Origin of the sequence: Shinella sp. JR1-6, assembly GCF_004284735.1 — a bacterium.
GTDB lineage: Bacteria > Pseudomonadota > Alphaproteobacteria > Rhizobiales > Rhizobiaceae > Shinella.
In genome coordinates this window covers 1-327,345 of record NZ_SHMI01000007.1, presented here as the reverse complement: position 1 = coordinate 327,345, position 327,345 = coordinate 1, and the positions used below count along the sequence as shown (strand labels likewise).

Here is a 327,345-nt window from a genome sequence, read left to right as displayed (position 1 = left end):
GATCGACGCCGAAGCCCGGCAGGTTTTCGTAGACGCGGCTGATCGACGGGCGATCGTAATGGCGGGTTTTCTTTTCGGTCATGCGGTTCTCCGATGCTCTTCTTCCGCTGCGGCCAGAAGGTCCGGCCCGGCGAGAAGGGGAATGCCTGTCGCCTCCGACAGGGTGGCGGCGACGCCCGGCGCGGCGGCCAGCACGGCAGCGCCGGCGGTCAGCCCGCCGAGCGACAGGAACGGCCCCGTCACCCCGCCGGCCTCGCGCACGAGAAGGAGACCGGCAAGGCAATCCCAGGAATTCATGTGCAGCTCCGCATAGCCATCGCTGCGCCCGTCCGCAACATAGGCGAGCCCCAGCGCTCCGCAGGCGCCGCGCCGGACGTTGCTGCCCGCCTCATAGAGCGCGTTGAGCGCGCCGATATAGCGGGAGAGCGGCCGGCGGTTCGACCAGCCCATCTCGAAGGAGGTTGCGGTGATGTCGGTCGTGGCGGAAACGTGGATCGGCTTGCCGTTGAGGGTAGCCCCGCGACCGAGGCGGGCGAAATAGACCTCGTCCAGCACGGGGTTGACGATGGCGCCGAGCTGCACCTCGCCGTCCGCAATGAAGGCGATGGCGACGCAGAAATGCGGGATCGCGCGGGCGAAATTGGCCGTGCCGTCGATGGGATCGACCACCCAGGCCTGGCGGCCCGGCTCGCCGCCGCCCTCCTCGCCGAGGAAGCCGTCCTCGGGGAAGGCGTCGGAAATCCGGGCGCGCAGATGATCCTCCACCTGCCCGTCGGTTTCCGTCAGGTAATCCTGCGGGCCCTTCATGCTGATCGCCTGCCCCGTCTGCCGGGCAAAGCCCGCGCGGGCGAGATCCGCCGCCTCGTGGACCAGGTCGTGCAGGAAGGCCTCCCGGCGATCGATCGCCCCGTCGTCAATGCTCATGCGCCCTGTCTTTCCTGCCCTGTTCGTCGTTTTCGGTTCGTCGGTCCCGCCGCAAAGGCGGCAGGCGGGCCGCGGACCGGCCCGCCCGTCTTTCGCTCAGCGCTTGTAGTGGACGCGTCAGAAATCCTGCCAGTCCTGCCGGCTGTCCCAGTCTTCGAGGCCCGTCGCGGGGTCGTAGATCAGCAGCGTTTCAAGATGTTTGCCGATGCCCGACGGCTCGTCGGCGGGCAGGCCCACGCTGCGATTGCTCGACATCTTGCCGTCGTCGGTCTGCGGTGCGATGCCCTCGGCCGTCATGGCGTAGTGGACGAAGAGCTTCGCCGTGTTCGGGCTGTCCGAGCCCTTGACGATGACGCCGACCGTCGGGTTGGCGAAACCGATGATCGGATCCACCCCGGCGCAAAGGCCGAGCGTGAAGCCCTTGCCCGCATTGTCGCGGAACTTGGCGGAGGAGACGAGGCCGATGAAGGGCTCGCTCTGGCCGGGCGCGGCGACGGCCTCGGCGGCGGCGGAATCCGAATCCGTCAGCAGCGGGCCGTTGGCCGCCAGCGCCGCCACGAAGGCTTGCGTCGCGCTGCCGAGGTCGCTTTCCAGCTTCTTGCCGTACTGCTTCTCGTAGGCGGCGGCGATCTTGTCGTCGATGCGGCTGCGCATCTGGTTGAACCAGTCGGTGTAGGACGGCTTGCCGAGCGGGTCCTGCATCGCGACCTTGCCCTTCCACTCCGCCTCGGTGAGCTGCCAGATGTTGGTGATCGGGCACTTATCGTAGAGCTTGGTGTTGTAGGCGAGGAAGTTGGGGCTCGACACGACGAGCAGCGGGTTGTGCGCCTCGGGCGAGATGTCCTTGGCGAGATCCGGCGGCACCCAGTTTTCCACAAAGCCGGCGGGCATCAGCTGGCCGACCACCGCCGAGGGGTCGGAGATGAAGGACACGTCCGTCTGGATGTTGCCCGACTGGGATTCGCGGATGATCGTCTCGAGCTGCGCGGTCGCCTTGGATTTGGCGCCCTCCGCCTTCAACCCGTATTTGGCGTTGAACGCCTCGACCATGTCGACGATCTTGCCGGTGCTGTCATAGACCGACAGCGGCGGCTCCTTCTTTGCCGCCTCGATGAGGGCGTCGAGATTGAACTCTTCCGCCAGCGCCCCGCCGGCCATGCCGAGCACAAGGGCGACACCCGCCAGTAAACCGTATTTCCGCATGTTCTCCTCCTCCAGCTTCGCCCCATCCGTCTCTTCCCATCGGATGGCGCGGGTTTCAGTTTCCGTTTCGGTTCAGGCGGCCTGCGCCAGCGTGTCGTCGGCGCCGGCGAGCCTCAGGCCCGCCGCGTCGAAGACGTGCATGGCCGTCGGCCGTGCGTGTACGAAGACCCGCTCGCCGCCCTTCAGCACCGGGCATTCGGTGGTGGTGGCGAAAAGGGCGCGGCCGTCGACCTTCAGTTCGATGATCCAGCTTCCGCCGGTCGGCAGGATGCCGGTAACCTCGGCCGCATGGCGGAAGCTGTCGCCGGGAACGGCAGCCTCCGAGCGCGCGATCTGCAGGGCCTCGGGCCGAAAGCCCACCGAGCCGACCCCCGCGCTCTCGCCGAGCCGACCGGCGAGCCAATGCGATGCGGCGCGATCCAGCGTATGGCCGGTCGCGGTTTCGAGAATGTTGATCGGCGGACTGCCGACGAATTCGGCGACGAAGCGGTTTGCCGGCCGGTCGTAGATGTCGTTGGGCGTGCCGAGCTGCTGCAACCGGCCCTCGTTCATGACGGCGATGGAGGTGGCGAGCGTCATCGCCTCCCACTGGTCGTGCGTGACGAAGACGATGGTGGTGCGGAAGGCGGCGTGGATGCGCTTCAGTTCGGCGCGCATTTCGAGCCTCAGACGCGCGTCAAGGTTGGACAGCGGCTCGTCGAGCAGCAGCACGCCGGGATTGACCGCCAGCATGCGGGCGAGCGCCACACGCTGCTGCTGGCCGCCGGAGAGCTGCGAGGGATAGCGGTGCCGGTACTTCTCGATATCCAGCGCCTTCATGACCTCGGTGACGCGCGCCTCGCGCTCGGCCTTCGGCATCTTGCGCAGGCGCAGGCCGAAATCCGTGTTGCGCTCGATGGTGAGATGCGGCCAGAGCGCATAGGACTGGAAGACGAGGCCCATGCCGCGCTTTTCCGGGCCGATGAAGGCACCGCGCGCCGGGCTGTCGACGATCTTCCCGCCGACGCCGATCTCGCCGTCGGTCAGGTTCTCCAGCCCCGCGATCATGCGCAGCGTCGTAGTCTTGCCGCAGCCGGAGGGCCCGAGCAGGCACATGAACTCACCGTCCCCGATGTGGAGGTCGAGGTCGCTCACCGCGTTGGGCGAGCCGGCGCCGTAGGATTTCTGCACATGGCTGAGAACGATATCGGGCATCAGTTTCCAAGTCCCTCGGCAAGGTTGGTGCGGGTGAGCCGCTGGGCGAGCACCGTGCCGCCATAGGCAAGGCCGGCGATGATCAGCACCACGGCGTTGGCGGCCTGGGTATAGTTGTAGTCCACGAGGCGCAGCGAGAAGGTCGTCAGCACGTCCGTGGCGGGCACGGCGAGGATGACGAAGAGGCTGAGCCCCTTGATGCCCGAGATGAAGGGCAGGAGGATGCCGGTGACGAGCGAGCCCTTCTGGATCGGGATGACGATTGATGTCATGCGGCGGAACCAGCCGGCGCCGACGATCTGCGCTGCCTCCTCCGGATCCTTGCCGAGCTGCATCATGGCCGAAATGCCGGCGCGGGACGCATAGGGCATCTGGTCCGCCATCAGCGCGAGGATGAGGATCAGCGTCGTGCCGTAGAGGCCGGGGATCGGCCCGCGCTGCACGGCGAAAAGCGAGAGATAGGCCGCGGCAAAGGCGATGCCGGGCACCAGATAGGGCATGAAGGTGACCTGCCGCAGGAAGATCGCCAGCGGCCGGATGGTGGTGCGCACCACGACATAGCCCGTCAGCACGCCGAGGATGCCCGAGCAGATGGAGGCGATACCGACGATCGAAATCGTGTTCCACGCCGCCTGCCAGAGATCGGGGCTGAGCAGGATGCCGGTGCGCATGGCGACCGTCGGCAGGTCCTGGCCGATCCAGTAGTCGAGCGTGAAGTTCGACAGGGCGAAGCTGCCGGGCTGGTGCATGACCGTTGAAAGCGCCAGCGTCAGGAGGGGCATGCCGACCGAGACGACGAAGATGGCGGCGGCAAAGCCGCTGGCCGGCCAGCGCCAGGATTTCAGCCGCGACAGCCGGTTCATCGCGCCCTTGGAGCCGACAGTGACGAAGCGGCGCGCCTCGCGGGCGAGATGCGCGTCGATCATGATGGCCAGCACGCCGATCAGCATGATGGCGCCGGCGAGCACGCCCGCAACTCCGGTCTGGCGCGAGCCGATGGACCGGTAGAGCGAGGTCGCCAGCACGTCGAACTTCACCGGCAGGCCGAGCACATAGGGCACGCCGAACTCGCCGAGGCATTTGGCGAAGATGAGCAGCACGGCCGACAGCAGCGCGGGGCGCATCAGCGGCAGGATGATCTGCAGGGCGACCACCCGGCCCGGCGCACCGAGAATGCGCGCGCTGTCCTCCAGCTGGCTGTCGAAGCGGCGCAGCGCAGAGCCGAACAGCAGGATGACGAAGGGCGTGTAGTGCAGCGCGAGGATGATGGTGATCGGCACCTGGCCATAGGCGAGCCAGTCTGGCGGCGTCAGGCCCACCGCCTCGAACCAGCCCGGCTGGCCGCCGACGGTGCGGTTCTTGAACAGCGTGGTCCAGGCGAGCGCGAAGGTCCAGGCCGGCAGCATGTAGGGCACGATGAGGGCGGTGGCGAACCAGCGGCGGCCGAACATGTCGGTGCGCGCGATCAGCCAGGCGAGAATACCGCCCACCGACAGCGAGATGGCAATGGCGCCGAAGGCCACCTTCAGCGTGTTGAGGAGCGGTTCCCAGAAGAGATCGTGCGCGACCGGCGAAGCGAAGGCGCGGTAGAGGTAGTAGGTGGTGAAGCTGCCCGTTTCGCCTGCCGTGCGCCGCTCGTCACCGAACTGCACGGTCGCCGCGTCCGCAAGGATCGACAGGATCGGCACGACGATGAGATAGGCGAACAGCGCCGCCATCAGGACGGCGATGACAGTCGTCGGCTCGCGCAGCGCCAGCCGCAACCGGTAGCGCCAGCGCGCGCCGCCAACGGGCGCCGGCGCTACAGTCGCATCAGAGGCGGCCATGAAGCCCGCCTTGTGCGCTGCGGCACGTTTTTCCAACAGTGTTCGCAAAGCCGTGCAATGTTTCCTCCCCTGCCCGCTTTCGCCGGCCACCGCACCGAATTTGACCAAACCGGGAATGTTTCCTCCCATCCCGATTGGTCATTGGGTGCAGTCAATCACTGAGGGTCGGTGTTTGTCAATATAATATTGCACAGCCGTGCATTGATGCGCAAAGCCGGCCTGCTAGGTGAGTCCGGCCAGCCTTTCGAGGTCGGCGCGGGCGCCCGGGCCGGCGGCGACGACCGGTCCACCCCTGGTCAATTGCTCGCCCTCCACCGGGAAGGGATGATGCCAGCCGCCGGCCTCCTTCACGAGGCAATAGCCGGCAAGGCAATCCCAGGCGTGCATGTAGGGCTCGTAGTAGCCGACGAGCCGGCCGGCCGCGACATAGGCGAGCATCAGCGCACCGGAGCCGTTGCGGATGAAGGTGCCGCCTGCCTGCAGCAGCCGGCGGATGATGTCGGCCATGGCGTCCGGCGTCACATGGCTGTTGGCGCCGATGCCGGTCATGGCGTTGCGCACGTTGCGGGTGGGATCCAGCGTCAGGACCTTGCCGTTGAGCTTGGCGCCCCGGCCGGCGGCGGCGGCATAGAGCTCGTTGTGGCAGGGCGCGCCGATGACGCCGATGACGGGCTCATTGTCGTGCAGCACGGCGATCGAGACGCACCAGGTCGGCATGCCGCTGACGAAAGGCGCGGTGCCGTCGATGGGATCGACGACCCAGGTGTAGCCGGAGCTGCCGGCCGTGTGGCCGAACTCCTCGCCGAGGAAGCCGTCCCCGGGGAACGTCGCCTCGACCCGCTCGCGGATCAGCTTTTCCACGGTGCGGTCGGCGATGGAGACGACATCTTGCGGGTCGCGCTTTGTCTCGATCACCAGGCTGTCGCGACGGTTGAAATAATCGAGTGCCATGGCTCCCGCCTCCTGGGCGATGGCCTTGGCGAGGACGAAGCGTCTGTCTAGGTCCGTCTCTTGCGACGTCATGCTGTTTTCCTTGGGTAAGCAATTCCAGCAAAAGTGCGAAGCGGTTTTGCGTCCGGAACTGCGTAAAAAAAGACAGAGCGTTTCCGCGATTCGAAGAAAAGCGGACTTGCTCTAGTTGCTGATGAGGGCGATGCCGCGGCCCTTGAAGCCGAGCGTGGCGTCGGAGGCAGCGGGCAGGATGCGGTCGATGGCATGGTCGACGATGAAGAGCGTGCCGACATCGGTCTCCACCTCGTATTCGACATGGTCGCCGAGATAGGCCGAATGCAGGATGCGCCCGGCCAGCCCCTCGCCGCGGCCTTCGGCGAGCGTCACCGCGCCGGGGCGCACGGCAAGGCTGGCAGCGCCCGGCTTCGCCCGGCCGGCGGGCACGCGATGCTTCAGGTTGCCGATGCGGATGTCGGCCTCCGTGCCGTCGATGCCCAGGACCTCGCAGGCGATGACATTCGCCTCGCCCATGAAATCGGCGATGAAGGCGGAGGCGGGGAACTCGTAGAGATCGCGCGGGGCACCGGACTGCGCGATCTCGCCATCCTTCATGACGATGATGCGGTCGGAGACGGCGAGCGCCTCGTCCTGGTCATGCGTGACATAGACGGCGGTGAAGCCGAGGCGCTGCTGAAGTTCGCGGATCTCCGTGCGCACCCGCCGGCGCAGGCGCGCGTCGAGGTTGGAGAGCGGTTCGTCGAGCAGAAGCACCTGCGGCTCCAACACCAGCGCGCGGGCGACGGCGACACGTTGCTGCTGGCCGCCGGAAAGTTCGGCCGGCAGGCGTCCGCCCATGCCCGCGAGGCCGACGAGCGCCAGCCCCTCCTCCGCCTTCTCCCGCGCCTCCTTGCGCGAGAGGCCGGAGGATTCGAGGCCATAGGCGACGTTGTCGAGCGAACTCATATGTGGAAAGAGCGCATAGGACTGGAAGACCATCGAGACGTCGCGCTCGTTGGCCGGCAGCATGGTGACGTCCTTGCCGCCGATGAGGATGCGCCCGGCCGTCGGATGTTCCAGCCCGGCGAGCATGCGCAGCGTCGTCGTCTTGCCGCAGCCGGAAGGGCCGAGCAGGGTGACGAGCGTGCCGGGCTCGATGGTGAGCGAGAGGTCGGGAATGGCGGTGAAGGCGCCGAAGGTCTTCTTCACGTTCTCGAACGTGACGGAGCCGGCTTTCTGGTTGATCATGCGATTTTCTCCTGACGAGAGGGGGCAAGGCCGGCGACGCGGTTCTCACGGCGCAGGCGCCGTTCGCCCACGAGAAGCTGGAAGCCGGTGATGACCGTGATCATCACGACGATCAGCATGGAGGAATAGGCGATCGCCACGCCGTACTCGCCGTTCTCGACGAGGCCGACGATATAGGAGGTCGCCATGTTGTATTCGGCGCTGACAAGGAAGATGACGGCGCTGATCGAGGTGATGGCGCGCACGAAGGAATAGACGAGCGCGGCGGTGATGGCGGGCCGCAGGAGCGGCAGGATGACCTTGCGGATGGTGCGGAAGCTGCCGGCACGCAGCGTCAGCGAGGCCTCGTCCAGGCTCTTGTCGAGCTGGCTCATCGCCGCAATCCCGCCGCGCACGCCGACTGGCATGTTGCGGAAGACGAAGCAGGCGATGAGGATCAGTGCCGAGCCGGTCATCTCCAGCGGGGGCAGGTTGAAGGCCATGATGTAGCTGACGCCGATGACCGTGCCGGGAATGGCAAAGCTCATCATCAGCGCGAACTCGAAGACGTTCTTGCCGGTGAATTTCTGGCGCACGATGATGTAGGCCGTCAGAAGGCCGACGATGGCCGTCAGCGGTGCGGAGATCAGCGCGATCTCCATCGTCGTCCAGAACGAGTTCCAGGCAACGCCCGTCCAGGCGATGCCGCCGTCGAAGCCGATGGAGAAGGCCTTGGCGTAGTGGTCGAGCGTCAGCGAGTTGTCGAGGCCCCAGGTCTTCACGAAGCCGCCGACGAGGATCATGCCGTAGACGACCAGCGTGAACAGGCCCCAGGGGATGACGATGGCATGCACGCCGAGCGACACCCCGCGCGGCAGCGCGATATGCGCCCCGCTGTCGCCCTTGCCCGTCACGGTGGCGAAGTTCTTGCCCGACAGCCAGAAGCGCTGGGCGAGGAAGGCCGAGAGCGTGAAGACGAGCAGGACCGTGGCGAGCACGGCGGCGCGCGATGGGTCGTTCTGCGAGCCGACCACGGCGAAGAAGATCTCCGTCGAGAGCACGCCGTGGCTGCCGCCGAGCACCAGCGGATTGCCGAAATCGGCCATGCTCTCGATGAAGCCGATGAGGAAGGCATTGGCGAGGCCCGGCTTCATCAGGGGCAGCGAGACGCGCCGGAAGGTGCGCCAGCGGTCGGCGCGCAGTGTCGTGGAGGCCTCCTCCATCGACGGGCTGACACCCTCGACGACGCCGATCAGGACGAGGAAGGCGATCGGCGTGAAGGAGAGGACCTGCGCGATCCAGATGCCGGTGAGGCCGTAGAGCCAGCGGCCGGGCTCGATGCCGAAGAGATCGGAAAGCCCCTGTGTGACGACGCCCGCGCGGCCGAAGAGCAGCGTCAGCGCCAGGCCGATGACGAAGGGCGGCGTGATGATCGGCAGGATGGTGAGGAGGCGCAGGCCCTTCTTGTAGGGAAAGCGCGTGCGGGTGGCGACCAGCGCGAAGGCAAGGCCGAGCAGCGTTGAGCCGAGGCCCGTCATGATGGCGAGCCACAGGGTGCGCCAGGCGACGCCGCAGCGCCCGTCACCGATGACGCAGCTGAGGCTCCAGATGCCGGGATCCTGCATGTTGCGGATGAAGCCGTCCGGATTGAACGAGCCGTCGAAATCCTGCACCGAGCCGGCGAACATGCTGCCGATCGGATAGAAGACGAAGACCGCGACGAGGAAGACGAGCAGCGAGATGGCGCTGACGACGAAGGCATCGCCCTTCATCACGCCGCGCTCGGCAAGGCCGAAGGCGAAGAGAAGCACGAAGACGACCGCCGAGAGCACGGCCCCGGCGCCCATCGAGGGCTGGCCGTCCGAAAGCGCGCCGAACAGGCTTTCGCTCACCGTCCATGTCCAGCCGGAAAAGCCGATGGCAAGGCCCTGCAGCGACAGGAAGAGGATGCCGAGCGCGCCCAGAAAGGCGAGGGCTGCACCACGGCGTATCGGATCCGCCATGCTGCGCGCGGCGACCGCGAGAAGAAGAAGAAGCGCGCTACCGGCCAGCCACAGGCGGTCATGCACGGCGATCTGCACGAGGCCAGGCGCGGCCTCGGTGGAAAGAGGGAACCCGGCCAGCCAACCGAACCCGTAGAAGCCGCCGTCGATCCGGTACCAGGGCAGTAGGGTCAAAGCGACCACGCCCAGGATCAGGACCACGTCCAGCCTGCGATTGCCATGTCTCATGGCCGACCTCGCTGTGATTTGTCGTTTCGGGAAGACGGCGCCCGGAGGAGACGGGCGCCGTCCATCAGGCCGTCAGTTGGCGGCCGCGCCGACTTCACGGTCCCAGCGCTCCAGCAGCGCCTTGCGCTTGGCCGGGTCGCCATAGGTCTTGAAGTCGTAGTCGATCAGCTTGATGTCCTCGAAGCGCGGTGCCTCCTTCGGGATTTCGGCGCTCTTGTTGGACGGCAGCTGGAAGGATTTCGCATCCTTCATGCGCGACTGGACTTCCGGGGTCAGCGCCCAGTCGTACCAGACCTTGGCGTTGTCGAGGTTGCGCGCGCCCTTGACGATCGACATGGAGCCGATCTCGTAGCCGGTGCCCTCGCAAGGCGTGATCGACTTGACCGGGAAGCCTTCGGCCGTCTGCGCCACCGCGTCATGCACGAAGACGATGCCGAGCGCCGTCTCGCCGCGGGCCGCCGCCTTGACGGGTGCCGAGCCGGACTTGGTGTATTGCGAGATGTTGTCGTTGAGCTTCTTCAGGTAGTCGAAGGCCGGGTCCTCGCCCATGATCTGCACGAGGGAGGCGAGCGCCGTATAGGCGGTGCCGGAGGAGTTGGGGTTGGCGATCTGGATTTCGCCCTTCAGCTCGGGTGCCAGGAGATCGGCCCAGCAGACCGGCTCCTTGAAACCCTTCGCCTTGAAGATCTCGGTGTTGTAGCCCCAGCCGAGCGCACCGGCATAGATGCCGACCGTCTTGTAGCCAGCGCTTTCGGCCTGTTTCTTCGCCCAGTCGTTGAGTTCGTCGAGCTTCGGCGACTTGTATTCCAGTGTCAGGTTTTCCGAGGCGGCCTGGAGATGCGGATCGCCGGTGCCGCCCCACCAGATGTCGGTCTTCGGGTTGCGGGCCTCGGCGCGCACCTTGGCATAGGTCTCGCCCGAGGACAGGCGCACCATGTTCACCTTGATGTCGCTGTGCGCCTTCTCGAAATCGCCCTTCATCTGCTCGCAGATGACGACGTCGGCCGAGCAGATGAGGTTGAGGTCGCCGGCCGCCTGCGCCGGCAGGGCGGCAAGCGCCGTTCCGGCGAAAAGCATGAGGGAAAGGGTCTTGGTCTTCATTGGGGCATCCTCCTGTTGCCTTGGTATGAATCCTGGCGCGAACGGACATGGCGGGGCCATCGGGCTGCCCGCGGGCGGCTCGTTCGCGTTCTTGTCGATTTGGGTCTGTTTCCGGTCCTCGATCAGTTCGTCGCGGAGAGCACCGCGTCGAACCGTTTGAGCAGCCGATGTCGTTCTTCGGGCGTGCCGAAGGTGGCGAAGTCGTAGTCCACCATCTTGATCAGCGAGATGTCGGGCGCGGCGAGCGGCAGGCTCGCCATGGAATTCGAAGGTACCTGGTTCTGGCCGGCCGCGGCACCCGTCGCCTGGCCTTCCGGGCTCAGCGCGAAATCGACGAAGCGTTTTGCCGCTTCGACATGGCGCGCGCCCCTGACGATGCTGACGGCGCCGATCTCGTAGCCCGTACCTTCGCAGGGCGCGACGATGACCAGCGGGGACCCCGCCTGTTTCTGCGTGACCGCATCGTGCATGAAGGAAATGCCGATCAGCACCTCGCCCCGCGCCGCAGCCTTGACCGGGGCGGAGCCAGACGCCGTGTAGCGCTCGATGTTGCGGTTGAGCGCGGCGAGATAGCGGAAGGCCTCGTCCTCGCCGAAGAGCTGCACCAGCGTCGCCAGTGTCGTGAACGCGGTGCCGGAGGAGTTCGGATTGCCGCTCTGGATACGGCCGCGATAGGCGATGTCCGCCAGGTCCTTCCAGCAGGTCGGCGCCGGCAGCTTCGCCGCGCGCAGCAGGTCGGCATTGTAGGCAAAGCCCAGCGCCCCGGCATAGATGCCGGCCGAGCGGCCGCCGGACATGGCGAAGAAGTTCTGCGCCCAGGGCAGCATGTCGCGCCCATGCGCCGGCTGGTAGGGCTCGAGCAGGTTTTCCGAACCGGCCTGCAGATGCGTGTCACCCGTGCCGCCCCACCAGACGTCTATGGTGGGCGCGTCCTTTTCCGCGCGGATCTGGTTGAGGATGTCGCCGGTGCTCCGGCGCGTCATCGCGATCTCAAGGCCGGTCTCTGCCTCGTAGGCCTTCTGCATGGCGGCACACCACACCTCGTCCACACCGCACAGGACGGTGAGCGAAGGGGCCGTCATGCCGGCCGTGGCGGTCGCCAGCCACAGGGCCACGCCCGCGCCGAAAGCGCTGATGCCTCTCACGATGTTCCTCCCATTTGGAACGCCCTCTCCACTGCCGGACGTTCCAATCTCCGCGTTCAGGATGGCATATCCGCCGCGCACCGCAATCGAAGAATGGTTACCGTTCTTACAATCCCCGGCCGGTGCGCCCTGTCAAAAATGACAAAGGTTACAAATGTGACAAAGCCGCATAATGCGAGCTGCTTTGAACAATCATCCGGGCCTTACTATGATGGGTGCGGGAGGACGGACATGTGTTGAACGAGAGGGTACGGATTCTGATCGTCGAGGACGATCCCGACATGGCGGAGCTCATCTCCGATCTGGTGGAGGCCGAGGGCTGGATACCGGTGACCGCACCATCGGCGGAGGTGGCGGCGGGCGTGCTGGCGCGCGCGAGCGTGCATCTCGTGCTCATCGACCATAACCTGCCCGGCATTTCCGGCAGGGCCTTCGCCCAGCGCCTGCGCGCGCAGACCAGTATCGGCATCGTCATGGTGACGGCGGCGGGCAGCGCCGCCGACCGGGTGCTGGGGCTGGAGACGGCGGCGGACGACTATGTCGTCAAGCCCTTCGAGCCCATCGAGCTGACGGCGCGCATCAAGGCCGTGCTGCGGCGGACGATCCCCACGCTGAAGCCCGAGCGGGACGGCGAGCGTGAGCACGAGCCGGCTTCCCTGAAGCTCGGCGACTGGTCGGTGGATCTGGCGCGCCGCCGCGCCGTCTGCCGCACCGATCCCGGAAAGTCGCTGACCGGCGCCGAATTCGCCCTGCTGGAAATCCTCGCCGAGACGCCGAACATCCCGGTCAGCCGGGCGCATATCCTCGACCGTCTCGGCGCGGAAAGCGACCGCTACATTGACCGCAATGTCGACGTGCTGGTGCTGCGCCTGCGCCGCAAGATCGAGCGCAATCCGGACCTGCCGCGCCATATCAAGACGCGGCGCGGCAAGGGTTATGTGCTCGACACCGACGACACCGAGCTTTCGCCGTGATCAACCGCCCCTTCCTGTCCTCGATCGCCTTCCGCCTGCCCTTTGCGATCGTCTTCATCTGCGTGCTCGTCGTCAGCCTGTCGACCATCGCCATCTATGGCTTGCAGCGGGCGCGCGAGGAGATGGCGACCTATGGCCTGCAGGCCTTTTCCAGCCTCGCCAAGGCCTCGCTGGTCTCGCGACAGGTCTCCGATCTCGTCTCCAGCGCGCCCTTCCTGATGAACGCCACCTCGCCCTACCGGGTTTCCAGCGAAAGCCGCTCGGTGGTCGCGCAGGTCGATGCGCTGCTGCACGCCATGGCGCCGGATAGCGGCCCGGCCGGGATGAAGGGTTTTGCCAGCACCCGCATCGTCGAGCTTCTTGAAACGATCCGCACGCAGACCACGGCACTTGCCGGCGATGCGGACAGCGCCCAGCAGCACAAGGCCGAGGCCGCCGCCGCGCTCGGCGAGATCGCTACCGGCAGCGGCATCGCGGATGCCGATTTCCGCCGGCGGCTGAACGCCATCGTGCAGTCGGCGTCCAATTCCGACAGCCTGTTCCAGCTCGGTGAACTGCGCCGCCGCTATGTGGCCGAAACCGCGCCGCGCATTGCGCGCGCCGCGCCGGACGTGCGGATTTCCGCTGCCGAATTCGCGCCCTACGAGCGCATCTTCGAGGCGCAGACGCGCTATCTTCTCGAAATGTTTTCCATCCGCGCCGCCGTCTCGCGGCTGCATTCCGTGTCCCGCGATCTCTCGCACGCCACCGAAACCCAGAGCGAGGCGGTCGCGCGCAGCCTGAACGACGATCTCGCCTCGACATCCGCCGCGCTGAGCCGCCTGCTCGTCATCGTCGCCTTCGCGGCGCTGCTCGTGCTCGTCATGGCGATCTTCTCCATCCGCTCCGTCATGCGCGTCTCGCGCGGCATCGTTGCGCTGTCCAACGGCATGAATGCGCTGGCGGAAGGGCGCAAGGATGTCGACGCGCCGCGCTACGACGGCACGGAGACCGAGCTGGTGCGGTTGCTGGAGGCCTTCCGGGCCTTCCGGGAAAGCGTCGAGCGCGTCTCGCGGCTGCGGCGCACCGCCGAGGCCGCCGCGCGCACCATCCGCTCCACCTTCCGCACCATGAACGAGGGCATCGCGCTGTTCGATCCGCGCGGCAAGCCGATCACCATGAACCGCCGCGTCATCGAACTGGTCGGCTGGTCGGGCTCGGCGCGCAAATTGCCGGTGCGCAAGTTCGTCGCGCCGATCCCCGAGATCGACCCGGCGCTGCTACCTGCCGAGGGCGAGGCGGGCGCGCTCGGCGACCGCTCCGTGCTGCGCCATCGCTCCGAGGCAGGGCGGGTGACGGAGGTCTCGCTGTCGCGCCAGCCGGATGGCGGCATCGTGCTTTTGGCGCGCGACGTCACCGACATCGACCGGCAGGAGGCGGAGACCGCCAAGATCCAGCGTCTCGACGGCATCATGCGCATGACGCACCAGGTGAGCCACGAGGTCGGCAACATGATCGGCATCATCACCGGCAGCCTCGGCCTCCTGGAGCGCGAGACCGGCTTCAACGACCGGCAGAAGCGCCACCTTGCCCGCATCCGCAAGGCCGCCGACCGGGGCCGGTCGCTGGCCGGCAGCATGCTTTCCATCGGCAGCCAGCAGCCGATCCATCCCGGCGCGGTGGAAATCGGTGCGCTGCTGCGCGGCATGGCGGACGTGCTGGAGATCGCCGTCGGGGAGAAGTGCCGGCTCGTCTTCGACATTGCCGATGGCCTGCCGACGGTGCTGCTCGATGCGGCGCTGTTCGAGCAGTCTGTGCTCAATCTCTGCCTCAACGCCGCCGCTGCCATGCCGTCGGGGGGAACGATCCTCATCCGCTGCCTCGGCGGGGGAGCCGGCGTCGTGGTTTCGGTGGCCGACGAGGGCATCGGCATGTCGCCGGAAGCTGCCGACAAGGCCTTCGAGCCCTATTTCACCACGCGCGACGAGGAAGGCGGCGCCGGCCTTGGCCTTGCCGTGGTCTACGGCTTCGTTCGCCAGAGTGGCGGCGACGCCCGCATCCTCTCGATACAGGGAAAGGGGACGGTGGTGGAGCTCACGTTCCCCGTGCTCCGGGCCTGACGGGACACGAGAGCTTAGCCCTCGGCTGCAACCGCCCGCCGGGCAGCGTCCGTGCGGCGCTTTCCGGAAAACCCGCGCAGCAGCGGGCGCTCGATGAGCCGATAGCCGGCAAGGCCGGAAAGGACGCCGGCGAGGACTGCGGCGATGAAGACGAGCGGCGGCGCCAGGCCGAGCGTGACGCCCGCCTTCGCCACGACCGAGATGGCGAAGGTGTGCCAGAGATAGATCGAATAGGACGCATCGCCGAGAAGCGCCGGTAGTCTCAGATGCGGCACGCCGCCCTCCCGCTCCAGCGCCGCCGTGCCGTAGACCAGCGTGGCCGCGAGCGGCCCACAGGTCCATTCGTCGAAGGGCAGCCGCAGGAGGCCGATCACGGCGAAGCCGGCGAGCGACAGCGTAACGAGCGCGAGGCCCAGCCCCTTGCCCTGCACGCGCCCGGTTAGCCACAGCCGGCCGATCAGCATGCCCGCGACGAATTCCAGGATGATCGGCCGCGTATAGGTGACGAAGAGCGGGTTGTCGCTTGTCACCGTGAGGCCGAGCGTGACAAGGCCGAGGAAGATTGCGGCAACGGCGGCAAGCCTCATGTGCGCCGGCAGCAACAGGCAGGCGGCGAAGACGGCATAGAAGAAGAGCTCGTAGTTGAGCGTCCAGCCCTGGACGAGCAGCGGCCAGATCTCGCCGCTGCTCGGCGAGGGCAAGGGCACGAAGAACAGCGAGGCGAGGAGGTGCTCTGCCGTCAGCGCGAGATTGGGGAAGAGGCCGAGCAGCGCGCCTGCCACCATGGCCCCGGTCGCGAGCCAATAGACGGGCACGATGCGGCGCAGGCGCTCGGCAAGGAAACGGCCGGGCGAGACCGGGCGTCGCGCGACGATCACCCACATGATGAAGCCGCTGATGACGAAGAAGACGTCGACCCCCGCCGCGCCGATCGCCAGCGCATGGCCGCTGCGCTCGCCGGCATGGAAGAAGACGACCGCAAGCGCGGCGAGCGCTCGCAAGTACTGGATGCCGTAGAGCGTTGTCACCGGCCGTGTTTCCTCCGTCATGGGCGGATGGCCCCTTCTGGGCGCAGCGGCAGCCTGACGCGATACACCGGCTGCCGCCTTCGGGCGCGGCGGGCATCGGCCAGCTTGCCGGCGGCGAAATAGAGCAGGAACGAGCCGATATGGTAGGGATTGAGGATGTCGATCTCGACGAAGGTGCGCACCGCCAAAAGCGCCGCCACGGTGAAGAGAACCAGCGCCTCCAGGTCGTGCGCGGCAGAGAGTAGCCGGTGGAGATGGCCGGCGAGTGCGACGAGCAGCACCATCGACAGGAGCAGGCAGCCGATTAGACCGGTCTCCACCGTCGCGGCGATGAAGGTGTTGTGGAAGTGGAAGCCCGAGCGGGTGCCGATGAAGAAGGCGGCCCACAGCCGCTCGGCCTCGGCAAAACCCTGCACCCAGAAGGCCTGGTAGCCGATGCCGACGAAGGGCGCGGCCGCGGCCGTCTCGATGCCCTGCTGCCAGAGATAGGTGCGCCCCGTCAGCGTCGCATCCTTGCCGAAGGCGCCGAGCACCAGCGCATAGCCCCCGCCATAGGCTCCGGCGAGGAGCACGAGCGCGGCGAAGACGGCGAGCACGAGAAACAGGATCTTGCGGTGTGCCGGCGCCAGCCATTCCAGCGCCTTCAGCCCGAGGCAGAGGCCCGCGACGGCGGCGGTCGTCAGCACGGAGGTCGCCGATTGCGAGGCTTTCAGGCAGTAGAGCGCGACCGCCACGCAGACAAGGGCGACGAGCTTCCACGCCCCGCGCTCACCTCCGAGGAAGAGCGCGGCGAAGGCGAAGAGCACGGCGAGCGAGGCATAGAAGCCAAGCTGGTTCTTGGAGGCGAAGGCGCCGACGAAGCTGTAGGTGCCGTCGAGCGGATCGAGATGGTAGACGCCGAAGACGAGCGAGTAACACAAGACGAGCGCCGTGCCGGCAAGGCCGCCGCGCACCAGCGTGCGCGTGTCGACGACGCGCATGGCGATCAGCGCGCAGACGACATGGGAGAGATATTGCACGCCCGCCCGGGTCGTGACGCCTGGCGCCTGCGACCAGAAGACGGACAGGCAGGCGAAAATGGCGAAGGCGAAGATCCAGCCGTAGCGCGCATAGTTCCCGAGCACCCGCCGGTAGTCGACGACGACCAGTGGCAGCCACAGCGCGTAGTAGGCGAGGATCGACACCTGACCGAAGCGGAAGGAATAGGCGAAGACGAAGAAGGACAGCGCGACGGCCGTCGCGGCATAGGCCGTGTTGGCCCCCGGCTCGATCAGGCTTGCCTTGGCGATCCGCATGGCCGGCTCACTGCGTCTTCAGGCTCAGCCCCACCTTGACGATGTCGCCCGGCAGGACCGTCGTCGTCTCGGTGGCGCTGATCTCTTCGGCCTTGCCCTTCACCGTGCGCAGGATCGAATAGGCGATGTTGGCGGAGGAGAGCCCGTCCTTGAAGGCGGCCGCATCGGCCGATTGCATCAGCGCCTCCGACATCAGGCTACGGCTCGTGCCGAGTTTCAGGGCCAGCGTGTCGAGTTCCTGCTCGGTGTTCTGCAACTCCTGGGCAAGCTGCGCATCCCAGTCGTTCGTGAGGTTGGTCTCGTCCTGCGTGGCCTTGTTGATGTCCTGCTTGGCCTTCAGCGAGGCGGTGTCGATGTCGAGCAGGGCGGCTTGCAGGTCGGCCGTGCGCTGCTCCAGCGCCAGCCGCCGGGAGCTGATCGCCAGGCCCTTTTCGGCGAGTGTGTCGACCTTGTCGAGATCGGCCTGGACGAGCTCGAGCTGCCGCGTCTGGGTCTGCGATTTCTTGCCGAGCGCCTCGATCTCGGTGCTGAGCAGGGATTTTAGGTCGGCGAGCGCCGTCAATTGCAGGCGTTGGCGCTTCTCCCGCGAGACCATCAGCGCCGTCTCGCTTTCCATCAGGGCGCGCGCCTCCTCGGCCTCGCCGAGCTCCTTCGGCATGGCGATGCCCTTGGCGTTGTTCATTTCCGCCTGGATGCGGGCGCGGCGGACCAGCAAGCGGTTGCGTTCGGAAAGAAAGACGGCGGCCTCGCCTTCGGAGCGCAGGAAATCCCGCGTGAAGCGCTGGCTGGCATCGGCGCGGCGCAGGCCCCCGCCGAAGCTGACGGCCTTCAGCACCGTCAGCCCCGGTGCATAGGGATAGGCGCCGGGCGTCTGCACCTCGCCGGCGAGATAGACCGGCCGGTATTCGGCGATCTCCACCGAGGCGGACGGACGGTCGCGCAGGCCGAACAGCACCTGCATCTTCTGGCCGATCTCCTCGGCAAGCTCGCCGGTCGTGCGGCCGTCTGCCGGCAACGGGCCGATGAAGGGCACGGAAACCACCCCGTCCGCTCCGATGCTGTAGTCGCCACTGACGGCGCTCCAGTCGCGGATCGCCCCTTCGGCGGTCTGCCATTCGGCAACGCGGATGCGCAGCTTGTCCATCACGCCGAGCCGGTATTCACCGGCCTGTGCACCCGCCGGACCGGCAAGGACGAGAAAAGCAAGGCACAGCGCCGTGCGTGCCTTCATGGGAAACGCGGCCGCGGCGAAAGCCACGTTCGGTGTCTTCGTGTTCATGAGAACCCCTGTCTTCCGGCGCTCCGCAGCCGGGGCCGCGGGCGTTGCTGCCGGATCAATAGCTGCCGCGCGAAAGGCAGACGGCCGGGATGGTGCGGGCGACGATCATGAGATCGCTCACCAGTGACCAGTTGCACACATAGTGCGTATCGAAGGCGACGCGTGCCGCATAGGACACGTCGTTGCGCCCGCTGACCTGCCAGAGGCCCGTAAGGCCGGGGCGGGTCTGGAGATAGTAGATGGCGGAGGCCTCGTAGAGCTCCAGTTCGTCTTCCACCACCGGACGCGGCCCGACGAGGCTCATCTCGCCGCGCAGGATGTTGAAGAGCTGTGGCAGCTCGTCGAGGCTGAGCTTGCGCAGCACGGTGCCGACGACGGTCACGCGCGGATCGTGCTGCAGCTTGCGCGCGTTGCGCCACTCCTCATAGGCGGCCGGGTTGTCCTTCAGGTATTGCTGCAGGATGGCGTCGCCATTTTCCGCCATCGTGCGGAACTTCAGGCAGCGGAAGGTCGTGCCGTTATAGCCGATACGGCGATGGCCGTAGAAGACACTGCCGCCGTCGGAAAGCTTCACCAGCGCCATGATCATCAGGAAGATGGGGCTGATGAGGATGAAGGCGCCAAGCGCCACGAGGATGTCGAAGCTTCGTTTCGATATTCCTCCCACCGGCGGGGCGCCGGTTGCAAACGAACTGAAATACGGCGAACTGGCCGATCGTGTCGCGGACTTCATAGAGAGGGCTCCACTTGGATTTGCGATAGGGTCGGTCCCTTCGGACGCGCCCCGTCATCCAATGCGGACTGTGTGGTCACAGTTTGTTTTTTGAAACGTGAAGTCGGTGTTAGTTGCGGACGCAGTGAATTTAAGAAATACGTTATGTGCTAAATTGAAGTCATTCCGAAGATGGTTCGGTCTATTTTCGTGATGCGCCCGGATATTTCCGTTTTTTATGTCTCAGATATTCAGTAGGATTCTTCATAATCACTTCTTTTGATAAAAATCATGCCAGATAAGTACGAAGCGATTCCGATAATCGACTTTCACAGGTTGAAATTCTCTCAAAATATACACGCGGAATGCCGTTTATTTTGCGATGCAATATTGCTTTTGCAACGCACAGTTTCCGATAAAAAGGCACTGAAACCGTAACAAAATTTGATCCATCGGCATGGCCTTCGCAACTCCGCGGATAGGCTGGAGGTGCGATAACCCGCATGCGGCGCGCAACCGGGCTTGATTGGGGCGAAAACAAGGCGGCGAATCGCAGGCGGTTTGGTTTAACGGAAGCGCAAGGTCGCCGGGCTAGGGTGGAACCGGTGCAGGCGCCTGCGGGTTCTGACCTTTGATTGCACCTCTTGAAGCGGCACATTATAGTGCCGGGCAGCCTGCGAGGAGAAGGCGAATCCAACGATGAAACGCGTACCGGACAAAAAGCGGCGGGACAGCATGGCCTATGCGCCGCGCTTCTTCCTCAGCATGGCCATCGCGCTCGTCGCCTTCGCCGTGGTGAGCTATCTGTCCACCGGTTCGCTCGCCACAACCGCCTGGCAGACGTTCCTCTGCGCCATCCTCATCCAGGTCGGCTACTTCCTCACCACGCTCTTTCTCGTCTGGCGGACGGCGCGGGAGCGCCGGCAGGGAACCGACCCCGGCACGCCGGATGCCGACAAATCCCGCGACGCGGCCAAGAGCAAGGTTCCCGTTTCGATGAACGAGCCCGGCCACTCCAAACCCTGACCCCCGCATGACCCCTGCGGGCCGTTTTTGTGCCCTTTTCCCCTTTCATGCTGCATTGCAGCGCGGGCAGGTACCGCGCCATGGTCCAACGCGTGACGGGGAGTGCTCATGGCCCGGGAAGAAACGGTCTGCGTCATCATTGCCGCGAAGAATGCCGAAAAGACGATCGGGAAGGCCGTCGGCTCGGCTCTTGCGCAGCCGGAAGTGGCCGAAGTCGTGGTGGTCGACGACGGCTCGGACGACCGCACCATGGCGGCGGCCGCCGCCGCGAACGATGCGAGCGGCCGGCTGGATATCCTGGGTTTCGTCCAAAACCGCGGACCCTCGGCGGCCCGCAACCGGGCGATTGCGGTGTCCCGCGCGCCGCTGATCGCCATTCTCGATGCGGACGACATCTTCTTTCCCGGCCGTTTCCGCCAGATGCTCGCCTGCCCGGACTGGGATTTCATCGCTGACAACATCGCCTTCATGGCCGAGACCGAGCCGCTCCGCCAGCCGGCGCAGTTCGCGCCCCGCCCGCGCCGGCTCGATCTCAAGGCCTTCGTGGAGGGCAACATCTCCCGCCGCGGCGCGCCGCGCGGAGAACTCGGTTTCCTGAAGCCGCTCATGCGCCGCGCCTTTCTCGATGCGCACGGGCTGCGCTACCGCGAGGAGATGCGGCTGGGCGAGGACTACGAGCTCTATGTGCGGGCGCTGGCAAACGGCGCGCGCTATACGGTGATCGAGAGCTGTGGCTACGGCGCGCTGGTGCGTGAGAACTCGCTCAGCGGCCGGCACCGCACGGAGGATCTGGCGGCGCTGCATGCAGCGGAGCGGTCGATCCTTGCGGCGGGCGGCGTTTCCCCGGAGGCGCTCGGCGTCATGCGCCGGCACTGCCGCCAGATCGGCGACCGTCATGCCCTGCGCCATTTCCTCGACAGCAGGCGGGAGCGGGGCGTCGGTGCGGCGCTCGCCTATGCCTTCGGCAATCCTGCCACCCTGCCGGCCATTGCCGGCGGCATCCTGCGCGACAAGGCGGAGGCCGCCTACCGGCGTTTGCGCCCACAGCCGCCGGCGCCGGCAGGCCCGCGCTACCTTTTGCCCGCCTCTCCCGCCGAGCCGGCCTGACAGGGCCGGCCCGGCATCGCCGGCTTTACAGGTAGTCGCGCCGCACGTCTTCCAGCACATCGTAGAGCTGTGCCTTGCGCGCCGCGAGGCGGGTGTCGGCGCTGAGCTGCGGCTCGGCGCGGCTCGCCTGCCAGAGCGCCAGTGTCGAGGGGGCGGCGAGCACCTGCTTGGCCGCAAGGCGAAGGCCCGCGCCGGATGCCGGCCTGGCGGCCTCGGCCACCGCGACATCCCCGGCCTGGCCGGGCGCGGGCCGCACGGCGCTGCGCCCCTCGTAATCGACGCCCCAGAAGCGGGCGCCCTTGACGATGGCCTCCGCGCGGCTGGAGATCGGCACGCGCCGCGGCCGGTGCTCGACCCCTACCGTTGCGGCCCAGTCGCGCCATTTGAAGCTGTTGATGCTGTCCGACGTGCTGACGGCCACCCAGGGCACGCGGAAGGCGTCGGCGAGGATCGCGCCATGCATGGATTCCGCGACGATCCGCTCCGACTGCGCGATCGCCCGGATCACCGCCTTCGCCTCCCCGCGCGGATCGATATAGGTGAGGCCGGCCGTGGTGCAGACGGTGGGCCACAGGCCCGCCACCGCCGATTCCCAATGGGGCACGAAGCTGCAGCCATGACGCTTCGGCAGGTTTGAAAACTCCGGCATGTCGGCCACCAGCACCGCCGGGTCGATGATGCCCAGCGCCTCCGGCACACCCACCTTCTGCGCCGTCAGCGGCCCGCGCACGCAGCGGATGTCCCAGAGGCCTTCATCCCGCATGTCCGGCAGCGCGCCGTAGCCGAAGCCGCTGCCGACGACGAGCTTGCGCCCTGCCTCGGGCAGCAAGGCCCTGTTCAGCACGGTGCCGACGCCGACGAGCAGCACGTCCGGATGGACCGCGCGAAAGCCCGGCAGCAGGAAGTCCCAGAGCCAGAGATTGAGGTCGTCGCCGAAATTGCCATGCTGCGATTCCCAGTAATAGGGCTTCATGTCCACCTCCTTGGAAAAGCGGGTCGCAAAAGGGGCCGGGCGTGCTGCCCGGCGCGAAACGGGATCAGCGGGAGACCTTGGCCACGGCAAGCGCGAAGGCGCTGGTGATCAACCGCGGATCGCGCAGCGCCCAGCGGGCGAGCATGTCGAGCTGGGGCAGCTTGCGCCGCTTGACGCGCCGCGCCTGACCCCAGAGCGCCTGGCGCCGGGCTGTCTGCTTGTAGGCGCGCAGCGAGGCGACCTCCGCCGGCCGTTCGGTGAAGCGCGTCTCCAGCCGGTCGAGCGCCAGCCAGGTGTTGAACTGCTGGCGCAGGAATTGCGGGGAATCGTTGTCGACGCCGTGGAAGATGTTGATCCCCTCGCCGCGTACGGCCCCCGCCTCCGCGCCGAGCACGATGCGTCCGGCCGCCAGCACGCAATCGCAGAAGAACAGCACGTCTTCCGCAGCAAGCCGCAGCGCCGCATCGAAGCGCACCTGCTCGATCAGCGGCCGGCCGATGACCATCGAGGAGAGGTGCAGGAAGCTCCAGTTCTTCAGCATGACCTGCGTCAGGCCGGGGATTTCGATGAGGAGCGGATCCTCCTCGAGCCGCACCACGGTCTCGCTTTCCGCAAGATCGGCGACGCCGAAATGATAGTAGAAGGCATCGCCCCCGGTGATGGAGGCGAAGTAGCAATCGGCCCCGTACCGGGTCATCGCCGCATGGGCGCGCGCGAGATGGCCGGGGGCGAAGGTGTCATCCGAATCAAGGAAGGCGACGAGCTCGGTTTCCGGGGAGACATGGTCGAGCCCGGTGTTGCGCGCCCCGCCCGGCCCGGCATTTTCCTGGCGCAGGATGCGCACGCGCGCCTGATCTTCCGGTAAAAGCGCAATGATGTCGCCATCGGCCGGATACGGCGATTCGTCGTCAACGACGATAACGTCGAAGTCGTTGAAATTCTGGGCAAAAACAGACCTGAGCGCACGCTCCAGGATGCCCGGCTCCTTCTGATAGAAGGGGATGATAACTGTCAGCTTCGCCATCTTTTCGTCCCTGTGGTTTCTCTAGAAAGAGTTTCGCATGGTCTCCTCCCACGGGGGCGCGGCCGTTTCCGGCGCAGGCATTTCGTCGTCGCCAGGGCTCCTTTTTCGAGCAGGTATCCGCCATGTCCCAGCAGGTGAACGCGAAGTCGGTGACGCGAAACGTCGGCTGGAGCGTCCTATCCAAGACAAGCACATTCGGGCTTAAATTTGTCACGGTGCCCATTCTCGCCCGGCTGCTTTCGCCCGAGGAGTTCGGCGCGGTGGCCGTCGCGCTCGCCCTCGTGCAGTTCCTGGCGATGATCGGCGGGGCGGGTCTCGCCTCGGCTCTCATCCTCGAGCCGCGGGAAGACGAGGAGACGATCCACTCGGTGTTCTGGGCCAATCTGGCATTCGCCTTCCTGATGGCGGCGGGGTTGTTTTTCTGGGCCGAGCCATTGGCCGGCTGGCTCGGTGCAGCCGATGCCGCCCCGCTCCTGCGCCTGATGAGCCTGCTCGTTCCGTTGCAGCTTGCCGGCGACGTCGCCTATGCCCTCGTCGCCCGGCGCATGCAGTTCAGCCAGGATGCGCTTTGGAGCATGGTGTCCGAATCGCTGGCGGCGATCGCCGCGGTCGTGCTGGCGCTCGCCGGCTTCGGCGTCGTCGCACTGGTCGTCCAGCTTTTCGTGGCGGGCGTTATCCGGCTTGCCGGCCTGTTCTTCGTCTCGCGCTACCTGCCGCGCCTCACCTTCCGTCTCGGCGAGGTGACGCGGCTTGCGCGCTTCAGCCTCGGGCTGATGGGCTCGGAGATTGCCAATTTCGTCACCTTCCAGTCGCCGATGGTCGTCATCTCGCGCTTCCTGGGACTGGCGGAAGCCGGGGCCTATTCCGCGGCGAACCGCTTTTCCAGCATTCCCAACCAGGTGGTGCTGTCGGCCGTCATGGGCGTGCTCTTTCCGGCCTTCAGCGCGATGATGCACGATCGCGAACGCCGTTCGCAGGCGCTGATGCTCAGCACGCAGGTGACGACCCTGCTGCTCGCGCCGATGATGTTCGGCCTGTGGGCGCTTGCCGAACCCGCCATGCTCCTGCTGTTCGGCCCGCAATGGGCAGCCGCCTGGCCGGTGCTCGGCCTGCTCGCGCTGTCGAAGGGCATCCTGACGCCTTGCAGCACGTTCATCCCCTATCTGAAAGGCGCCGGCCATGGCGGCGCGCTTTTCCGCTGGGCAGTCGGCCGGGCCGTCGTCACCACCGCCGCCGTCGCCTATGGCGCCTATGAGGGCACGTTGATCGCGGCGATGACGGCACTCTGCATCGTCAATGCGCTGGTGCTGGTCGGCTATTCCCGGCTGGTGTTCAGCGCCGATGGCACGCCGTTCCTCTCCGGCTTCTATCGCGCGGTGCGCCCGATGCTGATGGCTGCGCTGATGGCGCTTGCCGTGCGCTATGCCCTTGAGCATTACCTCGCCCAGCGGCTGCCGGCCACCCTGCAGCTTGTCGCCGGTATTGCGCTTGGCGGCGTGCTCTACGGCGGGCTGGTCCTCCTGACGGAGCGTCCCCTGCTGCGCAAGCTCATCGATCTCGCACGCCGCCCCAAGACATCGCCCGCTTTGCCCTGAGCCCGCCGCATTTCGGCCCCGGCCTGCCGCAATCGGCCTCCCGCCAGACCGATTGCGCATAGTCTTCGAAAAAAACTTCGTGAGCTCCTGCACCCCATAATTGCAGGAAGATCAGTATATTCGAATAGACTTCAAAGAATTGATGCCGCGGTGCTTGGTCTTGCCGGACGGCGGCTGGAATTCCCCTTCCGCACGCGGTGCCGAACCTGTCGCTATGTTGCAATGCAACCTTCTCATCACGCGAATTTGTTGCGCCGCCATATTTTTTTCCGTCCCGTCACCCAGACTCCGCTTCGTAGGCTCGAGTCTGCTCTTGTTTGAACGGCCGCTTGGGGGAGCGGCACACCAGAGGGGTGACGGACACCGTGGATATCGACGCGACTGTTTCACAGCGCATCAACCTGATGCGCATCGTGCTGATCAGCGGCATCATCTTCGTGCATGTGCCCTATGATCCCGCGACCAGCCCTTATGCCGGGCAGTTTGGCGGGATCGACTGGTTGCGCGTCTTCCTCGGTGACAGCCTGTTCCGGATCGGCGTCCCCTGCCTCAGCGCGATTTCCGGCTATCTGCTCTTCCAGCGCGGGTTTGCGGGTTTCGATTATCCAAGGACGTTGCGCAGCAAGGCCTCGACGATCCTTGTGCCGTTCCTCCTGTGGAACACGGCCTTCCTTCTCCTCGTGCTGGCGGCCCAGGCGCGCGGCATCGGCTTCGGCTACCTGCCGGACGTCCTGAGCGCCACGCCGCGCGAATGGATGAACCTTGCCTTCGCCATCGAGACCTGGCCGGTCAATGTCCCGCTCTATTTCCTGCGGGACCTGCTGCTCTGCCTTCTCCTCTCGCCGCTCATCGCCATTGCCGTGCTGCGTTATCCGCGCACCGTGCTGACGTTGATGCTGGCCTATGCGGTGCTGCCGCTGCCGAACGGCATCTTCCTGAAGAAATCCATCCTGTTCGGCTTCAGTTTCGGTGTCTGCGCCGCGCTGCACCGCTTCGACATCCGCCGCCTCGACCGCTTTGCCGTTCCGCTCGTCCTTGCCGTGCTCGCCATGGCCGTGGCGCTGTCGCTCGCCCTCTTTGCCTTCGGCCCGGTGTTCCCGGCCTGGCTGGACATGCTGCGCAGCCTGACGGCGATCGCCGGCATCTTCGGCGCCTGGGCACTTTCTGCGCTCCTGGTGCGCACGGCGCCGGGCGCGGCGCTGGCGAAGCTCGGCGGCCTCAGCTTCTGGATCTTCTGCGCGCACTATCCGCTGCTCATCCTGTTCTGGATGGTCTGGAACCGCTTCGGCAGCGTGGACGACTACCCGCTCTTCTACGCCGCAAGCCCCATCCTCGCGCTGGCCATCCTCGTTGTCAGCCATGCCGCGGCGCGGCGCTTTACACCATCGCCGCACGCCATCCTCACCGGCCGCCGGCTGGGCAGCCCACGGGCGTCCACGGGCCGGCGCCAAACCCCGCCGATGGAGCCGAACGGTTCCGTCGCTCAACGGAGGTAACCCGAATGACCGCTTCCTTGAACACCGTCCTTCGCACCGGCGCGTTCCTGACGGCACTCGCCGCAGCCGCCCCGCTCGCCGCCCAGGAGGGGGCCGGCGGACCCTCCTTCGTCGAGGAGTTCGATACGCTCGACACAGGCTTCTGGTACGTCTCCGACGGCTGGAACAACGGTGTGCACCAGAACTGCACCTGGTCGAAGGACCGGGTCGCGGTCCGGGACGGCAAGTTGCTGCTCTCCTTCGATGCGGCGCCGGCCGGCGAACGAGATTATGCCTGCGGCGAGGTGCAGACCCGCAAGCGCTACGGCTACGGCACCTATGAGGTGCGCATGAAGACGGCGACCGGCTCCGGCCTCAACTCGGCCTTCTTCACCTATATCGGCCCGGCCGACAAGAAACAGCACGACGAGATCGATTTCGAGGTGCTCGGCAAGGACACGTCGCGCGTGCAGCTCAACCAGTATGTCGCCGGCAAGGGCGGCAACGAGAAGCTGGTGCCGCTCCCCGGCCCGGCGGATGCCGGCTTCAACGACTATGCCTTCGTCTGGCAGAAGGACCGGCTCCGCTACTATGTCAACGGCGCCCTCGTGCACGAGGTGACCGACCCGGCGGCGCTGCCGGAGAATGCCCAAAAGGTTTTCCTCTCGCTCTGGGGCAGCGACACGTTGACCGGCTGGATGGGCCGCTTCGCCTTTGCCGGCCCGACAAAGCTGGAGGTGGAGCGCGTCGCCTTCACCGCCGAGGGCGATGCCTGCCCCTTCGCGGGCTCCGTCGCCTGCCTGCTGAACTGATCGGGACACGGCCTATGCTCCGGGTGCTCTATCTCGTTCACGATCTTTCCGACCCCGCCGTGCGCCGCCGCGTCCTGATGCTGCGGGCGGGCGGGGCCGAGGTGACGCTGGCCGGCTTCCGGCGTGGCGAGAATCGGCTGGCGGCGGTGGAGGGTGTCGTTCCCCTGGAACTCGGCACGACCCGGGACGCCCGCTTCGCCCAGCGCCTTGCCGCCGTCGCCCGCGCCGGTGTCACGCTGCGCCGCCGGCTGGCTGGGCTGGCGCGGCCGGATGTCATCCTCGCGCGCAATCTCGAAATGCTGGCGCTGGCAGGCCGGGCGCAGGCGATCTTCGGCGGCGCTATGCCTGTCGCCTATGAATGCCTCGACATCCACCGATTGCTGACCGGCAAGGGCGTGGCGAGCCGCGGCCTGCGCGCGGCCGAGCGCCATTTCGGCCGCAAGGCGGGTCTCCTCGTCACCAGTTCCCCGGCCTTCGTGGAGCACTATTTCCAGCCGCTTTCTGGCATCAGGGCGCCTGTCCATCTCGTTGAAAACCGCGTGCTGGAGCTGGACGGCCCGGCGGACGAGCTGTGCCTGCGGGCAAAAAAGCTGGCGGGAGAGCCCTGGCGCATCGGTTGGTTCGGCGCGATCCGCTGCCGCAAGTCGCTCGACCTCCTCTCCGCGTTCACCCGGCGCATGGAGGGCCGGTTCGAGGTGGTTCTGCGCGGCCGCCCCGCCCGGTCGGAGTTCGAGGATTTCGACGGCCTCGTGGCGCGCGAACCCTTCATCCGTTTCGAAGGCGCCTACCGCAATCCGGAGGACCTCGCCACCATCTATCGCGGGGTCGATCTTGCCTGGGCGATCGACTTCTTCGAGGAGGGGCTGAACTCCGCCTGGCTGCTGCCCAACCGGCTCTACGAAGGATGCCGCCATGGCGCCGTGCCCATCGTTCTGGGCGGAACGGAGACGGCGCGGCTTGCCGGCCGGCGCGGCATCGGCATTGCCCTGCGCGATGCGCGCCTCGAAACGCTGGTGACGCGTTTCTCCGCTTTCGACGATGACAGGTACCGGACGCTGCAGGCCGCGCTCGCCAGGCTCGGGCCGAAGCCCTGGATCCATGACCGGGCCGATTGCGCCGGGCTCGTCCAGCGCCTTGCCGCGCTTAAAGCGCCGACGGCGGAACCCACGCCTGTTCCTTCCCTTCTCGCAAGCAAGGTGGATTGCCATGACCATTGATCCCGTGACATCCGTGCGGTGCCTGATCGTGATCCCGTGCCTCAACGAGGCGCGTTACCTGGAGCCGCTGGTGCGGCAGCTCGAGCCGGCGCTCGCCGAGCTCAACGCCACGCTCGTCGTTGCCGACGGCGGCAGCAAGGACGGCACGCGGGACATTGCCGCCCGGCTCGCGGCGAGCGTGCCGAACCTCACGCTCCTCGATAATCCCAAGCGTATCCAGAGCGCCGCCGTGAACCTTGCCGTCGAGACCTTCGGCATGGACCACGACTACCTGATCCGCATCGATGCGCACGGCACCTATCCCGCGGACTATTGCCGCGTGCTCCTCGAGGAAGCGCTTTCGACCGGAGCCGATTCCGTCGTGGTTGCCATGCAGACCGTCGGCTTCGGCACCTTCCAGAAAGCCACCGCCGTCGCGCAGAACTCGGTGCTCGGCAATGGCGGCGCCAAGCATCGCGCCGGTGCGGAAAGCCACTGGGCCGAACACGGCCACCACGCGCTGATGCGCATTTCCGCCTTCCGCACGGTCGGCGGTTATGACGAGAGCTTCACCGCCAACGAGGATGCCGAATACGACTATCGCCTGCTGGCTGCCGGCTACCGGATCTGGATGACCGCACGCACCGCGATGGTCTACTATCCGCGCGCCAGCGCCTGGCCGCTGTTCAGGCAATATTTCCGTTATGGCCGCGGGCGGGCACGCAATTTCCTCAAGCACCGCGCCTGCCCGAGCCTGCGCCAGCTCCTGCCGCTGATGGTGGCGCCGGTGGCGGTCGGGGCGTTCCTGGCGGCCATCACCTGGATTGCTGCCGTGCCCTTCGCACTGTGGGCGGCGGCCTGCCTCGGTTATGGCGCCTGGATGGCGCTCGGCCAGCGCAACCCCTATGGTCCGCTCGCCGCCGTGTCGGCCATGATCATGCATTTCGCCTGGTCTGCCGGCTTCTGGCGCGAGCTTCTCGATTTCCGCCAGCACCGGGTGCCCGCATGACGGCCCCCGCTCCCCTCCGCGTCGATATCGCGGTCTGCACCTTCCGGCGGGCGGAAGCGCTCGGCGAGACGCTTGCCTCGCTCGTGGCGTTGACGGTGCCGTCGGGCGTTGCCCTGCGTATCATCGTCGCCGACAATGATGTCGAGCCGAGCGCCCACGCACGCGTCGAGGCCGCGCGGGCAGGCTTGCCGATGGCGCTTTCCTATGTGCACTGCCCGGCCGGCAACATTTCGCTCGCCCGCAACGCCTGCCTGGACGAAGCCGATGCCGATTTCCTCGCCTTCGTCGACGATGATGAGACGGTGGAGCCGCAATGGCTTGAAAACCTGCTTGCCGCGGCGGCGACGGGCGCCGCGGATGTGGTCCTCGGCCCGGTCAGGGCGCAGTACGGGCCGGACGCCCCCGGCTGGATGCGGCGCGGCGATTTCCATTCCACCCGCCCCGTCTGGGTGAAGGGGGAGATCCGCACCGGCTATACCTGCAACGTGCTCTTGCGCCTTGCCGCCCCGGCCATCGCCGGCCGCCGGTTCGACCATGCGCTCGGCCGCAGTGGCGGCGAGGACACCGCCTTCTTCATGCAGGTGCACGCCGCCGGCGGGCGCATCGCCTTTGCCGATGAGGCCTGGGTCAACGAGCCGGTGCCGCCCGCCCGCGCCCGATTTTCCTGGCTGGCGCAGCGCCGGCTGCGCATGGGCCAGACCCATGGCCGGCTTCTTGCCGGTCGCGGCGCGGGCCGGACCGCCGCCGCGGGGCTGGCCGCCGCGAAAGCCGCCATGTGCCTTGCGGCGGCAACGGCCTTCGTCCTCCTGCCGGTACCACGCAACCGCTTCCTCCTGCGCGGCCTGCTGCATGCCGGCGTGGTCGGCGGCCTTTTTGGCGCCCGCGCCATCGAACCCTACGGGCAGCTGGAGGCCGCGGCGCGATGAACGGGACTCTTCTGTCTGATGCCATCCCCGATGTCTCCGTCGTGATCGCCGCCTACAATGCGGCCGATACGATCGGCGATGCGATCGGCAGCGCCGCCGCGCAGGAGGGCGTGACGGTGGAGATCATCGTTGTCGACGATTGTTCCTCCGACGCGACCCGTGCGACCGTCGCCGCGCTCGGCACGTCGGGGCTGACACTCCTGCCGCTCGATCGCAACCGCGGTCCGGGTGGTGCGCGCAATGCGGGTTTTGCGGCCGCGCGAGGCCGCTGGATTGCGGTGCTCGACGCCGACGACACGCTGCAGCCGGATCGCCTTTGCCGCATGATCGCCATGGCCGAGGCGAAGGATGCGGCGGTCGTCGTGGACAATCTCGACGTGCTGCATGCCGATGGCCGCAGGGAGCGGATGTTCGCCCCGGCGCTGCTCGCCGCCATGCCGGCCCTGACGCTGCCCGTCTTCATCGACGCCAACCGGATTTTCCACGCTACGCACAATTTCGGCTACATGAAGCCGGTCTTCCGCCGCTCCTTCCTGGAGGACAAGGACTTGGCCTTCGACGAGGCGTTGCGCATCGGCGAGGATTATCTCCTGCTCGCCTCCGTGCTCGCCGCGGGCGGAACCTCTGCCGTCGTACCCGAGGCGGGTTATGTCTACCGCATCCGCGAGGGCTCGATCTCGCGTGTGCTGCGCCTTGACCATGTCGATGCGATGCTGGCCGGCGACCGGCGGTTTCTCGCCCGTTTCCCGCTTCGCGGCGCGGCCGCGGACGCCCAGCGCCGGCGCACGCGCAACCTCGAGGAAACGAGGTCCTTCCTCGCGCTGATCCAGCATCTGAAGAACCGTTCGCTCGGACCCGCCCTCAGGGTGGCGCTGGGCGATCCCGTCGCGCTCCGGCATCTTTCGATGCCGATCGCCGCCCGGTGGCGCCGCCTGATGGCGCCGTCGGCCCATCCGAGGACGGCCGCGCCCCGCGCGGACCTCTCCCCAACGACAGCGGAGGATCTGCCGCTTGAGAACAAAGGATAATGCCATGGAGCGAACCAAGACCGTCCGCAAGGCCGTCATCCCGGTTGCCGGCAACGGCACCCGTTTCCTGCCGGCCACCAAGGCCATGCCTAAGGAAATGCTGACCATCGTCGATCGCCCGGTCGTGCAATATGCGCTCGACGAGGCACGCGAGGCAGGCATCGAGCACGTCGTCTTCGTCACCAGCCGCAACAAGCAGGTCATCGAGGACCATTTCGACGACACGCCGGAGCTGATCTCCTCGCTGGAGCGCTCCGGCAAGGACGCCGCGGTCAGCGAACTCGGCCGGCTGCTGCCGGCGGCGGGTGCGGTGAGCTTCACCCGCCAGCAGGCCCCGCTCGGCCTTGGCCATGCGGGCTGGTGTGCGCGTGACCTCATCGGCGACGAGCCCTTCGCGCTGCTCCTGCCGGACATGGTATCCTTCGGCCCGCGCGGCTGCCTTTCCGGCCTGATGGACCTTTATGGCGAGGTCGGCGGCAATGTGGTTGGCGTCGAACAATGCGCGCCCGAGGAGACCTCGCAATACGGCATCGTCGGCAGGGGCTTGGGCGTGCGCCATGGCTTTGCCGTCACCCACATGGTCGAGAAGCCCGCGCCGGGCACGGCACCGTCCAATCTCTTCCTCAACGGGCGTTACATCCTCCAGCCGGAAGTGTTCGGCCATCTCGCCCGCCAGCAGCGCGGCGCCGGCAACGAGATCCAGTTGACCGACAGCATGCTGAAGCTCTCCGCCACGCAGCCCTTCCATGCCCATGTCTACGAGGGGCGGACCTATGATTGCGGTTCGAAACAGGGCTTCATCGAGGCGAATGTCGCCTTCGCGCTGGCCCGGCCGGAGCTCGGTGGCGCGCTCGTCGCGCCCCTGCGTGATCTCGTCATGGCCCACGGCGGCGGCGTGCGCGCCGCCTGACGCGAGACCCCGGGCCGGGCTTGCCGGCCCGGGGTCCTCCCAGGGCAAAGCAGCGACCCATGAGCCGAAAGGCAGAACGGAGCCCCATGCACCACCGCACCGTGCCGTACGGCAGTCTTTTCCGCAGGGAGCCGGATACGTCCGACAGCTTCATCGATCTCAACCGCCTGATGACGATCCTCATGCGGCGGGCGCGGCTGATCGCGCTCTCCGTCGTCGTGGCGCTGGCGCTTGGCGTCCTGTATCTCGTTTTCGCGACGCCGCTCTATACGGCGATGACCCAGATCCTGCTCGACGAAGACCTGTCGCGGTATGCCGAGGAGGCCGAGACCACGCCGCAAAGCAGCCAGCAGGCGGACACGCGCCTTGCCAGCGCCATCGAGATTCTGAAATCGGGCCGGCTGGCGCTGCGCGTGGTCGATGATCTCGATCTTTCGCAGAACGAGACGATCCTCAACCCGCCGCAATCGCCTGTCTCGCTCGCCAAGGGCTGGGTCAAGTCGCTTGCCTCCCTGGGCTCTGGTGGGGCCGCCCCCTCGGCAGAGGCGGAAGCAGAGGGCCGGCGGCAGAAGGCGGCAGCGATGCTGCAGCAGGGCCTCGGCGTCGAGCGTGTCGCGCGCAGCTCCGTCGTCGCGGTGTCCTTCCGCTCACCCGACCCGCAGCTTTCGGCGACCATTGCAAAAGCCTATGCCGAGGCCTTCTTTGCCGAGCAGCTCAGCGCCAATGTCCATGCCAGCGAACAGGCCAGTGCCTGGCTGCAGGAACGGCTTGCCGATATCCAGCAGCGCTCGCAGGCAGCCGCGCTGGAGGTCGAGCGCTACCGCAACGAGAACGGCCTGACCGCTGCGCGCGGAGAGCTCATGTCGGAGCAGCAGCTTGCCGACCTCAACAGCCAGCTCATCGTGGCGCAGGCGGATGCGGCAAGTGCTTCCGCCCGCTACAACCAGTTTCGCGCCATCGTCGAGCAGGGGCCGGAAAGGGCGGTCGCCAATGCGACCATCCCGGCGCGGCAGGGTGACAATTCCATCGTGCAGGACCTGCGCGGCCGCTACAACGCCGTCGTCAAGCGCGAGGGGGAGATCACCCGTTCCTTCGGCGCCGACCATCCCCAGGCGACGGCACTCCGGGCCGAGAAGGAAGATCTCGCCCGGCAGATCTACCAGGAACTGCAGCAGCTGACGGCGAGCTACCGAAACGACTACGACGTCGCCCGCTCGCGGGAGATTTCGCTGCGCGAAAGCATCGAGAAGGTCGCTGGCAGCAATGCCGAAGCGAACCGTTCCTCCGTGCAGCTGCGCACACTGGAACAGAAGGCCACGGCGCTGAAGACGCTGTCGGACGCCTATCTCGCCCGCTACGAGCAGGCGACACAGCAGCAATCCTTCCCCATCGCCAAGGCACGGGTGATTTCCGACGCCGGCGTGCCGACGGCGGCCTCCAGTCCGAGCAGGACGCTGACGATAGGCCTGTCGCTGGTGCTCGGCCTGATGGGCGGCGGTGCGCTGACCTTCCTGCAGGAAATGCGCGAGCGCTCCTTCCGGGTCGGTAACGACATTCGCGCCGTGCTGGGACTGCGCCCGCTCGGATACCTGCCGCTGGTCGGCGCCCGCAAGGAGCGCGCGCAGCCCGCCCGGCCTGAGGACGGCGGTGCGGACGAAGGCGACGTCATTCCCTTCGAGCGCATGACGCGCATCGTGCTCGACGCGCCGGGCTCGGCTTTTGCCGAGACCCTGCGTCATGCCCGGCTCGCCAGCGACATGATGCTGCATGGGCGGGAAAGCCGCGTGATCGGCATTGTCTCCGCCCTGCCGCAGGAGGGAAAGTCCACCGTCGCGATCAACTTCGCCGCGCTGCTCGCCGCCAGTGGCAAGCGCACGCTGCTGATCGACGCGGACCTGCGCCGGCCGAGCCTGACCGGCATGCTGAACCCCGCCCCGCAGGCGGGCCTCGTGGAGGTGCTGCTCGGGCAGGCCGCCTGGAACCAGGCCATCAAGGTCGACCGCCGCAGCAAGCTTGCCGTCCTGCCGGCCGGCGGCCGCATGCGCGGCGGCGAGGTCCACCACCCCAACGAGCTGATGGCCTCCGCCGGCATGAAGCGGCTCTTTGACGAGCTGCGCCAGACCTTCGACTACGTCATCGTCGATCTCGCGCCGCTCGCCCCTGTCGTCGACGTGAAGACCTTCGAGCCGCTGGCCGACGGCTTCCTCTTCGTGGTGGAATGGGGCAAGACCCCCTCGCCGCTGGTGCGCGACCTGCTTACTGCAGAAAGCCGCATCGAGGCCAAGATCGTCGGCGTCGTGCTCAACAAGACGGACATGACGGCGCTCCCCCGCTACAGCGATTTCGGCGCGGCGGAGAAATATCGCAGCCTCTACGATCAGTATTGCACCGATTCCGTCCCGCCGGTGCCCGCGCGGCAGAAGAGCGCGCCGACGCAAGGGTGACGCTGCGGGTCTGGCCTGACAGGTCGGGCCCGCACTGCTAGTCTCCCGTCGCCGAGCACTCGTAGAGGGAGGCCCCCGTCTGCGCATCCACACCGGACAGGCTGACATTGTAGCCCCACAGCCGGCGCACATGGGCGAGGGTCGCGTCACGGTCGGTCTCGTTCAGCAGGATGCCGCTCTTGACGCGGTGGCGCAGCCGAAGCTGCCGGTCGCCCAGGAGGTCGACATCGACCACCTGGATGTCCGGCCGGTTGACGCCGGGATCGTAGTTGCGGGCGAGTGCGGCGCGCACGGCGGAATAGCCCCGCTCGTCGTGGATGGAGGCGACCTCGCAGAACCGTTCGTCGGCACGGTCGGTGAGGTGGAACAGGCGGAAGTGGCGCATCAGCGTCGGGCTGAGATATTGCAGGATGAAGGATTCGTCGCGGTGGTTTTCCCAGGCGTCGAGCAATGTCGCCCGCCAGTCGCCATTGCCGGCGATGGTGGGAAACCAGTCCCGGTCCTCGTCGGTCGGCCGGGTGCAGATGCGTTCGATGTCCTGCATCATCGCAAAACCGAGTGCATAGGGATTGAGGCCCGAAAAGCGCGGATCGTCGAAATCCGGCTGGAACACCACATTGGCGTGGCTCGCCAGCAGCTCCAGCATCGCGCCCTCGCTCATCCTGCCCTGGTCGAACAGCCGGTTGATGATGAAATAGTGCACGAAGGTGGCGCAGCCCTCGTTCATCACCTTGGTCTGGCCCTGCGGATAGAAATACTGGGCGATGACACGCACGATGCGCAGGATCTCACGCTGCCAGGGTTCGAGGATCAGGCTGTGTTTTTCCAGGAAGTAGAGCAGGTTCTCTTCCGGCAGGTTCAGCGCCTGCTTGCGCTCCAGCGCCTCCTGCTCGGCCGCCTCGATGCCGGCATGGCCGTTGGTGGTGGGCAGGGTGCGCCAGAGGTCGCTGTAGGTCTGTTCCTCGTATTCCAGCCGCTCACGCGCCCGCTCGGTCACCTTCTCCGAGGATAGCCGCGGCGGGCGGCGATAGTGGAAGACGCCCTGGTCCATCAGGGCATGCGCCGCGTCGAGAATCTCCTCCACCGCCGCCGTGCCGTGCCGCTCCTCGCATCTGGCGACGTATTTCTTGGCGAAATCCATGTAGCCGAGGATGGCGCTCGCATCCGTCCACTGGCGGAACAGGTAGTTGTTCTTGAAGAAATGGTTGTGGCCGAAGGAGGCATGGGCGGTGACGAGCGCCTGCATCGGCATGGTGTTCTCTTCCATGAGATAGGTGATGCAGGGATTGGAATTGATGACGAGTTCATAGGCGAGCCCGCGGTAGCCCTTGCGGTAGAGATGGCTTTCGAAGACGAAGCGCTTGCCGAAGGACCAGTGCTGATACATCAGCGGCATGCCGACCGAGGAATAGGCGTCCAGCATCTGCTCGGAGGAGATGACCTCGATCTGGTTCGGGTAGACGTCGAGCCCCATTTCGCCGAGGGCGATCGTCTCGATCGCGTCATAGGCCCGCGACAGGGTCGCGAAGTTCCATTCGGAACCGTTGAACAGCAGGGAAGAGGCCGGTCGCTTCGCCATCCCAATGCTCCCCTCAGACGCGCGCGGCGCGGGGTTGGTGCCGGGCGAAGAGCTTGCGGAAGACGGGGTAGATGTCGGCGGGCCGGGAAATGCGCGTCATCTGGAAGTTCGGTACCGCTCCGTCGACGGTGCGATAGGCGCGCCACAGCGACGTGCCGTTGTCGGTGGTGCCGAAAATCTCGCTTTCGCGCTCGTCGATGATCTCGACATAGGCATAATACTGGCAAAGCCGCATCAGCTCGTCGCGCAGCAGCGAGGCGCAACGCTCGGAATCGCCATTGGCATTGTCGCCGTCCGAGGCCTGTGCGGCGTAGATGTTCCAGATGTTGGAAGGATAGCGGTCCATGATGATGCGCTGCATTTCCTCCAGCGCCGTGGAGACGACCGTTCCCCCGCTCTGCTTGCTGAAGAAGAAGGTCTCCTCGTCCACCTCGTGCGCCTCGTCCGTGTGGCGGATGAAGACGATGTCGATCCGCTCGTAACGGCGCTTGAGGAAGAGATGCAGCAGAACGAAGAAGCGTTTTGCCAGATCCTTCTCGCGTTCGCCCATCGAGGCGGAGACATCCATCAGGCAGAACATCACCGCGCTCGCATTGGGCTGCGGTTTGCGCTCGTAGCGATTGAACCGCACGTCGACCGGGTCGACATAGGCGATGCGTCGACGCCGGCGTTCCAGCACCTCCAGCTCCTGGCGCAGCTGCGTGAGCCGGTTGCGCTGCGGCAGCGACAACCGCTCCTCTGCTTCCAGTTCGGCGATCTCGTCGGCAAGCACCCGGCATTCCCGTTCGCTCGGGCGGCGCAGCGCCATGCGGCGCCCGAAGCTGTTGCGCATGGTGCGCCCGACATTGATGTTGGTGGGCGTGCCTGACGTCGTCAGCCCGGCGCGGTGCGGCTTGTAGGTGACGGTTTCCCGGAGGTTGAGCTTCACGAGGTCCGGAAGCTCCAGATCTTCGAAGAAGAGGTCCAGCACCTCTTCGCGGGACAGGATGAAGAGGAAGTCGTCCGCCGCCTCGCCGCGCCCCGGGCCGCGTCCGTTGCCCCCGCCACCGGCGCCCGCCTCGGGCTTGCGGATCTTGTCGCCCGGCGAGAAGGTCTGGTTGCCGGGCAGCACATGGTGGCGTTCACCGCTGATGCCGGAGTGGCGGAAGCTCGGCTCGTCCGCGCCGCGCCGTGGGATCGGCACGCCATGGGCCGCGTCCACGTCGGCGATCTTGTCGGACTTTACCTGGTCGCGGATCGTGCGCTTCAGTTCGTCATGCACGCGCTTGAGGAAACGCTGCCGATTGCCGAGGCTCCGGTCCTTGGGATTGAGCCGGCGGTCGATGAAATGAGGCATACGCCAATCCCCCGCTTCGGCATGGTCAGCCGGCCTTGTTCACGCGCATGTACCAGTCGACGAGCCGGCGGACCTGGCGGCTCGTATAACCGCGCGCCGTCATGCGCTGGACGAATTCGGCGTGCTGCTTCTCGGTCGTGCTGTCCTTCTTCGAGCCGAAGCTGATGACGGGCAGGAGATCCTCGACCTGTCCGAACATGCGCTTCTCGATGACTTCCCGCAGTTTCTCGTAGCTCGTCCAGGCAGGGTTGCGCCCGTTGTTGCGGGCGCGGGCGCGCAAGGTGAACTTCACGACCTCGTTGCGGAAGTCCTTGGGATTGGCGATGCCGGCCGGCTTTTCGATCTGCGACAGCTCGCTGTCGAGGATCTCGCGGTTGAGGATCTGGCCCGTGTCGGGATCCTTGAAGTCCTGGTCTTCCAGCCAGGCATCGGCATAGGCGATGTAGCGGTCGAAGAGGTTCTGGCCGTATTCGCTGTAGGATTCCAGATAGGCCTTCTGGATCTCGTGGCCGATGAACTCGGCATAGCGGGCGGCAAGCTCAGAGCGGATGAAGTCGAGATAGTTTGCCTCGACCTCCTTGGGAAACTGCTCGCGCCGGATCGCCTGTTCGAGGATGTACATGAGGTGCACGGAATCGGCCGCCACCTCTTTGGTGTCGTAGTTGAAGGTTTCCGATAGCACCTTGAAGGCGAAACGCGTGCTGATGCCCGTCATGCCCTCGTCGATGCCGGCGGCATCGCGGTATTCCTGCAGCGATTTCGCCTTGGGGTCGGTGTCCTTCAGGTTCTCGCCGTCATAGACCCGCATCTTCGTGTAGGTCGGCGAGTTCTCGTGCGGGGAAAGGCGCGTGGCGACGGTGAATCGGCTGAGGTTTTCCAGCACTTCCGGCGCACAGGGGCTGTCGGCCAGCTCGCTCTCGCGCAGCAGTTTTTCGTAGATCAGCCGCTCCTCGGTGACGCGCAGGCAATAGGGTACTTTCACGACGAGGATGCGGTCGAGGAAGGCCTCGTTGTTCTTGTTGTGCTTGAACTGCAGCCATTCGGACTCGTTGGAATGGGCGAGAACGATGCCCTGATAAGGGAAGGCGCCGAAATTCTCCGTGCCGTTGTAGCTGCCCTCCTGTGTTGCGGTCAAAAGCGGATGCAGCACCTTGATCGGCGCCTTGAACATCTCGACGAATTCGAGCAGCCCCTGTGTCGTGCGGTTGAGGCCGCCGCTGTAGGAATAGGCGTCGGGATCGGCCTGGCTGAAATTCTCGAGCTGCCGGATATCCACCTTGCCGACGAGCGCGGACACGTCCTGGTTGGTCTCGTCGCCCGGCTCCGTCTTGGCGATGGCGATCTGCCGCAGCCGCGAGGGCATCAGCTTGACGACGCTGAACCTGGAGATGTCGCCGCCGATCTCGTCCAGTCGCTTGGTCGCCCAGGGCGAGATGAGGCCGGTGAGCCGGCGCTGGGCGATGCCGTATTTGTCTTCCAGCAGTTCGCCCATGCGCTCGCGGGAAAACAGGCCGAGCGGCGATTCGAAGACCGGGCTGATCTTGCCGTCGATGGCGAGCGTATAGATCGGCTGCTCTTCCATCAGCTTCTTGAGGCGCTCGGCAAGCGAGGACTTGCCGCCCCCGACCGGCCCCAGAAGGTAGAGGATCTGCTTGCGCTCCTCCAGTCCCTGGGCGGCATAGCGGAAATAGCCGACGATGCGTTCGATCGTGTCTTCCATGCCGAAGAAATCGGCAAAGGCGGGGTATATCTTGATGGTACGGTTGGCAAAAACCCGGCCGAAACGCTCGTCCGCACTGGTATCGACGAGGGTCGGCGCGCCGATCGCCGCCACCATGCGCTCCGGCGCTGTGGCGTAGAGGCTCTTGTCGTCGCGGCAGGCCAACAGGTATTCCTGAAGGCTCAATTCTTCTTGTGCTGTACTCGCGTATACCTTTGAAAACAGGTCGAAAACGTCGCTGCCAGTGGTTCCCATGGAACCCTCCCGCGGTCGTTAGCCGGGAGTGTCGAATCTCCCGCGTATAGTGTACGCCGGAACGCAATCGACTGCAATTTGTTCCCCGCATTCTTCAAGCGAATGTGTGAAATCTCCCTCTATCAGTGACCGGCCCCGTTCATGCCGCCTAGCGCGCGCCGCGATCGAAGGTCGCCGGCCCGAGACCGCGCTGGCGCAGCACGCTGCGCGCCACTTTTTCCGTTGGCGTGCGGGGCAGCGGCGCATCGGTGATCTCGATATAGCGCGGCACCATGTGGCGTGGTGCGCTGGTCCTGAAATGCTCGAGCAGGCCGGCCGCATCGACCGTTGAGCCGGCACGGCGGAAGGCCACCACCATGATGTCCTCCTCGGTGAATTCGGAGGCGATGCCGAAGGCGGCGCTTTCGACGATGTCGGGATGCTGTTCGGCCAGCATCTCCACCTCGTAGGCGGAGATGTTCTCGCCGCGGCGGCGGATCGCCTCGTTCAGCCGGTGCTTGAAGTAGAGCCAGCCGTCCGCGTCCATCACGCCGGCATCACCGGAATGATACCAGAGATTGCGCAGCGTCTCGACCGTCTTGGCCTCGGCGCGATAGTAGCCGGAAAACATGCTCCAGCTCTTCTTGGGGCGCGAGACGATCTCGCCGATGCTGCCGGGCGGCAGCGGGCGGTCCTTGTCGTCGACAACGGCCACCTCCCAGTCGGGATGCGCCCGGCCGCAGGAACCGGGCCGCGTGTCGTCCACGGTGTCGAGCGTCACGAAACTGGTCTCCGTCTGGCCGTAGCCCGTGACAAGGCGCATGCCGAAGCGGTCCTCGAACGCCGCCTGGTCCGGCACCATGGGAATGCACTGGCAGACCCGCACGGGGTTGTCGCCGTCGTGCCCTTCCTGCGGCGCGCGCATGAGGATGACGGCCATGGCGCCGAGAAGGTTCGTCGCCGTCGCACCGCTGTCGCGCACCTGCGCCCAGAAGCGCGAGGCGCTGAACCCGTCGGCGAGCGTTGTTCGCGTGCCGTAGATCAGCGGCAGATAGACGCCGAACATCTGCGCATCGGTGTGGAACAGCGGCAGGGCGGAAAAGTAGCTGTCATCCGTGTTGTAGCCCAGATTGGCGGCCATCGCCGCCGCCCAGGCGTAACAATGGTGGTGCGACATCAGCGCGCCCTTGGCCGGGCCCGTCGTACCCGACGTATAGAGGATCGCCATCGGATCGCTGTAGTGCACGGCCGAAAGGTCGAGGCGGGCGGGTGGCGCGAGGCATTCCTCGAAATGCAGGATGCGGTCGATCCGGATCCCCGCCGCGCGCGCTGCCGCGGGATCGGCGCCGACGAGGATGAGCGTGCGGAGCGCCGGCAGCCGGTCCTGCACGATGGCGAGTTCCGGCAGGGCGCCCGCATCGGCGACCAGCACCTCCGCCCCGCAATTGTTGAGGTTGTGGCAGAGTAGGTCGCCCTTCAACCCCGGATTGTTCGGCACCTCGATCGCGCCGAGGCTGGAGGCGGCGAACCAGGTGGCGACGAGTTCGAGGCAGTTCGGCAGCAGCATCGCCACCCGGTCGGCGCGGCCGACGCCCAGCCGGCGAAGACCGCCGGAAAGCCGGCAGGTTAGGGTCAGCATCTCCTCGAAGCTCGCCGTGCGGCCGCAGATATCGATGAAGGGACGGGAGCCGAAACGTTCGGCCTGCGCTACGAGGATCTTCGGCAGGACACGCTCTTCGATCGCGTCGTCGTGAAGGCCCGGGATGGCCGAAAGGGAAGAGAAGGCGGGGAGGATGGACACGGTCAGAACCCTTTTGCCTTTGCTTGCGCCGCAGGAGAGAGAAAGCCGCGAACCGTGGCCACCGTCTCCTGCGCCATCGCGTCTTCGAGAGAGGAATGAAAGCCGTCATTGATGGCGCGCTTGACATCCGCTACCGCACCCGCCGGACGGTCGGCGATCGCAAGAGCGAGGCGCCTGGCTTCGTCGAGCAGCGTATCGTCGGGCACGACCTTCCAGGCGATGCCGGTCTCCAGCGCCTTTTGCGCATCGTGGCGTTCGCCGAGGATGAGCAGTTCCTTGGTGACCTGCGGGCCGACCTGTTTCGTCAGGAGCGCGGTCACGCCGCCCGTCACGAACAGGCCGTAGCCGACCTCGGGGAAGAACCAGCGGGTGTTCTCGGCAAAGAGCCGGAAATCGCAGTTGATCGCCCATTCCAGCGCGCCGCCGACGCACCAGCCATGCACGGCAGCGATCACGATCTTGCGCGAGCGCATGACATGGAGCGTGACGGCCTGGATGGCCTCCACCCAGTCCTCAGTCTCGGCCTTCGACGCGGTCTGTGCGTCGAGGTCCTTGAGATCGTCGCCCGAGCAGAAGGCCCGGCCGGCGCCATTGAGGATGACCGCGCGGATATCGTCGTTCGCCTCGGCGGCGGAAAGCGCCGCGATCAGCCCGTCGACGAGCGGCCGGTTCATGGCGTTCAGCCGCTCCGGCCGGTTGAGCGTGATCCAGGCGATCGGCCCTTCGAGGGTGATGAGGACAGTGTCGTTCATCGCCCCGCCTCACACGATCATCGGTTCGGAATAGGCGCCCCAGACACCGCGCAGCGCGGTGCAGATCTCGCCGAGCGTCGCCTTCGCCTTGACCAGTTCGATGGTCTTCGGCAGCAGGTTCATGTCCTCCGACCGGGCCTGCTCGACGAGTTCCTGCATCAGGACCTTGATGCGCGCATTGTCCCGGCTGGCCCGGACGATCTTCAGGCGATCGACCTGAAGCTGCGTGCAATGATCGTCATAGGGGTGGATATGGACATCCGCCGTGCTGCTCGCCTCGTCGGCGAACTTGTTGACGCCGACGGAAATCTTCTCCCCGGAATCGATCTTCTTGAAGGTGGCATAGGCGGAATCGGCGAGCTTCTGCTGGAACCAGCCTTCTTCCACCAGTTTAACCGCGCCGCCACGCTCTTCCACCTCGTCGAGCATCTTCCAGATCTCGGTCTCCATGTCCTTGGTCAGCCGCTCGATGAAGTAGGAGCCGCCGAGCGGGTCGATCACCGAAGTGACGTTGATCTCCTCGCGGATGATCTGCTGGGTGCGGATGGCAAGTTTCATCGCCTCCTCGGTGGGGATGGCGAAGGCCTCGTCGAGGCCGTTGGTGTGCATGCTCTGGCAGCCGCCGAGCACCGCGCCAAGCGCCTGGATGGCGGTGCGCATCAGGTTGTTGTGGTGCTCGACCTTGGTGAGGCTCATCGCGGCCGTCTGCACATGGACGCGCAGGCGCATGGATTCCGGCTTCCGGGCCTTGAAACGCTCCGCCATGATCTTCGCATAGACGCGCCGCGCGGCGCGGAACTTGCAGATCTGCTCGAAGAAATCCTGGTGGCTGATGAAGAAGAACGACAGGCGCGGCGCGAAATCGTCGATATCCATGCCGGCCTTCGTCACTTCCTCGCAATAGGCGATGGTGAAAGCCATGGTGAAGGCGATCTCCTGTAGCGCATTGCCGCCGACATCGGAGAGATGGTAGCCGCTGAGGCTGACCGGATTGATCTTCGGCGTCGCCTTGGCGCTGTACATGATGAGGTCGCGCAGCAGCCGCACGGCGGGGCGGACGGGATAGATCCACTCCTTCTGGGCGACATATTCCTTCAGCGGATCGGCCTGCAGCGTGCCGGTCAGCTTGTGCAGGTCGCAGCCGCGCTGCTCCGCCACCGCGACGAACATGGCATAGACCACCCAGGCCGAGGGGTTGATCGTCAGCGAGACGGAGATCTTTTCCAGGTCGATGCCGTCGAACAGCCGGTCGATATCGTCCATCGTGTCGATGGCGACGCCGACGCGGCCGACCTCGCCGAAGGCCATCGGGTCGTCGGAATCAAGCCCCAGCAACGTCGGCAGGTCGAAGTCGGTGGAGAGGCCGGTCTGGCCGGTCTGGATCATGTACTTGTAGCGCTGGTTCGTCGCCTCGGGATTGCCGAAGCCGGCGACCTGACGGATCGTCCAGGGGCGGCCGCGATACATCGTCGGGTAGACGCCGCGGGTGAAGGGATAGGGCCGGGAAAGCCGAGCTCCTCGGCCGGAATGTCGGCAACGTCGGCGGCCGTATAGATGCGCTTCAGCGGGATGCCGCTTTCCGTCTCGTAGACGTCCTTTTCCTCCGGCCGGTTCTTCAGGAAGGCGGCAAGGGCGCCTTCCTCCCATTCCGCCTGGCTTTCGCGGACGGCGTCGATGGCGGGCGCGGAGAAGAGATGGGCGTTGTTCATGGGGTTTCCTCCCAACCCAGAAGGGCGCGGGCGACGACGGAAGGGTCCATCCGCCGTTCCGCCACCGCCCGGATTTGCCGTTCGAGCGTTTCGGGTGCTTGCTGGAATTTCTGCTGAAAGAGATGGCGGGCCGTGCCGAGGATGCGGGTGCGGCCCATGGCGCGCTGGCGCTCGGCCCGTTCGCCGCTCTCGTTGAGATGCGCCCAGTGCGCGTCGATGGCGTCCTTCAATTCGCCGACGCGTTCGCCGGAAATCGAGCTGACGGGCAGGACCGGCGATGTCCAACGGGAATCGTGGTGGTCCCCGCCGAGCGCCAGCATGCCGCGCAGCGCCGAGACCGTCGCGGCCGCCTCCGGCTTGTCGCATTTGCTGACGGCATGGATGTCGGCGATCTCGAGAATGCCGGCCTTGATCGCCTGGATGTCGTCGCCGAGGCCCGGGGCGGAGAGCACGACGACGGTATGCGCGGCCGTGACCACCTCCACCTCGTCCTGCCCGACGCCCACGGTCTCGATGATGACGGGGTCGTAGCCCGCCGCATCCAGCACGTCGACCGCCTGGAGCGTGGCGCGCGTCAGCCCGCCGAGATGGCCGCGGGTCGCCATGCTGCGCACGAAGGCGCCGCCGGCCGCCGCCGTCTCGCTCATGCGCACGCGGTCGCCGAGGATCGCTCCGCCGGAATAGGGGCTGCTCGGATCGACGGCGATGACGCCGACCTTGTGGCCTTCGGCGGCATAGGCCTTGATCAGCGCCGAAACGAGGGTCGACTTGCCCGCCCCCGGAACGCCGGTAATGCCGATGATATGGGCGTTGCCGCCAAGCCGGTAGAGTTCCGCGAGCGCCGCGGCGGCTTCGGGATAGCCCTCCTCCGCGCGCGAAATCATCCGGGCGATGGCGATGGCCCGGCCCGCCAGCACGTCCTTCACCAGGTCGGCCGAGGGGACATAGGTCGCCCGCCGCGGTTTTGCGGAATGGGTGACGACCGTCATATCCGGCCACGTGCCGTGACGAGATCGGTGATCGTCGTGACGATCAGGTCGGAACGGGCCTCCTGGGGAACGATGGCATCGACGCCGCCCTCCAGCAGAGCGGGATAGTCCTGCTCGGGAATGACCCCGCCGGCGACGACGAGGATGTGCCCGGCCCCCTCCTCGCGCAGGCAGCGGCCGAGTTCCCGGAACAGCGGGACATGCGAGCCGGAGAGCAGGCTGACGCCGATGACGTCGACATCCTCCTGGATCGCCGCCTGCACGACGTCCTTCGGTGTCTTGTAGAGGCCGGTGTAAACGACCTCCATGCCCGCATCGCGCAGGATGCGCGCCACCACCTTGGCACCCCGGTCATGGCCGTCGAGGCCGAGCTTGGCGACGAGGACGCGGATGGTGTCGGGGGTCTCGTCCGGCCCGGTGGAAAGGCTTTCGCCGGCAAGGGTCGCGTCGCGCATCCGTTCTTTCTCCCTACTCGGCCGCGATGCCCGGCGCACGGGCACCGGAAACGGAAGCGGCCTCGATGGACTGGGCGATGATGCGCAGGCCGATGTCGATCTCCTCCTCGGAAATCGTCAGCGGCGGCGCGATGCGGAACACGCCGCCCATGCCGGGCAGCTTGACGATGTTCATGCTGAGCCCGCGCCGGAAGGCTTCCGCGGCGATGCGACTGCCGAGCTCGTGGTCGGCGCTGCGGTCCGGATTGACGATCTCGACGCCGAGCATCAGACCGCGGCCGCGCACGTCGCCGACACAGTCGAAGCGCTGCTTGAGCTGCGACAGGCCCTCGAAGAGTCGCGCGCCAAGCCGGCCGGCGCGCGCGACGAGCCCTTCCTCCTCCACGATGTCGAGCACGGCGAGGCCCACGGCTGCCGGCAGCGGATCGGAGACATGGGTCGTGTAGAAGAGGTAGCCCTTCTCATGGGCGATGTCCTCGATCTCCGCCGTCGTCATGACGGCTGCCAAAGGCAGGCCGGCACCGATCGTCTTGGAGAGCGTCAGGATATCGGGCGTCACGCCGTCGCGCTGGAAGGCGAACATGGTGCCCGTGCGGCCGATGCCGGTCTGGGCCTCGTCAAGGATGAGCAGCATGCCGCGCTCGCGGCACTTTTCCTTCAGTGCGGCCAGATAGCCGAGCGGCAGTTCCAGCAAGCCGCCGCTCGACAGGATCGGCTCGGCGATGAAGGCGGCAAGGCTGCCGACCGACTGGCTGTCGATCAGCCCGAAAGCGTCGTCGAGTTCGGTCTTCCAGTCGAGGCTGCCATCCGCATGGCGGAAGCGCGGGCGGAAGGTATTCGGCGCGGGAATGGTGAGCGAGCCCACCATGGCGGGGCCGTAACCCTTGCGGCCGGCGCTGTAGGTGGCCGAGCTCGCGGCGCCCGTCATGCCGTGCCAGCTCTTGGAGAAGGCGACGATCTCGTGCCTGCCGGTGACCAGCTTGGCCATGCGGATGGCCGCTTCGTTGGATTCTGCGCCGGTCGACAGCAGCATGACTCGGTCGAGCCCCGGCGCCAGTGCCGCCAGCCGCTCGGCAAGGTTCACGACGGGCCGCGACAGCATGCCGCTGAAGAGATGCGCCACGGCACCCATCTGGCGCTGGACAGTGGCGACGATGTGCGGATGGGAATGACCGACGAGCGCGCTCATCTGGCCGGAGGTGAAATCGAGAATGGGGCGCTCGTCCGCATCGAAGACGAAGCAACCCTCGGCCCGCTCGATGATGGCGGGGTCGAAGCTGCCGCCGTAGCGGATGAGGTGCTTGCGTGCGGCCGCCCAGAAGGCGGGGTCCTGGTTGCGTGACATGTGAGCCTCCGATGCCGTTTCAAAAGCGATACCGGCTGGCATGGTCTCTGTAAAATTGATAGTATTTGGATTCCGATATAAGGAAAACTGATATGCTGGGGCCGCTGGATCTTCGCCTGCTCATCACCTTCGTCAACGCCGCCCATTCCGGTTCGCTGAGCGCCACGGCCGTGCAGGTCGGCCGCACGCAATCGGCCGTGACGATGCAGATGCAGCGGCTGGAAGAGATGCTGGGGCAGAGCCTCCTGCACCGCAGCGGCAGCGGCGTCCGGCTGACGGGAAGCGGCGAGCGCTTCCTTGCCTATGCCGAGCGTATCCTGAAAATGCACGACGAGGCCGTGTCCGCCTTTTCCCAAAAGGGCCTGCACGGCTCCATCGTCTTCGGCAGCCCGGAAGACTACCTTCTGTCGTTCTTTCCCATGCTCCTGAAAAGCTTCGGCACGCGCTATCCGGATGTCGAGATCAAGGTGCTCTCCGCCCCGACCGCCGAGCTGCGCGCCCTGCTGCCGTCGCGCAAGGTCGACCTGGCGCTGGTCTCGACGCCCAACCTTGCCGATGTGGACAATATTGTGCGGACCGAGCCGCTGGTCTGGGTCGGCAGCAAGCCGACGCTGGAGGCGCATGATTTCGGCGATACGGTGCCGCTGGCGCTGCCGGCCTCCAATGCGATGGACCACCGCGCGGCCTGCGAGGCGATGGCGCGGGCGGGACTTCGCTACAAGATCTCCTATGCCAGCAACAGCCTTGCCGGTCTTATCGGCCTTGCCCGCTCCGGCCTTGCCATCTGCGTCATGACGCAGGAGGCCGTGCCGCCCGACCTTCATATCCTCAACGCGCCGCTGCCGCATCTGCCGCATCTCGGCATGCTGATCGCCTTTGCCGACGGCGACCCGTCGCCCGCGACGAGCGCCTTTGCCGACCATATCCGCGCGGTGTTGCCGACGCTGTGATGCGAACGGCCGCGGCAGGTCTCCCCGCCGCGGCCGCCCTGTTCCCAAGCGATGGCCTGCGACCTATTTCTCGAAATAGGTCGGTTTGCCGTCCTCGCCCTTGCGCCATTCGTAGATGACATAGTCCGGGCGGTTGATGTCGCCCTTGGCGTCGTAGCCGATCTCGCCCAGCGCCGTCGCCCAGGGTCCGCCGGACTTGATGGTCTCGGCGACCTTCTGCGCATCCTCGGCCGAGCCCGTCTTCTCGATGGCGGACGCGATGATCTGCACGGCGATGTAGGAGTAGAGCGTATAGGCCTCCGGTTCGAAGCCTGCGGTGCGGAAGGCCTCGACCACGTCCTTGGCCGCCGGGTTGCGGCGCGGGTCGGGGGCAAAGGTGTTCAGCGTGCCGACGACGGCATCGCCCGCGATCTGCGCCAGTTCGCTGGAGACCATGCCGTCGCCGGAGAACAGCGTCGCCTTCAGCCCCTGGTCGGCCGATTGGCGCATGATCAGGCCGGCCTCGGTGTGCAGGCCGCCGAAATAGATCAGCGTGACGCCGGCCGCTTTCATCTTGGCGATCAGCGCGGAAAAATCCTTCTCGCCGCCGGTGATGCCTTCATAGAGGACCTCGGTGATGCCCGCGCCGTTCAGCTCCTGCTTTGCGACGTCGACGAGGCCCTGGCCGTAGGGTGTCTTGTCATGGACGATCGCGATCTTCGCGTCCTTGAAATTGGCCGCGATATAGGCCGCCGCCACCCTGCCCTGCTGGTCGTCGCGCCCGCAGGTGCGGAAGGTGTTCCACAGGCTGCGCTCGGTGAATTGCGGGTTGGTCGAGGCAGGCGTGATCTGCAGCACGCCGTTTTCCGCATAGACCTCCGAGGCCGGGATCGAGACGCCGGAGTTGAAATGGCCGACGACATAGTGGACGCCGTCGGCGACGAACTTGTTGGCAACCGAGATGCCCTGCTTCGGATCCGAGACGTCGTCGCCGATGACGATCTTCACCTGTTCGCCGAGCACGCCGCCAGCGGCGTTGATGTTGGCGGCCGCCTGCTCGGCGCCCTTGACGAACTGCGCGCCGAAGGCAGCGTTCGGGCCGGTGATGGGGCCGGCGACGCCGATGACGATGTCGGCGAAGGCACTGCCGCCGGACAGGACCAGAGACGTCAGGACCACCGACGACAAGAAGAATTTTTTCATGGATGCGCTCCCAGTTTGGCTGCGGGCGATGGTTGAGGCTTTGCTGCGCTGCCCACGATCGGCGCAGAACGCCATCCGGCGCGTGAAGACACCCGCCAGGCATTCGGTCTTGATGATGTCGGACTGTGTCCGGCGGGTGGTTCGGGCTCCCTGCCCCGCCGGCCGCCCTGTCAGGCGGCGAAGACGCGGCGCCTCGGCCCCATGCCACCCGGCTCCCCTTCTTGTGAGAGGGGATGATGCGGCGGAGAAATATGGTATGCAATGACCGAAGGTTTCAGATTTCGTGATCGCTTTTGCCATAGGGATGGAGGGCAGGCCGCATGGAACGCCGCATGATCGCGCCCTGTTTCATGGACGACACGCTCGAATGCCTGCGGCGGCAGGGGGTGGAGGCCGCGCCGCTTCTCGCCGAAGCGGGCCTTCCGCCGGTCATCACCGGCCCCATTCCGGCTGAGCGATACGGTGCCTTCTGGCACGCGGTGGCCCGCACCATGGACGACGAGTTCTTCGGCGAAGGCGCGCGGCCCATGCGTGCCGGCTCCTTCGCGCTGCTCTGTCAGGCCATCCTCTCGACGGCGACGCTGGAACATGCACTACGGCGGGCCCTGCGGTTCCTCAAGGTCGTGCTCGACGACCCCCGCGGCACGCTGGTCGTCGAGGAGGGGCTGGCGCAGATCGTGCTGAGGGATGCGGGCGGGCCGCGCTCGGCCTTCGCCTACCGTACCTTCTGGATCATCGTGCACGGGGTCAATTGCTGGCTGATCGGACGGCGGCTGCCGATCCGCTGGGTCGATTTCCGCTGCAGCGCGCCGCCGGCCGGCACCGACTACCGCCTGTTCTTCGGCGCGCCGGTGCGCTTCGACCAGCCGGAGACGCGGCTGGTCTTCGATGCGGAATTCCTGAACCTGCCGACCATCCGCGACGAGCGCGCGCTGAGGGAATTCCTCCGCCACGCGCCGGGCAATCTCCTCGTTCGCTACCGACATGACATGGGCCTGTCGGCCGCCATCCGCCAGCGTCTCGGCGGCCTCGCGCCGCAGGCCTGGCCGGGTTTCGAGGAGCTGGCCGGGCGCATGCGCATCCCCGCGCCGAGCCTGCGGCGGCGGCTGAAGCTGGAGGGGCAGACCTATCGGGAGATCAAGGATGACCTGCGCCGCGCGCTCGCCATGGAGGCGCTTGCGGACGGCCATGCCAATGTCACGCAGCTTGCCGCCGACCTCGGCTTTTCCGAGCCGAGCGCCTTCTACCGCGCCTTCCGCAAGTGGACCGGGAAATCCCCGGCCGTCTTCCGGCGCAGCGCGGGCGAGATGGAGGCGTAGGGTGGCCTCCCGTCAGTTCTCCTCGAACTCGACGAGCGTGCCCTGGAAATCCTTGGGATGGGCGAAGACGACGGGATTGCCGTGTGCGCCGATCTTCGGCTCACCGCCGCCGAGCAGACGGATGCCGTTCGCCGTCGCCGTGCCGATGGCCGCCGAAATGTCGTCCACGTCGAAGCAGACATGGTGGATGCCGCCCGCCGGCTGGCGCTCCAGAAAGGCGGCGATGGGCGAAATCGGCCCCAGCGGCTCCAGAAGCTCGATCTTGGTGTTCTCGAACTCCACGAAGACGATGCGCACACCGTGTTCCGGCAGCTCCTGCGGCTCGGTCGTGGTGACGCCGAGATCGCGGTAGCGGCTGGCCGCCGCTGCCAGATCAGGGACGGCGATGGCGATATGGTTGACGCGCTTCAGCATGCTGACCTCACTGGTTCCTGCGGCGGCCTTCGATCAGGTCGAGCACCGTCCGGGCGGCATCGAGCACGTTGGTGCCCGGGCCGAAGACGGCGGCCACGCCGTTGTCCATCAGATAGGAGTAGTCCTGCCGCGGGATGACCCCGCCGCAGACGACGATGATGTCCTCGCCGCCCGTCGTCTTCAGGGCCTCGGCAAGCTGCGGCATCAATGTCTTGTGGCCGGCGGCGAGCGAGGAGACGCCGATGACGTCGACCTCCTTCGCGGCGGCCATGGCGGCCGCCTCCTCCGGTGTCTGGAACAACGGCCCCGCCAGAACATCGAAGCCGAGGTCGCCGAAGGCCGAGGCGATCACCTTGGCGCCGCGGTCGTGGCCGTCCTGCCCGAGTTTTGCGACCATGACGCGCGGCTTGCGCCCGAGCTTGGTGGCGACGCCGTCGAGACGTTCGGTCAGGACCGACAGTTCCGGCTCGCCCTCATAGGCCTTGCCATAGATGTTGCGCACGACCTTGGGCTCGGCGACATGGTTGCCGAAGACCGCACGCATGGCATCGGAGATCTCGCCCACGGTGGCTCTGGCGCGGGCACAGTCGACGGCCGCGTCCAGGATGTTGCCCTCGCCGGTGCGGGCGACCTCCTCAAGGCGCGCGAGCGCGGCCGTGACGGCAGCGGAATCCCGCCGGTGCCGGATCGCTTCGAGTCGCTTGATCTGCGACGAGCGGACGGCGGTGTTGTCGATCTCCAGCGTGTCGATCGGCGCCTCGTCCTCCAGGCGGAACCTGTTGACGCCGACGATCACCTCTTCGCCCTTGTCGACCGCTGCCTGCCGGCGCGTCGCCGCCTCCTCGATCAGCCGCTTCGGCAGGCCGGCATCGACGGCCTTCGTCATGCCGCCCATCGCCTCGACGTCCTCGATCAGCGCCCAGGCCTTTTCCGCCAGTTCGTTGGTGAGGCTCTCGACATAATAGGAGCCGGCGAGCGGATCGACGACCTTCGTCACGCCCGTCTCGTTCTGCAGGATGAGCTGGGTGTTGCGGGCGATGCGGGCGGAAAACTCCGTCGGCAGCGCGATCGCCTCGTCGAGCGCGTTGGTGTGCAGCGACTGGGTGCCGCCGAGCGCGGCCGACAGCGCCTCATAGGCGGTGCGGATGACATTGTTGTAGGGGTCCTGCTCCTGCAGCGAGACGCCGGAGGTCTGGCAATGGGTGCGCAGCATCAGCGAGGACGGCTTCTTCGGCTCGAATTCCTGCATGATGCGCGTCCACAGGAGACGCGCCGCGCGCAGCTTGGCAGCCTCCATGAAGAAGTTCATGCCGATGGCGAAGAAGAAGGAGAGGCGCCCGGCGAAATCGTCGACGTCGAGCCCCTTGGCAAGCGCGGCACGGACATACTCGCGCCCGTCCGCCAGCGTGAAGGCCAGTTCCTGCACCAGCGTCGCCCCGGCCTCCTGCATGTGGTAGCCGGAGATCGAGATGGAGTTGAACTTCGGCATCTGCCGCGCGGTATATTCGATGATGTCGGCGATGATCCGCATGGAGGGAGCCGGCGGGTAGATGTAGGTGTTGCGGACCATGAACTCCTTGAGGATGTCGTTCTGGATGGTCCCCGACAGCTTTTCGCGCGGGACGCCCTGCTCCTCGCCCGCCACGATGAAGCTGGCGAGGATGGGGATGACGGCGCCGTTCATCGTCATCGACACGGAGATCTTTTCCAGCGGGATGCCGTCGAACAGGATCTTCATGTCCTCGACGCTGTCAATGGCGACGCCCGCCTTGCCGACATCGCCAACGACGCGCGGATGGTCGCTGTCATAGCCGCGATGGGTGGCGAGGTCGAAGGCGACCGACACGCCCTGCTGCCCGGCGGCCAGATTCTTCCGGTAGAAGGCGTTCGAGGCCTCGGCGGTGGAGAAGCCGGCATATTGCCGGATGGTCCACGGCCGCCCCGCATACATGGTCGCGCGCGGCCCGCGCACGAAGGGCGCAAAGCCGGGCAGCGAGGCGAGGTGCTCGATGCCCTCGATGTCGGCGGCGGTATAGAGCGGTTTGACGGCAATGCCCTCGGGCGTCTGCCACGTCAGCGTTTCCGGCGAGGCCTTCAGCTCCTTCTCGGCCAGCGCCTCCCAGTCGGCGATCGTCTTTTCACTCATCGGGCGCCCTCCTGCCGGCTGCGGTCAAGCTCGTCTGCCATCATTCGAACTCCATGATCAGCTCGTCGACCGCAAGGCTCGCGCCGGGCTCGACGGCAACGCGCTTGACGATCGCGCGTTTTTCCGCGCGCAGGATGTTTTCCATCTTCATCGCCTCGACGACGGCGAGCGCCTGGCCCGCCTCGACGGTATCGCCCGCCTTGGCGCTCACGGAGGTGATGACGCCCGGCATCGGGCAGAGCAGCATCTTCGAGGTGTCCGGCGGCTGCTTCTTCGGCATCAGCCGTGCCAGCGCCGCGACCCGGCCCGAGCGGACATGCGCCTTGATATCGATGCCGCGCCAGCGCAGGCGGATGGCCGGGCCGACGAGATCGACCTTCATGCCGACCGTCTCTCCGGCGATGGTGAAGGTGGCGTGCGTGGAACCCGGCACGAAGCTGCCGGCAACGGGCAGCACGGTGCCGTCGGCAAAGCGCACGCTGGCGCCCTCCACGCCGGTTTCCAGCGTCAGGGCAAGCTCGGTCTCGCCGAAGCGCACCACCCAGTCCTTGCCGAGAACGCGGCGGTGGTTGCCGATCGTGCCGGAAATCTGTACGGCGCGCGCCTGCATCACCTGGTTGACGCAGGCGGCGACGGCGGCAAGCACCGGTGCGGCCTCGCCGTCCGGCTCGACGCCGTGGAAGCCGTCCGGGAATTCCTCCGCGATATAGGCGGTCGTCAGCCGCCCCTCGCGGAACCGCGGCTGCTGCATGACGGCCGACAGGAACGGCAGATTGTGACCGACGCCCTCCACCTCGAAACCGTCGAGCGCGCGGGCCATGGCGTCCACCGCCGCAAGCCGGGCCTCGGCTCCTTCCCCCGGCGCCCAGGCGCAGAGCTTGGCGACCATCGGGTCGTAATACATCGAGATCTCGCCGCCCTCGTAGACGCCGGTATCGTTGCGCACGACGGTGCCGTCGGCCGCCTTGCCCTCGGCCGGCGGGCGGTAGCGCGTGAGGCGGCCAATCGACGGCAGGAAGTTGCGGTAAGGGTCCTCGGCATAGAGGCGGCTTTCGATCGCCCAGCCGTTCAGCTTTACGTCGTCCTGGCCGAAAGTGAGCTTTTCGCCGGCGGCGACGCGGATCATCTGCTCGACGAGGTCGATGCCGGTGATGAGCTCCGTCACGGGATGCTCGACCTGCAGGCGCGTGTTCATTTCGAGGAAGTAGAAATTGCGGTTCCCGTCGACGATGAACTCCACCGTACCCGCGGAGTGATAGCCGACGGCCTTTGCCAGCGCCACGGCCTGCTCGCCCATGGCCTTGCGCGTTGCCGCGTCGAGGAAGGGCGACGGCGCCTCCTCGATGACCTTCTGGTTGCGTCTCTGGATCGAGCATTCGCGCTCGCCGAGATAGAGCGTGCTGCCGTGTTTGTCGCCCAGCACCTGGATCTCGATATGGCGCGGCTGGGTGACGAACTTCTCGATGAAGATGCGGTCGTCGCCGAACGAGCTTTTCGCCTCGTTCCGGGAGGACTGGAAGCCCTCGCGCGCCTCCGCGTCGTTCCAGGCGATGCGCATGCCCTTGCCGCCGCCGCCGGCAGACGCCTTGATCATCACGGGGTAGCCGATGCGGGACGCGATCGTCACCGCCTCGTCGGCATCCTCGATCAGGCCCATATGGCCGGGCACCGTGCTGACGCCGGCCTCCGCCGCCAGCTTCTTCGAGGTGATCTTGTCGCCCATCGCCTGGATGGCGCCGACCGGCGGGCCGATGAAGGCGACGCCCTCCTTCTCCAAGGCTTCGGCAAAGGCGGCGTTTTCCGACAGGAAGCCGTAGCCGGGATGCACGGCGTCCGCGCCGGTCTTGCGGATGGCGTCGAGGATGCGGTCGATGACGATATAGGACTGCGCCGACGGCGACGGCCCGATATGCACGGCCTCGTCGGCCATCGTCACATGCAGCGCGTTGCGGTCGGCATCGGAATAGACCGCGACGGTGGGGATGCCGAGCCTGCGGGCGGTCTTGATGACGCGGCAGGCGATTTCACCGCGATTGGCAATCAGGATTTTCTTGAACATCAGGTGTCTTCCGGTCCCGGTCTCTTAATCTTTGTATTTCTTCTCATAGGGCATCAGCAGGATGGCCGAGGCCGTCGCGGCCCCGCCGAACAGCGCGGCAAAGGGCACAACCAGCAGAAGGACCGGCATGACCGGGTCCGCCGCGCGGGCGATGCGCGTGCCGATGCCGCCGATGTCGAGGAGAATGACGGCGGCGGCCGTTGCCGCGCCGATCAGGCCGCCGACGAGCGCATGCAGCATCATGAAACGCAGCATCTGCCAGTGATCCTTGCGCGCCTCCTCCGGCGTCAGTTCCGGCCGTTCCATCCTCCCTGTCCTCGTCAAAGCGGTATCGTGTCGTGCTTCTTCCAGCGCGTCTCCACCTGCTTGTTCTTCAGCGATGCGAAGGCCCGCGCGATGCGCCGGCGCGAGGAATGCGGCATGATCACCTCGTCGATGAAGCCGCGCTCGGCGGCGACGAAGGGATTGGCAAAGCGCTCCTCGTATTCCTTCGTGCGGGCGGCGATCTTTTCCGCATCGCCGAGTTCGGATCGATAGAGGATTTCAGTTGCGCCCTTGGCGCCCATGACGGCGATCTCGGCGGTCGGCCAGGCATAGTTGACGTCGGCGCCGATATGCTTGGAGGCCATGACGTCATAGGCCCCGCCATAGGCCTTGCGGGTGATCAGCGTCACCATCGGCACCGTCGCCTGACTGTAGGCGAAAAGCAGCTTGGCGCCGTGCTTGATGATGCCGTTATACTCCTGCGCGGTGCCGGGCAGAAAGCCGGGCACGTCGACGAGGGTCAGGAGCGGGATCGAGAAGGCATCGCAGAAGCGCACGAATTTCGCGGCCTTGCGGGCGGAATCGATGTCGAGGCAACCGGCCAGCACCATCGGCTGGTTGGCGACGACGCCGACCGTCTGGCCTTCCAGCCGGATGAAGCCGGTGATGATGTTGCGGGCGAAGGCCTCCTGCAATTCGAAGAAATCGCCCTCGTCGGCCAGAGCCAGGATCAGCTCCTTCATGTCGTAAGGCTTGGTCGAGCTTTCGGGCACGAGGCTGTCGAGGCGCATCTCGAGGCGTGCGGGATCGTCGTGGAACGGACGGACCGGCGGCTTCTCCCGGTTGTTGAGCGGCAGGAAATCGAAGAGCAGCCGGACATTCTCCAGCGTCTCGATGTCGTTCTCATAGGCCGCGTCGGCGACCGAGGATTTCTTCGTATGGGTGCCGGCGCCGCCGAGTTCCTCGGCGGTGACGATCTCGTTCGTCACGGTCTTCACCACGTCCGGGCCGGTCACGAACATGTAGGACGTGTCGCGCACCATGAAGATGAAATCGGTCATGGCCGGCGAATAGACGGCCCCGCCCGCGCAGGGGCCCATGATGACGGAAATCTGCGGGATGACGCCGGATGCCTCCGCATTGCGGCGGAAGACCTCGGCATAGCCGGCGAGCGAGGCGACGCCTTCCTGGATGCGCGCGCCGCCGCTGTCGTTGAGGCCGATGACCGGGGCGCCGTTGCGCACCGCCATATCCATGATCTTGCAGATCTTCTGGGCATGGGTTTCCGACAGCGAACCGCCGAGGACTGTGAAATCCTGGCTGAAGACATAGACCTGGCGGCCGTTGATCGTGCCCCAGCCGGTGACGACGCCGTCGCCCGCGAAGGTCTGCCCCGCCATGCCGAAATCGACGGCCCGGTGGGTGACGTACATGTCGTATTCCTCGAAGGAGCCCTCGTCGAGCAGCACCTCGATGCGCTCGCGCGCCGTCAGCTTGCCCTTGCCGTGTTGGGCGTCGATGCGCTTCTGGCCGCCGCCGAGCCTCGCCTCGCTGCGGCGTTGTTCGAGTTGTTCAAGGATGTCGCGCATGAAGGCTCCCACTGGTGTCGTATCGATACTCATACCGGTTTGCATGGATTTGCTGAACCCTTGATCGGGCGCAAATGTGGAATTATAAATCTGCAAACTGAAACTTGCGAAATTGCGAACATGGCACTCGGAAAACTGTTCATCGGCCTGAAGGTGCGCGAGCTGCGCGTGGCGAGCCAGCAGACGCAGAGCCAGTTCGCCAAGCGCATCGGCATTTCTACCAGCTACCTCAACCAGATCGAGAACAACCAGCGCTCCGTCTCGGCCGCCGTGCTGCTGCAGCTCGCCGACAAGTTCAACCTCGACATCAGCGAACTGTCACGCGGGGAGACGGACCGGCTGCTCTCGGCGCTCAGCGAGGCGCTCGCCGATCCGATCTTCGAGAGTTTCAGCCCTTCCCTCCAGGAACTCAAGCTGATTTCGCAGAACGCGCCGGCGCTGGCCCATGCGCTCGTGCTCGCCCACCAGGCCTATCGCCGCAAGAGCGAGCAGCTGGCAAGCCTCGACCACGACCGCGAGAACGCCCCCGGCCTCGGCGCCACACCCTATGAGGAGGTGCGCGACTTCTTCCATTTCGTCGACAACTACGTGCACACGCTCGACATTCTCGCCGAAACGCTGGCGGCTGGCCTTTACGGTGCGGGCTTCGACCGCAGGTCCGCCCTCGTGCGCCATCTTGAGGAGCAGTTCGGCGTCTCGGTCGTTTTCGCGGAGACCAATGACAGCCCGCTGCGCCACTATGACCGCGACCGGAAGACCCTGACCCTCAACCGGCTCTCGGCGAACCCGACGCAGGTCTTCCAGCTTGCCCACCAGATCTCCCAGCTCCATGCGGCGCGGGAGATCGAGGAGATCGTCCAGCGGGCGAATTTTCGCACGGACGAAGCAAGGGACATCTGTCGCATCGGGCTGCACAACTATTTCGCCGGCGCCCTCGTCATGCCCTACAGCGATTTCCTCGCCGCCGCCCAGGCGCTGCGCCACGATATCGAATTGTTGTCCGCCCGTTTCGAGGCCTCGCTGGAGCAGGTCTGCCACCGGCTCTCGACACTGCAGCGGCCGGGCAACAAGGGCGTGCCGATCTTCTTCGCGAGGATCGACCGTGCCGGCAACATCACCAAGCGGCACAGCGCGACGAAGCTGCAATTCGCCCGCTTCGGCGCGGCCTGTCCGCTGTGGAACGCCCACCGGGCCTTCGAGGTGCCGCAGGGCATCATCCGCCAGCTTGCCGAGACGCCCGACGGGGTGCGCTATCTCTGTCTTGCAACGCAGACCTTCAAGGGCACCGGCGGTTTTGCCGCCACGCGCACGGGCTATGTGCTCGCCTTCGGCTGCGAGGTCTCCTATGCTGACCAGTTTGTCTATGCGGACGACCTTGATATCGGCGAGCGCTCCCGCTTCGAGCCGATCGGCATTTCCTGCCGGCTGTGCGAACGTGGCAACTGTCCGAGCCGGGCGGTCCCGCCGATCCGCGGCCGCCTGCAGGTGGATCCCGATATCCGCGAGACCATCCCCTATCGCCTCGCCTGAGCAAAAGCCCTATCCGTGTCCGGACAGCAGCCGCTCCATCTTGCCGAGCAGGCGCGGCAGGTCCACCGGCTTGGTGTCGAAGTCGTCGCAGCCGGCTTCGCGCGCCCGCGCCTCATCGACGCTCATGGCATGCGCGGTGAGCGCAATGATGGGCAGGCCCGTACCGGCCGGGCCGCTGCGGATGCGGCGCGTCGCCTCGCAGCCGTCGATGCCGGGCAGGCCGATATCCATCAGCACGAGGTCCGGCGCATCCGTTCCTGCCCGCACCACGGCCTGTTCGCCATCCTCGGCGAGGATCACCTCGTAGCCTTTCCGCTCCAGCCGGCGGGAGAGCATGTCGCGGTTCATCTCGTTGTCTTCGACCAGCAGGATCTTGGTCATGGCGTCAATTCCCGATCGGTTTTTCGCGTGCGTGTGACGATGACCTCGCGCAGCGCCTGCGTGAGCTCGACATGCGCACCCTTGCCCTTGCCGATGATCTGCGTCGCCCGGGCGCTGAGCAGGTCCCGTTCGGCATTGCTGAGATGCTTGGCGGTGACGACGAGGACCGGCACCGTATCCCATTCCTCCCGCTCGCGCAGGGCGGCGAGGAATTCGAAGCCGTTCATTTCCGGCATCTGCAAATCGAGGAGGATGGCGACCGGCGGCGGGTTGGCGGCCAGCCACGCCATGCCCTGACGCCCGTTCTCCGTCAGCGCCACGCTGCGCCCGAGCCGTTCGACGGTGCGCTGCATGAGCAGACGCGTCGCCGGGTCGTCTTCCACCACCAGCACCGTGCCGCCCTGGCTGCCGCCGGTCAGACGCGCGATGAAATCGCTGAGCTCGCCGCGATCGACGGGCTTTGCCAGCATGGCGGCGGCGCCGAGCGTGAAGCCGAGTGCCTTCTCGTTGCTGATGGAGACGATGACGACGGGGATGGCGGCCAGTTCCGGATCGGATTTCAGCGCGACGAGCACAGACCAGCCATCCATCTGCGGCATCAGGATGTCGAGCGTGATGGCGGCGGGACGGTGCTTGCGCGCCATGTCCAGCGCCTGCTCGCCCGTGCCGGCGTAGAGCACCCGGTAGCCGTCGCGCTTGAGATGCGAGCCGATGATGTTCATCGACGCCTCGTCGTCGTCGACGACGAGCACGGCGGGCCGCTCTGCCTGCTCCGGCCTTGCCGCAAGGCCCGCCTCCTCGCCGAGGAGGCCTTCGCCGTCTTCCGCATCGTCCGCCATGTTCTCCTGAGGATCGGGCAGGATGAAGGTGAAGCGCGAGCCTTCGCCCGGCCGGCTTTCCACCGTGAGGTCGCCGCCGAGCATCTGGGCGAAGCTGCGGCTGATGGCAAGGCCGAGGCCGGTGCCGCCGAACTTGCGCGAGGTCGAGCTGTCGGCCTGGGAAAACGCCTGGAAGAGGCGGCCGAGCTGTTCCTCGTTCATGCCGATGCCGGTGTCGCGGACGGTCAGCGACAGGAGCCGGCCGGCACCCTTGCCCTGCTGCGCGACGGTGAGCGTGACGGTGCCCTTTTCGGTGAATTTGCAGGCGTTGCTGAGAAGGTTGAGCAGGGTCTGCTTGACCTTGGTGACGTCGGTCTCGATCGTGCCGATATCGGCCGGGCACTCCACGGCAAAGGTATTGTCGTTCTTGGCGGCCAGCGGCCGGATCAGCGCCGCGACGTCCTGCGTCAGGGCGCCGATATCGAAGCGCTCGCGATAGACCTCCATGCGTCCCGCCTCGATCTTCGACAGGTCGAGGATGCCGTTGATGAGGCCGAGCAGGTGGTTGCCGGCGCTTTCGATCTTCTTGAGGTCGGGCAGGAAATCGGTCTGGCCGGTATCCTCCGCGTCCTCCTGCAGGATCTGCGCATAGCCGATGATGGCATTCAGCGGCGTGCGCAGCTCGTGGCTCATGTTGGCGAGGAATTCGGACTTCACCTGCGTGGCGCGTTGTGCCTCGTCGCGGGCCAGCTCCAGCTCCTGCTGGCGCTGGCGCAGCTCGGTGATGTCGACATAGACGATGGTGAAGCCGCCCTCGTGGGTGCGGCGCTCGCTGATCTGCATCCAGCGCCCGTCCCGGAAGGGGGTGACGCGGGTGGCGCTGTGGTCGTGCGAGGCGAGCCGGGTGGCGAACCATTCGTCGAACGGTTTGTCGAGTTCGACGACGTGGCGCCCGCCCGCCTCGATGACATCGCGGAAGGTCGAGGTGCCGGCCACCATGGCGTCGTGCACGGGATGCATGTCGCGAAAGCGCTGGTTGACGATCAGCAGCCGCTCGTCGGGTCCATAAAGGGTGAAACCTTCCGCGATGCTCTCGATGGCATCGATGAGCGTCCGGCGTTGATGCTCGGCCTCCTGCGTCAGTCGCGCCCGCTCCGCCTGCCCTTCCTTCAGAAGCTGCAGGGCCGCGCTCACCTTGCCGAGTTCGTCGGCGGCCGCCGCAGGCACGGCGACATCCGCATCGCCCGCCGTCAGGCCGCGCACGGCCGCAACGATCTCGCCGAGCGGTTTGAGGATCGAGCCGAGGATGACGATGGTCAGCACCGCGCCGATGACGACGGCGGCGATCGAGAGCAGAGAGGCGACATTGGCTGCCCGCTCGAACTGCCGCAGGATGTTCGCCCGCGCTGCCGTGGCCTGGCGTGAAAGCAAGCCCTGGAGGGCCGTCAGATGCTCGTCCACGCTGATGCCGTAGCGCCGCGCCTCGGCGAAATGGGTGTTGCCGATGACGCGCTGGTCGTCGGTATAGGCATCGACGGCCTGGGTTGCGAGATCGTCGAAGCGGGCGACCTCCTGACGGATCGCCTCGGCCTCGGCCGGCCGATGTTCCGCCAGCCGGTCGAGCCGTTCGCCTAGGCGCGTGCGGGCCTCGCCGGCACGGGTTTCGGCCAGCGTCAGCAGGCTGACGGAAAGGTCGGCCTGCCAGTAGCGCAGGCTGTTGAAGGCGGCGCGCACGTCGTCCGACAGGACGATGATCTCGGCGATGCGATTGGCTTCCTCGCCCGATTCGAGGGCTTCGGAGAGTTCGCTGCGGGTGAAGAGGCTGCTGCCGATGGTCGCAAACAGCAGCACCGCCGCCAGGAGGACAAGCCGCACCCGGATCGACAGGCGCCGCAGCGAGAGGAACGACGCGGGCGAACGGCTCATTGCGGGATGAGCCCGATGCTGATCACCCCGCCGAGATCGCCCTCATGGGCGCCCTCCTTCGGATAGCCGGTCACGTCCAGTTCGCCTGCCGGATCGCCGTGACAGGTCAGACAGGAGGGCACGTAGTACTCTGGCACCATGACGCGCGCCCTCTCCTGCCCCTCCTCGGAAACCATGGCCGAATAGATCTGGCCCTTCGGCCAGTCGGCCTTTTCGAGATAGTCGCGGATCGCCGCGGCCTCGAAGGCGTCCGGCCGGGCCTTGCGGTTGCGGATCAGCACGGGGGGCGCGGTGAATTTCATGCTTGCCTCCTTGCCGGCACGCGCCTCGAAGGCCTCGTTAACGAGGCGCGTGAAGGTGGCGGGTATGAACCCCTTGAAGCCCTTGCCCTTGGCGTTGATCGTCTCCTGGTTGGTGTCCATCACCTCAACCACCGCGTCCATCTGCGCCCGGATGAGCCGTCCTTCATAGGAGGCGGGATCGATGGTGTTCGGATCCCGGCCGGTGGCCTGGCGGTAGTTGGCGATGGCCTTTTCCAGCACGGCCGCGCCCGAAAGACCCTTGTCGCCCAGCGCGGGGTCGTTGATGCGCTCCTGGTTGGTGGAAATGACCGCACGCGCCGATTGCAGCATGGTGGCAAGGCTTTGGGCGATGGCAAGGTCTGCCGGGCCGGCCTCGGCAGCGAAAGCACCGCCAGCAAGGGCCGACATCAACAGCGCGGCAAGGCCGCCTTTCACGAACGCACGCATCGCCGTCCTCCCCTGCGCCCGCCGAACCGGCGTTACGATGATGGAAAGATAGCGGAATTCCGCTGACCGGCAATCGGCAAATCATGGAGCGAAGCGCGGGCGTCGCCCTCTGCTATGGCCCCTCACCCTAACCCTCTCCCCGCAGGCGGGGAGAGGGGACCTGTCCTGTGCTGGGTTGTGAATCCCGGGAAACCGGATCTGCCCATTCCCGTCGCCCCGCTTGCGGGGAGAAGGTGCCGGCAGGCAGATGAGGGGCGATCTGCGACCTCGTCGCGAACACGATCGCGTGATGGCAAGCCGCCTAGAAGCGGATCTCCAGCAGGGAGAAATCGTCCGGCAGCGGCCCGGTGCCATTGAAGGATTTCACCCAGGCGAGGATGTCCTTCGGACCGCTGGCATGGGCCTCGGCGTGTTCGGCGAGCGCCTCGACGCTCAGCATCTCCTCGTCGGGCCCATCCACCTCAAATGTTCCATCGCTGATGACGAGCAGCCTGTCGCCCGGGAAGATTTGGGTGACGTCGCTGTCGTAGTCCATGTCGGGCAGCGCGCCGATCGCCACGCCACCAACGGTGATGAGCAGTTCGCGGGAGGGTGTGCCCGCGGGGCGGCCCGGCCCGCGCAGGAGGATCGATGGCGGGTGGCCGCCGGTCGCATAGCGCAGTTCGCCGGTGCTCGCCTTGTAGACGCCGTACCAGATGGTGAAGAACATATTGTTCTGTTTTTCCATCGGAAACGTGTTGTTGAGCGCCTTCAGCACCGTTGACGGATCACGAAAATCCGCGCCCGTCAGTGCGGAAGCGCGCAGCACGTTGATGACGGTGACGGAGAGCAGCGCCGCGCCGACGCCGTGGCCGCAGACATCCAGCAGGTAGATGGCGAAATGATCGTCGTCGATGCGGTGGTAGCCGAAGGAATCGCCGCCGAGCTCGGTGGAGGGCACCAGCAGCCAGTCGGTCGCGGGCGCTTCGGTGCGCTTGTCGGGCAGGATGGAGAAGACGTAGCGGCCGGCATCGTTCAGCTCCTCGTCGAGCCGCGCCTGCGTGCGCTCCAGGAGCAGGTTCTGCTCGGCCAGTTGGTCCTCGACGGCCTCGCCATGTTCGATCATGGCCTCGTAGAGCAGCTTCAGATCGTCGTATTCTGCCTCCAGTTGTGCGAAATCGAGGCGCAGCCGGGCGAGTTCCGCAGCGTCGCCATCCGTGAAAGGTACTGAAGAAGCGGCAGACAAGTTTGACGAATCCTTCATGATTGTATGGAAAGCTCCTCACACGTTCGGAGGGGGCGGCGCAACTACCGATATCATATCGCGCGTGCCGGTCTCCGCTGGCAGCCCCCGCGCATCGCCCGCACTTCGGACATTACATAGTCTAGGAATTTCCCGAAAGATAGGTAAGCGCGCGGCCGCCGCTCCCGCTTACGACATCATGAGGCTGGGGCGAATGGATCTTCGAGCAGTGCAGACGGGAGCGGACGATCATGTCCTGCTTCTGGAGTTTGACATGGACATGGGTGGCTTTGCGTCCAACTGGGCCTATTGCGACCGGCTGTCGACCTATTTCGCCCGCATGATCAGCCACAATCGAAGCGACTCGCTGCTCTATTCCAACCTGTTCTCTTCGGCCCTCAACGAGCTTCTGGAAACGGTCTATCGCCTGCACGCGCCGACCGGCAGCTTCGTCTGCGCGGTTTCCCGCAAGGGCGCCAGCGACCGCATCATCCTGACCATCCCTGCCGATGCGCAAACGGCCGGTTTCTATCGGCAGGCCGTCGATGTCCTGAACGAAGGCGACGTCGCCGCGCGGTATCACAGTGCCCTCTTCACAGAAGGCCCGCTGCAGCCGAATATCGGCCTCCTGGAGCTGGCCGTCGACTATGCCGCCCGCTTTTCCATCGAACCCGCCGACGGAGATGCCATCCGTCTCATTGCCGAACTCACGCTGGAGGCAACTGTCGCATGATCGCCGATTCGCTTGTCCAGACCTACAAGGTCTCCTTTGACGAAAACAATCAGGAGTTCGCGCTGTCCGGCTCGATGCGCCCCGAGCGCGCTGCCGAGATGGAGGCATGCGTCCGCCTCATCGAAAAATCGATCGCGTCGATCCGCGGCACCTTCTACGTCAACGTCAAGCGCCTCGTGCGCCTCAACAACGTGGCGTTCCACGCGCTGGCCGGCGCGCTGCTGAAGGCGGCCGAGGAGCGGCCGGAGCTCAAGATCTCCATCGTCACGTCGAGCGTCATCGGCTGGTCGACGAAGAAGTTCGGCGCGCTGACGGCCAAGAACCCGCGCATCCTCGTCGAGGAATATGACAGCGAATTCTACCCGGGCCAGGCCTTCCTGGAAGAGGGCGGCTTCGTGCCGGTGCTGCGCACGCAAACCAAGCTGACCTGGAAACACGAGCGCTCCATCCTGCCGCGTCACGGCCTTGCCCCGGGCATGACCATGGCGGACATCTGCTGCGGCATCGGCGATTTCGCCGTGCTGGTCGCCAAGGAGTTCTCCCCGTCGCGCATCGTGGCGCTCGACCATTCGAAGTCGAGCCTTGCCTATGCGCGCCAGGTCGCCAGCGAATTCGATATCGGCGGCATCGAATACATCTATGGCGATGCGGCCGAAATGCTGCTGGAGGACGGCCAGTTCGACTTCGTCTCCTGCCGCCATGCGCTGCAGATCTTCAACAAGCCCGAGATGATCGTCGAGGAGCTGGTGCGCATCTGCAAGCCCGGCGGGCGCGTCTATGTCACCAACGAGAAGATCTCCCAGTGCCTCGGCGAACCGCGCGGCCCGTCGATCCAGTGGACCTATGACCAGCTGTCGAAGCTCTTTGCCGATTTCGACATGGATCTCGAATTCGGCCCGAAGAGCTACCAGGCCCTGCAGCGCGCCGGCCTCGAGGACATCCGCATCGAAAGCTTCATGGTGACCAACCGGGACGGTGACGCGCAGGCCTTCGCCGACATGGTCATGGCCTGGGAGGAAATGTTCGCCGGCGGCATGTGCGAGAAGCGCGGTGACGACGCGGCCTTCGTGGAGAAGTTCCGCCGAGGTTTCGAGGATCATATCGCTGCTGCCCTTCACCCCGGCGGGTATGCCGGCTGGCCCGTCTGGGTCGCGTCGGGACGCAAGCCGCAATGAGCGATTTTGCCGAAACGCCGCCCTCGCGCTGGGGCTTCTCGCTGACCTCGTTCCGCGCGAAATTCGTGCTCGTCGTCGGCGGCGCCGTGCTGGTGGACCTCCTGGTCGCCGGCGGCATTGCGCTGTGGAACGTCAACCGCCTTTCCACCAACGCCATGGACGAGGTCGGTCGCGGTCTCGAAAAGGCGAATATCGAATACCTGCAAAACTATATCGCGACGACCGTCGAGCGCACGGACCTGCTGCTCGACCGCTACCATTCCGAGGTGAGCGGCCTTGCGGGATCGATGCAGACGTTCATCGACAATCCCGCGCTTTCCGACAAGCTCGGCCAGCAGCTGCAAACCGACGGCGTGACCACCCCGCTCGCCTATAACGAGACCGGCAACTGGTGGCAGAACCAGCCGGGCGAGGCTTCCGCCGTCACCGTCTGGGGCTATCTGCTCGACGAGAACAAGCAGCCGACGCCGGATGCGATGAAGACCGTGCGCGAAAGCGCCGCCTTCAACCTCGTCGGCCCGAGCTTCCTGTCCGCCGGCCCGCCGAAGCTGCAGATGTACTATATCGGCCCGCGCGCCAACCCGATCCTGCGGTCGACGCCCTACAACGACCAGGGCTCCGTCTTCGACAAGGTCTATCCCGGCCACAACGAGACGAACTGGTGGGATTTCTATTTCCCCGGCCTCTACGAGACCTGGGAAACCTGGCTGGCGAAACCGTCGGAGCGCCCGGTCGACAGTCCCATCACCATGCTGTCTCCCTATCTCGACGGCATTACCGGAAAGATCATCGTCAGCTTCTTCCAGCCGCTGACGACGCCCGACCGCAAGGACCTCAACGGCATCGTCGGCGTCGACCTGACGCTCGACCAGCTCGCCGACATCGTCAAGAGCGTGAAGATCGCCGAGACGGGCTTCGCCTTCCTCTCGATGTCGAACGGCAACGTGCTTGCCGTCACCGAGGACGGCGAGAAGACGCTGGGTGTCAAGATCAACAACGAGAGCGGCTTCGACCGGCGGCTTGCGCACAGCAGCCAGGCGGCCATTGCCGGGCTCGCCATGCCATCCAGCCCGGAGACCGTGCTTACCACGCTGACGCTGAAGGAAAACGGCGAGGACGTGCCCTATGTCGTGCTCCTCAAGCAGCTCAACGCGGAAAACCTCTATACCGGCAAGGTGCCCGTCACCCGCGAGGTCATGTCGCTCGGCTTCATGGTGCCCGAGCGGGAGATCTATGCCTCGCTGATCGCGGCCAAGGACGGCATTTCGGCCGAGACGCGCCAGGTCGTGACCTGGCAGGTCGGGACCGTCATCCTGTCGCTGCTCGTCGTTCTCAGCGCCGTCTTCGCGATTTCCGGCCGCATTACCGCCGGTCTGCGGGCGCTGGCGGATGCCGCCCAGCGCCTCCAGAACAAGGACTATTCCGTGCGTGTCGCCATTCCCGCGCGCGACGAGGTGGCCGCCGTGGGCGTCGCCTTCAACCGCATGGCGGAGGAGATCAGCTACCACACGGAAAACCTTGAAAACCTCGTTGCCGAACGCACCAAGGCGCTCGAAACGGCCAATGGCGAGATCAACGCGCTGAACGCCAAGCTGAAGAGCGAGAACCTGCGCCTCGGCGCCGAGCTCGATGTCGCCCGGCACATCCAGATGATGGTGCTGCCGAAACGCGACGAACTCGACGAGATCAAGGGTATCGACGTCTCCGGCTACATGGAGCCGGCCGACGAGGTGGGCGGCGACTATTTCGACGTGCTGCACGATCAGGGCCGCATGAAGGTCGGCATCGGCGACGTGACGGGCCACGGTCTCGAAAGCGGCGTGCTCATGCTGATGGTACAGTCGGTTGCGCGCGCCCTTCAGGAGCAGGGCGACGAGGATCCGCGCGAATTCCTTGAAGTGCTGAACCGCGCCGTCTTCAAGAACATCCAGCGCACCAAGACCGACAAGCACCTCTCGCTTGCCTTCCTCGACTACGAGGATCGCAAGATCACGCTGTCCGGCCAGCACGAGGAGGTGCTGGTCCTGCGCGACAACGATGAGGTCGAGCGTATCGACACGGTCGATCTTGGTTTCCCGATCGGCCTGGAAAGCGACATCGGACCCTTCGTCGACACGCATGAATTCCCGTTCGATTCCGGCGACGTCATCGTGTTGCACACGGACGGCGTGACTGAGGCGGAAAGCCCGGCGGGCGAACTCTTCGGCTTCGATCGGCTGTGCGAGAGCGCCAAGCGCCATCGCCGCAAGGACGCCGACGCGATCAAGGACGGCATCATTGCCGACCTCATGGCACATATCGGCACCCAGAAGATCCACGACGACATCACGCTCGTCGTCATGAAACACAGGTAACGTCATGGAAGCCACATTCGGACAGGTGGAATTCACCAACGGCGCCGGGGCGCTGAAGAACCGCATCCGTCTTGCCGACGGGCCGCTCGACCTTGCCTGGCAGCATTGCGGCGTTACGTCGGAATTCCTCGGCGACTTCTTCGCCCTGCGGCGGCGGGACGAGGGCGGCGATTACAACGAGGCGCGCCACAGCATCGGCTATCTCGCCAACGAACTGCTCGAGAATGCGGTGAAGTTCCGCCATGGCGACGGCATCACGCTGGAGGCCTCGCTCGACGGCAGCTGCTTCGAGATCCGCATCAGCAACCTCGTCACCCAGGAGACGGCCGGCAGGTTCCAGGCGCTCCTTGCCGAACTGACGACCCGTGACCCGGGTGAACTCCTCATCGAACGCATCGAAGAAAATGCGGAGAACATGAATTCGAGCGGCTCGGGACTTGGCCTGCTCACCCTAATGAGCGACTATGGCGCGCGTCTCGGCTGGCGTTTCCAACCAGCGGCAGTACCGGACGCGATGCGCCTCGACACCTACGCCGCCCTCGACATCGTTTGAGCAGACATACCGGGAGTTTATTGTACAAAATGGAAATCAAGACGAACGAATACCGTGTCTGGAGCGAGGGTTCTGCGATCCATTACGAGGGCACGATGCGCCTTTCCGGCACGGAGGCCTATGCCCCGATCCTGGAACTGATGCAGCAGGTGCTGACCGAGAAGCCGGAAACCATCACGCTCGATCTGTCGGGGCTGGAATTCCTCAACAGCTCCGGCATCAACCTGCTCGCCAAATTCACCATCGACGTGCGCAAGCAGCCGGGCATCGGCCTCATGGTCAAAGGCAGCACGCAGATCCCGTGGCAGTCCAAGTCCCTGCCGAACCTGAAGAAGCTGCATCCGGCAGTCAATCTGGTCATCGCCTGAGGATGGAGGGGCGGAGCGCCCCTCATCCGCCTGCCGGGAGAGGGTCAGGGTGAGGGGCAGGTGACCTCTAGAATCCGCAGGAACTCCGCCGCCGTCGGCCGGTCCGCCGCACCGATCCCCGCCATCAGCACGCCGAGCAGAGCGGGGTCCTCCCGTTCCAGGGCCGCGGAGACGACGAAAGCCGGCGGCTCGCCCGCCCGCCGGCGGCGCAGCACCGCCTCCGCCTCGCCTTCATAGGGCTTTTCCCCCGTCAGCAGGAACAGGCCGAGCGCCGCGAGCGACCAGATGTCGGCCGTCGGGCCGGCCGGTTCGCCGGCAAGCTGTTCCGGCGCCATCCAGGCGGGCGAACCGGACAGTTCCGCTCGCTGCAGGTCATCGCCGGGCGTACCGGCAATGCCGAAATCGATGAGCACTGGCGTTCCGCCGTCGAAGAGCACGTGCGCCGGCTTCACGTCGCGGTGGACGACGCCGCGCGCATGGGCGAAGGCGAGCGCAGCGGCAAGCCTGGCGAGCAGCGGGCGGAGGGCGGCCGGATCCGCGTAGCGCGCCGCCACATCGGGTTCGCAAAGCGCCTTCCCCAGCATCTTGAAGGCAATCCAGTCCTCGCCCTCCGCCACGAGCTGCGGCAGCGAGGGATGTACCAGCAGCCGGGTGATCCGCCGCTCGCGCTCGAAACGCCGGAGCGTCACGGCATCCCCGTCCCCGACGAGACGCTTGACGATGACGGGCGCCGCCCCGATCTGCGCGCGGTAGACCCGCACGGGACCCTGCCCGCGCAGGACGGCTTCGCTGACCGGGGGCGGTGCGCCCATCGGCCTAGATCGCGCCGATGCGTCGCCACATCGGCAGGGCGACGGTCAGGATCAGGTCGACATTTTCCCGGATGACACGCAGCGCCTCCCCCTCGTCCTCGATCGGGACGCCCTCGTTGCGCAGCCGGTCGCCGCGCGCCGCCAGCAGGGCGTGGATGGCCGCCGTCACCGCGCCGGCCTCCGCCTCGACGCCGTCGAGCAGCACTTCGTAGGCCAGCATTTCGAACAGGCGCACCGTGATGCCGGAGCCGATCCCCGCCGCCGCGAGCGCGCAGACGGCGCGGCCCTCGTCGGAGCAGATCCTGAGATGGGCGCGGTTGTAGCGCCGCACCGCTGCGACGCTCTCCTCCGTCACCGCATTCGGCAGGGCCATCGCCTGGCGGGAGCCGATCAGCATGCCCAGTACCTCACGCTCCGTGGCGGACGAGCCGTCCGCTTCCGGCAGGCTCCTGAGCGCGCCGATCGTCATGGGGCCTTCGGCGAGGGCGGCAAGGGCCGGGCCGTAGAAGCTCTCGTTCAGCGTTGCCTCGCCGACCGGCACCTTCACGGAAAGCTTGATCGCGGAGGGTGGCACGACGAGGGCGAGCCTGCGGGCCGCCAGCCGCTTTTCCAGCCGCCGGGCGGCGATCGGCCGGGGCCCGCGCATATAGATGTCGCGCCGGAAGCTGCGGGCAAGGAAGAAGTCCCGCGCGGTTTCCGCATGGGCGGCGGGGAAGCCCTCGATGAGACGCCGCTGGGCGTCGGTCGTGCAGAGGTCCGGATAGTTCTCGAAGAGATTGGCTGCGGCGACGAAGGACAGCTTGGCCGCTGCCAGATCCTGCGCCACGTCGATCTGGTAGCAGGGCGACCAGTGTGCGTTGAGATATTCGTGGCTGAGATAGGCGGTTCCCTCCGCCCGCTCCTTGTCCAGCCGGTCGAGCATTTCCGCCGGGATCAGGTCGGCGCCGGCCTCGGAGAAGGCGCGAGCCATGTCCAGCGCCCGCAGCACGCGCCGGTCGCTGCGCTCGCTGTCATGCGCGGCGGCGAGGCTGACGAGGCGCTGCATCGGCATGGAAGCGGTCCAGCGCGGCAGGGCATTGTAGGTGACATAGAGGAGCCCGCCGGGCTTCAGATGACGGGCGGCGAAATCGACGATATGGCGGCGGTTCTCCGCGCTGACCCAGCTCCAGACGCCATGCAGTGTGATATAGTCGAACATCGGCAGGCCCGGTTGCCGGCCATGGGCCAGATCCTCGAAGGAGGCCTCCTCCAGGCGGATGTTGCCGACGGAACCGGCCGCGGCGAGCGAGCGCCCGCGTGCGATATGCGCCGGATTGAAATCGAAACCCCAGACGTCGGCCTGCGGGTTGGCCGCGGCGATCGTCAGCGCCGTTTCGCCGACCCCGCATCCCAGTTCGCAATAGGCGAAGGGCGCCCCCTCCTCCACCGGCGGCTCGATGCCGCGCAGGAGGCAGGCCACGTCCAGATGCGCCGGCGTCTGCTCGATATAGAAGCCGGGGAGATATTCGATGTCGGAAACGTAGCCGTGGGTCCAGTCATTCATGATGAAATCCTATGCTCGAGCAATATCAATAGGGATACGCGGGCGGCGCGGGAACGACAGGTGCGCCAGTCTTCTGTTTTTCCGCAAAACCGCTGCGCAGCTCTGCCGGGAACGTCTTTCAGCGCAGATGCGGCGGCGGGCGGAACTGGACGGCGGCCGGCTGCTGGCGCGGGCGTGCCGGCTGGAGCCAGGTGTTCCAGCCGAGCCTGCTCGCTTTGGCGTCCTCGCGCTGCCCGCCGAGCCGCAGCGCCGGCACATGGTCGGGTTTCAGCTCCAGGCGGATGTTGAACATCTTGTCGGCGCCGAGCGCGCTGGCGGCAAGGTCGGTGAGTAGCCGTGCCCGGCTGCCGTCCGGCAGCAGCGATCGGAAGGCCGGATAGTCCAGCCCCTCCACGCGCAGCGTGACCGTGGACTGGATGTCGAAGGTCTTCGTGCCGATCACCGCATCGTCGCCGAGGCGCGCGAAGGCGCCGCGCGGCCGGGTGCGGTCGGGCAGTTGCGTGCGGTCGGACGGGGCGATCGGATACCATTCGCCGGCGAACTGCTCGACGCGCAGCGTGTGCCCGAGCGCGCCGGCGAGTGCCTGCTCGATTGCCACCGCCGAGCGGCCCTGCCGGGCAAGAAGCCCGCCGAAGAAGACGAAGGTGTGGTCGCCCACCCGGGTGCGGTCGGTCATCGCCGGCAGGCCGAGGCCGACAAGGGATTTCAGCGCGTGGTCGATGGGGGCGGCGGTCGAAAGCTGCGCCGCCCGCTCGCGCTCGATCGCCGGGCGATACTTGGCCCAGGCATTGTAGAGCAAGCCAGAAAGCCGGTTGTTGAAGACGTCGAAGAACTCGCGCAGGGCAAAATTGCGTTCGCGCACGCTCATCTGCACGAGCTCGCTCATGGCATGCGGCAGCACGCCCGAGGGGCCGGTCAGGCCGACCAGCGTCTGCGTCATCTCGACAGGTCCGCCGCTGCGCGGTCGGCGCACGGAAAGCACCTCCGCCGAGGCGAAGCCGAGCGGCACCGACGAACGGATCTTCACGGCCGCCCGCTCGGGATCCACCCCCTGCCCGACCGGATCGACCGGCCGGTGCGCGGTGTCGTGCCCCTCCTCCGCGCCAAGCGCTTCCAGGATGCGGATCATCTGGAAGAGTTCGAACGCCTGCGGCCCGTCGAAGGCGCGGGCGACTAGAGAAGAATTCGATCGCCTGCCCGTGCCGGCCATGTCTTCAGCTTTCCGCTTCGCCCCCGAACGAGGGCGGTGAGCCGTGAGAATGAATTGACGCTTGCATAGAGGCCGAGGAAACGCTCGATGATGCTCGCCATGAGGAATACGCCGTTACCAGAGAAATTGCCTTCCTCGAAGGTCATCGTCACGTCGACGCCGCGGCAGAAGGCGCTCTGGCCGAAGCTGCGCACCCGCGCCGTGCCGCTTTGCGAGGAGAGCGCCGTGATGCCGTCGATCAATGCCCGCGTTTCGGCCGAGTTGCGGAAATCGTAGAGCAGCAGGATTTCCTTCAGCGCTTCCACCCCGCCATCGGAAACGAGCGAAAGATGGTTGAGCGCCAGATGCGAGATGAGCCGCCAGCGCCCGCCCTGGCCGTAATGCGGGCGGATCGTCGCGGTCGGCACCGTCAGCAGCCGCATGCCCTTCACCATCGGCACCGGCTCGACCATCCGCAATTGCGGCTGGCCGCCGCCGAAGGGCAGCCGCTCCGGCCGGTTGCGGTTGAGGCAGAGCGTTTCCACCGACAGGACGTCGTCGGCAAGGCTCTTCGGGTTGAATTCGGGATCGGAGAGCGACAGGAAGACCTCGCTGCCCGGGTTCTCCTCCTCGGCCGGCCGGCGGTGCGAGAGCCACCAGGCTGCCGCCTTCTCCTCGCCGCGGACCTCGTCGGCATCGACGCCGTGGCGGATGCCGTAGAACGGCGACAGCGTCCTCGCGTCCCCCTCGGCATTCACGGTGGCAACGGCCTCGATGCTGTAGACCTCCAGCGCATTCAGCCGCCGGCTGTCCGGCACGACGCGGTATTCGGTGACAGTCCTGTCGAGCTTGATCGGCTCGGCGGTCTGGGGGAACAGGTTGACGATCGGCGTGCAGCCGAGCGCGAAGGCGGCCGCCGTCAACGAGCGCTCCAGGCTGGGCGCGGCACGGTTGAGATAGAGGAAGACGTCGAGCGTGCGCCCCTTGCCGGCAAGGCGCCCGGCCTCCGGGAATTCGAGATCGACGAACAGGAATTTTTCGGGGAAGGCGAAATACTCGGTCAGAAGCCGGTAGGCCGGATGCGAGGCCTGCGGATAGGGCAGCATGCTCTCGTGCGGGCCGAAGCCGCCCGGCGAAAGAGCGTCGGCATCCAGCATTGCCGGGCTGCGGTCGCTGGCGCCTTCGGCAAAGGCGATCGCGACCACGTCGTTGAGCAGGAGTTCGTAGAGCGGATAGACGAGCTGCGGCTGGCCCCGGAGGAAAAAGCGCAGGCGCCCGGGATTGTAGGTCGAAAAACTCTGGTCCTCACCCGCCATTTCCAGCGTCAGGCGCAGGCAGCCCGCCGCATTGTGCGCCTGCGGCGTTTCCGGCGCGGTGATCGGGCGGCCGGTGAGCGTGGCCGCGCGCACGACGATCGGATGCAGCGTGACATCCGAGCAGGTGCTGAACCGGCAGCGCTCGCCATCGACCGGCTCGGTGTCGAGCAGCGTGCCCGACGGGACGGGATAGGGCTCTGCCAGCTCCGCCTTCGGATCGAGCTGGAGGATCGACATGGACGGGATCGGCCGGTCGAAATGCGGATAGAGGATGCCGAGCATGGCATTGGTCAGCTCAGGGAAATCGTCGTCCATCTTCTGCCGCACGCGGGCGGTGAGATAGGCGAAAGCCTCGATGAGCCGGCCGACATGCGGATCCTCGATCGCGTCCTCGGACAGGCGCAGCCGGCCCGCGATGCGCGGGTTTTCGGCCGCAAAGGCCGCCGCAGCCCGGCGGATGCTCAGCAGTTCGCGGTTGTAGTGGACAAGCAGATCATCCGACATGGAGGCCCCTTGGCGATTGGAAACGGGCATATCGCGATGGTTGTGCGGACATTGGCGCACTCCGTTTCATGCTGTCAAGGAAAGGCGGACGGTGTCTCATAGCGTCGGGCACGCGAACGGGGAGAGGACGTCGCGCGCGAAGGGGTTGCGCGTGGCGGGGGCGGTGAGGCGCATCAGGACGGCGCGGCTGCCGAGGCGGAACTGGTAGGTGACGACGTCCGTCGGGTTTTTCTCGATCTTGCGGCCCTGGTCGAAAAGGCGGAAGAGCGCCCAGGCGCCCTGCTCCGTCAGGATGTTTCGCTGGCCGGCAACCTCGGGCGTCATGGACATGGACGCGCCCGCCACCAGGTTCTCCGGCGGCCAGAGATATTGCGTGCCCGCCGGCGGTCCGTGCGTGTAGCTCGCCACCTTGCCGCCGATATCGATGAGGAAGGCGCGGGCCGTCATGTCCAGCTTGCCGACTTCCACGGTGAAGTCGACATTCGGCTTCTCCTGCCCGGCAAAGAAGACGGTCGTGATGTCGTCGGCCTTTTCGAAGGCGGCGAGGACCTCATCGGGGAAGCCGAGGCCGAATTGCTGGCCGCTTTTCCAGCGCCAGGGCTTCGTCGTCCGGTCGATATAGGGCTTCAGATAGGTGTCGCGGAAACCGGCGATCGCGCCTTGCGGACCGAGCAGCCGGGAAAAGTCGTCGAGCGAGGCGTCGTTGATGCTCTCCCGGTCGAAGGGGTAGCGGCCGACAGTCGTGGCGGTGCACAGCGGCAGGATGGTCGAGGTCCAGATCTCCTTCAGCCGCTCACGCGAACTGCCGCCCGTCACCGCGCCCACCTGGGTGAGGATGCGGGCGAAGAAGGGCTGCAGGTTTGCCGGGAGCTTGCCGTTGCGGTCGGTGAGCTGGCTGAGGATCGTCTGCGGTTCGGCGCCGAGCTCCAGCACGTCGCCGCCGGCTGCCACGTGGTTCAGCTGGCGATAGAGCGGTTCGAGCGCGGCCAGCATATCGTCGACTTGCGACTGCTGTCCCTCCGCCGCCGGCACGACCGCGAGACGGAAGGCCCTGAAATGATCGCTGACCGATTGCGGCACGTTGACGACGCGGCGCGGCGCCCGCACGGTCTTCGTCACCTGCGAAAGCCGCTCGGCCGCCAGTGCCTCGACGGCGCTTGCCGCCGTCGTCGACAGGTCCTGGAGATCCACCTCCGCGGCGATGGCGACGAAAAGCTCCTTCGCCGGCGAAGGGTTGCCGGCGACGATGGCCACCGCATCGGCAAGACGGCGCGCGTCGGTCTCGCCGGAAATGCCGAGGTCGGCGATCAGGCTGTCCCAGCGGCTCATGTAGGTGACACGGTAGAGATCGGCGAGGCCGTCACGGATGCGGCCGGTCTCGCGCTCGCGGTCGAGCGCGGTATCGGGCCGGCCCATCACCCAGAGATCGTCGGCAAGCGTGCTCGCGGCCTCTGCCGAAGCGCGCATCATCACGCCGAGGCCGTTCTTCGTGTAGATGCCCTCGATACCGTCGAAGAAGCTTGCCCCGCTCACCCGCGCCAGCGCCTCGGGACCGGAAAGCCCCATATGGTCGACCGGCCGCCACATGGCCATCGCCGCAACGTCGGGCAGCGTCAGCGCCTGGTCGTAGGCAAGCCGGGCGAGGCTGTAATTGGTGATGTCCGCCCTCGCCTTCTCGATCAGCACGACATCGGCCGCCGGCGCCGGGATCGCAACGGATGCGAGTTCGGAGAAATGCTCGGCAATGCGCCGGTCCACCGCGTCGCTGCGGTCGTAGAGCATCCAGTTGGCGGCAAAGTCCGGGCCGAGCAGCGCTGCCGTCTCGCGGCCCGGCGGACGCTCGCCGGTCAGCATCAGGTAGAACTTCAGCTGGGTGAAGCGCAGTGCCGCGGGTGTGGCGGGGTTCTCGAGGCCCTGACGCAGATATTGCCAGACGAAGGGGAAGAACAGGTTGGCAAGCGCCTTGTCATAGGCCTTGCGCGCCTCGCCCTGCACAGGATCGGGGCTGTAGAGGCCGAAGGTCGCGCCGCGCGGTTCGGCCTCGCTGAGCGCGGCAAGCCGGTCGAGCACCGCCAGGACCGGCTCGAAGCGCATGGAGAGCGTGCCGCCCGGCACGGCCTCGGCGATCTCGCCGCGGGCCGCGGTGGTCTGGCCGGTGACGCCGGCGACATAGGCGCGCCCGTCGGAAAAGCCGAACCACCAGAAGGCGAGCGCCGCGAAGGCGGCAAGGCAGAGGACGGCGTTGATCGCCAGATCCTTGAACCGCGCCGCCGCGAGCGCCGGCCGCGTCAGCCCGCCAAGATCGGCCTCCGGCAGGATGGCCTTGCGGAAGAGCCCGTAGAGGAAGAAGGGCCGCACGCGCCGCATGCCCGGATCGGGTGCCAGCGACAGCGCCGCCGCGCTGCGCCCGAAGACCGGCGCGAGCGAGCCGGCCAGCGCATCGACATTGTCGCCGTCCTGCCGGCAGGAGACGAAGAAGACGCCGCGCATGTTCGTGGCGGTGCCGAAGCGGTGCTGGGTGGCAAGCTGCTGCACGAAGGGCTGGATGCGCTCACGCAGCAGCGCGAACTGTGCGGGAAACTCGAAGGCCCGGCGGCGGCGCATCTCGTCGGGCTCTTCCTGCAGGCAGACGAACTGGCGCTGCATGATCCGCTCGACGAGGCCGGCAAACCCCTTGTCGAGGGCTTCTGCCGGCCCGCGCGCATCGCCGCCGAGATCCGGCGCGATCGGCAGGCCAAAGGCGGCCGCGCGCTCTTCGGTCGTCAGGTCCTCGAAAAGCTCCTCGAAGCCGACGATCCGGTCGAGCTTCGTCACGACGATATAGACCGGTGCGTTGGCGCGCAGGCGCTGCACCGCCTCGTCGAGCCGCTGGCGAATGGCCGTGGCATAGGCGACCGCCTCTTCCGGCAGCATGGCCAGGAGCTCGTCGACGCTGACCGCGACGAGGATGCCGTTGACCGGCTGGCGCGACCGTAGGCTGCGGATATGCTGCAGCGCCTGGAGCCAGAGCTGGCGGGCCTGCGGCTCCTCGCTGCCGGTGAGCCGGCCGGAAAATTCCACCAGCATCGCCTGGTCGCTGATGTGGAAGCGGGCGGAGGGGGCCTCCACCGCGCCGTCGCCCTCGAAGGGCAGCGTCAGGCCGCTGGCGCGCACCAGCGAGGTCTTGCCCGCGCCGTCGGCGCCGAGCAGCATGTACCAGGGCAGCGCGTAGCGCGCGCTGACGAAGAGGTCGCCGTGGCCGCGCCGCAGGAGGCCCATGGCCCGGCCGGCCGCCTCGCGGAACGCGGATATCTCGGCTTCGGCCTCTGCCGTGGCCCTGTCGGATTTTGCAGTCGCTTCCTCTTCCTGCTTGCGCAGGGCCGCAAGCAGCGCGGCCTCTTCGCTGGACCGCTTGGTGCGCATCAGGAAACCGACGCCGCCCCAGACGAGCGCCAGCAGGAGGAGCATGGCAAGACGGGCGCTGGACGATCCCAGCGGGCGCATGTCGCCGAAAGCGATGAGCGGGCCGATGAACCAGACGACGAGCGCTAGAAACAGCACGACGAGCGTCAGGATGACGCCCGGGCGGCGCAGCACCCGCAAACGCTTCCTGAGTCGCGCACCCACGCTCACGTCAGGCTTTCCCGGTAGGCGATGCGTCGGCGTGCGGCCTCGACATAGGCGCGGTCGACGGCAAGGCCGCCGGCCTGGCGGATCGCCTCCAGCGCCTCGGCGACGAATTTTTCGGGATGACCGCCGGCAACCGCCGGGGCGCGTTTCTCGAGCCATGCGCGCAATGCCGGCGAGGCCGGATCGCCGGCCGTTTCAGCCAGGGCGATCAGCGCATTGAGTGCTGCCGTGTCGTTCCCGTCTTCGACGAGGTCGGCCTCGAGCCAGGCGGCGACCTGCGGCGCGAGCGCATTGACGTGCAGCGCCCGCTTCGCCTCTGCAAGACCGTCCTTCAGCATGCCGCGCTTGTCGAGCCAGAAGGCGTAGCGCGGCACGGGCTTCTGCGCGGCCAGCACGAGGCTCACCGCATCGAGCCGCTCCAGCGCGGCAAGCGTGCGCGGCAGGTCCTCCCGACGCGTGGGCCCGGTGAGCGGCGCGGCATCGCCGATCGCCTCCTGCACCTGGCGCCGCAGGCCGATCTCGTGGTCGAAGGTCGAGAACAGGGCGTAGCCGCCGGCCGCACAGACGAGGAGGGCAAGGGCGAGCGGCAGCCAGTAGAGGGCGGGCGCGGCCGCGCGCTGGCGCTCCTTCAGCACGAGGCCGGCTTCCGGGAGGATGGCCTTCTTCACGGCGCCGCTGATGAAATAGCCGTGGTTCAGTTCTTCGTCGCCGCCGAGATCGGGCGGCAGCATGCCGCTGCGGGGCATGGCGAAGCGGCGCGACAATTCCGGCAGCAGGGCGTCGATGGACAGCATTTCCTGGCGCGCGCTGGTCATGAAGATGCCGCGCAGGAGAACGCCCCGCCAGGCGCCGTTGCCCATCGGCATCATTGCATCGACAACAGGCATGACGATGCGCTGGATCGCCGCGATCTGCGCGGAAAAACCGTGGATATGCACGCAGCGGATCGCATCGGCCTCCTTCGACAGGAGTTCGATATGGCGGCGGCGCATGGTCTCGACGATGTCGCCGAAGCCGGCGTCGATCTCCGCGTGCAGCGCCTCGACGGTTTTCGTCTCTTTTCTGTCATGCGCCAGGGCAAAGCCCCAGGGCTGTGCCCGGTCGGCCGGCTCGATGCGCTCGAAAATCTCCTGGAAGCCGGGCACGAGATCGGTGCGTGACAGGAGCGCATAGGCCGGAAGCGTCTGGTCGAGCGTCTCGTCGGCCTGGCGGAACCAGGTGGCGATGGTTTCGGCGGTCATGCGCTGCTCGATCTGGTCGGCCAGGACAAGATCCGCCGGACTGACGACGAGGAGGATGCCGTTGACGGGCAGCTTCGGCCGCACGGCGCGCAGCAGGCGGAACAGTTCGCCGGCATCCTCGGAAACCTGTGCCTCGACGAACACGGCCTCCGGGCCGACCCACCAGTTGGCCGGGCCGATTGTTTTCGGCATGCCGAGGCGCATCTCGGTGCTTTCGAGCAGGCAGGTCTTGCCGCTGCCCGCCGGGCCGACGACGAGGAAGAACGGCACCGAGTAGCGCCCGCGCGCACCCTTGAGGCCGCGATCGGCGAGGAAGGCGGAAACCTGCCGGCGCAGGTCGCGCAGCGCCGGCGTCTCGGGCGTGCCGCGCTTCAGGAAGAAGCGGGAGAAGACAACCGGCAGCAACGCCCAGACCACGACGGGCAGCAGCGGCAGCAGGAGCTTCAGGTCGGGATTGTCGACGGGCGGCTGCTTGGCCAGAAACCAGCCTGCGGCAAGCGCCGCCGCAAGTCCGAGAAACCAGGTGATGAGCAGCCATGGCCTCATGGCGTCTTTTCCGCCGGGATCTGGAATTCGACGCGCCGGTTGCGCGCGCGGTTCTCCCGCGTCGTGTTCGGCAGGATCGGGTCGTTGGCGCCGCGGCCCTCGAAGGTGACACGCGCGGCGTCATCGACATGACGTTGCAGCATCTGCGCCGCCGAGCGCGCCCGGGCGAGCGAAACCGCCATGTTGTCGCCGAGCGGGCTGCCCGCGCCGACGGGCACGTTGTCGGTATGGCCGACGACGACGATGGCGCCGCTCTCGCCGTCCAGCGCGTCGCCGATCTTGGTGATCAGCGGTTCCTCGGCCAGCGACAGGTCGGTGCCGCCGGAGGGGAAGGAGGCCTTCAGCATGCGGATCGCGACCTTGTCGCCGATGCTCGCCACCTCGACCCGGCCATCGGCGATCTCGGCGGCAAGCGCCTCCGACAAGCGCTCGATCTGCGTCTTGCGCACCGGCGGCACGGGATCCGGGATGGTCGGGATGCCGGCGCGCTCGACGAGAAGCGGAATGGCGGGAACGAGCGCGCTGATCTGCGTCGCGGTCTCCTCCATGCTGGAGCGCAGGCTGATGGACGAGAAGGCCCAGACGACGGCGAGCAGCGCCAGCAGCACGAGCGCCGCCGCCCAGGGCGCGGCCATGCTGCGCGGTGCGCGGTGCGGCGCGGCGGCACTTTGCCAGACTTGGGAGAGATTGCGCTCATAGGGGCCGCGCACCCGGCGGATGACGCGGTAGAGATCCTGCCTGAGCCGCGCGAACTGCCCCTGCCCGCCATCCATGACGCGGTACTTGCCGCTGAAGCCGATGGACAGGCAGATCGCCATCAGCTCCAGCACGTCGATGTTCTGCTCGGGCTGCTGCAGGAGCTGCTGGAGCAGGTCGTAGAAGCGCTCGCCGCCCCAGGTCTCGTTGTAGAGGATGGAGACGAGGCTCTGGCTCGCCCAGCCGGTCGTCGCGCCCCAGCGGGTGTTGAGGATGATGTCGTCGATGACGGCGCACAGCGCATAGCGCGAGACGCGCACCAGCCGGTCGGGCGTGTCGCGCGCCATGGCGGCCGTCTCGAAATTGCGGATCTCCTCCAGCACGCGGCGGCGGAACTCGGCGATGTCGTCGGGCGCGGCGCTTTCGTTGAGCCGGCCGGCAAGCCAGAGCAGCGGCGAGGCGGCGCCGACCAGCGGGTTCACCGCGGCAAGGTCGAAGGCCTTTTCGATGGCGGGGTCGCCGCGATGGCGCGCGCGCTCGACCGGCAGGGCATCCAGCCCGAAATCGAGATCGTCCTTCTGGCCAGCGACGGGACGGGCGGCGAAGAAGCCGCCATCGCCGGAAAAACCGCCGCGCGGCAGGCTCTCCTGGCCGAAGCCGGACGCCGGGCGTGCCTGAACGCCGCCCAGCGGCCTGCGGATCGTGTCGTCGGCGTTCGGGAAATCGGCAAATGGATCGTTCACGCCCGCCTCCTCAGTCCTTCACGGCCCAAAGGTCGAGCTCGAGCGCCGGGAAATCGCCGGCGACGTGGATGGCAAGCCCGGTGCCGGCCGCGATCTGCTTCCAGTTGGGGCTGGAGCGGTCGAGCTCGAAATAGGCTTTCCCCGTGTGGTAGGGGATCTGGCGCGGGGCAACCGGCAGGGCGCGCAGCATGACGCCCGGAAGCGCCGCATTGACAAGCTCGGTGATCTGCTCGGCCGCGCCGATCTTGATCTGGCCGACGAGGCGGCGCACCAGCGCATCGGCCGGCATGTCGGCCTTGGCGGCCAGGATGAAGGAATACTTGCCGTAGATCGAGCGGTCCGGCACATCCGCGACGCGGATGCCGTAGCGATGCTCGATGAGCGGGATGGTGATGGCGCTGCGCTCCAGAACGGCGTTGAGCGCCTGGCGCACCGCCGCCGCGACGGGCGCGAAGGAGAGCTGCAGGCGCTCGTGATCGTAGACCGGGAAGGGGCGCGGCCGGTGGCCGGCGGCGGTGAAGGTGGCAAGCTCGCCGGCGAGCCCGATCATCGCCACGAACAGCCGCTCGGGATGCACGAAGGCCGCCGAGGCCATATGGGTGAAGACGGGCTGCCAGCGGTTGATCGTCTGCAGCATCATCAGGTCGGTGATTTCGGCGGCCGTTCCCACATTGGTGCCGGCAAGGCGCGAGGCGATCGCCTCGCCGCGATGGTTGGTGAGGCCGACGATTTCCGTCAAAAGGCCGGAGAGGATCGGCGAGACGGAGCAGTCCATCGCCGGCGGCACGTAGCTTTCGTCGAGCACCACGGAATTGTCGCTGCGCACCTCGACGATGCGCGCGAGCCCGATGCCGACGAGGCCGCTGCGGTCGCTCGTCTCTAGCCCGTAGCGCAGGCGCAGCTTGCCGACATTGATCGGCGCGGCGGAGAGATCGGAGCTGTTGGCATCGGCCACATCGACCTCGGCGAGCGTGTAGCGCGTGGTCAGCTCGGCATCGGCGTCCGCCACCTCGCGTCCGCCCGGCTCCGTCAGCGGCAGGGTGAGGTAGATCACGGCGTTGCGGACGCTCTCGCCGAGCATAAGCGGCGGCAGGCGTACGCCGCCGTCGGGCAGGGAGAATGGCGTGCCGTCGGGAAACACGCCGGCCGCGCGCTCGACGGCGAACTGGCCGATCGACAGGAGTTCGCGGTTGACGCGCAGCTCGGTCAAGCCCCAGCCATAGGGAACGAGCGCTTTGGTCCGGGCTCTCAGCTGGCGCTCGACATGGCGCGCTTCCTGCTGGAAGTGCTGGGCACGGATAAACATCCCCTCCGACCAGATCACCTTGTCATCGAACGACATCCACACCCTTCCTTACGCCGGCGGCGCGGGCTCTGCCCGCGTCGCACCGGCCTTGCCGCTACGCCACGACTTGCTCAGTCCTGCGGCCCCAGTTCGATGGACAGCGTCTTCAGCTCCGCCTTGAGCTTGAACTTCTTGTCCCCCTGGAGCCCGACCATGGCCCGCCACTTGGCCTCCTCGAAATTGCGAAACCCGACCACCACGGCAATAATCGTGGTTCCCTCGATCAGGTTCGCCTTGACCCGCTGCACCTCACCGGGTGCGAAATAAAGTTCCGTCTTGCCCAGCATGGTGGGCCCCAGCGTTTCGGCATCCGCTTCCCAGAGCTGGCGGAAGCTGGCATTGGCGAATGCCGTCTCGCCGTTCAGCTGGTAGAGCCGCATCACCACCGGTTGCGGCAGCCCGTCCGGCCCCGGATTGACGAGGGGTGAGGCGACCGCGATGACGTCGAGGCTGGCATCGACCGGCGCCGGCTTGATCTCGATCTCCGTCGGCGGCGGCTTCTTCGCGCCGAAGGCACCACAGCCGGCGAGGGAAAAGGCCACCAGACCCAGGCACAGGAAGGCGAAAGGGCGCGCGAGCACCGCGCGCAACCCGGCCAGCCACCACCGCACCGGATAGAGTCCAGTCGTCAACCTGCCTTCTCCTTGCGAAGAAGATCCCGCAACCGCCCCTCAAACCTACGCTTTTCGTCCACAGACAAGACCGACATCGCCGCTTCAACAGCCCTCGCGAACGCCGCCGCATCCAGCCCTACGGCTGCCGCAACGAGATTCGCTTCCGCATCGGACGAGGCTACCGTCTCGCCCGCCGCATTGGTATTTGCATTCGAGGCATTGCCCATGCCCCCGGAGATATCCACAGGATTTGGCTCGCCATGCCGGCTTGCCGCATCGGGAATCCACCAATCCTGTAGGACCGCAACCTTGTCTCTAGCATTCTCCGGCGTCGCATCCGGCAAGATGGCGGACTCCACGGCCTGCTCGGCAAGGTCGTCGAAACCGAAGGGGCCTTCGGCGAAGGGATCGTCGGCGCCGGCGGAGGGAACGGCCTGGCCGGCATTGGCCGCGACGAGCGGCGCTTCCGTCTCGATCGCAATCGCGATGACGGCATCGCCGAGCGTCAGCACATCCCTGTCGACCAGCATGCGGGAGGCTTCGCGCCCCAGCGGCACGCCGTTGACCAGGACGCCGTTGGTGGACATGTCGGTGAGAAGAAAGCCGCCGGCCTGCCGTTCGATGCGGCAATGACGCTTGGAAACGATGCGTTCGGGATCGGCAAGCACCCAGTCGGCCTCGGCCGAGCGCCCGATGACGACGGCACCCGTCTCGACGGTCTTCTCCCGCAGACCGGCCATCAGCCGCTCCGGCCCCTTGAGTACGAGTCGCAATCGCATTGTCCACCCCCGCTGACGATCCGGATCTTCCGTCTGACCGAAAGAATCACGGAATCGCTGGCACGCGGGGATGTTACCCCACCGTCTTGCGCGCGACCACCAGATAAGCGGAATAATACATGCAGGAGCGATCGTGCAACCGGACGTGCCAGGGCACTTCGGCAGGGGCCCCGGTGCGTCGGAGCGTACCGGCGGCAAGCGGCCCGTCGGACAGGAGGAGGTCCAGAATGGCCTCCGGGCTGCCGGCATGGCCGGAGCGCTGCGAGTGGCCGCCCAGCCAGGCTTCCACCGGCGTCACCTGACCCGCCCAGTCGAAGGGCACGGACAGCACCGCGCTGCCGTGGTCGGCAAGCACGCGGCTGATTTCGATGAGCCCCGCCCGCGGATCGCGCATACAATCGACGACGTTCATGCCGATGGCAAGCGCGAAGGTGCCGGCGGAAAACGGCAGCGCGAGCGCATCGCAGAGCCACACGTCACCGCGCCCTTCGGCCCGGTGGCGGAGGGCGTAGGACCGCCGGTCGTACACGAGGCCGACGCGGCGCAGGCCGTAGTCGATGCGGCCGCCGACCACCGCCTGTCGGCCGCAGCGCGCCAGCGGCACGGAGAGGTCGATGCCGAGCACGTCGCGGCCGAGCCGCTCCGCCGCGTCCGTCACGGTGCGGCCGGCCGCGCAGCCGATGTCGAGCACGGGGCCCTCCGGCAGGTCCCCGTCCAGCATGTCGAGGGCCTGGGCGAGGTTGCGCGACACCGCGCCGGGCACGCCGCCGCCCGGCACCGGGGTGAAGGCGGCGGGATCGTGATCTCCCCAATGGTCCCAGGCGTAGGAGGAGACGTGCTGGCGGATCGATTCGAGGCCGCTGCCAGGCCCCGCGGCGTCGCCCAGCAGGCTTTCGACGGCGGGCGTCAGGTCGGTGCGGGCCATGAGGTAGAAGAGGTTGTCCTGCACGAAGCGGCGCACCTCCGGCACGATGACCGGCATGCCGTCGAGGATGGGGAATTCCGAGCCGCACAGCACGCAGGAGAGGATGCCGCTCTGAACGTCCTCCCTGGTCTCGGCCTCGATCGTGATGAGCTTCAGCCGGCCTTCCAGCCCGTTCAGCCGGCAAACCGGACAGACCGGCCGCAACGTCTCGAAATGGGTTATCCGCACGTCAGCCGCCGATCATCACGGTCGGGCAACCGGGCGGCAGGATCTTTCCGACGGGACTGGGGATCGGCGCGACGCAGACGGCGTGCAGCGTCAGGTCGTTGACCCTTGCGGCCGGCAGGCCGCCGATCAGAACGGTGGAGGAGCCCTTGGAGATCATGCCCGGTCCACCGGGCACGCAGCTGGGCAGCGAGCAGAGGATCGTCATGTCCGTCATCCTTGCGGCGGGCATGTTGCCGATCATCACGGTCGGCAGGCCGCCGATGATGGCAAGCGGCAGGGCGGGATGGGGCACCGGCGTCGGCACAAGCGCGGCCGGGTGGATCGGCGCATGGCAATGCGGCGCATCCTGCTTGACCATGTCTCCCATGCGTGCGGCGTTCACGATGCCTTCTCCGCCTCTGCGACGAGGTGTTTTTCCAGTTTCAACACGTTCCAGCCATTACGGCGGCTGTAGGAAACCCTGTCAAGCAGCGTGCGCACGAAATGCATGCCGAGGCCGCCGATCTGTCGGCTTTCCAGGTCCGCCTCCAGGTCGGGCTCAGGAATGCCGAGCGGATCGAAAGGGCGCCCGTCGTCCTGCACCTCGATCGTCAACAGGTTCGACACGATCGACAGGGCGAGGACGATTTCGTGGGCTCCGCCGTCCTCGAAGCCGTAGTTCACGACGTTGGTAAGGATCTCGTCGAGTGCCACGTCGATGCCGGTGACATCGGCCTCGCCGGCGCCGTGCGTCTCCAGAAAGCGCCGCACCTTCTCCGCCGCGACCTGGATGTCGCCATGGGTGTTGCCGAGGGAGAAGGCCGCTTCCTGCGCAAGGCGGCCGCGTGCCTTGACGAGCAGCGCGCAGGCCGCGCCGGAGCGGCCTCGGCCGATCCGCTCGTGCACCAGCGCGGCGATGCCGTCCAGCGGTGTGGCGACCGCGGCCGGAGGAGCGGCGACGTCGCCGGCCGTCAGCCACGCGATGTCGCCAGCCTGCAGAACCGCCGTACCGGCCCGTTCCGACCGGGCGAGAACCGCCGATGCCCTGCCGCAGGCCGCCCCCGATGCCGTGCCGGTGACGACGTCGAGGACGAGGAGGCCGATATCGAGGCCGGCCGTGTCGATCCGCTCCGCCAGGGCCGCCAGCGCCTCCTGCGCACTCGCCGTCTTGGCGACAAGGGCGCGCAAAAGCTGCCGGATGCCTGCCGCGCGCAGCGCCGCGGCGATGTCGCCACCCGCTACCCGCACGGCGCTGGCGGCGAGCAGCGACGGCGCCGGCCAATGATGGTCGTAAAAGGAGACGGCATCGCCCGCATCGCCCGCACCGCCTTCCAGTTCGGCCTCGCGGCGCACCGGAAACCGTTGCGGCAAGAGGGACGCGCGCAGATGCGCGATCAGCGCGGCATCGGAGATAGGGCCTTCCCGCATCACGCCGGCACACCGAAAAGTGTCAAAAAACGTTCTGGCAAGTCGCGCAACTTTCTGAAATCATCGCCCGCATCCGACGCCGTCCCGGCGAAGCGCCAGAGTGATCAACAGGAAGCCCGAGGTCAATATCATCATGAACATCGCCGAGGCCCGTCAGGGAGGCAAGCTCGTCGTTTCTCCCAGCGGCAGGATCGACAGCCAGACCTCTCCCGTCTTCGACAGGCATCTTTCCGCGGTCATCGACCGGGGCGACGTCAACCTCGTCATCGACCTGACAAATCTCGACTATATCAGCAGCACCGGGCTTTCCGCCTTCCTCTCCGCGGCCAAGAAGATCCGCGCGGCAGGCGGCGGCATGGCGCTGGCCGGCCTCAACAGCCGCATCCGCCTGGTCTTCGAAATGAGTGGTTTCTTAAGGTTGTTTCCAATCTACCCGAATGTGGACGCCGCACTCTCCGGGTGAGAAACAAACGACGGTAGACTTTTACGCGTACTAGGTTTTAGAGTTGGTAATCGTTTTGCCTTACGAGAATTGATTCTAATCATCCTTTTACGCTGAAGCACGGTTATACCGGGTTTTGGCGTGGCAAAAGCTGGGGGGCTGCTTTGCTGAACGTGGATCTGCAATCGCTGGTAGGGCGACTGAATGCACATTGCCGCTCGTCGCTCGAAGGTGCTGTCGGGCTGACGCTGTCCAGAACCCACTACAATGTCGAGATCGAGCACTGGCTGACGAAGCTGGTGGAGGCGACGGACAACGACGTCGCGGCCATCCTGCGCCATTTCGAGATCGACACGGGCCGGCTCGCGGCCGATCTCACCAAGGTGCTCGACCGGCTGAAGACCGGCAACAGCCGCTCGCCGGCCCTCACCCCCAATGTGGTCAAGTGGGTGCGCGAGGCCTGGATCTACGGCTCCTTGCAATATGGCGACAGCTCGATCCGCAGCGGCTATCTCATCGTCAGCCTGCTCGGCGACGACGCCCTCTCCGCACTGGCGCGCGATGCCTCTCCGCTCTTTGCGCGGATCAATGCGGAAACGCTGAAGACCAGTCTTCTGAAGATTGTCTCGGGCAGCAGCGAGGCCGGCCAGTCGGCCGCCGCCAGCGGCAAGACGGCAGCCTCCGGCGAGGCCTCCGCCTCGTCCCCGGCCGGTCCGGCCGGCGGTTCGGCGCTCGACCAGTACACGATCAACCTCACGGCGCGGGCGCGCGAAGGCAAGATCGATCCTGTGCTCGGCCGCGATTCCGAGACGCGCCAGATCGTCGACATCCTCACCCGCCGCCGCCAGAACAACCCGATTCTGACCGGTGAGGCCGGCGTCGGCAAGACGGCGGTCGTGGAAGGTTTTGCGCTGAAGATCGCCGCCGGCGAGGTGCCGTCCGCCCTCAAGGATGTCGAACTCCTGTCGCTCGATCTCGGCCTGTTGCAGGCGGGGGCGGGTATGAAGGGCGAGTTCGAGAACCGGCTGAAGAAGGTGATCGAGGAGGTCAAGGCTTCCGCCAAGCCGATCATCATGTTCATCGACGAGGCCCATACGCTGATCGGCGCCGGTGGCGCTGCCGGCCAGAACGATGCGGCAAACCTCCTGAAGCCGGCGCTCGCCCGCGGCGAGATGCGCACCATCGCCGCCACGACCTGGGCGGAGTACAAGAAGTATTTCGAGCGCGATCCCGCACTGACCCGCCGCTTCCAGGTGGTCAAGGTGGAGGAGCCGGACGACGTTGCGGCCATCGCCATGATGCGCGGCCTCATTCCGACGCTGGAGCGCCACCACGGCGTGCGCGTCCTTGCCGAGGCCGTGGAGGATGCGGTCCGGCTGTCGCGCCGCTACATTCCGAGCCGCCAGCTGCCCGACAAGGCGGTGAGCCTGCTCGACACGGCCTGCGGCCGCGTCGCCATCGCCAGCAATGCCGTGCCCGCGGCCGTCGAGGACCGCCGCCGCCGGCTGGACATGATCGACGTCGATCTCGGCGTACTGGCGCGTGAAACGAAGATCGGCGCGGACCATGCCGGGCGCATCGCGGACCTCGAAGAGGAGCGCGTGCGCGTTGCCGAGGAACTGGAAAAGCTGGAAGACCAGTGGAAGCGTGAGCAGGACCTCGTCTCGCGCATCCGCGCGCTGCACGATGCCCTGACCGCTCCGGACGAAGCCGAGCCTAGCGAGAAGACCCCCGAGGAGATGAAGGCGGAGCTTTCCGTCCTCACCGGGGAGCTGGAAGCGCTGCAGGGCGAGACGCCGCTGATGCGGGTGACGGTCGATAGCCAGGCGATCGCCGAAGTGGTCGGCAACTGGACCGGCATTCCGGTCGGACGCATGGTCTCCAACGAGATCAAGACGATCCTCGGCCTCAACGACAAGCTGCGCGAGCGCGTCATCGGCCAGTCCCATGCGCTGGAGGCGATTGCCGAAACCATCCGCACGTCGCGCGCAAAGCTGCTCGATCCGAGAAAGCCGATCGGCGTGTTCCTGATGGTCGGCACCTCGGGCGTCGGCAAGACTGAAACGGCGCTGGCGCTTGCCGACCTGCTCTATGGCGGCGAGCAGAACCTCACCGTCATCAACATGTCGGAATTCAAGGAAGAGCATAAGGTTTCCATGCTCGTCGGCTCGCCCCCCGGTTATGTCGGCTACGGCGAAGGCGGCGTGCTGACGGAGGCCGTGCGCCGGCGGCCCTATTCGGTCATCCTCTTCGACGAGATGGAAAAGGCCCATCCCGGCGTGCAGGACGTCTTCTACCAGGTGTTCGACAAGGGCATGCTGCGCGACGGCGAAGGCCGCGACATCGACTTCAAGAACACGGTCATCATCATGACCTCGAACGCCGGCACAGACCTCATCCACAAGCTCTATGCGGACCCCGCCAAGCGGCCGGACCTGACCGAGCTGACGGAGGCGATCCGTCCGGAACTGCTGAAGAGCTTCAAGCCGGCCTTCCTCGGCCGCTGCTCCGTGGTTCCCTATTTTCCGCTCGCCGACGACGTCATCCGCCAGATCGTCACCCTGCAGCTCGGCCGTATCCGCAAGCGTTTCGCGGAAAACTACAACGCGGTCCTGAGCTGGGACGACACGCTCGTCGAGGAGATCGCCAGCCGCTGCACGGAAGTGGAAAGCGGCGCCCGAAACATCGAGTACATTCTTTCGCGTGGGCTCCTGCCGAGGCTGTCGTCCCATGTTCTCGCCGTCATGGCGGAGGGCGGACAGATCGGCGGACTGAAGGCCGTGCTCGATGAAAACGGCCAGTTCGAATTCCACGCGCAACCTTCGGGCGATACGGTCGCGCAGCCGGAACAGCCGACGGAATTCGTGGCAGCGCAATGAAGCCAATGCGGGGCGGGCCGTGATCGTCCCGATCCATCGACGACATCTCCATCAGGATACCAAGGGAGCAAACTATGGCGATCTACCTGAAATACGAAGGCATCGAAGGGGAAGCGACGCACGACACCCACAAGAAGTGGATCGACGTGTCGTCCCTGCAGTTCGGCGTTGGCCGCGGCATTTCCACGCCGGCGGGCGCAAGCACGAACCGCGAGGCCAGCGAGCCGAGCATCAGTGAAGTCGTCGTCACCAAGACGCTCGACGGCGCCTCGCCGAAGCTGTTCACCGAATCGGTGACGGGCACCACCGGCAAGAAGGTGGAAATCCACCTGGTCAGCACGGGCAACCCGGGCAACACCTATGTCGAATACACGCTGACCAACGCGCTCATCTCGGGCTACAGCGTCTCCTCGGGCGGTGACCGTCCGACGGAATCGCTCTCGATCAACTTCACCAAGATCGAATTCAAGTTCGTGCCCTACGACGACAAGAACAAGGGCGGCACCCCGGTCACGGTCAACTACGACCTGTCCACGACCAAGAGCGGCTGACGCCAGCCACAGGCCTTCACGGCGCGGCTTACCGCAAGAGGCGGGGTCGCGCCGCGAGCTTCGACGGAGCGTCCGGCCCTGCCGCCTCCGACCCATGACACAAGACGGCGATGCGTGCCTCGCGCGCATCTTTCGGGCAGCAAGACCCCATGGCGACGACCCTAGTTCAAGAGGACCGCTGGATCACCCTGGAGACACCTCTCGGGAAAGACGTCTTCGTCGCCACGGAAGCGCGCGGCACGGAAGGCATCTCCAGCCTCTTCGAATTCACCGTCAGCGCCCTTTCCACGCGCGCCTCGATCGATCCGAAGGATCTGCTCGGCAAGAGCGTGACCCTCTCCATGGCGCGTCCCGGCGGCAAGCGCCGCTATGTCAACGGCATCGTCACCGCCTTCTCGGCCGGTGCCTTCACGCGCAACGAATACCGGCTCTATACGCTTGTCGTCTCGCCCAGCCTGTGGCTGCTCAAGCGCACCTCCGATCACAAGGTCTTCCAGGAGAAGACCGCAGTCGCCATCATCGAGCAGTTGCTCGGCGACAGCGACGTGCCCTTCGAGAAGAAGCTGAGCGCCAGCTACGAGACCTGTGAATACCGGGTCCAGTTCGGCGAGACGGACTTCGACTTCTTCCAGCGCCTCCTTTCCGAGGAGGGCATCTTCTATTTCTTCAAGCACAAGGACGGCGAGCACAAGCTGGTGCTGGCGGACAACGCGTCCGCCTATGCCGATTGCCTGCAGGACACCGTCGAATACCGCCAGGCGCAGGAAGAGGCGGTCGACAGCATCCACACCTTCGACACGGGCGCGAGCCTCACGGACGCCGAGTGGCATATCGAGGACTACGACTTCGAGAAGCCCACCGACAACATCGAGGGCGAACGCAAGACGAACCAGCAGCCCGCCTCGAGCAAGAAATGGGAGCATTTCCGCTTCCCCGGCACGTCTGTGAAAGCCGACACACTGAAGCGGTATGCCACCGCCGCCATCGACGCGGCCGAGGCCGGCTTCGAGACGGCGAGCGGTGGCGGCACCTGCGCCAGCTTCACGAGTGGCCATGCCTTCACGCTGAAGGGGCATCCCGTCTCTGCGGAAAACCGCCGCCTCGTCTTGACGGAAGTGCATCACGAGGCCCTTGATCGCGCGCATTTCACCATGCGGCCTGGCACCGAGGTCAAACCCTACTACCGCAACCGTTTCTCCTCCATGCCGGCGACGCGCATCGCGCGCAATTCGCTGCCGACGCCGAAGCCCGTGGTTCAGGGGCCGCAGACCGCCCTTGTCGTCGGCCCGTCCGGCGATGAGATCCACACCGACAAATATGGCCGCATCCGCGTGCAGTTCCATTGGGACCGCTACGGCAAGAAGAACGAGAAGAGCTCCTGCTTCGTGCGCGTGGCGCAGTCGCTTGCCGGCAGCAACTGGGGCTCCGTCTTCGTGCCGCGCATCGGCATGGAGGTGGTGGTGCAGTTTCTCGACGGCGATCCGGACCGGCCGCTGGTGACGGGCGCTGTCTACAATGCCGACAACATGCCGCCCTGGGCGCTGCCCGCCAACATGACGAAGAGCGGGCTTCTGACCCGCAGCAGCAAGTCCGGCCAGACGGCGAATGCCAACGAGCTCTCCTTCGAGGACAAGAAGGGCGAAGAAAAGATCACCTTCCATGCGGAGAAGGATTTCCTGCGGGAAGTCGAGAACGACGACACGCTGGATGTCGGGCACGACCAGAAGCGCACGATCAAGAACGACCGCACCACCGAGATCACCGAGGGCAACGAGACCCTGACGATCAAGAAGGGCAACCGGACGGAAAAGATCGAGACGGGCAACGAGATGCTCGACATCGACAAGGGCAACCGCACCGTCACGCTGTCCACCGGCAATGACGACCTGACCCTCAAGAAGGGTGGCCGTACCGTGGCTCTCACCATGGGCGATGACAGCCTGACGCTGTCCAAGGGCAACCAGACGACGAAGGCCAGCGCCGGCAAGATCACGCTCGAGGCAATGCAGGGCATCACGCTGAAGTGCGGCGCCAGCACGGTGGAGATCACGCAGGCCGGCATTACCATCAAGGGCGTCACCCTTTCCATCGAGGGTTCCGCCAAGACGGATGTCAAGGGACCGGTCGTCAACGTCGCGGGCGATGGCATGGCCATCCTCAAGGGCGGCATCGTGAAGATCAACTAGGCCGGTTCCGGCGGGGAGCAGGCGCTCCGCCATCCGGAACCGGCAAGAACGAAGGGCAGACGGTGAAGATCCAGACGGAAGCGTTCCGCAAGGTGACGGCCCAGACGGCGCAGGAGATCTGCAGCCGGGCGGACCTGTCTGCCGAGGCTCGACCCTTCCTTTTGCCCGACCTGTCACCGCAAGGCTTCCTCGCGCTGCTCGTCGAGGCGGAAAACATTGGGGACGCCGTGCGGTTCGTCGCCTTTGCATTGCCCATCCGCGAGGCGATCTGGTGGGCGCATGTGGTGGCCAGAACCAACATTCCGGTGCCGACCGAGCTGGAAATGCTGTGCCTCGACCGCACGGCGGCCTGGGTCTACGAGCCGAGCGACGCCCGTCGCCGCTCTTGCATGGAATGCGCCGAATCGGCCAAGTTCACGGGAGCGGCGGCCTATGCCGCGCTCTCGGTGTTCTGGTCCGGCGGCAGCCTTGCGCCGGAGGGCATGCCGGATGCGGAGGCCGATCCGCGCCTGGGGCCGATCGGCGCGGGGGCGTCCATCCTCTTGTCGATCACCAATGGCGATGCGGCGACGCTCGTCGATCGCTTCGAGACGGCGATCGTCCGGGCGGTCAGCATTGCCAATGGCGGCAACGGCTGGTTGCCGGGCGAGCGGCCGGTAGGAACGAATGGATCGTGAGCCAGGCTTCACAAAAACGTGTGACGTTTGTGGAACAACAGGCTCGGGGCGAAGCTCCAGAATCGGGAGATTCGCTTCAAGATCAATTAAGTATTTGGGGCTAAGCATTCTCTGCCAGCCCCGCGTGTAGCGGTATCCAATTGAAGTGCGGCGGAAGCGGCATGCGCCGGCTATTCCGCAATCAGCCCGCGAGGGGAGGATCTAGACCCATGGCTCTGCCGCAGGTTATCGATGTCGATGCTCTGCTCCAGCCGATCTCGGAAGAGGCGCCTGCCGGGACCGATCCGCGTTCCGACAGCTCCCCCACCTCGCTCTACTACCGCACCAAGGACGCCCGTAACGCCGCCCGCTCGGCCGAGCGGGCCGCTGTCGAACTCGGCGGCGCACCGCCCGAGGAATGGGATACGGTCGCCGAAACGGCGGCGGAGATTCTCGGCACCCATGGCAAGGATCTCGAAATCGCCGCATGGCTGATTGAAGCCCTGTTGCGGCAGGACGGTTTCATGGGCCTGCGCGATGGCCTGAAGGTGATGACCGGCCTCGTCGCGGGTTTCTGGGAGACGTGTTTTCCCGAGCTTGACGAAGACGGCGTGGAAGGAAAAGTATCCGCCGTCGCCGGCCTCAACGGCTCCGGCGCGGTCGGCACGCTCATCCAGCCGATCCGCCTCGTGTCCATCACCCGCGGTTCGCAGGGCAGCTACTCGCTGTGGAACTACGAGCAGGCGACGGACCTTGCCAAGGTCACCGATTCCAACCGCCGGCAGGAGCGGATCGACAACGGTGCGGTGACCATGGAGCAATTCATGGAGAGCGTGGCCGATACACCCGCCTCCTTCTTCGCCGAAACCCAGACCGGGATCGCGGAGGCGCTTGCCGCCCTTGCCGAGATGTCGGCGGCCTTCGACGCGGTGGCCGGCGTCGATGCCCCACCCGTTTCGGCGCTGCGCGAGCTTCTGGAGGAGATCTCCCGCTCGATAGCCCATTTCGCCGCTGACAAGCTGGCAGTTGCAAACTACTCTTCCGGCAGCGAGGACATCGCCGCCGACGGTCCGGCAGACGAGGGCGAGGCCGGCATGCGCGCGGCGGGGGAAACCACCGTCGTCGTGCGGAAGATCGAAGGCTATCAGTCTCGTGAGGAGGCGCTGGCGGAACTGTCCCGCATCGCCGCCTATTTCCGCAAGACGGAGCCCCATTCGCCCATGTCGTACACGCTCGATGACGCCGTCAGGCGTGCGCGCATGAGCCTGCCTGAACTGCTGCTGGAGCTGGTCGAGGACCCGTCCCATCTGCAGCGCATCTTGCTGGCGGCGGGCATCAAGCCGCCGGAGCCGGCCGAACAGGGTTATTGATAACGAGTCGCAGAAAATCCACCGCTTGAAGAGGGGGCCGTCATGGCAGAAAGCGTTCAACAGAAATTGAAGAGAGTGCGTGCACCGCGCGTTCACATCACCTATGACGTGGAGACGGAAGGCGCGCAGGTCCGCAAGGAACTGCCGTTCGTCGTCGGCGTGATCGGCGACTTTTCGGGCAAGCCCTACGAGCCGCAGAAGCCGCTGCGTGACCGCAAGTTCATCCAGATCGACCGCGACAATTTCGACGACGTCATGCAGCGCATGACGCCCGGCGCGGAATTCAAGGTGGAGAACACGCTGGCGGGTGACGATTCCCTGCTGCCGGTCGCGCTGAAGTTCAAGTCGATCGACGATTTCGAGCCCGGCGCCATCGTCGACCAGGTCGAGCCGCTGCGCAAGCTGCTGGCCGTGCGCAACAAGCTGCGCGACCTGATGTCGAAGGTCGATCGCTCGGAAGAGCTGGAAAGCCTCCTGGAAGAAGTCCTGCAGAACACCGACAAGCTGACGGCCCTGGCGGGCGAGCTTGGCGCAGAAAAGGAGTAAGGGCATGAGCGCCGAGACCCAAGCAGCCGGAAGCGCCGCTGTCGCCGAAGAGACCGGCTCCCTGAGCCTTCTCGACCAGGCCATCCAGGTCACCAAGACCGCCGAGCCCGACGAGATCCAGGACCTCCTGCGCACGCTGACCTCCGAAGCCCTTTCCGGCACGGTGACGTTCAGCAAGAACCTGACGCAGACCTTCAACAAGGCGATCGCGGCCATCGACGAGAAGCTTTCCAAGCAGCTCACCGCGATCATGCACAATGACGAGTTCCAGAAGCTGGAAGGCACCTGGCGCGGTCTGAACTATCTCGTCAAGAACTCGGAAACCAGCGCGACGCTGAAAATCCGCATGCTCAACATGACGAAGAAGGAGCTGCACAAGGACCTCACCAAGGCCGTCGAATTCGACCAGAGCCAGATTTTCAAGAAGCTCTATGAAAACGAATTCGGCACGCCCGGCGGCGAACCCTACGGCGCGCTGATCGGCGACTTCGAATTCGGCAGCGGCACGGAAGACCTCGAAGTGCTGCAGGGCATGTCGAATGTTGCCGCTGCGTCCTTCGCGCCCTTCATCTCGGCCGCCAGCCCGAAGATGTTCGGCCTCGAAAGCTTCACCGAGCTTTCCAAGCCGCGCGACCTCGAAAAGATCTTCGACAGCTCGGAATACATCAAGTGGCGCAGCTTCCGTGACAGCGACGACAGCCGCTTCGTCACGCTCACCATGCCGCGCGTGCTCGCCCGCGTGCCCTACGGTTCGCAGGGCAAGCAGATCGAGGAGTTCAAGTTCGAGGAAGCCCCGATCGATGCCAACGGCGTCGTCACCAAGATGCAGTCGCAAGACTTCACCTGGATGAATGCATCCTACGCGCTGGGTGAACGCCTGACCTCGGCCTTCGCCAAGTACGGCTGGTGCGTGGCCATCCGCGGTGCGGAAGGCGGCGGCAAGGTGGAGAACCTTCCGACCTTCACCTTCACCAGCGACGACGGCGATGCCGACCAGCAGTGCCCGACGGAAATCGGTATCACCGACCGCCGCGAAGCCGAACTTTCCAAGCTCGGCTTCCTGCCGCTCTGCCACTACAAGAGCACCGACTATGCCGTGTTCTTCGGTGCACAGACGACCCAGCGCCCGAAGAAGTACGACAAGCCGGACGCGACGGCCAATGCCGCCATCTCCGCCCGCCTGCCCTACATCATGGCGACGTCGCGCTTCTCGCACTATCTCAAGGTCATGGGCCGCGACAAGATCGGCTCCTTCCTCGAGGTCAGCGATTGCGAGACCTGGCTCAACAACTGGATCCGCAACTTCGTCAACGGCAATCCGGATGCGAGCGCCGAAATGAAGGCGCAGTATCCGCTGGCCGAAGCCCAGGTCACGGTGAAGGAAATCCCGGGTTCGCCGGGCGCCTACAACGCCGTCGCGTATCTGCGTCCGTGGTTGCAGATGGAAGAGCTGACCGCCTCCATGCGCCTCGTCGCCCGCATTCCGCAGATGGGCTGACGCCCGGATGCACGAAGACGACGCCATCGCTGCGGGACACGCCTCCGGCGGCGATGGTGCGACGGGCGAAGCCGGCCTGCGGCTTCGGATCGTCGACGCTGTCCTGGGCCGCGGCGGGGATGCTCCTGCCGCGGCGCTCGACCGGTTCCTCGATTGCGAGGACCCTGACGAATGCCTCCGTCTCTGGTTCGGCCCGCGCAAGGGCGGCGACCGCTGGCGCGCGGTGCTGACCCGCGATATCGCGGCGATCGATCCGCTCCTCGGCGACCAGATCGACGCCATCATCCACACTCCTGATTTCAAGGCGCTGGAAGCCTCCTGGCGCGGTGTCGATCTCCTGCTTTCGGAAACCGGCAACGACGACAAGGTCCGCGTCAAGCTCTTCAACGCGACCTGGGCGGAGCTGTCGCGGGACTTCGACCGTGCCATCGAGTTCGACCAGAGCACGCTGTTCGCCAAGGTCTACAGCGAAGAATACGGCATGCCGGGCGGCGTGCCCTACGGTCTGCTTCTGTGCGATCATGCGGTGCGCCACCGTGCCCCCGGCGGGCAGGACGATGTCGGCACGCTCACCGGGCTTGCGCAGGTCGCCGCTGCGGCCTTCTCTCCCTGCATCCTTGGTGCCGCGCCGGAGCTCTTCGGCGTCACCACCTTCGCCGACCTTTCCTATGCACAACGTCTCGATGCTGGCTTCCAGCTCGGCGAATACCATCGCTGGCGCCGGCTGCGCGACCTCGAGGACAGCCGTTTCCTCGGCATCGCCATGCCGCGTGTCCTGCTGCGCGACCGGTACCGCGACAGCGCCTCCCGCCAGGACGGCTTCCGCTACAGCGAGGGTGGCGCGGGGGTCGATTCCTGGCTCTGGGGCAATGCCGCCTTCGCCTTCGGCGTCATCGCCATCCGCGCCTTCCGTGACTGGGGCTGGTTTGCCGACATGTGCGGCACGCGCGGTCCGGAGGGCGATCTCGGTGGTGTGGTCGACCATCTGCCGGCGGCAAATTTTTCCACCGGTGAGGCCATCGCCTACCGGCGGCCGCTGGAGGTGGAGCTTACCGACAAGAAGCAGAAGATTCTCGAAGGGCTCGGCTTCATCGCGCTTACCCCGCGCAATTTCGATCGGTCCGTCGTTTTCCTCGGCGCGCAATCGCTCTATGCCGCCCCGAATGACGGCGACCTGCCCATGCAGGTCAATGGCCGGCTGTCCTCCATGCTGCACTATGTCATGTGCATGAGCCGCTTCGCCCATTATGTGAAGATCATGGCGCGCGACCGGGTCGGCGCCTATACGACGCCGCAGGACCTCGAACGGTATCTCGAAGACTGGTTGCGCAACTACACGATCGGCAACACCGATGCCGGCCCCGAGCTGAAGGCGCGCTATCCGCTGGCCGGGGCGCGGCTGGAGATGAGCGAGGTGAGCGGGCGCCCGGGCGTCATGAACTGCGTGCTGCATCTCCAGCCGCATTTCCAGTTCGACCAGGTCGTCTCGGGGTTCCGGATGCGCACTGAAGTCCAGGCGATGCGGTCGCGGTAAGGCAAAGGAGAACGCATGGCCCGGCTTCCCAACAAGGCCCCTCCCCGGCTTCCGCTCTTCGACCGGCTGCTGCAGGGCGACAGCATCGAGACCGATCGCAGCGCCGACCGCGCCATGCAGGAACTGCACGAATCGGTCCGGCGCGACCTGGAAATCCTGTTCAACACCCGGCCGGGCCGCCTGCCGGAGGACGCGCGGCTGACGGAGCTGCGCCAGTCGATCCTGACCTACGGCCTGCCGGAAGTGCAAAGCCAGCACCTCGCCTCGCCCGCCCAGCAGGAACAGTTCCGCAAGGGACTGGAGGATGTCATCCGCCGGTTCGAGCCACGCTTCCGCGAGCTTTCCGTCGTGCTGGTCGTGCCGGAAAACCAGGTCGAGCGGGTGCTGCGCTTCCAGATCAACGCGCTTCTGGAAACCGATTCCTCCAGCGAGGCGGTGATCTTCAACACGGCGATCGATCCCGTGACGGGCATGCTCTCGATCAACGGGCGGTAAGGCCGGGCACGGCATGGCAATTCCATCCGCCGCCTTGAAACGCCGCGCGATTGGCGTAACCTGACGCCCAGGCGCCGCCCTTCATCCGCATCGCAGCCACGAGGCCCTCTTTGGATTTCTCCCAGGCAAGAATCCTCATCGTCGACGATATCGAGGACAACAGGGACGTGCTGGCGCGCCGGCTGCGGCGGCAGGGTCTCGTCGATGTGCACCAGGCGGCCGACGGCCTCGAGGCGCTCGACAGGATCCGCAGCGAGCCCTTCGATCTCGTGCTGCTCGACGTGATGATGCCGCGCATGAACGGTGTCGATGCGCTGCAGGCCATGCGTGACGAAGGCTGGCTTCAGAAGACGCCCGTCGTGATGATCTCTGCCGCATCGGAGATCGAGACGGTGGTGCGTTGCGTCGAGCTGGGCGCCGAGGACTATCTGCCGAAGCCTTTCAATCCCGCGCTGCTTGCTGCCCGCGTCAGGGCCGTGCTGGAACGCAAGTTCCTGCGCGACATCAACCAGCGCCAGCTCGACCGGCTGGAGCGCGAGCTGGCTGAAGCCTGGCTGTGCCAGCAATCCATGCTGCCCACCGAATTTCCCGTCGATCCGGCAAGGCTCGACATCTTTGCGAGCGTCGATCCTGCCCTCGAAATCGGCGGCGATCTCTACGACGTGTTCGAGGTCGCGCCGGGCCTCGTCGCGCTGGCGATCGGCGACGTGGCGGGCAAGGGGGCTTCGGCCGCGCTCTTCATGGCGCGCACGCGCAGTCTCCTGCGGGCGGGGACGCTGCAGTTCCACGCCATAGCCGGCCGGGTGCCTCAGCCTTCCGAGATCGTCGCCCTCGTCAACGACGAGCTTTGCAAGAACAATCCGAATTCCCGCTTCGTCACGCTGTTCTTCGCCCTGCTGGAGGTTGCGACCGGTCGCCTCGCCTATTGCAATGCCGGGCATGTCTATCCCATCCTGACAGGCGCGGCGGCCGTGTCGGAGGTCTCCACGCCGCCCGATCCGGCGCTCGGGGTCATCGAGGCGCTGACCTTTGCCGATCATGAGCTGACCCTTGCTGCGGGCGACTGCCTGTTCCTCACCTCCGATGGTCTTTCGGACATGCAGAACGCGGATCAGGCCCAGTTCGGTACGGAGGCCATCCTTGCCGAGATCGCCGGCAATCGCGGCGCTTCCTCGGCCGATCTTGCCGGTGCCGTTCTGGCGAAGGCGCGTGCCTTTGCCAGCGGCGCGGCACAGTTCGACGACATCACGGTGCTGGTCGTCCGGCGGCGTGCCTGAACGCGAAAAGTGCGGTTGGGCCGTGACTTGCCACTGTCAATTGTGCGGAGTTTGCAGTAGCGTCTGCGTCGGCATTTTAGTGATGGCGTAAGCAAGCGACGCCGCGTAACGTAGTGGGGACAAGGGGTAGAACGGCACGGCGAGCAAGGGCTGCACACGGGCCGGTCTCTGGTTTTTCAAAGGGGGACAGGTCGTGCCGGGTGGTATCAATTTTGGCGCGCTCGACAAGGGCGACGCGGAAGACGTGTGCTGGTGTGTCGTGGAATCGATCGCGGATATGGACGACACCGCATCGAGCATCGTGGCGGTCGTGCATTTCCTGCGCGAGGTCTACGGCGCGGAGGATGCGGATGAGAGGGTCATCCCGAACCCGGCCTTCCTGGCCAACGGACATGACGGCATGTCGCCGAAGACGCGCAAGTATTTCACCGGGCGCACCTTCAAGGGCCTCGGCGGCAGCGCGGTCAGTCTCGCCGGGGGCCTTGCCTCGGGCGTGACGGCGGTCGATGTCGGCAGCATCCTGAAGGAGGGCAGCGCCGTCGGCACCACGGCTGCGCATCTCATCGGCATCAAGGCCGCCGGCAAGGGCTTCAAGAAGAGCGAGACGGTGACGCGCTGGGTCGATGCCATGCTCAAGGCGAAGGTCGCCAAGATCGGCGTGCGCGGCGTCGGTCTTGCCGGTGCCGCCATCCCGATCCCGGCGGTCGGCCTTGCCACCAGCGTGGCCACCACCGTCGCCAAGCTCGGCATCAAGGTGACGCTGAGCAAGCTCGTCGCGCGCACCGCGATGGAGGTTCACTGGCGCGCCTATCAGGAAACTGTTATCGCCGGTGCCTTCGGCGGCCGCGGCGGGCCCGTCGGCCCGGCCTCGGCGATGTTCTACGAGATCTTCACCAAACGCAGCTTCACCCGCATCTTCGGCAAGCACGACACCGCCGCCCTGATCAAGGAGCCCGGCGGCTGGATGGCGCTGAATGACAAGCTGATGCTGATGTAATCGGAGCGCCCTGGGGCGGTCGCGGCAGATCCTGCGCCGGACCGGACCCTTTTTCTGAACGGAAAGGCAAGCTTCTTGCCTTTCCGCGTCTCAGTGCGATTGCCGCCAGCCCTACCCTTGTGGGCAGGCGGAGCCGGGATCTCCGTTCCTGCGGTGCCGCTGTGCTACCCTTTCAGGGCGTGGAGGCAGGAAATGGCCTCCTCATCGGGTGCGGTGGCGTGTTGTGGCAACCGTGTCCTTCCGGATAGGATCGCTCCGGTGCGCCGTCGGCGCGCCGGTTGCCGCCTCGCATTCAAGGATAGCGTTCATGTCGCCCCCTTCCCCCCTCATCGATCTTGCTGCCGACACCGCCACGCGCCCCGGCGAAGGCATGCGCCAGGCCATTGCGGCGGCGGTCGTGGGTGATGAGCAGCGGGGCGAGGACCCGACGACGCTGGCGCTGGAGGCACGGGTGGCCGAGCTGCTGGGGCAAGAGAAGGCGCTGTTCCTGCCTTCAGGAACGATGGCGAACCAGATCGCCTTCCTCGTCCATTGCCGGGCGGGGGACGAGATCGTCTGTGCGGAAAACGCCCATGTCTTCGGTTCGGAAGGGGCGGGCGCAGCGGCGCTCTCCGGCGCGCAGTTCCGCCCGATCGAGACGGCGACGGGCCTCTTTTCCGTGGAGGACGTCGTGCGCCGGTTGCGGGTGCCGCGCCACCGTTCGCCGCGCAGCCGGGTCATCGCCATCGAGCAGACCACCAATCGCGGCGGCGGGCGCATCTGGCCCGAGGCGACGATCCTTGCCCTGAAGGCACTGGCGCAGGAAAAGGGGCTCGCGCTGCACATGGACGGTGCGCGGCTGCTCAACGCCGCCGTCGCCACCGGCCTTCCAGCGGCCCGCTTCGCCGCGCCGTGCGACAGCGTCTGGATCGATCTTTCCAAGGGTTTGGGATGCCCGGTCGGTGCGGTTCTGGCGGGGCCGGAAGGCTTCATCGAAGAGGCGCTGATCTGGAAGCACCGGCTCGGTGGCGCCATGCGGCAATCCGGCATTCTCGCCGCCGCGGGGCTCTATGCGCTCGATCACAATGTCGCGCGCATGGCGGAGGATCACGCCAATGCCCGCCGGCTTGCCAGGTGGCTTGGCGGCGTGCCCGGCCTTGGCCTGCAGCCCGAGGGCGATGTCACCAACATCCTGTTTCTCGATCTTGCCGGGACAGGCGTTCCCGCGCGCACCTTGGCCGAGGCGCTGTTCGGCGCGGGGATCCGCGTCAATGTCGAGGGCGAGAGCCGCGTCCGCATGGTCACCCATCTCGACATTTCCGCCGAGGACGTGGAGGTCGCCGGACGGGCGATCGTTGCGGCGCTGGCGCGGCTGCGGTCGCCTCAGCCGGGCGGCTGAGCCCGGCGCATGAGGCGGAACAGGATCGGCGCGCCGAGGATGACCACCAGGATGCGCGTGAGGTGGTGCACGACGACGAAGCTCAGGTCCGCACCGGAGACCAGCGCCAGCATCGACATTTCCGCCTGCCCGCCGGGAATGAAGGCAAGGAAGCCTTCGACGGGCGGGGCAAGGCCGGTCAGCGTCACGAGTTCCGTCACCGCGCCGGCGAGCGCGGCGAGGATCAGCACGAAGGCAGCCCCGCCGGTGACGGTGTTGCGCAGTTCGCGCAGCGTCACGCCGACATAGCTGACGCCGATGCCCATGCCGATGAGGAATTGTGCGGCCAGAAGCGCCTCGCGCGGCGGACGCAGATGCAGGATGCCGGCGAGCGACAGGACGGCGGAGACGAGGAGCGGCCCGAGGATCGCCGCGCCGAAAAGGCCGATCCGCTCGCCACCCTTCCAGCCGACGAGAGCGGCGACCGCCATGATCAGCATTTCCGGAACCGGCAGGTCGGAGGCCGGCGGGCCGACCGGATGCGTGAGGCCGACGCCGTAGATGTTGACGAGGATGATGGGCGCGACGACCATGATGACCATCAGCCGCGTGACATGGACCAGCGACAATTGCCGGACATTCGCCCCGGCCTCCTGTCCGAAGATCGTCATGTCCGCCGCCCCGCCGGGCATGGCGGCATAAAAGGCCGTTACCGGATCGAAGCCGCAGACGCGCCGGAAGAAGGGCACGCCGATCAGCCCGATCACGACGATATAGGCCGGCACCAGTGCCAGGGACGCGACCATCGAGGGCAGTTCGGCGATCAGCGCCGGGGTGACGGATGTGCCGATCGCGACACCAAGCACCGAGCGCGCGGCGACCGACACCTGCCCCAGCCCTGCCAGCGGCGCGCCGAACAGCGCCGCCACCAGCGAGGCGGCCATCGGCCCGAACAGGAACGGCAGGGGCAGATGCAGGGCGAGGAAGACCGCAACGCCAGCTGCCGCGATCAGCACGGTCATCCCGCGCCGGAAAAGGAGGGTGTGCGCCATGCCCCGCCCGTCAGAGAGCCACGGCCGCCGAATGGGTGACGACCGGCGGCGCTGCGAAATAGGGCGAAGCGAGTGCCCGCCATCTCTGGAAACCGTCGGAAGCGCGGAACGTGACCATATGGTCCTCGATGCTGCGCCATGTCACGAGCAGCCGGTAGGTCTCCGGCGTCTCGACGACGCGGTGCAAGGCGAGATCGAGACAACCGTCGGCAGCGAGAAAAAAGGGCCGCGCCGCCGCAACGGCGGCCTCGAAGCCGGCGGGATCGGTGACCCTGATCTCTGCCACCTCAACGACGGGGGACATGGGGTTCTCCTTCATTTCGCTGCATGGCCGTGTTCGGCATCGATCGACCGGCTCTCGCCGGACGCGACCATGGTGCGGGTGGCATCGACCGTGGCGTAGGTCCAGAAGATACGCATCGGCTTGTCCGATGCGTTGATGAAGCGGTGCGGCACGTTGGCGGGAATCCAGGTCGTGTCGTTGGTGGAAAGATGGTGCTGCACGCCATCGATCTCGGCGATCGCCTCGCCCTCGATCACCATGACGCTTTCCTCGCAATTGTGGAAATGCAGGCCGATGGCGGCGCCGGGATCGAAGGCCGTGATGCCGTTGATCATGCTGGTGGAGCCGCAGCGACGGGTGACGAGTGGCGTGGTGCGCGCGCCGCTGCCGCGGTCGTTGGTCTTCAGCTCGTGCGGGCGCAGGATAGCGGGTTCGGACATTGGGGACCTCACTTGGAAGGACCGATCCAGACGGTCTTGATGTTGACGAATTCGCGGATGCCATAGACGCCGAGTTCACGCCCGTAGCCGGAGCGCTTGATGCCGCCGAAGGGGTAGCGCGGGTCGGAGGCGGTCATGCCGTTGATGAAGACGGCGCCGGCATCGATGCGGGCGGCGAGTGCTCGTCCGCGGGCAGCATCGCCCGTCCAGAGTGCAGCGCCGAGGCCGTATTCGCTGTCATTGGCCATGGCGACGGCCTCGTCCGCGTCCTTCGCGCGGATGATGGCGGCGACCGGGCCAAACGTTTCCTCGCGGAAGGCCGTCATGCCCGGCCTGACGTGGTCGAGCACGGTCGGTGGATAGTAGAAGCCATCGCCTTCGAGCGGCTCGCCGCCGAGTTTCAGCACGGCCCCCTCGGCAAGCGAGCGCTTGACCTGATCGTGCAGACCGGTGCGCAGGTTTTCGCGCGCCATCGGGCCGATTTTCGTGTCGCGCTCCATCGGATCGCCGATCTTCAACGCGGCGGCCTTTTCGACGAAGAGCGCGGTGAAGCGATCAGCGACGGCCTCCTCCACGATGAAGCGCTTGGCGTTGACGCAGGACTGGCCGACATTGATGTAGCGTGCCTTGACGGCAGTCTCGGCGGCGGCCTCCAGATCGGCATCGGCGAGCACGATGAACGGGTCGGAGCCGCCGAGTTCCAGCACCTGCTTCTTCAGCGCCTTGCCGGCCTGCGAAGCGACGATGGCGCCGACCTCGGTCGAGCCCGTCAGCGTCACGGCCGCGATGCGCGGGTCGGCAATGAGGCCGGCGACCTTGGCCGTATCGACGAGCAACGTCGCCGTCAGCCCGGCCGGGGTGCCGGCGGCGTCCATCACCTCCTGAACGGCAAGCGCGCATTCCGGCACGTTGTTGGCGTGCTTGAGGATCGCGCCGTTGCCGGCGGCAAGCGCCGGGGCGACGAAGCGGAAATACTGCCAGAACGGATAGTTCCACGGCATGATCGCCAGCACCACGCCGAGCGGTTCGAAGGCGACGACGCTCTCGCTGGCATTGGAGGCAACGGGCTCGTCTGCGAGATAGACCGGCGCATGCTCGGCGTAGAAATCGCAGTTGTAGGCGCATTTCTCGATCTCGGCCTCGGCCTCGGCGATGGGCTTGCCCATTTCGCGCACGATCATCTCGGCGTACCGCGCCTTGCTGGCGCGCAGCGCCGCGGCCATGCGGGTGAGCAGCGCCACGCGCTCGCCGACCGGGACGCGCCGCCAGGCGCGCTGTGCGCGGGCTGCTGCCTCCAGCGCAGCGTCCACGGCGGCATCGTCCTGCAGGTCGAAGCTGCGGATGGGCTTTCCGGTGGCGGGATTGACGGAGGTGATCGCGGTCATGGGGAAACCTTTTCGGAAAGGAGCCGCTTCCAGCCGGGAAGGAAGGACGTGCTGGCGGATGTCGCGGCGGAGGGGATGTATTCGAAGCCGATGGCACCGGCGTAACCGGCTGCCGTGAGGGCGGCGAGCATGGGCTCGAAGGCGAGCGTGCCGGTTCCCGGCTCGTGGCGGCCGGGGTGGTCGGCGATATGGACATGGCCGATGCGGTCGGCATTCTGTGCGATCCAGAGGTGCGGGTTCTCACCCAGGACGGCAGCATGGTAGGTGTCGAACAAGAGGGCGAAACGGCCGTGGAACTGGTCCTGCAACTCTGCCGCAAGGGCAAGGCTGCCCATATGGTAGCCGGGAATGGTGATCGCCTCGACGAGCACCCGCACGCCGCTGCCCTCCACCCGGTTCAGCGCCCAGGAGAGGTTGAGCCTGTAGGTCTCGGCGGCATCCAGCACGCCGCCCTTCGGCACGCCCGCCATGGGGTGGACGAAGGGGCAATCGATCTCCAGCGCATAGGCGAGCGCCCGGTCGAAGCCGGCACGGAACTCCGCCTCGCGGCCGGCGAGCGCGGCAAGGCCCTTTTCGCCCGCGGCTGCATCGCCCATGCCCGACGTGACCTGTGAGAAGGTGAGGTCGAGATCGGCAAGGCGGGCGCGCATCTCCTTCGCCGGCACGGCAAAGGGCTCGGGATGCTCGACGGCGGTGAAACCGTCGCGTGCCGCCGCCGCCGGCCGTTCGGCAAGCGGCAGGTCGCCATAGAGGTAGCCGATGTGGGCGGAGAGGCGGTTCATCAGGCTGCCTCGAAAGGGGCCGCGCTGCCTTCCGGGAAGGCGACGCCGGGGCCTTCACCCTCGGCGATGAGATCCGCGACGACATTGCCGGTGACGGGGATGCCGGTGCGGCGGCGTTCGTCCTCGCGGCGCTGCTCGGGCTCGCCCGGCATCATGATCTCGTCGACGCCGGCCGCGCGCGGCAGCACCTTGATGCGCTCGTAGAACTCGTCCATTCGCGCGCCAAAATCATCGAGCGACAGGAAGAGGTCCGGCTTGATGGCGAAGAACAGGTGGCCGACATTCTGCGGCTCGGAATGGTCGAAATAGAGGCTCTTCACGTCGCCGCCGAAATTCGCGCCGGTGAGGACACCGGACATCAGGTCCATCAGTGTCGCCAGAACCGAGCCCTTGACGCCGCCGAAGGGCAGGCAGACGCCCTCGAAGGCCTTGGCGGCGTCCGTGGTGGGGTTGCCGTCGACATCGAGCGCCAGGCCCTCGGCGATGGGGTCGCCCTTCATGGCCGCGAGCCGGATCTTTCCGCGCGCGATGACCGTCATCGCCATGTCCATGACATAGGGCGGGTGCTTGCCGCCCGGAATGCCGGCGGCGATGGGGCTTGCGCCGAGGAAGGTGGTGCGCCCGCCCCACATCGGAATGGCGGGCGAGGAATTGGTGAAGATCATCGAGATGAAACCGCGCTCGATGGCGCGCAGCGCATAACACGCTCCCATGCCGAAATGCGTCGAGCGGTTCACGCCGGCAAGGCCGATGCCCATCTCGCCGGCAATGTCGCAGGCGGCGTTCATGGCGATGTTGGAGGCGACGAAGCCCATGCCGTTGTCGCCGTCGACCGCGGCGACGGCGCCGGCCACCTTCGTCACCTTCACCTCGGGGCGCGGATTGACGAGGCCGCGCTTCAACCGCTCCAGATACATCGGGATGCGGCTGACGCCATGGCTGTCGACGCCGCGCAGGTTCGCCTTGACGAGGTCGCCCGCGATCAGCGCCGCATCGGCCTTGCTCATGCCGACGGAGAGGAACATCTCGGTGGCGTAGCGGGTCAGGTCTTCGGCTCGGAAGTAAAGCGTTTCAGCCATGGTGGGCTCCCTGAGGGTTGCGTTTTCCCATCCGGCCGCAGGGGTGCGGCCGGTCGGGCATTGGCATCGGTGGTGGGCGGCGTCAGGCGCCGGCGGTTTTGTCGGGCATGTCGATCTTGCGGGTGCGCCGCCAGTGCAGCATTGCCGGCACGATGAGGATCAGGGCGGAGATGGCGACGAGCACGGCCGAGAGCGGGGTGGAGACGAAGACCATCGGATCCCCCTGCCCCACGGCGAGCGCCCGGCGCATCTGCACCTCCGCCATCGGCCCCAGAATGAGACCGATCAGCACCGGCGCGATCGGGAAGTCATAGACACGCATCGTGTAGCCGAGCAGGCCGACGCCGAACATCATGGCAAGGTCCACCCAGGAGTTGGATACGCCCCAGATGCCGACCAGCGAGAAGATGAGGATGCCGGCATAGAGATAGGGACGCGGGATGAAGAGCAGCCGTACCCAGAGCCCCGCCAGCGGCAGGTTGAGGATCAGCAGCATCAGGTTGCCGACATAGAGCGAAGCGATGAGGCCCCAGACGAGATCGGCGGAGTTGATGAACAGCATCGGCCCCGGCTGCAGCCCGTAGTTCTGGAAGGCGGCGAGCAGGATCGCCGCGGTGGCCGACGTCGGCAGCCCGAGCGTCAGGAGCGGCACCAGCACGCCCGCAGCGGCGGCGTTGTTCGCAGCCTCCGGACCCGCCACGCCCTCGATGGCGCCGTTGCCGAACTCTTCCGGATGCTTGGTCAGCTTGCGCTCGACCGTATACGAGAGGAAGGTCGGGATTTCTGCGCCGCCGGCCGGCAGCGCGCCGATGGGAAAGCCGAAGAAAGTGCCGCGCAGCCACGGCTTCCAGGAGCGCTTCCAGTCTTCCTTCGTCATCCAGATGCCGCCGGCGAGCGGATTGAGGTTGGGCTTCTGCAGGCCGAAGCGGCTGGCGACATAGAGCGTCTCGCCGATGGCGAAGAGCGAGACGAGCACGACCGTCATCTCGACGCCGTCCATGAGGTCGGGCACGCCGAAGGTCAGCCTCTGCAGGCCGGTCTGCTTGTCGATGCCGACGACGCCGAGCGACAGGCCGAGCAGGAGCGCGATGAAGCCGCGCACCTTGGACGTTCCCATCACGACCGAGACGGAGAGGAATGCGAGCAGCATCAGGGCGAAATAGTCCTGCGGCTTGAAGATGAAGGCGAGCTCGGCGATGGGCGGCGCCAGGAAGGTGATGCCCAGCGTGCCGATGGTGCCGGCGACGAAGGAGCCGATCGCGGCCGTGCAGAGCGCCGCCGCGCCGCGACCCTGGCGGGCCATCTTGTTGCCCTCGAGCGCGGTCATCATCGCGCCGCTCTCGCCGGGCGTGTTGAGCAGGATCGAGGTGGTGGAGCCGCCATACATGGCGCCGTAGAAGATGCCGGCGAACATGATGAAGGCCGCGGTCGGTTCGATATAGACGGTGACGGGCAACAGCAGCGCGATGGTCAGCGCCGGGCCGATGCCGGGCAGGACACCGATGGCGGTGCCCATGAAGGTGCCGACGAAGGCCCACATCAGGTTGTGCGGCTGCAGGGCGACGGAAAAACCGTTCATCAAGCCGGTGATCGCGTCCATCCTACACCCCCATCATCGGAAGAAGACCGCCAAGCTGGACACCCAGCTTGCGGAAGAGCCACCAGCACAACAGCGAGAAGCCGAGGCCGAGCACCAGGTCGAGATGCCAGCGGCGCGACTTGAAGGCCGCGGCCACCAGCACGAAACAGCCGGTGCAGGTGATGACGAAGCCGAGCGGCTTCATCGTCAGCATCGGCAGGGCGCAGGCCGCCGCGGCAAGGCAGAGCGCGGTGTAGTTGACCGCGTGGTCCTCACTGACGTCCTCGGCGTCCTGTTCCTCGAACGGAACGCCCCGGTAGATCTGCAGTGTCAGCAGCAGGCCCATGAGGACCAGGCCGATCCCGATGGCCGAGGGCATGAAGCCCGGGCCGACATGGGCGTACTGGTCGAACTGGGGCAGTTCCGCGGCCTTCCAGAAAACGATGGCTCCCCAGCCGACCGTTCCCGCCGCAAGCCAATAGGGGCGTTCCGTCATGTCAGACATCCTTTCGAAAAGCGCCGCGGCTTACTTGACGAGGCCGGCTTCCTTCAGGATGGCGCCGATGCGGGTCTTTTCGTCGTTGAGAAACGCGACGAAATCGTCTCCGGCGAGGTAGGCGTCTTCCCAGCCCTGCTTGGCGAGAATGTCCTTCCAGGCAGCGCTTTCATGCATCTTGGCAAAGCGGTCGAGCCACATCTTGCGGCCGTCCGCAGACATGTCCGGCGCACCGACGATGCCGCGCCAGTTGCCGACGACCACGTTGAGGCCGGCTTCCTTCAGGCTCGGCGCATCGATGCCGTTGACGCGGCCTTCGGAGGTGACCGCGATGATGCGGATGCGGCCGGCATCGGCCATCGGCTTGAACTCCGAGACGCCCGAGACGGCGACCGTCACTGCACCGCCGCCGAGCGCGGTCACGGCTTCCGCACCGCTGTCATAGGGGATGTAGTTCAGCTTGGCCGGCTCCAGGCCGCTTTCCTTTGCGATCAGCGCCATCACGATGTGGTCGACGCCGCCGGCCGAGCCGCCGCCGATCGACACGGCGCCGAGGTTTTCCTTCATCGCCTTGACGAGATCGTCCACCGTCTTGATCGGGGAATCGGTCGCGACGGCGACGACACCCGTATCGTTGGTGAGGCGCACCAGCGGCGTCACGTCATCGAGCGTGACGGGCGAGGAGTTGAGCAGGATGCCCCCGACCATGATGACGCCCATCGACATGACGGCATTGTCGTTGCCGCGGTTCGCGCCGACGAATTCGGCAAGACCGATCGTGCCGCCGGCACCGCCCTTGTTGGTGAAGGTCGCGCCGTCGGCGAAGATGCCTTCCTTCGACATCGCGTCGAACGGCAGGCGCGCCATGGCGTCATACCCGCCACCGGCACCGCCCGGCGCCATCACCACCGCCGGATCGGCAAAGGCCGGCGCTGCGGCCGAAAGCGAAAACGCCACTGCGGCGGCAAAAACTGCTTTGATCATAATTTCCTCCCAATAAGTCCGGGCTGAAAGCCCTGGTGCTGCCGAGCCGGCAACACAGACATCGGCCTCCTTGCCGTTGTCGTATTAATACACTTACGACAATCTGGCCGCTTGTCAACATTGTTTTGCCGGGGGACGGGGAGAAGGCGTCGCGGTGGCCGGCGTGTCCCCCGCCGATGGCGAGGGACGGGATCGGGAAGGTGCGTTCGGGACCGGTCAGTCGATCTGCAGTTCCTCCAGGAGGCAGGCCCAGCCGGCACCGTGCATGTCGCGGTCGGCGCGCGTGCCCTGGACGACGGGGCGCGGCACGGAGAATTTCACGACGTTGAGCGCGGGAATGTCGAAACGCTTGAGCAACTGCTGCTCGACGCCGAAGAGCCGCGCCACGGTGGCATCCTTCAGCCCGTCACGCACCCGGGCATAGGTCGCCGGATCGTCGCAGAAGACGTCGATCGTCAACCAGAACGGCCCGGCATTCTTGGAGCGTACCTTGCTGACGAGGCTTCCCAGTTCAGGCATGTCCCACCTCATGGGTTTCGAGCACGAAGGCGGCGAGCGGGTCGTCCAGCTCCATCACATGGTTGAGGCAGAACTCGTAGAGCGCGCCGCGCTGCATTTCGGCGGGCGAGAAGGGAAAGGCGAAGGTCGGCATCGGCTCGTCCTCGGTCAGGGGATGATGCAGGAGATAGGGGTTGAGGATCTTGCCGGCCTCGGCCGCCTGTTCGGCGGTCGGGCAGGTGAGAATGCCGAGAATGCCGACCTCGACGGGAATGTCGTGACGGTTCTCCAGCGCGCCGAGCGTCGCATCCATGCCGATCAGCCGGATCTCGACGCTGAAGGCATCCGGGGCGAGACCCATGCGGGCGACGATCTTGTCACGCACCTTGGCCTCGATATCCGCCGCCCATTCGCGCACATGCTGGACATAACGGCGCTCGCGCACCACCGCGAGGCCGACGGTCTGGTAGCCGACGATGCGGGCGCCCTCCAGCTTGACCGTGTAGCGCCCCGGCACCCATTTCGAGCCCTCGACACGCACCCGGCGCCCGTCGAGCGCCTCGTATTCGGACCGCGTGACGTCGAGATGGCCGCCCGGCTCGTGCAGGATGAACGGATCGGAATTCTCGTAGAGCATATGGGCGGAGACGGTATAGGGCGTCGCGGCGGCGTCTGCCGCCATCGGCTCGATGGTGAAGCCGGAGGCGTCGAAGTCGATCTGGATCACGCCGGAATTCGGCTGCGTGGTGGCGAGCGCCCCGCATTCGCCGACCTTGGCGCCGTGCCATGCGGCGCCGGCATGGTCGCCGCGAACGACCGGCAGCGCCGCGATGATGGCGGTGTCCGTCGTGCGCCCGGCAATGACGATATCCGCCCCGGTGGCGAGCGCCGCCGCGACCTGCTCGACGCCGGCGAGGGCGACGATGTTGGTGCAGTCGTCGACGATGGCCTCGTTGACATCGGGTGCGGCCGGCAGCGCGTGCAGACGGCCGTCGCCGAGCGCGGCCTTCACCCGCTCCTTCGGCTGGCCGGATTTCAGCGTGGCGACCTTGACCTGCATGCCCTCCTCCAGGGCGATCTCGCGGGTGATGTCGAAAAGCCAGTCCACCGCATCATCCGCGCCGCAGGTGCCGGCGGTGCCGATGACGAGCGGAACGCCGGCCTTCGCCCGCGCCTGCATCAACTCGCGCCATTCCACCTTGGTTGAGGCGCGCGAATATTTCGAGACGCCGCGCCCGAGATAGGACGGGCCGCTGTCCGTCGAGCCGCCGTCGATGGCGATGATGTCGGGCTGGTTGGCGACGCCGCGCTCCAGCGCCGCGCGGTCATAACCCAGACCCAGCGCGCCTGCGGGTATAAGTACGCGTGTCATGTGTCATCTCCCTTGTCCGGCCCGCCAGCGGGGCCACCGGAAAACATTTCGGCGCGGGCCTTGCGCAGCTTGGCCTTGCCGAGGTGGTCGTGCATCAGATCCGCCGCCTTCGCGGTGTCGCCGACATCAAGCGCATCGAGGATCGCAAGATGCTCGGCATTCTGGCCACGCACCTGCTCGGCGTTCAGCGTCTGGCGGTATTCGATCAGGCGGCGAAGCTGGTTGAGCTTCTGCACCGTGTTGATCAGGAAACGATTGCCGGAGAGCGCGGCGAGGCCTTCGTGAAACGACGAATTCGCCTCGAACAGCTCCATCTGGCTCAGCCGCTGCCAGCCGCCGTCGGCGACGATCTCCTGCCGGCGGCGCAGGTCCGCGAGGATGACGGGATCGGCGCGGAACTCGGGTGAGCGGATGCCGTGCACCTCGATCACCTGGCGCAGGTCGTAACATTCCCGGTAGGCCTCGACGGAATCGATCAGCACCGCGAAGGTCCAGCCCCGGCCCTCGTTGCGCTCGATCCAACCCTCGCCGGAGATGCGCGTCAGAATGCGGCGCAGCCCCAGCCGCGACACGCCGTAGCGCCGCATCAGGTCGGTCTCGCTCACCCGGTCCGGCAGGCGGCGCGACAGGCGGTCATCGGCAATGCGCAGATAGGTCGCCTCGTCCGACGTATCGTTGGCGGCGGGCAGCGGGTCGGCGGCGATGCGGTCGGGATCGCGCAGATAGAAGCCCTTGTTGGGCACCTGCTCGACAATGCCCTGGTCCGCCAGAATGCCGAGCGCCGAGCGGATCGGCTGGCGCGACGTGCCGAACAGGGACTGGAAGCTGGCTTCTGTCAGGTGCTGTCCCCGTTCCATGGCCGATGTCCTGATATGGCGGACGATCTTGTCCGCCAGCGAGCGATGAAGTTCGTTCATGATCGACCCCTGGATGGTATTAAGCGCGTATATACGACAATCCGTAGGCAATCAATCAATCTGGCCGCGCCGTTTCCGCCGCCCGCCGCCTCGTGGTATTTCGAAATTACAAAAGTCCAATAGTCTGAATCATGGTACTATGCAAGTGCAAAGGACCAGCGCTTGGCGAAGGCTGTGGAACGTGCGACAAGACCCGGGCCATCCAGGAGCGTCCATGACCCAGATATCCAGCCCCCTCGCCCGTGAGATCGCCCGGCTCGTGCATGCCGAACGGTTGGCGCCGGGCGAGCCGCTGACCGAGCGCAGCCTTGCGGAGCGCTTCCTGGTCTCGCGCTCGCCGATCCGCACCGCATTGCGCGAACTGCAGCAGGCCGGCGTTTTGGCTGCGGCCGAGCGCGGCGGCTTCAAGGTGGCCGATCCCTCCGCCGCAAGGGCCCTTGCCGCCAGCGAGCCGGCGCCCGACGGCGGAGAGGAGGTCTATCTCGCCATCGCGCGCGACCGGCTGGCCGGCGAAATTCCCGACCGGGCGAGTGAAAACGAGCTCCTGCGCCGCTACGGCATCACGCGCCCGCGCCTGCAGGCCCTGCTCCGGCGCATGTCGGAGGAGGGCTGGGCGGAGCGGCTGCCGGGGCACGGCTGGCGTTTCCTGCCGGTGTTGACCTCGATGGAGACCTACCGGCAGAGCTACAGCTTTCGTCAGGCGATCGAGCCGGCCGCATTGCTGGAGCCGGGTTTTGTGCTCAATCGCCCGGTGCTGGAGCGGCATCTCGAACAGCAGCGGCGCTTCGTGGCGGGGGAGATCCTGGAAATCTCGGCGGTTCGCCTGTTCGAGACGAACAGCGAGATGCACGAGGCGATCGCCGAATGCAGCCGCAACGCCTTCTTCATCGAAAGCCTGAGGCGTGTCGACCGGCTGCGCCGGCTCATCGAATACCAGCAGCGGGTGGACCGCGAACAGGCCCGCCAGCGCTGTGCCGAACATGTGCACATCCTCGAACTGGTGCTGGACGGAAGGAACGGCGAGGCCGCCGAGGCGATGCGCAAGCATCTGAGCGCCCTCGGGCCGCTGAAGGCGCCTTCGCCCTGAACCGGCCTGCAGGGAATTCGAGTTGTCGCGCGGAGCTCCACAAGGCTAGTGTACCCGCGCGGCCTGCACGGTGAGGGGAACCCCGGCGCGGGCAGCGCGCGACAGTATCGGCATTACGAGGGAAACGAGCCCATGAGCAACCACCTCTTCGACGCGATCCGGGCAGCGGCACGACCGGAGGCGGCCTTCATCGAGACCGGCGACGGGCGTCGATGGACCTATGGCGACATGATTGCCCTTTCGGGGCAGCTGGCGGGTGCTCTTGCCACGCGCGGCGTCCGGCCGGGGGATCGGGTCGCCGTGCAGGTGGAAAAGAGCGCCGAGGCGCTGATGCTCTATCTCGCCTGCGTCAGGGCCGGTGCCGTCTACCTGCCGCTCAACACCGCCTGCACATTGGCGGAACTCGACTATTTCATCGGCGATGCCGAGCCGAGACTGGTCGTCGTCTCGCCGGGCGCCCGCGACGGCGTGAGCCCCGTCGCCGGCAAGTACGGCGCGGCCGTCGAAACGCTGGATGACAAGGGCGGCGGCTCGCTGCTGGAGCTTGCCCGCACGGAGACACCCGAATTCGCCGATATCGGGCGCGGTGCGGATGACCTTGCGGCGATCCTCTATACGTCGGGCACGACCGGCCGCTCCAAGGGCGCGATGCTGACGCATGACAATCTCCTGTCCAACGCGCTCGCCCTTCGCGACCACTGGCGCTTCACCAGCGCCGACCGGCTGATCCATGCCCTGCCGATCTTTCACACGCACGGCCTGTTCGTCGCCTCGAACGTCACCCTGCTGTCAGGCGCGTCGATGTATCTCCTGCCGAAGTTCGACGCCGACGAGGCGCTGCGCCTGATGGCGGACGCCACCGTGATGATGGGCGTGCCGACCTTCTATGTCCGCCTCGTGCAGCATGCCGGCCTGACGCCGGCGGCGACGGCCGGCATGCGGCTCTTCGTGTCCGGCTCGGCGCCCCTTCTTGCCGAGACGCATCGCAGCTTCTCGGAAAAGACCGGCCACGCCATCCTCGAGCGCTACGGCATGACCGAGACCAACATGAACACCTCCAACCCCTATGACGGCGAGCGCATTGCCGGCACCGTGGGCTTCCCGCTGCCGGGCGTTTCGCTGCGCGTCACCGAGCCGGAAACCGGCACACCGCTGCCGGATGGCGAGACCGGCATGATCGAGGTGAAGGGACCGAACGTCTTCAAGGGCTACTGGCGGATGCCGGAGAAGACCGCGGCAGAGTTCCGCACGGACGGGTTCTTCATCACCGGCGATCTCGGCCTGATCGATGCGCGGGGTTATGTGCACATTGTCGGGCGCGGCAAGGACCTCGTCATTTCCGGCGGCTACAACATCTATCCCAAGGAAGTGGAAACCGAGATCGACGGCATGCCCGGCGTCGTCGAAAGCGCGGTCATCGGCGTGCCCCACCCCGACTTCGGCGAGGGCGTGACGGCCGTCGTGGTGCGCCAGAAGGGCGCGACCATCGACGAACGGGCGGTGCTCGACGGGCTGAAGGACCGGCTGGCGCGCTACAAGCAGCCCAAGCGCGTGCTCTTCGTCGACGACCTGCCCCGCAACACGATGGGCAAGGTGCAGAAGAACGTGCTGCGCCAGACCTATGCAAACCTCTATTCCGGCAAGCCATAGGCACGGTACCGGTTTTCGGATCGACCAAAGAGCGGGAGCAGGTCCCGCCCCTCCGCCGACCTTATCTTCAGACGGCAGTAAAGCCGTTGTCCACGAAGAGATGGGTGCCCGTGATGAAGCGGGACTCGTCGCTGGCGAGGTAGAGCGCGGCGCGCGCGACGTCCTCCGGCTCGCCGATACGCCCCTGCTGTGCGGCAAGGGCCGCATCGGAAACATCGACGCCCAGCGCCTGCAGGTCCTCGATCTCGCGCAGGCCGTGCGGCGTGCGGATGAAGCCCGGGCAGACGGCGTTGCACCGGATGTTGCGGTCGCGGAACTCCACGGCGATCGCCCGTGCGAACTGGTGCACCGCTCCCTTGGTCGTGTCGTACAGCACCTCCATCGGTGTTGCTGCGACGGCCGAGATCGAGGAGGTGCAGACGATGGCGCCCTCGCCTGTCGAGATCATGCCGGGAAGGACGGCGCGGGTCATCAGGAACATCGAGCGGACATTGACCGCATGCAGCCACTCCCACTCCGCCAGCGTCGTTTCGAGGAACGGCTTGATGACGATCGTGCCGGCATGGTTGAAGAGAACATTGGCCGGACCATAGGTCGCCTCGACACCCCTGACCGCCGCGTTGACGGCGTCCTCGTCGGAAACATCCGCCGTCCAGAAGGCGGCTTCGCCGCCTGCGGCGCGAATGGCCGCGACCGTAGCTTCCGCCGCCTCCGCATTGCGGTCGATGATCGCCACGCGCGCCCCTTCGGCGGCAAAGAGTTTCGAGGAGGCGCCGCCCATGCCCGTCGCGCCGCCTGAAATGATCGCGGTCTTGTTCTTCAGTCTGTCTGCCATTTTGAAATCTACCCGTCCCTCTGGATTTTCCGTTGCCCTCCGAGCGGGAGGACGGGCCCAAGCTAGACCATTTTCCGCGGCGATGTGCAGCGGTTTTGCAGCCTGCTGTTCGGTGGCAAAAGTGTGGCCGAGAATTGAAACCGGCGATGGCCGTTCTGCGCGGCATGTACTAATATTCCTTTGGACACCCGAAGGGTGCCGGCGGCTCCAGGCGGTGGCGCCGTCCATCAAGGGGAGACCATGACGCCTATGGTGACTGCAATCCGCGATCTCTTGCCCTGCAGGATGCTCTTCGGGGCGATGATCCTCCTTCTCGCCGGCCTTGCCCAGCCTGCGCTGGCGCAAGATGCCGATACGGCGCCGCAGGACAAGCTGCGCGAGATATCGCGCCTGCTTGCCGATCCCGATGTCGCCGCCTGGCTGGAAACGGCCCGCAAGGACGAGACCAAGGCGGACGAAACACCGGCCGGCGGCATGGGGTCGATGATGCAGTCAGGCTATGTCGCCGACAGGCTCGACGTGGTCCAGCGCCGCATCGACACCATCATGCGGGGCAGCATGGAGCTTGGCGGCGGCGCCAGCACCGCCCTGTCGCGGCTGCGCGCCGAAGTCACCCAGATCGGCGCCCTGCGCCTCCTCACGCTGCTGATGCTCGTGCCCCTGCTCGCCATTGGCTTCGAGCGGCTGTTCAACCACCTGTCCGGCCGGCACTGGCGCCGCGCGGAGGCGGGGCCGCGGCCCGATCCGGTGGGCGTGGTGCCGATGGGGCTGCATGTCGGCGGGCAGGCCATCAGCTTCGCCGTCGGCGCGCTGCTGCCGCTCGCCATGGTCGCCTGGCCGCCGCTTCTCCAGCGCACCGCGCTCATCCTCGCCATTGCCGCCATCCTTGCCCGCTTCGGCAGCCTCATCGGCGCCTATGTCGTCTGGCTGCTCGAACAACCCGCCCGCCGTCCGGCGCCTGTCGTCGAAACGGTGCCGGCCGAGGGCGAGATACCGGCCGTGCCGGGTGAAGCGGCCCTCATTGCCGAAACGCCGGCGGTCACGCTGCCGGAAGGCGACGGCGCGGCCGCTTTCGCCACGCCAGCCGCCACCGAAACCATGCCGGATGCCGACGCTGTCGTTGTGTCGGCCGAGGAGCCCCCTCCTGTACGTCGCATCACGCCGGAGCAGGCGCACTACTGGTTCACGCGGCTGCAGCGCGCGCTGCGCTTCTTCGCCGTCGGCTGGGTCGTGCTGGAATCGATGCGGGTGTTCGGCTTCTCCCAGGGCTCGATGCTGCTCGTCATGTTCGCCTTCGACCTCGGTCTCTTCACCATCGCCATCGAGGCGGTCTGGTCGCGCCCGCGCCGGGCCGACCAGACGGACACCACCCGCAAGATCTGGTCCTGGCTGGCGACGGTGGCAGTCATCCTGCTGCTTGTCGTCTGGACGGCCGGGCTGCATCTTCTGTTCTGGGCCGGCATCGTGGCGTTCGTATTGCCCCCGCTCCTGCGCCTGACGACGGCGATCGTCGCGCGCCTGCATGGCGGCGATGAGGTGGATCGCCCGACGGGCATGTACTTCGTCATCGGCGAACGCGGTGCGCGCGGCGTCGTCATCATCCTGTGCGCCTGGCTGGTGGCCGCCGCCGCCGGTGTCGATGCCGCCGGCATGATGGGCGCCGGGGAAACGCTGGTCAGCCGCGTCGCCCACGCCATCACCCAGGCGATCGCCGTGCTGCTGGTTGCCGATATCGCCTGGCAGTTCCTCAAGGCGGAGATCGCCGTGCGCATGGCCGACGGCCCGCTCGACCGCCGCGTTTCCGACGAGGAGCGCGGCCGCAACGCCCGCATCCGCACGCTGCTGCCGATCCTGCGCAACATCCTCGCCGTGACGCTCGCCGCAGTCGCCGTGATGATGGTGCTGACCAGCCTCGGCGTCGATATCGGCCCGCTGATCGCCGGCGCGGGCGTTGCGGGCGTCGCCATCGGCTTTGGCGCCCAGACCATCGTCAAGGACCTGATCTCGGGCATCTTCTATCTCTGGGACGACGCCTTCCGCATCGGCGAATATATCGAGACCGGAAAGTACAAGGGTGTCGTCGAGAGCTTCTCGCTGCGCTCGGTCAAGCTGCGCCACCACCGCGGTCCGCTCACCACCGTCCCCTTCGGCGAGCTCGGCGCGGTGCAGAACATGAGCCGTGACTGGTCGGTCATCAAGTTCAACCTCTCCGTCACCTACGACACGGATCTTGAAAAGCTGCGCAAGGTCATCAAGCGCATCGGCGCGGAGATCGCCGAAAAGCCGGAATACAAGGATATCCTGCTCGAACCGCTGAAGATGAAGGGTGTTTCCGATTTCGGCGAATATGCCATCGTCGTGCGTGTCGGCTTCACCACCAAGCCGGGCGAGCAGTTCATGATCCGCCGCGAGATCATGAATCGCATCAAGCTCGACTTCAAGCAGAACGGCATCCAGTTCGCCTCCCCCACCGTGCAGGTCGGTGGCCACAGCGGCGAGGGCCAGGCCGAGGCTGCGGCGATCGAGGCCCACCGCCGACGCCAGGAGACACTTGCCGCCGCAAACGGGGCAGGCGCCTGATTCTCAGCGCGAGGCCCCCGGATTTGGCCCTATCGGCGCCCGCCTGCCTGTCGTAGAAGCAGGCGGCGCGCGACATGCTTTCGCCCTCGTTTGGCGCCAGCGTTGACGTGGCGATGGGCCGAAGCAGCAGGATTGGAAGGATAGACCATGGATGTGATTTTTACCCCGGAACTGACGGTTTGCGGGATCGATGAACTGCCGGCTCAGCGTGAGCGCAAGGTGACCCACGTCCTGTCCATCGTCGATCCCGATCTGCCCGAGCTCGAGGCCTTTGCGACCTATGCCCGGCATCACCGCACGACGCTGCGTTTCCATGACATCATCGCCGCCCTGCCGGACCAGGTGATGCCCCGGCCGGACCATGTCGAGGCGATCCTGCAGTTCGGCGCGGATTTCCAGGCACGGCAGGACAGCCAGGGACCGAGCCACCTCCTGGTCCATTGCCATATGGGCGTGTCGCGCTCGACGGCCGCCATGCTGACCCTGATGGCGCAGGCCAACCCCGGCGAGGCTGCCGAGGATCTTTTCACCCGCCTCGTCGCCATTCGCCCGCAGGCCTGGCCGAACTCGCAGATGATCGGCTTTGCCGATGCCCAGCTCGGCCGCAAGGGCGAACTCAACGCTGCGCTCGGCCGCCACTACGGCCGCCAGATCAAGAACCGCCCGCAATATACCGAATGGATGACGCAGCTCGGCCGCGAGGCCGAACTGCGCATGGCCGTACTCGACTGAGCCCAGTCCGCTGCCGCGACTGCCGCCGATCCGCCGGAAGGCGCTTCCGGGCGGCGGTCTTCCGGTGTAGGGAGAGGAACCTGAAAGCCTGCGGCAGCCGCCGGAGGGCGCGGGCGGCCATGCCTTGATGAGGGACCATCTTCCTTGAACGCCACGATCTACCGGTCCGCCATCAACATCTCGGCGATCTGCGGGCTGTATCTTGCCGCCGCCATGCTCGTACCCGCCATGGTCGACATTTATTACGGCCATCGGGACTGGCAGGTCTTCGTGCTGTCGGCGGTGCTTGTTGGTGGCGTTTCTCTGCTTGCGGCCGCGGCGACCCGCTCCGGCCCGCCGCCCTTCAACAAGAAGATGGGCTTTCTGCACGTCAACCTGCTCTGGCTGGTCTTCTCGCTCGTCGGCGCGGTGCCCTTCATGTTGTCCTCGCTCGACATGGACTTCGCCAAGGCGCTGTTCGAATCGGTCTCGGCGATCACCACGACCGGCTCGACCGTCATTGCCGGGCTGGACCACGCTCCGCCGGGCATCCTGATGTGGCGCTCGCTGCTGCACTGGCTGGGCGGCATCGGCATCGTCGCGCTCGGCCTTTTCGTCATGCCCTATCTCAGGGTCGGCGGCATCTCCTTCTTCAAGATGGAATCCTCCGACACGAACGACAAGCCGTTCGCCCGCATCGCCAGCTTCACCCGCGCCTTCGTGCTCGTCTACGTGCTGATCACGCTCGCCTGCACGCTCACCTATGCCGTGCTCGGCATGAGCCGCTTCGATGCGCTCAACCATGCCATGGCGACGGTGGCGACCGGCGGGTTCTCCACCCATGACGCGTCCTTCGGCTATTTCAACAGCCTGCCGCTGCTGTGGGCCGGCGCGTTCTTCATGACGGTGTGCAGCCTCCCGTTCTCGATCCTGATCGTCTTCATGGTGCGCGGCCGGCTCGACGCGCTGCGCGACCCGCAGATCGGTGTCTTCCTCGCCTATCTCGTCGCCTTCTCGGTGGCGATCGCCGTCTATCACCGACTGAACAGTGGCGTGCCCTTCCACGCCGCGCTCGCCCATTCCTTCTTCACGGTCTCGACGATCCTCTCGACGACGGGCTTTGCCAGCGAGGACTATACGCTCTGGGGGCCCTTCGTCGTCGCCATGGCGTTCTTCATGACCTTCATGGGCGGCTGCTCAGGCTCGACGGCGGGCGGCATCAAGGCCTACCGCTTCATCATCCTCTTCAACATGATCCGCACTGGCCTCTACAAGCTGATCTATCCGAACGGCATCCATGCCGTGCGCTACGGCAGGATGACGGTGGATCCCGAACTGCAGCGCGCCGTCGTCCTGTTCTTCACCACCTATCTGATGCTCTGGGCCGCCGGCAGCCTCGCCATGTCGGCCTTCGGCTACGACGTGCTGACCTCGACGTCGGCCGTCATCACCGCGCTCTCGAATGTCGGTCCGGGCATCGGCGCCATCATCGGCCCGGCCGGCAATTTCTCGACCATCTCCGACCCCGCCCTCTACCTGCTCTCGGTAATGATGCTGCTCGGTCGCCTCGAGGTGCTGACGGTGCTCGTGGTGCTGACGCCGCTTTTCTGGAAGAGCTGATACCCGCCGCCGCTCCCTTACAAATTTGTAAGGTTTGCGAGAGGTGAGGGAAAAATCGTCGCCCTAGCCTTCCCGTGCTGCATGTCGCAGCCGTGAACGAGGACCTGGACGATGCTCAAACGAACCGCCTTCCTCCTGGCCGCCCCGCGTGCTGCCCGTCTGTCTTTCGACGGGAGGCGTGCAGTTTGAGAGCGGGGCCGGTTGACAATCTTCAAGGCTCCGGTGATTTACGGGATCATGAGCGGCATGCTTCGATTCGCCTCTGCAGCGGCAACGCTGATTTTTCGACTGGTGATCGTCGTATCGCTGGCGGGCTACAGCCTGTCCTCGGCAAATGCCGCCATGCATCCGCAGACGCCGGCCGCAGCTTCCCAGATCGAAGCCGGTCATACCGCCTCCCATGGCACCGACCACGCCGCCGTCGCGGACGAGGATCACCATGGCGGCGGTGAGCGGCAGGCGGGCGCGAAGGACACCAAGCCGGACTGCTGCCAGGATTATTGCGGCGTCGCGGCCATCGACTGCGACAGCGCCGCGCTGGCCCATCCGCGTCTTGATCCCGTGCTTGCGTTCATCGACGACAACGATCTCGTCGGCCTTGCACCCCGTCTGCACCTGCCGCCCAATATCTGAGATCCCGCAGACCCCTTGAGGGTGTTGCAGTGCCCGTGCGCGGCAACGCGCGCCGGCGCCTTCGTCATCTATTTCTCGGATTTTCGCCATGAAACTCATGTTCCTGGTGGCTGCCATTCCGCTTGTCGCGAGCGGATGCGCATCCACGCTGCCCGAAGTCGTCGCTTCGTCCCATGATCCCGACACCGCCGTAGCGGCTCCCCTCGCCTATCAGAGCCCCATCGGCGCCTATTCTCATCGCATGCCCGTCGATCCCAAGCCGTGGCGTGGCCTCAACAACGATCAGGCACCGAAGGGCGGTGCATGATGGTATCGCTGAAGATGAAGCTGGTCGCCTCGCTTGTGCTTCCCCTGTTCGCCACCGGCTGCGTCAGCACCGGCTATTCGGCGAAGACGGCGGGCTTTTCCGACGCTTCGGCCAAAAGCGCGGAAGCCACGGGCAAGCAGACCGTCTGGGTGCAGAACCGCCAGCAGGCCGAAGAGACCCGTCAACGCGTGAAGGCGCTGATGGCCAGGAAGTCGATCGACGTCGAGACCGCCGTCCAGGTCGCGCTCCTCAACAACAAGGGCCTGCAGGCGGCCTATGCCGATCTTGGCGACAGCGCCGCCGACGCCTGGCAGACCCAGCTTTCCGTGCTGCCGACAGTTTCCGTCGGGCTCTCAGGCATCGGCACGCCGGGGCTTGAGGCCTACCGGGTCCTGGAGGGGACCATCGCGGCGAACATCCTTGCGCTCGCCACCTACGACCGGGACATCAAGCTGGCCGAAACGCGCTTCCGGCAGGCGCAGCTGAACGCTGCGGTCGAGACGGTCTCGCTGGCGGCGGAAACCCGCCGTGCCTGGATCAACGCCGTGTCCGCCTGGGAGAACGTCACCTATCTCAACCAGGCCAAGGTGGCCGCCGACGCGGCTTCCGAACTCGCCACGAAGATCGGCGAAGCCGGGTCGATGCCCAAGGCGGACCAGGCCCGCGAGCACGTCTTCTACGCCGAGCTGACGGGAGAGACCGCCAAGGCGCGGCTCGCCGCAAAGCTCGCCAAGGAAGAGCTGGTCCGGCTGATGGGCCTGTCGGGCTCGGACATCGAGTTCCAGATCCCCAATCGCCTGCCGTCGCTTCCCAAGGCGCTGGCCAAGCGGGACGATATCGAGGCCGAGGCCATCCACAAGCGCATGGACCTGCAGGTCGCCCGGCTGGAGCTTTCGGCGACGGCCCAGTCCTACAAGCTCACCGACGCCACCCGCCTCGTTACGGATATCGAGCTGGTCGGCACGCTGGAACAGGAGCGTGAGCGCGAGGACGGCAAGATCCGCCGGAGCATTTCCAAAACGGCGGGGCTGGAATTCACCATCCCGATCTTCGATTCCGGCCAGGCCCGCATGCGCAAGGGCGAGCTCGCCTATATGCGGGCAGCCAACCAGCTCGCGGAAAAGGCGGTCAACGTCCGTTCCGAGGCGCGCTCGGCCTATATGGCCTACCGGTCGACCTACGACATCGCCCGCCACTACCGCAACAGCGTCCTGCCGCTGCGCACGGCCATCGAGGAGCAATCCATGATGACTTACAACGGCATGATCACCAGCACCTTCGAGCTGATCGCGGACAGCCGCGAGAAGATCGATTCCACCCTCCTTGCCGTCAACGCCAAGCGCGACTTCTGGCTCGCCGAAGCGAACCTTGCCCCCGTGCTTTACGGCGGCAGCACCGGTTCGGCGGCGGCGGAAGGCGGCGCGGCACCGGCTGAAGAAGCCGAAAGCGCCGGCCATTGAGAAAGGAAACGACGATGTTCAACAGAAGACAGTTTCTCGGGGCCGGCGCTGCAGGCGCGGCGCTCGTCTCGTCCACCGCCTGGGCCCAGACCTCCAATATGGGCCTGCCCGAGGCGGCGGTCATGGATAGCGCGGCCACCCAGTTCCCGGTGCGTCCCACCACCGGCCCGGACTACACGCCTGTCGTCACGCTCAACGGCTGGACGCTCCCCTACCGCATGAACAATGGCGTCAAGGAGTTCCACCTGATCGCCGAGCCTGTCGAGCGCGAGATGGCGGAGGGCATGACGGCCTATCTCTGGGGCTATAACGGCCAGTCGCCGGGCCCGACCATCGAGGCGGTCGAGGGCGACCGGGTGCGCATCTTCGTGACGAACAAGCTGCCGGAGCACACGACGATCCACTGGCACGGCATGATCCTGCCCTCGGGCATGGACGGCGTCGGCGGGCTCTCGCAGCCGCATATCCCGGTCGGAAAGACCTTTGTCTACGAGTTCGACCTCATCAAGTCCGGCACCTTCATGTACCACCCGCATTCGGACGAGATGGTCCAGATGGCGATGGGCATGATGGGCTTCTTCGTCGTGCATCCGAAGGACCCGACCTTCATGCCCGTCGACCGGGATTTTGTGTTCCTCCTGAACGCCTTCGACATCGAGCCCGGCGCCTATGTCCCGCGCATCATGGAGATGACCGACTTCAACCTGTGGGCCTGGAACAGCCGTGTCTTCCCGGGGATCGACCCCCTGGTGGTCTCCAAGAACGACAAGGTCCGCGTGCGTGTCGGCAACCTGACGATGACGAACCACCCGGTCCACATGCACGGCTACGATTTCGAGGTGACGTGCACGGACGGCGGCTGGGTCCGGCCGGAAGCGCGCTGGCCGGAGGTCAGCATCGACATCCCCGTCGGGGCGATGCGGGCCTACGAGTTCGACGCGAAATATGTCGGCGACTGGGCGATCCATTGCCACAAGTCGCACCACACCATGAACGCCATGGGGCACGACGTCCCGACATTCATCGGCGTCGACAAGAAGGAGGTCGCCAAGAAAATCAGACAGTTCCGTCCCGAATACATGCCCATGGGCACCGCCGGCATGGCGGATATGGGTCAAATGTCGATGGAGATACCGGAGAACACGATCCCCATGATGAACGGCTGGGGCCCGCATGGCCCGATCGAAATGGGTGGCATGTTCTCGGTCGTGAAGGTCCGCGAGGGTATCTCGGCGGGCGATTACAGCGATCCGGGCTGGTACGAAAACCCGCCCGGCACGCAGGCCTGGGAGTGGACGGGCGCCTTGCCCGAAACGACCAAGGCCAAGGACGCGAAGACCACGATTACCCCCGGCCACGCCAGGCACGGCTGAGCCAACCCCCTCGAAACGAAGGATATGAAATGATGAAGACCGCACTGACCGCGCTGCTGCTCGCAGCGGGCTTTTCGACGAGCGCCCTTGCCGATGCCGGCCACGGCGCCATGGCTGTCGGCGAACCCGGCAAGAAGGCAGAGGCCACCCAGACCATCCGCGTGACAATGAAGGAGACCGACGACGGCAAGATGATCTTCACGCCGAGCACCTTCAAGGTCCGCAAGGGCCAGACGATCGTCTTCGCGATCAAGAATTCCGGCGAGCTCGACCATGAATTCGTGCTCGACGAGGAGAAGGAGGTCATGAAGCACAAGGCGGTCATGGAGAAGTTCCCGGAAATGGAACACGAGGATCCGAATGCCATCCGCCTTGCCCCCGGCAAGGCCGGCGAGGTCGTCTGGAAGTTCACCAATGACGGCGTCTTCAAGATCGCCTGCCTCGTGCCGGGGCACTACGACGCCGGCATGCACGGCGACATCACCGTCGCCAAGAAGTGAGAAGAAAGGAGAACGTCATGAAATTCAGCGCAAAAACCGCTCTTTCCGCAGCGCTCGTCCTTGCGGCCGCCTCCGGCGCCTTCGCGCAGGAATTCACGAGCGGCACCGTCAAGAAGGTGGACGAGAAGGCCAAGAAGGTCACGCTCGTCCACGAGGAGCTGAAGAACCTCGAAATGCCCGCCATGACCATGGTCTTCCAGGTCGCCGACGCGGCGCTCATGGAGAAGCTCAAGGCCGGCGCAAAGGTCGAGTTCGTCGCAGAGCGGGTCAATGGCAAGCTGACGGTCACGCAGGTGAAGTAAGGCCGGGAGGCCGCGCTCTCGAAAGGGACGCGGCATTTCCCCGCCGGGGGCGATCGCGTGGGGTCTGCGGAGATGGCCGGCCGGGCAGAGGGGGGCCGCGCACTCCGTCCGACACCGGCGATCGCCCTCACCCGGCCCCATGGAATTTCCGGTCCGGCGTTCCCATCTTCGGGGCATCGGTCAGGGAGCACAGGACGCGCATGCAGTTGAGACGGATCACCCCGCAGGATTGGCCATGGATACAGCACTGGTTCGAGGACGAGCGCCTCAACGAGGAACTCGGTCCGCTCGACGAGGCATGGCTCGATCACGTCCTGCACGCAACGGACGGCGTCCAGCTCGTCGGTGTCGAGGACGGTGCGCCCGCTGCACTCGTCGGTTGTGTGTGGAGTCCCGAGCCAGGCGGGCTCCACGGGATAACGGATATCGCGGTGCGCCCCGCCGTGCGTGGCACGGGCCTGGGCCGCCGGGCGCTTGCCGCGGTCGTCGGCTGGGACGGCCATCCGCCGGCCGCCGGCTGGATGGCCTTCGTCGATCACGAGAACGACGCGGCCCACGCCTTCTTCACGGCATTGGCATGGACCTATCGCGGCCTCGACGACGAGATGCACCGCTTCGAGCTTATGGCCCCCTGATCTCGGCGGGGGATTCGGTCAGCCTTCGGCGTCGCCGGACGCCGGCCTGTCCTTGGCCCAGTAGTGGTCGCGGATGTTCTGGCCGTTGCGGATGACGAAGGTGGCGATGTCGGGATCGCCGCCCTCGAAGGTCTCGGGGTCCGCGCCGCACAGGTGCAGGAACAGCTGCTGCTGGGCGTGGGCGACAAAATAGTCGTAGGCCGGCGGCGGCTCGTCGAGGCCGACGGCCTTCAATTCCTCGGCAGCCTGTTCGCTCGCGGTCTTCAGCGCCGCGTGGATTGCGGCCATCATGGCCTTCTCCACCCGCTCCTGCATCTCGACATAATGTTTCTCTGCGGGCGTGAGAACGGGGCAGGTCGTGTTCAAGCGTCAGTCTCCTTGCGGTCCGAGCGCCTATCTGGCGTCCGGAAGCGGCCGGTTCAAGAGGGGCCGGATATCGATCCCGCCCTATTCGACGAAATCGCAGCGGGCAAGCCAGACTGCGGAGCATCCCGGAAAACGCGGGCGTATCGATGCAACTCAAGATGTCATATTTCGCAGTTCGGACACAGGGTCCGTTAACTTCTATGACGGAAGATTTCACGCTGGGAGAAGAGTAAGCCGGGGGTAACGAATGAGCGGACGAGGGTGCGGGCGTGCAGCGGCAGGCCGCTTTACCGGCGCATGGCTGGCGTGCACCCTGTTTGCTGCGCTGCTTGGCTGTGCCGGCGGTGCCTCCGCCCAGCAATCTTCAGGCGATCAGGTCCGGTTGCAGGTCATCGGCGGTCTTGCCGGCGTCACGCAGTTCACCAAGATCGAGCAGCCGTTCTGGGAAACGGAAATCGGGCCGCTGTCGCAGGGCCGGATCAGCGCGGCGATCCGCCCGCTGGATGCCGGCGGGCTGCGTGCCCAGGAAATGCTTCAGCTCTTGCGGCTTGGCGTCGTCTCCTTCGGGACCGTGCTGCTGAGCGCCACCGCCGGGGACGAGCCGGAACTGAGCGCGATCGACCTGCCGACGCTGAACCCCAACGTGGCGATGCTGCGCCGGACGGTCGGCGCCTACCGGCCGCACCTGGAAATGGTGCTGGACCAGCGCTACGATATCCGGCTTCTCGGCGTCTACGCCTATCCGGCGCAGGTGCTGTTCTGCGTCGACGCGTTCACCGGTCTCGACGATCTCGCCGGCCGGCGGATCCGGACGTCTTCCGTCGCGCAATCGGAACTGGTGACGGCGCTCGGTGCCGTGCCGGTGAGCATACCCTTTGCCGATATCGTGCCGAGCCTTCGCGATGACCTCGTCGACTGCGCGATCACCGGCACGCTGAGCGGCTATGAGATCGGGCTGCCGGAGGTCACATCCTATGTGCATGCCATGGCGCTGAGCTGGGGCGTATCGATCTTCGGCGTCAACCGGCCCTATTGGGACAACCTGCCCGTCGATGTGCGCAGCACGGTCGCGCAGGGCGTGCGCCAGCTCGAACAGCGGATCTGGGCCCAGGCCGAGGCGGACACGGCGCGCGGGCTCGCCTGCAATGCCGGCGCGCCTGACTGTTCCGGCGAAACCCAGGCGGCGATGACCATCGTGCCGACATCGCCGGAGGACGAGGTGCGGCGGCAGCGCCTGCTGCTCGACGTCGTGCTGCCGCGCTGGTTCAAGCGATGCGGAAAGAGCTGCGAGCAGACCTGGAACACCTATCTCAAACCCGTCCTTGCAAACGAGCCCCAAAGCCCATGACCAACCAGAAATGCCGGGGTATCCTGCCGTGATGAAACGCCTTCAGCTCGTGGTCTGCGCCGGCACGGCCGCCATCCTGACGATCATCGCGCTTGGCACCGTGCATGTCGTGGAAAAGGCGGAACGGGCTGCCTGGCAGGCCGCGCGGCAATCGCTGGAAGGGTCCGCCAAGGCGGTGGAGAACGCGCTCGAGCGGCAGTTGCTTCAGGTCGACGGCGCGCTGGCGAGCCTCCCGGCCTTGTTCAAGGCGGCGAAGATCGCCCCGGGCCAGGCCGGGCCGGCCGGCCAGCTGCTGAGCGGCATCAGCTTCCAGACAATGGCCTTTCGCGATCTCCTGCTGGTTGCGCCGGATGGCAGCGTGGTGGCGTCCGGGCAATCGATGACGGTGCGCCATCCGCTGCCGACCGATGTCGCGCTGGTGGGCCGTAATCCGACAACCCTGATCGGCCCGGTGCACAATCCCGTCACCGGCGACTGGTCGCTCTATGTCGCGCGTCCGATCCCCGGATGGATCGGCATCGTTCCGGTCGCCGAAGTGCCGTTGCAGACCCTGATGAAGCTGGTGTCGGAGACCAATCTGGGACGCGGCACGCGGATCTTCCTGGAGCGCGCCGATGGAAGGGTCATCGCCTCGCAGCCGCATGACGAGCTGCTGATCGGCAAATCCCATGGCGCTGCCCATCGGCAGGGGGCGGTGAACGGCGTGGCCTTCCCGGCCACCGAGACCGGTTCGGACGGTGGCGTTCTGACGGTTGCCCGGCAGTCGCTCTATGGTGACATCAGGGTGGTGCTCAGCGCACAGAACGCGGTTCTGCTCTCCGACTGGCGCAGCGCGCGCGATGGCATCGTTCTCGGTGCCGGGATCGTCGCGCTGTTTGTGCTTGCCTTCGCGGCGGCGATCCTGGTCGCCATCCGCCAGCGGGAAAAGGTCGGCGCGGAGCGCGAGCGCGCCTCTGCCGTCCTCGACAATGCGATCGCGGCGATGTCCGATGGCTTCGTGATGTGGGACGAGAACGACCGGCTGGTGACCTGCAACCAGCGCTACCGCGACCTTTACGCGCTGAGCGCGCCCTTCATCGAGGCAGGCGCGCGTTTCGAGGATATCGTTCGCCGGGGCGCCGAAAGGGGCCAGTATCCGCAGCTTACGGGGGACATCGATACCTTCATCGGCGATCTTGTCGCCTGGCACAGCGGGGATAGCGGAGCGATCGAGAGCATGCTGCCGAACGGCATCTGGGTGCTGGCGAGCGAGCGGCGGACGGCCGATGGCGGCCGCGTCGGCATCCGCACGGACATCACCGCGCTGAAGGCGGCCCACGCGGAGCTCGCCGCGGCCAATGCCCGCGCCAATGCCGCGGTCGAGGAGGCGCAGCGGCAGAACATTGCCCTCACCCGCCAGGAAAGCCGCATCCGCTTCCTTGCCCATCACGATGACCTGACTGGCCTGCAGAACCGGCTGGCCTTCCGCACGCAGATCGCCGATGTCCTGCAGCAGATCGGCACCAGGGGTGGGCAGGCCGCGCTGCTGTTCCTCGATCTCGACCGTTTCAAGGACATCAACGACACGCTCGGCCACCCGGTCGGCGACCAGCTGCTGCGGGACGTCGCGCGGCGCCTGTCCGCCTGCGTGCGCAAGACCGACACCGTCGCGCGCCTCGGCGGCGATGAGTTCGCGATCCTGTGCACCGGGCACGACCAGCCGCAATCCGCCGAAGTGCTGAGCGCCCGCATCGTCGATGTCCTCAGCCAGCCGTTCTCCATCGAGGGCCGGGCGATCGCCATATCGACCAGCATCGGCATTGCCATTGCCGAGGGTGCGGGCGGGGATGCCGACACGCTGCTGAAGCAGGCGGATGTGGCGCTCTACCAGTCCAAGTCCCGCGGGCGCGGCACGTTCTGCTTCTTCACGGAGGAAATGGACGAGCAGCTGCATGGCCGCATCGCCCTCGAGGCGGACCTTCGACGGGCGATTGCCGAGGAGCAGTTCGAGCTCGCCTACCAGCCGATCTACCAGCTGGCCTCCCGCACGCTCAGCGGCTTCGAGGCCCTGCTGCGCTGGCAGCATCCCGAGCGCGGTTCCGTGTCTCCGGGGGAGTTCATCCCGCTGGCGGAGGAGACCCGGCTGATCGTCGAGATCGGCGCCTGGGCCTTGCGGCAGGCGTGCCGGGATGCCGTGCATCTGCCGGGAGCTCCGCGCATCGCCGTCAACCTGTCGCCGGTGCAGCTCGCCTTCGGCGACATGGTCGCGATCGTCCGGGATGTGCTGGCCGAGACCGGCCTCGATCCGGCGCGGCTCGAGCTGGAGATCACCGAGACCGCCCTGTTTGACGACGACAACCGGACCCTTGCCGCGGTGAAGAGCCTGAAGGCACTCGGCGTGCGCATCGTCCTCGATGATTTCGGCACGGGATATTCGAGCCTCAGCCACCTGCGGCTGGCCCCGCTGGACAAGGTCAAGATCGACCGTTCCTTCGTCAACGACATCACGGTCCGCCCCGACAGCGCCGCCATCGTCTCGGCCATCGCGGCGCTTGCAGGCGAGCTGGGCATGACGACGACGGCTGAAGGTATCGAGACCCCGGCCCAGATGGAAGCGATCCGCCAGGCGGGCTGCACGGAAGCCCAGGGCTTCCTGCTCGGCAGGCCCCAGCCGCTGCTCAAGGCCGTCTCCAGCATCCTTGTCCATGAAGAGATCGAGGCCATCACGGCCAGACGCCTGGTGTCCTGAAACCGGCGCCGCCCGCGCGGGCAAGGGCCGCGGCCTCTATCGCCGATGGCCGCCCTTGGCGGGGCGTGGGCTTCGAGTGTTGCAGGTTATGCTTCCTGTTCCGGGCGAAAAGGCTTTTCGAAAATTAGTCCATATAAAAGATAGAATTCCTATACTCGCCGGCCGAACGCGTTATCCTCCCCGGTATCGATGCCGCAGGGCATCCCGATCGTCTGGAGGCCACCATGCCGTCGCTCGATATTCCCGTCGATACGCTCATCCTGCCGGGTCTCAACGGCTCGCCGGCGGCGCATTGGCAGCGCCATTGGGCGCGCGACAACCTGGAAAGCCGCGTGGTCGAGCAGCACGACTGGTCCTGCCCGGAGCAGCGGGACTGGCTCGTCCGGCTGGAACGGGTGGTGGAGATGGTGGGCAACGACGTCTGGCTGGTCGGCCACAGCCTCGGCTGCATCCTCGCGGCGCATTTTGCCGAAAGCCGGCTCGCCGGGCGCATCCGTGGCGCGCTGCTTGTGGCGCCCTGCGATCTGGAGACGACCGAAGGGCTGCATCCCTGCATCATCCGGTTCGGTGCCATGCCGGTGCGCCCGCTGCCCTTTCCCTCGCTCGTCGTCGGCAGCCTCAACGATCCCTACATGCCGGCCGAGCGGCTGCGCCAGACGGCGCGCGCCTGGGGCAGCGACCTCGTCGATATCGGCCATGCCGGCCATATCAACATCGCCAGCGGTTTCGGCCGTTGGACCGCCGGCTATGATTTCCTCGAACTTCTGAAAACGCGGGCGGCCGGTGCGGGCCGGGCAACGGGGCACCTGCCGTCCCCTCTCCCCTCCCCCGGGCTTTCCCCCGCAGCCCTCCACTGAAAGACGCGCATGAGCACCTCATCCTTCCTCCCGGTCGTGGCGATCGTCGGTGGCGGCTTCAGCGGCGCGGCGGTCGCCTACCACCTGGCGCGCGCGCTGCCGGTGCATGCGGCGCGCATCGTCGTGTTCGAGCCCCGCGCCCGGCTCGGTGGCGGCCTTGCCTATGACACGGACGAACCGGTTAACCGCATCAATGTGCCGGCCGCGCGCATGTCGCTTTTGCCGGAGGATGGCGAGCATTTCGCCCGCTGGCTGCGGGTGACCGGCTATCTTGCGACGGACCCCGATGCCGAGACGGCGGACGGCCATGTCTTCACCCGTCGTTCGGCCTTCGGCCGCTACGTCGCCAACCAGCTCGCACCGCTCCTCGCCAGCGGGGCGGTGGAGCACCATCGCGGCCGCGTCGCTGCGATAACCCGGCAGGAGGGCGGCGACTGGCGCATCGCGGCCGCGGACGGCACGGTGCTCTTCGCCGACACCGTCGTCATCGCCACGACCCACCCGGCGCCGCGCGCCCCGGCCGTGCTGGCGCATGCCCTTGCCGGACATCCGGGCTACATCCCTGATGCCACCGTGCCCGGCGCGCTCCGGCGCATCGGGGCGCTCGACCGGGTTCTCGTCGTCGGTGCCGGCCTCACCGCGGCGGATGTGATCGCCGCGCTCGATGCCCGCGGGCATCGCGGCCTCATCACCGCCGTCTCGCGCCGGGGCCTGCGTGCCCGCGGGCACGATCTTGCCGCGCCTGCGCCGTTCGGCAATTTCACCGCCCCGCCCGCCCGCTCGGCGCGCGCCCTGCTCCGCCGGATCCGCCAGACCGTCGCCGAGGCCGGGGCGCAGGGCGTCGGCTGGCATGCGGTCATCGACCGGGTACGGGCGGAGGGCGGTACGATCTGGCGCGCGCTGCCCCTCGCCGAGCAGCGACGGCTCCTGCGCTTCCTGCGGCCCTATTGGGATGCGCACCGCTTCCGCATCGCCCCGCAGGTGGAAGCGGTGCTGGAGCAGCGCCTTGCCGAGGGAACGCTCGCCTTTCGCGCCGGCTCGATTGCGGCAGCCGAACACGACGCTGCGGGCGGCCTTGCCGTGCGCCTGCGCCTGCGGCACGGCGGAGGCTTCGAAGACGGCCGTTTCGATGCGGTGGTGGTGACGACGGGGCCGGGCCACGAGGCGGTGCTGGAAAGCCAGCCCTATCTCTCCGGCCTTGCCGCCGCGGGCCATGTGCGGGCGGACCCGGTGGGTCTCGGCCTGCTGGTCGATGAGCAAAGCCGCAGCGTTGCCGCCAGCGGCCGGCCTTCCGGCACGCTCTTCGTTGCCGGCCCGCTGGCGCGCGGCACGTTCGGCGAGCTGATGGGCCTGCCGCAGGTGACGGAGCACGCCGTGCTCGTCGCCCGCGCAATCGCCGCCAGCCTCCCCGCCGCGCAGGTGCGTGCGCACGGCTAGAGTTTGTCAGGGAAAAGCGGAACTGCTCTGAGCGCGCCCTCCCCTCCCCTGCCGCGGGGAGGAGAGGGGCGGAGGGTCAACCCCGCGCTTCCTCAACCAGCGCCAGCGTCCCGAGCCGCGCAATCAGGCGGTCCGCCTGCGGTGCGCCGAGATTCGCCCTCAGCGCTTCGGGCCACAGATCGAGTGCCATCAGCACGGTGTCGCGCACCCCCCGCTCGATCCAGTCCGGATCGAGCCCGAGGAAGTCCGCGACGCGGCGAAAGCGGCGCAGGGTGACGGCGGAAAAGCCGTGGGTGCCGACGAAGCGCAGCGCCAGCTGGTCGTCGGGCGCAAAGAGCACGGTCGGCACGATGTCGTAGGCCGGCGACAGCCGCACAGCCCCGCCTCCCGGAAACAGGAAGGACCAGTTCTTCAAATGGTTGTCGCCATTGCCGATGAGCACGTCGGCGACGATGCGGCGGATGCCCTCCAGCACGTCGGCACGCCAGTCGGTGCTGAAGCGGCGGATCATGTTGAGGATCGTCTCGTAGGTCGCCATCGTGTATTTGCGCTCGCCGACGGCACCGACGACCTGGCCGGCATCCTCCATGTGCAGGCGCTCCCCCTCCCCCGGCCGGTCGAACCGGTCGACGGCGAGCGCCATCGCGCCACCCGAAAGCAGGCCGGCAGGCAGGCCGTCGATCTCCCCCACCGGCACGAGCCGGCAATCGGCCGTCGTCACGCCGATCATCCGGCAGAGCGTCATGGCGGCGAATTCGGCCTCCGGCAGGCCGGGATAGCGCGCCGTGGGCACCTTGAGGATCGCCCGTCCCTCCCCGCCCCGCGCCGGCACGGTCAGCCGGGCGCCGGCGGGGGCGGCGGAGAATTTCAGCTGCACGCCGGCCAGTGAGAATTTGACCAGTCCTTCCGGCTGCGGCAGGTCGAGCCCGGCGAACCGTTCGAGATGGAGGGGACCGGCGGTCTCGGGCGGCGCCGTCTCTGATGTCACCAGCACGGCGCCCGGCAGGTCGCCGCCGAGCCGCGTCAGGAGATCGAACTGGTCGTGCCGGCCCGGGCCCATCTCGGCGAGCACGAGGTCGCGCAGCGCGCCCTCGGGCAGGAGACCGGCAAACCACGGCGGCAGGTGGCCGTTGAGGCCGATCTTGTCGCCGCGTGCGGCGAGCCGGCCGCGCGTCGCCGCCTCGTCGCCCGGCACCTGCCAGCCGAGGCTCAGCACCGGCCGCGCCGGATCGCGCAGATAGGCCTCGTCGACGATAAAGGCCGTCGCCCCCTCCCCGTCGCGCGACAGGATGCCGACCCGCCGGGGCCGGCCCGCGGGATCAAGGAGGTGCACCCCGAGCACCGCCGCGCGCACCATTACGCTTCTCCGTCGGCAAGGTCGATGAAGACGTCGTCGAAGGCGGTGCCGTCCGGGCGCGCGGCGTCTTCTTTCGGTCCGGTGGGCGCCAGCAGGGCCTGCACCGCCGCCAGCCGTTCGGCCGGCACCAGCACGGGCGAAAGGTCGAGCGCATCGCAGATCTCCAGGAGCAGCGCCAGCCGGTCGCGCCCGAGACGTCCCTGGATGAGGTCGCGCTCCAGCTCCGAAATGCGCGCCCGATCCCGCCCCAGCCGCGCCGCCAGCGCCGGCTGGGTGAGGTCGCGGCTCTTGCGGGTGCGGCGCAGCTGCGCGCCCAGATTTTCGGCGACGGAGGATTTCATGCGGAAAGACGCTCTTTGCTGCAAAACAAGCGGATTTTCGCATACCATGGAACGGGCTTACAAAAAAGCGGAATTCCGCTTTTCCTGGCGCAGAGAGCGGGATTCCGCTTTTTTGGTACCCTTGCATGCCGGCATTCTGCGCCGTTCCCGGAGTGCCATCCATTGCCGCGCCTGTTTTCCTCCATTGCTTGCTCTGCGTTGCGGTAAGGAGTGCCACGCGGCTGTCCCGGGCGGCTGGGGGCCCCAGCGGCACATCGCGGTTTGGCGCCCTTTGCGACGTGGCGGTCGGGCTGGTCTGCCGGAATGGTCGACCCGACCATGGTGCTGGCGTTTTACACCATCGGACGCGCCCGCCAGCCTGGCGTACTGCTCCCATCGGGGCCGTGCCGAGTTGACAGCTGGCAACCAAATGGTGTCCCACGCCCCTATGCCTCCGACAAGGAAGCGCTCTTGCCGAGGGGCTGGAGCTGCCGGCACAGGACAGGAAGAAGGATGCGGCCCCGCTGGTCATCGCTGCGATGCGCGGGTGATCGCTGGAGCGCGTTGGCGGGTGTTGCTGTACGCGCGTAGGGTTCCGGAATGTCAAATCGGCGGGTCGGCGAATGGCGGAACGCCACTACCGGCATTGTCAATGCCGCGTATCGGGGCCGGCATCTCGTCCACGTCTCACCTCGCCCGGCAGCCGGTGTGTTGACAGCTGTCAACGCGTGCCATCGGCCTCGATGAGCCTGTAGCCCCGCCGCTGTTTCTGCACCGCCAGCCGGTCCGCATCCCGGCAGGCGGCGGCGAGGGTTTCCTTGGCCTCCCTGCGCTCGCGGGCATAGACGCCGATGCGTCCCCATTCGCGTATCAAGAGCACGGTGCCGAAAAGATCCCGCGTCACCGTCAGGCGGTAGAAGCGCTGCATGTTGCGGGTCGCGTCCCGGCGTTCGAAATGGCTTGACCTCGTCTCGTCCATGGGGCGAGTCTCGCCGGCAGGGCGAATCCCGTCCAACGCATTTTTGGAATCGATGGCTGCGCATCGATTCATGATGCTGATGGATCGCGCGGTTGACAGCTGTCAACGGAGCGCTTGAGCAAGGTGGGAACGAGAATCGGCAGGCGTGGCTGACGATTCGGCTGCGGCCCGGCGCAAAGCGCCTCCGACCTTGCGCGAGACGGAGTCAGAATCCGGTGGATGACGCGCCACCGGGAACCGCCAGAGTCCTGATTCCGCGGGATTCCGGCCCTCACCCGCCAGGGCGTCGTTAACCAAAAAACGCTTGACGCGACTCGGAACCTGTCCCACCGTCTCTTACGGAACCGGGCGAAGATTGTGATTTTCGCCGTAACTGCCGAAAGCCTCTGTAGATTTCTTTGTCCCCGCATATCCCCGGGGGTGAGAATCGGAGAAACTATAGGCAAGCCGGTCTGCCGGACCATGAGGGGCCGCGGATCGGGGAATGAACGGAGACTGCCGATGGCCAAGCCGTCGCACACAGCCCTTGGAGAATCCATGTCGACGCTTCGCCCGGCCGACGAAACCATTGCGGAAGACGCACAGGCGCTGTCCGTGCAGCTCCAGGCCATGCGCGACCGGCTGTTTCCGCCGACTTCGCAGAAGACGCTGCGCAGCTTCACCTCGGGCGAGGCGGCGCGGCTGATCGGCGTTTCGGACGGCTATCTCAGGCAGATATCGCTGGCGGGCGAAGGACCGGAGCTGGCGACCGGTCCGGGCGGCCGGCGCATGTATTCGCTCGCCGATATCGATGCGCTGCGCCATCACCTCGCCGAACAGGCGCGCGCCAAGGGCAATGCGGCAAAGGCCCGTTCCTATGTGAAGTGGCGCGATCCGGCGCGTGGTGAACACCTGCAGATCATCTCGGTCACCAATTTCAAGGGCGGCTCTGGCAAGACGACGTCCACGGTGCATCTAGCCCAGCATCTCGCCATGACCGGCCACCGGGTGCTTGCCATCGACCTCGACCCGCAGGCCTCGCTCTCGGCGCTCTTCGGCTATCAGCCGGAACTCGACCTTGCCGGCAACGACACGATCTACGGCGCGATCCGCTATGACGGCGAAGCCCGTCCGCTGTCCGCCATCGTTCGAAAAACCTATTTCCACAATCTCGATCTCGTGCCGGGCAATCTGGAACTGCAGGAATTCGAGCATGCGACGCCGCGTGCGCTTGCCGAGCGCCGGGCAGGGGAGGCGCACGGCCTGTTCTTCACCCGCGTGCAGGCGGCGCTCGCCTCAGTCGCTGACGACTACGACGTCGTCGTCATCGATTGCCCGCCGCAGCTCGGTTATCTCACGCTCTCGGCGCTCTGCGCCTCCACCTCGGTCATCGTCACCGTGCATCCGCAGATGCTCGACGTTGCCTCGATGAGCCAGTTCCTGTTCATGACCTCGGATCTGCTCGGCGTGGTGCGCGAGGCGGGCGGCCAGCTCAATTTCGATTTCCTGCGCTATCTCGTTACCCGTTACGAGCCGCATGACGGGCCGCAGGCGCAGATCGTCGGGTTCCTGCGCTCGCTCTTCGGCAACCGCGTCCTGACCTCGACCATGCTAAAATCCACCGCCGTCTCCGATGCCGGCCTTACCAAGCAGACGCTCTACGAGGTCGGCCGAGAGAATTTTTCCCGCGGGACCTATGACCGGGCGATGGATTCGCTCGAGGCGGTCAACCAGGAAATCGAACAGCTCGTCCACAGCGCATGGGGTCGCACATGATGACCGGCCGCGACCGCAAGAACTCGATCAAGGCGCTGTTCGGCGGGGATATCCTGCCCGCCGGCGCGGAGCGTGCGCCCGAGACGAAATCGCTCCCCGTCGCCGAGACGCCCGCCACGCCGGGGCGCACGTCCTCCGGCGCCGTCAAGGCGATGGGGCTCACGCTGTCCTCCATCACCCGCGAGGCGGAGGAGGCACGGGTGCTGCGCCAGGCTCTGGAAGAGGGCGAGCGCATCGTCTCGCTCGATACCGGGCGGATCGACGTCTCCTTCGTCAGCGACCGTCTCTCCGACGAGGAGCGCGACGATCCGGACTTTCTTGCGCTTGTCGAGAGCATGCGCGAGAACGGCCAGCAGGTGCCCATCCTCGTGCGCCCGTCCTCAGCCACGGATGGGGCAGGCGAGAGCGAAGGCCGCTACCAGGTTGCCTACGGTCACCGCCGCCTGAAGGCGGCCCGCCGTCTCGGCGTCAAGGTCAAGGCGGTCGTGCGGCCGCTCACCGATGACGAGCTGGTGCTCGCGCAAGGCAAGGAAAATGCCGAGCGGCGCAATCTGAGCTTCATCGAGCGCGCCCTCTTTGCCCATACGCTTGTCGGCCGCAGTTTTGAGCGCAGGCTCGTCTGCGATGCGCTGGCGGTGCAGAAGAGCGAACTGTCGCGGCTGCTGCAGGTGGCCGATGCGGTGCCGCTGCGCTTTATCCGCGCGATCGGCCCGGCGCCGAAGGCGGGGCGCGAGCGCTGGATGGCGCTCGGCGCGCTGTTTGCGAACGGCAACGGAGCGGAGATCGAGAAGGCGGACGACGAGACGACCTCCGCGCGCTTTGCGACGGCAGCGAGCGACGAGCGCTTCCAGATGCTGTTTGACCGCCTGCTGCGCCCGGCGCAGAAGGCGCCGGCTGCTGCTGAGGAGATCGTCCGGGCTGACGGCGCGCTGCTTGCCACGGTCGAGCGCAAGGGCAAGGCGGTGCGTCTTTCCTTCGCGAAAGATGTCGATCCGGCCTTCATCGCGGCGCTGAAGAGCCGCCTGCGGGAGGATTATGCGGTCTTTCTTGCCGAAAAGGCGGGGAAGGACTGAGCAGGTAAACACCTGATTCGGCCGCGTGAGCGGCTGGCAAACACCTGAGAAACCAGCGGAAGGATACGCGGAGACAAGAAAAAAGGCCCCCAAAACGTCACCATTTCGGAAGCCCTCTTCTATGTAGCAATTCGAGAGAATCACTTCCAACAGTCAAAGTCAAGAGTCGTCCGGCCCTGTTGCCGCGCGAAACGAAGACCTTCGTCTGCCTGATGGCCGGCGTTGACGGGACCTTCTTGCCTCGGAAAAGGGGACCCGACAATGATGGAGCAGATTGCAACGACGCCTTTTGGCGGCGGACGGATGAGTGCGCGCCTTTTCCTGAGGCAGCGCGCGACAACGGAGCGACAGGAGAAGCTGCGTGCCGGCGAAGGCGGCAACGACACCGGGCGCGCCGACAAATGGCAGCTCATGCGCGCCGTGACGGAAGCCCGCCGGGTCTACGGCATCGGCGACCGCACGATCAGCGTGCTGGAGGCGCTCGTCTCCTTCGCCACGGAGCGCGAGCTCGACGGCACGGCGCCGATCATCGTCTTTCCTTCCAATCGCGAGCTTTCGCTGCGCGCGCGTGGCATGGCCCCGGCGACGATCCGGCGCCATATCGTAGCGCTCGTCGAGGCCGGCATGATCTTCCGCCGCGACAGCGCCAACGGCAAGCGCTTCTGCCGCCGGGACGAGGCGGGCGCGCTGGAGGATGCCTTCGGCTTCGACCTGGCGCCGCTGGCGCTGCGGGCCGGCGAGATTTTCGAGGCGGCAGAGACCGTGCGGGCAGAGGATCGTGCTCAGCGGGCCCTGCGCGGCGAGGTGACGCTGCACCAGCGTGACATCGCCAAGATCGTTGCCACGGCCCTGGAAGAGGGCAGGGCTGGCGACTGGCTGGATTACGCCGCACGTCTTGCACAGCTTGCCGCCGGGCTTGGCCGCCGCGCTGCCTGCGATCTCCTGGCCGATCGGCGGGAGGCCTTGCTGCATCTTCGGGCCGAAGTGGAAAACGCTTATCTCTCAAGCCTTTCGGAAGAAGAAATGAGCGGCAGTGACCTTCAGACTGAGCAGCATATACAGAATTCAAACATAGACCAAAAATTTGAATCCTATAGCCGAGAAACTCAAGAGGTGAAGGCGGTGAACGAAGCACGACCGGCACCGGAGCAGAAGATGGCGATCAGCCTTGCTCGGCTGGTCAAACTTTGCCCCGATATCGCCGATTACGGACGAGATGGCGTTACCAGCTGGGCCGATCTCCTGGCAGCGGCCGACCTCGTGCGCTCGATGCTCGGCATTTCGCCTGATGCCTGGCGCAAGGCCAAGGCTGCGATGGGCGAACAGGCGGCCGCGGTGGTGATCGCCGCGCTCCTGCAACGGGGTGAAGCCATTCGCTCGCCCGGCGGATATCTTCGCGATCTCACGGAAAAGGCGGGTCGCGGGGCGTTCAGCATCTATCCGATGCTGCAGGCGCTGGAACGGGGGCGGTCGGTCGGGGATGACTGATGCAGCCGGACGGCAGGCTGAAAAACTCGGCAAGCTTTTGACTGAAAACGGCAATCCGCATTGAATTGCGCGGGCGGCTATCATAGTTTCTCCAAAAATGGCGCCAATTCCGCGATCGAAGCAGGGCGGCGCGCGGTCAGAAAGCGGGACGGACGATGCGGGCGGCACAGACGGAAGCGGCAGTCGAGGCGGAGGAACGGGATGTCACGGATCTCCTGTTGCAGGATATCCTGACGGGAACCCTGCCGGCAGGCACCTGGCTGAAGCAGATCGACCTCGAACGCCGCTACGCCTGCACGCGGCCGGAGGTGCGCCGGGCGCTCGACCGTCTGTCGCAGAAGCGGCTGGTGCAGCACATTCCCAACCGCGGCTACCAGGTCTACGAGGTCGACGATGCCCGCACGCAGGAGATCAGCGACATCCGCGTGATCCTGGAGACGTCCGTTGCCGACCGGATGGTCGCTCATGCGACACCCGAGGCGATCGAGACCCTGCGCGGCCTTGCCCGGCAATTCGACGACATGTCGTTTCGCGGCACGATCATCGAGCACTACGACGCCAACCTCGCCTTCCACCGGGCGCTGCTGCTCCTTTCGGGCAATCTCGAACTTGTCGAACTCGTCGCGGAAATCCGCCAGCGCACGGCCTCCGCGCCGGTCTCCCAGTGGCGCACCCGCGCGCGCATCGAACAATCCGCCCGCGAGCACCACCTGATGGTCGATGCGCTGGCGGCCGGCGATGTCGCGGAGCTGAAGCGGCTGATCGAAATCCACATCCGCCAGGCGCCGATCCGCAGCTGAGTGGCGAAAAGAGCCGGAGCAGGCGTGCTGCTCCGGCCGGCCGTCAGGCTTTCAGGCGCAGACGGGCATTTTCGAACGGCAGGCCTTCGTCGTCGCTCGGCCGCCGGGAGATTTCCGCAAAGCCGAGGGCGCCGTAGAAGGCAAAGGCCTCGGCATTACGCGTATAGACCTCCAGCACCAGCTCGCCCTTCAGGGCAAGCGCCTCGGCGATCAGGGTGCGCCCGATCCCGCGGCCCTGCTGGCCCGGCGCGACGAACAGGCCGCCGACGAAGGTGTCGAGCAGGCTGATGAAGCCGACGGGCCTTTCGCGATGGCAGGCGACGATGGTTTCGGCTGCGGGCAGGTAGGTCGTTTCGATCAGCGTCTGCTGCGCACGCAGACGCGGTTCGCCCAGGAAGGCATGGGCCTTCAGCGAGGCGTCGAACCAGATGTTGGACAGGGTCTTGAGGTCCGATGCCGGGTCATAGGCACGGAGAATGATGTCGTTTTTCACGAAAACTCCACAGAAAGATGGATGTGCAAAGAGGATCGGCATCCGGGATGCCGGGCAGCACCGCATAGGGCGGCTCAGACGGGACCTCTGCGCATAAATCTCCTTCTCTCGGGAGCCTCCGCTGTAGGGTAGCCGCGACGGGCTGTCAACAGACGGCCGCTCGCGCCCTGCAAGCCGCCCGTTTCCGGGATCCTTGCAGGGCGCGTTCGATCAGGGATTTGCTCTTGCCGGCTTCAACCGGGCATCAGCGCGGCGTCAGGTCGAAGCCGAACCACTTTTCCGACAGGCGCTTGATCGTGCCGTCGTCCTTGGCGGCGGTGATGGCGGCATCGAACAGCGCCTTCAGCTCCGGATCGCTCTTGCGCAGGCCGACCGAGCTGCCGGCGCCGAGGAACCCGCCCTGGAAGCGCGGGCCGACGATGGCCATGTCCGCATTGGCCGGCTTTTCCGCTGCGGTCATCAGGTAGCCCATGGAGGCCATGACGAGATCGACCCGGCCAGCGATGAGGTCGAGGTCGTGCTGCTCGGTCGTCTTGTATTCCCGTACCTCGACGGCGCCCTTCAGGTATTCGTCGATGAAGCGGGCGGCGATCGAGGCGCTCTGCACGCCGATGGTCTTGCCTTCGAGCAGCGGCTTCAGGTCTTCTGCGGCCTTGCGGGCGCCCGCCTCGTTGGAGGCAAGGGAGAAAAGCTCGCCTTTCATCGGCATGTTTTCGAGGTCGCTGCCCTTCAGGGTGGCAAAAGCCTGGCCGGTGCTGCCGTAGGACAGCGAGAAGTCGATGACCTCCTTGCGCTTTTCCGTCGCCGACATGCCGGCCATGATGGCATCGAACTTGCCGGCGTTCAGCGCCGGGATGATGCCGTCGAAGGCCTGCGGCACGATGGTGCATTCGACCTTCATATGGGCGCAGAGAACCTTGCTGAGCTCGATCTCGTAGCCGTCGAGCGTGCCGTCGGGCTTGGTGAGGTTGTAGGGCGGGAAGGCGCCCTCGGTGGCGATCGTCACCGTCGTCCACGTCTTCTCCTCCGCCATGGCCGCGCCGGCCGTGACGGTCGTGGCGAGGCCGAGGGCCGCTAGGGCGATCTTGGCTGTGTTCTTCATGTGCATTCCCCTTTTGTTTGGTGGTGGTGGCGTTTTGCGGCTGAAATGCGCTCAGGCGCTGATGAACTGTCGGAACCGGGCGGATCCGGAGCGGGTGAAGACCTCGTCAGGCGTGCCTTCCTCCTCGATGGCGCCCTGGTGGAGGAAGACGACGCGGTTCGACACGTCGCGGGCGAAACCCATCTCATGGGTGACGACCAGCATGGTGCGGCCTTCCTCGGCAAGGCCGCGCATGACGCGCAGCACCTCGCCGACGAGTTCGGGGTCGAGCGCGGAAGTGGGCTCGTCGAACAGCATGGCCTTGGGCCGCATGGCGAGTGCCCGGGCGATGGCGGCGCGCTGCTGCTGGCCGCCGGAGAGGTGGGCGGGATAGTGGTTGCGCTTGTCGGCGATGCCGACTTTGGCCAGCAGCGCCTCGGCTTCCTCGATCGCCTCGCGGCGCGGGCGCTTCAGCACATGGACGGGTGCCTCGATGACGTTTTCCAGGACGGTGCGATGGGACCAGAGATTGAAGCTCTGGAAGACCATGCCGAGTTCGGCGCGGATGCGGTCGACCTGCCGCGCATCGGCCGGCCGGCTGCGGCCATCTCCGGCGGCCTTCAGGCGGATTTCCTCGCCCGCGACGCAGATCGAGCCGGAATCGGGCACTTCCAGAAGGTTGATGCAGCGCAGCAGCGTCGACTTGCCGGAGCCGGAGGAGCCGAGGATCGAGACGACCTCGCCCTCGCGTGCTTCCAGGCCGATGCCCTTCAGCACCTCGATGGGGCCGAAGCGCTTCTTCAGGTCGCGCACGGCGATGGCGACGGGCGGTGCGGTGTGGGTCTGGGTCAAGGGGTTTCTCCCGAAAGGGCGGCGGAGGAGGGCAGGGACAACGGCCGGCGCTGCGCCGGGCTCAGCCGGTGTTCGAGCGCGGCGACGAGCCGGGTGAGCACGAAATTGAGCACGAGATAGAGCGCGCCGGCGACGACGAAGACCTCGATCACCCGGTAGCTTTCCGAGATGATGCGCGCCGCGACGCCGGTGATTTCCATCAGCGTGATGATCGAGGCGAGCGAGGTCGCTTTCACCATGGCGATCATCTCGTTGCCGTAGCCCGGCAGCGCCTGGCGAATGGCGAGCGGCAGGACGACCCGGCGGAAGATCATGAAGCGCGGCATGCCGCAGGCACGCGCGGCCTCGACCTGGCCATGCGGCACGGAGAGCAGGCCGCCGCGGATGATCTCGCTGGCATAGGCGGCCGTGTTCAGCATCAGCGCCAGAACGGCGCACCAGTAGGGTTCGCGCAGCACCGGCCAGAGGAAGGAGTGCCGCACGGCCGGAAACTGGCTGAGGCCGTAGTAGATGAGGAAGATCTGCACCAGAAGCGGCGTGCCGCGGAAGAGGAAGACATAGAGCCGGGCGGACCAGTCGAGCAGGAAAATGCCGGAAAGCCGGGCAAGTGCCAGCGCGAGGGCAAGGCCCGCGCCGAGCAGGATGGCGGTTGCCGCAAGCTCCAGCGTCAGCGGCAGGGCGCCAAGCAGGCTGACGAAGGTTTCCCAGAGAAAGACGATGTCCATCAGCCCCTCCTGACGCCGCGGGAGAACCGGCGCTCCGAGGTGTGGAGCAGAAAGCCGGACAGGGTGGATATGGCGAGGTAGATCAGCGCCGCGATCAGGTAGAAATCGAAGGGCAGGCTGGTGGAGCCCGCGCCGATCTGCGCCTGGCGCAGCAGCTCGACGACGCCGGTGACCGAGACGAGAGCGGATTCCTTCAGCACCACCTGCCAGACATTGCCGAGGCCGGGCAGGGCATGGCGCAGCGTCAGCGGCGCGACGACCCGGCGGAATTTCAGCGCCCGGCCCATGCCGCAGGCGGTTGCCGCCTCCAGCTCGCCGGGATGCACGGCGCGGAAGGCGCCGCGAAAGACCTCGGTCTGCTGCGCGCCCGAGGTGACGCCGACGGCAAGGGCGCCGGCCAGAAAGCCCGGGAAGCTGACGAAACCCTCCGCCCCGAACAGCCGCCCGACCGCGCTGACGACGGCACTGCCGCCGAAATAGAAGAGGTAGATGACGAGCAGGTCCGGAATGCCGCGCAGCACCGTCGTGTAGGTTTCCGCGGCGAACCGCACGGCCGGCCCGCCGGAAATCTTCGCCCAGGCGCCCGCCGTGCCGATCAGGCCGCCGATGAAGAAGCCGGCCAGCGCGATGAGGATCGTCATGGTGGCGCCGGCGGCCAGCGCCTGGCCCCAGCCGTTCGGCCCGAAGCTTACGAGATCGAGGATGCTGGGTTGGCTCATGGCGAGAAGGGTCCCCGGCCCGCCGGTATCGAGTTTGGCCATCTGTTCATTGTGGTGTGTCCGCCTGACGAGGGCCGGATGGGTCCTGAAAGACCCACCCGGCGGGCTCGGTTCACTGGTAGGAAGGGGTTAGATCAAGCTTGCTCCATTTCGTGGAGAGGGCGCGAATGACACCATCGGCAGCGGCCTGCTTGATCGCCTCGTCGAATTTGGCTTTCAACTCGACTTCGCCCTTGCGCATACCCATGGCGACTTCCGTCGCCAGCATTGCGCCTTTCACCAGCGGGCCGGTCATCGCCAGGGTCTCGTTGCCCGGCTCGGCAAGCATCTTCGTGCCGTAGACGCCGCTGTCGAAGCCTGCGTCGAGGCGGCCAGCCTTGATGTCGAGGTCGCGTTCACCCGAGCTTTTGTAGGTGCGGACCGTGACGGCGTCGCCGAAATACGCGTTGATGAGCTGCTCCTGACTGGTCGACTGCACGACACCGATCGTTTTGCCTTCGAGGCGCTTGCCGATCTCCGCCATGACCGGCTCAGCCTTTTGCTTGTCGTTGAGATTGAGGCGTTCTCCCGTCATGGGAAGTTCTGCGACCGGTCCGTCCCTGGCAATCAGGAACGTTGCGACGCCACTGGCGTAGGGAACTGTGAAGTCAACGACCTTCTTGCGCTTCTCGTTGATGCCGAGCGTCATGACGAGGTCGAATTTCCCGGCATTCAGACTGGGAATGAGGCTCGTCCACTCGCCCGTCTGCAACTCGCATTCGACCTTGGCGCGGGCGCATATGTCCTTGATCAGGTCAACGTCGAAGCCGGACAGTTGCCCCTTCGCGTCGAGCGCATTCCATGGCGGAAATGCACCCTCTATGCCCACCCGGACATGGGTCCAGTCCTTGGCGGCGGCCGTAGACGCCGCAAGGGCAATGCTGCTCAGGAGAATTGCCGATATCCATGCATTCCGTTTCATCTTTCCGTTCCCTTTTTATTGCCGAATGTCTCTCGGTTGTGCTGCGGTGAAATGATGCGTTTTGTCAGCGTTCCCTGCGCTCGATGAGGGCGGCAAGCACCGCCTGTGCCTCCCCAAGGCTATGGGTGACGAGATTTCTGCTTTGTCGTGCGGAGACGACATGGAAGGCGGTGTCCGCAGCGTCTTCGGAGAGCTCTGCGAGCGCGCGGAGGCCGGAAAGCGAGGGCCAGGCAGGATGCGGCAGGGCGCTGTCATGGCTGAACCGATTGCCGCTCGTGTAGTTGATCGGGACGAGGGCACGCGACACACGCATCAGGGCGCGGTCGATCTCGGCCCGCTGGCCTTCACGCGCGCTCTTGGCCATTTCGTTCACGGTTCGGGCCGCCGCCTCAAGCGCATCGAGGCGGCCGAGCAGACCGGTGATATCAAGACGGCCATCGAGGCCGGCTACCAGCGCCGAGAGTTCCGAACGCATCGAGGCGGTGAAGGCCGTATAGTCCAACGGCAGGACCGGATCGATGAGCAGGCGAGACAGCACGGCCAGGACGATTGCCGTATCGCGATCGAGGTTGTCGAGGTCCATGTGCTCGATCAGGTCGTGCGGCGTGTGCCACCACCAGCCATGGGCCGAAGGGCGCTTCACGCCGCCGGGAGGGTGATGGCTGATGCTTCCGAACATCGAAGGTATTCCGATGCCCCAGAATGACTGGTCTGCAACCCGCTGGTGGCGGCGCCCCGCGTGAATCTGGCCGGACACCGCCTCGATTTCCTCGGCGGCAAGCGTCTTCAGCTCGTCGATGACCGCCGAGTTTGCAAGAACGCTTGCCCCCGCGCCGCCGGTCGAATCGACGTTGACATGGACGGCGCAACGCCGGTTGAGTTCATCCCAGTGTTCATCCGCATACCAGGCCGATCCGGAATAGCGACCATGGGAGTGCCCGGACCAGAAGCAGAGCCTGAGGCCGCGCCTCCACAGGTCGCGTCGCTCGGCAAGCAACCGCGCTGTTTCGAGCATGGTGGCGTTGGCGCCGCCATTGTCCATGACGCCGTAGTGCCATGTGTCGTGGTGGCCGGACAGCAGAACGAACGGATGGTCGGTGTGCTCCGCGTTCGCCGGCGGCAACTCGGCGACAAGGAGCGGCGTCTTTCGCCAGCCGGTATCCACCTCGGCCCAGAGCTTCACGGATAGGGTTTCATCGTTCAGTGAGCGCGCCTTCAGGGCAGCCCCGTCATCACAGGCGATGGTGCAAACGACCGTGGATGGCAGCAGCGGCCGCGTTATCTGCGAAGGATTGCCCCATACCGGCGAAACACACATCTCGTAGAGATGTTCGTTTGGGCTGATATGGATCTGACCCACCGCTCCATGAAGGGCAGCCAGTGCGGTTACTTGTTCGTCGGCGATCCCGTCGACCAGAACAACCTTGCCGGAAACGCTGTTCGAGGCGAAGGACACAGCGCTGCCGTCGCCGATATAGACAAGCGGTGCGCAAATTCCCTCGGCCGGGGTCGAAAGAGACATGGAATGCGTGATGCATCGCAGGCCTTCGCCCCCGACCTCGATGCGGGCACGCCCGGGCAGGCTGATATAGGCGTCGTGGGCGAGGAGTTCCGTCCGGTAGCCGTAGGACGCCATCTCCCGTTCGAGATAGCGAAAGCTCTCGCGCTCTTCCGTTGTGCCGGAGAGTTTGATGCGGCGGGCGAACTCTTCGATATGTGCGGCGAGGCGCGCGCGGTCGGGACGAGGCGGCTTACGCATTGGACTTCACCGGCAGTGGCGGATCGACGTCGTCGGGGATGGGGTTGACGAAGGGCGTGCCGTCGAGCCGGGCGGCGTGATCGGCCTTTGCGGCAGCGATGAGGGCGGGATCTGCGATGAGGTCGAGGGCCGTTGCGGCCATCACCTTGGCGGCGTGTTCCATGCCCCTGTGGGCGGCGGGCAGCTTGCCCTGCGCCACGAGTTGCCAGGAATGGCCGGGCGTGCCGATCGCATAGGTCGCCCCGCGCATCTGCACCGTCGGCACGACCCAGCTCACCGTGCCGACATCGGTGGAGCCGACCAGCGTGCCCGCGCCGCTTTCGGGCGGAAAGATCGTGTCGCACAAGGCCACGCCGCGCCGCAGCTTCAGCCCGAAACGCTCGAAGGCCGAGGCGATGTCCTCGGCGGTGAAGGTCTTCTGGAAGGCTTCCGCCGTGGCGCGGTCGGCCGCGTCGAAGGCCGGCGGGCCGAGCCGTTCGAGATGGCGGTGCATGAGGGTCTCGAGCGGCGTGTTGCCGACGAGATTGGCATCGCCGCTGACGATCTGGCTCGTGACGGCCGTGCCGGTCATCATCGCCGCGCCCTCGGCGACGGCGCGCACGCGGGCCGAAAGGGCATGCAGTTCCGGCAGGCTGCGGGCGCGCACGAGATGGCGCACCGAGGCGCGGGCCTGCACGACATTCGGCGCATGGCCACCAGCGTCGGTGATGGCATAGTGGATGCGGGCGCTGGAGGGCATGTGCTCGCGCAGATAGTTGACGCCGACATTCATCAGCTCGACAGCATCGAGCGCGCTGCGCCCGAGATGGGGTGTGGCGGAGGCATGGGCGGCACGGCCGGAGAAGTGGAAGTCGATCTCGTTGCAGGCGAGCGAGACGGGATTGTTGACGCCGGCAAAGGGCGCCGGATGCCACGATATCGCGATGTCGACGTCATCGAACAGGCCGGCGCGTACCATGAAGCCCTTGGAGGAGCCGCCCTCCTCGGCGGGGCAGCCATAGTAGCGGACGCGTCCGGCAAGCCCGTGTGCCGCAAGATAGTCCTTGACCGCGGTGGCGGCCATCAGCGCGCCCGCGCCGAGCAGGTTGTGGCCGCAGCCATGCCCGTTGCCGCCGGCAACGAGCGGCCGCTCCTCGGCAAGCCCCGCCACCTGGCTGAGGCCCGGCAGCGCATCGAATTCGCCGAGAATGGCGATGACCGGCCCGCCTTGCCCGGCTTCCCCCATCACCGCCGTCGGCATGCCCGCCATGCCCCGCGCGACACGAAAGCCTTCCGCGTCCAGAACCGCTGCATGGGCCTCGGCGGCGGCATATTCCGCATAGTTCGTTTCGGGCGTGTCCCACACCCGGTCGCTGAGGTCGAAAAACACCGCCCGCTTCGCCTCGACGAGGCCCCAGATGGCATCGGAATTCATCATCACGTCTCTGCCTTGCAAATGGTATCCAAGATTGGCGCCAATTTACGATAACATTTTTGGATACGCAAGAGGGCTGTGCTGTTGTCGGCAGGAGACGGCTGCGGGACCTTGAGCATTTCCAGCCGAAGCGGGACCGCTTCGGCGTCGGACAATGCGGAAAAACAAGGAGATAGAAGGCCTCCAGTGAACCCGCTTTCACCGGAAATGCTTTGGCGCAGGGGGCTGGGGGAGGGGAAAACACACTGCCTTGCGTTGGCGTCCCGTCCGTTTCCAACATTGCGGTCTTCCCCGGCATGGAGAAAAGAGCCGGTTGGCGAAGGGGACACAGCCGCCCCGTCCTTGGGGGAGGGGGACGCCCGGCACGCAGCGTGTTTGGTCACCCGGCCGGCAGGTCCGGCCTGGCGTGGGCCATTTCGGTATGCTGTGCGCCGGAGCCGAAACCTGCCGCGCTCATGCGCGCCATGCAAGGATCGTCATGATGAGCGGCGTGCCGAGCACGACGCCGACGATGGAGAACAGCGGCCCGTAGAAAAGGGCGCTGAGGGGGATCCAGGACAGGCACTGCGCAAGGCCGCCCGCCAGGCAGCTGTGCGTCCCACCCTCGAAAAGGCTGTAGACCGGAAGAAACAGACCCGCGACGGCGAGGCTGGCGCAGAAGGCAAGGACGGCCGACAGGAGAAGGAGGCTCAGGGATCTCATTGCACTGGACTACAGAGGGTTCCCGCCCCGATCAATGACGGCTTTTGCCTTCTTGGAAGATCCCCTCACGGAAAAGGCGGTTTCTCCGGACCGGATGTTGCCGTCCCGCCCGCAAGATCCGCTGTTTCCCTAGCGGTTTTCAACATATTCCAATCGATACCAGTCGATGAGGCCGGTGCGGAAATGGCTGGCTGCGGCCCGGGACCACATCGGCGTGTTGTGATCGCCAACGACCATGATGTCGAGGGGCGGCAGGTCCGGATCGGCGGCGATCGCGGCGACGGCGTCGAACACCTCCATCCAGATTTCCGTCAGCTCGCACGGAATGCGGTCGGTTATCCGGGCCTGAGCCGAATTGCATGCCAGGGGGCCGTTTTCGACGGGAACATACGGCAGATGGCTGTTCAGTGTGAGCCAGTAGACGAACTTTCGCTGGCCGTTCGAGGCGGCAAGCTCGCGATGGACGCGTTTTCCGACATCACTGTCGCAGAGCCCCTTCAAAGCGGATCCGCATTGGCGGGTAAACTCGGACGGATGATCTCTCTCCAGGTCGTCGCGAAAGTTCAGTGTCTTAAGTCCGATGCTCGGATACCAGTCTCGCAGGGCAAGGAGCCCGCCCTTGAAACCATCATAGCTGATCGTCGCGAAGCCGGCGTCGGCGAGCCTGAAAGGAAGGCAATCGTAGCGTTTATCGGCGAGATAGTCGGTGAAAGTACCCCATCTGCCGCACAGTTCCCGGGAGATCGCGCCGCTGGTGGAGCCATAGTGCGCGTTCACGCCGTGTGTCAGCTTGAACTGGTTCCCGGCCGCGTCACGCAGCTTGTTTTCAAGCAGGCTGCGCTCTTGCGGATCCGCGAAGGCCCCCATTCCCTCGACCAGCACCAGCAGCACGTTTCTGTCGTTGCGAATGATCATGTCCGACGTCAGGTTCGCCTGCTGCATTGCGCTCTCGAATGCTGCGGGCTTGCCGGGTTTGTACAGATTGACGCTTTGGTCGATCCAGATGACCGCCGCGACCGCGATGATCAAGGGGATGAGCGATGCGGCGCGCAACCTGTCACGATAGTGGTTGATCAAATAGGCGGACGCCAAGGCAAGGACGATGAACCAGACCGTGCCGGCGACATAGAGGAAGGACGCGCCGATATCGATTTCCGTCAGGAAGCGCAGGGAGGCGAGGGAGACATCGAAGGGCATGTCGAACATCAGGCATATGATGACGAAACCGTCGATCGCCGCAGCCAGAAGAAAGAGCAGGTAGCTGAAGGGCCTTGGCAGGGCGAGCGAGAGGACGGCCGCGGCAAGATAGATGGCCGGACTGGGCAGGCGCCGCACGATCAGCCATGGCGATGCAAGGATAAAGAGCGCGTTCGGAAGAACTGCGATCAGGAGAACGGCCAGCCAGGCATCACGATCGCGCAGCTTTTCGAGGTAGCCGCCAGGGCGTGATTGATAGTCCACGGACGGAGCGGCCATGAATGATCTCCATTGTTGGGCGGCTCTCTAACATGGTTCAGTTAAAAGAATGGTTTGTCGGTGCGGGCATGAGGTCCATGCGGCCCTATTAATTTAGCAATGTGTTAACCAGATCGATTCCGGGGATATATACGCTTCTGTGCCACGCTTGACGCCTGTAGATCTCGGAATCCCGGGGTCCTGGCCTCGGTGGGGAGCACGTGCAGCGCGCTTTGACGGTAAGTGACTGGTTGGAACGAAGCGGATTGCTCCGCCTCGATCAGCGTCCGTTCCTGGAAGACAACTTCATCTTCCGGAGCAACCGGGAGGAGGCGTGGCATTCGGAATTCTCGGAAGCGTCGCTCGATCATGGCGCGGCGAAGGTCGGTGGCACGGTGTCCCTGAAGAATCCTGGCAAGGTTGGTATCGGCACCTGGGAGATCGATTCCGACGCGAGCGCCTTCAGCGATCTCGATATCTTCGATTTCGGCTGGTATACGAACTGGCGGCCCGATCCCCTGTCCACGCCGCAGGGCAAGGGACACGCACAGGGGCTTGCCGATGCGCGGTTCGTGCCGATGATCTGGGGCAAGACGGACCTCAGCACCACGAACATCAAGGCGCTGAAGGACACGAAATCGGGTTATCTGCTCGGCTTCAACGAGCCCGACAACAAGGACCAGTCGAACCTGACGGTGGCGGAGGCGATAAAGCTCTGGCCGAAACTGATGAAGACCGGCCTCACGCTCGGCTCGCCCGCCGTCACGACGCCCGAGACCCTGGGCAAGAACTCCTGGCTCGGCAAGTTTATGAACCTTGCGGACAAGAAGGGGTATGACGTCGATTTCATCGCCGTCCACTACTACTCGGAAAATCCGAGCATCGGGGAATTCAAGAAATTCCTGAAAAACGTTCAGAAGGCCTATGACAAGCCGGTCTGGGTGACGGAATGGGCCCTGGTGGACTGGGACAATCCCGACCGTTTCAGCACCAAGCAGATCGCCGCTTTCGCCGATGCCGCAACGCGCATGATGGACAGCCTCGACTTCGTCAAGCGCCATGCCTGGTTCGGGGCCTATGACGGCGGCGACGGCTGGCACATCAACACGCAGCTGCTGGATGCCGATGGCGACCTGACGAAGGTCGGCAAGGCGTTCTACGATCTTTTGCTCTAGAGTTTGTCAGGGAAAAATGGAACCCGGTTTTCCTGACAAGACAAACGGAAACAAAGAACTCTGGAGCCAGTCAGGTTCGGTATGCAGCTGACTGGCTCCAGACGCTGGTCGCCGTCCTCCGGCGGCTCTCAGAAGAGACCCAGCGTGCGCAGCATGCCTTCGAAGGTTGCCGGTCGCCCACCGTCCTTGCCCGCATGCCCCTTGGCCAGCACAGGCCTGTGATCCTGCGTGTGCTTGTAGATGTTGCTGGGGCTGTAGCCGAACTGCTGCGTGAAGGCACGGCTGAAATTTGCCGGGGAATCGATTCCGATCGCGGCGCCGATCTCGGCAACCTTGCGGCTGTCGGACGGGTCCGACAGCATGGCGTGCGCCGCCAGCAGACGGCGGCGGCGGATGTAGTTGGCAACGCCGCCCGATGTTTCGAACAGCTCGTAGAGCCGGGTCCGGGAGATTGCCAGCTGCTTGCAGAGTGCTTCGGCGGTCAGATCGGGCGAGGCGATATTGCCCGCGATGAAACGCCTTGCGCGCGCCATCAGCCCCATGTCCGAAACCTGATCCCCACCGGCGTTGCGTTCCACCAGCGGTGTTACCGCCTCGAACACCATTTCGCGCAGGCGTTCCTTGACGTTGTTGAGGTCGTCATGCGTGAGGAAGCGCAGATTGGCCTCGACGCTGGCGACATAATCCGCCAGCAGCCGGACCCGGTGGCCGCCGAGCACGACATTGTTGCTGGCTGCCGGCAGACCTCCGTGATCGGAAAACAGATCGACGGGGGCGATCAGGCCGATCGATTCCGTGGCCAGCTTGCGCCCGCGGAACGGGCGGCCAAGCGAGCGGATTTCCACCAGCCCCGGCTCGTTCCTGGCAACCCGGCCATCGACCTCCGTCCAGCTCTGGCCTGAATGCAGAAAAATGATGTGCCAATGATCGAGGGGGCTCAACCGGACCTTTTCGGGCAGGCGCGCGTAGCCGACGGCCGGGCTGCTGTGCTGGATCATCAGCATGCCGCCAAGGTTCCACACGCTCTGTTGGGCGGAAAACCCATCCTCGGGATAGACATTTTCGGGCAGATGCACGTCGAGCAGGGGGGAGATGTAGTCCTGCCAGGCGGCGAACTGCTGGGGCGGCGGCAGGTCGCCGGTTGTGAAATCCAGCGGGGACAGCACGCCATTCTGTGCTTCCTCGACGCCGAGCGGAGGCTGCGTTACGCGCGCAAAGCGCCTGCGTTCGACAAAATCCGGCCCTGACCGAGTGTCAACCATTGCTCTGACCCTGCTTACCCCAACCTGTTGGGGTGCTTGTGCCCCAACCGGCCTACAGCGGTTCGTGTTCGGCTCTCCGTACGCTTTTAGGGGCGTCTGTTGCGGAGAGAGCATTGAAGTAACGGCAATCTGTCTTCAGTAGCGATAAATCCGGGTGTGCTTTTCGTCGTGCACAACCATGTATAACCGGAAATTTAGAACCCCTCAATAGTACTATTTTTGTGCTTTCTGACCTGTGAAAAATGACTTCCCCGCTTGGTTCTCATGCGATCCTGTCTGCGGATCTCCCTCTATTCATTTAGGGCATTCTTAAATTCGAGGCATTCTTGCGAACCCGACGCAGTTTCCGCAGTTTTTCGGGCTCATTCCCGCTCCGGTACAAAATCCACTCAAATGAACTGGGTATATATCCAGCCTGGTTTTCCGAAAGTGGAGAAAGAATCTCATCTCAAAAGAATGGATAAATTGGAAAGTTTTCGGATTCGCTGATATTGCGCCACTATATTTGAATATCCTATAACAGGAAAAGAGTTAATAAAGCATGAAAGTCGCGCAGATACTGATCTGTATTTGCTGAGGTTGCCCCTTTGTATTGGAGTATGCTGTGGGTAAGCCATATAAATCTTTCACTTTCACCACGAAATTAAAAGTCAACCGGCGTATTCTTGTGGCTGGTGGTGCCGGATTCCTCGGATCACATCTTTGTGAGCGCCTGCTGAAAGACGGAAACACCGTCATTTGCCTGGACAATTTCTCTACGGGCCGCATGGATAATCTGCGCCACCTGCTGCGCTACGACACATTCAGCTTCATTCGCCATGATATTGTCGAGCCGATAGACGTTGCGGTCGATGAAATCTACAACCTCGCCTGTCCCGCCTCGCCGCCGCATTATCAGGCCGATCCGGTCCATACGATGATGACCAGCGTGCTGGGCGCGCTCAATCTTCTCGAGCTCGCCGCCCATCACAAGGCGCGGATCTTCCAGGCGTCCACGTCGGAGGTCTATGGCGACCCCCATGTGCATCCGCAGCCCGAGAGCTACTGGGGGAACGTCAATTCCTTCGGCCCGCGCGCCTGCTACGACGAGGGCAAGCGGTCTGCCGAGACGCTGTTCTACAGCTTCCACCAGCAGTACGGTGTCGATATCCGCATCGTGCGCATCTTCAACACCTATGGCCCGCGGATGCGGGCCGACGATGGTCGCGTCGTCTCCAACTTCATCGTTCAGGCGCTGAAGGGCGAGGATATCACCGTCTATGGTGATGGCTCCCAGACCCGCTCCTTCTGTTATGTCGATGACCTGATCGAAGGCTTCTACCGGCTGATGAACAGCCCGGCCCCGATCCACACGCCGGTCAATATCGGCAATCCGGGCGAATTCACCGTCAAGCAACTGGCCGAGCAGGTTGTCGCCATGACGGGGTCGTCCTCCAGGATCGTGTATCGCCCGTTGCCGGTCGATGACCCGCACCAGCGCAAGCCTGACATCACCATGGCCGAGCGGGGGCTCGGATGGGCGCCGACGGTGGCGCTTGCGGAAGGCCTGAAGGCGACGATCGCCTATTTCGAGCATCAGTTGGCTCCTCCCGCCAAGGAATTCGCCGTCGTCGCGTAGATACGGCGGGTAATCTGAACCGAACCACATCCGCAGTGACGCTATCACTCCCGCGCATGGCCGGGGCGTGGGCCGTCGCGTGTCGTCGAGAAGGCACTGGCAATGGACAGGAAAAAGGTACTTGTCGTCGGTGGCGCCGGCTTCATCGGAAGCAATACGGCAAAGCTGTTGAGTGCGCAGGGTTTTGAGCCTGTCGTTTACGACAATCTGTCGACCGGCAACCGGGAGGCCGTCCGCTGGGGACGTCTCGTCGAAGGCGATATCCTCGATACGCAGAGGCTCGGCGCCGCGATCGATGAGGACAAGCCGGTCGCCGTGATCCATTTTGCGGCTTCGGCCTATGTCGGCGAATCCGTCGTGGACCCGGCGAAATACTACCGCAACAATGTCAGCGGCACCCTGTCCCTGCTGGAGGCCTGCCGGCTTGCAGGGGTGCGCAACCTCATTTTTTCCTCGAGCTGCGCGACCTACGGTGTCCCTGACAGCCTGCCGATCCGCGAGGGGGCAAGCCAGCGCCCGATCAATCCCTATGGCCGCACGAAACTGATCGCAGAGCAGATGCTGGCCGATTATGCGGTGGCCTACGATCTGCACTATGTGGCGCTGCGCTATTTCAACGCTTCCGGCGCGGATATCGATGGTGAGCTCGGCGAAGCGCACGATCCGGAAACGCACCTCATCCCGCGTGCCATGATGGCCGCCGCCGGCAGCATCGATGTGCTGGAAGTCTATGGCGACGACTACGACACGCCGGATGGCACCTGCATCCGCGACTATATCCATGTGGGCGATCTCGCCCGCGCACATGTGCTGGCGGTCGAGCATCTGCTCGGCGGCGGCGGCAACCTGGCCGTCAATCTCGGCACGGGGCGCGGCACCTCGATCAGGGAGATCCTGGAATCCATCCGGCGCCTGACGGGGCGCGCGGTACCCATCGTGCTGCGCCCGCGCCGCGCCGGCGATCCTCCGGCGCTCTATGCGGATCCTGCGCTTGCGGCGGAGACGCTGGGCTTCCGCGCCGTCTATTCCGATCTCGATACCATCATCCGCACGGCCGCTCCGTTCTTCGGCCTGGAGGTGCGGGCATGAAGAGGCGTCGGAGAGACCGCAGCCGGAGCCGCGATGTTCCCCTGATGGTGCCGGTCTTCACCGGCTGGCAGCGGGTGGGATTTCTCGTCGGCATGGGCCTTTGGGTCGTCGCGCTTGGCGTTTTCTGGATCTGGTGGCTGCAGCCGGCCCATCATGCCTCCTGGATGGGGTCGATCGTGGTGACGGGGATCCTCGCCTGGGGCACCCTGCTGCCGGCCTACTTCGTCTTTCTGTCCTTCCGCGCCTGCCGGCCGAACGGGCCGCTGAGGCTGCCGCGCGGCAGCCGCGTGGCGATGGTGGTGACGAAGGCGCCTTCCGAGCCCTTCTCGCTGCTTGCCGAAACCCTGAGCGCCATGCTCGCCCAGGAGGTGCCGCACGATACCTGGCTCGCCGACGAAGATCCGACCCCCGAGACGCTCGAATGGTGCCGCCGCAATGGCGTCTTCGTCTCGACCCGGAAGGGGAGGGAGGAGTATCACCGCAAGGTCTGGCCGCGGCGCACGCGCTGCAAGGAAGGCAACCTTGCCTTCTTCTACGATCAGTATGGCTATGACCGCTACGATTTCGTCGTGCAGCTCGATGCCGATCACGTGCCGGCGCCCGGTTATCTCTTCGAGATGCTGCGGCCCTTTGCCGATGCGGGTGTGGGCTACGTTTCCGCGCCGAGCATCTGCAGCCGCAATGCGGCAGGAAGCTGGGCGGCCCGCGGCCGCCTCTATGCGGAAGCCTGCATGCATGGCGCCTTGCAGGCCGGCTACAACAACGGCTTCGCCCCGCTCTGCTTCGGCTCGCACTATGCGGTGCGCACCAGGGCGCTGAAGGAGATCGGCGGCCTCGGCCCGGAGCTTGCCGAGGACCATTCCACCACGATGATGATGAACGCCCATGGATGGCGCGGGGTGCATGCGCTCGATGCCATTGCCTATGGCGACGGACCGAGCACCTTTGCCGACCTCGTGACGCAGGAATTCCAGTGGTCGCGCAGCCTCATGATGATCCTTCTGCAATATTCGCCGAAACTGTGCCGCACGCTGCCGTTTCGCCTGAGATTCCAGTTCATGTTCGCACAGTTCTGGTATCCGCTGCTCTCGCTCTTCATGGCGCTGATGTTCCTCCTGCCGATCGTCGCGCTGGTGACGGGGATCAATTTCGTCACGGTCACCTATCTCGACTTCCTCGGCCATTACCTGCCCCAGGCGACCCTCTTGATCCTTCTGGCCTATGGCTGGCGCGCCTCGCGCACCTTCCGGCCGCATGACGCGAAAGTGCTGAGTTTCGAGGTGACGCTGTTTCTCTTCGCGCGGTGGCCCTGGGCGCTGGCGGGCACGCTTGCGGCGCTGCGCGACTGGTCGACGGGCTCGTTCGTCGATTTCCGCATCACGCCGAAGGGCGTGTCCGAGGTCGATCCCCTGCCGCTGCGCGTGCTGGCGCCCTACGCCTTCATGGCGATTGCTTCCATCCTGCCGGTTCTGCTCATTCCGGAGGCCAATGACAGCAGCCGGGGCTTCTACATCTTCGCGATCATGAATGCGGCGATCTACACGGTGCTGCTCGTCGTGGTCGTCGTTCAGCACGCCCGCGAGAACAGGGTTCGCTATCCGGCCCGTTCCTACCGGCCGGTGATGGCGGCAAGCCTTGCCGCCCTGGTGGCGCTGCCCTGCTTCGCCGCGGCGGAGCGCGGTCGGGACGGCATCGAGTCGCTGGCCTGGGGCACGGAGAGCTTCGCCCTCTTTGAAAACCGCTTCTCCGTGTCCGGTGCGGGGGTCGGCGGCCATGACGTGCACAGGACCATCTTCAATCCCCACTGGCGCGTCCTGCGTCCGGTGGTCGTGAAAGGCAACAGGAGACTGTAGACGATGAAGATCGCAGTTATTGGAACCGGCTATGTCGGACTGGTCAGCGGCGCCTGCTTTGCCAATTGGGGCCATCAGGTCGCGTGCGTCGACAAGAATGCGCAGAAGATCGCAGCTCTGCAGAACGGCATCGTGCCGATCTACGAGCCGGGCCTCGACGAACTCGTCGAGCGCAATTTCGGGGCAGGGCGCCTGTCGTTCACCTGCGATCTGCTCGAGGCGGTCAAGGGCGCGGCGATGGTGCTCATCGCCGTCGGCACGCCGCCGCGCGCCGCCCACGGCGATGCGGACCTGTCCTTCGTCTTCTCGGCGGCGCGTGAGCTGGCGCCGCTGATCGACGACGATACGGTCGTGGTCGTGAAGTCCACCGTTCCCGTGGGCACCGGCGACATCGTGCAGAAGATCATCGGATCGGTCCGCGAGGCCGGGACGTTCTCCGTCGCATCGAACCCGGAGTTCCTGCGCGAGGGTGTCGCGATCAGCGATTTCCTCGAGCCCGATCGTGTCGTGGTCGGGGTCGAGGACGATCGTGCCCGCGCGCGTCTGACGGAACTCTACGGGGTGCCGCTGAAGGCGCGCAAGACGCCGATCATCGTCACGCAGCGCCGCACGTCGGAGCTGATAAAATATGCCGCCAACGCATTCCTGGCGACCAAGATCACCTTCATCAACGAGCTGGCGGATCTTTGCGAGCAGGTGGGCAGCGATGTCAGCCAGCTTGCCGTCGGCATCGGGCTCGACAAGCGGATCGGGACGAGTTTCCTGAATGCCGGGCCGGGCTATGGCGGCTCCTGCTTCCCGAAGGACACGATGGCGCTGCTGCGGACCGCCCAGGACTATGGCGTTCCCCTGCGCATCGTCGAGGAGACCGTGACGGCCAACGAGGCGCGCAAGCGCCGGATGGCCCTCAAGGTGACCGACGCCCTGGACGGCGACGTCGAGGGACTGACCATCGCGGTGCTGGGCCTGACCTTCAAGCCCGATACGGACGACATGCGCGAGGCCCCCGCCGTCCCGCTCATCGAGACGCTGCAGCGTTTCGGCGCGCATATCCGGGCCTATGACCCGGTCGGAACCGAAAATGCCCGGCGGGTCCTGTCGGATGTCGACCTCCATACGGACGCCTATGAATGCGCCCGCGATGCGGATGCCGTGGTCGTCGTGACGGAGTGGGACGATATCCGCAATCTCGATCTTATGCGTCTCCGGCGGATCATGCGCCAGGGCGTTCTGGTCGACCTTCGCAACGCCTTCGACCCCGCAAGGGCGGAACAGGCGGGCTTCCGGGTCTCGGCCATCGGCCGCCGTTCGACGGCGAACCGCTACGAAGCGCATACCGCGACCGGCCACTCCCAGGTGCCGGGCCATGCCGTCTTCGCCCGGAAGGCGGAGAATGTCCAACCCCAAAGCGCAGGAGGCTCCATTGACCATAGATGAATCGACAATGCAGCAGAAACCGCGCCGGTTCCGAAGGCTGGCGGTGCTCGCCATGGCGGCATCCCTGCTTGCGGGGGCGGCCCGGGCCGAAAACGTCGCAATTCCCTCGGATGCCCGTCCGATGACGGCGCTGGAGCTCTACACGCTCTACCGCGACAAGAGCTGGCAATGGGAAAACGGCGCGGGGCTGATGCGGGAGGCGGACCGGCAGTTCAGCGCCTGGGTCCGCGGCGAGAAGTGGAACTCCTGGGCAGAAGGACGCTGGGCCATCACCGATACCGGCCTCCTGTGCCTCAAGGCGACGTGGCATACGCAGGAAGGGTCGGCGCCGATCAAGTCCTGTTTTTCCCACCGGATCGCCGCGGGCACGATCTATCAGAAACGTGAACCCGACGGGCAGTGGTATGTCTTCCGCCATGCCATTCCCCAAAAGGGTGATGAGGCCAGCAAGCTGGTTGCCGCCGATCTGGTCTCCCAGCAGCGTGACGCCATTCAAGCTGCGCTCGGCGTAGCTCCGTCAACCGAACAGTGAGGGAGGAGAAGTTATGCAAAATTTCTTGAAACTGGCTGTGGTTCTGCTCGGCAGCGTTGCCATGTCCGGCAGCGTCCTTGCGACCGGCGACGTGTCGGGGGCCAGTACCGACACGCGCTTCAACGACAAGCGCCCCGTGATATCGACGGGTTCGCTGACCCTGGGTGCCTACGATCCCCATGGCGATTTCGCCAATGATTCCAACTCCAAGATCGAGCACCTCTTCCTCCCCTGGGAGGATGTCGATCTGGCGACCCTCACGGCCGCCGACGACTATGCCCGCGCACGGGGGCGCTCGCTCCTGATCAGCGTCGAGCCGTGGTCCTGGGCGCGCGACTGGCGCGTCAGCCCGGACGATCTCCTGAAAGGTATCCTTGCGGGAGAATACGATACCAACATGGCAGGCATCTGCGCGGCGGCGGCCAAGCTGAAGAGCCCCGTGACGATCCGCTGGGCACAGGAAATGGACGACAAGAGCGGCCAGTTCACCTGGGCCTTCTGGAAGCCGGAGGGCTATGTGAAGGCCTACCGCCATGTCGTCGATGTCTGCCGCATGAGCCTGCCGAAGGCGCAATACATGTGGTCGCCGAAGGGCGAGCCGGGGCTGGAAGCCTACTATCCGGGTGACCGCTATGTCGACGTCGTCGGCCTGTCGGTCTTCGCCTATCAGCCCTATGACAAGCTGGAATTCGGGCGCGACACGACATTCGTCGAGCGCACGAAGCCCGGCTACGACCGTGTCGCGGGTTTCGGCAAGCCGATCGTCATCGCGGAATTCGGCTATGAAGGCAGCAATGACTACGTGCGTGCCTGGGCGGCGGATGCCAACAAGCCGCATGCGGAATTTCCGGGCCTGACCGCGGTCGTCTATTTCAACGATCTCGAGGTCTATCCCTGGCCGCGCAATGTCGGGAGGCCGAAATGGCGCGTGGCCGATCATCCCCTGAATTGATCTCAAGCGTGCGGGGTCGCCCGCGGGAAATTTTTGTTCGAACGGAGGGTAAAATGGTGTCGATCCGTTTCTTGTGCATGAATGCTGTACTCTCTGTCCTGTTGGTAGCAGGCCAGGCGACCGCCGGATCCAAACCCCGGACGGTCGACGCGACGGCGGCCCGTGCCGTCGCCGCAACGCCGATGAAAACCAGCGAACTCGAAAGGATGTATGCCGGCCGGACCTGGAAATGGAAAACCGGTGGCGGGTATTTCTCCGGCGAGTCCGAAACGCGCTGGTTCCTGCCGGCCGACTCGAAACGCTTTGCCGGCTGGGTTCGTGAGGGCAAGGCCCGGTATTATGGCGAAGGCAGCTGGTATGCGATGGATGGCGGAAAAGTGTGCATGAACGCCCGTTGGGGCGGCAAGCGCAGCAGCAGCCATGCGATCAACTGCTTCCTGCATCGCGAGAAGGACGGCGTCATCTACCAGAAGCCGACCATCGGCGGGAAATGGTATGTGTTCCGGCACAATCCCGTGCAGAAATACGATGAAGTGCAGCGGCTGATCAGCGGCGATCTGGCGTCGAGGGAAGTCGCGCGCATCAAGGACATACGCTGACAGAAACGAAAAAGCTGCCGGGCGATCCGTCCGGCAGCTTTCTTGTCATCGTCAGCCCGTCGAGGCCGGACCGCCAGCCAAGAGCATTTCCAGCCGAAGCGAGATCGCTTCGGCGTCGGAGAATGCCCTAGATGCCGCGGCAGCGCGCCTTCTGGCCAAAGCCGCTCGGCGTGCAGACGTAGAGGCTGTTGTTCAGATAGTCGGCCGCCGAAATTTTCATGACCTGGCCGCGGGGATTCTTGCGGTAGCGGACCTCGTTGCCGACCCAGTATTTCACGAGATAGACCGACTTGGTCTGAACCTTCGGCTTGCCGGCGTCTCCGGCCTGGGCGCATGCCCCAAGGGCGGTCGACATGGCCATCGCGAGCACAATGGTGGCCGTCCATTTCGGGCGGGTCTTCAGGGCATGGGAACGAGTCTTATCGAACGTCATCTGTATCTCCGGTGCCCCTTGCTGGGCCGGGAAAGGTGTAGTGCATCCGTGTTAAGATTTCGGATACGCTGTTTGGGCATTTCCAGCCGTTGGCCGGGACGTGTTTACCATCTGGAAATGGCGCAAGGCTTATCTGCACAGGATGCCGACAGGCGTTTCCCGCCAAGGCAGGAACCACATGGATGGCAACATCCGCATTCTCTTGATGCGACGGCCCATAAAGCACGCTGGCCGGAAAGTCGAGGGCAGGCAGGTGCACGGGCTGTGGAAACAGCCGCCATGGATGGAACCGGCAGGCCATGCCAGGAGGCGGCGCAAACCGCGCCGCGCCACGATTTTTGCCTGTCTGCTCGATGAGACGGGCCGTTTTTACCCTATTGTGGAAAATGACCGATAAGGCAATCTTATCCAGCATTATATGTGAAAGACGAGGCGTGCGGTTAAGCCGCAATTTACAGCATAAACTGCATACTCTCTATATGTTGGTGGTGCAATTGACCCGTCATTCCGCTCGTATGACCTATCGGACGTGAAGCTGGGCGGGGTTGTGGGTGATCGTGCTTCGTTTCGGCGGCTCTGCGGTTTCTCCCGATCGGCGCGGATCGCCGGGGTGCACTGCCTTGTTCGCTTTCGCCGGAGCCTTGCCGTTCCTGGTCTGGACACCCTCCTGCTCGAGGCGATCCCGGGTCAGTGCAAGGCCGGTATCCACATTCGCCTGGCCGCCATCCCTACAATATGAAACGGAGCACGAAGATCATTGCCGCGGCCGGAGAAACCGCAGAATGGCAGCCCATCGAACCATTGCCGCATCGCCAAGTGGGCAAGGATGACGACGGCCGCTGCACATGGTCTTCATCCTGGTGAAAATACTGCAAATTCAAGTGCCGAGCACGGTCCACGCACAGGTTTCCTAGAATGTTGCGATCCGTGAATGGCTTTTGGCAATGACGGCAAGCTCCGCCTCGACCGTCTTCACCAACGCCGTCACCATGGAGGGGAGGGCGCGGCCAAGCCGCGTGACGATGTAGACGCTGCGCCATGCCACCGGCTCGACGAGCCCGAGGAAGGCGATGCGGTTGTCGGGAAGGAACTCTGCTGCCAGCGCCGGTGCCGTGGTGATGCCGAGACCGTTTTCGATCAGGGCCCAGAGCGTCGGATAGGTCGATACCTCGTATTTCGGCACGCGGATGGACTCGGGAAGGTGCTCCATTTGCGAGAGGATCGGGCCGGTCGCCGTGTCCAGCGTCAGGCCGACGAAATTGTGGTTGGCGAGATCGGCCCAGCGCAGCACACCGTCTTGTGCAGTTGCATGCAGGGGATGCGTGTGGCGAAGGAAGAGGCCGAGCTGGTCCTTGAACAGCGGCTTGAAAACCAGCTCGGCATCGGGGCCGTCCATGCTGGCAAAGCCGATATCCACCTCGTTGCGCCGCACGAGACGGCGCACGTCGTTCGAGTTTCCCTCGCGAAGCTGGACGCGAAGTCCCGGCCGGGAGGCGAGAAACGCCTCCAGGATGCGGGGCATGATCTTGGTTGCGATCGAGCTGACCACACCGACGCGGATGCAGCTGTTTCGGCTCGAGGCCGTCAGCCGGATGTTGCGGATCGCCAGGTCGAAATCGTCGACGACACGTTCGGCCACCGGGAAGAGATCGGTTCCTTCCTGGGTCAGGATGACGTTGCGCGTCGTCCGGTCGAACAGCGTCCCTCCGACGATGTCTTCCAGCTGCTGGATCGTCATCGTCAGCGACGGTTGCGACAGATGCAACTCCGTTGCTGCGCGCGTGAAACTGCGATGCTTCGCGACGCTGAGAAACGCCCGAAGGTGGCGGATGGTCGCGGTGTAGGACGGGGAGGGCAGAGCCTGGGGTTGTGGGCCGACCATCGAATATCTCCAGACGTTTATTTATAGTTCATTGTGATCAATCCCGAAAGTTTTTCAATTTGATTTATCGAATCCTGGCGCCTTTAATGATGGTCACGGGTCGCAGCCACTCATCCTCGGCGCGGAATAAACCCAACCAACAAGGGGAACAGGATGTTGAATATGTTGACGAAACGCCATCTGGCGGCGGCTTTCGCTTGCCTTGTCGCCAGTTCCGCCCTCGTGGCTCCGGCTTCCGCGCTGGCACAGACGGTTGTCATCGGTTCCGAAGGCGCCATACCGCCGCTGGATCCGCACCGCATGACCGGCACGCCCGGTCTTCGGGTGATCGATGCGATCTACGACCCGCTCGTGCGGGAGGATCTGTCGGTCGTGACCGATACGGCACCGGCGCTGAAGGGCAGCCTCGCCGAAAGCTGGACCGTGAGCGACGATGGCCTGGTCTACCGGTTTGCGTTGCGCTCCGGCGTCAAGTTCCACGATGGCACGGATTTCAATGCGGACGCCGTCCAGGCCAATTTCGCCAGGATCATGGACAAGGCGTCGCCGGCCTATGACGAGCGTGCCGCCGGCAACATGACCTTCCTCACCCGCTGGATCGCCGGCACGGCGGCGATCGATGCGCAGACCTTCGAGATCAAGGTGAAGGAGCCGTTTTCGGGTCTGTTGCGCCTTCTCAGCGACCGCCGCTCCGGCATCATCAGTCCGGCCGCGATGGCGGCTCACAAGGGCGATGCGATGGGCTTGAACCCTGTCGGAACCGGGCCGTTCCGGCTGGAGGCCTTTCAGCAGGGACAGCAGCTCGATCTGAAACGGAACGAGGACTATTGGGGCGGTGCGGCCGCCGTCGATACCCTCATCTTCAGGCCTGTGACCGACCCGACCGCCATGGCGATCGCCATGCAGACCGGCCAGGTGGACATCATCCCGAGCGCAAGCTCGCAGCAGATCGCCCAGCTTTCCGTCGACCCGAGCCTGCAGATCCAGTATCCCGAGCCGGCGAACCAGTATTTCGTGCGGCTCAACACCAGGGCGCAATATACGGACAACAAGTTGTTCCGGCAGGCGCTGAACTATGCCGTCAACCGTGACAATCTGGCGGCCCTGCTCAACGGGCAGGTCACGCCGCTCGGCGGTCCGGTTCCCTCGGGCAACGAGCTGCCGGGCACGACCGGATCCATCTATGTCTATGATCCGGAAAAGGCGAAGGCGCTGCTGGCCGAAGCCGGTTTTTCCACCGGCGTCACCATCAAGCTGATGGCGCCGAACAGCGGCCCCGGTTTCGGGCAGGCCTCCGAGGTTGTCACGCTCCTGCAACAGGACCTCGGCGAGGTCGGCATCACGCTGGAGCCGCAGTTCCTCGAATTCGCGACGCTCGTTTCGACCGAGGGGCCGGGCTACAAGGATGACGTCCAGGGCTCGTTCAATGGCTGGACGACGGGCGCCGACAGTGCCTACTGGCTGGAGCGCATGTTCGCCGGCGACCAGCAGCCGCCCCGCGGCGTCAATCGCGGCTGGTTCACCAATGCCGAGGCCGACCAGCGCTTCGCCGAGGCGCGTGGCGAGAGCGACGAGGCCAAACGCCTCGACCTCTATCGGCAGGCGGCCGAGCGCATCGCCGACGATAGCCCATGGATCTTCCTCTACCAGGATCGCCTGCCGCGCGTGCTGAGCGCCCGTGTCGGCGGCATCCTGCCGGCAAGATCCGTCTTCATCGACTACCCCCGCATTCAGGTAAAGTAACCTGCTGTTTTGATTGGGATCTGAAAGAGGAGAATACGCAGATGATGTTAGGTTGGCGCGCGCGCATCGGGCAGATGAGGCCGGCGACGGCGATCGAGGGGGCCGAAGAATGGCGGTCGGTTGCGCCTGTCGGCGTTGCCTTCGCCGACGCCCGGACCATCGTGCCGCGGGTCGATGAGGAAGGCCTGAAGGTGATGATGTCGCAGGTGCTGGAAGCCTCGCGCCAGCTCGCGACCGCCAAGGTGGATCTCATCGTTCAGTGCGGTGCACCAGGCACGTTCCTGCGCGGTGTCGGTCACGACGAGGAGGTCTGTGCCCAGATCGAAGCGGAAACCGGCATCCCGGCCATCACCATGATGGCGGCGCAAATGGATGCGCTGAAGGCGCTCGGCGCCACCTCGATTGCGGTTGCGACGATCTATTCCGACGAGGTCAACGAGAAGATGGGTGCCTTCATGGAAGCCAAGGGCTTCAAGATCGCCTCCATGCTGGGCCTCCAGATCACCGATCCGTTCGATGCAAGCGTGCATGACGCCGACAGCGCCTACAGGCTCGGCAAGCAGGCGTTCAAGGCCGCCGGCAAATGCGATGCGATCCTGATCTCCTGCGGCACTTACCGCACCTTCCCGATCCTTCCCTATCTGGAAATGGATACGGGTGCAGCCGTCGTATCGAGCAACCAGGCCACACTGTGGCGCGCGCTGCGCGCCGTCGGCCTGAAGGACCAGATCCCGAACCTCGGCAAGCTCTGGTACGCCGCCTGACCGCAGAACCGCGACGGAAGAGAACGATGACGACCGTGACCGAACAGACAGTCAGGCCCGCGCGCAAATGGCGAGGAGCCTTTCGTGGCATCCTGGGCAATCCGGCGCTGGCCATCGGCCTTGGCATCCTGGCCGTCATCGTCTTCGCTGCGATCTTTGCCGACTGGATATCGCCCTTCGATCCGTTGAGGGCCAATCCGCTCGCCCGCTACAAGGGGGTGTTCTCCGGCTGGAACCTCCTCGGTACGGATGAGCTCGGGCGCGACATCCTGAGCCGCCTCATCCACGGCACGCGCTATGCGCTGCTGGTCGCGATCGTGCCGACGGTCATTGCGCTCGCCATCGGTGGCCTGCTCGGGATGATCGCCGGCTATATCGGCGGGTTCGTCGATACCGTGATCATGCGCTTCTTCGACATCATGTTCGCCTTTCCGGGCATCCTTCTGGCGCTTGGCATCAGCGCGGCGCTCGGGCCGGGGCTGTCGTCGATGATCATCGCGATGGTCGTGGTCACCGTACCCGCCTTCGGCCGCATCGTTCGCGGCGCCGTGCTGCAGGTCAAGGAAGAGGTGTTCATCGAGGCCTCCCATGCTCTCGGCTTCCGCGCCCGGCGCATCGCGCTCCGACACATCCTGCCGAACATCCTCGGGCCGGCCATCGTCTACGGCACGCTGCAGACCGGGCGGAATGTCATCCTGTCGTCGAGTCTCAGCTTTCTCGGCCTCGGCCCGCAGCCGCCTGCTCCCGAATGGGGTCAGATGCTGTCGAGCGGCCGCACGGCACTGGCGACGGCCGCCCATGTCGCGACCATTCCGGGCCTTGCCATCGTCGTGCTCGCCGTCGCCTTCAACCTCATCGGTGATGGTGCCCGCGACTACCTCGATCCACGTTTCAACAAGCAGCGGGACTAAGACGATGCTCGTGTTCGCCCTCAGACGCGCGTTCCAGATCGTTCCCGTGATCATCGGGGTCACGATCGCGACCTTCCTGCTCGCCAAGATCATCCCCGGCGATCCGGCCGACATGCTGCTCGGCGCCACGGCTTCGGAAGAGGCAAAGGAAGCGCTGCGGCTCAGCATGGGGCTGCATGAACCGGCCTATGTTCAATACCTGATCTATGTCGGCAACCTGCTGCAGGGCGATCTCGGTCAGTCCTTCACCTTTGCGCAGCCCGTTGCGACCGTCATCCTCGATCGCCTCGGCAACACGGCTCTTCTCGCCGTCGCCGCCATCATCCTTGCCGCCATCGTCGGCGTTGCGGCAGGCACCTGGGCGGCGCTGAAGCCGGGTTCGCTGCGCGACCAGTCGCTGTCGGTGATTGTCCTGTTCTTCAATTCGATGCCGTCCTTCTGGCTCGGCCTCGTGCTTATCATGATCTTCGGTCTCTATCTGCGCATCCTGCCGGTTGCGGGGATGCAGAGCGTCGGTGGCGGCGACGGCATGCTCAGCCTTGCCGCGCATATGATCCTTCCGTCGATCACCCTTGCCGCCTGGTCGCTGGCGACGATCGCCCGCATGACCCGCTCCTCGCTGCTGGAGGTCATCAACAGCGATTACGTCCGCACCGCGAGGGCGAAGGGCATGCGTGAGTCCCGTGTGGTGCTGCGCCATGCGCTGCCGAACGCGATGCCGCAGATCATCACGGTGATCGGCATGCAGATGGGCTTCCTGCTCAGCGGCGCCGTGCTGACCGAAACCATCTTCTCCTGGCCCGGCATCGGCCTTGCCATGTACCAGGCGATTTCGACCCGCGACATTCCGCTGATCCAGGGCGGCATCCTGATCCTCGCCCTGGCCTTCGTGCTCATCAATTTCGCTGTCGACGTCCTCTACTCGTACTTCAACCCGAAAATCAAACTGTGAAGGAGCCGGCCATGTCTCTCCTCACACCGCAAACGGATCCGACCCCGACAATGCCCACATCCGCCCAACAGGACGTTTTCACTTCCTATGTCAGCGGCGCCACAATCGCGCCTGCCGGCCGGAAAATCCCGCTTCATGACCCCTCGACCGGTGCCGTCTGGGCAAGTGCCGTCGTTTCTGACGACGCTGTCGAGCTTGCCGTTGCCAGCGCCGCCAAGGCCTTCGTTTCGGAGCCGTGGGCGTCGATGACGGGATATGACCGCGCATTGCTACTTCGCAAGCTCGGTGCGCTGATCGCTGCCAACGCGGATCGCCTCGGTGCGCTGGAAAGCCTTGCCAATGGCAAGAGCCATGCCGCCACTGCTGCCGAAATGAAGGCGACGGCCACCTGGTACGACTACTATGCGAGTGCGCTCGACACCCATGACGATGTCTTCCGCACCGTCTCGCGCACCGCAGACGCCCGCATCGTGCGCGAGCCGCTCGGTGTCGTCGTCGCCATCACGCCGTTCAACGGCGCACTCTCGCTCGGCTCCTGGAAGTTGGCGCCGGCGCTTGCCATGGGCAATACGGTGATCCTGAAGCCGCCGGCGGAGGCGCCGGGCTCCAGCATCGCGCTTGCCGAGCTGGCGATGGAAGCAGGTTTCCCGGCGGGCATCGTCAATGTGGTGATCGGTGATGCGGTGGCCAGCGAGGCGCTCGCGACCCATCCCGGTGTGCAGATGGTGAGTTTTACCGGCAGCACGGCGACAGCCAAGGTCCTGGGTGCAAAGGTCGCCGCCGGCATGAAGCGCTTCGTCTGCGAGGCGGGTGGCAAGTCGGCCCATATCGTCTTTGCCGATGGCGATATCGACGGTGCCGTCATTGCCGCAACGCAAGGGGCCTTTTCCGGCAGCGGTCAGACCTGCGTCGCCGGTTCGCGCATCCTTGTACAGGCCGAAATCTACGACAGCTTTGTCGAGCGCTACATCGCCTCCGTGAGCCGTATCCGTCTCGGCCATCCTGCCTCGCCAAGGGCGCATATCGGCCCGGTCGCGAACAGGCGGCAGTACGAGCGTATCAACGGTTTCGTGAACGAAGCGGTGGCAGAGGGTGCGCGCCTTGCTTCCGGTGGTCAGAAGCCCGATCTCGGGCCGGAACTCATCGATGGCTACTGGATCGCGCCGACAATCGTTCTCGATGTTTCGAGCGACATGCGGATCTGCCGCGAGGAGATTTTTGGACCCGTCGTCACCGTGCAGCGTTTCGAGACGGAAGAAGAGGCGATTTCCATGGCGAACGGCGTGGAATACGGCCTTGCCGCCGGCTTCTGGACCCGCGACGTCGGCCGCGTGCGCCGCGTCTCGCGACAACTGCAGGCCGGAACCGTCTGGGTCAACACCTATCGGGCGATCAACCTGCGTGTCCCCTTTGGCGGCTACAAACAATCCGGTATCGGCCGCGAGAACGGCGTCGAGGCCATGGACGAGTTTTCCCAGGTCAAGGCGATCGTCGTTGAATACGGCCCGGCGGCCGACCCCTTCGCAAACTGACATTCGAACGGAAAGGAAATCCGATGACACTATCGGCAAGAAAGCCCCTGTTGATCGACGCCCTGCAATACAACAAGCCGGAGCGCGCCCGCTTCGAGGAGTGGAAGCGCGGTGGCGTCGGCTGCGTGCACGTGACGCTGTCGATCTGGGAGAATGCCCGCGAAACGCTGACCGTGATCGGCGAATGGAACCGCCTTCTCGAGCAGAACGCGGACCTGATCGCCCTTGCGACGACGGGCGAGGACATCGAGCGCATCGCCGCCTCCGGGCGCACCGCGGTGGTCTACGGTTTCCAGGATACCTCGCCCTTCGAAGACGATATCGAGCTGATCGAGATCTTCTACCAGCTCGGCGTGCGCATTGCGCAGCTCACCTACAACGTCCAGAACCGGGTTGCTTCGGGGTGCTGGGAGCCTGACGAGGCCGGCGTTTCGAAATTCTTCGGCCGAAATGTCATCGCGGAAATGAACCGCGTCGGCATGGTGGTGGACGTCTCGCACTGCACGGAGCGTACCTGCTTCGACGCGATCGAATATTCTTCGCGCCCGATCGCCGTCACCCACGCCAATCCGCAGGAATTCGTCGGCACGGACATCGAGCTGAATCGCCGCAACAAGTCGACGGCGCTGATCAAGCGTCTCGCCGAGACCGGCGGCGTCATCGGCCTCAGCAACTATCCGAAGATCATGAAGAACGGGTCGGACTGCACGCTCGACACCTTCCTCGACATGGTCGCCTGGACCGTCGATCTCGTCGGTGCCGACCATGTCGGCCTCGGCACGGATTTCTACGACGGCTGGCCGGAGAGCCAGATCAAGTGGTGGCGCGCCGGCCGCTGGGCGCGCGAGAGTGCCATCCCGATCAAGGGCTTCTCGAAGTGGCCCTCGTGGTTCCAGTCTCCGGTCGATTTCCCGAACATCCTCGAAGGTCTCGAAAAGCGCGGCTTTTCCGGAGACGAGATCGCCAGGATCGCCGGCGGAAACTGGCTGAAGCTTTTCCGCGAAGGCTTCGTTCCAGCCGCCTCGGTGAAAACGGCCAACGCCGCATGAAACGGCGGTGATGGCGGGAGACACCTGTCGTCCCGCCATCACCCACCAGGATTGAACCGGAGAGCACGATGAGCCAGACCGATATGACAATGCAGGCGAGCGGAGGCGTGGGGTTTTCCATGAAGGTATCCCGCGTGGTCTACCCGCTCCTGTCGCTGATCGTGATCATTGCGGTGTGGCAGCTCGTCGTCTCGGTCGCAAAGCCCGCGCCCTATCTCCTGCCGTCGCCAGGTTCCGTGGCCTCCACGCTGATTTCGCAGTTTCCCGTGCTGATCTATCATTCGGGCATCACCGCGTTTGAAACGCTGATCGCCTTTCTGCTCAGCATCGTCGTCGCGCTGCCGCTCGCAGTGCTGATCGCACGCTTCCGCTGGTTCGAGGACGCGGTCTATCCGCTGCTCGTCACCAGTCAGGCCGTGCCGAAGGTCGCGCTGGCGCCGCTCATTCTCGTCTGGCTCGGCTTCGGCCTGCACACCAACATCGTCGTCGGCGTGCTGATGGCCTTCTTCCCGGTCGTCATCAGCGGTGTTGTCGGTCTCAAGAGCGTGCCGCAGGATATGGTCTTCCTCGGCAAGACGATGGGGCTTTCGCAGGCGCAGATGTTCCGCAAGATCTATCTGCCGCATGCGCTGCCGAGCCTCTTCGGCGGCCTGAAGGTCTGCGTGACGCTCGCCGTGGTCGGGGCTGTCGTCGGCGAGTTCGTCGGCTCGGATCGTGGCCTCGGCTATCTGATCCTCTTGTCCAGCGGACAGTTGCAGACCGCGCTGATGTTCGCTGCCCTCATCCTTCTGGTCCTCATCGGGGTCGTTAGCTTCGCCATCGTGCAATTCGTCGAGGCGCGCGTGATGCCGTGGCATCGCTCTCAGCGCCGCGACGGACATTGAGGAGCGCGCCATGGGCAAGTCCATCACAATCGACAAGGTCTCGCGGTCCTATGCCGGACTGGAAGCGCTGGTACCGACCTCCATCGACATTGAGCCGGGCGAGTTCCTCTCCATCGTCGGGCCTAGCGGGTGCGGCAAGAGCACGCTGTTGCGCATTATCGCCGGCCTCGACTTCCCGACCACGGGTACGCTTCGCATCGGCGGCCGGCCGGTCAGCAAGGCGGAAACGGATCTCGGTTTCGTCTTCCAGTCGCCGGTCCTGCTGGAATGGCGCAGCGTTATCGACAACATCCTCCTGCAGGCGGAGGCACGCGGGCTGCCGGATGCGGAATACCGTGCCAAGGCGAAGGATCTGCTGGCCGCAGCCGGTCTTGCCGGCTTCGAGAACGCCTATCCGCACCAGCTCTCGGGCGGCATGAGCCAGCGTGTCAGCGTCTGCCGCGCGCTTGTTCACGACCCGTCGCTGCTCCTGATGGACGAGCCTTTCGGTGCACTGGATGCGCTTACCCGCGACCAGATGATGGTCGACCTCCAGTCGCTCTGGCTGCGCTCGCGACCGACCGTCGTCTTCGTCACGCACTCGATCCAGGAGGCGGTGTTCCTGTCCGACCGCATCGTGGTGATGGCGCCGCGCCCCGGGCGCGTCGAAGCGGTGCTGAACGTGCCGTTGCCACGCCGTCGCCGGCTCTCGGTGCGCGGCACGCCGGAATTCAACGGGATCGTTGACCAGATCCTCGTCCATTTTGAACGCATGGGCGTCATCCGTGACGATGCCGAAGACGCAGCCTGAGATCCCTGGAAAGGAACCGAACATGAGACATTTCAAGCAGGCGGGCAGCACGCTTCTGGCCCTTGCCCTGATGAGCACGACAGCCCTTGCCGCAGACAGCATCCGCCTGCGCCTCGACTGGAGCTGGTGGGCGGGGCAGACGCCGATGATCCTTGCCAAGGAGAAGGGGTACTACGACGAGGTCGATCTCGACGTGGAGATCGCGCAGGGACAGGGATCGAAGACCACGACCATGGTGGTCGGCGAAAATGCCGATCCGATCGGCCATGCCAACCTTTCAACCGTCGCCCAGTCGGTTTCCGCGGGCGTGCCGATCACTGCCGTTGCCGGCTGGTGGCAGCAGGGCCCGATCTCGCTGATCTGCGCCGATCCGTCCATCAAGACGCCGGCCGATGTGAAGGGCAAGCGCATCGGTTCCACGCCGACCGGCTCCGACGGCCAGATCCTGCCCGCCTTCCTCAAGGCCAACGGCCTTGAACTGACCGACATCTCGCTCGTCAACATGCCCGGCGACGCGAAGTTCGCGGGTATCGCTTCCGGCCAGCTCGATTGCATCAGCGGCGACGACTACTTCTACACCCCCCAGCTCAAGGCGCAGGGCAAGGCGGTTTCGGTGCTGAAATATGCCGATTGGGGCGTAACCAATCTCGGCTTCGGCATCGTCGTCAACAATGAGTATCTGGCGCAGAACCCGGACATCGTGAAGCGCTTCCTCGCCGCAACGAGGAAGGGCATGGAATACACCTTCGCCCACAAGGACGAGGCCGTCGAAATCTTCCTCAAGGTTTCCGGCAACACCCAGCCGGCCGAGTTCCACCGCAGCGTGCTCGATGCCTATGAGGCTTCGCTCCACACCAAGGAGAGCGCGGGCAAGCCGCTCGGCTGGATGGCTGAGGCGGACTGGGAGGCGATGAACAAGACGCTCGCCGAATTCGGCTCGATGCTCGGCAAGAAGGAGGCGACCGCCTACTTCTCCAACGATCATCTGCCGCAATAGCCCGCACTGAACGCGGGCGGTTCGCCCGCCCGCCCTCTATCGCAAGCAAACTGGAAATCGCATGTCGAACATCGCCGATTTATCGACTGGCACATACGACGCCATCGTCGTGGGGGGAGGGCACAACGGTCTCGTGGCGACCGCCTATCTCGCCAAGGCCGGGCTGCGCCCGCTGCTGATCGAGGCGCGGCCGACGCTCGGAGGCCCCTGCGGAACCTTCGAGTTCCTGCCGGGCTATCGCTGCGCCTTCACCAACTCGCCCGGCAGTTTCGAGCCGCGCTTCATCGCCGAGCTGCAGTTGGAGCATTTCGGCCTGAAATTCATTCGCACCGATCCGACGGTCGTGCATCCGTTTCCGCGCGGCGCCTTTATCGGCTGGCGCGACAGGGACCGGCTGGCGGCGCAGTTCGACGCCTATGCGCCGGGTGAGGCGGAGCGCTATTTCGGCTTCCTGTCCGATCTCGAAGAACTCGGGCGGCATCTGGGCGCATCGATGTTCGCGCCGTCTCCCGATCTGGTTCGCGCCGCCCGCGACGTGCCCCGCCATCTCGCTGGTCTCTTCGACCGCGTAATGTGCGGCAGCCTGCGCCAGCTGCTCGACGAACGGCTGCGATCGGAGGAAGCCAAGGCACTGCTCGGCATGCTGGCGCTCAATGCAACGCTGACCCCGCCGTCCGCACCCGGTTCGGCCGTGGGTCTGATGATGCGGCCGATCTCGCTCGCCTCCTATGCGGCGCTGGACGAGGACGACCCGCGACGTGCGGCGCTCCGGGGCTCGACGGGCCTTCCGGTCGGCGGTATGGGCGCGATCATCGACGCGCTCGAAGCCTGCTGCATTGCGCATGGTGCGACCATCCTGAAAGATGCGCCGATCGAGCGGATCCTGCATGCATCGGGCCGGGCCCGGGGTGTCGTCACCGTCAAGGGCGATGAATTCTACGCGTCGGCCGTGTTGTCGGCGATCAATCCGAAGACGCTTTTCGGCAGGCTGCTGGATGACGAAGCGGTGGGCGCCGACACCCGACGCGAGATCGCTGCGGTGCCGATGCGGGGTTCAGCCTTCAAACTGGTCCTCGCACTCGACGGCGTGCCGCGCTATGCCGGCCTTCCGGCAGATGTGGATCCGGCGCAGGCGGCACAGGTGCAGTTCCGCATCGCGCCGTCCCTCGACTACATCGAGCGGGCGATCGCGGACGGACTGGCGGGGCGACTGGCCGAGCGGCCGATCATGTGGGGCCTGATGCCATCGGTGACCTCGCCGGATATGGCGCCGGCAGGCTGCCACCTCCTCAGCGTCAACGCCTGGCACGCACCCTATGCACTTTCCGAGGGGAGCTGGCCGGAAGCCGGCGAGCGTTTCGCCAATATCTGTATCGACGAGCTTGCGCACTACATGCCGGACCTGCGGCGGCGCCTCGTTGGTCTTCGTTACTTTAATCCAGTCGAGATCGAGGCCGAGCTTGGCCTCGTCCAGTCGAACATCACGCATGGCGACATGCTGCCGAATGCGCTTTTCGGTGCGCGTCCGCATCGCAAGGCACACGATTACCGCACGCCGCTTTCCGGGCTTTACCTCTCGGGTGGCGGAACTTGGCCGGGTGGCTACGTCACCGGCATCCCCGGCTACAACGCCGCAAACACCATCATCAAGGATCTGGACGTCAAATCATGAGGGAACATGCAATGGAATTTCTGGTCAACATCAAGCTTCGCTGGTCTGACGACATGGATCCGGAATTGAAGGCGAAGGTGATCCACGACGAGCGCGCCCACGCTGCCGAACTGATCAAGGAGGGGCATCTGGTGCGTATGTGGCGCGTGCCCTGCCGCTTCGAGAATTGGGGGCTGTGGCGCGCGGCGGATGCCACGCAGCTGCATGAGATCATCACCAGTCTGCCGGCCAATCCGTGGATGTACGATATCGACGTGCTTCCGCTGGCCAAGCATCCTGTCGATCCGATCCACACCGCCGCCTAAGAGGAAAAAGCGAGATGGACACACATCCCGCCCAGATGCCGGTTCTGTCCGTCAGCGATCTCACGACGGCGTTCAGGTCGGGCGACCAGTGGAAGCCGGTCGTCCGCAACCTTTCCTTCTCGATCGCTCCGCGCGAAACGGTGGCAATCGTCGGCGAGTCCGGATCCGGCAAGAGCGTGACGTCCCTGTCGATCATGCGGCTTCTGCCGAAGTATGCGAGCCGCATCGAAGGCAAGGTGGTGTTCGGCGGGCGCGATCTGCTGGCGCTTGGCGAGGAGGAGATGCGCAAGGTCCGCGGCAACGATATCTCGATGATCTTCCAGGAGCCGATGACCTCGCTCAATCCGATCTTCCCGATCGGCAAGCAGATCGCAGAGGCGATCACCTGCCACCGCTCCCTTTCCCGGAGCGAGGCGCGGGTGGAGGTGACCAGGCTTCTGGAAAAGGTCCGCATTCCCAACGCCAAGGGCCGGTTCGACGACTATCCGCACCAGTTTTCCGGTGGCATGCGCCAGCGCGTGATGATCGCCATGGCGCTCGCCTCGAAACCAAAGCTACTGATCGCGGATGAGCCGACGACGGCGCTCGACGTGACGATCCAGGGCCAGATCCTCGACCTCATCAAGACGCTGCAGGAAGAGGAGGATATGGCGGTCCTTTTCATCACGCACGACATGGGCGTGGTGGCGGAAGTCGCCGACCGGACGATCGTGATGTTCCGCGGCGATGCGGTGGAGACCGGTGCAACCGAAGACATCTTCAACAGCGGCAGGCACCCCTATACGCGGGCATTGCTCTCGGCGGTTCCGCGCCTTGGCTCCATGGCGGGCCGTGCCCGGCCGATGCGCTTTCCGGTGATCGACATTACGACCGGCGAGACGCGCCAGTCGGAAAGCGAGGGGCCGATGCCTGCGACCGGCGAGAGGCCTCTCCTGGAGGTGAAGAACCTGACGACACGCTTCGATATCCGCTCGGGCCTGCTCGGGCGAAGGAGCGGCGCCGTCCATGCGGTGGAAGACGTGTCCTTCGACCTGAAGGCGGGCGAGACGCTGTCGCTCGTCGGCGAATCCGGGTGCGGCAAGTCGACGACGGGGCGTTCGATCATACGGCTCGTGGAGCCGACGGGTGGAGCGATCTCGCTTGGCGGTCACGATGTGATGGGCCTCGATCGGGGGGCATTGCGCACGATGCGGCGCAGCATCCAGATGGTGTTCCAGGATCCCTTCGCCAGCCTTGATCCGCGCATGACGGTAGGCGCGGCAGTGATGGAACCATTTATCGAGCATGGCCTCGGCACCAGGGAGCAGGCACGCGACAAGGCCGCCGATCTGCTCGGGCGTGTCGGGCTCAACGCGGACATGATGCGGCGCTTCCCGCACGAATTCTCCGGCGGCCAGCGCCAACGCATCGCGATCGCGCGCGCACTGATGCTCGATCCGAAGGTGATCATCGCCGACGAGGCGGTGTCGGCGCTCGACGTGTCGGTCAAGGCGCAGGTGTGCAACCTCCTTCTCGACCTGCAGCAGAGCTTCAACCTCGCCTATCTGTTCATCAGCCACGATATGGCTGTCGTGGAACGGGTCAGTCATCGGGTGGCGGTGATGTATCTCGGCGAGATCGTCGAGATCGGCCCGCGCCGGGACGTGTTCGAAAATCCGCAGCATCCCTATACGAGGAAGCTGATGGCCGCCGTGCCGATCCCCGATCCCGCCAGGCGCACCATCCGGCGAAATCTCTCCACCGACGAGACAAAAAGCCCGGTCCGCCCCCTCGGCTATGCCCCGCCCAAGCGGCGCTACAACGAGGTCTCGGCGCAGCATTTCGTCCAGGTTTGAGAGGGCTCCGCCACAGTCGGCTTGTTGGTCGCTTTCGGGCTATTGCAGAGCGATGCAAACGCAGCCCGAAGCGTGACGCGGGCGCGGACTGTGGGTGTCGGGTAGCCCTAATCCAAACGAGCAAGGCCTCGCGGTAAAGTTTGGCGTCGCGCGGGCGCTGTCAATCGGACGCTTTAGGAACTGGCGCGCGCTGGCCTAGAGCTTGTCAGGGAAAAGTGGAACCGGTCTTCCTGAAAAGGCAAACGAAAACAAAGAACGCTAGAGTCCGCCGAAATCCGCGAAGCATCCAGGCAAGGTGATTCGTGCCTGGAATCCGACCCTGACCCCACACAAAGACGTCTATGCTGGTGCATGCCGGACCGGCAACCGCGTTACTGTTTCCCCCGTTATGGCGGCAATGGCATTGGTGATGGCGGCGGTTGCGCAGGTGATGGCGGTCTCGCCGGCTCCTGTGGGCACGGGGCTTCCCTCAATCAGCCGGATCTGTATGTCCGGCACGTCTGACATGACGGGTACGGTGTAGTCAAAGAAGCTTTCGGCAGGGATCGCCCCGTCCTCGATCATCAGCTCTTCCCGCAGTGCCATGCCGATTCCCCATATGAGATTGCCTTCAACCTGAGCCCGAACCTGATCTGGATTGATCACCAGCCCGCAGTCGTGCGCGCACCACAGGCCCGTCACTCGATAGCCGTCCGCTGTCCGTGCCACGCGCGCGACGGCGGCGGCATAGGACATTTCCTTGTAGATGCCGCAGGCAAGCCCCATCGCTTCGTCAGCCGTTGTCGATCGGGAAGTCCAGCCGGCCATGTCGGCGGCCTCCTCGAGGACTGTTCTCAACCGGTCATGCTGTGGGCCCAATGCGGCGAGGCGCATCTCCAATGGATCGAGCCCCTTGGTTCGTGCCAGAACGTCCATGGCGGTCTCCACTGCAAAATGGTTGGCGGCAGCCCCCAGGCCGCGCCATGGTCCCGTCTTGACGGGCAGGCGTACGTCCTCGAATGCTACATGACTGGCCTGGGCGTGGTACGGTGGGGTCGCACCACGCGCAACACCGGGATCGCCGACAAAACTCGTGGCGAACTGCAGGCCCGGTCCCATGGCGGCCGAAGTGAAGATGATGTGGCCGGACCGGAAGATGTGATGCCACTTCGAAATCCGGCCCGTGGCATCGGCCGATGCGCGGATGCGGTGGCAGGAGGGCGGCCGATGGAAGCCTGACCTGAACTCGTCGCGCCGTGACCATTGCACCTTGACTGGCCTGCCGCAGAGCTTGGCCAGCCGTGCGGCCTCCATTTCCGCGGCGACAATGGTTCGAGCGCCGAACCCGCCGCCAATGCGCATGGCATGAACCGTAACGGAGCTTTGGGGGAGGCCGAAGGCGGCGGCGAGCGTGTTGCGGACGAAGAACGGATCCTGTGTGCCGGTCCACACTTCAAGATCGCCGTCACGAAACTGGGCGACTGCTGTGCGCGGCTCGATTGAGGCATGTGCCGCAAGCGGTATGGAAAGTGTGATATCCATGTCGAAGGGCCGGTCGTCCGGAACGCCGGTGTCGAGTATGGTATGTTCCAGTGATCTGTCGTCAGCGACTGACACCATCTCCGCAATGTCGAGGGAAGCAAGCGGTGGGCTGTTTTCCTCCACCAGGGAAAGAAGGTCGAGCGCCTGTGCCAGCGCGCCCCGCCGGTTGGCGACGATGCCGATGAAATCATCCTCGCGGTAGAGACCGACATAGCCAGGCACTGCGGCGGCAGCCGACGCATCGACGGAGAGGATGCGACCTTCAATCGCGCGCGGCCGTACGATCGCGCCGAACACCATGTTCTCCAGCCTGATGTCGTCGGCATAAAGCGGTCGGCTGCCAGTCACGATGGCGTCGATGTCGTGGGTCGGAAAGGGATGGCCTACGTTTCGCCGGTCATCACGCGGCACTGCAAGCTTCGGCTTTGCCGTATCCAACTCCTCACCCGTCACCAGCAGAGCCGGACCGGACCCGAGCGTCTCGAAGGAAAGCAGAGAGCCATCATCGCCACGGACACCTGCCGGTTCGATGCGAAGGGTATCGAGCGGGCGGGCAAGTCGTGTCGCGGCTTCGCGTAGAATAGCAGTAGAAAGCGCCGCCGCTGCGCGGGCGACGAGCGGCCCTGTTTCCCGCATGGCATCGGAACCCACCGTCGAACGGGCGACGGGGATGAGGGACGTATCCGGCAATACGAGATCGATGCGATCGACATTGACATTGAGCTCGTCGGCGGCGACCTGCCTGAGCCCCATGGATATGCCCTGGCCCATCTCCGCGCGGGTCGACAAAAGCCTGAACCTTCCGTCCGGCCGAAGACTGATCCAGGTCGCCGCGTCGACGGTTGTCGGGCCTTTGCGTGGCGGCAGCACCGGCATCAGTGCCCAGGTCGCGCCACCGGCAACGGCAGTGATACCGGCTGTACCCCATCCGAGCGCCTTGAGGAAACCGCGCCGAGAAAGCTTCGGCATCACGTTTCCCCCTGCATGATAGTCTGTGCCCGAGCGATCGCCCGGCGGATACGTGCCTGGGTGCCACATCGGCAGAGTACGCCGTCCATGGCTTCGGCGATCGTGTCCGGGTCAGCTGCTGGATGAGCGGAAAGCAGGGCGTACGCCGTCATGATCTGCCCGTTCTGGCAGTAGCCGCATTGCGGCACGCTCTCGGCGATCCAGCTTTCCTGCAAGGGGTGCAGTTTGCCGTCGGCGGCCAGCCCCTCCAGCGTCAGGATCGTCCGGCCATCGACTGTGCCGGCGGTGAGCAGACAGGAGCGTTGTGCCTCGCCGTCGATGATGACGGTGCAGGCGCCGCAGGAGCCGACACCGCAGCCGAAACGTGGGCCGTTGAGGCCGAAATGGTCCCGGAGCAAGAAGAGCAGCGGTTCGTCGGCGAGATCGTCTGGGACGCTGGCAGGCTGACGGTTCAGGACAATATCCATCGTTTTCTCCCTTCGGTCACTTCCGCAACGGCAATCGCGTGATCCGGTAGACGCTGGCTGGCGGCAGGTTGATCGGCACAAAGCTGCGAAAGCGCGCTGTAAGGCCCAAGGCGAGCAAAATGGCATCAGGCACAGGGCACCGCGGTCCATAGGTGAACTGGAAGAGATGGGCGCCATCCGCCATATGATCGAAGGCGCATGCGAGGATGCGCTCGACCTGTGCTCGTGGCATGGAGAGCAGCGGCAGGCCACTGATCGCCGCTGAAAAGCCGGACTGATCGCGGGGCAGGGCCGCTGCATCGGCTTCGAGCAGGGTGGCTGCCGGAAATCGGGATCGCAGCAATCGCGCGAAAGCGGGGTCGCGTTCCACCAGCGTCAAAGCGCCCTCAGGAATGCCGCGTCGCAGGAGGGCACGCGTGAAGACGCCTGTACCCGGGCCCAGTTCCAGCACGCGGCCACCATCCCGTGGCACCTCAGCGGTGATCGCATCGGCCAGCCAACGGCTCGACGGCGCGACTGCTGCCACCTGAAGGGGTCGGCTGATCCATGAGCGAAGAAACAGGAGGTGGTCGGACTTGCGTTGCGGCAGGCTCATATAGTCGGCTCCATCCGGCGATGAAGCCGATATCGCCGACGAGGCTGCAGTCCGCATTAACCTGGGTTAAGTCGCGTGGCCGCTTTCCCGCACACGCCTTGCGATACGGCTGAGGCCGACGGGTGTGACGCCGAGATGGGAGGCCAGATCCTTTTGCGGCACGCGTGCGACCAGATGCGGCTCCTCATCGAGCAGCAGCCGGTAGCGGGCTTCCGCGGTCATCGTCAGGAACTGGCGCTCGCGGCGCTCCTTGCGTTCGGCGAAGATCATCAGGGCGTGCCGCACCATGCGCGACCAGGACAGGTCGCGATCGGCCATCTGCTCCAGCAGTGTGAAAGGCAGTCGTTCCAGCACGCAGGCTTCGATGGCGCTGACGGAGAAACTCGCCTGACCGGATCGCAATGCGGAGAGGCTTGCAAAGAACTGTCCTTCGGCCACGAGGGACTTGATCCATTCCTCGCCCTGCCTGTTGAGATAGGTGAGCTTCAGGAGGCCCTGTCGCACAACATAAACGTAGGGATGCGCCTCGTCCTGGGAGAACAGGGTTTCTCCGGCGCGAACATGGCGCAGCTCAACCGCCTCTGCCACGAGGCCCCGATTGGCCAGAGCCATCCCAGCGATGTGCTCGAACAGTTTGATTGCGACGCATTCTTCTGGCTTGATCCGTACCAATACCAATCCCCCGGATGCCCGGCTTGAAAAACGCCGCTGGACACGCGCCATTTGTCGGGAGGCATTCGGCTGGACCAGCTGCCCCGTTTGCAACCACGTGAATTTGTTTGCTCGTGACGGATATACGAAAGCGACCGCAAACTTCATCCCGCCGCACACGAGGAAATTAACGCCCTCTCGTCCCTGATCGTGATGCATTCTCGCGTTGGGATCGGCTTGTAGCAACGTGCCGGCGCGCGCCCGATGAAGCCTCTTTCGCACGGATTTGGTCACTGCCCGGCAGGGTGCAGGGAGGCCGATCCGAGCGGGGCGGGTCTGTCCGGGGGATTGCTGGCGAAGGGGAACACAGCCCGCAGGCGCGGGTCGCGAAGCCAGAGCCCACCCCACATGAACAGTCCCAGATAACCGCTGAACAGGATATGGCTGAAGAGCGGGCTTTCCGCCCTGATCTGCGTCGCCATCGCTCCCCCGAGAAGTCCCGTCATCAGGACTGCACCGAGCAGACGCGCAGGCGGGGCGAGATAGAGCACGAGGCACGTCAGTTCGATCACGCCGATCATGAAGGCATAGCCCGCTGGCCAGCCGAGTTGTGCCAGGGTCTCTTCGGCGACCGGCATTCCCAGCAGCTTTGGCGTGATGGATGCACCCAGGAGAAACAGGGTGAAGAGACCGGTCAGGGTGCGGCCGGTCCAGAGCATGACGGGCTTATTCATTTCCATGATCCTTGGTTCTGCAGCACTCCGCTGCGTGATTGGGGTATTCCTGCCGTCAGGAATGACGGGGCGCGGCGCCTTGAACATCGATCTGCTGAATGGTTGCGCTCGGATGGATGGCGACGATCTCCAGCCGCCCGGTTCCCACATTGGTGAAGCGATGGGGAACGTGGGCGGGGCCGACGACGACATCCCCGGCGCTGCCGTGCACAGTCTCTTCGCCGACCGTGAACTCCGCTTCGCCTTTCTGGACGATCCAGGTCTCGGTGTAGGGATGACTGTGCAGTTCGGAACCGCGTCCGGGCTCGACATCGACAAGGAAAAGTGAAACCGGGCTTCCGATCTCGCGGCCTTCCAGCCGAACGGTGCGGCGCTGGTCGGGGGCGGGCTCCTTGCGACGGCGAACCGTGATCATTCTGGTCTCCTGCTGCCATTGGTGCGCCGGCGGGTGCAATTGTCTTTGTGAGAAGATACTCCATCAAAACTGTCTTCCCGTCAAGATATATATCTTTGCATAAAGACAGTTTATTGCGGACGGCGCTTGCTCTAGGATCGGCTAGCGGAGTTAAGCGACACATGAGGCAGGCAATGAAGGAAGAAGGCGAGGGGGCACGCTACGGCGTACGCGGCGACAGCGCGCCGCAAGAGGATCACGTCGATCGGCTGCGCGCCCAATGGACACGAGAGCTGCCGGACCTCGACACGGAGCCCATGGCCATTCTCGGCCGGGCCAAGCGGCTCTCCAACCTCGTGGCTGCTGGTATCGAGGACACGTTCGCTGCCTTCGATCTCGACCGCGGTGAGTTCGACGTGATCAGCACGCTGCGCCGGGCCGGGCCACCCTATCAGCTGACGCCGACCGAGATGTATACGTCGCTGATGCTGTCCTCGGGCGGCCTCACGCATCGGCTGAGCCGGCTTGAGAAAACCGGGCTTATCCGGCGCGAGAAGTCGAACCTCGATGGGCGAAGCGTCGTCGTGACATTGCTGCCGCGGGGAATAGAACTGGCGGAACAGGCCTTCAGGGCGGACATGGCCAATGAGCTTCTGGTTCTGCAGCCGTTGAACCGGGACGAGCGAGACCTGCTGTCCGCCTTGCTTCGTAAACTGCTTCACAGCCTCGAAAGCCAGAGCAAGCCCGACGTTTAATTCTGTGCTGCCGTCTACCAGTGACGTGCTCTGCCCCCCAAAGACAGTCCGGCGCATTGGCGAGCGTTAAGCTTAACTGCCATTAAGATACTGGTTTCGGTTCACAAATTCCGGCTTTGCGGATAATCGTTGCAGCCTGTTTGTGAGAAAGCCCCATCTCCATGGCCACCATAACCGGCACTGCCTCCAACGACCTTCTCTATGGCACCGACACCACCGACACCTACAAAGGGCTGGGCGGTGACGACAAGTTCGTCTGGAGCAAGGGTAACGACAGCGTCTATGGCGGCGACGGATGGGACACGATGTCCTACTTTCACTATACCGGTAACGTCACGGTGACGCTTAACGGTGAAAGCCGCGGCATTGCCACCGGTTCGCTTGGCGATACGAAACACCTTTATTCCATCGAGGCCGTCATCCTCGGCAACGGCACCGACGTCGCAACGGGGGATGCAGGCGCCAATACCTTCTTCGGGCTTCGCGGCGACGACCGTTTCGTCTACTCGCCCGGCGAGGATTTGATGTACGGTGATGATGGCTGGGATACGCTCGACTACTTCGCCTACACGGGAAACCTCGCCATAACCATGAAGGGCGACAAGCTCGGCACGACGAAGGGATCGCTGGGCGACCTCCAGCACTTCTATTCGATCGAAGCGATCATCCTTGGCCGCGGCAACGATATCGTCAAGGGTGACGCGGCCGCAAACACAATCTGGGGTGAGCGCGGCAACGACAACCTCGATGGTGGAAAGGGCAATGACAAGCTGGACGGCGGTGCCGGCAGCGACAAGCTGCGCGGCAGCATCGGCGCAGACCGCTTGACGGGTGGTACGGGTGCCGACCAATTTGTCTTCAAGTCCATCGCGGAATCGACCGTCAGCGCGTCCGGTCGCGACTTCATCACCGATTTCAGCCAGATACAGGGCGACAAGATCAACCTGTCCGTGATCGACGCCAACACGAAGCTTGCCGGCGATCAGGCCTTCAGCTTCATCGGTGCGACTGGTTTCCACCACGAAGCTGGAGAACTTCGCATCGCCACGGCGTCCGGCGACACCTACTTGTACGGAGATGTCGATGGCAACGGCAAAGCCGATTTCGCCATCTGCATCGATGATATCGTCGCGTTCAAGGCGTCGGATTTCCTGCTCTGAATGTCGAGCGGTTGATCCTCGGACCGCCCCGGGTCGTGTTGATGCTCAGCGAATACCCCAATGCCTGTGGAACGCCGTGCGTCAGGACAGAGGACTGGTCGTCTTGCCGCTGACGGCGGCGTGGATACGTTTTGGCCGGTCGATCGATCTTCCACGATGACGGGCTTCTGAACCGCCTTGCAAGCCGCTTGGACCACCTCCGGCACATCCACCGATGCGCGACAAGCAAGCAGATCGGACGCGTGTACGCTGTAGCGGGCGACAGGTGCACACGCGCCCGCATGCGCGCGTTTCTTACTCAGTCTGCTGACAGCGTCATGTCCCGTTGCGCTTCCAGTTCGGCCACGCGCGCCGTCAGGGCTTTGTGGATGTTTCCGAAAGCCGTGCTTCCCAGTGCCAGACGACGCGGCATTTCAGCCTGGTCTGCGACAGCAATTATCGCATCGACACTTCGTCCCACGTCGGCCAGCTTGGCGAAGCTTTCGCCTGCATCTCCTCCGGCGATTCCCGACAGGATGCGGCGGATCTCGTTGACGGTCGTGCCGTCATAAACGGGGCTGGCGGCTGCGAAATCGACGGAGGCGGCAAAATCGGTCGGTGTCGGCCCCGGTTCGACGATCATCATCTCGACCCCGAAGCGCGCGAGCTCCTGCGACACCGCCTCGATGAAACCTTCAATGCCCCATTTGGTCGCGTGGTAGAGGCTGAAGCCGGGATATGCCACCTGGCCGCCCTCGGAGGACACCTGCAGGAAACGCCCGCCGCCCTGGGCGCGAAAGTGCGGGATGGTCGCGCGAACGAGATCGATGGCCCCGACCAGGTTCGTGGCAATCTGGCGTGCGATAGCCGCATCGGCCAGTTCCTCGGCCGCCCCGAACAGGCCATAGCCGGCATTGCCGACGACGACGTCGATACGCTGCGCCGCGAAGGCTTCGTTGACTGCCGCACGTATCGAGCCGGCGTCGGTCAGGTCCATTTTCAGGATGTTCAGGTTTGGATGTCCGAGAGCCAGAGAGCCTTCCCGTCGGACGGTCGCGATCACATGATCGCCACGGGCGAGCAGTTTCTCCGCCATGTTGCGGCCGAAACCACGCGCCGCACCGGTAATGAGCCAAGTCTTCGTCATAGCAAACTCCTTGTTGACGCAGACCATATGGTGGACGGGAGAGTTATGCGGTATCGATGAAAAATCGCATGAATTGGTGAGCATGATTTGACAATTACGCCTCCCCTCCCTGACCTGCTGGCCTTCGCTGCCGTTGCCCGCCATCGGAGTTTCAGCCGTGCCGCCGCGGAGATCGGCGTATCGCGCTCCGCACTGAGCCATACGGTGCGGATGCTGGAGCAGCGTTTGGATTTTCGGCTGTTGAACCGCACGACCCGCAGCGTCGCGCTGACCGAAGCCGGGGCAGAGCTTTTGTCGAGACTCATGCCGGTTCTGGGCGACCTGGAAACGATCTTCGACGACCTTGCAGAACGGCAGGGCGAGCCATCCGGTCTGTTGCGGATCACTGCGCCGGAATCGGCTGCACGGCTGTTGATGCGGAACGTCGTCCCCGAGTTCCTGAAGCGCTACCCCCAGATGCGGCTTGATCTTGCCGCTGACGGACGGTTCGTCGATATCGTCGCCCAGGGCTTCGATGCCGGAATTCGTCTGTCCGAGGCCGTTCCGCTTGACATGATCGCCGTGCCCTTCGGCGGAACCGTAAGGTTTGTAGCCGTCGCGTCACCGGACTATCTTTCGGCCAGTCCGCGTCCGGCTGTCCCGGACGATCTGGCTGTCCACCGATGCATACGTCAACGCTTGCCAAGCGGCACGCCCTATCGGTGGGAATTCGAGAGGGAAGGACAAACCCGAAACGTCGATGTGCAGGGGGTTCTGACGCTGGACCACAACGGCATGATGGTCGAAGCGGCGGTCGCGGGAATGGGCATTGCCTATGTGCCGGAAACGGTCGCCAAGGAGGACCTGGACAACGGAACCCTGGTTCTGGTCCTTGAGGAATGGTGCCCGCCTGCTCCGGGACTTTGCCTCTATTTCCCCGGCCGTCGCCATGTCCCCGCCGGCCTTCGGGCGTTTATCGACGTCCTGCGCAGGGAGTTGCCGAACTGAGCGCCCGCGAGAACGAAACGAAGTGGCATATCGAAACCGGCCCGATCGCATCCGCATTCGCGAATTTCCCCGCTTCGTGCCGGTCCTCCGACGAGGTTGGCCCGGACGGACGCCTTGGTCGCCCTGTTTGAAGAGTGCTGGGATTGCCGGTGGGAGGGCTCTTTTGACGATACCGGCAGTCAGGTGTAAGCTGGCGGTCTATCGTCAGGAGCCTCTACCATGCGTATCGGAGTGCTCGTTGCCGGCTTGGCCATGGCCTTGACCCCCACCATGGCGGATGCCCACAATTGCAAATGCCGAAATCGCGGCGTGATGTTCGAGCTCGGCCAGACAGCCTGCCTGAGGGTCGATGGCGGCTCGTATCTCGCGCGCTGCGAAATGAAGCTCAACGTCTCGTCCTGGACCAGAATCCAGGAGGGGTGCCCGGTGACGGAACGCTCGCTGAAGCGCCCGGCGCTCACCACTTGGCCACCTCGTCAGGTGATGTAGCGCCCGCTTCTGTATCCGGCCGTAGAGCAGGGCGATTGTGTCCGAGATGTCGTATTTTCCGCGCGTGCCTGCTCTGACGCAATCCGGGATCAAGCTTCTCAACCGATTGACCTTGGCGGCCTTGTTCATGCCCTGCCGCTGTCCGGTATTGTGCAATTGCCATAACCTCGTCCGACGCGATGCATACGGCGCCAGGCCTGCCGCGCATGTTGCTTTGGAGTGGGAAAGAATATTCCGTCCCTTTGTTGTCGCGTTGACAGGATATTCTGCAGCCAGGATACTATAGGTGGGGTGTGTCGCTGGTGGGCGATGCCGTTGGGATGAGGGTGGTAGATGGCGACCGTTCAGCAATATTCCGAACTTACCGGAAGAGACACTTTTGACAACGATGCGTTCTCGAGTAATGGGGAGTTTTATCCGGTATTTAAGATTGGTAAAGACGTTGTCGGTAGATTTATAGGGTCTATCGATGATTATCTTGGAAATGATCGCGCAGATTACTTTGTTCTTGATCTGGAGGCCTCCGGCCTAAAGGCTGGAGATGAGCTTTTCGTTTCTTTTTTTGGCTCTTCCGGCACGGATCTTTCTATTAGGTTTGGCGCATATACATATGAATATCTAAAAACGTTTGGGCTTAATTACAACACGCATCTTCTGAGCAATGAAAAGACGCGCGGTTCCCTGATCATACCCGAAGGCGTCGATGTCATTTCCTTCCAGGTTTGGAGCATCAGCGATTTCAGCGGCACCTATCAGGTCGATATGCTGCACCATCCCAAGCTGCGCACGCTCCTGAACTTGAAGGGTATCGGAGACCGGCCGGAGCTGTTCAGGGCTTCCGATGCGACGGAGCCGGTCGAGGTCCTGGCCGGCGACGGGAATGATTTCGCCTGGACCGGAAAGGCTGCGGATGTGATTTTCGGCGGGCTGGGCCGGGATATTGCGGTCGGTCTGGACGGCAACGATTTCATCTATGGCTACGGCAAGTCGGACATTTCCGGCCTTGGCGCCAAGGATGGGGCCGATCAGCTGCTCGGCGGGCGCGGCAACGACAAGATGTTTGGCGGCGCCGGCGGCGACTACATGCATGGCGAGTGGAACAACGACACTCTTAAAGGCGAGGACGGCAACGACCTCATGCAGGGCGGCTATGGCGGCGACGTGATGGACGGTGGCAACGGCAACGATCTGATGTATGGCGGAACGGAAACCAAGCTGCGCGGAGACTGGTTCGGCGAGGCCCTGACCCTCACCTGGGATGGCACGACGGGCAAGACCATGACGCCGCAGAAGTGGTCCATCCCCGGGGAGGCACAGGCCGACGACAAGAGCAGCGACCGCATGTCGGGCGGCAACGGCGACGACGGCATGTGGGGTCAGGGTGGCAACGACACCATGAAGGGAGGCGCCGGCAAGGACAAGATCGATGGCGGCAGCGGCAACGATGCGATTGACGGCGGATCGGGAAGCGACGTCATCCATGCCGGCAGCGGCGATGACGCGATCGTGGATAGCGGAGGGTCCGACAAGAGCTACGGGGAAGCTGGAAACGACACCTACGCGGTCCGTGAAATCATGGACAGCTACGAGCGCTATTTCAGTGGCGGCACCGGCACGGACACCGTGGACTTCAGCAAGCTCCAGGGCCTCAAGCCGGAAATCCTCGTCAACGACAAGTATGTCGATATCAGAGGTTATACGGTCGACGAAGTCTTCCGGATGGAGCTCGAGGGCGTCGAGATCATCCGGGCCGGAAGCGGTGACGATCAGATAAGGATGAACGCGGACGACAACACGATCAACGGCAATGGCGGCAACGACAAGATCAACGGCGCCGGCGGCGACGACAAGCTCTATGGCGGGTCCGGCAAGGATGCTCTCGTCGGCGGCAGCGGCAAGGACATGTTCGTGTTCAACACGAAACTCGGCGCCACCAATGTCGATACGATTGGCGATTTTTCGGTGAAAAAAGACAAGATCGTTCTCGATGACGATGTCTTCAAAGCCGGGAAAGTCGGCGATTTGAGTTCGGGCGCCTTCAGCACCGGCACGAAGGCACAGGATGCTTCCGACCGCATCATCTACGACAAGGCAAGCGGGAAGCTCTGGTACGATGCCGATGGCAGCGGCAGCGGCAAGGCCGTTCTGTTCGGGGTGCTCGACAAGGGCCTGAACCTGACCGCGGGCGACTTCGATATCATCTCGTAGGGCAGGCGGCGCAATCCCGCTTCTTCGACGGCGACAACGATCTGGCTGCCTTGGCCGGCAGATGACGCGCCGGCTGTTCTCCAGGACCGAACGTTGGCGGTCGGCCAATGACGGTCGCGGTTCGTGGAACCGCGACCGGGAGGTTTCCTTTGCCTTTCCGGGCCGGATCGATTGCGCCTCGGCGTAGCGCCGGGGCAATGCCCCGGCAGGCCGGCTTGTGCCCGGCCAATCCGGGATATCAGTCGATCGTCAGCTTCAGGGTTTCGACGGCTACCTTCTCGACCGCGCTGCGTGTCAGCGCCTGCGGACGGCAGGTAAAGGTCTCGTAGAGCTTGATCTGGTCGTCATAGTGCGGTGACGTCTGGCCTGCGGGGCTGATGAAGCCGCTCTGGCCGGGCGGCGTCACCATGCAGACGGAGGCGGTGCCGTCCTTGAAGGTGATGAGGTCGCTCTGCGTGCCGCGGTTCATCGTCGTACCGACCTCGATCCCCGCATCCTCGCCTGTCTGCGCGATGCCGAGATAGTTCTTGGTGGCGAAGATGTGCTGCGGCAGCGTTGCGTGCCAGCTTTCGGGCTTGTCGCTGCCATGCTCCTCGGTCAGGGCGGCGGCGGCCTTGCCGAGCGCCGCAAGCATGATCTCGTTCCTGTCGACGCCGTTGAAGAAGTCGTGGCGCTGTGTGATGCCGGCCTTGTCTCCAAGAAGTGCGTTGCGCAGCACCTGCGTCGGGCGCGAGATACGGTTGAGGGCGACGGTCGGGTCGATGCCGGGCTGGTCGTCCATCAGCACGTCCGCCACCATGATCTTGACCCAGCGCTGGAAGAGCGCGACGGCAGGCGCCGTGGCGCGGCCGTCCTCGCCCCGGACCATGCGGCCGTCCCAGTCCTTCAGCACCGTGACCAGGCCCTGGCGCGGGTCATCGGCGGCAAGCTTTGCCGCCGCCTCGAAGAGGAACGGCAGCAGCGCGCGGGCATTGATGTCGAGAAACGCGATGTTCTCGTTGATGTCCCAGACGTCCTGCGGCGTCAGCTTGTCCTTGCCGGTGATCAGTGCGACGATCTCGTCGACGCGGTCCGAAGCCCCCCAGGGCGTCGCCTCGAAGTTGGCGACCTCGCCATGGGCCGAACGGTTGTTCCAGTTGGCGATCCAGCCTTGCTCCGGATTGTAGGTCTTCGGCATGTCGGCGAAGGCGCGGATGCCCTGCCAGTCCATGGAGCCGTCGCCCCTGGCCGGCACGCGCTGGTCCTGCGCCGGATTGCGGACCGGCAGATAGCCTGGCGAGACGTAGCCGATGTTCCCGTCCTTGTCCGCGTAATACCAGTTGATCGTGGTGGCGACGTTCTTCGCCTGTTTCAACCAGTCCTCGTAGCTCTGCGCCTTGGTCGAGTTGACCCAGGCAAGCAGCGTCTGGATTTCCCTGCCCTTCCAGGTGCGGTTGAAGGCGTAGGCCGTATGGTTTTGCGGGTCGATCTCGCTGACGACACCGTAGTCGCTCTCATAGACCACGGTGGCGACGTCGGCCTGGCCCTTGACCTTGAAGGTTTCCGGGCGGGCGCGCATGTCGTGCCAGGTGCCGTTCTTGCGGTACTGCGCCGGGTTGTCGGGATTGAGTTCGAGCTGGAAGTAGTCGTTGACGTCGAGCGGGCCCGCGGTCGCGCCCCAGGCGATCTGGCCGTTCGTTCCGAACAGCACGTTCGGCACCGCGAAGGGCGTCGAGCCGGTCAGGTCGAAGCCTGCGCCGTGCAGGCCGATCGAATAGACATAGGACGGGTTGAAATTGCCGAATTGCGGCCCGTTCATCAGCATGGTCGAGCCGTCGGTGGTCTTCTTCGGTCCGAGGATCCAGAGGTTCGAGGCGCGGGGGCGCGCTTCGTCTCCACCCGGGACGCTCCGGTCGGCGAGGGCGCTGAAACGCGTGCCATCCAAGAACGGCTTGTTTTCCGCCTTGATCTGATACTGGCCGCCCTTCGGCACGGTCGTCGGGGCAAGCGGGTCCTCCAGCCAGAACATCTGGTCGAAGAGTTCGGCGGCCTTCTCCTTGCCGTGCTGCTTCTCGAGTTTTGCCAGAACCTTGGCGTTGTCGAGCTCGGTCGAGTAGTGCGAGAAGCGGCCGGCCATGGTCACGACATAGATCATCGCGACGTCGAAATCGCTCCAGGTCGTCGGCTCGATCCCGAAATCGCTGAACTCCTTCGGCAGCAGCCGGCTGCGGTCGGCCAGAACCTCGGCGACGCGCTTGTTGTAGCCGGCGGCATAGCCGCGCAGGATGTCCCGTTCTTCCTTCGACAGGGCCTCGATCTGCGCCCGGATATCGGCATGGTCGAAATCGGCCCGCGTCGCGATGTCGTAGCCGAGATGGTCCGCGCCGAGCACCTGCGAAACCGTGCCGAGAACGGAATGCTTCGACATCTCCATCTGGAAGAGCCGGTCGGTCGCCACGGCATAACCGAAGCCGGCATAGAGCCCATAGACGTCACCGGCATAGACATGGGGCACACCCCAGTTGTCGCGGATGATCTCGACATCGGAAGCGGCGAGGGCGGCGGCGGGAGCGAGTGGCGTCAGGACGACGGAGATCAGGAAAGCGGCAAGCGCCGGCCGGCGGGTGTGGAACATTCTTTCCTCCTGGCATGTTCACAATCGGCGCCATCCTCCATGGCGCGCGGCAATAATTACTATTAACCGAACGACCGGTCAATCTATTCTCGTCCGCCGGATGAAGGCTATTGCGACGGGTGTGTGGCGGAATGCGCTGCCGGCGCAAAAAACTGTTGCGCGCCTGCCGGTTTTCTATATCTTATAACTTATAAGTTAGAAAACAGCGGGAGCAGATCCTTGTCAGTGCGACAGACTCCAGGCGGCCACCTTTCGGTGGCGCGCAACGATGACCTATTGTCCGGCGAACAGCTTGCCTTCCTTGAGGAGCGTGCGCGCTTCATCCGGCTCGAGACGCTTCGGCTGATCTCGATCGCCAAGGTCGGCCACTACACCTCCGTCTTCTCCTGCGCGGAGATTTTTGCGGCGCTCTATTACGATGTGATGCGGCTGCGAAAGGGCGAGCCGGCGTGGGCCGACCGGGACCGCTTCCTGATGGGCAAGGGCCATGCGGCCGTCGGCCTTTTCCCCATTCTCGCCGATCTCGGCTTCTTCGATCCCGCATGGCTTGAAAGCTATACGCGGCTCGGCAGCCCCCTCGGCGACCATCCCGACATGACGAAGGTTCCCGGCGTCGATTTCAGCTCCGGCTCTATCGGTCATGCCTTGTCGAACGGCGTCGGCATGCTGCTTGGCGCACGCTTTCAGAAACGGGATTTCAATGCTTTCGTCCTGCTCGGTGACGGGGAAATGCAGGAGGGCCAGGTCTGGGAAGCCGCCTTGTCCGCCGCTTCGCACAACCTCTCCAGCCTCGTCGCGATTGTCGATCGCAACGGCTACCAGCTCGACGGCAAGGTCGACGACGTCCTGACGATCGAACCGCTCGACGAGAAATGGCGCGCCTTCGGCTGGGAGGTCCATACCGTCGATGGCCATGACCTCGCGGCGCTGACGACGCTGCTGCGCGCCGTCAAGGCCGATCGCACGCGCGAAAAACCCTGCTGCATCATCGCCCGCACGGTGAAGGGCAAGGGCATCGACTACATGGAAACCGAACCCGGCTGGCATCTCGGCTATCTCGGCGCGGAAGACGAGGCCAAGGCCCGCGAAACGATCCTGAACACGGTAATCTCCCAATGACCCAGCTGCTTTCCAAGGACTCGTGGCAATACCGCGAGATCAACCGCCGCGCGCCTTCGCTCCCCACGCTGTCGAATGCGCTCATCGCCCTTGCCGAGGCCGGCTACCCCGTCATGGCGGGCACGGCGGACCTGCAATATTCCAACGGCCTTTCCGCCTTCGCCCAGCGCTATCCGGAGCGTTTCGTGCAGTTCGGCATTTCCGAGCAGAACATGGTCTCGGCGGCCGCCGGCATGGCGACGACCGGCGTCATTCCCTATGTCGCGACCTTCGCCTCGTTCCTCGCGCTTCTGTGCTGCGAGCAGATCCGCATGGATGTCGCCTATTGCAGGCAGCCGGTTCGTCTGATCGGGCATCACACCGGTATTTCGCTCGGCTTTTACGGAACCTCCCATCACGCGACCGAAGACATCGCCATCATGCGCAGCATCGCCAACCTCGCTGTCGTGTCGACGGCGGACGGGCCGGCGCTCGATGCGGCCCTCAGGGCGACCGTCGACTATCCGCTTCCGATCTATTTTCGCATCCACCGCGGCCATGATCCGGTCGTCTATGAGAACGGTGTCACCTTCGAACTTGGCAAGGCGATCGTGCACGGCATCGGCAAGGACATCACGATCATCGCCGCGGGCTATCCCGTGCATGGCGCCAGACGCGCGATGGAGGAGCTGAATGCTGCCGGCCATTCCGTCGGCTTGATTGACATGCATTCGATCAAGCCGCTCGACGAAGAGGCGATCATCGAGGCCTCGGCCCGTTCCAGGGTCATCCTGACGGTCGAGGAGCACAACATCCTCGGCGGCCTCGGCGGTGCGGTTGCGGAAGTGCTGGCCGAAAAGGGCAAGGGCGCCCGCCTCGTCAGGCACGGCATCTGCGACGAATACAGCCTGATCGCCCCCCCCACCCATCTCTACAGGCACTACCGCCTGGACGGCGACGGCATCAGGGCCGTGGCGCTCGAAAGCCTTGCGTAAGGAGAATGCCGATGCCGACGAACAACGAAACGATCGCCGCGCGCGCGGAAGCCGTCATTCCCGGCGGCCTGTTGAGCCCCAGCCGGCGCCTCGGCGCGCCGATCGCCTTTGCCCGGGCGGAAGGCCCCTATCTCTATGACGCGGACGGCAACCGCTACACCGACTATCACTGCGCCTTCGGCGCCAATGTGCTTGGTCATCGCCCGCCCGCCGTCGCTGCCGCGATTGCAAAGACGGCCGAAAACCTCGATCTGATCGGTGCCGGTGTGCTGGAGCTGGAGGTCGAGGTGGCCGAGCTGCTCGTAAACGCGATCCCCTGCGCCGATCAGGTGGCCTTCTGCAGCAGTGGCTCGGAGGCGACCTACCATGCCCTCCGTCTGGCCCGCGCTTATACCGGGCGGAAACAGATCATCAAGTTCCAGGGCGGCTACCACGGCTGGCACGATTATGTCGCCATGAATGGCCAGTCGAGCCGCCAGATGCTCGGCTCCTACGACCCGATGTCCGATGGCATGCTGTTCGATGCCGCCCGCCACACCGCCATCCTGCCCTACAACGATGCCGGTGCCGTCGAGGACTACATCCGCAAAAACCCGGGCGAGGTGGCGGCGATCATCGTCGAGCCGATCGCGCACAATATGGGCGCGGTGATTGCCGAGACGCAGTTCCTCGCTGACCTGCGCCGGATCACCACCGAGCACGGGGTCGTTCTCATTTTCGACGAGGTGATCACCGGTTTCCGGCACGCGCTTGGCGGCTACCAGTCGATCGTCGGCGTCACGCCCGATCTTGCCACCTTCGGGAAAGCAGCGACCAGCGGATATCCGATCGGCCTCGTCGCCGGCCGACGCGAGATCATGGAACGGGTGGGCCGCACGGGTGAGGGTGCCGTCTTCATGGGCGGCACGTTCAACGGCACGCCGTCCTCGATGGCGGCCGTCAAGGCGACGATCGAGGAGCTGGCGAGACCGGGCGTCTATGAGCGGCTGTTCGAGCTTGGCGCCTATCTGCGCAGCGAGATTGACGGCATCATCGCACGGCACGGCCTGAAGGCGCAGGCCGCAGGCTTCGGCTCGGTCTGGCTCGTCTATTTCTTCGACGGCGCATTCCGCGACTACACGGATCTTCTGCGCAACGACAACGATCTCGACATGCGCTTCCGCCGCGCGCTGATCGCCGGCCGGCAGGTCTTCCAGCCGCTCCAGCTCAAACGCCTCTACCTCTCGCTGAGCCACGACCGCGCCGTCCTCGACGACACGCTCGAACTCATCGACACGACCATGGCCGGCCTCGCCCGGTCCGTCGCGGCCTGATCTTTCCAAACCTGCTCTCAAACACAAAAGGGGAACCCATGAGAACTCGGTTTTTTGCAATGATGGCGGGCGCCGCGCTCGTCGTCGCCTCTCCGGCGCTGTCCCGCGACCTGACCGTCGTCGGCTTCGGCGGCGCGACGCAGGAAGCGATGCGCGAAACGCTCTTCAAGCCCTATCAGGAGAAAGCCGGCGCGCCGCTTCTGGAGGAATCCTACACGGGCGGCATCGCCAAGGTGAAGGCCATGGTCGAAACCGGCACGACGACCTGGGACGTCGTGCAAATGGACGAGAACGAGATGATTCTCGCCTGCGACCAGGGCCTTCTGGAGCCGTTCGACTGGGCCGGCCTGCCGAACAGCGCCGACATCATCGCGCCGGCCAAGTCCGATTGCGGCGTCGGCGCCTTCGTCTGGTCGAAGATCCTCGCCTATGACGGTGACAAGACGAGCGGCGTCGCCTCCTGGGCGGATTTCTGGAATCTCGAGAAATGGCCGGGAAAACGCGGGCTACGCAAGCAGGCGCGCATGACGCTCGAAGTCGCCCTGCTCGCAGACGGCGCAAAGCCGGAGGAGCTCTACGATATCCTGGCAACCAAGGAGGGACAGGACCGCGCCTTTGCCAAGCTCGACGCGATCAAGCCGAGCATCCAGTGGTGGGAAAGCGGCGCGCAGCCGATGGAATGGCTGGCCTCCGGCGAGGTGACGATGACCTCGGCCTATAACGGGCGCGTCATCGCCGCGAACCAGCAGGGCCGGCATTTCAAGATGTCCTGGACCAACCAGCTCTATGCGATGGACTTCTGGGCCATTCCGAAGGGCGGCAACAGGGACCAGGCCTTCGACATCGTCAACTTCATGACGAGCCCCGAGCCGCAGAAGGCCTTTGCCGAGAAGATGGTCTACGGCGTGACCAACGCCAAGGCGATGGACAGCATCTCCGCCGACATCAAGCCGCAGCTTCCGACGGCCGAGGAGAACATGGTGGGCGCGCTCGCCGTCAGCACGCCGTTCTGGGTGGATCACGAAGAGGAACTTCAGCAGCGTTTCAACCGCTGGGTCGCACAATAAGGGAGGATGTCATGACCTATCGTGGGTTTTTTGGCGGGCTGGGCATGCTCGCCGTCCTGGCGGGGGCTTCCGCCGCCTTTGCCGATGCCGGCAAACTGACTGTCGTCGGGGCCGGCGGCGTGCTGCAGGACGCCGAGCGCAAGGCCTTTTTCGAACCCTTCGCGGCGGCGTCAGGCGTGGCGCTGACGGAAGATTCCTATTCCGGGCAGATGGCCAAGGTGCGTGCCATGGTCGACAGCGGCAGCGTTTCCTGGGATGTCATGCAGGTGGAGCAGAACACGCTCCTGTCGGGCTGCGCCGAAGGTCTTTTCGAGGAACTGGACTGGAGCAGGATCGGCAAGCGGGAGGACTTCATTCCCGAAGCCTACAGCGATTGCGGTGTCGGCGCCTTCGTCTGGTCCATGGTGCCGAGCTATGACAAGGCGAAGCTGGCGGATGGGCCAAAGAACTGGGCCGACCTGTGGAATGTCGAGAAATGGCCCGGCAAGCGCGGGTTCCGCCAGACGGCGAAGATGACCCTCGAAATCGCGCTCCTTGCGGACGGGGTTACCAAGGACGAGGTCTATGACGTGCTTGCGACGGACGAGGGCCAGGACCGTGCCTTCGCCAAGCTCGATGAGATCAAGTCGTCGATCCTCTGGTGGACGACGGGCGCGGAATCCGTCGAGCGTCTTGCCGCCGGCGACGTCGTCGCCACGGCGACCTTCAACGGCCGCGTCGCGGCGGCGAATGCCTCCGGCAAGGACTTCGCCCTCATCTGGGACGGTCAGGTCTTCGGCATCGACTACTGGGGCATCGTGAAGGGTTCGCCCAACCGGGAGAATGCGGAGAAGTTCATCGCCTTCGCCTCGACCGAGAGCGCCCAGGCGACCTTCCCGCAGCATATCGCCTATGGCGTTACCAATCTCGCGGCCATTCGCGGCGTCAAGCCGGAGATCGCCAAGGACCTTCCGACGACCGAGGCGAACATGACCGCGGCGGTGGCGCTCGACACGGAGTTCTGGGCCGACCACGGCGAGGCGCTCGAGGCGAGATTTGCGACATGGCGCGCGCAATGACGTCGGATGTTCTCCTGCGGCCGCGCATCGGCGCGGCCGACGGCCAGCAAGGGCGGGTTTCCGCCCTTGCCACCGGCTTTCGCGCCGACAGGCGGCGGCAGACGATCGTCAGCCTCGTCCTGATCGGTCCTCTCGTCGCCTTCATCGTCTTTGCCTTCGTGCTGCCGCTCGGCACCATGCTGTTCCATGCCATCAACAATCCCGAGGTCCGCACTGCGTTTCCGGCGACGCTTTCCTCTCTGGAGGACTGGGACGGGCGCGATACGCCGTCCGATGCGGCCTTTGAGGCGCTGGTCGCCGATATCCGGGCAGGCGCTGATCCCAAGATCATGGCGGAGGCGGGCCGCCGGCTGAACTACGAGATCACCGGGTTTCGCAGCCTTCTCGCCAAGACGGTCCGAACGGTCCGCAAGGCACCAGAGGCGCCGGCAAAGGCCCAGTTGCTCGCCATCGACGGGAACTGGGACAACCCGGCCTATTGGCGGGTCATCCAGCGCAACGGCGCGCCGCTGACGGCCTTTTACCTGCTCTCGGCCGTCGACCTGCGTCCCGGCGAGAACGGCGGTGTGCAGATGGCTCCGCCGGAGGAGCGGCTGTTCCTCTCGACGCTGATGCGGACATTGACGATCAGCGCGCTGGTCACGGTGATCTGCCTCTTCGTCGCCTACCCGATCGCCAATGCCATCGTCGCCATCGGCGGCCGGTTCTCGGCGATCATGCTGGCCTGCGTGCTCCTGCCCTTCTGGACGTCTCTTCTGGTCCGGACGAGTGCCTGGATCGTCATCCTGCAGAAGGAGGGGGTAGTGAACCGCCTGCTTCAGGCGCTGAACATCACGGATGCACCGCTCGAACTCGTGTTCAACCGGACCGGCCTCTACATCGCAATGGTGCATATCCTGCTGCCATTCATGGTGCTGCCGCTGGTCAGCGTCATGAAGGGCATCTCGCCGTCCTATGTCAAAGCCTCCGCTTCGCTGGGTGCCGGACCCGTCACGACGTTTCTCAGGGTCTATCTGCCGCTCACGCTGCCGGGCGTCGGCGCGGGATGTCTCCTCACCTTCATCATCTCCGCCGGTTACTACGTCACGCCCACCCTCGTCGGTGGCGCATCGGACCAGATGCTGAGCTACTTCGTGGCCTTCTATGCCAACACCACGATCAACTGGGGCATGTCCGCCGCGCTCGGCGTCCTGCTTCTGACCTGCATCCTCGCGCTCTACGCGGTTGTCGGGCGGATCGTCGGCATCGGCCGCATCGTCGGAATGGAGTGAGAGATGCCTGTTGCCTTGAGACGCGTGCAGATCGCCTTCTGCTGCCTCGCGATGATCTTCCTGATCGGGCCGACGCTCGTGATCATCCCGATCTCCTTCAGTTCGGCCAACTTCCTGTCCTATCCGCTGCCAGGCTTTTCGCTGCAATGGTACGAGAAGATCCTGCAGCCGCAGCCCTGGATGTCGGCGCTCCTCAACAGCCTGATCATCGGCGCCGGCGCGACATTGGTATCGACGGTGCTGGGCACGCTGGCGGCGCTCGGCATGTCGCGCGGCCGGCTTCCCGCCCGGTCGATGATCCTCGCGGTGGTGATCTCGCCGATGATCGTACCCGTCGTCATCAGCGGCGTCGGCATGTATTTCTTCTTCGCCAAGCTGGGCCTCGTCGCGTCCTTCCTGGGTCTCGTTCTCGCCCATGCGGTCCTGGCGGTGCCCTTCGTGCTGATCACGGTCACCGCCACGCTGAAGAACTTCGACATGAACCTCGTGCGGGCGGCGGCGAGCCTCGGTGCGAGCCCGGTCCATGCCTTCCGCACGGTGACGCTGCCGCTCATCGCGCCGGGCGTCATCTCGGGCGCGCTCTTCGCCTTCGTCTTCTCGTTCGACGAGGTCGTCGTCGCGCTCTTCATCAGCGGTCCGGGCCAGCGCACGCTGCCGCGCCAGATGTTCGATGGCCTCAGGGACAATATCGATCCGTCTATCCTGGCGATGTCGACATTGCTCGTGATCATCTCCATCGTCCTGATGGGGGGCGGGGCCTTGGCCCAGAAGCGCGCGGCGGCGCACCGTTCGACCGGCAACAGCTAGGTGCCGGAACCTTGTTTTACTTTATCAGTCGATGCCGGAGCGTTGTCGCTCCGGCTGGACATGCTTTGTGGAGTGACTGGAAATGATCATCGTGACAGGTGCCACGCACGGGATAGGGCGAGCCTGCGTGGAGAAGCTTGCATCGGACGGCGCCCGCGTGGTGGCGACGGGCCGTGATGCCGAGGCAGGCAGGGCGCTCGAGGATATCGCTCCCAGTGTCACCTTCGTGCCCGGCGATGTCAGCCGCGAGGAGGATTGCCGGCGCGTCATCGACCGGGCGCTCGACCTTGGCGGGGGCGCGCTTTCGGGCCTCGTCAACAATGCCGGCATGTCGAAGCGCATCTCCTTCGCTTCCGCCACGCAGGACGACTGGGACGAGGTACTGGCGGTCAATGCCCGCAGCACGTTCCTTTTCATTCGCCATGCGCTGGAAGGCCTGCGGCGCGGCAGAGGATCGGTCGTCAACATCGCCAGCATCGCCGGAAAGACCGGCGAGGAAGGGCTTGCCGTCTACTGCGCGTCGAAGGCTGCCGTCATCGGCCTCACCCAGGCGCTGGCGCTGGAGTTCGGCGAGGAGGTGCGCTTCAACGCGGTCTGCCCCGGCCAGATCGAAACGCGCATGATGGGCAAGATCATGAGCGACGCGCTGCGCAAGAAACAGCTCGAACTGCGCATCCCCGCCAACCGTTTCGGCGCCCCGCAGGAGGTGGCGGATGTCGTCGCCTGGCTGCTGTCGGATCAGTCGACCTATGTCAACGGCACGGTGGTGACCGTGGACGGCGGGGAAACCGCCGGCCTGCGCACCCCGCGCATCGCGCAGGTCTGAGATTTCTCCGGCGCCGGTTTCACGCGGCGCCGCGTTCCTCGAAGTACTGCAGGAGACTGGGCGAGGCCCGCTGGATATCGTTCTCGATGGCCAGGCGGGCCTTCTTCTTGTCGCCGACCCTGAGCGCCTCGATGAGATGGTCGTGTTCCTCCGCGCCGGTATAGCCGTGCGGGATTTCCCGGTAGTAGACATTGAGGATCGGCCCCATCGAGACCCACATGCTCTCGATCTGGCCGACCAGCATCGGCATGCGCGAGAGGCGGTAGACACCGAAGTGGAAGGCCCGGTTGGCGGAGCGCGCCGCCTCCAGATTGCCGGCCTTTTCGTTCTTCACGAAGGCGGCGTGGAAGTCTTCGAGCTGCGCGAGATCGGCCGCGGTCACGTGGTCGGTGGCATGTTCTGCCGCCATCCCTTCGAGCGCCATGCGGATGAGCTTGATCTGGATGTAGCGGGCGCGGCTGAGGTCCGGCACCGTGACGAACCGGCCGGAGCGCAGTTCCAGCGCCTGTTCGCTGACCAGCCGCAGGCAGGCCTCGCGCACCGGCGTGACGCTGGTCCCGAGCTGTTCTGCGAGATCCTGCATGAGGAGGCGGTCGCCCGGCGCGAAGTTGCCGACGATGAGGCCTTCCCGCACCTTGTTGTAGATCCGGGCGGACAGGCTGCCCGCTTCGCCGGGCTGCATCTCCATAACGCTCATGGGACTTCTCCTGATCTTTGTTGCAGCTCTAGCTGAAATGCTGGGGGCCGCCAATCGCTTATATCTTATCGCTCGACGCGACGGTGGGACGCCGCAAAAAGTTTCCCGTCTCCGGTGAAATTCGCTTGCATGCGTTTTCTGATAACTTATAACTTATAAAATAGCAAACACGGTTCCGGAGGCTACCTTGCACAACTCGCTGCGGGCGCGCGACATGGCGTACCACTTCCATTCCCAGACCAACCCGCGCAGGCACGAGGCCGAAGGCCCGTTGGTGATCACGGCGGGGGAGGGCTGCTACGTCGTCGACGAGATGGGGAATCGTTATCTCGAAGGCATGGGAGGCCTGTGGTGCGCCTCGCTCGGCTTTCGCAACGAGCGTCTTGCGGATGTGGCGGCGAGCCAGATGCGCAGGCTCGCCACCTACCACACGTTCAATCACCGCTCGAACGACCCGACGGTCGATGTCGTCGAGCAGATCGCGACGCTTTCCCCCATCCCGGGCAGCAAGGTCTTCCTCGTGAATTCGGGCTCGGAAGCCAACGACACGATGGTCAAGCTCGCCTGGTACTACAATGTCGCACGCGGCAAGCCCGGCAAGCGCAAGATCATCAGCCGCAAGGGCGCCTTCCACGGCAGCACGATCATGGGGGCGGCCCTTGGCGGGCTGCCGCACATGCACGAGAGCTTCAACATGCCGGGTCTCAACGTGATCTATACCGAGAAGCCGCACTATTATCGCAACGCCCTGCCGGGCGAGAGCGAGGAGGCCTATTGCGCCCGGCTGATCGCTGCGCTGGAAACCCTGATCGAGGCGGAAGGGCCGGAAACCATCGCCGCGATGATCGCCGAGCCGATCATGGGGGCGGGCGGTGTCGTCACGCCGCCGCCGGGATACTTCCCGGCGCTGCGGCAGCTTCTGACGAAGCACGACATCCTGCTTCTTGCGGACGAGGTCGTTTCCGGCTTCGGGCGAACCGGAAAGTGGTTCGGGTCCGAGGCCTGCGGCTTCGTTCCGGACATGATGTCGGTCGCCAAGGGACTGTCCTCCGGCTACCTGCCCATCGCCGCGGCGGTGATCGGCGATCCCATCTATCAGGCGATCGCCGACGAGGCCGACCGCATCGGGGTCTTCGGCCACGGCTTCACCTATTCCGGCCATCCGGTCACCGCCGCGGTGGCGGCGGATGTGCTGCGCATCTATCAGGAAATGGATGCCCCGGGCCGGGCCGCCGAACTCGGCCGTCGGCTCTTCGCCGCGCTCGACGCGCGGATTGCGAGCCATGCGCTCGTCGGCGAGGTCAGGGGGACCGGTTTCCTTGCCGGCATCGAGCTGGTGGCCGACAAGGCAAGCCGCGCACCCTTCGATCCGGCCTTGAAGGTCGGCGCGCTTGTCGAGCAGCGCTGCCGGGCGCACGGCGTCATGATCCGCAACATGGGCGACGTCATTTCGATTTGTCCGCCCTTCGTCATGACGCTTGAGGAAGTCGACCAGCTCGTCGACGGGATAGCGGCGGCGCTCGACGATGCCGCCGCCCGGCTTGCAGCGTGAGGGCGTGACGATGGATGATTTTGTCAATCTGGACCTCACCGCGCAGGCGGATCTCGTAAAGTCGGGGCAGGTCACGGCCGGGGAGCTGGTCGAGGCGGCCATCCGGCGTGCTGGAAAGGTGAACCCCGCGATCAACGCCATCATCGCCCCGCTCTATGACGAAGGGCGTGCGGAAGCCGCGCAGGCGGGCAAGGACAGCCTCTTTGCCGGGGCGCCGTTCCTGGTGAAGGACCTCTATTGTCACATGAAGGGCGTGCCGACCACCGGCGCCTCCCGGCTGACCCGGAACTTCGTGCCCGCCCGGGACAGCGAGCTGATGTGCCGCTACCGCGCGGCCGGTCTCAGCACGTTCGGCAAGACCAACCTGTGTGAGTTCGGCACGCTGGGCACCACCGAGCCGAAGCTGTTCGGCCCGACGCGCAATCCCTGGAACGTCGCGCGGTCGAGCGGCGGTTCGAGCGGCGGCGCCGGCGCGGCGGTGGCGGCGGGCATCGTGCCGGCGGCACATGGCGGCGACGGTGCCGGTTCCATTCGCATCCCCGCGTCGTGCTGCGGCGTCTTCGGACTGAAACCCTCGCGCGGGCGCATCACGCTGGGGCCGGATCTCGGCGACAGCACGGGCGGGATCGTGAACGAACATGTCCTCTCCCGCAGCGTGCGCGACAGCGCCGCCCTTCTTGATGCCACACAGGGTTCGATGCCCGGCGACCCCTACACGGCACCGTCCCCCTCGGGTCGCTATGTCGATGCGATCCGGATGAAGCCGCGCCGCCTGCGCATCGGCTTCACCACGGCCTCCCTGCTCGGCACCGCGGTCGATCCCGACTGCGTCGCGGCGACGATCGACACGGCGCGCCTTTGCGAAAGCCTCGGCCACGAGGTCGTGGAATGCACGCCGACGATCGATGGGGAGGCCTACAGCACTCTCTACAAGCGGTTCTGGGCGATGACGGCGACACGCGCGATCACCGCGCTGGCGCGAAATCGCGGCGAGAACCCGTCTGTGCTCGTGGGCGAGGTGGAGAGCTTCAACCAGTATCTCTACGGTATCGGCTCGCGGATTTCGGCGGCCGACTATCTCGTCGATCTCAACTGGTTCCACACGATGGGCAGGACGCTGGCGAATTTCCTGCTCGACATCGACGTGTGGCTGACCCCGACGCTTGGCACGCCACCGCCGGAACTCGGCCATTTCGATGCCGACAGGCATGGCGGAGAGGCGGTCATGGAGCGTTTTCTCGAGTTTCTCGCCTTCACGACCTTCGCCAACATGGCGGGCCTGCCGGCAATGAGCATGCCGCTCTCCTGGACGGCCGACGGCCTGCCCGTCGGTACGCAGTTCACCGGCCGGTTCGACGACGAGGCGACATTGCTTCAACTCGCGGCGCAACTGGAAGAGGCGCGCCCCTGGGCGCAGCGCCGCCCCGCCGTCCACGCGGCTGAATGACAGATAAAAAGGGGAACCAGAATGTCATCCTCCAACTACGTCGAATTTCTCAACATCGACAAGAGCTACGACGGCCGCAGCCTCGTGGTCGATGATCTCAACCTCACCATCGCGAAGGGTGAGTTTCTGACCATGCTCGGGCCGTCCGGCTCGGGAAAGACGACGAGCCTGATGATGCTGGCGGGCTTCGAGGCGCCGAGTTCCGGCAGCATCCGGATCGACGGACGGTCGCTGGAAGCGGTGCCGCCGCATCGCCGGAACATCGGCATGGTGTTCCAGAACTATGCGCTCTTTCCCCACCTCACGGTCGCCGAAAACCTCGACTATCCCTTGCGGGTGCGCAAGATCGCGAAGGGAGAGCGGGCCGGCCGCGTCCGAAGGGCGCTGGACATGGTCCAGATGGGGGCGATGGGCGAAAGAAAGCCGACCCAGCTCTCCGGCGGGCAGCAGCAGCGCATCGCGCTCGCCCGTGCCATCATCTTCGAGCCGGATGTGGTGCTGATGGACGAACCGCTCGGCGCGCTGGACAAGAACCTGCGCGAACATCTCCAGCTCGAGATCAAGCATCTCCACGAGCGCCTCGGCATCACCGTCGTCTATGTCACGCACGACCAGTCCGAGGCGCTGACCATGTCCGACCGCGTCGCCGTGTTCAATGCCGGCAGGATCGAGCAGCTTGCGCCGCCGAGCGAGCTCTACGAGCGTCCCGCGACGGCCTTCGTCGCCGGCTTCATCGGCGAGAACAACCGGTTTACCGGCAAGATCGTCAGCAGCAGCGACGGCGGCGAATACGGCGTGCGCACGGAGGACGGGCAGGTCATCAGCGTTTCCAGCAGCACGGCCTTTTCGAAGGGCCAGCCCGTCATCGTCTCCCTGCGTCCGGAACGGCTCTATGTCGACCAGGCCGCCGCCTGCGCAAACCGCTTTTCCGGAACGGTCGACGAGGTCATCTATCTCGGCGACCACCGCCGGGTACATGTCCGCTTCGGGGAGAATGCGACGATTGTCGCCAAGATCCCCAATGCGGGCACGGGCAGCGATATCGCGCCGGCGCAGGCCATTTCGCTCGGCTGGAACAGCCGCGACGCCGTTTTGATCCCGGCCTGACATGAAGGCGGTCTATTGCGACCGGCACCGGCTGCACAGCCCGGGCACCGTCGTCGAAGGCGGCGTCGCCCGGCCGAGCCGGGACGTGCCCGCCCGTCTCGATGCACTCTTGCGGGCGGTGCGGCGTGCCGGGCTTGCGGTGCTCGATGCCGTCGATCATGGCAGCGCACCGCTCGCGGCCGTCCATACGGGCCGTTATCTCGACTTTCTTGCGGCATCGGAAGGTACGGAGCACGGGCCGCTCGCGCCCGCCATCTTCGAAACCCGTCCCGATGCCTATCGGCCGGACTGGTCGCCGATCGCCAAGGCGGGGTATCATCTGCGGGATCAGATAACCCCTCTTGGCGAGGGCACATGGCAGGCCGCATACTGGGCGGCGCAGGTGGCGCTTACCGCCGCTGCGCTCATCCGTGCGGGGGAACGGCGGGCCTATGCGCTCTGCCGGCCGTCGGGCCATCATGCCGGTCGCGACTTCGGCGGCGGCGCGACCTATCTGAACAATGCCGCCATTGCGGCACGGGCGCTTGCTACATCGCTCGGGCGGGTAAGCCTCATCGATATCGACGTTCACCACGGCAACGGCACGCAGGATATCTTCTGGGAGGATCCAAACGTCTTCTTCGCCTCCCTGCACCGCAGCCCGGCCGGCTACTATCCGCATCTCACCGGTTTTTCCGACGAGACCGGGGGGCAACCAGCCCCGGGTCTCACGTTGAACCACCCCCTTGCGGAAAGAACCGGCGATGCGGCCTATCTCATGGCATTCACGGCCTGCCTCGACGCCGCGCTCGCCCACCGGCCCGCGGCGCTGGTCATCTCCCTCGGCTTCGACGCGCTGGCGAGCGATCCGGCCCGGGGCCTCCAGCTGACTGCCGATGCCTTCGGGACGATGGGTAACCGGCTCGGACAGCTCGATTTGCCGGTCCTGTTGGTGCAGGAGGGCGGATACGATCTGGCGACCCTGGAACAGGTCGCCACCCGGTTCCTCTCCGCTTTCACGGGTGATGGCTGAGCAAAGCCATCACCCGGGAACGGACGTCTACGACCAGCGCGCGACCGGTGTCGACATTGCCTTCCGCAGGGGCTGCGTGCGGGCCTCGGACGTCCTGACGGGTGTCGAGACAGAGGCGGGGCGGGCCTTCTGCACGGGCTTGGCGGCGAGATCCTCGAGGAACGTGTCGCACCAGGTGAAGACGTCGTTGGCGCGCAGCGTCGTCATCATGGCGCTCCAGCGCTCCCGCCGCTCCTCCAGGGGCATGGCGAGGCTTCGGGCGATGGCTTCCGCGGTCCCCTCGACGTCGTAGGGGTTGACGAGCACGGCCTCCTTCAGCTCCTGCGCGGCGCCGGCGAAACGGGAGAGCAGCAGGACGCCGGGATCTTCCTCCCTCTGCGCCGCCACGAACTCCTTGGCGACGAGGTTCATGCCGTCGCGCAATGGCGTGACCAGGGCGAGCTTGGCCATGCGGTAGAGCCCGGCGAGAGCCGGCCGGCGCAGCGAGCGGTTGACGTAGCGGATCGGCACCCAGTCGACCGTGCCGAGCGCGCCGTTGACGCGACCGGCCTGTTCCGCGACGGCCCGCTGCATCGCCTCGTATTCCGGTACTTCGGAGCGGGATTTCGGTGTGATCTGCAGCAGCGTCACCTTGCGCTGGCTGTCGGAATGGCGGGTCAGGAAGGATTCGAACGCATCGATGCGCTGGGTGATGCCCTTGGAATAGTCGAGCCGGTCGACGCCGATGATCAACTGCTTGCCGTCGAGGCTCTGCAGCATGCGTTTGTGCAGCGCGGTCTGTGCCGCCCGTTTCGCCAGCGCGGCGAATTCTTCCGTCTCGATGCCGATCGGATAGGGCCGGGCGGTGAAGGCGCGCCCATCGGTGGCAAAGCGCGAAGCATCCAGACGGACGGCGAGGTCGTGCCGCGACAGGCAGTCGGCAAAGTTCTCGCGATCATGTTCGGTCTGGAAACCGAGCACGTCATAGGCGGTCAGGCTCGTCAGAAGTGCCTCGTGCACCGGCATGGCATGGAAGACGTCCGGTGCGGGCCAGGGAATGTGCAGGAAGAAGCCGATCCGGTTGGTCACACCCTGACGGCGCAGCTCGGCGGCCAGCGGGATGAGATGATAGTCGTGGATCCAGATCAGGTCGTCCGGCTCGATGAGCGGCAGGAGGCGGCTTGCAAAGAAGCGGTTCACGCGGAAATAGCCGGCCATCTCGCGCCGGCCATATTCGGCAAGGTCCAGCCTGTAGTGGCAGATCGGCCAGAGCACCCGGTTTGCAAAGCCCTGGTAGTATTCCTCGACATCGCGTTCCGTGAGGTCGGTGAGGGCGTATTCGATATTGCCCTCCTTCTGCATCTGCAGCGGCCCGACCGCATCGTCCGCGCAGGATCGGCCGGACCAGCCGAGCCAGAGCCCGCCGCGCGCTTCGAGTGCCGATTGAAGGGCGACCGCCAGCCCTCCGGCAGGAGCGGTGCCGCTCTTGTCGGGAATGGGAACGCGGTTGGAAACGACGACGAGACGAGCCATGAATTCACTACACCTTTGGGGCCGCACGTCCCATTGCAGGGGCGCGTCGAACCCTGAAAAGAGGGATTTTGCGCCAGCGAACGGCGCCAGCGAACTTTTCGCAACGCAGCGTAAACCGTCCAGCGGCGCGAAGGTTCCCTCCGCCCCGGCTGGTTTTTCGTGGCCGGGCGCATGCCCGGCCTGTCCCGGAGGTGTTCGGGGTCTCCGAAGTCGGCAGAGTTCAGGATTGCTGGAGCGAGGCGTCCTCTTCGGCCTGCCGCTCCCTGTGGCGGGGGCCCTTGGGGAACCATCCGGAAACGCGCGTTCCGACCGGATCGAGCAGCGTCAGCACCACGGGCACGAAGACGAGCGTCAGAAGCGTGGAGGAGATGAGGCCGCCGATGACGGCATGGGCCATCGGGGCGCGCTGCTCGCCGCCCTCGCCGAGGCCGATGGCCATCGGCAGCATGCCGAAGATCATCGCCAGCGTCGTCATGATGATCGGCCGCAGGCGCACCGCGCCGGCATCCGCGAGGCTGTCCTGAAGGCTCTTGCCTTCCCGCCGGCCCTGGTTGGAATAATCGACGAGCAGGATCGCGTTCTTGGTGACGAGGCCCATCAGCATGATGAAGCCGATGATCGAGAACATGTTGAGCGTCGAGCCGGTGACGAGAAGGCCGATCAGCACGCCGATCAGCGAGAGCGGCAGCGTCATCATGATGGCGACCGGCTGAAGGAAGGACCCGAACTGCGAGGCAAGGATGATGTAGATGAAGATGACGGCGAGAGCGAGCGACTGGAGCGCATAACCCATGCTCTCCTCGAGGTTTTCGGCGTCGCCCCCGAAGCTGATGCGGTAGCCCGCCGGGATCTGCATCTTGGCGATGGCGGCGTTCAGATCCTCCGTCACGTCGCCGAGCGCCCGCCCCTCGATATTGCTCTTGATCCGGATCTCGCGCGAGAGGTCCTTGCGCGTGATGGCGTCCGGCGCGGTGCTTTCGATGACGTCGGCGACCTGGTCGAGAAGAACGGTGATCGGCTTGCCGTCCTCGTCCGTCCGGCCGGTGGCGATGGTGAGGTCGCGAAGCTGCGCGGCATCGCGCCGGCCCGTTGCCGGCAGGCGCACCACGACATCGTAGGTCTCCCCGTCGGGCGCATTCCAGACGGAGATGGCATCGCCCGCCACGAGCGGGCGCAGGGTATCGCCGATGGCCGCGATCGAGACGTCGAGATCGCTTGCCGCCTCGTGCCGGATCCGCACGGCAAGCGTCGGGCGCTTGTTCTCGATCGACGATTCGACCTCGGTCGCACCCGGAATGGCGGCGAGGGCGGTGGTGATCTCGGTGGAGATGCGGCGCAGCTCCGCCTCGCCGTCGCCGAGAACGGAAAGCTGGAGCGGCTTTTCCGACGAGCCCATGCCGGTGTTCTGGCCGATGGAGACCTCAAGGCCGGCAATGGAGGCAAGGCGCTTTCGGAACGGCTCCATGCTGGCCGCCGTCGTCACCGAGCGCTCGTCGCTCGGCTTGAGCTGGACGGCCACCGTCGCCTCGTTGAAGCCGCGTGCCCCGCCGGCATTGACGGTGGAGTAGATGGTGTCGACATAGTCGAACTCGCGCAGCGCCCGCTCGACCTGGCTGACCTTCGCCGCCATGTAGTCCAGCGACGCGCCCTCATTGGCCTTCAGCGCGATGGAGACCTCGCCCTGGTCGGCCGGGGGCAGGAATTCCGCGCCGATGCGCGGCACGAGCATCAGGCTTGCGAAGAACAGCGCGATGACCACGAAGACGGTCGTCTTGCGATAGCGGAAGGTCCAGCGGATGAGCCGGCGATAGCGGTCGGCAAGCCGGTCGAACCAGCGGTCGAACCGTGCGATCAGCCGTCCGAGGAAGCCGCGCTTCGCGTTCACCTCGGACTGCGGATCGTACCAGGCGCTCGACAGCATCGGATCGAGCGTGAAGGACACGAAGAGCGAGATGAGCACCGCGACGGCGACGGTCACGCCGAACTGCAGGAAGAACCGGCCGATGAGGCCGCCCATGAAGGCGACGGGCAGGAAGACCGCGACGATGCAGAGCGTGGTGGCGAGAACGGCAAGGCCGATCTCGTTCGTGCCGTCGAGCGCGGCATCCACATGGCTCTTGCCCATATGCAGGTGGCGCGTGATGTTTTCGCGCACGACGATCGCATCGTCGATCAGGATGCCGATCGACAGCGACAGCGCCATGAGCGTCATGGTGTTGAGTGTGAAGCCGAGCGCATAGATGAGGGCGAAGGTGCCGATCACCGAGATCGGCAGCGTCAGCCCGGTGATGACGGTCGAGCGCCAGGAATTGAGGAACAGGAAGACGATCACCACGGTGAGTATGCCCCCCTCGACCAGCGTGCGCTGGACTTCGTCGACCTGTGCGGCGATGGGGCGGGAATTGTCGCGCGTCACCTTCAACTCGACGCCCTCGGGGGCGAGCTCGACATTCAGCGCCGCGATCTCCTTGCGCAGTTCCGCCGCCACTTCCACCGTATTCGCGCCCTGCACCTTGACGACGTCGAGCCCCAGCGAGGGCAGACCCTGATAGGTGGCGCGGCTCGTCACCTCGGCGCCGACATCCAGGATCGTCGCGACATCGGACAGATAGACCGGGTAACCGCCGCTCTGCGCCACGATGATGCTGTTGAAGCCCGTCACGTCAGGAACGCGGCCCTCGACTGTGACGATGCGCTGGTTGATGCCCGATATCAGCGTGCCGGCGGCGCGGTCCTGGTTCTCCTTGCGGATGGCATCCATGACCGATGTGACCGCGATGCCATAGGCTTCGAGGCGGTCGGTATCGACCATCACGAGCACCTGGCGCTCGCTGCCGCCGACCAGCGAGATCTGGCCGACGCCGGCGATGACGCTGAGCCGGTTGGTGATCACGCGGTTGGCGAGCGTGGTGATTTCCGAAAGCGTGCGCTTCGACGAGGACGCGGCGATGGAGAGGATGGGCTCGTCGTCCGGATTGAAGCGGGTGACCTGCGGCGTGTCCACCGCATCGGGAAAGCTCGCCTCCAGCCGGGCAACGCGGTCACGAACCTCCTGGGCGGCGACCTGCGAATCCACGTCGAGCTCGAACTGCACGACGACGACGGAGCGGCCCTCGTAGGATTCGGAAATGATCGTGTCGATGCCGCCGATCGTGTTCAACGCAGTCTCGATCGGGCGGGAAACCTCGCTTTCGACGGTCGAGGGCGAGGCGCCGGTATAGGTCGCCGTGACGACGACGATGGGAAGGTCGGTCTCGGGGAACTGGTCGACGCCGAGGCGGGAATAGGCGAACAACCCGATGACGAGGATCGTCACCATCATCATGGTGGCGAAGACGGGGTGGCGGACGCTGATGCGCGTGAGGAACATCGCTTACAGCCCCTCGACGACGACCGGCATGTCCGCTTCCAGTGCCGGAAGCGGTGCGGAAACAACGACGTCGCCGGCCGCAGGCCCCGAGACTTCGACGAGGCCCCGGTCCGTCCACGCGGTGCCCAGCACGACCGGCTGGCGGCGCAGCACGCCTTCCGTCACCTTGAGCACGAAGCTGCCCGTCTGGTCCTGGCGGATCGCCGCATTCGGCAGGGCGATGACGCCCTTGCGTTCGTCGACCTTGAGGATGCCCGTCGTGAACATGCCGCCCTTCAACGTCCGGTCGTTGTTGTCGATCGCCAGGAAGACCCGCACGGCCCGCGAGCCGGCGACGGCGGTGGGCGATATGCGCGTGACCGCTCCAGAGAAGGTCCTGTCTGGAAAACCCTCGACATTGAGCTCGACCGGCTGGCCGATCCGCACCATGGGAATACGGCTGGTCGGCACGCCCGCATCCACCTCCATCCTGGAGAGATCGACGATGGTGAGGAGTTCCGTGTTGAGCGCCACCGTCTGGTCCTGCTCGACGGGCCGCGAGGCGACGACGCCGTCGAACACGGCGCGGACCTCCGCGTCGGCGAGGTCGCGCTCGGCATCCGCGATCTCGGCCTGTTTCGAGCGAAGCTGGGCCGCGAGATTGGCGACATTCGCCTCGGCCTCCAGGGTAGCCGCCTCCGTGGAGGCGCCGCTCTGCCCGAGGTTGGTGGTGCGGCGCAGGACGGATTCGGCAAGCTGCAGCTGTGCGGCCAGGGCCTCTGCCGAAGCCCGGCGCACGGTCAGGGTGGATTCGAGCGCCCGCGTGTCGAAGCGGACGAGAAGATCTCCCTTCCTGACGACATCGCCGACCTTGACGGGCAGTTCGACGATCGTCGAGGCGACGCGGGCGGCGAGTGTCGACCGGCGGATCGGAGTGAGCGAGCCCGAGATCCGCACGTCGCTGGCAATGTCGCGCGGCTCGACGCGCGTGACGTCGACGCCGGCCAGTTCCAGCGGCGGGGTGGATGCGTCCGACGTCTCTGCCCGGGCGGCGTGCGGCCCGTTGATGGCGACGGCGATCAAAAGCCATGCGGCCCCGGCCGCGCTGGACCATGCCTTGTTGCGTGCGAACATTGTTGCTCCGAATAACAGCCGACGATGACGGTGTTGGACCGGTACGTAGAGTTCCGACTGCGTACAATCCAGGAATGAAAAGCGACGATAGAAAAAATTTTGGCGATAGTACGGGGCGCCCCGTTTTGCAGCGGTGCGGCCCTTTCTTTCAACCAGATACGGGCTTTTGCAAGGCGAAAAACGGCATCGTCGGCAAGCCCGGGACGGGGTCGCCCGTCAGGCCTTGCGGCAGGTGCAGGCCTCGTAGCCGCCGGCAAACAGGCGCCCCGCCTTCATGCCGATCCGGGCCGGCACATCCTGCACGCGTTCCACCTTGAGGGAGCGCGCGATCGAGAGTGCGGCTTGCGCACAGACCGCGGCATCCTCGGCCGCATTGTGATGCGCGAAGGTCAGGCCGAGATGGGCGGCGAGCACATCGAGTTTGTGGGACCCGAGATCCGGCCACACCTTCTGCGCCATCTTCACCGAGCAGAGATAGTGCAGCTCCGGATAGCTCTGCCGGTACTGGTCGAGGCAGGCGCGCCAGACGCTGAAATCGAAGGCCGCGTTGTGGGCGATCATCGTGGCGTTCCGGAAGTCGTCGGCGAATTCGTCCATGACCTCCGGGAATTCGCCGGCATCCTCGACATGGTCCGGCCGGATGCCGTGGATGGCGATGTTGAAGGAGGAGAAGCGCATCGTCTTCGGCCGGATCAGCCGCTCCTCGACGCGCACCACCCGGCCGTCCTCGATCCAGGCGAGGCCGACCGAGCAGGCGCTGGCGCGCTGCTCATTGGCGGTCTCGAAATCGATTGCGATGGTCTTCAAGAATGGCTCCGGCCGTTTGTGCATATCCGCGCATGCTCTAGCGGCGCCGGGGTGATTCGGCAAAAGGCAAAGGCTGGGGCCGTCCTATTCCATCCGGGAAAGCGCCTTGGGAACACGGTAGACGGAAGCGTCGTAGCGGAGCCGGTGGGTGGCGGTTGCCGCCGTCTCGGTGTCGAGGCAGGCCCCGTCCTTGCCGGCGACGTTGACGGTCGTCGTGGTCGTCTCGCTCACGACGATGTCGGCTATGGCCGATTGTGGCGACGGCTCCATCGAGAGGGTGCGCTCGGTGTTTTCGAACTCGCCGGCGCAATTTGTGTCCCATTCTCCCCGGTTGCTCGAAACGACGATGTTGTCCAGTACGGGCCGGAGCTTGCCGTCGTCGACGAGGAAGAGCCACAGCGTCGTTTCACCGAAGGGATTGGGACGCGAGCTACCCTGGAGGGAAAGCCGCAGGCCGAAGGCGATCTTCCTGGATGCGAGGCGATAGAATGCCGTGTCGAGGGCGACGCTGGAGACATAGAGCGCGTCATCGGTCATCAGGCCGGGAAGCCGCAATCGCTGCCGGACCGTCGCCTTCTTGCTGTCCACGACGAGGAGCTCGATGTCGCCCTCGTTTCCGTCGTCGGCCTGCCGGGTCATCAGCGGCACCGCGACGAGGGTCAGCGCGGGCTGCGACGGCCAGGTACGGCACACCACGGCATGGGCGTCGCTGTCGTTCTGCTCCGGCAGCCGGATGATCGCGCCATCGACTACGAACGTCCCGTCGGCGCTCCGTGCTGCCGTCGGATAGGCGCTCTCGATGATCGTGGCTCCCTGGACGATGCAGGCATCCGGTGCCGCCCGGGCAGCCGGCGCGCTGACGGCGAGGAGGGTGGCGGCCAGTGCCGCCAGCGCGAGCGGCAGGGTGAAAGATGGGGACGGCAGCGTCATCGGGTCATCCGCGGCAAGAGGAGGTTCGATCGTTTCGGGGAGCATACAGGCGGCATTGCGGCGGCACAATTTGCCGGCCGGCCGTGTCATGGCCTCCTCGGCGCATGCAGCCGCTTCTTGCGTTTCACGCCCTTCAGGCGAAATGCGCCGAGATCCTCGAAGGCGCTGGCTTCCAGCACCGGCAGAAGGCTCAGAAGGTCGTTGGAGATCAAAAGCTGGCGGCCGACCTTGCGGCTGGCGGCGACGATGCGCGAGGCCTCGTTGACCGCCGGGCCGATCACCGTGAAGTCCAGCCGATCGTTGCTGCCGATATTGCCGTAGAACACCTCGCCGATATGCAGCCCGACATGAACGGTCGTGGTGGCAAGCCCCGCCTCCTGCCGCCGGGCGTTCAGCGCCTCGACGCGGCTGGCGAGATCATACCAGGCCTTGAGGCTGGCGGCGGCGGCCTCCTGCGGGTCGGCGTGGTTGAAGATGGCGAGCGTGCCGTCGCCCATCAGCTTGAGCACGTCGCCGCCGGCTGCGTGCACGGCGGAGATGGCCGCCTCGGCATAATCGCCCAGCATGGCGATCAGGTCGCCACTGTGCACGCTTTCCGACAGCGCGGTGTAGTTGCGCATGTCGGAGAACCACAGCACGGCCTTGATGCTGTCGACCTTGCCGCGCTCGATGCGGCCTTTGAGCACCCGTCGCGCGGCGTCACGTCCGAGATAGACCTCGACGAGCGCGCTGGTCATGCGGCGGAACGCGGTGGATTTCACGGCCAGCGCGAAGGCCGGCACCGTGCGCCGCAGGCAGGCGATGTCCTCGGCGGAAAAACCGCCCGGCCGTTTCGTCGACCAGCGCGAGAACAGGCCATCGACCTCGCCGATCGCCTCGCCCAGCCGGTGGAGCTGGAGGAAATAATCGGTGTGGCCCTCTGCACGCAGGTCCTCGAGCACCGGAAAGGTGTAGTTGCTCTTTTCGGTAAGGTTGATGTGCAACTCGCCGAGCTCGTTTTCCAGCATGTGGAAGAACGGGCTTGCGCGCCATTGCGGCTCGTTGCGCTCTGCGTCCAGGCGCGAGAAGTCGCGGCGCGCCGCACTCGCCTCGTCCGCGACGTCCCAGAAATAACCTTGCGATTCCAGCACGGGATGCAGCGTGTCGATGAAGATCGCTGCCTGCTCGAGTTCGATGCCCAGTCGGCCGAGCCGATGGCAGAAGGCAGTGATCAGCTCGGTCTCATCCAGACCGTCGAGGCCCTGTTGCACGAGCCAGTCCACGACATTGCCGATCTCTTGAGGGTCCAATGGCGATACTCCGCAAATCAGGTCAGGCGCGGTGTGCCTGCCGGGCAAAATCGATAAAGGCCCTGAGCGCGGCAGGCAATTGCCGGCGGCTCGGATAATAAAGATAGAGCCCCTTGTAGTAGGGACACCAGTCCTCCAACACCCGCACCAGCCGGCCGGCGCGGATATGCTCGCTCACCTGGTCCTCGAACGCATAGGCGATGCCGGCGCCCATCAGCGCGGCGTCCACCATCAGGTCCTGGTCGCCGACGACGAGCGGCCCCTCCACCTCGACGGAAAGCTCCACGCCGCCCCGTTCGAACTCCCAGGCATAGAGCCGTCCAGAGCCGAAGCGCAGGCCGATGCAGGGAAGGCCGCGCAGCTGTTCCGGCGTCAGGGGCACAGGATGCTGTTCGAAAAGCGCCGGCGCCGCCACGATGGCGCTGCGTTGGCGCGGCCCGAGCGGCACGGCGATCATGTCCTTCGCGATCACCTCGCCGAAGCGCACGCCCGCATCGAAGCCCTCGGAGACCACATCGACGAAGTCGTTGTCGATGGCGATCTCCACGCTGATGCGCTGATGCGTCTTCAGGAACTGCGCGACGAGCGGCAGCAGCACCATCCTTGCCGAGGCGCGCGCCGTGTTGAAGCGCAGCCGGCCGATCGGCGCACCGCGCAATTCGTCGAGATCGTCCACCGCGTCGTCGATGTCGCGGAAGGCCGGGGCGATGCGCGACAAGAGCCGCTCGCCGGCCTCCGTCAGCGCGACGCTGCGCGTCGTGCGGTTGAAGAGGCGCAGATCCAGCCGGCTCTCCAGACCCTTCAGCGAATGGCTGAGGGCAGAGGCGGTGCAGCCGAGTTCGTCGGCGGCGCGGCGAAAGCTCCTGTGGCGGGCGATCGCCAGGAACGGCAGCAGATCGGCAGGGGAAATCCGGCTCATTGATGAATCATGCTCAGTAGATCGACGAGAACTTACGCGATTATCTCATCAGATGGGTCGCGCTACAACCGTCCTGCCACCGAAGACGGGGCACAGATCCGACACTCAAGGAGAGTATTATGCGGACATGGTTCATCACGGGTGCCTCGCGCGGTTTCGGGGCTCTGATTGCAGAAAAGGCGCTGGAAAAGGGCGACCGCGTCGTTGCGACGGCGCGCAACCCGCAGGCGATCCTCGACCGGTTCGGCACACGCCCGGACCTGCTTGCCGTCGCGCTCGACGTCACCGACGAAGCACAGGCGCACAGGGCCGTCGGTGAGGCGGTCGCCCGGTTCGGCGGTATCGACATTCTCGTCAACAATGCCGGTTATGGCCTGCTCGGTGCCGTCGAAGAGGCGACGGGGGCGGAGGTGGAAGCGCTCTACCGGACGAATGTCTTCGGCCTTCTCGCCGTCACCCGCGCCGTGCTGCCGCATATGCGGCGTCAGCGTTCCGGGCATATCCTCAACTTCTCCTCGATCGGCGGCTATCGCAGCGGTCCCGGCTTCGGCGTCTATTCCTCGACGAAATTCGCCGTCGAGGGCCTGACGGAGGCCCTTTCCGCCGAACTCGCCCCACTCGGTATCCATGCGACGGCGATCGAGCCCGGTTACTTCCGCACGGATTTCCTCGATGCGACCTCGCTCTCGATCAGCCCGATCGAGATTGCGGATTATGCGCAGACCGCCGGTGCGGTGCGGGAAAGGGCGAAGGTCATCAGCCACAACCAGCCCGGCAATCCGCAGAGGCTGGCCGAGGTCGTCGTCGATTTCGTCGATGCGCCCAACCCGCCGGTCCGCCTGCCGCTCGGCAGCGATACGATCGCTGCGATTGCCGCAAAACATGCGGAAAACGAAGCACTCATCGCCGAATGGCGGGCGATTGCGGTTTCAACGGATTTTCCGTCCTGAAGAGGGGGACGCGAGTGCCTGCTTCCCGGCATTCGCCGAAGCCGGGGAGCGGGTCAGGAGCTCTTTCGCGCGGCTGCCTTCTTGATCTGGCTTGCGGCCATGGTCCGGTCGCGGCCGGCGGCTTTCGCCTCGAGCAATGCGGCATCGGCGCGGGTGATGAGTGTCGCGACGGAGCCGTCCAGCGGGGAGGCCGCAACGCCGATGGAGGCCGATACGGTGCCGAGAACCTGGCCGGAATGGGAGAGTGTCGCACTGGCGATCTTCTGCCGCAGCGTGTCTGCCATTTCGGTGCCTTCCTGCTCGCCGAGCCCGGGCAGGAGCACGGTGAATTCCTCGCCGCCGAAGCGATAGGCGCTGCCGGCGGCGCCCACCGTCTCGCGCAGTGTCTGCCCGACATATTGCATGACGAGGTCTCCCGCATCGTGCCCGAACTGGTCGTTGAAGCGCTTGAAATGGTCGATATCGATCATCAGGCAGGTGAGCGGTTCGCTGCTGCGATCCTGGCCGTGCAGCTGCAATGCTTCATCGAGGAAGCGGCGGTTGAACAGGCCGGTGAGGGGGTCGCGTACGGCAAGCGCGATCAGCTTCTCCCGCAGCTGCAGGTTCGCGATCGCCAGGCCGACATTTTCCGCGATCAGTTCGAGATAGAGCCGCAGGCCGCCTGGCCCGAGCGCTTCTTCCTCCCGTCCCTCCATGTAGAGGAGGCCGATCATGTCGCCCTGGGCCGTCAGCGGCACGCAGAGTGTGGCCGCGCCCGACATGTCGAGATGCTGGCAGGGAACGTCGGAGCCGCTCGTGCCGCTTTCATGGGAGCGACCGCGGCGGAGCCCCCAGCAGGCGGAGGCGGGAAACGCCGCCGGCGAATGCTGCGGCTCGAGCCAGGCGCCGGCGCGGGCGAGCGCCGTCTTGCTGTCGTTGAGGATGTAGAGGCCGCCGGCAAGTTCGGGGAAGATCTGCGGAGCGAAGCGAACCACGACCTCGGCAAGCTCCTCCTGATTCTGGCACGCCTGAACGCGGTGCATCATCTGCAGGATCATATCCTTGGTGCGCTGGTCGGCCCTGCGTTCGCCATCCAGCTTCTCCCGCTCGATCAGGTTGGCGCGGAAGATCTCGATCGCCTCGTTCATTTCGCCGATCTCGTCGGCGCGCCGGTCGACAGGCACCTCGACCGTATAGTCCTGCTTGGCGAGCCGGCTGACGATACCCGTCATCCGCATCAGCGGCATCGCCACCCGCCGGCGAAGAACGAAGTAGAGCACGGCGACGAACAGGGCGCCGGTCAAGGCGAGCATGACCTTGGCGACGAGGCTCCACAGGTTGCTGCGGTCCTGCGCGGCTTCAAGCTGGGCGCCGGTGCGCGCCGCCGTCAGGTCGCGGAAATGGGCGACCGTCTGGAGAAGCGCCTTCTGGAATCGTTCGTGCTCCGGTCCGAAAAGCGCATCCTGCGCGGCGTCCTTGTCCCCGCGTTGAAAGGCCTCGATCGCGGACAGTTCGATCTTGTCCAGCGCCTCGGCGTCGCGAACCACTTCCTTCAGCGCCTCCGCCTCGCCGGGCGCCAGCCCCTGGGCGATGAGCCGTGCGGCCGTCGCCTCGCGGCGGCGTTCCGATTCCTCCTCCGCGCGAAACGCCTCCAGGTGGCGCTCCTCGCCGCGCATCACGTAGAGCCGCGCTTCGTCGCTGCGAAGCTCGGCGCCGAGCGCCAGTTCCTCGGCGAGCGTATCCAGCGTCAGATGCTCCTCGACCGCGGCGCGCTCCTCGAGGGCGCTGCGGGAGGACATCATGAAGGAGGCGCCCGAAAGCGCGGTCAGAACGACCGTGATTCCATAGGCCCAGTTGGTGATCGTGGTGATTCGCATCCTGCTACAGTGCCAGCGGCTGTTTGAAAGGAGGATTAAGGAAACACCGTCATTTGCTGGGAGGGGCTGCCCGTTGCAACGAAGGACGCGGGAGGGGATAAGAAAATGCAATCGCCTTCCTATATGGAGCAAGGTGCATCCGGCAGGCCGGATGCGTTCGGGCAAAGACAAGGATAGATTCATGACCGAGAAATCCCCAGCCGACAATTTTCCCGCCGGCTACGAACCCCCGAAAGTATGGACATGGGAAAGCGGCAATGGCGGTGCCTTCGCCAACATCAACCGCCCCATCGCCGGCGCGACGCATGAGAAGGACCGGCCGGTCGGCAAGCATCCGCTGCAGCTCTATTCGCTTGCCACGCCCAATGGCGTGAAGGTCACGATCATGCTGGAGGAGCTTCTGGCCGCCGGCCATGCGGGCGCCGAATACGATGCCTGGCCCATCCGCATCGGCGATGGCGACCAGTTCGGCTCCGGTTTCGTCGAGGTCAATCCGAATTCCAAGATCCCGGCTTTGATGGACCACGCGCCTGCGGGCGGCGGCGCGCCGGTGCGCGTCTTCGAATCCGCCTCCATCCTGCTCTACCTTGCCGAAAAGTTCGGTGCCTTCCTGCCGAGCGCCCTGCGCGCCCGCACGGAAACCTTCAACTGGCTGTTCTGGCAGATGGGCTCCGCCCCCTTCCTCGGCGGCGGCTTCGGCCATTTCTATGCCTATGCGCCCATGCGCATCCAGTATGCCATCGATCGTTACGCGATGGAGGTGAAGCGCCAGCTCGACGTGCTCGACCGGCATCTGGCGGACAACCGGTACATGGCCGGCGACGACTACACCATCGCCGACATGGCCATCTGGCCCTGGTACGGCAACCTGGCGCTCGGCCAGGCCTATGGCGATGCCGGCACCTTCCTCGACGTCAAGAGCTACGGCAATGTCCAGCGCTGGACGGCCGAGATCGCCGCCCGGCCGGCGGTAAGGCGCGGCCGCATGGTCAACCGGCTGAGCGGCGATCCGGCCGAGCAGCTGCACGAACGCCACGATGCCTCCGACTTCGACACGAAGACGCAGGACAAGCTGGAAGCCAGCAAGACGGCGTAACGACGACCGGGCACGGGTTGTCCGGCCGGTGTTTGAAGACCCTTCCCCTTTTGGGGAGGGGTTTTTTCTTGGCAGCGCCTCATCTTCTGGGAGGATTGCGAGGGTTTTCTGGACGCGGGATAAGCGGGTATCCTGACCTGTGCCGCAAAGAGTGTTCCCCATGACCGCCTATCCCATCGATCTGATCCGCGCCGCCTTCCCGGCTCTGGCGCAGTCGCACACGGCCTATCTCGACAATCCGGCCGGAACGCTGGTCCCCCGTTCGGTCATCGATGCCGTGGCCGGGGCGATGGCGACGGCATCGGCCAATCTGGGTGGGCGTTTTGCCGCCTCCGAGCGAGCCGATGCGATCTGGCGCGCCGCGCACGAGGCGGCGGCGGAATTCGTCAACGCCGGCTCGTGGCAGGAAATGATCATCGGCCCCAACATGACGACGCTGGCCTTCCAGATGGCGCGTGTCATCGGCAAGACGCTGGTGGCCGGCGACGAGATCATCGTCACGCGCATGGACCACGAGGGCAACATCTCGCCCTGGCTTGCCATGGCCGAGGACCATGGCCTGGTGGTGAAGTGGCTCGCCTTCGACAAGGAGACCTGGCGTATCGAGCCTGAAGACCTTGCCGCGCTGCTCTCGCCCCGCACGAAATTCCTCGCCCTCAACTATGCCTCCAACATGACCGGCAGCATCAACGACGTGACCAGGCTTGCGGCAATGGCCCGGGCGGCCGGCGCGCTCGTCTGGATTGACGCGGTCCAGCTGGCGCCGCACCGCCTGCCGGATGTTCAGGCGATCGGCTGCGATTTCCTCGCCTGCTCGTCCTACAAGTTCTTCGGCCCGCATCTCGGCATCCTGTGGGGGCGTGACAAGGTGCTGCGCGCGCTGCCGCCCCACCGGGTGCGCTGCCAGAGCGACGACCTGCCGGACCGCTTCTGCACGGGCACGCCGCAGACCGAGCTTCTTGCCGGTCTGACCGCGACGATCGACTATCTCGCCTGGGCCGGCGAAACGACGGGCGCGACGGGCACGCGGCGCGAGAGGATGGCGGGCGCCTACCAGGCCTTCGACGCCTATGAGGCCGACCTGATGCGCCGGCTGATCGGCGGATTGACGGCGCTGCCCGGCATCCGGCTGATGGGCATCGCCAATGCGAACCTTTTCGCCCACCGCGTGCCGACGATCTCGTTCACCCATGACCGCCTGTCGACCCATCGCTTCGCCGAGGAACTGGCGGACCATGACGTCAATGTCTGGTCCGGCCACAACTACGCGCTGGAACCGGCGCGTCATCTCGGCCTCTCCGAAGAGGAAGGCGTCGTGCGCATCGGTATCGCCCACTACAACAGCGAGGAAGAGATCGAACGCACGCTTGCCGTCGTCGGCGCGCTTGTGCGGCAGGGCGCTGCATCGTAACTGTGTCGGCCGGCGGTGCATTTCCACGCCGAGCCGCATCGTTTCGGTGCCGGACAATACGATAGGAACAAGAAACCGGAGCGGTTCCGGTGACCGGGCAACCTGTTCTGGCCGGCTTTTCTCAGGATTTTCACAGATGGTGCCATGTCGGAACCGCTTGCTGCGCGCTGGGTAGCGCCCTTCGCCCATGCGCTTGATCGCTACGACCAGCCGGACAGCGTTGCCGCGCTGCTGGCGGCCATCGGTTCGCTCGCGCGCTTCCATCTCGCGCTCTCGGTGGTCCACCGGAAGAACGGTGGGCCGAGCTACGTCTTCGACACGTTTTCCGGCCCGCGCGCCAAGCGGGCCGTGGCCCTGTTCATTGCCGGCACCTATGTCCTGAACCCGTTCTACAATGCCTATCTCGGCGGCCTCGCCTCGGGCATCTACCTGATGCGGGATCTGGCGCCGGACAACTATCTCGGCTCGGATCTGTATCGCGGCCTCGACATCCGCCGTCACGAGGATGAAGAGCTCGGCTATCGCACCCATGGCTGGCCGGAAGGCATGGAGGAACTGCTTATCGCCGTCGACCTGCCGGGCGGCGAGATGGCGGAGATCAGCCTGTCGCGCATCCGCAGCGAAGGCGGCTTCGATGCAGCGTCGGTCGCCCGGCTTCGGGAGGCCCATGCCCTGATCGCCGCGATCTTCCGCCGGCTGTGGGCGCATCTGTCCCGCAGCGAGGCGCGGCCGCAGCCGCGCCCCCTCGACCATCTCTTCACCGATTTCGGCCGCGGCCTCCTGAGCCCGCGGGAGCGGGAGGTGGCACTGCTGATCCTCAAGGGCCATTCCAGCGAATCGATCGGCTACCATCTCGGCATCTCGATCGCCACGGTGAAGACCCACCGGCAGAAGCTCTATGCCAAGCTCAATCTCTCGACCCAGCAGGAGCTGTTCTCCGCCTTCCTGCGCAGCCTCAACCTCTAGAGCCTGTCAGGTCCTCAGGCTTTCGCGGATCGCCGCGGAGATTGCCGCCAGGCCCTGGCGCAGTTCCGCCTCGCTCGACCAGGCGTAGCCGATGCGGAAGTGCCGGTCGTCCTGCTCGAACCAGCGGCCGCGGCCGACATAGGCGTGGTGCTGGCTGTAGAGGCGCTCGTGGAAGGCGGCAAGATCGACATCCGCCGACGGCACGATGCGCGGGAAGCAGACGCAGCCGCCCGACGGCTCGACCCATTCGACCAGCGGTTCACTGGCGATCCAGTCCTTGACGATGGCAAAGGCGCTGGCGATGCGGGCATTGTTGAAGGCCAGCCATTCCTCGCGCTGGCTGAGCGCGACATAGGCGATGTATTCGTCCACCATGCTGCCGGAAATGCCGATCTGCTCGCGGGCGGCAAGGAAGGTCTCCATCAGTGCGGCGTCGCGGCTGATCAGCCAGCCGATGCGGATGCCGGGAATGCCGTAGGTCTTCGAGAGCGAGGAGACGCTGATCACCCTGTCCGACAGGCTGGCGGCAACCGGAAGCATCGGGCCGAAGGTCATCTCGCGATAGGTCTCGTCGAACAGCAGATGGATGCCCTTGCGCTCCACCAGCGCGACGAGGGCGGCAAGCTTGGCCGGCGAAATCATCACGCCCGTCGGGTTGTGCGGATAGGTGACCGAGACATATTTCGTCTCCGGCCGGATCGCAGCCTCGATCTTTGCAAGATCCAACCGGTAGCCTTCCTCGAAGGTGAGGTCGACAAGGCTGAGTTTGCAGCCGATGGCGCGCGGCGTCTCGATATTGGTCGCGTAGTTCGGCCGCACCACGACGATGTGGTCGCCGGCTTTCAGCATGGAGGTCGCGATGATGAAGAGTGCGCCCGCAGCACCGGCCGTCACCAGCACGTCGTCGGCCGAAAGGCCTTCGCCCGTGCCGGCGATCAGGCCGCGCAGGTCCGGTGCGCCGCGATGGTCGCCGTAGCACAGCAGGATGTCGTCGAGCGTCAGCTTCAGCTCGCCGAGGCGGCGGTCGGCGACCGAGCTTTCCGAAAGGTTGTAGCGGATCGTGTCGTAGCCGAGCTGTTCGGGCGATTCCAGCTCGATGGGCATGCGGGTGTATTTCATGGGGCGCTCTCCTTGTCCTTGCCCGGCATTCAAGAAGCCTAGAGCAGGGCGGCAACGCTTCCCATCCACCTCGAAGGGGATGGCTCAGACCTGTCGTCGGCGCAGCACCAGGAGGAGGGCGAGCATGAAGCACAGGAGACCGAGGGAAGCAGGCAGTCCCTGATGGCCGACCAACTGCATGGCAAGGCCCGTCGCGGGCGAACCCGTCATGCCGCCAATGCCCCAGACGAGGGCGAAGGCGGCATTGCCGGCGATCAGCGCCTGGCCGGTGAAGCGCTCGCCGAGCTCGATCAGCGCCATGGTGTAGATGCCGAAGGAAACCCCGCCCCAGACGAAGAGGAGCGGCCAGACGGGCCAGGCGGCAAAGACCTGTGGCAAAAGCAGGCAGAAGAACAGTGCGGCAAGCGCGCAGGCCAGCATGGTGCGCGCCGCACCGCACCGTTCGGCGATGCGCCCCAGCACGACCTGCAGCACGGCGTTGCCGGCGATGAACACGGTGATGAGCGCGGCGATGCGCGCCTCGCTGCTGCCGAGCGCTGTGCCATAAACCGCAAAGAGCGACACGAAGGTCTGTTCGAAGGCGGCCGCGGTGAAGACGGCGAAGAGGAGGAGTGGCGCGCGCGAAAAAATACCGGCGATCGATACCGCCTCGCCCTCCTGTGGGATGTCCGGCAGGCGCTGCGCGACGGCGAGCACGATCAGGCTGCAGAGGACGAAGGCGACGATGCCGACGAGAAACGGTGCCCAGCCCGCCGTGCCGACAAGGCCGAGCGACAGCGGGCCGATGGCAAAGCCGCCGGAGACGACCGATGAATAGAGGCCGAGAATGCGGCCGCGGCGGGCGGCGGGCGTGAGCGCGATCAGCCAGGTCTCGCTGACCACGTAGAGCGGATTGGCGAAGACGCCGAGCAGGAAGCGCAGTGGCATCCAGGCGCGCACGTCCTGCACCAACCCGATGGCCGCAAGCGCGAACGCGGCGAGGAGTGCGCAGAGGATTGCCAGCCGCGCCCCGCCGACGCGCTGCGCGAGCGCCGGAATGAAGGGTGCGGAAACGATGAAGCCGAGCGGCGTCATGGCGGCCGACAGGCCGATGAGGGCGGGTGTCGTGCCCTGCCGTTCCAGGATGAAGCTGAGCAGCGGATAGGTCAGCCCCTGTGCCAGGGCAAAGACCGAGACGGTCGCGATGATCCCGGCCATCGCGGCCCACGGGATGCCGCTCTCCCCTGTTGATGTCGTGCTTTCCGCCGTCATGCAAACCTCGACATGATCCCGGTCTTATACCCGCCAGAACGGCTTGGCGATCTCGGTCTCGACCGCGTCGCGCGTCAGGCCGATGTCGTCGATCAGGTGCGGGGTCTCCGCCGCCTTGCGCGCAAGATCCCAGCGGAAGCGCAGGCGGGCGTCCCAGGCGGCCAGAAGCGTGCGGATGCTGACACGGCCCGGCGGGGCGGACGGCCTTGCTGTGGAAATGTGGGTCATGGCAACCTCCAAGGGATTTTCCGGGGAAAGGCCCGGTCTTGAAGGCTCGATTGTGCCGGCGGCGGGCGGGAACCGTCCTTAAGCCCTCCCAAAAAGTTCTCAAAAACTTCCAAAACCGGCTATAGATGCGCCCTATGCAGGGAGCGCGCTTTGCCTTTGGTCCGTTCGTGCTTGATTCCGGAGCGGGAACGCTCCTTCGGAACGATGATCCTGTTGCCGTCGGCCATCGCGGGCTGAAGCTGCTTGCCGCGCTCGTCGGGCGGCCCGGCGAAATCCTCGGCAAGGCCGAGCTGATGGATGCGGCCTGGCCCGGCACGGTCGTCGAGGAGGGCAACCTCACCGTCCAGATCGCCCAGCTGCGCAAACTGCTCGGCCCGGCCGAAGGCGGCGGCGAATGGATCTCGACGGTGCCGCGCGTCGGCTATCGCTTCACCGGGGCCATCGCGCCGCACCGGATGGATCGGGTGCCCCGCCCGCTGCCCGACAGGCCGTCGATCGCCGTGCTGCCCTTCGTCAATGTCAGCAGCGATCCGCAGCAGGAGAGCTTTTCCGACGGGTTGACGGAAGATCTCATCACCGACCTTTCCCGCATGCCCGGCCTCTTCGTCATCGCCCGCAACTCGGTCTTCGCCTACAAGGGCAGGGCGGCGGATGTGCGCGTCATCGCCGAGGATCTCGGCGTGCGCTACCTGTTGCAGGGCAGTGCGCGGCATGCCGGCGGGCGTGTGCGGATCAATGCCCAGCTGGTCGATGCGCTGCATGGCGACCATCTCTGGGCGGATCGTTTCGACCGGAGCCTCGACGACATCTTTGCCGTACAGGACGAGGTCGCCGGCAAGATCGTCGAGGCGCTGCTCGGGCGCTTGCGCGCACCGCCGCCACGCAACCGGCCGAAGAGCCTCGAAGCCTACGACCTGTGCGTGCGGGCGCGAAAACTGATCGACGATTCGCCGCAGACGGCGCGCGAGGCGCATCTGATGCTGACGCGCGCCGTCGCGCTCGACCCGCACTATGCCGAGGCCTACCGCTGGCTCGCCATGAACCACTGGATGGGCTGGGTGCACTGGGGCGAGCCGGAGGAGCCGGCCCGTGGGCTTGCCCTCGCGCTTGCGGAAAAAGCCGTCGCGATCGACCCCAACGACGCGGGCTGCCGCTGGGTGCTGGCCAACCTGCTCGCCTACGAGCGCCGCTTCGACGAAGCGGATGCGGAATTTGACCGGGCCATCGCGCTCGATCCGAACGAGGCCGACACCTTCGCCACCCGCTCCGACATCCTCGTGCTTGCCGGGCGCGTCGAGGAGGGGCTGGAGCAGATCCGCAAGGCCTTCCGGCTCAATCCCTATCCGGCGAGCTGGTACTATCTGACGCTCGGTCAGGCGCAATATGCCGCCGGCGCCTACGAGGCCGCCGTCGAGACGTTGATCCGCGACGAGACCTACCGCACCGGCTCGCGCCGGTTCCTCGCGGCAAGCCTTGCCCAGCTCGGCCGGCTCGACGAGGCGCGGGCGGAGGTCGCGTTGTTCCTGATCGCAAATCCGCATTTTTCGACCAGCCAATGGGCCGAGACGGAGCCGTTCCGCGATGCCGCGACGCGCGCGCATTTCGTCGAGGGCTACCGTAGGGCCGGCCTTCCGGCATGAGGCCGGGCGGCGGGCAAGAAGAGATCAGGGCAGGGCGCGCCGCGTCCCGGTCCGCAACAGGGAGGAAACCATGGCCGATGCAAGGATGATGGCGCAGATGACCGGCAAGGAGGGCTTTATCGCCGCCCTCGACCAGAGCGGAGGCTCGACGCCCGGTGCCCTCCGGCTCTACGGCATCGCGGAGACCGACTATGACGGCGAGGAGGCGATGTACCGGCTGATGCACGAGATGCGCGTGCGCATCATGACGGCGCCCGCCTTCACCGGCGAGAAGGTGATCGGTGCCATCCTGTTCGAGAAGACCATGGATGGCGACGCCGGCGGCAGGCCGGTGCCAGCCTATCTGTGGGAGGAGCGCGGCGTGGTGCCCTTCCTCAAGGTCGACAAGGGTCTTGCCACCGAGGAGAACGGCGCGCAGGTGATGAAGCCGATGCCCGATCTCGACGCCCTGCTTGCCCGCGCGGCGAAGAAGGGCATCTTCGGCACCAAGATGCGCTCGGTCATCGCCCATGCCGACAAGGCCGGCATTGCCGCCGTGGTGAAGCAGCAGTTCGCGGTCGGCCGGCAGATCCTCGGCCACGGCCTCGTGCCGATCATCGAGCCGGAAGTCTCGATCAAGAGCCTGAGCAAGGGGGAGTCCGAGGCGATCCTGCGCGACGAGATCGCCCGGGAGCTCGACGCCCTGCCGGCGAGCGAGAAGGTGATGCTGAAACTCACCATCCCCACGCTTGCGGATTTCTACAAGCCGCTTGTCGAGCACAAGGCGGTCACCCGCGTCGTCGCCCTTTCGGGTGGCTACAGCCGGGCGGATGCCTGCGAGAAGCTCAGCCGCAACCACGGCATGATCGCCAGTTTCTCGCGCGCCCTCACCGAGGATCTGCGCGTGACGATGAACGATGCCGCGTTCAACGCCAGCCTCGGCAGGACGATCGACGAAATCTACACCGCCAGCGTGGTGAAGGTCTGAGGGCGGGGCCGGTGCGGCCCTTGCCCTGAAACGGCATGAAACGCACGCCGCGACAGGGGCGCCGCCTCGTTCGCGGCGTCTGCGTGTGGAACAAGGACAAGCGGGATGACGAACATGCAGGATGCGCCTTCCTCCAACGCCCACCGTCTCGTCGTGGTCGGCGCCGGCTTTGCCGGCCTCGCGCTGGTCAAGGCGCTGCGGTTTCCGGGGCTGCACATCACGATCGTCGACCAGCGAAACCACCATCTCTTTCAGCCGCTGCTCTACCAGGTGGCGACGACGATCCTGCCCACCTCCGATGTCGCCTGGCCGGTCCGCAACCTCTTCAAGGCGCGCGCGGACGTGACGACGATCCTCGGTGAGGTGGTCGGCATCGACGAGGCGGCACGGCGCGTCGATCTCAAGGAGAGCGCCCCGCTTGCCTACGACACGCTGGTGCTGGCCACCGGCGCCCGGCATTCCTATTTCGGCCACGACGAATGGGAGGGCGCGGCGCCGGGTTTGAAGTCGCTGGAAGATGCGACGACGATCCGCCGCCGCGTGCTTCTCGCCTTCGAGAAGGCCGAGGTCTCCGAGAGCGCCGCGGAACGGGCGGCGCTGTTGACCTTCGTGGTGATCGGCGCCGGACCGACCGGCGTCGAACTTGCCGGCATCATCGCCGAGCTGGCGCAGCACATCCTGCCGAAGGAGTTCCGCAACATCGACACGCGCACCGCCCGCGTGATCCTGGTCGAGGCGGGGCCGCGCGTCCTGCCGGCCTTTGCCGAGAGCCTGTCGGCCTATGCGCAGGCGGCGCTCACCCGGCTCGGCGTCAGTGTGCAGACCGGCGAGGCGGTGACGAACATCACCGACGAGGGGGTGCGCATCGGCGAAAACGAGATCGCCGCCCGCACGGTGCTCTGGGCGGCGGGCGTGAAGGCGTCTCCCGCCGCGGCCTGGCTTGGCGTGGAGGCCGACCGGGCCGGGCGTGTGCGGGTCGGGCCGGATCTCGGCGTGCCCGGCCATCCCGAGATCTTCGTCATCGGCGATACGGCCAGCGTGCTCAACGAGAATGGCACGCCGGTGCCGGGCATCGCGCCGGCGGCCAAGCAGCAGGGACGCTTCGTGGCAGGGCTGCTGCGCGACCGGCTCTCCGGTAAACCGCCGCCGGGGCGCTTCCGCTATCGCCATTCCGGCAATCTCGCGACGATCGGCAGGAGCGCCGCGGTGGTGGATTTCGGTCGCATCCAGCTCAAGGGCGCGCTGGCCTGGTGGTTCTGGGGCATCGCCCATATCTTCTTCCTGATCGGCACCCGCAGCCGCATCGCCGTGGCGCTGAGCTGGCTGTGGTCCTATGCCACCGGCCGCAACAGCGCGCGCCTCATCACCCAGCGCGACATTCACCGGAACGAGCGCTAGCGACCCCGCCGGTTCCTTCGCATTCCATCTATCGGGTCGCGGCTCCCTGTTTCGGGTCCGCCCGCCCCGACGCCTTGTTTTCCCTGCCGAATTGTCTCCCACGGCCCCGCCCGGCGGCGCGGCTTTGCAGAGCCTTGCAAGGATTCTTGCGGTGCCTGTCTTGACTGCAAGGTGCTTTGCCAACACCATCGGCGCTGCAAACAACCTTGTCGAGCGCCATGACCCTTCTCGATCGCATAAAGGCCAAGTCCCGCCGGCTCACGGAGGCGGACCAGAAGCTGATCGCCGCCATGCTGGAGAACCGCGCGGAGGCGGCGTTCCTGTCCGGCCCGCAGCTCTCCCAGCGCGCCAGCGTGCATGAGGCGACGGCGACACGGCTGGCGCAGAAGCTCGGCTACAAGGGCTTTCCGGACCTGCGAGCCGAATTGCAGCGCGAGGTTCTGCTCGATCAGGACGCGGCCAACCGCATGCGCCGCTCGGTCGCCAAGGTCGAGCACGGCGACTACCTTTCCGACCTCATCGCGGCAGAGATCACCGCGTTGGAGGCATTGGCCCGCGCGGTGCCGCAGGCCGATATCGACCGCGCCGCCGACATGATCTTCGAGGCGCGCCGCGTCTTCGTCTTCGGTCAGGGCCATGCCCAGTCCGTCGCCGGCTTCCTGCAGCGCCGGCTCGACCGGTTCGGCATGACGACCATCGCGCTGACGGGCCGCGGCCGCGACATTGCCGAGCGGCTGGTCGGCATGGAGGCGGGCGACCTCGTCGTCGCGCTCGCCTTCCGCAAGCAGCCGCAGAGCTACGGGCCGCTGGTGCGCCACGCCGCGCGGGTCGGCGCACGCACCATTCTCGTCTCGGACCTTGCCGGACCGCTGATGGAGCCTGCGGCCGATCTGATGCTCGCCGCCCCGCGCGGGCGTTCGGGAAGCGAATTCCAGACCCCGACGATCCCCTTCGCCATTGTCAACGGCATCGTGCTGACGATCGCCGGACGGCACGAGCGGGAGGTCATCGGGCGATTGGAGAAACTGTCGGAGCTTTTCAACGACTTCGACTGAATGGGGAAAATGGAGGAGGAAACCATGCTGAAACGAGTATACGCATCCGCCCTCGTGGCGTGTCTCGCCCTGCCGGGCATCGCGCTTTCCGAGGATCTCGATAGCCTGACGCCGGAGCAATTACTGCCGCTCGCCCAGAAGGAGGGCAGCGTTACGGTCTTCTCGCTGTCGAGCCGCATCGCCAAGATCGAGGCGGCCTTCGAGAAGGCCTATCCGGGCATCGACCTGGTCGGCGTCGACATGAGTTCGACCAAGCAGATCGCCCGCGTGGAGGCCGAGCAGCAGGCCGGCGTCCATGCCGTCGACGTGCTCTACATCGCCGACACGCCCGTCGTCTTCACGAAGCTTCTGGAGGGAAAGCGCGTCGTGAACTACGTGCCGCCGCGCGTGGCGGGCGAGCTGGAGGATCGCTACAAGGCGCCGCTGCTGACCCAGCGTCTCTCCACCAAGGTGCTGATGTACAATGAGAAGGCCTTCCCGGACGGTTCGCCCGTCACCAATCTCTGGCAGCTCACCGAGCCGGAATGGCAGGGGAGGGTGCTGATGGTCGATCCGAGCCAGCGCGGCGAACTGCTCGATCTCCTGACCGAGATCGCGCTGCATCCCGCCGAGATGGCGGCGGCCTACAAGGCGCAGTACGGCAAGGACATCGAGATCGAGGATGGCCTCGAAGGGGCCGGCGAGCAGTATATCAAGGCGCTGTTCGAAAACGACCTGATCCTCGTTCCCAACAGCGACGTGCTCAACAAGTCGGTCGGCGATGCCGGCGCCAAGAACCCGCCCGTCGGCTTCGGCACCTATTCCGACCGCCGCGATAACGAGAAGGAAGGCTGGGCGCTGCAGGTCGCCAACAATGTCGAGCCGTCGAACGGCATCCTCTTCCCGGCGGTGCTGACGATTGCCGACAAGGCGCCGCATCCGGCCGCCGCGCGTCTCCTGATCGACTTCATGTTCGGCGACGACACGCCGACCGGCGGTCCGGGCTTCGAGCCCTTCAACGTGCCGGGCGACTATGCGGTGCGCAAGGCGATCGCCGACCACCCCGATTCCGTCAAGCTCGGCGAGCTGAAGGCCTGGACGATCGATCCGGCGAAGACGGCGGCCGCGCGCGGCCGCATCGCCGACCTCATCATCACGCTTCAGTAACGGACCCGTCCACCGGCGCCTTGCGTGCGCCGGTGGACGTGGAGGATCATCATGACATCCACGTCGCTTTCCGTGCCATCGGGCAGGCGCCTGCTCCGATCGGGCTTTCTCTTGCCGGCGCTGCTCATCGCCATCGTCGCCGTCCTCGTCGTCGCGCCGCTCCTGCGCATTCTCCTGTCCACGCTGACGCCCGAGGGTCTCGAGGCCTGGCAGGCGGTGCTCGCCAGCCGGCTCTCCGCCAACCTGTGGTGGCGCCCGCTCCTCAACACGATGATCCTCGGCTTCAGCGTGGCCGGCGGCTGCCTCCTGATGGGCGGCTTCCTTGCCTGGCTGGTCGTGCTCACCGACGTACCGGGCCGTCGTTTCCTCGCGCTGATGGCGACGTTGCCCTACATGATCCCGAGCTTTGCCGCCGCGCTCGCCTGGGGCACGCTGTTCCGCAATTCCCGGCTCGGCGGCTCGGCCGGCTTCCTCGAGACGAGCGGCCTTGCCATTCCCGACTGGCTCGCCTGGGGCCTCATCCCGACGGCGATCGTGCTCGTCGCGCACTATTATTCGCTGGCCTATACCATCATCGCTGCCGCGCTCAGCTCCGTCGGGGCCGACCTTGTCGAAGCCGGGCAGATGGCCGGCGCAAAACGCCCCCGCATCTTTTTCGGCATCATCCTGCCGGTCGTCACGCCCGCGCTGATCGCCGCCGCCTCGCTCACCTTCGCCGGCGCCGTCTCCAACTTCGCCGCACCCGCGCTGCTCGGCCTGCCGGTGCGCATGCAGACGCTCTCCACCCGCCTCTTCGGCATGATCGAGACCGGGCAGAACGAGCGCGGCTTCGTCATCGCGCTGCTGTTGATCGCCGTCTCGGCCCTGTTCCTCTTTCTCTCCGACCGCATCGTCTCGGGCCGCAAGGCCTTCATCACCGTTACCGGCAAGGGTGGGCGCACCAAGCGTTTCCCGCTGGGCAGCTGGCGCTGGCCGCTCTTTGCGCTCGCCGTGCTGATCGGCTTCGTCACCACCGTGCTGCCCGTTCTCGTTCTGGCGGCCTCCAGCCTCGCCCCGCAGAGCGGTGCGCTGTTCTCCAACTGGACACTGCATTTCTGGATCGGCGAGGGTGGCGGCGAGATGGCGCAGGGCCAGGCCGGCATCTTCCGCAATCCCGTGCTGCTCGATGCGCTCTGGACCACGATCCGCCTCGGCCTCGTCGTCGCCTTCACCACCATGCTGCTCGGCCTGGCGCTCGCCTATACGATCGTGCAGCGCCGCGGCAGCCTGCTCGCCACCGTGCTCAGCCAGCTCGCCTTCCTGCCGCTGCTGATCCCGAGCATCGCCTTCGCCGCGGCCTATATCGCGCTCTACGGTGCGCCCATCGGCCCGCTGCCTTCCCTCTACGGCACGTTCGCGCTATTGGTCATCGCGGCCTCGGCGCACAACCTGCCCTTCGCCGTGCAGTCCGGCCGCTCGGTGCTCGGGCAGATCTCTGCCGACATCGAGGAAAGCGCCCGGCTGACCGGCGCGAGCCTCGTGCGGCGCCTCTTCGCCATCATCTTCCCGCTGGCGATCCGGGGCCTGTTCGCCGGGGCGATCCTCGTCTTCGTGAAGATGGTGCGCGACCTCTCGCTCGTCGTGCTGCTCTTCACCGCTACCTCGCCGGTGCTCAGCATGGTCGCCTACCGCTATGCGGCCGAAGGCTTCATGCAGTTCGCCAATGCCATCACCCTCGTCATCCTCGTGGTCTGCCTTGCGGCTTCCTTCCTCGCCCATGGCCTGCAGAACCGCGTCCAGAAATGGAAAGAGACATGAACGCCCTTGCGAAAGGCGCCGCGGACGCCATCCAGATCCGCAATCTCGTCAAACGGTTCGGTGCCTTCACCGCCGTTCAGGACGTCGACATCTCGGTTCCGCCCGGCGCTTTCCTGGTTCTCGTCGGCCCGTCGGGCTGCGGCAAGTCGACCCTGCTGCGCATGCTGGCCGGGCTGGAAAGCCCGAGCGAGGGCGAGATCGCTTTCGTCGGGCAGACCGTCTCCAGCGGTTCGGGCGGCGTCATCGCCGATGCCGGCCGGCGCAATGCCGGGCTCGTCTTCCAGAGCTACGCGCTCTGGCCGCACATGACCGTTGCCGGCAACATCGCCTGGCCGCTGAAGGTCGCGAGATGGCCGCGCGAAAAGCGCGAGCGGCGGGTGAGGGAGGTGCTTGCCCTGCTCGGCATCGACGCGCTTTCAGAGCGCTATCCGGCGGAGATTTCCGGCGGCCAGCAGCAGCGCGTGGCGATCGCCCGCACCATCGCGCCCGAGCCGAGCATCCTGCTTTTCGACGAGCCCCTGTCGAACCTTGACGCGAAGCTGCGCATCGAGATGCGCAGCGAGCTGATGCGCATCCACCGGGCAACGGGCGCAACCTCGGTCTACGTCACCCACGACCAGGTGGAGGCGATGACGATGGCGACCCACGTCGCGGTGCTCAACAATGGCCGCGTCGAGCAGTTCGGCAAGCCGATCGACCTCCTGCGCAACCCGCAGACCACCTTCGTCGCCACCTTCCTCGGCACGCCGCCGGCCAATCTCTTGCCGGTGCGCCTCAAGGGTGATGCCCTCCTCTTCAACGACCTCGCCCTCGCGCCGGCGGCGCTTGCCGGCGGGCGGGCGGAAGCGCAGCTCCTCTACCGTGCCGAGGATGTCGGCGTCGGCGTCGTCGCCGGCATGCCCTCGCTGACGGCGCGCTTTGCCGAGGCCGCGCCGATTGCCGGACGCACCATGGTGACCGCGATGATCGGTGACCTGCGCATCACCGGCATGGCGGACGGCTATTTCACGGCGACGCCCGGCGAGCCGATCCCCCTCTCGTTCATTCGAACACCCGATGCGGTCTTTGCCGCCACTGGAGAAAGGATACATCAATGAGGCTGATCCTCATGCGTCACGGCGAAACGGAATGGAACGCCGAGCAGCGGCTGCAGGGCCAGGACAACTCGCTGTTGTCCGAGCGCGGCGTCGCACAGGTCAAGCGCTTCCGCCCCTATGCCAAGGCGCTGAAGCCGGCCCGCATCATCGCCTCGGATCTCGGCCGCACCCGGCAGACCGTCGCGCTCATCGGCCACCCCGACGCCCCCTCCGACGAGCGGTTCCGCGAACTCGACATGGGCGAGTGGACGGGCCTGCGCAAACCGGACCTGATCGCCGACCATCCCGAGGACTACGTCGCCTGGCGCGCCGGCACTTTCACCCCGACGCGGGGCGAGACGTGGGGCGCCTTCCGCGGCCGCGTCGCCGATGGTGTGCACGACTGGATGTCCCGCACGGAGGGTGACCTGCTGGTCGTCGCCCATGGCGGCGTCATCCGCGCCGTCTGCCATGAATTCCTCGACCTGCCGCCGTCGCGCGTCGTTCCCGTCACGCCGGGCACTGCGACGATCCTCAACTTCCCGCAGAAGAACGGCGCGGCCGCCCAGCTCGAAGGCTACAATATCGGCTCCGTCGCCCCGGATGTTTCCGTCGCCGACTGACGAGGCGAGGGCCCCGGCGGACAGCCGGGGCCTTCCGCGCGGAACGGTGGCCGGGATCAGCGGCCGAGCAGTGCGTCGAGATCGATGGCCTCCGCCATTGCCCGGTTGCCCGCATCGCCAGGATGCAGATGGTCACCGGAATCGAACGACGGGGCGATGCGCTCACGGCGCTCCGGATCGCGCAGCACCGCGTCGAAATCCACGACGGCATCGAAAGCGCCGCTCTCCCGGATCCAGCGATTGATCTCCTGGCGCAGGGCGTCCTTGTCGGGGTGATAGTAGTTGTCGAGCGGCGTTCCGCTGAGCGCGCCCTCGAAGGGCAGCAGCGTCGCTCCAATGACCCTGACATTGCGCGCATGGGCAAGGCTGATCACCTGCCGGTAACCGGCGATCAGGTCTTGCGCCGTCGGTCGCGGCTGGTTCGGGGCAAAGTCCGTGCCGGGCCAGGAAATGTCGTTGATGCCGATAAGGACGATGATGGCCTTCAGGTTCGGCTGGGAGAACACGTCCCGCTCAAGCCGCGCGGCGACGTTCACGCCCATCTTGTCCTGCAGCAGCCGGCCGCCAGAAATGCCGGCGTTCAGCACAGCCACCCGATGCGGGGCGAGGCGCCTTGCAAGGAAGTCGGGCCAGCGGGTGTCGGCATCGACCGTCGCGCCGTTCCCGTCGGTGATCGAATCTCCGATTGCAACGACAGTGCCTTCGTTCGGCGTATCGACCAGCACCTGACTGAGGAAAAGGCGGGTGTCCGTGCTCGCCGTCGCGGGGAAGTCCTTCGCCGCCGTGAGGTCTCCCTTGCCGAACCATGCTGTCTGCCGGCCGTCCCAGTGAAAGGTGGTCAGCGGCGTTTCGCCGGGCAGGTAGAGGGAGACGGCGAGCTTGCCCTGGGCATCGACCTCGATGTCCATGGGATCGCTGACGACGGGCGCGCCGGGTGGCACGACGATCGTATCGCCGCCCCCGAAGGTGATCTTATGGATCGTGCCGGATACCGCTCCGGTTTCTCCGGCGAGCCCCACGCTCGCTCCGCCGATCCGCAGCGGGCGGTCGCCATAGGCATTGGAAAAGACGAGGCGGATGCGCGAGCCGCCGAGGCTGACGCGCACGATCTGGCGGATGGTCTCGTCCGTCACGGAGGCGGGGATTTTCGTGGGCAGGGCGAAATCCGCTCCCCAGATCGGCTGGGGGCTCGCCGCCCAGGTTCCAACCCAGCTCGTCTCTGCGGCCATCGCCGGCGATGGGCCGGAGAGGGCGGCGGCAAGCACGAGGGTGCTGGCGAGAAGCACGGTGCCGGCAGGTTTTTCACGCGGTTGACGGCGGCGGGTCGGCCAGTGTGAGTGGAGTAAGAAGCGCAGATGCGCTTCTCCTCCCCGAACCGTACGTGCACCTTTCAGCGCATACGGCTCTCTATTCAAGCTTGGCCCATGGCCATGGCAACGTCATGGTATTGCGAAGTGACGGTACTGCGGTTCTCGGTCCGGAAGATGTATGGGTTTTCCTCCGGATTACGCCACCGGAATTGCGCCTTGGGGCTTGAGATAAGCCGGTGTAGCGCTTTTCCGACGGGTTCACCGCGTTCATTTCGACCAAACACGAGCCAGGTTTTCGCCTTGCCCGGTTCCGGGACCCTGACCCATTTCCGCATCAAGGGTTTGATGCGGGATCGGTACTTGTGTCCCAGCCAATGCGCCATTTTCCAGAACACGACATGGTCGATGCGCCGGAAGACATACGCCGTGAAGTCGGTGAACTTGTAGAACGCCGCCCATCCCACCAATTGGCGGTTCAGGCTCGAGATCATGTCGACCGTACTGACACCATGATTGCCCGATAAGGCTTCGGTGAGCCTGCGAACAAACCCCTTGGCCTTTTCCTTGGGTATCGTCGTGACGATGGACATCCGTCCATGTGCCCCACGCTTGCGGATGATCCGGTGCCCCAGAAAGACGAAGCCGTCATTGACGTGGGTGACATGGGTCTTTTCCATGTTCAGCGTCAACTTCAACTCACCTTCCAGAAACGCCCGGCATTCCTCGCGGATTTCCTCTGCCTGAGCTCTGGTTCCTTTTACGATCACGACAAAGTCGTCAGCGTAGCGGCAATAGGCGACAGCCGGTTTCCATTGCCGATTCTCGCGAACCGTAATGGGGCGGCCCTGCTGGATGCCGAAGTTCCATGCCCAGCGATCCTTGCGGGCCTTGTTGCTCAGGTATTTCGCCTCCAGCCACATATCAAACTCGTGGAGCATGATGTTGGACAGGAGCGGTGACAGAACGCCACCTTGCGGGACACCCTCGCTGGAGGCTGTGAACAGGCCACGGTCGATGTGGCCTGCCTTCAAGAACCTATAGAGAAGATCAACGAACCGTCCGTCCTGCACCCGTCGCCGCACGCATTTCAGAAGCAGCCGGTGTTGGACCGTGTCGAAGTAGCTGGCCAGATCACCTTCGATGATCCAGCGGCCCCTCGTTGTGTCGGCACCATCCTGAAGCTGTATCCTCACGGTGCGGACGGCATGATGCACGCTCCGTTCCGGCCGGAAGCCATAGGATAAACGATGGAAATCGCTCTCCCAGATTGGCTCCATGGCCATCAGCATAGCGCGTTGAACAATACGATCCGTCAGGGTTGGAATACCCAGTGGTCGTAGCTTGCCGTTCGATTTCGGGATATAGATGCGCTTGACCGGCTGGGGGCGGTAGCTCTCCTCCAGCAGGCTTGTCCGCAGGTCGTCCAGATGCTGATCCAGTTTGACCTGCAGTCTTTGCTTGTCCATTCCGTCAATACCCGGCGTTCGTGCGCCGCTTGACGCCAGAACCATCCGAGCGGCCTCGGCAAGCCATTCCCTATTGGCAATCAACCGAAGAAGACGATCAAACCGTCGGTTTGGATCGCTCTCGGCCCATGTTGCGAGCTTGTGCTGCATTTCACTGATTATCAAAGGTCTTCACCTCGCTTGGTCAGGTAGTTTGCACTTCAAGCAGTTTGAACTGTTCCCCTTCGCCATGTGATGGGCTTTCCCCATCCCGGACTACTACGGGAACTCCGCCAACATGATGGACATCAGGGTCAACTCCCTTGCGACGCAGAACATCGTTGTCATTCCATCATGCCTTCCCTCGTTCATATGCTGGACGTCTGCGTATTGGTGAGGCTGCCGGTCGCAGTCTTTTCCCTTGCGTTCCGCAAGTCGATGCCGATGTCATGGTCTGGCTGCATTCTCCCCATGACCCCATACGGGCGACCTACATATACGACCGTATTCGGATGCCGCCGACTTACGTGTCCGGCAGCTTCATCAGCATTTCGCCTGTTAAGCCGTGTAGGCGAAGGCGACCTTTCAGCCCTCAGATGCGGGTTAACCGGTTCGTGTTCCTCAACCTTCCAATACTTCAGCCTCGGGAACCATCTTGGCGTAACGGCTTCGCCTCAATCCCCTTTTCCTGCGGGCTACGTCACCCTGCCAGTTGACGGCAGGTCACCGCCGCTTGGGCTCATGCCCCCTCGCAGCAGGGGGCAGGCAAGTCTTCACATCCTCCTTTCTCTTTGCATTCCAGTCATATGCCTCCCCGATTGGGGCGAGGCGCACTGTAAGAGAGGTCATTTGCTCAATCCTGCGGTTTGATTTGCGTAGACGGTTTGCGCGGAAGGCTGCGGGCTCCGTGCCGCAAGCGCGGCGACGAGGATGGCGGCGGCGGGAAAGGCGGCGGCGACGAGCGGCACCCAGGCGAGGCCGGGCCCCTGGTCGAGGATCACGCCGCCGACCCAGGCGCCGATGGCGTTTCCGAGGTTGAAGGCGCCGATATTGAAGCTCGAAGCGAGGCTCTGGCCTGCGCCTTCCGCCTTGGAAAGCACCCACATCTGCAAGGGGGCGACCGTGGCAAAGCCGGCGGCCCCGAGGAGCCCGATGAAGATCACCGCGGCCACCTGACTGTTGAAGGCGAAGGTCATCAGCCCGAGCACAAGGGCGAGGGCGGCAAGGGTGCCGAAGATGGAGCGCAGCAGGTTGCGGTCGGCGAGCCTTCCGCCCAGCAGGTTGCCAACGACCAGCCCACCGCCGAAGACCAGAAGGATCAGCGACACCGCGGTATCCGAGAAGCCGCTGATCTCAGTCAGAAGCGGCGCGACATAGGTGAAGACGGCAAAGACGCCGGCATAGCCGAGCACCGTGGTCAGGAGACCGAGCAGGACGGCGGGGCGGGCGATCGCCCGCAGGTCGGCCCGCCAGTCCGACACGGCGGGCGCGGCCGTATCCCGGGGAACCAGCGTAGCGAGAACGATCAGCGCGGCCAGTCCGACCAGCGTGACGGCCCAGAAGGTGGACCGCCAGCCATAATGCTGGCCGAGCCAGGTGCCGAACGGCACGCCGATCACCGTCGCTACGGTCAGTCCCGTGAACATGAGGGCGATGGCGGAGGCGCGCTTGTCCTCGGCGACGAGGTTCGTGGCGACGACCGAGCCGACGCCGAAGAAGGTGCCGTGGGTCAACGCCGTCAGCACGCGTGCGGCCATCAGCCAGCCGTAGTCCGGCGCAAGCGCCGCGGCGGCGTTGCCGGCGACAAAGATGGCCATCAGGCCGACAAGCACGCGCTTGCGCGGCCAGCGTGCGGTCATCGCCGTCAGGATCGGTGCGCCGATGGTGACGCCGAGCGCGTAGCCGGAAATCAGCAGCCCCGCGGCCGCGATGGTGACGTTCAGTTCGCTGCTGACCTCCAGAAGGAGGCCCATGATGACAAATTCGGTGACGCCGATGCCGAAGGCACCAACCGTCAGGGCGTAAAGCGCTAGAGGCATTGTCCACTCCAATCGTGTGTTGACCGGAAGATAGACACTGACGAGAGGGTGAATTAGATATCCGAGAGGAACATAATTTGTGAGTTGAATTCATCATGGGTCGATCCGAAGTCAACCGATCCGGCGAAATGGAGATCTTTGCGCGCGTGGTCGAGCTCGGGGGATTTTCGCCCGCTGCGCGTGCCGCGGGCATGACGCCCTCGGCGGTCAGCAAGCTCATCGCGCGGCTGGAGGCGCGGCTCGGTGCACGCCTGCTCAACCGCTCGACGCGGCAGCTGCAAGTGACGCCGGAGGGCTGCGCGTTCTACGAGCGGGCAAAGCGCATCCTGGCTGATCTGGAGGATGCCGAGCGGGCGGCGGGCCTCGGGGAGCAGCCGGTCGGGCGCGTGCGCATCAACACCAGCGCGTCCTATGCCACGCATGTGCTCGCGCCGCTTCTGCCGGAGTTTCTGGCGCTGCATGCCGGCATCACCCTCGACATCATTCTGACCGACGCCGTCGTCGATCTTCTTGCCGAGCGCACCGATGTCGCCGTGCGTGCCGGGCCGCTGAAAAGCTCGAGCCTCATCGCCCGCAAGCTGGGGGAGACGCAACTGGTCGTCGTTGCCGCGCCCGCCTACCTTTCACGCTGCGGCGAACCCCGCACGATCGCCGAGCTTCAGGCGCACAACCGCCTCGGCTTCGGCTATACGCGGGCAGTGGACGGCTGGCCGCTGCGGGAGAACGGCAAGGCCGTCATCGTGCCCGCCACGGGCCGTATCCAGGCGAGCGACGGCGAAGCCCTTCGCCATCTGGCATTGGCGGGGGTCGGCCTTGCCCGTCTTTCCGCCTTCACCGTGCGCCAAGACATTGCCGCCGGCCGCCTCGTGCCTGTGCTCGGGCATCTTGGTGCCGAAGAGAAGGAGGCCTTCCATGCGGTCTATGTCGGCCAGGGCGGGCCGCTTCCTTCCCGCGTGAGGGCGCTGCTCGATTTTCTTGCGGAGCGCGGCAAGGTCTCCTGACCGGCTTGCCGTTTGCTAGCAGAAGGCCACTTCGAGGTTCTGCCGGTCGCGGGCAATGACCGAACAGGCCGTTTCGAAGCCCTCCGCCTTGATGGAGAGCATGAAATCGGGCGGTATGCCCGCGGAATTGCTGACCGTGATGCCCGCGCCGTCCACGCCGAGGCTCTTGACGGTGCAGTCGATCGTCGAGCGGCGGTCGTTGAAGATGATGGATCCGGCCTTCAGCACGCGCCGCCGTGCGCCGATACCGCCGGCCGCCTGCAGGGACGACCAGGCGGTGCAGCGGTTTCGCCCGTTCTGCTTGGCGTGGTACATGGCGGCATCCGCCTGGGCCAGCAACGTTTCGATGTCCCGCCCGACGATGGACAGAGCCGCGCAGCCGAAGCTGGCGGTAACGGCGAGTGTGCCGAAGGCGCCGGAAATCGGCCATGCGGCAATCTCGCCGCGCAGCTTTTCCGCGGTGATCATCGCATCTTCCGCGCTGGTATGGGGCAGTACGATGGCGAACTCCTCGCCGCCGAGCCGCCCGAAAAGATCGCTGGCGCGCAGGCTGGACCGGCAGGCGGCGGCCACGGCCTTCAGTGCCTCGTCGCCCGCCGCATGGCCGTGGGTGTCGTTGACGTTCTTGAAGTGATCGACATCCAGCACCAGGCACGACAGGTCGTGCTTGTGGCGCAGTGCCGCGGCGATCAGCTGTTCCGCTTCGCGCTTGAAGGCGCGGCGGGTGAGGGCCTCGGTCAGGCTGTCGGTCGCGGCCGTCTGCATCAGTTCGATCCGGTCCATCGCAGCCCCCGCCAGCTCCTGCAGGATGTCGAGATCCTTCCGGCCGAAGGAGCGCGGCCTCCGGTCGATCGCGCAGACCGTGCCGACTGTGGAGCCGGCCTTGGTCTTCAGCGGCACGCCGGCATAGAAGCGGATGTGCTCGGGGCCGGTGACCGCGGGATGCGCGACGAAACGCGGATCCCGCGTTGCGTCCTGGACGATCATCGGCTGCTCGTCGACAAGCACATGGCGGCAGAACGTATCCTCGAGCGGGGCCTCGTCTGCGGAAAGGCCGGAGCAGGCCTGGTACCATTGCCGATGCCCGTCGATGAGGGAGACGAGGCCGATCTCCACGGTGAAGATCTGCTGGATCAGCCGGACGAACCGGTCGAAGCCCGCGTCGCGCGGGCCGTTGAGGAGATCGAGGTTTTCCAGTGCGGCAAGGCGTTTCCTTTGCCGCTGGATCGTCTCGTCAGACGATTTGCCGAATGTCCTGACCGTCACGAAACACTCCTCCGCTGGACAAAACCGGTTTGCTGGTTTCAGCACGACGGGCGCTTGCCTGCAACACTGCCAGGGTTGGCGCCGGGTGTTTTCCCCGCCGGGCTTGCCGGCATGCGAACCGGGCGTTGCGCCGGCGCGGTGCCTATCAACGCAGGTGTGAGGCCGCTTCGGGATTTTTCCAGACCGGGTGGCTGAGGGTTTGCAGGCTGCGGGCATCGGCGCCGGCGATCCGGGCCATCAGCGCTCTCGCCATCTCGCGGCCGGCCAGATGCACGTCCTCGTCGGCCGTCAGGATCTCCGGGCGCATCCAGTTGAGGGCGGGCGAGACCTGCTTGGAAACGATGTCGAGGTCCTTGCCTATCTCCTTGCCGGCCATCTCGGCACCAGCGCTGACGGCAACGGCGAGGCTGGCGCTGACGCAGAGGACGGCGTCCGGCGGCTCCGGCGCCCGCATCGCGCGGTCCATCGCGGCCCTGACGTCGAGAAGGGGGGTATCGATCGAGACCGGCAACGGCACCTCGGTCATGCCGAAGTCGCGCAGCCCGCGCTCGAGCCCGGCGGCGATATGGGCCGCGTAGGTGAGATCGCGGGGAGGGCGAATGATCGCCAGCCGCCTGCGGCCCCGGCCGGCCAGCTTCCCGACGGCCTGATAGACGAAGCTCTCATTGTCGAAATCGTGGAAGGGATGCGTCCATCCGGAATCGGTCCGGCCATGGGTCACGAAGGGAAAGTCCTTCTCCAGCAGCAGCTGCACGCGCCGGTCGTCCGGCGCAGTGCGCATGATGATGACGCCGTCGGCCGAGCGGCTCTGCAGGATGTTGCGGACCGGCAGCAGGGGATCGCTGTCATGGGAACTCGGGCTGACGATCAGATTGTATCCCGTGTCCTTCAGCGCCTGCGAAATGCCGAAGATCATCTGGCTGGTAAAGCCCATGATCTCGTCGTCGACATTCAGGACCAGTGCCAGCACGCTGGTCCTGCCCGTCCGGAGGCGCAGGCCCGCCCTGTTCGGCTGATAGCCGATCTGGCTGGCGACGAGCCGGACGCGTTCCTTGGTTTCCGACCCGATATCCGGCGCATCGCTGAGCGCGCGTGAAACCGATGTGGTGCTGAGGCCCGTCATGAAGGCGATCGTCTTCAGGGTGGGTGGCAGGTTTCCATCCCGCATGTCGCTCTCCATTTCCCTATGGCGCCTGATGCGATCAGTTCCGCCGGGCATCCGCTCGAAATTTTCTATGATTGGCTTTAACGATAAAGTATCTTGGGTAATGTCCCCGCTCAGAAAAATATCTTTATGAATCAGAACAGTAGAAGATACTATTGGTGGTATATTGAAAAATATTCCGACGTGGCGTAGCAATTTACATTATCGATTAAGTTGGCGAATGTCGATGCACCTGCGCGTGTGGTCATCGTCGCTGCCGATCCCTGCAGGCCGCCGGTCGTCCATCGAGCGGCAGATCCGGACAAAGCCATGACATCCTTGCCGAAAGCCAATCCCGCGATCGATCTTTCCGGCCCGTGGACACTCACCTCGGCCGATGGCGACATCACGGCGCCGATCACGCTGCCGGGCGATGTGCACACGGCGCTGACGGCCGCGGGCCTCATTCCTGATCCCTATGTCGGCCGCAACGAGGAGGCGGTGCAATGGGTGGCGCACCGCGACTGGGTTCTCGAGCGCCGCTTCCTGTTGCCGGAACCGGATGGCGACTGGTACCTCGACATCGACTATCTCGACACGGTGGCAGCCGTCTTCGTCAACGACGCGCCGGTGCTGCTCGCCGACAACTGCTTCCGCCGCTACCGGCCCGATGTCGGCGCCCAGCTGAAGGCGGGCGAGAATGTCATCCGCATCGTCTTCCAGTCGAGCATCGCGGCGGGTGCCGACCGACAGGCCCGGCAGCCCTTCTACGTTCCCTACCATCCCGGCAATTCGCCCATCCCCAACGGCAACATGCTGCGCAAGCCGCAGTGCCATTTCGGCTGGGACTGGAACATCGCGATCGCGCCGCTGGGTCTCTACGGCACGATCCGGCTCTGCCGGCTCGACAGGGCCCGCATCGAGCACGTGACGACGCGGCAGACGCACAATGCGGATGGTTCGGTCTATCTGCAGGTGGCGGCGACGGTTTTTGCGAAGAACCCAGACATCGTGGCCCTCCATTTCGCGCTTGATGACGAGCGTGTCCGCCTCGATGTCGGCGTCAATGCCGGCGAAACGGTTGTCACCCATGTCTTCGAGATCGCCGCGCCGCGGCTGTGGTGGCCGGCGGGAAGCGGTGAGCAGGCGCTCTACACGCTTCGCGTGGAGCTGCCCGGTGATGTCGTCGTCAGGCAGATCGGTCTGCGCATGGTGGAGCTCGTCACCACGCCCGACGCGGCCGGAAGCCGCTTCGCGCTGAAGGTCAACGGGCGCGAAATCTTCTGCCGCGGCGCCAACTGGATCCCGGCCGACGCGCTGTTTTCACTGTCGAGCCCGGACGGGACCGCGGATCTCCTGCAATCCGCTGCGGCAGCCAACATGAACATGATCCGCGTCTGGGGCGGTGGTTTTTACGAGCCGGACTGGTTCTACGACCTTTGCGACCGGCTGGGTCTTCTCGTCTGGCAGGACTTCATGTTCGCCTGCAATCTCTATCCCTCCACCGAGGACTTCCTCGACAATGTCGCACGGGAGGTGGACTACCAGGTGCGTCGCCTCTCCTCCCATCCGTCGCTCGCGCTCTGGTGCGGCGACAACGAGCTGGTCGGCGCGCTCACCTGGTTCGACGAGCCGCGGAAGGACCGCGACCGTTACCTCGTGTCCTATGATCGCCTGAACCGCACGATCGAGCAGGCGATGCGCAAGGCGGCGCCCGATGCGATCTGATGGCCGTCGAGCCCGGCCTCCGGCTATCTCGATTTCGGCGACGCCTGGCATGCCGATGGCTCTGGCGACATGCACTACTGGTCCGTCTGGCACGAGAACAAGCCGTTCGACAATTACCGCAGCGTGCGGCCGCGTTTCTGCTCGGAGTTCGGCTTCCAGTCCTATACGTCGCTGCCCGTCATCAAGACCTATGCCGAGGCGAGGGATATGAACATCGCCTCGCCCGTCATGGAACTGCATCAGAAGAATGCCGGCGGCAACGAACGCATCGCCGCCACCATGTTCCGCTACTTCCGCTTCCCGAAGGATTTCCCGAACTTCGTCTATCTCAGCCAGATCCAGCAGGGTCTCGCCATCAAGACGGCGGTGGAATACTGGCGTTCGCTGAAGCCGCATTGCATGGGCACGCTCTACTGGCAGCTCAACGACACCTGGCCGGTCGCCTCCTGGTCGAGCCTCGACTATGGCGGCCGCTGGAAGGCGATGCACTATCTCGTCCGCCGCTTCTTCCAGCCGGTCGTGATCGCGGCAATCCCGGAGGAAGGCGGCGAAGCGATCCGCTTCTCGCTGGTCAACGACACGCTTGCCGATGTGACGGTCGACCTTTCGATCGCGCTCCTCGACATGAAGGGGAAGCGCCGGCCGATCCTGGATGTCCGGGCGGCCTGCACGCCGGATGCCGCGGTGACCGCTGCGACCGTCACGGCGGCGGATCTGCCGGCCGGTGCCCTCATCGTCTGGCGCTTCACCGCATCGAACGGCATGCAGGGCGAAGGGCACTATGTGCATGGCACCTACAAGGCGCTGGACCTGGAGCCGGCCGGGCTGACATTCACGCAGGAAGATGGACCGGACGGGACCATCCACCTCGATGTCACTGCCACCGGACTGGCGCTCTTCGTGATGATCGAGACCGACACCGACGGCCGTTATTCCGACAATGCCTTCGACCTTGCGGCCGGCGAGACACGTCGCATCGCCTTCACTCCCGCCAAACCGCTCCCCGCCGGCCCCCGCCCGGTCTTCCGCCTCTACGACCTGCAATCCTGCCATGCGACAGAACCAGCTGCCGGGTGAGACGCTTCCGGCCGGAGGCATGGTTGGCACATGCGTTCCATAAATCGTCTTATGTGATCTGAGGGCGAAAAATGCGGATCTGATCTCCGAGGCACTGTCTGGCGGCCCCAGTCACCTTGCGCCACCCCTGCCCCGTGGGCAGACGCGGCGTCAGTGCGCCCGCCACTCCCGATACCATGCCGCGAAGGCGGCGATGCCGTCTTCCAGCGACACGCGTGGGACAAAGCCGGTGAGGTGGGTCAACAGGTCGGTGGAGGCGAAGGTGCGGGGCACGTCGCCGGGCTGCATGGGCATGTAGTTGCGCGTGGCGGGGCGGCCGAGCGCTTTTTCGATCGTCTCGATGAAGGTCATCAGCCCGACCGGCTGACCGCCGCCGATGTTGACGGTGCGGAAGGGCGCGCCGGCCGAGAGCGTATCGATGATGTCGGGCACCGTGACACGGCCGTCTTCCCGCGGCACGACGTCGACGAGCCGCACGATGGCCTCGACGATGTCGTCGATATAGGTGAAGTCGCGGCTCATCCTGCCTTCGCCATAGACGTCGATCGGGCGGCCGGAGAGGATGGCGTCGGAGAACTTGATCGGCGCCATGTCGGGCCGGCCCCAGGGGCCGTAGACGGTGAAGAAGCGGAAGGCCGTCGTCGGCACCCCATAGAGATGGGCGTAGGAATGCGCCATCAGCTCCATGGATTTCTTCGAGGCGGCATAGAGCGTCATCGGCTCGTCGGCCCGGTCGGCCTCGGCGAAGGGAACCTTCTCGTTGGCGCCGTAGATCGAGGAGGTGGAGGCGAGCAGCAGGTGCTTCGGTTGCAGCGCGCGTGCCAGCTCCAGCACGTTCCACGAGCCGACGAGGTTGGATTCCACATAGGCGCCAGGATTTTCCAGGCTGTAGCGCACGCCGGCCTGGGCGGCGAGATGGAGGATGACGTCGGGCTCTTTCAGCGCGGCCGCGGCATCGAGCGCGGCGCGGTCCTCCAGCCGGCCGGTGACCTGGCGGAAGCCGTCATGAGGTTCGAGCAGGGCGAGGCGCTGCGCCTTCAGCCGCACGTCGTAATAGGGTGTCATGCCGTCGAAGCCGGTGACCGTGTGGCCGTCGGCGAGCAGGCGCCGCGCGAGGTGGAAGCCGATGAAGCCCGCGGTGCCGGTGACGAGGAAATGCGTCATTCCGCCGCCTCGGAGACCGGTGCGACCATCGGAGAGGTGCCGCGGCCGATGCTCGAATAGGCAAAGCCGTGGCGGGCCACTTCCTCCGGCTTGTAGACATTGCGCAGGTCCACCAGCACGGGTTTGGCCATGCTCGCCTTCAGCCGCTGGAAATCGAGCGCGCGGAACTGGTTCCATTCCGTGACGATGACCATCGCCTCCGCACCCTCGGCAATGTCGTAGGGCGAGGTGCCGTAGGTCACGTGGTCGAGCACGGTCCGGGAGGCCTCCATGCCCTCGGGGTCGTAGGCGAAAACTTTCGCGCCGCCGTCCTGCAGGGCCTGGATGATGGAGATCGACGGCGCGTCGCGCATGTCGTCGGTCTCCGGCTTGAAGGTGAGGCCGAGCACGGCGATCTTCTTGCCGCGCACCTCGCCGCCAAGTGCGGTGACGACCTTGCGGGCCATGGCGCGCTTGCGCGTGTCGTTGATGGCGATGGTGGTCTCGATCAGCCGCACGGGGCTGTCATTGTCCTGCGCGGTCTTGACCAGCGCCAGCGTGTCCTTCGGGAAGCACGAGCCGCCATAACCGGGGCCGGCATGCAGGAACTTGGCGCCGATGCGCCCGTCGAGGCCGATGCCGCGCGAGATCTGCTGCACGTCCGCGCCGACCTTTTCGCAGAGATCCGCAATCTCGTTGATGAAGGTGATCTTCATCGCGAGGAAGGCGTTGGCCGCATATTTGATCAGCTCGGAGGTGCGCCGGGTGGTGAAGAGCAGCGGCGACTGGTTGAGGTAGAGCGGCCGGTAGACCTCCGTCATCACCTCGCGCGCCCGCTCGTCCTCGATGCCGACGACGATGCGGTCCGGTCGCTTGAAATCGCTGATCGCAGCCCCCTCGCGCAGGAACTCCGGGTTCGACACGACGGCGATGTCGGCCTCGGGGCGGGTTTCGCGCATGATGCGCTCGACCTCGTCGCCGGTGCCGACGGGCACGGTCGATTTCGTGACGACGACGGTGAAACCCTTGACCGACTGGGCGATCTCGCGGGCGGCGGCGTAGACATAGGAGAGGTCTGCATGGCCATCGCCGCGCCGTGAAGGCGTTCCGACGGCGATGAAGACGACGTCGGCCTCGCTGACAGGGCCGGAAAATTCGGTGGTGAAGGAGAGCCGGCCCGCCTTGACGTTCTCCGCCACCAGCGCCTCGAGACCCGGTTCGAAGATCGGGATCTCGCCGCGGTTCAACGCCTCGATCTTCGCTTCGGCCTTGTCGATGCATACGACGGTGTGGCCGAAATCGGCAAAACAGGCGCCGGATACCAGGCCCACATAGCCCGAACCGATCATCGCGATCTTCATGATGCTTCTTCTCCGGATGGGACCTTTTCGCGGCTGTCCTGGCCGTCGACGATCACAGATAGAATACAACGCCGGGCAAAGCACGGAACGCCGCCCGCTTCAAGCGGAATGCGGGCGGTATCTAGTGTGCGGCGGCGGTCTTCGCCACCCCGCGCCTTCCGCCCTGCGGGCCAGGGGGCGCCTGTCACCACGATTTCCAGGCCAGCAACAACCCGCCATCGTCATGCTCGGCCGCCCGGCAGGCCGCCTCGACATCGCCGAACGGTGCGCCGCGCGGCAGGTCGCCCGCCACAAGCGCGGCGTCGGCCAGCGTGATCGCGCCGCCCCGGGCGATGACGGTGAAGATCAGCGGGCCGGTGGACCACCAGGCCGGCGCCCCGGGCATGGCCGCGACGACATCGGGCAGCACCGCATTGAGGCGGATGAGGACCGGGTGATGGGCGGGCGCGGCCAGGAAGGAATTGGCGAGCAGCAGGCTGCCGCGGCCGGTCTTGCGGGGAATGTCCTCCGCCATGGCGGTAAGCCCGGTCATCGGCAAGAGATCGTGGAAGCTGATGTCGGCGCGGGCGGGATACCAGTCGCAATCGAGGTAGATGCCGCCCTCCTGTTCGACGAGGAGATAGCGCGCGATATCGACGGCGCCGGGATAGTCGCCCCGCTCCAGCATGGCGCGGAACGCCTTGTTCTCGTGGATGCCGGCCTCTTCCAGGTCCTTCTCCCGCCAGAGGAAATGGCCATAGCCATGGGCCTTGGCGTGCTTTTCCCAGGCTTTGGCCGAGGGCGGCACGGCCCCCTGCCCGATCCAGACCTGATGGATGACGGGCGGGATCGCGGTGCGGTTCGCCTCGGCGATCGCCCGCCGCTCGGCCGAGGAGAAGGTTCCGTACGTGGCCAGAAGGTCCGGATCGGGCACGAGATGGTACTGGTAGCCGATCCGCTCCAGCGGATCGTCCTCGGCTTTTGCGAGCTTGAGGAAGGCCGAATGCAGCCGTCGCGGCAGGCCGAGCGCCGTTTCCGGCCCGAGGGCGGCACGCTCCGGATCGGCGGAAACCGCCTCCAGCACCTGCCACGCGGCGCCGAAATCGCCGTCCTCGCGGTATTCGGCGGCTTTTTCCAGTTGTTCGTTCAATCGTTGCTTGGCTGACATCAAGCTGTCCTAGGGGAGTTCCGGCAAAAGTGCGAAGCGGTTTTGCATCCGCCGGCGGGGTGGAAGCAAGAGCGTGCCCGTCTGCCGGCGGCGTTTCTTCATATTCGGTCCCGGCCGGAGCAACGACAACCCCCAACCTTGCCTGGAGTAAGGCGTGGACAGAAAAAAGTGTGCGCGCTAGTGTCTTGGCGGGGAACATCAAGAAAAGGCCGCGTGGATAAAATCCGTCAGGCGGGAAAGCACATATGAATTCGAATGCGATGCGCCGGCCGAGGGACCTGCTGCGGATTGAAGACCTGCACGTCTCCTTCTCCCTGATGGGCGCGAGGATCACTGCCGTCAGGGGCGCAAATCTCAGGGTGTTGCCCGGCAAGGTGACCGCCCTCGTGGGAGAATCCGGCTCCGGCAAGTCCGTCATCAGCCAGACCGCCATGGGCTTGCAGCCGCCGACCGCGCGGGTCACCGGCAAGATCCTCTTCGACGACCCGCTCTCCGACGAAGGCCCGATCGACATCCTGCCCCTGCCCCGCGACGGCAAGAAGATCCGCTCCATTCGCGGCGGGCGCATGGGCATGATCTTCCAGGAGCCGATGACCTCGTTTTCGCCGCTGCACACGATCGGCGACCAGATCAGCGAGTCCCTTGCCATCCACACCGGCCTTACCGTCGCGGAGATGCGCGAGCGCTGCGAGGACATGCTGGCGCGCGTCGGCTTCAACAATCCGCGCAAGGTCTACGACATGTATTCCTTCGAGTTGTCCGGCGGCATGCGCCAGCGCGCGATGATCGCCATGGCGCTCGTCTGCGGCCCGGCGCTGCTGATCGCCGACGAGCCGACCACGGCGCTCGACGTGACCATCCAGGCGCAGATCCTGAAACTCCTGCGCGACCTGCAGCAGCAGATGGACATGGCGGTGCTGCTCGTCACGCACGATCTCGGCGTCGTTGCCAACATCGCCGACGAGGTCGTGGTGATCTACCAGGGCGAGATCATGGAGGCGGGGCCGGTCGAGACGATCTTCCATCGGCCTGCCCATCCCTACCTCAAGGGCCTGATGGCGGCGATCCCGCATTTCGGCATGAAGCGCGGCGACCGGCTGAAGCCGCTGCGCGAGATCGAGGTCAACCAGGACAGCCTGCTGTCGAAGAAATATCAGGCCCGCACCGGGCCGGATGTCATCCTCTCGGTCCGCGACCTCAGCAAGACCTTCGTGACCCGCAAGGACAACTGGGCCATGCCGGGCCAGCAGAAGGAAAAGCCGCGGCCGGCCGTCGATGGCGTCAGCTTTGACATCAGGCGCGGCGAATGTCTCGGCCTCGTCGGCGAAAGCGGCTGCGGCAAGACCACCGTCAGCAAGATCCTGATGCGCGCGATCAAGCCGGACGCCGGATCGGTGCTGTTCGACGACGGCAAGGGGCCGGTCGACGTGCTGAACGCCAAGGGCGCCGAGCTGCAATCGCTGCGCACGCGCCTGCAGATGGTGTTCCAGGACCCGCAATCCTCGCTCTCGCCGCGCATGACGGTCGGCGACATCCTGCGTGAACCCCTCGACATCCACGACTATGGCGATGCGGCCAAGCGCAGGATGGCGTCGAAGGCCCTGATCCGCGCCATCGGCCTCGACGAGGCCTCGCTGAAGCGCTATCCGCACTCCTTTTCCGGCGGTCAGCGCCAGCGTATCGGCATCGCCCGGGCACTTGCCCTCGGCCCGAGCATGATCATCTGCGACGAACCGGTTTCCGCGCTCGACGTCTCCGTGCAGGCACAGATCCTCAACCTGCTCAAGGACCTCCAGAAGGACCTCGGCCTCACCTATCTCTTCATCTCGCACAACCTTGCCGTGGTCGATTACATGGCCGACCGGGTCGCCGTGATGTGGGCCGGGCGCATCGTCGAGATCGCGCCGCGCGAGATCATCATGACCGCGCCGGTGCATCCCTATACGCGGGCGCTGCTCGATGCCGTTCCCTTCCCCGATCTCGAGCGCCCGCTGAACTTCGAGACGGCCGGCCGGACCAGCGCCGTCTCGCGCGAGAGCTGGGCACAGGTCTTCCGCGACGAGGAGGGCAGCGAGGGGCTGGCGCCGGCCGATCTCGGTGGCGGCCATTTCGTGCTTGCCCGCAGGAATGCCGACATGCGGGAGCTTTGCTCGTGATCACGCGCCGCACCACACTCGGCCTGCTGGCCGCCGCCTTCGTTCCCGGCATCGCCCGCGGCTTGGACAGTGATGCCGCCTATTTCCAGGACAAGATCGCCGCGGGCGAACTGCCGCCGGTTGCAGAGCGCCTGCCGAAGGTGCCGCGCGTCGTCAACACCGCCGCGCTCGGCGGCGTCCCCGGCAAGCAGGGCGGGCGGTTGCGCATCCTGATCGGCGGCCAGCGCGACGTGCGCCTCGTCCCGATCAACAGCTATTCGCGCCTTGTCGGCTACGATCGCGACCTGAAGCTCGTCGCCGACATCCTCGAGAGCTTCACTGTGGAAGAGGAGCGCATCTTCACCTTCCGCCTGCGCGAAGGGCACAGATGGTCGAGCGGCGACCCCTTCACAGTGGAGGACTTCCGCTATTGCTGGGAAGAGGTCATCCTCAACCGCGAACTCCTGAAGGGTGGTCCGCCCACCGACCTGCTCGTCGAAGGCAAGCCGCCCGCCTTCGACGTGGTCGATCCGCTGACGGTGCGCTACACTTGGGAAAAGCCGATCCCGGATTTCCTGCCGAAACTCGCCTCGCCCATTCCGCTGGTGCTGGCGCTGCCGTCCGCCTACATGCGGCAGTTCCACAAGAAGTTCCAGACAGCGGAGGCGCTGGAAAAGCATATCAAGAAGCAGCGCGTCGACGACTGGCGCGGCCTGCACATCAAGATGTCGCGCCAGACCCGGCCGGAAAACCCGGATCTCCCGACGCTGGAGGCCTGGCGGCCGCGCACCGCCCCGCCCGCCGAACAGTTCATCTTCGAGCGCAACCCGTTCTTCCACCGGGTCGACGAGAACGGCACGCAGCTGCCCTATGTCGACCGGCTGGTGCTGAACGTCTCCTCGCCGGATCTCATCTCCGCCAAGACGGCGACCGGGGAAAGCGACCTGCAGATCGGCAATCTCGACTTCACCGACTACACGCTGCTGAAGAGCGCCGAGGCGACGTATCCGATCAACGTGATGCTGTGGAAACGCACGCTGGGCTCGCGTGTCGCCCTGATCCCCAATCTCAACTGCGGCGATGAAGGCTGGCGCACGGTGCTGCGCGACGTGCGCGTGCGCAGGGCGATGTCGCTCGCCATCAACCGTACGGAGATCAACAAGGCGGTCTTCTACGGCCTCGGCCAGGAAAGTGCCAACACGGTGCTGCCGGAAAGCACCCTCTTCAAGCCGGACTATGCAAAGGCCTATGCCGGCTATGACCCGGCGGAGGCCAACCGCCTGCTCGATGCGGCCGGGCTCGACAAGCGCGACGACGAGGGCACGCGGCTTCTTCCGGATGGCCGCCCCGCCCAGGTCGTCATCGAGAGCGCCGGCGAGAGCACGCTGGAAACGGATGTGCTGGAACTCGTCACCGACTATTTCCGCGAGATCGGCCTCGGGCTTTTCGTACGGGTTTCCCAGCGCGACATCTTCCGCAGCCGCGCCATCGGCGGCGAGGTGGTGATGTCCGTCTGGTACGGGCTCGACAATGGCGTGCCCACACCGGAAATGTCGCCCGCCGAACTGGCGCCGAGTTCCGACGACCAGTACCAGTGGCCCGTCTGGGGCATGTATTACGCGACCGTCAAGACCAAGGGCGAGCCGCCCGACATGCCCGAGGTGCAGTATCTCGTCGACAGGCTCGCCGCCTGGGAAATGACGACGACGGAAGCGGAGCGCACGGCGATCTGGCATGAAATGCTCGCCCATCACGCCGACCAGGTCTTCACCATCGGCACGGTCAACGGCATTTCCCAACCGGTGGTGCGTGCGCGCCAGCTGCGCAACATGCCGGAAAAGGCCCTCTGCGGTTTCCAGCCCACCGCCTTCCTCGGGGTCTACATGCCGGATACGTTCTGGTACGAGGAGGGTGCGTGATGGGACAGGCGATCTTCCATACGTGGTCGTCAGCCAGCCGGCAGGCGGATGAGGGGCGGCCACGGACGAAACCTTGCCGCTTCGCCCTGCCCCGTCCCCAGGAGCCTGCCCGATGATCCGCTACATCCTCTGGCGCATCGCCGTCATGGTTCCGACGCTCGCGCTCATCTCGGTGCTGGTTTTCACCATCATCGAGCTGCCGCCAGGCGACTATTTCGAGAGCTACATCTCGGAGCTGCGCGCCATGGGCGAGGCGACCGACATGGCCGAGATCGAGGAGCTGCGCGAGCGCTACGGCTTCGACAAGCCTGCGCCGTTGCGCTACCTGCACTGGGTCGGCGGCATGCTCATCGGCGATTTCGGCTACTCTTTCGAATATCGCCTTCCCGTTTCGGAGGTGGTGGGCGACCGGCTCTGGCTGACGGTGCTGGTCTCCTTCGTGACCATCATCTTCACCTGGCTGATCGCCTTCCCGATCGGCATCTACTCGGCCACCCACCAGTATAGCTGGGGCGACTACGGCCTGACGCTCGCAGGCCTCATCGGCATTGCCGTGCCGAACTTCATGCTGGCGCTGGTCGTCATGTATTTCGCCAATATCTGGTTCGGCGTCTCGATCGGCGGGCTGATGGACCGCCAGTTCCTCGGTGCGCCGATGAGTTGGGAGAAATTCCGCTCCATCCTCTCGCATATCTGGATACCCGTGATCATCATCGGCACGGCGGGCACGGCCGCGATGGTGCGCCGCCTGCGCGCCAACCTGCTCGACGAGCTCAACAAGCAATATGTCGTGACCGCACGCTCCAAGGGCCTGCATCCGATGCGTGTCCTCACCAAATATCCGCTGCGCATGTCTCTCAACTTCTTCATCTCCGATATCGGTTCCATCCTGCCCTCGATCATCTCGGGCGCGGAGGTGACCGCCATCGTGCTGTCGCTCGAAACGACCGGCCCCATGCTGATCAAGGCCTTGCAGACACAGGACATGTATCTCGCCGGTTCTTTCCTGATGTTCCTGGCCTTCCTGACGGTCATCGGCGTGCTGATCTCGGATATCGCGCTCGCCATTCTGGATCCGCGCATCCGGCTCGGCGGAGGAAGCCGCAAGTGAAGACGCCTCTTCCCGAACCCGGCGCCCCGCTCGGCCATTTCGTCTCGGACAAGCCGTTCGACCCCTATGCCGCCGAACACAAGACGGAGGAGCTGAAGAAGGTCGCGCAGGCCTCGCAATTCCAGTTGATGTGGTGGCAGTTCCGCCGCCACCGCATGGCGCTCGTCTCCGGCATCTTCCTCCTCGTCATCTACCTGATGATCGCGGTCAGCGAGTTCCTGTCGCCCTACAACCTGCACACCCGCAACATCGACTTCATCTACTCCCCGCCGCAGACCCTGCGTTTCATGCATGAGGGCCAGTTCGTCGGTCCTTTCGTCTATGGCCAGAAGATGACGCTCGACATGGACAATCTGCGGCGCGTCTACACGGACGACAAGACGGACGTGCAGAAGCTGCGCTTCTTCTGCAGTGGCGACAAATACAAGTTCTGGGGCCTGTTCACCTCGGACGTCCATCTTGTCTGCCCGGCCAAGGACGGCCAGTTCTTCTTCCTCGGCACCGACCGGCTGGGGCGCGACATGCTCTCGCGCATCCTCTATGGCGCGCGCATCTCGCTCACCATCGGTGCGCTCGGCGTTGCCATGAGCTTCGTGCTCGGCATCGTCATCGGTGGCCTTGCCGGCTATCACGGCGGCGTCTTCGATCTCATCGTGCAGCGCGTCATCGAGGTCCTTCAGTCGATTCCAAGCATTCCCCTGTGGATGGCGCTCGCCGCGATCATCCCGGTCACCTGGAGCCCCATTCTCGTCTATATCGGCATTACGATCATCCTCGGCATGCTCGACTGGACCGGACTTGCACGCGCCGTGCGCTCGAAACTTCTTGCCTTGCGGGAGGAAGATTATGTATTGGCGGCCCAGGTCATGGGCGCGGGCAGCGCCCGCATCATTCGCCGCCATCTCATACCCGGCTTCATGTCCCACCTGATCGCCAGCGCAACGCTGACCATTCCGGGCATGATCCTCGGGGAGACGGCACTGAGTTTCCTCGGGCTCGGCCTCCGGCCACCCATCACCAGTTGGGGCATCCTTCTGACGGAAGCCCGCAGCATCAACATTATCGCTCTCTATCCGTGGCTGCTCTTTCCGGTGGTACCCGTCGTTTTGGTCATTCTGGCTTTCAACTTCCTTGGCGATGGACTGCGTGATGCGGCTGACCCCTATAAGTGAAATCGGGATTACGAATGCAGAAGAATCGCCCCTCCACGATGGCGAGCCCGGCGGATTTCGGGAGACTTTGCCCTTGAGCCGCAGTTTCGAGCACGCCCGCATCCTCATGTACAGCCACGACACGTTCGGCCTCGGGCACCTGCGCCGCTGCCGTACGATCGCCCATGCGCTGGTGGAGGAATATCGCGGCCTCAACGTCCTGATCATCTCGGGCGCGACGATCGCCGGCGCCTTCGATTATCGCGCCCGTGTCGACTTCGTGAAGATCCCCAGCGTCATCAAGCTGCGCAACGGCGAATACACCTCGCTGGAGCGCCATATCGACCTGGAAGACACGCTGACCATGCGCCGGTCGATCATCCGCCACACGGCCGAGACGTTCAATCCGGACATCTTCATCATCGACAAGGAGCCGATGGGCCTTTCCGGCGAGGTGGAGGAAACGCTGGCCTACCTGAAGGGCCGCGGCACGCGGCTGATCCTCGGCCTGCGTGAAGTCATGGATTCTCCGCACCTGCTCGATGCCGAGTGGAAGCGCAAGGACGTCATGCACAAGATCGCGCGGTTCTACGACGACATCTGGGTCTACGGCCCGCCGGATTTCTACGATCCGCTCGTCGGCCTCGACGTGCCGCAGGGCGTGCGCGACAAGCTGAACTTCGTCGGCTTCCTGCAGCGCAACGCGCTGCAGATGGACCGCGCCCAGTACCAGCCCTCGGGCGACTACATCCTGGTGACGACCGGCGGCGGCGGCGACGGGGCTGAACTGGTGGAGGATGTGCTGCGCGCCTACCGGCACGATGCCGGTCTCACCCATCGCGCCCTCATCGTGCTCGGCCCTTACATGCCGCAGGGCGAGCGCACCAAGCTGACGCAGGAAGCTGCGAAAATCCCCTATGTCGAGGTGATCGAGTTCGATTCGCGCATGGAGGACCTGGTGGCCGGCGCGAAGGCCGTGGTGGCGATGGGCGGCTACAACACCTATTGCGAGATTCTCTCCTTCGACAAGCCGGCGCTCATCGTGCCGCGCGTGCAGCCGCGCGAGGAGCAGCTCATCCGTGCCACCCGCGCTGCCGAACTCGGCCTCATCAACATGCTGCTGCCGGAGGAATCGGCCGATCCCGCACGCCTTGCCGCCGTGCTGAAGACCCTTCCGGAATGCCGACCGCCCTCGAGCGGCAATCCCGAACTCCGGCTCGAAGGCCTGCGCAACATCGCCCGCATCGTCGGCGAGGAGCTTTCCGCGCGGGAACTCACCCCGCCGTCCGTCGCTTGAAAGAGGCCACGCCCGCCGTGTCGCTGCCGCATAAGATCGTCGTGCTGCTGAAGGGCTATCCGCGCCTTTCGGAAACCTTCATCGCTCAGGAACTGCGCGGGCTGGAGCGCGCCGGGCTCGAGCTTGTGCTCGTCTCGCTCCGCCGCCCGACGGACAAGAAACGCCATCCCGTACACGACGAGATCAAGGCCCCGGTGTTCTACCTGCCGGAATACCTGCACGAGGAGCCGCTGCGCGTGCTGCGCGGCCTGTTCAAAAGCCTTCGCGCTCCCGGCTTCGGGGCCGCTTTCCGCCAGTTCCTGAAGGATCTGCCGCGCGATTTCAGCCGCAACCGGTTCCGCCGCTTCGGCCAGGCGGCGGTGCTCGTGGGGGAGTTTCCCGAGGCCGGCGGCTGGCTGCACGCCCATTTCATCCACACCCCCGCCTCCGTCGCCAATTATGCGGCCCGCATGCTTGCCCTGCCCTTCTCGGTCTCGGCCCATGCCAAGGACATCTGGACATCGAAGGACTGGGAACTCGCCGACAAGCTGACGATCGCCGACTGGGCGGTGACCTGCACCAAATCCGGCCACGCCCACCTGCAGACCCTCGCCGGCCCGCACCGCGACCGGGTGCACCTCAGCTACCACGGCCTCGATCTCGACCGGTTTCCGCCGCTTGAGACCGGGGAGCACGCCCCCCCGGCCGGATGCGACTGCGCCCATCCGGCAGAGGCCGCCGCGAGCGGCAATGCCCGCCCACTGCGTGACGGAGCTGACCCGCAGGATCCCGTCACCATCATCAGCGTCGGGCGCGCGGTGCCGAAGAAGGGCTACGATGTCCTGTTGAAGGCCCTTGCGCGGCTTCCGGCCGATCTTCACTGGCGTTTCGTCCATGCCGGCGACGGCGGCGAGCGGGCGAAGCTGCAAAAGCTCGCCGACGAGCTTGGCATCGCGCAAAGGATCACGTGGCTCGGCGCGGTCGACCAGAAGGATGTGCTTGCCGCCTATCGCCGCTCCGACATTTTCGCGCTCGCCTGCCGCATCACGCCGGACGGCGACCGCGACGGTCTGCCGAACGTGCTGGTGGAGGCGGCAAGCCAGCAGCTCGCCTGCGTGGCGACCGACATTTCCGGCATTCCCGAGCTTTTCGAGAACGAGGAGAACGGCCTGCTCGTCCCCTCCGAGGACGTGGATGCGTTTTCCCGAGCGCTTGAACGTGCGATCCGCGATCCCGCCCTTCGCCACCGCCTCGGTGCGGCCGCCGAGGCGAAGGTGCGCCGGAGCTTCGACCACCATACCAGCATTGCGCAGCTGAAGGCGCTGTTCGAGGCGGGAGCCCGCCGATGAGCGTCCCGCGCGTCCTCTTCTATGTCCAGCACCTGCTCGGCATCGGCCATCTCGCCCGCGCCAGCCGCATCGTGCGCGCGCTCGTCGATGACGGCTTTGCGGTCACGCTCGTCACCGGCGGCATGCCGGTCGACGGCTTTCCCGGTCCCGGCATCGACCATATAGCCCTCCCGGCCATCGCGGTCGGTGACGGCGGCTTTTCCGCGCTCGTCGACGAGAACGGCGCGGTCATCGACGAGGCCTTCAAGGCCGCGCGGCGCGACGAACTGCTCGCCGCCTATCATGCCCTGCGGCCCGATATCGTCATTGTCGAGGCCTTCCCCTTCGGCCGCCGCCAGGTGCGCTTCGAGCTGCTGCCGCTGATCGAGGCGATCGAGGCGAGCACGCCGCGCCCCCTCCTCCTGACCTCGCTACGCGACATCCTGCAGGAGCGCGCCAAGCCGGGCCGCGACGAGGAGACGATCGACCTCGTGCGTCGTCATTTCGACCGGGTGCTCGTGCACGGCGATCCCGCCTTCGTGCGTCTGGAGGATACGTTCCCGCTGGCGGACGCCATTGCCGGGCGGGTGGTCTATACCGGCCTCGTCGGCGGTCCGGCGGCAGAGCCTGCCGCAGAACGCTACGACGTCGTCGTCTCGGCTGGCGGCGGGGCTGTCGGCGCCGGTCTGGTGGAGGCCGCACTCCAGGCGGTGCAGGAGCTCGATAGCGCCCGCCGCTGGCTGGTGATCACCGGCCCCAACATGCCGCAGGCCGATTTTTCGCGCCTTTCCGGCGCATGCCCGGCCAATGTCGATCTCGTGCGCTTCCGCACCGATTTCCGCAATCTCCTCGCGGCAGCGCGGCTCTCGGTCTCACAGGCCGGTTACAACACCGTCTGCGACGTGCTGCAGGCCGGCTGCGGCGCCGTGCTGGTGCCCTTCGCATCGGGCGGCGAGAGCGAGCAGACGGCGCGTGCCGAACGGCTGGAACGGCTCGGCCGGGCTGTCGTGCTGCGCGAGGATACGCTTTCCAGGGAGACGATGGCAGACGCAATTTCTCGTGCGCTTTCCGCGGAAACGGAGAAAAATGTGCCTGTTTTGCAACTGGATGGCGCCAATCGCACCGCAAAAATCCTGAGGGACCTACTAAAACAGCGAGCGACTACCTAGCTCTTGCGGTATTGCGGCTGTCTTATAATCTTCACACGAGACAGCGGCCTTTCACGCACAGAAGCTCTTCATGGAAAAAAGCCTCGCCCGGTACATTTGGGTCCACACCCGGCCGCAGCAGCTCGCGATCCTGCTGATCGTCGCCCTGTCCATGATTCCCTACTATCTGGCCTTCGACCTGCCCAAGCAGATCGTCAACGGCCCGATCCAGGGGACGGGATTCGAGCAGCCCGGCAACACCCAGCTCTTCATGCCGATCGCCTTCGACCTGCCGTTCTTCGGCCATGTCGAGCTTTTCGCGGGCCTGCCGCTGGAGCGCATGCCCTCGCTGCTCGCCCTCAGCCTGACGTTCCTCGTGCTCGTCATCATCAACGGCCTGTTCAAGTATTTCATCAACACCTACAAGGGCCGCCTCGGCGAGCGGCTGCTGCGGCGCATCCGCTACGAGCTCGTCGATCGAATCCTGCGTTTCCCGCCGCGCTATTTCAAGCACATCAAGGCCGGCGAAGTTTCCTCCATGGTCAAGGACGAGGTGGAACCGCTCGGCGGCTTCACCGCGGATGCCTTCGTGCAGCCGGCGCTGCTCGGCGGCCAGGCGCTGACGGCGCTGATCTTCATCTTCATCCAGCATTTCTGGCTCGGCTTCATCGCCTTCGCGATGGCGATGATCCAGGTCGGCATCATCCCGCGCATGCGTCGCCGGCTCATCGAGCTCGGCCGCGAGCGCCAGCTCACCGCCCGCCAGCTCGCCGGGCGCGTGGCGGAAATCGTCGACGGCATCGACACGATCCACGCCTACGACACCTCGAACTACGAGCGCGCCGACATCGCCGCCCGGCTCGGCCGCATCTTCAAGATCCGCTACGACATCTACCAGTGGAAGTTCCTGGTCAAATTCCTCAACAACTTCCTCGCCCAGCTGACACCCTTCCTGTTCTACTGCATCGGCGGCTACCTCACGATCGTCGGCAGGCTCGACGTCGGCCAGCTCGTCGCCGTCATCAACGCCTACAAGGAGCTTCCGGGGCCGCTGAAGGAGCTGATCGACTGGGAGCTGGTGCGCCAGGACGTTCAGGTGAAGTACGAGCAGGTCGTCGAGCAGTTCGAAGCCGATGAAATGATCGCTCCGGAAATCCAGGCGATCGACGCGGAGAGCCAGCCGGCGCTGAACCATCCGCTCAGCACCACGAACCTCCTGATCGACGACGATATCGGCGGGCGGGCCCTGGAGCATGTCACGGTCAAGATCGCGCCCGGCGAGACCGTCGCCATCATCGGCACGGCGGCGAGCGGCGGCGATCGTCTCGCCGAGGTGCTGGCGCGCGTCGTCTGGCCGGCCGGCGGCAAGGTGACGGCGGGCGACGACGACCTCTTCAGCCTGCCTGAGGCCGTGACCGGCAGGCGCATCTCCTATGTCTCGCCCGATGCCTATTTCTTCCATGGCAGCCTGCAGGACAACCTGCTCTACGGCCTCAAGCACGCACCGATCGAGCCGGCCGTCTACAAGGGGCAGGAGGCAGACCAGCGCAAGTGGGACGTGCTGGAGGCGCGCCGCTCCGGCAATCCGGATTTCGACCTCAACGGCAACTGGATCGACCTCGCCACGCTCAATGCCAACGGTACGGACGGGCTGTTCGGCGCGATGATGGCGGTGATGGACGTGGTGGAGCTGTCCGACGACGTGCTGCAGCTGGCGCTGCATTCCTCGATCGCGGTCAACAACAATCCCGACTTCGCCGCCCAGATCGTCGAGATGCGCCATGACCTTCGCGAGGAGCTGAACCGCCGCGACCTCAACAGCCTCATCGTGCCGTTCCGCGACAACGAGTACAACACCGAGGCACCGGTCGCCGAAAACCTGTTCTTCGGCATGATGCCGGATCCGAAGGCCTCCACCAGGGCCATCGTCAAAACGCCCTATTTCCGCAACATCATGCGCGAGAGCGGCCTTGGCGAGGCGCTGTTCGAGATGGGCAAGGGCATTGCGGAGAGCACGGTGGAGCTCTTCAAGGACCTGCCGCCCGACCACCCGTTCTTCGAACAGCTGACCTTCATGCGGGCGGACGAGATTCCGACCTATCAGCACCTCCTCCAGAAGCTGCGGCACAATGCCGCACCCAGCGAGGAAGACAGGATTGCGCTGATCAGGCTCAGCTTCTTCTATGTCGAGCCACGGCACCGCTTCGGCGTGCTCGACGAGACGCTGATGCGCAAGATCGTCGAGGTGCGCCACCAGTTCCACGCGAACCTGCCGGTGGAACTGCAGACCCATATTGAACGTTACAATCCGAATGCCTATCTGACATCGGGAACGCTGGTCGACAATATCGTGTTCGGCAAGCTCAACCATCGCTTCAGCGACGCGATTTCCAAGCTCAGGGAGATCGGTGGGGAGCTTTTGGCCAAGCGGCCGGAACTCTACCGCGCGTTGATGGCGTTGGGGCTGGAATCGAATATCGGGACCGGTGGCCGGCGACTGAACAGCCTGCAGCGCCTGAAGCTGGGCCTTGCCCGCGCCCTCATCCGCCGCTCTGACTACTACATCTTCAACCGGGCGTTCTCGGGCGTCGACCACCACCTCCAGGAGCACATCGTGGAGGCGGCCCTTGCGTTCCTGGCCAAGAGCGGTGATAATCCAGCCGTTGTCTGGGTTTTGTCAAATACCCCGCTTGCAAAACACTTTAAAAGAGTGCTTGCTTTTGATGGCGGAAGTTTGGTGGAAGACGGAACCTACGAAACGATCGTCGAAAGTGGTACGGTATACAAGCAACTGATAGCATGACTGGTATGAAGTGATCAGATAACCGGAATTCGAGGCGGTTGACTGTTATGATCTTGAACGACGAAGTGCAGATGTTACGACGGGTGCCGCTGTTCTCGGGCATCGACGCAGGCAAGCTGAAACTGCTCGCCTTCGCTTCGGACCGCGTCAGCTACCGTGAGGGCCAGGAGCTCTTCCATCAGGGCGATGAAGGCGATGCCGCCTATGTCGTTCTGTCGGGCGTCGTCGACGTCTACAAGGAAGGTCCCTCAGGAGACGAGAAGATCGCATCGACCGGCAGTTGCTCGGTCGTCGGCGAAATCGCCATCCTCTGCGGCACGACCCGCAATGCCACCGTCAAGGCCTCCACGGTCGTGGAAGCGTTGCGCATTCGCAAGGATTGCTTCCTCAAGGTTCTCTCGTCCTGCCCCCGCAGCATGGCCGAAACCATGCGCGTGATGGGCGAGCGGCTCGCAACCGCGCACTGAGGACCTCTCCGTCGGCCTTGCCTGCCGGCATTTCCTGAACGCCCCCTTCGGGTCGGCCAGATTTCTGTTGCGTGCGTCCACGCAACAGGGTTCTCATCCTTTTCCGAAAGCCTTTCGCGAAGGCATTCCGTTACCGGACTTTTCGCCGCTGTGGAGGGAAAACCCGTTCCGCGAAGCAGCGAAGCACCTTGCGGCGCGGGCTGGATTTGCCAAGGAATTGCGGCAGAAACAAGGGACTAGTCCCCTCACCCCGCTCTCGCGTCTTTCATATTTCTGTGATCATCCGTTCACCGTCTGCAAGGCCGTGGTTTGCGCAAGTCGCCCGGCGCAGCGGCGGCGGGCGACTTGCGACGGGCATTTCCCGCTGGAAACCCTGGGCCGTCCGACGGTGAAGCGCTCGGCCCTGCCTGGAGGCGGGTGGTCACGGAACAACACGTCTCTTCCTTTCCTGGCGAGCCGAACGGCAGCAAAAAATGAGGCGGCGGCACTGGAGGAGGATACTACCCTACCCGACGAGGTCTCCCGCGCGGGCCCAGACGCAGCCCGCCGTCCCGGCGGTCGCCTCGAAAATCAGTGCCATCAGCGCCCACGCGGCTGCGTCGTGCACGAGGTGGTGGGTCAGGAGGCCGATCGGGCCGTCGTGGGCCTGCGACAGGCGCACGAGATCGGCAATCACCGCCTCGGCCGGCCGGGCACCTCGCGTGCCGCGCCAGTCGATGATGTCCACGTGCGTGTTGAGCACAGTGAGCGGTGCCGGCTTTTCCGGACCGAAGACGGAGAGCGCCTTGAAACCAAGGGACGGCAGGCCGCCGATAACGGCAGGTGCGATGCGGTTCCACGGCGGCACCAGCATGGGCACGAAGCGGCCGGCATGGAGCGTGGAAAGGTGTTTGAAACCCTGCTCAAGCTCGGCAAGGACCGTTTCCGCCGGGCGATGGGCGCCGAGCTCCTGGTTCTTCTCCCCTGGCCCCGCATGGTTTTCATGCGCCCAGCCATGCACCGCCACCTGCGCCTGCGGGGCTTCGGCCAGCCGCGCCGCGAGTGCCGCACCTGTGAAGGCCGGGATGACGGCGATGAGCACGGGCACCGCGTGGCGCTCCGTCAGCGCCAGCAACGTGTCGAGCGCTGCTGTGGGCTCCACGGCGTCGTCGTCGCGCAGCCACAGCCTCAGCGGCTTTCCTGCCGCGGCCCGGCGGGCGATTTCGTCCACGAGGGGTTTTGCGCTGGCTGGCGGCGTCATCCTGTCTCTCCTACAGCTTTCCGCACGATGGCGTCGAGCGCCGCGGCGGCGGCCGGCAGCGAATGCTCGGCCAGCACGCGGGCGCGGGCATTGTGCGCAAGACGCCGGCGTTCCGCGGCGTCATCCATGAGGGCCGCGATGGCCGCCGCATAGGCAGCAAGATCGCCCGGCGCGGTGAGGCGCCCGGTCTTGCCGTCCTCGACCACCTCCGGAACGCCCGCCGTCCGCAGGGCGACGACGGGAAGGCCGGCGGCCTGCGCCTCCAGATAGGCGAGCCCATAGGCTTCGCCGCAGCCCGGCCAGACATAGAGTGCGCCTTCGGCCAGAATCTCTGCCACAGCCGCCTGCGGCTTCTGCCCCAGCCAGGCGATGCGCCCGTCGCCGAAGCCGGAAAACAGTGCTTCCACCTCGCCCCGCAGCGTCCCGTCGCCTACCACCGAAAGGCGCCAGGGCCTGTCCTCGACCAGCCGCAGCGCCGCAGCAAGCGCGCGAAAGCTCTCCAGCTTGTCGCCGGCCCGCATCATGGCCACGGTGACGAGATGGCCCGGCTGTGGCCGCGGGGTCTGACCTGTGAACGGTGCGGCGTCGATGAAGGGTTTCAGCGGCGCAATGACCGCCTCCGGCGTGGTGGCGGCAAGGCCCGCCCGGTCGCGGGCGGTGAGCCCGATATTGACTGTGGCGCCGCGGACGGCCTCCAGCACGCGCGCCTGCATGTCGGCCCAGATGCCGACATTGCGGCGCCCGGAATAGGAAGCTTCGGCCGTGGCATACGCGATGCCGAAACGTTCACAGAGCGCGGGGCCGATCAGGTCCGGCGCCTTGTAGTAGGGGTGGTAGCAGAACCAGAGGTCCGGCGCCCCTTCCGCCCGCCAGAGCGTCGAAAGCCGCTCGACCTCGGCCGCAGCCTGCGCCGTGAGCGCCGCATAGGCCGCTGCGTCATCGCTGTCGCCGCAAAAGGCGCGCAGCTCCGAGGCGAGTGCGACTGCATGGCCGGCGTGGCCGAGGCACGCGAGAAGCTGGCGGGCCATCAACCGGTCGCCCGAGGGCACGGGGTGGTGGGGCGATTTCAGCGGGGCGTAGAATGCGATCTTCATGCTCGCCCGCGGGCCCTTTCTGCTTGTCGTCCGGGTGCCGCAAGCACGGCGCGCGTTGCGGAACAGCTCGCTGCGCACCGTGTTGCCGCAGCATTGCGGGCGGGTCGGAAACCGGCCCACGGACCTCGCATCCATCCCCCGCCCCGTTCGGGCTAGGGTTGACAGGCTGGCCAAACTCTCCCATCTCAACGCGCGGTCCTGTATATGTGCGCGGAGTGCCGATGCCAACTGCCTTGCTTTCCCACGAGACGCTGCTGGCCCGAATAACGTCTCGCGGGGCCCGCGTCGGCATTGTCGGCCTCGGCTATGTCGGCCTGCCGCTCGCCATCACCGCCGCCCGTGCCGGCTTTACCGTGACGGGTTTCGATATCGACCCGGGCAAGATCACCGCGATCGAGGCCGGGCGCAGCTATATCGAGGCGGTGCCGAGTGACATTCTCGATGCGGAGCATCGCGCCGGCCGCTTTGCCGCGACGAGCGATTTCTCCCGGCTTGGTGAATGCGACATCATCGCCATCTGCGTGCCGACGCCGCTGACGCGTCACCGCGATCCCGACATGCGCTATGTGGAGCAGACCTGCCGCGACATCGCCGCGACGCTTCGCCCCGGCCAGCTCGTCGTTCTGGAATCGACCACCTATCCCGGCACGACCGACGGCCTGGTGCGTCGCACGCTGGAGGCCGGGGGCCTGAAATCCGGCACGGATTTCTTCCTCGGCTTCTCGCCGGAGCGGGAGGACCCCGGCAACCGCGAATTCCAGACCTCGACCATCCCGAAGGTCGTCGCCGGCGACGGCGATACGGCGCAGGCGCTCGTCACTGCCTTCTACGGCGCGGTGGTCAAGACGGTCGTGCCCGTCTCCTCCACCGCCACGGCGGAAGCGGTGAAGCTGACGGAGAACATCTTTCGCGCCGTGAATATCGCCTTGGTGAACGAGCTGAAGGTCGTCTACGAGGCCATGGGCATCGACATCTGGGAGGTGATCGACGCCGCCAGTTCGAAACCCTTCGGCTACATGCCCTTCTATCCCGGCCCGGGCCTCGGCGGCCATTGCATCCCGATCGATCCCTTCTACCTCACCTGGGCCTCGCGCGCCCACGAGCTGCCGACCCGCTTCATCGAGTTGGCCGGCGAGATCAACTCGGCCATGCCCCGCCATGTGGTGGCAAGGCTGGCCGAAGCGCTCGACCGGCGCGCCGGCAAGGCGCTGAGCCGCTCGAAGGTGCTGGTGATCGGCCTTGCCTACAAGAAGAACGTGCCCGACATCCGCGAAAGCCCCTCGCTGAAGCTGATCGAGCTGATCGAGGAGCGCGGCGGTTCGGCAAGCTACTATGACCCGCATGTGCCGGAGATACCGCCGACCCGCGAATACGGCGCGTTCCGCGGCCGCCCGTCGGCTTCCTGGAACGAGGCGGATATCCGTGCCTTCGACGCGATCCTCATCGCCACCGACCATGACGATGTCGACTATGCGGCGCTCGCCGAATGGGGCGCGCTGATCGTCGACACGCGCAACGTCTTCGCCCGGCGCGGCATCGCCGCCGATACGATCCTCAAGGCCTGAGATTTTCCTGCATGAGCCGTCTCGAAAGCTTCATCCGCCGCATGTCCGCCCAGCGCGACGTCATCGATCATGTCGCGCAGAACCTGCCGCTGCCGGACGACGGCGCGATCCTCGAAATCGGCCTTGGCAACGGCCGCACCTTCGATCACCTGCGCGAAAAATTCCCTGGCCGGCGCATCGTCGCCTTCGACCGGGCGCTCGGCGCGCATTCCTCCTCCACACCGCCGCCGGGCGACCTGGTGCTCGGGGAAATCGTCGAGACGGCAAGGGCCTTTGCCGGCACGAATGCCGCGCTCGTCCATGCCGATATCGGCACCGGTTATGACGACAAGGACGCGGTCACGCTGACCTGGCTGCCGGATGTCGTCGCCCGCGCGCTCGGCACCGGCGGCGTTGCCATCAGCGGCCTGCCGCTCGACCATGCCGCACTGGAGCCTCTGGCGCTGCCCGCCTCCGTCGACAGCAAGCGCTACTTCCTCTACCGCAGGCGGGCCTGAGCCCCATGGCCCGCATCGCCGTCATCGCGGACGCCCATTTCCACGATATCGAAGGCGACTATGATTTTCCCGGCATCGTCGTGAACGGACGAAGGCTGACGGTGCGCACCTTCGCCGATACCGTCCGCTCCACCCGCGTCTACAACGAGAGTTTCGCCGCCCTGCCCGCGGCGCTCGACCGGATCGTCGCCATGGGCATCCGCCATGTCGTGCTGCTCGGCGACTATACGGATGACGGCCAGCGCGGCACGGTGGCGAGCCTCGTACGGCTGCTCGCGGCCTATCGTGATCGTCATGGCCTCCGCTTCCATGCCACGCCCGGCAACCACGACGTCTTCGGCCCGCTCGGCAAGCATCATGACACCCGCTACGTGAATGCCGAGGGCGGCACGACGCTGGTGACGAGCGATGCGGAAAAGGCGGCGGAGGATCCGGGCCGTCCGGTCGTGACGGAGAAGATGTATTGCGACGGCGTGCCGATGGGCATTCGCGCGCTCGGCGATTTCGGCTATTTCCGCCGTCCCGACGATCTTCATTTCGAAACGCCCTTCGGCACCAGCGATGCGCCGCCCGAGCGCGAGCATGACCTCCATTCCGCCGATGGCGGCACCGTGCGGCGGCTGATGGACGCCTCCTACCTGGTCGAGCCGGAAGACGGCCTGTGGCTCCTGATGATCGACGCCAATGTCTTCGAGCCGCGCAACGGCCGGCGCGACATCACTCGCAAGAAGGCCTTTTTCGGCAGTTCCGATGCCGGCTGGAACGCGCTCCTGCGCGTGAAACCCTATCTCCCTGCCTGGATCGCCGACGTCGCGGCGCGGGCGGAACGCGATGGCAAGACGCTCCTCGCCTTCTCGCACTACCCCGTTCTCGACCCGTTCGAGGACGAGACGGACAGCGAGCGCGCCCTCTTCGGCGAAACGATCGTGGCGAAGCGCACGCCGTGCCCGATCGTTGCCGAGACGCTCGCCGCCGGCGGCCTGTCGCTGCATTTCAGCGGCCACCTGCATGTCGAGGCCCGCACGCGCCATTCGGCCGATGGCCGCAGCCTCGTCAACATCGCCGTACCCTCGCTCGTTGCCTTTCCCGCCGGCTTCGTCGTGGTCGAGACGGGAGACGGGGCACCGTCGGTCGAGACCGTCTCGCTTGCCGAGACGCCGCTCGATGCCGATCTCCTCGCGCTCTACCGGACTGAGCAGGCCCGCACCGGCCTTGCCCCCGACCCGGCGCTTGCCGCGCGTAACTATGGGGATTTCCTGCACCGCCACATGCGCGCCCTCGTCGTCCAGCGCTTCCTGCCGCGGGAATGGCCGGCAGAGATGGCGGAACTGGCGCGCGGCATGACGCTCGCCGGTCTCTCCCGGCTGATGGCAGGGGGAACGTCGCCGGCCGGTCTCGACATCGCGCCGCTGGAGGCCATCCCTCTCCTCGACCTCGTCGTCGACTGGTATTGCCTGCGCCAGTCGCCGGCTGCCGCACCTTCCTATATCGCCCCTGACAGGTTCGCCTGCTACCGGTCCCTCGCCGAGCACTTCGGCGACTTCACGCCGGCGGCCGAGGACGGGCCCAGGCGGTTCTTCGCCATTTTTCTTGGCGTTCTCGGCCGGAGTTTGGAGCGGGCGTCAAGGGAGGCGGGGCGTTCGGCCTGAGGAGGAGCGTGGCGCACGATACCCCCTTACAAACCGCCTATCCTCCGCGTTAAACCAAATCTTACCTCTCGACCGCCACTATGCGCGGCCAGCCCGCCCCTCGTTTCCGGATCGGTCCCTTGTACAACCTCCTGTCGGTCGTCCTGAAGAAGCGCCTCGACCTCGATCTCAAGACCTCGGCCGAATTCCGCGCCCGGATCGTCGAGTTTCCGGGCCTGTGGATGAACGAGCGCGAGCTCGGCGCGCTCAGGGCCGATCTCCTGAAGGTCGCCGGCCGCGCGGTGCCGCATGGCGATCTCGACTACGGCGTCTTTTCGGCGCGCGAGGACGTGCTCCAGCGCACCATCGTCACGCTGGTCTACCGCGTTTCCGACGGCACGCCCGTCGCCTTCAATGCGTTGCCGGTCCTCTCGCTCTCGCTGTCGGGCAAGCCCGTCGAGGTGCTGCATCTCGGGCTCGTGATGATCGATCCGACGGTGCGCAGCCAGGGCCTTTCCTGGGTGCTCTACGGCCTCACCTGTTTCCTGCTCTTCCTGCGCAACCAGCTCCGGCCGCTCTGGATTTCCAACGTCACGCAGGTTCCCGCCGTCGCCGGCATGGTGGCGGAAACCTTCTCCGACGTCTTCCCCTCGCCGAGCCGCGGCGCGCGGCGCTCTTTGCGCCAGCAGATGATCGCGACGGAGATCATGGCCGGCCATCGCCATGTCTTCGGCGTCGGCAAGGAGGCGGGCTTCGACGCCGACCGCTTCGTCATCACCGACGCCTATACCGGCGGCTCGGACAACCTGAAGAAGACCTTCGACGCCGCGCCAAAACACCGCAAGGCCGAATACAACGACTTCTGCGCCGCCGAACTCGACTATGCGCGCGGCGACGACCTGTTGCAGATCGGCCAGCTCGATCTCAACGCCGCCCAGCGCTACCTCCTCGAAAGCGTGCCGCGCAACGCGCTCGGGCGCCTTGCGGTGGCAAGTTTCGTCATCCTCGTGCAGCGGCTGGTGCTGCCCCTCATGCACTGGGCGGACGGTCGCCGGCCCTGGGGCATATTGAGGCCTTCCCGATGAGCTTTTCCTACGAGACCTTCACCACCCGCAATATCGGCTTCGTCAGCGAGGCGGAGCAGCGCCGGCTGCAGGAGGCGACCGTCTTCGTCTGCGGCACCGGCGGCATGGGCGGCGCGGCCATCCAGGCGCTGGCGCGCGCCGGCATCGGCCGGCTGGTGCTTGCCGATGTCGACCGCTTCGAGATGTCCAACCTCAACCGCCAGGTCTTCTGCTTTGCCGATACGATCGGCCGGCAGAAGGCCGAGGCGACCCGCGACCTCTGCCTGAAGATCAACCCGGACCTCGCCATGACAGTCTATGGCCCGGACTGGACGGATGAGGTCGAAACGCTGGTCGAAAACGCCGACGTTGTCATCAACGGCACCGACGATCTCGGCGCGAGCCTCCTCCTCTACCGCACCGCCCGCCGCCATGGCAAAACCGTCATCGACGCCTATGCTGCGCCGCTCCCCTCCATCTATGTGACGCGCGCGGAAGACCCGATGCCGGAAGAACGGCTCGGCTACCCGACGATTGGCACCGCCTGGAATGCGCTGACGCCCGACCAGCGCGCGGAGAGTTTTCTGCGCGAGGCGGAGCATGTGATGGTGCATTCGTCCTCGCGCCACCATGTCGACCTTGCGCTCGCCGGCGAGGTGGTGGCCGGCACGCGCAGCCGCATGTCCTTCGCCCCCATGGTCATCTCGACCGGCATGCTGATGGCCTACGAGGCGATCAACGCCGTGCTCGACCGGCCGCATGGCGCCGATTGCCGCGGCTGGTTCTTCAATCCCCATGCCGGCCGCGTCGAGCGCCCGCGCAATGCGCTTTTCGCCGCGCTGCTGCGCCCGCTGGTGCGGCGCTTCATCCAGCGGCTGGCGGCAAAACCATGATCCCGCCGACCATCGCCGACACGTTCATCTCGCTTGCCGCCTTCTGCGGCCTCATCGTCCTGATCCGCACCATCCGCTCGTTCGATGCGGAAAGCCCGCTGACCCGCCGCTTCCTCTTCGGCCTGCGCGTGCTGGCGGCGCTGATGATCAGCCGCGTCTGCGCCTGGTGGACCGGCCTCTTCGTCTTCGAGGCCGCGACGATCATTGCCGCCGGCCTCGTGCCGCTCGCCACAATCATCCTCGCCGAGGGCCTGATGCGCCGCCACGCGCCGCGCCCCACCAAATGGATCGCCGCCGGCGGCGCGGTAAGCTTTGCCGTGCTCGCCTTCCTGCCCGCCTCCTTCGCCGATCCCTGGCGGTTCCTCGGCCTCTTCCTCTACCAGCTCGTCACCTTCGCGCTCGCCGGCCACATGGCCGTGACGCGCGACCGCAAGAGCCTTTCCCGGGCGGAAAACCAAGCGGTGGACCGCATCGCGCTGTCGCTGCTGCTCATCCTGCCGCTGCTCGTCACGGATTTCCGCTCGACCTATATCGACCTGCCCGTCCGGCTCGGCGGCGTCGCCATCCTCTTCCTCTGCTGGCTCCTGATCAGCCTTGGCCAGCGCGCCGCCAGCCACCGCGACAGCGTCACCGCCTTCGTCATCCTCACCGCCGTCGCCCTCACCGCGGCGCTCGCCATCGGCATAGAGAATAGTTTTGACGCCGCCGCCTTCGCCCGCACCGCCAGCGTCATCACGGCGGCGGCTTTGCTCGGCACGCTGTGGAACGATACGATCAGCCTTCGGACCGAGCATCGCCGCCAGAGCCTCATCCGCCACCTCGCCGAAGATCGCATCGACGACACGCTGGGTTTTCTCAAAGAATTGCAGAACCATCCGCTGGTCGAGGGCGCGCTGCTGCTCGAGGAGGCCGAGCTTGCCGATCTCGACCTTGCCGGCCTCAAGACGCTGCTTTCCGCCCGCCCGCTGCTGCGCGCCAGGGAAACGGCGGACCTTGCGGAAACCGACGCCGAACAGCTCGCCTGGCTCACCGAAAAATACGAGGCGACCCACCTGATGCTGGTTTCCCGAAAACCCTTCCGGCTGATCGCGCTCAACATGCCCTCCGTTTCCGCCACGCCCGGCGCCGAGACGGAGCTGAAGGTTGTCCAGCGCATGGCGCTGCTGATTTCGGAGAGGACGCATGATCGAGATCCGTGAGGGCGACATCGACGCCTTCTTCGCCGCGCCCTTCGCCGTCTATGCAGGCACGCCCTACGTCTCGCCGATGAAAGGCGACCTCAGGCGCTTCCTCTCGGAAAAGACCAATCCGCTCTTCGAAACCCCTGACGATTTCGCCATCTTCACCGCGCATGAGAACGGCGCGGTGCGCGGCCGCATCACCGCCCATGTGCACCGCGCCTCCAATGCCCGTTTCAACCTCAAGCGCGGCTCTTTCGGTTATTTCGACTGCGCCGACGACGAACGCGCCGCCGCCGCACTGCTGGAGCGGGCCGAAGACTGGGCGCGCCAAAAGGGCTTTTCCGAAATCCTCGGCAATTTCAACCTCACCGCCATGCAGCAGGCCGGTATCATGACCGGCGGTTTCGAACATGCACCCTATACCGACCAGATCTGGGGACCGCCGCACCTGCCGCGCCTCCTGGAAAAGCGCGGCTACTCCCCGTCCTTCCCCATGACGACCTTCGAGATCGACATCCGCGCCGCGCCGCTCGGCGGCATCCTCGACGGCGCGGAGATGCGGGCGCTGCGCGCCGACGGTTTTTCCTTCTCGCCCATCGAGCGCAAAACGCTCGACCGGCGGCTGGAGGATTCCCGGCTCATCCTCAACGAGAGTTTTGCCGACAACCCGATGTTCGTGCCCGTCAGCCGCGCGGAATACGAATTCCAGGCGAAGGAGATGAAGTGGATCATGGACCCGCGCATCTCGGCCGTCGCGGAAAAGGATGGCAAACCCGCCGGCGCCGTCATCGCCATTCCCGACGTCAACCCGATGCTGAAGGCGATGGGTTCGCGCCTCGGCCTCTCCACGCCCTGGCATCTTATAAAACATCGCCTGAGACGCCGCCGCGCCGTCGTCATCTTCCAGGGCGTCAAACCGGAATTTTGGGGCCGCGGCCTCAACCCGCTGATGCTCGCCCACATCCTCGGCGAGATGAAGCGGGCCGGCTACGAGACGGCCGGCGGCACCTGGATTGCCGATGCCAACGCCGCAAGCCTGCGCCAGGCGGAAAAGGCCGGCGCCCGCCCCATGCACCGGCTGCATCTCTTCGGAAAAACGCTGTGATCGACATCGCCACCCTCAAGACGCTCGCCGCCGAGGCCAACCGCGCCCCCTCCACGCACAACACCCAGCCTACGCGGTTCGCGCTGGATGGTGCCGGCCGCACCCTCGTGCTCGCTGATCTCTCCCGCCGCCTTGCCGTCGGCGATCCGACGAACCGCGACATGGGCCTTTCCTGCGGCGCGGCGCTGGAAGGCCTCGTCATGGCCCTTGCCGGCCGCGGCATCGGCGCCGAAGTCGAGGATCTTTGGCCTGCGGATATCCTGTGGCGCCCCGGCTATCGCCTTGCCGCCCGCCTCACCCCATCGGGCACGGCGAGCGCGCCTGACCTTGCCGCCTACACCGAAAAACGCTTCACCTGGCGCGGCCTGTTTTCCCCCGCGGCATCCGGGACGCTGGCGGCCCTCGAAGCCTCAGCGCTAGCGAAGGACGACGTCACCTTCGCCGGCGGAAAGGATGCCCTCGCTTTCATCGCCGCACGCAACGACGCGGCAAGCCTCGCCGTCATGCGCGAACGTGCCTTCCGCGACGAGCTCGTCGCCTGGATGCGGCTTTCGCCGAACCACCCCGCCTATAGGAGCGACGGCCTCAATCTCGACGCGCTGCGCATGGGCCGGCTGGAGGGCGCCGTGGCGGGAAAAATCCTCGCCTCTCCGCTCTTTTCCCTCGCCGACCGTCTCGGCCTTGCGGCGTCGCTCGTCTCCGAGACCGCCAAGACGATGACGGCGGCGGCCTGCCTCCTCTTCCACCGTCCGGCAGGCGAAAGTCCGGTCTCGACGGGCCGGGCCTTCTACCGGTTCTGGCTGGATTTCACCCGCTTTGGCCTTGCCGGCTGGCCGATGGCGGTTCTGGCCGACGTACCCGCCGCCGCCGAGGCGATGGGACAGCGCTTTGCCGTGCCGGCGGGGCATCGGCTGATCAATGTGCTGCGCGTCGGACCGGCGCCTTTCGTGACGACGAAGTACCGGTTGCCGGCGGAAGAGCTCGTGCTGGACGGCTGACGGCGACGCAGATTGCCCCTCATCCGGCTGCCGCCACCTTCTCCCCGCAAGCGGGGAGAAGGGCATCTGTGGCTACATTCTTCCTCACGCAAGGCGGTTTCATTTGCGGGAGGCCGGTGCATCCTTTTCCTTCGCCCCGCAAGCGGGGAGAAGGTGGCGGCAGCCGGATGAGGGGCGAACCCTCGCCAGCGCCAAAAACCTCAAGCCGCCACTTCCGCCCGGGCCTGTTCCGCCAGCAACTTCTGTGCACTGACGAAATCCACCTTGCCGGAGCCGAGCACCGGAACGGTGCCGACCTTCACCTCCGAGGGCACCATCATGTCCATCGCGCCCTTTTCCTTGGCAAAGCGCAGGAAGGCGGCGCGGGTGGCGTCGGGAGCGTCGGTGAGGAGGACGAGGCGCTCGCCCTTCTTGGCATCCGGCAGGGAGACGACGACCGACAACTTTCCGGACCAGAGTTCGCCGGCCAGCGCCTCGACGGCGGCGAGCGAGACCATTTCGCCGCCGATCTTGGCAAAACGCTTGGCGCGGCCGCGGATGGTGATGAAGCCGTCCTCGTCGACGGTCACGATGTCGCCGGTGTCGTGCCAGCCGTCCGGCGTCGGCTCCAGCACGCCGGGGTTTTCGGCGCGCAGATAACCGGACATGACGTTTGCGCCGCGCACGAAGAGGCGGCCGCCGACGTCGACGCCCGGCACCGGGTCGAGCCGGTATTCCATGCCGGGCATGATCTTGCCGACGCTGCCGGCCTTGTTGAACATCGGCGTGTTGAGCGCGATGACCGGGGCCGCCTCGGTGACGCCGTAGCCTTCGAGGATGCGCACGCCGAACTTTTCCATGTAGAGCGCGCGGGTGGTGGCGCGCACCGGTTCCGCGCCGGCGAAGCAGTAGCGGATCGAGCGGAAATCATAGGGGTGCGCGGTGCGGGCGTAGCCGTTGAGGAAGGTGTCCGTGCCGAAGATGATCGTGGCGTTGGAGGAATAGATCAGCTCCGGGATGATGCGGTAGTGCAGCGGCGAGGGATAGAAATAAACCGGCACGCCCGAGACGAGCGGCAGGATGGTGCCGGCCGTGAGCCCGAAGGAGTGGAAGACCGGCAGGATGTTGAACACCTTGTCGCCGGAATGGAAGTCGATGCGGGAGGCGGCCTGCGCGGCGTTGGAGAGGATGTTGCGGTGGGTGAGCACCACGCCCTTCGGCGCGCCTTCCGAGCCCGAGGTGAAGAGGATCACCGCCGGATCGTCCGCCTTGCGCTTGACGAGCGGTCGGCCTTTTCGCAGGAGACCGCGCAGTTTGTCGGCAAAACCGATGGTTTGGCGCAGGTCGTCGAGCCAGACGATCTCCAGCGTCTTTGCGAGTTCTTCCACGACCGGGCCCAGTTTTGCCTGGGTGACGAAGGCGCGGGAGGTGAGCACGCGGCGCACCTCGGCAGCCTTACAGGCCGACAGGATATTGGCGGAACCGGCGGTAAAATTCAGCATGGCCGGCACCTTGCCCGCGGACATGACACCGAGAAGGGTCGCGACGGAGCCGTTGGCATTGGGCAGGAGCACGCCGAGCGTCCGGTCATCAGGGTAGAGCGCGCGGAATTTTGCGCCGAGCACGGCGGCACCGGTCAAAAGCTTGCCATAGGTGAGCGAACCGGTGACGGGATCCTGCACGGCAAGACGGCGCATGCCGCGCTCCTCGGCGCTTTCGATGACCTTTTCGAGGACGGTCGTGCTGGTGTCCGTGGTGGAGAACATCAGCATGGACATGACCTGGTAGAGTTCGGCGCCCGCCGCCATGCGGCGCTTGCGGCCCTTCAGCTCGGCCGGCACGGTGAGGCGCACCGGCGGCAGGATCGTCACCTTGACCTTGGGGAACAGGCGGCGGCGCACATGCAGCGCGGAAAGGCGCGAGAAATAGCTCTTCTCCAGTCCGTCGATGCGCACGGGCACGACCATCGCGCCGGTCTTGTCGGCCACCATGGCGGCGCCGTCATAGACCTTCATCAGCGCGCCCGTGACGGTGATGCGGCCCTCGGGGAAGATGACCAGCGGCTCGCCATTGTTGACGGTCTTGATCAAGGTGCGCGTCGCCATCGGTTTTGAAGGATCGAGCGGCAGGAAGTTGCACATTTTCAGGAAGGGTTTCACCCACCAGGCCTTGGCGATGGTGTAGTCGACGGCGAAAGTCGGTTCTTCGTCGGTGAGGGCAAGGGCCAGCGCACCGTCGAGGAAGGAGACGTGGTTGAGTGCGATGATCGGCGCTTTTCCCGCCTTCTTCAGGTTTTCGAGGCCGTCGACCTCCAGCCGCAGGAAGGCGCGGAAGAGGATGGAGACGAAATCGCGGAAGGCGTTGGTGGGGAGCGTCTTCAGCATCACCCAGGCGGCAACGATATTGGCGAGCGCGAGGCCGGCGAGGAGCAAGGGCGTCGAGGTGCCCGCCGCCTGCAAGGCCGCGACAAGGCCGCCGCCGACTGTCATGAAGCCGGCCGAGAGCACATTGGCCGCGCCGATGACGCGCGAGCGCTGCTCTTCCTCGGCCCAGGCCTGCAAGGCGGCGAAGGTGGGCACGACGAGGAAAGCGCCCGCGATCGCCATGCCGGCGAGGTCGATGGCGATGCGGATCGTGTAGGGGCCGGCGAAGAAGGCGGAGAGGCTTTCCGCGGGCGCCGCGACACCGGCATGGCCGACGCTCCAGGCAAGATCGAAGCCGAAGAGGGCCATGATCAGCGTGCCGATCGGCGCCGGCAGCAGCACGATGCGGCCGGCGGACATCCAGGCGGCGATGGCCGAACCGATGCCGACGGCGACGGCGAAGACGGCGAGATAGGCGGTGATGGCGGTCTCGTCGCCGCCTAGGCTGCCCTTGACCATGGGCGGCAGCAGCGAGAGCACGATGGCGCCGACCAGCCAGAACCAGGCGGCCATCAGCGCCGAACGCCACAGGCGCTTGTCGCCGCGCAGCGCATTGACGAGGCGGCCGGTGGAGCGGAAGACGTTGCGATCGACGGCGAGATCCGGGGCCTTCGCGCCGACGCGGGGAATGTAGCGGCTCGACAGCCAGCAGGCGAGCGCAAGGCCGAGCATCATCGGCCCGAAGAGCCAGGGATTGACGCCGTCAGCGGCGGCAAGGCCGGCGACCAGCGTGCCGCCGAGAATGGCGATGAAGGTGGCGCCCTCGATCCAGGCATTGGCGCGCGGCAGTTCCTTGCGTTCGAGATGATCGGGCAGGATGCCGTATTTGACCGGGCCGAAGAGGGCGGAGATGACGCCGTAGAGGAAGAGCGCCGCCATCAGCACCGTGATGGAATGGAAGGCAAGGCCGATGACCGCAACGCCGGCGGCCGCCAGTTCCACCCGCTTCAGCCGCTCGGCCATCACGGCCTTGTCGAACTTGTCGGCAAGCTCGCCGCCGAGGGCGGAGAACAAGAGGAACGGCGCCATGAAGACGGCGCCGGCGAGCGTCACCAGCGATCCCGCGTCCTCTGCCGCGACCGTCGCGAGGATCAGGAAGACCAGCGTGTTCTTCAGGAAATTGTCGTTGAAGGCGGAAAGGAACTGGGTCCAGAAGAGCGGCGCGAAGCGCCGGGACGTCATGAGATTCTGTTGCACGGCGCATCCCCCATCTTGCGGGATTGTTTAAAGGCAAGACCTTGCCGCTTGGTTGAGAGGCAAGGTCGCTTTCGATCAGACGTCTTCGCTCTTGATGCCGAGCAGCAGCTTTTCCGTCTTGGCGTCGTCGATGCGGCGGAGCAGCTTGTCGGCTTCCTGGTTGTCGCGCAACGTCTTGGTGACGTTTACGGTGGTCTGCACCAGCATCAGGATGCCCATGGCGAGATAGCCTTTGCCCCAGAGATCGAGCGGCATCATGTAGAGGCCGAGCGCCAGCATGAAGGCGGCGAGGCCGAAGCTGGCATAGGAAAAGGTCGTCCAGGCGGACGAGTGTTTCATCAGGCTGTCGTTCATGGCGATGGTTCCCTTCAAATCCGTTTTATTGGGCGTTCATGCGGCTGCGCAGGCGCTGGAGCACCTCGTCCGCGCTGGTGACGAGCGGGCGGCCGCAGCCGGCGGCGGCGAGTTTTTCGGCGAGCGCCGCCGGGTCCGGGCCGGTCTCCAGCGTCGTCAGCGCCTCGGCCGTCAGTTCCGCCTCGCGCTGGCGCTGCTCCAGCCGGGCCAGCGTCGCTTCGGCGTCGGCGAGCGTGTTTTCGCCCGGTGCGTCGTTCGAAAGGCGCCGGGTGCGATCGCGCGCCAGGGCGAGGCGTTCGCCGCGGCGCAGCGCCGAAAGCCGCATCTCGCTCTGCCGCACCGCCTGTCTCAGACGGTCGATGCCGCCGGAAAATTCGGCCTGCACCTGGCGGGCGTTCTGCAATTCGGTCTCCAGCCGGGCAATCGAGCCGGCAGCCTCGGTGGCAAGGTCGTCGCGGCCCGTTTCGAGCGCGGCGATGGTGCGGGTTTCGAGGTCCTTGATGCGGACGGCGAGGCGTTCGGCGTTTTCCGTCTCCAGCCGGTTCTGGGCGATGGCGACGGCCACCGCCCGGCGGGCCGCCTCCACGCCGCGCGCGGCGTCGCGGATCTGCTGGGCGAGGATGGGAAGGGCATGACGGTCGCCGAAGGCCTCTTGCGCCTCGTGGGCACGGCCGCGCATCAGCGTCAAGATCTGTTTGAACATTTGCGTCTCTCCCTATATGAACAATGTTCAATAATCTTGTCGCATAAAAATGAACGTTGTTCAATATAGAAAATGAACAGCGTTCAAAAATGGGAGTCGAGACCGATGGCGGGACCGCGGACCAAGAAGGAAGACCTGAAAACCCGGCTTGTCGCGGCCGGCACGGACCTCATCCGCGACCAGGGACTGAAGGGCCTTCGCGCCCGCGACATCGCCGAGCGGGCGGGCGCTGCGCTCGGCGGGCTCTACACGGTGTTTCCCGATCTCGACGGACTGATCCTGACGGTCAATTCCGGCACGCTGAAGCGGCTGGAGACGACGCTGGAAACCGCCATCCCGCGAGAGGCCGGCATCGAGGACACGTTCCTCAACCTGTCGCTCGCCTATCTCCGCTTTGCGCTGGCGGAAAAGAACCTCTGGGCCGCGCTTTTCGAGCATCGCATGCCGGAGGGCGTTGCGGTGCCCGACTGGCACCTTGCCGAACACGCTTTCCTGATCGGCCTCATCGCCGTGCCGATGGCGGCGCGCATGCCGGATGCGTCCGCCGAGGACATCGCCATCCGCGCCCGCACCTTCTTTTCCGCCGTGCACGGCGTCATCGCCATCAGCCTGGAGGGGCGCTTCGTCGGCATCACGCCGGCGCGGCTGGAACAGGAGGTCGCCGCCCTCGCCCGCATTCTGGCGAGAAGTCTCGGGTGACCGGCGGGACGGGCGGATTTTCGAACAAAGTCCCCCTCTGCCCATCGGCACCTTCCACAAGCGCCGGCAATCGCTCGGGCATGCGCGGTGGCCGCACCTTCCCTTCTCCCCGTGGGGAGAAGGTGGCCCGAAGGGTTCAGGCGCAACATGTAGCGCCGGGGATGAGGGGGGGCACGCGGATGGCTCCCCGGCTTTTCTAGCCTTCGGCTTCCCCCTCATCCCGCTGCCGCGACCTTCTCCACGCTGGGGAGAAGGGGGCTGGGGGCAGCGAATTCATTCCATTGATGATAGCCGGCCCTCTGGAGCGGTTGGGGGGCTTTCGTGATGTAAAAACGGCACTGCCGCGGCAGCCGGCCGTAAGACTTTTAGGCGAACCGAAACGCGATCGCGGCGCCAATTTGCTGGCGGCGCACGGCCTTGCGGTCACGGTTGCTCTCTTCCAGCGCATAGTGCATCGCCGCCTCCTCGCTGGCGAACAGGCCGCCGACGCGACCGAGGCGGTCTTCCACCACCCACCAGCCATGCGGGTCGCGGCCGACGGTAAAACGGGGCGGCTCCGGCGGTCGGCTGGCGCGGCGGACGCGGTTTTTGCGGGTCTGGCGGTGCATGGGTCTTCCTTTCGGGGGATGGATCAGGGTTGCGGCAGAAAATGCTGCACGGCCGCCGCGGCGACGAGGATGAGGCCGATGCGCAGAAGCAGCGCCGGCAGCGGCAGCGGGGGTTTGGGGTGTGGCAGCGCGGCGGCGATCGCCTTGCGGTCCTTCTTCCTGGTTTTCATGTGCCGGTCCCTCAGCTCGCCCTGGCAAGCTGCGCGGCGCATTCCGGCAGGCCGGCAAGCGCCCGGCGCACCGTCGCGCCCATCGCGGATGAGGCGGGCACCAGCGGCAGCCGCACTGTCTCGGAAAGGCCGAGCACGGGCGAGAGCCCGTGTTTGACCACGGCCGGGTCGGGCGTGTCGCCGAGCGCGGCAAAGAGCGGCGTGAGGCGATCCTTCAGGTCGAGCGCAAGGTCGATGTTGCGGGTCCTGAGCGCCTGGTGCATGGCGCTCGTCAGGCGCGGCGCGAGGTTCGCGGCCGGCGACAGCGTGCCGCTTCCGCCGAGCACGTTGAAGGCGAAGGCGGTCGCATCATGGGCGGAATAGAGCGCCAGCCGCTCGCGCAGCCTGCGGTCGATCACGGCGAGCCGCGCCATGTCGCCGGATGCGTCGACGAAGCCGTGGATGCCCACGATCTCGCTGAGTGCCCAAAGGGTTTCGGCCGTGACGTCCGAACGCGTCGTCGCGGGATCGGCGAGCACCAGGATCGGCAGCGCCGTCGCCTCCGCCACGGCGCCGAGATGGGCGATGATGCCCTTCTGCGTCGGCTTGCTGTAATAGGGCGTCGTGACGACCAGTCCGTCCGCGCCCTCTTCTTCCGCATCGAGCGCCAGTCTTATGGTCGCGTCCGTCGCATAGGTGCCGACTGCGGCAAGCACGGGCACGGCAAGGCCGGCGCTGCGGACCGCCGTCGCGAGCACCGCGCGGCGCTCCTCGCGGCCAAGCGCCGGCCCCTCGCCCAGCCGGCCGCAGACGGCGATGCCGGAAACGCCGCTCGCAATCTGCCAGTCGATGAGGGCGGCGAGCGCCGCGTGGTCCACCGCCTCGCCGGCAAAGGGCGTGACGAGATCGGAAATGAGGCCCTGAACGGGAATGCGGCGCCGATGCTCCGGCATGGTATTGTCCTTTCAGTGTTGTGAGGGGGCGGGGCGATCGAGCGCCACCAGGGCGGCCATGACGGCGGCGCGCCGGTCGCCATGCACGGCGACGGCGCGGCGGGGCGCGGCCTCCGTGAGGACGATGCGGGCGATCCAGACGCCGTCGAGCGCCTGCAGCCGGTCGAGCCGGCGGGCGGGGCATGCGGCCGCAACCAGCGCCCGGCTTGCGCCGTCGAGGTCGTCACGCTCCATCAGGATGCGGAAGGCGCGGCGGAACCCGATGTCTTCGCGCGCTTCGGCAAGCGAGGGCAGGACGCGCAGCACCTCCCAGAAGTGGTGTTCGCGCAGGCGCGGCACGGTGGCGAGGCGCGCGGCGAGCGCATCGGTATCGGCGGGCAGGATTTCCGGCACGGCGGCCGGCAATTGCCACGGAGAAAGCCTAGGCATGGGCCACCGCTAGCAGCGCCAGGGCGGCAAGAGCCGCGAGCAGCGCCCAGGTCGTGGCGGGCCGCGGCGTCGCATCCGCCCGGCGGAACCGCCTTGCGGCGTTTTCGTGCATGCGCACGCGGTGGTTGAGAAAAATCATCCGCGTCGAGAGCGGCGGCAGGGACGGGTCAGGCTGGTCTTTGCGCATCAGGGCGCCTCCTGGAATGTCGAGGCCAGGGCCGTATCCGGCGGTGGCTTCGACCTTCAAGCTAGGCGTGCCGACATAACTTCTCGATAGGGAAAAGCAGCGGGGAAGATAGGGATTTCATAAAGACGGCGGGGCTAAACAAGCTTCCGGCGATGCACGGCCCAGACGGCCGCCGCGCTCATGGCCGCCAGCGCGAACCAGGTCAGCGCGTAGACGAGATGGCTGTTGCGGAAGGCGATGACAGTCATGCCGCCGACCGGCAGGCCGCCGGGATTTGCCGTCGCGTCCGCATCGATGAAATAGGGCGCGACATCGGCAAGGCCCTTTGCAGCGGTGATGGCGGCGACATCGCGGGAGAACCAGCGATCCCCGGCCGGGTCGTTGGCGCGCAGGAACGCGCCGCCGGGTTCGCTGAGCCTGAGGAGGCCCGTCACCGCGACGGGGCCGGCGGCCAGTTCGCTGGCGATGCGATCGGCGGGCTCGCGCCGGTCGGCGGGCACGAAGCCGCGGTTGATCAGCACCATCGTCTCGTCCGGCAGGCGGAGCGGCGTCAGCACCCAGAAGCCCGCGCCGCGCTCCGTCACGGCCTGTACCAGTACAGTCCTGTCATGCTGGAAGAGGCCGGTGGCGGTGACGCGGCGGTATTCGTCCTTCTCTCGGGTGATCTCGGGCCATTCGGCACGCGCGGGGGTTGGCACAGGGTCAGCGTTCACGCGGCTGTCGACGCGAGCGATGAGGTCGAGCTTCCAGAAGAGGCGTTGCACCTGCCAGGCGCCGAGCGCGAGGAACGCGGCGAGGAGAAGGAGGAGGAAGCCGGTAAGGAGGCGCCGGGCGCGGGGGGACGGTTGGGGCATCAGGCCTATTGCACCCCCCTCTGCCCTGCCGAAGACCCGCACGATGCGTCGGGCCATTGTATCTGGGCAATGTCCCTCACCCTAACACTCTCTCCCCAAGCGGGGAGAGGGAACTTGCCCCACGGATCGCTGCAACTTGAGAAAAACGGCGCGGCATATCCCCTTCGCCCCGCTTGCGGGGAGAAGGTGGCCGGCAGGCCGGATGAGGGGCAGAGGGGCGTGGTCGCCAAAGCGGTCCATTTTTTCCCGCACATCCACCACCCCGCTCAGGGCATGTTCTTCATCATCTCGTGGGTCATCGGCATCATGTTGGTGTTGAGGTGATGCATGACCCAGAGCGAGCCGGCGATCGCGATGCCGACGATGATGAGGGTGAAGATCAGCGCCATCATCGTCCAGCCGCCTTCCGAGCGCGGGTTCATGTGCAGGAAGTAGACCATGTGCACGACGATCTGCACCACGCCGATGCCCATGACGAGAACGGCGGTGAAAAGCTTGCTGTCGAGCACGCCGCCCATGACCAGCCAGAAGGGAATGGCCGTCAGGACGATCGAGAGCACGAAGCCGATCATGTAGCCCTTGAACGAGCCGTGGCCGGCGCCATGGCCATCGCTGTGGGCATGGTGGGTGTCGTGGGCGCTTTCGTGGGTGGGGTGGGCGCTCATCCGAGGACTCCCAGGAGATAGACGAAGGAGAAGACGCCGATCCAGATGACGTCGAGGAAGTGCCAGAACATGGACAGGCACATCAGGCGGCGGCGGTTCTCGGGGTTGAGACCGTGTTTCTTCACCTGCACCATCAGCGTGATCAGCCAGATCATGCCGAAGGTGACGTGCAGGCCGTGCGTGCCGACCAGCGTGAAGAAGGAGGAGAGGAAAGCCGAACGCGTCGGGCCGGCGCCCTCGGCAATCAGGTGATAGAACTCGTAGAGCTCCAGCGCCAGGAACGCCGCGCCGAAGACGCCGGTGATACCGAGCCAGACCAGGGTCTCCATCTTGGCGCCCCGCTCCATCTGGAGCATCGCAAAACCGTAGGTGATGGAGGAGAGGAGCAGCATCGCCGTGTTGATGGCGACGAGATTGAGGTCGAACAGATCGGCCGGCGAGGGCCCTGCCGCATAGTTGCGGCCGAGCACGCCGTGCGTTGCGAACAGCACGGCGAAGATCAGGCAGTCGCTCATCAGGTAGAGCCAGAACCCCAGCATGGTGCTGTTTTCCGGGTGATGATCGTCCTTGAGGTAGAAGACCGGCTTTTCGTCGGGATTGTGGACTTGGGTCGCGCTCATGGCTCAGGTCCGTTCTTCAAGCAGTTTCGTGCGCGCATCCTCCGTCGCCGTCACGGTGTCGGCGGGGATGAAGAAGTCGCGGTCGTAGTTGAAGGTGTGGGCGATCGAAACAGTGACGATGCCGATGAAGGAGAGCGCCGCCAGCCACCAGATGTACCAGATCAGCGCGAAGGCGAGCACGACGCTGATGGCCGACAGGATGACGCCCGTGCCGGTGTTTTTCGGCATGTGGATCGGCCGGAACCCGCCGAGCGGACGTTCATAGCCGCGGCTCTTCATGTCGTACCAGCTGTCGTGGTCGTGCACGACAGGGGTAAAGGCGAAGTTGTAGTCCGGCGGCGGCGAGGAGGTCGACCATTCGAGCGTGCGGCCGTCCCAGGGGTCGCCGCTGTCGCAGCGCAGCTGGTCGCGCTTGAAGTAGCTGACGACGAGCTGCACGATGAAGGAGCCGATGCCGAGCGCGATCAGGAAGGCACCGAAGGCGGCGATGATGAACCAGATCTGCAGCGAGGGATCCTCGAACTGGCTGACACGGCGGGTGACGCCCATCAGGCCCAGCACGTAGAGCGGCATGAAGGCGAAGAAGAAGCCGATCTGCCAGAACCAGAAGCTCATCTTGCCCCAGAACGGATCGAGCTTGTAGCCGAAGGCCTTGGGGAACCAGTAGACGACGCCCGCCATCAGCCCGAACAGCACGCCGCCGATGATGACGTTGTGGAAATGGGCGATGAGGAACAGCGAGTTGTGCAGCACGAAGTCGGCCGGGGGGATGGCGAGCATTACACCCGTCATGCCGCCGATGACGAAGGTCACCATGAAGCCGACCGTCCACAGCATCGGCACCTCGTAGCGGATGCGCCCGCGATACATGGTGAAGAGCCAGTTGAACATCTTCGCCCCCGTCGGGATCGAGATGATCATCGTCGTGATGCCGAAGAAGGCGTTGACGGACGCGCCCGAGCCCATGGTGAAGAAGTGGTGCAGCCAGACGAGATAGGAAAGGATCATGATCACGCAGGTGGCATAGACCATCGACGTGTAGCCGAAGAGCCGCTTGCCGCAGAAGGTCGCGACCACCTCGGAGAAGATGCCGAAGGCCGGCAGAACGAGGATGTAGACCTCCGGATGGCCCCAGATCCAGATGAGGTTGATATACATCATCGGGTTGCCGCCGAGGTCGTTCGTGAAGAAGTTCGTGTCCACGTAACGGTCGAGCGACAGGAGGGCGAGCGTCGCCGTCAGGATCGGGAAGGTCGCGACGATCAGGATGTTGGTGCAGAGCGCGGTCCAGGTGAAGACCGGCATCTTCATGAAGGTCATGCCCGGCGCGCGCATCTTCACGATGGTCGCGATCAGGTTGATGCCCGACAAGGTCGTGCCCACACCCGCGACCTGTAGCCCCCAGATGTAGTAGTCGACGCCGACGCCGGGACTGTAGTCCGCGCCCGAAAGCGGCGGATAGGCGAGCCAGCCGGTGCGCGCGAATTCGCCGACGAACAGCGACATCATGATGATGACCGCGCCGGCCGTCGTCATCCAGAAGGAAAAATTGTTCAGGAACGGGAAGGAGACGTCACGCGCGCCGATCTGCAACGGCACGACATAGTTCATGAAGCCGGTGACGAAGGGCATCGCCACGAAGAAGATCATGATCACGCCGTGGGCGGTGAAGATCTGGTCGTAGTGATGGGCGTTGAGATAGCCCTCGTTGCCGCCAAAGGCGATCGCCTGCTGGATGCGCATCATGATGGCATCGGCAAAGCCACGCAAAAGCATGACGATGGCGAGGATGATGTACATGATGCCGATCTTCTTGTGATCGACCGACGTGAACCACTCGTTCCAGAGATAGCCCCAGAGCTTGAACTTGGTGATCAGGCCGAGAAGCGCGATGCCGCCCAGCGCCACGACCGCGAAGGTCACGACGAGGATGGGCTCATGGTAGGGGATCGCTTCCCAGGTGAGCCGTCCAAAGAGGAATTGCGTGAGGCTGATGTCGCCGAACATGGGATCGTCCAATAGCTTTGCGTAGGCGGCCCGGTGGGCCTTGGGCCTTGCGCGCCCGCCGCAGCCGGCGGGCGCAATGAAAACTGGTGCGGCTAGTGCGACTGGTGCGCGTCGTGGTTCATCGTTGCCGGGTTCTCCTCGACGCCCTCGGCCGGTTCTTCGCTGCGCGCGGGATTGCCGGTCTCGGGGAAGGTGGCGGCGGGTGCCTCGTCCTCGGCATGGCGGTTGTCGTGCTCGAGCTTGGCCTTGTTGTCGTGGCTTTCCTTGCCGGCGCCGCCCATCATGTCGATGTGCATCATGTCCTTCATGCACATCTGGCCGTCGCGCACGCACATGTTGAGCACCGCCTGGTAGAGCCCGTTGTCGACAGTGGCGTAGTAGCGCACCGGCTCCTTCACGCTCGGCTTTTCGAGCTTCAGGTAGGCGTCGCGGTTGAGCGCCGTGCCGTTCTGCTTGACCCGCGCCACCCAGGCCTCGAAACCGGCCTGGTCGACCCCGTGGAACTTGAAGCGCATGTGCGAGAAACCGTCGCCGCTGTAGTTGGACGACAGGCCCTCGTATTCGCCCGCCTTGTTGATGACGGCGTGCAGCTTCGTCTCCATGCCGGGCATGGTGTAGATCATGCCGGCAAGTGCGGGCACATAGAAGGAGTTCATCACCGAAGAGGCGGTGAGCTTGAAGTTGATCGGCACGTCGACGGGCGCTGCCATCTCGTTGACGGTGGCGATGCCGTATTCCGGATAGAAGAACAGCCATTTCCAATCGAGCGCCACCACCTCCACGGTGATCGGTTTCATCTCTTCCGTCACCGGCCGCGCCGCGTCGAGCCGCTCCAGCGGCCGGTACGGATCGAGCTTGTGGGTGCTGACCCAGGTGATGGCCCCGAGCGCGATGATGATGGCGAGCGGGGCCGACCAGATGGCGACTTCCAGGCCCGTCGAATGATGCCACTCCGGATCGTACTTCGCTGCGGTGTTCGACTGGCGGTAATGCCAGGCGAAATAGAGCGTCATTGCCAGCACCGGTACGATGATGATCAGCATGAGAATGGTCGAGACGACGATCAGGTCCCGTTGCTGGGCGGCGATGTCGCCGGACGGTGACATGACAACCATGTTGCATCCGGTGAGCAGGACCAGCATCAGGGGGAGGATCGAGACTCGGGCTAAACTGAATGGCTTCGGCATTGCGGCCTCAACTTGCGTTCTGTCTAGTCGGCAATAAGCGGGCATCGTCGCGCTTGGAAGTGAGGTGCTTCGTCGCAGCGCAGCATTCTGTCGCAGTGCGGTAGAAACATTTGGGCTGTCCGCCGCCGCAAAATTGATCTAGCGCAATAATCGTCGCGGGTCTCGCATGCCCGCTGCAACGGATCGAAGGTTCGGACGCAACCTTGCCGCAACGCGCACGTTTCGCCTAATTCTTGATATTGGACGCCGAATAGTCAACACTCTAACGACATGGCGCACATTGCTCGGAGAAATTCATGAGTTCGGTCGCTAATCCTTCGTCCTCCGGTCTCGAGCGGGATGCCCGCCGCATGCATGCGGACGACAAGCCGCTGTCGCCCGGCAGTGTCGCCATCGGCGTGGTGATCGGGCGCACCTCCGAATTCTTCGATTTCTTCGTTTACGGCCTCGGCTCCATCCTCGTTTTCCCGAAGCTGATCTTCCCCTTCGCCGGCAGCGCCGTCGCCGCGACGCTGATGTCCTTCGCGCTCTTCCCCCTCGCCTTCCTCGCCCGTCCGGTCGGCTCCTTCGTCTTCATGTGGATCGACCGCAACTACGGCCGCGGCACCAAGCTGACGGTGGCACTGGTCATCCTTGGCGGCTCTACCGCCTCCATCGCCTTCCTTCCGGGCTACGAGACGATCGGCTACTGGGCGGTCGCGCTGCTCGCGCTCTTCCGGCTGGGCCAGGGTTTCGCGCTCGGCGGCGCCTGGGACGGGCTCGCCTCACTGCTCAGCCTCAGCGCGCCGGAAAACCGCCGCGGCTGGTACGCGATGATCCCGCAGCTCGGCGCGCCCTTCGGCTTTGCGCTCGCCAGCATCCTGTTCGGTTATTTCGTCACCAGTCTTTCGGAGGCGGATTTCCTCGCCTGGGGCTGGCGCTATCCGTTCTTCGTCGCCTTCGCCATCAATGTCGTGGCGCTCTTCGCGCGCCTGCGCATCGTCGCCAGCAAGGAGTTCGGCGCGGCCATGGAGGCGCAGGAACTGCAGCCCCGGCCGGTCTTCGAAATGCTGAGCAAACATTCGATGGATGTGGTGCTCGGCGCCTTCGTGCCGCTGGCAAGCTTCGCCATGTTCCACCTCGTCACCATCTTCCCGCTCTCCTGGATCACGCTCAACGGCGGCCAGTCGGTGCAGGAGTTCCTCTGGGTGCAGGTGGCGGGCGCGGCCGTCGGCGCCGTGGGGATCGTGCTCTCGGGCGTCATCGCCGATCGCATCGGGCGGCGCAACCAGCTCATGGCCGGCGCCATCCTCATCGCGATCTTCTCCTTCTCCGCGCCGTTCCTGCTGGATTCCGGCGGCAAGGGGCAGGATGCCTATATCCTGATCGGCTTCTTCATCCTCGGCCTCACCTTCGGCCAGTCCTCGGGCGCCGTCTCCTCGCGCTTCACGAAGTACTATCGCTACACCGGCGCGGCGCTGACCTCGGACCTCGCCTGGCTCGTCGGCGCCGGCTTTGCGCCGCTCGTGGCGCTCGGCCTTGCCACCAGCTTCGGCATCATCTTCATCGGCGGTTATCTGATCTCGGGCGCGATCTGCACGATTGCGGCACTGACGCTCACGCGGGCGCTCGACCAGAACTGAGGTCGAACTCAGAGCGACTTCGCCCCTCATCCGCCTGCCGGCACCTTCTCCCCGCAAGCGGGGCGAAGCCTATGCTGCGCCGGCTTCCCGTACTAAGGCCGTTTGTGGGGCAAGTCCCCTCTCCCCGCTTGCGGGGAGAGGGTTGGGGTGAGGGGCAAAGCTCACACCTTGGTCCACATCAACGCCGCCCCAAAACCTCCAGCGCCTCCGCAACGAGCTTTGTCGTCAGCTCCCCCGCCGGCAGGGCCCGCGCGAGCCGCGCGGCCTGGCCGGACCAGAGATTGGTGAAATCGTCCCGTCCCGCCGCCTCGGCCTTCGCGCGGATCGGGGCGAGCGCGCCGCCGGCCGTCGGGAAGGCGGGGGCGAGGTCCGACATCGGGCCGATCTCCCGCATCAGCCGGTTGAAGATGCCGCGTGCCGGCCGGCCGGTGAAAAGATTGGTGAGCGCCGTGTTGTCGTCGCGTGCCGTCGCCATCGCCGCCTTGTGGAACGGGTTCATCCGCGCCTCCGGTGTGAAAAGATAGGCCGTGCCGACCTGCACGGCCGACGCGCCCAGCATCAGCGCCGCCGCCACCCCTCGCCCATCGGCGATGCCGCCCGCTGCGATGACGGGAACCTTCACCGCATCCACCACCTGCGGCACCAGCGCCATCGTGCCCACCTGCGCCGCCATGATATCGGTCAGGAAACTGCCGCGGTGGCCGCCGGCCTCGAAGCCCATGGCGATGACGGCATCCACGCCATGCGCCTCCAGCCAGACGGCCTCGGCGACCGTCGTCGCTGACGAGATGATTTTCGCGCCCGTCGCCCTGACCCTTGCGAGCAGCCCCGCCTCCGGCAGGCCGAAATGAAAGCTCACCACCTCCGGCCGCACCGTTTCCACCACGCGGCAATAGGCGTCGTCGAAGGGCGCACGCCCCGTCGCGGGGATCGGCATGGCGGGGTCGAGCCCCGCTTCGAGGTAATAGCCGGAGAGACCCTGTTTCCACGCCGCATCGGCCGCCGCGTTCTCCGCCGGCGGCGTATGGGCAAAAAAGTTCACATTGACCGGCCGATCCGTGGCGGTGCGGATATCGGTGAGCGCCGCCTGTACCTGCTCGACGCTGAGCAGCGCACTCGGCAGCGACCCCAGCCCGCCGGCCCTTGAAACGGCGATGGCCATCTCCGCTCCGGTCGAGCCGGCCATCGGCGCCTGGAGGATGGGCAGGTCGATGCCGAAGAGATCGAGAATGCGGCGGTCGGGCCAGCGGTCCATGGGCTGTTCCTTTCGGTGGGGAAGATGTGTTGGATCCGTTATACGCCCATCGCCACGAGCGTCTATGTCGCACTCGGAGAGACGGCCTTCCGCACGGCAACCTGGCTCTGGCCGGCAGCGGCCATGGCGGCAAGCAGCCGCAGCGCGTCGGCGGCGAGCGACGGCTGGCGGGTGAACCGGAAGCGCGTGCGGGCGGCAAGGCCGAGGGCGGCAGCGCCCTCCTCCGTCAGGACAAGCTCGACATGGTCGGGATGGCCGATGAGCGCACGCACCGCGTGGCCGTCGCAGGCAAGGTTCTGGTCCGTGCGTTCAAGATAGAGCAGGTCTTCAAGGAGCGGCGGTTCCGCGCCGCTCCGGGTGCGCCCGCAGGCGATGTGCAAGATGTCGAGCGGATCGTCCGCTGACGCAAAGCCGAGCGAGAGCACGAGGAGTTCGCCCTTCTCAAACAGGATCTCCTCGATCTCGAAATCGTGCGTGTCAAACGCCAAGAACCGGCATCCTCTCGTTCTTGAGGGTGGTCGCCGCGTTCCGTTTGCCGGGTGCGACCCGTATTCGCGCCGTCAAACCGGACATGCCTTCCTCCCCTGTGCCGGCGTCATGACGAGACAGCCGTTTCGGCCTAGGCCGGTTTGCCGAGCTGTGCTTCGGCAAGCAGGCGCACCAGCCAGTCGACGAAGACGCGCACCTTGTTGGAGAGGTGTCGGTTCGGCGGATAGACGATGTAGAGCGGAATGGGTTCGGAGCGCCAGCCGGGCAGAACGGGCACCAGCGCCCCGCTCGCCAGCGCCTCCGTCGCCATGAAGCGCGGCAGCGGCACGATGCCGAGGCCGGAGAGCGCGGCGGCGAGATAGCTGCGGGCATCGTTGACCGACACGATATAGCGGCTGTTGACCTCGATTTTTTCCGCGCCTTTCTCGAATTCGAAGGGCATGGTGCGGCCCGTCTGTGCGAGAAAGTAATTGACGCAATGATGCTCCCCGCCGAGATCCAGCGGATGCTCCGGCGCCCCGAAGATCTCCAGATAGGCAGGCGCGGCACAGGTAACCACGTCGATCTCCGCCACACGCCTTGCGATTAGCGACTGGTCGCCCGGCGCCCCGCCGCGCAGGGCGCAGTCGACGTTCTCGGCGAGATAATCCACCGTCCGGTCGCCGACCCCGAGGTCGATATGGATATCGGGATATTTCTTATGGAAATCGCCGAGCTTCGGGATGATCAGGAGGTCGGCGAAGGCCCCCGCCATCTCGACGCGCAGCCGGCCACGGGGGCTCGCATGGGAGTGCGAAAGGCTGCCGTCGAGTTCGTCGATCTCCGCGACGATCTGGATTGCACGCTCGTAATAAAGCGCGCCGTCCGTCGTCACCATCACCCGCCGCGTCGTGCGGTTGAGCAGCTTGGTCTGGAGATGGGTTTCCAGATTCTGGATGAGATTGCTCACCGTTGCCTTGGGCATGCCGAGCGCGGCGGAGGCCCGGGTGAAATTGCCGGTCTCGACCACACGGAGAAAGGCACGCATTGCGGAAAGCTGATCCATGGAACATTCCTGCGTCGGAAGCTATGATTGTTCGAAATTCTGGATAGTGAAGTCAGTTTTAGCACACTTATATCGCAGAGATCAGGTACGATATAAATGGTGAGGCCCCATTCTAATTCCAGTGCGGGGCGAGGGCGAGACGATGTCGGTAGAGATCAAGGACATGACGTTCGACAAGGTGGCCAGCGGCCCCGTGTCCGCGCGCGTCTATCAGGGAGCGGAGTTCGCCAAGGGCGCCCCCATCCTGCTCTACTTTCATGGCGGCGCTTTCCTCGAATCCGGTGTTGTCGAGTGCCCGCTTGCCGAAATGCTGGCTGCGACCGGTGCCATCGTCGCCGTGCCCGACTATAACGCGCCGGGTGGCGGGATCTTCCCCCAGCCGCTGGAAGTCGGCTTCTCGGTGTTTTCCTATCTCGCCAAGAAGTGTGCAGGCCTCGGCGACCGCAAGTCGCCGCTGCTCATCGGCGGCGAGGAAGCGGGCGGCAACATCGCCGCCGGCGTGGCGCTCAAGGCGCGCGACCACTTTGCCAACGAGCTCGACGGCCAGGTGCTCATCTCGCCGCTGCTCGATCCCTTCATGGGTACGACCTCCTTCCGCAGCGCCGATGAGATCGGGATGCGCGAGCGTTGGTCCAATGGCTGGAGCCATTATCTCAGCGGCGGCGTTTGCCACCCCTACGCCGCCCCGAGCCTCTGTTCACGGCTCTCGGGCGTCGCCCCGGCCCTTGTCCTGTCGGCGGCGGACGACCCGCTCCTCGACGAGGCGCAGGGTTATGCCGACCGTCTGAGGGCGTCGGGCGTCAAGGTTCAGCAGCATGTTCTTCCCGCGGGAACAGGCTGGTCTTCGATTTACAGCGGGAAATCCGATGTCACCGGAGCATGGCGAAACTCCCTCGCCGACCATTTCTCCGATTTCATCAAGGATATAAGCATTCACTAATTTGCATTGAGAACAAGCCGATAGAGCGTGGCCGGAAAGGCCGCAAGGAGAAGAGACAATGACGTCGAAGCGCAAACGCTGGGCCCTGACGGGCGCCGGCCTGGGACTGGCTGTGTCCGTTTCCGCCGCAGCCCTTTATTTCCAACTGCCGGGCAACGTCGCCCAGGCCGAAGCCACCGTGACGGCCGAAGTGCCGGCGGTGCCGGTCACGGTCGCCGTCGTCGAGAACCGCGATGTCGTTGCCTGGCAGGAGTTTTCCGGCCGCCTGGAGGCCATCGACCGCGTGCAGATCCGCTCGCGCGTCGCCGGCGCCATCGAGGCGGTGAATTTCCGCGAAGGCGCATTGGTGAAGGCGGGCGACCTGCTCTTCACCATCGACCAGGAGCCCTACAAGACAGCGGTGACGCAGGCCGAAGGCCAGTACGCCTCCGCCGAAGCGCGGGTGAAACTCGCCTCGATCGAGCTGGAACGCGGTGAGCGGCTTGCCAAGAGCAACAGCGTCTCGCAGAGCGAGGTCGATCAGCGCCAGAACGCGCTGGCCGAGGCCCGCGCCGCGCTGAAGACGGCGCAAGCCGCCCTGCATGCCGCAAAGCTCCAGCTCGGCTATACCGAAGTGCGCGCACCGGTCGCCGGCCGTGTCGGCAAAGTGGAGATCACCGTCGGCAACCTCGTCGCCGAAGGCTCCGCCTCGCCGGCCCTGACGACGCTCGTCTCGGTCGATCCGATCTATGCCGGCTTCAATGTCAGCGAGGAGACGGTCGCCAAGGCGCTCGCCGCCCTGCCGGCCTCCGATGGCGCCCTGCCGCCGATCGACCAGATCCCGGTGGAAGTCGGCACGCTTGTCGACGAGGGCACGCCGATCCACGGCAAGCTCCAGCTCATCGGCAACGAGGTGGATGCGGCAAGCGGCACGATCACCGTGCGCGCCGTCTTCGACAATCCCGGCGGCCGGCTGATCCCCGGCCAGTTCGTGCGCATCCGCATGGGCGAGCCGAAGGCCGAGAGCAAGATCCTCGTCAGCGAGAAGGCCGTCGGCACGGACCAGGACAAGAAGTTCGTCTTCGTCATCGACAAGGACAACAAGGTGACCTACCGGCCGGTCGTGCTCGGCGGCCTCTCGGGCAATGAGCGCATCGTCGAAAGCGGCCTTTCCGGCGGTGACCGCATCGTCGTCAACGGCCTGCAGCGCATCCGCCCGGGTGTCGTCGTCGATCCGCAGGTGCAGGAGAACGTCGCCTCGGTGAAGTAAGCGGGCGGGTCGAGGTTCGGCCCCTCACCCTAACCCTCTCCCCGCAAGCGGGGAGAGGGGACGTGCCCGACGAACGGGCACGATAGGGAAAACCGGCGCGGCGTATCCCCTTCGCCCCGTTTACGGCGAGAAGGTGGCCGGCAGGCCGGATGAGGGGCCAGACCGACCGCGACGATCTTCCCTACGGAAGGCGTGGCGACCGCCATGACCAAAGATCGGCAGGACGCTCACCCGCCCTGCCCCAATGCAAGCAACAATCCCATACCCGCCGGCGGCGCATCGCCCGCCGGATGGGCCTGTTCGTCCCTGGAGAGGGGTCCTTTCGCCATGAATATCTCCCGTTTCTTCATCGATCGCCCGGTCTTTGCCGGTGTGCTGTCGATCCTCATCGTGGTCGCCGGCCTGATCGGCATGCGCGCCCTGCCGATCTCCGAATATCCCGAGGTCGTTCCGCCCTCGATCGTCGTGCGCGCCACCTATCCCGGTGCAAACCCGGTCGTCATTTCCGAAACCGTCGCGACACCGCTCGAAGAGCAGATCAACGGCGTCGAGGACATGCTGTACATGAACAGCCAGGCGACCTCCGACGGCGTCCTGACGCTGACGGTCACCTTCAAGCTCGGCACCGACCCGGACAAGGCCCAGCAGCTCGTGCAGAACCGCGTGTCGCAGGCCGAACCGCGCCTTCCCGCCGAAGTGCGCGCGCTCGGCGTCACCACGGTCAAAAGCTCGCCCGACTTCATCATGGTGGTGAACCTCGTCTCGAAGACCGACCGCTACGACATCACCTATCTGCGCAACTATGCCACGCTGAACATCAAGGACCGCCTCGCCCGCATCGAAGGCGTCGGCCAGGTCCAGGTGTTCGGCGCGGGCGACTATGCGATGCGCGTCTGGATCGACCCGCAGAAGGCGGCCGAACATGCGCTCGCCGCCAGCGACATTTCCAACGCCATCCGCGAACAGAACGTCCAGGCGGCCGCTGGCATCATCGGTGCCTCGCCGACGTCCAGCGACGTCAACCTCCAGCTCAACGTCAACGCGCAAGGCCGCCTTCGCACGCCGGAAGAGTTCGGCAACATCATTGTGAAGACCGGCACGGAAGGCGAGATTACCCGCCTTCGCGACGTCGCGCGCATCGAGATGGGCGCGGCCGACTATTCGCTGCGCTCGCTGCTCGACGGCGAGCCGGCCGTCGCCGTCGCCGTGCTCCAGGCGCCAGGCTCGAACGCCATCGAGATCGCCGACAACGTGCGCGCCACGATGGACCAGCTCCAGCTCGCCATGCCCGAAGGCGTGAAATACGAGATCGTCTACGACACGACGGAATTCGTGCGCGCCTCGATCGAAAAGGTCGTCGATACGCTGCTCGAAGCGATCGCCCTGGTCGTGCTCGTCGTCATCGTCTTCCTCCAGACCTGGCGCGCCTCGATCATCCCGCTGCTCGCCGTCCCGGTCTCGATCATCGGCACCTTCGCCGTCATGTATGCCTTCGGCTTCTCGGTGAACGCGCTGACGCTCTTCGGTCTCGTTCTCGCCATCGGCATCGTGGTGGACGACGCGATCGTCGTCGTCGAAAACGTCGAGCGCAACATCGAGAACGGCCTCACCCCGCGCGAAGCCACCTACCGGGCGATGCGCGAAGTCTCCGGCCCGATCATCGCCATCGCGCTGGTGCTCGTCGCGGTCTTCGTGCCGCTCGCCTTCATCAGCGGCCTTTCCGGCCAGTTCTACCGCCAGTTCGCGCTGACCATCGCCATCTCGACGGTCATCTCCGCCATCAACTCGCTGACGCTTTCCCCGGCATTGGCGGCTCTTCTCCTGAAGGACCATCATGCGCCGAAGGATTGGCTGACGCGGATCATGGACGGCCTGTTCGGCTGGTTCTTCCGCGGCTTCAACCGTGCCTTCAACGCTGCCGGCAAGGGGTACGGCCGCAGCGTCGGCGGGCTGGTCTCGCGCAAGTCGCTGGTCATGGCGGTCTATCTCGCCCTCGTCGGCGCGACCTATGCGGTGTTCAACGCCGTGCCCGGCGGCTTCGTGCCGGCACAGGACAAGCAGTATCTCATCGGCTTCGCACAGCTTCCTGACGGCGCCACCCTCGACCGCACGGAAGAGGTCATCAAGAAGATGAGCGAGATCGCGCTGGAACAGCCGGGCGTCGAACACGCCATCGCCTTCCCGGGCCTCTCCATCAACGGCTTCACCATCGGCTCGAACTCCGGCATCGTCTTCGCCTCGCTCGCCCCCTTCGAGGAGCGCACGACGCCGGAGCTTTCCGGCGGTGCCATCGCCATGCAGCTCAACCAGAAATTCTCCGGCATCCAGGACGCCTTCATCGCCATGTTCCCGCCGCCGCCGGTCAACGGCCTCGGCACGACGGGCGGTTTCAAGCTGCAGATCGAAGACCGCGCCGGCCTCGGCTATGGCGCGCTCAACGAGGCGACCCAGGCGTTCCTCGCCAAAGCCTACCAGACGCCGGAGCTGGCGGGCCTGTTCTCCAGCTTCCAGATCAACGTGCCGCAGCTCTATGCCGACCTCGACCGCTCCAAGGCCCAGCAGCTCGGCGTGCGCGTGACCGACGTGTTCGAGACGTTGCAGATCTATCTCGGCTCGCTCTACGTCAACGACTTCAACGCCTTCGGCCGCACCTATTCGGTGCGTGTCCAGGCCGACTCCGCCTTCCGCGCCAAACCGGAAGACATCGGCCAGTTGAAAGTGCGCTCGCAGACCGGCGAGATGATCCCGCTCGCCGCGCTCCTGAAGGTGGATGCGACGACCGGGCCGGAGCGCACCACGCGCTACAACGGCTTCCTTGCCGCCGACATCAACGGCGGCCCGGCCCCGGGCTTCTCCTCCGGCCAGGCACAGGCCGCGGTGGAAAGGATCGCCGCGGAAACCCTGCCATCAGGCATCGACTTCGAATGGACGGACCTCACCTACCAGCAAATCCTTGCCGGCAATTCGAGCATCGTCGTCTTCCCGCTGGCGCTGCTCCTGGTCTACCTGGTGCTTGCCGCGCAATATGAAAGCCTGACGCTGCCGATCGCCATCATCATGATCGTGCCGATGGGCGTGCTCGCGGCGCTCGCCGGGGTCTGGTATACGGGCGGCGACAACAACGTCTTCACCCAGATCGGCCTCGTGGTTCTGGTGGGCCTGTCGGCGAAGAACGCCATCCTGATCGTCGAGTTCGCACGCGAACTGGAATTCGAGGGCAGGACACCCGTCCAGGCCGCGATCGAAGCCAGCCGCCTGCGCCTGCGCCCGATCCTGATGACCTCCATGGCCTTCATCATGGGCGTCGTGCCGCTGGTGCTCTCGACCGGCGCGGGTGCCGAAATGCGCGCCGCCATGGGCCTTGCCGTGTTCTCCGGTATGATCGGCGTCACCTTCTTCGGCATCTTCATGACGCCGGTGTTCTACGTGCAGCTGCGGCGCCTCGCGGGCAACCGCCCGCTGGTGCAGCACGGCAAGTCGACGATGGAAGGGGAAAGCGAGGCGCACGCGGCGTAAAGCCAAAAACCCCTCCCCAGAATGTGTGGGCGGAGGGCGGTGCGACAACACAAAAGGCCGGAGGGAAATCCTCCGGCCTTTTTTACATGACGGAATGCTTTCAAGCCGCCAGATGCTCGAACAGCCGGGCAACCGCCTCCGCACCCGGATCGACATGGCCCTCCAACTGCTTCGCATTGATGTAGGCCGCCCGCCCGGCCTTCGCCCGCGTCAGCGTCGCGGTGAAGTTCGCGCCCTGCCTTGCCGCACCCGCAGCGGCGGCAACACTCTCGCCGAGCGCTTCGAGCGCCGGGGAGAGCGCATCGACCATGGTGCGGTCGCCGATATGCGCGCCGCCGATCTCCTGCATGCGGGCAAGGCCCGCGCGCAACGCCTCGCGCATCGGCAGGCCGCTGGAGGCGCCGTCACCGGCGGCGGCGAAGAAGATGGCGAGCAGCACGCCGGAGGAGCCGCCCATCGTCTGGCTCAGCTCCTGGCCGATGGCGCGCAGGAGCTGCGTGTGGTCGGAGAGCGGCAGACGGTCGATGGCGCTGATCAGCGCGCGGGCGGCGCCGGCCAGCGTCGAGCCGGTGTCGCCGTCGCCGGATTTGGCGTCGAGGGCGTTGAGGTCCTGTTCGGCGGCGATGAGGACATTGCAGCAATCGATGACGAAGGCGCGGGTCGCTTCGTGGTGCGAGGCCATCGGCGTGATTGGCGTCAGGCCGTCCGGCAGGGCGGCGATGGCGATCGGCCGGATTTCCGAAACGCCGGGCCAGGCAGCGATCGGCACGGGGGTTTTCAGGAGTTCCAGCTCGGCCGCGTCGACGGGGAAGACGGAGATCGAAAAACCCTGCATGTCGAGCGAGGTCATCAGCGGCGCGGGGCCGATGGCGTGGGTGATCTTTGCACCGATGGAAGAGCCGAGGAGGTCATGGGCGAGCACCGACATTTCCACCACCGAGGCGCCGCCGAGATTGTTGATCAGCGCGACATGCGGCCCCTCGCCCATGACGGCGGCGAGCCGCTCGACCATGGTGGCGACGGCGGCGCGGGCACCGGTGAAGTCGATCTGCTCGACGCCCGCCTCACCATGGATGCCGAGGCCGAGTTCAGCCTTGCCGTCGGGAATGCGGTCCTCCTTCGGCGAGCCGGGCACGCGGCAGGTATCGAGCGACATACCGATGGAGCGCGTGCCGGTGATGACGTGCCTGGCGGCTTTCGTGACCGTGTCGAGGTCGGCGCCCTGTTCGGCGAGCGCGCCGGCGATCTTGTGCACGAAGAGCGTGCCCGCGACGCCGCGGGCCTGCGGCAGGTCGGGCAGCGCGATGTCGTCGCCGACGATGACCATCGAGACGTTGAGGCCGAAGGCGCGGGCGCGCTCGGCGGCAAGGCCGAAATTGAGGCGGTCGCCGGTGTAGTTCTTGACGATGAGGAGACATCCGGCGGGGCCGGTGACCGCCAGAATGCCGGCGAGCACGGCGTCGACGCTCGGCGAGGCAAAGACGTCGCCGCAGACGGCGGCAGTCAGCATGCCCTTGCCGACGAAGCCGACATGGGCGGGCTCGTGGCCCGAGCCGCCGCCGGAGACGATCGCCACCTTCGACTTGTCCCAGTCGCTGCGCAGGACGACGCGGATATGCGGATAGCCGTCGAGCCGGGTCAGCGCCCCGCCGGAAAGGGCCAGCACCCCGTCGATCGCCTCGGTGACGACGTCTTCGCGCTTGTTGATGAATTGCGCCATGGTTGTTGTTCTCCCTAAGCTAAACGCATGCCGGCGGCGTCGAAATAGAGCGGCCGCGACGGTTGGATTTTTATGGTCTCGCCGCCCCGAAGCGGCGTCTGGGCGTCGGTGACGGTGATGAGGTCGTGCCGCTTGAAGGTGAGGTGCAGGCGGGTCTGGTCGCCGAGATGCTCGACGCGCTTGACCAGCGCCTCCTCCCCTTCCCCTTGCGATATATGCTCCGGGCGAAGGCCGATGTTCTTCGCCCCCGCCGGCGCGCCGGCAAAGAGATCGGCCGGCAGCACGTTGATGCGCGGCTGGCCGAGGCGGGTGGCGGCATAGATGCTGACGGGCTGCTCATAAACCTCGCGCGGCGAGCCGAACTGCACCAGCCTGCCCTCGTTCAGCACGCCGACATGGGTCGCCATGGTCATCGCCTCGATCTGGTCGTGGGTGACATAGAGCAGCGTCGCACCCGACTTCGCCTGGATGCGCTTCAATTCGATGCGCAGGTCCGCCCTAAGTTTCGCGTCGAGCGAACTCAGCGGCTCGTCCATCAGGAAAATTTCCGGATTGCGCACCAGCGCGCGGCCGATGGAGACGCGCTGCATTTCGCCGCCCGAAAGCGCCGTCGCCTTGTTCTCCAGCTTGTGGGCGATTTGCAGGACCTCGGCGACCTCCCGGACCTTCCGGTCGATCGCCGCACGCGGCGTCTTCAGCAGCGGGGATTTCAGCGGGAACTCCAGGTTCTGGCGGACGGTGAGGTGCGGATAGAGCGAATATTGCTGAAACACCATGGCGACATTGCGCTCGGCCGGCGACAGGCCCTTCATCGGCCGGCCGTCGATGAAGACCTCGCCGCTGTCGGGCGCATCGAGGCCGGAGACCATGCGCAGCGTGGTCGTCTTGCCCGCGCCCGTCGGGCCGAGCAGCACGACGAAGGAGCCGTCCGGCACCGTCAGCGAGACATTGTCGAGCGCGACGGTGTCGCCGAAGCGTTTCGTGACGTTTTCAAGCACGATCTCAGCCATGGGCCAGCACTCCTTCATTGCCCTCTGACAGGAGGGCCTTGCCGCTTTCCGCATCGAACAGCGAGAGGGTTCGCGCGTCGAAATCGAGGCCGACCAGCTCGTCCTCGCGCACCCTATGGCCGGAGGAAATGCGCGCCTTCAGCTCGCCGTGCCCCGTCGAGAGCGTGACGATCTGCGTCGTGCCGAGATATTCGACGGCGCTGACCCGGCCGCGATAAGACGCATCGTCGCGGAATTTTACATGTTCCGGGCGCACGCCGAGCGTCAGGCGGCCGGCGCGGCCCTCCCGCGCGGCAGGCACGGTCATCCTGACGCCACCGAGATCGACGCTGGTGCCACCGATGCCGATCATGCCTTCGAAATCGAGGAAATTCATCGAGGGCGAACCGATGAACTGGGCGACGAATTTCGTCGCCGGCCAGTCGTAGATCTGCTGCGGCTTGCCGAACTGTTCGACGACGCCGTGGTTCATCACGACGATCTTGTCGCCCATCTGCATGGCTTCGAGCTGGTCGTGCGTGACATAGACGGTGGTTGCGCCCATGCGGTCGTGCAGCGCGCGCAGTTCTTCCGCCATGTGCTCGCGGAATTCGGCGTCGAGCGCGCCGAGCGGCTCGTCCATGAAGAAGGCTTTTGGCCGGCGCACGATGGCCCTGCCGAGCGCCACGCGCTGGCGGTCGCCGCCCGAGAGCCCGCCGACGGGTTTTTCGAGGATATGCTCGATCTTGAGGATGCGGGCGACCTCGGCAACGCGGGTCTTCACCTCCTCGCGCTTCATGCCTTGGCTGACCAGCGGATAGGAGATGTTCTTGCGTACGTTCATGTGCGGGTAGAGCGCGAACATCTGGAAGACGAAGGCGATGTCGCGCTGGCTCGCCGGCTTCATGCCGACTTCCTCGCCGTCGATGAAGATTTCGCCCGAGGTCGGCAGTTCGAGGCCGGCCATCATGCGCAGCGTCGTCGTCTTGCCGCAGCCGGAGGGGCCGAGCAGCATGAAGAACTCGCCGTCCTCAATGGTGAAGGAGGAGGAGCGCACGGCGGTGAAGGCGCCGAATTCCTTGCGCACGTTCTGGATCCTGATTTGCGCCATGGGCCTACTCCGGAAAATGGCTGACGATGATGAACATCACCGTGCCCAGCAGGGTTATGACGAAGGACCAGGAATAGAGCGCGAGCGCGAAGGGCTGCATGAGCATGGTGACGCCCGCGGCGATCAGCACCGAGGCCAGCATTTCCCAGGCGCTGCGCCGAAAATGCAGGAGGCCGTTGAAAAATCGTGTCATTTGCGGACTGCTCCGAAGGTGATGCCGCGCAGCAGATGTTTGCGCAGAAGGATGGTGAACACCATGACCGGCACGAGGAAGAGCGTCGCGCCGGCGGCGACGGCGGGCCAATCCTGGCCGCTGACGCCGATGATGGTGGGAATGAAGGGCGGTGCCGTCTGGGCGTTGCCAGATGTCAACAAAACGGCGAAGGCATATTCGTTCCAGGCGAAGATCAGGCAGAAGATCGCGGTGGAGGCGATGCCCGTCGCCGCCTGCGGCAGCACGACCTTGTAGAAGGCCTGGAAGCGGGTGTAGCCGTCGATCAGCGCCGCCTCCTCGTATTCGACGGGGATCTCGTCGATGAAGCCTTTCAGCAGCCAGACGGAGAGCGACAGGTTCACCGCCGTATAGAGCAGGATCATGCCGGCATGGGTGTCGCTGAGGCCGAGCGAGCGGAACATCAGGAAGATCGGGATGGCGACGGCGATGGGCGGCATCATGCGGGTGGAGAGGATGAAGAACAGGAGATCGTCCTTCAGCGGCACCTTGAAGCGCGAGAAGGCATAGGCCGCAGCCGTGCCGAGCACGATACACAGCACCGTCGAGCCGAAGCCGATGATGACGGAATTGGTGAACCGTTCGGCAAAACGCGAGGGGCCGGAAATGACGAGCCCGTCCTTGCGCACCAGCTTGTCGTACCAGGTTGTGGGTTCGCCCAGCGCCTGCAACTGTTCGGGCGACAGCCGGGTGCGCGTGGTGAAGACGTTGACGTAACCCTCGACCGTCGGCGTGAAGAACGTCTTGGGCGGATAGGCGATGGCGTCGGAGGGGGTCTTGAAGCTGGTGCCGATGATCCAGACCAAGGGCAGGATGGTGATCAGCGCATAGCCGACGACCAGGATGCCTGCGACCCATTTCTGCCGCAGCGACGGCTCGGTGACGGAATAGCTGCTCATCGTTGTTTCACCTTGTTGAGCGCTTTGACATAGATCGAGGCGAGGCCGAAGACCGTGACGAAGAGGATGACGGCGTAGGCCGAGGCATAGCCGGTGCGCCACTTCTCGAAGGCCTCGCGCTTGAGGTTGATCGAGGTGAGTTCGGTGATCGAGCCGGGGCCGCCGCCTGTCAGTTGCACGACGAGGTCGAACATCTTGAAGTTCTCGATGCCGCGGAACAAGACGGCGAGCATCAGGAAGGGCAGGACGAGCGGGATGGTGATCGTCCAGAACTGCCGCCACTTGCTGGCGCGGTCGCATTCGGCGGCCTCATAGATGCTGCCGGGAATGGAGCGCAGGCCCGCAAGGCAGATCAGCATGACGAAGGGCGTCCACATCCAGGTATCGACGATGATGATCGCCCAGGGCGCCAGTTTGACGTCGCCGATCATCGAGAAGCTGGAGGGGTCCGCGCCGGTGAGGAAGCCGACCGCGTAATTGAACAGGCCGATCTGCGGCTGGTACAAAAAGGTCCAGAAATTGCCGACCACGGCCGGGCTCAGCATCATCGGCAGCACGATGATGGTGGTCCACAGATCGTTGCCGCGGAATTTCTTGTTGATGAGATAGGCGAGCGCGAAACCGATCAGCACCTGTAGCACGATGGTCCAGATCAGAAAATGCGCCGTCGCCTGCATGGTCAGCCAGATGTCGCGGTCCGACAGGATGTTCAGGTAGTTCTTCAGGCCGACGAACTCGACCTCGGCATTCGGCCGGTTGACGCGGAAATTGGTGAAACTCAGCCGGATGGTCCAGATGAGCGGGAAGATGTTGACCGCCAGCAGGAGCACGATCGACGGGGCGACGAAGAGCCAGGCGAGCGCGCGGTCGGACAGGCCGTGCATGCGTCTGGCGATGGAATGCGGCGTCGCCTCGGCGACCCGGTCCACGGAGGATTTCAGCATGGGTATTCCCCTAATATTTTTCGACTGAGCGGCGACAGAGCCGGGGGAACATTCCCGGCTCCGGCCGCGCCGTGGCCCGCTGGGAGGCGCGGGTACAGGGCGGAGTATGAAGGCGATCGGCGGTGATGCAATACGGTGCCGCTCTCCCTTCTCCCCCGCGGGGAGAAGGTGGCCCGAAGGGTCGGATGAGGGGGGCGCCGACGGATCACTCCGATTTTTGACGCCGTCGATCTCCCCTCATCCGCCTGCCGGCACCTTCCCCCCGCCGGGGAGAAGGGGATGGGGCAGCGTTTCCATCCCTAGGCGAGCGACCACCCGATGGCGTCAGTACTTGCCTTCGTCGTCAAACACCTGCGTCCAGTCCTTGACCAGACCATCGAGCGCATCCTTGGACGAACCCTGGCCGGCGACGACATAGTCGTGGAAGCGTTTCTGCGCCGCCTGGAGCAGCGAGGCATAGGCCGGCTCCGCCCAGAAATCCTGCACGATCGCCATGGAATCGAGGAAGGTCTGCGCATAGGGCTGGCTGGTGGCGAACTTCGGGTCCTCGACCACCTTCAGCAGCGCCGAATAGCCGCCCATCTCCCACCACTTCTGCTGGATGTCCGGCTGCGCGAACCACTTGATATAGGCGAGCGCATCCTCCTGCTTTTCCGAGGAGGAGACGACCGAGATGCCCTGGCCGCCGAGCTGGGCATAGGCGACACCGTCAGGCCCGGCCGGGTTCGGGAAATAACCCGACTTTTCGCCGCCGACATTGGCGTCGGCATGGATGCCCGGCCAGGTGAAGGCGAAGTTCATGTGCAGTGCGACCTGGCCGGATTTGTAGGCGTCGATGTCCTCCGACATATAGGCGTCGGAATGGCCGGGCGGCGTGCAGCAATCGTAGAGTTCCTTGTAGAACTCCAGCCCCTTCACCGCCTCGGCGGAGTTGACGTAGCCCTCCAGCTCATAGGGCTTTTCCGGGTTTTCGTATTTGAAGCCGAAGCTATAGAGCACATCCATGACGCCCATGGTGATGCCCTCGGAGCCGCGCTCCGTATAGATCGCCGCGCCATAGACGGTTTTGCCGTCGATCTCGCGCTTCTGGAAGAACTGCGCGATGTCCTTCAATTCGCCGAACGTTTTCGGCACCGCGAGCTCGCGGCCGTACTTCTCCTTGAATTCGGCCTGCAATTCCGGACGGGCGAACCAGTCCTTGCGGTAGCTCCAGCCGACGACGTCGCCGAAGGCCGGCAGCGCCCAGTAGTTCGGCGAGTTTTTCGGCCATTCGGCATAACCGACGACGGTCGCCGGGATGAAGTCGCTCATCTTGATCCCTTCCTTGTCGAAGAAATCGTTGAGCTTGACATATTGGCCGTTCTCCGCGGCGCCGCCGATCCACTGGCTGTCGCCGATCATGAGATCGCAGAGCTTGCCGCCGGAATTCAGCTCGTTGAGCATGCGGTCGGCAAAATTCGGCCACGGCACGAACTCGAATTTCATGGTGACGCCGCTCTTGGCCTCGAAATCCTTGCTGAGCTCGACGAGCGCGTTCGCCGGATCCCAGGCGGCCCAGCACAGCGTCAAGTCCTTGGCGCTCGCCTGACCGGTCGTTGCGACGCCGGCGGCCAGAAGCGCACCGAAAGCGGCCAATGTTTTTACGTTGCGAAATTTCATGGCGGGACCCTCCTCCCTCGCCTCCCGAGCCATCGGAAGGCTGAAAACGCCCGTTGCGGGCACATGACGCGGAATGACTTCCCGGCGGGCCTGTCTCCTCCGCGCCGCCTCTGCGGCACGCATTTTCCTCCTGCAAGCCGCGTCAGGAGTCATATTGAGGTGCGCACCTCAATGCAAGCGATTTTTGAGGTGCGCACTTCAATTCTTGCTTTTCGCTTGGCTTTGTTAGAGAAATCGCATCAGGGATTACGCCGTCGTGCCCGGCATCGCGCCGGCATCATGAAAGAGAGCGGAGAATGCGGCCAACCGCAAAAGACCTGGCAGAAGCCGCAGGCGTCAGCCTCGCGACCGTCGACCGCGTCCTCAACGAGCGCCCGAATGTCAGTCCCAAGGCGGCAAAGCGGGTGGCCGAGGCGATCGAGCGCATCGGTTTCGTCCGCAATCCCGCGGCCGTCGCGCTGGCGCGCAACAAGACCTATCGCTTCCGCTTCGTGCTGCCGACCTCCGGCGACCAGTACCTGACGGAACTCATCGCCCGCGTCGGCGAGGCCAAGGAGGCGCTGCGCGCCGATTCGATCGAGGTCGAGGCCGTGCGGATCCCGATGAGCGACCCGCACCATGTCGCCAAATATCTGACGGTCATCGACCACGATGCGGTGGACGGCGTTGCCGTCATGGCGCCGGAATCGCCCCAGGTGCGCGACGCGCTGGTGCGGCTCGTCGAGCGCGACGTCAAGGTCGTGCAGTTCCTCTCCGGTCAGGAACGGCTGGAAAGCGCCGATTATGTCGGCATCGACAATTTTGCCGCCGGCGCGACGGCGGGCAAGATCGCCGGCCGCTTCATCGGCGCGCGGCCGGGCAAGATCATGGTCGTTGCCGAAACCATGATGGCGCTCGACAGCATCCAGCGCCGCCTCGGCTTCGACAGCATCATCAACGCCCAGTTCCCGCACCTGCAAAGCCTGCCGTCGCTGGAGACCTATGCCGACGAAAAACGCGCCGACCTCATCATCCAGCGCACCTTGCAGCACAATCCCGATACCATCGCCGTCTACGTGCTGAGTTCGGAAGCGCGCGTGCCGCTGACCGCCGTCTGGAACGCGCAAGGCGCCCGCCCCCTCACCGTCGTCGCGCACGAACACACGCCGTTCAGCGAACAGGCGCTGCTCGACGAGCGCATCGACGCCGTGATCGCCCAGGATCCCGGCCATGCCGTGCGCAGCGCACTGCGCATCATGCGCGCCCGCGCCGACCACCGCGAACTCTTGGCCTCGCAGGAGCGCATCCGCATCGAGGTCCTGCTGAAGGAGAATCTTCAGTTGCAGACGGCGGCGGGGTTCTGACGGGGCACATGGGGCAGGACGATGCCGCCTTCCCTTCTCCCCCGCGGGGAGAAGGTGAGCGTGGCGACGCTTGCATTTCACAAGCTGCCGCCTTGCCGCTGCTAGGCCTTCCAGCGCTACTCTGCCGCCGCGGCAAGGCATCCGTCGATGATGCCGCGGATTTCGCCGCGGCAGGAGCCGCAGTTCGTGCCGGCATTCAGCGCCGTGCCGACTGCCTCGACGCTGTGGCACCCTCCGCGCACTGCAGCCACGATCTGGTTGACGCCGACGCCGAAACAGGCGCAGACGGTGGCGCCGGGATCCGGCTTGTCCGCCCCCGGCCGTCCCGCGACGAGGGCGAAGCGCTTGCGCAGGTTCGTGTGTTCGGCGGAGAGTTCTGCGATCGCCCAGTTGCGCGCCACCGCCACCGGCTCCTTTGCCAGGAAGAAGGCGGCCAGGAGGCGCGGCCCGTCGAAGAAGGCGAGCCGGATTTCGCCGGTCTGCCGGTCGGCATAACCCAGCGGCTCGATACCGGGGGGAACGACAAAGGTGCGGCGGCACCAGGCGGCCCAGTCCTCCATGGGGGTTTCGAAGGCAAGCTCCAGCCGCCAGCCGCCCTCGGCCCTGGCCAGCGCCCAATAGGCGGCATCGATCCCTTCGGGTTTCGCCCGCGACACGGCAAAGCCATACAGCGCCGCCTTGAACGGGCGGGCGGCGACGGCGACGTTTTTAGAGGCCGGCTGGCCTGAAACTTTATCCGTCACCGGCGGTACGAGGGCGTCGATACGGGCTTTCGCCGCATACTGGTCGTTCCAGTGCATCGGCGCAAAAAGGCTGCCGCGCGCCTGGCGATCGGTGACGAGGGCGCGCACCACCGCCCTGCCCAACGGGCTTTCGATCTCGACGAGGCCGGCCGGCACGACGCCGATCTCCAGCGCATCGCGCGGATGGAGTTCGGCAAAGGGCTCGGCGATATGGGCGCAGAGGCGGGCGCTTTTGCCCGTGCGCGTCATGGTGTGCCACTGGTCGCGGATGCGGCCGGTGTTGAGCGTGAAGGGATAGGCGGCGTCCGTGCGGTCCGCGGCGGCGGGCGCGACCGCGATGAAGCGGGCCTTGCCGTCCGGGTGATAGAAGCCGCCAGCGGCAAAGAAGCGGGTTTCCGCTGGCCCGCTTCCGAGGGGCTGCGGCCATTGGAAGGGGACAAGCGCCTCATAGGCCGCCCCCTCGATGCCGGCATGGGCGCCGATGTCGAAATCACGGCTGCCTTGGTTCTCGAAGGCGGAGAGCGCGGCATGCTCGGCGAAGATCGCCGCCGGCATTTCGTAAGCGAAGGCTTTCGCAAAGCCCATGCGCCGGGCGACCGCGGCGAGCTGCCACCAGTCCGCCCGCGCCGCGCCCGGCGCTGGCAGAAAATCACGCTGGCGGGAGATGCGGCGTTCGGAATTGGTGACGGTGCCGTTCTTCTCGCCCCAGCCGAGCGAGGGCAGCAGCACATGGGCGTGGCGGGCGGTGTCCGTCTCGCGCAGAATATCGGAAACAACGACGAAGGGACAGGTTTTTAGCGCCGCCGCGACGGCATCGGCATCCGGCATCGAGACGACCGGATTCGTCGCCATGATCCAGAGCGCCTTGATGCGGCCGTCGCCAACCGCCTGGAACAGCTCGACCGCCTTCAGCCCCGGCCTTTCGGCGATGCGCGGCGCCTGCCAGAAGCGCTGCACGCGGTCGCGATGACAGGCATTCTCGATCGCCATATGGGCGGCGAGCATGTTGGCGAGCCCACCGACCTCGCGCCCACCCATGGCGTTCGGCTGGCCGGTCAGCGAAAACGGCCCCATGCCCGGCCGGCCTATGCGGCCGGTGGCGAGGTGGCAATTGAGGATGGCGTTGACCTTGTCGGTGCCCGACGAAGACTGGTTGACGCCCTGGCTGTAACAGGTGACGACCTTTTCCGTCGCCGCGAACAGCCGGTAGAATTCGCGAAGTTGCATGGCCGGCAGGCCGGTGTGTTCCAGCACCTCGGCGAAAGAGACTGTTGCTGCAAAGGTCTCGGCGAAGCCGGCCGTATGGGCCGCAACGAAGTTCTGGTCCACCGCGCCGTTCTGCACGAGGTGGGAGAACAGGCCGGCGAAGAGCGCGACGTCGGTATCCGGCCGTATGGCAAGGTGCAGGTCGGCGATATCGGCCGTCATGGTGCGCCGCGGATCGATGACCACCACCTTGAGGCCCGGCCGCTTCGCCTTTGCCGCCGCCAGCCGCTGGTAGAGCACCGGATGGCACCAGGCGAGGTTCGAGCCCGTCAGGATGACGAGGTCGGCCAGTTCCAGATCCTCGTAGGTTCCCGGCACGGTATCCGAGCCGAAAGCGCGGCGATGGCCGGCGACGGAGGAGGACATGCAGAGCCGCGAATTGGTGTCGATATTGGCCGAGCCGACAAAGCCCTTCATCAGCTTGTTGGCGACGTAGTAGTCTTCCGTCAGCAACTGGCCGGAGACGTAGAAGGCGACGGAATCGGGGCCGTGTTCGGCGATGGCCGCGGTGAATTTCTCGGCGACAAGGTCGAGTGCTTCATCCCATGTCGATGGCCGTCCGCCGATTTCGGGATGGAGGACGCGGCCGTCGAGGTCGATCGTCTCGGCGAGCGCCGAGCCTTTCGAGCAGAGCCGGCCGTGGTTCGCGGGATGGTCGGGATCGCCCTTGACGGAAACGGCGCCGTCGTCGGCCACCGTTGCGATGACCCCGCAGCCGACGCCGCAATAGGGGCAGGTGGTCTTTGTTTCAACGGGCATGGGCGGCTCCTACCGGGAGCGACGCACGCCCCTCATCCCCCTGCCGGGACCTTCTCCCCGCAAGCGGGGAGAAGAAGGGTGTGGCAATGCCGGTGCTCCAACAGCCTTCTCCCCGTCTCGACGGGGAGAAGGTGGCGGCAGCCGGATGAGGGGTGAGACTGGCTCCTGTCATCGCCTACTCCGCCGCCGCCATCAGCTGTTCGAGCGCGATGAACAGCGCCCCGCCCTCGTTGCGCAGCGGAAGGGTCCTGACGACCCCCTCGTCCGCGCCGAGCGCCCTGCCGGTCTCCAGCGAGATCACCCAGTTGTGCAGCGGGCAGGTGACGGCTTTCGCATGCACGATGCCCTGCGAGAGCGGGCCGCCCTTGTGCGGGCAATGGTCCTCGATGGCGAAAACCTCGTTTTCCGCCGTGCGGAACACAGCGATCTTGCCCTCGGGCGTCTTCACGCAGCGCGCGCCGCGCAGGGGGATGTCGGCGATGTTGCCGATGGGAAACCAGCGCATGTCCATGTTCCTCATTCCGCGGCCTCGCCGTAGCCGATGGTCGCCATCGGCCTGAATTCGTGTTTGTCCTTGCCGGAAACCCGCTCCGACCACGGATCGACCTGCGCGAATTTCTGCGAGAAGACGAAGCGCTCGTAAAAAGCCTTGCGCTTGTCGGCATCGCCGAGGATCTGGCGGCGGATCTCGTCGAGGCCGATGCGCTTGGCCCATTTGTAGATGCGCTCCAGGTAACGCGCCTGCTCGCGGTACATCTGCGTCAGCGCCACGATATGCTCCAGCGCCTCGTCCTCGGTCTTCACGAGGCCCAGAACTTCGGTGCCCTTGATGTCGAGACCCGCCGCGCCGGCGAAATGGATCTCGAAGCCGCTGTCGACGCAGATGACGCCGATATCCTTGCAGGTCGCCTCGGCGCAGTTGCGTGGACAGCCGGACACGGCGAGCTTCAGTTTGGCGGGCGTCCAGGAGCCCCACATGAACTTTTCGATGCGGATGCCGAGCCCGGTGGAATCCTGCGTGCCGAAGCGGCACCAGTCGGAACCGACGCAGGTTTTGACGGTGCGCAGGCCCTTGGCATAGGCCTGGCCGGAGATGAAGCCGGCCTTGCCGAGATCGGCCCAGACCGCGGGCAGGTCCTCCTTCTCGATGCCGAGCAGGTCGATGCGCTGGCCGCCCGTCACCTTGACGAGGGGGATTTCGAACTTGTCGACCACATCGGCAATCGCCCGCAATTCGCCGGCATTGGTGACGCCGCCCCACATGCGCGGCACGACGGAATAGGTGCCGTCCTTCTGGATGTTGGCGTGCACGCGCTCGTTGATGAAGCGCGACTGGTAGTCGTCGGCATATTCATCCGGAAAATCGCAGACGAGGTAGTAGTTGAGCGCCGGGCGGCATTTGGCGCAGCCGCAGGAGGTCTTCCATTCCAGCTCCTGCAGCACGGCGGGAATGGTCTTCAGCCCCTTCGCCTTGATCAGGCGGCGCACGTCGTCATGGCCGAGATCGGTGCAGCCGCACATCGGCTGGACGGCCGCGGGGTTGTAGCTGTCGCCGAGCGTCAGCGTCATCAACTGCTCGACGAGGCCGGTGCAGGAACCGCAGGAGGCCGACGCCTTGGTGTGGGCGCGCACCTCGTCGAGCGCGGTCAGGCCCTTTTCGGTGATGGTCGAGACGATTTTGCCCTTGCAGACGCCGTTGCAGCCGCAGATTTCCGCATCATCCGGCAAGGCTGCAACGGCCGCCATAGGGTCCAGCGGAGCGCCCCCCTGATAGGCCTGGCCGAAGATCAGCGTCTCGCGCATCTCGGAAATGTCGGTCTGCTTCTTCTTGAGGTCGTTGAACCAGGCGCCGTCGGCGGTCTCGCCATAGAGCACCGTGCCGATGATGCGGTTGTCCTTCAGCACCAGCCGCTTGTAGACGCCGGCCGAGGCGTCGCGCAGCACGATTTCTTCCCGGTCGTCGCCGTCGGCGAAATCGCCGAGCGAGAAAAGCTCGATGCCTGTCACCTTCAGCTTGGTCGGCGTATCGGAATGCACGAAGGCGGCCGCGTGCTCGCCGGCCAGATGCGCGGCGGCGACGCGGGCCATCTCGTAGAGCGGGGCGACGAGGCCATAGACCATGCCGCCCACCTCCGCACATTCGCCGAGCGCGAAAATGCTGCCGTCGGAGGTCAACATGCCGTGATCGACGACGATGCCGCGGTTGACGGCAAGGCCGGCCTCCTTGGCGAGGCCGACGCTGGGGCGGATGCCGACGGCCATGACGACGAGCGTTGCGGGAATGACGCGGCCGTCGTCCAGTTCGATGCCCTCGACCTTGCCGTTGCCGACAATGGCCTTGGTGTTCGCCTTGCAGAGGATCTTGATGCCGCGCCCTTCCAGCTCCCTTTGCAGGAGATAGCCGGCGGCGGGGTCGAGCTGGCGGTCCATCAGCGTGGGCATGACGTGGAGCACCGTCACATCCATGCCGCGGCCGGCAAGGCCCGCGGCGGCTTCGAGGCCGAGCAGGCCGCCGCCGATGACCACGGCCTTTTCGCGCGACTGGGCGGCGAGCAGCATGGCCTGCACATCGTCGAGGTCGCGATAGGTGATGACGCCGCGCATGTCGTGACCCGGCACCGGCAGGATGAAGGGCACGGAGCCGGTGGCGATGACGAGCTTGTCGTAGCGTTCGGTGACGCCGTGATCGGAGGTGACGGTTTTTGCGGCGCGGTCGATGGCGATGATGCGGTGGCCCTTGTAGAGTGTGATGCCGTGTTTGATGTACCAGCCGTCGCCGTGGATGATGATCTCTTCGTAGTCCTTCTCGCCCGAAAGCACCGGCGAGAGCATGATGCGATCGTAGTTCACCCGCGGCTCGGCGTTGAAGATGGTGACCTCATAGCGGCCGGGGGCCTTTTCGAGGAGGTGCTCCAGCATGCGCCCGGGGGCCATGCCGTTGCCGACGATGACGAGTTTCTCGGTCATGGGATTTCCTTACGCGGCAACGGGGGAGACGGAGGGGCGCTCCATCTGGCGGATGGAGAGGTGCATCCAGACAAGCGAGACGGCGACGACGGCGAAGAGCAGCAGGAAACAGCTCGACCACAGGCCGGTCGCGTCCTTCAGCAGGCCGAAGGCGATGGGCAGCACGAAGCCGCCGAGCCCGCCGACCATGCCGACCACCCCGCCGACCGCGCCGACATTGTCGGGGTAATAGGCCGGGATGTGCTTGTAGACCGCAGCCTTGCCGAGGCTCATGACGAAGCCGAGCACGAAGACGGTAACGATGAAGACGGCGGGCGTGACGCCGGACGGCAGCGCGAGGATAAGCGTCGCGACCGCGGAAACGCCGAACATCCAGTACATGACGGAGCGGGCGCCCTTGCGATCGGACAGCATGCCGCCGAGCGCGCGAAAAATGCTGCCGGGGATGGAATAGGCGGCGGCGACCATGCCGGCGGTGGCGATATCGAAACCATAGACGCCGACGAGGTAGCGCGGCAGCCAGAGCGCCAGCGCCACGAAGCCGCCGAAGGCGAAGAAATAGTAGAGCGAGAAGCGCCAGACCTGCGCCTTCTTCAGGGGGGCGAATTCCTGCAAGAGGCTGCGCTTCGGCGCCGTGCCGGCGCGGCGGCTGCGGAAGGCCGGATCGTCGCTGGTGGTGAACCAGAACAGGCAGGCGGTGAGGATCAGCGCCGCCGCCCAGATTTCCGCCACCATCTGCCAGCCGGCGGCGACGAGCACGAAGGGTGCGACGAATTTGGTCAGCGCCGCGCCGACATTGCCGGCGCCAAAGATGCCGAGCACCGTGCCCTGCTTTTCCGCCGGAAAGAAGGGCGAGACATAGGCGACGCCGACCGCAAAGGACCCGCCGGCAAGGCCGACGCCAAGGCCGGCAAGCAGCATCTGCGGGAAGGTGGCGGCATGCGAGAGCAGCAGCGTGGAAAATGCCGCGGCCAGCATGGTCAGCGTATAGACGAGGCGGCCGCCGAAGCGCGGCGTCCAGACGCCGAGCAGGATGCGCACCAGCGACCCAGTGAGGATAGGCGTGCCGACGAGCAAACCGAACTGGGCTTCGGAGAGCCCGAGGTCTTCCTTGATGCGGATGCCGATGATGGCAAAGATCGTCCAGACGGCGAAACAGATGGTGAAGGCGAAGGTGGACATCCACAAGGCGATGGCGGGTTCGCGTGGGGACAGGGGTTGCTGGGGCTTGGACATGGCTTCTCCGGGGCCCGACAAGGTCGTGCCGCTCCATCTTGGGGGTTGAAAAACAAAAAGCCGCTGGCCAGGTCTTTCTCGCGCGGCACGGAGGGAGGCCATGTGCGCAAAAAACCCGATCAGCGGCTTTGCTGGTGGCGCCCGTCGTTGGACGCCGATATCGTGACCCGAAGGCCTACGGAGAGAAAAGCAATCGGCGTGCCAGTTCGGCAAGCCTTTGATTTATAACATTTTCACGGGCGGCGGCTTGACGGCGCGCATGCGTCGTCGGCACGAGCGGCGTTAAATTTTGTGCAGTGCGTATAAAATAGGCGCGAGAGTTTGTCAGGGAAAAGTGGAACCCGGTTTTCCCGAAAAGACAAACGAAAACAAAGAACGCTAAAGTCCGTCAGGTTCAGTATGAAGCTGACGGACTTTAGCGCGATTGCGCTGCGATATAGCCATCGACCGCGTCGGGATCGAAGCGCCCGCCATCGAAGAAGCCGTCCGGGCCGAGCGTCAGCGCGCCGGAGGAGCCGACGGGCGTCTCCGTGGTGAGCGCGCCCTCCACCTTGGCGCTCGCCGAGGGCATGGCGATGCCGAGCGCCTTCAGCGCGGCGCGGTAGACATCCGGGCGATAGGTCTTCGCGGCGATCTCACGGTTCGCCTCCGTATGCGCCACCTGCCGCCAGCGGACCATCTGGGTGTAGAACCACAGGGCATGGCTCTTCCACGGGAAGGTCGCGGCCTTGGCATGCGGCACGAAGAAATCGCCGACCGGGCGCACCACGCTGCCGCCGACCGGCAGGTTGCCGGAGAGGGCCGGCAGCAGCAGGTCCGCCGCGCGCCCGACATAGGCGGGCAGCGCCAGCAGCCGGGCGAGTTCCGTGTGGTTGCGCGCATCACCGCACCAGATCGAGGCGTGGTGCAGCGCGACGAGCAGCGCGGCCAGCGCCTCCGGGTTCGCCTCGCCCCAGCGCGCGTTGACGCCGAGCACCTTTTCCGGGCTGGATTTCCAGATCGCCGCCTTGACCGTTGCAAGATGCGCACCGCGTTTCAAAACGCCAAAGGTGTTCCACGGCTCGCCGGCGCAATAGCCGTCGATCAGGCCCTCGGCGAGCGCATCGCCCATATCCGGCGGCGGCAGGACGAGGATTTCGATGTCGCGATCCGGATCGACACCGCTCGCGGCCAGCCAGTAGCGCAGTTCGTAATTGTGCCCGGAATAGGGATGCACGACGCCGAAGCGCAGCGGCTCGCCCCCGCGCCCGTCGATGACTTTCCGGAGCGCCGCGCCGTTCCGGCGCGCGTCGAGATCGTCCGTCGCGCCGGCCCCGGCCATCGCCTGCCAGAGTACGGCGGAAACGGTGACGGCATTGCCGCCGAGGCCGAGCGCCATGGGCACGATCATTTTCGGCGCCGGGGCGGAGAGGCCGAGATTGCAGGCGATCGGCATGGGGCCGAGAATATGGGCGACGTCGAACTGGCGCACGGCGAGGCGGTCGCGGATGCTCGCCCAGGAGCGCTCGCGCACCAGCGTCAGGTCGATCGACTGCGCTTCGGCAAAACCCTTTTCCCGGGCGGCGACGAGCAGCGCACTGTCGAGCAGCGGCACGAAGCCGGCGGTGATGGCGTGGCGCATCGTCATTCCTTTGCTCCAGGATCGGGCGCTCCCGGATCGAGCAGGCTCGCCGCCGTGACGAGGCTTTGCGCGATCTCGGCGATCTTGCGGTTCTGGTTCATCGCCGTGCGGCGCAGCAGCGCATAGGCCGCCTCCTCGGAAAGCCCGCGCGAGCGCATCAGGAGCCCCTTGGCGCGATCGATCACCTTGCGGTTCTCCAGTTCGCTGCGCGTCTCCTCCAGTTCGCGGTTGAGGCGGGAGAAGGCGTTGAAGCGGCTGATCGCCATCTTGAGGATCGGTCGCACGCGCTCCTGCTTCAGCCCGTCGACGATATAGGCAGAGACGCCCGCCTCCACCGCCGCCTCGATGGAGGCCTCGTCGGACTTGTCGACGAACATGGCGATGGGCCGCTGCACGGCGCGGGTGAGCTGGAAAATGCTCTCCAGCATGTCGCGATTGGGGTTTTCCAGGTCGATGACGACGACGTCGGGATTGAGGTCGGCGATGCGGCGGGCGAGGCCCTGCATCTCCTCGACCACGGTGACGGCATAGCCGGCATCGCGCAGCCCCTCCTCGATGATGGCGGCGCGAATGCGGTTCTCGTCGATGACCAGTACGTTCAGTGCGCCCGGTTTCATATCCCACCGTGTCAGCGTCAGGGTCTTCGGCAGATGCCTCCGAATGGCCGGGAAAATCAAGCTGCGCTGCGGGCAAAAAAAATGGGCCAGCGGAAACCGCGGCCCATGAAGTGTGAAGGTCATAAAACCTCCAGAGGGGAACAGCTGATGCAGCGGCACTGGGAGGAAAACCGCTGTGTGCATCAACTGAGGGCACTATGCGGCTTTTTTGACCAAATGGGAAACATTTATTGTGCAATGCAGCTATGCAAATGCTGCGTTGCTTCTTGCGACGGCACCGTCTGCCCGATTTTTGCGCAGGCTTGTCGGGAGGCGCCAGGCTCGGCCGTCTTCCAGAAAAGCCAGGGAGAAGCCCATGCAGGTGAACGACGACGATCTGAAAATTTTCGAGGCGGAGGGCGCGCCGCCGCTTCCGGCAGGTGGCCGGCAGGGTTTTGTCGCGCGCGACGGCGCGCGAATCTGGTTCAGCATGCATGGCGCCGGCCCGGCCGTCGCGCTGCTGCATGGCGGGCTCGGCCATGCCGGCAACTGGGGCCATCAGGTGCCGGCGCTGATGGCGGCGGGCCGCACGGTGCTCGTCCTCGACAGTCGCGGGCATGGCCGCAGCACGCGCGATGCCGGGCCGTTCGGCTATGTCCGCATGGCAGAGGACGTGCTTGCGGTCATGGATCATCTCGGTCTTCAAACGGCGGGCCTCGTCGGCTGGAGCGATGGCGCCGTAACAGCGCTCATCCTTGCCGACCGGCATCCCGAACGGGTCGAGGGCGTGTTCTTCTTCGCCTGCAACATGGACCCGGGCGGCGCGCGCGATCTGGAACCGACGCCGGTGCTGGACCGTTGCTTTAATCGCCACCGTCTCGACTATGCGGCCCTGTCGGCGACGCCCGATGATTTCGACGGCTTCGTGGCCGATGTCTCGCGCATGATGCAGAGCGAGCCGGACTACAGCGCCGCGCAGCTCGCCGCCATCCGGGTGCCGGTCGCCATCGTCATCGGCGAAGGGGACGAATTCATCCGGCAGGAACACGCCGCCTATCTGGCCCGCACCATTCCCGGTGCCACGCTTAGGGTGCTGCCCGGCGTCAGCCATTTCGCCCCGTTGCAGCGGCCGGACCTCTTCAATCGCACGGTACTCGATTTCCTCGACCGGCTTCAGTCCGCGCCGTAATGGGCGGCGACCGCCGCGGCGGCGGCCGCAAGATCCGCCGGGGCGCCGCATTTCTGAAGGGCGATGCCATAGGCGAGCACATTGCCGAGCACGATATCGAAGCGCGCGCGGCGGCCGGTATGGTTGAGCCGTACCAGCCGTCCGGCGCCCGGGCCGATGCCGGCGGAAAGCTCCATGTCGAGCGGCGCGGCGGCGGCAAGGAACAGGTCGGGATCAACAGTCTCTGGCAGCGCCGCGGTGGTGACGAGATGGGACGCCCGGCCCGGGTCCGCCCAGGGATGGGCGCCGAGTGCCAGGAGGCCGTCACGCGTCGCGGCTGCCGCCCGGGCATGGCGGGCGAGCACGGCGTCGGCTCCTTCGGCCTCGAAGCGGTCGAGCGCGGCCTCGAGGGCGAAGAACTCCAGCGGTGCCGCCGTACCGGGCAGTGCACCGCGCCCGCTGTCGAGCCAGTCCCGGCGATCGAGCAGGGAGAGCGTTGAGTTCCGTACTCCGCCCTCCGCGGAAATCAGCGCCCAGGCAGCCCGGCTCACTGACAGTGCGCAGACCCCGGCCGGCCCGGCCAGCGATTTCTGCGGGCCGATCACGGCAATATCGATGCCAAGCGCGTCGACATCGAGCGCATGCCCGGCCACCGAGGCGACGGCGTCGACGATCGTCACGATGCCGCGTGCGCGGGCGGCGTCGGCGATCTCCGCCAGCGGGTTGAGTACGCCGTTCGCCGATTCGGCATGGCAGAGGATGACGGCCTTCACTTCGGGATGGGTGTGGAAGGCCGCCTTCACGCTCTCGACGTCGATGGGTCGGGCGGCTTCGGCCGAAAGCGTGACGACCTTCGCCCCGCTGCGCCGCAGCCAGTCGCCGAACCAGGCGCCGAAGGGGCTGGTGACGATGTTGAGCGCCGTCAGCCCCGGCCGCGCGATGCTGCTCGCCACCGCCTCCAGTGCCACGACGGCCTCCGTCTGGAAGAGCAGGATGTCGTTGCGGGTCTTCAGGATGCGGGCAATCCGGTCGGCGAGCGGTCCGAGGCGGCCGGCCGGGAAATCTGGCACATCGTTGAGGGCGTTCCAGCGGTCAGCGGCCATCGGGGCTTTCCTTGCTTTCCGGGGGGAGGAGGCGCGGCACGGCGCGGATGAGGGCGCGGGCGGCGGGCGATTGCGGGTCGGCGATGACGCCGCCCGCCGGCCCGCATTCGACGATGCGTCCGGCCTCCATCACGGCGATGCGGTGGGAGAGCGCGCGCAGCACGGCCAGGTCGTGCGAGACGAAGAGATAGGCGATGCCGCGTTCTTCCTGCAACGTGGCGAGCAGCATCAGGATGCGTTCGCGCACCGAGACGTCGAGCGCCGAGACCGCCTCGTCAAGCACGATCAACGCCGGGCGTGTGGCGATGGCGCGGGCGATGGCGACGCGCTGGCGCTGGCCGCCGGAGAGGTCGCGGACCGCGCGGCCGGCATAGGCGGCGGGCACGCCGACCCGTTCGAGCAGGGCGGCGATCTCGCGCGGCCGCTCGGCCTTCGGCACCACGGCGTGGATGCGCAGGGGATCGTCGAGCGCGGCGGCCACGGTGGCGCGCGGATTGAAGGCGCCGGCGACGTCCTGGAACACCATCTGCATGCGGGCGCGGCGGTGGCGCAGGTCCGCGCCCGACAGGCCGAGCCAGTCCTCGCCGGCAAAGCGCACGCTGCCGCCATCGGCGGGCAAGAGCCGGGTGAGGATGCGCGCCAGCGTGGACTTGCCGCTGCCGGAGGCGCCGGCAAGGCCGAGGGTTTCCCCCGCGGCAAGGCTGAGCGAGACATCGTTCAGCGCTGCCACGGTTCGGCCGCCGTAGGAAAAGCGCTTGCTGAGATTGTCCGCGACGAGGAGGCTCATGCGCCGATCTCCCCGACCAGCGGCGTGGAGGCGAGATCGCGGTGGCTGGCGACCAGCTGCTTCGTATACGTCGCGTGCGGGGCGGCAAGCACGGCGGCCGCGGGACCGGTTTCGACGAGCGCCCCGTCCTTGAAGATCGCCACCCGATCGGCAAAGCCGGCGGCCAGCGCGATGTCGTGGGTGATGAAGACGAGTGTCATCCCCGCCGCGCGCACCAGTTCGTCGAGCAGCGCGACGATCTCCGCCTGCACCACCATGTCGAGCGCGCTGGTCGGCTCGTCGGCAATGAGCAGCCCCGGGCGGGCGGCGAGTGCGGCGGCGATCGCCACGCGCTGGCGCTGGCCGCCCGAGAGCTGGTGCGGATAGGCGTCGAGCAGCTTTTTCGGCTCGGGAAGATGCACCCGCTCCAGCATGTCGAGCGCGCGGGCGCGCGCCTCGAGCCAGGAAAGGCCGAGATGCCGGCGGGCGCCTTCGGCCACCTGTTCGCCGATCGTCAGCACCGGGTTGAGGCTGGCGGAGGGGTCCTGCAGCACGTAACCGAGATCGCGGCCGGCACGCGGCGCGGCGCTTCCCGTCCAGTGCACCCTGCCCTCCATCTCGGCCCCGTCGGGCAGGAGCCCGGCCAGTGCCCGCGCAAAGGTGCTCTTGCCCGAGCCGCTTTCGCCGATGATCGCCAGCCGCTCACCGACGCGGATCGGAAGGTCGAGATCCCTCAGCGCCGGCGTCTCCTGGCCGCGATAGGTGACGGAGAGGTTTTTCACCCGGCAGAGCACGCCCTCCTCTCCCTGTTCGGCAGGAGGATTGTCGCCAGCGCTGTCATCCCTCTCTGCCCTGCCGGGCAAAGAGGAGGATTTGCCGCGGCTTCGACGCTTCTTTCCTTCATTGACGTTTGCTCTCCCCTCCCCCGCAAGCGCATTGGTCAGCCCCTCGCTGAACAGGTAGACGCCGATCACCGTCGCGACCAAAGCGAGGCCGGGAAAGATCGACAGGAAGGGCGCGGAGCGCAGGACGTTGCGCCCCTCGGCGATCATCGAGCCCCAGGTGACGACATTCGGATCGCCGAGGCCGAGGAAGGAGAGCGCCGCCTCCGTCAGGATGGCGGCGGCGACGATGATGGCCGAGAGCGCCAGCACCGGCGGTAGCACATTGGGCAGGATCTCGCGCAGGGCGATCTCCACCGGGTGCATGCCGGCAACACGCGCGGCGGCGACATAGTCCCGCTCGCGCGCGGACAGCACCTCGGCACGGGTGAGCCGCGCAGGATCCGCCCAGGCGCCGAGCGCGATGGCCAGCACCACGACCGGCACTGAAGGCCCGACGACGCTGACGAAGGCGAGCGCCAGAAGGAAGCTCGGCACGATCTGGAAGGCATCGACCACGCGCATCAGCGCCTCGTCTGCAATCCCCCCGGCAAAGCCCGCTGCAAGCCCCACCGAAAGGCCGATTGCCAGCGCCGCGAGCGCCGCCGCAAGGCCGACGAAGAGCGAGGTGCGCGCGCCGTGCACGATGCCGGCCAGCACGTCGCGGCCGAGCCGGTCGGTGCCGAGCGGAAAGGCGGGATCGGTGAAGGGCACGGTCAGCGCCCGGCCGGCGATCTTCAGCGGATCGCCAGGGAAGAGAACGGGCGCCAGCAGCGCGAGAAGCGCAAGCACGGCGAGGAGCACAAGGCCGGTCGCCGCTTCAGGCTGGCGCAGGACGGTGCGGACGAGGATCATGCGCCGCGCTCCGCGGCGCCGACACGCGGATCGAGCGCGGCATAGACGATGTCGACGAGGAGATTGACGAGGATGACCAGAACGGCGCTCGTGACGATGATGCCGCAGAGCAGCGCCGCGTCGCGCCCACTTACGGCCTCCTGCGCCAGGCGCCCGAAACCGGGAATGGCGAAGATGCTCTCGATGACGACGCTGCCGCCGAGCATGGCGGCGGCCTGCAGGCCAAGCATGGTGACGAGCGGCAGGAGCGCATTGCGCGCCACATGGCGCAGGACGATGCGAGGGCGCGAAAGCCCCTTGGCCCGGGCGAAGAGCACGAAATCCAGCCGCCAGATGCCGGCCATGCCGGCGCGCATGACGCGCAGGAACAGGGCGGTATAGAGGAGCGCCAGCGTGCCGACGGGCAGGACGAGATGGGCCGCGATGTCGGCGGCGCGGGAAAGGCCCGTGCGGCCGGAGGCGACCGTCTCGATGCCCGAGGTTGGCAGCCAGCGTAGCTGCACGGCAAAGACGATGGCGAGCACCAGACCGAGCCAGAAGCCCGGTATGGCATAGACGACCAGCGAGACGGTGGAAAGCAGCCGGTCGCGCAGGTTGCCCGGCCGCGCGCCGGCGAGAATGCCGAGCGTCGAGCCGAAGGCGAAGGCGAGTGCGGTGGCGCTTCCCATCAAAAGCAGCGTGTTCGGCAGGCGCTCGACGATCAGCCCGAGAACCGGCCGGTCGAAGGCGACGGACCAGCCGAGATCGAACCGGGCGAGCGAGGAGAGATAGAGCCACAGCCGGGCCGGCATGGACTGGTCGAGCCCATAGGCCTGCCGCAGCGACTGCGCAATCGCCGCGTCCCCGCCGCCGATGGAAAGCAGGTAGGCATCGACCGCATCCCCCGCCGCGGTCTCCAGCAGCAGAAAGGTCATGACGATGACGATCATCAGCACCGGAATGCTGCTGAGAGCGCGGCGTGCGGTGAGGCGGAGGGCACGGGTCATGGGGTGCGCCGGATGGGGGGCGTGGTGCGGGAACCACCCCCCTCTGCCCTGCCGGGCATCTCCCCCACAGGGAGGGAGACCGAATGGAGCGCCGTCTCGCCCATCTTCCACGCTGCGGTTTGAGCGAGGCTCTTGCTTCTTGCTGATCTCTGCCCTTGTGGGGGAGATGCCCGGCAGGGCAGAGGGGGGTGCTGGTATCCTATGCGATTGCCATTTACCCCGAGAAGGTGAGAGCTGTTCACGGCAACGCCCGTCACGCCTTGAGCGCGGTATCGGCCCAGTTCGACACCGCCCAGCGCGGATTGCTGGCGACGTTGAGCACGCTGTCGCGCGCCACCGTGATGAAGCCCCATTCGGCGACGTTGATCAGCGGCAGGTCGGCGGCGACCAGCTTCTGGAACTGGCGGTAGAGGTCGGTGCGGGCTGTCGTGTCGATCGTCTCCGCCGCCTTTGCGATGACGGCGTCGAGCTCGGTGTTGGCATAACCGCCCTGGTTGGAGAAGCCGACGCCGGCCGGAATGCCCGACTGCACGAGAATGGTCGTGGAGATCGCCGGATCGCCGCGGAAGACCGGCGGGGCGACGGCAAGGTCGAAATCGTGGTCGGTATAGACGGCTTTCTGATGGGCGGCCGAATCCGCGTTCACCAGCTCCGCATCGATGCCGATTTCGGCGAGTGCCTGGCGGAGATAGTCGCCGAACTGTCGCGTCTCGTTGAAATAGGGCGCCGGGCGCAGCTTCAGCGTGAAGCGCGTGCCGGTTTCGCCCTTCGCATAGCCGGCCGCGTCGAGCAGGGCATTGGCCTTCGCGATGTCGAAGGCATAGGCTGGCACGTCGGCTTCGTAAAATTGCGGCGCGTTCTTCGGCACCGGGCCGGTCGAGGCTTCGGCATAGCCGAGGAAGATCGTGTCGACGACGAATTTCTTGTCGATGGCGTGAGCGATCGCCTGGCGCACCCTGAGGTCGGCGAGTTCCTTGCGGCGGTGGTTGATCTCCACGACGAGCTGGTAGGTCAGCGCCTCGTAGCCCTTGGTGATGACCGCAAGGCCCGGCACCTTGGAGATGCGGTCGAGATCGGCGAGCGGAACGGCGGAGAAGGCGGCAAGCTGGATTTCCTCCGCCTCCAGCGCCGCACCGGCTCCGGCGCGGTCCGGCAGAACGCGGAAGATGATCTCGTCGAGCTTCGGCTGGTCCTTGTCCCAATAGGCCTCGTTCCGTGTCAGGCGATAATATTCGCCCGGCTTGTATTCGGCGAAGCGGAAGGGGCCGGTGCCGACGAGCCGGGTGTTCGCCGGATTTGTCGCGATATCCGTGCCCTCGTAGAGATGTTTCGGGATGACGCTGCTGACGACCGGCAGGGCATTGCGGATGAGCTGCAGCGGTGTGGGCTTGGAAAAGCGGAAGACGGCAGTGGCAGCGTCCGGCGTTTCGACGGCCTCAAGATGGGCGAAGACGATGCGGCCAAGATTCTGCAGCGGTTTCCAGACCTCCAGGGCCGAAAAGGCGACATCGGCTGATGTGAAGGGTTTGCCGTCGTGCCAAGTCACACCCTCGCGCAGGCGGAAGGTGACCGAAAGGCCGTCTTCCGACCCCTCCCAGCCCGTCGCAAGGCGGGGTGACAGCCCGTCCTCGCCCGCAAAGGCGGCTTCCGCCAGCGGCTCGACGACCTTGCTGGCGACGAAGAACACGCCGTTGGAGGCAACGATCGCGGGGTTGAGGTTCTTCGGTTCGGAATCGGCCGCCACCACCAGCCGGCCGCCGGCAGGCGCACTTTCGGCACGTGCGATGGCCGGCAGCGCCGTCGAGGCGAGAAGGACGGCCCCGGCCTGCAAGAACGAGCGCCGGGTGGGATTCGCGATCAGCATCTTTGTCTCCTGCGGTCAGCGTTTGCTGCCGATATTGGCGGCGATTCGCCGGTTAACATAGGCAGGAAATTCTCCTCTTGCCGCCGGCAACAACAAAATCTTGTCCGGGTGACATTCCATTACCGCATGCCTGTTGCGGGCGGCGGAAAATCGCGTTGTAGCGCCGTCTCCCGTAACGTCAGGAAGGGACCTGCCGCAGGCCGCGCAGGGCCTCCTGCACATCCTGCCGGGCCTCGGCCGTTTCCGGATAGACGGCATAGGCCGGATAGGGGAATTCGGGGGCATCTTCCACCCGCTCAAGGTTGCCCGCTGCCAGATGGGGCGCGACGGTTCCCTTGCGGAAATAGCCCATGCCGCCCGTGCGCAGAATATAGTGGAGGGCGAGCGGACCGAAATCCACCTTCAGCGCCGGTTCGGCAAACCCCGCCGGCCCGAAACCGCCCTGCCCGGCAAATTGCGGCCCCCAGTCGACATGCACATAGTCCGGCAGACCGCTCTCTCCCGAGCTGGCAACCCTGCGCACCAGCACGAGCCGTTCCTCCTCCATCAGCTCGACCTTGAAGCCCGGCATCAGCTTCGGCGCGTAGAGCACGGCGACATCGAGCACGCCGGTGCGCAGCTGCTCGAGCAGCTGGTCGGGCATGCCGACGGCGGCATGGATGGCGATGGCAGGGCAATTGCCCTTCATCCAGACCAGCCAGTCGAGCATCAGCGGGTTCCACAGGCTCATCTCGCCGCCCACCGCCACGACCGAGGTTCTACCCGGTGGCACGGTGAGCTGCTGGCGTGCCCGCTCCCAGACCTGGACGAAGGATTGCGCGAAACGCTCGAATTCGCGGCCGGCAGCGGTCAATGCGGCTCCGTTGCGCGTGCGCACGAAAAGCTTGCGCCCCAGTGCCTCCTCCAGCGTGCGGATGCGCGCACTCACCGTCGTCTGGGTGATGTGCAGCCGCTCGGAAGCCTTCAGGAAGCTGCCGGTATGGACGATCTCGAGGAAGGTGCGCGCCCGGTCGATATCCATGGAATCCCCCGTTGAGTGCAATTATTTTGCCTTCATACAGGATTTGATGCGGCTTGCCTTCCGTCTTTCCGCTGGCCGAGCCTTCCGACTGCGGGAAGCGGCGGACCATCGTGTCGACGCGCATGACGCCAGCGTGAGCGCTCTTTGCACAGCCGTGCGAAAACCTGTGAGGGGCCTGGCATGAAAGTGCGGGAATACTCCGCATGATTTCCGGTTTTTCCGGAGAAATCTGCCCCGGCGCCGCTTTGCACAGGGCGAAGAATATGCGCAAGTAGGCGTAGACGCCACCGGAGGCAGGAAGACGTGTCGACACCCAGATCCAGGCCGAAAAAGGCCTCGGTCAGCGCCATTCGCGTGGCCGAGCTTGCGGGCGTCTCGCGCTCGGCCGTCTCGCGCACCTTCACCGACGGGGCCAGCGTTTCGCCGGCAACGCGTGCCAAGGTGCTCGCGGCGGCGGAAAAACTCGGATACCACGTCAACCATCTGGCGCGCGGGCTGATCCATCACCGGTCCGGCATCGTCTGCATGATCGTGGCGGAACTTCAGGCGCCTTTCCACTCCAATGTGGTGGAGGTCACCACGCGCAAGCTGCAGGCGATCGGCAAGGTGGTGATGGTGCTGAATACCGCCGGCCAGCCGGACAATGTCGAGGCGGCCCTGCGCCAGACGCTGAACTACCGGGCGGACGCCACGGTGGTGGTGTCAGGCGCCCCGCCTGTCTCGCTGATCGAGACCTGCATCGAGAACGGCCAGCGCGTGATCCTCATCAACCGCGACGACCCGATCGAGGGGCCGGAGATCGTGCTGGTGGACAACGAGAGCGCTGCGCGCGAAGCCTGCCTCATGCTGCACCGCGCCGGCTGCCGGCGCCTTGCCGTGGTCAGCTCGACGGCCGGCACGCCGAGCATCGTGACGCGCGAACAGTCCTTCGTCGCCGCTGCCGCCGAGCTCGGGCTTGAAGCCCAGGTCAGCCGTGCCGGGCCGACCAGCTACGCGACCGGCGCGGAGGGCGCCCGCCAGCTGCTCGGGGCCTCCAGCCGGCCGGACGGCGTGTTCTGCGTCACCGACCTGCTGGCGCTCGGCTTCATGGATGTGGCCCGGCTGGAATTCCGCCTCGACATCCCCGAGGCGCTCTGCGTCGTCGGCTTCGACGATATCCCGCAGGCGGGCTGGATCGGCTACAACCTCACCACCTTCCGCCAGCCGATTGGCGCGATCGCCGACCATATCGTCGCCATCATCGAGAAGGACGAGGCCGAGCCCGCCCCGCCCAAGCGCCTGCCGACGCAGGTCGCCTGGCGCAAGAGCGTACGGCCCTAGAACCTGTCAGGTTCATTCTGAACCTGACAGGTTCTAGGTTTCTTTGTGTTCGTTTTTCTCTTCGGGAAAACCGGTTCCCACTTTTCCCTGACAAACTCTAAAGTGCCCTGACGGCAAGGTCGGGCAGGCTGAGGGAGAAATCCCGGTTCGGCGGGCGTTCGAGATAGGCGCGCATCATGCGCAGCAGCGTGGCGAAGCGGGCCGGCAGGCCGTCGCCCTCGATATGCGGCGCCCTTGCGCAGAGGTCCCGATAGTAGGCCAGCCGGTCGGCTGCGATGTCCGCATGGCTGAGTTCACCCGCCTTGCGCAGCCGATACCAGTCCTCGACGAGCGCGCCGAGGCCGAAGGCCGGCGCGCCGGCGCGGTCGAACCCAAGCGCTTCAAGAAGATCGGCGACCGTCGCCGTGCGCGCGAACTCCACCATCTCGCGCGGCCATTCGCGTGCGAGATAGCGCCCGTGCACGAGATTGACCAGATGGCGGCTGAGGAAGGCGCCATGATCGGCCGCCGAGCTGGCGGCAGGCTCCTCCGCTCCTTCCCGCGCCGCCTCGGCGCGATAGGCCGCAAAGGCTGCGTCATGGCCGGGCACCTGCCGCAGCGAGAGCGTGCGGATCTCGCTGCGATCGGCATGGAGATCGACGATCTTCAGCCCCGGCCCGTAGCCGACCGGCGAGGGCACCGCGATATTGACGAAGCGCCCCGCGCCCGTCTCGTGCCGCGCCGTGTCGTTGACATGAAGATGGCCGGAAAAATGCAGGGAGACGCCGGTGGCGGCAAACGCATCGGCCACCGCAGCCGTCGGCGCGCGGCGGGCAAGGCCGGTGGCGCCGAACAGCGCGACCTCCTCGCTCGACACGCCGCCGAGCGGATCGAGCGCCGGATAATGCGAGAAGGCGACGAGCCGCTTGCCTTTGTCCTTCGCCCGCGCCGCCACGTCCGCCATCCAGTCGAAAAGATGGGCGCGATGCGCGAGCACCGCCCGCCAGCCGCCGTCGGTCGGATCGTGGAACTGGGCAGGATCGGTAAGATCGTCCGCCCCGTCGCGCGGCACGCAGACATTGGCGTCGATGGCGAGCACCCAGAGGCCTTCCACCGGCTCGACGAGATAGGAGGAATCGATCATCCGGCAGCGCGTGCCGCCGTCCGGGCTCACCGCTTCGCAACTGCGTGCCGACCAGGCGGGGTCGGTGCCGAAGGGGCTTTCCCAGTGGAGATCGCCGGCTTCCGGCGTGAAGCCGAGGCCGGAGAGCATGGCAAGCGCCTCCGCCGTGCCGAGCGTTGCCGCCTCCGGGCAATCGGCGCTGCGCAGGAGCAGCGGCGTGCCGTCGGTCATGAGGAAGCTCTTGTCCTGCGGCCGGCCGGCAAGGGCATAGAAATCGTGGTTGCCGGGGGTCATCAGCACGCGGATGCCATGGCGCTCCCGATACTCCGCAACAAGGGCAAGCGCGGCGCGGATATTCGGCCGCTGGCCGTCGTCGGTGAGGTCGCCGACGAGGAGCACGATCTTCGCGCCTGACGCGGCGACGCGGTCCAGCGCCGCGCGGAAGGCGGGGATGCTCTCGTTGAAGACGCGGGTCGAGGCGGCGGTCTCGGCGAAGCTGCGGATGGCGCCGGGCAGGCCCGAACCGTCCGGTATCCAGGCACAATCATGCACATGCGGATCGGCAATGACGGCGATGCGGATCATGCGGTGGCCCTTGCGGGGGCGGCAGCGCGGGCACGGTCGGCCTCGACGAGGCGCACCCAGCCGGCGGCGCTTTCGGCGGCGGCGACCAGCATGGGCTTCGGCGTCTCGTGCCATTCGTCGGGGTGCAGCGCGCGCTTCACCCGCACATGGTCGACGGCGGAGGCGAGCGTCGGGAATTCGCCGGGGATCTGCAGGTGCAGCAGCAGCGCGGCGAGGATCACCGAGCGGGAACGCCCGGCCCGGCAGTTGACCAGCACGTTGCCGCGCTCGCGCATCGGGTAGCTCGGCTTTTCGGGAAGTATCTGCTGCAGCGCGCCGAGCAGCTGGTAGTAACCGGCGAGGAACATCGTGTCGGGATTGCCGGGACCGTCGACAATGCCGAGCTTGTAGTAGCGGATGGGTGCCGGGCCGTAGCCGACGCGGCTGTCATGCGAGACCTCATCGGGCGCCGCGACATAGTTGAAGTCGAGATTGACCGCACAGTTGAGCACGGTGGAAATGCCGTTCTCGCGCAGCAGCGGTACGTCCGATGCTCCCTCGCGGCCGCCGACGAAGAGATCGACGCCGAAGCCCGGCAGGTTTTCGTAGACGCGGCTGATCGACGGGCGATCGTAATGGCGGGTTTTCTTTTCG

Annotated in this window: 275 protein-coding genes and 2 pseudogenes; 131 read left to right on the top strand and 146 right to left on the bottom strand. The window is 65.7% G+C overall.

Features of this window, described 5'->3' with window-relative positions; genetic code table 11:
- Positions 1-78: 78 nt before the first annotated feature.
- The 9 genes from EXZ48_RS15785 to EXZ48_RS15745 form a co-directional block, all read right to left on the bottom strand.
- Entirely contained in the window at positions 79-924 is an 846-nt protein-coding gene (locus tag EXZ48_RS15785) for an inositol monophosphatase family protein (RefSeq protein WP_050744341.1), read from the bottom strand.
- 117 nt (positions 925-1,041) lie between these two features.
- Positions 1,042-2,127 (bottom strand): ABC transporter substrate-binding protein, encoded by a 1,086-nt coding sequence (locus EXZ48_RS15780; RefSeq protein WP_130516918.1) that lies wholly within the window; start codon positions 2,125-2,127, stop codon positions 1,042-1,044.
- 72 nt (positions 2,128-2,199) lie between these two features.
- Positions 2,200-3,321, bottom strand: coding sequence for an ABC transporter ATP-binding protein (locus EXZ48_RS15775; protein ID WP_023517334.1), 1,122 nt, complete (start codon positions 3,319-3,321; stop codon positions 2,200-2,202).
- Entirely contained in the window at positions 3,321-5,147 is a 1,827-nt protein-coding gene (locus tag EXZ48_RS15770) for an iron ABC transporter permease (protein WP_130516916.1), read from the bottom strand. The genes EXZ48_RS15775 and EXZ48_RS15770 overlap by 1 nt, the downstream gene beginning before the upstream one ends.
- Positions 5,148-5,369: 222 nt before the next feature.
- A complete protein-coding gene (locus EXZ48_RS15765) occupies positions 5,370-6,170 on the bottom strand; it encodes an inositol monophosphatase family protein (protein ID WP_023517449.1) in 801 nt (266 codons plus the stop codon).
- Between the two features lie 111 nt (positions 6,171-6,281).
- Positions 6,282-7,343, bottom strand: a complete 1,062-nt coding sequence (locus EXZ48_RS15760) for an ABC transporter ATP-binding protein (RefSeq protein WP_050744337.1) — start codon at positions 7,341-7,343, stop codon at positions 6,282-6,284.
- Positions 7,340-9,553 carry an iron ABC transporter permease gene (locus EXZ48_RS15755; protein WP_130516914.1) on the bottom strand — a complete coding sequence of 738 codons (2,214 nt, stop codon included), beginning with the start codon at positions 9,551-9,553 and terminating at the stop codon, positions 7,340-7,342. The genes EXZ48_RS15760 and EXZ48_RS15755 overlap by 4 nt, the downstream gene beginning before the upstream one ends.
- 72 nt (positions 9,554-9,625) lie before the next feature.
- Positions 9,626-10,654, bottom strand: a complete 1,029-nt coding sequence (locus tag EXZ48_RS15750; protein ID WP_130516912.1) for an ABC transporter substrate-binding protein — start codon at positions 10,652-10,654, stop codon at positions 9,626-9,628.
- 122 nt (positions 10,655-10,776) lie between these two features.
- Positions 10,777-11,799 (bottom strand): ABC transporter substrate-binding protein, encoded by a 1,023-nt coding sequence (locus EXZ48_RS15745; RefSeq protein WP_245462119.1) that lies wholly within the window; start codon positions 11,797-11,799, stop codon positions 10,777-10,779.
- Between the two features lie 233 nt (positions 11,800-12,032).
- Here EXZ48_RS15745 and EXZ48_RS15740 point away from each other — a divergent pair, with 233 nt between their 5' ends.
- Together EXZ48_RS15740 and EXZ48_RS15735 are read left to right on the top strand one after the other, a co-directional pair.
- The gene (locus tag EXZ48_RS15740) at positions 12,033-12,773 is read left to right on the top strand and encodes a response regulator (protein WP_130516910.1); all 741 of its coding nucleotides are present in this window, start codon (positions 12,033-12,035) and stop codon (positions 12,771-12,773) included.
- On the top strand, positions 12,770-14,872 hold the full coding sequence (locus EXZ48_RS15735; protein ID WP_130516908.1) for an ATP-binding protein: 2,103 nt from the start codon (positions 12,770-12,772) through the stop codon (positions 14,870-14,872). Before EXZ48_RS15740 ends, EXZ48_RS15735 begins: the two co-directional genes overlap by 4 nt.
- Before the next feature lie 14 nt (positions 14,873-14,886).
- On the opposite strand, the gene EXZ48_RS15730 is transcribed toward EXZ48_RS15735, so the two are convergent.
- The 4 genes from EXZ48_RS15730 to EXZ48_RS15715 all read right to left on the bottom strand — a co-directional run bounded on the left by EXZ48_RS15730 (position 14,887) and on the right by EXZ48_RS15715 (position 19,207).
- Positions 14,887-15,900 carry an acyltransferase gene (locus tag EXZ48_RS15730; RefSeq protein ID WP_130516947.1) on the bottom strand — a complete coding sequence of 338 codons (1,014 nt, stop codon included), beginning with the start codon at positions 15,898-15,900 and terminating at the stop codon, positions 14,887-14,889.
- Positions 15,901-15,917: 17 nt separating this feature from the next.
- Positions 15,918-17,195 (bottom strand): O-antigen ligase, encoded by a 1,278-nt coding sequence (locus EXZ48_RS15725; protein ID WP_130516906.1) that lies wholly within the window; start codon positions 17,193-17,195, stop codon positions 15,918-15,920.
- Positions 17,196-17,202: 7 nt separating this feature from the next.
- Positions 17,203-18,426: a polysaccharide biosynthesis/export family protein gene (locus EXZ48_RS15720; protein ID WP_305850469.1), complete on the bottom strand. Its 1,224-nt coding sequence runs from the start codon at positions 18,424-18,426 to the stop codon at positions 17,203-17,205.
- A 103-nt stretch (positions 18,427-18,529) separates the two neighbouring features.
- Positions 18,530-19,207: a sugar transferase gene (locus EXZ48_RS15715; protein WP_130516902.1), complete on the bottom strand. Its 678-nt coding sequence runs from the start codon at positions 19,205-19,207 to the stop codon at positions 18,530-18,532.
- A gap of 678 nt (positions 19,208-19,885) precedes the next feature.
- Between EXZ48_RS15715 and EXZ48_RS15710 the strand changes: the two genes are divergently transcribed.
- Both EXZ48_RS15710 and EXZ48_RS15705 read left to right on the top strand, forming a co-directional pair.
- On the top strand, positions 19,886-20,212 hold the full coding sequence (locus EXZ48_RS15710) for an exopolysaccharide production repressor protein (RefSeq protein WP_305850463.1): 327 nt from the start codon (positions 19,886-19,888) through the stop codon (positions 20,210-20,212).
- Positions 20,213-20,320: 108 nt separating this feature from the next.
- A complete protein-coding gene (locus tag EXZ48_RS15705; RefSeq protein ID WP_130516900.1) occupies positions 20,321-21,319 on the top strand; it encodes a glycosyltransferase family A protein in 999 nt (332 codons plus the stop codon).
- Positions 21,320-21,344: 25 nt separating this feature from the next.
- Here EXZ48_RS15705 and EXZ48_RS15700 read toward each other — a convergent pair whose 3' ends face one another.
- On the bottom strand, positions 21,345-22,292 hold the full coding sequence (locus EXZ48_RS15700) for a polysaccharide pyruvyl transferase family protein (RefSeq protein ID WP_130516898.1): 948 nt from the start codon (positions 22,290-22,292) through the stop codon (positions 21,345-21,347).
- A gap of 64 nt (positions 22,293-22,356) precedes the next feature.
- The gene (locus EXZ48_RS15695; protein WP_130516896.1) at positions 22,357-23,316 is read right to left on the bottom strand and encodes a glycosyltransferase family 2 protein; all 960 of its coding nucleotides are present in this window, start codon (positions 23,314-23,316) and stop codon (positions 22,357-22,359) included.
- A 122-nt stretch (positions 23,317-23,438) separates the two neighbouring features.
- Here EXZ48_RS15695 and EXZ48_RS15690 point away from each other — a divergent pair, with 122 nt between their 5' ends.
- The 9 genes from EXZ48_RS15690 (at position 23,439) to EXZ48_RS15655 (ending at position 34,711) form a co-directional block, all read left to right on the top strand.
- Complete coding sequence (locus EXZ48_RS15690) at positions 23,439-24,911, top strand: lipopolysaccharide biosynthesis protein (protein ID WP_130516894.1); 1,473 nt, start codon at positions 23,439-23,441, stop codon at positions 24,909-24,911.
- Positions 24,912-25,282: 371 nt separating this feature from the next.
- Positions 25,283-26,407 (top strand): acyltransferase, encoded by a 1,125-nt coding sequence (locus tag EXZ48_RS34890; RefSeq protein ID WP_165909363.1) that lies wholly within the window; start codon positions 25,283-25,285, stop codon positions 26,405-26,407.
- Positions 26,408-26,412: 5 nt separating this feature from the next.
- Positions 26,413-27,198 (top strand): glycoside hydrolase family 16 protein, encoded by a 786-nt coding sequence (locus tag EXZ48_RS34885; RefSeq protein ID WP_165909362.1) that lies wholly within the window; start codon positions 26,413-26,415, stop codon positions 27,196-27,198.
- Between the two features lie 14 nt (positions 27,199-27,212).
- Positions 27,213-28,415, top strand: a complete 1,203-nt coding sequence (locus EXZ48_RS15680; protein ID WP_130516892.1) for a glycosyl transferase family 1 — start codon at positions 27,213-27,215, stop codon at positions 28,413-28,415.
- A complete protein-coding gene (locus EXZ48_RS15675) occupies positions 28,405-29,403 on the top strand; it encodes a glycosyltransferase family 2 protein (RefSeq protein ID WP_130516890.1) in 999 nt (332 codons plus the stop codon). The genes EXZ48_RS15680 and EXZ48_RS15675 overlap by 11 nt, the downstream gene beginning before the upstream one ends.
- Entirely contained in the window at positions 29,400-30,329 is a 930-nt protein-coding gene (locus EXZ48_RS15670) for a glycosyltransferase family 2 protein (protein WP_130516888.1), read from the top strand. Before EXZ48_RS15675 ends, EXZ48_RS15670 begins: the two co-directional genes overlap by 4 nt.
- Entirely contained in the window at positions 30,326-31,357 is a 1,032-nt protein-coding gene (locus EXZ48_RS15665; protein ID WP_130516886.1) for a glycosyltransferase family 2 protein, read from the top strand. Before EXZ48_RS15670 ends, EXZ48_RS15665 begins: the two co-directional genes overlap by 4 nt.
- A 4-nt stretch (positions 31,358-31,361) precedes the next feature.
- A complete protein-coding gene (locus EXZ48_RS15660) occupies positions 31,362-32,267 on the top strand; it encodes a UTP--glucose-1-phosphate uridylyltransferase (protein ID WP_130516884.1) in 906 nt (301 codons plus the stop codon).
- Positions 32,268-32,326: 59 nt separating this feature from the next.
- Entirely contained in the window at positions 32,327-34,711 is a 2,385-nt protein-coding gene (locus tag EXZ48_RS15655) for a polysaccharide biosynthesis tyrosine autokinase (protein ID WP_051758579.1), read from the top strand.
- A 37-nt stretch (positions 34,712-34,748) separates the two neighbouring features.
- Here the strand turns inward: EXZ48_RS15655 and EXZ48_RS15650 are convergent, their stop codons facing one another.
- The 10 genes from EXZ48_RS15650 to EXZ48_RS15610 all read right to left on the bottom strand — a co-directional run bounded on the left by EXZ48_RS15650 (position 34,749) and on the right by EXZ48_RS15610 (position 46,631).
- Positions 34,749-36,290 carry a SpoVR family protein gene (locus EXZ48_RS15650; protein ID WP_130516882.1) on the bottom strand — a complete coding sequence of 514 codons (1,542 nt, stop codon included), beginning with the start codon at positions 36,288-36,290 and terminating at the stop codon, positions 34,749-34,751.
- A gap of 13 nt (positions 36,291-36,303) precedes the next feature.
- A complete protein-coding gene (locus EXZ48_RS15645) occupies positions 36,304-37,626 on the bottom strand; it encodes a YeaH/YhbH family protein (RefSeq protein WP_130516880.1) in 1,323 nt (440 codons plus the stop codon).
- Positions 37,627-37,651: 25 nt separating this feature from the next.
- The gene (locus EXZ48_RS15640) at positions 37,652-39,601 is read right to left on the bottom strand and encodes a PrkA family serine protein kinase (RefSeq protein WP_023513229.1); all 1,950 of its coding nucleotides are present in this window, start codon (positions 39,599-39,601) and stop codon (positions 37,652-37,654) included.
- Between the two features lie 148 nt (positions 39,602-39,749).
- Complete coding sequence (locus tag EXZ48_RS15635) at positions 39,750-41,381, bottom strand: AMP-binding protein (RefSeq protein WP_245462111.1); 1,632 nt, start codon at positions 41,379-41,381, stop codon at positions 39,750-39,752.
- A 2-nt stretch (positions 41,382-41,383) separates the two neighbouring features.
- Positions 41,384-42,133: an enoyl-CoA hydratase/isomerase family protein gene (locus EXZ48_RS15630; RefSeq protein ID WP_130516878.1), complete on the bottom strand. Its 750-nt coding sequence runs from the start codon at positions 42,131-42,133 to the stop codon at positions 41,384-41,386.
- A 9-nt stretch (positions 42,134-42,142) separates the two neighbouring features.
- The gene (locus EXZ48_RS15625; RefSeq protein WP_245462110.1) at positions 42,143-43,600 is read right to left on the bottom strand and encodes a methylmalonyl-CoA mutase family protein; all 1,458 of its coding nucleotides are present in this window, start codon (positions 43,598-43,600) and stop codon (positions 42,143-42,145) included.
- Positions 43,516-43,842: a hypothetical protein gene (locus EXZ48_RS35480; RefSeq protein ID WP_245462107.1), complete on the bottom strand. Its 327-nt coding sequence runs from the start codon at positions 43,840-43,842 to the stop codon at positions 43,516-43,518. Before EXZ48_RS35480 ends, EXZ48_RS15625 begins: the two co-directional genes overlap by 85 nt.
- Positions 43,839-44,831 (bottom strand): methylmalonyl Co-A mutase-associated GTPase MeaB, encoded by a 993-nt coding sequence (meaB, locus tag EXZ48_RS15620; protein ID WP_130516876.1) that lies wholly within the window; start codon positions 44,829-44,831, stop codon positions 43,839-43,841. The genes EXZ48_RS35480 and meaB overlap by 4 nt, the downstream gene beginning before the upstream one ends.
- Entirely contained in the window at positions 44,828-45,286 is a 459-nt protein-coding gene (locus EXZ48_RS15615) for a cobalamin B12-binding domain-containing protein (RefSeq protein ID WP_023517487.1), read from the bottom strand. Before EXZ48_RS15615 ends, meaB begins: the two co-directional genes overlap by 4 nt.
- 13 nt (positions 45,287-45,299) lie before the next feature.
- A complete protein-coding gene (locus EXZ48_RS15610) occupies positions 45,300-46,631 on the bottom strand; it encodes an aspartate aminotransferase family protein (RefSeq protein WP_024270076.1) in 1,332 nt (443 codons plus the stop codon).
- A 92-nt stretch (positions 46,632-46,723) separates the two neighbouring features.
- On the opposite strand from EXZ48_RS15610, the gene EXZ48_RS15605 reads away from it, so the two are divergent.
- Entirely contained in the window at positions 46,724-47,581 is an 858-nt protein-coding gene (locus EXZ48_RS15605; protein WP_023517528.1) for a LysR family transcriptional regulator, read from the top strand.
- A gap of 63 nt (positions 47,582-47,644) precedes the next feature.
- Here EXZ48_RS15605 and EXZ48_RS15600 read toward each other — a convergent pair whose 3' ends face one another.
- Positions 47,645-48,763, bottom strand: a complete 1,119-nt coding sequence (locus EXZ48_RS15600) for a branched-chain amino acid ABC transporter substrate-binding protein (RefSeq protein ID WP_050744313.1) — start codon at positions 48,761-48,763, stop codon at positions 47,645-47,647.
- A gap of 320 nt (positions 48,764-49,083) precedes the next feature.
- Here EXZ48_RS15600 and EXZ48_RS15595 point away from each other — a divergent pair, with 320 nt between their 5' ends.
- Complete coding sequence (locus tag EXZ48_RS15595) at positions 49,084-50,082, top strand: AraC family transcriptional regulator (protein ID WP_024270074.1); 999 nt, start codon at positions 49,084-49,086, stop codon at positions 50,080-50,082.
- A gap of 12 nt (positions 50,083-50,094) precedes the next feature.
- On the opposite strand, the gene mce is transcribed toward EXZ48_RS15595, so the two are convergent.
- Genes mce through EXZ48_RS15570 form a run of 5 tightly spaced genes read right to left on the bottom strand, consistent with a single transcriptional unit; the run spans position 50,095 to position 56,554 of the window.
- On the bottom strand, positions 50,095-50,496 hold the full coding sequence (mce, locus tag EXZ48_RS15590; protein ID WP_130516874.1) for a methylmalonyl-CoA epimerase: 402 nt from the start codon (positions 50,494-50,496) through the stop codon (positions 50,095-50,097).
- A 7-nt stretch (positions 50,497-50,503) separates the two neighbouring features.
- Complete coding sequence (gene scpA / locus EXZ48_RS15585; protein WP_130516872.1) at positions 50,504-52,642, bottom strand: methylmalonyl-CoA mutase; 2,139 nt, start codon at positions 52,640-52,642, stop codon at positions 50,504-50,506.
- Positions 52,643-52,682: 40 nt separating this feature from the next.
- On the bottom strand, positions 52,683-54,701 hold the full coding sequence (locus EXZ48_RS15580) for an acetyl/propionyl/methylcrotonyl-CoA carboxylase subunit alpha (RefSeq protein ID WP_130516870.1): 2,019 nt from the start codon (positions 54,699-54,701) through the stop codon (positions 52,683-52,685).
- A gap of 24 nt (positions 54,702-54,725) precedes the next feature.
- Complete coding sequence (locus tag EXZ48_RS15575) at positions 54,726-55,007, bottom strand: hypothetical protein (protein WP_245462104.1); 282 nt, start codon at positions 55,005-55,007, stop codon at positions 54,726-54,728.
- Between the two features lie 14 nt (positions 55,008-55,021).
- Complete coding sequence (locus tag EXZ48_RS15570) at positions 55,022-56,554, bottom strand: acyl-CoA carboxylase subunit beta (RefSeq protein ID WP_050744310.1); 1,533 nt, start codon at positions 56,552-56,554, stop codon at positions 55,022-55,024.
- 120 nt (positions 56,555-56,674) lie between these two features.
- Between EXZ48_RS15570 and EXZ48_RS15565 the strand changes: the two genes are divergently transcribed.
- Positions 56,675-58,084: a short-chain fatty acyl-CoA regulator family protein gene (locus tag EXZ48_RS15565; protein ID WP_130516868.1), complete on the top strand. Its 1,410-nt coding sequence runs from the start codon at positions 56,675-56,677 to the stop codon at positions 58,082-58,084.
- Positions 58,085-58,093: 9 nt separating this feature from the next.
- Here EXZ48_RS15565 and EXZ48_RS15560 read toward each other — a convergent pair whose 3' ends face one another.
- From EXZ48_RS15560 to EXZ48_RS15540, 4 genes are all read right to left on the bottom strand, one after another.
- Positions 58,094-58,465, bottom strand: coding sequence for a response regulator (locus EXZ48_RS15560; protein ID WP_023517393.1), 372 nt, complete (start codon positions 58,463-58,465; stop codon positions 58,094-58,096).
- Complete coding sequence (locus EXZ48_RS15555) at positions 58,462-61,209, bottom strand: response regulator (protein WP_130516866.1); 2,748 nt, start codon at positions 61,207-61,209, stop codon at positions 58,462-58,464. Before EXZ48_RS15555 ends, EXZ48_RS15560 begins: the two co-directional genes overlap by 4 nt.
- Positions 61,206-61,958: a DUF3365 domain-containing protein gene (locus tag EXZ48_RS15550; RefSeq protein WP_023517395.1), complete on the bottom strand. Its 753-nt coding sequence runs from the start codon at positions 61,956-61,958 to the stop codon at positions 61,206-61,208. The genes EXZ48_RS15555 and EXZ48_RS15550 overlap by 4 nt, the downstream gene beginning before the upstream one ends.
- A 301-nt stretch (positions 61,959-62,259) precedes the next feature.
- On the bottom strand, positions 62,260-63,183 hold the full coding sequence (locus EXZ48_RS15540) for a PP2C family protein-serine/threonine phosphatase (protein WP_023515361.1): 924 nt from the start codon (positions 63,181-63,183) through the stop codon (positions 62,260-62,262).
- A gap of 211 nt (positions 63,184-63,394) precedes the next feature.
- Here EXZ48_RS15540 and EXZ48_RS15535 point away from each other — a divergent pair, with 211 nt between their 5' ends.
- The 5 genes from EXZ48_RS15535 to EXZ48_RS15515 are packed head-to-tail and all read left to right on the top strand — an operon-like array spanning position 63,395 to position 68,363.
- Complete coding sequence (locus EXZ48_RS15535; RefSeq protein ID WP_023515362.1) at positions 63,395-63,913, top strand: hypothetical protein; 519 nt, start codon at positions 63,395-63,397, stop codon at positions 63,911-63,913.
- Entirely contained in the window at positions 63,910-65,088 is a 1,179-nt protein-coding gene (locus EXZ48_RS15530; protein WP_130516862.1) for a class I SAM-dependent methyltransferase, read from the top strand. Before EXZ48_RS15535 ends, EXZ48_RS15530 begins: the two co-directional genes overlap by 4 nt.
- On the top strand, positions 65,085-67,442 hold the full coding sequence (locus EXZ48_RS15525) for a SpoIIE family protein phosphatase (RefSeq protein ID WP_023515364.1): 2,358 nt from the start codon (positions 65,085-65,087) through the stop codon (positions 67,440-67,442). The genes EXZ48_RS15530 and EXZ48_RS15525 overlap by 4 nt, the downstream gene beginning before the upstream one ends.
- A gap of 4 nt (positions 67,443-67,446) precedes the next feature.
- Positions 67,447-67,995, top strand: coding sequence for a hypothetical protein (locus EXZ48_RS15520; protein WP_023515365.1), 549 nt, complete (start codon positions 67,447-67,449; stop codon positions 67,993-67,995).
- 29 nt (positions 67,996-68,024) lie between these two features.
- A complete protein-coding gene (locus EXZ48_RS15515) occupies positions 68,025-68,363 on the top strand; it encodes an STAS domain-containing protein (protein ID WP_023515366.1) in 339 nt (112 codons plus the stop codon).
- Positions 68,364-68,407: 44 nt separating this feature from the next.
- On the opposite strand, the gene EXZ48_RS15510 is transcribed toward EXZ48_RS15515, so the two are convergent.
- From EXZ48_RS15510 to EXZ48_RS15450, 13 genes are all read right to left on the bottom strand, one after another.
- Positions 68,408-69,175 (bottom strand): protein kinase, encoded by a 768-nt coding sequence (locus tag EXZ48_RS15510; protein WP_130516860.1) that lies wholly within the window; start codon positions 69,173-69,175, stop codon positions 68,408-68,410.
- A 4-nt stretch (positions 69,176-69,179) separates the two neighbouring features.
- On the bottom strand, positions 69,180-70,718 hold the full coding sequence (locus EXZ48_RS15505) for a class I SAM-dependent methyltransferase (protein WP_130516858.1): 1,539 nt from the start codon (positions 70,716-70,718) through the stop codon (positions 69,180-69,182).
- Positions 70,719-70,836: 118 nt separating this feature from the next.
- The gene (gene tssG / locus EXZ48_RS15500; protein WP_130516856.1) at positions 70,837-71,928 is read right to left on the bottom strand and encodes a type VI secretion system baseplate subunit TssG; all 1,092 of its coding nucleotides are present in this window, start codon (positions 71,926-71,928) and stop codon (positions 70,837-70,839) included.
- Positions 71,892-73,727, bottom strand: coding sequence for a type VI secretion system baseplate subunit TssF (gene tssF, locus EXZ48_RS15495; RefSeq protein WP_023517400.1), 1,836 nt, complete (start codon positions 73,725-73,727; stop codon positions 71,892-71,894). Before tssF ends, tssG begins: the two co-directional genes overlap by 37 nt.
- A 96-nt stretch (positions 73,728-73,823) precedes the next feature.
- Entirely contained in the window at positions 73,824-77,339 is a 3,516-nt protein-coding gene (gene tssM, locus EXZ48_RS15490; protein WP_165909361.1) for a type VI secretion system membrane subunit TssM, read from the bottom strand.
- Positions 77,336-79,123, bottom strand: a complete 1,788-nt coding sequence (locus EXZ48_RS15485) for a type VI secretion protein IcmF/TssM N-terminal domain-containing protein (RefSeq protein ID WP_130516852.1) — start codon at positions 79,121-79,123, stop codon at positions 77,336-77,338. Before EXZ48_RS15485 ends, tssM begins: the two co-directional genes overlap by 4 nt.
- A complete protein-coding gene (icmH, locus tag EXZ48_RS15480) occupies positions 79,120-80,562 on the bottom strand; it encodes a type IVB secretion system protein IcmH/DotU (RefSeq protein WP_130516850.1) in 1,443 nt (480 codons plus the stop codon). Before icmH ends, EXZ48_RS15485 begins: the two co-directional genes overlap by 4 nt.
- Positions 80,563-80,572: 10 nt before the next feature.
- A complete protein-coding gene (tssK, locus tag EXZ48_RS15475; protein WP_130516848.1) occupies positions 80,573-81,904 on the bottom strand; it encodes a type VI secretion system baseplate subunit TssK in 1,332 nt (443 codons plus the stop codon).
- A gap of 74 nt (positions 81,905-81,978) precedes the next feature.
- Positions 81,979-82,539, bottom strand: coding sequence for a type VI secretion system lipoprotein TssJ (gene tssJ, locus EXZ48_RS15470; RefSeq protein WP_023517087.1), 561 nt, complete (start codon positions 82,537-82,539; stop codon positions 81,979-81,981).
- Positions 82,536-83,300: an FHA domain-containing protein gene (locus EXZ48_RS15465; protein WP_157255824.1), complete on the bottom strand. Its 765-nt coding sequence runs from the start codon at positions 83,298-83,300 to the stop codon at positions 82,536-82,538. The genes tssJ and EXZ48_RS15465 overlap by 4 nt, the downstream gene beginning before the upstream one ends.
- 73 nt (positions 83,301-83,373) lie before the next feature.
- Positions 83,374-84,453 (bottom strand): bifunctional 2-polyprenyl-6-hydroxyphenol methylase/3-demethylubiquinol 3-O-methyltransferase UbiG, encoded by a 1,080-nt coding sequence (locus tag EXZ48_RS15460; protein WP_130516844.1) that lies wholly within the window; start codon positions 84,451-84,453, stop codon positions 83,374-83,376.
- Between the two features lies 1 nt (position 84,454).
- On the bottom strand, positions 84,455-84,835 hold the full coding sequence (locus EXZ48_RS15455) for a PAAR domain-containing protein (RefSeq protein ID WP_023517450.1): 381 nt from the start codon (positions 84,833-84,835) through the stop codon (positions 84,455-84,457).
- Positions 84,832-85,860: an ATP-binding protein gene (locus tag EXZ48_RS15450; protein ID WP_130516842.1), complete on the bottom strand. Its 1,029-nt coding sequence runs from the start codon at positions 85,858-85,860 to the stop codon at positions 84,832-84,834. The genes EXZ48_RS15455 and EXZ48_RS15450 overlap by 4 nt, the downstream gene beginning before the upstream one ends.
- A 100-nt stretch (positions 85,861-85,960) precedes the next feature.
- Between EXZ48_RS15450 and EXZ48_RS15445 the strand changes: the two genes are divergently transcribed.
- The 13 genes from EXZ48_RS15445 (at position 85,961) to EXZ48_RS15385 (ending at position 101,669) form a co-directional block, all read left to right on the top strand.
- A complete protein-coding gene (locus EXZ48_RS15445) occupies positions 85,961-86,323 on the top strand; it encodes an STAS domain-containing protein (protein ID WP_245290162.1) in 363 nt (120 codons plus the stop codon).
- A gap of 152 nt (positions 86,324-86,475) precedes the next feature.
- Positions 86,476-89,181, top strand: a complete 2,706-nt coding sequence (tssH, locus tag EXZ48_RS15440) for a type VI secretion system ATPase TssH (RefSeq protein ID WP_245462146.1) — start codon at positions 86,476-86,478, stop codon at positions 89,179-89,181.
- A 74-nt stretch (positions 89,182-89,255) separates the two neighbouring features.
- Positions 89,256-89,732, top strand: coding sequence for a type VI secretion system tube protein Hcp (locus tag EXZ48_RS15435; protein WP_023515568.1), 477 nt, complete (start codon positions 89,256-89,258; stop codon positions 89,730-89,732).
- A gap of 149 nt (positions 89,733-89,881) precedes the next feature.
- On the top strand, positions 89,882-91,918 hold the full coding sequence (locus EXZ48_RS15430) for a type VI secretion system Vgr family protein (RefSeq protein WP_165909360.1): 2,037 nt from the start codon (positions 89,882-89,884) through the stop codon (positions 91,916-91,918).
- 62 nt (positions 91,919-91,980) lie between these two features.
- Positions 91,981-92,595, top strand: a complete 615-nt coding sequence (locus EXZ48_RS15425; RefSeq protein ID WP_023515570.1) for a hypothetical protein — start codon at positions 91,981-91,983, stop codon at positions 92,593-92,595.
- A 209-nt stretch (positions 92,596-92,804) separates the two neighbouring features.
- On the top strand, positions 92,805-93,944 hold the full coding sequence (gene tssA, locus EXZ48_RS15420; protein ID WP_023515571.1) for a type VI secretion system protein TssA: 1,140 nt from the start codon (positions 92,805-92,807) through the stop codon (positions 93,942-93,944).
- A 42-nt stretch (positions 93,945-93,986) separates the two neighbouring features.
- On the top strand, positions 93,987-94,490 hold the full coding sequence (gene tssB / locus EXZ48_RS15415) for a type VI secretion system contractile sheath small subunit (protein WP_023515572.1): 504 nt from the start codon (positions 93,987-93,989) through the stop codon (positions 94,488-94,490).
- A 4-nt stretch (positions 94,491-94,494) separates the two neighbouring features.
- Complete coding sequence (tssC, locus tag EXZ48_RS15410; RefSeq protein ID WP_023515573.1) at positions 94,495-95,988, top strand: type VI secretion system contractile sheath large subunit; 1,494 nt, start codon at positions 94,495-94,497, stop codon at positions 95,986-95,988.
- 7 nt (positions 95,989-95,995) lie between these two features.
- Positions 95,996-97,522, top strand: coding sequence for a type VI secretion system contractile sheath large subunit (gene tssC, locus EXZ48_RS15405; RefSeq protein ID WP_050744295.1), 1,527 nt, complete (start codon positions 95,996-95,998; stop codon positions 97,520-97,522).
- A 15-nt stretch (positions 97,523-97,537) separates the two neighbouring features.
- On the top strand, positions 97,538-98,017 hold the full coding sequence (tssE, locus tag EXZ48_RS15400) for a type VI secretion system baseplate subunit TssE (protein ID WP_023515575.1): 480 nt from the start codon (positions 97,538-97,540) through the stop codon (positions 98,015-98,017).
- 110 nt (positions 98,018-98,127) lie between these two features.
- Positions 98,128-99,294: a PP2C family protein-serine/threonine phosphatase gene (locus tag EXZ48_RS15395; protein ID WP_130516836.1), complete on the top strand. Its 1,167-nt coding sequence runs from the start codon at positions 98,128-98,130 to the stop codon at positions 99,292-99,294.
- 193 nt (positions 99,295-99,487) lie between these two features.
- The gene (locus EXZ48_RS15390) at positions 99,488-100,291 is read left to right on the top strand and encodes a hypothetical protein (RefSeq protein ID WP_050744293.1); all 804 of its coding nucleotides are present in this window, start codon (positions 99,488-99,490) and stop codon (positions 100,289-100,291) included.
- Between the two features lie 307 nt (positions 100,292-100,598).
- Complete coding sequence (locus EXZ48_RS15385; RefSeq protein WP_130516834.1) at positions 100,599-101,669, top strand: low specificity L-threonine aldolase; 1,071 nt, start codon at positions 100,599-100,601, stop codon at positions 101,667-101,669.
- On the opposite strand, the gene EXZ48_RS15380 is transcribed toward EXZ48_RS15385, so the two are convergent.
- The 12 genes from EXZ48_RS15380 to EXZ48_RS15325 form a co-directional block, all read right to left on the bottom strand.
- A complete protein-coding gene (locus EXZ48_RS15380) occupies positions 101,654-102,700 on the bottom strand; it encodes an AbrB family transcriptional regulator (protein WP_130516832.1) in 1,047 nt (348 codons plus the stop codon). The genes EXZ48_RS15385 and EXZ48_RS15380 overlap by 16 nt on opposite strands.
- 10 nt (positions 102,701-102,710) lie before the next feature.
- Positions 102,711-103,004 (bottom strand): antibiotic biosynthesis monooxygenase, encoded by a 294-nt coding sequence (locus EXZ48_RS15375; protein ID WP_130516830.1) that lies wholly within the window; start codon positions 103,002-103,004, stop codon positions 102,711-102,713.
- An 11-nt stretch (positions 103,005-103,015) separates the two neighbouring features.
- Positions 103,016-103,423 carry a cupin domain-containing protein gene (locus EXZ48_RS15370; protein WP_130516828.1) on the bottom strand — a complete coding sequence of 136 codons (408 nt, stop codon included), beginning with the start codon at positions 103,421-103,423 and terminating at the stop codon, positions 103,016-103,018.
- Between the two features lie 8 nt (positions 103,424-103,431).
- Complete coding sequence (locus tag EXZ48_RS15365) at positions 103,432-104,808, bottom strand: NAD-dependent succinate-semialdehyde dehydrogenase (RefSeq protein ID WP_130516826.1); 1,377 nt, start codon at positions 104,806-104,808, stop codon at positions 103,432-103,434.
- Positions 104,805-105,590: a hydroxypyruvate isomerase family protein gene (locus EXZ48_RS15360; protein ID WP_130516824.1), complete on the bottom strand. Its 786-nt coding sequence runs from the start codon at positions 105,588-105,590 to the stop codon at positions 104,805-104,807. Before EXZ48_RS15360 ends, EXZ48_RS15365 begins: the two co-directional genes overlap by 4 nt.
- On the bottom strand, positions 105,590-106,669 hold the full coding sequence (locus EXZ48_RS15355) for an Ldh family oxidoreductase (RefSeq protein ID WP_130516822.1): 1,080 nt from the start codon (positions 106,667-106,669) through the stop codon (positions 105,590-105,592). Before EXZ48_RS15355 ends, EXZ48_RS15360 begins: the two co-directional genes overlap by 1 nt.
- A gap of 82 nt (positions 106,670-106,751) precedes the next feature.
- Positions 106,752-108,269: a tripartite tricarboxylate transporter permease gene (locus EXZ48_RS15350; protein WP_130516820.1), complete on the bottom strand. Its 1,518-nt coding sequence runs from the start codon at positions 108,267-108,269 to the stop codon at positions 106,752-106,754.
- Position 108,270: 1 nt separating this feature from the next.
- Positions 108,271-108,744 (bottom strand): tripartite tricarboxylate transporter TctB family protein, encoded by a 474-nt coding sequence (locus tag EXZ48_RS15345; protein ID WP_023515586.1) that lies wholly within the window; start codon positions 108,742-108,744, stop codon positions 108,271-108,273.
- Between the two features lie 30 nt (positions 108,745-108,774).
- Positions 108,775-109,728 (bottom strand): tripartite tricarboxylate transporter substrate binding protein, encoded by a 954-nt coding sequence (locus tag EXZ48_RS15340; protein WP_023515587.1) that lies wholly within the window; start codon positions 109,726-109,728, stop codon positions 108,775-108,777.
- A gap of 216 nt (positions 109,729-109,944) precedes the next feature.
- Positions 109,945-110,247 carry a DUF4387 family protein gene (locus tag EXZ48_RS15335; protein ID WP_023515588.1) on the bottom strand — a complete coding sequence of 101 codons (303 nt, stop codon included), beginning with the start codon at positions 110,245-110,247 and terminating at the stop codon, positions 109,945-109,947.
- The gene (locus EXZ48_RS15330; protein ID WP_023515589.1) at positions 110,240-111,598 is read right to left on the bottom strand and encodes an acyclic terpene utilization AtuA family protein; all 1,359 of its coding nucleotides are present in this window, start codon (positions 111,596-111,598) and stop codon (positions 110,240-110,242) included. The genes EXZ48_RS15335 and EXZ48_RS15330 overlap by 8 nt, the downstream gene beginning before the upstream one ends.
- Positions 111,595-112,515: a GntR family transcriptional regulator gene (locus tag EXZ48_RS15325; protein WP_050744284.1), complete on the bottom strand. Its 921-nt coding sequence runs from the start codon at positions 112,513-112,515 to the stop codon at positions 111,595-111,597. Before EXZ48_RS15325 ends, EXZ48_RS15330 begins: the two co-directional genes overlap by 4 nt.
- A 214-nt stretch (positions 112,516-112,729) precedes the next feature.
- On the opposite strand from EXZ48_RS15325, the gene EXZ48_RS15320 reads away from it, so the two are divergent.
- Both EXZ48_RS15320 and EXZ48_RS15315 read left to right on the top strand, forming a co-directional pair.
- Positions 112,730-113,602 (top strand): GntR family transcriptional regulator, encoded by an 873-nt coding sequence (locus EXZ48_RS15320; protein WP_130516818.1) that lies wholly within the window; start codon positions 112,730-112,732, stop codon positions 113,600-113,602.
- Positions 113,603-113,734: 132 nt separating this feature from the next.
- Complete coding sequence (locus tag EXZ48_RS15315) at positions 113,735-115,252, top strand: malonyl-CoA synthase (RefSeq protein WP_130516816.1); 1,518 nt, start codon at positions 113,735-113,737, stop codon at positions 115,250-115,252.
- 67 nt (positions 115,253-115,319) lie between these two features.
- Here EXZ48_RS15315 and EXZ48_RS15310 read toward each other — a convergent pair whose 3' ends face one another.
- On the bottom strand, positions 115,320-116,087 hold the full coding sequence (locus tag EXZ48_RS15310; protein ID WP_023515593.1) for an SDR family NAD(P)-dependent oxidoreductase: 768 nt from the start codon (positions 116,085-116,087) through the stop codon (positions 115,320-115,322).
- 249 nt (positions 116,088-116,336) lie between these two features.
- On the opposite strand from EXZ48_RS15310, the gene EXZ48_RS15305 reads away from it, so the two are divergent.
- The 10 genes from EXZ48_RS15305 to EXZ48_RS15260 all read left to right on the top strand — a co-directional run bounded on the left by EXZ48_RS15305 (position 116,337) and on the right by EXZ48_RS15260 (position 126,208).
- Entirely contained in the window at positions 116,337-118,667 is a 2,331-nt protein-coding gene (locus EXZ48_RS15305; protein WP_165909359.1) for a mechanosensitive ion channel family protein, read from the top strand.
- A gap of 147 nt (positions 118,668-118,814) precedes the next feature.
- On the top strand, positions 118,815-119,399 hold the full coding sequence (locus tag EXZ48_RS15300) for a tyrosine phosphatase family protein (protein WP_023517402.1): 585 nt from the start codon (positions 118,815-118,817) through the stop codon (positions 119,397-119,399).
- A gap of 213 nt (positions 119,400-119,612) precedes the next feature.
- On the top strand, positions 119,613-120,998 hold the full coding sequence (locus EXZ48_RS15295) for a TrkH family potassium uptake protein (protein ID WP_371687661.1): 1,386 nt from the start codon (positions 119,613-119,615) through the stop codon (positions 120,996-120,998).
- Positions 120,999-121,244: 246 nt separating this feature from the next.
- Positions 121,245-121,631 carry a hypothetical protein gene (locus tag EXZ48_RS15290; RefSeq protein WP_130516809.1) on the top strand — a complete coding sequence of 129 codons (387 nt, stop codon included), beginning with the start codon at positions 121,245-121,247 and terminating at the stop codon, positions 121,629-121,631.
- 88 nt (positions 121,632-121,719) lie between these two features.
- A complete protein-coding gene (locus EXZ48_RS15285) occupies positions 121,720-121,938 on the top strand; it encodes a hypothetical protein (protein WP_130516807.1) in 219 nt (72 codons plus the stop codon).
- Positions 121,938-123,398, top strand: coding sequence for a TolC family protein (locus tag EXZ48_RS15280; protein WP_130516937.1), 1,461 nt, complete (start codon positions 121,938-121,940; stop codon positions 123,396-123,398). Before EXZ48_RS15285 ends, EXZ48_RS15280 begins: the two co-directional genes overlap by 1 nt.
- Before the next feature lie 14 nt (positions 123,399-123,412).
- Positions 123,413-124,771: a multicopper oxidase family protein gene (locus tag EXZ48_RS15275; protein WP_130516805.1), complete on the top strand. Its 1,359-nt coding sequence runs from the start codon at positions 123,413-123,415 to the stop codon at positions 124,769-124,771.
- Between the two features lie 32 nt (positions 124,772-124,803).
- Positions 124,804-125,271: a plastocyanin/azurin family copper-binding protein gene (locus EXZ48_RS15270; RefSeq protein WP_037405311.1), complete on the top strand. Its 468-nt coding sequence runs from the start codon at positions 124,804-124,806 to the stop codon at positions 125,269-125,271.
- 17 nt (positions 125,272-125,288) lie between these two features.
- Positions 125,289-125,573 carry a copper-binding protein gene (locus EXZ48_RS15265; protein ID WP_130516803.1) on the top strand — a complete coding sequence of 95 codons (285 nt, stop codon included), beginning with the start codon at positions 125,289-125,291 and terminating at the stop codon, positions 125,571-125,573.
- Between the two features lie 200 nt (positions 125,574-125,773).
- Positions 125,774-126,208: a GNAT family N-acetyltransferase gene (locus tag EXZ48_RS15260; protein ID WP_130516801.1), complete on the top strand. Its 435-nt coding sequence runs from the start codon at positions 125,774-125,776 to the stop codon at positions 126,206-126,208.
- Positions 126,209-126,226: 18 nt separating this feature from the next.
- Here the strand turns inward: EXZ48_RS15260 and EXZ48_RS15255 are convergent, their stop codons facing one another.
- Complete coding sequence (locus EXZ48_RS15255; RefSeq protein ID WP_130516799.1) at positions 126,227-126,574, bottom strand: hypothetical protein; 348 nt, start codon at positions 126,572-126,574, stop codon at positions 126,227-126,229.
- A 247-nt stretch (positions 126,575-126,821) separates the two neighbouring features.
- Here EXZ48_RS15255 and EXZ48_RS15250 point away from each other — a divergent pair, with 247 nt between their 5' ends.
- The 4 genes from EXZ48_RS15250 (at position 126,822) to EXZ48_RS15235 (ending at position 132,944) form a co-directional block, all read left to right on the top strand.
- Positions 126,822-127,922 (top strand): TRAP transporter substrate-binding protein, encoded by a 1,101-nt coding sequence (locus EXZ48_RS15250; RefSeq protein WP_023516869.1) that lies wholly within the window; start codon positions 126,822-126,824, stop codon positions 127,920-127,922.
- 31 nt (positions 127,923-127,953) lie between these two features.
- Complete coding sequence (locus EXZ48_RS15245) at positions 127,954-130,650, top strand: EAL domain-containing protein (protein ID WP_245462124.1); 2,697 nt, start codon at positions 127,954-127,956, stop codon at positions 130,648-130,650.
- Between the two features lie 224 nt (positions 130,651-130,874).
- Positions 130,875-131,507, top strand: coding sequence for an alpha/beta hydrolase (locus tag EXZ48_RS15240; protein ID WP_130516795.1), 633 nt, complete (start codon positions 130,875-130,877; stop codon positions 131,505-131,507).
- A 9-nt stretch (positions 131,508-131,516) separates the two neighbouring features.
- Positions 131,517-132,944: an FAD/NAD(P)-binding protein gene (locus EXZ48_RS15235; RefSeq protein ID WP_130516793.1), complete on the top strand. Its 1,428-nt coding sequence runs from the start codon at positions 131,517-131,519 to the stop codon at positions 132,942-132,944.
- 76 nt (positions 132,945-133,020) lie between these two features.
- On the opposite strand, the gene EXZ48_RS15230 is transcribed toward EXZ48_RS15235, so the two are convergent.
- The 3 genes from EXZ48_RS15230 to EXZ48_RS15220 all read right to left on the bottom strand — a co-directional run bounded on the left by EXZ48_RS15230 (position 133,021) and on the right by EXZ48_RS15220 (position 135,600).
- Complete coding sequence (locus EXZ48_RS15230; protein WP_130516791.1) at positions 133,021-134,301, bottom strand: type II toxin-antitoxin system HipA family toxin; 1,281 nt, start codon at positions 134,299-134,301, stop codon at positions 133,021-133,023.
- Positions 134,301-134,642, bottom strand: a complete 342-nt coding sequence (locus EXZ48_RS15225) for a helix-turn-helix domain-containing protein (protein ID WP_050744271.1) — start codon at positions 134,640-134,642, stop codon at positions 134,301-134,303. The genes EXZ48_RS15230 and EXZ48_RS15225 overlap by 1 nt, the downstream gene beginning before the upstream one ends.
- A 700-nt stretch (positions 134,643-135,342) precedes the next feature.
- Positions 135,343-135,600, bottom strand: coding sequence for a WGR domain-containing protein (locus EXZ48_RS15220; protein ID WP_130516789.1), 258 nt, complete (start codon positions 135,598-135,600; stop codon positions 135,343-135,345).
- A gap of 501 nt (positions 135,601-136,101) precedes the next feature.
- On the opposite strand from EXZ48_RS15220, the gene repA reads away from it, so the two are divergent.
- The 4 genes from repA to EXZ48_RS15200 all read left to right on the top strand — a co-directional run bounded on the left by repA (position 136,102) and on the right by EXZ48_RS15200 (position 140,716).
- Positions 136,102-137,355 carry a plasmid partitioning protein RepA gene (gene repA, locus EXZ48_RS15215; protein ID WP_037409490.1) on the top strand — a complete coding sequence of 418 codons (1,254 nt, stop codon included), beginning with the start codon at positions 136,102-136,104 and terminating at the stop codon, positions 137,353-137,355.
- Positions 137,355-138,428 carry a plasmid partitioning protein RepB gene (repB, locus tag EXZ48_RS15210; protein WP_130516935.1) on the top strand — a complete coding sequence of 358 codons (1,074 nt, stop codon included), beginning with the start codon at positions 137,355-137,357 and terminating at the stop codon, positions 138,426-138,428. Before repA ends, repB begins: the two co-directional genes overlap by 1 nt.
- A 261-nt stretch (positions 138,429-138,689) precedes the next feature.
- Positions 138,690-139,916: a plasmid replication protein RepC gene (repC, locus tag EXZ48_RS15205; RefSeq protein WP_130516787.1), complete on the top strand. Its 1,227-nt coding sequence runs from the start codon at positions 138,690-138,692 to the stop codon at positions 139,914-139,916.
- 155 nt (positions 139,917-140,071) lie between these two features.
- Positions 140,072-140,716 carry a GntR family transcriptional regulator gene (locus EXZ48_RS15200; protein ID WP_023516987.1) on the top strand — a complete coding sequence of 215 codons (645 nt, stop codon included), beginning with the start codon at positions 140,072-140,074 and terminating at the stop codon, positions 140,714-140,716.
- A 43-nt stretch (positions 140,717-140,759) separates the two neighbouring features.
- Here EXZ48_RS15200 and EXZ48_RS15195 read toward each other — a convergent pair whose 3' ends face one another.
- The 10 genes from EXZ48_RS15195 to EXZ48_RS15150 form a co-directional block, all read right to left on the bottom strand.
- A complete protein-coding gene (locus tag EXZ48_RS15195; RefSeq protein WP_130516785.1) occupies positions 140,760-141,251 on the bottom strand; it encodes a GNAT family N-acetyltransferase in 492 nt (163 codons plus the stop codon).
- A gap of 202 nt (positions 141,252-141,453) precedes the next feature.
- A complete protein-coding gene (locus tag EXZ48_RS15190) occupies positions 141,454-142,311 on the bottom strand; it encodes a transporter substrate-binding domain-containing protein (RefSeq protein WP_130516782.1) in 858 nt (285 codons plus the stop codon).
- Positions 142,312-142,362: 51 nt separating this feature from the next.
- Positions 142,363-143,142 carry an ABC transporter ATP-binding protein gene (locus EXZ48_RS15185; protein WP_130516780.1) on the bottom strand — a complete coding sequence of 260 codons (780 nt, stop codon included), beginning with the start codon at positions 143,140-143,142 and terminating at the stop codon, positions 142,363-142,365.
- The gene (locus EXZ48_RS15180) at positions 143,139-143,867 is read right to left on the bottom strand and encodes an ABC transporter permease (protein WP_130516777.1); all 729 of its coding nucleotides are present in this window, start codon (positions 143,865-143,867) and stop codon (positions 143,139-143,141) included. The genes EXZ48_RS15185 and EXZ48_RS15180 overlap by 4 nt, the downstream gene beginning before the upstream one ends.
- On the bottom strand, positions 143,867-144,586 hold the full coding sequence (locus EXZ48_RS15175; protein WP_037404989.1) for an ABC transporter permease: 720 nt from the start codon (positions 144,584-144,586) through the stop codon (positions 143,867-143,869). Before EXZ48_RS15175 ends, EXZ48_RS15180 begins: the two co-directional genes overlap by 1 nt.
- Positions 144,587-144,698: 112 nt before the next feature.
- A complete protein-coding gene (locus tag EXZ48_RS15170) occupies positions 144,699-145,547 on the bottom strand; it encodes a transporter substrate-binding domain-containing protein (protein WP_130516775.1) in 849 nt (282 codons plus the stop codon).
- 64 nt (positions 145,548-145,611) lie between these two features.
- Positions 145,612-147,306, bottom strand: coding sequence for a M28 family peptidase (locus EXZ48_RS15165; protein ID WP_130516773.1), 1,695 nt, complete (start codon positions 147,304-147,306; stop codon positions 145,612-145,614).
- Positions 147,299-148,723 (bottom strand): M20 family metallopeptidase, encoded by a 1,425-nt coding sequence (locus EXZ48_RS15160; RefSeq protein WP_130516771.1) that lies wholly within the window; start codon positions 148,721-148,723, stop codon positions 147,299-147,301. The genes EXZ48_RS15165 and EXZ48_RS15160 overlap by 8 nt, the downstream gene beginning before the upstream one ends.
- A gap of 450 nt (positions 148,724-149,173) precedes the next feature.
- Positions 149,174-149,422, bottom strand: a complete 249-nt coding sequence (locus tag EXZ48_RS15155; protein WP_130516769.1) for a hypothetical protein — start codon at positions 149,420-149,422, stop codon at positions 149,174-149,176.
- A gap of 129 nt (positions 149,423-149,551) precedes the next feature.
- Positions 149,552-150,898 carry a hypothetical protein gene (locus tag EXZ48_RS15150; RefSeq protein ID WP_130516767.1) on the bottom strand — a complete coding sequence of 449 codons (1,347 nt, stop codon included), beginning with the start codon at positions 150,896-150,898 and terminating at the stop codon, positions 149,552-149,554.
- A 245-nt stretch (positions 150,899-151,143) separates the two neighbouring features.
- On the opposite strand from EXZ48_RS15150, the gene EXZ48_RS15145 reads away from it, so the two are divergent.
- Entirely contained in the window at positions 151,144-152,052 is a 909-nt protein-coding gene (locus EXZ48_RS15145; RefSeq protein WP_023512717.1) for a glycoside hydrolase family protein, read from the top strand.
- Between the two features lie 128 nt (positions 152,053-152,180).
- On the opposite strand, the gene EXZ48_RS15140 is transcribed toward EXZ48_RS15145, so the two are convergent.
- Positions 152,181-153,314, bottom strand: coding sequence for a helix-turn-helix domain-containing protein (locus EXZ48_RS15140; RefSeq protein WP_130516765.1), 1,134 nt, complete (start codon positions 153,312-153,314; stop codon positions 152,181-152,183).
- A 604-nt stretch (positions 153,315-153,918) separates the two neighbouring features.
- On the opposite strand from EXZ48_RS15140, the gene EXZ48_RS15135 reads away from it, so the two are divergent.
- The 7 genes from EXZ48_RS15135 to EXZ48_RS15105 all read left to right on the top strand — a co-directional run bounded on the left by EXZ48_RS15135 (position 153,919) and on the right by EXZ48_RS15105 (position 161,394).
- Complete coding sequence (locus EXZ48_RS15135) at positions 153,919-154,932, top strand: UDP-glucuronic acid decarboxylase family protein (RefSeq protein ID WP_130516933.1); 1,014 nt, start codon at positions 153,919-153,921, stop codon at positions 154,930-154,932.
- A gap of 102 nt (positions 154,933-155,034) precedes the next feature.
- Complete coding sequence (gene galE / locus EXZ48_RS15130; RefSeq protein ID WP_050744260.1) at positions 155,035-156,021, top strand: UDP-glucose 4-epimerase GalE; 987 nt, start codon at positions 155,035-155,037, stop codon at positions 156,019-156,021.
- Complete coding sequence (locus tag EXZ48_RS15125) at positions 156,018-157,874, top strand: glycosyltransferase family 2 protein (protein ID WP_130516762.1); 1,857 nt, start codon at positions 156,018-156,020, stop codon at positions 157,872-157,874. The genes galE and EXZ48_RS15125 overlap by 4 nt, the downstream gene beginning before the upstream one ends.
- Before the next feature lie 3 nt (positions 157,875-157,877).
- Positions 157,878-159,311 (top strand): UDP-glucose/GDP-mannose dehydrogenase family protein, encoded by a 1,434-nt coding sequence (locus tag EXZ48_RS15120; protein ID WP_023515727.1) that lies wholly within the window; start codon positions 157,878-157,880, stop codon positions 159,309-159,311.
- A gap of 7 nt (positions 159,312-159,318) precedes the next feature.
- On the top strand, positions 159,319-159,843 hold the full coding sequence (locus EXZ48_RS15115) for a DUF995 domain-containing protein (RefSeq protein ID WP_037404977.1): 525 nt from the start codon (positions 159,319-159,321) through the stop codon (positions 159,841-159,843).
- A 13-nt stretch (positions 159,844-159,856) separates the two neighbouring features.
- Positions 159,857-160,795 (top strand): glycoside hydrolase family 26 protein, encoded by a 939-nt coding sequence (locus tag EXZ48_RS15110; protein WP_023515729.1) that lies wholly within the window; start codon positions 159,857-159,859, stop codon positions 160,793-160,795.
- Between the two features lie 53 nt (positions 160,796-160,848).
- A complete protein-coding gene (locus EXZ48_RS15105) occupies positions 160,849-161,394 on the top strand; it encodes a DUF995 domain-containing protein (RefSeq protein WP_023515730.1) in 546 nt (181 codons plus the stop codon).
- A gap of 127 nt (positions 161,395-161,521) precedes the next feature.
- Here the strand turns inward: EXZ48_RS15105 and EXZ48_RS15100 are convergent, their stop codons facing one another.
- Complete coding sequence (locus EXZ48_RS15100) at positions 161,522-161,827, bottom strand: hypothetical protein (RefSeq protein WP_023515731.1); 306 nt, start codon at positions 161,825-161,827, stop codon at positions 161,522-161,524.
- A 178-nt stretch (positions 161,828-162,005) separates the two neighbouring features.
- Between EXZ48_RS15100 and EXZ48_RS15095 the strand changes: the two genes are divergently transcribed.
- Complete coding sequence (locus EXZ48_RS15095; protein ID WP_037404979.1) at positions 162,006-162,224, top strand: hypothetical protein; 219 nt, start codon at positions 162,006-162,008, stop codon at positions 162,222-162,224.
- Positions 162,225-162,737: 513 nt separating this feature from the next.
- On the opposite strand, the gene EXZ48_RS15090 is transcribed toward EXZ48_RS15095, so the two are convergent.
- Entirely contained in the window at positions 162,738-163,709 is a 972-nt protein-coding gene (locus EXZ48_RS15090; protein ID WP_023512300.1) for a LysR family transcriptional regulator, read from the bottom strand.
- A gap of 162 nt (positions 163,710-163,871) precedes the next feature.
- Between EXZ48_RS15090 and EXZ48_RS15085 the strand changes: the two genes are divergently transcribed.
- From EXZ48_RS15085 to EXZ48_RS15030, 12 genes are all read left to right on the top strand, one after another.
- Positions 163,872-165,452, top strand: coding sequence for an ABC transporter substrate-binding protein (locus EXZ48_RS15085; protein WP_207900428.1), 1,581 nt, complete (start codon positions 163,872-163,874; stop codon positions 165,450-165,452).
- A gap of 41 nt (positions 165,453-165,493) precedes the next feature.
- Positions 165,494-166,216 carry an aspartate/glutamate racemase family protein gene (locus EXZ48_RS15080; RefSeq protein WP_023512302.1) on the top strand — a complete coding sequence of 241 codons (723 nt, stop codon included), beginning with the start codon at positions 165,494-165,496 and terminating at the stop codon, positions 166,214-166,216.
- 26 nt (positions 166,217-166,242) lie between these two features.
- On the top strand, positions 166,243-167,127 hold the full coding sequence (locus EXZ48_RS15075; RefSeq protein WP_130516759.1) for an ABC transporter permease: 885 nt from the start codon (positions 166,243-166,245) through the stop codon (positions 167,125-167,127).
- Positions 167,128-167,131: 4 nt separating this feature from the next.
- The gene (locus EXZ48_RS15070; RefSeq protein WP_023512304.1) at positions 167,132-168,079 is read left to right on the top strand and encodes an ABC transporter permease; all 948 of its coding nucleotides are present in this window, start codon (positions 167,132-167,134) and stop codon (positions 168,077-168,079) included.
- A gap of 11 nt (positions 168,080-168,090) precedes the next feature.
- The gene (locus EXZ48_RS15065; RefSeq protein ID WP_245462099.1) at positions 168,091-169,611 is read left to right on the top strand and encodes an aldehyde dehydrogenase family protein; all 1,521 of its coding nucleotides are present in this window, start codon (positions 168,091-168,093) and stop codon (positions 169,609-169,611) included.
- 23 nt (positions 169,612-169,634) lie between these two features.
- Entirely contained in the window at positions 169,635-170,660 is a 1,026-nt protein-coding gene (locus EXZ48_RS15060) for a dipeptidase (protein ID WP_207900426.1), read from the top strand.
- A 68-nt stretch (positions 170,661-170,728) separates the two neighbouring features.
- Positions 170,729-171,544, top strand: coding sequence for an ABC transporter permease (locus EXZ48_RS15055; protein ID WP_130516757.1), 816 nt, complete (start codon positions 170,729-170,731; stop codon positions 171,542-171,544).
- Between the two features lie 10 nt (positions 171,545-171,554).
- Positions 171,555-172,334 carry an ABC transporter ATP-binding protein gene (locus EXZ48_RS15050; protein ID WP_130516755.1) on the top strand — a complete coding sequence of 260 codons (780 nt, stop codon included), beginning with the start codon at positions 171,555-171,557 and terminating at the stop codon, positions 172,332-172,334.
- Between the two features lie 22 nt (positions 172,335-172,356).
- Positions 172,357-173,331: an ABC transporter substrate-binding protein gene (locus EXZ48_RS15045; RefSeq protein ID WP_165909358.1), complete on the top strand. Its 975-nt coding sequence runs from the start codon at positions 172,357-172,359 to the stop codon at positions 173,329-173,331.
- 61 nt (positions 173,332-173,392) lie between these two features.
- Positions 173,393-175,003 carry an NAD(P)/FAD-dependent oxidoreductase gene (locus tag EXZ48_RS15040; protein ID WP_130516750.1) on the top strand — a complete coding sequence of 537 codons (1,611 nt, stop codon included), beginning with the start codon at positions 173,393-173,395 and terminating at the stop codon, positions 175,001-175,003.
- 11 nt (positions 175,004-175,014) lie between these two features.
- The gene (locus EXZ48_RS15035) at positions 175,015-175,308 is read left to right on the top strand and encodes a muconolactone Delta-isomerase (RefSeq protein WP_023512311.1); all 294 of its coding nucleotides are present in this window, start codon (positions 175,015-175,017) and stop codon (positions 175,306-175,308) included.
- A 14-nt stretch (positions 175,309-175,322) separates the two neighbouring features.
- Positions 175,323-177,143: an ABC transporter ATP-binding protein gene (locus tag EXZ48_RS15030; RefSeq protein ID WP_130516748.1), complete on the top strand. Its 1,821-nt coding sequence runs from the start codon at positions 175,323-175,325 to the stop codon at positions 177,141-177,143.
- Between the two features lie 339 nt (positions 177,144-177,482).
- Here EXZ48_RS15030 and EXZ48_RS15025 read toward each other — a convergent pair whose 3' ends face one another.
- From EXZ48_RS15025 to EXZ48_RS15000, 6 genes are all read right to left on the bottom strand, one after another.
- Positions 177,483-179,633: a xanthine dehydrogenase family protein molybdopterin-binding subunit gene (locus tag EXZ48_RS15025; RefSeq protein ID WP_165909357.1), complete on the bottom strand. Its 2,151-nt coding sequence runs from the start codon at positions 179,631-179,633 to the stop codon at positions 177,483-177,485.
- The gene (locus EXZ48_RS15020; RefSeq protein WP_130516744.1) at positions 179,633-180,100 is read right to left on the bottom strand and encodes a (2Fe-2S)-binding protein; all 468 of its coding nucleotides are present in this window, start codon (positions 180,098-180,100) and stop codon (positions 179,633-179,635) included. Before EXZ48_RS15020 ends, EXZ48_RS15025 begins: the two co-directional genes overlap by 1 nt.
- Positions 180,101-180,116: 16 nt before the next feature.
- Complete coding sequence (locus EXZ48_RS15015; RefSeq protein ID WP_023512316.1) at positions 180,117-180,695, bottom strand: class I SAM-dependent methyltransferase; 579 nt, start codon at positions 180,693-180,695, stop codon at positions 180,117-180,119.
- Between the two features lie 66 nt (positions 180,696-180,761).
- Positions 180,762-181,307: a Crp/Fnr family transcriptional regulator gene (locus EXZ48_RS15010; RefSeq protein WP_050744248.1), complete on the bottom strand. Its 546-nt coding sequence runs from the start codon at positions 181,305-181,307 to the stop codon at positions 180,762-180,764.
- A gap of 329 nt (positions 181,308-181,636) precedes the next feature.
- The gene (locus EXZ48_RS15005) at positions 181,637-182,080 is read right to left on the bottom strand and encodes a DoxX family protein (protein WP_130516740.1); all 444 of its coding nucleotides are present in this window, start codon (positions 182,078-182,080) and stop codon (positions 181,637-181,639) included.
- A 55-nt stretch (positions 182,081-182,135) separates the two neighbouring features.
- Entirely contained in the window at positions 182,136-182,495 is a 360-nt protein-coding gene (locus tag EXZ48_RS15000; RefSeq protein ID WP_050744247.1) for a cupin domain-containing protein, read from the bottom strand.
- Between the two features lie 173 nt (positions 182,496-182,668).
- Here EXZ48_RS15000 and EXZ48_RS14995 point away from each other — a divergent pair, with 173 nt between their 5' ends.
- Positions 182,669-183,229 (top strand): MarR family transcriptional regulator, encoded by a 561-nt coding sequence (locus tag EXZ48_RS14995; RefSeq protein ID WP_023512320.1) that lies wholly within the window; start codon positions 182,669-182,671, stop codon positions 183,227-183,229.
- A 161-nt stretch (positions 183,230-183,390) separates the two neighbouring features.
- Entirely contained in the window at positions 183,391-184,389 is a 999-nt protein-coding gene (locus EXZ48_RS14990; RefSeq protein ID WP_130516738.1) for a calcium-binding protein, read from the top strand.
- Positions 184,390-184,687: 298 nt separating this feature from the next.
- Here EXZ48_RS14990 and EXZ48_RS14985 read toward each other — a convergent pair whose 3' ends face one another.
- Positions 184,688-185,659, bottom strand: coding sequence for an SDR family oxidoreductase (locus EXZ48_RS14985; protein ID WP_371687660.1), 972 nt, complete (start codon positions 185,657-185,659; stop codon positions 184,688-184,690).
- On the opposite strand from EXZ48_RS14985, the gene EXZ48_RS14980 reads away from it, so the two are divergent.
- The 3 genes from EXZ48_RS14980 to EXZ48_RS14970 all read left to right on the top strand — a co-directional run bounded on the left by EXZ48_RS14980 (position 185,603) and on the right by EXZ48_RS14970 (position 189,199).
- Positions 185,603-186,502, top strand: coding sequence for a LysR family transcriptional regulator (locus EXZ48_RS14980; RefSeq protein ID WP_207900424.1), 900 nt, complete (start codon positions 185,603-185,605; stop codon positions 186,500-186,502). The two genes, EXZ48_RS14985 and EXZ48_RS14980, sit on opposite strands and share 57 nt — an antisense overlap.
- Before the next feature lie 219 nt (positions 186,503-186,721).
- Positions 186,722-186,991, top strand: a complete 270-nt coding sequence (locus EXZ48_RS14975) for a hypothetical protein (protein WP_130516734.1) — start codon at positions 186,722-186,724, stop codon at positions 186,989-186,991.
- A 333-nt stretch (positions 186,992-187,324) separates the two neighbouring features.
- Positions 187,325-189,199 (top strand): calcium-binding protein, encoded by a 1,875-nt coding sequence (locus tag EXZ48_RS14970; protein WP_130516732.1) that lies wholly within the window; start codon positions 187,325-187,327, stop codon positions 189,197-189,199.
- Between the two features lie 238 nt (positions 189,200-189,437).
- On the opposite strand, the gene EXZ48_RS14965 is transcribed toward EXZ48_RS14970, so the two are convergent.
- Positions 189,438-191,813, bottom strand: coding sequence for a penicillin acylase family protein (locus EXZ48_RS14965; RefSeq protein WP_130516730.1), 2,376 nt, complete (start codon positions 191,811-191,813; stop codon positions 189,438-189,440).
- A gap of 255 nt (positions 191,814-192,068) precedes the next feature.
- On the opposite strand from EXZ48_RS14965, the gene EXZ48_RS14960 reads away from it, so the two are divergent.
- The 8 genes from EXZ48_RS14960 (at position 192,069) to EXZ48_RS14925 (ending at position 200,248) form a co-directional block, all read left to right on the top strand.
- Positions 192,069-192,932 (top strand): transketolase, encoded by an 864-nt coding sequence (locus EXZ48_RS14960; protein WP_130516926.1) that lies wholly within the window; start codon positions 192,069-192,071, stop codon positions 192,930-192,932.
- Entirely contained in the window at positions 192,929-193,906 is a 978-nt protein-coding gene (locus EXZ48_RS14955; RefSeq protein ID WP_130516729.1) for a transketolase family protein, read from the top strand. Before EXZ48_RS14960 ends, EXZ48_RS14955 begins: the two co-directional genes overlap by 4 nt.
- An 11-nt stretch (positions 193,907-193,917) precedes the next feature.
- Entirely contained in the window at positions 193,918-195,219 is a 1,302-nt protein-coding gene (locus tag EXZ48_RS14950) for an aspartate aminotransferase family protein (RefSeq protein WP_130516727.1), read from the top strand.
- A gap of 38 nt (positions 195,220-195,257) precedes the next feature.
- Positions 195,258-196,286 carry a polyamine ABC transporter substrate-binding protein gene (locus tag EXZ48_RS14945; RefSeq protein WP_130516725.1) on the top strand — a complete coding sequence of 343 codons (1,029 nt, stop codon included), beginning with the start codon at positions 195,258-195,260 and terminating at the stop codon, positions 196,284-196,286.
- 11 nt (positions 196,287-196,297) lie between these two features.
- A complete protein-coding gene (locus EXZ48_RS14940; RefSeq protein ID WP_130516723.1) occupies positions 196,298-197,344 on the top strand; it encodes an ABC transporter substrate-binding protein in 1,047 nt (348 codons plus the stop codon).
- Entirely contained in the window at positions 197,329-198,615 is a 1,287-nt protein-coding gene (locus EXZ48_RS14935) for an ABC transporter permease (RefSeq protein ID WP_130516721.1), read from the top strand. The genes EXZ48_RS14940 and EXZ48_RS14935 overlap by 16 nt, the downstream gene beginning before the upstream one ends.
- Before the next feature lie 3 nt (positions 198,616-198,618).
- Positions 198,619-199,422, top strand: a complete 804-nt coding sequence (locus EXZ48_RS14930) for an ABC transporter permease (protein WP_130516720.1) — start codon at positions 198,619-198,621, stop codon at positions 199,420-199,422.
- Between the two features lie 82 nt (positions 199,423-199,504).
- Positions 199,505-200,248 carry an SDR family NAD(P)-dependent oxidoreductase gene (locus EXZ48_RS14925; RefSeq protein ID WP_130516717.1) on the top strand — a complete coding sequence of 248 codons (744 nt, stop codon included), beginning with the start codon at positions 199,505-199,507 and terminating at the stop codon, positions 200,246-200,248.
- A gap of 19 nt (positions 200,249-200,267) precedes the next feature.
- On the opposite strand, the gene EXZ48_RS14920 is transcribed toward EXZ48_RS14925, so the two are convergent.
- Positions 200,268-200,945, bottom strand: coding sequence for a GntR family transcriptional regulator (locus EXZ48_RS14920; RefSeq protein WP_130516715.1), 678 nt, complete (start codon positions 200,943-200,945; stop codon positions 200,268-200,270).
- A 187-nt stretch (positions 200,946-201,132) separates the two neighbouring features.
- Here EXZ48_RS14920 and EXZ48_RS14915 point away from each other — a divergent pair, with 187 nt between their 5' ends.
- From EXZ48_RS14915 to EXZ48_RS14900, 4 genes are read left to right on the top strand one after another with little or no spacing between them, the layout of a single operon-like run.
- Complete coding sequence (locus EXZ48_RS14915) at positions 201,133-202,497, top strand: aminotransferase (RefSeq protein ID WP_130516713.1); 1,365 nt, start codon at positions 201,133-201,135, stop codon at positions 202,495-202,497.
- A gap of 10 nt (positions 202,498-202,507) precedes the next feature.
- Entirely contained in the window at positions 202,508-203,944 is a 1,437-nt protein-coding gene (locus EXZ48_RS14910; RefSeq protein ID WP_130516711.1) for an amidase, read from the top strand.
- A gap of 21 nt (positions 203,945-203,965) precedes the next feature.
- Positions 203,966-205,051, top strand: coding sequence for an ABC transporter ATP-binding protein (locus EXZ48_RS14905; RefSeq protein WP_130516709.1), 1,086 nt, complete (start codon positions 203,966-203,968; stop codon positions 205,049-205,051).
- Position 205,052: 1 nt separating this feature from the next.
- A complete protein-coding gene (locus EXZ48_RS14900) occupies positions 205,053-206,063 on the top strand; it encodes a histone deacetylase family protein (protein WP_130516707.1) in 1,011 nt (336 codons plus the stop codon).
- Positions 206,064-206,090: 27 nt separating this feature from the next.
- On the opposite strand, the gene otsA is transcribed toward EXZ48_RS14900, so the two are convergent.
- The 7 genes from otsA to EXZ48_RS14865 all read right to left on the bottom strand — a co-directional run bounded on the left by otsA (position 206,091) and on the right by EXZ48_RS14865 (position 216,003).
- The gene (gene otsA, locus EXZ48_RS14895; protein WP_130516705.1) at positions 206,091-207,575 is read right to left on the bottom strand and encodes an alpha,alpha-trehalose-phosphate synthase (UDP-forming); all 1,485 of its coding nucleotides are present in this window, start codon (positions 207,573-207,575) and stop codon (positions 206,091-206,093) included.
- Positions 207,576-207,795: 220 nt separating this feature from the next.
- Positions 207,796-210,945, bottom strand: a complete 3,150-nt coding sequence (locus EXZ48_RS14890; RefSeq protein WP_130516703.1) for an efflux RND transporter permease subunit — start codon at positions 210,943-210,945, stop codon at positions 207,796-207,798.
- Positions 210,946-210,948: 3 nt separating this feature from the next.
- Positions 210,949-212,058, bottom strand: coding sequence for an efflux RND transporter periplasmic adaptor subunit (locus tag EXZ48_RS14885; RefSeq protein ID WP_130516701.1), 1,110 nt, complete (start codon positions 212,056-212,058; stop codon positions 210,949-210,951).
- A gap of 216 nt (positions 212,059-212,274) precedes the next feature.
- The gene (locus tag EXZ48_RS14880) at positions 212,275-212,865 is read right to left on the bottom strand and encodes a 3'-5' exonuclease (protein WP_130516699.1); all 591 of its coding nucleotides are present in this window, start codon (positions 212,863-212,865) and stop codon (positions 212,275-212,277) included.
- Between the two features lie 84 nt (positions 212,866-212,949).
- On the bottom strand, positions 212,950-213,795 hold the full coding sequence (locus EXZ48_RS14875) for a hypothetical protein (RefSeq protein ID WP_130516697.1): 846 nt from the start codon (positions 213,793-213,795) through the stop codon (positions 212,950-212,952).
- An 86-nt stretch (positions 213,796-213,881) separates the two neighbouring features.
- Entirely contained in the window at positions 213,882-215,084 is a 1,203-nt protein-coding gene (locus EXZ48_RS14870; protein ID WP_023514599.1) for an adenylate/guanylate cyclase domain-containing protein, read from the bottom strand.
- A 22-nt stretch (positions 215,085-215,106) separates the two neighbouring features.
- Complete coding sequence (locus EXZ48_RS14865; RefSeq protein ID WP_130516695.1) at positions 215,107-216,003, bottom strand: LysR family transcriptional regulator; 897 nt, start codon at positions 216,001-216,003, stop codon at positions 215,107-215,109.
- A gap of 119 nt (positions 216,004-216,122) precedes the next feature.
- Between EXZ48_RS14865 and EXZ48_RS14860 the strand changes: the two genes are divergently transcribed.
- A complete protein-coding gene (locus tag EXZ48_RS14860; protein WP_130516694.1) occupies positions 216,123-216,953 on the top strand; it encodes an oxidoreductase in 831 nt (276 codons plus the stop codon).
- 53 nt (positions 216,954-217,006) lie between these two features.
- Here EXZ48_RS14860 and EXZ48_RS14855 read toward each other — a convergent pair whose 3' ends face one another.
- A complete protein-coding gene (locus EXZ48_RS14855; RefSeq protein WP_130516692.1) occupies positions 217,007-218,809 on the bottom strand; it encodes a diguanylate cyclase in 1,803 nt (600 codons plus the stop codon).
- Between the two features lie 181 nt (positions 218,810-218,990).
- Between EXZ48_RS14855 and yghU the strand changes: the two genes are divergently transcribed.
- From yghU to EXZ48_RS14840, 3 genes are all read left to right on the top strand, one after another.
- Positions 218,991-219,905: a glutathione-dependent disulfide-bond oxidoreductase gene (yghU, locus tag EXZ48_RS14850; protein WP_023514603.1), complete on the top strand. Its 915-nt coding sequence runs from the start codon at positions 218,991-218,993 to the stop codon at positions 219,903-219,905.
- A gap of 160 nt (positions 219,906-220,065) precedes the next feature.
- A complete protein-coding gene (locus EXZ48_RS14845; RefSeq protein ID WP_130516690.1) occupies positions 220,066-221,316 on the top strand; it encodes a cysteine desulfurase-like protein in 1,251 nt (416 codons plus the stop codon).
- A 144-nt stretch (positions 221,317-221,460) separates the two neighbouring features.
- Positions 221,461-222,282 carry a LuxR C-terminal-related transcriptional regulator gene (locus EXZ48_RS14840; RefSeq protein ID WP_023514605.1) on the top strand — a complete coding sequence of 274 codons (822 nt, stop codon included), beginning with the start codon at positions 221,461-221,463 and terminating at the stop codon, positions 222,280-222,282.
- Between the two features lie 6 nt (positions 222,283-222,288).
- Here EXZ48_RS14840 and EXZ48_RS14835 read toward each other — a convergent pair whose 3' ends face one another.
- The 3 genes from EXZ48_RS14835 to EXZ48_RS14825 form a co-directional block, all read right to left on the bottom strand.
- Positions 222,289-223,401: an aminotransferase class I/II-fold pyridoxal phosphate-dependent enzyme gene (locus tag EXZ48_RS14835; RefSeq protein WP_050744436.1), complete on the bottom strand. Its 1,113-nt coding sequence runs from the start codon at positions 223,399-223,401 to the stop codon at positions 222,289-222,291.
- A gap of 84 nt (positions 223,402-223,485) precedes the next feature.
- On the bottom strand, positions 223,486-224,652 hold the full coding sequence (locus tag EXZ48_RS14830; RefSeq protein ID WP_130516688.1) for an MFS transporter: 1,167 nt from the start codon (positions 224,650-224,652) through the stop codon (positions 223,486-223,488).
- Positions 224,653-224,676: 24 nt separating this feature from the next.
- Positions 224,677-224,880, bottom strand: a complete 204-nt coding sequence (locus EXZ48_RS14825) for a DUF1127 domain-containing protein (protein ID WP_050744435.1) — start codon at positions 224,878-224,880, stop codon at positions 224,677-224,679.
- Between the two features lie 134 nt (positions 224,881-225,014).
- Between EXZ48_RS14825 and EXZ48_RS14820 the strand changes: the two genes are divergently transcribed.
- From EXZ48_RS14820 to EXZ48_RS14785, 8 genes are all read left to right on the top strand, one after another.
- Positions 225,015-226,520, top strand: a complete 1,506-nt coding sequence (locus EXZ48_RS14820) for a winged helix-turn-helix domain-containing tetratricopeptide repeat protein (RefSeq protein ID WP_130516686.1) — start codon at positions 225,015-225,017, stop codon at positions 226,518-226,520.
- Between the two features lie 70 nt (positions 226,521-226,590).
- Positions 226,591-227,487, top strand: a complete 897-nt coding sequence (locus EXZ48_RS14815) for a fructose bisphosphate aldolase (protein WP_130516684.1) — start codon at positions 226,591-226,593, stop codon at positions 227,485-227,487.
- Between the two features lie 114 nt (positions 227,488-227,601).
- Positions 227,602-228,885, top strand: coding sequence for an NAD(P)/FAD-dependent oxidoreductase (locus tag EXZ48_RS14810; RefSeq protein WP_050744434.1), 1,284 nt, complete (start codon positions 227,602-227,604; stop codon positions 228,883-228,885).
- Between the two features lie 218 nt (positions 228,886-229,103).
- A complete protein-coding gene (locus EXZ48_RS14805) occupies positions 229,104-229,940 on the top strand; it encodes a MurR/RpiR family transcriptional regulator (RefSeq protein WP_024270290.1) in 837 nt (278 codons plus the stop codon).
- A 24-nt stretch (positions 229,941-229,964) separates the two neighbouring features.
- Positions 229,965-231,086, top strand: coding sequence for an ABC transporter substrate-binding protein (locus EXZ48_RS14800; protein ID WP_130516682.1), 1,122 nt, complete (start codon positions 229,965-229,967; stop codon positions 231,084-231,086).
- 51 nt (positions 231,087-231,137) lie between these two features.
- Positions 231,138-232,883 (top strand): iron ABC transporter permease, encoded by a 1,746-nt coding sequence (locus EXZ48_RS14795; protein ID WP_130516680.1) that lies wholly within the window; start codon positions 231,138-231,140, stop codon positions 232,881-232,883.
- Positions 232,880-233,980, top strand: coding sequence for an ABC transporter ATP-binding protein (locus EXZ48_RS14790; protein ID WP_130516678.1), 1,101 nt, complete (start codon positions 232,880-232,882; stop codon positions 233,978-233,980). The genes EXZ48_RS14795 and EXZ48_RS14790 overlap by 4 nt, the downstream gene beginning before the upstream one ends.
- Positions 233,977-234,582: a histidine phosphatase family protein gene (locus tag EXZ48_RS14785; protein WP_050744399.1), complete on the top strand. Its 606-nt coding sequence runs from the start codon at positions 233,977-233,979 to the stop codon at positions 234,580-234,582. The genes EXZ48_RS14790 and EXZ48_RS14785 overlap by 4 nt, the downstream gene beginning before the upstream one ends.
- A 56-nt stretch (positions 234,583-234,638) precedes the next feature.
- Here EXZ48_RS14785 and EXZ48_RS14780 read toward each other — a convergent pair whose 3' ends face one another.
- The 3 genes from EXZ48_RS14780 to EXZ48_RS14765 form a co-directional block, all read right to left on the bottom strand.
- Positions 234,639-235,868, bottom strand: coding sequence for an SGNH/GDSL hydrolase family protein (locus EXZ48_RS14780; protein ID WP_207900419.1), 1,230 nt, complete (start codon positions 235,866-235,868; stop codon positions 234,639-234,641).
- Positions 235,869-235,993: 125 nt separating this feature from the next.
- Positions 235,994-237,523: a group II intron reverse transcriptase/maturase gene (gene ltrA, locus EXZ48_RS14775; RefSeq protein WP_245462096.1), complete on the bottom strand. Its 1,530-nt coding sequence runs from the start codon at positions 237,521-237,523 to the stop codon at positions 235,994-235,996.
- A gap of 659 nt (positions 237,524-238,182) precedes the next feature.
- Positions 238,183-239,376 (bottom strand): MFS transporter, encoded by a 1,194-nt coding sequence (locus EXZ48_RS14765; RefSeq protein WP_130516676.1) that lies wholly within the window; start codon positions 239,374-239,376, stop codon positions 238,183-238,185.
- A 95-nt stretch (positions 239,377-239,471) separates the two neighbouring features.
- Between EXZ48_RS14765 and EXZ48_RS14760 the strand changes: the two genes are divergently transcribed.
- Positions 239,472-240,377: a LysR family transcriptional regulator gene (locus EXZ48_RS14760; RefSeq protein WP_130516674.1), complete on the top strand. Its 906-nt coding sequence runs from the start codon at positions 239,472-239,474 to the stop codon at positions 240,375-240,377.
- A 15-nt stretch (positions 240,378-240,392) separates the two neighbouring features.
- Here the strand turns inward: EXZ48_RS14760 and EXZ48_RS14755 are convergent, their stop codons facing one another.
- Positions 240,393-241,643 (bottom strand): diguanylate cyclase, encoded by a 1,251-nt coding sequence (locus tag EXZ48_RS14755; protein ID WP_245462094.1) that lies wholly within the window; start codon positions 241,641-241,643, stop codon positions 240,393-240,395.
- 145 nt (positions 241,644-241,788) lie between these two features.
- Positions 241,789-242,811, bottom strand: a complete 1,023-nt coding sequence (locus tag EXZ48_RS14750) for a LacI family transcriptional regulator (protein WP_245462091.1) — start codon at positions 242,809-242,811, stop codon at positions 241,789-241,791.
- A gap of 306 nt (positions 242,812-243,117) precedes the next feature.
- Here EXZ48_RS14750 and EXZ48_RS14745 point away from each other — a divergent pair.
- A pseudogene (locus tag EXZ48_RS14745) lies at positions 243,118-245,592 on the top strand (glycoside hydrolase family 2 protein).
- Between the two features lie 150 nt (positions 245,593-245,742).
- Here EXZ48_RS14745 and EXZ48_RS14740 read toward each other — a convergent pair.
- The 3 genes from EXZ48_RS14740 to EXZ48_RS14730 form a co-directional block, all read right to left on the bottom strand.
- Complete coding sequence (locus EXZ48_RS14740; RefSeq protein ID WP_130516668.1) at positions 245,743-246,756, bottom strand: NAD-dependent epimerase; 1,014 nt, start codon at positions 246,754-246,756, stop codon at positions 245,743-245,745.
- Entirely contained in the window at positions 246,753-248,096 is a 1,344-nt protein-coding gene (locus EXZ48_RS14735) for a UDP-glucose/GDP-mannose dehydrogenase family protein (RefSeq protein ID WP_130516665.1), read from the bottom strand. Before EXZ48_RS14735 ends, EXZ48_RS14740 begins: the two co-directional genes overlap by 4 nt.
- A gap of 184 nt (positions 248,097-248,280) precedes the next feature.
- Positions 248,281-249,243, bottom strand: a complete 963-nt coding sequence (locus EXZ48_RS14730) for a mannosyltransferase (RefSeq protein WP_130516663.1) — start codon at positions 249,241-249,243, stop codon at positions 248,281-248,283.
- 260 nt (positions 249,244-249,503) lie between these two features.
- On the opposite strand from EXZ48_RS14730, the gene EXZ48_RS14725 reads away from it, so the two are divergent.
- The 9 genes from EXZ48_RS14725 to EXZ48_RS14685 all read left to right on the top strand — a co-directional run bounded on the left by EXZ48_RS14725 (position 249,504) and on the right by EXZ48_RS14685 (position 262,581).
- Positions 249,504-251,399, top strand: a complete 1,896-nt coding sequence (locus EXZ48_RS14725; RefSeq protein ID WP_081870547.1) for an ABC transporter ATP-binding protein — start codon at positions 249,504-249,506, stop codon at positions 251,397-251,399.
- Complete coding sequence (locus EXZ48_RS14720; RefSeq protein ID WP_050744430.1) at positions 251,396-253,297, top strand: ABC transporter substrate-binding protein; 1,902 nt, start codon at positions 251,396-251,398, stop codon at positions 253,295-253,297. Before EXZ48_RS14725 ends, EXZ48_RS14720 begins: the two co-directional genes overlap by 4 nt.
- A gap of 112 nt (positions 253,298-253,409) precedes the next feature.
- Positions 253,410-254,408 (top strand): ABC transporter permease, encoded by a 999-nt coding sequence (locus EXZ48_RS14715; protein WP_023515393.1) that lies wholly within the window; start codon positions 253,410-253,412, stop codon positions 254,406-254,408.
- Positions 254,405-255,580: an ABC transporter permease gene (locus EXZ48_RS14710; RefSeq protein ID WP_023515394.1), complete on the top strand. Its 1,176-nt coding sequence runs from the start codon at positions 254,405-254,407 to the stop codon at positions 255,578-255,580. Before EXZ48_RS14715 ends, EXZ48_RS14710 begins: the two co-directional genes overlap by 4 nt.
- Before the next feature lie 73 nt (positions 255,581-255,653).
- Positions 255,654-256,856 carry a glycosyltransferase family protein gene (locus EXZ48_RS14705; RefSeq protein WP_023515395.1) on the top strand — a complete coding sequence of 401 codons (1,203 nt, stop codon included), beginning with the start codon at positions 255,654-255,656 and terminating at the stop codon, positions 256,854-256,856.
- Positions 256,857-256,873: 17 nt separating this feature from the next.
- A complete protein-coding gene (locus EXZ48_RS14700; RefSeq protein WP_050744429.1) occupies positions 256,874-258,184 on the top strand; it encodes a glycosyltransferase family 4 protein in 1,311 nt (436 codons plus the stop codon).
- Complete coding sequence (locus EXZ48_RS14695; RefSeq protein WP_130516661.1) at positions 258,181-259,332, top strand: glycosyltransferase family protein; 1,152 nt, start codon at positions 258,181-258,183, stop codon at positions 259,330-259,332. The genes EXZ48_RS14700 and EXZ48_RS14695 overlap by 4 nt, the downstream gene beginning before the upstream one ends.
- Before the next feature lie 70 nt (positions 259,333-259,402).
- Positions 259,403-262,114, top strand: coding sequence for an ABC transporter transmembrane domain-containing protein (locus EXZ48_RS14690; RefSeq protein ID WP_024270293.1), 2,712 nt, complete (start codon positions 259,403-259,405; stop codon positions 262,112-262,114).
- A 47-nt stretch (positions 262,115-262,161) separates the two neighbouring features.
- Positions 262,162-262,581, top strand: coding sequence for a cyclic nucleotide-binding domain-containing protein (locus EXZ48_RS14685; protein WP_023512973.1), 420 nt, complete (start codon positions 262,162-262,164; stop codon positions 262,579-262,581).
- A 505-nt stretch (positions 262,582-263,086) separates the two neighbouring features.
- Here EXZ48_RS14685 and EXZ48_RS14680 read toward each other — a convergent pair.
- The gene (locus EXZ48_RS14680; RefSeq protein WP_130516659.1) at positions 263,087-263,821 is read right to left on the bottom strand and encodes a polysaccharide deacetylase family protein; all 735 of its coding nucleotides are present in this window, start codon (positions 263,819-263,821) and stop codon (positions 263,087-263,089) included.
- On the bottom strand, positions 263,818-264,915 hold the full coding sequence (locus EXZ48_RS14675) for a glycosyltransferase family 4 protein (protein ID WP_130516656.1): 1,098 nt from the start codon (positions 264,913-264,915) through the stop codon (positions 263,818-263,820). Before EXZ48_RS14675 ends, EXZ48_RS14680 begins: the two co-directional genes overlap by 4 nt.
- A 221-nt stretch (positions 264,916-265,136) precedes the next feature.
- On the opposite strand from EXZ48_RS14675, the gene EXZ48_RS14670 reads away from it, so the two are divergent.
- From EXZ48_RS14670 to EXZ48_RS14635, 8 genes are all read left to right on the top strand, one after another.
- Complete coding sequence (locus EXZ48_RS14670; RefSeq protein ID WP_130516654.1) at positions 265,137-266,480, top strand: nucleotide sugar dehydrogenase; 1,344 nt, start codon at positions 265,137-265,139, stop codon at positions 266,478-266,480.
- A gap of 11 nt (positions 266,481-266,491) precedes the next feature.
- Positions 266,492-266,977, top strand: coding sequence for a class I SAM-dependent methyltransferase (locus EXZ48_RS14665; protein WP_023517252.1), 486 nt, complete (start codon positions 266,492-266,494; stop codon positions 266,975-266,977).
- Between the two features lie 5 nt (positions 266,978-266,982).
- On the top strand, positions 266,983-268,626 hold the full coding sequence (locus EXZ48_RS14660) for a metallophosphoesterase (RefSeq protein ID WP_130516652.1): 1,644 nt from the start codon (positions 266,983-266,985) through the stop codon (positions 268,624-268,626).
- A gap of 119 nt (positions 268,627-268,745) precedes the next feature.
- Complete coding sequence (locus EXZ48_RS14655) at positions 268,746-269,690, top strand: hypothetical protein (protein ID WP_245462089.1); 945 nt, start codon at positions 268,746-268,748, stop codon at positions 269,688-269,690.
- Positions 269,687-270,562 carry a ThiF family adenylyltransferase gene (locus tag EXZ48_RS14650; protein ID WP_130516648.1) on the top strand — a complete coding sequence of 292 codons (876 nt, stop codon included), beginning with the start codon at positions 269,687-269,689 and terminating at the stop codon, positions 270,560-270,562. The genes EXZ48_RS14655 and EXZ48_RS14650 overlap by 4 nt, the downstream gene beginning before the upstream one ends.
- Positions 270,559-271,761, top strand: coding sequence for a hypothetical protein (locus EXZ48_RS14645; RefSeq protein WP_130516646.1), 1,203 nt, complete (start codon positions 270,559-270,561; stop codon positions 271,759-271,761). The genes EXZ48_RS14650 and EXZ48_RS14645 overlap by 4 nt, the downstream gene beginning before the upstream one ends.
- Positions 271,745-272,848, top strand: coding sequence for a GNAT family N-acetyltransferase (locus EXZ48_RS14640; protein ID WP_130516644.1), 1,104 nt, complete (start codon positions 271,745-271,747; stop codon positions 272,846-272,848). The genes EXZ48_RS14645 and EXZ48_RS14640 overlap by 17 nt, the downstream gene beginning before the upstream one ends.
- A complete protein-coding gene (locus EXZ48_RS14635) occupies positions 272,845-273,846 on the top strand; it encodes a hypothetical protein (protein WP_130516642.1) in 1,002 nt (333 codons plus the stop codon). Before EXZ48_RS14640 ends, EXZ48_RS14635 begins: the two co-directional genes overlap by 4 nt.
- 200 nt (positions 273,847-274,046) lie before the next feature.
- Here the strand turns inward: EXZ48_RS14635 and EXZ48_RS14630 are convergent, their stop codons facing one another.
- The 3 genes from EXZ48_RS14630 to EXZ48_RS14620 form a co-directional block, all read right to left on the bottom strand.
- Positions 274,047-277,445 carry an acyl-[ACP]--phospholipid O-acyltransferase gene (locus EXZ48_RS14630; protein ID WP_130516640.1) on the bottom strand — a complete coding sequence of 1,133 codons (3,399 nt, stop codon included), beginning with the start codon at positions 277,443-277,445 and terminating at the stop codon, positions 274,047-274,049.
- Positions 277,446-277,520: 75 nt separating this feature from the next.
- Positions 277,521-277,799 (bottom strand): YiaA/YiaB family inner membrane protein, encoded by a 279-nt coding sequence (locus EXZ48_RS14625; RefSeq protein WP_023517096.1) that lies wholly within the window; start codon positions 277,797-277,799, stop codon positions 277,521-277,523.
- 25 nt (positions 277,800-277,824) lie between these two features.
- A complete protein-coding gene (locus tag EXZ48_RS14620) occupies positions 277,825-278,502 on the bottom strand; it encodes a PspA/IM30 family protein (RefSeq protein WP_130516639.1) in 678 nt (225 codons plus the stop codon).
- A 105-nt stretch (positions 278,503-278,607) separates the two neighbouring features.
- Between EXZ48_RS14620 and EXZ48_RS14615 the strand changes: the two genes are divergently transcribed.
- A complete protein-coding gene (locus tag EXZ48_RS14615) occupies positions 278,608-279,201 on the top strand; it encodes a TetR/AcrR family transcriptional regulator (RefSeq protein WP_130516637.1) in 594 nt (197 codons plus the stop codon).
- 365 nt (positions 279,202-279,566) lie between these two features.
- Here EXZ48_RS14615 and EXZ48_RS14610 read toward each other — a convergent pair whose 3' ends face one another.
- From EXZ48_RS14610 to cyoA, 10 genes are all read right to left on the bottom strand, one after another.
- Positions 279,567-279,809 (bottom strand): hypothetical protein, encoded by a 243-nt coding sequence (locus EXZ48_RS14610; protein ID WP_130516635.1) that lies wholly within the window; start codon positions 279,807-279,809, stop codon positions 279,567-279,569.
- A 23-nt stretch (positions 279,810-279,832) separates the two neighbouring features.
- Positions 279,833-279,979: a hypothetical protein gene (locus EXZ48_RS34880; protein ID WP_023517515.1), complete on the bottom strand. Its 147-nt coding sequence runs from the start codon at positions 279,977-279,979 to the stop codon at positions 279,833-279,835.
- An 11-nt stretch (positions 279,980-279,990) separates the two neighbouring features.
- Positions 279,991-280,911: a dihydrodipicolinate synthase family protein gene (locus EXZ48_RS14605; RefSeq protein WP_130516633.1), complete on the bottom strand. Its 921-nt coding sequence runs from the start codon at positions 280,909-280,911 to the stop codon at positions 279,991-279,993.
- 12 nt (positions 280,912-280,923) lie between these two features.
- Positions 280,924-281,340, bottom strand: a complete 417-nt coding sequence (locus EXZ48_RS14600; RefSeq protein WP_130516632.1) for a hypothetical protein — start codon at positions 281,338-281,340, stop codon at positions 280,924-280,926.
- Complete coding sequence (locus tag EXZ48_RS14595) at positions 281,333-281,527, bottom strand: hypothetical protein (RefSeq protein ID WP_130516631.1); 195 nt, start codon at positions 281,525-281,527, stop codon at positions 281,333-281,335. The genes EXZ48_RS14600 and EXZ48_RS14595 overlap by 8 nt, the downstream gene beginning before the upstream one ends.
- 134 nt (positions 281,528-281,661) lie before the next feature.
- Positions 281,662-282,381, bottom strand: coding sequence for an SURF1 family protein (locus EXZ48_RS14590; protein ID WP_130516630.1), 720 nt, complete (start codon positions 282,379-282,381; stop codon positions 281,662-281,664).
- Positions 282,382-282,647: 266 nt separating this feature from the next.
- The gene (gene cyoD / locus EXZ48_RS14580) at positions 282,648-283,046 is read right to left on the bottom strand and encodes a cytochrome o ubiquinol oxidase subunit IV (RefSeq protein WP_050744370.1); all 399 of its coding nucleotides are present in this window, start codon (positions 283,044-283,046) and stop codon (positions 282,648-282,650) included.
- Positions 283,043-283,666: a cytochrome o ubiquinol oxidase subunit III gene (gene cyoC, locus EXZ48_RS14575; RefSeq protein ID WP_050744369.1), complete on the bottom strand. Its 624-nt coding sequence runs from the start codon at positions 283,664-283,666 to the stop codon at positions 283,043-283,045. The genes cyoD and cyoC overlap by 4 nt, the downstream gene beginning before the upstream one ends.
- A 3-nt stretch (positions 283,667-283,669) precedes the next feature.
- Positions 283,670-285,673: a cytochrome o ubiquinol oxidase subunit I gene (gene cyoB / locus EXZ48_RS14570; RefSeq protein ID WP_130516628.1), complete on the bottom strand. Its 2,004-nt coding sequence runs from the start codon at positions 285,671-285,673 to the stop codon at positions 283,670-283,672.
- Positions 285,674-285,765: 92 nt separating this feature from the next.
- Complete coding sequence (gene cyoA, locus EXZ48_RS14565) at positions 285,766-286,860, bottom strand: ubiquinol oxidase subunit II (RefSeq protein ID WP_023516010.1); 1,095 nt, start codon at positions 286,858-286,860, stop codon at positions 285,766-285,768.
- A 296-nt stretch (positions 286,861-287,156) separates the two neighbouring features.
- Here cyoA and EXZ48_RS14560 point away from each other — a divergent pair, with 296 nt between their 5' ends.
- The gene (locus tag EXZ48_RS14560) at positions 287,157-288,482 is read left to right on the top strand and encodes an MFS transporter (RefSeq protein WP_050744367.1); all 1,326 of its coding nucleotides are present in this window, start codon (positions 287,157-287,159) and stop codon (positions 288,480-288,482) included.
- 178 nt (positions 288,483-288,660) lie between these two features.
- On the opposite strand, the gene EXZ48_RS14555 is transcribed toward EXZ48_RS14560, so the two are convergent.
- The 3 genes from EXZ48_RS14555 to EXZ48_RS14545 form a co-directional block, all read right to left on the bottom strand.
- Entirely contained in the window at positions 288,661-289,737 is a 1,077-nt protein-coding gene (locus EXZ48_RS14555) for a nitronate monooxygenase family protein (protein WP_130516627.1), read from the bottom strand.
- Between the two features lie 62 nt (positions 289,738-289,799).
- A complete protein-coding gene (locus tag EXZ48_RS14550) occupies positions 289,800-290,225 on the bottom strand; it encodes a hypothetical protein (protein WP_130516626.1) in 426 nt (141 codons plus the stop codon).
- Positions 290,226-290,356: 131 nt separating this feature from the next.
- The gene (locus EXZ48_RS14545; protein WP_050744364.1) at positions 290,357-291,271 is read right to left on the bottom strand and encodes a LysR family transcriptional regulator; all 915 of its coding nucleotides are present in this window, start codon (positions 291,269-291,271) and stop codon (positions 290,357-290,359) included.
- A 142-nt stretch (positions 291,272-291,413) separates the two neighbouring features.
- On the opposite strand from EXZ48_RS14545, the gene EXZ48_RS14540 reads away from it, so the two are divergent.
- From EXZ48_RS14540 to EXZ48_RS14530, 3 genes are all read left to right on the top strand, one after another.
- A complete protein-coding gene (locus tag EXZ48_RS14540) occupies positions 291,414-292,211 on the top strand; it encodes an alpha/beta hydrolase fold domain-containing protein (RefSeq protein WP_050744363.1) in 798 nt (265 codons plus the stop codon).
- A 58-nt stretch (positions 292,212-292,269) separates the two neighbouring features.
- Positions 292,270-293,460 (top strand): efflux RND transporter periplasmic adaptor subunit, encoded by a 1,191-nt coding sequence (locus EXZ48_RS14535; protein WP_130516625.1) that lies wholly within the window; start codon positions 292,270-292,272, stop codon positions 293,458-293,460.
- A 327-nt stretch (positions 293,461-293,787) separates the two neighbouring features.
- Positions 293,788-296,976 carry an efflux RND transporter permease subunit gene (locus EXZ48_RS14530; RefSeq protein WP_130516624.1) on the top strand — a complete coding sequence of 1,063 codons (3,189 nt, stop codon included), beginning with the start codon at positions 293,788-293,790 and terminating at the stop codon, positions 296,974-296,976.
- Positions 296,977-297,076: 100 nt separating this feature from the next.
- Here the strand turns inward: EXZ48_RS14530 and EXZ48_RS14525 are convergent, their stop codons facing one another.
- From EXZ48_RS14525 to EXZ48_RS14495, 7 genes are all read right to left on the bottom strand, one after another.
- Positions 297,077-298,696 (bottom strand): dihydroxyacetone kinase subunit DhaK, encoded by a 1,620-nt coding sequence (locus tag EXZ48_RS14525; protein ID WP_130516623.1) that lies wholly within the window; start codon positions 298,694-298,696, stop codon positions 297,077-297,079.
- Between the two features lie 14 nt (positions 298,697-298,710).
- Complete coding sequence (locus tag EXZ48_RS14520) at positions 298,711-299,706, bottom strand: ABC transporter ATP-binding protein (protein WP_130516622.1); 996 nt, start codon at positions 299,704-299,706, stop codon at positions 298,711-298,713.
- Complete coding sequence (locus EXZ48_RS14515; RefSeq protein ID WP_130516621.1) at positions 299,699-300,796, bottom strand: ABC transporter ATP-binding protein; 1,098 nt, start codon at positions 300,794-300,796, stop codon at positions 299,699-299,701. Before EXZ48_RS14515 ends, EXZ48_RS14520 begins: the two co-directional genes overlap by 8 nt.
- Positions 300,797-300,800: 4 nt before the next feature.
- The gene (locus EXZ48_RS14510) at positions 300,801-300,989 is read right to left on the bottom strand and encodes a hypothetical protein (protein ID WP_130516620.1); all 189 of its coding nucleotides are present in this window, start codon (positions 300,987-300,989) and stop codon (positions 300,801-300,803) included.
- Positions 300,986-301,927, bottom strand: coding sequence for a carbohydrate ABC transporter permease (locus tag EXZ48_RS14505; RefSeq protein ID WP_023516418.1), 942 nt, complete (start codon positions 301,925-301,927; stop codon positions 300,986-300,988). Before EXZ48_RS14505 ends, EXZ48_RS14510 begins: the two co-directional genes overlap by 4 nt.
- Complete coding sequence (locus tag EXZ48_RS14500; protein ID WP_050744356.1) at positions 301,924-302,871, bottom strand: carbohydrate ABC transporter permease; 948 nt, start codon at positions 302,869-302,871, stop codon at positions 301,924-301,926. The genes EXZ48_RS14505 and EXZ48_RS14500 overlap by 4 nt, the downstream gene beginning before the upstream one ends.
- A gap of 324 nt (positions 302,872-303,195) precedes the next feature.
- Entirely contained in the window at positions 303,196-304,530 is a 1,335-nt protein-coding gene (locus tag EXZ48_RS14495; protein ID WP_037406593.1) for an ABC transporter substrate-binding protein, read from the bottom strand.
- 296 nt (positions 304,531-304,826) lie between these two features.
- Here EXZ48_RS14495 and EXZ48_RS14490 point away from each other — a divergent pair, with 296 nt between their 5' ends.
- On the top strand, positions 304,827-305,873 hold the full coding sequence (locus tag EXZ48_RS14490; protein ID WP_023517188.1) for a LacI family DNA-binding transcriptional regulator: 1,047 nt from the start codon (positions 304,827-304,829) through the stop codon (positions 305,871-305,873).
- A 116-nt stretch (positions 305,874-305,989) separates the two neighbouring features.
- On the opposite strand, the gene EXZ48_RS14485 is transcribed toward EXZ48_RS14490, so the two are convergent.
- The 6 genes from EXZ48_RS14485 to EXZ48_RS14460 form a co-directional block, all read right to left on the bottom strand.
- On the bottom strand, positions 305,990-308,641 hold the full coding sequence (locus EXZ48_RS14485; RefSeq protein ID WP_130516619.1) for a nitrate reductase: 2,652 nt from the start codon (positions 308,639-308,641) through the stop codon (positions 305,990-305,992).
- Positions 308,642-308,816: 175 nt separating this feature from the next.
- Entirely contained in the window at positions 308,817-309,152 is a 336-nt protein-coding gene (gene nirD, locus EXZ48_RS14480; RefSeq protein WP_245462087.1) for a nitrite reductase small subunit NirD, read from the bottom strand.
- A 5-nt stretch (positions 309,153-309,157) separates the two neighbouring features.
- Positions 309,158-311,608, bottom strand: a complete 2,451-nt coding sequence (gene nirB / locus EXZ48_RS14475; protein WP_130516617.1) for a nitrite reductase large subunit NirB — start codon at positions 311,606-311,608, stop codon at positions 309,158-309,160.
- A 9-nt stretch (positions 311,609-311,617) separates the two neighbouring features.
- Positions 311,618-312,844 carry a nitrate/nitrite transporter gene (locus tag EXZ48_RS14470; RefSeq protein WP_130516616.1) on the bottom strand — a complete coding sequence of 409 codons (1,227 nt, stop codon included), beginning with the start codon at positions 312,842-312,844 and terminating at the stop codon, positions 311,618-311,620.
- 415 nt (positions 312,845-313,259) lie between these two features.
- Positions 313,260-314,471, bottom strand: a complete 1,212-nt coding sequence (locus tag EXZ48_RS14465; protein WP_130516615.1) for a CmpA/NrtA family ABC transporter substrate-binding protein — start codon at positions 314,469-314,471, stop codon at positions 313,260-313,262.
- Positions 314,468-315,082 (bottom strand): ANTAR domain-containing response regulator, encoded by a 615-nt coding sequence (locus tag EXZ48_RS14460; protein ID WP_130516614.1) that lies wholly within the window; start codon positions 315,080-315,082, stop codon positions 314,468-314,470. The genes EXZ48_RS14465 and EXZ48_RS14460 overlap by 4 nt, the downstream gene beginning before the upstream one ends.
- 355 nt (positions 315,083-315,437) lie before the next feature.
- Here EXZ48_RS14460 and EXZ48_RS14455 point away from each other — a divergent pair, with 355 nt between their 5' ends.
- Positions 315,438-316,250, top strand: a complete 813-nt coding sequence (locus EXZ48_RS14455; protein WP_130516613.1) for an alpha/beta fold hydrolase — start codon at positions 315,438-315,440, stop codon at positions 316,248-316,250.
- On the opposite strand, the gene EXZ48_RS14450 is transcribed toward EXZ48_RS14455, so the two are convergent.
- The 7 genes and pseudogenes from EXZ48_RS14450 to EXZ48_RS14415 all read right to left on the bottom strand — a co-directional run bounded on the left by EXZ48_RS14450 (position 316,235) and on the right by EXZ48_RS14415 (position 323,705).
- Positions 316,235-317,332: an alanine--glyoxylate aminotransferase family protein gene (locus EXZ48_RS14450; RefSeq protein WP_130516612.1), complete on the bottom strand. Its 1,098-nt coding sequence runs from the start codon at positions 317,330-317,332 to the stop codon at positions 316,235-316,237. The genes EXZ48_RS14455 and EXZ48_RS14450 overlap by 16 nt on opposite strands.
- The gene (locus EXZ48_RS14445) at positions 317,322-318,119 is read right to left on the bottom strand and encodes an ABC transporter ATP-binding protein (RefSeq protein WP_130516611.1); all 798 of its coding nucleotides are present in this window, start codon (positions 318,117-318,119) and stop codon (positions 317,322-317,324) included. The genes EXZ48_RS14450 and EXZ48_RS14445 overlap by 11 nt, the downstream gene beginning before the upstream one ends.
- Positions 318,116-318,880, bottom strand: coding sequence for an ABC transporter ATP-binding protein (locus EXZ48_RS14440; RefSeq protein ID WP_245462121.1), 765 nt, complete (start codon positions 318,878-318,880; stop codon positions 318,116-318,118). The genes EXZ48_RS14445 and EXZ48_RS14440 overlap by 4 nt, the downstream gene beginning before the upstream one ends.
- A 135-nt stretch (positions 318,881-319,015) precedes the next feature.
- Positions 319,016-319,834: pseudogene (locus tag EXZ48_RS14435) on the bottom strand (ABC transporter permease); the annotation flags it as partial.
- Positions 319,831-320,820 carry an ABC transporter permease gene (locus tag EXZ48_RS14430; RefSeq protein ID WP_130516610.1) on the bottom strand — a complete coding sequence of 330 codons (990 nt, stop codon included), beginning with the start codon at positions 320,818-320,820 and terminating at the stop codon, positions 319,831-319,833. The pseudogene EXZ48_RS14435 and the gene EXZ48_RS14430, both read right to left, overlap by 4 nt.
- Before the next feature lie 253 nt (positions 320,821-321,073).
- Complete coding sequence (locus EXZ48_RS14420) at positions 321,074-322,684, bottom strand: ABC transporter substrate-binding protein (protein WP_130516609.1); 1,611 nt, start codon at positions 322,682-322,684, stop codon at positions 321,074-321,076.
- A gap of 178 nt (positions 322,685-322,862) precedes the next feature.
- Positions 322,863-323,705, bottom strand: a complete 843-nt coding sequence (locus EXZ48_RS14415) for a LysR family transcriptional regulator (RefSeq protein WP_130516608.1) — start codon at positions 323,703-323,705, stop codon at positions 322,863-322,865.
- A gap of 303 nt (positions 323,706-324,008) precedes the next feature.
- Between EXZ48_RS14415 and EXZ48_RS14410 the strand changes: the two genes are divergently transcribed.
- Positions 324,009-325,025: a substrate-binding domain-containing protein gene (locus EXZ48_RS14410; RefSeq protein WP_023517343.1), complete on the top strand. Its 1,017-nt coding sequence runs from the start codon at positions 324,009-324,011 to the stop codon at positions 325,023-325,025.
- Between the two features lie 97 nt (positions 325,026-325,122).
- Here the strand turns inward: EXZ48_RS14410 and EXZ48_RS14405 are convergent, their stop codons facing one another.
- A complete protein-coding gene (locus EXZ48_RS14405) occupies positions 325,123-326,712 on the bottom strand; it encodes a metallophosphoesterase (RefSeq protein WP_165909356.1) in 1,590 nt (529 codons plus the stop codon).
- A complete protein-coding gene (locus EXZ48_RS14400) occupies positions 326,709-327,311 on the bottom strand; it encodes a dual specificity protein phosphatase (RefSeq protein WP_207900430.1) in 603 nt (200 codons plus the stop codon). The genes EXZ48_RS14405 and EXZ48_RS14400 overlap by 4 nt, the downstream gene beginning before the upstream one ends.
- Positions 327,312-327,345 lie beyond the last annotated feature (34 nt).

Excerpts from the sequence above, each read along its gene's own strand:
- EXZ48_RS15225 (WP_050744271.1), bottom strand. The coding sequence starts at position 134,642 with ATGAAATCCTCCGTCGCCGAAAATCTGGGCGCGCAGCTGCGCCGCACC.
- EXZ48_RS15560 (WP_023517393.1), bottom strand. The coding sequence starts at position 58,465 with ATGACCAAGATCCTGCTGGTCGAAGACAACGAGATGAACCGCGACATG.
- EXZ48_RS15385 (WP_130516834.1), top strand. The coding sequence starts at position 100,599 with ATGTCGCCCCCTTCCCCCCTCATCGATCTTGCTGCCGACACCGCCACG.
- EXZ48_RS14695 (WP_130516661.1), top strand. The coding sequence starts at position 258,181 with ATGAGCGTCCCGCGCGTCCTCTTCTATGTCCAGCACCTGCTCGGCATC.
- EXZ48_RS15010 (WP_050744248.1), bottom strand. The coding sequence starts at position 181,307 with ATGGCTCTGGCCAATCGGGGCCTCGTGGCAGAGGCGGTTGAGCTGCGC.
- EXZ48_RS15045 (WP_165909358.1), top strand. The coding sequence starts at position 172,357 with ATGAGACATTTCAAGCAGGCGGGCAGCACGCTTCTGGCCCTTGCCCTG.
- EXZ48_RS14415 (WP_130516608.1), bottom strand. The coding sequence starts at position 323,705 with ATGGATATCGACCGGGCGCGCACCTTCCTCGAGATCGTCCATACCGGC.
- EXZ48_RS15100 (WP_023515731.1), bottom strand. The coding sequence starts at position 161,827 with ATGACGTTCGATAAGACTCGTTCCCATGCCCTGAAGACCCGCCCGAAA.
- EXZ48_RS15345 (WP_023515586.1), bottom strand. The coding sequence starts at position 108,744 with ATGACGGAACGCCCCTATTGGCTTGCGGCGGGAACGGTCGGCTGGGGA.
- EXZ48_RS14995 (WP_023512320.1), top strand. The coding sequence starts at position 182,669 with ATGAAGGAAGAAGGCGAGGGGGCACGCTACGGCGTACGCGGCGACAGC.
- EXZ48_RS15050 (WP_130516755.1), top strand. The coding sequence starts at position 171,555 with ATGGGCAAGTCCATCACAATCGACAAGGTCTCGCGGTCCTATGCCGGA.
- EXZ48_RS15015 (WP_023512316.1), bottom strand. The coding sequence starts at position 180,695 with ATGAGCCTGCCGCAACGCAAGTCCGACCACCTCCTGTTTCTTCGCTCA.
- EXZ48_RS15125 (WP_130516762.1), top strand. The coding sequence starts at position 156,018 with ATGAAGAGGCGTCGGAGAGACCGCAGCCGGAGCCGCGATGTTCCCCTG.
- EXZ48_RS14830 (WP_130516688.1), bottom strand. The coding sequence starts at position 224,652 with ATGACGGCGGAAAGCACGACATCAACAGGGGAGAGCGGCATCCCGTGG.
- EXZ48_RS15315 (WP_130516816.1), top strand. The coding sequence starts at position 113,735 with ATGAGCAACCACCTCTTCGACGCGATCCGGGCAGCGGCACGACCGGAG.
- EXZ48_RS14955 (WP_130516729.1), top strand. The coding sequence starts at position 192,929 with ATGACCCAGCTGCTTTCCAAGGACTCGTGGCAATACCGCGAGATCAAC.
- EXZ48_RS15295 (WP_371687661.1), top strand. The coding sequence starts at position 119,613 with ATGCTCGTACCCGCCATGGTCGACATTTATTACGGCCATCGGGACTGG.
- EXZ48_RS14825 (WP_050744435.1), bottom strand. The coding sequence starts at position 224,880 with ATGACCCACATTTCCACAGCAAGGCCGTCCGCCCCGCCGGGCCGTGTC.
- EXZ48_RS14470 (WP_130516616.1), bottom strand. The coding sequence starts at position 312,844 with ATGTCCAAGCCCCAGCAACCCCTGTCCCCACGCGAACCCGCCATCGCC.
- EXZ48_RS14715 (WP_023515393.1), top strand. The coding sequence starts at position 253,410 with ATGATCCGCTACATCCTCTGGCGCATCGCCGTCATGGTTCCGACGCTC.
- EXZ48_RS14455 (WP_130516613.1), top strand. The coding sequence starts at position 315,438 with ATGCAGGTGAACGACGACGATCTGAAAATTTTCGAGGCGGAGGGCGCG.
- EXZ48_RS15675 (WP_130516890.1), top strand. The coding sequence starts at position 28,405 with ATGACCATTGATCCCGTGACATCCGTGCGGTGCCTGATCGTGATCCCG.
- EXZ48_RS15430 (WP_165909360.1), top strand. The coding sequence starts at position 89,882 with ATGGCGACGACCCTAGTTCAAGAGGACCGCTGGATCACCCTGGAGACA.
- EXZ48_RS14890 (WP_130516703.1), bottom strand. The coding sequence starts at position 210,945 with ATGTTCCTCACGCGCATCAGCGTCCGCCACCCCGTCTTCGCCACCATG.
- EXZ48_RS15360 (WP_130516824.1), bottom strand. The coding sequence starts at position 105,590 with ATGAACCGCCTCTCCGCCCACATCGGCTACCTCTATGGCGACCTGCCG.
- EXZ48_RS14690 (WP_024270293.1), top strand. The coding sequence starts at position 259,403 with ATGGAAAAAAGCCTCGCCCGGTACATTTGGGTCCACACCCGGCCGCAG.
- EXZ48_RS15320 (WP_130516818.1), top strand. The coding sequence starts at position 112,730 with ATGACCCAGATATCCAGCCCCCTCGCCCGTGAGATCGCCCGGCTCGTG.
- EXZ48_RS15095 (WP_037404979.1), top strand. The coding sequence starts at position 162,006 with ATGGATGGCAACATCCGCATTCTCTTGATGCGACGGCCCATAAAGCAC.
- EXZ48_RS15330 (WP_023515589.1), bottom strand. The coding sequence starts at position 111,598 with ATGACACGCGTACTTATACCCGCAGGCGCGCTGGGTCTGGGTTATGAC.
- tssC (WP_050744295.1), top strand. The coding sequence starts at position 95,996 with ATGCACGAAGACGACGCCATCGCTGCGGGACACGCCTCCGGCGGCGAT.
- EXZ48_RS14785 (WP_050744399.1), top strand. The coding sequence starts at position 233,977 with ATGAGGCTGATCCTCATGCGTCACGGCGAAACGGAATGGAACGCCGAG.
- EXZ48_RS15270 (WP_037405311.1), top strand. The coding sequence starts at position 124,804 with ATGAAGACCGCACTGACCGCGCTGCTGCTCGCAGCGGGCTTTTCGACG.
- EXZ48_RS15200 (WP_023516987.1), top strand. The coding sequence starts at position 140,072 with ATGCGGGCGGCACAGACGGAAGCGGCAGTCGAGGCGGAGGAACGGGAT.
- EXZ48_RS15525 (WP_023515364.1), top strand. The coding sequence starts at position 65,085 with ATGAGCGATTTTGCCGAAACGCCGCCCTCGCGCTGGGGCTTCTCGCTG.
- EXZ48_RS14675 (WP_130516656.1), bottom strand. The coding sequence starts at position 264,915 with ATGAAGATCGCATTCTACGCCCCGCTGAAATCGCCCCACCACCCCGTG.
- EXZ48_RS14820 (WP_130516686.1), top strand. The coding sequence starts at position 225,015 with ATGCAGGGAGCGCGCTTTGCCTTTGGTCCGTTCGTGCTTGATTCCGGA.
- EXZ48_RS15035 (WP_023512311.1), top strand. The coding sequence starts at position 175,015 with ATGGAATTTCTGGTCAACATCAAGCTTCGCTGGTCTGACGACATGGAT.
- EXZ48_RS15245 (WP_245462124.1), top strand. The coding sequence starts at position 127,954 with ATGAAACGCCTTCAGCTCGTGGTCTGCGCCGGCACGGCCGCCATCCTG.
- EXZ48_RS14970 (WP_130516732.1), top strand. The coding sequence starts at position 187,325 with ATGGCGACCGTTCAGCAATATTCCGAACTTACCGGAAGAGACACTTTT.
- EXZ48_RS15750 (WP_130516912.1), bottom strand. The coding sequence starts at position 10,654 with ATGAAGACCAAGACCCTTTCCCTCATGCTTTTCGCCGGAACGGCGCTT.
- EXZ48_RS14420 (WP_130516609.1), bottom strand. The coding sequence starts at position 322,684 with ATGCTGATCGCGAATCCCACCCGGCGCTCGTTCTTGCAGGCCGGGGCC.
- cyoB (WP_130516628.1), bottom strand. The coding sequence starts at position 285,673 with ATGTTCGGCGACATCAGCCTCACGCAATTCCTCTTTGGACGGCTCACC.
- EXZ48_RS14650 (WP_130516648.1), top strand. The coding sequence starts at position 269,687 with ATGAGCTTTTCCTACGAGACCTTCACCACCCGCAATATCGGCTTCGTC.
- EXZ48_RS14990 (WP_130516738.1), top strand. The coding sequence starts at position 183,391 with ATGGCCACCATAACCGGCACTGCCTCCAACGACCTTCTCTATGGCACC.
- EXZ48_RS15150 (WP_130516767.1), bottom strand. The coding sequence starts at position 150,898 with ATGGCCGCTCCGTCCGTGGACTATCAATCACGCCCTGGCGGCTACCTC.
- EXZ48_RS15370 (WP_130516828.1), bottom strand. The coding sequence starts at position 103,423 with ATGTCCGAACCCGCTATCCTGCGCCCGCACGAGCTGAAGACCAACGAC.
- nirD (WP_245462087.1), bottom strand. The coding sequence starts at position 309,152 with ATGGACATGCGCTGGTTTCCCATCGGCAACATCGCCGACATCCCCCTG.
- EXZ48_RS14685 (WP_023512973.1), top strand. The coding sequence starts at position 262,162 with ATGATCTTGAACGACGAAGTGCAGATGTTACGACGGGTGCCGCTGTTC.
- EXZ48_RS15600 (WP_050744313.1), bottom strand. The coding sequence starts at position 48,763 with ATGAAAAAATTCTTCTTGTCGTCGGTGGTCCTGACGTCTCTGGTCCTG.
- EXZ48_RS15235 (WP_130516793.1), top strand. The coding sequence starts at position 131,517 with ATGAGCACCTCATCCTTCCTCCCGGTCGTGGCGATCGTCGGTGGCGGC.
- EXZ48_RS15530 (WP_130516862.1), top strand. The coding sequence starts at position 63,910 with ATGATCGCCGATTCGCTTGTCCAGACCTACAAGGTCTCCTTTGACGAA.
- cyoC (WP_050744369.1), bottom strand. The coding sequence starts at position 283,666 with ATGAGCGCGACCCAAGTCCACAATCCCGACGAAAAGCCGGTCTTCTAC.
- EXZ48_RS15090 (WP_023512300.1), bottom strand. The coding sequence starts at position 163,709 with ATGGTCGGCCCACAACCCCAGGCTCTGCCCTCCCCGTCCTACACCGCG.
- EXZ48_RS14900 (WP_130516707.1), top strand. The coding sequence starts at position 205,053 with ATGAAGGCGGTCTATTGCGACCGGCACCGGCTGCACAGCCCGGGCACC.
- EXZ48_RS14985 (WP_371687660.1), bottom strand. The coding sequence starts at position 185,659 with ATGGCGGGCAACGGCAGCGAAGGCCAGCAGGTCAGGGAGGGGAGGCGT.
- EXZ48_RS15630 (WP_130516878.1), bottom strand. The coding sequence starts at position 42,133 with ATGAACGACACTGTCCTCATCACCCTCGAAGGGCCGATCGCCTGGATC.
- EXZ48_RS15290 (WP_130516809.1), top strand. The coding sequence starts at position 121,245 with ATGCTTCGATTCGCCTCTGCAGCGGCAACGCTGATTTTTCGACTGGTG.
- yghU (WP_023514603.1), top strand. The coding sequence starts at position 218,991 with ATGACCGAGAAATCCCCAGCCGACAATTTTCCCGCCGGCTACGAACCC.
- EXZ48_RS15555 (WP_130516866.1), bottom strand. The coding sequence starts at position 61,209 with ATGAGCCGTTCGCCCGCGTCGTTCCTCTCGCTGCGGCGCCTGTCGATC.
- EXZ48_RS15335 (WP_023515588.1), bottom strand. The coding sequence starts at position 110,247 with ATGCCTGAACTGGGAAGCCTCGTCAGCAAGGTACGCTCCAAGAATGCC.
- EXZ48_RS15485 (WP_130516852.1), bottom strand. The coding sequence starts at position 79,123 with ATGAGGCCATGGCTGCTCATCACCTGGTTTCTCGGACTTGCGGCGGCG.
- EXZ48_RS14535 (WP_130516625.1), top strand. The coding sequence starts at position 292,270 with ATGACGTCGAAGCGCAAACGCTGGGCCCTGACGGGCGCCGGCCTGGGA.
- EXZ48_RS15070 (WP_023512304.1), top strand. The coding sequence starts at position 167,132 with ATGCTCGTGTTCGCCCTCAGACGCGCGTTCCAGATCGTTCCCGTGATC.
- EXZ48_RS14730 (WP_130516663.1), bottom strand. The coding sequence starts at position 249,243 with ATGTCAGCCAAGCAACGATTGAACGAACAACTGGAAAAAGCCGCCGAA.
- EXZ48_RS14975 (WP_130516734.1), top strand. The coding sequence starts at position 186,722 with ATGCGTATCGGAGTGCTCGTTGCCGGCTTGGCCATGGCCTTGACCCCC.
- EXZ48_RS14795 (WP_130516680.1), top strand. The coding sequence starts at position 231,138 with ATGACATCCACGTCGCTTTCCGTGCCATCGGGCAGGCGCCTGCTCCGA.
- EXZ48_RS15060 (WP_207900426.1), top strand. The coding sequence starts at position 169,635 with ATGACACTATCGGCAAGAAAGCCCCTGTTGATCGACGCCCTGCAATAC.
- EXZ48_RS15435 (WP_023515568.1), top strand. The coding sequence starts at position 89,256 with ATGGCGATCTACCTGAAATACGAAGGCATCGAAGGGGAAGCGACGCAC.
- EXZ48_RS15565 (WP_130516868.1), top strand. The coding sequence starts at position 56,675 with ATGGCACTCGGAAAACTGTTCATCGGCCTGAAGGTGCGCGAGCTGCGC.
- EXZ48_RS15380 (WP_130516832.1), bottom strand. The coding sequence starts at position 102,700 with ATGGCGCACACCCTCCTTTTCCGGCGCGGGATGACCGTGCTGATCGCG.
- tssE (WP_023515575.1), top strand. The coding sequence starts at position 97,538 with ATGGCCCGGCTTCCCAACAAGGCCCCTCCCCGGCTTCCGCTCTTCGAC.
- EXZ48_RS15340 (WP_023515587.1), bottom strand. The coding sequence starts at position 109,728 with ATGATCAAAGCAGTTTTTGCCGCCGCAGTGGCGTTTTCGCTTTCGGCC.
- tssB (WP_023515572.1), top strand. The coding sequence starts at position 93,987 with ATGGCAGAAAGCGTTCAACAGAAATTGAAGAGAGTGCGTGCACCGCGC.
- EXZ48_RS14615 (WP_130516637.1), top strand. The coding sequence starts at position 278,608 with ATGGCGGGACCGCGGACCAAGAAGGAAGACCTGAAAACCCGGCTTGTC.
- EXZ48_RS15725 (WP_130516906.1), bottom strand. The coding sequence starts at position 17,195 with ATGCGGATCGCCAAGGCAAGCCTGATCGAGCCGGGGGCCAACACGGCC.
- EXZ48_RS15260 (WP_130516801.1), top strand. The coding sequence starts at position 125,774 with ATGCAGTTGAGACGGATCACCCCGCAGGATTGGCCATGGATACAGCAC.
- tssG (WP_130516856.1), bottom strand. The coding sequence starts at position 71,928 with ATGGCCGGCACGGGCAGGCGATCGAATTCTTCTCTAGTCGCCCGCGCC.
- tssA (WP_023515571.1), top strand. The coding sequence starts at position 92,805 with ATGGCTCTGCCGCAGGTTATCGATGTCGATGCTCTGCTCCAGCCGATC.
- EXZ48_RS14805 (WP_024270290.1), top strand. The coding sequence starts at position 229,104 with ATGACCCTTCTCGATCGCATAAAGGCCAAGTCCCGCCGGCTCACGGAG.
- EXZ48_RS15120 (WP_023515727.1), top strand. The coding sequence starts at position 157,878 with ATGAAGATCGCAGTTATTGGAACCGGCTATGTCGGACTGGTCAGCGGC.
- scpA (WP_130516872.1), bottom strand. The coding sequence starts at position 52,642 with ATGAGTGAAAAGACGATCGCCGACTGGGAGGCGCTGGCCGAGAAGGAG.
- EXZ48_RS15325 (WP_050744284.1), bottom strand. The coding sequence starts at position 112,515 with ATGAACGAACTTCATCGCTCGCTGGCGGACAAGATCGTCCGCCATATC.
- EXZ48_RS15720 (WP_305850469.1), bottom strand. The coding sequence starts at position 18,426 with ATGAAGGCACGCACGGCGCTGTGCCTTGCTTTTCTCGTCCTTGCCGGT.
- EXZ48_RS14510 (WP_130516620.1), bottom strand. The coding sequence starts at position 300,989 with ATGACACGATTTTTCAACGGCCTCCTGCATTTTCGGCGCAGCGCCTGG.
- EXZ48_RS15350 (WP_130516820.1), bottom strand. The coding sequence starts at position 108,269 with ATGGACGCGATCACCGGCTTGATGAACGGTTTTTCCGTCGCCCTGCAG.
- EXZ48_RS14640 (WP_130516644.1), top strand. The coding sequence starts at position 271,745 with ATGATCGAGATCCGTGAGGGCGACATCGACGCCTTCTTCGCCGCGCCC.
- EXZ48_RS15595 (WP_024270074.1), top strand. The coding sequence starts at position 49,084 with ATGGAACGCCGCATGATCGCGCCCTGTTTCATGGACGACACGCTCGAA.
- EXZ48_RS15615 (WP_023517487.1), bottom strand. The coding sequence starts at position 45,286 with ATGCGCGACGCGACCCTTGCCGGCGAAAGCCTTTCCACCGGGCCGGAC.
- EXZ48_RS14885 (WP_130516701.1), bottom strand. The coding sequence starts at position 212,058 with ATGTTCGCACGCAACAAGGCATGGTCCAGCGCGGCCGGGGCCGCATGG.
- EXZ48_RS14525 (WP_130516623.1), bottom strand. The coding sequence starts at position 298,696 with ATGGCGCAATTCATCAACAAGCGCGAAGACGTCGTCACCGAGGCGATC.
- EXZ48_RS14680 (WP_130516659.1), bottom strand. The coding sequence starts at position 263,821 with ATGACGCCGCCAGCCAGCGCAAAACCCCTCGTGGACGAAATCGCCCGC.
- repA (WP_037409490.1), top strand. The coding sequence starts at position 136,102 with ATGGCCAAGCCGTCGCACACAGCCCTTGGAGAATCCATGTCGACGCTT.
- cyoD (WP_050744370.1), bottom strand. The coding sequence starts at position 283,046 with ATGAGCGCCCACCCCACCCACGAAAGCGCCCACGACACCCACCATGCC.
- EXZ48_RS15775 (WP_023517334.1), bottom strand. The coding sequence starts at position 3,321 with ATGCCCGATATCGTTCTCAGCCATGTGCAGAAATCCTACGGCGCCGGC.
- EXZ48_RS14445 (WP_130516611.1), bottom strand. The coding sequence starts at position 318,119 with ATGAGCCTCCTCGTCGCGGACAATCTCAGCAAGCGCTTTTCCTACGGC.
- EXZ48_RS14515 (WP_130516621.1), bottom strand. The coding sequence starts at position 300,796 with ATGGCGCAAATCAGGATCCAGAACGTGCGCAAGGAATTCGGCGCCTTC.
- EXZ48_RS15055 (WP_130516757.1), top strand. The coding sequence starts at position 170,729 with ATGAGCCAGACCGATATGACAATGCAGGCGAGCGGAGGCGTGGGGTTT.
- EXZ48_RS14725 (WP_081870547.1), top strand. The coding sequence starts at position 249,504 with ATGCGCCGGCCGAGGGACCTGCTGCGGATTGAAGACCTGCACGTCTCC.
- EXZ48_RS15280 (WP_130516937.1), top strand. The coding sequence starts at position 121,938 with ATGGTATCGCTGAAGATGAAGCTGGTCGCCTCGCTTGTGCTTCCCCTG.
- EXZ48_RS15355 (WP_130516822.1), bottom strand. The coding sequence starts at position 106,669 with ATGGCTGAAACGCTTTACTTCCGAGCCGAAGACCTGACCCGCTACGCC.
- EXZ48_RS14750 (WP_245462091.1), bottom strand. The coding sequence starts at position 242,811 with ATGCGGGATGGAAACCTGCCACCCACCCTGAAGACGATCGCCTTCATG.
- EXZ48_RS15770 (WP_130516916.1), bottom strand. The coding sequence starts at position 5,147 with ATGGCCGCCTCTGATGCGACTGTAGCGCCGGCGCCCGTTGGCGGCGCG.
- EXZ48_RS14450 (WP_130516612.1), bottom strand. The coding sequence starts at position 317,332 with ATGGCCGCTGACCGCTGGAACGCCCTCAACGATGTGCCAGATTTCCCG.
- cyoA (WP_023516010.1), bottom strand. The coding sequence starts at position 286,860 with ATGCCGAAGCCATTCAGTTTAGCCCGAGTCTCGATCCTCCCCCTGATG.
- EXZ48_RS14430 (WP_130516610.1), bottom strand. The coding sequence starts at position 320,820 with ATGACCCGTGCCCTCCGCCTCACCGCACGCCGCGCTCTCAGCAGCATT.
- EXZ48_RS15285 (WP_130516807.1), top strand. The coding sequence starts at position 121,720 with ATGAAACTCATGTTCCTGGTGGCTGCCATTCCGCTTGTCGCGAGCGGA.
- EXZ48_RS14910 (WP_130516711.1), top strand. The coding sequence starts at position 202,508 with ATGGATGATTTTGTCAATCTGGACCTCACCGCGCAGGCGGATCTCGTA.
- EXZ48_RS14540 (WP_050744363.1), top strand. The coding sequence starts at position 291,414 with ATGTCGGTAGAGATCAAGGACATGACGTTCGACAAGGTGGCCAGCGGC.
- EXZ48_RS14945 (WP_130516725.1), top strand. The coding sequence starts at position 195,258 with ATGAGAACTCGGTTTTTTGCAATGATGGCGGGCGCCGCGCTCGTCGTC.
- EXZ48_RS15190 (WP_130516782.1), bottom strand. The coding sequence starts at position 142,311 with ATGAAGAACACAGCCAAGATCGCCCTAGCGGCCCTCGGCCTCGCCACG.
- EXZ48_RS15275 (WP_130516805.1), top strand. The coding sequence starts at position 123,413 with ATGTTCAACAGAAGACAGTTTCTCGGGGCCGGCGCTGCAGGCGCGGCG.
- EXZ48_RS15510 (WP_130516860.1), bottom strand. The coding sequence starts at position 69,175 with ATGGGCGCACCGCCCCCGGTCAGCGAAGCCGTCCTGCGCGGGCAGGGT.
- EXZ48_RS14460 (WP_130516614.1), bottom strand. The coding sequence starts at position 315,082 with ATGAAACCGGGCGCACTGAACGTACTGGTCATCGACGAGAACCGCATT.
- EXZ48_RS15670 (WP_130516888.1), top strand. The coding sequence starts at position 29,400 with ATGACGGCCCCCGCTCCCCTCCGCGTCGATATCGCGGTCTGCACCTTC.
- EXZ48_RS14670 (WP_130516654.1), top strand. The coding sequence starts at position 265,137 with ATGCCAACTGCCTTGCTTTCCCACGAGACGCTGCTGGCCCGAATAACG.
- nirB (WP_130516617.1), bottom strand. The coding sequence starts at position 311,608 with ATGACCGAGAAACTCGTCATCGTCGGCAACGGCATGGCCCCCGGGCGC.
- EXZ48_RS15660 (WP_130516884.1), top strand. The coding sequence starts at position 31,362 with ATGGAGCGAACCAAGACCGTCCGCAAGGCCGTCATCCCGGTTGCCGGC.
- EXZ48_RS15220 (WP_130516789.1), bottom strand. The coding sequence starts at position 135,600 with ATGGACGAGACGAGGTCAAGCCATTTCGAACGCCGGGACGCGACCCGC.
- EXZ48_RS14845 (WP_130516690.1), top strand. The coding sequence starts at position 220,066 with ATGACCGCCTATCCCATCGATCTGATCCGCGCCGCCTTCCCGGCTCTG.
- EXZ48_RS14600 (WP_130516632.1), bottom strand. The coding sequence starts at position 281,340 with ATGCCTAGGCTTTCTCCGTGGCAATTGCCGGCCGCCGTGCCGGAAATC.
- EXZ48_RS15625 (WP_245462110.1), bottom strand. The coding sequence starts at position 43,600 with ATGTATCGCGGCCGCCCCTGGACGATCCGTCAGGTCGCCGGCTTCGGC.
- mce (WP_130516874.1), bottom strand. The coding sequence starts at position 50,496 with ATGCTGAAGCGCGTCAACCATATCGCCATCGCCGTCCCTGATCTGGCA.
- EXZ48_RS14495 (WP_037406593.1), bottom strand. The coding sequence starts at position 304,530 with ATGAAATTTCGCAACGTAAAAACATTGGCCGCTTTCGGTGCGCTTCTG.
- EXZ48_RS15645 (WP_130516880.1), bottom strand. The coding sequence starts at position 37,626 with ATGCCTCATTTCATCGACCGCCGGCTCAATCCCAAGGACCGGAGCCTC.
- EXZ48_RS15030 (WP_130516748.1), top strand. The coding sequence starts at position 175,323 with ATGGACACACATCCCGCCCAGATGCCGGTTCTGTCCGTCAGCGATCTC.
- EXZ48_RS15310 (WP_023515593.1), bottom strand. The coding sequence starts at position 116,087 with ATGGCAGACAGACTGAAGAACAAGACCGCGATCATTTCAGGCGGCGCG.
- EXZ48_RS15450 (WP_130516842.1), bottom strand. The coding sequence starts at position 85,860 with ATGCGGGAAGGCCCTATCTCCGATGCCGCGCTGATCGCGCATCTGCGC.
- EXZ48_RS15785 (WP_050744341.1), bottom strand. The coding sequence starts at position 924 with ATGAGCATTGACGACGGGGCGATCGATCGCCGGGAGGCCTTCCTGCAC.
- EXZ48_RS14610 (WP_130516635.1), bottom strand. The coding sequence starts at position 279,809 with ATGCACCGCCAGACCCGCAAAAACCGCGTCCGCCGCGCCAGCCGACCG.
- tssF (WP_023517400.1), bottom strand. The coding sequence starts at position 73,727 with ATGTCGGATGATCTGCTTGTCCACTACAACCGCGAACTGCTGAGCATC.
- EXZ48_RS14905 (WP_130516709.1), top strand. The coding sequence starts at position 203,966 with ATGTCATCCTCCAACTACGTCGAATTTCTCAACATCGACAAGAGCTAC.
- EXZ48_RS15575 (WP_245462104.1), bottom strand. The coding sequence starts at position 55,007 with ATGGAACGGCCGGAACTGACGCCGGAGGAGGCGCGCAAGGATCACTGG.
- EXZ48_RS14835 (WP_050744436.1), bottom strand. The coding sequence starts at position 223,401 with ATGAAATACACCCGCATGCCCATCGAGCTGGAATCGCCCGAACAGCTC.
- EXZ48_RS15680 (WP_130516892.1), top strand. The coding sequence starts at position 27,213 with ATGCTCCGGGTGCTCTATCTCGTTCACGATCTTTCCGACCCCGCCGTG.
- otsA (WP_130516705.1), bottom strand. The coding sequence starts at position 207,575 with ATGGCTCGTCTCGTCGTCGTTTCCAACCGCGTTCCCATTCCCGACAAG.
- EXZ48_RS15690 (WP_130516894.1), top strand. The coding sequence starts at position 23,439 with ATGTCCCAGCAGGTGAACGCGAAGTCGGTGACGCGAAACGTCGGCTGG.
- EXZ48_RS15110 (WP_023515729.1), top strand. The coding sequence starts at position 159,857 with ATGCAAAATTTCTTGAAACTGGCTGTGGTTCTGCTCGGCAGCGTTGCC.
- EXZ48_RS14665 (WP_023517252.1), top strand. The coding sequence starts at position 266,492 with ATGAGCCGTCTCGAAAGCTTCATCCGCCGCATGTCCGCCCAGCGCGAC.
- EXZ48_RS15230 (WP_130516791.1), bottom strand. The coding sequence starts at position 134,301 with ATGGTGCGCGCGGCGGTGCTCGGGGTGCACCTCCTTGATCCCGCGGGC.
- EXZ48_RS14530 (WP_130516624.1), top strand. The coding sequence starts at position 293,788 with ATGAATATCTCCCGTTTCTTCATCGATCGCCCGGTCTTTGCCGGTGTG.
- EXZ48_RS15075 (WP_130516759.1), top strand. The coding sequence starts at position 166,243 with ATGACGACCGTGACCGAACAGACAGTCAGGCCCGCGCGCAAATGGCGA.
- EXZ48_RS15080 (WP_023512302.1), top strand. The coding sequence starts at position 165,494 with ATGATGTTAGGTTGGCGCGCGCGCATCGGGCAGATGAGGCCGGCGACG.
- EXZ48_RS15710 (WP_305850463.1), top strand. The coding sequence starts at position 19,886 with ATGAAACGCGTACCGGACAAAAAGCGGCGGGACAGCATGGCCTATGCG.
- EXZ48_RS15180 (WP_130516777.1), bottom strand. The coding sequence starts at position 143,867 with ATGGACATCGTCTTTCTCTGGGAAACCTTCGTCAGCCTGCTTGGCGCC.
- EXZ48_RS14660 (WP_130516652.1), top strand. The coding sequence starts at position 266,983 with ATGGCCCGCATCGCCGTCATCGCGGACGCCCATTTCCACGATATCGAA.
- EXZ48_RS15250 (WP_023516869.1), top strand. The coding sequence starts at position 126,822 with ATGAGCGGACGAGGGTGCGGGCGTGCAGCGGCAGGCCGCTTTACCGGC.
- EXZ48_RS14940 (WP_130516723.1), top strand. The coding sequence starts at position 196,298 with ATGACCTATCGTGGGTTTTTTGGCGGGCTGGGCATGCTCGCCGTCCTG.
- EXZ48_RS15765 (WP_023517449.1), bottom strand. The coding sequence starts at position 6,170 with ATGACGTCGCAAGAGACGGACCTAGACAGACGCTTCGTCCTCGCCAAG.
- EXZ48_RS14465 (WP_130516615.1), bottom strand. The coding sequence starts at position 314,471 with ATGACGATGCGCCACGCCATCACCGCCGGCTTCGTGCCGCTGCTCGAC.
- EXZ48_RS14760 (WP_130516674.1), top strand. The coding sequence starts at position 239,472 with ATGGGTCGATCCGAAGTCAACCGATCCGGCGAAATGGAGATCTTTGCG.
- EXZ48_RS15515 (WP_023515366.1), top strand. The coding sequence starts at position 68,025 with ATGGAAATCAAGACGAACGAATACCGTGTCTGGAGCGAGGGTTCTGCG.
- repB (WP_130516935.1), top strand. The coding sequence starts at position 137,355 with ATGACCGGCCGCGACCGCAAGAACTCGATCAAGGCGCTGTTCGGCGGG.
- EXZ48_RS14605 (WP_130516633.1), bottom strand. The coding sequence starts at position 280,911 with ATGCCGGAGCATCGGCGCCGCATTCCCGTTCAGGGCCTCATTTCCGAT.
- EXZ48_RS14920 (WP_130516715.1), bottom strand. The coding sequence starts at position 200,945 with ATGAGCGTTATGGAGATGCAGCCCGGCGAAGCGGGCAGCCTGTCCGCC.
- EXZ48_RS15715 (WP_130516902.1), bottom strand. The coding sequence starts at position 19,207 with ATGAAGTCCGCGACACGATCGGCCAGTTCGCCGTATTTCAGTTCGTTT.
- EXZ48_RS15755 (WP_130516914.1), bottom strand. The coding sequence starts at position 9,553 with ATGAGACATGGCAATCGCAGGCTGGACGTGGTCCTGATCCTGGGCGTG.
- EXZ48_RS14555 (WP_130516627.1), bottom strand. The coding sequence starts at position 289,737 with ATGGACCGCTGGCCCGACCGCCGCATTCTCGATCTCTTCGGCATCGAC.
- EXZ48_RS14500 (WP_050744356.1), bottom strand. The coding sequence starts at position 302,871 with ATGCTGAAATCCTCCGTGGACCGGGTCGCCGAGGCGACGCCGCATTCC.
- EXZ48_RS15695 (WP_130516896.1), bottom strand. The coding sequence starts at position 23,316 with ATGGCGAAGCTGACAGTTATCATCCCCTTCTATCAGAAGGAGCCGGGC.
- EXZ48_RS14560 (WP_050744367.1), top strand. The coding sequence starts at position 287,157 with ATGAGTTCGGTCGCTAATCCTTCGTCCTCCGGTCTCGAGCGGGATGCC.
- EXZ48_RS15610 (WP_024270076.1), bottom strand. The coding sequence starts at position 46,631 with ATGTCACGCAACCAGGACCCCGCCTTCTGGGCGGCCGCACGCAAGCAC.
- EXZ48_RS14590 (WP_130516630.1), bottom strand. The coding sequence starts at position 282,381 with ATGCCCCAACCGTCCCCCCGCGCCCGGCGCCTCCTTACCGGCTTCCTC.
- EXZ48_RS14840 (WP_023514605.1), top strand. The coding sequence starts at position 221,461 with ATGTCGGAACCGCTTGCTGCGCGCTGGGTAGCGCCCTTCGCCCATGCG.
- EXZ48_RS15000 (WP_050744247.1), bottom strand. The coding sequence starts at position 182,495 with ATGATCACGGTTCGCCGTCGCAAGGAGCCCGCCCCCGACCAGCGCCGC.
- EXZ48_RS14930 (WP_130516720.1), top strand. The coding sequence starts at position 198,619 with ATGCCTGTTGCCTTGAGACGCGTGCAGATCGCCTTCTGCTGCCTCGCG.
- EXZ48_RS15640 (WP_023513229.1), bottom strand. The coding sequence starts at position 39,601 with ATGGGAACCACTGGCAGCGACGTTTTCGACCTGTTTTCAAAGGTATAC.
- EXZ48_RS15605 (WP_023517528.1), top strand. The coding sequence starts at position 46,724 with ATGCTGGGGCCGCTGGATCTTCGCCTGCTCATCACCTTCGTCAACGCC.
- EXZ48_RS14790 (WP_130516678.1), top strand. The coding sequence starts at position 232,880 with ATGAACGCCCTTGCGAAAGGCGCCGCGGACGCCATCCAGATCCGCAAT.
- EXZ48_RS15240 (WP_130516795.1), top strand. The coding sequence starts at position 130,875 with ATGCCGTCGCTCGATATTCCCGTCGATACGCTCATCCTGCCGGGTCTC.
- EXZ48_RS15650 (WP_130516882.1), bottom strand. The coding sequence starts at position 36,290 with ATGGCGAAGCGACCGGCCTCTTCCCTGCTGTTCAACGGTTCCGAATGG.
- EXZ48_RS15570 (WP_050744310.1), bottom strand. The coding sequence starts at position 56,554 with ATGCGCGACATCCTTGAACAACTCGAACAACGCCGCAGCGAGGCGAGG.
- EXZ48_RS15005 (WP_130516740.1), bottom strand. The coding sequence starts at position 182,080 with ATGAATAAGCCCGTCATGCTCTGGACCGGCCGCACCCTGACCGGTCTC.
- EXZ48_RS14545 (WP_050744364.1), bottom strand. The coding sequence starts at position 291,271 with ATGGATCAGCTTTCCGCAATGCGTGCCTTTCTCCGTGTGGTCGAGACC.
- EXZ48_RS15700 (WP_130516898.1), bottom strand. The coding sequence starts at position 22,292 with ATGAAGCCCTATTACTGGGAATCGCAGCATGGCAATTTCGGCGACGAC.
- EXZ48_RS14815 (WP_130516684.1), top strand. The coding sequence starts at position 226,591 with ATGGCCGATGCAAGGATGATGGCGCAGATGACCGGCAAGGAGGGCTTT.
- EXZ48_RS15760 (WP_050744337.1), bottom strand. The coding sequence starts at position 7,343 with ATGATCAACCAGAAAGCCGGCTCCGTCACGTTCGAGAACGTGAAGAAG.
- EXZ48_RS15520 (WP_023515365.1), top strand. The coding sequence starts at position 67,447 with ATGGAAGCCACATTCGGACAGGTGGAATTCACCAACGGCGCCGGGGCG.
- EXZ48_RS14855 (WP_130516692.1), bottom strand. The coding sequence starts at position 218,809 with ATGCGAATCACCACGATCACCAACTGGGCCTATGGAATCACGGTCGTT.
- EXZ48_RS14625 (WP_023517096.1), bottom strand. The coding sequence starts at position 277,799 with ATGAACGACAGCCTGATGAAACACTCGTCCGCCTGGACGACCTTTTCC.
- EXZ48_RS15665 (WP_130516886.1), top strand. The coding sequence starts at position 30,326 with ATGAACGGGACTCTTCTGTCTGATGCCATCCCCGATGTCTCCGTCGTG.
- EXZ48_RS14490 (WP_023517188.1), top strand. The coding sequence starts at position 304,827 with ATGCGGCCAACCGCAAAAGACCTGGCAGAAGCCGCAGGCGTCAGCCTC.
- EXZ48_RS15040 (WP_130516750.1), top strand. The coding sequence starts at position 173,393 with ATGTCGAACATCGCCGATTTATCGACTGGCACATACGACGCCATCGTC.
- EXZ48_RS14520 (WP_130516622.1), bottom strand. The coding sequence starts at position 299,706 with ATGGCTGAGATCGTGCTTGAAAACGTCACGAAACGCTTCGGCGACACC.
- EXZ48_RS14485 (WP_130516619.1), bottom strand. The coding sequence starts at position 308,641 with ATGCCCGTTGAAACAAAGACCACCTGCCCCTATTGCGGCGTCGGCTGC.
- EXZ48_RS14810 (WP_050744434.1), top strand. The coding sequence starts at position 227,602 with ATGCAGGATGCGCCTTCCTCCAACGCCCACCGTCTCGTCGTGGTCGGC.
- EXZ48_RS15085 (WP_207900428.1), top strand. The coding sequence starts at position 163,872 with ATGTTGACGAAACGCCATCTGGCGGCGGCTTTCGCTTGCCTTGTCGCC.
- EXZ48_RS14620 (WP_130516639.1), bottom strand. The coding sequence starts at position 278,502 with ATGTTCAAACAGATCTTGACGCTGATGCGCGGCCGTGCCCACGAGGCG.
- EXZ48_RS14765 (WP_130516676.1), bottom strand. The coding sequence starts at position 239,376 with ATGCCTCTAGCGCTTTACGCCCTGACGGTTGGTGCCTTCGGCATCGGC.
- EXZ48_RS14405 (WP_165909356.1), bottom strand. The coding sequence starts at position 326,712 with ATGATCCGCATCGCCGTCATTGCCGATCCGCATGTGCATGATTGTGCC.
- repC (WP_130516787.1), top strand. The coding sequence starts at position 138,690 with ATGATGGAGCAGATTGCAACGACGCCTTTTGGCGGCGGACGGATGAGT.
- EXZ48_RS15175 (WP_037404989.1), bottom strand. The coding sequence starts at position 144,586 with ATGAGCCAACCCAGCATCCTCGATCTCGTAAGCTTCGGGCCGAACGGC.
- EXZ48_RS14800 (WP_130516682.1), top strand. The coding sequence starts at position 229,965 with ATGCTGAAACGAGTATACGCATCCGCCCTCGTGGCGTGTCTCGCCCTG.
- EXZ48_RS35480 (WP_245462107.1), bottom strand. The coding sequence starts at position 43,842 with ATGAACAACGCCCATCTCTTCTCCGCGCCCGCCATCGACGCCGTCCGC.
- tssK (WP_130516848.1), bottom strand. The coding sequence starts at position 81,904 with ATGTCGTTCGATGACAAGGTGATCTGGTCGGAGGGGATGTTTATCCGT.
- EXZ48_RS15780 (WP_130516918.1), bottom strand. The coding sequence starts at position 2,127 with ATGCGGAAATACGGTTTACTGGCGGGTGTCGCCCTTGTGCTCGGCATG.
- EXZ48_RS15365 (WP_130516826.1), bottom strand. The coding sequence starts at position 104,808 with ATGACCGCGATCACCTCCGTCAATCCCGCCACCGGAAAGCCCATCCGC.
- EXZ48_RS14505 (WP_023516418.1), bottom strand. The coding sequence starts at position 301,927 with ATGAGCAGCTATTCCGTCACCGAGCCGTCGCTGCGGCAGAAATGGGTC.
- EXZ48_RS15105 (WP_023515730.1), top strand. The coding sequence starts at position 160,849 with ATGGTGTCGATCCGTTTCTTGTGCATGAATGCTGTACTCTCTGTCCTG.
- EXZ48_RS15115 (WP_037404977.1), top strand. The coding sequence starts at position 159,319 with ATGCAGCAGAAACCGCGCCGGTTCCGAAGGCTGGCGGTGCTCGCCATG.
- EXZ48_RS15170 (WP_130516775.1), bottom strand. The coding sequence starts at position 145,547 with ATGAAACGGAATGCATGGATATCGGCAATTCTCCTGAGCAGCATTGCC.
- EXZ48_RS15020 (WP_130516744.1), bottom strand. The coding sequence starts at position 180,100 with ATGGATATTGTCCTGAACCGTCAGCCTGCCAGCGTCCCAGACGATCTC.
- EXZ48_RS34885 (WP_165909362.1), top strand. The coding sequence starts at position 26,413 with ATGACCGCTTCCTTGAACACCGTCCTTCGCACCGGCGCGTTCCTGACG.
- EXZ48_RS14645 (WP_130516646.1), top strand. The coding sequence starts at position 270,559 with ATGATCCCGCCGACCATCGCCGACACGTTCATCTCGCTTGCCGCCTTC.
- galE (WP_050744260.1), top strand. The coding sequence starts at position 155,035 with ATGGACAGGAAAAAGGTACTTGTCGTCGGTGGCGCCGGCTTCATCGGA.
- EXZ48_RS15165 (WP_130516773.1), bottom strand. The coding sequence starts at position 147,306 with ATGCGTAAGCCGCCTCGTCCCGACCGCGCGCGCCTCGCCGCACATATC.
- meaB (WP_130516876.1), bottom strand. The coding sequence starts at position 44,831 with ATGACGGTCGTCACCCATTCCGCAAAACCGCGGCGGGCGACCTATGTC.
- EXZ48_RS14925 (WP_130516717.1), top strand. The coding sequence starts at position 199,505 with ATGATCATCGTGACAGGTGCCACGCACGGGATAGGGCGAGCCTGCGTG.
- EXZ48_RS15580 (WP_130516870.1), bottom strand. The coding sequence starts at position 54,701 with ATGTTCAAGAAAATCCTGATTGCCAATCGCGGTGAAATCGCCTGCCGC.
- EXZ48_RS14965 (WP_130516730.1), bottom strand. The coding sequence starts at position 191,813 with ATGTTCCACACCCGCCGGCCGGCGCTTGCCGCTTTCCTGATCTCCGTC.
- EXZ48_RS15160 (WP_130516771.1), bottom strand. The coding sequence starts at position 148,723 with ATGATGAATTCCGATGCCATCTGGGGCCTCGTCGAGGCGAAGCGGGCG.
- EXZ48_RS14740 (WP_130516668.1), bottom strand. The coding sequence starts at position 246,756 with ATGACGCATTTCCTCGTCACCGGCACCGCGGGCTTCATCGGCTTCCAC.
- EXZ48_RS15535 (WP_023515362.1), top strand. The coding sequence starts at position 63,395 with ATGGATCTTCGAGCAGTGCAGACGGGAGCGGACGATCATGTCCTGCTT.
- EXZ48_RS34880 (WP_023517515.1), bottom strand. The coding sequence starts at position 279,979 with ATGAAAACCAGGAAGAAGGACCGCAAGGCGATCGCCGCCGCGCTGCCA.
- EXZ48_RS15065 (WP_245462099.1), top strand. The coding sequence starts at position 168,091 with ATGTCTCTCCTCACACCGCAAACGGATCCGACCCCGACAATGCCCACA.
- EXZ48_RS15265 (WP_130516803.1), top strand. The coding sequence starts at position 125,289 with ATGAAATTCAGCGCAAAAACCGCTCTTTCCGCAGCGCTCGTCCTTGCG.
- EXZ48_RS15655 (WP_051758579.1), top strand. The coding sequence starts at position 32,327 with ATGAGCCGAAAGGCAGAACGGAGCCCCATGCACCACCGCACCGTGCCG.
- EXZ48_RS15550 (WP_023517395.1), bottom strand. The coding sequence starts at position 61,958 with ATGCGTGCGTTCGTGAAAGGCGGCCTTGCCGCGCTGTTGATGTCGGCC.
- EXZ48_RS14595 (WP_130516631.1), bottom strand. The coding sequence starts at position 281,527 with ATGCGCAAAGACCAGCCTGACCCGTCCCTGCCGCCGCTCTCGACGCGG.
- EXZ48_RS14950 (WP_130516727.1), top strand. The coding sequence starts at position 193,918 with ATGCCGACGAACAACGAAACGATCGCCGCGCGCGCGGAAGCCGTCATT.
- tssC (WP_023515573.1), top strand. The coding sequence starts at position 94,495 with ATGAGCGCCGAGACCCAAGCAGCCGGAAGCGCCGCTGTCGCCGAAGAG.
- EXZ48_RS15025 (WP_165909357.1), bottom strand. The coding sequence starts at position 179,633 with ATGCCGAAGCTTTCTCGGCGCGGTTTCCTCAAGGCGCTCGGATGGGGT.
- EXZ48_RS15705 (WP_130516900.1), top strand. The coding sequence starts at position 20,321 with ATGGCCCGGGAAGAAACGGTCTGCGTCATCATTGCCGCGAAGAATGCC.
- EXZ48_RS15305 (WP_165909359.1), top strand. The coding sequence starts at position 116,337 with ATGGTGACTGCAATCCGCGATCTCTTGCCCTGCAGGATGCTCTTCGGG.
- EXZ48_RS14935 (WP_130516721.1), top strand. The coding sequence starts at position 197,329 with ATGGCGCGCGCAATGACGTCGGATGTTCTCCTGCGGCCGCGCATCGGC.
- EXZ48_RS15195 (WP_130516785.1), bottom strand. The coding sequence starts at position 141,251 with ATGCCGATCCTCTTTGCACATCCATCTTTCTGTGGAGTTTTCGTGAAA.
- EXZ48_RS14865 (WP_130516695.1), bottom strand. The coding sequence starts at position 216,003 with ATGAGCCGGATTTCCCCTGCCGATCTGCTGCCGTTCCTGGCGATCGCC.
- EXZ48_RS15300 (WP_023517402.1), top strand. The coding sequence starts at position 118,815 with ATGGATGTGATTTTTACCCCGGAACTGACGGTTTGCGGGATCGATGAA.
- EXZ48_RS14875 (WP_130516697.1), bottom strand. The coding sequence starts at position 213,795 with ATGACGCTGCCGTCCCCATCTTTCACCCTGCCGCTCGCGCTGGCGGCA.
- EXZ48_RS15505 (WP_130516858.1), bottom strand. The coding sequence starts at position 70,718 with ATGAATGACTGGACCCACGGCTACGTTTCCGACATCGAATATCTCCCC.
- EXZ48_RS15155 (WP_130516769.1), bottom strand. The coding sequence starts at position 149,422 with ATGAGATCCCTGAGCCTCCTTCTCCTGTCGGCCGTCCTTGCCTTCTGC.
- EXZ48_RS14735 (WP_130516665.1), bottom strand. The coding sequence starts at position 248,096 with ATGAAGATCGCGATGATCGGTTCGGGCTATGTGGGCCTGGTATCCGGC.
- EXZ48_RS15140 (WP_130516765.1), bottom strand. The coding sequence starts at position 153,314 with ATGGTTGACACTCGGTCAGGGCCGGATTTTGTCGAACGCAGGCGCTTT.
- EXZ48_RS14860 (WP_130516694.1), top strand. The coding sequence starts at position 216,123 with ATGCGGACATGGTTCATCACGGGTGCCTCGCGCGGTTTCGGGGCTCTG.
- EXZ48_RS15375 (WP_130516830.1), bottom strand. The coding sequence starts at position 103,004 with ATGTCCCCCGTCGTTGAGGTGGCAGAGATCAGGGTCACCGATCCCGCC.
- EXZ48_RS15465 (WP_157255824.1), bottom strand. The coding sequence starts at position 83,300 with ATGCGATTGCGACTCGTACTCAAGGGGCCGGAGCGGCTGATGGCCGGT.